This window comes from Serratia sp. Je.1.23.a (assembly GCF_051129805.1).
Lineage (GTDB): Bacteria > Pseudomonadota > Gammaproteobacteria > Enterobacterales > Enterobacteriaceae > Serratia > Serratia liquefaciens.
Window position 1 is genome coordinate 56209 of sequence record NZ_JBCPSR010000004.1, and the last position, 352408, is coordinate 408616.

Genomic DNA, 352408 nt, shown 5'->3' on the forward strand with positions numbered 1-352408 from the left:
CCAGGATTACGATCGCAATTAACGTCCATTTCACGAGTCTTCGCATGCTTACATTCTCTTTGATTTCATGCTCATACCAGGCTGCTGACCTGATAAGAGACAAACGAGATAATATTTTGGGCGGTTCCCGCTTATACGTTTACCGCCATGATAGACGGGGCAGTCCTTCACCAATAACTCAAAACGGAGAGTTTCCCCTCCGTAGTTATACTATTGGCCTGTGAAGTGAACGTGAAGTTCACCGTTAATGTTGATCATATACGGTGTGCCGTTAAACGACTCTTGCAGGAAACGGCCAACGGTGGTCAAGCCCTCTGCCACACTGTCACGATGCGTGCTCTTGTTGAAGTCATAGGTGTCAGGGAAACCACGAACAACGCCGGTGTACTCCCAGGAGCCTGAGGTGTTACGGGTAAACGTCCCTTCCGTGTTAAGCGTCACATTCCCCAAGATGAGCCCAGGTTGACCAAACAAGTCATTGCTCTGCGCAGTGTTGTAATTGAAACGCATCTGGAAATTGTGTTGGCCAGGTGCACCAAACATCGCAGCCTTCTCCGCAAATCCGGTCATATTCTTGGGATTCAGGCGATCGCCAAATTCGCCAATCTCGATATACATCTCGCGGCCGTTCCCCCACAAGAAATTATTCAACGCCGCGACAACCGAGAATTGGCTGGTCGACAATTTGTTACCGGCATTACTCAGCTGATAATTATTGCGCTTAGCCGTGTCGTAGTAAGCTTTGGTTAATTCAAGGTGGGAGATCCCGGGGTTGTTGGCAACACAGTTGTCGGTATAAACACAGGTTTTCATGAACCGTAACACCTCCTGCATAGTTTCTGCGTCCGATCGACGGTCAACGAGGGTTTTGTTAACCGATGCAAGCATTTCACTCAATACGGTACCGTTTTGCAGTTTGGCGCCATAGATGGATAACAGCGTATTGAAATTCGGGAATGGGCCAGGAAATCCCTCATGCGTCAGGCTTAATTCACCGCCGGAAGAACCAGCAACAGCGGGCGCTGTCACTATAATGTTATCTGACATGACTTAACTCCTTAAATAATATAAAAATAGTCGATAGGCTTACCGTTAGGCCTGTTTTGATAATAATAATTATTTGCATTGTCAGGCCAGAAATGCCCGTTGTGCAGCCGCTGAGCAAAATAAATGCGCGGCAGCCTATGCAGGTGGCAGCTGTTATTAAAGATTGCTTCAATGGGTAAGGGGGCATCGCTATTACCGAGCTGAGGTTGTATTGACTGACTTTCACAGCGATAGGTTATCCCTGCTGAATTTATTTGATGGATATCAGCCGCAGCATAATATCGACCAACTAATGGAGTTATTGGATAGCATAAATTACTCAGGAAAAGAGAAATTATGGTTTTCTAGTCAGGGAGTTTAGTGCGTTAATGCAGATTGGAAGATGTGTCGAGAGCATTTATCGCCATGCCGGACAACTAGGGGAACGGACGTGCTCAAAGTAAAGTGATAAATTGAAATGGACGCTCTGGCGTTATCGATAACCGAATGTTGTTTTTTAGGTTAGTGCTCGTTTATTTTTAAGGAGCCAATTGAATTGGCTCACCCTTTCAATGTAATGGAAAGGGTGGATGGTTATTTATTATTTATTATTTATTATTTATTATTGGGCACTCCACTTCGATTGGGTTTATACCTTTGATTCTTACAGTGGCTTTTCTTGGCTCCGTGTTGTCAGGGGTATTTGATAAATAAAATACGTCATCAACTTTAGTGACAATATTCAATTTAACATACTCGAAATTTGAGTGTTCCTTGTCTATGTAAGTGGAAGGGATGCCAATATTAATAATGTCTTTTTTTAAAAAACATTTATTTTTTGCGGTAATGCCTACAATGTCTGCTGTTCTTTTAACTATGCTATCAGAGAATGGTAAGGAAAGCATGATTATTGACTCAGCAATTATAATAAGCATAATTGTTTGGTAGATTAGTCCTCTTGATTTTCTTGATGCGGGTATTAAAGGTATTTTGCTAATAAAGTGAATTGCAAAAATTATAGCGAAAAACATATTGTCACTGGCTTCTTTAAACTCTTTTGTAAATACGCCGGACAAGATTGCCGTTGTGATTAATATAATAAGCACTTCGACTGATGGGAGTAAGCATAGCCAGACTTTAGGAAGTACGTTGGCATGTTTGTTATTTACTCCTGGGATTTTTCTATGGGTATGTGATTTGCTTACTACGTTGAATATGATAAACCATACAAAAGATACAACAGCAGGATATCCTATTGATATTAAGATGTTACTTGTTTTTATTAAGATTAATGGCCAGAGGCAAATCATCAGGTTTAATAGGGTTATGGATTTTTTAGGGTTTTTGTACACCCACCGCTGTGAGGTTAGGTATATGTAGTAGGTTCGTGTGGCACTTCCTGCTCCGTTATTGACATATAAGAGGAACGCTACCATTCCAGCAATAAAAGTGATTATTATTGCACTGATTGCACCAATGCTGATTAATAGCTTGGTGGATATCAAATCTATGAAGTCAATGTTATAGCTTGCCGAAAAAGATAGTAATAGTAACGCACCATATATTATTGATGAAAACGTTATTATGCTAACTAAATTACTTGATATGTCGGCTAAGTCTTTTAGTTCGTATTTGATATTTTTCTCATTTTTATTTGATGCCGGATTTATATCTTCCATGTTTCGATCTCTTCTATGAATTGGACGGGCTCAGGATCTACTATATCTTAGTATATTGTAAGGTAACGCAAGTGTGCTTGAAAAACATATATGTTAGGGCAGAAGGATTGACGGGATTCGTGAGGATCGCTTACTCTATCTGGGCTGTACCGTCGTCCTTGGACGACCATCCAATGTCTCAGCACTCTGTGAGAGGCGCCTTCGGGTGAGTGCCATCCAATGTTTCAAGTGACCTGTGAGAAACGCCTTCGGGTGGTCACAATATCCTCGTAGCCTGGAAGAGGATGCCCATGTGGCGGTACCTCCGTTTACCCTTTGAGAACGGAGATCACGACAGTGATGAAGGTTTACTAACGACTCAACTGCGCCAGCCCAGGTACGGTTCCTTTCACCAAAACGTATATATTACGTCTTTCAGCTATAAAGCTCGCCAAGGCGAGGTTTACGCTTCAACATTTTGATTCTTTTATCTTTTACGACGTGTTGCTAACGATGCAACCTTTGAACGAACGTATAAAGCCAATGGGTACATTTGGCTGCTTGCGTGAGTCTCATTGGGAGCAGAGGAGCGCGCGTCACTTGTGAAGTGGCGAAGACACTACCAAGTGACGCGCGTAGCGCATAACGTCTCAACCCACGCACGACGTGGCTTTCAACGTTTTACTACCATCTGACCAACATGTAGTCCGTGTCAGTGCGGTTTTAAACACTCATTCACTTCAACGTAATTACAACGGAAAACACCGTTTTGAACGTTTCACTATTTAAAAGGAGGAAATCGACTCGGTATCGATGGCGACACTACGAACAGTAGTGTGTGGAGGCAGACTGACTAACGTCAGGCCGGCGAAAGCCGCGAACAGGTCAGAGACCTGGGGAGCCTCGAAATAACTCAACATTTCGCCGCCCCGATGCACAGATACCAGTCGAGACGCAGGAAGCGCAAAAGTAACCGTGTCGTCGGGGTTGAAATTATCGGGATACAGATCCGTCTGCTTTGTGGAAAGCAGAGGGGTGTGTATCCCGTGGGAGGAACAGTTATGTCAAAACTCAGCAAGCAGCTGGTTACGATCGCTCGGCAGGGACGAGGGAGTTTTAAAACCGTCGCTGACCGTTCGAGAATAGCGGAACGTTTTTCTGAACGTCTTGCGAAATTAAATATCCAAATTCGGGATGTTAAACACATCAAAACGACGCATATCGAAAAATACATTCATAGTCGGCAGGCTGAGAATATATCGCTCCGCACATTGCAAAACGAGATGTCTGCTGTGCGTTCAATCATGTCAGTTGCTGGCCGGAATAAACTTGCAGATCCTAATCATGATAAATTGAGCAACCAGGCTTTAGGGATTTCAGGTGCTAACCGTGATGGGACAAAAGCACCTATTTCGGATGAGAAATTAATGGCCATCATAAATCACACCTTGAAAAAAGATATGGGGGTAGCCTTAGGCATTCAGTTATCACGTTATTTAGGTTTACGGACGGAGGAAACTGTTCAGTCAGCAAAGTCATTAAAAACATGGCGACAGGCTTTAATTAACGGAAATGATTGTGTTCGGGTTGTTTTTGGCACGAAAGGAGGTCGCTCTCGTGATACGACCATTTTTAATCGCGAGAAGGTATTGTCTGTTTTAGATGTGGCGATCAAATATTGTGATGACCACAACGGAAAGTTAATTGACAAGCCTTCATTACATACAGCAATAGAACGATATCGGAATGTTGCCCGTGAGGCCGGAATGACAGGAAAAGATGCACCTCATAGTTTGCGTTACGCTTATTCACGCGATGCTGTTAAACATCATGTGAATACTGGAATGAGTAGAGAAGAGGCTGAAGCTCTCGTATCGATGGATTTGGGGCATGGTGATGGACGGGGGCGTTATATCAAACAAGTGTATTTCAAAGGTGATATTGAATAATTAATACGGTCGCAGCACTCACAGGGCTGCGACCTCTAAAATCGTCATTTTTAGCTCTCTACGAACAGTAAGTAAAAGATTAATAAACCACCCACTGCCGGTGGGGGTTAGTAATGTGGGTGTGGGTAGAATTGGAATTACCCATGATTGATAAAACCCCATAAATTATTCCAATGACTCTTGATGTAAACGAAGAACTTTTTCTGAAAAAACATCATCCAATATATAAAAATAACACTCAGGTACATCAAGAACACGTGCCAGCGCGCACATTGTTGTAAAGGTCGGCGTATAGGTGCCACTTTCATACTGGGAGATCCGCGAACGGGCGGTGGCTTCATCAATACCCGCCAGTACGCCCAGTTTCTCCTGTGTCAGTCCGGCCCGTTGGCGGGCGCTTTTCAGTCGTTGGGGAACCATGGTCTGCCGTCGTAGAAAGGATTGACAACATGTTTAGCATCACTTAACATCATATTTGTTTAGAGTTACTAAACATCAGAGACACTACAATGCAGTACGCCAGAAAACACCAGGGGAAAAAAGGCCGGTCATTTGACCGGCCTGCCTGTTTTCACCTATCGACCATTCAGCCCCAGCCTTTAAGCATTGCCACCGTTTCCGGCATCGAGAGCTGCATCCGGTGCCGTGCCGCCACATTCAGCGCAAACACCTGCGTATACATTTCCGTGGAGCTGATCGACTAATGTCCCACCAGTGACTGCCGCATCTTGAGCGGAATGCTGGCATACAATATGTGCACCGCGTAGTTGTTCCGGAAGCTGTGCGGGGGGAAAGTAACTAGCAGCATTTTAAGTCTCCTGTGGTTGACATAGCTCTCTTTTGATTCGAAGATGAACAGGCTTACTTGTTGTCTTCGGACAACCAGCTAATGCTTCAGCACTCTGTGAGAAGCGCCTTCGGGTGAGTGCCAACCAAAGTTTCAGCGGTCTGTGAGAAACGCCTTCGGGTGACTGCCAATAGCCTCGTAGCCTGAAAGAGGAAGCCCATGTGGCGGTAACTCCGTTTAGCCTTTGAGAACGGAGATCACTTTACGGTGATGAAGGTTCCTTCAGCATTTCACTTCCGGGCACAGTTCCCAATCTCTACAATTATCCTGACGGAAAACCTATCCCGTTAGGGCTGGTGTTATTCGTCTTTCTATCAGGACTGACACCATGAACAGAACGAACCTCCTCTGTGTTGTTGTTTCATTTGTGAAACACCAGACTGAACAGCTTCTTCCCCATGTGAGTGTCGGAGTAAGCTTGGCCAGACTGGAAGAGGATGCATTGCTTTTGCAACGTATCCTTGTCGACCTCGAACAGGCGGCTCGGAATATCCAGAGTATACGGAGTTCTGAGGACAAACTGGCTATCGATCGAACTGTGTTCTGGGCAGCACATGCGTTGGGGCACCGTCAATTTTATGACCGTGTGAATCAGCGGCTCCTGCGAATGGGTTTGCGGCAAGCGATTAAGCTGGGCAACCAACTCGACCCGGAACTGTGGCAGTGTGGTTGGCAAAGTGGTTATGACGATGCTTACGGCAATGACATAGAAGCCAGGGTAGATCTGGAGCAAAGCAGTATTTGTTGAACTCACATCTTTAACCATCGTCTGATTGCGCTTTCAGCAATCAGTTCCCCAGGGAAATACCTTTCCCCTGGGATCGGTGTTTCCCTTTTTTACAGGAGAAACACCATGTCTGTACTTTCACTGTGGCCTTATCAGCCAGAACTCCAACTCATAGACCGTCTGCGCACGTTTTGGCACCGAATACAACGGAGCCAGCCAGGTGCGGAGGACCTCTTTGAGACCGAGTGGTTCACCAACGAAACAGGCAATGTCAGCTGTAAAGCCGTTATTTACCCAATGACTTCCGGCGGCTGGGGAGCGACTGTCGTTTCGCGTAACGGTTATCACAAAGGGGATTTTTCCTACGACTATAAATGCTTTACGACCCTCTTCCCCTCTCAGGTCGCAGCGCTGCGTGCAGCTGAACAGCTTGCAAAGCAGTTTGTCTGTCTGCGTCATCGTTACTATTACGGTGTAAAACACCTGGTATGCGCGCCGGCGGCGTAAGCGATAGGCAGTAACACACCCTGACGGGGATTTATTCCCGTTCGGGGATAGATCCCCCTTCATTATTTCCGGAGGATTTATCGTGAACATGAACGTAGCCTTTTTAACAACAGCGCCTCAGTCACTTACTCAGGATTTGTGCGATCTGGCGAACCTGGAAGGGCATTTTTTGGCCGTACGCGCGCTGATGCGTCTCGATACGGGTAATGAAAAGGGCGAGGGGGAAGCCTACTCGCTTAACCAATGTGGGATAGTTAATGCCGCCTACCGTTTTGGTTTTGCCTGGTATGGGGGACGTTTCGACAGTTCAGCCTGCGAGCCGCTTATCAACGCATTGCACACACTCGGGACCGATCTCGATCCGGCAGTATGGAAACGCTGCTTTGATGAAGGGTGTAATGACGCAGAGATTGAACAGGAGCAAGTGAACCTGCTCACACCCATGTAGTACGCACTGTCGGTCTTGTTGAGTACAACAGGACTTCAACGATTTAACTTATTTTCCCTGGAGGGGCCTTCCCCTTCCAGGGAAGTCCGTCTCCGGAACACAGGAGACTTACCATGTTGCATTTTGACCCTGCAGAACTGCGTGCTGTCGTCGCTGAAATCCGTGCCAATCAGTGTGCGCTGGTGTTGGCCAAAGACGACGGCGTTTATCTGATGCCGGCTGTGGGTGAGCGAGACGCCACAGGGCGTATTAAACACCTGGCGTATGCCGACGGATGCCATCCCCAAAAGGATGATGCCTGGTATGAGACGTCCCGGCAGCTTGTCGGCGGCGATGACTTTGGCGAGGAGCTGGCGCTGACCGATAGTTGTATCGAACGAATACTGTCGCAAGGGCATGAACTCTGGATACACCTGTTACCCGAGACGGTCTATATGCACGTCGCTGCGGTTAACTGGGTTGGTGTCGCCGACTTCCGTTGTATGACCGCCCGCATGCTGCAGCTGGCCGAGGTCCATTACTCGGTCTGTGTCAGCCAGGATGAGTTTAAAAGCTGGCGTGAGCGGGCCATCAACCTGCTGGCCACGACCTGCCAAACCGATTGCAAGCGGGCAAAGCCCGCCGATCGGGAAGACTATCTGGCCATGTTCGAACGGCTGAAACAGCGTGTTGACACCGTTAATCCGAAAGGGGCGCTGCGTTACCCCGCTTTCTAACCATTTTTCTGTCCCCTGGGGCGTATTCTTCGCCACCAGGGGAGGAATGCGCCTTTTTTACGAGGAGCACTCCATGAAAAAAACATCATCACGTCGGCCGGCAAAAGCCCGTCGAGAACGTCCCGACCTGTATCAGCAGGTGACGGACAAAATCATTGCCGCTATCGAGACGGGAACGTTGCCCTGGCGCAAGCCCTGGCGGACCGACAAGGCCCGCGGCGCGTCGACGGCCATCATGCCGCAGAACGGCACGACCGGTTACCACTACAGCGGTGTGAATGTGCTGCTGTTGTGGATAGCCGCAGAAGAAAGGGGCTTTCACTCCAATCGCTGGCTCACCTACAAGCAGGCGGAAGCCGTCGGTGGCCATGTGCGTGCTGGCGAAACCGCGACCCTGGCCGTGGTATTCAAACCCTGGGATAAGCAGGTGGAGGATGCTGATGGCCGGCAGCTGTTTGACGAAGAGGGGAACCCGCTGAAAACGCGAATACCCATGCTGAAACCGCTGTACTTGTTTAACGTTGCCCAATGCGACAGCCTCCCGGAAACCGTTGTCGGCATTACGCCGGCAGAGGAGCCGGAAGAGGTGGGGGCGTTGGTCGATGCGAAAACGCAGGCTCAGGTCAGTGCCCTCGTGGACGCCTGTGGTGTTCGGTTCGAGCAGGTTTACCAGGACAGGGCATTTTACTCCCCGATCCGTGACCAGATTGTCTTGCCGCAGGTTCAGCAATTTCGTACCGAGGCGGATTACTGGTCGACGTTATTGCATGAACTGGTGCACAGCACCGGTCATGCAACACGGCTCAACCGGGAGGGGATCACGTCTTCCTCCCGGGCGTTCGGTGACCCGGTATACGCGTTCGAAGAACTGGTGGCGGAGCTGGGCAGTGCCTTTATGTGCGCACAGCTTGGCGTCTTTGGCGACGTTCAGCACGACAGCTACCTCGAGCATTGGCTCAGGGTATTACGTGAGGATAAGCGCGCGCTGTTTCGGGCGGCCAAACAGGCTCGTGAGGCTTCAGAGTTTCTGCTGAAGCCCCTGGTGGTACCGGTGATAACAGATCCTGCCGTTGCGGCATGAGGAGTTAGGTGATAACGATTGAACAGTGCTATTGGCAGACCATTGCCGGCAGGCTACTGGCCAAATACTTTGGTCTGACGTTAAACGATACCGATCTGTGTGAAGCAGAGTGCGTGATGGCTTTGCAGGAAGTGGGTGTGCGGCCGTTTGAGGCTATCAACAACCTGGTGGATAAATACCACCTGGTACGCCTGGGCTCCCATCCATTTACCCCATCATCGCCCTATCTGCGCCAGGAGGAAGAACTGGGCGTGATCGGTGAGCATGAACTCTAACGGCAGGGCATTACCATTGTCCTGACCATCATGATTTAACACCTAACCCAACGGGGGAGACTTTCCCCCCAATGGGGAAAGCTTCCTCTTTTTTCTTGTAAGAAGAGGAGAACTATCATGTCGAACTGGTGCAAAAATTGTTTAGTTGTTACCGGACAATCCGTGTTTGTCGACGAGCTGCAGCAATGGGTGAATGGCCATGTTGTGCCTGACTACCGTCATGCTATTCAACAGAGCTGCAGACTGTTCCTGGCAGGGTGCGGCGGCATACTGAAGCCGGCCACGACAAAACCCGGTGTTTACGTGCCCTATCCGGGCTTATTAACGTATCCGGGTATCGCATCACCTCAGAACCTGGCCTTTGAACACTGGTTCGGGTTGCTGAAGGCGGATGTCCCGTTAACGGCTGAGAGCATTCGCTTGATTGAGCGTCTATATCGCCAGTCGTGTATTGATGCCGTAAAATGGGAGAACATCCCCAACGTCGCGAAGGAGCGTATGGCGGATGTGCTGTCTCGCCAGTATGCGGACTGGTTCGGCCTGGTGGGAGTGAGCCCTGACATCGATGCCGGCAGCTGTTGGGAGCGTTTGGGCATGATGCCTGAGTATACCGCACCGTGCGATATGCTAATGCTGATCCCGACGCGCCTGGCTACCGAGCTGAATGGTTCAGGCGCACTGTTACGTGATGTGCCGACCACGGCCGAGCTCTATGGTCGACAGTACGGCGTCGAATGGCCATCAGGCCAGAATGTCGGTTGTGTCCGGGATGGCATCAACACGTTGACTGTTCACTTTGATTCCCCGTGGTACCCGCCAGCCGGCGAGGTTATCGGGACAGTGTCGGATCTGTTCAGTTGCCAAGTGGAACATACCTGGACTATGCCCGATGCGAAACGCAGTGGTTACGATCGCTACGACCGCGGCGAGCATGTCGACGGCGGACGAATAGCGGCTGAGGTCGAGGTCGGTGAGGTGATCCACCTGACCTACGCTGACAAGGATTCTGTGCCGTTGTCACCTAATGCAGCCGCCAGCTAATCACCGACTTTTGTTAACGCATTAACCTATGGCCACAGATATTCGGTGGCCTTTTTTTCCAGTGGGGGAGTTCCCCCACTGCGGGTGGATAAATCGTGCTGGGAAATGCTTTAATGAGTGGACATCGTTTGGTGATATGTACCCCGATGAATTGGTTGGAAAACGTGTTATTAACATTGGCTTATTAAATCGATAGATAACAGAAAGGTCTCATTTCAGAGACCTTTGTTATAACATCGGCAGCTTCATTCAGTGGGTTTCTTCGGGTATTAACCTACAGAATAACCACCGTCAACCGTGATAATTTGGCCAATGATAGAACGGGCATTATCCGAAGCCAGGAAAAGTGCCGTTGCCGCGATCTCCGCGGTTGTAACAATACGACCGGTAGGCATTTTACTGAGAAAATTTTCCTTCGCTATCGGATCGTTCCCCACAAACCGGTCAAACATTGCTGTTGCTACTGGCCCTGGTGCAATGGCGTTAACCCGTACCCCGTCAGCGGCAACTTCAAGTGCGGCGGAGCGTGTTAACCCGTTAACTGCATGTTTACTTGCTGAATAGACGCTGCCGCCAGGAATACCGACTTGCCCGGCTTGCGATGAGAAATTAATCAAGCTGCCTGACCCCTGTTTACTCATCACTGGTAGAACATGTTTCATCACAAGCTGGGTTCCCAGCACATTGGTATCAAATACATGGCGGAAGTCTTCGACTGTGGTTTTGTCATGCGAAATAGGTTGCCCCTCTGTACCTGCAACATTAAGAAATACATCAATTGTCCCAAAAACTTGTTGCGTGTACTTAATTAATTCAGAAACCTGATTCTCAAATACGATATCGACTAAAAAGAAGTGAATCTCAGGATTGATTTGACGTAGTTCGGTTTCTAATTCCCGACCTCTTTGCTCATTACGTCCTGAAATTACTACATTATATCCCACTTGGCTGAACGTACGGGCACATTCTTCGCCAATGCCGCTAAGCGCACCAGTAATTATGACGGTTTGTTTCTTAGACATCCTGAATCTCCATGGACTGTAAAATACCTACCCCAGTATAGATTGGCATTCAGGAAACGGAAATAAAATATCCTATTTTTAGTTGCACTGTAGTTATAATGGAGCGCAGTTTTAATACGTAAAATAATAATGAAAGGTATTGTTACATTATATTCGTAAAACGAGAGGGTTTTTAGGTTGCAGAAATATGTTACTTATAGAGTGAAAGTGAAGGATTGTGCTTTCGTTTTACAGTGAAAGACCGAAAGTCCATGGGAGGACTTCCATGACCAAGATAGACAGTAGACAGTTTTCACCTTTGGATGAGAAGAATGCCCCAACCATTGAGTATTATCTGAACAATCCCGTAATACCTGCTTGTGCTGGTATTACTCTTGTTAAAGATCTCAATCACCGCTTTGTTGCATCTAACTTGTTGTTTAGTCGGTTCTCTGGCGTAGATCCATATAGGTTGCCGACGCTTGATGACTCAGACATGCCATGGGCTGAAAGAGGTGATATTTATAGGGATCATGAGAAAGCGATCCTTGCAGGTGAGGTTTACAATGTTCTTGAACCCCTTCCAGGAGTCGTTCATGCCTTTTTACATACTTCTAAACAAGTTATATATGACAAGAATGGATTTCCTGCTGGGACCACGGCAACAGCTATTATTATGAATGGTCATGTTGATTTTCATAATGTTACCGGTGTGTCAAAAGTGTTGAAAATATCATCATACAAAGATGTAAAACTAAGTGCCAATGAGGCTAAGTTACTGTTCTTCCTTTTAAAAGGATTGAAAAGAAAGCAAATATCAGAGCTTTTGAATATTAAACTTGCTAATTATGACTATTGCATGAGAAGCCTGAAAGTCAAGTTCAATGTGACTTCAAGTGTTCAGCTTATAGATGAGTGCATTAAGCTAGGGTATCAGGATACATTTCCTTTTCAGATTTTTTTCAAATAGTTATCGTGAGTTTATTGGTTTTATCCTATGACTTCTCATAGGATCTTAAATCCTTCGTTTTGACACGTTAACAAAATTAATATTATTCTACTCCAACGCGTTGTTAATTAAAAAACTATAAATAAGCATCATAATAGCTTCTGATATTATTACGGCCGGATTTATTTAAATGACGGCCAGCGCGTTGAAAATATGTAACGCCAGGGAACCTATCAACACTTAGTTTTAGAAGGATTGTAATGCATGAGGTAATGTATTCTCCAAGGAAAAAATGAATCGATGATAATAAATTGAGGGTTGATATCTGTACAGGTATATAGATGTCTACTTTTTTGATATCGGTGTTGCAAAGCCCATGCTTCCGACGTGTGTGCCGTATATTCGTTCGTATTTCCTAGGTTTGCATGTTTTCTGCTTAATAAGATAATGTGACGTAATGGTAAATTTACCATTCCTATAAAAATTAAAAAAATATAGCCCTGATATTTTTTAGCGAGCTACTGCTTCAACTTACCTTCCATAGGATCTTTTTACCAGACACAAGCAGCATGTTTGACAGCCTAGCGAAAACCTTTTCTGTTGCGAAAAGATTTTCCTGTGGTGCGTACCGTATTGATCTGGGCAGCATAGCGCCGGTCATGATTCAACGGAGTGCTGCTAATGCCTTATTCTGATACACCTGAACAGGCCTCCACCATCGATTGGTCTGGAAGCAAACTGGTAGTAAAGGCTTTTGCCGACACCGATAAAGCGCCCACACTGGAGCGGTTCGCGGGTGATGTTATCGCTGGAGGCCTGGCATGCTGAAGGCCATCAAAGAGCTGTTTGTCGGGACCCGGGATATACCGGCAAAGCCAACGGGAAGCACTTCAGGCTCACGGGGTCCTGCTGGTTACTATATGCCCGCGTCAGCAGCACAGCTGTTGAGCACTGTATCTCGTAAGCAGTGTTTACAGCAGTTATGGGAAAATTGTGCACTTCCCAAAGATCTCTATGAACAATTCTATCTGCAGCCATTGAAGCAACTCATGACGTTAATACAGGTGTTGCCAGCTACACCTCAGGGCGAGTATGCCAGGGAAGGGGGGTTGGTTGATGTCACCTTGAAGACGACGACCTATGCGGTGCGTCTGGCCAAAGGGCACATGCTACCTCCCGGAGCAGCACCGGAAGAACAATCGGCCCAGAATGTGCAGTGGAATGTCGTGGTGTTTTACGCTGCGCTTTGGCACTACCTACCGCAGTTGAGCCAGCTGCAGGGGGAGTTCCAGAGTGGCCGCGCCTGGTTACCTGGTTTGACAGTGCCGAGTGAACCCTACCGTTTTCGATTCAGGACGTCCCCATCAGCCACGACATTGGCGACAAGTCAAAGTTCGATGATTGCTGTACGGCTGCTGCCCGCAGAGGTCATCGACTGGCTATCAACACTGCCAGCGGCTACACACTCATTGATGACTATCGCTTCCCGACAGCCCAGCGGTTTACCTGTGATAGACGACATTATCCAGGAGGCGGCCAAGCTGGCGCGCGGCGATAGCCTGTCCATAGCATCCTCTCCGGCATCCATCTCCGACAAATTGACAGTAGTCTTACCGTCGGTGGCGCCAACTACCGAAAACATTACCTCTTCAGTACCCGTAATTGATTTGCAAAGTGCAGTCAGTAGCACCAACCCTCCGCTTGTTGAGGATCAACTGCCGGCAGAGATATTAAATCTGACTGAAGAGTCAGCAACGGCGGGATTACTGAGCTCGGCTCTAGATATGCCGGTAAACGATAAACCTTTGGCTGAGAGGGGCCTGGCGCCTGAAACGGTGGTCGGTATCGAGAAGGACATGCAGACCCTGTTGTCATTAATGGCGGTTGAGGTGTCTGCTCCGGTGAATCAGACAGAACAGGAGTTCGGGGACGCCCCTCACGAAGATGAAGGCCCTATGCCTGCCGATAACCCTGCGCTTACAGCTGAAGTGGCTCAGGTAGTTGAGGCTGTCGAAATAAACCGGGAGTCAGACGCCTTCGATGATATCGCTGCCGACGCGGCAGATTCAACACCTGAATTTTGTGCCCCTCAAACTACTGACTTCGCTCCCTCGCAATCGCAAAAGCCGGGCATTGAAGGCGATGGGCGCATAACTCCCGGAGAAGTCTTTTGGCGTTGGTTAGCTGAAGGACTCGATTCTAATGAGATCCTCATCAACTCCGTAGACGCTCGAGTTCATCTTGTTTCTGGTTTTGTCTTTATCACCGTACCTGGAATTTTTTATTTGTACCTGAAACAGGCTGGTCTGGATGGCTCTCGACGAGAAGTCCTTCAGGAGGATTTTGAACGTCTGGAGAAACATCGTCGGGTCAAGGGTAAACGATTCTATTTTGCACACCTGTATGAAACATCAGAGCGCACAGGGGCGTTTAAACGAACCAAAGGTTACCTCGTTAAAGCAAGTTTGCTCTATCGGGGGAAAAACCTGCCGGACGATAGTCCGGTACTGGTGATCCCTTGATAGGGATTAATCGTGTCTTGTGACCACATCATGTTCGCAAGACCTCTATTTAAACTAGGGAGATATCATGCATAAATCGCGTGTTATGGATTGGGACACCTTGCTCGAAGAGTATTTTTTTTCAAAGGCGTTACGTCCGGAAACTGAGAAGAGCTATCGCAGAGTGGTTGCTGTTTTCAGGAAATTTATTGGGTATGACACGTTACCGGATGAAGTCACGAACCGAGAGCTGATTTTGTGGCGTAGGGACATGTTGGGAAGGGGTTTAACAACAAGTACGTGGAATAACAAAGCTCGCCATTTACGTGCGATTTACAACCAGGGAATAAAGAAAAAATGGCTCAACGTAGTGGAAAATCCGCTAAATGAAACGCAAGTACCGCCGGGTAGCAAACGTAAAAAGATACTGAACCGTGACCAGCTGGTTAGAGTGAATCTGGTGTTAGAACAATTTGAAGAACGAGAAAAGTTACGGGTAGGTAAATGTCGTCCTTGTGCGCTCTTTCCTGTGTGGTATTGGCGGACAGTCATCGACGTGTTGCGTTCGACGGGGATGCGTCAAAACCAATTATTACATGTACGGCTAATGGATGTAGATCTGGAGGCAAACTCGATGTTGCTGTGTAAAGAAGGCAGTAAAACGCATCGAGAGTGGTTAGTTCCTATCGTGAGCTTTGTCCGGGAACGGATGCGAATACTTGTTGACCGCGCGATAGTACAGGGGGCCGAACCGGCAGATTATCTGTTCGATGTGGCGAGATTCTTGAATCCATTAGGTGAGGTTGACGCAGAGCCTGCAATTCAACCTGTTCGCTCATTCTTCACCAGGCTGACGAAAGAGTGTGGTTTTAAGGTGAGTCCACATCGATTCAGACATACCCTGGCGACTGAAATGATGAAGTCACCCGATCGTAATTTGGCAATGGTTAAAGGTTTGCTTGGGCATCGGAGCGTCAGCACAACAATGGAATATGTCGAACTGGATTTAAAGATTACCGGGCAGGCGTTAGAGAATGAGTTGTCACTGTATATGGATGTGATACCAGCGCGTGAAGGTGAGGGCAGACTCGTCTTGACATAACTTTAACAAGCTGTAAAAATCAACAGTGATCGAGAAAAGGACGCTTGTGCGCTAACACAAGCATCCTTTTTAAGAGGAACCTAGTTATTAATATCGAGTGTGCAAATTCGGAAAACACTGCGATATCAACCTGCCAGTTCCTTTGTTCCGCCCGTTAAAGGGTGTACCTCTAACCAGCGTGCTTTGATGCAGAATTAGTGGTGCCCGGACTCGGAATCGAACCAAGGACACGGGGATTTTCAATCCCCTGCTCTACCGACTGAGCTATCCGGGCAACGGGGCGCATTTAACCCTATTGGCCGGATATCGTCAATCGCTTTCTGTCACAAAGCCGATCGGTTGCTCTATTTTCATGCAGTGGCGGGTAAGGTTCGTGGGGCCTGGAGGAGGGCTGATGTGATAAATATGCAAAGAATCCGTGTATTTATACCGTTTTTGTTTTTCTGGTGTTTGTTTTTATATGTTTTATAACAATGGGTTATGCTTAAATTATTATGTAATTAATCGACATAATAGTTACTTGAACCTCATAAAAAAACATGCAATCATTGCGCAAATTTTAGCACTCTACGTCCCCTAACGGCGTTTCCGCTCATTTAAGTCAGAGGGTTGCAGGCATGACTGGTATGGCTACTCAAGCGCTACTGCGCACCAGACATCTGATGATGCCGCTACTCCGCCGCGATCTTTCCCGAACGTCGTCCTCCATAAACGCCCAGCCCAGCATGCGGTAAGGCAACTTCATGCTCGCTGTTAGGCATTATTAAAAATAGAGCTGTGGCTCTGATTTTACTGATGTCTATCGGACGCTGCCGATACCAGTTCCCGATAGTGGCCTGATAATCTTAAGAGAGTCAGCCGGTCACGCATGCGCTCTATGCTGCCACCCCGGACATCAAGTTGCCGGGATAACCTTTGTTATCTCATCACCGTGCCTTGTGGCACAGCCTCATCCTTAACCGTTTGAGAGTTAGCACTATGAAAGAATTGAAGATAGCCACCAGCGCCAGCCTGGTCGCCGCCATTGAAACGCTGCGCCAGATTGTCCGCGTCGAGCAGACGGATTATACCGACGTTGCGGCATTGGTCGTGTCGGTTGATGACGTCAACGCCGGCATCCTGGCACAGCTTAAAGCCACCGGGTTCGAGATCCCGACCTTTGTGGCGGTGGCCGGAGATGAGCATCTCTCGCCGGACTACCTGCCGTTTATCAGCGGTGTTTTCGCGCTGGACGGTGCCAGTAAGGCGTTTTATATGGCGCAGTTGGAAGCCGCGGCGGATGCTTACGAGCAGGCGCTGCTGCCGCCGTTTTTCAAAACCTTGAAAACCTATGTGGAAATGGAGAACTCGACCTTTGCCTGTCCGGGGCATCAGGGCGGGGAGTTTTTCCGCAAGCATCCGGCGGGCCGCAAGTTTTTCGAGTTTTACGGTGAAACGCTTTTTCGTTCCGACATGTGCAACGCCGACGTCAAATTGGGCGATTTGCTGATCCACGAAGGCTCGGCCAAGGACGCCCAAAAGCATGCGGCACGGGTGTTCAACGCTGATAAAACCTATTTTGTGCTCAACGGCACCTCGGCCGCCAACAAGGTGGTAACCAACGCGCTGCTGACCCGTGGCGATCTGGTGCTGTTCGACCGTAACAACCATAAGTCTAACCATCATGGTGCGTTGATCCAGGCCGGAGCGACGCCGGTGTATCTGGAAACCGCGCGCAACCCGTTTGGCTTTATCGGCGGTATCGATTCCCGCTGCTTTGACGAGCGTTATCTGCGCGAACAAATTCGTCAGGTAGCGCCGGAGAAAGCCGAGGCAGCGCGTCCTTTCCGCCTGGCAATCATTCAGCTCGGCACCTACGACGGCACTATTTATAATGCGCGTCAGGTGATCGACACCATCGGCCACCTGTGCGACTACATCCTGTTTGACTCAGCCTGGGTGGGTTACGAAGGGTTTATCCCGATGCTGAAAGAGTGTTCACCGCTGCTGTTGGAGCTGGACGAGCTTGACCCGGGCATCTTTGTTACCCAGTCGGTACACAAACAGCAGGCCGGCTTCTCGCAAACCTCGCAGATCCACAAGAAAGACGACCATATCAAGGGCCAGAAGCGTCACTGCAACCACAAGCACCTGAACAACGCTTTCATGCTGCACGCCTCTACCAGCCCGTTCTATCCGCTGTTTGCGGCGCTGGACGTCAACGCCAAGATGCATGCCGGGGCCGCCGGTCGCCGTATGTGGATGGACTGCGTGAAGCTTGGCATCGAGACGCGCAAGCAACTGCTGGAACGCTGTTCGCAGCTCAGGCCGTTTGTCCCCCTGCAGATCGCGGGCAAGAACTGGCAGGATTACGACACCGATTTGATCGCCAACGACGCCCGCTTCTTCAATTTTGTGCCGGATGAGAAATGGCACGGTTTTGAAGGCTATGCGCAGGACCAGTATTTGGTCGATCCGTGCAAACTGCTGCTGACCACGCCGGGTATTGATGCCGCCACCGGCCAATACACCGAGTTTGGCGTGCCGGCCACCATTCTGGCCAATTTCCTGCGCGAGAACGGTATCGTGCCGGAGAAGTGCGATCTTAACTCGATCCTGTTCCTGCTGACGCCGGCGGAAAACCCGGCCAAGATGCAACAACTGGTGGATATGCTGGTGCAGTTCGAACGTTACGTGGAAGAGGACGCGCCGCTGAGCCAGGTGCTGCCAACGGTATATCGCAAGAACGAGCAGCGTTATCGCGGCTATACCCTGCGCCAGCTGTGCCAGGAGATGCACGATTTATACGTCAGCTTCGACGTTAAGCAGCTGCAAAAAGAGATGTTCCGTCAGCGTCATTTCCCGCAGGTGATGATGAACCCACAGGACGCCAACGTGGAGTTTATCCGTGACAACGTTGAACTGGTGCCGATCGGGCAGGCCGAAGGGCGCATTGCGGCAGAGGGCGCGTTGCCTTACCCACCGGGCGTGCTATGCGTAGTGCCGGGCGAAGTCTGGGGCGGGGCGGTACAGCGTTATTTCATGGCGCTGGAAGAGGGCATCAACCGGCTGCCGGGCTTCTCCCCGGAGTTGCAGGGCGTTTATATCGAGAAAAAGGATCACGGCTGGAAACGCATTTTCGGCTATATGATCAAGCAATAGAAAATAAGGGCCGGTTTGCACCGGCCCTTATTATTGATAACGCCACCGCAAATTATCTTCTGCGGTAACTCTTCTGGGCGTTGTTCACCTTCACCAGGTAACGGCGAGATTCGCCGGCCGGATGCTTGGTGGTCAGCGTCTGATAGACGTCGCCCGGCTGCATGCCGTTGATGATGCTCACCGCACGGGTCCTGTCGCTAGAGAACACACGCAGCACGCTGCCGGCGCCGCCGTTATAGGCAGTGATAACCGCGTAGCGGCGTGAGGTCGGGTTTTGAATCCCTCCCAAATAGTTATTCTGCAAAATGGCCAGATAAGCCGTACCGGTATCGATGTTGTTTTCCGGGTCGAACAGGTAACTGCGGCTGGGTTTGCCCCATTTCCCACGCATCTGGAACACATCCTTACCGGCAGTGTGCTGCACCACCTGCATCAGGCCCAACGCATCTGAACCGCTCACCGCATAGGGGTTAAAGCTCGATTCGGTCTGCATGATCGCCAGGATCAGCGACTCTTCCACGCCGTATTTCTCCGACGCCTTGCGAACCATCGGCAGGTATTTGTGGGCACGTTTGTCCAGGTGGTTTGGCACCAGCTGAATAGTGACCGAGTAAATCACGTGCAGGCCGGAGGTTCGTTTTTGCAGCTTGGTCTGCAACAGATAGTCGGCGAAGTGCGCCGCACGCCATTCCCAACGGATCGGCGCACCTTTGTTATCCAGTACCTGGCCGTACAGGAACGGCTCTTTACTGATCTGGATATCGTTGACGTCGGAATAGAGATCGATAGAACCCGGGTCGTCCCCCATCAGCAAGGTGCTGATAATCGCCTGGCGCAGGTGAGCGGCAGGATCGGTGGTGGCGATGGTTTCAATAGTGATGGCACCAGAATCAAAGTTGATGTGGCTACGGGTTTGATACTGGTCGGTGTATTTAACGTAATCTTTCGGCCCGGCGATCAGAACTTCGTTCAGACCCCAGATATTCTCGATGTTGTGGGCGAACTGACCCATCAGGATTTCGAAGCCGTTGGTGTCTTTGACCCAGGCTTCGTTGACTTCAGTGCTTTTTTTGCCGGAACAGGATATCAGCAGGGGCGCTATCACTAGCAAAGCTAAAATTTTCTTCATCTTAAAGCCGTATACGAGAAGTATTGGAAGGGCCAGCGCCTGGCCCCAACAGCATTATTCGCTTGGTGGCGTATAGCCTTCGATATGGACGTCATGCCCTTCGAACAGGAATTTGATCATTTCCGCTTCCAGCAATTTGCGGTCGTCAACGTTCATCATGTTCAGTTTTTTCTCGTTGATCAGCATGGTTTGTTTTTTCATCCATTCTGCCCAGGCTTCTTTCGAGATCTCGTTATAGATGCGTTTGCCGACTTCCCCTGGATAAAGCTGGAAGTCCTGCCCTTCGGCGTCACGCTGCAGGAAGGTACAAAAAATGGTTCTGCTCATGCTAATTCCTCATCAATGGCGCTATTGCCAATAAACCCGTCATACTTTGAGCTGCAGGTGTGTTGGCTGCCTTTTCTCACCCGAATCACTTACCTCAGTAAGCTCATCGGGACTCGCTCAGTTGCCGCCTTCCTGCAACTCGAATTATTTAGGCTATAAACCCTGTCGGCGCGGGGACTGTTTTGCCAACTGTTGCAACAGGCGGTCAACCGGTGCGGCCAGCCCGACCGATGGCGGCTGCGCTAAGTTATACCAGAGACCGGCGCCCTCATCCATGCTGCTGCCTACGGCGTCCATTTCCAGCCATATTGGCACGATATCAAGATGGAAATGACTGAAAGTATGACGAAATGCGGTCAGTTGCTCCCGGCGATTGTTTTTCAGACCGCGCTGTTGCAACCAGAGTTCCATCTCTTCACGTTCGCTGAACTGCGGGAAGCAGAACAGACCGCCCCACAGACCGACGGCGGGGCGCTGCTCCAGCCAGGCGCGTTCGCCGTGCTGCAGCAATAAAAAGTAGGCGGTTTTTTCCGGCAGGGTCTGCTTGGGCTTTTTACCCGGGTATTTTGCCCAACTGTGGTGGGCATAGGCGATGCAGCCGAGGCTGAGTGGGCACAGTTCGCATTTCGGCTTGGTGCGGGTGCAGACCATCGCCCCCAGATCCATCATCGCCTGATTGAACTGGCCAACGCCCTTGGCCGGGGTAACGTTTTCGCTGATTTCCCACAGTCGGTTTTCTACTTCTTTCTTGCCCGGCCAGCCTTCGACGGCATAGCAGCGGGCCAGGACGCGTTTTACGTTGCCGTCGAGGATTGGGTAGTGTTGGCCGAGCGCCAGCGACAGCACTGCGCCTGCCGTTGAACGGCCAATACCGGGCAGGGCGTGGATTTCTTCAAAGGTTGTCGGGAACTCACCGCCGTGCTGTGCGACAATAGCCTGCGCCGCCTTATGCAGATTGCGCGCACGGGCGTAGTAGCCCAGGCCGGTCCACAGGTGCAGCACTTCGTCCAGCGGCGCTTCAGCCAGCGCACGCACGTTGGGAAAACGTGCCATAAAGCGCTGGAAGTAAGGGATCACGGTGGCAACCTGAGTTTGTTGCAACATGACCTCAGAGAGCCATACTTGATAGGCGGTCTTATCAAGCTGCCACGGCAGGGTCTTACGGCCGTAACGCTGGTACCAGTCAAGCACCACCTGTGCGAACTGCTGTGCTTGCATCATAAGCTGATTCGATATCCGGCAGAAAATGAAGCGCGATTGCAGCATAGAGTCATGATGCTGTAAACCGGAACTTTCCGACGTCGCACGGCAGGTACATTAGATGAACACTTGCTAAACCAATGTATCTTTGCATAATGCGCGTTTCCCTAATTGGCAGCCAAACAGACAGAAAGCACTATGATTAATGACGTCATCTCCCCGGAATTTGATGAGAACGGCCGCGCGATGCGCCGTATCCGCAGTTTTGTCCGCCGCCAGGGGCGGTTGACCAAAGGCCAACAGCACGCGTTGGACAACTATTGGCCGGTGATGGGCGTGGAGTATCAGGCTGAACCTGTCGATATCGCCGCACTGTTCGGGCGCGACGCGCCGACCGTGCTGGAGATCGGTTTTGGCATGGGCGCCTCGCTGGTGACCATGGCGGGCAATAACCCGCAGCAGAATTTCTTGGGGATAGAAGTCCATTCGCCGGGCGTGGGTGCCTGCCTGGCCGACGCTACCGAAGCGGAACTGAGCAACCTGCGCGTAATGTGTCACGACGCGGTTGAGGTGCTGGAGAATATGATCCCGGACGGCTCGCTGGACATGGTTCAGCTGTTTTTCCCCGATCCGTGGCACAAAGCGCGCCACAACAAACGCCGCATCGTACAGACGCCGTTTGTTGAATTGGTGCGTCGCAAACTGAAAGTCGGCGGCGTCTTCCACATGGCCACCGACTGGCAGCCTTATGCAGAACATATGTTAGAGGTTATGAACGGGATCTCAGGCTATCGCAATCTTTCCAGCGATAATGATTATGTGCCGCGTCCGGATTCACGCCCACTGACAAAATTTGAATTACGCGGCCAGCGTCTGGGACATGGCGTTTGGGACTTGATGTTTGAGAGGAAAGAATAATGGCTAAGAACCGCAGTCGTCGTTTACGTAAAAAGTTACACATTGAAGAGTTTCAGGAGCTGGGCTTCTCCGTTGCATGGCGCTTTGCCGAAGGCACCGCGGTTGAAGATATCGACAGCACGCTGGACGCTTTTATCGACGAAGTGATTGAGCCGAACGGCATGGCCTTTGACGGTAGCGGCTACCTGCAGTGGGAAGGCTTGATCTGTCTGCAGACCATCGGTCACTGCACTGACGAGCAACGCGAACTGGTCAAAAAATGGCTGGAAGCGCGTAAACTGACCGACGTTAAGGTCAGCGATCTGTTCGATATCTGGTGGGACTGATTTTCCTGCCTGATAAGCGCGGCCTGGCGTCGCGCTGAATCTATTGATTTAAGGTGCCTTTACGGCACCTTTATTTTGTCCGGAGTGTGACCGCGGTGGTAACAACATTGGATAACGCGTTGCTGGATGAGATCCTGCAACAGGTGCGCCCGCTGATTGGCCAGGGCAAGGTGGCGGACTATATACCGGCGCTGGCGGAAGTGGCGGCCGATCGTCTGGCGATCGCCGTTTGCACCGTCGACGGCGAAATGTTCCAGGCCGGTAACGCCGACGAGCGTTTCTCTATTCAGTCGATCTCCAAGGTGTTGAGCCTGACGCTGGCGCTGACGCGCTACCAGGAGGCGGAGATCTGGCGCCGGGTTGGCAAGGAGCCTTCCGGTCTGCCGTTCAACTCGCTGTTGCAGCTGGAGATGGAGCAGGGCAAACCGCGCAATCCGTTTATCAACCCCGGTGCGCTGGTGGTGTGCGACATGCTGCAAACCCGGCTCAGCGCGCCCAAGCAGCGAATGCTGGAAGTGGTGCGTCAACTGGCCGGTGAAGATGACCTGGCCTATGATTCGCGGGTGGCCCGTTCCGAGTTCGAACACTCCGATCGCAATGCGGCGATAGCCTACCTGATGAAGTCGTTCGGCAATTTCGAAAACGACGTGCTTACCGTGCTGCAAACCTATTTCCACTACTGCGCGCTGCGAATGAGCTGCGTGGAGCTGGCTCGCAGCTTTGTTTATCTGGCCAATCACGGTCGTGATCTTAGCGGACGCGAGGTGATAAGCCCCCTGCAGGCACGCCAGATTAATGCGCTGATGATGACCAGCGGCATGTACGACGGCGCGGGGGAATTTGCCTATCGCGTGGGCATGCCGGGCAAGTCCGGCGTGGGTGGCGGTATTGTCGCTATCGTCCCCGACGAGCTGTCGATCGCCGTCTGGTCGCCGGAACTGGATGCTTCCGGTAACTCATTGGCGGGAACTGCGGCGCTGGAACTGTTGTCTCAACGGATTAGCCGTTCGATTTTTTAGCCCCACCACGGAAGGGCGTCAGGAGAATATATGTTAAAGAAAACCGGGTTAGCCTTACTGCTGTTGACTGCTTCACAGGCCCATGCCGAGTATCAGTGCAGCGTTAAACCCCAGGATGACGTGATTATCAGCCCGCAGAACGTACAGGTGACCGGGGCCAGCGGCAATCTGCAGATTTCACCGGATGGCGATGTAACCCGCAATGGCCAGGCGTTGAGCCTGACAGACAGCCAGCGCCAGAAGGCCTTCAGTTACCAGAGCGCATTGCGCAAAGAGTTGCCGTGGATCGACAACGGCGCTCAGCAACATCTGGAAAAAGCGCGGGTGGCGTTGGACAAGGTGATCGTCAAAGAGTTGGGCAGCGACAGCAACGTGCGTAACCGCCTGACCACGTTGAACGGTCAGCTTAAGCAACAGATGAACCGTATCATTGAGCACCGCAGCGACGGCCTGACCTTCCATCACAAGGCGATTGATCAGGTTGAGCAGGATGGCCGCAATATCGTCCAGCAGAGCATGGGCGGCGTATTGCAGGACAGCCTGAATGAGATGGGCGTCAAGCAGGCAGCTAATAGCGGCGGCAACCCGCTGCAGGCGATCATGGGCAATCTGGGCGGCCTGCAGAAGGCGATTCAGAACGAATGGAATAACCAGGAGCAGGATTTCCAGAACTTCGGCCACGACGTGTGCAACCGCGTTACCGGTCTGGAAACCCAGCGCAAAGATTTGCTTAATGCATTGAAGTAATCTGGCTGGTGGTCGGTTTTGACCTTCTAACTAACATCTGACAGACTGGCTAAACTATAATCAATGGCTAAAAGGATTTTGCATTGATGCCAGTGATATTCCGTTATAAAGGTTATAAATTCTTTTTTTATTCGAATGAAGGAGAGCCGTTGGAACCGGCTCATATTCATGTCAGAGATGCCGTGGCAGAAGCCAAGTTTTGGCTGATACCAGAGGTGCGGGTAGCCCGCAATGATGGGTTTAATGCCAGAGTATTAAAAGAATTAACCGAAGTTGTTGGAGTCCATAAGGGGTTATTTTTGGAGGCCTGGGATGAGTATTTCAGCTAAAAACGTAAACTTCGATGAGACAACGATGTGGGTTGAGTTGAACGATGCCAGAATTATCGGCGTGCCACTCGCCTGGTTTCCTCGATTGCTGAATGCAACGGACCAAGAGCGCGCCCGCTATGAGCTGAGTGCCCGTGGGATCCATTGGGATGCGTTGGATGAAGATATTTCTGTTGAAGGCTTGCTAAAGGGTAGAGGGGATATTACTCATCGTCCCCACCATGCTGCCTGACGTTTAAAAAAAGCGCTGAAAACTCAGCGCTTTTTTTCATTCATCCGCCAGGAACAACTCCAGTAGCGAATTAAGGAACAGTTTGCCTTTCTCGGTGATCTGCCAATACTCCGGCGTTTCTACCAGATAACCTTTCGCCAGCGCTTCGTCCAGCGCTGCACGGATCGCGCTTTCATCCAGCCCGGTATAGTTGACGAATTCAGCACGCGGTGCGGCTTCCAGCAGGCGGAAGCGGTTCATAAAGAATTCGAACGGCCGGTCAGCCGCCGTCACCTCATGCTGCTTGTCCATATACTTGCCCTGCATAAAACCACGCGGATGCTTGGTTTTCGCGGTACGCAGAATGCGGCCGTCGCTGAAGGTTAACTTGCCGTGCGCGCCGCAGCCAATCCCCAGATAGTCGCCAAAGCGCCAGTAGTTGAGGTTATGTTGGCACTGATAGCCCGGTTTGGCGTAGGCCGAAGTTTCATACTGCTGATAGCCGGCGGCGCTCAGCAATTCATGGCCCCGCTCGAAAATGTCCCACAGCGCGTCGTCGTCCGGTAGCACCGGCGGGCGTGAACTGAAAAGCGTATTGGGCTCGATAGTCAGTTGATACCACGACAGATGCGGTGGATTGAGGGCAATGGCCTGGCGCAGATCGTCCAGCGCCTCTTCCAGCGACTGGTCCGGCAGGCCGTGCATCAGATCCAGGTTAAAACTGCGCAAACCCAGGCCGGTAGCCAGGTGTGCTGCGCGTTTGGCCTCTTCCGGACCGTGAATGCGACCCAGACGAGTCAATTTCTCGGCGCTGAAGCTCTGCACGCCGATAGAAATGCGGTTCACACCGGCGCGCTGATAGCCGCTGAAGCGATCGGCTTCTACGGTACCCGGGTTGGCCTCCATGGTGATCTCGGCGCCGTCAATCACCGGAATGCGTGCCCGCACGCCGTCCAGCAGCGATTGCATCGCTTCGGCACTCAACAGGCTGGGGGTGCCGCCGCCGATAAAAATGGTGCTGATTTCGCGACCACTGACCAGCGGCAGATCGGCATCCAGATCCGCCAGCAGGTGATCGACGTATTCCTGATGCGGCACTTCGCCCTTCAACGCATGCGAGTTGAAGTCGCAGTACGGGCATTTCTGCACGCACCACGGAATGTGAATGTACAAACTCAGCGGGGGCAACTTAAGCATTGCGCATCGCTTCCAGCATCAGCTTCAGGGCTTTACCTCGGTGTGATACGGCGCGCTTTTCGTCACGGCTCAGCTCGGCAGCGGTGCGGCCCAGCTCCGGAACGTAGAAGATAGGATCATAGCCAAAACCGCCTTCACCGGCGGCGGCATCGGTGATTTCACCGGCCCAGCTGCCGTGGAACACCAGCGGCGTCGGATCTTCCGCGTGGCGCATATACACCAGCACGCAGTGGAACTGTGCGCCACGGCTGCCCTTGGGCACGTCTTTCAGCGCAACCAGCAGCTTGTCGAGGTTTTGCTGGTCAGAGGCGTCTACACCCGCGTAACGTGCAGAATAGATGCCTGGCGCGCCGCCCAGTGCATCAACCGCCAGACCCGAGTCGTCGGCGATCGCCGGCAGACCGGTGATTTGCGCCGCATGGCGGGCTTTCAGAATGGCATTTTCGATAAACGTCAGGCCGGTTTCCTCGGCGGACTCCACGCCCAATTCGGTTTGTGCGACCACATTCAGCCCGAAATCGGCCAACAGGTCGGCGAGTTCGCGCACTTTACCCGGGTTACCGGTGGCAAGAACGACTTTTTGCATGATGACTACCTTGAAATTTATTCGATTAGCGCCGCGACCACGGCGGGGATCTGTTGCGGATTAACGATGCGTAACTGTTTATGCCGCCCCAGCTCGCCTTTCTCTATGGTGACGTTGCTTTTCGCCACTTTGAACTGCTTGGCAAGAAACTTGATCAGATGAGCGTTGGCCTGGCCGTCTACCGGCGGGGCGGTAATGGCGACTTTAAGTTCGTCGCCATGCAAACCGACAATCTGGTCGCGGCTGGCTTTCGGCTGAATATATAGCCTGATTGCCAGCCCGTCCAGCACGGGGGTGACTGCACTCACAGCAGGAACCAGATCTCACCGAACAGATCCATACCCAGGTAGTTGATCAGATACAGGATCAGGATCACTACCATCGCTGAAAAATCAATGCCGCCCATTGCCGGAAGAATACGGCGGATTGGCGCCATCAAAGGTTCGGTCAGTTGATACATCAACTGATCAATCGGGCTGCGGCCCTGACTTATCCAGCTCATCAGCGCGCGGATAATCATCACCCAGAAGATCAGATAACCGGCCGACTTCACCAGAGAGATCAAGCCAAACAGCAGGTTATACGGGCTGAGTGACATCGCGCCGCCCTGAATGAGCAGCAACAGCGGGTACTTGATGGTCATCAGCAGGAAAGCCAACAGCAGGGATGCGCTGTCAATAGGTCCCATTGACGGGATAATACGGCGCAGCGGGCCAATCACCGGCTGGGTGATCTTCACGATAAACTGCGCGAATGGGTTGTAAAAGTCAGCGCGTGTCCACTGCATCCAGATGCGCAGCAGCAGTACCATGACGTAAAGATCAATAACGGTTTTGACCAAAAAAGTCAGCGTTAGCATGAAGTCGTCCTTCTCCTTAACTCTCGATTATTTAAAATGATTTTTCCATTTCCTGCGCACGGGAAACTGCTGCCTGCATGGCTTTGGCCACGGTTGCCGGCAGTTGTTGCTCGTTGAATACCCGCAGCGCCTCGGCGGTGGTGCCGCCTTTGGACGTTACCTGCTCACGCAAGGTCGACAACGGCGTCTCCGGGTTGGCTTCCACCAGCGCAGCGGCGCCGGAAGCCGCTTGTTGCACCAGCGCACGGGCCGTCTGGCTGTCGAAGCCCATACGTTCGGCTTCCTGCTGCATGGCTTCCATAAACAGGAAGAAATAGGCCGGGGCACTGCCCGCAGCGGCGATCACGCTGTTGATGCCGTTTTCGTCATCCACCCAACATACCTTGCCAACTGACGCCATCAAATCACTGGTGTAGTCACGATCCTGTTGGCTGACCTGCTGCGGCGCATACAGGCCACTCATGCCTTTACCCACCAGCGATGGCGTGTTTGGCATAATGCGTACGATATTCAGATTGTCGGCCAGCAGCTGGTAAAAACGGCTGACCTGAATGCCTGCGGCGATCGACAGCACCAGTTTGCCGCTGAAATCGATCTGATCGCGCAACGGCTGGCAGACATCTGCCATCATCTGTGGCTTCACCGCCAGTACGATGACGTCGGCCTCGCGTGCGCAGGCAAGGTTATCGCCGCTGCTAACGATGCCGTAGTCGGCAGCCAGCGCATCGCGGTTTTTAGCCGAAGGCGCGCAGACGCTGATGGATTTGGCCGGGTAACCGCCCGCCACCAGGCCGGCGATGATTGCGCGGGCCATGTTGCCGGCGCCAATGAAGGTAATCTTACGGTGTTGCATTAAAATTCCTCGTCAGTGTGTCAGGACTGCGAATAATCTCGCGCGCCAAAAATGGCGGTACCGATACGAACCAGAGTGCTGCCTGCGGCAATGGCCGCCGTCATGTCATCGGTCATGCCCATCGACAGCGTGTCCACCTGTGGATAATGCTGTTGCAGCGCCAGGAAGGCGTCGTGCATCTGGCGGAATACCGCCAATTGGCTCTGGTAGTCTTCTTGCGGAGCCGGAATCGCCATCAGCCCGCGTAAACGAACGTTCGGCAAGGCGACAACCGCTTCTGCCAGCGCCGGCAGTTCAGCCAGTACAATGCCAGATTTACTCTGTTCATCGCTGATATTTATTTGGATCAGAACGTTAAGCGGCGGCATGTCTGCCGGGCGCTGGTCGCTTAACCGCTGGGCGATACGCAGCCGATCGACGGTATGGCACCAGGCAAAGTGCTCTGCCACCAGCCGGCTCTTATTGGATTGCAAAGGGCCGATAAAGTGCCAATCCAGCGTTGCTCCTTCCGGCAGCGCGGCAAAATGCTGAACCTTATCCACGCCTTCCTGTACATAGTTTTCCCCGAAGGTTCGCTGGCCTGCCGCGATAGCTTCTGCGATCGCCGCCACAGGTTTGGTTTTACTCACTGCAAGCAGCGTCACTTCTTCTGGAGCGCGAGCGCAGCCTTGAGCGGCCGCGGCAATGCGGTTTCTGACATCCTGCAGATTCTGTTGGATAGTGCTCATCATTGACCCAGGAGATTGATATGGATATCGGTGAATTCGTGGCCCTTAGTGTAAAGCATAATGCTTCCGATCTGCACCTTTGTACGGGGCATCAGCCGATGTTGCGCATCGATGGCGAATTACAGCCGCTGGCAGGTGCGGAAAAACTGACCGAGACCAAGATGCATCGCTTGTGCAACGCGCTGCTGCAACCCCAGCAACGGCAGCAATTGCAACAGCAGGGGCAGCTTGATCTGGCGCTGACGCTTGCGGGCGATATTCGGCTGCGCGCCAATTTCTTTCTGCAAAGCCTCGGGGTTTCGCTTGCCTTGAGGCTGATTGCCGGCGAGTGCCCGACGCTGGCGGCGTTGGCAGCACCAGACATCATTCCGGCCCTGGTGCGCAGGGAAGATGGCCTGATTTTGGTGACCGGCGCGACCGGCAGCGGTAAATCCACCACCTTGGCGGCAATGATTGACGACATCAATCAGCACCAGCGGCGGCATATCCTTACGCTGGAGGATCCGATCGAATTTATTCACCGCAGTCGACACTCTTTAATTCAGCAGCGCGAATTGGGCCGCGACAGCCACAGCTTTGACGACGCATTACGTGCTGCCCTGCGTGAAGATCCAGACGTCATCTTGCTGGGGGAGCTGCGTGACACCACAACCATCAGGCTGGCGCTTACCGCTGCGGAAACCGGCCATCTGGTACTGGCGACGCTGCATACCCGTAGCGCGACGCAGGCGGTCGATCGGCTGGTGGATGTTTTCCCGGCGGAAGAAAAGCCCTATGTGCGTGCACAGTTGGCCGGTAGCCTGCAGGCGGTGATTGCACAGAAACTGTTGAGTCGGCCCGGGGGCGGCAGGGTGGCGATTTTTGAGGTGCTGACGGCGACGGCGGCGGTCAGCAGCATGATCCGCGAGAGCAAAACCCATCAGCTTGCCAGCGTGCTGCAAACCGGTGGGCAGTCCGGCATGCAGACCTTTGAGCAAGGTCTGCAACAGCGGATCTGTGCGGGATTACTGGGCGGCGCGGAGGGGACTTTGCCAAGGGATTAACCCAATTGCCGTTCAAACCAGCTTTCCAGGATTACCACCGCCGAGGCGGAATCCACGCTGCCCTTGTCCAGGGCGCGGAAGCCGCCGCGATCAAACAGGTTGGCGCGGGCTTCGACGGTACTGAGACGCTCATCATGCAGCGCGATCTGCACGCCAAAGCGGCCGTGCAGGCGGTTGGCGAACTTGCGCGCTTGCTCGGTGACCGGCTGTTCGGTGCCGTCCATGTTCAGCGGCAAACCGACTACCACCAGATCCGGTTGCCACTCTTTCAGCAACTTCTCGATCTTCTGCCAGTCCGGTGAACCGTCCTGCGCTTTGAAAGCCGCCAGCGCACGGGCGCTGCCGGTTAGCTCCTGGCCAATGGCCGCGCCGATGCTTTTGGTGCCGAAGTCGAAGGCGATAATGGTGCGGTTGGTCATCAGGCGTGTCCTGCGTGGTTGGCAATGCTGCGGATATCAATGCCAAGGCGATTGGCGGCCTCGCGCCAGCGGCTGGCGATCGGCGTATGGAACAGAATGTCGGTGTCGGCTTCGATGGTCAGCCAGGCGTTTTCCAACACTTCCTGTTCGAGTTGGCCTTTTTCCCAGCCGGCATAGCCGAGCGCGACCAGTACGTCCTCCGGCTGTTCCGGCGTGCCCAAGGTTTCCAGTACGTCTTTCGAGGTGGTGATCATGGTATCCGGCGAGATCTGGATACTGGAGCCGAAGCCTTTGCACGGCGTATGCAGGATAAAACCGCGATCGTCAGCCAGCGGGCCGCCGGCAAACACCGGTTTATCCAGACTGATGGCCGGATCGCGCGCCTGTGGCATGATCTTCAGTTTGCTCAGCACTGTTTCCACCGTGAACTGTTCCACCGGTTTATTGATCACCAGGCCCATGGCGCCGTCTTCATTGTGCTCGCAGACATAAATCACCGAGCGTTTGAAGCGAGGATCCTGAAGTGATGGCATAGCGATAAGAAAATGGTGTTGTAAATTCATGGTGTTATTTAAGGTATTTGATTGGTGAGAAGTTAAACAGCCGCCAGTATGCGGCTATCCCCATCGCCTTTCAAGCCGCGACTCGGTTGACGCGGGCTGACAGCGTCATTCAGGGAGGTCGGGAAGGCGGGCGACGCAAGTCACCCGCATTTCGATTACTTCGCTGCCAGACGCTTCTCGATTGCATCCATAAGCATACCGGTGATGGAAACCGGGAAGGCCGCTTCTATTTCACGCGCGCAGGTCGGGCTGGTGACGTTGATTTCAGTCAGGCGATCGCCAATCACGTCCAGGCCCACAAAGATCAGCCCTTTTTCTTTCAGCGTCGGGGCTACCGCACGCGCAATTTTCCAGTCGCTTTCGCTCAGTGGACGCGCTTCACCACGGCCGCCGGCCGCCAGGTTGCCACGGGTCTCGCCCTGCGCCGGGATGCGCGCCAGGCAGTAAGGTACTGGCTCACCGTCAACCACCAGAATGCGCTTATCGCCCTCCTTGATTGCCGGCAAGAAGTTCTGCGCCATGCAGAAACGGCTACCGTGCTCGGTCAGGGTTTCGATAATCACCGACAGGTTAGGGTCGTCCTGCTTCACGCGGAAGATAGACGCGCCGCCCATGCCGTCCAGCGGTTTGAGAATAATGTCGCCGTGCTGCTGGTGGAATTTGCGGATGTGCGCCGCGCTGCGGCTGACCAGGGTGTCCGGCGTCAGTTCCGGGAACCAGGCGGTAAACAGCTTTTCGTTGCAGTCACGCAGGCTCTGCGGCTTGTTAACTACCAGCGTGCCTTTGACCTCTGCGCGTTCCAGAATATAGGTCGCGTAGATGTATTCAGTATCGAAAGGGGGATCTTTACGCATCAGGATCACGTCCAGATCATGCAGCGCCAGATCCTGCTCGCTGCCAAAGCTGAACCAGCTCTCTTTATCTTCCTTCACGCTCAGCAGGCGAGTGCGGGCGCGGCCGTCACCGGCGTGCAGATAGAGATCGTCCATCTCCATGTAGTGCAGTTCCCAGCCACGGCGCTGCGCTTCGAGCAGCATGGCGAAGCTGGTGTCTTTTTTGATGTTGATGGAGGCGATAGGGTCCATCACGATGCCGAGCTTAATCATCTTTTCTCCTTTAACCCAGATCGCCGAAACGTACCTGCAAAGCGGTAATTGCGGTGAGCGCTGTGGTTTCTGTACGCAGAACGCGTGGCCCAAGCAGGATATCAGTAAATCCGTGGCCTGTGGTCATCGCAATTTCGTCGGCGGATAAACCGCCTTCCGGCCCAATCAGCAGGCGGACATGTTCCACCGGCAGCGGCAGGGTATTGATACTGTGGTTGGCGCGTGGGTGCAGGTTGAGTTTCAGGCTGCCATCTTGCTCGGCGCACCAGTCTTCCAGTTTCATCGCCTCGCGAATTTCCGGAATACGGTTGCGGCCACATTGTTCGCAGGCGGCGATGGCGATCTTCTGCCATTGCTGGATTTTTTTCGCCAGACGCTCGCCGTCCAACTTCACACCGCAGCGCTCGGAAAACAGCGGAGTAATGACATTGACCCCGAGCTCGATGGATTTCTGAATGGTGAATTCCATCTTCTCACCGCGAGAAATCACCTGGCCCAGATGCAGATTGAGTGGCGATTCACGGTCTTCCGGTTGGCCGGCGGCTAGCCGCACCAGCACGTTTTTTTTGTCGACCTGGGTGATCTCGGCGTCAAATACCTGGTTGCTGCCGTCGAAGAGCTGCAGTGCCTGGCCGGCGCTCATTCGCAGTACACGCCCGATGTGGTTGGCGGCGTCTTCGCTCAGTGCGATTTCTGCATGGTCGATTAACGGCTGCGGGTGATAAATACGGGGTATACGCATTGAATATTCGATCCTGACTAATATGCAGTCATCAGTGCTGCAGCTTGAAAAAAAAGAGTATATACCCAAAGTAATTGAAGCTGCAGCAAGGCGGCAAGTGAGTGCATCCCGATGAGCTTACTTAAGTAAGTGATTCGGGGGCGCTCACGCAGTCAACACCGCTGCAGTTTTAAGTACGAAGGGGATTTAGCCCTTTCGTTGCTGGCAAGCCTGTTGAATATAGAGGTTATGGTTGCCCTGTACCTTAGCGATGCGTGCCTCCCGCAGGCATTCCCACTGGTTGACCGGATACTGACGGTTCCACACCTCGAAAAGCTGGGTCTGTTGGCGGGAAAGCCGCAGTTGATAGCGATCGCGCATATAAAAATAGGTGCGGGCGATCGCACCGCGAGCGCGTGCGGGCGGTTCGGCCTGCTTATTTTTAAAGTCCACTTTCATTGGGCACTGGCCATACTGACCTTCGCCGCCTTTCCATTGGCTGTACATGAAATTATTGCGATCGCCGTTCACTTCGCCAATCGCCGGCTGCAGGTTGTGCAGGTCAGTTTCGATTTGGCGATAGCTCGCGTCTTTGGTGCAGTTTTTGCGGCCACCCTGTTGCCAGCACTGCAATTGGTGGCCGAACTGCCAGGCCGGTACCACATGTTCCCATTCGATACGCTGTGCGCGTTGGGCGTTTTTGCGTGGTTGATAGCCACAACTGTTTAAATCTGGGATGCCTTTCTTGCCCTGCCAGGTGATCTCGCAGCCGCAGTAGAAAGAACCGGGCGCGTCCTGGTTGATTTTGGCCGCTGCTGCCTTGGCCTGATAAAAATTATTGATGCCGTGCGCCTGTGCGGCGCCGGTGGTGAAAATAACCGTAAACAAAATTTTGCTAAGCATATTCCAAAACTGCTCAAAATTGGAAAGGCAGGCAGGGTAGCGGAAGTCAACGGCAGTGGCAAACGACGGGCGTTAACCCCGTGGCTTTTCAAGCCAGCGCCGGAGTCTGGCTGTAACTTGGGACGTAGGGAGCAGAGGTTGGATTTTTCGCTTAAACAGGCTCACCGGCGATAAATTTCAATTTTTCGCCGCACTGACGGCAGCGGTATTCGCTTTCTCCGCGAAGCACCCGATTATGCCGACGTACGGTGAGCTGATGTTGTTGGCAACGACAGTGGTAGGGGAAGGTTTTGCTTTGCACCGAGGCAATTTCAAACTGGTGGGTGCGGCTGGCCGGTACCTGCAACACGCTTTCCATCATCCAGCGCCATTCGCGTCCATGTGGGGCCACGCGGCCAAACTGGCGGAAGACTAACAGGTGCGCCAGTTCGTGCGGCACCACTTCGTCGATAAACGGCTGTTGGTTTTCCATCAGCAAAACCGGATTCAGCCGAATTTCCCAGGCTTGCAGCCAGGCGGTGCCCGCACTGGTTCCGCGTTGCTGGTAAACGACTTTGGGTTCCGGAAACTCGACGGAAAAATGCTGACGCGCCAGCAGCAGTTTTTCACGCAGGCAGCGCATCACCGCCTGTTGCAGCGCTATGGGGATTCTTACTTTGTTCATTGCGGCTAGCTTAAGCAATGGCGCGACGGCTGGCAATAAGACGAAAAACTAATTCTCATCCCGCCTGCCGGGCCGGTTTTTCATTGCATTGATAACCCGATCGACGCTGATGGATTGTAATCAATGTGTTAACTGCGGGATAATAAACCGTACATGCTGAGTCTGTACCCGCAGCGCTCACAGAAAAGATTGAAAAGCATCCCGAGAAAATACCTTTCTAACGCAGGGGTTATTATGCGATTTAGCGCAATAACCGACTGATTAAAAATACGTAAGGTGTGGGAAGTTTTTTGACGCGGCCTGCCCCGAGCTGGCTGAGTAAGTGTGAATTTAACGCAGCTGATGTTGCAAGTGAGAGATCAATGTCGAATAAACCGTTCCATTATCAAGATCCGTTCCCGCTGAAGAAAGACGATACCGAATACTATCTGTTAAGCCGCGATCACGTTTCCGTGAGCGAATTTGAAGGCCAGGAAGTTCTGAAAGTAGCCCCTGAAGCGTTAACCCTCCTTGCCCAGCACGCGTTTCATGACGCCTCATTTATGCTGCGCCCGGCGCACCAGCAGCAGGTTGCCGATATTCTCAAGGATCCGGACGCCAGCGAAAACGACAAATACGTTGCGCTGCAATTTTTGCGTAACTCAGAAATCGCCGCTAAAGGTATTTTGCCGACCTGTCAGGACACCGGTACCGCCATTATCGTCGGTAAAAAGGGCCAGCGCGTCTGGACCGGTGGCGGCGACGAAGAAGCGTTGTCACGCGGGGTGTACAACACCTTTATCGAAGACAACCTGCGCTATTCGCAAAACGCCGCGCTGGATATGTATAAAGAGGTCAACACCGGCAGCAACCTGCCGGCGCAGATCGACCTCTACAGCGTCGACGGCGAAGAATACAAATTCCTGTGTATTGCTAAAGGCGGCGGTTCTGCCAACAAAACCTACCTTTATCAGGAAACCAAAGCGCTGCTGTCTCCGGGCAAGCTGAAGGATTATCTGGTCGAGAAAATGCGTACGCTGGGCACCGCGGCTTGCCCGCCGTACCACGTGGCGTTCGTTATCGGCGGCACCTCGGCGGAAGCAACCCTGAAAACCGTAAAACTGGCCTCGACCAAGTACTATGACGGTCTGCCGACCGAAGGCAATGAGCACGGTCAGGCATTCCGCGACGTGGCGCTGGAAGAAGAGTTGCTGAAAGAAGCGCAGAACCTGGGATTGGGCGCGCAGTTTGGCGGTAAATACTTTGCGCATGACGTTCGCGTGGTGCGTCTGCCGCGCCATGGCGCATCCTGCCCGGTCGGAATGGGGGTTTCCTGCTCCGCTGACCGTAACATTAAAGGCAAGATCAACCGTGACGGCATCTGGCTAGAGAAGCTGGAGCATAATCCTGGCAAATTCATCCCGCAGGAGCTGCGTCAGGCCGGTGAGGGCGAGGCAATCAAGATTGACCTTAACCGCCCGATGGCCGAGATCCTCAAGCAGCTGTCGCAATACCCGGTATCCACCCGCCTGTCCTTGAGCGGTACCATCATCGTGGGTCGCGACATTGCACATGCCAAGCTGAAAGAGCGCCTGGACAGAGGGGAAGGTCTGCCGCAATACGTTAAGGATCATCCGATTTATTACGCAGGCCCGGCCAAAACGCCGGACGGCTACGCTTCCGGTTCACTGGGGCCAACCACTGCCGGGCGCATGGATTCTTACGTCGACCTGCTGCAGTCTCATGGCGGCAGCATGATCATGCTGGCGAAAGGTAACCGCAGCCAGCAGGTGACCGACGCCTGCCACAAGCACGGCGGCTTCTACCTCGGCAGCATCGGTGGCCCGGCGGCGGTACTGGCGCAGCAGAGCATCAAGAGCCTGACCTGCGTCGAATACCCGGAACTGGGTATGGAAGCGATCTGGAAAATCGAAGTGGAAGATTTCCCGGCGTTTATTCTGGTGGATGATAAAGGCAATGACTTCTTCCAGAAGATCCAGTCTGGCCAGTGTTCTCGCTGCGTGAAGTAACCGCCGAAAGGATTTGCCGCCCGCAGTGGGGCGGCAAATTTCAGGTTTTATCAACCCCTGTGTAAATTACTGTAGCCCGCTGGACGCGATGTTTTAACCTGTATACCCTACGCGCAAAGCACTAATACGCGCATAAAGGCATATTTGGAACAGAAGGTTCGGCAAACTCATGGAAACGCAGGAAAGTCATATCAGGGAATTGCTGGTCTGGATTGAAGACAACCTAACCAATCCCTTGTCATTGGATATCGTTTCTGCCAAATCAGGCTACTCGAAATGGTATCTGCAGCGAATGTTCAAAAAGCAGACCAGTTTGTCGCTGGCTTCCTATATTCGCGCGCGCCGCTTGTACCTCGCCGCTTTCGCCTTGCGTTATACGCAAAAAAGCATTCTTGATATTTCTATTGAATATCAATTCGATAACCAACAAACCTTTTCTCGCTGCTTCAAAAAGCACTTTGCCGAATCTCCCAGTGTTTATCGCCATGCGCGTAAACAGGACTTCAGCCATCTGGTTCGCTCGCTGTCGGTGAATCAGCCGGGGGATATCAAGGTCGATCGCGTCAAGGTCGCCAAGGGGCAGTATGCTATCCGAGGGAAGAGTTACCCTTACCATCTGGACATTACCGATCTGGATAAGTCGCACCTTCCCATCCGCAGCAAAATCAAAGAGACGTTCTATGCTCTGCTGGGTGAGCGCCCGGCATTGACCTATTCGCTGGCCCAGTTTGTGCCGGATGGGGAACGAGTGCGGGTGGATTATACCCTGGGTGTTGCGGCAGACTGCCCGGTCAGTGACGGTGCCGGGCTTGAAGCGCTGCCGGATATCTCCGGTGATTTTTGTCGTTTTTGCTATGCCGGCAAGCCGGTGGCCCTGAACGATCATATTGTGCAGATGTACACTCAGGTCTTGCCGCAACTTGGCCTGGCTCGCCGGGAAGGGCCTGACCTGACGATGTTCAACTATTCGCTAAATGAGCGGGAGGAGCTGCATCTTGAGCTCCAACACCTGGTGCCGGTGACTCCCCTTGACTGAGCGGGGTGGCAGAGCGGTTCTTTTGCTGCACGATATCTGCCATCACCGCCAGCGCGATTTCAGCCGGGGTCTTGCTGCCGAGCGGTAAGCCAATCGGGGCATGAATTCGCTCCAGCTCTTGTGGGCTGAATTCGGCAATCTGCTGCAGGCGTTGGCGACGACGCGCGCTGTTGCGCAACGATCCCATGGCGCCGATATAAAACGCCGGGGTATGGATAGCTTCCATTAGCGTCAGATCGTCCATGCGGGGATCGTGCGTCAGCGCGACAATCGCGGTATTGGCGTGACAGCCGCCGTCTTCAATAAACTTGGCAGGAAACTGACGCAGTAGCGTCACGTTGGATCTCAGCTGCGGGGCGAAATTTTCCAGCGCCTCCGGACGGTTCTCGCACACCAACACTTCAAACCCCAGCGAACTGGCGAAATCGGCGCAGTACAATGCCACGCTGGAAAGACCGGCGATCAGCAAACGCGGGGCTGCGGCAATATGCAGGGTAATTTGCGGGCCGCGGCGTTCCACCTGGGTCGCACTGGCGAAATCGGTCAACGTCAGGCTGCCGCAGGCATCCGGCAAAGTGAGGCGTTTGACCAGCGCATGGTGTCCGTTTAACGCGCCGGCGAGGGTTGTCAGGTAATCGATGCTCTCGTCGCCCGCCGGTAAATACTCAATCAGCACCTCCAGCACGCCGCCGCAGGGCAGCGCCACGTTGGGCTCCAGACCGCCCTCACCGTAACGAATGACCTGGCTGGCAGCCTGATACTCCCCGGCCGCCAGGCGCCGCAGAAAGTCTTCTTCCACGCATCCTCCGGACAGCGAGCCGCAATAATGCCCGTCCTGCGTGGCGGCCAACAGCGCCCCCGGCGATCGCGGTGAGGAGCCGTAAGTGCTCAGCACGGTGCACAGCCACACCGGTTGTTGTTTCAGCCAGTTTATCGCCTGGCTGACCACGGTGATATCGAGATGTTGCATAGATGAGTTACTCGCTGACCGGTAGCTGCGACGGAAGATCTATATCCTGCACGACAGTGGGTTGATCAAGATTAAGCCAGTGTACCGCCTGCTCTTTAAGCAGATCGCGTGCACCATTATCGCCACGTAATTGGCTCAGTTGTTTGCGCAATAGAGCGGAAAACCCAACCGGGTGACCCGGCTGTTGTTCAAAACGGGGACGGACAATGGCGTGGTGCTGCAACGCGCTGGCTACCTGCTGGAAAACCGCCGGGGTAACGAACGGCATATCCGCCAAATGAACCAACCAGCCTTGCCAGTGCGGCGTGGCGTTAACGCCGGCGGCAATGGAATCGCCAAGGCCGACGCTGGCCAGCAGCGTGACCGGAACCTGATAGGCGGCGCAAATCTGTTGAACCTGGCGGTTGTCTGGCCGGGTGACCACCCATAGGGGCAGGCCGGAAGCCAACGCTTGACGCAGCGTCTGTTCAAACAGCGAGCGTTGGCGGCCTGTGGCATCCGCAAACTCGGCATTTAATTTATTGCCTGCGCCACCGGCTTGAGAGAAGCGTTCTCCACGTCCGGCAGCGGCGATCACTATGCCTGTTGTCATCTTATCCGCCCGAATTTGCGCAACTTCTAATTACCTTACTAAAAATATGTGTTGTTGAGATGTGTTTTTATTGAAAATCGCATGTTAATCATCACATAATTTTGGTTATAAGCATATGCTTATGACGTCTACGGCAAGGTCGTCAGCGTTTGCGCAACACCACCGCTGAACACAAAACTACAATAAAGATGCAAAGGACTTTTTATGAGCAATTTCAACCCGTCGCGGCGTCGCTTTATCAAAAGCGCCGTGATAGCGGGGGTCTCCGTGTACCTCGCGCCCCTGTACAGCCGTGCCTATGCCGCGCTGTTTGAGCAGAAGATCCTCCAGTCCCCGAACTGGGATGCCCACGAGAAACGTATACGTTTTCGTATCGATGGCCGTGCCAAGGTCATGGGGCAGAAGGTCTTTGCCCGTGATATTCGCGCGGTGGATATGCCGCACTGGCCGCAGCAGCAGGCGCACGCCTTTATTTTGCGCGTCACTCAAGCAGACAAGCTGTTCGAAGGTATCGATCTCTCATTGCTGGGCGACGACCTGCAGCCCGATCGGCTGGTAACCGCCGAGGATTTGGCGCGCGACGGTTTGGCCTTCCCGGCATTTTACGGCGACGACATGCTGCTGCCGATTGGCAAAACCCCGGCTTACCTGGGCCAAGCGGTGGCAATCCTGATTTATCACGATTTTGCCCGTTTCCGCTTTGCCAAAGACAAGCTGAAATTCCGCGAAGGCACGATTAAATACGGGGCGCAAACCGGTCCGCTGCAGCGCGACCCTTGGGGCACTTTCCGCTATGTGCGGGTGGGGGGAGACAAGCCGTTCGATGACGACCGTTTTTCCAGCCTGAAGGATACTCCGATTTTCCCGATTTCGATGAAGAAACACCTGCCGGTCTGGCCGGAAGGACGCGAAGGCGGCAAGCTGGATCAGGAAGGCATGTATTACGCCGGCATGATTGCCGATGAGTTGAAAACGCCGCCGGATGAGTGGCTGGTGATGTCACGCCGCTATACCACGCAGTCCGTCGACACCTCCGCGCTGGAGCCGGACAACGCCAACGGCTGGTTCGATGCCGAGACGCAAACGTTGCATCTGGTGGTGCCGACTCAATCGCCGCAGGAAGTGGCCGATGAAATGCCGCGCATGCTGGCAAAACGCAATCCGCCAGTTAAACAGCTGATTCTGCACCCATGCTACACCGTCGGTTACGGTTCGAAAGATCACTTTAACTTCCCGTATTACGGCGCGGTGGCGGCGATGTACGGTGACGGGCACCCGGTTCGGCTGGCCAACGACCGTTTCGAACAGTTCCAGACTGCGCTGAAACGCCATGCCTTCGACATGAATTACCGCATTGCGGTAAACCGCCAAACCGGCGTGCTGCAGTCATTCCATGGTGAGATGACGGCAGACGGCGGTGGCCGCAGCAACTTTACGCCTTCGGTGGTGATGGTGGCGGCGACCGCGGCGCAGTCGATTTATTACTTCCCGAAAAGCGATTTGTCTGCGGTGGGGCTGGCTTCGCGCGCTATCGACGCAGGGTCGGCTCGAGGTTACGGCACGCTGCAAAGCATGGCCGCCACCGAAATGATGGTCGATGAGCTGGCTGCCGAACTGAAGATTGACCCGATTGAATTCCGTTTGCGCAACGTACTGAAATCCGGCATGAAAAATACGCAGGGGGCCATTCCTGCCGGGGCTATTCGCGCCGATGAAGTGCTGGAGAAGGCGGCGAAGCATGAGATGTGGCTGCAACGCGCCAAGCGCAAGGCGGAGTTTGAAAGCCAGCATCCGGGCAAACGCTATGGCGTAGGCTTTGGCTGCGTGCAAAAAGACTTCGGTACCGGTGCCGAAACTTCATTCGCCCGCGTCGAACTGGGAGAAGACGGGCGCATTATGCTGTATCACAGCGGTGCCGAGATGGGCACCGGCATGTCGACCTCACAATCGGTGTTGTGCGCACAGTGGCTGGGCAAACCGGCAGATGAGGCTCACTTCTCGGTGACCGACTGGTCAGTGCTGCCGATGGTTACCAGTGGCGATCCTTACGTTATGTCGCAGGCCGATCAGGATCGGTTGCAAACCAATCCGGCCTGGACGCCAAGCTACTGCTCACCTTCCAGCGCCAGCAACTCGGCGTATTACTTCTCGCACAGTACGCGCGAAGCGGCGCGGCTGATATTCGATCATGGCCTGTGGCCGGCAGCGATGGCCATTTGGCAATCCGGCCCCGGTGGCGGCCAGGCGGCACCTTTAGTGGTGCGCCGAGAGGATGCGCGTTGGGTGGAGGGGGGATTGACCGCTGCCGGTATGGAGGTGTTGAGCCTGGAGCGGCTGGCAAAACAACTTTACCAGATGGGCGGGATCGCAGGCGCGGCGGTGCACGTATTCAACCGCTGGCAGTGGGCGGAAGCGGACTTTACCCTGAGCGGCAATAGCGAACGCCTGCCGATTGATGGCCTGGCTGTGCGCAACGCCGGTGGCGAGTTCAAAACGCTGCCACGTAATCAGGTCTATTATCCCCCGACTCAACGCAATAACGCGGCGGTGACCTATTACAGTGCCGTCGGAACCCTTGCGGAAGTGGCGGTGGATATCGCCACCGGCCAGGTAGAACTGCTGAATCACCATTCGATCATGGAGTGCGGCAACCTGATTGTGCCGGAACTGGTTTCCGGCCAGTTGCAGGGCGGGTTGGCGATGGGAATTGGTCATGCACTGCACGAATATTTACCGCTGTACGAAGACGGGCCCGGTAACGGTACCTGGAACTTTAACCGCTACCACCTGCCACGCGCCAGCGATGTGGCGGTCTGGAAACAGACCGATGACATCCTGCCCGCGCTGTCGGAAACCGATCCGCCCAAAGGCATGGCCGAAGTGGTGATGATCCCGGTGGTCGCTGCCCTGGTCAACGCCATCGCCGACGCCACTGGCCACCGTTTCCGTGATTTGCCCGTTCGTGCAGAAAATATTCGTGAGGTATTACAATGAGCATCAAAACCCAACCGATTTCCCTGACCATCAACGATAAGCAATACGGCCCGATCGACGTACCTGAAGGGCTGATGATGATCGATTTCCTGCACGAGTATCTCGACCTGACCGGCTCGCGTCTTGGCTGCGGGCAGGGTATCTGCCACGCCTGCGTAGCAATTGTCGATCACCCAAGCGGTACCAGCGAAGAGGTGCGTACCTGTATCACCGGCGCGCACTTCTTTAGCGGCAAAAAAGTCCGCACCGTAGAGGGGCATGCCAAGGTGGATGCGCAGGGCGAAGTGGTGGAGTTGTCACCTATCCAGCAGGCGTTTCTGGAGCATTACAGCTTCCAGTGCGGCTACTGCACGCCGGGCTTTGTCAACGCCGCCACCATTTTTGTGGAAAAACTCAAGCGTGAACCCATTGCCCGTGAGCAACTGGAAAGCGCCATTGAACAGGCGCTGGACAGCCATATCTGCCGCTGTACCGGCTATGTTCGTTACTATGAAGCGGTTCGTGACGTGGTGCTCAAAACCCCGGGCCTGCTGAAGGAGACGGCGCAATGAAAAAACGTCTCGCACTGTTGATCCTGCTGGTGGTCATCATCGTCATCGCCGTGCTGTGGTGGCGTGAAAACCGCCGTTACGATGGCCCGGTGCAGCAGGTAACCGCCAGCACGGAACAGGTTGCCCGCGGTCGCTATCTGGCGCAGGCCGCCGACTGCGCCGCCTGCCATACCGCCAGCGGCGGCGCGCCCTTGGCCGGGGGCTATCCGCTGGAGACGCCGTTCGGCACTATCTATGGCAGTAACCTGACGCCTTCGGCCGATCATGGCATTGGCCGCTGGACCAAAGACGATTTCTTCCTGGCGCTGACTCAGGGTGTGGCACCGGGCGGGCGTCATCTGTACCCGGCGATGCCTTATACTTCGTATAAAGGTATTTCACGCCAGGATGCCGATGATATCTACGCCTATCTGATGACCCGACCGGCGGTGGACGTTGCCATTCCTGAAAACGACATGCCGTTCCCGTTTAATCAACGCATGGCGCTGATCGGTTGGAACCTGCTGTTCCGCAGCCAGGCGCCGTTGCCAGCCAGTTCACAAGGCAATTCGGCGCAGTGGCAACGCGGCCGTTACCTGGCGGATACGCTGGGTCACTGCGGAGAATGCCATACGCCACGCGGCATGCTGGGGCAGATGAATCTTGGCAAGCCGATGCAGGGGGGCGATTTGGGGCGCTTTATGGCACCGGACATCACGCCGCACGGATTGGCCCAGCGCGGCTGGACGCCGGATGACCTCAACCGTTTCCTGGCAACCGGGATGGCAACTCAGGGATCTGCGTTCAGTGAGATGCACATGGTGGTGGATCTCAGCACCCGTCATCTGACGCCGGAAGACCATCAAGCACTGGCGACCTATCTGATGGGTGAACAGCCGCCGGCCGCAGTGCCGATTAAAATCGGCCAGGGCAGCGATACCGGGCGTATCAGCTATCTGGATCAGTGCTCCGGCTGCCATGCACGGGAAGGTGAGGGCAAACCGCACGTAGCGGTGGCGATGCGCGATAACGCCACGCTGCGCCAACCGGATGCCAAGAATCTGATTGTCTCGGTGCTGGACGGTTTACCGGCGCAGCAATTCCCCAACGGCGAAAGTATGCAGAGCATGCCGGCCTTTGGCGAACGTCTGGACGATGCGCAAGTGGCGGAGCTGGTGAACTATCTGCGCGTAACCTGGGGGGGCTTGCCGGCGGATATCACCGCCGAGCAGGTGAAGGTCCTGCGCAAGAAATAGCCTAAGTCAGGCTAAAAAAATGGCCCGCAGTTTTACACTGCGGGCCATTTTGTTTTTGGCGTGAACTAGCTGCGGCTGGTTGCGCTCATTGCACGCTGGCTACGTTGCTTGACGATATAGCCAATGGCCAAAATTGCCACCCAAACCGGGATCAGCAACACCGAGATTTGAATGCCCGGCGTCAGATACATGATCACCAGGATACCGGCCATAAACACCAGGCACAGGTAGTTGCTGAACGGATACCAGAAGGCCTTGAACTTCGGCTCTACGCCTTCGCGGTTCTTGGCTGCGCGGAACTTCAGGTGCGCCAGGCTGATCATCGCCCAGTTGATCACCAGCGCCGAGACCACCAGCGCCATCAGCAATTCGAATGCGCGACCGGGGATCAGGTAGTTAATCAGCACGCAGAACGCCGTGGCCGTTGCGGAGACGGCGATAGCGATAACCGGTACGCCGCGGCCGTCCACCTTCAGCAGGCTCTTCGGACCGTTGCCTTGCTTCGCCAGGCCGTACAGCATGCGGCTGTTGCAGTAAACGCAGCTGTTGTACACAGACAGGGCGGCGGTCAACACCACGATGTTCAGCACGGTTGCTACCAGGTTGCTGTTCAGCGCGTGGAAGATCAGCACGAACGGGCTGCCGCCTTCCACCACTTTGCCCCAAGGGTACAGCGACAGCAAAATGGTCAGTGAGCCGATATAGAACAGCAGGATGCGGTAGATCACCTGGTTGGTGGCTTTGGGAATGCTTTTCTGCGGGTTGTCGGCCTCCGCGGCGGTAATACCCACCAGCTCGAGTCCACCAAACGAGAACATGATCACCGCCATTGCCATTACCAGCCCCATGATGCCGTTCGGGAAGAACCCGCCCTGTGCCCACAAGTTGGTTACGGTGGCTTCCGGGCCGCCCAGGCCGCTGAACAGCAGGTAGGCACCGAACACGATCATGCCGATAATCGCCACGACTTTGATGATGGCAAACCAGAATTCCATCTCGCCGTAGACCTTAACATTCGCCAGGTTGATGGCGTTGATGGCCAGGAAGAAGACCGCCGCCGATACCCAGGTTGGGATCTCCGGCCACCAGTACTGCACATAGATACCGACCGCGGTCAGTTCCGCCATCGCCACCAATACATACAGCACCCAGTAGTTCCAGCCGGAAGCAAAGCCGGCAAAATTGCCCCAGTATTTATAGGCGAAGTGGCTAAACGAACCGGCAACCGGCTCTTCCACTACCATTTCACCCAGCTGGCGCATGATCAGAAATGCGATAAAGCCGCCAATGGCATAGCCGAGAATGACCGAAGGACCGGCCATTTTTATTGTTTGCGCTATCCCGAGAAATAGCCCGGTACCAATAGCGCCCCCTAGAGCAATAAGCTGAATATGGCGGTTTTTCAGGCCGCGCTTCAGCTGGTCGCCATGCTGTTGACCATCCATCAATGAAACCCTCTGTCGTTGCAGAATTACTCACATGCTGTAAAGCAGTGGTTACGATGTGTGTTTTATTTTATTTACGGCGTTATATCTATTAATTCCACGGAGCCGCTACCGTTTGGCAAAGAATAATGTTATGCGCGTCAGTTTGCACCTGCTTTATAGGGTGAGTGATTAAGATTTCAGCAGTTTAGGAAACAAAATGCGGGTTGTGTGACGGCAGGGGGGATTCAGTGCATGAAATAAGCAGCAAATCACATAATGCGCAAAAATAATTTAGCGCTGGTCGCTTTGGTTCGGCGAAATATTGACCGGTTGAGCGCACCTTATGCGCTGCAAATAGCTATTCGTTAAAGCTTAATAAACATGCAATAAAATCCTGCCTTTGATGCTTCAGTCTGCCTGACGGCAGGTTTCGCAAAAGTTAAATCAAAAACCTACCTCGTAAATGGTATTACCAAGCGTGCGTTAGCGGTTTGCAGCAGCTCTGGTATTGAGGTGTTAAAATGTGCGGGTAACCTGATTTCGATCAAGGCCCATATGGACAGGAGGTGAATACTTTGTTACTTTACCGTCACGTTTTTGAAATTGGTATTACCAATTGACTCCGCGCCATTCGCAGAGAAGAATTCACCCATGGCCTACAGCAAAATCCGCCAACCCAAGTTGTCAGATGTTATCGAGCAGCAGCTCGAACACCTGATCCTCGAGGGAACACTGCGTCCAGGCGAAAAACTGCCACCGGAGCGCGAGCTGGCGAAACAATTTGATGTTTCCCGTCCTTCTCTGAGAGAGGCCATCCAGCGCCTGGAAGCCAAAGGGCTGCTCCTGCGCCGTCAGGGCGGTGGTACCTTTGTGCAAACTAATCTGTGGCAGAGCTTCAGCGATCCTCTGGCTGAACTGTTGGCCGACCACCCTGAATCACAATTCGATCTGTTGGAAACCCGTCATGCCCTCGAAGGCATTGCTGCCTATTACGCGGCGTTGCGCGGCACCGACGAAGATCTGGCGCGCATCCGCGATTGCCACATTGTGATCCAGCAGGCCCAGGAAAGCGGCGATCTCGACGCCGAAGCCGACGCGGTCATGCAGTATCAAATCGCCGTGACCGAAGCTGCCCACAACGTTGTGTTACTTCACCTGCTACGCTGCATGGGGCCGATGCTGGAACAGAACGTACGTCAGAACTTTGAATTGCTCTACTCGCGCCGTGAGATGTTGGCAAAGGTGAGCAGCCACCGCGCCGGAATTTTTGAGGCGATTGTGGCACGCGAGCCGGAAAAGGCCCGTGAAGCCTCGCACCGCCATTTGGCGTTTATCGAGGAAATCTTGCTGGATCTCAGCCGGGAGCATACTCGGCGCGAGAGATCGCTACGGCGTCTCCAGCAACGCAAGGATTAAGAGCGTTCTCTTCAGGGCACACCAGCCTGCGGAGCTTTCGTTCGAAGTGCTTAGTTAAGCATTTAAGCGGCAACTAAACTGATGGGCCTGTCTTCGTGTGTTTTGCCTCAGAACACAGGAAGACAGGCTCCAAAACAAACCATTAGACAGATAAGGAATACCACCATGTCAGAACGTTTAAACAATGACGTGGATCCGATCGAAACCCGCGACTGGCTGCAGGCGATCGAATCGGTCATCCGTGAAGAGGGTGTTGAGCGAGCTCAGTTTCTGATTGATCAGGTATTGGGTGAAGCCCGTAAAGGCGGTGTTAGCGTTGCAGCCGGTGCTGCGGCTCACAACTACGTCAACACCATCGCGGTGGAAGACGAACCTGCTTACCCTGGTAACCTGGATCTTGAGCGTCGTATCCGCAGCGCTATCCGCTGGAACGCGGTAATGACCGTGCTGCGCGCTTCCAAGAAAGATCTGGACCTGGGCGGCCACATGGCTTCCTTCCAATCTTCCGCGACCTTCTATGAAGTCTGCTTCAACCACTTCTTCCGTGCACGCAACGAGCAAGACGGCGGCGATCTGGTTTACTTCCAGGGCCACATCTCTCCGGGCGTTTACGCACGTGCCTTCCTTGAAGGCCGCTTGACCGAAGACCAAATGAACAACTTCCGTCAGGAAGTTCACGGTAAAGGCCTGTCTTCTTACCCGCATCCTAAACTGATGCCTGAATTCTGGCAGTTCCCAACCGTTTCCATGGGCCTGGGCCCAATCAGCGCCATCTACCAGGCGAAGTTCCTGAAATATCTGGAACACCGTGGCCTGAAGAACACCTCTGCTCAAACCGTTTACGCCTTCCTGGGCGACGGTGAGATGGATGAGCCGGAATCCAAAGGTGCGATCACTATCGCCACCCGTGAGAAACTGGACAACCTGGTGTTCGTCATCAACTGTAACCTGCAACGTCTGGACGGCCCAGTCACCGGTAACGGCAAGATCATCAATGAACTGGAAGGTATCTTCTCCGGCGCAGGCTGGCAGGTACTGAAAGTGATTTGGGGCGGTCGTTGGGACGAACTGCTGCGTAAAGACACCAGCGGCAAGCTGATCCAGCTGATGAACGAAACCCTGGACGGCGACTACCAGACCTTCAAATCCAAAGACGGCGCTTACGTACGTGAGCACTTCTTCGGCCGCTTCCCGGAAACCGCCGCCCTGGTCAAAGACATGACCGACGACGAAATCTGGGCGCTGAACCGCGGTGGTCACGATCCGAAGAAAGTCTTCGCTGCACTGAAAAAAGCGCAGGACACCCAAGGCAAACCAACCGTTATCCTGGCCCATACCATTAAAGGTTACGGCATGGGTGAAACCGCGGAAGGTAAAAACATCGCTCACCAGGTGAAGAAAATGAACATGGAAGGGGTTCACCACTTCCGCGATCGTTTCAATGTGCCAGTTGCCGATGCCGACATCGAAAAACTGCCGTACATCACCTTCGAGAAAGACTCTGAAGAGTACAAATACCTGCACGAACGCCGTCAGGCGCTGAAAGGTTATGTACCGACCCGTCTGCCAGCCTTCACCCAGAAGCTGGAAATGCCGGCTCTGGAAGACTTCAGCTCACTGCTGGAAGAGCAGAACAAAGAAATCTCCACCACCATCGCCTTCGTGCGTGCCCTGAACGTGATGCTGAAGAACAAGTCGATCAAAGATCGTCTGGTTCCAATCATCGCTGACGAAGCGCGTACCTTCGGTATGGAAGGTCTGTTCCGTCAGATCGGTATCTACAGCCCGAACGGTCAGCAATATACCCCGCAGGACCGTGAGCAGGTTGCTTACTACAAAGAAGACGAAAAAGGTCAGATCCTGCAGGAAGGCATCAACGAACTGGGCGCAGCATCTTCATGGCTGGCCGCAGCGACTTCCTACAGCACCAACGATCTGCCGATGATTCCGTTCTACATCTACTACTCGATGTTCGGTTTCCAGCGTATCGGTGACCTGTGCTGGGCAGCAGGCGACCAACAGGCGCGCGGCTTCCTGATCGGCGGTACTTCAGGCCGTACCACCCTGAACGGTGAAGGTCTGCAGCACGAAGACGGCCACAGCCACATTCAGTCTCTGACTATCCCTAACTGTATCTCTTACGATCCAGCTTATGCATACGAAGTGGCAGTGATCATGCATGACGGTCTGGTCCGCATGTACGGCGACGCGCAAGAAAACGTCTACTACTACATCACCACGCTGAACGAAAACTACCACATGCCGGCCATGCCGCAGGGCGCAGAAGAAGGTATCCGCAAAGGTATCTACAAGCTGGACACTCTGGCAGGCAGCAAAGGCAAGGTTCAGTTGCTGGGTTCAGGTTCTATCCTGCGTCACGTACGTGAAGCGGCGAAGATCCTGGCAGACGATTACGGCGTGGGTTCTGACATCTACAGCGTGACTTCCTTCACTGAACTGGCGCGTGATGGCCAGGACTGCGAGCGTTGGAACATGCTGCACCCAACCGAAACTCCACGTGTACCGTACATTGCTCAGGTGATGAACGATGCGCCGGCGGTTGCGTCTACCGACTACATGAAGCTGTTTGCAGAACAGGTTCGTACTTACGTTCCAGCCAGCGACTATCGCGTACTGGGTACTGACGGCTTCGGTCGTTCAGACAGCCGCGAAAACCTGCGCCACCACTTTGAAGTTGACGCTTCTTACGTTGTGGTTGCTGCACTGGGTGAACTGGCTAAACGCGGTGAAATCGAAGCTTCTGTGGTAGCTGATGCGATTAAGAAATTCGACATCAACCCAGAAAAAGTTAACCCGCGTCTGGCATAAGAGGTACAGAAGAAATGTCTATCGAAATCAAAGTACCGGACATCGGTGCAGACGAAGTGGAAATCACCGAGATTCTGGTGAAAGTGGGCGATAAAGTTGAAGCTGAACAATCGCTGATCACCGTTGAAGGTGACAAAGCTTCCATGGAAGTCCCTTCCCCGCAGGCGGGTGTGGTTAAAGAGATCAAAGTTGCCGTCGGTGATAAAACCGAAACCGGCAAACTGCTGATGATCTTTGAAGCGGAAGGGGCGGCTCAGGCCGCACCTGCTGCCAAGGCTGAAGAAAAACCGGCTGCGGCACCTGCTGCTCCGGCTGCCGCGGCTGCCAAAGACGTTGCCGTACCGGACATCGGTGCCGACGAAGTGGAAGTGACCGAGATCCTGGTGAAAGTGGGCGACAAGGTGGAAGCCGAGCAGTCCCTGATCACCGTTGAAGGCGACAAGGCTTCCATGGAAGTCCCTGCACCGTTCGCAGGCACCGTGAAAGAGATCAAAATCGGCACTGGCGACAAAGTCACCACCGGTTCTCTGATCATGGTATTCGAAGTGGCTGGCGCAGCTTCTGCTGCCGCTCCGGCTGCGGCTGAAACGCCTGCTGCTCCAGCGGCACCGGCTGCCTCTGCGGCCAAAGACGTTGCCGTACCGGATATCGGTGGCGATGAAGTAGAAGTGACCGAAGTGATGGTGAAAGTGGGCGACAAAGTTGCCGCTGAGCAGTCACTGATCACCGTTGAAGGTGACAAGGCTTCTATGGAAGTGCCGGCACCGTTCGCAGGTACCGTGAAAGAAATCAAAATCAGCGCCGGCGATAAAGTGAAAACCGGCTCCCTGATCATGGTGTTCGAAGTTGAAGGCGCTGCACCAGCGGCTGCTCCTGCTCAAAAAGCAGAAGCAGCGCCGGCACCGGCTGCCAGCGCGGCACCAGCCAAACAGGCTGCTCCAGCTGCCAAAGGTGAGTTCGCCGAGAACGACGCTTATGTGCATGCCACCCCGGTCATCCGCCGCCTGGCGCGTGAGTTCGGTGTAAACCTGGCGAAAGTGAAAGGCACCGGTCGTAAAGGCCGCATCCTGCGCGAAGACGTTCAGACTTACGTGAAAGACGCGGTCAAACGTGCAGAAGCGGCGCCAGCTGCTGCTGTCGGTGGCGGTCTGCCAGGCATGCTGCCATGGCCGAAAGTGGACTTCAGCAAGTTCGGTGAGATCGAAGAAGTTGAACTGGGCCGCATCCAGAAAATCTCGGGTGCCAACCTGAGCCGTAACTGGGTGATGATCCCGCACGTGACTCACTTCGACAAAACCGACATCACCGATCTGGAAGCTTTCCGCAAGCAACAGAACGAAGAAGCGGCCAAGCGTAAGCTGGATGTGAAGTTCACCCCGGTGGTGTTCATCATGAAAGCCGTTGCTGCCGCTCTGGAGCAGATGCCGCGTTTCAATAGCTCTCTGTCCGAAGATGGTCAGAAGCTGACGCTGAAAAAGTACATCAACGTCGGTGTTGCGGTTGATACGCCAAACGGCCTGGTGGTTCCGGTATTCAAAGATGTGAACAAGAAGAGCATCACCGAACTGTCCCGTGAGCTGATGGCTATCTCCAAAAAAGCGCGTGACGGTAAACTGACCGCCGGCGAAATGCAGGGTGGCTGTTTCACCATCTCCAGCCTGGGCGGTATCGGGACAACTCACTTCGCGCCGATAGTGAACGCGCCGGAAGTGGCTATCCTGGGTGTCTCCAAGTCTGCTATGGAGCCAGTCTGGAACGGTAAAGAGTTCGTGCCGCGCCTGATGATGCCAATGTCGCTCTCCTTCGACCACCGTGTTATCGATGGTGCAGATGGTGCGCGCTTTATTACCATCATCAACAACATGCTGGCTGATATCCGCCGTATGGTGATGTAATGAAAAAAGGGCGCAGCATGCTGCGCCCTTATCGCTTCTGTAGCAGTTTTGTCGGTTTTTGCACGACTCGACAAAATTGTTGAGACACGGGTCACTCGAACACGCTTTGCAGATTATTAACAATTCTGTAAACTGCTCGCGGTGTAAGCGTCCCGGTGGATGAAGGGCGTTATGAGATCGATTAGCAATAAAAATGACGTCTGACCCGCCGGACAATCAATTAAGAGGTCATGATGAGTACTGAAATTAAAACTCAGGTCGTGGTACTTGGGGCGGGCCCGGCAGGTTACTCTGCTGCCTTTCGTTGCGCTGACTTAGGTCTTGAAACCGTTCTGGTTGAACGTTATTCCACGCTGGGCGGTGTTTGCCTGAACGTGGGATGTATCCCTTCCAAAGCACTGCTGCACGTAGCCAAAGTGATCGAAGAAGCCAAGGCGCTGGCCGAGCACGGCATCGTTTTCGGCGAGCCGAAAACTGACATCGACAAAGTGCGCGTCTGGAAAGAAAAAGTCATCAATCAGCTGACCGGCGGTCTGGCTGGCATGGCTAAAGGCCGTAAAGTGAAAGTGGTTAACGGCCTGGGCAAGTTCACCGGCGCTAACACCCTGGTTGTTGAAGGCGAAAATGGTCCAACCACCATCAACTTCGACAATGCCATCATCGCTGCAGGTTCTCGTCCGATCCAACTGCCATTCATTCCTCATGAAGATCCACGCGTGTGGGACTCTACCGATGCACTGGAACTGAAAACTGTCCCAGAGCGTCTGCTGGTTATGGGCGGCGGTATCATCGGCCTGGAAATGGGCACCGTATACCATGCGCTGGGTTCACAGATCGACGTTGTCGAAATGTTTGACCAAGTGATCCCGGCGGCTGACAAAGACGTGGTGAAAGTCTTCACCAAGCGTATCAGCAAGCAGTTCAACCTGATGCTGGAAACCAAAGTGACCGCGGTAGAAGCCAAAGAAGACGGTATCTATGTCACTATGGAAGGCAAAAAAGCGCCTGCAGAACCACAGCGTTATGACGCGGTGCTGGTGGCTATCGGCCGCGTGCCGAACGGTAAGCTGCTGGAAGCGGGTAAAGCCGGTGTGGAAGTTGACGAGCGTGGCTTCATCAACGTCGACAAACAGCTGCGTACCAACGTGCCGCACATCTTCGCTATCGGCGACATCGTCGGTCAACCGATGCTGGCGCACAAAGGCGTGCATGAAGGCCACGTTGCCGCTGAAGTTATTGCCGGCATGAAGCACTACTTCGACCCGAAAGTGATCCCATCGATCGCTTACACCGAGCCGGAAGTTGCCTGGGTGGGTCTGACCGAGAAAGAAGCGAAAGAAAAAGGCATCAGCTACGAAACTTCCACCTTCCCGTGGGCAGCTTCTGGCCGTGCTATCGCTTCCGACTGCGCAGACGGCATGACCAAACTGATTTTCGACAAAGAAACTCACCGTATCATCGGTGGCGCGATTGTCGGCACCAACGGTGGCGAGCTGTTGGGTGAAATCGGTCTGGCTATCGAGATGGGTTGCGACGCAGAAGACATCGCGCTGACTATCCATGCTCACCCAACCCTGCACGAATCCGTAGGCTTGGCGGCAGAGATCTTTGAAGGCAGCATCACCGATCTGCCTAACCCGAAAGCCAAGAAGAAGTAATTCTGCTGGTTTGAAAGGTGAATAAGCGGCTCCTGAAAAGGGGCCGTTTTTTTATGCGCGGCATCCAGGTAAAAGGCCGCTCGATGAGCGGCCAGTAGCTTACTTGTTCTGGAATATCACGTTCAACGTGAGGCTGTTGCCGTTAACCGACCAACCGCCTTTGCTCACGCCAAACGCCGATCCCAGTACAATGAGCAGGATAAACATGGAACTCCCTTTCATTGCGCGATCCTTGTGGAACCACGACCACCGCGACTTCACCGGAAAAATCCCGGCGGAACAAGCGCTTTGTGGCGCCTGTATCGCAGTTGTTGCAGCACTGTTCTCAAGCCCGATGACCGACTGCTAAACCGGCAGAACAGACCCGGCTAAATATTACGTTGAAATGAATTTTCAGACATTCTTTTTGTTGATTTTTTAATCATCGTTGCGCACAATGTCCCTGCTTTGTGGCGCTTGTATCGTTCTTAACGATGTAAGAAATCCGTGAGGTGCCTGCTAACACCGAACGGAACAACAGAACCGCCTTAATGGCGGTTTTTTTGTGCCTTCCGCTCTCAAATTTTACTATTCGCGACCAGTAGCCATTGTAAGTGAGTGGGTATTATGTTGTTCTCGTTAGGCTGATGTATGTTGGGAACGGAACCTCTCTGTAGCCCCGTCGGGCCTGTGTCGCAGCCGATTACACTGCGCTCAACGATTCAGCAAAGATTTAATGTTGCTTTTATGTGAACGAATTAACAACCAATTCAAATCCTGATATGCTGGCTGAGCGGAACCGGGCACTGTACTTACAGTCCAGGACATCGACAGCAGTGCCCCGTCAGGATCAATGGCATCAACACCGTGCGCTAAACCCGGTTTGAATAGAGAACGCCAGGCACAATAAATGACAATGAGAGCGAGGAGAATGTCGTGCTAGAAGAATACCGTAAGCACGTAGCCGAGCGTGCTGCAGAGGGCATCGTCCCTAAGCCGTTAGACGCCACCCAAATGGCAGCGCTGGTTGAATCATTAAAGAATCCGCCAAAAGGCGAAGAAGAATTCCTGTTAGACCTGCTGATTAACCGTGTGCCACCGGGCGTCGACGAAGCCGCCTATGTAAAAGCCGGTTTCTTGGCAGCCATCGCCAAAGGCGAAGCGACCTCCCCCCTGATTACCCCCGAGAAAGCCGTAGAGCTGTTAGGCACCATGCAAGGTGGCTATAACATTCATCCGCTGATCGACGCGCTGGATAACGAAAAATTGGCTGCGATTGCCGCCAAAGCGCTGTCCCATACGCTGCTGATGTTCGACAACTTCTACGACGTGGAAGAAAAAGCCAAAGCGGGTAACCCGCACGCCAAGCAGATTATGCAGTCCTGGGCCGATGCCGAGTGGTATCTGTCTCGTCCGCAACTGGCGGAAAAAATCACCGTTACCGTATTCAAAGTCACCGGTGAAACCAACACCGATGACCTGTCGCCGGCACCGGATGCCTGGTCACGCCCGGATATCCCACTGCACGCCCTGGCGATGCTGAAAAACGAACGTGAAGGCATAGTGCCGGATCAGCCGGGCAGCGTTGGGCCTATCAAGCAAATCGAACTGCTGAACAAGAAAGGTTTCCCGCTGGCTTACGTCGGTGACGTTGTCGGCACCGGTTCTTCTCGTAAATCCGCCACCAACTCGGTGCTGTGGTTTATGGGCGACGATATCCCTTACGTGCCTAACAAGCGCGGTGGTGGTGTAGTGCTGGGCGGTAAAATCGCGCCTATCTTCTTCAACACCATGGAAGATGCCGGTGCATTGCCGATTGAAGTGGACGTCAATGACCTGAACATGGGCGACGTGATCGACATTTACCCGTACAAGGGGGAAGTGCGCAACCACGAAACCGATGAGCTGATTGCCAACTTCGAACTGAAGACCGACGTACTGCTCGACGAAGTGCGTGCCGGTGGCCGTATTCCGCTGATCATCGGTCGTGGCCTGACTACCAAAGCGCGTGAAGCGCTGGGCCTGCCGCACAGCGACGTGTTCCGCATTGCCAAAGAAGTGGCTGTCAGCAGCAAAGGCTTCTCCCTGGCGCAGAAAATGGTTGGCCGCGCCTGTGGCGTTGCCGGCGTGCGCCCGGGCGAATACTGCGAGCCCAAGATGACCTCTGTCGGTTCACAGGACACTACCGGCCCGATGACCCGTGACGAGCTGAAAGATCTGGCTTGCCTGGGCTTCTCCGCCGATCTGGTGATGCAGTCGTTCTGTCACACCGCTGCGTACCCGAAACCGGTTGACGTGACGACCCACCACACGCTGCCGGACTTCATCATGAACCGTGGCGGCGTGTCGCTGCGTCCGGGTGATGGCGTTATTCACTCCTGGCTGAACCGTATGTTGCTGCCGGATACCGTAGGCACCGGCGGTGACTCCCACACCCGTTTCCCAATCGGTATCTCCTTCCCGGCGGGTTCCGGCCTGGTTGCCTTTGCCGCCGCTACCGGCGTGATGCCGCTGGATATGCCAGAGTCTGTCCTGGTGCGCTTCAAAGGCAAGATGCAGCCTGGCATTACTCTGCGTGACCTGGTACACGCTATCCCTTACTACGCCATCCAGCAGGGCCTGCTGACCGTAGAGAAGAAGGGCAAGAAGAACATCTTCTCCGGCCGCATTCTGGAGATCGAAGGCTTGCCGGATCTGAAAGTCGAGCAGGCATTCGAACTGACTGACGCTTCGGCCGAACGTTCCGCTGCCGGCTGTACCATCAAGCTGGATAAGGCACCGATTGAAGAGTATCTGAACTCTAACATCGTGCTGCTCAAGTGGATGATCTCCGAAGGCTACGGCGACCGTCGTACCCTGGAGCGTCGTATTCAGGGCATGCAAAAATGGTTGGCGGATCCGCAACTGCTGGAAGGCGATGCGGATGCAGAATACGCTGCGGTGATCGACATCGATCTGGCAGAGATCACTCAGCCAATCCTGTGTGCACCAAACGATCCGGATGACGCGCGTCTGCTGTCCGACGTGGCCAACAGCAAGATCGATGAAGTGTTTATCGGTTCCTGCATGACCAACATCGGCCACTTCCGCGCGGCCGGCAAGCTGCTGGATCAGCACAAAGGCCAGTTGCCGACCCGTCTATGGGTGGCTCCGCCAACCAAGATGGATGCGGCTCAGTTGACCGAAGAAGGCTACTACAGCGTATTCGGCAAGAGCGGTGCACGTATCGAGATCCCAGGTTGTTCACTGTGCATGGGTAACCAGGCGCGCGTGGCCGACGGTGCGACGGTGGTTTCCACCTCGACCCGTAACTTCCCGAATCGTCTGGGGACCGGTGCCAACGTGTATCTGGCTTCTGCAGAACTGGCGGCGGTGGCTTCGCTGCTGGGTCGTCTGCCAACGCCGGACGAGTACCAGACGTACATGGCACAGGTCGATAAGTCAGCGGCGGATACCTACCGTTATCTGAACTTTGACCAACTGGGTCAGTACACGGAAAAAGCCGACGGCGTGATCTTCCAAACCGCTGTTTAAGTCGCTATATTGCGCAACTGTTTAACGGGAGGCCTTGGCCTCCCGTTTTATTTTTCTCAGTTGCCAACTTTGCGAGCGCTCACTGAGTTAGTCATGAATTAATGTTTACACTAAGAGAAAGGGCTCAGGAGGGCGTGCTATGGATTACGAATTTCTGCGTGACGTTACCGGTCAGGTGGTGGTCAGATTTTCGATGGGGCATGAGGCGATTGGCCACTGGATCAACGAAGAACTCAAAGGCGACTTCAACCTGCTCGATCGCATCGAAGCCGGTGCGGCGCAAGTGAAGGGCAGCGAGCGTCAATGGCAGCTGGAAGGTCATGAATACACGTTGCTGATGGACGGGGAGGAAGTGATGATCCGCGCTAACCTGCTGGAGTTCGAGGGCGACGAGATGGAGGAGGGGATGAATTACTATGACGAAGAAAGCCTCTCATTCTGCGGCGTCGAAGACTTTTTGCAGGTATTGAAGGCCTACCGTTCTTTTATGCTGAAATACTGAACGTAAGGGCGCGGCGTGCCGCGCCCGATACAGATTACAGATGCGGAATATTGCGGCCGTAATAGATTTCCTGCATCTCTTTCCACAGCAGATCGGTAATCTCTTTACGCTCGGCTTCGCTCAGCGCGTCCGGTTTGGCGTTAAACAGGTAGTGCTTCAGATCGAAATCCTTCAGCAACATCTTGGTATGGAAGATGTTTTCCTGATAAACATTCACGTCCATCATGTGGTACAGCGCCTTCATATCATCAGACATAAAGTTCTGGATCGAGTTGATCTCATGATCGATGTAATGCTTCAAACCGTTTACGTCGCGGGTAAAACCGCGCACGCGGTAATCCATGGTGACGATGTCAGATTCCAACTGGTGGATCAGATAATTCAACGCTTTAAGCGGTGAAATCACGCCGCAGGTGGACACTTCGATATCGGCGCGGAAGGTGCAAAGACCGCCTTCCGGATGGCTCTCCGGATAGGTATGAACGCAGATGTGGCTCTTGTCCAGATGTGCGACTACCGTCTTTGACAGTGGGCCCGGGTGTTCTGAAGTATCGACATCGTCCGGGTCGACCGGCTCTTCGCTGACCAGAATGGTGACGCTGGCGCCCTGAGGCTCGTAGTCCTGACGTGCGATGTTGAGAATATTGGCGCCAATGATCGAGCAGGTCTCGCTGAGGATCTCGGTCAGGCGGTTGGCGTTGTATTGTTCGTCAATGTAGGCGATATAGCCAGCGCGGTCGTCCGCGGTTTTGGCGTAACAAATATCGTAAATACAAAAACTCAGGCTTTTGGTCAGGTTGTTGAAGCCGTGCAGTTTTAGCTTATGCAATTTGGTTCACCTCCTTTATCTTCTCGCTTAACGTGAAACGTTCAGTGCGTCGAGCAAATACTGCGGCAGTGCAAAGCTGCCCGCGTGAATTGCCGGGTTATAATAACGACAGTTTAAGCCGCTTTGATGAAAGCGATGTTGCAGCGTTGACAAGTCGAGCTGACGCAGTGCCGGGTTTTGGCTGGCCCAGGCGAAGGTCATAATGCCGCCGTAGTAAGTCGGGATCGCCGCCTGGTAGAAACTGACGTCCTTGAAGTATTGGCTCAGCTTGGTGTGGCTATTGACCGCTTCGTCTTGCTGCAGGAAGCACACGCCGTTCTGCGCAACAAAAATGCCGCCCTCGTTCAGGCAGCGTGCGCAGCCTTCGTAGAATGCCGAGGTGAACAGGCTTTCGCCGGGGCCGATAGGATCGGTGCAGTCGGAGATAATCACATCGAATTTTTCATCGGTCTGATTAACAAAGTTGACGCCGTCGTCGATCACCAGCTTAAAGCGTGGATCGTCGTAAGCACCGGCATTGTGATTAGGCAGGTATTGGCGGCAGAATTCCACCACGCCGGCGTCGATCTCGACCATGGTGATTTGTTCAACGCCCTGATGACGGCTGACTTCGCGCAGCATAGCACCGTCGCCACCGCCGATGATCAGGATTTTCTTCGCCTGGCCGTGAGCCAGCAGCGGTATGTGGGTCATCATCTCGTGATAGATGAACTCATCGCGCTCGGTGGTTTGCACCACGCCGTCGAGCGCCATAACGCGCCCCAGAACCGGGTTTTCAAAAATCACCAAATCCTGATGCTCGGTCTTCTCACGATACAGCACGTTCTCTACCGAGAAGTACTGGCCGAAGTTGGCATGCAGTGTTTCATACCAAATTTCTTTCTGGGTCATGTGCGGGAACTCCGTAATAACAGCCATGAAAAATTGGCGCAACATCATAGCTAACTCTGCCTGGTGATGCACGGCTGAATTTCAAACAGAGATAGCGGAAGGCGGGGGATTAGTTAGCGTAGGCCAGCAGGCTTAGCGAGTCGCGTGCCAGAGATTTGCATTTGTTCGGGGTAGGAATGGCGATACCACTGAGATCGCGATAGCTGTCTTCACCCAGAGCCTTCATATTAAAACTATTATAGTTGGTCAGATCCCAACGGTTTTGCTGCGCGAAATAAACGATGGCGCGTTTGATTTGCGCATTGGGCAAGTCGTTGTAGCCGCAATCGTTTTTCAAATAAATAAACACTGCCGTCAGATCGGCCAGATCTTCCGCTTCGGACTCATTCAGCGCCAGACTGGCGTTGGAGAACCCCAGCATGGTGAGCAACAGCACCAGTAAACTTGTTTTTTTCATCATGAAAATAGACCTGTTTGTTGTCTACAGACGTTATCACACTTGCCTGTAAAGGCACCAAATTTTATTACTCACAGGTAGCATAACCGGCAGCAAAGGCTTGACCTTCCGCTAAGGGGAGGGTTTAGGCTGACGTTTAGATGAGTTAGATCACTGAGAAAAGGGAGTCAGCGATGTTACGCCGTGATTTTATCAAACTGACCGCTGCGCTGGGCGCGGCAAGCGCTTTACCGTTGTGGAGCCGGGGCGCGTGGGCGGCTGAATTGCCGGCGTTACCGATCCCGCCACTGCTGATGCCGGACGCACAAGGGAACATTGCTCTGGCGCTGCAAACCGGTGAGGTGAACTGGCTGCCGGGCAAGGCGACCCAAACCTGGGGTTTTAATGGCGCGTTGCTGGGGCCGGCGGTGCGCCTCCAGCGTGGCAAATCGGTCACGGTGGATATCCGCAATGCGTTGCCGGAAGCCAGTACCGTTCACTGGCACGGTCTGGAAATCCCCGGTGACGTAGACGGTGGACCGCAGGCGCTGATTCAGCCAGGCGCAACGCGCAGGGTGCAGTTCACTATCGAGCAGCCTGCAGCTACCTGCTGGTTCCATCCGCACACCCACGGCAAGACCGGTCAGCAGGTGATGAAGGGCTTGGCCGGGCTGGTGCTGCTCGAAGATGACGAAAGCAGTAAGCTGCCGCTGCCGAAAACCTGGGGGCAGGATGATATTCCGGTGATCCTGCAGGACAAGCGGCTGGGCAAGGACGCGCAGATTGAATACCAACTGGACGTGATGAGTGCTGCCGTTGGTTGGTTCGGCGACCGTATGTTCACCAACGGTGCTCAGTATCCCCGCCACGTGGCCCCTCGCGGCTGGCTGCGTCTGCGTTTCCTCAATGGCTGTAATGCACGCTCGCTGAATCTGGCCGCCAGCGATAACCGTCCACTCTATGTGATTGCCAGCGACGGCGGTTTTTTGGCCGAGCCGGTCAAATTAACCGAATTGCCGATGCTGATGGGCGAACGTTTCGAAGTGCTGGTGGATGCCTCTGACGGCAAAGCTTTCGATATCGTCACGCTGCCGGTCAAACAGATGGGCATGACGCTGGCACCGTTCGACCAGCCGCTGCCGGTATTGCATATCCAGCCTTCGCTGGCGCAGGGCATCAAGACGATGCCGGACAGCCTGGTGAAACTGCCAGCGCTGCCTGCGGTGACCGGCATTCAGGAGCGTTGGCTGCAGCTGATGATGAACCCGCAGTTGGATAAGCTGGGTATGCAGGCGCTGATGGATCGCTATGGCCATCAGTCCATGGCCGGCATGAGTATGGATCACGGTGGCATGGGCAAAGGCGACAGCGGTGATATGTCCGGTATGCAAGGGATGGATCACGGCAGCATGAAGGGTATGGATCACGGCAGTATGAAGGGCATGGACCACGGCAATATGAAAGGCATGGATCACGGCGCGAAGCCGTTCGATTTCAGCCATGGCAATATGATCAACGGTAAGGCCTTCGACATGACCAAGCCGATGTTTGAAGTCAAACGCGGCAAGTACGAAAAGTGGACCCTTTCCGGCGAAGGCGACATGATGCTGCACCCGTTCCATATTCACGGCACCCAATTCCGCATCCTGTCGGAAAACGGTAAACCGCCGGCGGCCCATCGCAGCGGCTGGAAAGATACGGTGCGCGTAGAGGGTTGGCGTAGTGAAGTGTTGGTGCGCTTCGATCACCTGGCCAATAGCGATCACGCCTATATGGCTCACTGTCATCTGCTGGAACACGAAGATACCGGCATGATGATGGGCTTTACGGTAGCTGACTGATCTCCTTGTTGTCTTTCAAGTGGCGGCGCACTCGCGTCGCCACCGGCTTCAGGCTATGCTAAACTCTGCGCCCTTCTTCCGGCAACTGACCTGAAAACTATGAAACACACTGTAGACGTAATGATTTCCGAGCAGGAAGTTAAGACCCGTATTGCCGAACTTGGCCGCCAGATCACCGAACATTACCGCGACAGCGGCAGTGATATGGTGCTGGTCGGGCTGCTGCGCGGCTCCTTCATGTTCATGGCTGACCTGTGTCGCACCATCGAAGTGCCGCATGAGGTCGACTTTATGACCGCTTCCAGCTACGGCAGCGGCATGTCCACGACTCGCGACGTGAAAATCCTTAAGGATTTGGATGAAGATATCCGCGGCAAAGACGTGCTGATCGTGGAAGACATCATCGACTCCGGCAATACGCTGAACAAAGTGCGTGAAATTCTGGCGCTGCGTGGGCCGAAATCCTTGGCGATTTGCACCCTGTTGGACAAGCCTGAACGCCGTGAAGTGGAAGTGCCGGTTGAGTACGTCGGTTTCTCAATCCCGGACGAATTCGTGGTGGGTTACGGCATTGACTACGCTCAGCGCTACCGCCATTTGCCGTACGTCGGCAAAGTGGTATTGCTGGACGAGTAAACTGCTGTGGGCGCGGCATGCCGCGCCCTATGAGCTTTAGATGCCTTTATCCTGTTGCAGCGTGGCCATGGCTTTGCGATAGCCCATTTCCAGGCTTTCGCGGCTGGTCGCAGCCACTTCCAAATCGCGCAGGCGGCCGTCCTGGATCCCGTACACCCAACCGTGAATCATCACTTTCTGGCCGCGTTTCCATGCTGATTGCATGATGGTGGAATGGCCCAGGTTGTAGACCTGCTCAATAACGTTGATTTCACACAGCACGTCGAGACGTTGTTCCGGTTCCAGTTCACCCAGCAGTGAGCTGTGTTTGTACCACAGGTCGCGAATGTGCAGCAGCCAGTTATTGATCAGCCCCAGTTCCGGGTTCTCGACCGCCGCTTCCACGCCGCCGCAGCCCAGGTGACCGCAGATAATAATATGCTCGACTTCCAACACGTCGACGGCGTATTGCACCACCGACAGGCAGTTTAAATCGGTATGGATCACCAGGTTCGCCACGTTACGGTGAACAAACAGCTCACCCGGCTCCAATCCGGTCAGTCTTTCCGCCGGTACGCGGCTATCAGAACAACCTATCCATAAAAAACGGGGCTTTTGCGCCTGTGCTAAGCGTTCAAAAAAGTTTGGGTCTTCCTTGCTGATGTTAGCTGACCAGGTGTGGTTATTGGCGATAAGCTTTTCGATCTCTTTCATGGCGGTTATAGGCCTGTAACGAACAGATTGCGTTGGGGTAATATAGGACAAGCGTCACAATTTGGATATCGGAACAGTGGCGCCGGGCGATATTCGGCCACTTTTTATTCAATATGGCGGGATGGAACCTGAATATACCGCACGGATTTGCCTCAGTGAAAACGCTGCTGATGATAAGATCATCTTCATTACAAAAACGCAGCAGCATACTCATCGTCACAAGGTACTTTTTAACTTATGAATTATGCACTGGAATTAGCGCAGTTAACCAAGACTTACGCCGGTGGCGTCAAGGCGTTGCGCGGGATCGATCTCAATGTCGAAGCGGGGGATTTCTATGCCCTGCTGGGGCCGAACGGCGCCGGAAAATCCACGACCATCGGCATCATCAGTTCGTTGGTTAACAAAACCTCCGGCAGCGTACGGGTGTTCGGCTACGACATCGACAAAGACATCGTTAACGCCAAGCGTCAGCTCGGGCTGGTACCGCAGGAGTTCAACTTTAACCCGTTCGAAACCGTGATGCAGATTGTGGTCAATCAGGCGGGCTACTATGGCGTGACCCGCCGCGAGGCCTTGGCTCGTGCGGAAAAATACCTGACTCAGCTGGATTTGTGGGGCAAGCGCGAAGAACGCGCTCGCATGTTGTCCGGCGGCATGAAGCGCCGCTTGATGATCGCCCGGGCCTTGATGCATCAGCCAAAACTGCTGATCCTCGATGAACCGACTGCCGGGGTGGATATCGAGCTGCGTCGCTCGATGTGGGGCTTCCTGAAAGAGCTTAACGCCCAGGGCACCACCATTATTCTCACCACTCACTATCTGGAAGAAGCAGAAATGCTGTGCCGCAATATCGGCATTATCCAGAACGGTGATCTGGTGGAGAACACCTCGATGAAAGGCCTGCTGGCCAAGCTGAAGTCCGAAACCTTTATCCTCGATCTGGCGGCGAAAAGCCCGCTGCCGAAGCTGGATGGCTACCGTCATCGCCTGACGGACACCTCGACGCTGGAGGTGGAAGTGATGCGCGAGCAGGGCCTGAACGGCCTGTTTACCCAGCTCAGCGCACAGGGCGTCCAGGTCCTGAGCATGCGTAACAAGGCCAACCGGCTGGAAGAGCTGTTTGTCACCCTGGTTAACGGTAATGGAGAAAAAGCATGACGCGTTTGTATTGGGTGGCTTTGCAGAGCATTTGGGCTAAAGAGATCAACCGATTTGCCCGTATCTGGATCCAGACCCTGGTGCCGCCGGTGATCACCATGACGCTGTATTTCATCATCTTCGGCAACCTGATTGGTTCACGTATCGGCGAAATGCACGGTTTCGATTACATGCAGTTTATCGTTCCCGGCCTGATCATGATGGCGGTGATCACCAACTCGTACGCCAACGTGGCCTCGTCGTTCTTCAGCGCCAAATTCCAGCGCAATATCGAAGAACTGCTGGTGGCTCCTGTGCCGACGCACGTGGTGATTGCCGGTTACGTCGGCGGCGGTGTGGCGCGGGGTATCTGCGTCGGCGTGTTGGTGACCGTGATCTCGCTGTTCTTTGTGCCGCTGCAGGTGCATGCCTGGTGGGTGATTGTGGTCACGCTGCTACTGACGGCGATCTTGTTCTCGTTGGCGGGCCTGATCAACGCGGTGTTTGCCACCACCTTTGACGATATCAGCCTGATCCCCACCTTCGTGCTGACGCCGTTGACCTACCTGGGCGGGGTATTCTACTCGCTGACGCTGCTGCCGCCGTTCTGGCAAGCGGTGTCCAAGCTGAACCCGATCGTCTACATGATCAGCGGTTTCCGCTACGGTTTCCTGGGTATCAGCGATGTACCGTTGGCGTTCACCATGGCAGTGTTGGTGGCGTTTATCGCGGTGTTCTATCTGCTGGTCTGGTTCCTGATCGAGCGCGGCCGCGGTTTGCGCACCTAATAGTATGGCGTCCCCGGGCAGACGTACGGGGACGCGTTTATCAATCTGCGGCAAGCATCCCGTAAATCAATAAAATTGCTCGAATAACCCCTTTCTCCCCGCTGTTCAAATCGTGCTATGCTGACGCTCCACATTTTCTCCATTTTGTTATATACCCTATGAATTTCAAGTTGCAGCCAGGCGGCCAGCTCACTCATCCTCAGGTAAATCATGAGATGATCGAGTGCAGGTAACAACGCTGCGGTCTGAAATACGACGGGTATTACGTACTCGTAAGTAGAATATAACCATGCGGTCTACACACAAGATAGCGGCTGGAGTACTCGGCATCCTGTTGTCGTTTGCTTCCCCGGCCGGCCTGGCAAGTTTGTTGTCGGAAGACAGCGCCGTTAAATCCGAATATATGGAAGCGCAGCGCGACAGCGAGGTTTATTCGCTGATTGGCGAACACGTTATTCCGGTTGGCGAAGTGAAGCAGGGGCAACTGATTCAGGTGTTCCCGGCGGATGCGGAGTATTACGAGTTCAAATTCGGTCACGGCACCGGGTTTATCGATAAAGACGATGTGCGCGATCTTAAAAAATCGCGCAAGGTGAAGGACGATCTTGGCGAACTGAATAAGCCGCTGACCAACCAGAACCTGATCACTCAAAAGGCGATCAACGTCTATACCGATGCGGATAACACTAGTGATGTGTTTGGCGTGCTGGAAGAGAATCTGCGCTACCCGATTATCGGCAAGCTGAAGGATCGGCTCAACAATACCTGGTATGAGATCAACATTGGCGATCGTCTGGGTTATGTCAGTGAGCTGGACTGCGAGATCGACACCGGTATTCCGGTGCTGACCTACCATCACCTGCTGAAAAACGAAGAGAACAAGCGTTTCCGCCATACCTCGACCACCACTTCCGACGTGGCGTTCAGCAATCAGATGACCTACCTGAAGCAGGCGGGCTACGACACGATTTCCCTGTATCAGTTGGAAGCCTATCTGAACAACCAGATCAACCTGCCCGGCAAGGCCGTGGTGCTGACGTTTGATGACGGGCTGAAATCGGTCTACCGTTACGCTTACCCGGTATTGAAGAATTACGGCTTCCGCGCCACGGCGTTTATTATTTCCTCACGCATCAAGCGCCACCCGCAAAAGTGGAATCCTGATTCGCTGCAGTTTATGAGCATTTCCGAACTGAAGCAGATCCAGGACGTGTTCGACGTGCAGTCGCATACGCATTTCCTGCATCGTACCGACGGCAATCGTCAGCCGATCCTGCTGAGCCGTTCGCTGCACAACATAGAATTCGATTTTGAGCACTCGCGCCGCGCGCTGTCGCAGTTTAATCCGCATGTGCTGTATGTGTCATACCCGTTTGGCGGCTATAACCAACGGGCGATACAGGCGGCGAAGGATGCCGGTTTCCATATGGCGGTGACCACGGTGCAGGGCAAAGTGAAGCCGGGGGACAACCCCTATACGCTGAAGCGGTTGTACATTCTGCGCACCGACTCGATTCAGACCATGGCGGACAGAATCGCCAACAAGCCGGGAACGCTGGTGGTGCAGTAATCAGGAAGAAACGGGCGCCGACGGCGCCCGTTGTGACTTTTAGGCGACCTGAACCGGCACGGCTTTCGCCTTGCGCTGCAGGTTATTGTCGCCTTCGAAGTAGGCCACTTTCGGATGGTGTTGACGGGCATCGGCATCGCTCATCTGCACGTAAGAACAGATGATCAGCTTGTCGCCGACGCAGGCGCAACGCGCTGCCGCCCCGTTGACCGAAATAATGCGCGAGCCGCGTTCGGCGGCGATGGCATAGGTTGAGAAACGCTGACCGTTATCAACGTTATAAATATCGATAGCTTCATATTCCAGAATGCCTGCGGCCTCCAGGAAGTCCTGATCGATGGCGCAGGAGCCTTCATAGTGCAAGTCGGCCTGAGTCACTTTCACCCGATGCAGCTTGCCTTGCAGCATAGTACGTATCATAACTTTACCTAACTGAGTATCCGCCTTCACAGGCGATTGAGGTTGAACATCCATCCGGCGTTTATCGTCACCGATAAGTCCCTCCATGTCTACTTTCAGAGGGGCTGTTACAGTGACGACTGCACAAAAAGTAGCTTACAGCGTCAGATCAACCTGCTGGTTGTCAATCAAGCGCGCCTTGCCCAGCCAGGCGGCCATCAGCACCACTGCACGTTGGCTTTCCACGCCCAGCGGTTGCAGGCTGTCGGCGTCACGGATAAACAGTTCGTCCGGTGTGAAACCAGCGCTGCGCAACTGAGAGGCGGTGTGTTCCAGCAACTCATCGACATGCCGTTCGCCGTTGCTGAGCTGTTCTGCCAGCGCATTCATGATTTTGCTGAGTTGAGGGGCGATTTTACGCTCTTCGGCAGTCAGGTAGCCGTTGCGTGAACTGAGCGCCAGGCCATCCTTAGCGCGTACGGTAGGCACGCCGACGATGTCGATGTCGTAACCCATGTCCGCCACCATTTTGCGGATCAACGCCAGTTGCTGATAATCCTTCTCGCCAAAACAGGCCAGATCCGGCTGCACCAGGTTGAACAGCTTGCTGACAATGGTCGCGACGCCGCGGAAGTGGCCCGGACGGCTGGCCCCTTCCAATATGGAGGATAGGCCAGGTACGTCGACATAGGTTTGTTGCTCCAGCCCCTGAGGGTAGATATCGGCCGGCGCGGGTGCGAACACCAATTCTACGCCGCGACGGGTCAGCTTCTCGCTGTCCTCTTGCAGGGTGCGCGGGTAGCGCGCCAAATCGTCAGGGCGTTCGAACTGCATTGGGTTGACAAAAATACTGACCACCACGACATCGGCACGTGCACGTGCTTCATCGACCAGCGTCATATGGCCTTCGTGCAGGTTGCCCATGGTCGGCACCAGCGCGATGCGTTTACCCTCTTGACGCCAGCGGCGGATCTGCTGACGCAACAGAGGCAGGGTTTCGATAATTACCATTCCATAACTCCTTGATAGGCTATTTTGCTTGCCTGTTTGCGATTGGGCAGTGCTCGTTCTCCTCACGTACTAGGTGTACGCTCCGGGAACTGCGCGCTGGCCGCACTCAACCAGGCAGCGCCAATCACGCCTATTTAAACCATGCCGTTAATTAAATGAGTGCTCTTCAGCGGGGTAAATTCCTTGCTCCACGTCCTGAATATAGTGTTGCACCGCCGAGCGGATATCGCCGCTTTGCGCCAGGAAGTTTTTAGCGAATTTAGGCGTGTGGCCGCCGGTGATGCCGAACGCGTCGTGCATCACCAGGATTTGGCCATCGGTGGCGTTGCCGGCACCGATGCCAATCACCGGGATGGTCAGTTCTTCGGTGATCTTACGCGCCAATTCGGTTGGCACGCATTCCAGCACCAGTAGCTGCATGCCGGCCAGCTCCAGATTTTTGGCATCTTCCAGCAGTTGCTTGGCGGCAAGCTCATCACGGCCTTGCACTTTGTAGCCGCCAAACACGTTAACGGATTGCGGTGTCAGGCCAAGGTGGCCGCACACCGGCACGGCACGTTCGGTCAGCATTTTCACCGTTTCGCACAGCCAGCTGCCGCCTTCCAGCTTCACCATGTTAGCGCCGGCCTGCATCAGCTCGGCGGCATTGGCACAGGCCGATTGTGGCGTGGCGTAACTCATAAAAGGCATATCGGCCAGCAACAGACAGGCTGGGGCGCCGCGGCGGACGGCGCGAGTATGATAGGCAACGTCGGCGACGGTGACCGGCAGCGTGGAGTCGTGGCCCTGCAGCGTCATCCCCAGCGAGTCGCCTACCAGCAACACTTTAACGCCTTGCTCTTCAAACAGTTTGGCAAAGCTGGCATCGTAGGCGGTGAGGGAAGCAAACTTGCGTTGTTCCTGCTTCCACTGGCGCAAATGGGTCACGGTGGTGGGTTTCATCACTACGTCTCCTGAATAGGGCCGAGCGGTATGCGCAGGGCCCTGGCTGCAAAAAAGTGCTGTCATTCTACTGTAACCCTAACGGGGTGGGTAGCGCAGATCATCATGCTTAAGAGCTTCTTAAGAACCTTGTGGTGTAATGGGTGGCAATGGCTAAAAAAGGACGCACATGCGAATTTTGCTGATAGAAGATGACAAGTTAATTGGCGACGGCATCAAGGCCGGTTTGACCAAGCTTGGCTTTAATCTGGACTGGTTTACCGATGGTCTGGTGGGGAAAAACGCGCTGGAAAGCGCGCCTTACGACGCGGTTATTCTCGATCTCAGTCTGCCGGGTCTCGACGGTTTGGATCTGCTGCGACAGTGGCGGCAGGCTGGCCACGACGTGCCGGTGCTGATCCTCACCGCGCGTGATGCGTTGGAGCAGCGGGTCAGCGGCCTGCAGAGCGGCGCTGACGATTACCTGTGCAAACCTTTTGCCCTGGCGGAAGTTGCGGCTCGCCTGCAGGCGTTGATCCGTCGTCGCCACGGCCAACTGATGCCGCAGCTGGTGCATGGCAATGTGGTATTTGACGCCGCCACCCGCAGCGTGAGCTGCAACGGTGAACCGGTCACGCTGACACCGCGCGAGCTGGCGGTGCTGGAACTGTTTTTGCACAACAAGGGGCGGGTGCTGGCGCGGCCGCTGATCCAGGAAAAATTGTACAACTGGGACGATGAGGTCAGCAGCAACGCGGTAGAAGTGCATATTCACCACCTGCGACGCAAGTTGGGCAATAGTTTTATCCGCACCATTCACGGCGTGGGTTATACCCTGGGGGATGTGCCGTGAAACATCTTAGTCTGCGGTTGCGGCTGATCCTGATCTTCAGCCTGCTGGCATTATTGACCTGGTGCTCCGCCAGTTTGGTGGCGTGGATGATGACGCGCAACAACATCAACGAAGTGTTCGATACCCAACAGATGTTGTTCGCCAAACGCCTGGCGACCGCCAATCTGGGGGATCTTTTGGCCGACGAAAATGCACGCAGCCTGCCGAAAACCAAGAAGCTGGTGCATCACGGTAAACGCGGCGAGCAGGACGACGACGCGCTGGCGTTCGCCATTTTCGACCATAACGGCAAGATGTTGCTCAATGATGGCGAGAACGGGGCGGATTTCCTGTTTGATGGCGAGCGAGAAGGCTTTACCGATGGTGAACGCAAAGGCGATGACGACAGTTGGCGGCTGCTGTGGCTGACCAGCCCGGACGGGCGTTATCGCATCGTCGTGGGGCAGGAGTGGGACTATCGACGCGATATGGCGTTGGGCATGGTGACCGGGCAACTGGTGCCCTGGCTGGTGACGCTGCCGATCCTGATGCTGCTGATTGCCTTGATGGTCGGGCGAGAACTGAAGCCATTGCGCACGGTCGCCGCTGGACTGCGCAAGCGCGCTCCGGATGACGCCACACCGCTGGACGCGCGCCAGGTACCTACCGAAGTGCGCCCATTGGTGGATGCGCTTAACGCGCTGTTTGCCCGCATTAATGCGCTATTGGTGCGTGAGCGGCGCTTTACCTCCGATGCGGCCCATGAGCTGCGCAGCCCGCTGGCGGCGCTGCGGGTGCAGACGGAAGTGGTGCAACTGGCGGGTGATGACGAACAGATGCGCGAGCATGCGCTGGAAAACCTGACGGTGAGTATCGATCGCGCGACCCGGCTGGTGGATCAGCTGCTGACGCTTTCGCGGCTGGATTCACTGTCTGATCTGGCCGAACTGGAAGCGGTCGACTGGGGGCAACTGGTGCCGATGACCCTGGCCGAACAGGATCGTCATGCCCATGCTGCAGGTGTCACGCTGCGCTATGAACAGCAGGGCACACCCCCGCCGTTACAGGGACAAACGCTGCTGCTGTCGCTGCTGGTGCGCAATCTGGTGGATAACGCAGTGCGTTACACGCCGGTAGGCGGCACCGTTACGGTGAAGCTGACAGAGCGGGTGCTAAGGGTCGAAGACGATGGTCCGGGCGTGACGGAGGAACACCTGACAAGGCTGGGGGAACGTTTTTATCGCCCACCAGGGCAGGAACAAACCGGCAGCGGGCTGGGATTATCCATAGTGCAGCGTATCGCCAGTTTGCACGGTCTGCGCATCAGTTTTGCCAATCGGCCGGAAGGGGGATTTGTCGCGCAGGTGGTGCTGTAAGGGCGCCGTATATGAACTGCGCCCGACGCTGACGTTTACTTGGGTTTATGCCACAGTTCCATGCCGTTTTCCGGCACGCGCTTCAGGCAACTGGTCAGCGACTCGCCGTCCGGGAAAATCAGGTCAGGGGCGATTTCCGCCAGCGGGTAGAGCATGAACTCGCGTTCTTTCAGGCCGTAATGCGGCACCGTCAGGCGATCGGTATGAATAACCTGATCGCCGTACAGCATGATGTCTAAATCGAGGGTGCGTGGGCCCCAGCGCTCATCTTTGCGCACGCGGCCCTGATTGCGTTCTATCGCCTGGGTATGATCCAGCAGCTGTTCCGCGGGCAGCAAGGTATCCAGCGCCACCACCGCATTGAGAAAGTCCGGCTGGTTTTGCGGCCCCAGCGGCTTGGTGCGGTAAAACGAAGAACAAAGGATTAACCGGGTGCGCGGGAGATGCTCCAGCGCTTCCAGTGCGGCCTTGACCTGTTGCAACGGGTGCGCCAGGTTACTGCCCAGCGCGATATAAACGCGGATCATTATTCCCCTTCTTTACGCGGCGTCCGACGGCGAGGGCGGCGTTGACGCGTGCGGCGCGGCGCCGGATCGTCACCCAAGGTACTTAACATGTTCTTTTGGCGCGCCGGGGTAGCTTCCTGGAACTCGCCCCACCATTCGGTCAGACGCAACATCTCCTGGTTTTCTTCCACTTCGGCACGCAGCGCCAGCAGATCGTAAGCGGCGCGGAATTTCGGGTGTTCCATCAGCTTGTGCGCGCGCTTGCCCTGGCGGCGAGACAGACGGAGCTGCAACTGCCAGATATCGCGAACCAGCGTGGTAATGCGTTTCGGGATCGCCAATGAACGGCATTGCTCGTCCAGCACGTCATTCATGGCCAGTGCGAAGGCGTCGTAGTACGCCAGACCGCTTTCCTGCGCCAGTTTCTGCGCATGTTCCAGCAGCGGATACCAAAGCATAGCAGCAAACAGGAATGCCGGATTGACGCGCATGTCGTTTTGCAGACGGTAGTCGGTGTTCTTCAGCACCTGAACCAGAATACGCTCCATTGGCGTGTCATGGGTCGGGGTGAAGTGACGTGCGATCTGCGGGAACAACGGCTGGAACAGCTGGTATTCACACAGCTTCAGATAGGTTGGGTAACCGTAGCCTGCCTGCAGCAGTTTCAGCGACTCTTCAAACAGGCGCGCCGGTGGGATCTCATGCAGCAGCGAGGCCAGACGCGGGATCGGCTCGGCGGTTTCGTCACTGATGGTCATGTCCAGCTTGGCGGCAAAGCGCACCGCACGCAGCATGCGCACCGGGTCTTCGCGGTAGCGGGTTTCCGGATCGCCGATCAGACGAATCACGCCCTGCTTCAGGTCGCGCAGGCCGTCGACGTAATCACGCAGGGTGAAGTCCGCCACGCCGTAATACAGGCTGTTGATGGTGAAGTCGCGACGCTGAGCATCTTCTTCGATCGAACCGAAGATGTTGTCGCGCAGCAGCATGCCGTTTTGGGCCTGCTGGGAAGAGTTTTTGTCAGAATCCGGCGTTTGCTGTTCGTGGTGGCCACGGAAGGTGGCAACCTCGATGATTTCCGGCCCGAACATCACGTGCGCCAAACGGAAACGGCGGCCCACCAGGCGGCAGTTACGGAACAGCTTGCGCACTTGCTCCGGCGTGGCGTTGGTGGTGATGTCGAAATCTTTCGGTTTTTTGCCCAGCAGCAGGTCACGTACACCGCCGCCGACCAGATAAGCTTCGAAGCCGGATTTATTCAGGCGGTACAGCACCTTCAGCGCGTTCTCACTGATGTCTTTACGTGAGATGGAATGCTGATCGCGGGGGATAACGGTCATTGGGCCGGTTCCCTCTGCGGCAGGAAAAGGTGGGCGTTTACGCGGTGCCTGCCGGCGGGCAGGAGTATCTCTGCCGCGATCGGCGGAACGTTGCTGCGGCGCAGACGGCTTCGCAGCCACCGCGCTTTCTTCGCGGACTACGTTTGTATCGCTGACCGGCGCATCGTCACGCGGCAGCTTGTCATCGCGGGTTAGCACCTTACGGCAGAAATTGGCTACTCGGGTAAAAATGGTACACCTCGATAGTGTCTGAAAAAAATGGCGCTAACAAAAAATAGCGGCTAATCATAGCTCACCATGGCTCTTTTGAGAATGCTGATGTGTTTTCGTCCAGGGGAATAGCCTCCTGACGCGGCACATCATCCAGCTTCCAGTGTGCGATCGCCCAGCTCAATAATAACGGCAGGTCAAGATCTTGCCAGCTTTCCGGCAGCGGTTGGCGCAGAAACTTCAGTGCGGCAACCAGCACCGGGCGCGGATCGCCTGTGGGCAGCGCGGGCGCATGGTTTTGCTTCGACAATTTGATGCCGTTGGCACCCAGCGCCAACGGCAGATGAACATAGGCGGGCACCGGCGCCTGTAACTGACGGTACAACGCAATCTGACGCACGGTAGGTTCGATCAGATCGGCGCCGCGCACGATTTCGGTCACGCCCTGAAAATTGTCATCAACCACCACCGCCAGGTTATATGCGAACAGCCCATCGCGTCGACGGATAATAAAGTCTTCCCGCGCCAACGCCGGATCGGCCTGCAATTCACCCTGCAGGCGATCGTGAAAGGCATAAACCGGGCTGGATTGGCGCAAACGGATGGCGGCGCCCTGCGGGCCGAGATTCAAAGCACGGCAATGACCATCATAAAGACCGCCAATCTGCTGGATACGACTGCGGGTGCAGTTGCAGAAATAGCTCAGTCCCTGCTGATGCAGGTGTTCCAGAGTGGCGCGGTAAGCTTCGTGACGTTGGGATTGATAGATGACCTGGCCGTCCCAGTGGAGACCATAGTGTTCCAGAGCGGATAAGATACGATCGGCCGCACCGGCGACTTCGCGCGGGGGATCGATATCTTCAATGCGAACCAGCCATTGCCCGTGTTGGGCACGAGCCTGGAGGTAGCTTCCCAGAGCGGCAATCAGCGAACCGAAATGCAGATCCCCGGAAGGCGATGGGGCAAAGCGCCCCACATAATGTCTTTCTTGCATATCAGAGGGGAAACTTTCCCTTTTCTCTGTGCGGCGCACACTGACGCGCACGCCGCAGCGATAACAACTGTATTAGCCGGCCATCTGCTTTTCGCGGATTTCGGCCAGAGTCTTGCAGTCGATGCACAAATCGGCAGTCGGACGCGCTTCGAGGCGACGAATGCCAATCTCCACGCCGCAGGATTCGCAGTAGCCGAAATCTTCGTCTTCTACTTTTCGCAGCGTTTTCTCGATCTTTTTGATCAGTTTGCGTTCGCGATCGCGGTTACGCAGTTCAAGGCTGAATTCTTCTTCCTGAGTGGCACGGTCGGCCGGGTCAGGGAAGTTTGCTGCCTCATCCTGCATATGCGATACAGTACGGTCCACTTCATCCCTGAGCTGGTTGCGCCATGCTTCAAGAATGCGCTTGAAATGCGACAACTGGGCGTCGTTCATGTACTCTTCGCCCGGCTTCTCTTGGTACGGCTCCACCCCAGCGATGGCGAGAATGCTCAAGGACGAGGTTTTACGGGTTTGCCCTTCTTGCATGTTGCTTCTCCTACATACACACGCACTATCGAATCCCCAATGCGGGGGAAAAACAGGCCGCTATAAATACCAGATGGGGAGTAGGTTGGCAATTATTCCTGTCGCCTGCTTGACAATGGTGTGAAGGAAGGCGTATTTGGCGATGCGATAACCGGTAGTCGGATTATTTGTACCCGGTCAGCGCTAATCGATAAAAAACGGTAACTTATCGCAGAGAGATATACCGTCAGGTGATAATTTAGCCCCATAACAAACCACTTCTACGCCCAACTGCTGAACCTGTGCCAACAGTGCCGCATAACGCTCATCTATATGATGTGCCGGTGCGACCTGCTCAATACCGCTATGTAACACAGCAAAGAACAATACCGCCCGTTGCCCGCTTTCAACCACGCTTTGCAACTCACGCAAGTGTTTCTGTCCTCTGAGCGTTACCGCATCAGGAAAGTAACCACGTTGTTGTTGCAGTAATGTGACTGACTTAACTTCAATATAGCAGTTGGCTCGATTTTCTGCCTGTAATAACAAATCGATACGGCTATTTTCACTGCCATATTTTACTTCGCTGCTGATTTTACTGTAACCGGATAATTCATTGATTAGATTCTGTTCGATTGCCTCGCGTACCAGCCCATTGGCACGCAGGGTATTTACGCAGATCCAATCCCCCTGTTGGGTATGCGTCAGTTCCCAGCTGTGGGCGTATTTGCGTTTGGCATTATCCGAGGTGGAGTACCAAACAGTGTCGCCGGGAGTCGCACAGCCGGTCATAGCCCCGGTATTGGCGCAGTGCAGCGTGAAGGTTTCCCCTTCTGGCGTGACGACGTCCGCCAGAAAGCGTTTGTAACGTTTAATCAGCGTGGCATGGCGCAGGGGGGGCGTAAAAATCATGGGGTGTCCTGAGGGGCTAAGGGCCATTGTTCAAGCATCTGATAACGCGTGCGGCCGTTTTCAAAAACTGACTGGTATAAGGCGAATTCGTTGACGCTGAAGTGCCAGCCCGGCGTTGCGGGCGGTATGGCGACCGGCTGGGTCGCGGAGCGCAGCAGGGTGATATGCGGATGAAACGGCATTGGGCTTTGGTAGCAGCCGCTACGCGCCGCCTGCGAGCGCAGCAATTCCGCCAGTTGCAACAGCCCACGTGGTGCGCGCCGGGTGCCAAGCCAAACGACGCCGGGACGCGGCCAGTGACCGAGATCATCGAGCACCATGCTGAAACCGGGCTGACTGATGCGACCGGCCAGTTTTTTCAACGCCGTTTCTTTCTGCGCCGTGACGTCGCCGAGAAAGGCCAGCGTCAGGTGCAAATTGGCGGCCGCGACCGGCCGACCGGCTTCCGGCGTAAAGGCATCGGCACGCCAGCGGATCACCTGCTGCTGCAGCGCATCAGGCAAGGTCAGGGCGAAAAACAGGCGGCGCGAACTGGACATAGATACCCGGCAAGTAAATGAAACGCAGAGTCTAATGCTACAATGTGCGCCGTCTAATGTTAACCACTACGGAGAGTTCTGTGTCTTCACTGCCCGTCAGCGCGGTTCTTGATGAATTGCTCACTGCGCTGCAATCCGCTCCGCAGGTTCTGCTGCATGCGCCGACCGGTGCCGGTAAATCGACCTGGCTGCCATTGCAGATCCTGGCTAAAGCCGGATTGCCTGGCCGCATTATCATGCTCGAACCCCGGCGGTTGGCGGCGAAGAACGTGGCGTACCGGTTGGCGCAGCAGTTAGGGGAGGAACCCGGTCAGACCGTGGGCTACCGCATGCGCGCCGAAAGCAAAAGCGGGCCGGAGACCCAGCTGCTGGTGGTGACCGAAGGCATTCTCACCCGCATGCTGCAGCAGGATGCCGAGCTGCAGGGCGTTTCGCTGGTGATCCTCGACGAATTCCACGAGCGCAGCCTGCAGGCCGATTTGGCGTTGGCGCTATTGCTGGACGTACAACAAGGGCTGCGCGACGATCTGAAACTGCTGATCATGTCGGCGACGCTGGATAATGCCCGTTTGGCGCAGCTGTTGCCACAGGCACCGGCGGTGGTGTCTGCCGGGCGCAGCTTCCCGGTAGAGCGCCAGTATCAGCCCCTGGCCAGCCACCAACGGCTGGAGGACGGCGTGGCGACGGCGGTGAAGCGCCTGCTGTCTGAGCAAATGGGGTCGCTGCTGCTGTTCCTGCCCGGCGTGGCAGAAATCAACCGGGTGCTGGAGCGGTTGAACGGTGAAGTGGCGGCCGATACCGAGCTGTGCCCACTGTACGGCGCTTTACCGCTGGCGCAGCAGCAGAAGGCGATTCAACCGGCGCCGACCGGGCACCGCAAAGTGGTGCTGGCGACCAATATTGCCGAAACCAGTCTGACCATCGAAGGCATTCGGTTGGTGGTGGACAGTGGCTTGGAACGCGTTGCGCGTTATGACGTGCGCAATGGTCTGACGCGGCTGGTGACTCAACGTATCAGCCAGGCGTCGATGATCCAGCGCGCAGGCCGTGCCGGGCGTCTGGAACCGGGCATCTGCTGGCATCTGTTTGCCAAAGAACAGGCTGAACGGGCGGCAGAGCACGCCGAGCCGGAAATCCTGCAAAGCGATCTCGCTGGTTTTTGGCTGGAACTGCTGCAATGGGGTTGCCATGACGTCGGGCAACTGACCTGGCTCGACCGTCCGCCGGAAACGGCGCTGGCCGCCGCAAAAAGGCTATTGCAGCAGCTTGGCGCCACCGATGACGCCGATAAGCTCACGGCGCGTGGCCGACAAATGGCTGTTCTGGGCTGTGAGCCGCGTTTGGCGGCGATGCTGACCCACGGCGCAGAACTGGGGGCAGATGGGTTGGCGACGGCAGCTGCTTTGGCTGCGTTGCTGGAGGAACCCCCACGCGGCGGGCAGATGGATATCGGCTACTGGCTGAGTCGTCCGCAGCCAAATTGGCAGCGCCGCGCTACACAGCTAGCTCGCCGTCTGCAGGTGAAAGCGGGGCGGATTGATGTCGAACTGGCACCGCGGCTGCTGGCATTGGCGTTTACCGATCGCATTGCCCAACGACGGGGGCAGGATGGCCGCTATCTGCTGGCCAACGGCATGGGCGCGGCGATGAATCAGGATGAAGCATTGTCACGTGCCCCCTGGCTTATCGTGCCAAGCCTGCTACAGGGGCACAACAGCCCCGATGCGCGTATCCTGCTCGCGTTGCCGGTGGAAATTGATGCACTGGCGGCGCAGTTGCCGGCGATGGTTTCCCAGCAAACGGCGGTGGAATGGGATGAAGAAAAGGGCACTTTACGTGCCTGGAAACGCCAGCAAATTGGTCGTCTGACGCTGCGTGCTCAACCGTTGGCCAAGCCGGCGGACGAAGAGCTGCAGCAGGCATTGATTAACTGGGTTCGCGCTCAGGGCATAGCGGTACTCAACTGGGATACCGCCGCCGAACAGCTGCGGCTGCGCTTGCAGTGCGCGCAAAACTGGTTGCCGGAGGCCGCCTGGCCGCCGGTCGACGATGAGTCGCTGTTGGCCTCGCTGGAGCAGTGGTTATTGCCGTCGCTCGGTGGCGTGCGGGACATGCGCGGATTAAAACAGGTGAATATCGCCGAGGCTTTGGCGCGGTTGCTGAACTGGCAGCAAAAACAGCGGCTGGATAATGCGCTACCCACTCATTACACTGTGCCGACCGGCAGCCGCTTGCCCATCCGTTATGATGCCGGAAAACCTCCGGCGCTGGCGGTGCGTTTACAGGAAGTGTTCGGTGAACAGCGCAGCCCGATGTTGGCCGAAGGTCGCATCCCGGTGGTGCTTGAGTTACTCTCACCGGCGCACCGGCCGTTGCAAATTACCGGCGATCTGGCGGCGTTCTGGCAGGGGGCTTACCGGGAAGTGCAAAAAGAGATGAAAGGGCGCTACCCGAAACACGTGTGGCCGGACGATCCGGCGAATACCGCCCCGACGCGGCGCACGAAAAAATATCAGTAGCCTCGTCATATTTGACGCCGCATCTGTGTTGGCTGTGTTCACTTACCCGAATCACTTACTAGAGTAAGCTCATCGGGATAAGCTCTCTCATCGCGTTGCTCGGCAGAGCCTCGCCCCGTTGGGGCCAGCGCAAGCGCTGTTCAACAAAACCGTTGGTTTTATTGTGATGCAACGCCAATTATTTAGAAGAAGAATTCAGATGTTTCTTCTGTTCAGCGGTCTGGCGCCGCGACAGATTAAGCGACTCATAATGGCCGGCAGTGCCGCCAAGTCTGGAGAACAACAGCAATGGCTGGGGATGACCGCGAGCCCATCGGGCGCAAAGGGAAACAACCAACACGCACCGCGTCGCGCAAGCCGCCGCGCCGTCGTCGAGATGACGATTACGATGATTACGAGGAAGACGAGTACCAGGATGATGATTATGAAGACGAGGAAGAACGCATGCCGCGTAAGGTAAAAGCGACTCCGCCGCGTAAAAAACGCCGTTGGCTCGGCCTGCTGATCAAACTGATTCTGGTGGTTGCCGTGCTGTTGGCGATCTACGGCGTGTACCTGGATTCGCAGATCCGCAGCCGCATTGACGGCAAGGTCTGGCAGTTGCCGGCGGCGGTTTATGGCCGCATGGTCAACCTGGAACCGGGCATGCCGTACAGCAAAAAAGAAATGGTCAATTTACTCGAGGGCATGCAATACCGCCAGGTAAGCCGCATGACGCGCCCGGGTGAGTTTACCGTGCAGGCCAACAGCATCGAGTTGCTGCGTCGTCCGTTTGATTTCCCGGACGGCAAAGAAGGGCAGATCCACGCGCGTCTGAATTTCCAGAACAACCGTCTCGCGAATATCGAGAACATGGAAAACCAGCGCAGCTTCGGCTTCTTCCGTCTCGATCCGCGTCTGATCACCATGTTGCAGTCGCCGAACGGCGAACAGCGGCTGTTCGTGCCGCGCGCCGGTTTCCCTGACCTGCTGGTGGATACGCTGATTGCCACCGAAGACCGTCACTTCTATGAGCATGACGGCATCAGCCCTTACTCCATCGGTCGTGCGGTGCTGGCTAACCTGACCGCCGGACGTGCGGTGCAGGGCGGCAGTACCCTGACGCAGCAGTTGGTAAAAAACCTGTTCCTGACCAACGAGCGTTCGCTGTGGCGTAAGGCCAACGAAGCCTACATGGCGTTGTTGGTGGATTACCGTTACAGCAAGGATCGCATCCTTGAGCTGTATCTGAACGAGGTTTATCTCGGCCAGAGCGGCAACGATCAAATTCGCGGCTTCCCGTTGGCCAGCCTGTACTACTTCGGCCGTCCGGTGGACGAACTGAGCCTGGATCAGCAGGCGCTGCTGGTGGGCATGGTCAAGGGCGCGTCGCTGTATAACCCTTGGCGTAACCCGAAGCTGGCGCTGGAACGTCGTAACCTGGTGCTCAAACTGTTGCAGAACCAGGGCGTTATCGACGGTGAACTGTACGACATGCTTAGCGCTCGTCCACTGGGCGTGCAGCCGAAAGGTGGGGTGATCACACCGCAGCCGGCGTTTATGCAGATGGTGCGTCAGGAGCTGCAAGCCAAGCTGGGTGACAAGGTTAACGACTTGTCCGGGGTGAAAATCTTCACCACGCTGGATCCGGTGTCGCAAGATGCGGCGGAAAAAGCGGTTGAAGACGGCGTGCCGGCCTTGAAGGCGGCTCGTCATGTTCAGGATCTGGAAGCGGCGATGGTGATTGTCGATCGTTTCAGCGGCGAAGTTCGCGCCATGGTCGGCGGTGCCAACCCGCAGTTTGCCGGGTTTAACCGTGCCATGCAGGCGCGTCGCCTGGTCGGTTCACTGGCCAAGCCGCCGACGTACCTGACTGCGCTGTCTGAGCCGGACAAATATCGTCTGAACACCTGGCTGGCGGATCAGCCGCTGACGCTGAAATTGTCGAACGGCACCGTCTGGCAGCCAAACAACTATGACCGCAAGTTCCGCGGGCAGGTGATGCTGGTGGATGGCCTTGCCTTTTCACTCAACGTACCGACGGTAAACCTGGGTATGTCGGTTGGCCTGGATCAGGTCAGCGCAACGCTGCAGCGTTTGGGCATTCCGAAAGCTGAAATCAATCCGGTGCCTTCGATGCTGCTCGGCGCGATTGGCCTGACGCCGATGGAAGTGGCGCAGGAATACCAGACCATTGCCGGTGGCGGTAACCGTGCTCCGCTATCTGCGGTGCGTTCGGTGATTGCTGAAGACGGCTCAGTGCTGTACCAGAGCTTCCCGCAGGCGGAACGCGTGGTACCGGCACAGGCGGCTTACCTGACGCTGTATGCGATGCAGCAGGGCGTAGCGCGCGGGACTTCCCGCTCATTGTCGGTGAAATTCCCCAACTACAATCTGGCGGCGAAAACCGGTACCACCAACGACCTGCGCGACAGCTGGTTTGCCGGTATCGACGGTAAAGAAGTGGCTATCGCCTGGGTAGGGCGCGATAACAACGGCCCAGCCAAGCTGACCGGTGCCAACGGTGCGCTGACGCTGTATCGCCGCTATCTGGAAAACCAGACGCCGTTGCCGCTGATGCTGCAACCGCCGGAAGGTATCAACCAGATGACTATCGACGGCAGCGGTAACTTCGTCTGTGGCGGCGGTGGGCGTACCATTCCGGTATGGACCGATAATCCGCAGGGGTTGTGCCAGGCGAGTCAGGCCGCTCAGCAGCAGCAACAAGAGCAGCAGCAACAGCCTGCGGGCGAACAAAAAGATGCTGACGGCGTTGCCGGCTGGATCAAGGACATGTTCGGCAAGTAAGCGACCTTGCATGTCACCGCTCAGGTGAAAAGTTTTTCTTTATTATTAAGCCCGTAACTTCCCGTTGCGGGCTTTTTTATTTCTCTGCGCAGTTTATTTCCACCTGCTTGATGTGGCTAAGCGGTTAATCGCACACCAATTTACCCTCCGAATTCGACTTGCAGTTTAATTTAGCTTCTGCATAAAATGCCGCGATTATAATAATTATTATCGTTTACATTCGTTATCAAATAATTCATCAGAGAAACCACCTATGTCGACCAAGCGTCTTCCTTCCGCGGCCAAGCAGAGCCGTTCTCACGTCAGTGGGTTAGCGATGACTATCGCTGCCGCCCTTGGCACGCTGGCTATGCCGGCATTTTCCGCCGATACCAAGTCCGCCACCAAGGAAGAGACCCTTACCGTGGTGGGCAGCAGCCAATCGCAGCAGGAAAACGCCTGGGGACCGGTAGGGTCCTACGCGGCCAAACACAGTGCCACCGGAACCAAGACCGACACGCCGATTGAAAAGACTCCGCAGTCGGTTTCCGTCGTGACGCGTGAAGAGATGGATATGCGCCAGCCGGATACGGTAAAAGGCGCACTGGCTTATACGCCGGGCGTGATGGTGGGCAACCGCGGCGCCTCTACCGCTTATGATGCCGTAAATATTCGTGGTTTCAGTTCGGTAGGTACCAACATGTACCTGGATGGGCTGAAGCTGCAGGACGATAACTATTCCATTTACCAAATTGACCCTTACTTCCTGGAACGTGCGGAAGTGTTGCGCGGTCCTTCGTCGGTGCTTTATGGCAAGAGCAACCCGGGCGGGGTTGTCGCCTTGGTCAGTAAGCGGCCGACCACGGAAACCCTGCGTGAAGTTCAGTTTAAAATGGGTACCGACAATCTGTTCCAGACCGGCTTCGACTTTGGCGGGGCATTGGATGATGACGGCATTTATTCCTATCGCTTGACCGGTCTGGCGCGAGATGAAGATCAGCAGCAGATCGGTGAGAAGAGCAAACGCTATGCGATTGCACCTTCTTTCAGCTGGCGGCCGGATGATCGTACGTCACTGACATTCCTCAGCAGTTTCCAGGATGACCCAAGCGTGGGCTTCTATGGCTGGCTGCCGAAAGAGGGGACGGTACAAAATGGGATTAACGGCAAGTTGCCAACCAGTTTCAACGACGGTGAGCCGGGTTATAACAACATCTCGCGTAAGCAACAGATGGTGGGATACGCCTTTGAGCATGGCTTTGATGATGTGTGGACCCTGCGTCAAAACCTGCGTTATTCCAAGATGGACGTGGACTACCGTTCTATCTATGGCCAGGGCATCAGCGCGACCAATCCTGCAGAGTTGACGCGTGGGGTGATGAACTCGAAAGAGCATTTGTCGAGTTTTGCAGTGGACACTCAGGCGCAGGCAAAGTTTGCGACGGCAGCGGTTGATCACACCTTGCTGATGGGTGTGGACTACATGCGTATGCGTAACGACGTCGTTTATCAGTATGGCAGTGCTTCTAGCCTTAATGTGGTGGCGCCGCAGTACGGCAATCAAAGCTATACCATTACCGGCGGTGCCAGTCAGGTTAACCGCCAAGAGCAGACCGGGCTTTACGTACAGGATCAGGCCGAGTGGAATAACTGGGTGCTGACCATGGGCGGGCGTTATGACTGGAGCGACACCAACAGCACCAATCGTTTGAGCCAGAACGCGGTATCCAAGCAAAAGGACAACGAGTTCACCGGCCGCGCGGGTTTGAACTATGTATTTGAAAACGGCATTGCGCCCTATGTCAGCTACAGTGAATCCTTTGAACCCACTTCAGGGACTGACTTTAGTGGCAATACCTTCGCCGCTTCCAAAGGCAAGCAGTATGAAGCCGGGGTGAAGTTTGCACCTAAAGATCGCCCAATTACTGCCAGCATTGCGATTTATCAGCTGACCAAAACCAACAATAAGGTGGCGGATCCGGACCATGTATTCGCCAGCATACAAGGGGGCGAGATCCGTTCCCGCGGGGTAGAGCTGGAAGGCAAAGCCGCACTGACGGCCAACGTCAACCTGCTGGGGTCTTATACCTACACGGATGCCGAGTACACCAAGGACACCACGCAACAGGGCAATACCCCGGCGGCGATTCCAAAACATATGGCTTCAGTGTGGGCGGATTACACCTTCCATGAAACCGCACTCAGCGGGTTGACCCTGGGCTCCGGCGTTCGCTATGTCGGTTCCAGCTATGGTGATGAAGCCAACACCTTTAAAGTAAAGGACTATACGGTTGTAGATGCGGCGATAAAATACGATTTGGCGCGTTTCAATCTGCCAGGCTCCTCGATTGGCATCAACGTGAACAACCTGTTTGATAAAGAATACGTCTCCAGCTGCTTTGCCACCTATGGCTGCTACTGGGGCGCTGAACGCCAGGTGGTCGCCACCGCAACCTTCCGCTTCTAATCGGATTACCGGGGCGGCGCCATGTCGCCCCGGACAGAGTAGGACCTATGCAGGATAAACACCTCAATCACGACGCCACCTTTACCCTGGACAGCGCCAGCTTTGCCGTTCCCGGCCGCGTGCTGCTACAACCCTTGTCGTTGACCTTTCCCGTGGGGAAAGTCTGCGGACTGATCGGCCACAACGGCTCCGGCAAATCGACCTTGCTGAAAATTCTCGGTCGCCACCAAAATCCAACCGCCGGTACGGCGCGGCTTAACCAGCAGCTGCTGAGTCAATGGGACAGCAAGGCCTTCGCACGTCAGGTCGCTTATCTCCCTCAACAATTACCCGCCGCGGAAGGGATGACGGTGCGCGAACTGGTGGCGATTGGCCGCTACCCCTGGCACGGCGCCTTGGGCCGCTTTGGTGTTAACGATCGCCAACAGGTGGAAGAGGCGATTGCGCTGGTGGGGCTGAAGCCGTTTGCCAACCGCCTGGTCGACAGCCTGTCCGGCGGCGAGCGTCAACGCGCCTGGCTGGCGATGATGGTGGCGCAAGACAGCCGCTGCCTGTTGCTGGACGAGCCGACCTCGGCGCTGGATATTGCCCATCAGGTTGAGGTACTGGCTTTGATCCAACGTTTGAGCCATGAGCGTGGCCTGACAGTGATTGCGGTGCTGCATGACATCAATATGGCCGCACGCTACTGCGACCATCTGGTGGCGTTGCGCGGCGGCGAGATGATTGCCCAGGGCACCCCGCTGGAGTTGATGCAGGGTGACGTGCTGGAGCAAATCTACGGTATTCCTATGGGTACGCTGCCGCATCCAAGCGGCGGCGCGCCGGTGAGTTTTGTCTACTGATGCCTGATTCTTCTGATTTTCATCATGATGCCGTTCGCCGTCGCCTGCTGACGGCCATGGCGCTGTCGCCCCTGCTGTTTTCCTTGCCGAGCCAGGCGGCGGCAACGCCACCCGATCTTTCGCGCATTGTGGCGCTGGAGTGGTTGCCTGTCGAGCTGCTGCTGGCGCTGGGGATCACGCCGCTGGCCGTCGCGGATATCCATAACTACAACCTGTGGGTAGAAGAGCCGAAAATGCCGGCGTCGGTGATCGACGTCGGTCAACGCACCGAGCCGAATCTGGAATTGCTGCAGCAGCTGCGCCCCTCGCTGTTGCTGCTGTCGCAGGGATACGGGCCGACGCCGCAAAAGCTGGCCCCTATCGGCCCGACCATGAGCTTCGGCTTCAATGACGGCAGCGGCAAACCGCTGACGGTGGGCCGGAAGTCGTTAGTGCAACTGGCGCAGCGGCTGGGCCTTGAGGCACGGGCAGAGCAGCACCTGATCCAGTTCGACCGATTTATCCAGGATGCGCGTCAGCGGCTGCAGTCTTACACCCGACAGCCGCTGCTGCTGTTCTCCCTACTGGACACGCGCCATGCGCTGGTCATTGGCCAGAAAAGCCTGTTCCAGGAGGTGATGGATCAGCTTGGGATCCAAAATGCCTGGGAGGGGGAAACCAATTTCTGGGGTACGGCGGTGGTGGGCATTGAGCGCCTGACGGCGGTAAAAAATGCGCGCGCGATTTATCTCGATCACGGCAATCAGGCCATGATGGAAAAAGTCAGTTCTACCCCACTGTGGCAGGCATTGCCGTTTGTCAGGCAGAACCAATTGCGTCAGGTGCCGGCTGTGTGGTTTTACGGCGCGACGCTGTCAGCGATGCGTTTTTGCCATCTGCTGGAGCAGGTGCAGGAGAGTTATTCATGAGCGCACGCATTCGCGCATTACCGCTGACATTGCTGCTGTTACTGTTGGCGGCGGCGGGCGGACTGACGATCTACAATCTGCTGCAACAGCTGCCCTGGGCACTGTGGGGACAGGCGCTGAGCGCGCCGAACATCGACGATGTGCGCCAAATGCTGTTCCACTACAGCCTGTTGCCACGGCTGTCGGTGTCTCTGTTGGCCGGTGCCGGCTTGGGGCTGGTTGGCGTACTGTTCCAGCAGGTGCTGCGTAATCCACTGGCGGAACCGGCGACGCTCGGCGTGTCAGCTGGGGCGCAGCTTGGGCTGACTATTGCCACTTTGTGGATGTTGCCGGGTGGTGAGATGACCCGGCAACTGGCGGCAATGGCTGGCGCCATCCTGGTCGGTGGGCTGGTGTTCGGCGTGGCCTGGGGCAAACGTATGTCCCCGGTGACGCTGATCCTGGCCGGGCTGGTGCTGGGGCTGTATTGCGGGGCGGTCAACAGTCTGCTGGCACTGTTCAATTACGATCAACTGCAGGGTCTGTTCCTGTGGAGCACCGGTGCGTTAAACCAGCAGGACTGGAGCACCGCGCAGTTTATCCTGCCGCGCCTGCTGATTGCCGGGGTGTTGGCTGTGCTGCTGTTGCGCCCGCTGACCTTGCTGGGGCTGGACGATGGCGTTGCGCGCAATCTGGGTTTAGGGTTGTCGATGGCGCGTTTTTGCGCGCTGGCGGTGGCGATAATTTTCAGTGCGATGTTGGTGAATGCGGTAGGCGTCATTGGCTTTATTGGCCTGTTTGCACCGCTGATGGCAAAAATGCTGGGCGCGCGCCGCCTGGCGCATCGCATGATGCTGGCGCCGTTGCTGGGGGCGCTGCTGCTGTGGTTGACCGACCAGGTGATGATCTGGTTGACGCAGGTCTGGCGTGAGATCCCGACCGGGGCGGCAACGGCGCTGTTTGGTGCTCCGCTGTTGCTGTGGTTGTTGCCGCGGTTGCGCAGTGCCGCTACGCCGCCACCAATGAACCTGGGTGACAGGGTACCTGCCGAACGCGGTCATCTGTGGGGTTGGGCAGCACTGGCAGCGACGGTGTTGCTGGCCGGCATTGCCGTGGCATTAATGTTTGGTCAGAACGCCACAGGCTGGCACTGGAGCCAGGGCGCAGAGCTGGAGTCATTGATGCCGTGGCGCTGGCCGCGCGTGCTGTCAGCGCTGGCTGCGGGCATGATGCTGGCGGTGGCGGGGACCTTGATCCAAAAGCTGACCGGCAACCCGATGGCCAGCCCGGAAGTGCTGGGTATCAGCTCCGGCGCGGCCTTTGGCGTGGTGGTCATGCTGTTTATCGTGCCGGGGGATGCCTTTGTCTGGCTGCTGCCGGCCGGCAGCCTGGGGGCAGCGGCGACGCTATTGGTGATTATGATTGCCGCCGGGCGCGGTGGTTTTTCCACCGAACGCATGCTGCTGGCCGGTATTGCGCTTAGCACGGCCTTTACCACCACCATTTTCCTGCTGCTGGCGAGCGGCGATCCGCGTATGGGCGGGTTGCTGACCTGGATTTCAGGTTCCACCTACTCGGTGACGCCGGAACAGGCGGTACGTACGGCGGCCATTGCTGCGCTGCTGATCGCGTTGGCGCCATTGTGTCGCCGCTGGCTCAGTATTCTGCCTTTGGGCAGTGCCACGGCCCGTTCGGTGGGGATTGCGCTGACGCCGGTGCGAGTGGTCATTCTGCTGCTGGCTGCTACGCTGACGGCGATGGCGACGTTGACCGTGGGGCCGTTGAGCTTTATCGGCCTGATGGCGCCGCATATGGCACGTATGCTGGGCTTCCGCCGTGCGTTACCGCAGATGGTGATAGCCGCGCTGTTGGGGGGCTTGCTGATGGTGTTTGCCGACTGGTGTGGCCGCATGGTGATGTTCCCGTACCAGATCCCTGCCGGGCTGTTGGCCACCTTTATCGGGGCGCCGTATTTCGTTTATTTGCTGCGTAAGCAAACCTCGTAACCGACGTCGTTCCTGCCGTTTCTATCCTCCAAGGCTCAGCATCGCTGGGCCTTTATTTTTTCGTATTTTCATACCATTGCAAAGCTTTGCGTACGGCTGCGCAGAACGGGTATTCAGTGTGGAAAGGGGGCTGAGATCTGAGGGGCGGTGCATATACTGCGCGCGGGGCTCAGGATCCTATCTCGAGTGCCCATACTCACGTTAACTTGGTGTACATAGTACATTTCGTGGTGTACTTTGTACCTTAAATGGAGAGGGTGCCAGTGAGTCATGCGCTAGTATTTATTGAGACCCCGATGTTTACGCGGCAGATCAAGCTAATAGCCACGGACGACGAGCTAAAAGAACTCCAGAAAGAACTCATCGAATCACCGGGTAAAGGCGATTTGATACAGAAAACCGGCGGGTTGCGGAAAGTCAGGATGGCAACAGGCCCCCAGGGAAAAAGGGGAAGTGCCAGAGTGATTTACTTTCTGGCGACCAAAGAGGTGATCTATCTGGTGATGGCCTATCCGAAAAGCATTAAAGACAGTCTGACCGATATGGAAAAATCAGAGCTGAAGAAATTAACGAAATTGTTGAAAGATGAGGTGTGACATGAGCTTTTTTGACGATATGAAAACGTCTCTTGAAGAAGCTGTCGCCATTAAGAACGGGGGTAAGTCCCCTGCTAATGTTACGCGTTATGATATCGCAGATGTGAAGGCGATCAGGGCGCAGCTTAATGTTTCTCAGAGCGAAATGGCAAAGGTATTGGGTACCAGCGTTGATACCATTAAGAGCTGGGAAACCAAAAGACGTAACCCAACCGGGCTGGCTGCAAAAGTGTTGGCGGCGATCCAGGCTAACCCCGCTTTCTTCCGTGAGCTTGCCTCACACTAGACGATCTCCGGTGTTCTTATCCACGATGAAAGTGTCTGGGATGAGTAGATCATTACAGTCAAGTAAAGCCAGAAAATTGCTGGGTACACTTAAGCGCTAACAGCCAACTGTTGGCGCTTTTTATTTTTGTATTTTCATACCATTGCAAAGCTTTGCGTACGGCTGCGCAGAACGGGTATTCAGTGTGGAAAGGGGGCTGAGATCTGAGGGGCGGTGCATATACTGCGTGCGGGTGCTCTGGATCTTTCGTCCCGAGCATTCGTAAGGGATAGAAAGAGAAAAGCCCCGTGTCGATATACATCAACCCGAGGCCAACTCTAACGCCAGACAACGTTAGGTTAGCTTCTTACCCGCCGAGAGGCAAGGAGAAGGAGGCATGATGCCGAACAAAGGGAGTGTCCTAAAACTGGTCGTTATTTGTGCCACTGTAATATCACTGGCATGGATAACACGCAGCAAACTTTGTGAGCTGCGGATCCGATCGGGCAACACGGAAGTTGCGGCCATTCTGGCTTACGAATCCAAAAGGTAAGGCAACCCAACGGCGGGAGTATTGCTCCCGCCTGTTGGTTGTTTGAGCGTGGATCCACGAGCACCCATCCGCTAAAAACAAAAACGGCAAGCCAAGGCTTGCCGTTTTCACATTCGATACGCAGGCTTATTTCAGGCCGGCAGCATCGCGCAGCAATTCTGCTTTGTCGGTCGCTTCCCAAGGGAAGTGCTCGCGGCCGAAGTGACCGTAAGCTGCAGTTTCGCGGTAGATCGGCTGCAGCAGATCCATCATCTGGATCAGGCCGTATGGACGCAGATCGAAGAACTCGCGTACCAGCAGGGTCAACTGTTCGGTAGGGACTTTCTCGGTACCGAAGGTTTCCACCATGATGGAGGTTGGCTCCGCCACGCCGATAGCGTAGGAAACCTGGATCTCACAGCGGTCAGCCAGGCCGGCGGCAACGATGTTTTTCGCCACGTAGCGCGCTGCGTAAGCCGCTGAACGGTCAACCTTGGACGGATCCTTACCGGAGAACGCACCGCCACCGTGACGAGCCATGCCGCCGTAGGTATCAACGATGATTTTACGTCCGGTCAGGCCGCAGTCGCCCATTGGGCCACCGATAACGAAACGGCCGGTCGGGTTGATGTGGTATTTAGTGCTGGCGCTCAGCCATTCTGCAGGCAGAACCGGCTTGATGATCTCTTCCATCACCGCTTCTTGCAGATCTTTCAGAGAGATATCTTCGGAATGCTGGGTGGACAGTACCACCGCATCGATACCGACGATTTTGCCGTCGTCATATTGGAAGGTGACCTGGCTTTTCGCATCCGGACGCAGCCACGGCAGAGTGCCGTTTTTACGGACTTCGGACTGGCGCTGCACCAGACGGTGCGCGTAGGTCACCGGTGCAGGCATCAGCACTTCGGTTTCGTTGGTAGCATAGCCAAACATCAGGCCCTGGTCGCCAGCACCCTGTTCCAGAGGATCGGTACGGTCAACACCCTGATTGATATCCGGGGATTGCTTGCCGATGGCGCTCAGTACGGCACAAGAGTTGGCGTCGAAGCCCATATCCGAATGAACATAGCCGATTTCGCGCACGGTTTTACGGGTGATCTCTTCGATATCTACCCAGGCGCTGGTGGTGATTTCGCCGCCAACCAGAACCATGCCGGTTTTCACGTAGGTTTCGCAGGCTACGCGTGCTTTAGGATCTTGTTCCAGGATGGCGTCGAGAACGGCATCGGAGATCTGGTCAGCAATTTTATCAGGATGTCCTTCGGAGACGGATTCGGACGTGAATAGGTGTTTAGCCATGGTGTTCTTTACCTTGCATAAGACGGGTTAGAAATTACTGCACAGCGCTGGAGATCCGGCATCAAAGCGAAGGGTCTTCCGCTGATGGCGCGAGATGCTTCCTGCAACGCCCCTCAGGCAAAGCCGTTAAGCAGTTTATCAGTTAACCAGTATAGATGGATTAACATCTGGACGTCTATTTTAGGTCAGGCCTTAGCCGGATTGCCAGTATTTTTTTGCCCTTTCGCTCTTTTGCGCAAAGCTTCCGGCGCCATTTTCATCGCTTGAAACAGTTTCCGACAAATTTTCATTTTGCATTTTCCCCGTGTTATCGGTATAAACTGCGCGCGCGGCTCATTTGGTGCACAGTGCGGGGTACGAAGTTGTAAACTTCTGTGACGCCTCCACGGGTGGTCTGATTGTCAGCCGCAGACGCCAACCTTTGGCGTCGCCGCTTCATAGAACGGTCACGTTCTTACACTATTAATAGAGGCTCAGTCGTTCATAGAGGGCGACGTGCGTGGAGGTGGTTGGATTAATGATCCGTTGTCTACCGGTTGTTGGTTCTCAACAGCAGTGCCGTTCTGGCGCACATTCTTCTGCTATTTCCCGTCTTGTCTCTACACCACCTTCCAGGTGTGATAAACACTTGGGCGCTACTCAGGATTCTCGGGCCGGTTAACGGTCGTCTGAAGAACTGAACAAGGGTAGCCTGCAGCCTTCCTGTGGGATGTTTCTTGACCCGATTCACGAGGTTTGAACAGGGTGTCTTACAATTATATGAGTAATAAACCGATCGCTGACCGCGAACGGCAGTTTTATTCGCTGCCGCAAGGGCGGTTTGTTGGGTTGTTCTCGCGGGTTGTAGCTGCGATAGTGGCTGACTGTATCGTCAGTACGCGATGTGAGGCGAGTAATGTCTGATGATCTTTTGATTCACCGTCCGTCAGCAACGGGCGAATCTATATCTTTGCGCTCCATGCAGGAGGTTGCCATGAATGATCGTGATGCCAGCAAGATGCTGCGCACTTATAACGTCGCCTACTGGGGCAACAATTATTATGACGTCAATGAACTGGGCCACATCAGCGTGTGCCCGGATCCGGACGTCCCGCAGGCACGTGTCGATCTGGCCGAGCTGGTGAAGCAGCGTCAAAACGACGGTTTACGCCTACCGGCACTGTTCTGCTTCCCGCAGATCCTGCAGCACCGTCTGCGTTCGATCAATGCCGCGTTCAAACGTGCGCGTGAGTCGTTCGGCTATGAAGGTGGCTATTTCCTGGTTTACCCGATCAAGGTAAACCAACATCGCCGCGTGATTGAATCTCTGGTCAATTCCGGCGAACCGCTGGGGCTGGAAGCCGGCTCCAAGGCCGAACTGATGGCGGTGCTGGCGCATGCTGGCATGACCCGCTCGGTGATCGTGTGTAACGGCTATAAAGACCGTGAATATATCCGTCTGGCGCTGATCGGCGAAAAGCTGGGGCACAAAGTGTACCTGGTGATCGAGAAGATGTCCGAGATCAACATGGTGCTGGAAGAGGCCGAGCGGCTGAACGTGGTACCACGCCTGGGCGTGCGTGCGCGTCTGGCGTCGCAAGGCTCCGGTAAATGGCAGTCGAGCGGCGGCGAAAAGTCCAAGTTCGGTCTGGCAGCCATTCAGGTACTGAAGCTGGTGGAAACCCTGCGTGAAGCGGGCCGTCTCGACAGCCTGCAACTGCTGCACTTCCACCTGGGTTCGCAGCTGGCCAATATTCGCGATATCGCCACCGGCGTACGTGAGTCGGCGCGCTTCTACGTCGAACTGCATAAGCTGGGCGTGAACATCCAGTGCTTCGACGTGGGCGGCGGTCTGGGCGTAGATTATGAAGGTACCCGTTCGCAGTCCGACTGTTCGGTGAACTACGGCCTGAACGAATACGCCAACAACGTGATCTGGGGCATCGGCGACGCCTGTAATGAACACGGTTTGCCGCACCCGACGGTGATCACCGAATCCGGTCGTGCAGTGACCGCGCATCATACGGTGCTGGTATCCAACGTGATCGGCGTTGAACGCAACGAATTCAGCGAACCATTACCGCCTGCTGAAGACGCGCCACGCGCGCTGGAAAGCATGTGGGAAACCTGGCAGGAAATGAACGAGCCGGAAAATCGCCGCTCGCTGCGTGAATGGCTGCACGACAGCCAAATGGATCTGCACGACGTTCATACTCAATATGCACACGGCATGTTGGATCTGACCAAGCGTGCCTGGGCTGAGCAGCTGTATCTGAACATCTGCAACAAGATCCAGCAGCAGTTGGATCCGAGCAACCGTGCACACCGCCCAATCATCGACGAACTGCAAGAGCGTATGGCGGACAAGTTCTACGTCAACTTCTCGCTGTTCCAGTCGATGCCGGACGCCTGGGGTATCGATCAGCTGTTCCCAGTACTGCCGCTGGAAGGCCTGGATAAGCCGCCGGAAGGCCGCGCGGTGCTGCTGGACATCACCTGTGACTCGGATGGCACCATCGATCACTACATCGACGGTGACGGCGTGGCGACCACCATGCCAATGCCGCCGTACGATCCGGAAAACCCGCCGGCGCTGGGCTTCTTTATGGTTGGCGCCTATCAGGAGATCCTCGGCAACATGCACAACCTGTTCGGCGACACCGCCTCGGTTGACGTGTTCGTGTTCCCTGACGGTACGGTAGAAACCGAGTTGTCCGATGAAGGCGATACCGTTGCCGATATGCTGGAATACGTGCAGCTTGACCCTACCGCACTGTTGGCCAAGTTCCGCGATCAGGTGAAAGAAACCGATCTGGACAGCGAACTGCAGGCGCAGTTCCTGGAAGAGTTCGAAGCCGGTTTGTACGGTTATACTTATTTAGAAGATGAATAAGTAGAGCGCTTCTGAAAGGCCGGGCATCCAACGGATGTCCGGCCTTTTTTATACCCTGATGCCTGACCGGCTATTTTATTTACTCATCTTTCAATTTTAGGACGTGTTTTTTCCACCAGCGGCTGGTAACGAATAAATATCCTGATGCGATAAGGAAAGAGTAACCTAGCGTTTTAAGCATTATGCCGGTGCTAATGGTTTCCCCTTTAACCAGAAAGACAAGCGCATAGCAAAGAAAGAAAAGCGAAAATATTTTGAGAAATTTTATAATCACTACCGCCCCCTACAGATGCTGATAAGCGCGTTCATTACTACCACAGCGCTTGTTCACCCACAAGGCGCTGATAAAAATAGTCTACGGCGATCATGGATACGGGAACATAGATAAGCACTACCTCTATGGATATTTCATTCAGTGAGTCAAATTTAGAACAAAGATAACCCAACGGAATACTTGATAAGAAAGTGAGAGTTTCTAGCGTGATATAAAGTTTTTTGTTTTTAATTATTCGCCGTTGGCGCACAGGCATAATATTAAACATGGCTTTACTGATCTCGTGTTATCTAAAGGTGTAAAAATTAATTGTTAACATTTCTGTTGATCTATTTTTAATAAAGTAGGTTGCATAATTAACCTATATATTTTTCTTGCCAGCTAAAGGGATCAAAATCACAAAGTTCAAACCTCGGCGGACGGCAAGGGTCACACGACGGTAGGATTCAGGGTATATACTGGCTAACGACGAGCAGCCGATATGATGATGCGCGCTCTTGAAGCGCGAGTGAAATGCGGCGATAATCTGCTGCATAGGCAGTACTGAAACAGATTTCGAATGGATCCCTTTCTCGTCGGGCTAACGACGCGGGAGGGATTTTTTTTTGTCAGCGTCTGTGTGATTTTTCAACAGGCGAAACGTTGAAATATGAGGGTTTACTATGAGTACCTTAGGCCATCAGCCCGATAATTCCTTAGTGTCCAATGCCTTTGGTTTCCTGCGCTTTCCGCTGAACTTTATGCCTTACGACAGCGATGCAGAGTGGGTCATCACCGGCATTCCATTTGACATGGCAACCTCCGGCCGCGCCGGTGGCCGTCACGGTCCGGCGGCAATCCGTCAGGTTTCCACCAACCTGGCCTGGGAAGGCAATCGCTGGCCGTGGAACTTTGACCTGCGCGATCGTCTGAATGTCGTCGATTGCGGCGACGTGGTGTTCAACTTCGGCGATGCTCAGGACATGAGCGACAAGCTGCAGGCGCACGCGGAAAAACTGCTGAAAGCCGGCAAGCGCATGCTCTCCTTCGGCGGCGACCACTTCGTGACTCTGCCGTTGTTGCGTGCACACGCCAAACATTTCGGCAAACTGGCACTGGTGCACTTTGATGCCCATACCGACACCTATGCTAACGGCAGCCAATACGATCACGGCACCATGTTCTTCCATGCGCCGAACGAAGGCCTGATCGATCCAACTCGCTCAGTGCAGATCGGCATCCGTACCGAGTTCGACCATGACAACGGCTTCACCGTACTGGACGCGGCACAGGTTAACGATCGTAGCGTTGACGATCTGCTGGCTCAGATCAAACAGATCGTCGGTGATATGCCGGTTTATCTGACCTTCGACATCGACTGCCTGGATCCGGCATTCGCACCGGGTACCGGTACGCCGGTCATCGGCGGGTTGACGTCCGATCGTGCACTGAAACTGGTGCGCGGCATGCAGTCGCTGAACATCGTCGGTATGGACGTGGTAGAAGTCGCCCCGGCGTATGACCAGTCCGAAATCACCGCGCTGGCTGCGGCGACCCTGGGTCTGGAGATGCTGTATCTGCAAGCGGCTAAAAAGCAGGCCTAAACAGTATTGGCTTAAACTCTGGCCTTTCAGAGGCCAGAGTTCATGGAGAAAACATGCTGACCAAGCCTTCCACACGTCTTAACAAATATATTAGCGAGAGCGGCATCTGCTCTCGCCGCGACGCCGATCGTTATATCGAACAAGGCAACGTTTTTATCAATGGCAGGCGCGTTACGCTTGGCGATCAGGTATTCCCAGGGGACGTCGTCAAGGTCAACGGTCAGCTGATTGAGCCTCGTAACGAAGACAACCTGATCTTTATCGCGCTGAACAAGCCGGTCGGGATCGTCAGTACCACCGAAGAGGGCGAGAAAGACAATATCGTCGATTTCGTCAACCACAGCACCCGTATCTTCCCGATCGGACGCTTGGACAAAGACTCGCAGGGGCTGATCTTCCTCACCAATCACGGCGATCTGGTGAACAAGATCCTGCGTGCGGGCAACGATCATGAAAAAGAATACCGGGTGACGGTCAACAAACCGGTCACCGACGACTTTATCCGTGGTTTGGGTGCCGGCGTGCCAATGCTGGGTACGGTGACGAAAAAATGCAAAGTGAAGAAAGAAGCGCCCTTTGTGTTTCGCATCGTGCTGGTACAGGGGCTGAACCGTCAAATTCGCCGCATGTGCGAGCATTTCGGCTATGAGGTCACCAAGCTGGAACGCACTCGCATCATGAATGTGAGCATGGCAGGTTTGCCACCGGGTGAATGGCGTGATTTAACCGACGACGAACTGGTCGAACTGTTTAAGTCGATAGAGGGTTCCACTTCGGAGGCCAAACCGGCGAAGAAAGCCAAACCGGCAGTGAAAAAACCGGCCGGCGGCGGGGCGAAAAGCGCCGACAAACCCAGCAACAGCGCGCCTGCGCGCAAGCGCTTTGCTCAGCCGGGTCGTAAAAAGAAAGGACGCTGAGGCCCGGTAACATAAATACGGATCGGGGCGCATGTGCGCCCCGACTGCTTTACGCCCGCCTGGCTTCTCGCGTCATCCGCATCCGGCCACACAGCACACAGCCCGCCAACAGCGTTACTAGCTGCGACACCATCAGCACCGCAAATCCTGAAGACACCTTGCCCTGGCTAGCCATTACCATGCCCATAATCATCGGCACAAACGCCGAGAACATATTGCCGATGCCGTTAATCAGTCCGTAGGCGCTGCCGACCGCCTGCGGCTGCGCATAATGTTGCAACAGGGTTGGGATCGCCGCCCCCTGAGCCCCCCAGCAGGCATTGGCCGCCAGCAGGAAGAAAGCAATCCAGCCGAGCTGATGACTGTGCATCACGCCATAGATACACAACGCAGTTGCCGCACCGCCAAAGGCGAAAATCAACGGTGCCTGATAGGGGCGAATGCGGTCAAGCAGCACGCCGCCGAGATATTTGGAGGCGATGCTGACGATAAACGGCAGCGAAGCCATCCAGCCCATCTGTTTGATGGAGAATCCTTTCTCGTCGGTCAGGTAAGCCGGCAGCCAGGAACTGGAGCCCCACAGGTAGCTCAGGGTCGCGATCTCGATCAGCATGATCCAACCCAGCATCGGGGTATGCCAGGCCAGGGCGAAGGTGTGCCAGACACGGCTAAGAACCGGCTGAGGATCGACGGCGCTCGGCGGTAACGAGCGCGGATGGATAAACAACCGCACCAGCGCTAGCCCCAGCAGCAGGTTGATCAGCGCCAGCAGATAGAAAGAGACCGCCCAGCCGAAGTGCGCCATCAGGAAACTGACCAGTGGAAAGCCAATCACCAGGCCCAGAGAAACGCCCAATGTGCTGACGGCATTGGGTTTACCGCGCTCATCGGCGGCGAAGTGATCGCCGATGTACATGGTTTTCAATGAGAACAGCGGCCCTTCGCTGACGCCAAGCAGTGCGCGTACCGCAAACAGCAGCAATAACGACCCCGCCAGCGGTGAGGCGGCAGTCAGTAGCGCCCAGAGCACAATGCTGAGCGTCAGCGCGCGGCGATAGCCCATCAGGGTTTCCAGAAAGGGCGTCAGCAGCATGGCGGAAAGCCCGTAACCGAGCAAAAACACCGTCATCAGCATGCCCTGATGCGCACGGTTACCGTCGAGCTGAAATTGTTGCAAGAAGTCGGGGTTGACCAGCATCACGGCAATATTGACCCGATCGGCATAGGCGATGACGATCAGAAACAGCAGGGCCACTACCCCGAACCAGCGTTGACGTTGATGCACAATGCGCTCCATGTACGCTCCTTTGGTGGGCGAATAACGAATTTAGACAGCAGTAAACTAACCCGCTGATTTCACAGTGGTGAAAAGCAGGGTTGAGTCGTTTTTATGTAAATTTATTGTTATCAAAAAGGGTGTTTCAGACAGCGAGATAGCACTTTTACTCGCATTGCATCAGCCAGATCAACGTCTTTTTATCCATGAATTAGTGATAGAAAGCACAGATTTCATCAGTTTTTCATATCGGTGCATTTTTTCGTGATCCTTCCCGCATTTGTCATGTTTAAACAACTTTCCATTAACAATTGCCGCTTTGCTCTCTTGACGAAAGTTTCACCAGACTTATAGTGAGTGTATTAAATAAGAAACTGAGTTTCATATATGAAACAATCAGATAGAGGACAAAAGCAATGAGCTGGACGAAAGTGTGTGAAGTGTCTCAGGTGAAAGAAGATTTTCCTTTCTCCGCCAACGTGGAAGGGAAAGAGGTCGGGGTGTATCTGATCGACGGCAACTATTACGCGCTGGAAGACGTTTGCCCACATGCCTATGCCTTGCTCAGCCAGGGGTTTGTTGATGACGGCAAGGTCGAATGCCCGTTGCACGAAGCATTGTTCGACGTACGTACCGGCCAATGCCTGCGTGAGCCAGGCGGCCGCGATCTGCAAACCTATGCCACCCGGGTGATCGACAATCAAATCCAAATCACCTTTATTGCGGAGGAGTAATCATGCAGCACATCACCGATTTCAATCCCTGGCTGCCGGACACCCAACAGGTGATCCCGGCGCGCGAAGGCGGCAATGGCCAAATCCATCAGCCGGGCCAATTTCAGAACGTCATCTGGCAAACCCGCGCTCGCGTACCCGACGGTTTCGAGACCGCGTTGGTCACGGCACTGGAAGAGATCTTCGATCAGGGTGCAGAAGAGCTGGAGCAGATCGTTAGCGCCCTGAATCAGCGTCGCCTGTTCGATCGCAATGGCCAGCCGTGGAATGAGACGGCGTTCCGCGAATTCCTTCACGTTAACGGTTTCTGAGCAGCATCCGGGAGAAGACAATGACAGCAAACACAACATCCTCCGCACAAACCTTACAGGACTATCTCGACCAGGGGCTGCGCGGCATGTGGTATCCGGTGCTGGCCAGTTGGGAAATCGGCAATAACCCGGTGGGCATTACGCGGCTGGAGCAACAGATTGTGGTGTGGCGCGACGGCGACGGCGCGATCCATGCGCTGGAAGATCGCTGCCCGCATCGCGGTGCGCGCCTTTCCATGGGCTGGAACCTGGGCGATCGCATCGCCTGCTGGTATCACGGCGTGGAAGTGGGCGGCGACGGTACGGTCAAAGACGTGCCGGCGGTCGATCGTTGTCCGCTGGTGGGGCAGAAATGCCTGCGCTCTTACCCAGCCAAAGAGGCCTACGGTGCGGTGTTCCTCTATTTCGGCGTGACGGCGGATGAAGAGCCGGCTGAATTAACCTTCCCGCCGGAACTGGCTGACGAAGCTGCCTACAGCAACTTCCTGTGCACCGCCAGTTGGGACTGCAATTACCAGTACGCGCTGGAAAACGTGATGGATCCGATGCACGGCACCTACCTGCATTCGTCCTCGCACTCGATGGCGGAAGGGGATCGCAAGGCGGACATGGCGCTGGAGCCGACCGACAACGGTTTCATCTTTAAGAAGAATGGTCAGATCGGCGTTAACTTTGACTGGGTGGAGTTTGGCAGCAGCGGCGCCTACTGGATGCGTTTGTCGATCCCGTACAAAAAGCGCTTCGGGCCGGGTGGTCACTTCTGGATCATCGGCATGGTGGTGCCGGAAGATAAGGATCACTGCCGGGTGTTCTTCTGGCGTATCCGTAAGGTGAAAGACTGGCAGCGTGACATGTGGCGCTTTATGTATCGCAACCGCCTGGAATCGCTGCACTGGGACGTACTGGAGCAGGATCGTATCGTGCTAGAAAATATGGCCCCGAACGCGCGTGGCCGCGAGTATCTGTATCAGCATGATGTGGGGCTGTCTCGCTTGCGCCGCATGATGCAAAAAGAAGCGCAGAAGCAACTGGCGAAGCTCAGTGAGCTGGAGGCGGCGCAGTGAACGGCTTGCTGACGGGAAAACGTATTGTGGTGACCGGCGCGGCGCGCGGGCTGGGGCGGAGTTTCGCCGCAGCCATCAGCGAGGCCGGTGCCAGAGTGGTGATGTGCGATATTCTGGCGGATGAACTGGCAGACAGCGCCGCCAGCCTGCGCGAGCAGGGCGCACAGGTTGAAACGCAGGTGATCGATTTGGCCGAACCGGCGTCGATCAGCGCGGCATTCAACGCCATTGCCGAAGGCGGTGCGATCGACGGGTTGGTGAACAACGCCGCGCTGGCTACCGGCGTCGGTGGCAAAACCATGATGGAATACGATATCGATCTGTGGGATCGGGTGATGCAGGTCAACGTACGCGGTACCTGGCTGGTGAGTCAGGCAGCGGTACCCCTGTTGGCGCAAACCCCACATGCCAAGATCGTTAACGTGGCTTCGGATACCGCACTGTGGGGCGCACCGCGCCTGATGGCTTACGTGGCCAGCAAAGGAGCGATCATCTCCATGACCCGCTCAATGGCGCGTGAACTGGGTCCGCAGGGGATTTGCGTGAACGCAATCGCACCGGGACTGACGCGGGTAGAGGCCACCGAATACGTGCCCGCCGAGCGTCATCAACTGTACGAACAAGGGCGTGCATTGGCCGGGGCACAGCACCCTGACGACGTTAATGGCTCGGTGCTCTACCTGCTGTCGCCGTTGGCGAATTTCGTGACCGGCCAACTGTTGCCGGTTAACGGCGGCTTTGTTTTTAACTAATCAACCTTTAGCCAGGAGCAGCACATGGCGGACGATCAAGCGTGTAAATATCTGATCCCAGGACTGGATCGCGGGTTACAACTGTTGCTGGCGTTTGGCGAGCAGCATAAGGAAATGACTTTTGCCCAATTGCATCGCCTGGTCGACATGCCAAAGGCTACCGCCTATCGCGTGGTGCAAACTCTGGAGCATCTGGGTTTTCTGGAGCGCAACCCACGGACCAACACCTTTGCGCTGGGTATCAAAGTGCTGCGCCTCGGCTTTGAATATATCGCTTCTCTGGACGTTGCCCAGGCCGGTCAGCCGGTGATAGAGCAACTGCGCGATCGCAGCCAGTGCAGCAGTCATCTGGCGATCCGTGATGAGCGCGACGTGATCTACATCGCCCGCGTCAGCGCCGCCGGTTCGCAAATCAATCAGGTCAGCGTCGGCACCCGCCTGCCGGTGCACCAAACCTCACTGGGCCGCATGCTGCTGACCAGCGCTACCCGCGACGAATTCGACCAGCTTTATCCGCAGGAACAACTGCCGGGCAGCGGTCCGGGGACCCCGGCAGATCGTGAAGCGCTGTGGCAGATGGTGCAGCAGGATAAGGCGCGCGGCTATGTGATTGGCGAGTCGTTTTTCCGCCATGGTATCTCTTCGATCGTCTATCCAATCTTTAACCGCGAGCAGCGGGTCGAGGCAGTGGTCAGCATTATGGTGCCGTTCGATGAGATCCCAAAAGCAGATCGCGAACGGCTGCGTATGGAAGTGCGTGACGCCGCAGAGAAAATCTCCGGCTTTCTGGGCGCGCCGCCGCAGGCTAACGTCGGCTAACTGACAACCCCTTGTTTTCGTAGGGGGCTGCAAGCTGCGTTCGCATTAATCGGGGCGACTGTATTCGTCCCCTACCAATGAATCAGGCAGGGATAAGGCTCATGGCAAACAGGGGCCGGGGTTTGTCATGCCTGAAAACCGCATTCAGCGAGAACGTGAGGCACAACAATGAGCGTAATCGGAATCGAAAAACTGGAATTTGGCGTCGAAGATCTGTCAACCTGCGAAAAATTCATGCAGGACTTCGGCCTGCAGGCGGCACAACAGCACTGGGGCGAACGTCAACGTGAATTCACCACCCTGAGTGGGGCGCGCGTGGTGCTGCATCCGTTGCAGAGCGAGACCTTGCCGGCGGCTTTTGAGGGCGGTTCGACTCTGCGCCGCATGACCTGGGGCGTGGGCAGCCCGGCGGAATTGGCCGCTTTGCAGCCGCTGTTGGCGCAGATGCCGGGCTTCCGTCAGGTGGGGGAAGAGCTGGAGTGTATCGATCCGAACGGTATGACGCTGCGCTTTAGCGTCAGCCAACAGCGCGAAGTCGATTTACCGGTATCACCAATCAACCAATGGGGTGATGTGCGCCGCATCGATCAGCCCAGCCCGGTATATGCACAGGCACAGCCGATCAATATTGGCCACGTGGTGTTTTTCGTCGAAGATCTGGCCGCCACCGAACGTTTCTACCGTGAGGTACTGGGCTTCCAGGTCTCGGATCGCTATATCGATCGGGCAGTGTTCCTGCGCACTCAGGCGCGCGGCGGGCATCACAACCTGTTCCTGCTGAAATTGCCGAATCGTCCACGTGGCCTGAATCACGTAGCTTTTACCGTGCGCGACATCCACGAGGTGATCGGCGGCGGTATCGCCATGAACAAAGAGAAGTGGAGCACCTTTATCGGCCCCGGTCGCCATCCGATTTCCTCAGCCTATTTCTGGTACGTCAACAGCCCGACTGGCGGCGCGTTTGAGTACTACACCAACGATGACTATCTGACTGAAAACTGGCAGCCGCGCGAGCTGGAACACTCGCTGGTGTCGTTCACCGAGTGGGCGGTGGAAGGGGGGATCGACCACGATACGCGCCGCCAGCAGAAAAAACCGGAGGCGCTATGAGCCAGCCAGAAGCGGCGGGGATCGTCATTATCGGCGGTGGCCAGGCTGGCGGTTGGGCGGCGAAAACGCTGCGCGATCGTGGCTATGCGGGCCGACTGACGGTGATCAGCGACGAACCCTATGACTTTTATGAACGTCCGCCGCTTTCCAAGGCGGCGTTGCTGGACGGCGAAGCGCCGCTCAGCCGACTGTTCAGCGAACAGGTGGTCGCCGGGTTGAATCTCAACTGGTGCCGGCCGTTACGTGCCGAATCCATTGATGCAAAAAAACAAATCGTCAGCCTCAGCGACGGTCGGCAGCTGCAGTTTGATCAACTGCTGATTGCCACCGGTGGCCGACCGCGCCTGCCGGACGCCCGTTGGGCCAGTCACCCTCGGGTGATGACGCTGCGTTCCTGGGATGATGCGGCGAAGCTGCGTCAGGCGCTGCAAGGATGCCGTCGACTGGCGATCGTCGGTGGTGGCTGGATTGGGCTGGAGATTGCCGCTTCGGCGCGGCGCCTCGGTGCTGACGTGACGGTCTTTGAACGCCAGCCGGCGCTGTGCATGCGCAGTGTAGGCGCGGATGTCTCCCAAGCGCTGCTGGAATTGCATCAACAGCAGGGCGTGACCCTGCACTGCGGCTGCGGTGACATTCAGTTGGAAGATCGTGACGGTAGCGCCTGGATCGGCAGCGGCGTCAGCGATCCTCAGCCGTTTGATCTGGTGGTGGTGGGGATCGGCGTCGAGTTGAATCTGGAACTGGCGCGCAGTGCCGGGCTGAAGATTGACGTGGGGATCGTGGTTGACGGCCAGGGGCGCACCAGCCACCCGGCGATTTTCGCCGCCGGCGACGTGGCGCGTCACCCGACGCTGGGCCTGTGCCTGCAGTCCTGGGCCTATGCGCAGAATCAGGCGATCAGCACCGCTTGCGCGATGCTGGACGCCTTTGCCGCCCCTTACGATGACGTGGCCTGGCTGTGGTCGGATCAATACGATGCCAATATCCAGATCCTCGGCGTGCCGACCGGTGGCGTGCACCATGTGGTGCGGCGTACGCCGCAATCGCAGGTGTTCTTTACGTTAAATGCCGATCGTCAGTTGGTGCAAATGGTGGCGTTTAACGACGCTCGTACCATCAAGTTGGGCAAACGCTGGCTGGCCAGTGGGCGCGTGCTGGAACCGCTGCAGTTGGCGGATGCGGAGTTTTCTTTGATGGCGTTGAAATAACGCCCGTAACCTCGGGAGCGTTTCATGACTACGCAAGAGATTGACGCCCGCGCTGAACGGGTGGGGGATGCTGTTGCCGAAAATCCGCAGCAACGAGTGCGCTGGTCGGTGCCCATCGCGCTGTTTGCCTGCGTGCTGCTGGCGTTTTTCGACAAGATCAGCATCGCGGCACTGTTTTCCGATACTGAATTCCAGCAGGCGCTGGGCATCAGTTTTGACCCGGCGCGGCTGGGGTTGCTGATGAGCGCGTTTTTGTTCTCCTACGGCATCTCTTCGATGTTGCTGAGCGGAATTGGCGACCGCTTGAACCCGGTCAAGGTGCTGATTGGCATGATGGTGGTGTGGGGCGTACTGATGGTGCTGATGGGCATGACACGCTCTTATCACAGCATGATGACGCTGCGCATTTTGCTCGGCATTGCCGAAGGTCCGCTGCTGCCAATGGCCTACGCCATCATTCGCCAGGCCTTCCCGCAGCGCCTGCAGGCACGCGCCACCATGTTGTGGCTGCTGGGTACGCCATTGGGCGCCGCGCTCGGCTTCCCGGTTACGCTGTACATCCTTAACACCTTTGACTGGCAGACCACCTTCTTCTTTATGGCGTTCCTGACGCTGCCGGTGATGCTGCTGGTGCTGTTCGGCATGCGTCATCTCAACGTGTCACGCCCCGCGGCGGCTAGCGTTTCCAAACCGGCTATTGCCGAACGTAAACAGCATCGCCATGAACTGCTGCGCAATCCACATTTTTGGATGATCTGCCTGTTTAACATCGCCTTCCTGACCTACCTGTGGGGCATGAACGGCTGGCTGCCGAGCTACCTGATCAAGGGCAAAGGTATTCATCTGGAGCACGCCGGTTATCTGTCATCGCTGCCGTTTATCGCCATGCTGCTGGGCGAAGTGGTCGGCGCCTGGCTGTCGGACAAGCTGGATCGTCGCGCGCTGGCCTGTTTTGTCTCGCTGTGCGGCGCCGGGCTGGGGCTGGCCGTGGTGCTGCAACTGCAGGGCACTTACAGCGTGATCGCCGCCATGGCTTTCAGCACCTTTATGTGGGGGGCCGGTGCGCCAAACATCTTTGCCCTGCTGGCGAAAGCCACCAGCAGCAAGGTCAGCGCCACCGCCGGCGGTATTTTTAACGGATTGGGCAATTTTGCCGGTGCGCTGGCACCGGTGCTGATGGGGGCACTGATCGCCGCCACCGGCAACATGGATAACGGCTTGCTGTTCCTGGTGGTGATGGCCCTGATCGGCTGCATCATTCTGCTGCCGTTGCTGAAGAAGTATTGATTTAACCGTTTGATTCAACAGAGGAGTTACAACATGTCCCAGGTTGAGAAGCAAGCCGGCGTCAAGCCGCAGGATCAATCGATTGAGCATTGGGTGGAATCGCGTATCGCCCGCTTTGAAGGCCGTAAATATGACTGGAACGCGTTGAAGTTCCAGGCCGATTACGACCCGAAATACCGCCGTGCGCAGATGCGCTACATCGGTACCGGCGCCACCGGGGTAGCCAGCGATACCAATACCATTCCGGCAGGCAACTTCACCTTCTCCACCATGGTGCTGCCTTCGAAGTGCGAGGGCCCGTTGCACCTGCACGATGACGTGGAAGAGGTGTTCTTTATGCTGAAGGGCAGCATCACGCTGATGATCCAGGACGGTAGCGAATATTACGAAACCAAGCTGAAAGAGCGCGATCTGATCTCGGTGCCGGCCGGAGTCTACCGTGGGTTGTTCAACCACGGCGAAGAAGAGGCATTGATGTGCGTGATGCTCGGCACTGCCAAACCGGAAACCCCGACCTACCCGGCGGATCACCCGTTATCCAAAGTGAAACGCAACTGATGAACGGCCTGGCGCAACGTCAGCAGGCGCGCTGCGGGGAGTTTACCCTGAGCTGGCGCGAGGCGGGTCACGGTCGCCCGGTGGTGTTGCTGCACGGCATCAGTTCCGGTTCGGCCTCGTGGATCAAGCAGTTCAATGACTCGGGGCTGGCCGACGGTCATCGCTTGCTGGCCTGGGACGCCCCAGGCTACGGCGGCAGCCTGCCGCTGACGGTCAGCGAGCCGGATGCCGCCGCCTACGCCGCCGCGCTGGCGGCGCTGGTGGCGCACTTGCAGTTGGAGCAACCGCTGATCGTCGGCCACTCGCTCGGCGCCTTGATCGGTAGCGCCTATGCTGCCGGTTATCCCGACGGATTATGTGGGCTGGTGCTGGCGGATCCGGCGCAGGGCTACGCCAACGCACCGCTGGAGAAACGCCAACAGGTTTATAGCCAGAGAAAACAGATGATTGAGCAGCTTGGGCCGCAGGGCTACGGCGAGCAGCGGGCGGCGGCGTTACTGCGTGAAGGTGCGGATCCTCAAGATATTGCCTGGGTACGCAACGGCATGCAGCAGTTGGATCCCGAGGGTTTTCTCAATGCCGCCTGGATGCTGGCCAACGACGATATCGGCCGCTATCTGGCGCAGTACCGCGGCCCGTTGCAGGTGTGGTGCGGTGACTGCGATCGGATCACGCCACCGGAAGCGGCGGCGGTGCTGGCGCAACAGCAGGACGCGGCACTGCGCCTGATTGAGGGGGCCGGGCATGCCAGCTATCTCGATGCGTCGGGGCAATTTAACCGCTATCTGCAGGATTTTACGGGAGCAATTCAACCATGAATTTTCAGCTTGAGAAACGGGTCGCGGTGGTCACCGGCGGTTCGTCGGGCATCGGTTTCGAAACCCTGCGTCTGCTGCTGGCGGAAGGCGCGAAGGTGGCATTTTGCGGCCGCAATCCGGACAAACTGGCCGGTGCCGAAGCCAGCCTGCGCCATGAGTTTCCGCAGGCGGAGATCCTGGCACTGTGCTGCGACGTGCTGGATGAGTCGCAGGTAACGCAGTTTGCCGCCCAGGTGACTGCACGCTTCGGCGGCGTAGATTTGTTGATCAACAACGCCGGCCAGGGGTTCGTCGCGCATTTTGATCAAACGCCGCGTACCGCCTGGCTGCATGAGGCGGAGCTAAAGCTGTTCGGCGTGATTAACCCGGTGCAGGCATTTTTGCCAGCGTTGGAGCGTTCGGATATCGCTTCCATCACCTGTGTGAATTCGCTTTTGGCCTTGCAGCCGGAAGAACACATGATCGCCACCTCGGCGGCGCGTGCGGCACTGCTCAACATGACGCTGACGCTGTCGAAAGAGCTGGTGGACAAGGGCATTCGCGTCAACTCGATCCTGTTGGGCATGGTGGAGTCCGGCCAGTGGCGCCGCCGCTTCGACGAGCGCAGCGATAAAGATCAAAGCTGGGAGCAGTGGACGGCGGCGATTGCCGAACGACGCGGCATCCCGATGAAACGCCTGGGGAAACCGCAGGAGCCGGCACGGGCGCTGCTGTTCCTGGCTTCGCCTCTGGCGTCCTTTACCACCGGGGCCGCGCTGGACGTCTCCGGCGGCTTTAACCGCCATCTTTAACCGCAGAGGCTGAAAAGATGAAGAAGATCATGATGATTGGTTACGGCGCAATGGCCACAGAGGTGCTGTCCCGCCTGCCGGACGGGGTGAGCGTTGGCTGGATTGTCGCGCGTGCGGCTCATCATGCGGCGATTGCCAACGCCTTTGGTGGCCAGGTGCAGGCGTTGACCCACCCCGACCACTGTGCTGAAAAACCGGATCTGGTGCTGGAGTGCGCCAGCCAGCAGGCGGTGGCGGAGTTCGGTGAGGCGGTGGTCACGCGCGGTTGGCCTTTAGCGGTGATCTCTACCGGCGCGTTAGCGGATGCCGCGTTGCAGCAGCGTTTGCAGCAAGCCTGTCGGCAGCATCGGGGCCAGGTGATCGTGCTGTCCGGTGCGGTGGCGGGCATGGACGGCTTGGCGTCAGCACGTGAGGGCGGTCTGGACAGCGTCACTTATCAGGCGTGTAAAAGTCCGGCCAGCTGGCGCGGCAGTATGGCAGAGCAATTGATTGATCTCGATGCGGTAAGCGAGGCGCAGGTGTTTTTCGAAGGCTCGGCGCGGGAGGCGGCGCGGTTATTCCCGGCGAACGCCAATGTGGCGGCGACCATTGCGCTCAACGGCCTGGGAATGGACGCCACCCGGGTGCGGTTGCTGGTCGATCCCGCGACCCGACGCAATACCCACCGGCTGCAGGTGTGCGGCAACTTCGGTGAGTTTCACATTGAGCTGAGCGGCAACCCGCTGGCAAGCAATCCCAAGACATCAACCCTGGCGGCGCTGAGCGCGGTACAAGCCTGCCGCCGTCTGATCGACGGTGGTTTTATTGCCTGAACGGCAGGAGCGAGTATGGAAAGGTTAAAGATTTTTGTGGCTGGGCGTTGGTGCGAAGGGCGTGGCGATGAAATGGCCTCGCAGTTCCCGGCCGACGGCAGCGTGAATGCGCGGCTGCGTGCCGCCAGTATTGAAGACGTCAATGATGCGGTAGCCGCGGCGGAACGCGCCTGGCGGGCCCCCGAGTGGCGTGGGCTGGTGCCGCATCAGCGAGCCAACATTCTGTACCGCGTCAGCAACCTGATTATGGCGCAACTGGAAGAGCTGGCGCAGCTGCAGACCCGCGACAACGGCAAACCCCTGGCGGAAACCCGTGGGCTGGTGGCCAGCGCGGCGGCGACGGCTCGCTACTTTGCCGCTGCCTGCGAGGTGCTGGAGGGCGAACTGCCGACCCAGCGCAGCGCGGAGATCATGACGCTGAGCCAGTATCAGCCGCTGGGCGTGATCGCGGCCATTACGCCGTGGAACTCGCCGATCGCCAGTGAGATGCAAAAGGTGGCCCCCGCACTGGCGGCGGGCAATGCGGTGATCCTCAAACCGGCCGAAGCGACACCGCTGATGGCGCTAAAACTGGCGGAACTGTTTGAGCAAGCAGGCCTGCCCGCCGGACTGCTTAGCGTGTTGCCGGGCAAAGGCTCGGTGATTGGCGAGGCACTGGCGCGTCACCCGTTAGTGAAAAAGATTTCTTTTACCGGGGGGACCAATACCGGTCGCCATTTGGCGCATATCGCCGCCGAGAAGCTGATCCCTACCTCGCTGGAGCTGGGCGGCAAGTCACCGACCATCGTGCTGGAGGACGCCGATTTGGAACAGGCGGCTCGCGGGATCTGCTACGGCATTTTCAGCTCCGCCGGCCAGGCCTGCATTGCCGGTTCGCGGCTGTTTGTGCACCGCTCGCTATACCAGCCGCTGCTGGCGCGCCTGAGTGAACTGGCGGCCGGGCTGCGGGTCGGCAATCCGCTGACGCCGGGCGTGCATCTCGGCCCGCTGATTAACGACAAGCATCGCCAAAGCGTGGCGGATTATGTGGCTCTTGCGCAGCAAGAAGGCGGCCGGGTGGTGATAGGCGGCGAAGCGCCGGCCGATCCGCTGCTGGCCGGCGGCAGCTATTACCTGCCAACGATTATCGAAGGGTTGAGTAACCGTGCCCGCGCTTGCCAGGAAGAGATTTTTGGCCCGGTACTGGTGGCGCTGCCGTTCGATAACGAGCAACAGTTGATCGAGCAAGCCAACGATTCGGTGTACGGGTTGGCCGCCGGGATCTGGAGCCGGGATTTCCCGCGGGCGATGGCGCTGGCGGAACAATTGGAAACCGGCACCGTGTGGATCAACACCTACAAAACATTCTCTATTTCTACGCCTTTCGGCGGTTTCAAAGAGAGCGGTCTGGGCCGCGAAAAGGGTCTGCACGGCATCAAGGCCTATATGCAGCAGAAAAGCCTTTACCTGGCGCTGAGCCATCAGGCGAACCGCTGGAGCGATTAGCTTTGAGCGACGGTGCGTAACCCCTACAACGAACACAATAAGAAGGCAGATGATGAGCGATAAAATAACGGTTGGTGAGGCGATAGCCCGGACTCTGGAACAGTACGAGGTGTCGGCGATGTACGGCATCATTTCGATTCATAATCTGCCGATTGCCGATGCGGTAGGGCAACGTGGCAACATCCGTTTCGTACCGGCGCGTGGCGAAGCGGGCGCGGTCACCATGGCCGATGCCCACGGCCGTTTCTCCGGTCTGGGCGTAGCCTTGACCAGCACGGGCGCGGGGGCCGGCAATGCGGTCGGTGCCATGATCGAAGCGCTGAATGCCAACACGCCGTTGCTGCACATTACCGGCCAGGTGGAGAAGGCCTATCTGGATGCCGACGCCGGGTTCATTCATGAGACCCGCGATCAGTTGGGTTTCCTGCGCGCCTGCTCCAAACGCGCATATCGGGTCAACTCAGCGGAACAGGCGGTGGCCGTGATCCAACGGGCTATCCTCGATGCGCAGACGGTGCCTTGTGGCCCGGTGGCGGTCGAGATCCCGATCGATATTCAAAGTAGCCTGGTTTCCAGTTCGGTGCTGAGCCAGCCCGTGGCGCCTGCGCCGCTGCCTGCGGCTAGTGACGAGGCGGTTGAGCGCCTGTATCAGCGGGTGAAACAGGCCAAACGCCCATTGCTGTGGTTGGGTGGCGGTGCGCTGGCCTGCGCCGATGCGGTACGCAAACTGGCGGATGCAGGCGTGGTGGTGATCTCCAGCACCCATGGGCGCGGTATCCTGCCTGATAGTCATCCGCGCAGCCTGCGTGCGTTCCATAACTCACCGAGCATTGAGGCGATCCTGACGCAGTGTGATTTGACGCTGGTGGCCGGTTCACGCTTGCGCAGCAATGAGACGCGTACCTGGACGCTGCCGCTGCCGCGCCCGCTGGTTCAAATTGATATCGATCCGGCGGCGGCCAACCGCAACTATCTGGCCGACGAGCAAATCAACGGTGACTGCGGCGCCTTGCTTAACGCGCTGGCTGCTCGTTTGAGTCCGGGTGAAAAAGTGAATGCCGAGTGGGATGCCGAGATAGCCACGGCGATACAGCAGGCGGAAAGTGCGCTGCGCCAGCAGTCGGGAGAGTATGCAAAATTGAACGACGCCATCGCCGCTGCGTTGCCGCAGGACGGTCTGTTGGTGCGTGATATCACCGTTTCCGGCAGCGTGTGGGGCAGCCGTTTGTTCCGCGCCATTTCGCCGCTTTGCAACATTCACTCGCTGGCCGGAGCGATTGGAATGGGCCTGCCAATGGCGATTGGCACGGCGATCGCCAACCCGCAGCGCAAGGTGGTGGGGCTGGTCGGGGACGGGGGGCTGGCGTTAGGCTTGGGCGAACTGGCAACCATGGCGCAGGAGCAGGCCAATATAACCCTGCTGATCATGAACGACGGCGGCTACGGCGTGATGCGGGGCATTCAGGACAAGTATTTTGCCGGCCGTCAGTATTATAACGAACTGCACACTCCCGCATTTACCCAGGTTGCCGAGGCGATGGGGCTGAAGGCGTGGAAAGTGGACAGCGCGGCGCAGTTCAACGGCGTGCTGGCGGAAGCGATTAATTATCCGGGGCCGTCGGTGGTGGAAGTGGATATGAACAGCATCGGGCCGCTAACCTTCGCCGGGCCACCGCAAAAGACATTGTACTGATGAAATGAAAAACGCCCGGCATCTGCCGGGCGTTGTGTTTTACTTGCCTGCTGCGATGCGCTCGCGAATATGCTGTGCGCGCGCTTCGGAAGCGGGGTGATCGTCGAACATGCTGCTCTGACGGCCGGCCTCCATTTTAGCCAGTTTTTCAAAGCTGGTGACCAGGCCGTTCGGGTCGATGCCGCGTTGTTTCAGCAGATCGAACGAATAGTCATCGGCTTCGCTTTCCTGTTTTTGGGAGAACTGAGCGTTAACCAGCTTCTCGCCCATATCCGCCAACTGTGACTGCGACAGCGAACCTATGATGCCGCCGGTCGAGGCCGCTGCGGTACGCAATGCCACGGTGCCGTAAGCGACCTGCATTGCTTTGCGGGTATGGCCCAGCGCCACGTGGCCCATTTCGTGGCCCAGCACGCCTTCCACTTCATTGTCGGTCATCATGTCCATCAGCCCGCTGTAAACGCGGATACAGCCGTTGGCCATTGCCCAGGCATTCACGTCTTTTGTGACGTAGACCTTATAGTTGGCCGGCGTGCCGTTGATATTATCTCCCAGCGCCGCCGCGATTTTGTTCAGGCGTTTGGCATAGGTACTGTCGGCCGGCGCGATTTGTGCCTTGCTGTCCATCTCTGCGCAGGATTTATCACTCAGGATTTTTACGTCGTTATTGCTCAGCGTCGCGGCCTGGAACGCCTGCGCGCCAGACTGCATCAGGGTATCGGTGTTCAGGTTTTGACAGCCGCTTACCAAAGTGGCAATGCTTAATGCAATCAAAGAGGTACGGATCTTCATAAAGCCATTTTCCTGTGAGAGTAACAAGGGGGTCGTGTCATTTTAGTTTAGGGAAATCTTGCCGCTTGAGACTAGTGTACGCCGACAATCGGGAAAATAGTGTTATTCCGAAAAACCGACCAATTGTGCTAATAAGTTGTGAACTCGCTCTCATTTGGTATTAGGGATTGCCGTTTTAATGCGGAGTCTGAGAAAATAGAAAACTTGACTGATTTTTTAATCCGACCTGGAGTAAAACATGTCCTCTCGTAAAGAGCTTGCCAACGCCATCCGCGCACTCAGCATGGACGCCGTACAAAAAGCAAATTCCGGCCACCCGGGTGCACCTATGGGCATGGCGGACATCGCCGAAGTCCTGTGGCGTGACTACCTGAACCACAACCCGACCAACCCGCACTGGGCTGACCGTGACCGCTTCGTCCTCTCCAACGGCCATGGCTCCATGCTGATTTACAGCCTGTTGCACCTCACCGGCTACGACCTGCCGATGAGCGAGCTGGAAAACTTCCGCCAGCTGCACTCCAAAACCCCGGGTCACCCGGAATACGGCTACACCCCTGGTGTGGAAACCACCACCGGCCCACTGGGCCAGGGCATCGCCAACGCCGTCGGCTTCGCCATTGCCGAACGCACCCTGGCTGCGCAGTTCAACCGCCCGGGCCATGACGTGGTCGACCACCACACCTACGCCTTTATGGGCGACGGCTGCATGATGGAAGGCATCTCTCACGAAGTCTGTTCCCTGGCCGGTACCCTCAAGCTCGGCAAACTGACCGCGTTCTACGATGACAACGGCATCTCCATCGACGGTCACGTGGAAGGCTGGTTCACCGACAACACCGCCGAGCGCTTTGAAGCCTACGGCTGGCACGTAGTGCGTCACGTGGACGGCCACAACCCGGATGCCATCAAGGCCGCGATTGAAGAAGCCCGCAAGGTCACCGACAAGCCGTCCCTGCTGATGTGCAAAACCGTGATTGGTTTCGGCTCCCCGAACAAGGCCGGTACCCACGACGTGCACGGTGCTGCGCTGGGCGCCGCCGAAGTGGCCGCCACCCGCGAAGCCCTGGGCTGGAAATACGCCGCCTTCGAAATCCCGCAGGACATCTATGCCCAGTGGGACGCCAAAGAAGCCGGCAAGGCGAAAGAAGCGGCCTGGAACGACAAGTTCGCCGCCTACGCCAAGGCCTTCCCGGAACTGGCGGCCGAGTTCAAACGCCGCATGAACGGCGAACTGCCGGCCAACTGGAAAGCCGACGCCAAAGCCTTCGTCGAGCAGCTGCAGGCCAACCCGGCCAACATCGCCAGCCGCAAGGCCTCGCAGAACGCGCTGGAAGCCTTCGGCAAGGTGCTGCCTGAGTTCCTCGGCGGCTCTGCTGACCTGGCGCCAAGCAACCTGACCATGTGGTCCGGCTCGAAAGCGCTGAACGTTGATCCGGCGGGTAACTACATCCACTACGGCGTGCGCGAGTTCGGCATGACCGCCATCACCAACGGCATCGCGCTGCACGGCGGCTTCCTGCCGTACTCCGCGACCTTCCTGATGTTCGTGGAATACGCCCGTAACGCGGTGCGCATGGCGGCGCTGATGAAAATCCGCAACGTGTTCGTTTATACCCACGACTCCATCGGTCTGGGCGAAGACGGCCCGACGCACCAGCCGGTTGAGCAGATTGCCAGCCTGCGCGTGACCCCGAACATGAGCACCTGGCGTCCGTGTGACCAGGTGGAATCGGCGATTGCCTGGCAGTACGGCATCGAGCGCAATGACGGCCCGACCACGCTGATTTTCTCGCGTCAGAACCTGACCCAGCAGCCGCGTACCGCGGAGCAGCTGGCCAACGTTTACCGCGGCGGCTACGTGCTGAAGGACTGTGCCGGTACGCCGGACGTCATCCTGATTGCCACCGGTTCGGAAGTGGGCATCACCGTGGAAGCGGCAGACAAGCTGAGCGCGGCGGGCACCAAGGTGCGCGTGGTCTCGATGCCGTCTACCGACGCCTTCGACAAGCAGGACGCGGCTTACCGTGAGTCCGTGCTGCCGGCGGCGGTCACTGCCCGCGTGGCGGTGGAAGCGGGTATCGCGGACTACTGGTACAAGTACGTGGGCCTGAACGGCGCTATCGTGGGCATGACCACCTTTGGTGAGTCGGCACCGGCAGAGCAACTGTTCAAAGAGTTCGGCTTCACCGTGGATAACGTGGTGGCCAAGGCGCAGGCACTGCTGAAATAAGGCATCTCGCGTCGCATTACCCCAGGCCCGGCACCTTGCCGGGCTTAGTCTAATGACAAACAGCCGAAAAACGTGGTTTTCGGCTGTTTGGGGTAAATCTGAAGACATAATCCTTTGTTTTTATTCGTCCCCAGATCGGAATTTTTAACTGCAAAGGACTTTGTCATCAATCTGAGCCCGGGCATCTTGCCGGGCTTTTTCTTGCCCAAAAATCGCCCAACCTCACAAAATACGAAGATAAAAAATCAACGGCGTTGCTTAAGAACACTTATTAACTATATGTTAATTTTTAGTTTATTAAATGTAACCAGGAGTTGATTATGTTAACAAGAATCGGCGCGTCGGTGGTGGCGATGGCGGTACTGGGTGCAGTGCCTGCTTACGCTGAGTTCCCTGCAGGCTATCCAGCCGACTATCAGAAAATTGTGGATGGCGCGAAGAAAGAGGGCAAGGTAGTGGTGTATTCCACCACGGATACCAAAGCCGCAGGACCGTTGATTCAGGGGTTCGAAGCGCTGTATCCGGGCGTTAAGGTCGAATACAACGACATGAACAGCACCGAGCTGTATAACCGCTATATCAGCGAACAGGCGGCGGGTGGCACCAGCGGTGACGTGGTGTGGAGTTCGTCGATGGATACCGCGCTGAAGCTGGCAACCGACTATGCGCAAGAATACGCCTCGCCGGAACAGGGCCAACTGCCCAAGTGGGCGGTCTGGAAAGAGAGAGCCTACGGCACCACCTATGAGCCGGTGGTCTTCATTTATAACAAACGGCTGATCCCGCAGGGGGATGTGCCGGACTCGCACGCTGCGCTGGCAAAGCTGATCGCCAGTCAAACCGACAAGTTTAAAAAGAAAGTCACGACCTATGACATTGAAAAATCAGGGTTGGGCTTCATGCTGTCGGTGCAGGACTTCAAGGCCGACCCGAACTATTTTGCTACGCTGGCTGACGTTGCCAAAGGCGGTCTGGCCGTGCAGTCGTCCACCGGTACCATGATGGAAAGGGTATCGTCCGGTGAAAACCTGATTGGTTTCAACATTCTGGGTTCCTACGCCGAAGCCCGCGCCAAAACTGACCCTTCTCTGGGCATCGCTTACCCGAAAGATTACACCCTGGTGCTGTCGCGCGTGTCCTTTATCAGCAAAGAGGCTGCCAACAGCAACGCGGCAAAACTTTGGCTTAACTACGTATTGTCGGAAAAGGGCCAGAGCATTCTCGCCAACCAGGCGGATATTCCCTCTATCCGTAATGACATTGAAGGCAAAAACGACATCGACGGCATGACCAAAATGCTTGGCAACGCGCTGAAGCCTATTCCGGTGGACGAGAGCCTGTTGGAGTACCTGCAGCCGGCCAAACGGCTGGACTACATCAAGCAATGGCGTACCGCCGCGGCAAAATAAATTAGGACAGGCTCCGGACGCGCGTCTGCCAGGGAGGCGCGCGCCCTTTGGTGGTCGATGTTTACAACCATTGGGATAGATTATGAATACATGGCGCAGAAAGTGGCAGAGCCTGCCGCGTGGCTTGGTGGTGGTGATAACCGCGCTGGTTATCTATGTGCCGCTGTCATTTATCGTGATTCAAAGTTTTCTCTCCGCACCTTTTTTTTCGCCCTCCAAGGTTTTTAGCCTTGAGGCGTTCGAGTTTATTTTTACCGATCCCGACTTTTACAAGGCGCTGAAAAGTGGCTTTATCCTGGCCTTTGGCTTAGTGGTGATCGCCATTCCGCTGGGAGGTATTCTGGCCTTTTTGATGGTCAGAACCGATTTGCCCGGTCGTCGGTTTATTGAACCGCTGATCCTGGTGCCGATCTTTGTCTCACCGATGGTGCTGGGCTTTGGCTACGTGGTGGCCGCCGGGCCGGTCGGCTTCTTCTCGCTATGGGCGGAATCGCTGCTGGGCTTTGTGCCCTGGAATATCTACTCGATGGCCAGCATTGTGGTCATTGCCGGATTAACCCACGTACCGCACGCTTATCTTTATATTTCCTCGGCCTTGCGCAGCGTCGGCTCCGACGTGGAGGAGGCCGCTCGTACGGCAGGCGCTTCGCCCTTGCAGGTCATGACGGCCGTCAGCTTGCCGATGGTACGCCCTTCGATTCTGTATGCTGGCGTATTGCTGTTCTTTCTCGGGCTGGAGGTGTTCGGCCTGATGCTGGTGCTGGGCGATCCGGAAGGGAACCTGGTGCTGGCGACCTACCTGTATCAACTGACCAACAAGCTGGGCACGCCGTCTTACCACCTGATGGCGGCAGTGGCGGTGGTGCTGATTTGCATCACCATTCCGCTGGTAATGTTGCAGCGCCGTCTGATGCGTACCGCCAACCGTTTCGTCACCGTCAAGGGCAAGGCGTCGCAGGCGCGGGCGCTGCCGCTGGGCAAATGGCGCTGGGTCGCCGGTGCGGTGGTGGTGTTTTGGCTGACGGTGACCATAGGTGTGCCACTGGTTGGCGTGGTGCTGCGTGCCTTTATTTCCAACTGGGGCGTGGGTGTTTCTATCTGGGACGAGCTGTCGCTCAATACCTTCCGCACCATCTGGCAGCAACCCAATCTGTTGCGAGCGATCGTCAACTCGATGGCGATAGGGGTGATCGGCGGTGCTCTGGCGGTAGTCTGTTATCTGTTCATCGGCATTGCCATGCATCGCAAACCCGACGGTGCTACCCGTTTTCTCGATTACAGCGTGCTGGTACCGCGTGCGGTGCCGGGTTTGCTGGCGGGGCTGGCGTTCCTTTGGGTGTTCCTGTTCCTGCCGATGTGGCTGGACAAGTCGCTGAAAGAGGGCTGGTTATCGGCCCTGCCGGTCGCCGAATGGCTGCGGGAAAACCTGATTGTCTGGCTACGTTCTTTGCGCAGCACCATCTTCAGCGTTTGGCTGGCGTATACCGTGGTGTGGATGGCCTACGGCCTGAGGTTGATCTCCTCGACGCTGTTGCAGGTCGGCCCTGAACTGGAAGAGGCGGCGCGCAGTGCCGGTGCCTCCCGTGGGCAGATCACTCGTCACGTGACTATTCCGCTGTCGCGCTACGGCCTGATCGGCTCGTGGTTGCTGATGTTCCTGATTTTCGAACGAGAGTATTCCACCGGGGTTTACCTGTTGTCTCCAGGCACCGAAACCATAGGTTCGATGCTGGTTTCGCTGTGGGCGGCGGGTGCCATTGATATCGTGGCCGCGCTCTCCTTCATTAACATCCTGCTGGTGGTGCTGGGGCTGGGGATCGCCTTGCGCTTTGGAGTGAAATTACATGATTGAACTTTCGGTAGAGAACCTGCATTTGACCTACGGTGACAACCCGGTGCTGAAAGGCGTTTCGATGCAGCTCAAGCGCGGCGAGGTGGTTTCGCTGCTGGGGCCGTCGGGCAGCGGTAAAACGACGCTGTTGCGGGCGGTCGCCGGGCTGGAAAAGCCAACGCAGGGCAGCATTATCATTGGCAGCAATAAGGTGTACGACGGCACTGCGCGCAGCGAGATCCCGGCGGAGGAGCGCAACCTCGGGCTGGTATTCCAGTCCTATGCCCTGTGGCCGCATAAAACCGTGTTTGAGAACGTCGCCTATCCACTGAAATTACGCAAAGTTTCCACGGCGGAAATTACCCAGCGGGTGCAAGGGGTGCTGGATCAACTGGGACTGGGGCATCTGGGCAAACGCCATCCGCATCAGCTGTCCGGCGGCCAGCAGCAGCGCGTGGCGATTGGTCGGGCGTTGGTGTACAACCCGCCGGTGATCCTGCTGGATGAGCCGCTATCCAACCTGGATGCCAAGCTGCGCGAAGAGGCGCGGGTGTTCCTGCGTGAACTGATTATCAAGCTGGGTTTGTCGGCGCTGATGGTGACCCACGATCAGAACGAGGCGATGGCCATTTCCGATCGCATTTTGTTGCTCAACAACGGCAAGATCGAACAGCAGGGCACGCCGCAGGAAATGTACGGCTCCCCCTCGACCCTGTTTACCGCCGAGTTTATGGGCAGCAATAACCGCCTGTTCGGCAAAATCACCGAGATGAGCGAGGGCAAGGCGCGCATCGAAGGGAAAGATTGGGCGCTGTGGGGCATGGCAGGGGCAGGGGTAAAGGTTGGCGATGAAGCCACGGCGGTGATCCGGGTAGAACGCGTGCGCCTGGGTGAGGATCCCCAGGGCAACCAACTGGAGTTGCCACTGCTGACCAGCATGTACCTGGGCGATCGTTGGGAATACCTGTTCCGCACCGTTGCTGAAGATTTCGTGGTGCGGGCTTATGGCACCGAAGTGCGTGGACAGACGCTTTGCCGGCTGTCCTTACCGGCAGAGCACCTGTGGATTTTCCCCAAGGCCTAGCTTCAACAATAACCGCGCCTGTGGCGGGCGCGGTTGGTTGAACTACAAATCCAGTACCAGCCGTTGCCCCTTGGCCCTTGAGCAGCATATCAATAGGCTCTGCTGCGCTTCTCGTTCCTCCTCGCTCAGATACTGATCGCGGTGGTCAGCTTCCCCTTCAATAATTCGCGTTTCACAGGTGCCGCAAATACCTTCCCGGCATAGGCATTCCACTTTCGCTGCCTTGCTGTTTTCCAGCACCTGCAGAATGGTCATCTCTGGTGCCACTTCCAGCTCAATCCCTGAGCGAGCCAACACCAGCGTAAAGGCTTTCCCTTGGCTGTCAGTGACGGCAAAGGCCTCGCGGTGCAGACGTGCCTTCTCAATCCCGTGCGCGGAAGCCGCCTGCAATACCGCATCGTTCAACGCCGGTGGGCCACACACGTAAATATGGGTTGCAGGTTCGATGTCTGCCAGCAGGCGTGCCAAATCTAAACGGCTACCCTGGGTGGAAACATGGCAGTGGACATGTTCAGCAAAGGGGGAAGTCAGCAGCTGTGCCTGAAAAGCATTCTGTTCTTCGCTATGGAAACAATAGTGCAGCCGGTAACGTTGACCGCGCTGGTGCAGTTCATGCAGTTGTGCCATAAACGGCGTAATGCCGATGCCGCCGGCAATCAGCAGGTGTTGTTCCGCCGTCGGTGCCAATGCAAACAGATTGTTCGGCGTACTTATGGTCAGCGTATCGCCTACCTGCAGGTTGTTATGCATAAAGTTGGATCCGCCTTTCGAGGGCGACTCGCTCCGTACGGCGATCTGATAGTGCTGTAAGTCGAAAGGAGAGCTTAGCAGGGAGTAGGCATTACTGTAGCGCTGTTCCCCCTGTTGCATCTGCACGATGATATGGCTGCCGCCACTGAAGGCCGGCAACGGCCGCTGCATTGGGTCCGCCAGAGTAAAACGCTTTACCTGCGCGGTAATGGTTTCGATTTCGATCACGCGGACATCAAACATCCGATAACTGGACATGTTATTCACTCCAGAGCACGGGCTGCGCCCGCGCATAACAGGTTATACCGCCTGGCACAGATATTTCAGTTCCAGATAATCGTCTATGCCATAGGTGGAGCCTTCACGCCCCAGACCGGACTGTTTGACGCCACCGAACGGTGCCACCTCGTTGGATATCAGGCCCGTGTTGATGCCTACCATGCCGTATTCCAACTGCTCCGAAACCCGCCAGATGCGCGCAGCATCGCGCGTGTAGAAATAGGCCGCCAGCCCATAGATCGTGTCATTTGCGCGTTGCAGCACTTCGGCTTCATCGTCAAAGACCACCAGCGGTGCGACCGGGCCGAAAATCTCTTCTTCCAGCAAGAGTGAGCCGGCTTGAACGTCCCCCAGTACCGTCGGCGTGAAGAAATTGCCGCCCAGCGGGTGCGGATGACCGCCGGTGAGTAGGATGGCCCCTTTGTTTTGTGCATCGTTCAGCAGTTCCATGACCTTGTCTCGTGCTTTACGGTTGATTAACGGACCTATTTGCACATCGTGATCGAAGCCGTTACCCACTTTCAGCGCCGCTACCCGAGCGACAAATTTTTCTGTGAACTGCGGGTAAACGTCACGGTGGATATAGAAACGGTTAGCGCAAACACAGGTTTGCCCCGCGTTACGGTATTTGGCGACTAATGCACCCTCAACGGCAGCGTCGATATCCGCATCCTTGAACACGATAAAGGGCGCATTGCCACCCAGTTCCAGAGAGACCTTTTTGATGGTGTCGGCGCTTTGGCGCATCAACACGCGACCAACCGGGGTGGAACCGGTAAAGCTCAGCTTACGGACCAGCGGATTGCTGGTCAGCTCGGCACCGATGATCTGTGAATTGCCGGTGATCACGTTGAAAACCCCAGCGGGAATGCCCGCACGGTTAGCCAGCTCCGCCATTGCCAGCGCCGAATAAGGCGTTTCATTGGCGGGCTTAACGATCAGCGTGCAGCCGGCCGCCAGTGCCGGTGCCGCTTTTCGGGTGATCATTGCCGCTGGGAAGTTCCACGGCGTAATGGCGGCACAAACGCCGATGCCTTGTTTGATCACCATCAGGCGTTTGTCAGCACTGGGTGAAGGAATGATATCGCCGTTGGTGCGCTTTGCCTGTTCGGCGAACCACTCGACAAACGAAGCGGCATAGCGGATTTCGCCCAACGATTCTGCCAGCGGTTTACCTTGTTCCTGCGTCATTAGTGACGCCAGATCCTGCTGGTGCTCCAGCATCAATTCGAACCAGCGGCGCAGATGCAGTGCCCGTTGTTGGGCTGGCAGACTACGCCAGCCTGCCAGCGCTTGCTGTGCGCAGGCTATGGCGTGTTGTGCTTCGGGTTGTGCCATGTTCGGCACCTGGCCTATAAGTTGGCCGGTCGCCGGATCGCTGACCGGCAAGATTTCGTGATTGGATGCATCGCACCATTGGCCGTTAATAAACGCCTGCTGGCGGAACAGTGATTGATCGGAAATATTCACCGGATGACCTCATGGGTTAACGGGGCCGAGGGGCCCCTGTACATTTAAGGTTGGAAGACCTGCGCCAGCAGGTTGTGGAAGTGCGCGATACCATGTTCGCTAACGCCACTGCCCGCACCGTCAACCATGATGCGTCCTTGCCCGCGATAGCCACGTGACTTCAGCCCTTTCTGTACACTTTCCACCAGCCGCAGATCCTCTGGGCGAAACACGTCGCGATACCATTCGATCAACTTCTGTTGTTCGGCGGTCAGCTCCTCGTTGGTGAAATAAATGTCATAGTGTTGCAGGGTGGTTTCCGCATCGACCGGGAACTCATAAATCACCGTCATCATGCCTTCCAGCGGCGGGATGTTGAACATGGTGCATGGCCATAGCCAGATGCCGTGGAAGCTGGCGTCTTTGCCTTCTTCGAATTTGAATGACTGCTCGGAAGGGCGCGCGTAGCCAAACTGCATCGTCCAGTTACCGTGCAGGGTGTGCCAGTAGCGATCGACCTGCACCGAATCGGCGAAACCGGGGTGCGCCGGGGCACAGTGATAACACTCGAGATAGTTGTCGACGATGTTCTTCCAGTTGGCCGGGGTGAGGGTGGTGAAACGTGCTGCCAGCTTCAGGTCGTCTACCGCCGGGCAGGCCTCGCGCACCTTGGCTGCCAGGCCGGGCAGTTGATCTTCTACGCTGCCGGCCTGCGGGTTCATATTGATAAAAATAAATCCGCCGTATTCCTCTACCCGTACCGGCGTCAGATGGGCGATGTCTTTATTGAAGTTATGCACGTTCTCGCAGTTGCGCGCATGGGCCAGTTCGCCGTCGAGCTTGAACGCCCAGGCGTGGTACGGGCAGGTAATGACGTTTTTGGCCTTGCCGTCGCCGGACAACAATTGATGCCCACGGTGTGGGCAAACGTTGTAAAAGGCGCGCAACACCTTGTCGCGACCGCGTACCACCAGGATATTTTCGCCGATGATCTCGCGGGTGATGTATTCATTCGGCTGCGCCACTTCACTGCCGTGCGCCACGCAGATCCAGCTGTTGGCGAACACCCGTTCTTTTTCATGATCGAATGCGGCCGGGTGAGTATAAAACTGAGCCGGAATGGTATACGCCTCGCGGGCATCGGCGCAGAAGTCTTTGGGTAACGTCAATGCGGGGATTACTGTGCTCATAATAACCTTCCTCTTCTTTATTTTTATTCCACGGGAGTGTTTCAGACGACGGTTGTGTTGTTTAACGGGTTAACGGCCGGAGGTTCTGACGGTGTGCTCAACGTCGGCCGGCTGACGTCGATCAGGTGCGCCGGTATCGCGGCGTAGTCCTGTTTCAGCCAGCGGGCGAACCCGTAAGTTTTGACCAATAGCACCAACAGAAACGGTAAGGCGGTTAGGACAACGGTGGTTTTCATGGTGTCGAGCGAGGCACCGGTGAACAGAATCGACAGCGGGATCAGCGTGATCACCACACACCAGAACAGGCGCAGCATCGGGCTGGGATCCTGCCCCTCTTGCAGATTCCGGGTGCTGGTGGCCGCCATGGTGTAGGCGACGGCATCCATATGCGACGCCAGAAAAATAATCATGATAAACAGGTAGCCCGCCAGGAACAGTTTGCCGAGTGGTAGAGACATCAGCAGCATTTGCACCGCCGTTTCTCCGCCCCGAGCGTTGAGGATCTCCGGTACGTTCAACTGCCCGCTGATGAATTGATGCATGGCGAAGCTTTCCAGCGAACCGAAGAAGAACCAGCAACCGAGGGTGCTGCCGAGCAGCAGGGCCCAAATCACCTCTTTGATCTTGCGCCCGCGAGAAACCCGGGTCACAAACATGGCCACGCCAGGCGTATAGGAAATCCACCACAGCCAGTAGAACACTGTCCAACTGCGGCTAAAGCTGCCGTCTCCCATGGGGTCGGTAAACAGACTCATCTGCAGGAAATTCTGCGCCGTCAGACCGATAGCGTTAACGGTGTTATTAATGGTGAATTCGGTCGGTCCGACCAACAGTACCAGTGCGGCGAAGATAAACGCCCCCCAGCCGACCATTTTACTCAGTCGCTGCATGCCGCCGTCGATACCAATGTACGAGCTGAGGCAGAAAATTACTGCGGCCAATAGGATCACTGTGGCCTGTACTGCGAAGGTGTCTGGAATACCGGTTAATGCCGTCAGCCCGCGGGTGAAGGTGGAGGCGGTTAACACCAGTGAAATAGTCAATGCACCCACGGTAGCAACCAGGAAAATAAGATCTACCGCTCGCCCTATAGGGCCGTCGGCGCGTGCACCTGTGATGGCCGAGATAATGCCGGACAGGCTCAAGCCTTTATTTTTACGGACATGAAAGTGATAGGCCATGATCAGTGAGGCCAAGGCATAGGTTGCCCAAGCGCTCAGCCCCCAGTGGAAGAACGAGTAGCTGATGCTGTATTCCAATGCTTTTGGCGTGCGTGGTGCGATATTCAGCCCGGGCGTTTGATAGTAATAGGCCCATTCCATTACGCCCCAGTACAGGGTTGAGGAACCCAGCCCAGCGCAGATGAACATAAACACCCAGGCTAGAGTGGAGTACTGCGGCTTGCCTTCACCAAGGCGGATATTGCCATATTTGCTTAAGGCCAGATAAAGCACCACCAGCAGTGCCATCAGTACCAGCACCTGAATGGTCGAACCGAACAGGCGGGTGACCGCGTTAAAAATGGTGGTGGCTACCAGTGCGGATTGTGCTGGAAATAGCATCAGGCAGATAGCGATCAGCGTGATGCTGCACAGACTGATCGCGATGAGCATGACATCCTTTTTAGGCGTGCTCTGCATGGGAGTGAACTCCTGTTATTTGTGGTTGGCCGTTGCGTGCAATCAGCACGCTTATCGGCCTTATTGATTGGCGTTAAGCCGTTTGTTAGACCACGTAGGGCAGGTATCTCGACACGCTAGATGCCATGAGTTTTTACCCTTCATTAACATTTGAGAGTGTGCACAAATTACCCAACTGCCACAATTGAGGTATCTGTGAAGGGATAAAACACGGTATGTAAATAATTTGTTGTGATCTTGACCGGAGAATTAGTGTGGCTTTTCGGGGGCTTTTCAGCGAATTACGATGAGAATTTATGGAGGAATACAAAATTAGCACGTGACTATGCAGAGCGATATATATCGCTCTGCATAGTCATTTATGGTGTGAATGTTTAGGTTAAAGCAGGGCGGCGATCGCCTGACCGACCTGTTGGGTGGTGGCGTCACCGTGCATGTCCGGGGTGCGTGGCCCGCAGGCGATAACCTGTTCGATGGCGGCGAGAATACCGTCGTGCGCCTGGCGATAGCGTGGTTCATCCTTACCGAGGAAGTCCAGCATCATGGCGCCGGCCCAGATCATGGCGACAGGGTTGGCGATGTTTTTGCCGAAAATATCCGGTGCGGAACCGTGCACCGGCTCGAACAGTGAAGGGAAATTGCGCTCGGGGTTAAGGTTGGCCGAAGGCGCGATACCGATAGTGCCGGCGCAGGCCGGGCCAAGATCGGACAGGATGTCACCGAACAGGTTGGAGGCCACCACCACGTCGAAACGTTCGGGTTGCAGCACGAAGCGCGCGCACAGAATATCGATATGCTGTTTGTCCCAGCTAATGTCCGGATACTGCTGCGCCATGGCGGCTACGCGTTCATCCCAATACGGCATGCTGATCGCCATTCCGTTGGATTTTGTGGCGGCGGTGAGCGTCTTGCGCGGGCGTTGTTGCGCCAGTTCAAAGGCGTATTTCAATATGCGGTCGACGCCGTGGCGGGTGAACACCGACTCCTGGATCACCATTTCGCGTTCTGTGCCTTCAAACATTCGGCCGCCGAGCGACGAGTACTCCCCTTCGGTATTTTCACGCACCACGTAAAAATCGATATCCCCCGGGTTCTTATTTGCCAGCGGGCAGGGCACGCCGGGGAACAAGCGCACCGGACGCAGGTTGACGTACTGATCGAAATCGCGACGGAATTTTAGCAATGAGCCCCACAGCGAGATATGGTCCGGCACCTTGTCCGGCCAGCCGACGGCACCAAAATAGACGGCGTCGAAGCCTTGTAGTTGCTCGAACCAATCGTCCGGCATCATCTGGCCGTGCTGCAGGTAATAATCGCAGCTGGCCCATTCGAAGGTTTCAAACTCCAGGGACAAATCCCAACGCGCGGCAGCAGCTTGCAACACCCGAATGCCTTCCGGCATCACTTCCTGGCCAATACCGTCTCCCGGTATGGCGGCGATTTTATAGCTTTTGCTCATAGGATCTCACTTGTGAAGAGGGGCGATTGACATCCCTTCCATCCTATAATTGACTAACTGTTAATCAATGCTGGAAACGGTGAAACATAAAACACGAATCATGAATAATCTACCTATCCTGAGTGACCTGCGGGTGTTTGTGTTGGTGGCGCGCCGCGCCGGTTTTGCCGCCGCCGCCGACGAGCTGGGCGTTTCACCGGCATTCATCAGCAAACGTATTGCGCTGTTGGAAAAGGCGCTGGACGTGTCGTTGCTGCACCGCACTACGCGCCGGGTGGCGATCACCGAAGATGGCGAGCGCATTTACGAGTGGGCACAACGCATTCTGAACGACGTCGATCAAATGATGGATGAGCTTTCCGACGCCCGTCAGGCACCGCAAGGTACGTTGCGTATTGTCAGCAGTTTCGGCTTCGGTCGGCGTTTTGTCGGTCCTGCACTGTCGGCGCTGGCGCTGGAATACCCGGCGCTTGAACTGCGACTGGACGTTTCCGATCGGCTGGTGGATTTGGTCAGCGAAGGTTTTGACCTGGATATCCGCATCGGTGATGACATTGCCCCCAATCTGATTGCCCGCAAGCTGGCGCAGAACCAACGCATTTTGTGCGCGTCTCCGGAATACCTGCAGCGTTATGGCACACCGAAAACCTTGAGCGAGCTTTCCGGACGCGCATGTCTGGCAATTAAAGAGCGTGACCATCCTTTTGGCCTGTGGCGACTGCAGGGGCCACAAGGGGAGGAGGCGGTGAAGGTGACCGGCGGGCTGTCATCCAACAACGGTGAAATTGTGCATCAATGGTGCCTGGACGGACAGGGTGTGGCGCTGCGTTCCTTTTGGGACGTACGGGAGAGTATTGAAAATGGCTGGTTGGTGCATATCCTGCCGGACTACTACCAGCCGGCAGATATTTGGGCGGTGTACGTTTCACGCCTGGCGACCTCGGCCAAAGTGCGGGTGACCGTCGAATTTTTGCGCGATTATTTCCGCCAACACTATGGCGAAGCCTCGTTGTTGTCGGAATACCTGGCGCGTCGCTAGGGCAAGGAGGAGGCAAAAGTGTGCGCCAGATCATTTTATTCCCGCAAAGTGTCGATCAGTTGTCAGGCGAGCTGTCGCATCTGTTCCTTTTGGCAAAACTTTGGTTTATGCTCAGCTGAAGCGTTTCAGTTGCATCAGGATTCAACTGAAACGCCGGAGTGAAGGTGATGAACACGCGGCTGATGGAAGGAATAATGCGACGTGGCGATTCACAGCAGGCGGTGCGCTAAAGTACTCTATGCGAGTGAGCTTGATAACCTATCAGCGCTCTCTCAGATAGGGTGAGCATGCCCGGTGTGAGAAGGCCCTTTTTCAGGAGCAGCATGACAATCCGCATAGCGATAAACGGCTTTGGCCGCATAGGCCGCAGCGTTTTACGCGCACTGTATGAATCGGGACGAAGAGCGGAAATTTCCGTGGTGGCGATCAACGAATTGGCGAACGCCGAGGGGATGGCCCACCTGCTGAAATACGACTCCAGCCATGGCCGTTTTGCCTGGGATGTTCGCCAGGAATGCGACATGTTGACCGTCGGGGACGATACCATTCGTTTGCTGCATCAGCCGGCGGTGGAACAGCTTCCCTGGGGCGAGCTGGGCGTTGACGTGGTGCTGGACTGCAGCGGCGTGTACGGCAGTCGGGCGGATGGCGAGGCCCATCTGGCGGCGGGAGCGAAAAAAGTGTTGTTCGCTCACCCCGGCGGCAACGATCTGGACGCCACCATCGTGTTTGGCGTCAACCATCAGACGCTGCTGGCGGAACACCGCATCGTGTCCAATGCGTCATGCACCACCAACTGCATTATTCCGGTGATCAAACTGCTGGACGATGCCTACAGCATCGAGTCGGGCACGGTGACCACCATTCACTCCTCAATGAACGATCAGCCAGTGATAGACGCCTATCACCAGGATTTGCGGCGCACCCGCGCGGCGAGCCAGTCGATTATTCCGGTCGACACCAAGCTGGCCGCCGGTATTACCCGCGTTTTTCCGCAGTTTTGCGATCGTTTTGAAGCGATTTCCGTACGTGTGCCGACCATCAACGTGACGGCCATCGATCTCAGCGTCAGCGTCAGTTCGGCGGTGAAAGTGGCAGAGGTCAACCAGCTGTTGCAAATGGCCGCACGGGGATCTTTTCGTGGTATAGTTGACTATACGGAACTACCATTAGTCTCGATCGATTTTAACCATGACCCGCACAGCGCTATCGTCGACGGTACGCAGACTCGGGTCAGCGGACAACACCTGATCAAGACCTTGGTCTGGTGTGATAATGAATGGGGCTTTGCCAACCGGATGTTGGATACAACACGGGCAATGGCCGCAAGCGGTTTCTAGTACGGCGGCATCGGCACTGGCCGGTGCGCCGCTCAGGCAACTTTATAGAGAATCAACCAAGAGGGTTCACCATGTCTGTAATTAACATGTCCGATCTGGATCTGGCAGGTAAACGCGTTCTGATCCGCTCCGATCTGAACGTTCCAGTGAAAGACGGTAAAGTGACTTCCGATGCACGTATCCGTGCCTCCCTGCCGACTATTGAAGCTGCGCTGAAACAAGGCGCCCGCGTGATGGTAACTTCCCACCTGGGTCGTCCTACCGAAGGCGAGTACAACGAAGAATTCTCCCTGCTGCCTGTTGTCAACTATCTGAAAGAACACCTGAAAAACCCGGTACGTCTGGCTAAAGACTACCTGGATGGCGTTGATGTTGCAGAAGGCGAGCTGGTCGTGCTGGAAAACGTCCGTTTCAACAAGGGCGAGAAAAAAGACGACGAAACCCTGTCCAAGAAATATGCGGCACTGTGTGACGTATATGTGATGGACGCCTTCGGCACCGCACACCGTGCACAGGCTTCCACCCATGGCGTGGGCAAGTTCGCGCCTGTTGCCTGTGCCGGCCCGCTGCTGTCCGCAGAGCTGGAAGCGCTGGGTAAAGCGCTGGGCAACCCTGCCCGTCCGATGGTTGCCATCGTGGGTGGTTCTAAAGTTTCCACCAAACTGACCGTACTGGATTCCCTGTCCAAAATCGCCGATCAGCTGATCGTCGGTGGCGGCATCGCCAACACCTTCGTGGCGGCGCAGGGCAACAACGTGGGCCAGTCTCTGTACGAACCTGATCTGATCGACAACGCCAAGAAACTGCTGGAAACCTGCGACATTCCGGTTCCGACCGACGTGCGCGTGGCGACCGAGTTCTCTGAAACTGCGGTTGCGACCGTGAAGCAGGCGAACGAAATTCAGGACAACGAGCAAATTCTGGATATGGGCGACGTCTCAGCCGAGCGTCTGGCCGTTATCCTGAAGAACGCCAAAACCATTCTGTGGAATGGCCCGGTTGGCGTATTCGAGTTCCCTAACTTCCGTAAGGGCACCGAAATTGTCGCTCGCGCTATCGCAGACAGCGAAGCCTTCTCTATCGCAGGCGGCGGCGACACCCTGGCAGCAATCGACCTGTTCGGCATTGCTGACAAGATTTCCTACATCTCAACCGGCGGCGGCGCCTTCCTGGAATTCGTGGAAGGTAAAGCGTTACCGGCGGTCGTGATGCTGGAAGAGCGCGCTAAGCAGTAATTCAGACAACGGGAGGCGAAAGCCGCCCGTTTGTTTTATACCGCGCGGCATAATGCGGCGCGGCATGAAAAAATCGATTTACATCCATCTACGGCCGACGAAACAGGACAAAGTAACATGTCTAAAATTTTTGATTTCGTAAAACCGGGTGTCATCACTGGTGATGACGTTCAGAAAGTATTCGCAGTAGCTAAAGAGAACAACTTTGCTCTGCCAGCAGTGAACTGCGTAGGTACCGACTCCATCAACGCCGTGCTGGAAACAGCAGCGAAGGTGCGTGCTCCGGTTATCGTACAGTTCTCTAACGGCGGTGCCGCGTTCATCGCCGGTAAAGGCGTGAAGACTGACGTTCCTCAGGGTGCAGCAATTCTGGGCGCTATCTCTGGTGCACATCATGTTCACCAGATGGCTGAGCATTACGGCGTGCCGGTTATTCTGCACACCGACCACTGTGCGAAGAAACTGCTGCCATGGCTGGACGGCCTGCTGGACGCTGGCGAGAAACACTTCGCGGCTACCGGTAAGCCACTGTTCTCTTCTCACATGATCGACCTGTCTGAAGAGTCCCTGGAAGAAAACATCGAAATTTGCAGCAAATACCTGACTCGCATGGCGAAGATCGGTATGACCCTGGAAATCGAACTGGGCTGCACCGGCGGTGAAGAAGATGGCGTGGACAACAGCCATATGGACGCATCCGCTCTGTACACCCAACCGGAAGACGTGGCTTACGCGTACGAAAAACTGAACGCCATCAGCCCACGCTTCACCATCGCAGCGTCCTTCGGTAACGTGCACGGCGTATACAAGCCAGGCAACGTTAAACTGACTCCGACCATCCTGCGTGATTCTCAGGACTACGTGTCCAAGAAATTCAATCTGCCGCACAACAGCCTGAACTTCGTGTTCCACGGCGGTTCCGGTTCTACCGACGCAGAGATCAAAGAATCCGTAGGTTACGGCGTGATCAAAATGAACATCGATACCGACACCCAATGGGCAACCTGGGACGGTATCCTGCAGTACTACAAAGCGAACGAAGCTTACCTGCAGGGCCAGTTGGGCAACCCGAAAGGCGCCGACCAGCCGAACAAGAAATACTACGATCCACGCGTATGGCTGCGTTCAGCCCAGACTTCCATGATTACTCGTCTGGAACAGGCTTTCAAAGATCTGAACGCAGTAGACGTTCTGTAATCTCGGTCAGCTGTTAGCCATATTGAAAGGCTCCCTTCGGGGAGCCTTTTTTGTTGCTAGCCCAACAGACTGGCGCCGACGTTAATCGACAGCCCCAGGATCACCAGATTGAAAACAAAGGAAATCACCGATTGCAGTAGAGCGACTTTGCGCACCTCGGCCGCACCGACGGCCACGTCGGCAGTTTGCGAAGCCACCGCGATGGTGAACGAGAAATAGGCAAAGTCCCAATAGGTAGGCTCCTTAAGGTCGCCGGGAAACAACAGCGGCAGCGGATCCTGCTGTGCACCCTGACGATAAAACTGATGGGCATAGTGCATGGTAAATGCCGTGGGCAGCAGTAACCAGGACACCACCAGCGTCGCGCCGGTCAGCGCCAGATGCAGCGTCTTCAGCGAATCGCTGACCTGTTTGGCGGTGCTCAGCTCAAACAGAATGGATAAAATGCTCACCAGACAGCCGATGCTGACCAGTGCCAGCACCATACTGGCGCTCTCATCCTGTGCCCGTGCCAGTTGGCGGATGTGCTTTGGCGTGCTGATCAGCATCAGTCGCCAGAGAAACAGCAGATAGCACCAGGCCAAAACGTTCCAGCCGAGCATCAGTCGCTGCAGCTCAGAAAGCGTGGCGGGCAGCAGCAGGTAGCACAAAATGCCCGCACCGACGGACAGCAGCAGCCTTGGCCGAACCTGCCAGTAGTGTTTGATTGACGATGGAATGTGCATAACCGATGAAGTTCCTTATCGTTATAAAGGCGATAGCGCTGTGTTCAGCATAGAAGAAGCGTGGCGGCTGTTTCGGCTATTTTTGACGCTTACGGTTGGCATGCGGTGGAAATGTTGGTTAACCTAAGGCGGTGGTTTCCGACTGACGGCTGATGTCAGTTTTTTTGCGAGTTTATCCCCTTAGGGACAAGTTAGGACGACACGAATGAAAGATCTGAATGTAGTAGATGGCATTAATGGTGCCGGTAACTGGCTGGTGCAGAACCAGGACTTATTGATTCAGTACGCGGTGAACATCGTCGCGGCGATCGTTATTTTCATCATCGGTTCGATCATTGCACGCGTAGTCAGCAATGCATTAAGCCGGGTGATGAAGCTGCGTGGTATTGACGCCACGGTTGCCGACTTCCTGTCTGCCATGGCGCGTTACGGCATTCTGGCCTTCACCTTTATCGCCGTGCTGGGGCGCGTTGGCGTTCAGACCACCTCGGTGATCGCCGTGTTGGGTGCCGCAGGTTTGGCCGTCGGCCTGGCGCTGCAGGGCTCACTGTCCAACTTCGCTGCAGGCGTGCTGCTGGTGGCCTTCCGTCCACTGCGTGCCGGTGAATATGTCGATCTGGGCGGCGTAGCCGGTACCGTCGACCAGGTGCAGATTTTCTCCACCACGCTGCGTACCGCAGACAACAAAACCATCGTGGTGCCGAACGGCAAAATCATCGCCGGCAACATCATCAACTATTCCCGCGAGCCAAACCGCCGCGTAGACATCGTGGTTGGCGTGGCTTATAACGCCGATATCGACGTGGTGAAAAAAGTGTTGGGTGATGTGATCGCTGCCGACAAGCGCATCATGCACGCCAAAGGCGTAACCGTACGCTTGAACGAGATGGCGCCATCTTCCCTGAACTTTGTCACCCGTTCCTGGACCACCAATGCGGAATACTGGAACGTATACTTCGATCTGATGGAGAACTTCAAGCGCGCGCTGGATGCCAACAATATCGGCATTCCGTTCCCGCAGATGGATGTTCATCTGTACCGCACTGAAGAAGCGGCTACCGCGAAAGCGGAATAAAGCAGAACAAGAGAAAAGGGGCCACGGCCCCTTTTTTTATTGCCGGCCGAGGCTGCATCCTGCGGATGTCGCCTCGGCTTTTTCGTTTTATCAGTTTGATAACGCGGAGTCTGGCACAGGGGCGCGCCGGTTCATGCTGAGCCGGTAGAGCAGGAAAATAGCGGCAGAGCCCACCAGTACCGGCAGCGCCAGCCAGATGAAGAACATCTCCGACGTCCCTGCCGCGACAATCATCCAGGCGCCAAGCATTGAACCGACTATCGAGCCGAAGCGACCGCTCGCCATCGCCCAGCTGACTCCGGTGACGCGAGCGGCGGTAGGATAAAGGGTAGCGGAGACCAGATTCAGGCCGTTCTGCGCACCGGCCACGCCGAAACCGATGAGGAATACGGTGACCGCCAGCGTATAGGCGTCCCCCATCAGATAACCGGTAGCGCCAATCACCAGTGCGGCACCCAGGTACGACAGGGCCAATACCCGGTAGGGGCCGACGCGGTCCATCAGCAGCGCCATAAGGATGGCACCGAGGGTTCCGCCCAGCGGCACCATCGCCCCGATGCGCGAAGCGTGGACGATATCGTAACCGGTATCCTTGAGAATGCTCGGCAGCCAACTGGTGAGCAGATAAAACACAAACAACGAGCAGAAGAATGCCACCCACAGCAGCAAAGTGCGCACTGCGCGACCTTCGATAAACAGGTGGGAGATTGGCGATCTGGCCAGTGCGGGGCGTTCATCATCGATAATCGTCACGCCGGCCCAACTTTTGCCGGTGATACGCTCGACCACCTGGCGCAGGCTATCGGCATGTTTCGGGCTGGCAGTCATAAAGCGCGCTGACTCGGGCATCTGCCAGGCCAGCAACGGCAATAGCAACAATGGCGCGATGCCACCGAGCATCAGCAAACCACGCCAGCCGAAGGCCGGAATAACCTGCCCGGCAAGGATGCCGCCCAGCGCCAGACCGGCGGTGAAGCCGCTCCAACTGAGGGTGACCATGATCATCCGCCGACGTGCCGGCGAGTATTCCGAGCTCAGGGTGATGCAGGTGGGCATCGCCCCGCCCAAACCGATACCGGTGATTAAACGCAGCAGGGTCAACGACTCGATTGAGCTGGTATAGGCCGAGGCAAGAGTGCCTCCGCCAAAGATCAGTATGGAGGCGAGCAGCACGCGCTTGCGCCCTATGGCATCGGCAACCGGGCCGAAGATCAGGCTGCCGAGCAGCAGGCCGAACAATCCCGCGCCAAACGTCGGCGATAGCTGGGCAGGCAGCAGTTGCCACTCTTCGCGTAACGCCGGGGCGATATAGCCGATGATGGCAGTGTCAAAACCGTCCAGCAGGACGATCAGGAAACACAGGGTAAGGATCAGGATTTGATAGGGCGAGATTTTCGCGTTGTCGATGATCTCGCTGATACGAGCGGTGTTTTGGCTCATGGGGGTTCCACTTTAATTAGGCTTGTGTGGAGCTGGCTGGAGGGCTGTGCAGGCGTCAGGCTCTTGCTGAAACGGGCCTGAACCAAAGCCGCTGTGGCTGGCATGGTGCAGAAAGTCTGAGTATACACCAGAGCCAGCGGCTTGCAGCGATGCGCTGAGATGAGCCGTTCTGTTTCAGACAAAACGGCCTAAATACTCTGTTCTCAGAACGGGCAAGCATGGTGGGCTTTGATCTTCTCTGCGCTGACAGGATGAACGAAATGCAGTTCGCTGGCGTGCAGCATCAATCGCGGCGTCCCTTCGGTGCCTGGCAGCAGACGGCCGCCATACAGGTCACAGCCCAAAATAGGATGGCCCAACTGCTGGCAGTGGATACGCAGCTGATGGGTGCGCCCGGTCTCCGGGATTAACTGTACCCGCGTCAACGGCAGTAACGTCCCGTCTGTCAACTCGCGATAAGTGCGTTCAACGACCCGATAGCGTGAGCGAGCGGGCTTGCCGTGGATTGAGCAAATCGACATCAGCGGGAACAGCGCCGGATCTTTGGCAATTGCCGCATCTATCACCCCTTCGTCGTCGTTCAGGTGCCCGCAGAGCAATGCGCTGTACACCTTGGTGACGGTACGCTGACTGAACTGTTGGCAAAGGGCGGCATTGATCGCTTTATTACGCGCTATCACCATCAGCCCGGAAGTGCCGAAATCAAGGCGGTGGACCAGCGTACAGCCAGGAAATAGCTGCACCAGCCGATGATGTACCGAATCGAGGTTTTGCGGGTTTTTCCCCGAGAGGCTTAGCAGCCCGGCGGGTTTATTGATAAGCACCAGACTTTCGTCCTGATACAGCGTCTCTATCTGGTCATGGCACGGCGGGGCAATAAAGGTATCGATAATCTTAGACATCAGGCTGCCCGGCGGGAAAGTGGGAGCGGATAATAACGAATTTTTGGCCGCCAGTCAGTTGTCCCCGCCCGCCCCCTTGCCAAAGGAGGGGGAACGGCTAACCCGGCAGAGAGGTTTTCACCAGACGCCGAACGGCGCCTGGCTTCCAAAGGGGTTACTGAAAGGCGTTACCGGCTTATTGCCCGTAGTAGGCATTTTTGCCGTGTTTGCGCAGGTAATGTTTATCCAGCAGTGCCGGTTGCATGCTGTGAATGCCCGGCGTCAGCTGACGTGAGAAAATCCCCATGTAGGCAATTTCTTCCAGCACCACGGCGTTATGCACCGCGCTGTGCGCGTCCTTGCCCCAGGCGAACGGCCCGTGTGAATTGACCAATACTGCCGGAATGGCGTTCGGGTTGATGCCGCGACGGCGGAAGGTATCGATAATGACCTTGCCGGTTTCCAGCTCGTATTCATGCTCAATTTCGTCTTCGGTCATCAGGCGGGTACAGGGAATGGCACCGTAGAAGTAATCGGCGTGGGTGGTGCCCCAGGCGGGGATATCCAATCCTGCCTGCGCCCAGATGGTAGCGTGGCGCGAATGGGTATGAACGATACCGCCGATATCGGCGAATTCACGGTACAGCGCCAGATGGGTAGCGGTGTCAGAGGAGGGCTTTTTGGTGCCCTCGACGGTGTGCCCGTTGGCGAGATCGACCACCACCATGTCCTCCGCGGTCATGTGTTCATACTCCACGCCGGAAGGTTTGATCACCACCAGCCCGCGTTCGCGATCCACGGCGCTGACGTTACCCCAGGTGAAGGTCACCAGGTTATGGCGCGGCAGGTCTAGGTTGGCTTCCAGCACCTGTTGTTTAAGCTGCGGCAGCGTTAGCATGTCATACCCCCTTGTTGCATTTTCTGTTCGATCCACCGGCGGGCCTGCACAATCTCGGCCACCGGCTCTTCGGCTTTTTCGGTCCACATTTCAATCAGGAAAGAACCACGGTAGTTAAGCTGTTTCAGGGTGCGGAATACGGCGACAAAATCGACGCAGCCTTCGCCAAACGGCACGTCGCGGAACTGTCCCGGCGAGCTATCGGTAACCGGGTAAGTGTCTTTCAAATGGATGGCGGCGATGCGGTCAATGCCCAGCGCCAACTCCTGCGCCACGTCATTGCCCCAGGCGCTCAGATTGCCGACGTCCGGATAGACCGTGAACCAGGGGGAGGCCAGGCAGGCGTCCCAGGCTTTCCATTTGCTGATGGAGTTCATAAAGGCGGTGTCCATGATCTCTACCGCCAGCATCACCTGCGCTGCGGCGGCGCGCTCGACTGCCCACTGCATACCCTCGGTGAAGCGGGCAAGGGTGCTTTCGTCCTGCGGCTCGTAATAGACGTCATACCCGGCGAGCTGAATGGTGCGGATGCCGACGTCCTTCGCCAGTTGAATCGCCTGTTCCATCATCTCGAAGGCACGCTGACGCAGCGCATCGTCATGGCTGCCGAAGGGAAAGCGGCGATGACCGGACAGGCACATCGACGGGATGCTGATGCCGGTTTCCAGCATGGCGCTGACTAACGACAACCGCTGCTCCTTGCTCCAGCTCAGACGTGCCAGCCGCTCGTCGCTTTCATCCACCGACATTTCGACAAAATCAAAACCGCAGGCCTTGGCCAGCGCCAGCCGCTCGGGCCAGGTCAGGTGCTTCGGCAAGGCTTTTTCATAAATTCCCAAGGGGTGCTGACGCATATCAACTTCTCCAGATGTCATCAATGGCCGAGCGGAACTGACCGGCAGCGGCCAGCGGATCGGCAGCCTCCGCCAGCGCTCTGCCGACGATAAAAGCGGTCACGGCGATGTCTTTAAACAGCGGCAAATCGGTCGGCGTGATACCGCCGGTCACCGACAATTCAATGCCCAGATCAGACAAGGCCTTCATCAGATCCAAATCTTCATGGCTCCAGGTTTGCCCGCTGGCCTGCGCGTCGCGGCCACGGTGGTATATCGCCTGGCGGATACCGAGGTCGCGCCACTGTTGGGCATCCTCCAACGTCCAGCGGCCGAACAGCTCAATTTGAATCTCGCCCTGGTGTCGTTGCGCCACTTCCAGCGCACTGGCCATGGTGGCCAACGGGGCGGCGCAAATGACGGTCATCCAGTTGGCACCGTGGCCGAAGGCCTGCTGCGCCAGCGTGCCACCGGCATCGGCCACTTTCAGGTCGGCCACCAGCGTATGTTGCGGGCAGCGCTCGCGCAGTGCGCTCACCGCCTGAATACCGGCGCTGATGCATAAGATGGTGCCGGCCTCGATGATGTCGACGTGGGGCCGCAGGCGTTCTGCCGTCTGCAGAGCGGCATCTAACCGGGTGTGATCGAGCGCCAGCTGCAGGCGCGGTTTATTGCTCATAAAGCCTCCTTACTGTGCGGATTGCAGCGTTTGCAGCGCGGCAATCAGCGCCTGATAACGTTGGTGTTTTTTGCCGTAGGCCGCGCTTGCTGAAGCATCCGGCAACACCCGCTCAATACGTGGCGCCAGCTCGCGTTGGGCAGCGGTGAAGTCGCTGAATGCGCCGCTGCCGACCATCGCCGCCATCGCGGCGCCCAGGCAGCCGGTTTCTTCCACCTGCGGCAGTTCGACCGGCAGGCCGCTGACGTCGGCAAACATCTGCATCCAGGGCACTGACTTGGCTGGGCCACCGGTGACGCGCAGCGCGGTGGCCTCAGGGAAACGTTGCCGCATGCGGTTGAGATGGGTCATATGGCAGAACACCACGCCCTCGTAAATCGCCTGCACCAGGTGCTCGCGCTGGTGGAAAGCCTGCAGGCCGTGGAAGCTGGCGCTCAGGCCCAACCCGGCGTTGGAGCCATACAGGAAGGGTGCGAACAGCAGGCTGCTGTCGGCCTTGGGCAACGCCGCTACCCAGTCATTGAGTTGGGCGTAGTCTTGCAGGCCCCATTGTCGGCAGAACCACTCCAGGTTGGCAGCGGAGGTGGGGCTGGCTTCATGCACGATGTATTTGCCGGCTTCGGCATGACGGCCATAAACAAAGGGATGATCGAACCCTGCGGTAATGCGGTCGGTGATGCCGCTGGTGACCGACCAGGTACCCATCACCGCATTGAGTCGGGTTTCGTCCTGCAGCCCGGCGCACAGTGCGGTGGACACCACGTCAAACAGCCCGCCAACCACCGGCGTTCCCGGCAGCAGCCCGGTCGCGGCGGCAGCAGTAGCGTTGACGCGACCGGTGATTTCAGCGGAACCGACGATAGGTGACAGCGCGGGCATGATGTCGCCAATCCCCAGCAACTGCGCCAGCGCCGGGTCATAGCGGCCGTCGGCCATCTGATAAAGATTGGATTCGGAGATATTGGTCTCTTCGCAGGCCAGCTCGCCGGTCAGGCAGTGGCGCAGATAATCGTGCGCCATCAAAACGCTGCCAATTTGGCGATAGCGTTCCGGCTGGTGTTGCCTGACCCAGCGCAGCAATGACACCGGATGGCCGGTCCACAGCGTTTGTCGGGTCTGCGGGTAGAGCGCCTGCGGCACGCCCTGTTTTTGCCACTCCTGCACCAGTGTCAATGCGCGCTGATCGGAAGACAGCATGGCGTTGCCCAGCGGCAGGCCGCGTTTATCCAATAAAAACGCGCCCTTGCCCTGTGCCGAGATGCCGATTGCCTGAATATCGCCGGCGACAATCTCGTTGCGGGCCAAGACTTCCCGGATCACCTCGGCGGCGGTGCTCCACAGCGCGTGCATATCCCGTTCCGCCCAGCCGGGCTGTGGCGCGATAATCTCAAGATTGCGGCGGGCAATATCCAGCTCGCTACCTCGGCGGTCATACAGCCCGGCTTTGATAAAGGTGCCGCCGCAGTCCAACCCCAACCAATATTCCATTATTCGACCCCCGCTTTCTGGTCGCATTTATTCGGCAACATCAGTGCCAGTACCGAAGCGATGGCCAGCGATACCGCCAGGCTGTAAACGCCGACATCCTTGCTGAACAGGCTGATCAAAACGCCGACCATGTACGGGCCGCAGAAGCCGCCCAGGTTGCCCAGTGCGTTGATCACGCCGCGTGCCCCGCCGGCCACTTCGGCGTTAAACAGTTTGGGAGGAATGGTCCAAAACACCCCGGCGGCGGCCTGGATAAAGACGCCGCAGCCAACCAGCGCTGCGTAAGACCACCAGATGTGATCTTTTAACAGCACTGACAGCGCCATACAGATGGCGAAGCAGGCCAGCGGCAATGCGACGAACACTTTGCGTTTGCCGGTACGATCGGACAGGGTGGAGATGATCAGCATGCCGAAGATGGCGCCGATATAGGGCAGGATGGCCAGCATGCCGACCTGCTCCATGTTGCCGTTGGTCAGCCCCTTGAGGATGGTCGGCAGCCACAGGGTGTAGCCGTAGATCCCGGTTTGATAGAAGAAGTTCACCATGATCAACTGCCACATGATCTTGTCGCCCAGCACCCGGCGCAGCGAGGCGTTACGCACCGTTTTGCCTTTGATCAGCAGCTGTTCGTCATGCAACGTTTTGATCAGGTAGTCTTTTTCAGCCTGTGAAATCCACTTGGCCTCCTGCGGGCGGTTGCTGATGGTGAAATACCACAGCACCATCACCACCAGCGACAGCGCGCCTTCCACCAGGAACAGCATGCGCCAGTCCCAGGCGGTGATGATCCAACCGGACAGCGGTGCGGTGAGAATACCGGCAATGGGCACGAACATAATTACGATGGCGTTGGCGCGCCCGCGCTCCTTGTCCGGGAACCAGTTGCTGATCATGGTCAGCACCACCGGCAGCATGCCGCCCTCGGAGACGCCTAGCGCGAAACGCAGGAATAACAGCTGATATTGATTGCTGACCAGCCCGGTCAGTACCGAGATCACCGCCCAGGCCAGCAGTGACCAGCCGATGAATTTCTTGCCGTTGCCGTACACCGCCAGCTTGCCACCCGGCACCTGCAAAAACAGATAGCCGATAAAGAAGATGCCGCCGGCCAGGCCGGCCATGGAAGCGGTGATGCCGAGTTCATCGTCCATGCCGCCGGGCATGGCGAAGGCAATATTCACCCGGTCCATGTAGGAGATGATGCAGGTAATAAGAATAGGCGGCACTATTCTCAACCAGCGTAATTTGGGAATGACCTGGCTGCGGCTAACGGAAACAGAGGCTGTATTCATCTATACACCTTTCGCTATTTTGTAGGGTCGGGCTTTATTGTTTTGGTTTGCGTTGGGCACAAGGGTGCCCGCACCGGCCTGAGGACCGGTGTTTTTTGCAGGTTTTCGTTTGCTGCTAATTAAGCGCTAAATAATGCCAGCGGTATTTTCACCACCACTTTGCGAATATCGCCGGGTTGTTGGTTAATACAGGCCGGGCGATGCACATCCTGCGGGAAAAATACCGCAAAATTTCCGGGCTGCAGGGTTAACCAGGATTCATCGGCGACGTCCTGATAAAAAAGAATGTCGCGCTGCGCCAGCAAATCCTGGTGGATCGGGTTATTACCGCGATCTGCCGCCACACCGATCAATTCGGTGCCGCTGACCAGAAACTGCACGTCGACGTTTTCCCGGTGTACCTCCGGTTGCAGATCGCTCGGCTGGTGGGTCTGCAGATCCAGCACCTGTACCACGTAGCCGGTGGCAGGATCCTGATACCGACCGGCGGGCAGGGCGCTGAAATCGGTGCTTTGCAGATAGGCGATGGCTTTGGCCACCGGCGCCGGGTACTGTTCCGGCGAAGTATGGGCAATATGGCCGAATATCATGGTGACTCTCCTGTTAAAGCGCCTGAATGCGCGCCCAGACGCGCTCATCCACGGGAATGCCGTCACGCATGTTTTCCGCGTGAATACGTGGGAATTTATGGCCCGGCAGGCGAATGGCTATCTCCGGGTTGTCGCGTTCTGCGCTGGTGATGTAGTCCATGATGCGCTGCAGTTTGGCATCGCGGGTGGCGCCGTCGATCAAGCGTTCGATCTCAATGGCGATGAAGACCTGCGACACGCCATACTCTTCGCGGTTGTCTTCGGTCACTTCCGCCACTGAGGATCCGCCAGACAGCAGGGTGGCAATCATATCGAGCACGATCGACAGCGCGGATCCTTTCCAGTAGCCCATAGGCAAAATGCGGCGGTTCTCTTCAATGGTGGCAGGATCGCGCGTCAATTGTCCGTCGTTGTCGAAACCGCCGTCCACCGGCAGCGTTTTGCCCGCCAGCCGATTTAGCTCCAAAGCACCATAGGAGAACATCGACATCGACATATCCACCATGGTGATGGGGTTGCCCGGCACCGCGACGATCAGCGGGTTGGTGCCGATCCGGCACTCCTTGGCGCCCCAGGGTGGCATAACGGCAATCGAGTTGGTCCAGCAGATACCGATATAACCTTTCTCCGCCGCCTGCCAACCGAAACCACCGCCGCGCATCCAGTGGTTGGCATTGCGCAGGGCCACCAGACCTATGCCGTGGCTGTCGGCCAACTGCATGGCGCGATCCATCATCCGGCGCGCCGTGAGATTGCCGATACCCTGATGCGCGTCCCATTGTTCAATGGCTCCGAGTGACAACAGCTTGCTGGGTTCGGCGTCCGGCACGATATCGCCGGCGTCCAACTGCTGAATAAAGCGTGGGAAACGGTTAACGCCGTGGGAGTAAACGCCGTTGGCAGAGGTGTCGGCGAACATGCCCGCACAGTCATCAGCGGTGGCTTCCGCCACGCCCCGCGACAGCAGCACGCGTTTGAATTCCTGTTTCAGATCGGTGTAACTCACTCTCATGCTGGTTCTCCGCTACGGCATTTTTGTTTGTTTTGTGTTCTTTTAATTTCAATATACGAAATTGCATTTCAAATAAATGCTATACCTGCGGCCAGGTGAAGTCAAAGCGAGGGAAGAGAAAGTTATTTATATAAAACAAAAGGTTAAATTAACTTGGTGGTTTTGTGATCGCAGACACGTTTTTGGTCGTTGCGGTGTTTTAGGCGTGGCAAAGCAGAGCGGTAACTGCCCGCTCTGCTTTGGCCTTTATGACTAATTACCCTCGCGTATTCAGTATCTTGCGGTACAGCGAAGTGGTGGCGGTGATGTACAACTCATTGCCGTCTGGTCCGCCAAACGTGCAGTTGGAGACCCGCTCTGGCACTTCGATCTTACCGAGCTGTGTTCCCTGACTGTCGAAGATCAGTATGCCGTCGGCGCAGCTGCAAAAAATGTTTCCTAACGCATCGACACAAAAGCCGTCCGGGAAGCCGGGGGCCACGGTGGCAAAACGGCGTCCGGCGTTCAGTTCACGTCCGTTAACCTGATACACCCGCAGCTCTCTGCGGCCCAGGGTTGGGAAATCGACGATCGACATATCCGCCACGTACAACAGAGACTCATCCGGCGAGAACGCCAGGCCGTTAGGGCGCTGGAGATCGCTGGCCGCGATGTTCAGCGAACCGTCGCGGGGATCGAAGCAGTAAAGGTAACAGCCAACGATCTGGCTTTCCGACTTGTAACCTTCTTCGTCACCGATAATGCCGTAGGGCGGATCGGTAAACCAAAGGGTGCCGTCGGAACGCACCGCCAGATCGTTGGGTGAGTTGAAACGCTTGCCGTCAACGCGATCGACCAGCATTTGCACCTCACCGTTGTTTTCGGTTCGGCTGATGCCGCGTCGTCCGTGCTCGCAGCTGACCACGCGGCCTTCGGCATCCCGTGCGTTGCCGTTGGCATAATGCGACGGGGAGCGCCACAGGCTCAGTTCCCCCTGTCGCGACCAGCGGAACATGCGATTGCCTTTCACATCGCTGAACACCACCGCGTTTTGTGCGGGCAGCCACACCGGCCCCTCGGCCCAAATGGCCGGTGAGCACAGGCGTTCTAGCGGCGGGCCCGCCATCATTTCGTTCATGCTGACCTCCGCTTACTTCACGCCCCAAATGGCTTTGTAATGGCCCTGATAATCATTTTGCGGGTCATACAGGTTACTGGCGCCGCCGTCGGCGGTGATGTTGTCGCGGGTCACCAGGTGCGCCGGGGTCACGTAGCCGGAAGGTGGCTGTTTGGCGAAGGCACGGTTGAACTCATCCAGCAGTTGCCAGCCGTGCAGTTTAAGCGGCTCCGGTACCGTGGCTGACTGGCTGCCGCCGGAACGAATGCGCTGATAGGCCGAAATCGAGCCGTCGCCGGCGGAAATGCTGTATGGCGCATGGGTACCGCCCTTACCGGCGGTTTTCAGTGCCGGTGCCATAAAGTCAAAATACAAATCGTTGATCGCCAGTGCGTACTGGAATTGATCGCCGTATTTCTGCAGCAGGCTGAAGGTCATGGCGGGCATGCGGTTGGCGGTGTCCGCCAGCGGGGTATCGATAAACTCAACCACCTTGCAGCCGCTGCATTTGCCGATCTCCTCTTTCATCACGTTGGCTTTGTCCAGCGCGATTTGGTACAGCGAATCGGTGAAGATCAGCACGCTGGCTTTGCCGCCGGACTGCACCACGGCATATTGGGCGGCAATGCGCGCCACTTCGTTAGAGTCAGAGGTGACGTTATAGAACACGCTGTACTTGGCGATTGGCCCCGGCTCCGGCACCGCGTGCCAGGCCGTCAGCACTATGCCTTGTTGAATGGCCTTTTTCAGCGGGATCTTGGCGACGTTAGGGTTCCAGCCGCCGATCACTATGCCGTCCGGCTTTTGGGCAATGGCCTGATTGAGCGAGGCCAGCTGATCTTTCACCGAGCCACCGCCGTCGAGGGTTTCCAGCTTCCAGCCCGCGGCTTTCGCCGCTTCGCTCAGCCCTTCCTGCACCCCTTGCACACCGCCGTTTTTCATGTCCGAAGCGATAAAGATGATTTTCTTGTTGGCTTGCAGCTGTGGCCCGCTGGTGGGGCCGTCCCACTGAGTCACGCTGGCAGTCGCCTTGGCGACCGCTGCGGTGGCCTGATCCAGATAGGCGTCGGCCCAGGCGGATGAAGCAGCGCTGGCCAGCAGCAGGGTAGTCGGTAATATCCAAAGACGTTTCATTTGGTGCACTCCTGGTTAAGGATTGATCGCTTTTTGGTTATTTTTATCAGCCGTAGAGGCTGGGCTGCGTTGTACCGCTTTTTGATTGAGTAACCGGCGGCGTTGGGCATAGCCCGCCAGGGTGATCGACAGCAACAGCGTCGCACCGTTGAACAGTGGCTCGACCCAGAATTCACCGCCGAACTGTTGGATACCGGCGATGCCGATAGCCAGAATGGCAATGCCAACCACGGTGCCCCAGACGTTAACCCGGCCCGGGCGAATGGTGGTGCTGCCGAGGAAGGCGCCGACCAGCGCCGGCAGCAGGTAGTCCATGCCGACGCTGGCCTGACCAACGCCCTGTTCGGCGGCGATCAGTACGCCACTGAAGCCGGTCAGCACGCTGGAGGCGATAAAGGCGCCAATGGTGAAGCGATTGACCGAGATGCCGTTCAGCCGTGCCGCCGCCGGATTGCCGCCCACGGCGTACATGCAGCGGCCAAGCGGGGTATGTTCGGTGATCAACCACAGCACCACGGCGACGATCAGCACGTAGAATGCGACGATCGGGATCCCGCCGATCTCGGTATGGTGCAGGGCGATGAAAGCATCCGGTAGATCGCCGACGATCTGCCTCCCGCCGGAGTGCCACAGCGCAATGGCATACAGCACGGTGCCGGATCCGAGCGTGGCGACGAAGCTGTCGATGTCCGCCAGTGCCACCAGAATACCGTTCAGCAGGCCGTACAGAGCGGAAAGGGCCAGCACCGTCAGTACCGCCATCTGCCACGAAAAACCGTATTCCACCTGCAGGGTGATGGCCAGGATATGCCACAGCACGATGCCGAAACCGACGTTAAGGTCAATTTTGCCGACGATCATCGGGATGGTCGCCGCCAGTGCCAGCAGCGCAATCTTGGCTTTGCTGGAGAGGATTGCCTGCAGCGTCAGCATGGACGCGAAAGACGGTGCGATCAGCGAAAATAGCACCACCAGCGCAACGCACAGCAGCAGCAGGCCGTAGCGGGTGAGAACCTGCATCAGCCAGGGGCCGGCACCGTCCTGCGACAGGCTGACTCTTTGCTCCAGTGCCGTTGATTTAACAGATGTTTTAGACATGGCCTACCTCAGATTCTAACGTTGTCGCGAGGGGTTCCCCGGAGCTGGCGGAGGCCAGTTCCAATAAATTGGCGAATGACACCTGCTGATTTTTCAGCTCGCCGACCACTTTTCCCCGGTTAAACACCAGTGCGCGGTTGCAGATATGGGCGATCTCTTCAAAGTCATTGGAGATCACCAACACCGCCACGCCCTCCGCCAGGGATTTATTTAACAGATGATAGATTTCCGCCCGGGCCCCTACGTCTACACCGGCGGTGGGATCTTCCAGGATCAGCAATGGGGCACCGAGGTGCATCCAGCGCGCCATCACCACCTTTTGCTGGTTCCCGCCGGACAGGGCGCTGATATCGATATTGACGTCCTTGGGCCGCACGTCGAACAGCTGTACTTTCCACCAACTGGCGCCGATTTCTGCCCGGCGGCTGTAGCGGGAAAGCAGCTTGTGGCCACTGGCACAAGGGTTGATAAACAGGTTTTCACGCACGCTCATCGACATCACCAGGCTTTCGCCGGTACGGTCACCCGCCACCAGCGAAACGCCGCAGGCCATGGCCTGTTGTGGGCTACTGGCGCTATAGGGTTGGTCGCGAAAGCGGATTTCACCTTCATCGGCATGACGCAGGCCGAACAGCAGGCGGCCAATCTCTTCTTGGCCTGCGCCGCGCAGGCCGGCCAGCGCCAGCATTTCACCGGGCTGCAGGTTAAAGCTGACCGGGCCGATATCACCCACCACCACGTGATTGAGCTGCAACACCGGCGGCTGATTTTCCGGCAGGGGCTCGCGCTGATCTTCTGCCATTGCCTCACCGACGATCATATGCACCAGATCCCGCAGCGAATAGTCGGCGGTACTGCCGCCCGCCACATAGCGGCCGTCGCGCATGACGCATACCCGGTCGGCAATTTCGATCACTTCGTCCAGCCGATGGGTGACGTAAATCATGCCGACCTTTTTGTCGCGCAGCCGGTTAATAACGGCAAACAGATGACGCACATCGTTGGCGGGCAGCGAGGCGGTCGGCTCATCCAACACCAGCAGTTCGGCGTTAACGGCCACCGCCCGGGCGATCGCCAGCAGCGATTTCTCGGTGCGCGACAGTTCGAACACCCTGGCGTCGGGATCCAGCGCGATGCCGACATCCTGCAGCGCCTGAGCAGCGCGGCGGCGAATGGCTCGCCAGTCGATCAGGCCGAAGCGGCGTGGGAATCCCATCACCAGCGCCATGTTCTCCGCTACCGTCATCCATTCGATCAGCCCGAGATCCTGATGAATAAAGGCAATAGGCTGGCGACTGTCACTTTTTATCGCCGCGGCGGAGGCTATGCTGGTCCCCTGAAACTGAATGTCGCCGCCGTCGCGTGGATACACCCCGGCCAGCACTTTGATCAGCGTCGATTTGCCGGCGCCATTTTCGCCCAGCAGGGCCAGGACTTCGCCCGGCATCACCTGCAGACTGACGTCGTTTACCGCGACGTTGCCGCCAAAGCGCTTAACGATATGGCTGAGGGTTAGAATGGGTTGTTCCGCATTATCTGGTGTCATGTGATGCGCCCCTGATAGTGAAATACGCAATCGGATTTATGCTTTCTGGTGTTTATATGTCCGTTAAATTTCAATATGCGAAATTCAATTTCAAAAATAATATGCCGAACGCCAATCTAAAGCAAAGCCGGAGGTGTTTTAATTCTTGTTTTAAAACAACTGGTTATTTATGTCTTTGCGGAATTGTGACGTACAACTCACTTCAGGGGTTAGCAGAATGTTGCGCATTTTTAACCTGCTGCTGACAATGAAACGGCGTTCCGTCTTCACCTGATGCGGGCCTTGGGGTAACATTCCCGCCAAAGGGGCCGTTTGCCACGCCGTGGCGTTGGCCGGCGGTTCGACACTGGAGAAATTGCGCAATGAGCTTGAAAGCTGTCGAAGAGAAAGATGACAAGAAAGACAAACCCCTGGGCAGTCAAAGCCTGTTCCGCGGATTGCAACTGATTGAGATCCTGAGCAACTTCCCTAACGGCTGCCCACTGGCGCACCTGTCTGAGTTGGCCGGCATGAACAAAAGCACCGTCCATCGCCTGCTGCAAGGGTTGCATACCAGCGGATATGTGACACAGGCGCCGTCGCCCGGCAGCTATCGCCTGACCACCAAGTTCATTTCGGTCGGCCAGAAAGCGCTTTCTTCGTTGAATATTATCCACGTTGCCGCACCACATCTGGAGCAGCTCAATCTTGAGGTGGGGGAGACGGTAAACTTCTCCAGCCGTGAAGACGACCACGTTATTTTGATCTACAAGCTGGAGCCCACCACCGGCATGATGCGCACTCGTGCCTATATCGGTCAGCATATGCCGCTGTACTGCTCGGCGATGGGCAAGATATTTATGGCCTACGGCAACAGTGATTATCCGGAACACTACTGGCAGACACATCAGCATGAGATCCAGACGCTGACGCGCAATACCATTACCGAATTACCGAAGATGTATGAGGAATTGGCCGACATTCGCAAACAGGGCATGGCGATGGATCGCGAAGAAAATGAGCTGGGCGTGTCCTGCGTAGCGGCGCCGGTGTTTGATATTCAACAGCGGGTGCCCTACGCGGTATCGGTATCGTTGCCGACCGCCAAACTGCAGCAAATCGGCGTTAAAGCCCTGATTAAGCCAGTGCTGGCAACCGCACAGCGCATTTCTCAGGAGCTGGGTTTTGTCATTCCCGCCTGATTATTAGCATTGCTGATAGTTGATTAGAAATATCAATTTCACCTAATAATTTTTTCCTCCTATGATGCGCGTGTTGACCGACACGCGCCGCTGACCGGCGCACTCTTTCTGTGAGGAATACCATGCTAGCTGTCTTTCTGCAGGGCTTTGCCCTGAGCGCCGCGATGATCCTGCCGCTGGGCCCGCAAAATGTTTTTGTCATGAACCAGGGCATCCGCCGTCAGTATCATCTGATGGTCGCCTCACTGTGCGCATTGAGCGATGTTGTGTTGATTTGCGGGGGGATTTTCGGCGGGAGCGCGTTGTTGAGTCGTTCGCCGTTGCTGCTGGCGTTGGTCACCTGGGGCGGGGTTGCCTTTCTGTTGTGGTACGGCTGGGGAGCGTTTCGCACCGCGTTCAGCCGCCAATTGGCGCTGGCAACGGCCGAGGAACTGAAGCAGAGTCGCTGGCGGCTGGTGGTGACTATGCTGGCGGTAACCTGGCTTAATCCGCACGTTTATCTCGATACTTTTGTGGTGTTGGGCAGCCTGGGCGGTCAGTTGGCGCCGGACGTTCGTTCCTGGTTTGCGCTGGGGGCGGTGAGCGCGTCGATTCTTTGGTTCTTCGCGCTGGCGCTGTTGGCTTCCTGGCTGGCACCCTGGTTGAAGACCCAAATGGCACAGCGCGTCATCAATACGCTGGTCGGCGTAGTGATGTGGGGCATCGCATTGCAATTGGCCTGGCAGGGCGCAAGTTTATAAGAATTTGTCACTAATCCGAATTCAAAAGCCCGTGCGATATGCTACGTTTGATGCCAAGGAACCGGCCGTTTTCAGTCGAGAAAGGCCGGTAATCAGTTACAGCCTGTCATCAAGGAGACTCTGTGAAGCTTAAAGCATTGGCTATGGCCGCAATGATTGGATTAGGGACGTTACCGCTGGCGTTGCAAGCGGCTGAAGTGCCGGAAGGGCCGCACGTAGTGACCTCTGGCACTTCAAGCGTTGACGCCACTCCAGATATCGCCACCCTGGCGATCGAGGTCAGCGTTTCTTCTAAAGACGCGGCACAGGCGAAGAAGCAGGTCGATGAGCGCGTAGCGCAATATTTTGATTTCCTGCAGAAAAACAATATCGAGAAGAAAGACATCAGCGCCGCAAATCTGCGCACCCAGCCGGAATACGATTACCTGAAAACCGGTGAGTCGGTGCTGAAAGGCTACCGTGCAGTTCGTCAGGTGCAGGTTACTCTGCGTCAGTTGGATAAGTTGAACGAGCTGCTGGACGGCGCGTTGAAGTCTGGCCTGAACGAGATCCGCGCCGTTGAGTTGGGCGTAGCCAAACCGGATGTTTACCGCGAACAGGCGCGTCAGAAAGCCATCGAGAACGCTACGCAGCAGGCGGCTTCACTGGCGAAAGGCTTTAACGCGAAACTGGGGCCGGTTTATAGCATTCGTTATCATGTCGCCAACTACCAGCCGATGCCGGTAGCGCGCATGTACAAAGCGGCGGGAGCCGCTGCGGAAAGCGACGTGGCGCAAACCTACGAGCAGCAGAGCATTCACTTTGACGATCAGGTCGATGTAGTCTTCGAGCTGCAGCGCAACACGGCGCAGTAACATACCCGTCATACTTGAAGTTGCATCTGTGTTGGCTGCAGGCAGTCACCCCAGTCACTTACTTGAGTAAGCTCCTGGGGACTCCCGCCCTGGCCGCGTTACTCGGCAAAGCCTCGCCCCGTTGGGGCCAACTCAAGCGCATCACAACAAAACCCTTGGTTTTGTTGTGATGCAACTCCAATTATCTAGGGTATAAGTCGGTTTTTCAAACTGCTGATAAAACCTGTTATTAGCGAGAGCGTGCTGAAGTGGTCGTTACGACCTTGGCCGTTGGCCAATTTGCCGGGAGCAAATTGGAATGACTTCCAGTCGGCCCAGAGGGGAGAATACAGGGATGCATCCCGTAATAGCCCCTCGGTACGCGAGATCCGGGAATCTCGGACTTAAAACAGCTTTGTTAGTAATCTGAGGTTCGCTGCGGCGAACCTTTTTACCTTTTAATCCTGACGCAGAACCTGACGACCATGCTCCAGCAGGGCATCGGTCACTTTACGCATCATGCGGCTTTCCGGCGCGAAGCGGTGCCAGAACAGCATACGGCGCTGGAACAGGCCTGGTGTCAGGTCGATAAGCTCGCCCGACTCCAACTCTTTCTCAATCTGCAGATGCGGGATCATACAGCAGGTGGTGCCCTGACGAGCCAACTGCACGAAGGCTTCCGATGAATTCACGATATGACAGGGAACGCTGCCCGGCGACAGATCAAAGTTCTGCTGCAGGAAAGCCTGGTGCATGTCATCGAGATGGTCGAACGCCACCGCCGGCGCTTTTAGCAGCGCAGAACGCGTGACGCCGTTCGGGAAGTAGCGCTCGGCAAAACCCTTCGAGGCGACAAACAGATAGTCCAGCGCACCCAACCGGTCTACCAGGCAGCTCGGCAGCGGCTGCGGTTGGATACTCACCGCGCCGACCACTTCACCGCGCCGCAGGCGTTCCTGAGTACGGGTTTCGTCTTCCACCTGCAGGTTCAGGCGGATAGGAGAGTCCGTCAGCACCGGTTTTAACGCCGGCAGCAGCCAGGTGGCGAGGCTGTCGGCGTTGACCGCCAGCGACAGCAGCAACGGCGTGTCGATACCGGTGTCGTTGCCCAACCACTCCTCTTCCAGCAACTCGACCTGGTGCAGCAGCGCCAGCAATTTTTGGCCCTGCTCGGTCGGGCGCGGCGGTACGGTGCGGACCAGCAGCGGTTGGCCGAACAGGTTTTCCAACTGCTTAATGCGCTGGGATACTGCCGATTGGGTGATACAAAGCTTTTGCGCGGCGCGCTCAAAGCCGCGCTCACGGATCACCGCGTCCAGCGCTTGCAGCGTTCGATAGTCTGGGCGTTTCATCGGAAAGATATCCCTTACAGTAATAGATACAGGCACTATGCCACATCTGGGGTGTTTTACAGGTGGAAAATCACCGCGCGACTTTACCGCGACGCGCCTAAAAATGCGGCTTAGGGTGAAGAAGTGTGATCCTGCCTGAGTGAAAAATAGCGATTTACCCTATAATACGCACACGTTTTCGTACAGAGGCAATGGACATATTATGACGCAGGATGAACTGAAAAAAGCGGTTGGCTGGGCCGCGCTGGATTACGTAACCCCTGGCACCATCGTTGGGGTAGGTACCGGCTCCACCGCCGCCCACTTTATTGACGCGCTTGGCTCGATCAAGCATCAGATCGAAGGGGCGGTGTCCAGCTCCGACGCCTCCACCGCCAAGCTGAAAAGCCTCGGCATCCACGTGTTCGACAGCAACGAAGTGGATTCTCTGGATATTTACGTTGATGGTGCGGATGAAATCAACCGCCAGATGCAGATGATCAAAGGCGGCGGTGCCGCGCTGACTCGCGAAAAAATCATTGCCGCCATCGCGCGCAAATTTATCTGCATCGTCGATGCCAGCAAGCAGGTCGACGTGCTGGGCAAGTTCCCGCTGCCGGTCGAAGTGATCCCGATGGCGCGTTCCTATGTGGCGCGTGAACTGGTGAAGCTGGGTGGCTTGCCGGAATATCGTCAGAATGTGCTGACCGATAACGGCAACGTGATCCTCGATGTGCACAACCTGAGCATCGTCGACGCCATCGCGCTGGAAAACAAAATCAACGGTATCGCCGGCGTGGTGACCGTCGGTTTGTTCGCCAACCGCGGCGCCGATGTGGCGCTGGTCGGCACGCCTGAAGGTGTGAAAGTCGTCGAATAACCGCATGTGTTAGCAGGGGCGTCGCCATGGCGCCCCTCTGGAATACGATCTTGGATCCCAGCGGACCGCATAATTCACTGGCTAAAATATCTTTTCTTTAAAGCGCCAAATTTGGTGACATATGTCACATTGTCAGCGTTAGCTCCACAAAGCTTCTGTCTATTTCTTTCCCTATGGCATTTTCTGCCACAAACCGCCAACATCGCTGAGCCTTGTACTGACGGGCGGGCAATCGTTTGTATTGCCGCCCGCGTTATTTTTGTTATGTTGGATGCGTGCTGTTAACAACAGCCGCTTCTGAAGTCTGAACATAGGGTCGGGTAAATGGCAAAAGTATCATTGGAGAAAGACAGGATTAAATTCCTGTTGGTGGAAGGGGTTCATCAGAGCACGGTAGATAATCTGCTGGCAGCCGGATATACCAACATTGAATATCACAAAGGTGCGTTAGACACCGAAGCGCTTAAGGCATCCATCCGCGATGCTCACTTCGTCGGCATCCGATCGCGTACGCATCTGACCGAAGAAGTCTTCGCCGCTGCAGAAAAGCTGGTGGCGGTAGGGTGTTTCTGCATCGGCACTAACCAGGTTGATCTGAAGGCGGCGACCAAACGCGGCGTTCCGGTGTTTAACGCACCTTTCTCTAATACCCGATCCGTGGCCGAAATGGTGCTGGGCGAACTGCTGCTGATGCTGCGCGGCATTCCATCCGCCAACGCCAAAGCGCACCGCGGCGAATGGCAAAAATTGGCCGTGGGCTCGTTTGAAGCGCGCGGCAAGAAGTTGGGGATTATCGGCTACGGCCATATCGGTACCCAACTGGGCATCCTGGCCGAAGGCCTGGGCATGAAAGTGTTCTTCTACGATATCGAGAACAAGCTGCCGTTGGGCAATGCTCAGCAAGTGCGCCACCTGTCAGACTTGCTCAATATGAGCGATGTGGTGACGCTGCACGTGCCGGAAACCCCATCAACCAAAAACATGATGGGTGCAGAAGAGCTGGCACTGATGAAGCCGGGCTCGATTCTGATCAACGCTTCGCGCGGCACCGTGGTGGATATTCCGGAACTGTGCAAGGTATTGGCCAGCAAGCACTTGGCCGGCGCGGCGATCGACGTCTTCCCGGAAGAGCCTGCGACCAACAGCGAGCCGTTCAACTCACCGCTTTGTGAATTCGATAACGTGATCCTGACCCCGCACATTGGCGGTTCCACTCAGGAAGCGCAGGAGAATATCGGTGACGAAGTGGCCGGCAAGCTGGCGAAATATTCCGACAACGGCTCAACCCTGTCGGCGGTAAACTTCCCGGAAGTGTCCCTGCCGGCGCATGGGCCTAACGCCAGCCGCCTGCTGCACATCCATGAAAACCGTCCGGGTGTACTGACGCAGATTAACCAAATCTTCGCTGAAGAAGGGGTGAACATCGCCGCGCAGTACCTGCAAACCGGTCCGGAAATCGGCTATGTGGTGATCGACATTGAAGCGGAAACCGAGCGTGCCGATGCGGCATTGCAACGTATGAAGGCGATTGACGGCACTATCCGGGCTCGCTTGCTGTTCTGATTGAACGTGCTGTAACTAATAAAGGCCGGATTTATCCGGCCTTTTGCTATTTAACGATCTGCCAAACCCAATTTTGCGCGGGGGTAACAATTTCCGGCAGCGGAATATCCCAGTGTTCCACCGGCACCTGTTCGACCTGCTGGCAGTCATGGGCCAGGCCTATCGGATAAGGACCACGGTGTTGCCAGTTTTGCAGCGTACGATCGTAGAAGCCACCCCCCATCCCCAGGCGCTGGCCCGCGCTGTCAAAGGCCACCAACGGCGTCAGTACCACGTCGAGCGAGCCCAATGGCAGCACGTGGCGCACGTCGAGCTCGGGCTCGAGAATGTTGAAGCGGTTGTGCACCAGCGGCGTTTCAGGGGTGTAATGCAGGAATAACAGATTACCCTTGCTGAACGGGTGCAATACGGGCAGATAAACCTGCTTGCTCAACTGCCACAGCCGTTCAATCAACGGGCGGGTATTTAGCTCACCGTCGAACGACAAAAATACCGCGATATTCTGCGCTGCCAGGATGCGTGGATGTGCAGCGATGCGTTCAGCTATCTGCAGGGAGGATTGTTGTTGTTGTTCAGGCGTTAGAGCGCGTCTACGCTGACGGATTTGATTTCGGATATTTTGCCGCTGCTGGGCATACTGGGCTTGAAAAGACATAGTCAGCACACATACCGCTGAGGAAGGGGGAATCTCCGAGATGCCGTCGCAGGCTGTAACCCTTGAACCCATGGTTCAAGGTGAACGTGCTGTCGCAATCTTAAGGCTTCTCGGCGGGCCGAGCATGCACACCGATCGCGGATCATCACATTCTGTTGGTACTAAATATCGGCTCAGGGGACTGGCCCGCTGGCGAACATCTCAGAGAAATTTTTTACTCATTGCCAAAACCTGAGGTTTCAGCAACTTAAGTTATTCGAATTGTGCATCCTGACGTTCAGAGATGCGACCCTGTTCAAGCAAAGCCTGTTCAATGGTCTGTTGCAGCATGCGAATGCGTTGTTCCATATTGGACGCATAATCACGGGTTTTCAACCGTTCTTGAGCAAGTTCATGACAAACGTTCAATGCTGCGATGAAAACGAGCTGCTCAGTATTTGTGACTCTAGTGCGAACTTTAAGATCTTGCAACCGTTCGTTAAGATCGACCGCGGCCATGTTCAACGCATCTTGTTGTTCTGGCGGGCAATTGACTCTTAAAGAGCGACCAAAAATTTGAATATCTACCGGTTGTGCAGACATGCCACCTTCCTGCCTAAATTTCGCGCCAGCCCCAGCTTGCCCTGACCGGGCCTACCAAAGCGGGCGCCACTATATATACCTCGGTACCAAGATACAACCCCTTTTTCAGTACCTGGTTGTAATCTACTGCGTCAGACATTACCAGTCAAAAAAGGGTTTCAAAATGCGTATTTAGCGTCATTTCGTCCCCTGCCGGCAGCGTGTGAGTTCTGACACATCACGATTATAACTAGCCACTGAGGTGTCGCGCTTATCTGGTACAGCGACGGACCTTGGTGGTAGCATAACACGAACTTATCCTGCCAACGATGACGAATGCGCATGTCTATACAGAATACATTTCCAAGTTACCAATCTTTGACCGTTGCTCTCAACCAGCAAGCGGTGGCGTTAACCGCAGCAGAAATGCACGGCCTGATCAGCGGCCTGCTGTGCGGTGGCAGCCGCGACGCCGGCTGGCAATCGCTGGTCTACGATCTGACCAATGAAGGCGTGGCCTTCCCGCAGGCGCTGAGCCTGCCGTTACAGCAACTTCATGAAATCACGCGTGAAACGCTGGAAGATGACGACTTCATGTTCCAATTGATGATGCCGGAAGGCGAAACCGTCAGCGTGTTTGACCGCGCCGATGCGCTGGCCGGTTGGGTGAATCATTTCCTGCTGGGGCTGGGCATGATGCAGCCGAAGCTGGCACAGGTGAAAGACGAAGTGGGCGAGGCGATCGACGATCTGCGCAATATCGCTCAGCTCGGTTATGACGAAGACGAAGACCAGGAAGAGCTTGAGCACTCTCTGGAGGAAGTGGTGGAGTACGTGCGTGTGGCGGCCATTTTGTGCCACACCGAATTTACCCGCCATAAGCCGACGGCGCCGGAAAATGCCAAACCGACCTTGCACTAAACACCCGATTTCACGTCCTTAGCGGCCGTGAGCACAGGCAGATTGATTTCAGGAGAAGGTGATGACTCAGCAGGAATTCAACGGCCGCCGTCAGGCGCTGTTGGCTAAAATGGCTCCGGCCAGCGCGGCAATTATTTTCTCTGCGCCGGAAGTGACGCGCAGTGCAGATACCGAATATCCCTACCGTCAGAACAGCGATTTCTGGTATCTGACCGGCTTCAACGAACCGGGTTCGGTGTTGATTCTGGTCAAGAGCGACGAGACGCACAACCACAGCGTGCTGTTCAACCGGGTGCGCGACCTGACGGCGGAAATCTGGTTTGGCCGTCGCCTGGGGCAAGAAGCGGCTCCGGCGAAACTGGGCGTGGACCGCGCGCTGCCGTTCGATGAAATCAACGATCAATTACCCCTGCTGCTCAATGGCCTGGACGTGGTTTACCACGGGCAGGGCCAATACGACTACGCCGATAAAATCCTGTTCGACGCGCTGGACAAGCTGCGTAAGGGTTTCCGCCAGAATCTTCAGGCACCGGCGACCGTGACCGACTGGCGTCCGTGGGTGCATGAAATGCGCCTGTTCAAATCGTCTGAAGAGCTGGCGATCATGCGCCGCGCCGGTGAAATCAGCGCGCTGGCCCATACCCGCGCGATGCAGAAATGCCGTCCCGGCATGTTCGAATACCAGCTTGAAGCGGAAATTCATCACGAATTTACCCGCTTTGGCGCTCGTTATCCGTCTTACAACACCATTGTCGGCGGCGGTGACAACGCCTGCATTTTGCACTACACAGAAAATGAAAGTGAATTGCGCGATGGCGATCTGGTGCTGGTCGACGCCGGCTGTGAGTATAAAGGCTACGCGGGCGACATCACTCGTACCTTCCCGGTCAACGGCAAGTTCAGCCGGCCGCAGCGTGCGGTGTATGACATCGTGCTGGCATCGCTGACGCGTGCCCTGGAGCTGTTCAAACCGGGTACCAGTATCCGTGAGGTCAATGATGAGGTGGTACGCATCATGATCACCGGGCTGGTGGAGCTGGGGATCCTGAAGGGCGAAGTGGAGCAACTGATTGCCGAACAGGCCCATCGTCAGTTCTACATGCATGGACTTGGCCACTGGCTGGGGCTGGATGTGCACGACGTCGGGCATTACGGCACGCCAAACCGCGACCGCACGCTGGAGCCGGGCATGGTGTTTACCGTCGAGCCAGGGCTGTACATCGCGCCGGATGCCGACGTGCCGGAAGAGTACCGCGGCATGGGCATTCGCATTGAAGATGACATTGTGATCACTGCCAACGGTAATGAAAACCTGACCGCCAGCGTAGTGAAAGACGCTGACGCCATCGAAGCACTGATGGCGGCGGCAAGGTAACGGCATGAGCGTAATTATTGTTGGCGGCGGCATGGCGGGCGCGACCTTGGCGCTGGCCATTTCATCGCTCACTCAGGGAAGAATGGCGGTTGATCTGGTCGAAGCCACCCGACCGGACGATCGTAGCCATCCGGGGTTTGACGCCCGCGCCATTGCCTTGGCGCAGGGCACCTGCCAACAGTTGACGCGTATCGGCGTTTGGCCGGCACTACGCGATTGTGCGACGGCCATCACCGAGGTACACGTCAGCGATCGCGGTCACGCCGGGTTCGTTAATCTGTACGCGCAAGACTATCAGGTTGACGCGCTAGGGCAGGTGATTGAACTGCACGACGCCGGGCAACGGTTGTTTGCGTTGCTGGCCAAGGCACCCGGCGTCACGCTGCATTGTCCGGCCAGAGTGGTCGATGTGGTGCGCACGGCGGAGCAGGCCGAGGTATTGCTGGATAATGGTCGGCGTATCAGTGGAAAATTGCTGGTGGCAGCGGACGGCTCGCGCTCGGCGCTGGCACAGGCCTGTAATCTGCAATGGCAGCAAAGTGACTATCCGCAGTTTGCCACCATCGCCAACGTAACCACGGCAGTGCATCCGCAAGGGCGTGCCTTTGAGCGTTTCACCCGCTACGGGCCTTTGGCGCTGTTGCCAATGTCCCAGGGGCGTAGCTCATTGGTGTGGTGCCATGCACGCGAAGATCGTGAACAGGTTGATGCGTGGGACGATGCACGCTTTATCAGTGAATTGCAGCAGGCGTTCGGCTGGCGATTGGGGCGGATCCTGCGTGCCGGTAAGCGCCACAGCTATCCGCTCAGCCTATTGACCGCTAATCAGCACGTCAGCCATCGACTGGCTCTGGTGGGCAATGCCGCCCAGACGTTGCATCCGATCGCCGGTCAGGGGTTCAACCTTGGCCTGCGCGACGTGATGTCGCTGGCGGAAACGCTGGCCCAGGCACAGCAGGACGGAGAAGATCCCGGTAGCTATGCGTTGTTGAGTCGTTATCAACAACGCCGCCAGCAGGATCAGCAAGCGACGATTGGCGTCACCGACGGTTTGATCCGGCTGTTCGCCAACCGTTACGGTCCTTTGGTGGTCGGACGTAATCTCGGTCTGATGGCGATGGCCCAATTGCCGGCGGTGCGTGATGCCTTTGCCAAGCGGACTTTGGGCTGGGTAGATCGCTAGGCGATATTCAGTAGCGGCGCAGCGTGTTGCGCCCAAAAGCGCTGGGCAATCACTGCGCAGCGCGTCATTTAAGGAAATTAAGCAGCATGCAATCATTTGACGTGGTTATCGCCGGTGGCGGTATGGTGGGGCTGGCACTGGCTTGCGGATTGCAGGGCAGCGGCCTGCGCATTGCGGTGCTGGAGCATCAGCAACCGGATATGACACCGCCGTCGCCACTGCCGGCACTGCGCGTATCCGCCATCAACGCCGCCAGCGAGCGCCTGCTGCAGCATATTGGCGTCTGGGACGAGATCCTCAATCTGCGCGCCAGTGCCTATAACGCGATGGAAGTGTGGGATCGCGACAGCTTCGGCAAGATTGCCTTCCGCGGTGACGAATGCGGCTTCAGCCACCTCGGCCACATCATTGAAAACTCGGTGATCCAGCAGGCGTTGTGGAAACGGGCGGCAAGCCTGAGCGATGTCACGCTGATTACCCCGGCGGCGCTCAAACAGGTAGCCTGGGGCGAAAACGACGCGTTTATCACACTCGAGGACGGCCGCATGCTGACTGCCCGGCTGGTGATCGGCGCCGACGGCGCTCACTCCTGGCTGCGTCAGCATGCCGATATCCCGTTGACCTTCTGGGACTACCGCCATCATGCGTTGGTGGCCACCATTCGCACCGAAGAGCCGCATTTGGCGACGGCGCGTCAGGTATTCCACGGCGACGGCATTCTGGCATTTCTGCCGTTCAGCGATCCGCATTTAAGCTCCATCGTCTGGTCGGTTGCTCCCGAAGAGGCCGAACGCCTCAAGCAACTGGAGTCCGAGCAGTTTAACCGTGAGTTGGCGATGGCCTTCGATCTGCGCCTTGGCACCTGCCAGTTGGAAAGCGAACGCCAGACCTTCCCGTTGACCGGGCGCTATGCGCGTAGCTTTGCTGCACACCGTCTGGCATTAGTGGGCGATGCTGCCCATACCGTACATCCGTTGGCTGGCCAGGGGGTCAACCTGGGCTTTATGGACGCCGCCGAGCTGATCGCCGAATTGCGCCGCCTGCAACGTCAGGGCAAGGACATCGGTCAACACCTGTATCTGCGCCGCTATGAGCGTCGTCGCAAACACGGTGCAGCGGTCATGCTGGCCAGCATGCAAGGGTTCCGCGAACTGTTTGACGGCAATCACCCGGCGAAGAAGTTGCTGCGCGATGTCGGGCTGCGGCTGGCTGACAGCCTGCCGGGCGTGAAGCCGAAGCTGGTGCGCCAGGCTATGGGCCTGAACGATCTGCCGGATTGGCTGGCCTGATCACCGCCTGAGAGAGACCGGTTTGCCGGTCTTTCTGTCTTGTTTCCCCGTAGCGTTATCGCTCTCCAAAGGCGCAGATCTGCGCCTTATGCTCATAGCTTTTCCTTATATAACCCTTCATTTGAAATAATCTAATTTCAGGCTGTTTTTACCATTACTTTTTCTAATTCCATAACCGGTTATCAAAAGTCGAAATTCCGTCTCTGGCCGTGGGTTTGTTATATAACTTCGGATTTTTGGTGCTCTAATTGTTGGTTTTGTGCCTTAAAGCGCAGTTTTCCAGTTTAAAACTCTGCACACTAGCCCGGCTTTTTACTGGCGCAGAACGCCGCCCAGCCTATTTTAACTTATGGTTAATGTGGTCGTTCGGTGATAACGTCAGAGCAAAGGTATCGTTTGCGTCGCGGCGATTTGCCGCAGTTTTTGTCAATTTCGACGCAGCGTTTCTGTTGGGCAGTCAGTGCGCCACGCAATCCGGCCACGAGCCATAATCTGACGTATTGCGTAGCAGCACCCTATCTTCAGCTTCTGAGTGGAATGAGGGAAAAGATGGCAAAGCAAACCCCACTGTACGACCAGCACGTGGCGTGCGGTGCGCGCATGGTAGATTTTCATGGCTGGATGATGCCGCTGCATTATGGCTCCCAGATCGATGAGCACCACGCCGTGCGTCAGGATGCCGGTATGTTCGACGTCTCCCATATGACCATTGTTGATTTGCGCGGTGCCCGTACCCGTGAATTCCTGCGTTACCTGCTGGCGAACGATGTCGCCAAGCTCACCCAGCCTGGCAAAGCGCTGTACACCGGCATGCTGAACGCGTCCGGCGGCGTAATCGACGACCTGATCGTTTACTTCTTTACTGAAGACTATTTCCGCCTGGTGGTGAACTCCGCCACACGCGACAAAGACCTGGCCTGGATCGAAGAGCACGCAGCGCCGTATGGCGTAACGCTGACGGTGCGTGACGATCTGGCGCTGATTGCAGTACAGGGCCCACAGGCCAAAGAACGCGCGGCTACCTTATTCACCCCGGAACAAAAAAACGCGGTTGAAGGCATGAAGCCTTTCTTCGGCGTGCAGGCAGGGGATCTGTTTATCGCCACCACCGGTTATACCGGCGAAGCGGGTTATGAAATCGCCCTGCCGAAAGAGCAGGCGGCGGATTTCTGGCAGCAACTGCTGGCGGCGGGCGTTAAGCCAGCCGGGCTGGGCGCGCGTGACACGCTGCGTCTGGAAGCTGGCATGAACCTGTATGGCCAGGAGATGGATGAAAGTATTTCGCCGTTGGCCGCCAACATGGGCTGGACCATCGCCTGGCAGCCGGAAGATCGTCAGTTCATCGGTCGTGACGCGCTGGAAAAACAGCGTGAGCAGGGCACCGAACAACTGGTCGGCTTGATCATGATGGAAAAAGGCGTATTACGTAATGAGCTGCCGGTGCGTTTCACCGATGCGGCAGGCCAGACGCATGAAGGGGTGATCACCAGCGGTTCATTTTCACCGACCCTGGGCTTCAGCATCGCCCTGGCCCGCGTCCCTGCCGGTATCGGCGAACAGGCTATCGTACAGATCCGCAACCGTGAAATGCCGGTCAGGGTCACCAAACCTGGCTTTGTACGTGCAGGTAAGTCACTGATTAATTAATTTTTGTTTATTGATTCTTTATTTCTTCGAAGGAGTAGCTGGCGATGAGCAATGTGCCAACAGAATTGAAATACGCATCCTCCCACGAGTGGGTTCGTTCAGAAGGTAACGGCGTTTACACCGTAGGTATCACCGAACACGCGCAGGAACTGCTGGGCGATATGGTGTTTGTTGATTTGCCAGAAGTGGGCCGCGTCGTTGCCGCAGGCGAAGATTGCGCCGTGGCGGAATCCGTTAAGGCGGCATCGGACATTTACGCGCCAATCAGCGGCGAAATCGTAGCGGTAAACGCTGAACTGGAAGGTTCTCCGGAGCTGGTGAACAGCGAGCCTTACGGTGAAGGTTTCCTGTTCCAGATTAAAGCATCAGACGAGAGCGAGCTGGCGAACCTGCTGGACGCCGGTGCTTATCAGGCTTCTATCGACGAGTAATCCATGCAACGCCCCAGGTCTTTCTGCCGGGGCGTTTTAGTTCAGGCTATATCCCGTACCACGCCAGAATTCAGGAATTTGTAGCAATGACTCAGACACTCAGCCAACTTGAACACAGCGAAGCGTTCATCGAACGTCACATCGGCTCTTCTGCAGAACAACAGCAGCAGTTGCTGGAAGCGGTGGGCGCACGCTCGCTCAGCGCGCTGATCCAACAGATTGTGCCGGCAGACATTCAACTGCCTGCGCCGCCGCCGGTGGGCGATGCGGCAACTGAACATCAGGCGTTGGCCGAACTGAAGGCGATTGCCTCGCAGAATCAGCGCTACAAATCCTATATCGGTATGGGCTACAGCGCGGTGCTGACGCCGCCGGTGATCCTGCGCAACATGCTGGAAAACCCAGGTTGGTACACCGCTTATACCCCGTATCAGCCAGAAGTATCCCAGGGCCGTCTTGAGGCGCTGTTGAACTTCCAAACCCTGACCCTGGATTTGACCGGTTTGGATCTGGCGTCCGCCTCGCTGTTGGACGAAGCCACTGCGGCTGCCGAAGCGATGGCGCTGGCCAAACGCGCCAGCAAGCTGAAAGACGCCAACCGTTTCTTCGTGGCTGATGACGTACATCCTCAGACGCTGGACGTGGTGCGTACCCGCGCCGAAACCTTCGGTTTCGAAGTGATCGTGGATAAAGCCGAGAAAGTTCTGGAACTGCAAGGCGTGTTCGGCGTGCTGCTGCAACAGGTCGGCACCACCGGTGAACTGCACGACTACAGCGCACTGCTGGCCGAGCTGAAGAACCGTAAAATCGGCACCAGCGTGGCAGCCGACATTATGGCGTTGGTGCTGCTGACCGCTCCGGGCAAACAGGGAGCCGACGTGGTGTTCGGTTCTGCACAGCGTTTCGGCGTGCCGATGGGCTACGGCGGCCCACATGCCGCCTTCTTTGCCTGTCGCGACGAATTCAAACGCTCAATGCCGGGTCGTATCATTGGCGTTTCCCGCGATGCCGCCGGCAACACCGCGCTGCGCATGGCGATGCAAACCCGTGAGCAACATATCCGCCGCGAAAAAGCCAACTCGAATATCTGTACCTCGCAGGTGCTGCTGGCCAACATAGCCAGCCTGTATGCGGTGTACCATGGCCCGCAGGGCCTGCAACGCATCGCCGGGCGCATCCATCGTCTGACCGACATTCTGGCCGCCGGGCTGCAACAAGCCGGGCTGGCATTGCGCCATAAAACCTGGTTCGACACCTTGACGGTAGAAGTGAAAGACAAGGCCGCGGTGCTGGAACGTGCATTGAGCTTCGGCATCAACTTGCGTACCGACATTCACGGTGCCGTAGGCATTACGCTGGACGAAGCGACCTCACGTGAAGACGTGCAGACGCTGTTTGCCTTGCTGGCGGGTGACGATCACGGCCTGGACATCGACGCGCTGGACGCCGCGGTGAGTAAAAACAGCCAGTCGATCCCGGCAGCCATGCTGCGTCAGGATCCGATCCTGACTCACCCGGTGTTTAATCGTTATCACAGCGAAACCGAGATGATGCGCTATATGCACCGTCTGGAACGCAAGGACCTGGCGCTCAATCAGGCGATGATCCCGCTGGGCTCCTGCACCATGAAGCTCAATGCCGCGGCGGAAATGATCCCGATTACCTGGCCTGAATTCTCCGAACTGCATCCGTTCTGTCCACCGGAGCAGGCGGCAGGTTACCAACAAATGATTGGCCAACTGTCGCAGTGGCTGGTGCAACTGACTGGTTATGATGCGGTTTGCATGCAGCCGAACTCCGGCGCACAGGGTGAATACGCCGGTTTGCTGGCGATCCGCCGTTACCATGAAAGCCGCAATGAAGCGGGCCGTCATATTTGCCTGATCCCAAGCTCTGCGCACGGCACCAACCCTGCTTCCGCGCAAATGGCGGGCATGAGCGTGGTGGTGGTCGCCTGCGACAAGAACGGCAACATCGATCTGCATGACCTGCGCGTCAAGGCAGAACAGGCGGGCGAAGAACTGTCTTGCATCATGGTGACCTACCCGTCGACCCACGGCGTGTACGAAGAAACCATCCGTGAAGTGTGCCAGATCGTTCACCAGTTCGGCGGCCAGGTCTACCTCGACGGCGCCAATATGAATGCGCAGGTGGGCATCACCACCCCAGGTTACATCGGGGCGGACGTTTCGCACCTTAACCTGCATAAAACCTTCTGTATCCCTCATGGCGGCGGTGGTCCAGGCATGGGCCCTATCGGCGTGAAAGCCCACCTGGCCCCGTTCGTTCCAGGCCACAGTGTGGTGCAGATCGACGGCGTGACCACCCAGCAGGGCGCGGTCTCCGCTGCGCCGTTCGGCAGTGCTTCTATTCTGCCAATCAGCTGGATGTATATCCGCATGATGGGCGCGGAAGGGTTGAAGCAGGCCAGCCAGGTAGCCATTCTTAATGCCAACTACATTGCGACCCGTTTGAAGGACGCTTACCCAGTGCTGTATACCGGTCGCGATCATCGCGTGGCGCATGAATGTATTCTCGATATTCGTCCGCTGAAGGAAGAAACCGGCATCAGCGAAATGGATATCGCCAAACGTTTGATCGACTACGGCTTCCATGCGCCGACCATGTCGTTCCCGGTGGCGGGCACGCTGATGGTTGAGCCAACCGAGTCGGAGAGCAAGGTCGAACTGGATCGCTTTATTGATGCGATGCTGGCGATTCGCGCAGAAATTGACCGGGTAGCAAAAGGTGAATGGCCGCTGGAAGATAACCCGCTGGTAAATGCCCCACACGTGCAGGCGGAGCTGGTCAGCGATTGGCAGCACGCCTACAGCCGTGAGCTGGCGGTGTTCCCTATCGCCGGGGTACGTGAGAACAAATACTGGCCGAGCGTGAAGCGTCTGGATGACGTGTACGGCGATCGTAACCTGTTCTGTTCCTGCGTGCCGATGAGCGATTACGAATAAGTTTATTCGGCGAGGTTTGCCATCAGGAAGCAGCGCATTATGCGCTGCTTTTTTTATGGCTAAACCCTGAGAGTTTTCTTGCTTATATATTTGATTAATTACTGGTTATTTTATTTTTCTGCATTTTGTTACCCCGATCGTTTAAGACTCTCTCCAGTTTACTTTCCGTTTAAACCCCTGCGGCTAAATTGTCATCAGCAAACTATTTTGCAGGGAAGATTTACTGACAGGGAGTGCACTATGAAAAAGTTGGCTATCGCAATCGTTGCGGCTTTACCCTTGTGTTCCGCGCAGGCAATTGAGACTTACGACGTTCGGAATAACAGCGGCCAAACGGTGTTTAAACTGAACTTCTACGGTCCAACCGACGGCAGCTACTTCAATGAAGAAGGTGCCCCCCAGCATTCCTCCTGGGGGTTGGATGATGCGCAAAAGGCTCAGGTGATCAGCGCCGCGCAACGCTGGGCCGATATTATCAAACCCCTACCGGGCAAATTGCCGGGCGTAATCAACGTCGGCACCTTTGACGACGAGAACGCCGGAGCGATGAGCCCAGACGTCAGTGATGCCGCATTTAGCCTGACCCAGCTTCAGGCAGTGTTGCAGGGCCAGGATGCCGGCGAATTGAACAGCGGTGCCCATGCCGTCGTCCAGATCGGGAAAATGGATTTTACCCCTGGCCAGGCTTCGCCGGCACTGATCCCCACCGATCACCGTGCCGATCTGGAAGTCATCATTTTTCATGAAATAGCCCATGCATTAGGCATCAGCGCTGATGCCGGTGTGGCTGATGGTGTGACCCAGTTTGGCCCGACGTTCGGCAGCTGGAGTTCGCACCTGTTTGATGACAATGGCAATCCGGCGCAGCCGGGGCAGGCTATCTTGTGTACTAAGTGTGAGGGGCCGGACGACCCTTCGGCCTTTGACGTACGCAAAGATCGGGGTTATTTCGCCGGTAGCCACGTCAATGAGGTATTGGCAGGGGCCATGCCGGGTGTCCCGGTGCGTATTCTCGATGTACTGGGCGATCTGGATGATGATTACATGTCCCACATTGAACTGGATCGCAGCCTGATGAGCCACCAAAATTACCGTAATTACACCATAATGATGGAGGCCGAGCTGGCGCTGCTGCAGGACATGGGGTACGACATCGATCGCCGTAACTTCTTTGGCCGCTCGATTTACGGCAGCGGCCTGGAAGTGGTAAACCAACAGGGTTATTTTGCGCGCAATGCGGCAGGCACGGCGTATCTTGTCGGTAAGGCCAATACCGCAGCACGGGGTGTTGGGTTGCACATTTACGGCAGCAATAATCGTGTCGAGCAGCGCGGCGATATCTTGGCGGACGGCGTTGCCGCAGCGGGTATCAGAATTGATGGCGCAGGAAATACGCTCAGTATTGCACCTGGTGTGCGGGTGCAAGCCAACGGCGATTACGGCACCGGTTTATTGGTGGCATACGGAGATCGCCACAATATCGTTCAACGCGGCAGCCTGGAAGCCACCGGTAAAGAAGGCATCGCCGCCAGATTGGATTTCGGCAACAACCTGCTGGGCAACGAAACCGAATACCGTGGCTCGTATATCTGGCAGTGGGCTGGGGTTGACCTGTCCCAATACCGCGCTGCGCCGTTGGTGTCTAACTTCGATATCACCGGTTCGTTGAAAGGAGCCAAAGCGGCCATCTACCAGTCGGTGAATGCATTGGCCGGTGCGATTAACGTGATGCGCGGCGCCAATATTCAGGGCGACATAATTTCCGACTACGCACAATGGGACGAAAATAACCAGGCTCGCCTGACTCGCTTAACCTTCGGCCTGCAGCCAGATGCGCTGGGGCGGGTCACTGAGGTGGCGGATAACAGTTTTGATTTCACCTATAACGGCAATATCTGCGGCAAGGATAACCTTGCGCTGGTGGCCGAAGGCGGGAAAACCACGCTGAACGGCGACCACCAGGTCTATAGCGTTGATATCCAACCGGGCGCCCAATTGGCGGGTAATAGTCGCTATGCGCTGTCGGATGCCGGGCTGTTCACCAACAACGGCTTGCTCACCACCGGGTCTCCTTTTGGCAAACTTTCGATCGACGGCAATTATCTTCAAGGGCCACAAGGGCGCTTGCAACTGATGTTTGACGGTCTGGGGCAGGGGGATCAGCTCCAGGTTAGCGGTAAATCCAGTCTGGGCGGGGCTCTGGAGCTGCTGCCGGTCAAAGGTTGGTATGCCTCGGACTGGCAGATGAACAGTACTTCCCTGCTGCAATTAGGCCAGGTCAGCGGTGAATTCGAGCAGTTGAGCATTCAGGCACAGTCACCGACGCTGAGCTTCCGGGTGGCGCCACTGGAGGACGGGCAATATCAAATCAGCGCAACCCGTGACGCATCGGCCTACAGCCAGTACGCGCAGACTGCGAATGAACGAAATGTGGGTCTGGCGTTAGCCCATGCTGCGGCGACGGCGGGGGATGACCTGCGGCCGTTACTGACCGCGCTGGACTTCTCCAGCCCCGAAGGCCGGCAGGTGAATAGCGCGTTGGCTCAACTGGAGCCGTCGGCTTATAACAGCCTGATTCAGACCTCATTTGACCGCGAACGCCAGTTAACCCGTGCATTGACTGCGCCGGAACGCAATCTGACGTTGGCACCCACCGGCGACGAGCCAGATTGGATCAGCTTTGCTCTGCCTTACGGCGGTGGCAATTGGCAAAATAATACGGGCAATATCGCCGGTTACAACGCATCGCGTTATGGCGTGCTGTTCGGTGCCGAGAAACGTAACGGGCTGGTAGCGGGCCTGACCACCGGGTTCCACGCGGCGGTCGGCGGGCAAACGGTCAATGCCAAAAGCGCCGATCGGGCACGTACGAACAGCACCTCATTTGATGTTGGGATGCAGTTCAATTATGCGCAGGACGTGATGGCCGGGCCTTTCGCCTACGGTCTGGGCCGCATAGGGGCGGAGGATAATCAGATGAAGCGCCAGTTTGATGTTGCCGGCATCAGCGGTACCAGCAAAAGTCACTGGACGGCCTGGAATGGGTCATTGACCTTGGGCGGCGGCTATCATTTTGCGTTAAGCGATACCTTCAGCCTCGGCCCGGTCGCGGCGCTGGACTATACCGCGACTACTCATCGCACAATCAAAGAGTCCGGGTTCGGTACCGCGCCGTTGCAGATTAAGGGGCGTTACGCCGACTCGCTGCAAAGTACGCTCGGCGTGGAGGCATTGTATCAACAGCCGTTGCAGGGCTCGCAGGCATTGTCAGCCACTTTGCGCCTGGGTTGGCAGCATGAGTTGTTAAGCAACAAGGTGACCCAGCGCGCTCAATTTGTGGGGTATAACGCCTCAGCCTTTGATAGCGAAAGCACCTTGGCCGGGCGTGATACGCTGGCCGCACAGGCCGGTGTGCAGTATCAACTCAACCAGGCGGTCTCTTTGGGCGCCAGCGTTTCCAGCGAACTGTTACGCCAGGGCAGTCATTCATTAGAGGGTAACGTTGCCGTGACCTGGCGCTTCTGATGTTTAAACCAGCTTGCCGCTGAGCGAATTTCAATAACACTTTTCGGCTAGATGTATTATCAAGGGACACGGCATGATGCAGTGTCCCTTTTCAATTATCGCCGCAGGGCCATCTGAACGGCGTGAGGATCCATGATGAGAGCAGCAATCGTAAACGCATTAGGGCAGGCACCGGTGTTTGGCAATATCGACGAACCGGTAGCGCGTGAAGGGGAAACGGTGATCGCGGTGAGCGTGGCCGGCATCAAACAACTGGATCGCGCCATAGTGGCCGGAACGCATTACTCAAGCCCGAAGATCCTGCCGATCGTGCCCGGCACCGATGGCGTTGGCTACGCGCCGGACGGTCAACGGGTCTATTTTGCCTCCTTCCGGCAGCCGCACGGTGCGCTGGCAGAACGAACGCTCGCCTCCTGGACGGTGCCGGTGCCGAAAGGCGTGGATGATGCTACCGCCGCCGCGTTGATTAACCCGGCGTTTGCTGCCTGGTTGCCACTGCACTGGCGTGCCGAGTTACAGCCCGGTGAAACGGTGCTGATTGTTGGCGCGACCGGGACGTCAGGCAAGCTGGCAGTGGCGGCTGCACGTCAGGCGGGCGCGGGACGAATTGTCGCAGCCGGTCGCCGCCAGAGCGTGCTGGATGCGCTGGACGTTGATGCTACGGTCGATCTTGGACTGGAAGGGGCTGCACTGACACAGGCTTTCGCCGCCGCAGCGGGGCCGCATGGCTATCAGGTGATTGTCGATTATATCTGGGGGGCAGCGACCGAAGCCTTGCTTGCGACGCTTAACAACCATGATTTGTCTTCCTACGCAGGTGGACGCGGCATACGTTTGATCAACGTCGGATCGATGGCCGGGCCGGATATCCGACTGCCGGCGGCGGTGTTGCGCAGTAATCAACTACAAATCATGGGCAGCGGCACCGGCAACTTCCCGCCGGTGGCTGAAATGAAAAGATATGCCAGCGAAATTCTGGCATTGGCGGCGGCAGGGCAGATTTCGGTCGAAACCCAGGAGCACGACTTATCAGAGATCGCTGAAGTCTGGGATCTGAACAAGAAAAGCGACGTGCGTTCGGTGATCCGTATTGCCCAATAGGCGGTTAGCGGCAATAGCAAACCAGGTGGATATCTTCCGGTTCGCGGGCGAACAGCTCTGCATCCGGCTGATCAATCACCTGGCAGCCCTGCGACAGGTAGAAATCCACGGTGTTTTTATTGGGGATTGAGGAGACGTACAGCCCCTGAACCCCGCCTTTTCTGGCCTGCTGCAGACAACGGCGGAACAGAATTTTGCCCAGCCCTTTACCGCGTTGGGCGGCACCGACGTAGAAAAACAGCAGTTGGTGCAAGTCCTGTTGCGGGCCGCGTGGCAAAGTATCTACCGCCGCAGCAGCGACAATCTGACCTTTTTCGAACAGGGCGAAAAATGCCCCGCCGCGGGCAAAGCATTGTTCATGGATCGGCGTATAGGTTTCCCGATCGTGTGGATCCCAGCCGCGTACATCGTAATAGTCGCTGTAAGGCTGTAACTCCCCGCCTTGCAGGCGATAAAGAGTATCAATAATTTCACTGCGGTCGATCTGCCACAGCGCATCAAGCTGGTGCTGCTGCAGTAAAATGGGAGCGGTCATGGGGGATTAGTTCTCCGTTGGTATCAGGTAACTTTCCGGTAGGTCGATGACAAACCCGATACCGCGTTCATCAAGCCCTTCGGTGATCCGTAGCTGCGCCCCGATTTTATCGGCCAGGTTTTTGGCAATGGCCAACCCCAGGCCGCTACCGGTCTGCTGGACGCCAGGCACGCGATAAAAACGCTCAAACAGGCGTTTTTGGTATTCCCGGCTCACGCCGGGGCCATTGTCACGCAGGGTAATATAGCAGCCCAAGGGGGACAACGAACGGATGTTGGCTTCGATCCTGCCGCCGGGCGGTGCGTATTTGATGGCATTTTCCAGCAGGTTGGTAAAGATGGTAATCAGCGAATGGCGATCGGTATCGATCACCACGTTTTCACTGCCCTCGAGCGAAAGCTCAACGTTCTTCTCCATTGCGTAGGGCACGTGTTGAGCAATGCATTTGCTGATTTCTGCGTAGATATCCACTGCTTCAATCTTGAGCGGAAAGTCTTCCGACTCCAGCTTGGCCAGATCAATCAGCTGGCGTGACAGCGATGCGGCGCGATCCAGCCCCTGTTGCATGTCGCCAATAATTTCCTGCCGTTCGGTTTTATCCGCCACCTGGGTCAGCAGGTGCAGCTGTGCCAGCACGGCGGCAATCGGGGTGCGCAGTTCGTGGGCGGCATCCGCCATAAAGCGTTTTTCCCGCTGGTTGGCGGCGTCGATACGCGTCATCAGCTTATTGATTTCCAGCACCACAGGCCGAATTTCCTGATACTGCGCGCGTACATTGATCGGCGATAAATTGCCTGGTTTACGGTCAGAGATGGTACGGGCAATTTGCCGCAGCGGCCGCAGGCTGAAGTAGGCGGTGATCAGCAGCGTGACAATGATCGCCGCCAGGATCACCAGCAAAGGGATCGCGGTACTTTCCGCCGGATTGCCGAAAATGGTGGTCCGGTTGTCAAAGGATTCGCCGACAATCACCCGATATTTTTGTTTATCGCTCCAACTGCCGGCGATATGCCACTTCACGTTGGCGTAACTGATGGTGCCGGACAGCACTGAAGGGGGCAGGAATAATGCTTTGTCCTGTTGCGGCGAGGCGTAGATCATCCGATTACTGCTGTCGTAAACAACGAATAACGGGCGATAATCTATCTCGTCTTGCATGCCGTTTTTAATCGAGTCGATATACATGACTTCGATATCTTTAATGATATCGGTGTAATTGTTGTCGGTGATATCAGTCTTATCGAGAATATTGGCGATGCCTTGTGCGACAATGCGTTGCTGATTATCCAGGTACTTTTCAGCATCTGGATAATAAAGGTATTTTACCCAGCCAAGCAATATTCCCCAGAGCACCAGTATGGCCATTACCTGGAAAACAATGGTTCGCATGAAAAAGGATTTGAAGCTAATCATCCCTGAGACTCTTTTTTTAATAAATACCCTATGCCGCGTACGGTGATAATTCTCTCCTTGCCAATTTTTCGTCGCAGATTATGCATGTGCACCTCAAGAGAATTACTTTCTACATTATCGCCATTGCCGAACAGACGCTGTTCCAGGGCGGCCTTACGCACCACGGTACCGGCGCAACGCATCAGTTCGTGCAACAGGCGGTACTCTTTTTTCGACAGCAGCAGCAGTTCGTCGTCCAGCGTGACCTGGTGGTTCATCGGGTCCAGATACAGGTTGCCCAGGCTCCAGGTTTGGGAGGCAAACCCCGCCATGCGCCGGTTTACCGCCTTCACGCGGGATATCAGCTCAGGCAGGGCAAAAGGCTTTGCCAGAAAATCATCTGCGCCGGAATCCAGGCTGTTGACCAGGCTTTCAATGCGGTCACGGGCGGTGAGAATAATGATCGGAATATTTTGGCCGGCAGCGCGCCATTCGATCAGTTTTTTCAAGCCATCGCCGTCGGGCAGGGTGAGATCCAGCAGCATTAAATCAAAGTTGCCCTCAGACAATTTATGTTGTGCATCATGGACTAGCCGCACCCAGCACAAATCAAACCCGGCCAGCTCCAAAGCACGGCACAGGGCTTTGCCCAATTGCAGATCGTCTTCCACAAGCAATATGTTCACGGGGTATCCGGTTTATGTCACGGCGCTGGCGGCTATATAACTACAACCGCACAGGGAAGACAACGACGTCATCCCGTTTGTTCGCTCCTTCTTAAGCAAACCTTAATCTGGGATTAATTTGACGTTAAGGGAGCCCCGTCCTTTTTCAAGTACGCTCGACTCTGAATAAATCATTCAGGTGGAAAAAATGCGTATCGACAATCTTTCAATGAAGGCTGCCCGCTTAGGCGCAATTTTATTGTTGGTATTGACCATGCTGTCTTTCCACGCCGATGCGCAAGATGGGGATCATGGCGGCCCATTGTTATCCACCCTGCCTCTTATTCAGCATACGGAGTCATCGGATTTTTATAAAAGCTTAAAACCACGCATTAAAAAACAATTGCGGCGCCTGGTAGCGCTACAACCCTTTATTAAATAATAAGGCAGATACGGTGAAAAATACCCTGGGTTATTCCGCGGCGACGTTATTGGTGTTATTCCCTCTGCAGGGGCTGACGCAAGATGGCGCAGAGGCATCATTGAAATTCAGCGGCGGCATGGCCGTGGCGCCGGACTATCAAGGTGCTTCCGACTACAGTGCCGTGCCGCTGTACGATATTGAGGCCGGTTACGAGAAGTCTGCCTGGGGTGACTTCAGCCTCGGGCTGCAAAACGGTGCTCGCTGGCAGTTGCCGTTATCCGGGCCCTTCGGTATAGCCCTATTGGCGGGTTATGACGGTGGACGGGATGAAGAGGTGAAAACGCTGCGGGGTCACAACAAGCGGCTGAAAGGCATGGGCGATTTGGATGGCGCTTTTGAAGCCGGTATTGAGCTGAGCTATAAATTTGACCCTTTTCGCACTTACGTTAAGGGAATGCAGGCCACCAAAGCACGGCGTTATGGGGATGAGGACTTGGGGCATACTGCATACGTCGATCTGGGTATCGCGGCAGTTTATCCGCTGAGCGAGGCATTGACGTTTTCAACCGATTTGAGCACCACCTGGGCCAACAAGGGTTACCAGCGTGGTTATTTTGGCGTGACGCAGCAACAGGCGCAGCAAACGTCTTTCGCCGCGTATCGACCGGGCAGCGGCTTTAAGCAAGCCACGCTTACCGGCGTGCTGAACTACCAATTGACGCCAGAAATTGCCTTTCAGGGCGGTGTGAGTCTCTATACTCTGTTGGGCGACGCGGCCAAAAGCCCGATCGTCGAGAAAAAAACGGCCGGCATCGCCTTCCTGAGCGCCAGCTACAGTTTCTGACTTCCCAACCAGAGAAAGGAACGACATGACGAAAGTTGTATTGGTTACCGGCGCCAGCCGCGGCATTGGCCGCGCCACGGCGTTGTTATTGGCTCGACAGGGTTATGCGGTGGGCGTTAACTATCTGAAAGATGAGGCCGCGGCAGCGCAGGTGGTGGCGGAAATTGAAGCCATGGGCGGTCGTGCACTGGCACTACGGGCGGATGTCGCCGATGAAAATCAGGTGGTGGCGATGTTCAATGCGCTGGATGTCGGCCTTGGCCCGATCAGCGCGCTGGTTAACAACGCCGGTATCTTGTTTCAGCAGTCGGGGATTGAGCAACTGACCGCCGAGCGCATCAATAAGGTATTGAACACCAACGTTACCGGTTATTTTCTCTGTTGCCGTGAGACGGTGAAGCGCATGGCGCAGCGCCATGGCGGCCAGGGCGGGGCGATCGTCAACGTCTCTTCCGCTGCCGCACGCCTCGGCGCTCCGGGAGAATACATCGACTATGCCGCCTCCAAAGGGGCGGTAGACACGCTTACCACCGGGCTGGCGCTGGAGGTGGCGGCGCAGGGCATCCGCGTAAATGCCGTGCGGCCAGGGCTGATTTATACCGAAATGCATGCCAGCGGCGGCGAGCCGGGGCGCGTTGATCGGGTAAAAAGCAGCCTGCCGATGCAGCGTGGCGGTACTCCAGAAGAGGTGGCGGAAATCATCGTCTGGTTACTGTCCGATGCCGCTTCTTACGTCACCGGCAGCTTTATTGAAGCCGCCGGCGGCCGCTGACGGCGGCTTATCCTTCGTGCAGTAGCGCACTGCGGAACGACAGTATGTGTGCTTGCGCCGCGTTGGCGGCTGCGTCATCGTCCTGCGCGGCCAGTGCGGCGATAATCGCCCGATGCTCCTCTATCACCTCTCGCATGTGGCCTTCGCGTGATAGCGTGCTGGCCCAAAAGCGCTGTGCTCGGGCGTGCAGTACGCTCAGAATGTCCGCCAGCATATTATTACCGGCGATTTGCGCCAACTGCTGGTGGAATTGATGATCCAACGTCATCATTTTTACTCGATCGCGTTGCTGACTGGCGGCTTCGATTTGTTGATTGAGCTCCGTAAGCTCGGCGATCTGGTGGGCCGTAATTCTCTTGCTCGCCAACCGCATACACAGCATTTCATTGGCCAAGCGTACTTCAATCAATTCCAGTGCATCATCCATCGAAAGCGGCGCAACCATCACCCCTTTACGCGGGATCACCTGCAGCAATCCTTCATTGGCCAGCCGGTGGATCGCCTGATTGATCGGCGTTCTGCCCATGTCCAGCTCGCTCATCACCTGAGCGGTATTGAGATATTCACCAGGTTTATAACTTAACGTCACCAGCGCCTGCTTAAAGCGTCGGTAGGCGAGTTCATTCAGTGACAGCCCGGCTTCCTCTGCCGTCGGGAGTTCCGGGCTCTCTGCGTCAAGGGTCATCACGTTCTGCTCCTGCAAGACGAAAGTTTTTAGACATAGTACACAAAAACATGGCACGAAAATCGCTTATTTGGTAACTAAAGATATAGTGAAATTTCACAGTATTTTAACCAAAGAGGCACAAACGCCATGAGACTGACCTTTACTTTACCCGAATCCAGCGGCACTGGGGTGTTGGATGTCGAGATCGATCACCTGGTGATTGCCGGCTGGACCGGCCGGGATCGCGAGGCGATCCTGCACCATATCAGGGAGCTGGCCGAGCTCGGCGTGCCCCAACCCAGTGCAATTCCTCTGTTTTACCGGGTGGCGGTTAACCAGCTCAGCCAGAGCGAACGTATCGAAGTTATCGGCAATGCCAGCTCCGGCGAAGCGGAACCGCTGATCTTCACACATCGCGGTGAATTGTATGTCTCGCTGGCCTCGGATCATACCGATCGTCAGTTGGAGGCGCACAGCGTGGCCCTGTCCAAACAGCTCTGCGTCAAGCCGGTAGCTCGTGCCGCCTGGCCGTTGCGTGAGGTGATCGCGCACTGGGACTCGTTGATCCTGCGCTCGTGGATCAAGGAAAACGGCGAATTCCAGCTCTATCAGCAGGGCCGTCTGGCTAACCTGCGTACTCCGGGCGATCTGCTGGATCGCTACCTGAGCGGCCAACAGTTACCGGAAAGTGGGCTGACAGTACCGCAGCCGCAAGACGGTCTGGCGATGGCCTGCGGTACGGTGGCGGCGATTGGCGGCATCCGGCCGGCGACCGAATTCCGTATGGAACTGGTGGATGAAGTGCTGGGGCGGACCATCAGCCACCATTACAGCAGCATTGAGCTGCCGGTGGTGGCCTGATGAAAAAGCTGACGTTATCCCAGGCTGCTTCAGGCCTGGCCAACGGCGAATTTACCGCCGCGCGGTTAACCGCTGACGCATTGTTGAAAATTGCGGACGAGCAGGGAGAGGGGCGGCGCACCTTTACTCATGTGTATGCTCAATGGGCTCAGGAGCAGGCCCTGGCGGCCGATCGGCGGCGTGCCGCGGGTAACCCTTTGTCGTCGCTGGACGGCGTACCGGTGTCGGTCAAAGACCTGTTTGATGTCGCAGGGGAGGCTACTGCGGCCGGGTCGCGCGTACTGGCCAGTGCGCCAGCGGCTAATGCCCATGCCGCCGTGGTGGCGCGTTTGTTGCAGGCGGGCGCGGTGGTGATGGGCAAAACCAACATGACCGAATTTGCCTATTCCGGCCTGGGGATCAATCCCCACTACGGCACGCCCGCCAATCCCTGGGATCGCAGCGCTCGTCGCATTCCCGGCGGTTCGTCCTCGGGGGCTGCGGTGGCGGTGAGCGACGGCATGTGCTTCGGCTCGATAGGCAGCGACACCGGCGGTTCGGTGCGGATCCCGGCGGCCTTCTGCGGCCTGACCGGCTATAAGCCCACCGCCAGCCGCATTAGCAGCGGCGGCCTGCTGCCACTTTCCCCTTCACTGGATTCGATAGGCGTAATTGCTCATGACGTTGCCGGGTGCCTGGCGCTGGATACGGCAATAGCCGATCGGCCGCTGCAACCGCAGCAGAAAAATTTGAGTCAGGCACGCTTTGCCGTCCCGCAAACCCTGGTGCTGGATGGCCTGGATCGGGAGGTCACCACCGCGTTTCATCTCAGCCTGCAACGTTTGACGCAGGCTGGGGCGCAAATTGAATTTATTCCCTGTCAGGAGTTCGCCGAGCTGGCGGCGATCAATGCCGACGGCGGTTTTAGCGCGCTGGAGTCCTGGCACTGGCACCGGGCTTTGATTGCTGAACATGCCGATGCTTATGACCCACGGGTGCTGTCACGCATTCGTCGCGGCCAAACGCTGGATGAAAACAACCTGCAGCAATTACGGTCACAGCGCGCCGATTGGCAACGGCGGGTGAGTACCGCAGTGCAAGGATTCGATGCGTTGCTGATGCCGACGGTGCCCTCCGTTGCCCCGACCCTTGCCGAGTTGGAAGCAGATGAAGAAGCCTATTTCCGTATCAATGGCGCCGTGCTGCGTAATCCTTCGGTGATCAATTTCCTCGACGGCTGCGCATTGTCACTGCCGTGCCAGCAGGCCGATGCGGCACCGGTTGGCCTGATGGTGGCCGCACTGCATTTGCATGACGAAGCGCTGCTGGGGTGGGCGCTGGCAATCGAACGTTGCCTCGCCGGCGCGTGATTTTTACTTTGAGCTAACAGGAGAGTCCCCATGACCGGTTCCCCGAACGGAATGCTGTTTGTCGCAACAGATATCGCCACGCAGGATGAGGCGGATTTCAATCAGTGGTACGACCGCGAGCACGTGGAAGAGCGAGTACGGGTGCCTGGTTTTTTGTCGGGCACCCGTTATCAGGCGCTGCACGGCGGGCGTAAATATCTTGGCCTGTACAAAACCGAATCACTGGCCAGTTTTACCTCAGCGGCCTACCGCGCTGCGTTTACCCAGCAAACGCCTTGGTCGGTGGCGAGCCTCGATAAAATGCGTGACCCGATGCGCCGGGTGTGTGCGGTGGAGGCGGTAACCGGTCAGGGCTGCGGCAGTTACCTGGCTATCGTTAACCTCACACCGGCGCAGCCGGAGGTATTGAAAGCCAGCATCAGCCATTTGGGGGCTCTGCTGGCTGAGCAACCAGGCTTTGTGCGCAGTAGCCTGCTGTCGCCGGACGCGGAGCTCAGTTCGCCGTTACCGAAAGAGTCGCGTGAGAATCGCCATCTGTTGCCGATGCTGCTGATCGAAAGCAGCAGCGCCGAGGCTGGCCAGCGGCTGAGTGAACTGGCCTGCCGCCAACTGAAAATCCCCGCTGCCGAAGCCCTGCATTATGCCCTTGGCTGGCAACTGATCACTCAGGAGCTGTCATCATGAGCACTTCAACCACCGAAACGCCGACCTTGAACCTGTCCGCTGACGACTCTGCCGCTCACCCACCGAAAACCGGCAGGCTGGCGGCCGCCAGCTCTATCGGCACCGCGTTGGAATGGTACGATTTCACCGTTTACAACATCATGGCGGCGCTGATTTTCAATCACGTATTTTTCCCGTCTTTCGACCCGCTGGTGGGTACCATTCTGGCGTTTTCCACCTATGCGGTCGGTTACGTTTCCAGGCCGATTGGCGGCATCGTGTTCGGTCATCTCGGCGACGTGCTGGGGCGGCGCTTTGTGCTGGTGACGACGCTGGTGATCATGGGTGTGACTACTGCGCTGATGGGGCTGTTGCCCGGTTATGCCAGTTGGGGCATCTGGAGCCCGCTGCTGTTGGTGACACTGCGCTTTATTCAGGGGATTGCGTTGGGAGGCGAATGGGCCGGTGCGGTACTGCTGTCGATGGAGCACGGCAAACCGCACCAGCGGGGGCGCAATGCCTCCTTTGCTCAGGTCGGTCCTTCCTGCGGCACGCTGATTGGCACCGGCCTGATCACGCTGGTGACGGTGGCAATGTCGGCAGAAGATTTCCAACAGTGGGGCTGGCGTATCCCCTTCCTGCTGAGCCTGGTGCTGGTGGTGTTTGGCCTGTGGCTGCGCCGTGGGGTAGGGGAAACGCCGGCGTTTCTGAAGCTGGAAGCTTCGAAGGACGTTACGCATGCGCCAATCCGTGAGGTTTTCACCCAACATCGGCGTCCGCTGTTGATTGCCGGCGGTTCACGTATCGGCTCCGACGTGCTCTATGCGCTGGTGGTGGTCTTCACGCTGACCTACGTCACCACGGTGCTGAACCTGCCGCGCCCGCTGGCGCTGACTGCCACCATGCTGGGGGCGATCGGCAATGCGATTACCGTCCCCATGTTTGGCGCACTGTCGGACCGTTTTGGCCGCAGGCCGGTGTATATCGGCGGAGCGCTGGCGGCGATGGTATGGGCGTTTGTGTTCTTCGTGCTGCTCGACAGCAGCCAGCCGGTGCTGATCTGCCTGGCGGTGGTGGTCGGTTTGTTGATCCATGCGGCGATGTACGGCCCGCAGGCGGCATTTATCACCGAACAGTTTCCGACAAGGGTGCGCTACGCCGGTTCGTCATTGGCCTATACGCTGGCGGGAATTATCGGCGGTGGGTTTGCGCCGCTGATTATCGCTTCGCTGTTCAAGTCCTACGACAGCACGCTGGCGATCTCGGCCTACGTGGTGGTGGCGTTGCTGATCACGTTGTGGGCGGTGATTGCCGCAAAGGAAACGGCGCACAAGCCGCTGTGAAGGTGGTGCCGGGTGAAGGATGCACCCGGCCTGCATCGAGTTACTTCAACCAGCCCTTGCGCTGGGCGTCCTGCAGGTGGTGCAGCAGGTGTTTCCACAGCTCAGGGTAAACTTCTTCAATCATCGTATTGCGTGACAATACCTGTTCCAGGCTAATGCCGTTTTCGACCCAGCTTTGGCCTTCATTATGCAGGTTCATCAGCATCGGCATGGTGCGGTCCAGCACCAGCGCAAAGCGTGCGTCAGCGCTTTCGCCATCTTCATATTCCTGCCACAAAGCGGTGAAATACTCGCGTTGAGCGTCCGGCAGCATGCCAAACAGGCGCCGTGCCGCGGCAACCTCTTGATCGTGGATCGCTGCACGTGCCGCCAGATCGTATACCAGCACGTCGCCGGCATCGATCTCAACGATGTCATGCAGCAGTGCCATTTGGATCACCCGCTGAATATCTACGTCTTTACCGGCGTAAGGAGCCAGACTCATGGCGCCTACGGCAAAGTGCCAACTGTGTTCGGCGGAGTTTTCCTGGCGTTGGGTGCCCAGCACCTTGGTGCGGCGTTGCACGCTTTTCAACTTGTCGATTTCCATCAGGAACTGGATGACCTGGGTCATGGAGCCGAAATCTAACGCGGGTACAGCGGATGACATGGTGTAAACCTCAAGGTAGATGGGTTGAAGCGGATCGATTGTAGACCAGCGAGCGGGGGATTTCGATGGTTACACGCGTACACAGTTTTATTTTAGCGTACACGTGTACACTGAAATTATTCTCAGTTAAGCTGCTTTGCGGTAATTTCGAACAATGTTGAGCGTTTTGAGGGGTTGTGCTTTATGGGAAAAACGGGCGTAGTGAAAGCCGGGACTGAAAAAATCGCCACTGCGGCCTATCCGTGGGCGGAGGAGATAGCCAATAGCATCAGCCACGGTATCGGGTTGGTTTTTGGCATTGTCGGCCTGGTATTGCTACTGGTGCAGGCGGTCGACAGCGGTGCCGATGTCACGGCCATTACCAGCTACAGTCTTTATGGCGGCAGTATGATCCTGCTGTTCCTGGCCTCCACGCTGTACCATGCGATCCCTCATCAAAAGGCCAAGCATTGGCTGAAAAAGTTTGACCACTGCGCCATTTACCTTTTGATTGCCGGTACCTACACGCCGTTTCTGTTGGTGGGGTTGAACTCACCCTTGGCCAAGGGGCTGATGGCGGTTATCTGGGGCCTGGCGCTGCTGGGTGTGCTGTTCAAACTGGCGTTCGCCCACCGTTTTGAAGCGCTGTCGCTGGTGACCTATCTGACCATGGGCTGGCTGTCGCTGATCGTGATCTATCAGTTGGCGACGCGTCTGGCCTTAGGCGGCGTGACGCTGCTGGCAGTCGGCGGTGTGGTTTACACCCTGGGGGTGATTTTCTACGCCTCGAAGCGATTCCGCTTTGGACACGCCATCTGGCATGGCTTCGTGCTCGGCGGCAGCCTGTGCCACTTTATGGCGATTTATCTTTACGTTTGACGTGCACCCCTGCAGCGTTAGTATCATGTTGATTAAGCGTTTCTTTTAAGTTAAAAAGAGGCGCTTGTTTCTTTCGGGTATCCAGCAAGCCCATTTTTCTGTTTATTCCTGAGCCCGACTTTGCACCTTCGGTGTTTACGTTAATCTTTCAGGACTCATCAATATGATTATTCGCTTATCCAAAGCGCTGCTGGTGTGCGCGATTGCGCTATTTGCCACCCTGGTGGCTTTCGGCAATATTACGGATTACGGTTCCAACTTCGCCTTTGTGCGTCATGTCTTTATGATGGACACCATTTTCCCTGATGCCACCATCACCTACCGTTCCATACAGTCTCCCTGGCTGCATCATGCCGGTTACATCGGCATTATTTTCTTGGAAAGCCTAACGGCACTGCTCTGCTGGGTGGGCGGTGTGCGCCTGCTGTGTGGTCTGAAACTGCCCGCCGTGGCGTTCAACAGAAAGAAAAAACTGGCGGTGGTGGGTCTGACGCTCGGTTTTCTGACCTGGCAGGTGGGGTTTATGTCGGTGGGGGGCGAATGGTTCGGCATGTGGATGTCGAAACAATGGAACGGAGTGCCGGACGCCTTTCGGTTCTTTGTCACCATTATTCTGGTGCTGATTTACCTGGTGCAACGCGATGGGGAGTTAGACGAGTAACGGATATGTCAGCAGGGGCGCAACAGGTTGCGCCCCCAGATAAAGCCGGGAGGTACTCTAGGCTTCCAGTGAATACGGCAGCGGTTTGATCGCCAATTCGCTGGTGGCATCATCGCGCACGCGCAGCTTACTGTCGGCTTCCAGATCGTTATTCAACACCACCTGTACCCAGAGCGTGCCATCGGCAAGTTTGGCGGCGCTCAACACCGTGCCGGTACGGCGCCAGTTTTCACCCAGCTGCAGTTCCAGATCCTCGGCCGGCTGCGGCACCCGTCCGGCTTTGCCTTCCAGCCAGTACAGCGCCCGCTTGTTGGCGCCGCGGAATTTGGCGCGCGCCACCATTTCCTGACCGGTGTAGCAACCTTTGCTAAAGCTGATGCCTTCCAGTGCCTGTAGATTGGTGGCCTGCGGGATCAACTGCCCGCTATTGGCGGCGTCAATGACCGGATAACCGGCTTCGATATCCAGCGTCAGCCACTGTTGGCTGTCGTTGAGTTCCGCCTGTTCGTGCAGCCTGGCGACCAGTTGTTCGGCTACCGCGGCGGTGGTAACCAACAGAAAACGTTCCGCCGGTAAAGTGAAGTGCAGCAGGGTGGTTTCACCGTCCTGCACCACCGGATGTTCTGCGTCCGGCAGGCTGTTGAAAATGCCCGTCAGCGCCGCACGCGCCTGAAAACCGGCTACGCCCAGCAGCACCGCTTCGTTATCGGCGGCGATGGTGAGTTTGGAAAACACCGCATATTTTTTGATTTCAGCCAGTTGGCTGTCCAGCACGCTGCGGCGTTCCAGATAGACAAAGCCTTCGCCACGGTGGAACAGACGCAGGTTGCTCCACATTTTGCCTTTGGCGTCGCAGTGGCCGCACAGCACGTGCTGGTCCGCCGCCAGCGCTTCGATGTCAGCGGTCACCTGGCCCTGAAGGTATTTTACCGTGTCGGGCCCGTTCAGCGTCACCAGTGCCCAATCTTCCAGCGAGATTAAGGTCAGGGGCAGATGGGAAGAGGCGGAAGGCTGACGGGGTGGAAATGGAATTTTATACGCCATAGTAAGATCCTGCTTAACGTTAGCTTACCTGAAGGTGTGTTGGCCCCATGGTAAAAGAGGCGGCGGGCTTTGCAAACTGTTATTCACGCTTGTCGCTGCAGCAGCGCTTTTTTTGACATTTAGCGCTTAATTACGTTTTAGGCAGAGAACGTCCTTCCCGGCGAGTATGTCAAATTGTTACTCTATAGGCTTGCGGCCAAAGGTTACCCTTGCAGACAGATCTTTGGCTGATGGAATTATATCGCGCCGGTGTTGCCATACAGTGTGTCGGTTGAACCCTGCGATGGCGTTGCCACGCTGAAAAGAGGTTAGTCATAACAACATGGATATTAATAACAAAGCACGTATTCACTGGGCTTGTCGCCGTGGCATGCGTGAGCTGGACATCTCGATCATGCCGTTCTTCGAATATGAGTACGATCGGTTGAATGACACAGACAAAGCGCTGTTTATCCGCCTGCTTGAGAGTGACGATCCCGATTTGTTCAACTGGCTGATGAATCATGGCGCTCCGCAGGACAGTGAACTGCAGAGAATGGTGACACTGATCCAGACGCGAAATAAAGACCGTGGCCCAGTGGCGATGTGATGTTCGTATTTCCTGGCGCACCCAGTTACTTTCGCTGTTGACGCATGGCGTTCTGATCCTGCTGATCCTGATTTCACCCTGGCCTGAAGGCTACGGGCCAATCTGGCTGGTGTTGCTGACGCTGGTGGTGTTTGAATGCATACGTAGCCAAAAACGCATTGCGTCGCGTCAGGGGGAGTTACGCCTGCTGGAGAACCAGCGTGTGGGCTGGCAAGGCCAGGAATGGCAGTTGGCCAAGCAACCCTGGATGCTGCGCTTCGGTATTCTGCTGACGTTGCAACCGATGCAGGGGAAAAAGCGTCGTCGCTTATGGTTGGCCTCCGACAGCATGGCCAAGGCCGAATGGCGACATTTGCGCCAACAGCTGTTGTATCCACCGGCCAGTGATGATGAGGAACCCTGATGAAGCCGACGCTGTGGCTGGTGGAGGATGAACCCAGCATTGCCGATACGCTGATTTATACCCTCGAGAGCGAAGGCTTTCAGGTGCGCTGGTTCGAACGTGGCGAACCGGCCTTGCAAGCATTGGCGCAAGGGGCGCCCGCGTTGGCTATCCTCGATGTCGGCTTGCCGGATATCAACGGTTTTGAACTGTGTCGCCGTCTGCTGTCGCAGGCGGCGGATTTGCCCGTTCTTTTTCTTACGGCTCGCAGCGACGAGCTCGATCGCCTGATCGGGCTGGAAATCGGTGCCGACGACTACGTCGCCAAGCCTTTTTCCCCGCGAGAGGTCAGCGCCCGCGTTCGTACCATTTTACGTCGTTTGCAAAAACAACAGCGCTTGCAGCAGCCCACACTGTATAGCTTCGGCCCTTTTGGGCTGGATGAACCGGCGGCGACCATTTATTACCATCAGCAGCCGTTACCGCTGACCCGCTATGAATTCCTGCTGTTAAAAACCTTACTGCTGGCGCCCGGCCGGGTATTTTCCCGCCAACAGCTGATGGACAGCGTTTGGGCCCAGGCGGAAGAGAGCCTGGACCGCACTGTCGACACCCATATCAAAACCTTGCGCGCCAAGCTACGTCAGATAGATCCTGGCGAACCGCCCATTCATACGCATCGTGGCCTGGGCTATAGCGTGAGCCGCCAACCATGAGAATAGGCCTGCGCCTGCTGCTGGGGTATTTCCTGATTGTGGCGGTCGCGGGCTATTTCGTGCTGAGCATTTTCGTGCAGGAAGTGAAGCCTGGCGTGCGGCGCGCAACCGAAGGCACGCTGGTGGATACCGCCAACCTGCTGGCGCAAATCGCGCGTCTGGACATGCAGCGCATTGACGTCGCACACGGCCAGCTGGCGCAGGCATTCGCCCAACTCAATCAACGGCCCATTGGCGCCAATATTGCCGGTATTCGCAAAGATCGCAGTGAATATCACGTCTATCTTACCGATCGGCAGGGTAAGGTCATTTTTGACTCTAGCGGCAGGGCTCTGGGTCAGGATTATTCTCGCTGGAATGACGTGTATCTGACGCTGCGCGGCCAGTACGGTGCCCGCAGTACGCGAAGTGATCCACAGGATGAAAACAGCTCGGTGATGTATGTCGCCGCGCCGGTGCTGGAACAAGGCAAGATAATCGGCGTGCTTAGCGTCGGAAAACCCAACAGCACCATGGCGCCGGTGATCAAACGCAGCGAACGCCGCATTCTTTGGGCAGGGGCACTGCTGCTGGGCATTGCATTGCTGATTGGTCTGGGTTTTGTCTGGTGGATTAACCGGTCGATTGGTCGATTGGTGCGTTACGCCGACGGTGTCGCGCAAGGTGAAAGCGTGCCGCTGCCAAAAATGGGCGGCCATGAGCTGACGCAACTGGCGCAGGCGCTCGAAAGCATGCGGGTGAAGCTGGAGGGCAAAGCCTACATCGAACAGTATGTGCACACTCTGACCCACGAGTTAAAAAGCCCCTTGGCGGCGATCCGCGGCGCAGCGGAGCTGTTGCAGGAGTTCCCACCCCCGGCTACCGCTCAGCGCTTTCTGACCAATATCGAACAACAGAGTACGCGCATCCAGCAACTGGTGGACAAGCTGCTGGTTCAGGCGCGGCTGGAAAGCCGCCCCGGGCTGGAACCGGCGCCGATCGCGATGGCGGCGTTGGTGCGTCAGGCGGTAGCCGGCAAGGAAGCGCAGGCGGTACGGCGCGGTATTTTATTGCAGGTAGACGCTCTAGAAGAGATCACCCTGACCGGCGATGGGTTACTGATCGGCCAGGCATTAACCAATTTGCTCGACAATGCGCTGGATTTCACCCCCGCGGGCGGCACGATCAGCGTGCGTGGCGAACGCGATGAAGGCCATTACCGGATCACCGTCAGCGACGACGGCAGCGGTATCCCGGATTACGCGTTGGACAAAGTGTTCGAGCGTTTCTATTCGCTGGCACGGGCCGACAAGCCGAAAAGCAGCGGCCTGGGCCTGAGCTTTGTACAGGAAGTGGCGCGTTTGCACCGGGGATCTATCCGGTTGCACAATCGTCAACCGCACGGCGTGGCGGCTATTTTCACCTTATCTCTCTGACTTCACCTTCCCTTCACATAACCACATCCTGCTTTCACCGAAGGCCATTATCGTGGCGCCATTACCTACAAGGAGCGCGCAGCGATGATGAAATCGGTACTGTTTTGGAAAATAGCCACCCTGCTGGGATTGATGATTTTGATGATTATCCCGGTGACGCAGTTAATGAATGTGATTGAAGAGCGCAGCGGCTACCGCCAGAGCGTGGTGGGGCAGGTAAGTGAAAGCACCAGCCGCGCACAGCGTATTTTGGGGCCGTTGATTGTCATTCCTTACACCGAAAGGGAAGAAAAGACCGACGATAAGGGGCAGAAAGTGGTGCAAATGGTCAGACATCATCGCTATCTGCTGCCGGAAAACCTGCAGGTGAACGGCAAGCCGAACGTGGAAGTGCGCAAGCTGGGGATTTACCAAACGCAGGTGTATCAGGGGCCGCTGAAGTTTCAGGTGAAGTTCGGTCAGCCGGATCTGAGTGACCTGCAACGCAGCAATGTCGTGATTGGCCAACCTTTCCTGTTGGTCTCGTTGAGTGATTCACGTGGTATCAAAAGCATCTCGCCGCTTATCAGCGCACAATCGCAGACGACCTTCGAACCGGGCACTCAGGTAAACGTGTTGCCGCAGGGGATCCATGCTCCGCTAACATTGGCTTCGCTGCAGAAAACCGGATTGGATGCCGATTTCACCCTTACGCTGGCGGGAACCAGCAGCCTGTCATTGGTGCCGCTTGGGCGCAGCAGCGAATTGACGCTGCAGAGCAACTGGCCACATCCGAACTTCCTCGGCAACTTCTTGCCGGACGAGCGCAAAGTAACGGAGAAAGGCTTTAGCGCCCGTTGGCGCAGCACCTGGTTCGCTAATAATATCAACAGTGCTTTTCACTACGATGACGGGATCCTCGACGAAGACAAACTGCCGGCTTTTAGCACCAGCCTGATCGAGCCGGTAGATCACTATCAACTGACCGAACGCGCGGTGAAATACGCAGTGCTGTTTATCGGCCTGACGTTTATGGCGTTCTTCCTGTTCGAAACCCTGACCGGGCTGCGGGTGCATCCGATTCAATATCTGTTGGTCGGCGCGGCGCTGGTGCTGTTCTACCTGATCCTGCTGGCGTTCTCTGAACATTTCGGTTTCGCCACTGCCTATCTGCTGGCCAGTATCGCCTGCAGTGGACTGATCGCCTTTTATCTCAGTGCGGTTCTGCGCGGCCGGTTACGCGGTACGCTGTTCGCCGCCAGCCTGCTGATGCTGTATGGCGTGCTGTACCTGCTGCTGCAGTCGGAAGATAACGCATTGGTGCTGGGCGCGGGGCTGCTGTTTGCGATTTTAGCGGGGATTATGCTGTTGACGCGCAAGCTGGACTGGTATCAGGTGGCCGACCCGGCACGTTTAAGCGGCGAGACGCCAGCAGGAGAAGAGGAAAACCGCTTCCGGTTGTGGAAATAGGCAAGCAATTGGGCGCGGCAACCGCGCCCAAAGGCATTACAGCAGGGGTTCCATTTCCAATAGGATCTGTTCGCACCACTGTTGCATGCGGTCTTCACTCATGTCGTATTGGTTCACATCATCCAGCGCCAGGCCGACAAAGTGTTTGCCGTCGGCGCTCAGCGGTTTAGGGCTGGTGAACTCGAAGCCGTCGATGGGCCAGAAGCCGATAAACTGTACGCCGAGCGGGGCGATATGATCGTGCAGCATGCCGAGTGCATCGAGGAACCATTCGCCATAACCGAGTTGATCGCCCATGCCATACATGGCAACGATTTTCCCTTTCAAATCCAGCGTGGTCAACTGCGGCCAAATTGCTTCCCAGTCTTCCTGCAGCTCACCGAAGTCCCAGGTGGGGATGCCGAGGATCAGGATGGAGTACTCTTCCATCAGCTTGGGAGAGACGTCTTTCAGGTTGTGCAGGTCGACCAGGTCTTCACCCAGAATCTCACGGATTTTTTCTGCCGCCATCTCGGTGTAGCAGGTGCTGGAGCCGTAAAACAGACCAATCTTCATGTGTAAACCGTTTATATTGCCGTAGGTAGAATTGCGTCGAGTATACCCGATTTGTACCGGTTTAAGGCATAATGCCTGTGGCATAAACGTAACAAAGAGAGGACCGCGTGCAACAGCAAGATCATGCGTTGATTGAGCAATTCCTGGATGCGCTGTGGCTCGAACGCAATCTGGCAGAGAATACGCTGGCCTCTTACCGGCTGGATCTGCAGGCGCTGGTCGCCTGGCTGAACCAACAAAACATTTCGCTGGTAAAGGCGCAGGCGCTGGATCTGCAGGCGTTTCTCGCCGAACGGGTGGAGGGCGGCTACAAAGCTACCAGCTCCGCGCGTTTGCTGAGCGCGATGCGCCGCCTGTTCCAATATTTGTACCGTGAAAATATGCGCACCGACGATCCCACCGCGCTGCTTGCCTCACCTAAGCTGCCGCAGCGGCTGCCGAAAGATCTCAGCGAAGCGCAGGTCGATGCGTTGCTGCAGGCCCCCTGTGTCGATCAGCCCCTGGAACTGCGTGATAAGGCGATGCTAGAAGTGTTGTACGCCACCGGGTTGCGGGTCTCCGAACTGGTCGGGTTGACCATCAGCGACGTCAGTCTGCGCCAGGGCGTGGTGCGGGTGATAGGTAAAGGCAACAAGGAACGGCTGGTGCCGCTGGGTGAAGAGGCGGTGTACTGGATCGAAAATTATCTGGAACACGGCCGCCCGTGGATGGTCAACGGCCAGGCGCTGGACGTGTTGTTCCCCAGCAATCGTTGCCAGCAAATGACCCGACAGACGTTCTGGCATCGTATCAAACACTATGCGATCCTAGCGGGCATAGACAGCGAGAGGCTGTCGCCGCACGTGTTGCGTCACGCATTTGCCACCCATTTGCTGAACCATGGGGCGGATCTTCGTGTCGTACAGATGTTGCTGGGACATAGCGATCTCTCGACCACGCAAATTTATACGCATGTAGCGACCGAAAGACTTAAACAGCTACATCAACAGCACCACCCGCGTGCCTGACACGCCGGGTTCAAAAGGATTGGAAGAATGAAGAAAGGTTTAATGCTGCTCTCTCTGCTGGTGGCTTCTGTAACCGGCGCGGCCCATGCCGACGATGCGGCAATTCAAAAAGCGCTTGGCAGCCTGGGCATTCAGCAGGCGGACGTGCAGCCTTCACCGGTGAACGGCCTGAAAACTGTGCTGACCGATAACGGCGTTCTGTACGTGAGCGAAGACGGCAAACACATTCTGCAAGGCCCGCTGTACGACGTCAGTGGCAAAGAGCCGGTCAACGTCACCAATCAACTGCTGACCGGCAAATTGGAAGCGCTGAAAGATCAGATGATCGTTTATAAAGCGCCGAAGCAAAAGCACGTGATCACCGTGTTTACCGATATCACCTGCGGCTATTGCCACAAGCTTCACGAGCAGATGAAAGAGTATAACGATCTGGGCATTACCGTCCGCTATCTGGCGTTCCCGCGTCAGGGGTTGAATTCCCAGGCCGAAAAAGACATGCAGTCCATCTGGTGTACCGCTGATAAAGCCAAAGCTTTCGACCAGGCAATGAAAGGCGACGCAGTGTCCCCGGCAACCTGTAAAACCGACATCAGCAAACACTACGCGCTCGGCGTGCAGTTCGGCATTCAGGGTACCCCGGCGATCATTTTGGAAAACGGCATGATGATCCCAGGTTATCAGGGCCCGAAAGAGATGGCCGCCATGCTGGACGCACATCAGACCGCAACTAAAACCGGTGGTTAATCGCCGGTGAGCATCAAAACACAACTTCGCCGCCGTGAAATGGCGGACGGCAGCCATTTGCCTGCCAGCCTGCATCCGCTACTGCGCCGTTTATACGCGCTGCGCGGCGTGAAGGCGGAGCAGGAGCTGGAGCGCAGCGTCAAAGGCATGCTGCCCTGGCAGCAGTTGGACGGTATTGATACCGCCGTGGGGATCCTGCAACAGGCATTGGCCGATCATCGTCGCATCATGGTGGTGGGGGATTTCGACGCCGATGGCGCCACCAGTACCGCCCTGACGGTGCTGGCGCTGCGCAGTATGGGTGGCAGTGCCGTCGACTATCTGGTGCCCAATCGCTTTGAGGACGGCTACGGCCTGAGCCCCGAAGTGGTGGAGCAAGCGGCGACGCGCGGTGCCGAGCTGATCCTGACCGTGGATAACGGCATCTCTTCCCACGCGGGCGTCGATGTGGCGCACGCTAAAGGCATACAGGTGCTGGTGACCGACCACCACCTGCCGGGAGAAACCCTGCCGGCAGCGGAGGCGATCGTCAACCCGAACCTGCGCGGCTGCGAGTTTCCGTCCAAATCCCTGGCCGGCGTCGGGGTGGCTTTCTACCTGATGCTGGCGCTGCGTGCCCGGCTGCGGGACAGCGGCTGGTTTGAACAACGGGCGCTGGCGATGCCAAATCTTGCCGAACTGTTGGATCTGGTGGCGCTAGGTACGGTTGCCGACGTGGTACCGCTCGACGCCAACAACCGCATTTTGGTGTATCAGGGCCTGAACCGTATTCGCGCCGGCAAGTGCAGACCGGGCATTCGTGCGCTGCTGGAAGTGGCTAATCGCGACGCGCGTCAGCTGGCGGCCAACGATCTTGGTTTTGCATTGGGCCCACGCCTCAATGCTGCCGGGCGGCTGGACGATATGTCGATTGGCGTGGCGCTGCTGCTGAGCGACGATATTGCGCAGGCACGTATGCTGGCTAACGATCTGGATGCGCTCAACCTGACGCGGCGCGAGATTGAGCAAGGCATGCAGGTTGAAGCCTTGCAGCTGTGCGACCAACTGGAACGCAGCAGCACCACCTTGCCCTACGGGCTGGCGATGTACCATCCGGAATGGCATCAGGGCGTGGTGGGGATTTTGGCTTCACGCATCAAGGAACGCTTCCATCGCCCGGTGATCGCGTTCGCGCCGGCGGGCGAGGGCATTTTGAAAGGCTCCGGCCGTTCGATAGCCGGTCTGCACATGCGCGATGCGCTGGAACGGCTGGATACGCTCAATCCTGGGCTAATGATGAAGTTCGGTGGCCACGCCATGGCGGCCGGACTGTCGTTGGAAGAGGCCAAATTCGACGAGTTCCGCCAGCGCTTTGGCGATCTGGTCGGAGAATGGCTCGATCCGGCGATGCTGGAAGGGGTTATCTGGTCTGACGGTGAGCTGGCCTTGCAAGAGCTTTCGCTGGAAACCGCCGAGCTGTTGCGTGAAGGCGGCCCCTGGGGGCAGGCTTTCCCCGAGCCGACCTTTGACGGCAAGTTTCGCATTTTGCAACAGCGGCTGGTGGGTGAAAAACACCTGAAGCTGATGGTCGAGCCGCTCGGTGGCGGACCGCTGCTTGACGGTATCGCCTTCAACGTGGATACCACGCTGTGGCCAGACAGCAGCGTGCGTGAGGTCGAACTGGCTTACAAACTCGACGTCAATGAGTTTCGCGGCAACCGCAACGTGCAGCTGTTGATTCAGCATCTCTGGCCGCGTTGATTCGCACTTCCCTTTAGCCGGGGTTAGCCTGCCTCGCCCCGGCCACATTTCTTGCCCACAAAAACTGAGCAACTCGCTATAAACTGACGCCTGGATCCGATAGAATTACCGGTTCTAATGGCATTTCGCCATCGACGACATCTAACGAAAAAGAACGCTAAAAACCATGTTTGAAATTAATCCGGTAAAAAACCGTATTCAGGACCTGTCCGAGCGGACTGCCGTTCTTAGGGGGTATCTTTGACTATGATGCCAAGAAAGAACGCCTAGAAGAAGTCAACGCGGAGCTGGAACAGCCTGACGTCTGGAACGAACCCGAGCGCGCACAGGCGCTGGGTAAAGAGCGCGCGGCGCTCGAAGCCATCGTTGAAACCATCGACCAACTGGAGCAAGGTGGCGAAGATGTCACCGGCCTGCTGGAATTAGCGGTGGAAGCCGACGATGAAGAAACCTTTAACGAAGCCGTCATTGAGCTTGATCAACTGTCTGCCAAGCTGGAGCAACTAGAATTTCGTCGTATGTTCTCTGGTGAATACGACAGTGCTGATTGCTACCTGGACATCCAGGCAGGCTCCGGCGGTACCGAAGCGCAAGACTGGGCCAGCATGTTGCTGCGCATGTACCTGCGTTGGGCCGAAGCCAAAGGCTTTAAAACGGAAGTGATTGAAGAGTCCGACGGCGACGTCGCGGGGCTGAAATCCGCCACCATCAAGATTATCGGCGACTATGCGTTTGGCTGGTTGCGTACTGAAACCGGCGTACATCGCCTGGTGCGCAAGAGCCCGTTCGACTCCGGTGGCCGTCGTCATACCTCCTTCAGTTCGGTGTTTATCTACCCGGAAGTGGAAGACGACATTGATATTGAAATCAATCCGGCGGATCTGCGTATCGACGTATATCGCGCTTCCGGTGCGGGTGGTCAGCACGTAAACAAAACTGAGTCGGCGGTGCGTATTACCCACTTGCCGACCAACATCGTAGTGCAGTGCCAGAACGACCGTTCTCAGCATAAGAACAAGGATCAAGCGTTCAAACAGCTGCGTGCCAAGCTGTATGAGTTTGAGATGCAAAAGAAAAATGCTGATAAACAGATGATGGAAGACAACAAGTCGGACATCGGTTGGGGCAGCCAAATCCGTTCATACGTGCTGGATGATTCCCGCATCAAGGATTTGCGCACTAACGTTGAAACGCGCAACACGCAGGCCGTATTAGATGGCGACCTGGATAAATTCATTGAGGCAAGTTTGAAAGCCGGGTTATAAGGAACAGAAATGTCTGAGCAACAACCACAAGGCGCCGATCAGGCGTTGGATCTCAATAACGAGTTGCAGTCACGCCGTGAGAAACTGGCTGCGCTGCGCGAGAACGGCATTGCGTTCCCGAATGATTTTCGTCGTGACAACACGTCAGACAAGCTGCATGCAGCGTACGGCGAAAAAGACAACGAAGAGCTGGAAGCGCTGGGCGTAGAAGTCACAGTAGCCGGCCGCATGATGACGCGCCGTATCATGGGTAAAGCGTCATTTGTCACGCTGCAGGACGTTGGCGGTCGTATCCAGCTGTACGTTGCGCGCGACGATCTGGCGGAAGGCGTTTACAACGAACAATTCAAGAAGTGGGACCTGGGCGATATCGTTGGTGCGCGCGGCAAGCTGTTCAAGACCAAGACCGGCGAGCTGTCCATCCACTGCACCGAACTGCGTCTGCTGACCAAGGCCCTGCGCCCGCTGCCGGACAAGTTCCATGGTCTGGCGGATCAGGAAACCCGTTACCGTCAGCGTTACCTGGATCTGATCGCCAACGACGAATCGCGCAAGACCTTCCAGGTGCGCTCTCAGATCATGGCGGCAATGCGTAACTTCATGGTGGAACGCGGCTTCATGGAAGTCGAAACTCCTATGATGCAGGTGATCCCTGGCGGTGCTTCCGCACGTCCGTTTGTGACACACCACAATGCGCTGGACATCGATATGTACCTGCGTATCGCGCCAGAGCTGTACCTGAAGCGTCTGGTCGTCGGCGGTTTCGAGCGTGTGTTCGAGATCAACCGTAACTTCCGTAACGAAGGCGTTTCTCCGCGTCATAACCCAGAGTTCACCATGATGGAACTCTACATGGCTTACGCGGATTACAAAGATCTGATCGAACTGACCGAATCCCTGTTCCGTACCCTGACCCAGAAAGTGCTGGGTAACACTCAGGTACAGTACGGTGATGAAGTGTTCGACTTCGGTAAGCCGTTTGAAAAGCTGACCATGACCGAAGCGATCAAAAAATACCGTCCGGAAACCGATCTGGCCGATCTGGCTGACATGGGCAAAGCGGTTGCTATCGCCGAATCCATTGGCATCAAGGTTGAGAAGAGCTGGGGCCTGGGTCGCGTAGTGACCGAGATCTTCGAAGAAGTGGCGGAAAGCCATCTGATTCAACCGACCTTCATTACTGAATACCCGGCGGAAGTATCCCCGCTGGCACGTCGTAATGATAACAACCCGGAAATCACCGACCGCTTCGAGTTCTTTATCGGCGGCCGTGAAATCGGTAACGGCTTCTCCGAGCTGAATGACGCAGAAGACCAGGCGCAGCGCTTCGCTGACCAGGCTAATGCGAAAGACGCCGGCGATGATGAAGCCATGTTCTACGACGAAGACTACGTCACTGCGCTGGAGCACGGTTTACCGCCAACTGCAGGCCTGGGTATCGGTATCGACCGTATGGTAATGCTGTTCACCAACAGCCACACCATCCGTGACGTGATCCTGTTCCCGGCCATGCGCCCGCAGAAATAACGTTTCGTAGAGTAAATATCAACCGGTGCAGGTAACTGCGCCGGTTTTTTTTGTCCGTTGGGCAGGATAAGAAGCCCATGGCTGCTAACTGCTTAAAACATCAGCAGTTACATGCTATCTCCGCTTGCCCGGCAGGGATAACCGGTTATAATGACTGCCGCACACCGATGCGGGTGTAGTTCAATGGTAGAACGGCAGCTTCCCAAGCTGCATACGAGGGTTCGATTCCCTTCACCCGCTCCAAGCCTTTCTGTTAGCGTTTTCTCGCTATAAATAATCAAATCAAAAAGTGCTCGAATTTTCAGCTACCAACCAAGGTATCCCAAGGAATTGTCCATCGCTTTTGTGGCTTGGTGTGGTTCAGGTAATATATTAAACCCTTAACGATCGTTCTATTGTCTTATCGCGATAGTCCAACAAGAACAACATATCGTGCCATCGGTTCTAAACTCTCCCAAAACATAATAAATCACAGCATCTAACATCGATGCTCTTTTTTTCAAGGACATACAGCTCGTAGAATTGTCTGCCGGTAGGTTATGTGAAATGTGCTTACTTTTAGCACCAGAGGCAAAATAAAATGGCTCCTCAGTGGGCCTGATTCGCCAATGCCGACATACGCAATGATAACTTTAGCTCTTTCAGAGAGAAGATGTGTATATCGCCCGAGCTGCTCATCCTGCGCCAAGACGATACTCCGACCTTACCGTTCCTGGTGGGGACTAAGAAATGTTCACAAAATAAACTAGAGTATCGGATCCAATATCTTATAAACTTGAATTCGGTCGAGTTTCAAGGATGAATATGTGTTGGTGAATGTCTATAAAAAGTGTATTTTAAATTATTATAAGATTGTTTTAAAAGTAATTTTAGCATGAGTTAAAATATAAAAAATAGTGCGGCGCGAGTGTCGCTCATCTTTGATTTTTTTCGTGCGTTTTTATGCGGAGTTTTGACTACAACCAAGAGTTGTAGATTTCCTCCTTGAAAAGATGCTAAGTCACGCACATTGAAAATTAGTGGCACCACTCTCTTACAAACTGGCTTATAGTATCCATGCTACATAGCTGGGAAGCTTATATTAGCTTAGTGCAAGCGACGAGTCAGGTATTGTTTGCCGTTTCGATTTATTGTGAGAAAAACGATATGGACACTGAAAGAAAGGACATCTTAAATTGACCAATCCTAAACTGAATCCGCCCTGCACTGGTTGGCAAGAGGATCTTCCGCCCCCCAATTTAGCTCCGACAGTCCCGCCGACCATTTGGGGAAATGCGCCAAATCACATCGACTCCTATTATTTAGAGTTATCTCGTGTGGCATTCCGCGCACGAGGGTTACTGCTCTGCATGGGACTATTTTTGCTTACATGGCTAATAGTATCCAACATTGGACCGGTTTCCTTTTTCCATGCAGAAAAAGCGTCGATCTTTTTTGCCGGCCTAGTGAGCACCATAATATGTTTTTGGATTGCTTTGGCCGTAGTTAGATTGGACATATCTCCTCCACGCGACTTACCCATTCGTTTTAACAGGGCTCGGCAGCGCATCTATGCCTACAATTTCAAGTACCGCTGGTGGAACCCCTTCGAACGCTGGCAAGTGGTGCCAGTGGCTTACGACTGGTCACAGGTGCGTGCGGAGCGCTGGAAGAAGCGCGGTATGACAGCTCACGGCGCCATCATCATCAAATGGGGAGTGGTGTTGTCCATCGTAAAGCCGGGAACTAATGACGTCATCGACCGCTTCCCTCTGAGCACTATGGGTGCCGACGAATTTGCCTGGGCTTACATCTGCACCTATATGCAACAAGGGCCCGGTGCGTTGCCGCCATCTGAACTATCCCGCGACCACAATGATGTGCCCTGGTACAACCTTGCTCTGCGGCTTGCACCGAAGGTGAGGTGGCCTATCGAGATGGACCACGAGTCGAGAACCGCACCATGAGAGTTGGGCGTACGCAGGGCGCTGTTGAATAATTCCTGGACGCCGAGCTTATTTTTCGCAAGAACCGTATGCACTCCGGGGAGATTGAGTGCGGAGCCTTTGGTGACTGGCATTTTTGCATGACAGTGTCCCGACTACACTTTTCTAAAATACGTGTGAGGCAGTGGCCTGAGGGGGTACTGTTCCGTCAAAAAGATCCTAGGTCATACATTGAATATAAGTGCGCTATTACCCTACAAACTGGCTTATAGTATCCATGCTGCATACGCCAAGAGGATTATATTGGCTGCTTGATGCAAGCGACAATAAAATGTTGTTTGCCTTGTAGTGAGAAAAAACAATATGGATACTGAAAGAAAGGACATCTGAAATTGACTATACCCCTACTAGACCCGCCTTGCTCTGGCTGGCAAGAAGACCTTCCGCACCCTGAGGAGCATTCAATTGTGGTGCCCCGACTTGGACCTGGCTCCCTAAACTACCAAGACAATATCTATTTAGATATTTCACGCCAATTCTCGCTGGCAAGGGGAGCGATGTTTTTATTTTCACCATTGCTAGCTATTTGTACTGTAGTATCCATTTCGACGTTACTCCCTATTGCGGGGGAGCCGTACAGCTATGAATTTATGTTTATTGGCATTTTCGCATTCGTAGTTTGTTTCTACGCATTCCTTCACTCTCTCAAGCACAGCATATCTCCTCCACGCGACTTACCCATTCGTTTTAACAGGGCTCGGCAGCGCATCTATGCCTACAATTTCAAGTACCGCTGATGGAACCCCTTCGAACGCTGGCAAGTGGTGCCAGTGGCTTACGACTGGTCACAGGTGCGTGCGGAGCGCTGGAAGAAGCGCGGTATGACAGCTCAGGGCGCCATCATCATCAAATGGGGAGTGGTGTTGTCCATCGTAAAGCCGGGAACTAATGACGTCATCGACCGCTTCCCTCTGAGCACTATGGGTGCCGACGAATTTGCCTGGGCTTACATCTGCACCTATATGCAACAAGGGCCCGGTGCGTTGCCGCCATCTGAACTATCCCGCGACCACAATGATGTGCCCTGGTACAACCTCGCTCTGCGACTGGCACCGAAGGTGAAGTGGCCTATCGAGATGGACCACGAGTCGAGAACCACACCGTGAGAGTTGGGCGTACGCAGGGCGCTGTTGAATAATTCGTGACGCCGAGCTTATTTTTCGCAAGAACCAAATGCACTCCGGTGCGACTGAGTGCGGAGCCTTTGGTGACTGGTGACTGGTGTCTTAGCATGGCGGTTCCGCCGACTACTTTCGATTTTCTTTGTCGTTGAGGCCATTCGATTCACTTGGATTGAATAACAGATCGATGTCGTATTATATTCTTTTCAATTTGTTGGGTGTTAGTAATTTTTAAGATTGGTGTTTCGTTAAGGGTTGTAATAATGACAATTCTCCTCCTTGTTGTTTTTCCATAAATAAGTTGTCTGTCAAAGGAACTTTGTATAATTACATGGGAGGTATCGGATGTGGCAAGAAGTGACTTATTAAATCAAGTGTTTTTAATGCTGGTGCAATCACCTTCTTACGTTTAATAGACGCGCTGGATGTATTCGTAATTATATTTTTCAATGGAGAGCAAAATGGGCGGTGGTATCACCGCCCATTTTGCATGGCTGATATATGACATAAAAACTAAGGGGTTTATCCAAAGTGGTCAATCAATAGAGCCAGCCTTTAATCTAATATTGTTATTTTTTCTAGTGTGAAATATGGGGTTATTTAAAATAAAAATGTGAATGCAGCGCTATTTATTTCGTGGCTTAATATACCCCTTAGGGGTATAAATACCTGCTGAAATACACGTGAGTTTTATTCTGTTTTAACCTGATATTACAGAGTTCATTTCTAGTGAGACCTCTTGTTGATCTAATGGTTCTCGCTTGTCGATACCCATACCAAAGTTTTTCAAACTTAAGTCTAGGTTTTGTATTAATGTATCATCATCACGTAGGCACATGATATATGCATTCTCAAAAGGTAAAATGTTAACTAATCTTACGCCATGCGGTTTTAGATAATGGTTTATATGTTCTAACCAAGGAATGTAATATGGTATATCGTACGGATCAATAGTAGATTCTGACCAATCAATATTATCAATCAGAGTGAAAATAAAATCATTTGGTTCAACGGGTAGTGTAATGTTTTGTAGTGTTTCAAAATCTGGAATATAACCATTGTACTCTTTCCACTCCTCATAGACTATCAAGTTTTGTTTGCTCAGGTTCTCATATAACCAATGTAATATAGTATCAGGATCAAAGGTTTTTGGTGAGCTGGAGCTCAGAGACTCTGTATTGCATTCTGGGATGCATAGTCCTATGTTTTCTATCAGGTTTTGTATCTTTTTCATTATTACTTCCTTGTGTTGCTTGTCGGATTAATTACAAATTTATTTTATTATTGCATGTCAATAATGGTCATTTTTTTATAAGTTTCTACTTTTTTCTCCAAGGTTATGACTCTTATTGTTATTATTTAAGGCTAACGTAATTCTTTATAGATACTAAGTTTTTTTAACAGCACATGACTGTTTTGTAAGGTGTATCTAGATTGAAGTGTCGGCAATGGCTAAGTTTATAGTAATTTCCCTAAAGCCAGTTTATCGATGTGGTTTTTATTTTTATATGAAATATAGATATGGTTTTCCTGTGGGTGGCCTTTATCTAACTTGTTCATATCAATAATTTTCCTGCGCTGTTTCATGATGTTCTATATTATCAATACATGTGTTTTTATTCCTTGCTAGAACAAGATTAAAGTCCTTAAAATTGTTCATGAAATTATCATTGTTAGGACAAGGTTTACTTCCGGCTGAATGCTTTTTAAATTGAATTTTGCCAAGTTGCTTTTCTTCGTGTTTGTTCTGTCAATGATATCATGAGTCATTCTTAGTGTTACATGATTTTTTAATATTTATAATAAAACGAATTTTTTATCTTATTATATGTCAGGTACAGAGCGTACAGCTTAAAAATAATTTGATTGTAATACAATTTTTGGATTTTATACTTTGTAACGTTTAAATTCTTTTGTTTTTTAATGTCTTATCTATTAATGTCTCTGTTTGTGATTAGTAATGCTGGAAATTAATACTTGGCATTTATTTACTGAGGTCCGGTTAGCGATCTTGAAAGGTATCGTTGCTACTATTTTATGCTGCGCTCATCGGTAAACATCTATGCGTAACCGATTTGGATAAGAGCCGCAACGTCGAGGCTTAAGTTCGCCATAGGACATGCGGATAACAAATGGGAGAGGGCTATCTCTCAATATCTAATTTTTTCAAAGGCGTATAGCTAGCGTAAGTTCAGAACGACTTGACGAGTTTATGTCGCAAGCATAGTGTTTTTGGCCTCATAGGCTAAAAAAAAGAAAAAATCAGAACTAAATCCTGTGGGTTTGACTATTGAGTGTTTATTTTCTCCTGGAGAAATTAATTGTATTACAGATTTGATGTTTTTAATCGTATTTAGCTATGTGCATTGGTTTCATTTTTAACTTTGTAAATGTTTTGCCATACTCTGTTTCATATAGGAATGGCGAAAATATTCGCTGCTTCACTTAAGGAAAAGGAGCAATATCAGAATGAAAAAAATGCAAATAACTGCCTGTGCGTTGGCCGTGTTGACTATTACATCTTTGCCTTCCCAGGCAAAAGACATAGAGGTAAAGGTTGCTGGTACTATTAGCCCATCGGGCTGTACACCAACGCTGTCTGGTGATGGTGCTATTGATTATGGAGTTATCAAATCTGATTCTTTGGCGTTGGACGCTTACACTACGTTAGAACAAAAATTTTTGGAGTTAACCATTACTTGCGATGCACCGGTGAAGTTGGCGCTGGAGGCAAAAAATGGACGACCCAATACGCTGGCTGGCGTTGCTACTGAAGATGCGATATCTGGTGCCGCTCTCTCTCCAACAGGTTCAGCGCTAGAAGTGCTCAGTACTGCAACAGCAGTTGTTGGACTTGGGGTCAGTGGTTCAGCACGTATAGGAGGTTACGCGCTCATGGCCGCGGCTGTGACTTTTAAAACCGATGGTACTGACGCTCAACTCATCACCCGCGAGGGTAATTCCGGAGAATGGGAAGAATACTATGGTATAGCGGAAAGTAATAACTTCTATAGCATTGGTGTTAAACGTCAGCTTTCGTGGAAGAACGGGAGTATTAAAGAACCTGCCGCCTTCCAAAAACTCACCGGTAAAGTAAAGGTGCAAGCCTATATCAATAAAGCTTCTGAATTGGATCTGACTAAACCGGTCATCTTAGATGGTTTGACCACCCTTGAACTGGTTTATCTGTAAGTCATACTTTTCGATTTAGTATTGGTTTGCGGTGGGGGATATTTCATCAGGCTGATTATAAGCGATGTTTCGCTTGAGGTTTGAAGAGTTTAAGACTGGTTCGTTGGCGTTGAATGAAAAACCATTGGTAGGTGTGCCACTCCAGGGTAAGTGGCACTAAAGACCAGTAATAACCGTCGAATATTGTCGCGTATACTCGTGGCGTTCCATACTGCCCCATACCCGATATTCTGGCCAAAGCGCTTCAGATTACGTACAACCATCGCTAGCTTGAAGTGCTGATCGGCAGTATAAACCTCTTCCTCGATAAGAAACCCATTGCACTCCTTTCGTTGGAGCCACATGGCGTATTCGTATAGAGTCATAGGAAGCTCAGTTTTTTACCTCGGGAATTCGCCGACTGTCATAAAGTGTTCATAGGGTGACTTGCCAGATATCACTTTATCAAATAAATGCCCGTACTCGAAAAATACGGGCTGATTATCTCTGCTGTTTATTTTAATGTTTTTAGTGACTCTAAAACTCAAACCCGCCAACCTTCTACGTGACAATATTCTTTTCCGGACAAATTTTTTCACTTCCTGCTGGATGATTTGAAAATTGAATTTGGCCGAAGCGCTTTCAACCGATAAGTCGTAATAGCATTTATGTGAATCTGCCAGGTTCTTACTGACTATCTTATTCTCTCCCCGTCTGATTTTGAACTCAGCTTGCTCTGGCAGGGTATCGTTGTCGGTTAACAGCACTTGATGCTTTCCGCCTTTTGGCTCACCTATGTCTTCGCTCGGATGAGTATTAGGCGATGGGCGGTCATCTTGAGTAGAGTTCAACACCGTAGGAATAGCAGAAACGTTAATCATTTTCAAAAGTGAAGGCAGCAGCGCCAGTAATAATAGTAACATGCTGATTGAACCAAGCAGGGTTGTGCGGTTTAGCATCACTTTATGCTTTCCTTCAACTCGTTTTGACCTGCCTTCTGCTGGGTTGTTGTTGAGTTTTCCATTATCCGTCTTTTAATTGAACAATCAGAAAACCCAATAAGTGACGTTGTTAACCGAATAGAGAAAAATGCATTTATTTCCATACGGGGTCTGTTTTTAGAGAAAAGACGTTTGAAAATAATCATGAATTTTCCTGTTCTTGAGTTACATCAGGACATGCCGCCCCACATCCTTTAAACCACCACAAAGCAGCCAAAAATGCAGCTCGGCATTGCGTTTAAAATTCAGCTTTCGCATCGCGTTACGTTTATGCTGGCTGATGGTTTTTTCGCTCAGATTCAGTTTCCTTGAAATCAAAATGTTGGGTAGGCCTAAAGAGAGATAATGAATGACTTCATACTCTCTGGTAGAGAACCTGGCGAATCGGGAGGCATAACCAAAATCGCAGCGATTTCTTTTATTTTGAATGACATTGGCTAATATGACGCGGTCGAAGGTTTCTAATAAAGTCGCTACACTTTTGTTGCGAGAGATATGAGTGAATTTCTTCCGTCCACTTGAGTGGGAAGCTGGTGCTGCTATTCGTTCATCATCGATCAAGAAAACCAGCGGGCAGCAAGCTTTTGCCTGTGAATACAGATAATGAGGCAGAGTACTTTCGCTTGGGTTGGCTGCCAGGAAGATGATGTCGGCCATTCTGTACTCGAAGGCATTTTCAGTAAAACGCACATTCACATTTTTTGAGCGAAAATAGCTTTCTAACGCCAATTGGATGCCATGTGTGAAGTAGCGATTTTTATCTGATAAAAATACGGTAATAGATTCTCTGAACATAAGCTTCCCTAGCAGTAAGTGTCATTTCCCATATCAGCACACATTAGGGTTATCATTGGCTAGCAGGGTTGGTGATAGCTATCAATGATAAGTCTGAATTATGCTTTGCTTGACGATTATATCGCTAGTTATGTTTGGTGTGACTATGTATTTTAATACCAATAAAAAAACGGAGGTTTTATCCTTTTTAGGATTATGTGATGGACATTAAGTTCGTAAAGAATTTTCTTGTAATACAAAGTTGGAGTTTTGTTCGTTGGTTTGTATTTAATTTCTTGTTGCTATTTGTCGTTTTTTATCTCTTGGTTTCGGTGGTTATTATTGATGCATGAAGAATCACTCCCTTTCTTTACTGAGTTAGCATATGGATTATCTCTTGAAAGGCTTTCGTGACAGCCCTTGCCTGCTGAATTGGTGCAGGTCAATTTTCTGAGTAAGACGCCTTGCTCGCAGGATCAAAAACGCCATAAGTCATATGAATAACAAATGGGCGTAAGGCGAATCTTCAGTATCTGACACTTTTCACGTTCACGCCGCTGTGGTGAGCCCAGGACGGCTCTGCGATTTTATGTCGCAAGCACGATGATTCTGGTCTCATAGACTGAAAAGTATAAAAAATCAGAATTAAATCCCATAAAAATGGCTGTTTTATGTTTTTTTTCATTAGGAACAATTGATTGTATTACAAGATTGATGTTTTCAATCGTATTTGATTTTGTGTGTTGGTTTCGTTTTTAACTTTGTAAATATCTTGTCATACTCTGCCTCAAATGGGACTGGCGAAAATATCCGCTATTTGACTTAGGGAAAAGGAGCAATATCCGAATGAAAAAAATGCAAATAACCGCCTGTGCGTTGGCCGTGTTGACAATCACATCTTTGCCTTCGTTGGCAAAAGATATAGAAGTAAAGGTTACCGGTAGCGTTACGCCATCCGGCTGTACTCCTACGTTGACCAGTGATGGTACCGTTGATTATGGCATTATCAAATCTGATTCTTTGACGTTGGATGCTTACACTAAGTTAGAAAAAAAAGAGTTGGATTTAACCATTGCTTGCGATGCACCGGTGAAGTTGGCGCTAGAGACGAAGAATGGTCGTCCGAATACGCTGGCTGGCGTTGATACTGAAGATGCGGTATCTGGTGCGGGTCTTTCTCCTGTTAGTGGTTTAGTGAGTGGAGCAACGGCAGTTGTAGGTCTTGGGCTCAGTAACTCAGCACGTATCGGGGGATACGCGATCAGCGCCACGGGGCTTAAAGCAGACGGTAGCACTACTCCAATCATCACGCGAGGGGGGAGTGCAGGGAAGTGGACGGGGGAAGATAGTAGCCTCTATAGCGTTGGTGTTAAACGTCAGCTTTCGTGGATGCAGGGCATGGTCCAAGAGCCTGCGGCCTTCAAAAACTTAACCATAAACTTAACGGTGCAAGCCTATATCAATAAAGCTTCTGAATTGGATCTGACCAAACCGGTTATTTTGGATGGCTTGAGCACCATCGAGTTAGTGTACCTATAAGGTATATTTTCAACTCGATATTGGTTTCCTGAAAAGGATATTTCAGTGGGCTGATTATTAGTGATGCTTCCATATGGTTTTTTAATTTTAATTCCTTATTGAGTTAATTTTCTTGTATATATTGACTTTATAATGGTTGATGGTGGCAATTGTTAATTTATTGGCCTGCAATACATATTTTCGATATGAAGAAAGGAATCATTTTATGATGAATAAGACAAAAGTAAATCTCTGTGTGTTGGCCGTATTGGCAGCCACTTCTCTGCCAGTTCTCGCCGCAAGTATAGATGTAAAGGTCATAGGGACTATTACGCCTGCGGCCTGTACGCCAATGGTCTCCGGTGGGGGCACTATTGATTACGGCACAATTAAAGCAGGGTCGCTGTCGCTGGACGAATTTACTGCTTTGGATGAGAAGCAGTTGGATCTTTCCATCAGTTGTGCAGCCCCAGCGAAAGTGGCTCTGAAAGCCACTAATAACCGTCCAAATACCGTGGCGGGGGCGACTACCGATGGGGCCGGTGGCGCCAGTCTGGTTAATATCTTTGGCAAAAGTAATGTGCCTATTGTGGGGTTGGGGCTTGATGGCACCCATCGTATCGGGGGATATGTCATCAAAATCGAAGATAGCAGCGTGATTGCAGATAGCAAGAATGTTGACAGTATCTATAAGAACGTTGGCGAAGCCTCTTGGACAAAAGGCGGCGAGGGTGTTTTATATAATGACACTGCCGTTCGTCAGGTATCTTGGGCTACCAGTGGTGCCTCCGAACCTGTCGCCTTCCAAAAACTCACCGGTAAAGTAACGGTACGAGCCTATATCAATAAAGCTTCCGATTTGGACCTGACCAAACCTGTGCAGTTAAACGGGTCGTCCACTATCGAGCTTGTTTACCTTTAACTCCTTTTAGCCGGGCGTGTGCGCTCGGCCATTGCCCCGCCCTCCGACGGGGCCTTTTTGCCCCTTTGGCCGCTGTATCGGATGTACCCTCAGCAACGGCCCTTTTTAATACGAATGGTGAAAATAATGACCCTTTCTTCCCTGTTTAATATTGGGGCGGTTTCCTTGCTGCTATTTTCTGCCAGCAGCCATGCAACCGGTATGGTGCCTGAGACTTCAGTAGTGGTGGTCGAACAAGATGATGGCGAAGGTGCAATTAACATTAAAAATACCGATGGCTTTCCGGTATTGCTGTTGACCACGCTGGAAAATATCAAAGATGATCCTGAAACCCTGGTGAGTGTTACCCCGCCAGCGGCGCGCGTTGAGCCAGGTAAAACCCAGCGCGTACGTTTTATTCTGACCAACAAAACGCCGCTGACAACTGAACGTCTGACACGCGTCATTTTTGAAGGTGTGCCGCCGCAGCAAAAAGGTAAAAATGAAGTGCGCATGACAGTGCGTCAAAACCTGCCGGTTATTATCCGTCCTACAGGATTGGAAAGAGACCCAGCCCCCTGGAAGCGACTGGTCTGGAAGCAAAGCGGCAACAGCTTAATGGTTAATAATCCATCGCCTTACGTAGTGCGGCTGGGGCAGGGGGTGACAACGCTACCGGACAATACCCACTGGATGCTGCCTAACAGTTATGTTTTACCAGGCCAAACGTTCACGCTTACACCTGACGGTGGCAAGAAAGCTGGCGTCGGTCAGCAGGTTCGAATTTCTCCGGCCACCACTTGGGGCTATACCGTCAACAGCTATGATGCTGAATTAAGCCATTGACGGTGGGGCTGATGCGACACGACGATCACGTTAACGTATGGCCAACACTTTCAGTTCTGTCATTGGCTCTGTTGGCTGCATTGGCCACGACTTCGCCTGTGTTGGCTGCTGTGCCGGATGAACGAGCGGATGATGTTGAGTTTGATCACCAGGCAATGTTGGCGCGAGGCATTGATCCTAAGCTTGCCGAGTGGTTTCGTCAGTCGCCACGTTTTTTGCCTGGTGAATCCACTGTGGCCTTGACGATTAATGGCAACGCCCGGGGTAAGGTTAAAGTTCGTTTTGATCAGAGCGGAAAGTTGTGTGCCGATGAGGCCTTTCAGAAAGAGGCCGGCCTGATATCACCACCTGGTTACAGTAAGAAAATCGCCTGTTTTGATCTGAAAACTGCCTGGCCTCAAACCGAAGTGAACCTTGAACCGGGCGAGGCTAGGGTTGATGTGGTGTTACCTCCAGAAGCAGTGATCGCTCCCGATGTGGATAGAGGGAGTTGGAACCACGGCGGCTTTGCCGGCATGCTGAATTACGATGCACAGTATATGGATTCTGCCGGAGCCTCTGCGGGTACGAACTTTATGCAATTGGGGACGGAGGCCGGCTTTAATATCAGCGACTGGATTGTTCGTAGCCAACAGACTTTTTCCCGTTTCAATGGCAAAGATCAAATGCAGCATCAGGCAGCTTATGCGCAGCGCACTTTCTCGGGGATTAAAAAGGTATTTCAGGCCGGGCAGGTTAGTTTGTCCAACTCGATGTTTGGCACGGGGCAGGTGTTGGGGCTCCAGGTGTTCCCGGAGGCCGCACTGCAAAGTAGTCGCGGTGGAGCGGGACTGGTCGAAGGCATTGCTGATAGTCAATCGGTAGTGGAAGTCCGTCAATCTGGCGTGTTGGTTTATAGCACTACCGTGCCTGCCGGGCCATTTCGCCTGCAGGGGTTCTCGTTGCTAAATACCCGTTCCGATCTGTTAGTGACGGTAACTGGCGGCAACGGTGAGAAGCGCCAGTTTTCCGTACCCGCTTCCACCCTGTTGATGAATGGGCCTGCTGTTGCTCCAGGAATGTCATTTGGCATCGGTAAGCTTGATCAGCAAGGTAGCAGCGAAGCACCGTTGATCGGTACTCTGGCTAACGGTTGGGTGCTTAATCCCTACACGGCCCTCAACGCGGGGTTGCTCGGTTCTTCACCTTATCGCGCAGCCGCCGTAGGTGTGGATAGTCAGCTGTTTGATGCTACGTTTCTTTCTATGCAAACCACTGCCGCGCAGGACGATACCCACGGCAACAAGGGGCTATCGGCTACTGCAGTGTTAAGCCATAAGCTAACAGAGCGCATTGGGGTTAGCGTCAATGCCGTTCAACAAACGTCTGGCTATCGAGATTTAAGTGATGCACTGCAAACCGATAGTTTGGATACTGCCGGTCGCAACAGAAACCAGTATGGCGGTGGCATCAGTTGGTCGCTGGCAAGCCTCGGCAACCTGTCTTTGTCTTGGGCCCGCAGCAGCACCTTTGCTGGCGATGCCACAAATTACGTACGCGGCGGTTGGAGTAAACAGTTTAATCGCGTTTACCTTGGTGCCACCCTGGATCACGATACCGGCAGCCGCAACAGCGATGCGGAAACTCGCCTGTATATCACGGTCAATATCCCATTTGGCGACAGCCGCAGCATCAGCAGCTACCTTAATAACAGCTCACGTAACGGCAGCCGCGGCGGAATGCGTTATAGCGATCGCGGCCAACAGGACGGGGGATGGAGCCTCTCCAGCGAACGTGATTTCCGCAATCGGCGCACATCCGCTACCGGCAGCATCGATAAGGTTACTCCGGTCAGCCAGCTAAGCGGCAGCATAAGCCAGGATTCGGACAACTACACGTCTTGGTCGGCACGTGCCTCGGGAGCCATTGTGGCTCACCCCCACGGCATTACGCTTTCTCCTTACCGTGTCAATGATACTTTCGGCATCGCTAAAGTTGGAGAAGAAGCCGGTGTTCGTCTGGACTCTCCAGCAGGCCCAATTTGGACTGATGGGCGCGGTTATGCGGTTCTGCCATCCCTTAGCGGATATAAGCGTTCCGCCATTCAGGTGGATACCCGCAGCCTGGCGAAAAATGTCGATATCAGCAATGCCTGGCAGGAGACTGAGGCGGCACGTGGCTCAGTGAGTTATGTCGATTTTCATGTGATACGCACTCGGCGGGTGTTAGTCGATGTTAAAGATGTCGAGAATAAACCTTTGCCTTACGGCGCTAGCGTATTTGATGCGGCTGGCAATTTTGTCACCGTAGTTGGCAACAAGGGGAGCGTATTTATTTCCGATGCGGCTGAATCCAACAAACTGGACGTGCAGGTTTCCGGTAAAACGATATGTTCATTTCCCCTTTCATTACCGGCACAGGCTGGCACCAGCGGCTTGTATGAAACTGCCGATGCAGTATGCCGCTGACAGGAAAACATGATATGAGAAAAATTTTTACGGCTCTGGTGTTGGGGTTAACAATGAGCCAGCCGGTGTTTTCGGCCATTGATACCCGTATTACTGAGGCCCAATCATTCTTACCGGTGGACACGCGATGCAGTTTGTCCGCTGGCACGCCAGTAATCGACTATGGTACCCAATCGCGTTGGCAACTGCAGGACGTGGCGGGTAGCAATGCGGTGACGCCAGGCAAGCGCACGCTGATCCTCAATGTGGTGTGTCCTTATAGCCAGACGATGCGTTTGGCGCTACGCGGTGATCGTGCCGCCAATGGCGATCTACGCTACGGTGAGCAGGGCAGTGTTAATATCCGACTGCTGAACTTTCAACTGGATGGGCAGAATGTGCAGGTTGCATCATCGGCTCAGGCCGGACTGCTTGATGGCGCACCCGAATCCAGCTTGATGTTGCAACCCGGTAAGGTATTTGCTGTTGTGCAAAATGGTCAATTGGTCAAAGGGCAAAGTTTTACTGCACGCGTCGAGATTGAACCTATAATGCCGGAGAGTGCCGCCCGTATCGCTTCCCGTCAGGTAAGCGAAGCTCACCTGACGTTGGAGTTGATAGACTGATTTTCAGAAGGGTGATGCGAGCCCGTTACGGTTTTTCTGTCGCAGTAAGCAAAGGCTTGCCGGCAAAGTAGGCGCTAATATTTTCGTAAACCAGCTCCGACATTGCCCTGCGGGTGCTTTCCGTGGCGCTGCCCATATGCGGGGTGATCACCACGTTATCGCGTTGCAGCAGTGTAGCTGGCACGTGCGGTTCATCGCAGAACACGTCCAGCCCCGCGCCGGCAATCAACTTATGTTCAATGGCGTTCACCAAAGCAGCCTCATCTACGACCGAGCCGCGAGCGATATTGATTAAAATCCCCGTGGGGCCGAGAGCCTGTAACACCTCGGCATTGACCAGATCGCGGCTACCGTCTCCCCCAGGAGCGCACACCACCAGGAAATCACAGTGCGCCGCCAGTGCTTGCGGCGTTGCACAGTACTCACCTGCAAAGTCCGCGTACTGAGTACGGCTGTGATAGCTTACCGACATATCAAACGCCGAAGCACGCCGGGCGATAGCCCGACCAATACGACCCAGGCCGAGAATGCCGAGCCGGCTACCGCTGACTTTGTTTGTCCAACGGTAGCTCTGGCCAGCCCAATCACCGCGTTCGATAAAGCGCTGTGCACCGACAATCTGGCGGGAGCACGCCAGCATCAGCCCAAAGGCCAAATCGGCAACGTCGTCGGTGAGTACACCCGGCGTATTGCTAATCTGAATATTACGCTTGTAGGCGGCTTGAGCATCTACACGTTCATACCCCACACCAAAAACGGCGATCAACTGCAGATTGGGATAGCGCGCCATAGTGGTGTCGTCCAACGGTGTTTCACCGTTGATTAGTAAAACACGAACCCGAGGTATCAATTCAATCTGTTGTTCTGTAGTGAGCTGGGCAGCATTAAATAATGTGAAGTGCTGGTGCAAGCGCTGAGTCAATTGCATGGGCACCGGCGCTATCTGCAAAATAACGTTTTCCATACTTTCCCCTCAATGTTCTGGCGTATCTTGGTGTATCGGCAGTTTAGCTATGTGTTTCCAACGTCCGACTTGTAAACCGATAATTCCCCCCAGTACCAGGGCGATCGCCACCATAATCAAGGCGGCATCATAGCTACTGGTCATATCTTTGATTCGACCGATAACCGGCGGTAGCGCCAGCCCAACGATATTAGCCACGGCGTTGATCAGCGCAATGGAAGCCGCTGCCGCTACGCCGGACACCGTTTCCGTCGTGACTGCCCAGAAAATGGGTATGATCGCCCAGTTCAGCGCAATGGTGAAAACCAATAAAACGTAAGCTATTACCATGTTTGTGCTGTAAATTGCCGCCAACAACAACAGGCCTGAAAGGATGAGCGGTAACCCCAATGGCACAGCACGGGCGCGATGGGTGTCGGAATAGTGACCGTTAAAGTACATAAACATACAGGCGAACAAAAAGGGAACGGCGGAAAGTAGGGTAATGATGAAATTGCTTTGCTCGCTGACCACGCCTTTGATGATCAATGGCAGAAATAAACCGATGCCGATGGTGCCAAAGGCTTGCAACAACCACATCAGGCTCAGTAGCCACACTTTGCGGTTTTTGAACGCAGCTTGCCAATGATGCTCTTGCTGCGTAGGGGTTTGTTTGGCTTCTTGTGTCAGTACGCCTGCCAACCAGGCCCGCTGCTGTGGCCCCAGCCATTTGGCATCTTCCGGCTTGTTGTCCAGGTAGAAGTAAACCACGATACCCAATAATATCGCCGGCGCCCCCTCAAGCAAGAATAGCCAGCGCCAGCCAGCGATATTCAGCACATTATTCATCTGCAGAATGGCACCGGAGATTGGTAACCCAATGAGCGAAGCCAGTGCCGCACCGATATAAAACATCGACATGGCACGCGCGCGGTCGCTGCGCGGATACCAGCAGGAAAGGTAGTAAATGATCCCAGGCGTAAAGCCGGCTTCCGCCACGCCAAGCAGAAAACGCATGGTGTAGAGTTGCAGCGGTGTTTGTACCAAGCTCATTCCCATGGCAATCACCCCCCAGGTGACCATAATGCGGGCGATCCAGATTTTAGCCCCCACTCGGGTGAGAATAATATTGCTGGGGATCTCAAACAGGATATAAGAGACAAAAAATATGCCGGCCGCAATGCCATACATTTCTGCGGTTAATGCTAAATCAGCATTCATTTGTAATGCGGCGACTGAAATGTTAGCGCGATCTATATATGCGATTAAGTAAAGAAGCATGATGAATGGAATAAGTCTTAGGTTCATTTTCTTTACGGTTGAAAGATGAAGGTCATTATCCATTTTATTTTGCCTGTAGTAGGGTTAAATGGCAGAGATGTTGTTTTATTTCGTTTGTGTTTATCTTTGTGTTGTTTTTATGTGTCTAAGGTTGAGTTTTACAAACGTTTTATAATAACCGGCTTGGTCATGTTATCTTTATTTTTATTGAAATCACACCAAAATTTGTGGCGTTTTTGGTGGGTTATTTAAATGGCTATTGTATTGATGGTTGTCATTTTATTTCTAATGTGCTGAAAATAATAGTTATTTATTTTTGTTTTCCGGGATGTCGTGATTCGTCCCACTGTTCCTGAAAACCTCTCCAGTGTGGGCTGCCTGTTAGCGCATGCTCTCATGTAAAATCACCTGGGTTAATCGGCAATGTGTTATGTTAATGATCAATATAATCATGTCATGAATAAGCTAAAATTGTTTCTTGAAAAACTAATTAGAAGAAACAGCCGTCTATGAAAACCACAAACTGCAGCATATCTGAAACGTTGATCAGCGTATTATCTCGCCGAATCATGGATGGTGACTGGAGCGCCGGTGATTCTCTGCCTGGCGAAAATGATTTGGCGCTACAATACGCCGTTTCCCGTACCACGGTACGAAATGCGCTGCAAGTATTAGCGGCCAAAGGACTGATTAATATTCAGGCGAAGAAACGCAGTACGGTGAACCCGCAGGATCGGTGGAGCTTTCTGGATGTTGACGTCATGTCTTGGCTGGATGAAAAAGGGTTCGACCACTCATTGATGGAACAGCTGTTAGTTACGCGTTTGATATTTGAACCTAACATTGCCGCGTTAGCCGCCCTCCATGCCACGGAGGAGGACATCATCCGTTTGAATGACGCCTGTAACATCATGGGGCAGGGGCAAAAACTGGGTAAAAAATACCTGTTTGAGAAAGGCGACCTCGCTTTTCATTTGGCATTGCTGGATGCCAGCCACAATGCTTTTATGCGCTCATTAGGGAATGCTTTGGCCACTGCCATGTCATTTTCATTTAAACAAACGTTGGAAGCCGACGTGCGCTTAACCAAAGAAGCGGTGCATGAACATCGTGAACTCTTGGTGGCGGTACAGAACAAGGATCCGCAGGCTGCCCGCTGGCGCATGCGGTTGATCCTCGAACATGCAGCTCAAAAAAGCCCGTGGCAAAACTATCAGCAGATGTTTGAACACATCAGTTAAAAATAGAACCGTTGGCACCGGGCATTGCTTTTGTTTCGGCGCGACAGTAGCTACAGCATATGCAATTGCATGATCAACTGCTCAATGGCCCGTTTGAAATCCTGCAGATCATCGGTGAGGTTCACCTTGCCCTGATTTAGCCTGGCTTCCAATCTTGTCGCCCGCGTGGCCAGCATATGGCAATTCAGCGCACCCAGGTCCAATGACAAATGACGCACGATCAACCCTTGCTGTGCTGAGGCACTGCTTGTGGCCAGTTGATGTAGCCCATGCTCCAGATTGCCAAGCATCATGCCCACGACCACTCTGGTTTTTTCTTCTGAACCATATCGCTTATTCAAAGAGACCATGTCTATATTGAATGACGCCTCTGAGCAAGCTGAAGTGAATGCAGTTGCGGTTACCGCTCTTGGCGCAATATAACGGGTGAGAATATCCTTCAACCCTTTAATATCAATGGGTTTTGTCAGGTAAGCATCCATGCCGGCAGCAATACACTGATCTTCTTGCTCTTCCAGGACTCCCGCTGTCAGCGCGACAATCTTCAGCCTTGCGCTATTATTCGCAGCCTCTTTTTTGCGGATCAGACGACTTAATTCCAGACCGTCGATATAGGGCATGTGGCAATCGATAATCGCCAGGCCATATTTTGTGCTTTCTATTGCCAGCAAAGCCTGCTGGCCATCCTCAACAATATCAAAGCTATAACCCAATATTTGCAGCTGATGCTTGATCAGTTCTCGGCTAATAGGGTGGTCTTCGGCAACCAAAATCAAACTTCCGTTCGCCAGAGCATGTTCACGGCCTAGGGTGGTATCGATGGCGGTTGTTTCTGGCAGTGCAATGGAGCTTGTCGCCTGTTTTTTTTGCTCGATTAACAGGGTGACGCAAAGTTTGTGCACTCTTTCCCAGGATAATGGCGTGACATTGAGGGTATGCCGGTCCGCAGCATTGTCAGACCGCGGTTTAATACTCAGAGTGACCACCTTTTCCCGGGCTGCGGTAGGTATTGCAATCGTTGCCAGCATGTTTTCCTCTATAAACAGCAGATCGCAGCCGGACAGGATAAGCGCAGTCTGCTGCGAGCCGGACCGGCAGGTGACGGTAAGGCCTAACGCCAGCAACATTTCCCGCAGGTTTTGGGTGATAACCTTGTCATCACACCATAGGGTAACGCGGGTGCCTAACAGCGCCGGTAACGCCGGTGAAGGAGCATAAACATCGAAATGAACGTCGAAACTGAGGGTGGTACCTTCACCAGGCTGACTGAGCATGGTGAGCTCCCCGTTCATCTGCTGCGCCAGGCCTTTGGAGATTGCTAACCCCAGGCCGGTACCGCCAAAACGACGAGTGGTGGACGCTTCTGCCTGCTGAAAAGGTTGAAACAGCTGCTGCTGCATGTCTGCAGGAATGCCGATACCGGTATCGATGACGCTGAAACGCAACCATTGCCGACTTTGCTGATCGGCAAGGAGAACTAACTGCAACGTAATATGGCCTGAACGGGTAAACTTCAGCGAGTTACTGAGAAAATTCATTAAAATTTGACGCAATCGGACCGGATCGAACATCAGTTTCTGTGCGACCCGACTGTCGAGATAAAGATGCAAGGTCAGGTTTTTTTTCAACGCTTGCAGACTGAGGGTTTGCATCAGTTCTGACAGGAATACTCGAATATCGATCGCCAAATTTTCCAGTGACACCTGGCCCGCCTCCAGCTTGGAGAAATCAAGAATATCGTCAATCACTTGGGTTAAATGCTGCGCAGAATTTTGCACGGTATTCAGCATTCTATTTTGTTCATCATCCAACTGGGTTCTTTCCAGCAGTTCCAACCAGCCAAGAATGCCGTGTACCGGTGTGCGTATCTCATGGCTCATGGTAGCAAGGAAGGTGGCTTTGGCACGGGCGGCGGCTTCAGCCTTGGTTTTCGCTTCGAACAGCGCCTGTTCCTGCTGGCGGGAGTGGGTAATATCTTCAAAATAACCGCCCCACAGTACATCCCCGTTGCTTTCGCGTTTTCCTCTGCCTGAATTGACGCGTATCCAACACTGGTTATTTTTGACCTGCATACGGAACTCGTTCTGGAAGGGGGCCAGCGTGCCTTGCATGCGGATTAAATTTTCCTGCAGCATGGGCAGATCTTCGGCATTCACTCGCTGGTGGAAGCTTTTGTGGTCGGCCATCATGGTTTCGGCAGATAAGCCGAAGGTGGCTTCTGCGGCACCCGCTACGTAGGTGAAACGCATATCGCCATCCACCGATAGGCAGACTTGAAATACGGTAACCGGCAGTGATTCGGTCACGTCGGTTAACAGGGCTTCGGAGATCAGTGCTCGTTCTTCAGAGCGGCGTATATCAGTGACGTCAACCAACACGGTTACGCTGCCGCCGGGCCCCCCGTCAACACTGAAGAAGGGTTTTAGCCAGAACAATCCCTCCCGTAGCTCTCCTTTGGCATTGGCATAGCGCAGTGAGCGGTGGATACCTTCCTCGGCCGATAGTGCTGCTCGGTTTTCCGGCTCACGTTCCAGTGACACGATGGCGTCGATGTAACCGCATTCGTCAGGCGTCTTGCCCAACATATGTGCGGACGCATGGCCGGTCAGTTTTTCAAAGGCGCTATTCACTGCGATATAACGATCGTTGTGATCCTTGCCTAATACCGGAAAAGGGATGGTTTCCAGCAGTGCATGTTGAAAGCTGAGCTGGTCGGCCAGGGTTATCTGGGCCAGGATCCTGCGGCGGGTCTCTTTGCGTAAGCGGCAGTAGGCGATGATAAGCAGCGCCATAATAAAACCGACGGCCAATATGGCGGGCAGGATCCTCTTGATGATAATCAGAAGATCGACGTTTTCCTGAAAGGTGATCGGGAACCAGGCGCTGCGGATCTGCTCTTTGCGGTCGGTACTGATATTAGCCAAGGCCTGGTTGATCAATGGGATAACGTAGGCGTACTTTTTGGTGACCGCAACCGCCAGCTCGGCATAATAACCGGTCGGTGCCGCGACCTTTAATATATTGGGGTACTGCTCGGTAATAATGCGATCGGTGACCACCAGGTTGCCAATGTAGGCATCCACCTGGCGATCGGCCAACAGTTGCAGACCTTGCTCAGCTGTATCGGTGTGAATCAAAATCAACTTTGGGTTTTTGCGCAGCAGCGTCGGGATGGGTTCTGCGTCCTCGGATATCGCTACCCGCGCCTTACCGAGGCTCTCAATGCCCTCGATATTACTGGTTTCTTTTCGTGTTGCTATCATCAACGGAAAACGTGCATAGGGTTGGCTGAACGCTAAGAACTGCATACGCTCTGCGGTAGGCGGCAAACCGGGGACCATATCGATCTCGCCTTCTTTGATCATTCGCATCAATTCATTCAGTGAACGTACCCTGACACGCTCAGATTTAAGCTGCAACTGGCGGCGTATCAGATCGAAATAATCCTCGACCAGCCCGCTGGGTTCGCCATGTTGATTGCGAAAAGAAAACGGTGGGTAGGATTCCAGATTGCTGACTTGCAGATAGGGCAGTTGATTTAGCAAGGTAATTTGGTCGGGCGACAGGTTGATGCGTTCCGTTTTGGGTAATCTTGCGGGGAAGGGGGACACCCACTTTTCAAATAACGCCTGTTGCTCGCGCCAACCCATATCTGTAATGGCGACATCGAATGCGTTGGCCAGTAACTGATTTTCACGGGGAAAGGCGAATCTTAGTGTTTGCAACGGCAAATAAGCATTGCCAACGGTACGGAAGGCTTCGCTTTTGTTAAGGGCAATATAGTAGCGAATAGTGTAGCGATTGCCGATAAATGCGTCGGTTTCCCCTTGCTCGACGCTGAGCATGGCGGCAGCCTGGTTGGGGAATTCGTGTAGCCTGATCGCGGGATACACATCTGGAATCAACGCAGCTTCAGGCGAACCGGTTACGACGGCAACTGAGGCTTTGGCGAGATCTGAGTGATCAAGGATATGGCGATTGTCGCGGGCGCTGATAATGATCAGATCGTTATCGCCGTATGGCTGGCTGTAGCGCAGATATTTGGCGCCAGAGAACGTCGGGGACATGTTCATGACTACGTCGATTTCGTTCCGTTGCAGCGCCTGCATCATGTCGAGACGATTTTGATACTCTTTCACTTTTACTTTCAATTTCAATCTACTGGCGACTTCGTTAAGTACGTCGGGAGCAAAACCGGTTAATTGGTTTTTAACCATATCTTCCAGTGGGGGCAATCCTCCATCATAGGTGCCGACGTGCAGCTCTGGATGGGCTCTAAGCCACTCTTTTTCTTCTGAGGTCAATTCTGCAGCGTGAATGGTCGGCACCGCCAACGCCAGAAGAGTTAACACCAACAAAAAAACAAGTCCCACGGAGCTATTTTTGCGTGTCAGAACAAACCAATTAGCTAGTCTATTGTTTACTAACAAAAAAACACCTCTTGTTCTGCGGGGCGGCAGGAAGACATTCATTTAAATTTTTACAGATTCATTCGATGGTGATAAATATTCATCGATAACTATAAGACTATATGCAGACTATATATTGGATAAATGAGGCATCTGTTGTTAATCCATTGTGCGATAACGTAATAGATTGAGGTAAACAATAATTTTATGGACATGAGGAGGGTAAGGAGAGTTGAGATATTGTTGCAGTAGATTATAACTGAGTCATGAGTGAACCCATCAGAACACCCTTTCAATTGTGTAAGTGTTACCTTAATGTTTTGTAATCGTTGGCGTCGTTTTGTGTAATGTTTCCCTTACACCGGTTAAATTGTGAGTGACTCGCATTTTTCAGGGTACATAGGCGGCAGATTCGCAATAATGATATGCTCTTCACAAGAGCAGAATAATGGGCGTTGTATCTTAATATTTTAAATATACTCAATAAAAACATAGGGTAAGAGGGTTTTCTCTGTGGTGGCAGCCTCGGAGCTATAGTATGATTCATTGTTACGGTGAATGATTTTTGAGGTTTAATATAAGATAATGGATGTGATTTGCTTTCATTGTAAACAGTACTACCGTTGATCTGAAATTTAATATTTTTTTATGATTTTTTTTGGGTGGTCCAGGGCCGTAATGAATAGAATAAAATAAAGAGGTAGTTACCGATGAAAAGCGTTTTGGTTGTCGACGACCATCCTGTCACGCGTTTTGCCATTAAAGTGTTGTTGGAAAAAGAAGGCCTTAGGGTAATTAGTGAAACAGGTGATGGTTTGGAGGCGTTATCATTAATTGAGGAACATAAACCTGACCTGGTTATCGTTGATATTGACATTCACTCTATCAGCGGAATCGAACTGGTACAGCGTTTGCGCAAGCGTAAGTTCAGCGGAAGTATCCTGATGCTGTCAGGAAAGGACGAACCTTTTTATATTAAAAATTGTGTCAGTGCCGGGGCGGATGGTTTCATCAGTAAGGCAAACAACTTATTTGATCTGCACAGCGCTGTGGCGGCAATTAACGCGGGTTATGGTTATTTTCCCTTGAAACAGGCACGGCAACACGCACTGCAGCCGGCTGAAGATAAAGACAAGCATGCTATTGCCAATCTTTCCACGAAAGAGTTACAGGTGCTACGTTATTTGGCCAAGGGGATGAGACTGGTTGATATTGGTTTGCAGATGAATATAAGTGACAAAACGGTAGGCACTTATAAAAGAAGAGTCATGGCCAAGCTGGAACTGAATAGTATGATGGAAACTTATGAATTTTGTATAAGAAATAATTTGGATTGAATATTTTGAATGAAAAAATACATGAAGACGACGTAAATAAAAATAGTCCAGGTGACTCTCTATCGTCACTCGCTGCCCATGTGGATATTAACCGGTTGTTTCTACTTGCCGGTAACGATCTCTCTTTCATTAATAACCTGCTTTACTTAGCCAATGAAGAAAATATGAAGGAAATTGTCGTCGCTCAGATTCAGGCAAGAGAAGGCGATCGGGTTGCATTGGCCAGAACGATACATCGCTTAAAAGGCTCCGCGCAAACCGTCTGTGCGAAAGAAATCGCCGCAGCCTGTGTGATACTAGAGAGCCAACAATTGGCCAAAATGAGCGTCGAAGACATTCATAGCGGGTTGAAGAAAATAGAATTATTAATATCATCGCTCGACAGGTGTTTGCGCGACTTGCGCTAGCTCCGATGCGGTGAAGGTATGGCGGCAGATCATCTAACGCCGCTTTACGCTTCTGTCATCCTTTCCTTACACACAATATGGTTATTGCTTTCATAAAAACCGTCAATAGCGTCAAACAGCAGAGCGTAATTCTTATGTTTATCCGCCGCTGCCAGCGCAATAATGCCTTTATCAGGATGAGATAAATGTCACCAGGAGGTTTTATGACACGCGACAGTATTGTGCAGGCCAGAATTGACACCAACTTAAAAGAGCGCGCGGAAGCGGTCTTCAAAGAGATGGGGATGACAGTTTCTGAAGGTATTCGAATGTTCCTTAAACGTATAGTCAAAGAAGGGGCGATGCCGGAAGAACTGCTCAATGGCAGTAACGCCAGCCGCGGACAACCTTGCTATCAGGCTTACAATGATATTCTATCCCAATTGGAATACCCTGAAACCCAGCGGAATTATTCGCAGTATAAATCAGAGAAAATGGGTAAAATGCTTAACCATAGAAATCAACGTTAGTTTTTCATGTGCCACTGCGAGCTATAAATATTGCTTTACTCTACTCAGCGGGGTGGGCCGCTGAGGTATTCCCTCAGCCGCAGTCATTTTGATTCTTGGCCTACTATCATCATGAAATGGCAACCAAAATACCGATAATAGCAATCAGCAGGATCCAAAACCACGCAGAGGTTTTTTCCGGTTTCCATTGTTCCCCATACTCAACCTGATAGCCCGATTTACGCTGTTTCTCGCTCATCTTTTTCCCTGGCAGCCACATACCTAAAAAGATCCTCGCCTGCATTTTAAGATAAGTCCTAACAACATTACATTTAATGTGCTCTTTTGGGTAAAAATCCTAAATATGGGGCGGGTGAAGGTGAAAAATCAATCAGTGGGCGAAGTGAGAGTGGCCCAGTTGCCTAACAGGGGGGGGACATTGTCGAGGGGGATTGTCGTCTAATAGCAGGGTAAGTCAAACAGCTGGCTATGTCGCCATAAATGATAAAAGCCCTGACCGTTGCAGCCAGGGCTTTTAAGGTACTATTGACTTCTGATTTAACATTAATGAACTTACTATTATTTACTGCTAAAGTTCTACACTAAATGTACAGGTTAATCACAGATAATATTGGGTTAACTCAAACCTCCCCTATATTTACCAGTTCACATTACCGCCTACCAAAATAATCAAAGGTATGGCATCTCAACTCGTACATCTCCCCTCGCGATATATATTCTTTGATGCATAGCCTCACTTCTATTGCGATCCGCTTTCACTGTCTTACTCATTGATCGCAAACAAAAAACAGTTCTATCATGGCCTTACATCATCGCGTTTTGGTACACACCCTGCGATTGTCGGTACTTACAACGTGGCCTTAAAACTTCATCGAGCAAGACTGTAACTTTTCTCAGCATCGATGACCCATACTAAAAAACTTCGTGGCCTTTATCGCAAAATAACTTAATAACAACTTACTAAACACTTTTACTATTAACAGCTGCTATCATTACGCTGCTGTTGATTACCAATCTACGGATTTATAAAAGAGTGTCAATACTGTTTTTAATGACATGTCTTTATTAACAGTACTTATAAAATACCCGCGAAGCCTTATTTTTCAGTATTTAAAGCCTATTTTCATTGGCACCCATCCGCTCAGGGGAAATATTACAGCGCAATTCCTTTTTCTGAGCGGAAAAGGTGACGATATTATGGGCCATTTTTCGCCCTGTCAGGGCCTGGTAACGAATCGCGCCAGCCGTTGGTGCAACTGGCTGTTCTCTTTACGTAACTGCTCAATCTCTTCGAGCAACGTCAGGGTGACGGCAATACCTGGCCAGTCCAGCGCAAGTTCATGGTGCAATTGCTGAGCTCGATGAAAAGTGATCAAGGCGCGATCGTCAAAGATCCACTCTTCCGTTGCCGGGTTGCGCGGCTCTATCACGCCCAGCCCGACAATCTCCGTTAGCTCTTCTTCTGTCACGCCGGTATGCAGACAAAACTCGGTAATGGTGAAGGTTACTTTTAGGTTAGCCATTTTGCTTACTCCACTCTTTGCGCGGATCAAAGCTCGTCTGAGTTTCCGCCAGCTGTTGCCACAGTGCAGCACTCTTTTCGTCCGGCTTCGGCGGCATCACAACCTTGATCACGGCATACAAATCGCCGGTTTCTTTTTTACTGACCAAGCCTTTCCCTTTAACGCGCAGACGTTGTCCGGTTTGGCTACCGGCAGGGATGGTCAACAAAATACTGTCTTTGAGAGTAGGGACTGGCACCTTGGCACCGAGCGCAGCTTCCCAAGGGGCAATCGGCAACACAATTTCCAGGTCGTGGCCTACGACGTCGAACATGGGGTGTGGCGCAATGCGGATGATAAGGTAGAGATCGCCATTCGCACCGCCGTCTATCCCCGGGCCGCCCTGGCCCTTCAGGCGAATGCGTTCGCCGTCGCCTACGCCGGCAGGGATCTTCACATTAAGGGTTTTAGGGATTTCCTGTTCCACCATGCCAAAGGCGTTATAGACCGGCAGGCTATAGCGGATGGTGCGGGCTTGCTCGGCCAGCGTTTCTTCCAGGAAGACGGCCACTTCCATTTCAATATCTTGCCCGCGCATGGCTCGGCTTTGGCGCTGACGCTGGCCGCGCGCATGTTCGCCGAACATGGAGGAAAAGATGTCGGAAAAGTCTTCGGCATTATTTGCATTTGCGTGAGCGTGCTGGGTTTGGCGGCCGAAGTTAGGGTCATTACGATGTTGACGCAGTTGATCATATTCAGCACGGCGCTCGTCGTCTTTCAGCACCTCGTAGGCTTCGGCCACTTCTTTAAACTGTGCCTCGGCATTTTTTTCTGTGCTGACATCAGGATGATACTTTCGCGCCAACCGACGATAGGCGGTTTTTATCGCCTTGATGTCATCTGATGGTTTGACCCCTAAAATGGTATAATAGTCCTTGAATTCCATAGCGTTATCATCTCATTTCAATCTTTCGTCAGGGGGGAGTAGTTGAACCTGCTTTGCGTGAAACCTTACTAATATTAGGGCACTTGGCCGCCGATGTATCGGGGTAATTGTCGGCTGTGCAGTAGAAAAGCGGAGCCGAGTGGCCCCGCCTGAAATCACGAGCGCTTCAGTTGGCGAGCAACCTGGAACAGGCCAAAAGAGCTGAACAGCATTTCGATGCCGACAATGGTGGTGACCAGTACGACGGAAGTCATAGGATCGGCGCTGAACAGCATCCAGGCAATGATCAGATCCAAAATACCAATCACGTACTGCAGCCAACTGCCGCTGACATCACGTAATTTGTAGCCAGCAATCAGTCGTACGATGCCGCCCAGAGCGAAGAGTACGGCAAGATAGACCGCCATGGCGAAAATGCCTACCGCCGGGGTGGTGATAAACACGTAGCCGATAATAAGGTAAGCGACCCCTAGCAGAATACCGCCGATCATCGGCCAGGTATTTTGTACTCGGTTAGCTATCATGCCGAAAATCAGACCGAACCCACTCAGCAGCAAGAAAATGCCCATGACCATACTCAGCGCTGCGCCGGAGGCGAAGGGGCTGAAAAGGCAAAAAATACCGCCTAACAGCAGCAATATAGAGATGATTAACAGCGGGGTACGTTGTTTCTTTAAACTTTGTTCATCGATAATCAGCGAATGGCGTGGACCCATATTTAACATGACGTATCTCCTTAAACTGTTTGGATATCCTATCTCGTATTGTCTTTTTTATTATAATACCTGTCGCCAAGTGCGGGAGGATAATCGTGCGTAATCGTTGTTTTCAATCGAATAAGTCAGCCATCCTGTGCGAAATCTTCGACAACGAAGTCGATCAATGCCCTGACGGCGGGCAGCAGGCCCTGGCGCGAAGGATAAATAGCGACAATTTTGCGCGGCTCCAGTTGCCAATCATTGAGCACGGTTGTCAGGGTGCCATCGTGAATTTCCTGACGTGCCAGCTTTAGCGGCAAACAACCCGTAGCCCTGCCGCAAAGAATCGCTTCTTTGAGTAATCTGATGTCGTCACACACCAGGCAGGACTCATTGCTTATCTTGACTTCCCGGCCTTCTTTGTTGAATGTCCATGCGGATTGAAAATGGGAAGATAGCCAGCCAACGGTGGGGAGTTGATGCAGATCTGACGGTTTTTGCACCTGGTTGGGGTGGATCCTGCCGGCAGGGTTCAGCATAAAAGAAGAGGAGATGTCGGCAATTTTTCGCATAATCAGATTGCTGTTTTTGGATTCTTTGCCCATCAGTTGAAATGAGATGTCGTACCCCTCTGCAATAATATCCACGTCACGATTGAATATTTTTACCTGAAGTACCACCTCGGGGTAAGCCTGCATAAATTTCGCCAGGGTTTTTGACAGACCGAGATCCATAAGAATCGTGGGGCAGGTAATCCTGATTTTACCCGTGGGTTGGTCACTTTTGTTATTGATCAGGTTTTCCGCTTTTTCTGCCGCAGCGATCATTTGCACGCAATATTGGTAATATTCCTTACCGATTTCCGTGATCATTATATTTCGGGTTGAGCGTTGTATCAGTCTGACATTAAGGCGTTGTTCAAGTGCGGATATTTTTCTGGACAGCGTGGACTTGGGGATACCAAATTTCTTACTTGCAGCAAGAAAGCCTCCGCATTCAATAACCTTGGCAAACATAAACATTTCATTGAAATCTATCATAAAGACCATTTTCCCATTGATGAAACACTCATTTCCAATAATTGGCCTGTTTGCCGATTTGATTCATTGCTAGGTTAAATATGAGGCTTCCATTCATAAGTGCATGCTATATCGATGAAAAGCCTTGGACAATCGGAACTGTCATATTCCAGTCGCCTAAATTTAATGACTCGCTTTAGCCTGCTCAGTTCAGGAAAAGCAGCTCTTTGACCGCTAACGTTTCAGGATGAACAAGTGAGGATCTATGAGTGCCCCAGCAAACTTTAATAACCAGCGTCCGGTAATCAACCCGGCCGATGCCGTAATGCTGCTGATCGACCACCAAAGCGGCTTATTTCAAACCATCGGCGATATGCCGATGCCCGACCTGCGCCGCCATGCGACCGCTCTGGCGAAAATTGCCACGCTGGCCAACATGCCAGTGATTACCACGGCTTCGGTGCCACAGGGGCCAAATGGGCCACTGATCCCTGAAATCCATGCGAACGCACCGCATGCGCAATACGTGGCACGCACCGGCCAGATTAATGCCTGGGATAATGCCGACTTCGTGCAGGCGGTGAAGGCCACCGGGAAAAAACAGCTGATTATTGCCGGCACCATTACCAGTGTCTGTATGGCTTTCCCGGCCATTAGCGCAATTGCCGACGGTTATCAGGTGTTCGTCGTGGTCGATGCGTCCGGTACCTACTCAAAAATGGCTCAGGAAATTACCCTGGCGCGGGTGGTTCAGGCCGGCGCTGTCCCTATGGATACCGGGGCTGTGGCGTCAGAGATTCAACAAACCTGGAATCGTGAGGATGCGGCACAGTGGGCCGAAATCTACACCTTGATCTTCCCGTCATATCAATTGCTTATCGAGAGCTATAACAAGGCGCAAGACGTCATCACGCATCACGAAACCTTAGACTCGGAGAAATAAATCGCTGTGCGCCTCCATGGTCAGCCTAATGCCATGGGGGCCATTGCGTCGATACTTCGGGCTGGGCATTAGGCTCGCGCATGTATGCAGCAGGGAGGTAAACATCATGTCATTCCACACCACCGAGGTGTGCCATTCAGGTGATCAGGGTTCAAAAGAGCCGCATCGGAGAATTGCCGAAGGTTTTTCGTGGCATACGTGCCAGAATATAAAAAACCATGCCGCACTGCTGACCGAGACAATAGATACCTGATATGGACCGTTCCCGCTTATTGAAGTTTCTGCTGCCCTACCTGTGGCCCAAAGAGAACCCCCGGCTGCGTTATTACCTGGTGACTGCCTTTGTTTTTATGGTGGTCTCCAAGGTCAGTATCACGCTGGTGCCGCTGGCTTATAAAGCCATGGTCGATGCCTTGAGCGGTGAAACCGCCAAAATGCTGGCCATTCCCATCGGCTTGATCCTGGCTTATGGCGTGGCGCGTGTTGGGGGGGCGTTATTTGAAGAATTACGCAACGTGATGTTCGTGCACGTTAGCCAGAATGCGACCCGGCTACTGGGGTTACGCGTCTTCAGACAACTGCACGCGTTGAGCCTGCGTTTTCACCTGGAGCGACAGACCGGCGGGCTGTCGCTATCGATCGAACGCGGCACTCAGGCGGTGGCGACGGTACTTTCGCGGTTGCTGTTCTCCATTTTCCCCATTCTGTTCGAAATCACCTTGGTTTCGGTGATCATGTGGCATCTGTTAAACGGCTGGTTTGCGCTGGCGATTGTGGTGACGGTTGGCTGCTATATTCTGTTCACCGTGATGGCCGTCAGTTGGCGAACCCGCTTCAGACGTGAGCTCAACCGAGCCAACGCCGATACCAACAGCAAATCACTCGACAGCCTGCTGAATTACGAGACGGTCAAATATTTCGGTAACGAGGACTTCGAGGCCGATCGGTTCAACATGTCGCGTCGCCTGTATGAATACGCCGCCATCAAAAACCAGTTCAGTTTTACCGCCATCAACCTCGGACAAACCGCCATTATTTCCATCGGGTTGATCGTGATGATGGCGATGGCGGCGCAGGGCATTGTGCAGGGGCGGATGACGGTCGGCGACTTTGTATTGGTGAATGCCTATCTGCTGCAGCTCTATCAGCCGCTGAATTTCTTCGGGTTCATTTATGCTGAAGTCAGACAGGCGCTGATCGACATGGAGAACATGTTCGATCTGCTGCAGGAAGAGCAGGAAATTGTCGACAGGCCGGATGCGACGGCGCTGCAATTGCGCGCAGGGGAGGTGCGTTTTGACTCGGTCAGCTTTGGCTATGATGAGCGTCGGCCGATCCTGAAAAACGTCAGTTTCACCATCCCGGCCGGCAACACGGTGGCGATCGTCGGTGCTTCGGGGGCCGGCAAATCCACGCTATCCCGATTGTTGTTTCGTTTTTATGACGTCAGCGGCGGCGCTGTCTCGATTGACGGTCAGGATATCCGCAGCCTGAAGCAGGCTAGCCTGCGTGCGGCAATCGGCATCGTGCCGCAGGACACCGTGTTGTTCAACGATACGTTGGGCTACAACATTGGTTACGGTAAAACCGGTTCGAGTCAGGAAGAGATCGAGCGCGCGGCTAGGTTGGCGCATATTCACGAGTTTATCGTCAGCCTGCCTGACGGATATGAAACTCGGGTGGGCGAACGCGGGCTCAAGCTGTCGGGTGGGGAAAAGCAGCGGGTGGCGATTGCGCGCACCATCCTGAAAAATCCGGCGATCCTGGTGTTCGACGAGGCGACCAGTGCGCTGGATACCCAGACCGAACGCGAAATCCAGGCGCATCTGCGTGAAGTGAGCCGCGACCATACCACGTTGGTGATTGCGCACCGGCTGTCGACGGTGGTGGATGCCGACGAAATCATCGTGCTGGAGGCCGGTGAGATTGTTGAGCGTGGGCGGCATGACGCCTTGCTGGCTGCCAACGGCCGCTATGCTGCAATGTGGCAAAACCAATATAGCGAAGAGCAGCAGCCCTGAAAGTGAGTCCCCCAGTCGATGCTCAGTCTGGGGGACGGCGCGCTAAAGATCACCGGTCAGGTATTGTGCCACGCCGTTGCCGAAGCTCCAGTCTCCCTTGCTGTTGGTGGTGATGGACACCATCAAATCACTGCCTTCAATCCCACAACTTTCTTTCAGCTCACGGCTAAGCTCGGCATAAAACTTCTGTTTTTGTTCTTCGGGGCGCGGGCTGGTAATCACTCGAACCACCACCAGATTGCGGGTGCGCGTCAGGTTAAGGCCGGTATCTTCAATCACCATATGCTTAGCCTTATTTTCATGAACAATCTGGTAGCGGTCCCGCACGGGAACCTCAAAGGCGCTGAGGACGGCTCGGTGGGCGGCGTCGAGCAGCGTTTGCAGTTGGGCGTCGCTGCGACCTTCAATGACGTCAAAGATGAGTAATGGCATTTTAATAATCCTGTCAGTGGGTTAATAGTTATTGATGCGCGCAGGGCAGCGTATTGACATCGCCTTTGAGGATCCATCTTAGCCAAGCGCTGGCGCGGGAAGAAGCGCTATACTTGAACTCATTGTTTATATAAATGAACAGTCGACGATGAAAAATCCAAAAATAGAAACCCTGTGGACCCATTTACACTGGCTTACCGTATTGGCTGAGCAGGGGAGTTTTACCCGTGCGGCAGAGCGGCTGGACGTCAGCAAAGCGGCCATGAGCCAAAAAATCAAAGAGATTGAAATGCTGGCAGGGGTGCCGTTGGTGCAGCGCACCACTCGCAGCGTCAGGCTGACCGATGCCGGGCTGAGGCTGGTCGAGGAACTGCGCCAGCCTTTCGCACAAATCAAACAGAGCTTTTCCGGCATTTGCGATTCTGCCGGGCCGCTGCGCGGTTCAGTGCGGGTCACGGCGCCGGTGGCGTTTGCCCGCCAGCAACTGGTGCCGCGTATTACCGGTTTTCTACGCGAAAATCCTGAGGTGCGAGTGCAGCTTGAGGTTTCGGATCGGCTGGTGTCGTTGGCCACCGAAGGCTTTGATTTGGCGATCCGCCACAGCGACAGCTTGCCCGACACCCACGTCGCCTGGCGGTTATGCTCAACCGAAACGGTGGCCGTGGCGTCGGCCGACTACCTGAAACGGCACGGCATGCCGACGTCACCGACGGAGCTGCAACGGCACCAGTGCCTTTACTATCCCCGCGGTACCGAAGCGCCGGAGTGGAGCTTCGCCGCGAAACAGGGGCTGCCGGGCCAAGCTGAAAAGACCCGCGTGCCGGTCAGCGGTCCTTTTGCCACCAATAACAGTGAGTCGATACGTGATGCGGCGGCAGAAGGGCTGGGTATTGCCTTGCTGCCGGACTTCAGTGCGCAGCAGGCATTGGCGGACGGTCGGTTGATTGAGGTACTGCCGGCCTGGCGCCCTATAGGTGCTTTTGCCGACAGTCTTTATGTAGTGCGCCCCTATGCGCCGCAGGTATCGCGAGCAGTGACGGAGTTCAGCCGTTATTTGCGCAGCGTCTTTGCCGAAGGGTTTTACATCCGCTGAGTGCCTGGCGGCTTCAGGAGCCGCCAGGAGAGGGGGCTAGCCGCGTCCGTGGACCAGAGAGCCGGCGCCAATCTCAGCAATGGTTTTTGCTCCGGTGAGCGTCATGGCGACGCGCATCTCTTTATCCAACAGTTCCAGCAGGTTAGCGACACCGGCCTGCCCGGCGGCGGCCAGTGCGTATACGAAGGCGCGCCCCAGCAGTACGCTGTCGGCTCCCAGAGCGATCATTCGCACCACGTCCAACCCGCTACGGATACCGGAGTCGGCCAGCAGCGTAATGTCGCCTTTTACCGCATCGGCGATCGCCGGCATGGCGCGTGCGGTCGAAAGTACACCGTCCAACTGACGGCCGCCGTGGTTGGATACGATGATGCCGTCGGCGCCGAATCGCACCGCATCTTTGGCGTCTTCGGGATCCAGAATCCCTTTAATGATCATCGGCCCCTCCCAGAATTCACGGATCCACTCCAGATCTTTCCATGAGATGGAAGGATCGAAGTTGGCCCCCAGCCAGCCGATATAGTCTTCGAGACTGGTCGGTTTACCGCGATAGGCTGACACATTGCCCAGATCGTGAGGTTTGCCGAGCAGGCCAACGTCCCAGGCCCACTGCGGGTGAGTAACGGCCTGCAGCACGCGGCGCAGGGAAGCGTTAGGGCCGCTCATACCGGAATGGGCGTCGCGATAGCGCGCGCCGGGAACCGGCATATCAACGGTGAACACCAGCGTTTTCACCCCGGCCGCTTTGGCACGCTCGAGCGCATTGCGCATAAAGCCACGGTCCTTCAGCACGTACAGTTGGAACCACATGGGCCGATCGATGGCCGGCGCGACTTCCTCTATCGGGCATACCGAAACCGTAGACAACGTAAAGGGAATGCCTTTCTGCGCAGCAGCCCGGGCCGCTTGTACCTCGCCACGACGGGCATACATGCCGGTTAACCCGACCGGGCCCAGTATTACCGGCATCGCCAGCTTTTCGCCGAACAGGTGGGTTTCCAGACTGAGGTCCGACATATTGCGCAGCACACGCTGGCGTAGGGCGATATCAGCCAGATCTTCGGTATTGCGCTTGAGCGTATGCTCCGCGTAGGCCCCGCCGTCAATATAGTGGAACAGAAAGGGCGGAAGCTTGGCTTGCGCGGCGGCCCGATAGTCGGTTGAGGCGGAGATGATCATGTTTTTTACCTTCTTTCGATAACGTACTTTGGATCAGAGAGCCAGGATCTGGGCCATGACGGCGGCGATCCCTCCGTACGCCAGCATCGGCAGCACGGTCTTTCTGATGATTTTTCCTTCGGCGTTGCCGATCCCGAGGATCGAACAGACGGCGATAATATTGTTCAGGCACACCATATTGCCCATGGCGCCCCCGACGGATTGCAGCGCCAGCGTCAGATTGACGTTGAGTCCGCTGCTCAGGGCGATCGACTGTTGAATGCCGCCGAACGTCAGGTTGGAAACGGTATTAGAGCCAGAGAAGAACGACCCCAGCGCCCCCAGGAAAGAAGAGAATAGCAGCCAGCTTTCCCCCGTCAGTGCCGCAAGCGCTTTGCCAATGAGGATCACCGGCGCGTCGTTTTCCCCCTGCATCATCAGGTTGACCATCACCAGGGCCCCCAACAGGGCGATAAAGGGCTTGGCTATCCGTTGACCGGTTTCGCTGAACATCTGTTTGACCTGATGGCGGTTCAGCCGAAACAGAGGAATACACAGCACCACCACCAGCAGAAAGGGGATCAGCGCGGGCACGTACAGCGTTTTGTAGCTGGCAGCGGCCTGCGTGCCGAGCACCTGTTGCAGCTCGATAATCAGGGCGTCGCTGACGCGCAGCTCACCCAACCAGCCGAGGCTCCCTTGCCACAGCGGTGCCGAACTGTTGAGCAGCGCTTTGATGCCCAATTGGTGGATGCGGGTCACTATCAGGATAGCAATCAGCAGCAGGGTCGGCGTCATGGCTTTGAGCACCTGGATAAAGGGCACTGGCTGGCCGCGTTCTTGGTTTTTATCAACCCGTACCAGGCCGATGCCGGCGCGGGCCAGCAACACCGACACCGCCAGGCCAATGGCGCCGCCGACCAGCGCCGGAAACTCATAATTCACCTGCGCCAGCAGCAGATAGGGAAGGGTACAGCTCAGGACGCTAAGCAAAATAAAAGGCAGATTGCGGCGAATGTCCCGCCAGGAAACGATAAAACGCAACGCCAGCAGCGGGATCGCAAACCCGGCGACAAAGTGGATCAGCGCGGTCTGGCGGCCAATCTCCAGCAGACTGGCGTCCGACAGGCCCAGATTGGCAAAGCCAAACCAGGTAGGGGTGCCCACGGCGCCGAAGGAAACGGGTACCGAGTTCATCACCAGCGTCAGCAGGGCGACCCGCAGTGGGTTAAAGCCCAACCCCACCAGAATCGGGGCCGCGATAGCCGCCGGCGTGCCGAAGCCGCTGGCGCCTTCTATCATGAACGCGAATGCCCAACCGATGATCATCAACTGGGCCACGGGATTGGGGCTGATATTCTCCAACCAGCGGCGTACCACGTTTTCCGCCCCGCTGATTTGCATCAGTTTGTTCAGCAAAATCGCACCGGCGATGATGGTGATAGGGGTTAAAACCGCCACCAATGCAGTGACGATATTGGCATGCAACAGCAGGGGAGCACTGTCGAACCACAGTAGCTGCACGGTATACACGACGGCAGCCGTCAGCGGCAGAGCGAGGTAAGAGGGAACGCCATTCCTTTTGGTCATCATCCAAATCAGCAGGACGATGGGCGCAACGCTGAAAAAAAGGGACATAAGATCCTCTTCGGTTATTATTTTTATTTTCACGGAGATGTAGCTAAATAGTTAATTGCCGCAACATTTTTATTCTAATCACAACATTGGAGGCGGTGCTATACGGCAATTTTTTAACATTGAAATGCTTAGGCGTGATGATTACGAAATGAGACTATTGGTATATGAAAGGTGAGGTTGTATTTATCTAAAAATCAATGAGTTGAATTTTCACTTAAGAAGTGGGTGGGGCTGGATCACATTAATTAGGCGTTAATTGACCATAGATTATCCCCAAAAATGACGTAATCCCTCGTCGGCATCTTACTGCTGGTGGGAATAATATTGTGATCGGCCTCAAAAATAATGGCTGATATTTTGATAGCCCGCGATGATATGTTCGATCAACAACCGGGTCTTTAAGGGTAAATTGCGGGTATAAGGGTAGACCGCGTAAACGCCTAATATCTTGCCACAGTGCCCGGACAAGACTTCTACCAGTGTTCCTGCCTGCAAATCCTCAAACACCATGCAGCGTGGCACCATGGCAATGCCATAACCGCCGATCGCCGCCTTGCGGATGGCCCGCGCGTTATTGGCCGACAAATTGCCTTTAACCTGTAGCTCATAAATTTCGCCGCCGCCCGGTGGCTTCATCAGCCAGTTGTCGGTACCACTTTCCTGATAGGTGTAGGTCAGGCAATTATGCTTGAGCAGATCATCGGACGAATGGGGTTCGGCATGCTGTTGCAGATAACCGGGCGAGCAGACTATTACCCATCGGGAGTCAAGAATGTGGCGTGCGATAAGGCTTGAGTCCGGCAGGGTACCGGTGCGGATCGCCAAATCTATCCCTTCGTTGACCAGATCGGCAAAGCGATTTTCCAGCCGCATCTCTACCTTCAGGTTCGGGTGCCGCGCACAAAATTCGGCCACGCTCTCACTGAGCAGCAACTCGCCAGAAATCGTCGGTACCGACATGCGGATGACGCCAGTCAACTCGTCGCTGTTTTCACTGACGACATTCAAAGCATCTTGAATTTTGGCGCTGATCTCTTTGGCCTGGCGATACAGGCTGCGGCCATTTTCCGTCAGCGTCAGGCTGCGCGTGGTGCGGTAAAGCAGGCGCGCGCCGAGGGATTTCTCCAGACGTCCGATACGCTTGCTGACCACCGAGCTGGTGATGCCGGCCGTTTCTGCGGCTTTGCTGAAAGAACCGCAATCAACAATTAAGGCGAACAGGATCAGATCGTTGGCATATTCATGTGTAGGCAGCATCAGTCTTGGTTTTCCTTGTCCCAGATCTCCAGCCAGTGTAAATCCTCTCGGGCAGGAATCAATCGTCGACGACAATATGAGAATTGTTATTGATATCACTTTTTGGCCGCTTACAATGCCTGCCATCTCAATATTTCAGGGTAAGGGTTTTTCATGGAGTTGCTACGGGTGGTTTACCGCCAATATCGCTGGCCGTTTGTGGCGGTAATGGCGTTGACCATGGCCAGCGCGGCATTAGGTATCGGCATCATTGCCTTTATCAACCTGCGGCTGATGACGGCGGCGGGCGATCCGCTGGCGGTATTGCCGGAGTTTCTCGGGTTGCTGGCATTGCTGATGGCTGTGACGCTGGGTTCGCAGTTGGCGCTGACCGCCTTGGGCCACCACTTCGTGTTTCGGCTCCGCGGTCAATTGGTGAAGCGGATCATGGATACCCATATTGAGCGGATCGAGCAGCTTGGCAGTGCGGCATTGCTGGCGAGCCTGGCCAGCGATATTCGCAATATTACCCTGGCTTTTGTGCGTTTGCCCGAACTGGTTCAGGGGGTGATATTGACGTTGGGGTCGGCAGCTTATTTGGGCTGGCTGTCGCCGCAGATGCTGGCGGTGACGGCCATTTGGGTCGCGGTGACGGTGTTTGGCAGCGGGTGTCTGGTATCGCGGGTCTATCGTCACCTGACCAACGTGCGTGAATCTGAAGAGCGACTCTATCAGCACTATCAGTCAGCCATTGACGGCCGCAAAGAGCTGGCGTTGAACCGCGATCGTGCCAAAGCGCTTTACCGCCAGGCCTACCAGCCGGATGCCGAAGAGTATCGCTATCATATTATTCGTGCTGATACCTTCCACCTCAGCGCGGTGAACTGGTCGAATATCATGATGCTGGGCGCGATAGGCCTGGTGTTCTATATGGCCAACAGCCTGGGCTGGGCCGATACCGCCGTGGCGGCGACCTATTCACTGACGTTGCTGTTCCTGCGCACGCCGTTGCTGCAGGCGGTGGGAGCATTCCCTACGCTTATCAGCGCAGAAGTGGCTTTCAACAAGGTCAAATCCTTACGGCTCGCCGACTATCAAGAGGAATTTCCGGCGGGAACGACCAAGGCCTGGCAAACCTTGGAGCTGCGTGAGGTGATGTTCCATTATGGCGCGACGGAAGAAAAGGCCGGATTCGCCGTGGGCCCGCTGAATTTGACGCTGCACCGCGGCGAATTGGTGTTCCTGATTGGTGGCAATGGCAGCGGAAAATCGACGCTGGCCATGCTGCTGACCGGACTGTACCAACCGGTCAGCGGGCAGATACTGCTGGATGGCATTGCGCAGAATCCGGCGGACATGCATGACTATCGCCGGTTGTTTTCCGCCATTTTCACCGATTTTCATCCGTTCCAGCATTTGCAGGGGCCTGAGGGCGAGCAGCCGGATGCTGAACTGGTGGAAAGCTGGCTTCATCGCCTGAACATGAAAAACAAGCTGGAGTTTGACGGTCTTCGGGTGACTAATCCTCAGTTGTCCCAGGGGCAACGCAAGCGTCTGGCGCTGTTGCTGGCGGTGGCCGAAGAGCGAGATATTCTGCTATTGGACGAATGGGCGGCGGATCAGGATCCGCAATTCAGACGCATCTTTTATCGTGAGCTGCTGCCACAACTGCGCGCACTGGGTAAAACGGTGTTTGCCATTAGTCATGACGATCATTACTTCGAACACGCGGACCGCCTGTTGCAAATGCGCGATGGGCAGCTTAGCGAATTGACCGGCAGCGATCGTGAACACGCCAGCAGGGACTCCGTTTCCCATATTGATTAATGCCAAGCGGGCTGCTAACGCCGCCCGCATCGCTGATACAGCGCAAAAACGGCCAAATACCACAGAGTACCGCCTCTCAATACAGCCGTTTGGACTGGGCTGCCACTGGCTAATGCAAGCCAGTATTTATCAGGAATAACCTTGTTAATCATAATGCTTTGTCGACACCCCTCCCTTTCCATGTACGCCAGTAGCAGGTTTTTTTGAAATATCCATAGTAATAAACTACTTTATTGATCGTTTAAATAGATCAATAATTCATTTTTAATTAGTTTAATCTATTGGATGGGGCGACTGTGATAAGCAAGGATGACGCGGATATCAAACGTAAAGCTTGGCTGTGCGTATTTATCGGCTGCGGGATATTTTGGTTGGCCGTCGCCGTCGTGATTTATTGGCTGTTTATTTAGGAAATAGAGTGATGGAAAAAAAACGCGTAAAGCGCACAGGGGGCGACCGGGGTCAGAGTCCGGCCAAAATCCCCCCTTCCTGGCAGTTGACGAGAGAACAACGGGATTTCATTAACGACCTCTGGCAGGACGATGCCAGGGAGCCAGGGCCGGAACACTCGCTTCCTCCTGAGGTTAACGAATAACTTGATTGCGCCCGGCCAACATGCCAAACAGCATTTGCAACAGTGTCAGGCACAGCAGAACCATCAGCGGCAATCGCCAGCCCTGAGTCAGATCGTGTAACAAACCGAACAGCGTGGGTCCCAGCGCCGCCAACAGATAGCCGACCGATTGCGCCATGCCCGACAGCTGCGTGGCCTGATGATGATGGCTGCTGCGCAGGCCAAAGAAGGACAGTGCCAGCACCAAAGAACTCCCCGCCCCCAGCCCGGCAAAAATCAACCACACCAAAGAGTAACCCGGCAGCAGCAGCAGACCGGCGACGCCGATAAAAATCAGCAGAGAACTGCATAGCGCGATGGCGCGCTGATCGCGGGCGCGCGGCAGAATAAACACCATGACAAAGTTGGCGGCGATCGCTACCACCTGGTAAATAAACAGCTCAAAACCGGCCTGTTGCGGCGACGTGCCATGGCTGGCGGCGAAGGCGCTGAACCAGCCGATAATGGTGTAAAAGGTTATGGACTGTAAGCCCATAAACAATGCCACCTGCCACCCGAGTGCACTGCGCCACGGAGAGCGGGCCGATACCGGCTGAGTTTGCAATGCGTGACTGGCTGTCAAGGCGGGTGAGCGGCGCAGTTGCGGCAACCAGACAATCAGCGCCAATAGCGCTGGCAGGCTCCAGCACAGCAGGGAAAAACGCCAGCCGAGATTGTTCAACGCTGCCAGCGGCACGGCCAGCCCTGAGGCGGTTGCGGCTACCAGTGACATGACTGCCGCATAGGCGGCAATCATGGCGGCGGCTCGGCTCGGGAAGTCGCGTTTCACCAGCGTGGGAAGTACCACGTTGGCAAAGGCGATGGCCGCACCGATCAAAATACTGCCCAACCACAACATGCCGGTTTGCGGCATCGAGCGCAGCAGAATACCAATCACCAGCAACAGCAATGCCATGCCCAGCGTACGCTCAATGCCGATGCGCTTCGCCAGACCGGGCGTGACCGGCGACAGCACGGCAAACAGGATTAGCGGCAGTGAATTAAGCAGGCCAGCCGAGGTGGCGGAAAGCATCAATTGCTGCTGGATTTGTTCCAGCAGCGGGCCCACGCTGGTTAATGCGGCGCGCAAGTTGGCAGCGACCAGCATAATGCCGGCAACCAGTAACAAGGGGTGACGTAAACGGCTGCGCTTTGTTGCGGCAGACGTTGGGGTTACAGCGGATTGGGGCATTAGTTCCTCGCACCAGGGCATGCAGTCAATCAATTCTGCACGGCATGATGCGTTGATTGACGTTAACGCTTACGTACCGGCAGGGGCCGATATCTGCGCGCAAGTGTAGGGAAGAACCCCTGGCCTGACAAGGGGCCGATTCAGCAGTGCGCAAGCCTTTCCCCTGCCGCAAGCGGCACGCAGAATACGCATAATTACGATTATGTGATCCCGATCACCCGGTGAACTAAAAGTCGGCCAACCTGGTCGTTGCGTGGACGCTTTCGTTCTGCGCATTGCGGCAGGCTTCTCACCCCGGCTACCGCGCTCGCCCTGACATTTCATTTTGCCTTTCGCTGCGGCAATTAATTTTCACTTCATTTCGATTCGAAAGGTTTTTAGCCACTTTTTCTGCTAAAACAGCGCTGTAACCGCGATCACAATTTCATTGCTTTCGCTTTGCTGTAATGCCTGCGCAGTAGAGCGAAAGCCATCTTCTCCCCGGCCTTGCCGGAAACCTGAGGACCGCAGCTCATGCCAGTGAATACAGCAAAGCGCCGTGAACACATTATCGATCTGTTATGCGAACACGGCAGCGTTCGTGTGGAGCAGCTCAGCAAACAGTTTGCAGTATCCACGGTGACGATCCGCAACGATCTGCGCTTTCTGGAACGAAAAGGGTGTGCGCTACGGGCCTATGGCGGCGCAATGCTCAATCAGCAATTTGCCTTCGATCGTCCACTGCATGACAAAGGACGGTTGAACCGCGATGTGAAGTCGCAGATCGCAAGCGTAGCGGCAAGCTATGTGCGTGATGGCGACGCGCTGATCCTCGATTCCGGTTCCACCACCACCCAGATAGTGCCGTTCCTGAAAGGACGACGCGATCTGGTGGTGATGACCAATGCGCTGAACATTGCCTATGAGCTTTCCGGTAATGATGGGGTGGAGGTGATGGTGTTGGGCGGCAGCGTGCGCCGTAATTCTTACTCGCTCTACGGTCCGGCTGCCGAGCAGCAATTGCGCCAGTACCGTTTCGACAAACTGTTTTTGGGCGTCGACGGTTTCGATCTGGTTGCCGGTATCACCACGCCTCACCCTGGAGAGGCACACCTCAACCGCGTGATGTGCGAGGTGGCGCGCGAGATTATCGCCGTGGCGGATGCCAGCAAGTTTGGTCGCAAGAGCTTTTGCATGATTCGCGAAGCCGGACAAATTCATCGGCTGATTACCGACAGCCTTCTTCCGGACGATTACGAGCGGGCGTTAACCGAGTTGGGCGTGGAGGTAGTCATCGCCGATCGGTAGTACGGCGCCTGCGTGGGGGATTCATGCAGCAGTTGTTACAGCTTGTTGAGCAGCACAAGGCCGGTAAACCGGTCGGGATCTTTTCCGTTTGTTCCGCTCACCCCTGGGTGCTGAAAGCGGCCCTGCGGCAGGCCAAAACGCGCGGTACGCCGGTACTGGTCGAGGCCACCTCGAATCAGGTCAATCAGTTTGGCGGCTACACCGGCCAGACGGCGGAACAGTTCCGCGACGCCTTGTGGCAATTGGCGGACGAGGAAGGGTTGGCACGCGATCGTTTGTGGCTGGGAGGCGATCATCTCGGTCCCAACGCCTGGCAGGATCGGCCGGCAGAAGAAGCGATGCAGTTGGCGGAAACGCTGATCGACGATTATGTTCGCGCCGGTTTTCGCAAAATCCACCTCGATTGCTCCATGTCCTGCGCTGGCGATCCTTTCCCTTTAAATGATGAAACCGTCGCTGCCCGTGCGGCACGTTTGTGCGCCATTGCTGAACGCGCCTGGCAGCAAAGCGGCGGTGAGCCGCCGGTGTATGTGATCGGAACCGAAGTGCCGGTGCCGGGCGGCGCGCAAGAGGCGTTGGAAGGTATGCAGGTCACCACGCCACGGGCGGTGCAGCAAACGCTTGAAATCCATCGCCTGGCCTGGCAGCAAGCCGAACTGGTCGATGCCTGGACGCGAACTATTGCGCTGGTGGTGCAGCCGGGCGTTGAGTTTGATCATCACAGCGTGGAGCACTATCAACCGCAACGGGCCCATGAACTGAGCCGCTTTATCGAACGGCAGCCGGGCATGGTGTACGAGGCGCACTCGACGGATTACCAACCGCCGCAGGCCTATCGACAGCTGGTGGGCGATCATTTTGCCATCCTGAAAGTCGGCCCGGCACTGACTTTCGCACTGCGCGAAGCGCTGTTCGCACTGGATCACATTGAACGTGAATGGCTTGGCGAGCACCAATCGGCGCAGCTGTGCGCCACGCTGGAGCAGGTCATGCGCGAACAGCCACAGCAGTGGAGCCGTTACTACCATGGCAACCCTCATCAGCAGTATCTCGATCGCCACTACAGCCTGAGTGACCGGGTACGTTATTACTGGCCGCAACCACAGGTGCAGCAGGCGGTAGATAGCCTGATCGACAACTTGCGCCGCCATCCGGTGCCGCTAGCGCTGTTGAGCCAGTATCTGCCAGACCAGGCGCGCGCGCTGAATGCCGGGGAACTGAGCAACGACCCGCAGGATTGGGTAATGCATAAGGTGACGCAGGTGCTCGACGACTACCATGCCGCCTGTTATCCGGAGGTGCGTTGAAATGCCGAATATCTTGATGACTCGTATCGATAACCGACTGGTGCACGGCCAGGTCGGCGTCACCTGGACCAATACTCTGGGCGCCAATCTGGTGGTGGTGGCCAACGATGAAGCGGCAGCCGATCCTGTGCAGCAGAACCTGATGGATATGGTGGTGGCGGAAGGGGTACAGACGCGCTACTTCACGCTGCAGAAAACCATCGACGTGATCCACAAGGCGGCGGATCGACAGAAGATCTTTTTGGTATGCAAAACGCCGCAGGATGTTTTGCGGCTGGTGCAGGGCGGGGTGCCGATCCGCTTCGTGAACGTCGGCAACATGCATTTTGCCGAGGGTAAGCGTCAGGTGCATAAAACGGTCTCGCTGGATGAAAGCGACGTCGCCGCTTTTCGCGAGCTGGCGGCGCTTGGCGTTGAATGCGAGGTACGCCGGGTGCCGGATGAAGCGGGTGAGGCGGTCGGCAAGCTGCTGTTCTGAGTTCGGGGGAAATCATGTTAACTGATGCGTTATTGATTGCACTGTTGGCCGGGCTGGCGGGGGTCGATCTGTTTGACGGACTGACCCACTTTCATCGCCCGGTGGTGCTGGGGCCGCTGGTCGGCCTGATTTTGGGGGATGTGTACACAGGTCTGCTGGTGGGCGGTACGCTGGAATTGGTATGGATGGGCATGGTGCCGCTGGCGGGCGCCCAGCCGCCAAACGTGGTGATTGGCGGGGTGATCGGCACGGCGTTTGCCATCCTGACAAAGGCCGATCCCAAGGTGGCGATCGGCGTGGCCGTGCCGTTTTCTATCGCGGTGCAGGGCTGTATTACGCTGCTGTTTACCCTGTTTTCACCGATGATGCACCGCTGCGATCGGATGGTGAAAGAGCTGAACTGGCGCGGTATCGAACGGGTGAATTATCTCGGCATAAGCATCCTGTTCGCGTTCTATTTTGTCGTGGCTTTTTTGCCGATTTATTTCGGTGCCGATGCGGCCAGCGCCATGGTGCAAAAAGCACCGACCTGGCTGCTGGACGGCCTGGCAGTGGCGGGTGGCATGATGCCGGCGATCGGTTTCTCGCTGTTGATGAAAGTGATGATGAAAAAAACCTACGTGGCTTATTTCATCCTCGGCTTTATTTCCGTCACCTTCCTGAAACTGCCGATCCTGGCGGTGGCGCTGGGGGCACTGGCGATCGCACTGATCGATTTCTTTAACAGCCAACGATCCGGGGCGGACACGCCCAAACCGTCCGTACAACAGGAGGATGCTGAAGATGGCATTTAATGATTCCGACGATCTGCTGGCGCAAAAAGCGGAACAGCGTATGGCGCAGGCCCTGGCGACCAGTCAGGTAGACCAGGACGATTATGTCGACAGCGAGCCGGCAGAGGCGCTGACCCGTGGCGATATCAACCGCATGGCATGGCGTTCCTTACTGCTGCAGGCGTCGTTCAACTACGAACGTATGCAGGCCGGTGGCTGGCTTTATCAGTTAATTCCAGGATTACGCAAGATCCATCGCAATCCGCAGGATCTGGCCAATTCGATGAAGATGCACATGGAGTTTATCAACGTGCACCCGTTCGACGTCACCTTCCTGTCTGGGTTGGTGCTGGCGATGGAACAGAACAAGGAGAAGATTTCTACCATTCGTGCGGTAAAAGTGGCGCTGATGGGGCCGCTGGGCGGCATTGGCGACGCGCTGTTCTGGCTGACGCTACTGCCGATCTGCGCCGGGATCGGCGCCTCGTTGGCGCTGGAAGGCAGCCTGTTCGGGCCGATCGTCTTCCTGTTGCTGTTTAACGTTTTTCACTTCGGCTTGCGGTTCGGGCTGGCGCATTATGGCTATCAGGCCGGCACCAGCGCCTTGGCGCTGCTGAAAACCCATACCCGACGAATATCACACGCCGCCTCGATTGTCGGCATGACGGTGATCGGCGCACTGGTGGCTTCCTATGTCCATCTTTCCACCCCGTTGGTGATGCATGCCGGCAAGGCCAGTGTGGCGTTGCAGACCGACGTGCTGGACAAACTGATGCCTAATCTGTTGCCGCTGTGCTTTACGCTGCTGATTTTCTTCCTGATGAAGCGAGGGTTCTCGCCGGTGAAGCTGATTGGCGTGACGGTGGTGATTGGCGTCGTGGGCAAATTTATCGGTTTATTGTGAGGAAAGGGCGATGCCAGGCATTGTGATTACCGGCCACGGCAGCTTTGCCAGTGGCCTACTGCAGGCGGTAGAACAGGTGGTGGGGCCGCAGCAAAATTGCGTCGCGGTCAATTTCCCGGAGCAGATGAGCACCGCTCAGTTAAGGGGCGCCCTTAATGCGGCGCTAACCGAAGTGGCGCAGGCGGACGGCGTGGTGTTTCTCACCGATATGCTCGGCGGATCGCCGTTCCGCTGCGCCAGCGAACTGGCGGACCAGCGCGGTGATTGCGAAGTGCTGACCGGGGTAAACATGCAGCTGGCAGCGGAAATGATGCTGGAACGCGATGGGCTAAGCCTGGATGAGTTTCGCGAAGTGGCGTTGGCGTGCGGCAAACGTGGGCTGACCAGCCTGTGGCACGAAAGGCGTCGGGTGAAATGCGAGGACGTTCAGGCCGATGGCATCTGAGTAAAGCCGGGCGCAACCGTACAGGCTGCGCCCGGGTACTTAGCCGGCAACCGGCAATGGGCTGAGTGCCATGCGTGCCGGTTGGCTTTCTTCCGCGCGGCTAAAGCGCCAGCAGCTTTGATGATATTTCGCCACGCTGTTGCGGTGCGCCACGCTAACCAGCGTCACATCCGGCAATTCATCCACCAACAGGCAGTACATCAGTTGCTCGGTTTCGTCGTCCAGCGCGCTGGTGGCTTCGTCGAGGAACAAAATGTCCGGGCGGGTCAGAATCGCACGGGCGAAGGCTAATCTCTGCTGTTCACCTGGAGACAGGCGTTGGCTCCAGTTGGCGCTGGTATCCAGCCAGCGCTGAAGGTGTTTAAGGCGGCAGTTATCCAGGGCTTTCAGCAGCTGTTCATCGCTGTACTCGGCGGCAAGATGCGGATAGCTCAGCGCCTCTCGCAGCGTACCGATTGGAATATAACTGCGTTGCGGCAGGAATAACGTACTGCTGGCGGCGTCGAGCCCAATCGCACCGGAACCATACGGCCAGATACCGGCAATGGCGCGCAACAGGGTTGATTTACCGCAGCCGGAGGGGCCAACGATCAGCACCCGATCGCCACGTTTGAGCGTCATTGAGGTCGGCTCCATTAAGCGTTGACCGTCCGGCAATTGCAGGCTGAGGCGGTCAAGGACCATCGGCTGTTCATTCTCCGGCTGCAATTGAATGCCGCGCTGTTGATGGTGTACCTGATCCACGGCGGCGTTAAAACCGGCCAGACGGTTAACGCAGGCTTTCCAGGTGGCCAGATCGGTAAAGGCATCGATGAACCAGGACAGAGCGCCCTGTACTTGCCCAAAAGCGGAGGCAATCTGCATCATTCCACCCATTTGGATGGCACCGGAAAAATAGCGTGGAGCGGCCACCAGTAGCGGAAAGACAATGGCGAATTGGCTGTAGAAATTGGAAGCAATATTGAGCCGCCGGGTAATGCGCATGATCGACCACCAGTTGGCACGGATGGCTTCAAAGCGCCCGCCCAACTGCTGTGCTTCATGCGGCTCGCCGTGATACAGCGCGATGGCATCATTATTTTCGCGGATGCGGATCAGTCCAAAACGAAAGTTCGCTTCATAGCGCTCCTGATTAAAACCCAGTTGTACCAAGGGTTTGCCGACCCACCAAATCAGCAGTGATCCCAGTCCGGCGTACAGCAAAGCGAACCACACCATATAGCCGGGCAGGGTAATAGCGTGCTGGCTGATGACAAAGGTAATAGGGCCACTGACATGCCACAGGATGGCGATAAAAGAAAACAGCGTCACCAGGCTGGACAGTAACCCCAACGAAAGCGACAGCGTGTATTGGGTCAGCACGTTGAGATCCTCGGCGATACGCTGGTCCGGGTTATCGACGATTTGCTGCTGTTCGGTATGGTAATACGCCTGATGCGCCAGCCATTTACCCATGAATTTTTCGGTCATCCAGCGCCGCCAGTGCATCTGCAGGCCCTGTGTCAGGTAAATTTTAAACACCGCCAATACGATGAAAATCAGCGCCAGATAGGTAAAGCGCCACAGCTGCGCCTTGAATACCGGGTAATTTTTATTTTGCAGCGCGTCGTAAAACACTTGGTTCCACTGGTTGATCAGCACGCTGATGTACACCAACCCCAGTGACAAGGCGATGATGGCGATCAGCATCGCCCAGGCCCGCAGTTTCTCCTCCGAGACCCAGAAGGGTTTAATCAGTTGCCAGACGGCGTGTTTGGGTGTGGGGATAGCGTTCATGGACTCTCGCAGGTTTAATCTTTTTTTCAGCATGGGCCGGGGACAGGTAACAAACAAACGTTGACTGTAAGCAGTTTTAACGCCGCTAACCGTTTGAAATATCGCGGCTGAATCGTCAGGGGTGATGCGGTGGCGGTTGGCGGTTATACTGGCGCCGAAATTTGGCTCGTTTACTGCGGAAAGGATAAGTGATGAAGGCGTGGGTTCCCCTGCTGTTGGCCTATGGTGCGCTTGCCTGCGACCAGGCGATGGCGCAGATTGACGAGCCGGATATTGATGCCGATTGTCACAAGGTCGCAAGCTATGCCGAGTTGGGCAAAAATGCCTATCAGCGTGGCGATTACCCACGCGCCGCAGATATTTTCCGCGATCAGGCCGCCTGGAGTGAGTTCTGCGGTTTGGACAGCCAGGCAACGGCCACTGCTTATAACAACGTAGCGCTGGCGCTGATACACGCGGGCGAGCTGCTTAAGGCGCGTGCCTATTTAGAATTGGCACCACAAGACAGCAAGTCCCAACATAATCTCAAGCTGTTGCAGGAGCGGCTGGCGAAACGAACGCCACTTACCGGGCCGGGCGGAGTGTATTGGCAATATGCCGGGCGTGGCGTCTGGAGCGAGGTTGAGGTCAAGCCGCAAGATGGCCGCTGGCTGATCGTTTACTCTGGATATTACATGCCGCAGATGGGGTTGTATTACGGGCCGAATATGGGGGAGTTCACTCAGACGTTGCCGATAGAGCACGGCAAAGCAGTATACCGTCAGCGGGAACCTGAAGATGTGATGGCGTGCGATGTGGCGATGCAGTTCGGTAGCGATGGTCTGGACATGCACACCCAGGGCGATTGCGGGTTCGGTTTTAACGTGCGTGCGGAAGGGCACTTTGTACGGGTTGAATAATCAGCTCCGGGCATCCAATACTTTGAACACCCGGCAGCCGTAACAGGTATTAGGCCCAGGCAGCGGCGCCGCTCAATAACTCTTTCCAGGCCTCAACGTTGCCCAGATAGTTGCCCGCCGGGATCTGGCGCAGCTGGCCTTCGCTGTCTTGCAGAGCGAAAGTTGGGAACCCCTGGCCCTGAACCTTGGCAAGCAATGCCCGGCTTTGCGCGATGTGCTGCGCGGTTGGCGCACCGGCGTTAAACCGCATTTCGGCGATAAACGGAGCAGAGGGCAAGCCCAGCTCTTTTGCCAGGGCTTCCAGCACCGGCGTGTCGGCGATACGGCGACCTTCCTGGTAATGCGCTTCCTGAATGCGGTGCAGCATATCCAGCCCGCGTCCCGCCAGCGCTTGCGCTGCCAGTATGGCGGTAATCGGCGGCTCCGAGTCCATCACTGCCGTGGTATCACGCAACAATCCATTGAAATAAGCTTCGCCAAAGGGTTGGCCGGTTAACTCCGCAATGCGCTTGTCATGCGGGATCACATAATTGCGCCATTCATCCGTGATTTGGCGGCGGTTGTTGCCGGTCATCATGCCGCCGGCGTGCAGGGCGATGGTTAGCCCTGGAATGGTTTTGGCCGCCTTCACCAGCGGGGCTGCGCCATAGCACCAGCCACACAGCGGATCGAAAATGTAGTGCAGAGTCGTACCGGTCATGTCTTTTCCTCGTTATACCCGCCGCCTTTGCGGCGGCCGGGTAGCAGTAACGCTTCGGCCTGGGTGTTTCGGCGTGCTTATTGCGGCCACTTCATTTCGCCTTTCAGCACTTTGGCGCTCAGTTCCAGGCTGGATTCGTCTTTCAGATCCGGGTAATGCTTTTTCATTGCCGCCACCAGTGCCGCAGAATCTTTGGCTTTTGGCAGTTCAGCCTCCAGCGTGGTCAGGTAGTTCTGGGTAAAGGTGACAGACTTCAGCGTCTGGTCTGCGCCCGGCAGGAAATGGCCAGGGACCACGACTTCCGGTTTCAACGCTTTGATGCCTTCCAGCGTTTGCTGCCAGTGCGCGCGGGATTCAACGGTTTGGTTATCGGCAATCCACGGATGGATATTGTCGCCGGCTACCGGCACACCGCCCACGACCGCTTTCAGCGCTGGGATCCACACGTAGGTGCGTTCCGGCGTCGGGCCGGTCAGGCCTTTCACTTCCACTTTCTGGCCGTCTACGGTGAAGCTGTCACCCTGCAACGCCTGAGGCACCACCACCGCTTTCGGCGCGTTGTCCTTCAAGATTGGGCCCCAGTACGCCACTTTGCCGTCTTTGGTGGCATTGATTTCTTCAATGGTACCCGGTGACGCGATGATTTTAGCCTCAGGGAATGCGGCTTTAATGACGTCCAGACCAAAATAGAAATCAGGATCTGAATGGCTGATGTATACGGTGGTCAGCTTCTTGCCGGTCGCCTTGATCTTTTTCACCAGGGCTTCCGCGTCGTTACGCTGGAACTGGGCGTCGATCAGTGCGACTTCGTGTTTGCCGCTGATGATTTCGGAAGACACCGGGAACACGCTTTTCTCACCTGGGTTATACACTTCCATCGTCAGGGTGTTGGCGGCGGTAGCGAAGGTGCTTACTGTGGCGATGCCGGCAAAGGCCAGGGTCAACAATGATTTCTTAAACATGGGTAGAGGTCCTTGGGATGCGATTAATGTTGTATAGATGTTAGGTTGCATAAAGCGATAGAAAAACCGGATAATGAGCAACTATTCATTGCGTAAATCGGACGAATCATGGATCGCATTACCGCTGCTGAGGTTTTTATCACCATCGTCGACCGTGGCAGCATGATTGCCGCCGCGGAAACGTTGGAAATGTCGCGGGCGATGGTGACGCGTTATCTGGCACAAATGGAGCAATGGGCCGGCGCGCGTTTACTGCATCGCACTACTCGTAAGCTTAGTCTGACTGACGCCGGTGAGCGCACGCTGGAACGCTGTCGACAGATGCTGGCGCTGGCGGGCGAAATCGATTTGGTCGAAGGGGAGCAGAGTGACGAGCTGCGTGGCCTGTTACGCATTACCTGTTCACAATCGTTGGGCCAGACGGCGCTGGTGGGCGCGGTGGCGCAATACCTGAAACGCCATCCGCAGGTTGCAGTGGATCTGCAAATGAACAATCGCACGGTGAATCTGGTGGAGGAGCGTATCGATCTGGCGTTACGCATCACTAACGAATTGGATCCCAATCTCATCGCCCGGCCATTATCTTCCTGTGCTTCCGTGGTCTGCGCTTCCCCGGCCTATCTGGCGGCGCACGGCACGCCGCGTCATCCGCAGGATTTGGCGCTGCATAACTGCCTGACTTATTCCTACTTCGGTAAAAGCCTGTGGCATTTTGACCTTCAGGGCGTGAAGTCGGCGGTCGCGGTCAGCGGCAACCTGAGCGCCAACGAATCGGTGGTGTTGATGGCGGGCACGGTACAAGGCGCGGGTATTTCCATGCAGCCTTACTATTCTGCAGCCCCTTTACTGGGCAGTGGCGAACTGATTGAGCTGATGCCGGATTACCGGCCCCAGTCGATGGGGATTTACGGTATCTATACCTCACGCCGCCAGATGCCGGCGACATTGCGCACCATGTTGGACTTTTTGGTGGAGTGGTTTGCCCACGATCCGGATTGGCAGGCGACGCTGCGCTGATAGCGTTAACACACGGGTAACATTTTTACACATTTTTCATCATCAGCGCATTCAACCAGTTAGCGAGCCAGGCATGGCTTTTTGTGCGCAGCGGCCGTTTTGCCACTGGTTTTTACGCGGGATTGCGTGCTATTTCTGTAACGTGAAAAGCGCGAATAAGACTTAATAATTATAGGGTTAAGCAGTTAACCCCGCTCTTTGAACACCCTCTCTGACCCTTTTTCGCGGGCAGCCTGCCGGGCTGCCCGTCAATTTTATGTGTTTTTACCGGCCCCGAGTGCCTGACACCGGGGCTTTGTTGACTGGGAGCTTTCCGCATGCCTGTTTCTCTGCTCGCACTGGCATTAAGTGCATTCGCTATCGGCACCACCGAGTTTGTGATCATGGGGTTGCTGCCTGAAGTGGCGGGAGATCTGCAGGTCTCCATTCCTTCTGCCGGCTGGCTGATCAGCGGCTATGCCCTTGGCGTGGCTATCGGTGCACCCATCATGGCCTTGCTGACCGCGAAGCTGCCGCGCAAAAAAACGCTGTTGCTGCTGATGGTGATTTTCATCTTCGGCAATATTATGTGCGCCCTGGGGTACAGCTATGACTTCCTGATGCTGGCGCGCATTATCACCGCCTTGTGCCACGGCGCCTTCTTCGGTATTGGCGCGGTGGTTGCGGCCAATCTGGTGCCGCCAAACCGCCGGGCTTCTGCCGTGGCATTGATGTTCACTGGCCTGACGCTGGCAAACGTGCTCGGCGTGCCGCTGGGTACCGCTCTGGGTCAAGCGCTGGGTTGGCGTTCGACGTTCTGGGCGGTGGCGGTCATTGGCGTGCTCTCTCTGTTGGCGCTGTACAGCAAGCTGCCCAGCGTGAAGGACGAGGCCCCGACGGATCTGAAAAAAGAGCTGGCGGCGTTGCGCGGCGGCGGTATTTGGCTGTCATTGCTGATGACCGTGGCCTTTGCCGCATCGATGTTCGCGCTGTTTACTTATATTGCCCCGTTACTGACCGAGGTGACGGGTGTTTCTTCTCATGGCGTCAGTTGGACGCTATTGCTGATGGGGGTTGGTCTGACGCTGGGCAACATCCTGGGTGGGCGTTTGGCGGACTGGCGCTTGCCGTTGACGCTGACCTGTACGTTCCTGGTGATCGCCTGCTTTGCGGCATTGTTCAGTTGGACCAGCCATTCGATGGTACCGGCTGAAATTACCCTGTTCCTGTGGGCCGCTGCGGCGTTCGCCGCCGTACCGGCGCTGCAAATCAACGTGGTGACCTACGGTAAAAAGGCCCCAAATCTGGTGTCCACGCTGAACATTGCCGCGTTCAACGTCGGTAATGCGATTGGTGCCTGGGTCGGCGGTGTCGTGATAGCGCAGGGGTTGGGCTTGACCAGCGTACCGCTGGCCGCTGCGGGGATCGCGTTGCTGGGTCTGGTACTGTGTCTGGTGACGTTCAGCCGCGCCAAGCGCCCGGCTAGCGCGTAATCACGGCGGCCAGACGGGCGGGCAGCGTTTGTGCCTGTTGCTGCAAATGTTGAGTAAAGGCCGTGACCAGCGCCGACGACGGGCGGTGCAGCGGCCGGATCAGGCTAACGGTAAAGGGCACGTCAACGCTGAATGGCCGTATATGCACACCGTTGTTGGCGTAGTCCAACGCCGTTAGCGGATTGACTATCGATACCCCCACGCCGGCTTTGACCATGGCGCAGACCGACGCTGCGCTGTGGGTTTCCATCACCAGCCGGCGGTTAACCCCTTCCTCACTGAACAGCGAATCCAGCAGTTGGCGATAGCTGTCGGTGTTCGACAGGCTGATAAAGTTTTGTCCGGCAAAATCCTGCGGCGTCAGCCGCTTTTTCGCCAGCAGCGGATGCCCGGCCGGCAAGACACACACTTCGTTCAGCGTCATCAAGGTCATTCGCTCGGTGCCCGCCGGAGTCAGGGTATTTTCCGTCAGGCCCAAATCGTGGCGCTGCGCCGATAACCACTCTTCCAGCAACGGTGATTCCTGCGGTATCACGCTGAAGCTGACCTCCGGATAGCGATCGATAAAGGGTTTGCACACCGCCGGCAGCAGCGATTGTGAAAATACCGGCAGGCAGGCAATCGAAAGCTGCGCCTGCTGGAACTGGCGGATACCGGCGGCGGCATTGACGATGCGATCAAGGCCGTAATAGGAACGTTGAACCTCTTCCAACAGCCTCAGGCCCTGTACCGTGGGGGATAACCGCCCGCGTACCCGTTCGAACAACTGCAGTTGGATCAGTTTCTCGAAGCGCGCCAGCTCGCGGCTGACTGTGGGTTGCGAGGTCTGTAGCAGCGCGGCGGCTTCGGTCAGATTGCCGGTCGTCATCACCGCATAGAAGATTTCAATCTGGCGCAGGGTTATCGCGTGCATCGGCTGATTCCATCATGAGCAAAGCCATATCATAAATGAATAGACTCTGGCTAAATAGATATTTTCCACCCGAGAAAGAGTGCGGCAATATTGAGGGCATACCATTTTCGAACCGGGAACATCACTATGCCACGCGCTTTGCACGACACTTCTACCGCTCTTAACGCCGCTAACCTATTGGCGCTGCCTCAGCGCTTTGGTTGCCCTGTGTGGGCCTATGACGCAGCGATTATCAGCGAGCGCATCAGCCAATTGCGGCATTTTGACGTGATCCGTTATGCCCAGAAGGCCTGCTCGAATATTCATATTTTGCGCCTGATGCGTGAGCAGGGCGTCAAGGTGGACTCTGTGTCGTTAGGCGAGATTGAGCGTGCGTTGCAGGCCGGTTTTCAGCCGGGTGGCGAACCAAGCGAAATCGTGTTTACCGCCGATGTGCTCGATCACGCGACTCTGGCTCGCGTCAGCGAATTGAAAATCCCGGTCAACGTCGGTTCGATCGACATGCTGGAACAGCTGGGGCAGGTCTCTGCCGGGCATCCGGTGTGGCTGCGCATCAATCCAGGTTTCGGTCACGGCCATAGCCAGAAAACCAACACCGGCGGTGAGAACAGCAAGCACGGTATTTGGTATGCCGACTTACCGCAGGCGGTGGAAAAAATTCAGCAATACGGTCTGACGCTGATTGGTGTGCATATGCATATAGGGTCGGGGGTGGACTACCAGCATCTGGAGCGCGTGTGTGACGCCATGGTGCAACAGGTGATCGACCTCGGCCAGGACATCAGTGCGATTTCTGCCGGAGGCGGGCTGTCGATCCCCTATCAGTACGGCGAAGAGGCGATCGATACCGAACACTATTTTGGTTTGTGGAACAGCGCCCGCGAGCGTATTGCCGCACATTTGGGTCATCCGGTGAAGCTGGAGATCGAACCGGGCCGTTTCCTGATGGCGGAAGCCGGTGTGCTGGTCGCCGAGGTACGGGCAGTGAAAGACATGGGCAGCCGGCACTTTGTGCTGGTGGATGCCGGTTTTAATGATTTGATGCGTCCGGCAATGTACGGCAGCTATCACCACATATCCCTGCTGCCGGCCGACGGTCGCGATACCGCACATCAGCCACTGCGTGAAACCGTGATTGCCGGACCGCTGTGTGAATCCGGAGACGTCTTTACTCAGCAGGCCGGGGGCGGTATTGAAACCCGCGAGCTGCCGCCGGTGCAGGTTGGCGATTATCTGGTGTTCCATGACACCGGTGCTTATGGCGCGTCTATGTCTTCAAACTACAATAGCCGCCCGCTGCTGCCGGAAGTGCTGTTTGAGAACGGTGAACCGCGCCTGATCCGTCGTCGCCAGACCATCGAAGAGCTGATTGCGCTGGAAATGATCTGATGCTTTTGGGCGCAGTTTGCTGCGCCCATTTTACAGCGTCATCCGTCGATGCTGGCCGTTCGGGAGCTGAACTTCCAGCGATAGCGTTCCCCCCATGGCTTCGATATAGCGTTTGAGTGAAGAGAGTTTAATTTCGCTGCCGCGTTTTTCCAGGTTTGCGACCGAAGGTTGGCTGATACCAAGCCGCTTGGCCAGTTCCACCTGAGACACCGCCAGTTCTTCCCGAAGCATTGCCAGCCGCAGTTCAAAAATTTCTTTGTCCGCTTTCTGTTGCGCAGCTTCAACTACGGTGGGATCGAGTTTGTCGATCAGATCTGATAAGGGTTTGGCCATTTACGTTACCTCTGGGTTGCCAAGTAATGTGAAAACTCTCTGATGGCGATCGGCAACATTTGTTGATAGAAGCGTTTATTACCGGTTTTATCGCCACCGCAAAGCAGGACCGCTTGTCGTTGCGGATCGAAGGCGAAGAAAATCCGAAACGGCCGACCGCGATGCTGAATACGTAACTCTTTCAGATGCTGTATTTGGTTTTTGTGATTCAGCGTGTCGGCATGAGGACGCGCCAACAAGGGGCCGAATTCCTGCAGTTTGAATATTCCTACCAGCACGCTTTTTTGTTGATCGCTGTTTAATGATAAAAACCAGTTGTCGAATCGTTCGACGGTCACGATCTGCCACATGTCAAACTCCAAATATAGCCTTTGAGCTATATAGCGTAAAGGTTATTGTCTTGACAATATGCGGATTGGTGGCAGGGAAGGGAAATTGGCGTTGAAGAAATACGGCGCTGTACGCAATCTGCGACAGCGCCCGGAGGGATCAGTCGGCGTAAGGCCCGGGGAGCACCGATTCACGCAGCCGTAGTTCGCCGGTGAACGGGGTGAGTGGCTGTGTGTCTTCCCCATTGATCAGGCGAAAAGCTTGGCTGATGGCGGCTTCGATCATCACGTCGATCGGCAGATACACGGTAGATAGTGCAGGTTGCAAATAGGCGGCGCTGGGCTCGTCGTCAAAGCCGAACAGTGAGACATCCTGCGGCAGGCGTTTGCCCGCATCGTGCAGCGCCTTCATCGCGCCGACCGCCATGTCGTCGTTGCAGGCGAACAGCGCGCTGAAATCGATATGCTCGGCCAGCAAACGCCGGGTGCCCTGATATCCGCTTTGCACGCTGCTGTCACCATAGGCCACGCGGGCTTCGTTGAAGGCAATATGGTGCTGCTCTAACGCTTGTTGATAACCTGCCAGCCGCGCCTGTGCTGTTGGCGTGGCGATGGGGCCGGTAATGCAGGCGATCTCGCGATGCCCCTGCCGAATCAGATAATCCACCGCATGGAAGGCCGCCTTTTGCTGTTCGAAGAACACGCAGCGTGCGCGCGCCTGCGGCAGATCCCGATTGATCACCATGATCGGCACCGGCAGGCTGTCCAGCAGCTTCATCAGCGCAGTTTCTGACATGAAACGGGTATACAGGATGATGGCGTCACAGCGGCGATCCGCCAGCAGCTGTACCGCCTGCAGTTCATCTTCCGGCGTGTCGTGGCCGTCGGTCACAATCAGGTGTTTGCCACTGGCCTCGATCAGCTTGGCTGCGCGACGAAGCAGGCGCCCGAAGTAGGGGCCGTCGAAATTGGACACTACCAGCCCAATGCTGTTGGAGCTTTTGTTTGCCAGCGATTGGGCGAGGAAGTTCGGGCGGTAACCCAAATCGTCCATGGCCTTGAACACCGCATCGCGGGTGCTCTTTTTCACCTGGCCGGTGCCATTTAACACGCGTGAAACCGTGGCTTTGGATACCCCCGCGCGAATGGAAACATCCAACATGGTGATCATCAGTGGCTTACCCCTTTCAACATCCGCTGTGGTAAATATCGCTCAGTCTAGCATAGGCTTACCCCTTGGCTGCGTGGGATTTTTCCGCCGGGATTGTGTTGTGGCGCAACGTCCGTAGACTGATGCCAGACAATGGGAAAAGAGAGAAGAGATGACTGAGATTAAGCTTCTGGCGGATTATCCACAGCATCGCGGTCAGGTGATTGATTGGCTGTGGCAGGCGTTTGGCAGCGAAAACAGCCGGGCATTTTTCGCCAGCGTGGTGGACAGCGGGCTGTGCGGAGCCGATTTGCCCATTACTTTTATCGCCCTGCAGGACGATAAAGTGGTTGGCACCGTCGGCTTATGGCGCTGCGACTTGATCAGCCGGCAGGATCTGACGCCCTGGCTGGCGGCGCTGTATGTCGACGAAAGCCAGCGCGGCAGCGGTCTGGGGCTGCGGTTGCAGCAGCATGTGCAAGACTACGCCCGACGCACCGGCTTCAGTGAGCTTTATCTCTACAGTGACTTTAGCGGCTATTATGAGCGCCATGGCTGGCGCTACATCGGCGATGCGCTGGATTACCCCGATCGCCCGGTGCGGCTGTATCACCGGGAGTTGATCTAGTTCTGCTCGTAAACGTTATTGATGCTGGCCACCGAATGGCGGCGCACCAGCGTCGGGCTGAACATGTTGGTGATCTCCGGCAGCGGCTGATTGTTGGCCAGTGCCAGCGCCAGTTCGGCCGCCTGGGTTGCCATGGCCACCACCGGATAGCGAATAGTGGTCAGACGTGGCCGCAGGTAGCGTGAAATCAGCACGTCATCGAAACCAATCAGCGACATCTGCCCCGGCACATCCACGCTGTTGTCGCTCAGTACCGAAAGGGCACCGGCGGCCATTGAGTCGTTGTAGCAGGTGACCGCGGTGAAGTTTTTACCGCGCCCGAGCAGCTCGGTCATCGCCTGTTCGCCGCCAATCTCGTCTGGCTCGCCGTAGGCAATCAGTTTTTCATCTACCGCAATGCCGTGCTCCTGCAATGCATCGAGATAGCCCTGCAGACGGTCCGCCGCATCGGAAATTTGGTGGGTGGAGCAGATGATGGCAATACGCTGGTGCCCCTGTTGGATCAGGTGGCGGGTCGCCAGCCAGGCACCGTAGCGATCGTCGAGCGCCACGCAGCGCGATTCAAAGCCCGGCAGCGTGCGGTTAATCAGTACCATGCCCGGGATCTGCTGCATCCACCCGCTTAACTCACGGTCGGTCAACTTTTTGGCATGTACCACCAATGCGGCACAACGGTGGCGTACCAGCTGTTCAATCGCCTGACGCTCTTTTTCTGCCTCGTGGTAACCGTTGCCAATCAGCAGGAAATTGTGGGTGGCGTAGGCCACCTGTTCCACGGCCTTGACCATGGCACCAAAGAAAGGATCGGAGACGTCGGAAACGATCAGCCCGAGCGTTTCGGTCGATTGCTGCGCCAGCGCGCGGGCATTGGCGTTTGGGTGATACTGCAGTTGTTCCATCGCGGCCAATACGGCGGTGCGAGAGCCTTCGCTGGCCTTGGGAGAATTGTTTATTACGCGGGATACCGTGGCCACGGAAACACCCGCCAGCCTGGCAACATCCTTTATGGTAGCCATATCTGTCATACATCCTGGGTAATCGCTTACATCCCTCAGTCTTGCGGAAAAAGCCCGGGGCTGCAAGCGCTGGCGATCGTAACTTGTGGCGGCTGTTGCAGATATGGGCAATTTACCCCGAGCTTAGACCTGTGCCGCTCAGTGATAGAGCCATTTGTGCTTTGGCGCGGCGCATCGGCTAATGCTATTTTTGGGCATCCATTCTTGGCTGAGAACACCATGTCGATTAAACGCTATCCGCAACTCGCTCACTGGGGCGCCTATACCGCCGTGGTTGAAGACGGCAGGCTTATCCGTTGTGAGCCGTTTGCCGACGATCCGGATCCTTCCCCAATGCTCGACTCCATCGCGCCGATGGCTTATTCCGACAAGCGCATCCGCAAGCCGTCCGTGCGCCGTTCCTGGCTGCAAAAGCGTGAAGGCAGCGACCGTACGCTACGTGGCCGCGAGGATTTTGTCGAAGTGGATTGGGATCTGGCGCTCGATCTGGTGGCGGAAGAAAACCGGCGCGTGCGCGATCGCTACGGCCCCTCCGGCTTGTTTACCGGTTCCTATGGCTGGTCATCTGCCGGGCGCCTGCACCACGCTCGTTCGCTGGTGCGCCGTTTTTATTTTGCTGGCGGCGGCGGTGTCGATCAGTTGGGCAACTACAGCTGGGGAGCGGCCCAGTTTTTCCTGCCGTATGTGATCGGCACTTTCACCCCATTGACCGGCCGTGTCACCAGCTGGCCCAGCGTGGTTGAGCACTGCGAGCTGTTTGTGGCCTTCGGCGGCCTGGCGTTGAAAAATGCCCAGGTCTCTTCCGGCGGTGCGGCGGAGCACTCGCTCAAACCCTGGCTGCAAAAGCTGGTGAAAAAAGGCACTCCGGTGATCAACATCAGCCCGATGCGTGATGACTGCCCGGAATTTGTGAATGCCGAATGGATCCCAATTCGCCCGAATACCGACGTGGCGCTGATGCTGGCACTGGCGTATGAAATCCAGCGTCGTGGCGCTCAGGACGAAGCTTTCCTCTATAGCCACTGCACCGGCTATAGCCAGTTGGCGGATTATCTGCGCGGCACCGACGACGGCGTGGCAAAAACGCCCGAATGGGCCAGTGCCATCACCGGCATTCCGGCGGCGCGTATCGGTTTGCTGGCGCAGCAACTGATCGGCGTGCGCAGTTTTATCACCTGCTCCTATTCGGTTCAGCGCGCCCATCGCGGTGAACAACCCTACTGGATGATGATTGCCCTGTCGGCGATGCTCGGCCAGGTGGGGCTGCCGGGGGGCGGTTTCTCCTTTGGTCACGGCTCGATGAACGGGGTCGGCAACCCGCGGGTGGATACGCCGGGACCCATGATGCCGGTCGGCGCCAACCCTTGCGGGCTGGCCATCCCGGTGGCGCGTATCTGCGACATGCTGTTGCAACCCGGCGGCTCCTATCAGTTCCGTGGCGAGACGCACCAGTATCCGGATATTCATTTGGTGCACTGGGCCGGCGGCAACCCGTTCCATCATCACCAGCAGCTAAACCGGCTGGTGGAAGGCTGGCAGAAACCGGATACGGTGATAGTGCAGGATATCTGGTGGACGCCGGCGGCCAAGATGGCGGACATCGTGCTGCCGGTTACCACCTCGCTGGAACGTAACGATATCGGCGGTTCGTCGCGCGATCGCTACGTATTGGCGATGCATCAGGCCATTGCGCCACAGCATCAGGCACGTAACGACTTTGATATTTTTGCCGATCTGGCGGAGCGGCTCGGTTACCGTGAGCAGTTCACCGAAAACCGCGACGAGCGGGCCTGGATCGAATCTATCTATCAACAATGCGGCCAGGCGCAGGCGGGGACCGGCGTAGAATGGCCCGAGTTTGAGGATTTCTGGCGCAAAGGCTACGTCGAGCTGCCGGCACCGGCGAAAGAATTCGTGTTCTTCGACGATTTTCGTGCCGATCCGCAGGCCAATCCGCTGCAAACGCCGAGCGGCAAGATTGAGTTGTTCAGCGAGAAAATCGCCGGTTATCGCTATGCCGATTTTGCCCCGCATCCGCAGTGGCAGCCGCCAGTCGAGTGGCTGGGGGCACCGGAAGCCAAAGAGTGGCCATTGCACCTGATATCCATCCAACCGAGCGATCGCCTGCACAGCCAGATGGATCCGGCGCCGTTGGCGCAGGGCAATAAAACGGCCGGGCGCGAAACGCTGTATATGCACCCGGAAGATGCAGCCAGGCGCGGCATTGTCGAGGGGGCGGAGGTACAGGTCAGCAACGCGCGTGGCAATTGCCTGGCAGGCGTTGCGATCACCGACGGCGTCACCCAGGGCGTAGTGCTGATGGCAACCGGCGCCTGGTTTGACCCAGGTTTTGGTGCCGAGCGCCTGCAGGTGGAACAATCCGGCAACCCGAACGTGTTAACGCTGGATATCGGTACCTCGCCATTGACTCAAGGGCCGAACGCCATGAGCTGCCTGGTAGAAGTGAGCGTACGATAAACATCCAGCCCCACGGCAAGGCGAGCTCGCTATGGCTTGAAAGGCCGTGGGGATACACCGCTGGTTACACTTTGCGCCCTAATGTTTCGATTGGCCGCTGGCTGATTTTCGGCTCAACGGGGTAAATTAAACGTCCCAGAGGTATTGATTGGTGAGTTTCAGCAACTTGTTTGTTGAGCCCATATTAATTTGCACCAACCTACGCAGATGCGTAGGTTTTTTTTTGCCCGATCCCCCTCCGTCCCGCCTGCGTAAAATCTGATTTTGTATTTTTATTCCGCAGGACTATTTACATTTCATTGAGTTATTTCAGTACATCGCGGGAAATTTACAGCTGGTTGCATTTAGAGCAAAACTCTTGCGATTGATCGGTAGTTTCTTAATCGCCACCTCTCTAGAGTAGGTGATCCCAGAGGTATTGATTGGTGAGAAATCAGCATACTCTGTATGTTGAAGCCATTTTCAATTGCACCAACCTACGCGGATGCGTAGGTTTTTTTTTGCCTGCCATATAGTATTCTTTTCCCTACAACCATTTACGCTCATCTTGGGCAAAGGGAGAAGGGCATGATCTTTTCAATGCTGCGGGTGCTATTCCGCCTGCTGTACCGGGTACGCGTTGAGGGCGACGCCCGACATTTCGATCAGAAAAAGCTGCTGATTACGCCCAATCACATCTCCTTCCTCGACGGTATTCTGTTGGCGCTGTTTTTGCCGATCAAACCGGTGTTTGCCGTCTACGCCAGCATTGGCGATCGCTGGTTTATGCGCTGGTTGCGGCCTTATATCGATTTCGTTTCTCTCGATCCCACCAAGCCGATGGCCATCAAACAGTTGGTGCGCATGGTCGAGCAAGGGCGGCCCATCGTGGTGTTCCCCGAAGGGCGCATTACCGTGACCGGCTCACTGATGAAAATTTATGATGGTGCCGCGTTTATTGCCGCCAAATCGGGGGCGACCGTGGTGCCGATACGGCTTGATGGCGCCGAATTCAGCCCTTTTGGGCGTATGGCCGGGGTATTCAAGATCCGTTGGTTCCCGCAGATCAGCATCCGTATTTTACCGCCGACGTCATTGCCGATGCCGGTCGCGCCACGCGCCCGAGAACGTCGCATGCTGGCCGGCGATCGTTTGCACCAGATCATGATGAAGGCGCGTATGGACACGCGCGAGCCACAGACCCTGTTCCGCGCTTTGTTGGCAGCGCAGTATCGCTATGGTCGGAGCAAGCCGTGCATTGAAGATATCAACTTCAAGGAAGACAGCTACCAGACACTGATTAAAAAAGCGCTGGGCGTCAGCCGTATCCTGCAGCGCTTTACCGCCGAGGGCGAACATGTCGGCATGCTATTGCCGAATGCCACCATTACCGCCGCGGCGATTTTTGGCGCCTCGCTGCGCAACCGTATCCCGGCGATGCTCAACTACACCGCGGGTACCAACGGCCTGAAAAGCGCCATGCTCGCCGCCAGTCTTAAAACCATCGTTACCTCGCGCCAGTTCCTGGAAAAAGGCAAGCTGACACATTTGCCGCAGCAGGTGCCGGAGGCCAACTGGGTGTATCTGGAGGATCTGAAAGATACCGTGACCCTGGCGGACAAGCTGTGGATCCTGCGTCATCTGTTCCAACCCGCGCGCGCCATGCTGCCGCAGCAGCCTGACGATGCGGCACTGATCTTGTTCACCTCGGGTTCGGAGGGCAATCCGAAGGGCGTGGTGCACTCCCACGCCAGCCTGCTGGCCAACGTTGAGCAGATCCGTACCATTGCCGACTTCACTCCGCGCGACCGTTTTATGTCGTCGCTGCCGCTGTTTCACTCGTTTGGTTTGACGGTCGGGCTGCTGACCCCGTTGATGACCGGCAGCCGCATCTTCCTCTACCCCAGTCCGCTGCATTACCGCGTGGTGCCGGAGCTGGTGTATGACCGTAACTGCACCGTGCTGTTCGGCACGGCCACTTTCCTCAATAACTATGCGCGTTTTGCTCATCCGTATGACTTTGCCCGGTTGCGCTATGTGGTAGCCGGTGCGGAAAAGCTGGCGGACAGCACCAAACAGATTTATCAGGACAAATACGGTATTCGCATCCTGGAAGGCTATGGCGTGACCGAGTGTGCGCCGGTGGTGTCAATCAACGTGCCGCTGGCGGCCAAGGTGGGTACCGTCGGGCGCATCATGCCGAATATGGAAGCGCGTTTAATGAAGGTGCCGGGTATTGAGAACGGTGGACGCCTGCAACTGCGTGGGCCGAATATCATGAAAGGCTATCTGCGGGTGGAGCATCCGGGCGAGCTGGAGCCGCCAGCGGCAGAGGATGAACAGGGCAACCTGCAGCCGGGCTGGTACGATACCGGCGATATCGTCACGCTGGACGAACAGGGCTACTGTGTGATCCGCGGTCGGGTGAAGCGCTTTGCCAAACTGGCGGGCGAAATGGTCTCGCTGGAAAGCGTGGAGCTGCTGGCACAGCGCGTATCGCCGGAAGGGCTGCACGCCGCCACGGTGAAAAGTGACAGCAGTAAGGGCGAGGCACTGGTGCTGTTCACTACCGATGCAAGCGTAACCCGCGAAGCCTTGCTGCGGGCAGCGCGTGAATTGGGCAGCCCTGAACTGGCGGTACCGCGTGATATTCGCCTGTTGAAAACGCTGCCGGTGCTGGGCAGTGGCAAACCGGATTTTGTGACCCTGCGTAAAATGGCTGAACAGCCGGAGACTGTCTGATGAACCCGTCGTCGAACACTGATTCACCCTTGCTTTCGCGCAGCATGATTGCCGTCATTTGCGCACAGTTTCTCTCTGCGTTCGGTGACAATGCGTTGCTGTTCGCCACGCTGGCGCTGATCAAACAACAGCTTTATCCCGACTGGAGCCAGCCGATTCTGCAGATGGCGTTTGTCGCCACCTATATCATTCTCGCGCCTTTTGTCGGCCAGATTGCCGACAGCTTTGCGAAAGGGCGGGTGATGATGGTGGCCAACGGCCTGAAGCTGGCCGGCGCATTGGTGATCTGTTTCGGGTTGGATCCGTTCCTCGGTTATAGCCTGGTAGGCGTGGGTGCCGCAGCTTATTCACCGGCCAAATATGGGATTTTGGGTGAGATCACCAGCGGTGAGAAACTGGTCAAGGCCAACGGCCTGATGGAGGCCTCCACTATCGCGGCGATCCTGTTGGGCTCGGTGGCCGGCGGCATCCTGGCAGACTGGCACGTGGTCGCGGCACTGGCGGTATGTGCGCTGGTTTATGCAGCGGCGGTGATCGCCAACCTGTATATTCCGCGCTTGCCTGCGGCACATCCGGCGACGTCATGGACGCCACGCGCCATGACTCGCGCTTTCTTCAACGCCTGTGTGGTGCTGTGGCGCGATGGGCAAACCCGTTTCTCATTGATTGGTACCAGCCTGTTTTGGGGCGCAGGGGTCACGCTGCGCTTTCTGTTGGTGCTGTGGGTGCCGGTGGCGCTGGGTATCGCCGATAACGCCACGCCGACGTTGCTGAATGCTATGGTGGCGGTGGGGATTGTGGTTGGCGCCGGTGCCGCGGCTCGCTTCGTTACGCTCGAGACCGTGAAACGCTGTATGCCGGCCGGGATCTTGATTGGCGTAGCGGTGGCGATATTCGCGCTGCAAACTACCCTGCTTAGCGCCTATGCGGTACTGCTGATTATCGGCGTCTTGGGCGGCTTCTTTGTGGTGCCGTTGAATGCGTTGTTGCAAGAACGAGGCAAAAAATCGGTGGGGGCAGGCAACGCGATCGCGGTGCAAAACCTTGGCGAGAACACCGCCATGCTGTTGATGCTCGGGCTCTATTCGCTGGCGGTGAAAGTCAGCGTGCCGGTGGTCGGCGTGGGGATCGGTTTCGGTGTAGTTTTCGCGCTGGCGATCGGCGCACTGTGGTTGTCGCAACGACGGGCAAAATAATCAAAAGGGGCGCGGTTTAGGCGCCCCTGATTATTTAGGGGGCAGGAATGGTAAAGCGGGTGTGGATCTCTTCCAGCCCCTGAAGCACGTCTTCATTCAACACCAGGTCGAAACTGTCGATGTTGGTTTTCAGCTGTTCCAACGTGGTGGCGCCCAGCAGGGTACTGGCAACGAAGGGTTGCTGGCGAACAAAGGCCAGGGCCATCTGCGAAGGATCCAGTCCGTGTTTTTTGGCTAATGCGACGTATTCGGCAATCGCCAACTGCGTTTGCGGGGCCGAATAACGATTAAAGCGGCTAAACAGCGTATTTCGCGCACCGGCCGGTTTGGCGCCGTTCAAATACTTGCCGCTCAGGGTGCCGAACGCTAGGCTGGAATAGGCTAACAGTTCGACGCCTTCGTGCTGGCTGATCTCCGCCAGAGCAATCTCAAAACTGCGGTTCAACAGGCTGTAGGGGTTCTGAATTGAGACGATGCGCGGCAGCTCATGCTTTTCAGCCAACTGCAGGTAACGCATCACGCCCCAAGGCGTTTCGTTAGACACCCCGATATAACGAATTTTACCGGCACGCACCTGCTCGGTCAGCGCTTCCAGCGTTTCCAGTAGGGTGACGGTAGCCTTTTCGTCAGTGTACTGGTAGTTGAGCTTACCGAAGAAGTTGGTCGCGCGCTGCGGCCAGTGCAGCTGGTAGAGATCGAGATAATCGGTGTTGAGGCGTTTCAGGCTGGCGTCCAGCGCGGCACGGATGTTTTTGCGATCCAGCGCCTGCTGCGGTCGGATACTGCTGTCAGTCCCGCGCACCGGCCCGGCGATTTTGCTGGCCAGCACCAGTTTCTCACGGTTGCCGCGAGCCTTGATCCAACTGCCGATGTACTGTTCGGTCAGCCCTTGGGTTTCAGGGCGGGGCGGTACCGGGTACATCTCTGCGGTATCGATCAGGTTGATGCCAGCGGCTAATGCATAGTCGAGTTGCGCGTGGGCATCGGCTTCACTGTTCTGTTCGCCAAAGGTCATGGTGCCCAGTCCCAGCACGCTCACTTCTAAAGAACTGTGGGGAATACGGTGGTATTGCATTAACGGCCTTCCTTTCGTGTTAGCGCTTACGGGCTATACACCCGATAAAACAGGAGCCAAACAATCTGCAAGGCGGTGATCTCGCCTTTGCCGACTATAACCAAGCCGAGAAGATGGGGGAAGTGGATTCAGTGCGGGGAGGGCTATCGCGCAACGCGGGGGCGATAGCCGATCGGGAAACTAGCGTTCGATGACCTGTGAAACCTGATCGCCGTTGATCTGGCGATGGTTGCCTTTTTCGTCTTTATAGCTGATGAGGCCGGTATCTTGGTCAATCTCTGGCTTGCCCTGAGTCAGGATCATATTGCCGTCTTTGGTCGCCATCACGTAATCGCTGGAGCATCCCGCCAACCCGGCGGCCATCACCAACGCAGACACTGCCATTACCCACTTTTTCATCCTGCGGATCCTCAGTTATGTATGCAAAAAGAAGCTTCTTTCTAGATTAGCAAACTATAGATGCATCGTGTTTCGGATAAGTCCTTATCTCTGTAAGAGAAAGTGACATTGAAACTGTGCGGGGGATACAAAAATATTAACGGGAGCGGCTTACGCTCGCTCCCGTTGGGGGATTACTCAGAGGCGGGTTTTTTCTTGCTGCGCATCAGATTGAGCGCTTCTACCGACATCGAGAAGAACATCGCAAAGTAGATGTAGCCTTTAGGTACATGCACCTGGAAGCTTTCCAGCATCAGGGTGAAGCCCACCAGGATCAAGAATGCCAGCGCCAGCATTTTCACCGAAGGGTGACGGTTAACGAACTCGCCAATCGGCCGGGCGGCAAACATCATAACGCCCACGGCAATCACTACTGCTGCCATCATGATAAACAGATGATCGGACAGGCCTACCGCGGTGATCACTGAATCCAGGCTGAAAATGATATCCAGCAGCATGATCTGCACGATGGCACCGAAGAAGCCGTGCACTTTAGTGTGGTGCTCTTCGTCCGACCCTTCGATGGTTTCATGGATCTCTTTACTGGCTTTCCAAATCAGGAACAGCCCGCCCAGCAGCAGGATCAGATCGCGAGCCGAAACGCTGTGATCCATGATGGTAAACAGCGGATGGGTCAGACGGATCACCCAGGCGATAGAGGCCAACAGCCCCAGACGCATTAACATTGCGCCGGCCAGCCCGATGCGACGCGCCTTGTTCTGCTGGGCTTTCGGCAGTTTAGACACCACCAGGGAAAGGAAAATAATGTTATCAATACCCAGAATGATCTCAAGAATGGTCAGCGTACCTAACGCTAACCAGGCATTGGGATCCATAATCCATTCGAACATTGCCTAGCCACACCTTAATAAAAAGCAAAGGCTGAATTATACGCGTTTATTGATACGGCGACACTGTTAGCTAAACACAGCCTAAACAAAAGCGATCAGATTAAGAAATGTCTTGCCAGCAGCGCGGCGGTGAAACTTTTTTTCAAATAGAAACCGCGCGGTAATGTGAGGATCGGCTGACCTTGTTCGCCGATGGCTTCGGTCAGGGCTTTACTGTTGGCCGCCTTGGGGCGTAGTTGCAGCACTTCACCGTGTCGTGCGGTGATCCGTTCTACGTGGCCAAGCACGATCAAATCCATCAGCTCTTCCCAGTCGCGGCGCAGCATCTCTTCTTCTTCTTCGTTCGGGCTCCACAACAGTGGTGAACCTATGCGCCGCTGTGCCAGCGGAATCTGCCGCTCGCCTTCCACCGGGATCCACAGCACCCGCGCCAGCTTATGGCGTACGTGGCTGCTGGCCCAGGTGACGCCGCTGTTGCCGGTCAAGGGCGCTACGCAGACGAAAGTGGTTTCCAGCGGCTTGCCGGCGGCGTCTATCGGGATGGTTTTCAGCTCGATGCCCAACTCGGGAAAATCCTGTTCCGGCTTGCTGCCGGCCATGGCGCCAAGATACTGCTCCAGCAGCATGCCAACCCATCCTTTATCCCGCTTCAGATCTTTGGGAATAGGCAACTGCGCACGTGCCGCCAGTTCTCCCAACTGACAGCCGGCAAGCTGCTGCGCCCGTTCAAACAGTTGCTGTTCATTTTCTGGAGGAGGGGGCAGAGGAGATAAAAACGCCATAATGCGAACCTGCTAGATTTGGTTGAAAAACGTACTGTATTTGTACACAGCGAACCTTGGTGGGCAAGGTCTGGGGAAAAGAATAATAGTAGCATGATTTTCCATGACTTTTTTCCCGCTACATGACGGGGGAAAAATTCAGGGCGACGCTTGTGCACCTGAAGCCACCGACAATAAACAGGATCTTACACCTATTTATCCACAGATTTATGGGATAACCCAAATTTTTACCGATCACTGGTTCGATTTACAGCCTTGACTCAGGGGTTTTTTTACGAAATTGTCCGTTTTGTGCGTAACTCATACGGATAATCTGTGGATAAAAACGACGTTGGTGGATCTTTCGCCAGGGTAAGATCCTAAACGGATATAGATCACATTTTTACTCTGTATAGGGTTGTTGATAAATAAATAACTTTATGTTTTTAATGATGTATTTTTGTTTTTGTTTTTATGGTGATTTTGAGTTCACCAGAGTTTTACCGGCTTATCCCTTGAGTTCTTCACACACCTATCCACAGAAAAAGTGAATAAAACCGCGTGTAAACGGCTTCACATGTTTATAACTTTGCCATTATCTGTGAGTTATCCCAATGTTATCCGGTCTGCACCGCCGCAAAGCAGTGGTTTACCGCCTGTAGCTTGTGTGAAACAATCAGGGTATCTATGCGAATTTAAGCTTATCGAGGTAGTCCGGTGATCGATGATGATGGCTACCGCCCGAATGTTGGTATCGTAATCTGTAATCGTCAGGGGCAAGTCCTGTGGGCTCGCCGTTACGGTCAACACTCCTGGCAGTTTCCCCAAGGGGGGATCAACCCCGGTGAAACCGCAGAACAGGCAATGTACCGTGAGCTGTTCGAAGAAGTGGGGCTGAGCAAAAAGGATGTGCGTATCCTGGCCTCAACCCGCAACTGGTTGCGCTATAAATTGCCAAAACGTTTGGTGCGTTGGGACACAAAGCCGGTTTGTATCGGCCAAAAGCAGAAATGGTTTCTTTTGCAGTTAATGTGCAATGACGCTGATATCAATATGCAACGCAGCAGCACGCCGGAGTTTGACGGCTGGCGCTGGGTGAGCTTTTGGTATCCGGTGCGCCAGGTGGTGTCGTTCAAACGCGACGTTTACCGCCGGGTGATGAAAGAATTCGCCGTCACCGTGATGCCGATGCAGGAGCAGGCAGCGCAGCGGCAGACCCCCGCTTATCGCCGGAAGAGAGGTTAAGTTAAGCCGACTATGCTCACGCGCTTGCGAGAAATTGTTGAGAAGGTGGCCGCGGCGGCCAGCCTGACAGATGCGCTGGATCTTTTGGTCAATGAAACCTGTCTGGCAATGGATACGGAAGTCTGTTCCATCTATCTGGCAGACAATGACCGCCGCTGTTATTACCTGATGGCGACACGCGGGTTAAAAAAACCGCGTGGGCGCACTATCGCACTGGCCTTTGATGAAGGCATCGTCGGCCTGGTTGGGCGCCGTGCCGAGCCGATTAACCTGGCGGATGCGCAGAGCCACCCCAGCTTCAAATATATTCCCCAGGTGAAGGAGGATCGGTTCCGATCCTTCCTCGGCGTGCCGATCATTCATCGCCGCCAACTGCTGGGCGTATTGGTGGTTCAGCAGCGTGAGCTGCGCCAGTTCGACGAAAGCGAAGAGTCTTTTATGGTGACGCTGGCCACGCAAATGGCCGGTATCCTATCCCAATCGCAGCTTAACGCTCTTTTTGGCCAGTATCGCCAGACGCGCATTCGTGCGCTGGCGGCATCGCCAGGCGTGGCGGTGGCTGAAGGTTGGCAGGACAGCAGCCAGCCGTCACTCGATCAGGTTTACAAGGCCTCAACGCTCGATACCGCCAGCGAACGTGAACGCCTGACCCAGGCGCTGGAAGAAGCCGGGGCGGAATTCCGCCGTTTCAGCAAGCGCTTTGCCGCCAGCTCGCAAAAAGAGAGCGCGGCGATTTTCGATCTTTACTCTCACCTGCTGAACGACGCCCGCCTCAAGCGCGAACTCTTCGCCGAGATCGATGCCGGCTCCGTAGCGGAATGGGCGGTGAAACAGGTGATCGAAGTCTTTGCCGCCCAGTTCGCCAGCCTGCAAGACACCTACATGCGCGAGCGCGCCAGCGATCTGCGCGCGCTCGGTCAGCGCCTTTTATTCCACCTCGACGATACCACTCAGGGCGCAACCCAGTGGCCGGCGCGTTTTGTGCTGGTGGCCGATGAACTGACCGCTACCCTGTTGGCAGAAATGCCACAGGACAGGCTGGTCGGCGTGGTGGTCCGCGACGGTGCCGCCAACTCACACGCGGCTATTTTGGTGCGTGCGATGGGGGTGCCGACGGTGATGGGGGCGGATATCCAGCCTGCATTGCTCAGCCAGCGCCTGCTGATTGTCGATGGCTATCGCGGCGAGCTGCTGGTTGATCCGGAGCCGGTGCTGGTGCAGGAATACCAGCGTCTGATCAGCGAAGAGCTGGAATTAAGCCGATTGGCGGAAGACGATGTCGAACAGCCGGCTCAGCTCAAAAGCGGCGAGCGAGTGCAGGTGATGCTCAACGCCGGTCTTAGCCCGGAACACGAGCAATTGCTGGGAGGGCGCGTCGATGGCGTCGGCCTCTACCGTACCGAAATTCCATTTATGCTGCAGAGTGGCTTCCCTTCCGAAGAGGAACAGGTCGCCCAATATCAGGGTATGTTGCAGCTCTATCCGAACAAGCCGGTGACGCTGCGCACGCTGGATATCGGCGCCGATAAGCAGCTGCCTTATATGCCTATCAGCGAAGAAAACCCCTGTCTGGGTTGGCGCGGTATCCGCATCACCCTGGATCAGCCGGAAATCTTCCTGATCCAGGTGCGCGCCATGCTGCGTGCCAATGCCGGTACCGGCAATCTGGGCATTTTGCTGCCGATGATCACCAGTCTGGAAGAGATCGACGAGGCCCGACGCCTGATCGATCGCGCTGGGCGGGAAGTGGAAGAAGTGTTGGGGTATGAAATTCCCAAACCCAAACTTGGCGTAATGCTTGAAGTGCCGTCGATGATCTTCCTGATCCCGCATCTGGCCGGGCGGGTGGAGTTTATTTCGGTCGGTACCAACGACCTGACCCAATATCTGTTGGCGGTTGATCGCAACAATACCCGAGTGGCTTCGCTGTACGACAGCCTGCATCCTTCCATGCTGCAGGTGCTCAAGATGATTGTCGTTCAGGCCCAGGCCGTCGGGCTGCCGGTGGGGTTGTGCGGTGAACTGGCCGGCGATCCCATGGGGGCCTTGCTGCTGGTGGGCATGGGCTACCGCAACCTGAGCATGAACGGACGTAGCGTGGCGCGGATCAAATATCTGCTGCGGCATATTGAGCTCTCCGATGCCGAAGTGCTGGCGCAGCGGGTACTCAGTGCCCAAATGACCACCGAAGTGCGCCATCAGGTGGCGGCGTTTATGGAGCGGCGTGGCATGGGCGGGTTAATCCGCGGCGGCAAGTAACGCCGCAGGCTGACTGATTTTTTTACAGAACTTTTCCCAGCAGTCCAGTCCGGAGACGCTTAAGCTTATGCTATTATCCGCCTCCTCACTGTGTTGAAAGCAACGGAAAAAGTGCTCCTGCTGCGTTTCACCGCGTTTGGCACCTGCCGCCCCCGGATGGGGAAGAATAATAGACATGTTGTGGTGATAGATGACCAATAGCTATCTGGCGTTTCCTAAATTTGATCCGGTGATTTTCTCTATCGGCCCGGTCTCTCTGCATTGGTACGGTCTGATGTACCTGGTTGGCTTCGTTTTTGCCATGTGGTTGGCGGTGCGCCGTGCCAACAAACCGGGCAGCGGCTGGACCAAGGATGAAGTAGAGAACCTGCTGTATGCCGGTTTCCTCGGCGTGTTCGTCGGTGGCCGCGTTGGCTATGTGTTGTTCTACAACCTGCCGCTGTTCCTGGATAACCCGCTCTATCTGTTCAAAGTCTGGGATGGCGGTATGTCGTTCCACGGCGGCCTGATGGGGGTTATTCTGGTGATGTTCTGGTTCGCTCGTCGTACCAAACGCACCTTCTTCCAGGTTTCTGATTTTATTGCCCCGCTGATCCCCTTCGGCCTGGGTGCCGGTCGCTTGGGCAACTTTATCAATGGCGAACTCTGGGGCCGTGTTACCACCGATACCCCATGGGCGATGCTGTTCCCAAGTTCACGCGCGGAAGACGTAGCGCTTGCCGCCGCCGATCCGCAACTGCTGCCGATCCTGAATCAATACGGCGTGCTGCCGCGCCACCCGTCCCAGCTGTATGAACTGCTGCTGGAAGGCGTGGTGCTGTTTATCATTCTGAACCTGTTTATTCGCAAACCGCGGCCGATGGGCGCCGTTTCCGGCCTGTTCCTGATTGGTTATGGCGTATTCCGCATTATCGTCGAAGCTTTCCGTCAGCCGGATGCCCAGCTCGGCCTGTTCGACGGCGTAATCAGCATGGGGCAGATCCTGTCCGTTCCTATGGTGGTGGCCGGTATTATTATGATGATTTGGGCGTATCGTCGTCGCCCGCAGCAACAACTGTCGTGAGGAACAAATGAAACAGTATCTGGATTTGATGAACAAAGTGCTCGCCGAGGGCACCCCTAAAGCCGACCGTACCGGCACTGGCACGCTGTCGATTTTCGGCCACCAGATGCGTTTCAATTTGCAGGAAGGCTTCCCGTTGGTTACCACCAAAAAATGTCACCTGCGTTCGATCATCCATGAACTGTTGTGGTTCCTGAACGGCGACACCAACGTGGCTTACCTGAAGGAAAACAAAGTCAGCATCTGGGACGAGTGGGCCGACGAGAACGGCGACCTTGGCCCGGTGTACGGTAAACAGTGGCGTGCCTGGGGAGCCGCAGACGGCCGTCAGATCGACCAGTTGACCACGGTGCTGAACCAGCTGAAACAGGATCCGGATTCACGCCGCATCATAGTCTCGGCCTGGAACGTGGGTGAATTGGACCAGATGGCGCTGGCGCCATGCCATGCGTTCTTCCAGTTCTACGTGGCGGACGGAAAATTATCCTGTCAGCTGTACCAGCGCTCGTGCGATGTGTTCCTCGGCCTGCCGTTCAACATTGCCAGCTACGCGCTGTTGGTGCATATGATGGCGCAGCAATGCGATCTGGAAGTGGGTGATTTCGTCTGGACTGGCGGCGATACCCACCTGTACAGCAACCATATGGAACAAACCCAGCTGCAGCTGACCCGTGAACCGCGTGCCTTGCCAACGCTTTTGATCAAACGCAAACCGGCATCGCTGTTCGATTACCGTTTCGAAGATTTTGAAATCGAAGGGTACGATCCGCATCCCCCAATCAAAGCACCGGTTGCTATCTGATTTTCTCCGCATAAGTTACCCCCAAGGGCGCACAGGTTGCGCCCTTATTTTTTTCTGCCGCCCCTCTCTGCGCACTGCATCGCATTTTGTTGTGCTTGTTCACCAGTTGCATAGAAAGCCTGCGCGGTGCGCTTCAAGGCCAAAAAGCCCCCCTTTACCCTGTTGCGGGCCTGATTACACTGGCCGCCATGAACGACGAGATGAATTTTAACCCCGATGGCCAGCGCGGCATGACGCTGATAGAACTGCTGGTGGTGATTACCCTGGCGGGTCTGCTCACGGGCTGGGGTGTCAGCCACTGGCGTCATTATCAGCAGGCTTTGCGGTTGGAACACACTGCACAACAACTGCTGGCTTTTCTCAACCGGTTGCAGGCTGATGCCAACTGGCACAACCGCACGGCGCTGCTGGGGATTAAACCCGGAACGACCTGGTGTATCGGTGAAGGTCAAACGCCTGCGAATTGCGCTGCACTCGACGATGACATCTTCAAGCCGCATTACCCTGATGTGCGGCTGACAGACCATACCCAAAAAGAGATGGGGTTTTATGGCCTGCGCAATAATGCGCAGGCGGGGCATATTGTGCTTAGCAACGGTGCAGGCAGCCTGAGGTTGGTGCTTTCTGCCAAGGGGCGACTGCGACTGTGCAGCGAAGGGGTGAGCATCAGGGGGGTTGCACTATGTCAGCCTTAGAGCGGGGTTTTACGCTGCCGGAGGTGATGTTGGCGCTGACGTTCGGCAGCCTGATTGCGCTTGCTGCCGCCAAAACCTATCCGGTTTTACGTCAACACAGCGTCGATGTCGGCAGGCACTACCGGCTGGAGTCGGTACTGCGGCAATTGGCCTTCGGCATAGAGAAAGATCTGCGCCGTGCGGGGTTTTGCGCCGGTCAGTGCCGTGGGCAACCAATACTGCTTAGCCACCTTCCCGGAGAAGCGGCGGGCAGTTGCGTGATTATCGCCTATGACATCAGTCGTAACGGCCATTGGGAGGCTTTCGGCGCCGATGCCGACTATTTCGGTTATCGCCTGCGCCAGGGGATGTTGGAAGGGCAGCGGGGTATTAATCATTGTCGGGGCGGTGGCTGGGAACGCCTGATCGATAACGACGAAGTGCGTATCGAAGCCTTCAGCGTAAAGACCAACCTGGGTGAAAACGGAAAAACCTGGGCTACGCTGGCGCTGAGCGGCCGTGCGAAAGCGGACGACGGTATACGGCGCAGCCTGGTCTGGGCGGTCAATATGGCTTCTCTGCCATGAACATTAGTGTCGAACGAGGCGGCAGTACCTTGGCGGCCGTAATGATGCTGTTGGTGATGGGGCTGATGCTGTTGAATGCCCAGCACCGGCAATTGGATAGCGCTTTGATATTGGCGACCGACGAGAAGCGCTATTTACGGGCTTACAATCAGGCCGCTTCCGCGCTCAGTTGGGGTGTGGCCCAGACTTGGCCTCGCGGGCAATTGAGCGTCAGTGGCTGGTGGTGCCGGCAAGCCGACGCGCTACGCGCCTGCGCAAAATTATCCTCCCAGGTGGGTATTGTCCTGGTGCGTGGTGAAGCACCGATGAATGGCGCAGAGCCTTTGCGGTTATATCAACGGAGCAAACCTGAGGGCGCAACCGGAGAGATTGCGCTCAGAGCAGAAACCGGGGGGGGGCTGGATTTTTGCCCTGAAAAAAAGCAGGCGGACTGTGAGGATTAACCCAACTGATGCATCTGACGCAACCTTATGGCGCCAGCGGGGCTTCAGCTTGCCGGAGGTCTTGATTGCCGCGTTGCTGTTCGCGGTGTCGCTACTGGGGTTGTTACAGTATCATCAGGTGCTGTTGCAGTCGTTCCAGCGTCAGTGGCAGTATCGACAGGCGTGGTCGTTGGCGCACCAGCATCTGGAAGTGTTCGCCGCTACCGGTCGCATGGATGCCGGGCTGCCGCCACTGGCACCCGGCTGGCGGCGTGAGACCAGCTTGAGCAGCCCACAGCCTGCCTGTCAGCGGTTAGTGGTAAGAATACAAACGCCCCAACAGCAGTGGGCGGAACTCAGTCGTTGGTACTGCATGCGCCAGTGAGCTGGCACATATTTTGTTTTAAGGGAGCGCCCAATGTTTAAGGTTTATCACTCCAATCAGTTGGACGTGTTAAAAACGCTGACCAGCATTTTGATAGCCAGAGAGCCCTTGGCCGATCCTTTCCAACAGGAAGTGGTGTTGGTGCAGAGCCCCGGTATGGCGCAGTGGCTGCAGATGCAACTGGCGGAGGAGTTCGGCATCGCCGCCAACATTGCTTTCCCCCTGCCGGCCACCTTCATCTGGGACATGTTTACCCGGGTGTTACCGGGTATCCCGAAAGAGAGCGCCTTCAGCAAAGACGCCATGACCTGGAAGCTGATGTGGCTGCTGCCCGATTTACTCACCCAGCCTGAATTTGCTCCACTGCAGCATTACCTCACCGACGACGGCGACAAACGTAAAATTCATCAACTGGCCGGTCGGGTGGCTGACCTGTTTGACCAATACCTGGTGTATCGCCCGCAATGGCTGGAAAACTGGCAGAAGGGCGAACGCGTTGACGGACTGGCGGAAGCGCAGCAATGGCAGGCCCCGCTGTGGGCGCGCCTGGTAGAGTACACCGCGGAATTGGGGCAGCCGGAATGGCATCGCGCCAACCTGTATCGCCGTTTTATCAACGAGCTGGAAAAGGCACAGCAGCCCCCGGCGGGATTGCCGCCACGGGTCTTTATCTGCGGCATTTCGGCATTGCCGCCGGTCTATCTGGAGGCCCTCCAGGCGCTGGGCAGGCACATTGACGTTCACCTGATGTTCACTAACCCTTGCCGCTACTACTGGGGAGATATTCAGAGTCAATCATTTCTGGCGAAATTGCAGAGCCGCAAACGACGCCATTATCAGGATCAAACCGAATATGCGTTATTCAAAGATCCTGAAAATGCCGCCGCGCTGTTTAATGAAGCCGGTGAGCAAGACCTGCCGAACCCACTGCTGGCCTCATGGGGCAAGTTGGGACGCGACCACCACTTTTTGCTTTCGCAGATCGAATCTGCGCAGGAAGTTTTCGCATTTGTCGATATCCCTGCGGACAATCTGCTGCATGGCATTCAGTACGATATGCTGGAGCTGAAGAACAGTGCGGTTATCGGCACCACGCCGGAAACGCTGGAAAGCAGCGCCACCAAACGACGACTGGATCCTGCCGATCGCTCCATCAGCCTGCACGCTTGCCACAGCCCGCAGCGTGAAGTTGAGGTGCTGCACGATCAGTTATTGAGCATGTTGGCGGATGACCCTGAGCTGACGCCGCGCGACATTATTGTGATGGTGGCGGACATCGACAATTACACGCCTTATATCCAGGCGGTATTCGGCAATGCCTCCCCGGAACGCTACCTGCCGTTTGCCATTTCTGACCGCAAAGCCAGCCAGGCTCATCCGGCGCTGCAGGCTTTTATCTCGCTGTTGGATCTGCCGCAGAGCCGCTTTACCTCAGAGCAGGTGCTAGCACTACTGGAGGTTCCCGCACTGGCGGCGCGATTCTCCATCCGGGAAGAGGGCCTGCGTCTGTTGCGCCATTGGGTGGGTGAATCCGGCGTACGCTGGGGCCTGGATGACGACAACGTGCGCGAACTGGATTTGCCCGCCACCGGACAGCACACCTGGCAATTTGGCATTACGCGTATGCTGTTGGGTTACGCCATGGACAGCAATGCCGGTGACTGGCAGGGGGTCTTGCCCTACGACGAATCGAGCGGATTGGTCGCCGAGCTGGCTGGGCAGCTAGCTGAGCTGCTGGCGGCGTTGAGCCGCTGGCGGCAACGACTGGGGCAACTGCGTACGCTGCAGGAATGGCAGCCGCTGTGCCGCCAACTGCTGGAGACCTTCTTTGAGCAGGACGGTGAAACCGAAGTGGTGCTGGCGCTGATTGAGCAGCAGTGGAACAAGCTGTTCGAGTTCGGGTTGGCGGCCCGTTATCCCGATGAGGTGCCACTGTCCATCCTGCGTGATGAACTGGCGTCACGCCTCGATCAGGAGCGGATCAGCCAGCGTTTCCTGGCCGGGCAAATCAATTTCTGCACCCTGATGCCGATGCGTTCCATCCCGTTCAACGTGGTTTGCCTGCTGGGTATGAACGACGGCGTTTATCCGCGTACTTTGCCGCCGTTAGGCTTTGATCTGATGGCACAGCAGGTCAAGCGTGGCGATCGTAGCCGCCGTGATGATGACCGCTATCTGTTCCTGGAGGCGATACTGTCGGCGCAGCAACGGCTGTATATCAGCTTTATTGGCCGTTCCATTCAGGATAACAGCGAACGTTACCCTTCGGTGTTGGTGACCGAGCTGCTGGAATACCTTGAACAGAGCTACTGCCTGCCGGGTGATGAGGCGTTGGACGCCGATGGCAGCGCAAAACGCGTGGGTGATCACTTGCTTAACTGGCACTCGCGTATGCCGTTTGCCGCCGAGAATTTCCTGCCCGGTACAGAAGATCAGAGCTACGCCGCGGAATGGCTGCCGGCCGCCGACGGAAAAGGAGCTGCACATCCGGCGTTTAATCAACCTCTGCTGCCGGAAGCACAAACCCAGATTTTGCTGGATGACTTGCTGCGATTCTATCGCCACCCTATCCGCGCCTTCTTCCAACTCCGTCTGGGGGTCAGCTTCATTTTGGAAGAAACCGAACTGCCGGATGAAGAGCCCTTTACCCTGGATAATCTCAGCCGTTATCAGTTCAACAGCCAACTGTTGAATACCCTGATTGACGGTGAGGACGCCACTCGCCTATTTCAGCGAGTTCGTGCCGCCGGCGGATTACCCTTTGGCCCATTCGGTGAAATTTATTGGCAGAAGCAGCAGGAAGAGATGGCTGAACTGGCTGAGCAGGTGCGGGCAGAGCGCAGCGAAGGGCACAGTCTTGAACTGGATATCGACATTGCCGGCGTGCGCATTAGCGGCTGGTTGCATCAGGTTCAGGAAGACGGGCTGTTACGTTGGCGGCCATCCACCCTGTCGGCCGTCGATGGGATATTGCTGTGGCTGGAGCATCTGGTGTACTGCTGCGCCGGTGGCACAGGGGAAAGCCGTATTTACGGTCGCAAAGGGGCAGCCTGGCGTTTTGCCGCCCTGAGCGCAGAGGATGCCCATGAGCAACTGGCCGAATTGGTGGCCGGTTATCAGCGCGGTCTGTGTCAGCCGTTGCTGTTGCTGAACAAAAGCGGCTGGGCTTGGCTAAGCCAATGTTACCAGCCGGAAACGCAGCAGATTGACTGGGATGAAGAGGTGCAAATCAAGGCTAGAGCCAAGCTGCTGCAGACCTGGCAGGGCGATCAGCGCATTCCGGGGGAAGGCGAAGACCCTTATGTGCAGCGGGTATTCCGGCAGTTGGATAATCCTTCTTTAGCGCAAATTCTGGCCGAAACAGAACGTTACCTGCTGCCGGTTGCGCGACATAACCTTGGGTAACAATCCCCCGGTGGTACTGATTGCCGGGAGGTGGTAAAAATAATTAGGGTTATATTCAACTATCGGGGTCAGCTCCGGTCTTACATAACGTACAAGCATATAGATATTATTGTGTTGTTTTGATGTACGCCGTCAACGTCAGGGATTTGGCGCGACGGCGTCAGAATAGGGGTTTATTTTGGATATGCGCAGACAGTTGGCCCGCATCACCGGGTTAGTATTATTGGTTATGTTTTGGGCACCGTTGAGCTGGGCCGCACAGGGATGGCAACCGCTGGCGGAGAAGATCAACAAAAGCGATCACGATCCGCGTCAGTATCAGGCGATCAAACTGACGAACGGCATGACCGTGCTGCTGGTGTCCGATGCTCAGACACCAAAATCGCTGGCGGCGCTGGCGCTGCCGGTGGGCTCGCTGGAGGATCCGAACAGCCAGCTTGGGCTGGCGCACTACCTGGAGCACATGGTGCTGATGGGATCCAAGCGCTATCCGCAGCCGGAAAACCTGTCCGAGTTTCTAAAGAAACACGGTGGCAGCCATAACGCCAGCACCGCCTCTTACCGCACCGCATTCTATCTGGAAGTGGAAAACGATGCCCTGGCCCCGGCGGTAGACCGCATGGCGGATGCCATTGCCGAGCCGATATTGGATCCAGGCAATGCCGATCGCGAACGTAATGCAGTGAATGCCGAGCTGACGATGGCACGTTCGCGTGACGGTATGCGCATGGCGCAGGTCGGGGCGGAAACGCTAAACCCGGCTCACCCGAGTGCGCGTTTTTCCGGCGGTAACCTCGATACCCTGAAAGACAAGCCCGGCAGCAAGCTGCACGACGAGCTGACCGCATTCTATCAACGCTATTATTCCGCCAATCTGATGATGGGGGTGTTGTATAGCAATCAACCCTTACCGGCATTGGCTGAACTGGCGGCCAAAACCTTTGGCCGCGTACCAAACCATGATGCCAGCGTACCGCCGATAACCGTCCCGGCCGTCACGCCTGAGCAACAGGGGATCATTATTCACTATGTGCCGGCCCAGCCGCGCAAGCAGTTGAAGGTCGAGTTCCGCATCGACAACAACAGCGCTGAGTTCCGCAGTAAAACTGATACCTATATCGCTTACCTGATTGGCAACCGCAGCCAAAACACGCTGTCGGACTGGCTACAGAAGCAAGGGTTGGCGGATGCAATCAATGCCGGGGCCGATCCTATGGTCGATCGCAACGGCGGGGTGTTTTCTATCAGCGTTTCGCTGACCGATAAAGGCCTGGCCAAACGTGACGAGGTGGTTGCCGCAATTTTCAATTACCTGAAGATGTTACGCAGCGAAGGCATCAAGCAAAGCTATTTTGATGAGATCTCCCACGTACTGAACCTGGATTTCCGTTATCCCTCGATCACCCGTGATATGGATTATATCGAATGGCTGGTGGATACCATGCTGCGCGTGCCGGTCGAACATACGCTGGATGCGCCTTACCTGGCCGACCGCTATGACGCCAAAGCGATTGCCGAGCGTCTGGACGCCATGACGCCGCAAAACGCACGCATCTGGTTTGTCAGCCCGAATGAACCGCATAACAAAACGGCCTACTTCGTTAATGCGCCATATCAGGTCGATAAGATTACGCCGCAGCGCTTCGAGCAGTGGCAGCAATTGGGCAAGGGGATCAGTCTGTCGTTGCCGGCCTTGAACCCGTATATACCTGATGATTTCAGCCTAACCAAGCCTTCGCACGAGTTCAAAAAACCGGAGATGGTGGTCGACCAACCGGGCCTGCGGGTGTTGTATATGCCGAGCCGCTACTTCGCCGACGAGCCTAAAGCCGACGTTACAGTGGCGTTCCGCAATGCAAAAACCATGGACTCGGCGCGCAACCAGGTGCTGTTCTCGTTGACCGACTATCTGGCGGGAATTTCGCTGGATCAGCTGAGCTATCAGGCCTCGGTTGGCGGCTTGAGTTTCTCTACTTCACCGAACAACGGTCTGCAATTCAACGCCAACGGCTTCACTCAGCGTCTGCCGCAGTTGCTGACGTCGTTGATTGAGGGATACTCCAGCTTCACGCCGACGGAAGACCAACTGGCGCAGGCCAAATCCTGGTATTTGGAGCAACTGGATTCTGCCGAGAAGGGCAAAGCCTTCGAACTGGCGATTCAGCCGGTGCAGATGGTTTCCCGCGTGCCGTACTCCGAACGCAGCGAGCGCCGTGAGGTGTTGAAAACCCTGACGCTGAAAGACGTGCTGGCCTACCGCGACAGTCTGCTGGCCGATGCTACACCGGAGTTGCTGGTGGTGGGCAATATGAGCAAGCAACAGGTGGATACGCTGGCCTCCACGTTGAAACACCGTCTGGGATGCACCGGTATTGAATGGTGGCACGGCGAAGACGTTGAAGTGGCTAAAAAACAGCTGGCCAACCTGCAGCGTGCCGGCAGCAGCACCGACTCGGCGCTGGCAGCGGTCTATGTGCCGACCAGCTATGACGAAGTGACCGGCATGGCCTACAGCTCGCTGTTGGGCCAGATTATTCAGCCGTGGTTCTACAGTCAGCTGCGTACCCAGGAGCAATTGGGCTATGCGGTATTTGCTTTCCCGATGTCCGTGGGGCGGCAGTGGGGGATTGGTTTCCTGTTGCAAAGCAACAGCAAGCAGCCGGCATATCTGTACCAGCGCTATCAGGATTTCTACCCGAAAACCGAAAAACGCCTGCGTGAGATGAAACCGGCCGACTTTGAACAGTACAAGCAGGCGATGATCAACGAGTTGAAACAGCGCCCGCAAACCCTGAGTGAAGAGGCTGGCCGTTTTGCCAATGACTTCGATCGCGGCAATTTTGCGTTTGATACCCGCCATAAGCTGATTGAGCAGATCAAGCAACTGACGCCGGTCAAATTGGCGGACTATTTCCATCAGGCGGTGATCCAGCCGCAGGGTCTGGCGGTATTGTCGCAGGTGAGCGGCAGCGGCCAGGAGAAGGCGGATTATGCCGTGCAGCCGGAGTGGGTGACTTATCCTAATGCGTCCGCACTGCAGCAAACTATGCCACGTAAGGTCGCTACACCATGACAGAGAGTACCCCGCAGCGGCTTGATCCGCTAACGTTGCCGCTGTTTGGCGAACGGCTGATAGAAGCCTCGGCGGGGACCGGCAAGACCTTTACCATCGGGGCGCTGTATCTGCGCCTGCTGCTTGGCCTGGGCCAGGCGGCAGCGTTTCCCCGGCCGCTGACGGTAGAGGAGATCCTGGTGGTGACCTTTACCGAGGCCGCCACCGAGGAGTTGCGTGGGCGTATTCGCAGCAATATCCATGGGTTGCGTATTGCCTGTGTCCGTGGCCGTAGCAAGGATCCGTTATTTACCTCGTTGATGGCGGAGATTAAAGATCTGCCCGACGCCGCTGCGCAGCTGTTGGCGGCCGAGCGGCAGATGGACGAAGCGGCGATATACACCATCCACGGTTTCTGTCAGCGTATGCTGACCCACAACGCCTTCGAGTCCGGCATTCTGTTTGAGCAAACTCTGGTGCAGGATGAGTTGCCGCTGCGTCGCCAGGCCTGTGCGGATTTTTGGCGTCGCCATTGTTACCCGTTGCCGCTGGGCGTGGCCCGGGCGGTAAGTCAGGAATGGAGCGGCCCGGAAGCCCTGCTGGCCGATCTCTCCGGTTATTTGCATGGCGAAGCACCGCTGTTACGACGACCGCCGAAAGATGACGAAACGGTGCTGATGCGCCATGAGCAAATCGTGGCGCGTATTGACGCCATTAAAGCGCAGTGGGTGTCGGCAGCAGGCGATCTGGAAGCCTTAATCAGCCAGTCCGGCGTGGACAAGCGCAGCTACAGCAGCAAACATCTGCCCAACTGGCTGCATAAGGTGGGCGAATGGACGGTGCTGGAAACGCAGGACTATCAGCTACCGAAAGAGCTGGATAAGTTCCGCCAGTCGGTGCTGTTGGATAAAACCAAAAAAGGCGAGCCGCCACGTCATCCGCTGTTTGTGGCTATCGACGAACTTTTTGATGAACCGCTGACGCTGCGAGATTTGATCATGGCGCGGGCATTGAGCGAGATTCGTCTTTCTATTCAGCAAGAAAAGCGTCAACGAGCCGAGTTGGGCTTTGACGATTTGCTCAGCCGTTTGGATAGCGCACTGCACAGTGAAGGTGGCGATCGGTTAGCGCAGGCGATCCGTCAGCGTTATCCGGTGGCGATGATCGATGAATTCCAGGATACCGATCCGCAGCAATACCGCATCTTCCAAAAGCTTTACGTTGGCCGCCCCGAATGCGGCCTGCTGCTGATAGGCGACCCGAAACAGGCGATTTATGCCTTCCGCGGTGCCGACATCTTTACCTATATGCGAGCCCGCTCAGAGGTAAGCGCCCACTATACGCTTGAGACCAACTGGCGCTCGTCACCGGCAATGGTCGGCAGCGTTAACCATCTGTTTGCTCAGGTGGAAAAACCCTTCCTGTTCAGCCAAATTCCCTTTATTGACGTGGCCGCCGCCGCAAAAAACCGGGGCTTGGCTTTTGAACTGCAAAACCAACCGCAACCGGCAATGCAATTCTGGCTGCAGCAGGGAGAAGGTGTTGGCGTTAGTGAGTACCAACAATTGATGGCGCGCCTGTGTGCCACGCAAATCCGTGACTGGCTCAGCGCCGGGCAACAGCAGCAGGCTTGGCTGGTGGATGGCGATAAACGCCGGGCGGTGCAGGCTTCAGACATTACCGTGCTGGTGCGTAGCCGTAACGAGGCGGCGTTAGTTCGCGATGCACTCAGTGCGCTGGCCATTCCTTCGGTTTATTTGTCCAACCGCGACAGCGTGTTTGATACGCCAGAGGCCAAGGATTTGCTGTGGTTGCTACAGGCCGTGCTGGCACCGGAGCAGGAGCGTACCTTGCGCAGCGCTATGGCGACCGGGCTGATGGGATTGGACGCATTGGTGCTGGACAGTTTGAATCAGGATGAGCGCGCCTGGGATAGGCTGGTCGACGAGTTTGACGGCTATCGCTCCCTCTGGCTGCGCCGGGGGGTATTGCCGATGTTGCGCGAGGTGATGAAGCAGCGCCATCTGGCAGAAAACCTGTTGGCCACGCAGGGTGGCGAGCGTCGATTGACCGACGTGATGCATTTGGGGGAACTGTTGCAGGAAGCCTCAGCCCAGCTCGACAGCGAGCATGCGCTGGTACGTTGGCTGGCGCAGCAGATTGCCCAACCCAATCGACAGTCTGACAACCAACAGCTACGTCTGGAAAGCGATCGCCATCTGGTGCAGGTGATCACCATCCATAAATCCAAAGGGCTGGAGTTTGATCTGGTGTGGCTGCCGTTCGTCGGTAATTTCCGCCAACAGCAGCAGGTGCTGTATCACGATCGCCAGAGCTTCCAGGCTTTGCTCGACCTCAACGCCGATGAAGAAAGTATCGAATGGGCGGAGGAGGAGCGACTGGCGGAGGATTTACGCCTGTTGTACGTGGCGTTGACCCGTTCGGTGTATCACTGCAGCATCGGTATTGCGCCGCTGATCCAAGGCACCCGCAAGAAGCAGGGGGATACCGATTTACACCGCAGTGCGCTGGGCTATCTGGTGCAAGCCGGCCAGGCCGGCGATGCGGCCTATCTGCAGCAATGCCTGCAACAGCTTGTCAGGGAAGGCGTTGCGCTGTCGCTGGTCGACACGCTGGATGAACAGCCCTGGTTGCCACAAACGCCGGAATTGAGCGAACTGGCCGCTAAAGGTTTTTCACGTCAGGTCCAGGATTTTTGGCGAGTGACCAGCTATACCGGCTTGCAACAGCACGGCGTGGGCCTGATGCAGGATTTATTGCCGCGGCTGGATGTTGATGCCGCAGGCGAGCAAGCTCAGGACAGTGAACCAGCGCTCACACCGCACACTTTTCCGCGCGGTGCTACGCCAGGGACTTTCTTGCACAGCCTGTTTGAAACGCTCGATTTTACCCAACCGCTCGATGAACAGTGGCTGCTGGAGCAACTGCAACAACAAGGCTTTGCCGAACATTGGCAACCGATACTGCTGGCGTGGATGCAGGTGTTGCTCAACACTCCGCTCAATGAGACCGGTGTCGTGCTGTCGGCATTGGCGCCACAGCAAAAGCAGGCGGAACTGCAGTTTTATCTGCCGATCGACAGGCTGTTGCAGGCCCGTGAGCTGGATGCCCTGGTGAAAAACTACGATCCGCTTTCTGCTCGCTGCCCGGCACTGGATTTCCAACAGGTGCAGGGAATGTTGAAAGGGTTTATTGACCTGGTGTTCTGCTGGCAGGGGAAGTACTACCTGCTGGATTACAAGTCCAACTGGTTGGGCGAGGACAGCAGTGCCTATACCCGGCCGGCGATGGAGCAGGCGATGGCAGAACACCGTTACGATCTGCAGTATCAGTTATATACCCTGGCGCTGCACCGTTATCTGCGCCATCGGCTGGTGGACTACGACTATCAACGGCACTTCGGCGGGGTGATTTATTTGTTCCTGCGCGGGGTGGATGCGCAGCATCCAGGCAACGGCATCTTCGCCTGTCGGCCAGAGCAAGCGTTAGTCGAGGGTATGGACAGGTTGTTCAGCGGCGAGGCCATTACGGCAGAGGATGAGCCATGATAGCTTTACTGGAACAGGCGCAGGCACTCGGCGTGCTGCGCCCGCTGGATTTACAGTTTGCCCGCGTGGTGGCCACAGCGGACCAGCCGGATATTTTATTGGCTGCCGCTTGCCTCAGCGCCGAGGCGGGTGCCGGCCATGTTTGCCTGATGCTGGAACAGTTGTTGCCGGAGAATCTTTTTGACGGACGTCAGCCAGAGCTGGCGCAGGCTGTGTGGTTGGCGGCCGGGCAGCCCGATCTGACCGACTGGCAGCAGCGCCTGTCCGCCAGTGCGGCGGTTGGCGATGGCAGCACGGCGATGCCGATGGTGTTGCAACAGCAGCGTTTGTACCTGCAGCGCATGTGGCAGAACGAAGGTGAGGTTGCCGATTTTATCAGCGGTGACAGCCTCCATCAGGCGGTTGAAGAAGCCGAGCTACGCACCATTCTCGATCAATTATTTGGCGAAGCGACCGACGAACCGGACTGGCAGAAAATTGCCGCCGCGGTGGCCGCCACGCGGCGCATTGCCGTCATTTCCGGCGGACCGGGCACCGGTAAAACGACCACCGTGGCCAAGCTGTTGGCCGCGTTGGTGCAGCTTGCCGAAGGCCGACGTTTGCGCATTCAGTTAGCGGCACCCACCGGTAAAGCGGCGGCGCGCTTGACCGAATCCTTGGGCAGCGCCGGCAGGCAACTGGCGCTAACGCCGGAGCAACGTGCGCTGTTCCCAACCGAAGCCTCCACTCTTCACCGTCTGCTAGGCGCTCAGCCCAACAGCCAGCGTATGCGTTATCACCGTGGCAACCCGCTGCATCTGGATGTACTGGTGGTCGATGAAGCCTCGATGGTTGACCTGCCGATGATGGCGCGCCTGATTGCCGCTTTGCCTGCTCAGGCGCGGGTGATTTTCCTGGGCGATCGCGATCAGCTGGCTTCGGTTGAGGCTGGCGCGGTGCTGGGCGATATCTGCCGCTTTGCCGAGCAAGGTTATAGCGTGGCACGGGCAGAACAGCTCTCGCGGCTGACGGGTTGTCTGCTGCAGGGGCAAAGTGCCGAGGCGGAGGCAGCCGTGCGCGACAGCCTGTGCCTGCTGCGTAAGAGCTATCGCTTTGATGCCAACTCGGGCATTGGTCAACTGGCCTTTGCGGTAAATGCCGGGGATGGCAAGAAGGCAGCATGGGCGCTGGGCGGCAATTTCAGTGACGTTACGGGGCACCCGTTGGCGGAAACGCAAGACTATCAGGCACTTTTGGATGCGTGCGTGGCGGGCTATCGTGATTATCTGCAGCAGGTGGCGACAGGTGCTGACGCGGTGACGATACTGGCTGCGTTTGGCCAATTCCAGGTGCTATGCGCGCTACGAGAGGGGCCATTCGGTATTGCCGGATTGAATGAGCGGATTGAAACGGGACTGCAACGCGCCGGTTTGATCCAGCGTAAGCCAGGAACTGCGGGGCGCTGGTATCCGGGGCGTCCGGTGATGATTGGGCGTAATGACAGCGCGCTGGGGTTGTTCAACGGTGATATCGGTATTGCTTTGCGAGATGAGAGCGGCGAGCTGCGCGTTCATTTCCAGCTGCCGGACGGTAGCATTAAGTCGGTGCAGCCGAGCCGTTTACCGGCGCATGAAACCGCCTATGCGATGACGGTGCATAAATCGCAGGGCTCGGAGTTCGATCATACGGTACTGGTACTGCCCAATCATTTCTTGCCGGTGCTGACCCGCGAACTGGTGTATACCGCGATTACCCGGGCGAGGAAGCAGCTTTCGCTGTATGCCACCGAAGCCGTTTTACTACGGGCGATCCGCACCCCGACCCAACGCCGCAGTGGGTTGGCAGAGCGGTTACAGATAACGGGTTAAGAGAGAGCTTGGGGCGCAGCATGCTGCGCCCGCCACGGATTACAGATCGGCCAGCAGAATTTTGGAACGGCGTTGGTAGTTGTACAGCGCCTGTTTTTGCATTGGCAGCACGTCAACTTCCGCCGGGGTGAAACCGCGCTCCTGGAACCAGTGGATGCTGCGGGTGGTCAGCACGAACAGTTTACGCAGGCCCATCTGGCGCGCCTGACTCTCCACCCGCTGCAGCAACATTTCACCGCGTGATGAGCTGCGGTAATCCGGGTGCACCGCCACGCAGGCCATCTCGCCGATTTTCTCTTCCGGGAACGGATACAGCGCCGCGCAGGCGATGGTCAGGTTATCGCGTTCAATAATGGTGAACTTGTCGATCTCCATTTCCAACTGCTCACGTGAGCGGCGAACCAAAATGCCTTGCTGTTCAAGCGGACGGATCAGTTCGAGGATGCCGCCGATGTCGTTAATCGTGGCCCGGCGCACCTGTTCCGCGCTCTCCATGACGATCTGGGTGCCGATACCATCGCGTGAGAACAATTCCTGCACCAGAGCGCCATCTTCCTGATAGCTGATCAGGTGGCTGCGGCGTACGCCGCTGCGACAGGCCTTTACCGCGCCGCGCAGGAAGCGCACGGTGCCGGAATGGTAATCACCGCTCTCTTCCAGTTCTTCGATGCGTTTCTGCGCATCGTTGGGAAACAGTTCGGAAATGATATTGCCTTCCTGATCGGTGACCCCTTGAGACGAGCAGAAGCCGATCATCTTCTCGGCTTTCAGCTTGATGGCCAACTGGGTCGCCACTTCCTCTGACGTCAGGTTAAAGCTTTCGCCGGTAACCGAAACGGCAACCGGGCCGATTAGCACAATGGCGTTGCTGTCGAGCTGACGATGAATGGCTTCTTCATCAATACGACGGATACGGCCGCTGTGGCAGTAATCCACACCGTCATCGATACCCAGCGGTTGGGCAATGATAAAGTTACCGCTAACCACGTTGATATGCGCACCCTGCAGCGGTGTGTTGTTGAGGCTCATTGACAGCCTGGCGGTGATATCCAGTTGCAACAGGCCTGCTGCTTGTTTAACCAGCTCAAGGGTGTGGGCGTCGGTAACGCGCGTATGTTTGTGATAAATCGGTTCGTAATTATGCTGCGCCAAATTAACGTCGATTTGCGGCCGTGCGCCATAGACCACCACCAAACGAATGCCCAGGCTATGCAGCAGCCCGATATCGTTGACGATGTTGGAAAAGTTCTCATGTTCGATGGCTTCCCCACCAAGCATGACGACAAACGTCTTGCCACGGTGGGCGTTGATATAGGGAACTGAGTGACGGAATCCTTGGACCAGCTCTGTACTACGTTCCTTCACGGCCAAACCTCATTTGCATATTTATACGGTATTTTTGTATTTTTATTCTTTTATTGGTCTGATGGCAAGTGGGAAATTGTCTCTATTTCTTTGCTAAGGGCGCTGAATCGTTAATAAATTGAAAAACCATAAAAAGATTTTCTGATGACAGCGCCGGAATGATTGGTTAAAGTTTTCGGCATTCCCGTTTACTGGTGTTTTTTTCATCTGTTTTAATCTGTTACCACTGCCGGAGTCGCATGCCAAACTCAAATCACAATCTGGGCCGCCGTCGTTTATTGCAGGGGGTTGCCGCTAGCTGGTTGCTGAGTGTGAGTCGGGTGGGCGTCGCCGCTTCGTCGCACGTCATCGCCGTACGTGTCTGGCCTTCGTCTACCTATACCCGAGTGACGCTCGAATCTAACGTTGAACTGAAATATAAACAGTTTGCGTTGACCAATCCCGATCGCGTGGTGGTGGATATCGAGGGCGTGCAGCTCAACAGCGTGCTTAAGGGCATTGTCGGCCAGGTACGCGACGACGATCCTTACCTGAAACAGGCGCGTGTCGGCCAGTTCGATCAAAACACCGTCAGGCTGGTGCTGGAGCTTAAACGCAGCGTCACGCCCCACATGTTTACATTGGCGCCGGTGCCGGAATACCGCAATCGTCTGGTGATGGATCTGTACCCGAGCAAGGGCGGCAGCGGCGAAGACTATGATCCGCTGTTGGCGTTACTGGAAGATTACAACAAGGGCGATCTTGAGCGCACTTTACCGGCGGAAGCACCGCAGGCCGGTAAAGCAGGGCGCGATCGGCCTATTGTCATCATGCTGGATCCCGGCCACGGTGGTGAGGACCCCGGTGCGATTGGCAAATTCAAAACGCGTGAAAAAGATATCGTACTGCAGATTGCCCGTCGCCTGAGCACCTTAATCAAGCGTGAGCCGAACATGAAGGTGTTTATGACGCGCAATGAGGACGTCTTCATTCCGCTTAAGGTGAGGGTGGCTAAGGCACGTAAGCAGCGCGCCGATCTGTTTGTGTCGATCCATGCGGATGCCTTCACCAACCGTGCCGCGCGCGGTTCGTCGGTATTTGCGCTGTCGACCAAGGGGGCCACCAGCTCGGCGGCCAAGTTCCTGGCGCAGACCCAGAACGAATCGGACCAAATCGGCGGCGTCAGCAAAAGCGGCGATCGCTATTTGGATCACACCATGTTTGATTTGCTACAAACCGCAACCATCAACGACAGCCTGAAATTCGGCAAGGAAGTGCTTAACCGAATGGGTAAAATTAACCGTTTGCATAAGAATCGTGTCGATCAGGCCGGTTTTGCGGTGTTAAAGGCGCCGGATATCCCCTCTATCCTGGTTGAAACGGCGTTTATCAGCAACATAGAGGAAGAACGCAAACTGCGTACTACCCATTTCCAGCAGCAGGTGGCGGAGTCTATTCTCGCAGGTATCAAAGCGTATTTTGCTAACGGCGGTGCGGTTGCACGCAGCTAGAGGGCGGCGGCGGGGATCTACAGACCGCTGCGCTTTCGCAATAACTGTATTCCTGAACAAGCTGGAGTTTGCCCCAACGGCGAATGTTTTGCCGAGTCTGCTCATCTCTGATTTTCTCTGAAACTGGCGACGAAAAAGTCGCGAATCCTATCGGCAGCACCCATTTCGTTGCCCCTTCACCGGCAATCGTCAAGCCAGTGGTTGGCTGCAATAAGAGTGACTCCCCATTCCTCATCTGCTAAGGCTCCAGATCCTGGTTCGTCGACTCGCTCACATTCTGAGGCACCGGCGCGCAAAATCCGCGTTGCACATTGATAAGGAATAAAAAATATATTCTATTAAAAAATATATTTTATTCGCATAAAAAAGGATATCCCGTGTCAATGTCCGCAAACGAAGGAATGCAGAGCATTCAGGAAATGGTAGACAGCACGGGGACGCGTCGCGGCCAAGTGCTGTTGCTGACTATGTGCGCGCTTTGTCTTCTGTGTGATGGTTTCGATATCCAGGCCATGGGTTATGCCGCACCGGCCATTCGGGATGCCTGGTCGCTGGAAACCGCGGTGCTGGGCCCGGTGTTTAGCGCCGGATTGGCCGGCATTGCCATCGGTGCCTTTGCTCTGGGCTGGCTGGCCGATCGCATTGGGCGTAGGCCGTCCATCATTTCTGCCACGCTCATTTTTGGCGTATTCACCCTGTGTTCTGCCTTCGCCCAGAATGTTAACCAACTGATGGCGTTCCGTTTCCTTGCCGGTATAGCCTTAGGCGGCGTGATGCCAAACTGTATTGCATTGGTTGTCGAATACAGCCCCTTACGCCAGCGAGCGACCTATATCACCGCGATAACCTGTTTTTTTGCGATCGGCGGTGGGCTGGGTGGCGTTACCGCGGCTTTGCTGATCCCGCTCGTCGGCTGGCAGGCTATTTTTATTCTCGGGGGGCTTTTGCCGATTATCCTGGCGATTTCTATGTGGGCTTACCTGCCGGAGTCGGCACAATGGATGTTGAGATGCGGAAAGGGAGAAGCGGCAATTCGTTCAACCTTGCGAAAAGTGTTTCCGGAGCAGCAGGCCATGAGCGTCGATCTTTCCAACAGCCATGTTGGCATGCAGCGCGCCAAAGCCACGGTGGTTGATCTCTTTCGAGATAACCGTGCCACGTTCACCTTGCTGCTTTGGCTGGTGAATTTTATGAATCTTATCGATCTCTATTTTTTGGCAAATTGGCTGCCAACCCTGATCAAGGACGCGGGCCTGTCGCTGGAAATCGCCAATTTAGCCACGGGAGCATTACAGTTTGGCGGAGTTTTAGGCACTCTGGCGCTGGGTCGCCTGATTGATAAATTCGGGGCTTACAGCGTGCTTATCACGGGCTTTTCAATTGCGGCCCTTTCAATAGCCGCGATAGGTTTTGAGCCGAAAAATCTGCTGATACTGTTCAGCTCGGTCTTTGTTACGGGCGTTTTCGTCGTCGGCGGCATGCCGGGAGTAAATGCGCTGGCTGCCGGCGGTTACCCGACATTTTTGCGTTCAACCGGTTTAGGTTGGGGGCTGGGTATAGGGCGGGGCGCTTCGATGCTCGGGCCTCTATTGGGGGCTGCACTGATTGCCCGCCATTGGATGGCATCCGATCTGTTGCTGCTTGCGGCGGTGCCAGCGGTGGTATCGGCGTTAGCCATTGGGGGGATGTGGCTGCAAAAACGTGAAAGTCATTATGATTGATTGGGTGTGCTAACCTGATTTCATTAACGTTAGGGAGAGGGCGTTGTTCGCGGGAGTAAAATCGGGATTGGTGGATTTCAGATACAAAAAAACACCCGTTAAGGTGCTTGTCTGTGATCATTAAGATTGGTTGCGGAGGCCGGATTTGAACCGACGACCTTCGGGTTATGAGCCCGACGAGCTACCAGGCTGCTCCACCCCGCGTCCGTCTTAATGCTTGTATTATCGTAAACCAACTTTCATAAGATACCGCTGGTACAGTATCGGTTGGTTGCGGGGGCCGGATTTGAACCGACGACCTTCGGGTTATGAGCCCGACGAGCTACCAGGCTGCTCCACCCCGCGTCCGTATAATACTTTTTTCATCGAATCCAACACTTACTTGATACTGCTCTTGCAGTATCGGTTGGTTGCGGAGGCCGGATTTGAACCGACGACCTTCGGGTTATGAGCCCGACGAGCTACCAGGCTGCTCCACCCCGCGTCCGATGGAAGCGCACTATACTCTCCGTGCATTTTGTTGCAACCCTTTTTGCATTTTATTGAACTAAAACAGCCTTTCTGTCGAATAAGTCCGCAACTTGCGTTCTTTTTCATCATTATCCGGTCAAGGGCTTTTTTTATAGGGGGCGATTCCTTTATCTATGGGCGTTTGTTATCGTTCGCCGGGAGATCATATCAGTTGAGAGTGTGCGCGATGAAAGGACGTTGGGGCAAATACCTGCTGGGCGGGTTAATGGTAGCGATACTGGCAGGCTGTTCGTCAAAGCCGACCGATCGGGGACAGCAATATAAGGATGGACGCCTGGATCAGTCGCTGGAGTTGGTGAATCAACCCAACGCGAAAGGTGTACCGGTTAATGCCAAGGATTATTCAGATCAGCTGATGGAGATTAAATACGCTTCTCCTTCACTTTTTAATCGCAACAACACCACCTATCAGGCAGTACAGAACTGGATGGCCTCCGGCGCCGATACGCGCAACCTGAACCAGTACGGCCTCAGCGCTTACCAGATGGAAGGCGTAGACAACTACGGCAACGTTCAGTTTACCGGTTACTACACGCCGGTAGTGCAGGCGCGCTATACCCAGCAGGGTGAGTTCCGTTATCCGCTGTACCGCATGCCGCCAAAAGGAAAAGGCCGTCTGCCCGATCGCGCGGGTATTTACTCAGGCGCGTTGGATGACCGTTATATCGTGGCGTACACCAACTCCCTGATGGACAACTTTATGATGGAAGTCCAGGGCAGTGGCTATGTGGATTACGGCAACGGCCAACCGTTGGTGTTCTTCGGCTACGGCGGCAAGAACGGCCATGCTTATCGCAGCATTGGCAAGGTACTGATCGATCGCGGTGAAGTGGCGAAGGCAGATATGTCGATGCAGGCGATTCGTCAGTGGGCGGATACCCATAGCGCGGCAGAAGTGCGTGAGCTGCTGGAACAAAACCCTTCCTTTGTCTTCTTCCGTCCGGAGGCCTTTGCACCGGTACGGGGTGCCAGTGCGGTGCCGCTGATCGCCAAAGCCTCGGTGGCCTCCGACCGTTCACTGATCCCGGCGGGTACCACGCTGCTGGCGGAGGTACCACTGCTGGACAACAAGGGTAAATTCACGGGAAAATATGAGATGCGCCTGATGGTGGCGCTGGACGTGGGTGGGGCGATCAAAGGCCAGCACTTCGATATGTACCAGGGCATCGGGGCTGACGCCGGTCACTCGGCGGGTTATTACAACCACTATGGCCGCGTTTGGGTGCTCAAAGGCGCCAACGTAAACGCGCCGCTGTTTACCAGCCAGACCAGCTCCGCCTCCGGCGGTTCGCTGTTGGTCACCCGTTAACGGCATCAGGCTTTACCCGATAAATTTCAGGCTGGTCGTATGACTGTGGCTTGAAAGGCGACGGGTATACCGATATTGACCCGCAAGGGCCGGATCCTCCGGCCCTTATCATTTGCAAAGTTAAGGTAATAAAAGCGTTATGAGCACAGCCTATTCTGAAGCCTATCTGCAGCGTTTTGGCGGCACGGCACGTTTATACGGTCAGCAGGCGTTGGCGCTGTTTGCCCAGGCGCACATTTGCGTGATTGGCATCGGCGGCGTGGGCTCCTGGGCGGCAGAAGCGCTGGCGCGTACAGGCATCGGCGCTATTACGCTGATTGATATGGACGATGTCTGCGTCACCAACACCAACCGTCAAATTCATGCGCTGCGCCAACATGTCGGGCAGTCAAAAACGGAAGTGATGGCGGAGCGTATCCTGGCGATCAACCCAGAGTGTCGGGTGACCTGCATTGACGATTTCATTACGGCGGACAACGTTGCCGAGCTGCTCGATAACAATTTCAGCTACGTCATTGACGCGATTGACAGCGTGCGGCCGAAGGCGGCACTGCTGGCTTATTGTCGACGCTACAAGATACCTGTGGTCACCACCGGCGGTGCCGGTGGACAGATAGACCCGACCCAGATTGCGGTGGTCGATCTGGCGAAAACCATACAGGATCCGTTGGCGGCCAAGCTGCGTGAGCGGCTGAAAAATGATTTCAACGTGGTGAAGAACAGCAAGGGCAAGCTGGGCATCGACTGCGTGTTTTCCAGCGAACCCCTGGTTTATCCGCAGCCGGATGGCAGCGTTTGCGCGTCGCGCAGCACCGCAGAAGGGCCAAAACGAATGGATTGCAGCGCGGGATTCGGTGCGGCAACCATGGTTACCGCGACCTTTGGCTTTGTCGCCGTTTCCCACGCGCTGAAAAAGATGGTAGCGAAAGCCGCGCGTCAGGCGTAGCGGGCGCCGATCGCTTTCACAGCGGCAGCCAGCGCTTCCAGTCCACTGGCTCGGGTGGCGCTGAGCTGGGCGCGTAGCGCCAACCGATCAAACAACCCCAAGGGGTCCATCGCCGCGATTTGTTGCGGCGTTTTTCCTTCCACCGCCGTCAGCAGCACCGCCAACAGGCCTCGTACGATGCGACCTTCGCTGTCGCCATAAAAATGCAGCGTCCCGTCCGCCTGCAACTGATGCCCCAGCCAGACCCGGTTTTCACAGCCGCTCAATTCCATTTCCGCTGCACGTAATGCTTCCGGCAACGGGGGCAGCTGTTTTGCCAACATAATCAGTTGGCGATAGCGATCTTCCCACTGTTTCAGCGCGGTAAATTTTTCGATTAGCGCCCCGGCGGTGATTTCACGGCCAAAGGGATGGGGGGCAAGCATAGCGTCTCCGGTGTTCATTCAGTCTAGTCGGCCAGTAGATCGATGGCGTTGATCAGGGCTGCGATCAAAGCATCGACATCTTCCTGGGTGTTATAAGGTGCAAAGGAGGCGCGCAGCGTCCCACTGACCCCGAGCGCCGCCATCAGCGGTTGGGCGCAGTGCTGGCCGGCACGTACGGCGATGCCTTGTTCTGCCAGCAGGGTGACGATGTCGCTGTGGTGGATGCCGGCAATATCGAATGCCAGCAGGCTGGAGCCTGAGCAACGGAAGCTGCGAAAGCCAGGTAATCCCCCCAACCTTTGTTCGGCGTTATCGGCCAGGCCACGGCTGTAGCGTTCGGCAGCCAACATATCCTGGTTGGAAAGCCATTCCAGTGCGGCGGCTAACCCCAACACGCCGGCGATATTGGGCGTTCCAGCTTCAAAGCAGTGAGGAGGTTTTTGCGGCGTGAACCCCTCGAACGATGCCTGGGTCAGCATCTTGCCGCCGCCCTGCCACGGTGCCATTTGCGCCAATAACTCGCTCTTGCCGTACAGCGCCCCTATGCCGGTTGGGCCGTAGAGTTTGTGGCCGGAGAAAGCGTAGAAATCAATATCAAGCCGCTGAACATCGGCAGGGCAGTGCACTATGCCTTGCGCGCCGTCGATCATCACGCGTGCGCCGGCGCGGTGGGCCAAAGTGATGGCATACGCCAGATCCGGGCAGCCGCCGGTGACGTTGGACATTTGCCCCAGTGCCAGCAGACGGGTTTTGGCGTTGAGCAGGCCAGGCAACAATGTCAGGTCCGGCAGGCGATCTGCACCAAGGGGCAGTTTTACCACCCGAGCTCCGGTTTGCTCTGCCACCATCAACCAGGGGATCAGATTGGCGTGATGCTCGGCCTCGCTCACCAGAATTTCGTCACCCGGTTGCAGCAGTGGGCGAGCATAGCTCTGCGCTATCAGGTTGATGGCTTCGGTGGTGCCGCGGGTCCAGATAATATCATCGGCTGAAGGGGCGTTGATCAGAGTCGCGACCTGTTGGCGCGCCTGCTCGAAACGGGCGGTCAGGTCCTGTGCGGCCCTATGCTGGCTACGATGCACCGTTGCCGCATCGTCACGATAAAACTGCTGCGTAGCGGCGATGACCGCCAGAGGTTTTAATGCGGTGGCGGCGCTGTCGAGATAAATGCCCGCCTGCTGCAATGCAGGAAACTGATTACGGAAGTCGATGGGATTAAAAGGTGTCATACCCTGATTATCACTGGCTGGAGTCAATCACTGATCCTGTCTTATTTTACGGCTGGAGACAAGCTATCACGACCATTAGGACTTATTGCCTGGCAATCTTGGGAAAGTTTGTTATGCTAATAAGTACGCGCTAAATAATGGCGTTGAATAATAGAAAGGGTTTTTTACAGCATTTAAAACTACAAGGAGTCCACAATGAAGAAGACAGCCGCAGTTATCTCTGCTCTGATGCTTACATTCACCCTGGCAGCATGCTCCAGCAATTACGTGATGCACACCAATGATGGGCGCACTATTGTCGCTGACGGCAAGCCAAAAGTGGACAATGACACCGGGATGATCAGCTATAAAGATGCCAACGGTGTTGAGCAGCAGATCAACCGCTCCGACGTGAAAGAAATGGTTGAAAGCAACCAGTAAACGTCAGGCAAAAAAAAGCACCGCAAAGCTTGCGGTGCTGCATAAAATCACTATGGACAGACAGGGTAAATGTACAGGAAGTGAAAAAACAGTAGCTTAGCTACCACGTCTGGATTGCCAGACAATTTGCAAACACAACATCACAACCACAAGCCAAAAGTTCATCGGCGTCCTCGACACCCACTCCCTTTTCGTTCCGGCCCGGGAAGTGCCGCCACTATAGGTATTTGCTGGCGCATGCTCAACGGACAATTTATAATGGCTCGGATTAAAAAAACTAATGGTAGCGCTTTGTTGTTCTGTGCCTTTTGCACCGCACACCACGCCGCCTGATTTTTTATGCCGAATCACTCGGAATATTGTTACACAAAAGTAGCTAATAAATGTCTAAACGCTTACCACCTCTTAATGCACTGCGGGTATTTGACGCGGCTGCCCGTCATCTGAGTTTTACCAAAGCGGCTGAAGAACTGTTTGTCACCCAGGCCGCGGTGAGCCACCAGATCAAGTCGCTGGAGGACTTCCTCGGCCTGAAGCTGTTTCGGCGCCGCAACCGCTCGCTGTTGCTGACGGAAGAAGGGCAAAGTTATTATCTGGATATCAAGGAGATCTTCTCCTCGATCAACGAAGCGACTCGCAAGCTGCAAGCGCGCAGCGCGAAGGGGGCATTAACCGTCAGTTTGCCTCCGAGTTTTGCCATTCAATGGTTGGTGCCGCGTTTGTCTGGCTTTAACTCAGCTTATCCGGGAATTGATGTGCGTATCCAGGCTGTGGATCGTGAAGAAGATAAGCTTGCCGACGATGTCGACGTGGCGATTTTCTATGGCCGTGGCAATTGGACCGGGTTGCGTGCCGAGCGTTTATACGCGGAATATCTGCTGCCGGTGTGCTCCCCTAGCTTGCTTACCGGGGAACATGCGTTAAAAGTGACGAGCGATCTGGCTTATCACACGCTACTGCATGATACTTCACGCCGCGATTGGCTGGCCTACACGCGCCAATTGGGGTTGCAGCACATTAATGTGCAACAGGGGCCGATTTTCAGCCACAGTGCCATGGTGGTTCAGGCTGCGGTGCATGGGCAGGGGATTGCGCTGGTGAATAACGTGATGGCGCAGACCGAGATCGAAGCCGGGCGGTTGGTATGCCCGTTCAACGACGTTCTGGTCAGTAAAAATGCTTTTTATCTGGTATGTCATGACAGCCAGGCAGAACTGGGTAAAATAGCCGCCTTTCGTCAGTGGATCCTGGCGCGGGCAGCCAGCGAGCAAGAAAAGTTCCGCTTTCGCTACGAACAATAAGGCCGGTCGCCGTTTTTTCGCCGCCGGTTTTCTTCAATAAAGGTAAATAACGATGAGCAGTCGTTCAATGCTGATTTTTGCTGCTATCAGCGGTTTTGTATTTGTTGCTCTGGGCGCGTTTGGCGCACACGTATTAAGTGGCACGCTGGGCGCTAACGAGATGGCCTGGATCCGTACCGGGCTGGAATATCAGGGCTTTCATACCCTGACGATCCTGGCACTGGCAGTGGCGATGCAACGCCGTGTCAGCCTGTGGTTTTACTGGAGCGGGGCGTTATTGGCGCTCGGCACCGTACTGTTCAGCGGCAGCCTGTACTGTCTGGCGCTGTCGCACCTGAAGGTCTGGGTCTATATCACGCCGATTGGCGGCGTGTGTTTCCTGGCCGGTTGGGTATTGATGTTGATTGGCGCTTTGCGTCTGAGGAAAAAGGCCGAGCGCCATGAATAAGATTGCGTTGTATTGCCGCCAGGGTTTTGAAAAAGAGTGTGCGGCGGAAATTACTGCTAAGGCTGCCGAGCTGGAAGTGTTTGGCTTCGCCAGAGTGAAGGACAACAGCGGCTACGTGCTTTTTGAGTGCTATCAGCCGGACGATGCCGATCGCCTGGCGCGGGAAATTCCGTTCCGTGAATTGATTTTTGCCCGCCAGATGTTGGTGGTGGGCGAGCTGCTGCGTGATTTGCCGCCGGAAGATCGCGTATCACCGATTGTCGGCATGCTGATTGGCGTGGTGGATCGCGGTGGTGAGCTGCGAGTAGAAGTGCCGGACACCAACGAAAGCAAAGAGCTGATGAAGTTCTGCCGCAAACTGACGGTGCCGTTGCGCGCCGCGATGCGTGAGCAGAAAGTGTTGATGGCCCGTGAGAATGCAACCCGTCCGGTGGTGCACGTGTTCTTTATCGCGCCGGGTTGCTGTTATGTCGGTTACTCCTTCAGCAACAACAACTCACCGTTCTATATGGGCATTCCGCGCCTTAAATTCCCTTCCGATGCGCCAAGCCGTTCTACGCTGAAGCTGGAAGAGGCATTCCACGTGTTTATCCCCGCCGACGAGTGGGACGAGCGTTTGGCCAGCGGTATGCATGCGGTCGATCTGGGGGCCTGTCCGGGCGGTTGGACCTACCAACTGGTGCAACGCAGCATGATGGTGCACGCGGTGGACAATGGCCCGATGGCGCCAAGCCTGATGGATACCGGACAGGTAACCCATCACCGCGCCGACGGGTTCAGATATGAACCTTCCAGCAGCAAGATTTACTGGCTGGTGTGTGACATGGTGGAAAAACCTGCGAAGGTGACCAGCTTGATGATCCAATGGCTGGTGAAAGGCTGGTGTCGCGAGGCGATCTTCAACCTGAAGTTGCCGATGAAAAAACGCTACGAAGAGGTTTCGCAGAACCTCCAGTCGATCAGGGAAGCGCTGGATGCGGCGGGCATCAGCTCGCAAATCCATGCCAAGCAGCTGTACCACGATCGTGAAGAAGTTACCGTGCACGTCCGCCGTATGTGGTCTGCCGTGGCTGGTCGTCGCGACGAGCGTGATTAATTGAGCGGGCGCTTTCTGCAGCGCCCTGGTTTATGCCGGTAACCGCAGTTGCTGCAGGTTACCGGTTAACGTCAGGTCGGTGCGCAAGGTGGCGACCTTTTTACTGATATAAGCCATGTCGCGGTGTTGTTGAAGTTTACCGCGCCATTTCTCCGGCACCTGCTCCAGGGCCTGGTAGAGCCCGTCCAGCGAACCTGCCTGCTGCAACAGCAACACCGCCGTTTTCGGTCCGATACCGGCTACACCAGGGATCTTGCTGCTACTGATCCCCGCCAATCCCCAGTAATCCGCCAACTGCTGTGGCGATACCCCAAACTCCTGCTGCACAAACGGCATATCCAGCCAGCGCTTTTGAAAGTAATCGCGGATTTGCACGCTGGGTGCCAACAACTGACAGTAACCTTTGTCGGTGGACACAATAGTGACCTGATGGCCGCCGCCGGCGACTTTGGCCGTCAGCGTTGCCGCCAGATCGTCCGCTTCATTGCCTGGCGAGTGCCAACAGGCGACGCCGAGGGCCTCGAACGCCTGGCGAAGCTGCGGCATTTCCTGCTGCAGATTCTCCGGCATCGGCGAACGTCCGGCCTTATAGTCGGGCAGGATCTGATGACGCCAGCTTTCGCTGCGATCGTCCTCGTCGAATACCGCCACCGCGTGCGTTGGGCGGCTGTGCTGGATCAACTGTTGCACGGCGTGCTGGCAGGTGTTGACACAGGGAGACCCCTGCACGGCGTGAATGCGGCGGATGAGGTTGAGGGCGTCGACAATCAGTAGGTGTATAGGCATTAACTCGTCGTCTTTCAAGCTGCAACGTTGCTGACTTCACGTACTCCCCCCAAGTAAGCTCTGGGGATGAACACGCTTACCGCCTGGCTGCAACTTGAAATCCATATAGAGTAAAGGCGGAAAAGTCAGGTAAAAAGAAGGGCGGTTATTAGGCCGCCCCGGAGAGTTCATTAAGCGACTATTTCGTAGCAGGGTACATAGGCGCTGCCCGGCAGCTTCATGCGGTGTTGAGCAACGAAGCCCTGCAACAGGCTGTCCATCTGTTTCATCATCTGCGGTTCGCCGTGCAGCTTGTACGGGCCGAACTGCTCGATGGCATGAATGCCATTTTCCTTCACGTTGCCGGCGACGATGCCGGAAAACGCGCGGCGTAGCGCAGCGGCCAACTGTTCGGCCGGCTGGTCCGGATACAGGTTGAGATTCGCCATATTTTCATGGCTCGGCTCGAATGGTAATTGCAGATCCGGCGCGATGCGAATAGACCAGTTGAAGCTGTAGGCATCGCCGGTATTGCGGCGGTTTTCTTTCACCAGCGGCATGGCTTTTTTCATCTGCCGCGCCACTTCTGCCGGATCGTCGATGATGATGGTGTAATGGCGGCGCGCTTCGTCCCCCAGCGTGTTCATGATGAACTCGTCCAACACGCGGAAATAGTCGGCGCTCTCTTTTGGCCCGGTGAGGATCAGCGGCAAGACCTGTTCGCTGTTTTCCGGGTTCATCAGAATACCCAGCAGATACAGCAGTTCTTCCGCCGTGCCAACGCCGCCCGGGAAGATGATGATGCCGTGGGCAATACGGACGAAGGCCTCCAGGCGTTTTTCGATGTCCGGCATGATAACCAGCTCATTGACCAGCGGGTTTGGCGGTTCTGCGGCAATGATTGAAGGTTCGGTCATGCCGATAAAACGGCTGTTGCGGTAGCGCTGCTGGGCGTGGCCCACGGCGGCGCCTTTCATCGGCGCTTCCATGGCGCCAGGTCCGCAGCCGGTACAGATATTCAGCTCGCGCAGGCCCAGCTGGCTGCCGACCTTGCGGGCATAAAGGTATTCATTTTCATTGATCGAATGGCCGCCCCAGCACACCACCAGGTTAGGATCCTCATCGAGGTGCAACGCACGGGCGTTGCGCAGGATAGAGAACACCAGGTTGGTAATGTGGGCCGAGTTTTCCAGATTCAGATGCTGGAAACGACCGGCGCTGTCGATCTGCCCGTGAACGAACAGAATATCGCGCAGCACGGCGAACAGGTTGGCCTGCAGCGAGCGGATAATTCGACCGTCGACAAAGGCGTCTTCCGGTGGGTTAACCAGTTCCAGTTTCACACCGCGCTCACGGCGCAGCACGTTGATATCAAAGGTTTCGTAGCGTGACAGCAGCTGTTTACTGTTGTCGGTCTGGCTGCCGGAGTTCAAAACGGCCAGCGAACAGTTGCGGAACAAACGGTATAGATCACTGCTGGCGGTACGCTTCAGCATGTCTACTTCCAGCTGCGACAGCAAATCCATAGAGCCAAGCGGGCTGATGTGTGTAATCAAGGTAACTCCTTTGCACCCGGAACGGGGCAGTAGTAATCCATACGCAGCAGAACAGCATCTCGTTATTGTCAGGGCACGGCGGCAAAACCCGACCGGAATGCCCGGCGCACCTGATTTAACCTTACCGCCGTCCCCCGATTTTTACCAACACAAACCACTCGTTAGCTCAGTTGTTGAGCAATGTTTCGCACTATTGGCGTGTCGGACGACCTCGAGACGGGACAAAGTCCGTTTTGCTGCGCCAGGGATTGATGTCCTGCCCCCCGCGACGGGGGCAACGTGCGTAGATCGTCAGGCTTTGCCCAGCGTCAGTTCCGACAGGGAGGGGGCTTGGTCGGAGGACATCTGCTGTCACCTTGGTGAGAGATAGGTACAATGGTCGCCAGTTTACCGTATGCGAGAAAAAATATGGACCACGATGTACCGCACGCCCTGCGTGAATTTACCCAGCGTTATGTTGAGCTTTGGCAGCAGGAGCGCGGTCATGCGCCGGCAAGTCAGGAGCTGTACGGCGTGCCGTCGCCCTGCCTGGTCGAAAACCGCGATGACCAGGCGCTGTGGTTGCCGCAACCCTTCACACCGGCCGCAACGCTGGAAAAGGTAGAGACTGCGCTTGAGCTTCGTCTGCAGCCGGACATCAATCTGTTTTATACCCAGCAGTATGCTGGCGATATGGGTGCGCAGTTCGGCGAACATTATTTGACCTTGCTGCAGGTATGGAGCGAAGACGATTTTATCCGCCTGCAGGAAAACCTGATCGGTCATCTGGTAACGCAAAAACGTTTGAAACTGTCCCCGACGCTGTTTCTGGCAACCACCGAATCAGAAATGACCCTGGTCTCTTTGTGCAACGTCAGTGGGAATGTGGTGCTGGAGCAATTTGGCAGCGATAAGCGCACCTTGCTGGCCGCGTCGCTGGGCAATTTCCTCGATGCATTGCGCCCGCGGATAGAAGATTGATGCTAATTTAACCGCGTTGCGTGTGCGAGATCTCTCACAAGCGTTGTGAGAGATCGCTTTTAATTTTTGGCTCACTGCCGGTTAGAAGCATTTTATTGTTATCCAGATCAATTGGTTAGTTTTTCTTTAGGATAACTCTTAGCATTAATTTGTAGCACGCCTGCCAGTAAGCCCTTGTGAACCCGGGATAATTAAGCGATCTTATGTTCACCGGAAGGGATACGGTGGAGCTGGAAAGCATCAGGATGATGCAGCTTCAGGATGAAGAAGTGGATGCGCTCAGTGAAGAGCGAAGGACGGCGTCAGGAGATGCCAGGATGTTTCAGGACTGAAACCAGGGACACCTCCAGGATGGAGATTGAGAGCCAGCAAAGGATGGTTGGCGGGTCATGAAGACTAAGGAACCGCATCAGGACGATGCTATGGGACAACGCCAGGAAGGTTTGGTCAGGATGACCGCAGGAAAAGTTTTCAAGGATTGAGCAGGGAGCACACTGTGTAGCGGGATAGCTATAAAACGAACCGAGGGCACTGTTAGCGCAGTGCCCTCAACTTTTACGACTTCCTGTTTAAGCATCCATCAGTTTAACCCTGCTCAAACTTAATCCGCCTCAAATTCATCTCAGTTGTTAACCAATCGTCCCCAGCGTATCGCTATCAATCCTGTTTAAGAACTCAATCCCATTTCGATACTGATAGCCGGCAGTATAAAGCCGAGGATCAGCAGGTCAAAGCCAGCATGGCTTTGCCGGGCGTGGCGTGGTTTTTTGTCGTTGTGATCGCAGGCATGTGTCTAATCTGTTTGGTTTAGTCGGTGGGCCTATTGTGCCGTGGGGCGCTGGACGCCACCAGATAAAAACGGCCGTGCTAGTCAAGTCAGCCGAATTTGGACTATAAAAATGCTATGCTTTGCCGCTTTTCAGCCATACGGCTGAATCTTCATCATGAAAATAGATCGGGAATGCAGATGAGTATAAATAATCAGGTTCGCCACAGTTTGCAGGCGATTGAGCAGTCAATGCGCGATTTGGCTCTATGGCAGGCCGCGCCGCCTGAGCCTGAGGCTTTCTCCAGCTCCGAACCTTTCTGCGTAGACAGCATGTCGGCCGAAGCCTGGCTGCAATGGGTGTTTCTGCCGCGCATGTACGCGCTGCTGGATGCGGATGCGCCGTTGCCGACGCGTTTCGCCATCACGCCTTATTTTGAAGAGGCGCTGAAAGATAATGAACCCAACTGCATGCCGCTGCTGGTTGTGCTGCAGAAATTGGATAACATGCTGAATAAAGAGTCGTAATTATATTCCGACGTGGCCGCTGATTTTCGCCAGGCGGCAGATGGGTGTATTAGCGCAGACGCCAGGACAGGGTATTTGGCGGCGTCTTTCGAACCCGATAAACCTTGGCCGTTTATCCGGGGATCTGCAAAGGATTATAAGGTGCTGCAATAATGGATTTATTAAAGTTTATCCTTCGTCTGCCTTTTACGTTAATCAAGGGCGCATTTCGCCTGCTGGCACTGAGCCTGGCGTTACTGGGCCGGTTATTCAGGCCGCTGATCGGTAATCTTGCCTGGAGTGCGCCTGCCTGGTGGACTGCGCTGTCCGCCGGTGTGAAACGGGCGTTTTTGCGGCTGGAAAGCGGCGTAAACAAATACCCGAAAGCCATCAGTCTGGCGTTGCTGGTTTTGTTGTGTATCGCCGGTGGCGCTGTCTACGGCTGGCACTGGTGGCTGAACCGACCGCAACCGATCGAACCGGCACCCATGGTGTATCAGCAAACCGACGTGCAGGCCGCTGGCCCTGAAGCGATAAACTACGCGGTTCAGAAGCCGACACCGCAGAAGCTAAGCCTGACGTTCAGTCACTCGGCGGCGCCTTTGACCGACGTTGGTAAAGCGGTGACCAAAGGCGTGACGCTTAAGCCGCAGGCCGAGGGCCAGTGGATCTGGAACGACGCCTCAACCCTGGTCTTTACGCCGAAAAAACCGCTGCCGATGGGCACGCAATACCAGGTTAATCTCGATTCTGCCACGTTGCTGGCGCCGCAGATCAAGCTCGCCAATACTCGTTACACCTTTAACGTGCCCGCTTTTAATTACCAACTGGGGCAGGCCGAGTATTACCAGGACCCGCAGGATCCGAAGAAGCGCAGCGCTATCTTTAATCTGAAGTTCAATGCGCCGTTGGACGTCACCAGCTTTGAAAAACAGGTCTCGCTGGGATTGAAGGAAGGCAACGCCAAGTCGGAGAAAAAGCTTAACTTCTCGCTGGTCTACGACGAGAAAAAACTCAACGCCTGGATCCACTCAGAGCCGCTGCAGGCGCTGGATCAGGGCGGTGTGGTGCACCTGACCGTCGGCAAGGGCATCAAAGCGACGGTGCCCGCCAACGCCATCGACGAGGTGAAAAGCAACCGGGTCACGGTGCCGACGCTGTACAGCCTGGCGCTGAGCGATGCCAGCGCCCAGGTGGTCGACGCCGAGGGTGCCAAGGGGCAGCGGGCCCTGATCGTCGCTTTCAGCGACGCCGTCAAGGATAAAGAGCTGGTGCGCGCGACCAAGGCCTGGTTGCTGCCACAGCACGATCCCAGCGATGCTGAAGCCGCTAAAGACCCGAATGATTTTTATCAGTGGGATACTGACAGCGTCGCCAAGAATGTGCTGGCGCAGTCAACGCCGCTGAATCTGACGCTCAACGAAGCTGAAGAGAGCTACCAGCCGCAGTTCAGCTTCAAATTCGATGCCCCGGCACATCGCTTCATGCTGCTTGAGATCGACAATCAGCTGGTCTCCAACGGCGGTTACAAAATGCCGAAAAAGGCCTACCGGGTGATTGAGGTGCCGGAGTTCCCGAAATCCCTGCAGTTCATGTCGCAAGGGTCGCTCCTGTCGGTCAACGGCGATAAGCAGATCAGCGTTGCCGCGCGCAACGTGGAGGGCTTGCGCCTGGATATCAAACGGGTGATCCCAAGCCAACTGCAGCACATCGTTTCTTTCAAAAGCCGGGAATACTCTTCCGCCGAGTTTAACCGGCTGGATGACGAATATTTTACCGAGCATTTTAAATACCAGACCGCGCTCAATAATGACCAGCCGGGCGTGGTGAATTATCAGGGCATCGATCTTTCCCGCTACTTGTCCACCAATCCTGATTCTCACCGCGGTGTGTTTTTGCTGACGCTGTCCGAATGGCAACCAAACAGGAAACCGGCGGAGGAAGAGGCTGGAGCGGATGAGTCTGAGGAAGAAAGCGACGATCAAGCTGAGGTCGGCGATTCACGTTTTGTGGTAGTGACCGATCTGGGCATCGTCGCCAAAAGCTCCCAGGACAAAACGCGCGATGTATTTGTCCAATCGATTCACAGTGGCGCACCGGTCGGCAGCGCGAAAGTGTCGGTGATCGCGAAAAACGGCGTAACCTTGCTCAGTCAAATCACCGATACCAACGGCCACGTACGTTTCCCGGCGCTTGACGTTTACACCAATGAACGCCAGCCGGTGATGTTCCTGGTGGAAAAGGAGGGCGATGTTTCCTTCTTGCCGACCGGCAGCTATAACGATCGCGGGTTGGATTTCTCGCGCTTCGATATTGCCGGTGAACAGACCCCGACCGATCCGCGTGCGCTCAGTAGCTATCTGTTCTCCGATCGGGGCGTTTACCGGCCGGGAGATACCTTTAATGTTGGCCTGATCACCCGTGCTGCCGATTGGAGCGTGGGACTGGCCGGCGTGCCAGTACGTGCTGAAATCCGCGATCCGCGCGATAAGCTGATGACCACGGTGCCACTGACGTTGGGCGCCAGCGGGTTCAACGAGCTGAGCTACACCACCGATGAGAATTCACCCACCGGCGAGTGGAACGTCTATCTGTATCTGGTGGGGAAAAACCACGACACCTCAACGCTGCTTGGTCATACCTCCGTCAATGTTAAAGAGTTTGAGCCGGATCAGTTGAAGGTGAAGCTGGAGCTGACGCCAAACCGGCAACAGGGTTGGGTGAAACCTTCTGAATTGAAAGCCAATATTGACGTGCAGAACCTGTTTGGCACGCCGGCGCAAGACCGTCGCGTCACTTCCAGGTTGACGCTGCGCCCCATGTATCCGAGCTTTGACCGCTTCCCGGACTACGCCTTCTATGAGAATCGGCAGAACAGTGACGGCTTCGAAACTGAGTTGGAAGACCGCACCACCGATGAGCAGGGTACGGCTAACATCCCTCTGGATCTAAAAGGTTATGCCGACGCCACTTATCAGTTGCAACTGTTGTCGGAAGCCTTTGCCGCAGGTGGCGGGCGTTCGGTGGCGGCTACCGCCAGAACCCTGGTATCGCCTTATGATTATCTTGTCGGCGTGAAGGCGGATGGGGATCTTGGCTATATTAACCGCGATGCGGCGCGTCATCTAAATGTGATTGCCGTAGATCCGTCGCTCAAACAGATTGCCCTTGCGGATCTGAAGCTGGTGCTGATCGAGCAGAAATATATTTCCGTGCTGACCAAGCAGGACTCCGGTGTTTACAAATATCAATCCAAGTTGAAGGAAGTGTCGCTGTCGGAGCAGCCGTTGGCACTGAGTGAACAGGGGAATGACCTGCAGCTTGCGACCGACAAGCCGGGCGATTTTGTATTGGTGATTGAAGATGCGCAGGGCAAGGTGCTCAATCGCGTAGCCTACAGCGTGGCCGGGAATGCCAACCTTAGTCGTTCGCTGGATCGCAATGCGGAACTGAAATTGAAGCTGAACCAGGCGGAATATCAACCTGGCGAAGAAATAGAGGTGTCGATCAACGCGCCTTACACCGGCAGCGGTCTGATCACCATCGAGAAAGATCACGTTTACGCCTGGCAGTGGTTCCATAGCGATACCACTAGTTCGGTACAAAAAATCCGCCTGCCAGCCGGCATGGAGGGTAACGGCTATATCAACGTGCAGTTTGTGCGCGACGTCAACTCCAGCGAAATCTTTATGAGCCCGCTGAGTTACGGCGTTATGCCATTCAAAATCAGCACCCGCGCACGGCAGAATGGGCTGGAAGTGACAGCACCAACGGTGATTAAGCCCGGTGAAGATCTGACCATGACGGTGAAAACCGATGGCCCGCAGCAGGTGGCGTTGTTCGCTGTCGATGAAGGGATCCTGCAGGTGGCTCGCTACCGGCTAAAAGATCCGCTGGAGTTCTTCTTCAGCAAGCGTGAACTGAGCGTCACCAGCTCGCAAATTCTTGACCTGATCCTGCCGGAGTTCAGCAAGCTGATGGCGCTGACGGCGGCACCGGGCGGCGACGCGGGGGAAGGTTTGGATCTCAACCTGAACCCGTTCAAACGCAAGCGTGATAAGCCGGTCGCTTACTGGTCAGGTATCACCGAGGTGAACGGCGAGAAGGCGTTCGTCTATCCGGTGCCGGATTACTTCAACGGTAAAATCCGGGTCATGGCTATCTCGGTCACGCCGGACAAGATCGGCAAGGCGCAAACCGCCGCGACGGTGCGGGACAACTTCATCATGACGCCAAACGTACCGGCGATGGTGGCACCGGGCGATGAGTTTGACGTCAGCGTGGGCGTCAGTAACAACCTCGAAGGATTGAACGGTCAACCGGTGGCGGTAAGCGTGCACTTGACACCGCCTCCTCAGTTGGATGTGGTGGGCAACGCCGTGCAAGGCCTGTCACTGGCGGAAAAACGCGAGGGTGTGGTTAACTTCCGCCTGCGTGCCAAGTCTGCGCTGGGGGATGCGCCTTTGGTGTTTGACGCCAGCTATGGCGACAAGAGCAGCCGCCGCACGGTCAGCACCTCGGTGCGGCCGGCTATGCCGTATCGCACCCAAACGGTAATGGGGCGGATGAGCGGCGGCAGCCAAAACGTCGAAGGCCTGCGTCAGATGTTTGACGCCTATGCGCAGCGTCAGGCGGCGGTTTCCCATTCACCGCTGGTGCTGACCAACGGGCTGGCTCAATACCTGGCAGACTACCCTTACTACTGTTCCGAGCAGATCGTCAGCCGCTCCATTCCGCTGATCCTGCAGAGCCGTCATCCGGAAATGGCGGGGGGCCTGAGCCAGTCCGAGGTTAGCAAACAGCTGCGCAACCTGCTCGGCGTGTTGCGTTCTCGTCAGAATGACAGCGGGGCCATTGGCGCCTGGCGGTCATCGCCGGATGCCGATCCTTTCGTTACGCCGTATGTGGTCCAGTATCTGCTGGAAGCGAAACAAGCCGGGTATGCGCTGCCGGAGGGGATGCTTGAGGAGGCCAACGGCGCACTGCGTGAATTGGCGGCCAGCGGCTTTGATGACCTGTATCGGCTGCGTTTGCGCAGCTGGGCTATCTATCTGCTGACGCGGCAAGGCGAGGTGACCACCAATGCGCTGGCAATGGTGCAGGATACGCTGCAAAAACGCTATCCGGACAGTTGGAAAACCGATCTGAGCGCGCTGTATCTGGCATCGTCTTATCAATTGCTGAAGATGGATGACGAGGCTGCCGCACTATTGCAGCCAAGCTGGCAGCAGTTGAGCAAAGCCTATGACAACGCCTGGTGGACGCAGAATTACTTTGATCCGCTGGTGCAGGATGCGACGCGGCTGTATTTGATTACTCGCCATTTCCCGGAAAAGGTGGCATCGATTCCGCCGCAGGTGTTGGAGAACATGGTGAAGGCGCTGAAAGAAGAGCGCTACACCACCTACTCTTCCGCGATGAGCATACTGGCGCTGGAGAGTTATTCGGCCCAGGTGGCGCAGTCTGCCAACGCGGGTTCGCTGGACATTGCGCAGATTGGTAAAGGCGGCAATGCAGCACCACAGCGGATAGCCGAGCTGCAGGGGCTGTTTGCCAAAGGGCAGTTTACCGCTGATGCCGCCGCTGTCCGCTTTACCAACAGCGGTGATGCGCCGGCCTGGTACTCGGTGACGCAGGCAGGTTATGACCTTGCTGCGCCACAGAAAGCCCTGGCACGCGGGTTGGAAATCACCCGCGATTACACCGATGAGCAGGGTAAGCCGGTCACGCAGGTAACGCTGGGTCAGAAGGTCAATGTACATCTGAAAATCCGTGCTAACGCTAAAGAGGGGCTGAGCAATCTGGCGATCGTCGATCTATTGCCGGGCGGGTTCGAAGTGGTGCAGCAAACGCCGCCGGAACCTGCCGCTGACGAGGACAGCGAAGCGGAAGCGCCAAGCAGCAGTTGGCAGTCACCGCTGGCGGCTTCAGGATCCAGCTGGGCGCCGGATTACAGCGACATTCGTGAAGATCGGGTGATCATTTACGGCAGTGCCAGCACCGACGTACAGGAGTTCGTTTACCAGATCAAAGCGACCAATACCGGCAGCTTTATTATCCCACCGGCCTATGGCGAAGCCATGTATGACCGTGAAGTGCAGGCCATGTCGGTCAGCAACGGCAAATTGGTGGTGGTGCCGGCGGAAAATAAATAAGCCGTGACTGGCGTCGGGCGGATATTAGCCCGACGCCAGCGCGTTGAGATCCGATGAAAATCCTGAAAACACCCTGGCTGCAGAATAGCCTGATGGCGGTCTTTCTGCTCGCGCTGGTGCTTGGTGCCATTCGGTTATGGCCGCACCCGCCGTTGGCGCAAGAATTACCGCTGTCCTCCACCTACTATGATCGCCAAGGTACGCTGATGCGCATCACGCTGGCCAACGACGATCGTTACCGGCTATGGACTCCGCTGGAGGATATTTCACCTTTGGCGGTGCGTGGTCTGCTGCTGCATGAGGATCGGTGGTTTTACTACAACCCCGGTTTTAACCCCGTTAGCCTGGCGCGCGGCTTCTGGCGCAGCTATGTTTCCGGTGGCAGGATGCAGGGCGGTTCGACCATCAGCATGCAACTGGCGCGCATGCGCTGGCATCTCAACACCCGTACGCCGGGTGGCAAACTGCTGCAAGTGGCGCGTGCGATACAGCTAGAACTGAGCTACTCCAAGCACGATATTTTGGAAGCCTACCTGAACTACGCTCCTTACGGTCGCAATATCGAAAGCATCGGTGCCGCCAGCCTGATCTACTTCGCCAAGCCACCGCGAGACCTGACCCTGCCGGAAGCGTTAACCCTGGCCGTATTGCCGCAGTCACCCAGTTACCGTCTGGAACCTAAAACGGGCGTGCTGGGTGTTGCCCTGACGCAGGCGCGCGACCGCTTGTTCCAGCGCTGGCAGCAAGTCTACGCGACCGACAGCAGTCAACAGGCCCTGTTTCGGCTCCCGCTAGCGCTGCGTCAACCCGAGCAGATGCCCTATATTGCACCGCACTTTATCGAGCAACTGCGTCAGCAGACTCAGCAGTTGGTGCAGCGTAATAGCCGCGTCGACACCACGCTGGACGTGGGGCTGCAACGTTTGGTCGAACGACAGGTAAATGCCTTTATCGCCCGTAATCAGAGCCGTGGGATCCACAATGCTGCAGTGCTGCTGGTGGACAGCCGCGATATGGGGGTCAGGGCGCTGGTGGGGTCAGCAGACTATTACAACCGCCAGATCCAAGGGCAGGTGAACGGGACCCATGCCAAGCGTTCGCCCGGTTCGACCCTGAAGCCCTTTATCTATGCCCTGGGCATGGAGCAAGGCGTGCTGCATCCGATGACCATCCTGAAAGATGTACCTTCCTCATTTGGTGCCTACGCGCCGGAGAATTTTGACCGGCGTTTTCTTGGGCCGGTAACCGCCACCGATGCGCTGAATTTTAGCCGCAATATTCCCGCTGTGTACGTGGCGTCGCAACTGCGGCAGCCGACGTTCTATCAGTTCCTGCGCCTGACCGGCGTTGAGAATATGGCCAGCGAGAATCACTATGGCTTGTCGCTGGTATTGGGGGGCGGTGAGGTTACCGCTCAGGAACTGGCGAAGCTCTATGCTCTGTTGGCGAATCGCGGCGCATTGCGTCCGTTACGCATGCTGAGTAGCGATGCGGAGACGCCGGCGGTGCGCTTGCTTAGCGAAGAGGCCAGTTTTATTACGCTGGATATGCTGCGGCAACACCGACGGCCGGGAGATACCTTGGCGCAGCGTTCATCGTCGCTGCCGGTCTATTGGAAAACGGGGACCTCATGGGGATTTCGCGATGCCTGGAGCGTAGGGATTTTCGGGCCCTATGTGCTGGTGGTGTGGGAGGGGAACTTCGACAGTCGCGGCAATAATGCCCTGGTGGGCGCCGATGCAGCGGCTCCGTTATTCTTCAATATTATCGACAGTGTGCATGCCAGCTATCCCACGCTGCGGGAGCCCCGACAGCCATTTCCGAAGCGGCTGCGGCGGGTGGATATTTGTCTGGCCAGCGGCGATTTACCCACCCCCTGGTGCCAGCAAAAGGGCAAAACCTGGTTTATTCCCGGCAAGTCACCAATCAAGGTCGACAGCGTTTATCGGCCGGTGGTGCTGGATATTCACAGCGGTGAGGTGGCCTGTCCGCCCTATGACCAGGCACAAACCCGCACTGAAGTGTTTGAGTTCTGGCCTTCCGATCTGGCCAACGTGTTCGCTCAGGCCGGGTTGCCTAAGCGTTCGACGCCGATAAATCGCTGTAAGGACAACGGTATTGCCGTCGGGGGTAATGCGCCGCGCATCACCTCGCCGCTTAAAAACACCACCTATACCCTGCGGCAATCGCAGCAGGGTCGCGATAAAATTGCCTTCAACGCAGTGACCGATGCCGACAGCAAAACGGTGTACTGGTTTGTTGACGATATCTATCTCGGTAGCAGCGCCAGCAAAAAGGCCATCGACTGGCGGCCTATCAACAATGGGCAGTACCGCATTCGGGCGGTGGACGATCGCGGCCGGGCCGATAGTCGTCTGGTGACCATCGAATGGGTTAACTAGCCCTGACGCACTGCTGTATACTCGCGCCGGAATCTGGGCTTTTACGTAGGAAAAGAGATTGTGATTGAGGTTTTGTATCAGGATGAGCACCTGGTGGCGGTGAACAAGCCGTCCGGTTGGCTGGTGCACCGCAGCTGGCTGGATCGCCATGAAACCCGGTTTGTGATGCAGACCGTGCGCGATCAGATTGGCCAGCACGTGTTTACCGTGCATCGCCTTGATCGTCCTACTTCCGGGGTATTGCTGATGGCGTTGTCCAGCGAGGTGGCGCGGCTGTTGTCGCAGCAGCTTGAACAGCACCAAATGCAGAAAACCTACCATGCGGTGGTCCGCGGTTACGTGCTGGAAGGCGATACCCTCGATTACCCGTTGACGGAAGAGCTGGACAAAATTGCCGACAAGTTTGCCTCGGCGGACAAAGGTCCGCAGCCGGCAGTCACCCATTATCGGCCGCTGGCGCAGGCAGAGATGCCGGTGGCGATTGGCCGTTACGACAGCGCGCGCTACAGCCTGGTTGAACTGAAACCGGAGCATGGCCGCAAGCACCAGTTGCGGCGCCATATGGTGCATATCCGCCATCCCATCATCGGTGACAGCAAGCACGGCGATCTGCGTCAGAACCGCGGCATGGCGGAGCATTTCGGCTGTTCACGCCTGATGCTTCATGCCAGTCACCTGCAGCTGAATCACCCGGTGACCGGTGAGCCGCTGCAGATTTCCGCTCGCTGGGACGAGTCCTGGCAGGGCGTTATGTCACAGTTTGGCTGGGCGGAGAGTATCCCTGAGCTTGCCAGGGTTGAGTTTCCTTCAGCTAGCGGTCAGGATAACTGATCATTTCTAAAGGTATTTAAGGGAGTAGGAGCAATGGCTCAGGTTGGAATCTTCGTGGGAACGGTTTACGGCAACTCACTGCTGGTGGCGGAAGAAGCGGAAAATATCCTCAGCGAACAGGGGCATGAGGTCAAACTGTTCGAGGAGGGCACGCTTGAAGCCTGGCAGTTTTACCGTCAGCATTACGCGTTGGTAATTACCTCCACCACCGGTCAGGGCGATTTGCCGGACAGCATTGCACCGCTGTTTCATGCTATTCGCGATCGGGTCGGCTACCAGCCAGAGCTGCGTTACGGACTGATCGCGTTGGGTGACAGCAGCTACGATAACTTCTGCGGTGCAGGGCGCGCATTTGATGCATTGCTGCAGGAACAAGGAGCAACTCGCGTAGGTGAGGTGTTGGAAATCGATGCGATGGAACAGCCGGAGCCGGAAGTGGTTTCCTGCCCGTGGGTCGAGCAGTGGGCCACATTGCTGAAATAGAATTACCCGTTGCCTTTCAAGTTGCAGCGTTGTTAGCTGCAACTTGAAATTCATAGGGTAAAAATGAAGTCCAGTAGATCCAGTTCGCTGAACCCTTACTTACCGCGGGTCAGTTTTTCCAGATCGGATTCGATCTCGGCAATCTTGTGGGAAACCACGCCTTCCAGATGACGCAGGTCATCAAGAATTTTGCGTTTCAGATCCACTTCAACCTGGTCCCGCTGGCACAGCTGATCCAGCTCATCAATCACGTAACGCAGGTTCGGGTTAATTTCGTGGATTTCTTTGTAACCCTGGCCGGCATTGTCCGCAACTACGGTCTTGCGTTGGCGCGGGTATTTGAACTTCACGCTTTTGGCAAAGAACTCGCCTTTATCCTTGCGGAAATAAATCTTAAGAATGTCGTTATTGGCCTCCTGACGCAGGCTATAGCGATCGACATCTTCCGGTTGATTGATTCCTAAGCTTTTCAGGTTGTCATACATAATAGCGCCACCTTATAAATAGACTTTATTCCACGGTCTGGGATTATGGCGAATAACCACGCCAGAGACTGTGACTGCTCACGTAATGAAGACAAAAAAATAGCGGGTGATTCACCCGCTATCTTAATTTAGTCGATGGTGCGCAATAACTCATTAATGCCGACTTTACCGCGCGTCTTGGCATCGACTTTTTTGACGATCACCGCGCAGTACAGGCTGTAAGTGCCATCTTTGGACGGCAGGTTACCGGAAACCACCACCGAGCCGGCAGGCACGCGGCCGTAGTGCACTTCACCGGTTTCGCGGTCGTAAATGCGGGTGCTCTGGCCCAGGTATACGCCCATGGAAATTACGGAACCTTCTTCTACGATCACGCCTTCAACCACTTCTGAACGCGCACCGATAAAGCAGTTGTCTTCAATGATGGTCGGGTTGGCCTGCAGAGGCTCCAGTACGCCACCGATGCCGACGCCGCCGGACAGGTGAACGTTCTTGCCGATTTGCGCGCAAGAGCCGACGGTAGCCCAGGTATCCACCATGCTGCCTTCGTCAACGTAAGCGCCGATGTTCACATAGGATGGCATCAGAACCGTGTTGCGGGCGATGAATGCGCCCTGGCGAACGGTCGCTGGTGGTACTACGCGGAAGCCTTCTTTCTGGAAGCGCGCTTCGTCGTAGTCGGCGAATTTCATTGGCACTTTGTCGTAATAACGGGTTTCTGCACCGTCCATCACTTTGTTGTCATTGATGCGGAAAGAAAGCAGCACGGCCTTTTTCAGCCACTGATGCGTTACCCACTGACCGTCAATCTTCTCGGCAACGCGCAGGGCGCCGCTGTCCAGCAGGCCGATCACCTGGTTTACCGCTTCGCGCGTTACGGTGTCTACGTTCGCCGGGGTGATTTCCGCGCGGCGCTCGAAGGCGTTTTCAATAACGTTTTGTAATTGCTGCATGCTGTTCTCTGTCCTGATGTTGTCTACGAAAAGGTTACTTGTATCACAATTTATCGTTTGGATTGAGGGCCTCTGTCAACCGTTGTTCCAACTTTCTGCGCGTTTCCGGGTTAAGGGCGCGTCGATCGCTGTCGGCCAGAATAAATAAATCCTCAACCCGCTCGCCAATGGTGGAGATGCGCGCGCCATGCAGTGACAAACCGAGATCGGCGAACACTTCGCCTACCCGGGCCAGCAGGCCTGGCTGATCGAGCGCGGTCAGTTCCAGATAGCTGCGGCGGTCGGTATGGGTTGGCAGGAAGCTGACTTCGGTCGGCACGCTGAAATGACGCAGCTTGGAGGACGGCCTGCGCACGCGCGGCGGCTGATATTCCCGCTGGGTAATGGCCTGTACCAACGCGTGGCGGATCGCCGCATGGCGGTCCTGCGCCAGCGGGCTGCCATCCGGCTCCAGTACTATAAAGGTATCCATCGCCATGCCGTCGCGATTGGTGAAGATCTGTGCGTCGTGCACGCTCAGGTTGCGACGATCCATCTCGCCGGCCACGGCGGCAAACAGGTATGGGCGATCCGGACTCCAGATGAAAATCTCGGTGCCGCCGCGCGTCGCCTGACGGCTGACCAGCACCAGCGGCTGGGTGGAGTCATGGGCCAGCAGATGGCGTGCGTGCCAGGCCAATTGGTTCGGCGAATGGCGCAGGAAGTAATCGGCGCGACAGCGGCTCCAGATACGGTGCAGCGCTTCTTCGTCGATATTGTCCATGCGCAGCAGCGCCAGCGCTTGCAGGCGGTGGTGACGCACGCGTTCGCGCAAATCCGGGCTGTTCTGCATGCCGCGGCGCAGCTGTTTTTCGGTGGCGAAATAGAGCTCACGCAACAGGCTCTGTTTCCAGCTGTTCCACAGGGTCTCGTTGGTGGCGCAGATGTCCGCTACGGTCAGGCAAACCAGATAACGCAGGCGGGTTTCACTCTGCACTTCGGCGCTAAACTGCTGAATCACCGTCGGATCCTGAATGTCGCGCCGTTGGGCGGTGACCGACATCAGTAAATGGCAGCGAACCAGCCAGGCCACCAGTTGAGACTCACGGGAATTCAAACCGTGCAGCTCGGCGAACTCCAACGCGTCCTGCGCGCCGAGGATCGAGTGGTCGCCGCCGCGGCCTTTGGCGATATCGTGGAACAGCGCCGCCAGCAGCAGAAGTTCAGGGTTCGGCAGGCGCGGATACAGCTCAACGCACAGCGGGTGACGTGGCCGCGTTTCGGCATCGGCAAAGCTTTCCAGTTTTTGCAGGACGCGAACGGTGTGTTCGTCGACGGTGTAGGCATGAAACAGGTCGAACTGCATTTGCCCGACAATTTTGCCCCACTGCGGCATATAGGCCCACAGTACGCTGTGGCGGTGCATCGGCACCAGCGCCCGCGAAACGGCACCTGGGTGACGCAGGATGGCCATAAACAGATCGCGTGCTTCCGGAATGGTGCACAGCGGCTGTTTCAGATGGCGGCGCGCATGACGCAACTGGCGGACGGTGGTGGAGTAAATGCCTTTGATTTCGCGGTTGCGCACCATCAGGTAGAACATCCGCATGATCGATTCCGGCTGACGAATAAACAGCGTTTCGTCACGCAGGTCGATCAGGTCGCCACGCAGTTGAAAATCTTCGTTCAACGGCCGGGGTTTTTCCGTGGCGTCCAGGGCCAGAATCGCCTCATCGAACAGTTGCAGCAGCATGTGGTTCAGTTCGCCGACGCGGCGGGTCATGCGATAAAAATCTTTCATCATGCGCTCGACCGGCTCGTTGCCTTCCCCCTCATAACGCAGCAACTGCGCCACGTTAAGCTGGCGATCGAACAGCAGTCGGTTATCGTAGCGGGGCAACACCAGATGCAGCGCGAAGCGAATGCGCCACAGGAAGCTTTGGCATTCGTTAAGCTCGTTGCGTTCGGCCTGGGTCAGAAAACCAAAGCCGACCATTTCGTCCAGCGAAGTGGCGCCGAAGTGACGGCGCGCTACCCACAGCAGGGTGTGAATGTCCCGCAGGCCACCGGGGCTGCTCTTGATGTCCGGCTCCAGATTGTAGCTGGTGCCGTGGTAGCGTTGGTGGCGCTCTTGCTGTTCGACCAACTTGGCGTGGAAAAATTGGGGGGAGGGCCAGAAGCCGTCGCTGAAAATGTGCTTTTGCATTTGCAGGAACAAGGCTACATCACCGCAGATCATGCGTGATTCAATCAGGTTGGTGGCGACGGTCAGATCCGCCAGGCCCTCCAGCAGGCACTCCTCGAGCGTACGTACGCTGTGGCCCACTTCCAGCTTAAGATCCCACAGCAGGGTGATAAATTCCCCCACGCGCTGGGATTGCTGTTCATTCAGCCGGCGCTGGCTCAGCACCAGCACGTCAATGTCCGAAAGCGGGTGCAATTCGCCACGACCATAACCGCCGACCGCCACCAAAGCGGTTTCCGGAATATCTTCGAAACCGTAGAACACCCACAGGCGACGCAGCAGGCGATCGATAAAGTCGCTGCGGGCGGCGACCAGGCTTTCGGCGCTGGAGCCGGCATTGAACGCTTCTGCCAGCCACAGTTGGAACTGTTCGAGGCGCTGTTTCAGCGCGACGCAGTTGAGCTCCTCATCGCCATAGGCGTTGGGATATTCAGGCTGCTCCGGCACGGCCTGTCGTGGAATGACCGAGGTGTCTTGTTGGCGAAAGTTTTCAGACATAGTACGCAGCCCATAAAAAAGGCCGGCAAAAGCCGGCCTGTGACATCATGCATCGCGGCAATACGCCGCGGCGCTTACATCTCGTGCGTAATGATGTTGGGGATGGTGTCATCCTTGCGCAACGTCATTATCTCGCAGCCGTTATCTGTGACCACAATAGTATGCTCATACTGCGCCGACAAGCTGCGATCCTTAGTTTTTACCGTCCAGCCGTCTTTCATGGTGCGGATGCGGTAATCACCGGCATTGACCATTGGCTCGATGGTGAAGGCCATACCGGGTTGCAGTACCACACCGCCGTCGTCGGCATCATAGTGCAGCACCTGCGGTTCTTCGTGGAACACTTCGCCAATGCCGTGGCCACAGTATTCGCGCACCACGGAAAAGTTTTCGGCTTCGACGAATTTCTGGATCTCTTTGCCCAGCGTGCGCAGGCGGATGCCAGGCTTCACCATTTTCAGCGACAGATAAAGGCTTTCCTGCGTGATGCGGCACAGACGCTCGCCCAGAATGGTCGGTTTGCCGACGATGAACATCTTGGATGTGTCGCCGTGGAAACCCTCTTTGATCACGGTAACGTCGATATTCACGATGTCGCCGTCCTTCAGTACCTTGTCATCGCTCGGAATGCCGTGGCAGACCACTTCATTAACCGAGATGCACACGGATTTCGGGAAACCGTGGTAGCCCAGACAGGCGGAAATCGCCTGCTGCTTGTTGGTGATGTGGTCGTGACAGATACGATCGAGTTCGCCGGTAGTCACGCCAGGCTTGACGTGCGGCTCGATGATTTCCAGCACTTCGGCAGCCAGACGGCCGGCCACGCGCATTTTTTGGATGTCATCAGGTGTTTTAATTGAGATTGCCATGAAATTCGTCCGCAGGTGTCGTGCTCGCCGACAACAGAAAGAAATAATAAGAAGCAGTCTCTTATGGTATCAGTCCGGCCTGAGGCTGCCAAATTTGATTTCTCGACGATGACGACTGTGGCAACAAAAGTTGGTGTCCGGGGTGGGTTTATGGTATAAAGCGCGCCGGCAGATCCGCGTCTTGGTCCTTGCGATAAGGACGGGAAAGGCCGAAAATACTTTAACTGCACTCACATTGTGTAAATAACACACACGTATCGGCACATCCGCCGGGGTGCCCTGAGGTGATTTATCACCGCCAGGGTCGGCGTTATGGGATACGTGGAGGCATAACCCCAACTCACTCTATAGAGGTTTAATCATGGCAACTGTTTCCATGCGCGACATGCTCCAGGCTGGTGTACACTTTGGTCACCAGACCCGTTACTGGAACCCGAAAATGAAGCCTTTCATCTTCGGCGCACGTAACAAGGTTCACATCATCAACCTGGAAAAAACTGTACCAATGGCCAACGCAGCACTGGCTGAACTGACCAAGATCTCTTCCCGTAAAGGTAAGATCCTGTTCGTTGGTACTAAGCGCGCAGCAAGCGAAGCGGTAAAAGAATATGCTAACACCTGCGATCAGTTCTTCGTGAACCATCGCTGGTTGGGCGGCATGCTGACTAACTGGAAAACCGTTCGTCAGTCAATCAAACGTTTGAAAGATCTGGAAATCCAGTCTCAAGATGGCACCTTCGACAAGCTGACCAAGAAAGAGGCGCTGATGCGTACTCGCGAACTGGCCAAGCTGGAAAACTCCCTGGGTGGTATCAAAGACATGGGGGGGCTGCCTGACGCTCTGTTCGTTATCGATGCCGATCACGAACACATTGCGATCAAAGAAGCCAACAACCTGGGTATCCCGGTATTCTCTATCGTTGATACCAACTCCGATCCAGACGGCGTTGACTTCATCATCCCTGGTAACGACGATGCAATCCGTGCAATCAAATTGTACCTGACTGCCGTTGCTGCCGCCGTCCGTGAAGGTCGTTCTCAAGATCTGGCCGTTCAAGCGGAAGAAAGCTTCGTAGAAGCTGAATAATAAGGCAAGCTCGTCACTGAGCCCTTATTAACCAGGTATTGAATATGTTGGTTAGGGGGGCCTTTATTGGCCCCCTTTGCTTATCTGAATGAGAACTGTCTCTACGTGAGATAACCGAGGAAAAAGAAATGGCTGATATTACCGCTGCTCTGGTAAAAGAACTGCGCGAGCGTACTGGCGCTGGCATGATGGATTGCAAAAAAGCTCTGGTCGAATCTAACGGCGACATCGAGCTGGCAATCGAAAACATGCGTAAATCTGGCGCGATCAAAGCGGCGAAAAAAGCAGGCAACGTAGCTGCTGACGGCGTGATCAAAACCAAGATCGAAGGCAACTACGGCGTGATCCTGGAAGTAAACTGCCAGACTGACTTCGTTGCTAAAGATGCCGGTTTCCAGGCATTCGCTGACAAAGTGCTGGACGCTGCTGTTGCAGGCAAAATCACTGACGTTGAAGTGTTGAAAGCACAGTTCGAAGAAGAACGTGTAGCGCTGGTTGCCAAAATCGGTGAAAACATCAACATCCGTCGCGTGGCTTCCCTGGAAGGCGAAGTGCTGGGCAGCTACCTGCACGGCGCACGTATCGGCGTTCTGATCGCGGCTAAAGGCGCTGACGAAGAGCTGGTTAAGCAAATCGCCATGCACGTTGCGGCGAGCAAGCCAGAATTCGTTAAGCCTGAAGATGTGTCTGCTGAAGTGGTAGAAAAAGAGTACCAGGTTCAGCTGGACATCGCCATGCAGTCTGGCAAGCCGAAAGAAATCGCTGAGAAAATGGTTGAAGGCCGCATGAAGAAATTCACCGGCGAAGTTTCTCTGACCGGTCAGCCTTTCGTTATCGAACCAAGCAAAACCGTTGGCCAGGTGCTGAAAGAGCACAACGCTGACGTCGTTAACTTCATCCGCTTCGAAGTGGGCGAAGGCATCGAAAAAGCGGCAAATGACTTTGCTGCTGAAGTTGCTGCAATGAGCAAGCAGTCTTAATGACTGTATACCCGATAGATTTCGCGGTGCGGCAAGGCGGCAACTGAGCGAACTCCCAGGAGCCTGGTTCACCAGGTGACTGGGGTAAGTGAAGGCAGCCAACGCAGCGGCAACGTGAAAGATGAAGGGTATAATGGAGCCGCCGTCAGGCGGTTCCATTTTATCCAGCCAGAATTACACCGGTGACAGGCCCTGTGGCAATATACTCATCACAGGCGCACTTCATCGGCTGAAATCCCCAATACTAATACTGCTTCTTAGGACAGAACACCATGGCAACCAATGCAAAACCCGTATATCAGCGTATTCTGCTCAAACTGAGTGGCGAAGCCCTGCAAGGCGCAGAAGGTTTTGGTATCGACGCTAGCGTTTTGGATCGCATGGCTCAGGAAGTTAAAGAGCTGGTCGAACTGGGAATTCAGGTCGGTGTAGTTATTGGCGGCGGTAACCTGTTCCGCGGCGCGGGCCTGGCGCAGGCCGGCATGAACCGCGTAGTGGGCGACCACATGGGAATGCTGGCTACCGTGATGAACGGCCTGGCTATGCGTGATGCACTGCACCGTGCCTATGTGAACGCCCGCCTGATGTCAGCCATTCCGTTGAACGGCGTGTGCGACAACTACAGCTGGGCCGAGGCGATCAGCCTGCTGCGTAATAACCGCGTGGTGATCTTCTCCGCCGGTACCGGCAACCCGTTCTTCACCACCGATTCTGCTGCGTGTCTGCGCGGGATCGAGATCGAAGCGGACGTGGTATTGAAAGCGACTAAAGTGGATGGTGTATACTCCGCTGATCCGGTTAAAAATCCGGATGCAACGCTGTACGAACATATCACCTATCAAGATGTACTGGAGCGCGAGCTGAAAGTGATGGATCTGGCGGCGTTTACGCTGGCCCGCGATCACGGTCTGCCGATTCGCGTATTCAACATGAACAAGCCAGGTGCGTTGCGCCGGGTGGTGATGGGTGAGAACGAAGGCACGCTGATCAGCAAATAAGGCTGTTCTGCCCAATTTAGCGGGAGCGGGTAACGTGGTGCGTTATGCGCTCTCCTTGAGTAAAATTCACGGGCTATACTGTGGTATGGCCTGCCAAGTCTCCAGCTTCCAAGGGTTTGCAACGTGATTAATGAAATCAGAAAAGATGCTGATTCACGCATGGAAAAAAGCGTAGAAGCATTCAAAAACCAAATCAGCAAAATCCGTACCGGCCGTGCTTCTCCAAGCATCCTGGACGGCATCATGGTGGAATACTACGGTTCTGCAACGCCGCTGCGTCAGTTGGCTAACGTGACCGTAGAAGACTCCCGTACCCTGGCAATCAACCTGTTTGATCGCTCCCTGGGTTCAGCGGTAGAAAAGGCCATCATGGCGTCTGATCTGGGCCTGAACCCAAGCTCAGCAGGCAGCGTGATCCGTGTTCCGCTGCCTCCGTTGACCGAAGAGCGCCGTAAAGACCTGATCAAGGTCGTGCGCAATGAAGCCGAGCAGGGCCGTGTTGCCGTGCGTAACGTGCGCCGTGACGCCAACGACAAAGTGAAGGCGTTGCTGAAAGACAAAGAAATCAGCGAAGACGAAGATCGTCGTTCTCAGGACGACATTCAGAAAATGACCGACGCCTATATCAAGCTGCTCGATGCCGCGCTGGCGGACAAAGAAAAAGAGCTGATGGAATTCTAATCAGCATCGCGCAGAAAAAAAGCGTCGCCTGGGCGGCGCTTTGTTTTTTGTGGCGCAGATCCCGTTTCATCGTGCTGATTGATCATGGACAAGCGGTGGCGAAGGTTACACACTGGAGCACCTCCGATCTCATCAGACAGTTATTCAGAGTGAGCTCATGAAGCAACTGACTATTCTTGGCTCCACCGGCTCAGTGGGGACCAGTACCCTGGCCGTGGTCAGGGAAAATCCCGACCGTTTTGCGATTAAAGCGCTGGTTGCCGGCCACAACGTAGTCGTCATGGCACAGCAGTGTATGGAATTTCGCCCAACCTATGCCGCAATGGCAGACGAAGGCGCGGCACGTGAGTTACGTACCCTGCTGGCGGAAAATGGCATTGCCACCGAGGTGATGGCGGGCGAGCAGGCCGCTTGTGATTTGGCGGCGTTGGACGACGTTGATCAGGTCACCGCCGCCATCGTCGGTGCTGCCGGTTTACTTCCGACACTGGCGGCGATTCGTGCTGGCAAGCAGGTATTACTGGCGAACAAAGAGTCGCTGGTGACCTGTGGGCGCCTGTTTATGGACGCGGTGCAAAAGAGCCAAACTCAGTTGCTGCCGCTGGACAGCGAACATAACGCCATTTTTCAGAGTTTGCCTGAGAGCATTCAGCGTCAGTTGGGATACTCTTCATTAGACAGTCATGGTGTGTCGCGCATCGTGCTCACCGGTTCTGGCGGTCCGTTCCGCACCACGCCACTGGAACAGTTTGCCACGATGACGCCGGATCAGGCCTGTGCCCATCCCAATTGGTCGATGGGGCGCAAGATCTCGGTGGATTCCGCCACCATGATGAACAAAGGACTGGAATATATCGAGGCCCGCTGGCTGTTTAACGCCTCGGCCGAACAAATGGAAGTGATTCTGCATCCTCAGTCGGTGATCCATTCAATGGTGCGCTACACTGATGGCAGCGTGTTGGCCCAGTTGGGCACGCCGGATATGCGTACGCCGATCGCTCATGCAATGGCCTACCCGCAGCGGGTAAACTCCGGTGTGGAAGCGCTGGATTTTTGCCGTATCGGCTCGCTGACCTTTGCCGAACCTGAACGGGAACGCTATCCCTGCCTGTATCTGGCCATAGAGGCCTTTGACGCCGGGCAGGCGGCAACCACCGCACTGAACGCGGCCAATGAAGTTGCCGTGGCGGCTTTCCTGCAGGAGCAGATTCGCTTTACCGATATTGCGACGGTGAACCAAAAAGTAGTCGAACGGCTGTCACTGCAGGAACCGTCCTGCATTGATGCGGTCTTAGAAATAGATCGTCAGGCACGTGAGGTTGCGGTTGGGTTGGTTAAATCACTGCGTAACTGATAGCGGCATTTATCCTATTTTGTTCGTAAATTACGCGTGCCGCAGTGGGGTTGTTTGTTCAGGCCCGGCTGAGGTGATATAGTCTGCGCCACTTGTCAGCGGTTATACCGTTGAATTCTGGCCCGATTGATATCTCGAACGCCAATGGCGCAGCGGAAATTACCGGCTGTCGCAGGGCAGACTGAAAAGCCGTGTCGGGCACACGGCTTTTTTTGCGCGTAAGGGCCTGATGTTCCGGAAGGGCAGTTGTATTTCTATTGAGGAAATAAGTACGAGTTATGTCGTCCGCAAATCAACAAGAGGCTAATCCGTCCACTTTGGGGCCACGGCATGTTGCCATTATCATGGACGGTAACGGGCGCTGGGCTAAACGTCAGGGTAAGTTACGTGTCTTCGGTCATAAAGCAGGGGTGAAATCGGTTCGTCGCGCGGTCAGTTTTGCTGCCAACAACCATTTAGATGCGCTCACGCTTTATGCCTTCAGCAGCGAGAACTGGAACCGTCCGGTGCAGGAAGTCTCCGCCCTCATGGAGCTTTTCGTCCGAGCCTTGGACAGTGAAGTAAAAAGCCTGCATAAACATAACGTCAGACTGCGGGTGATCGGCGACATCAGCCGTTTCAGCGCGCGTTTGCAAGAGCGGATCCGCCGCTCCGAGCAACTGACAGAAAATAACGATGGCCTGACGCTCAACATTGCCGCCAACTACGGTGGCCGTTGGGATATCATTCAGGGAGTAAGGGAACTGGCTGAGCAGGTGAAGGATGGTTTGCTGCGTCCGGATCAAATTAGCGAAGAATTACTGGGTGAGCGAGTCTGCATGAGCGACTTGTCACCGGTGGATCTGGTGATCCGCACTGGCGGTGAACACCGCATCAGTAACTTCTTGCTGTGGCAAATTGCTTATGCCGAACTTTACTTTACTGATGTACTCTGGCCTGATTTTGATGAACTTGTCTTTGAAGGTGCGCTGAATGCATTTGCACAACGCGAGCGTCGCTTCGGGGGAACAACACCTATCGGCGCCAATGCGTCCTAGGGGGAACTTTTGCTGAAGTATCGCCTCATAACGGCTCTGATTTTAATCCCGATTGTTATCGCGGCGCTGTTCTTGCTGCCGCCGGTGGGCTTTGCCCTGGTAACGCTGGTTGTGTGCATGCTGGCAGCCTGGGAGTGGGGCCAACTGGCCGGTTTTACCTCCCGCTCGCAGCGCATCTGGCTGGCGATATTGTGTGGCTTCCTGCTGGCGCTGATGATGCTCAGCATTCCGGCCTACCATCAGTCGGTCCACCTGCCTCAGGTAGGTGGACCGCTTTGGCTGTCACTGGTCTGGTGGTTGGCGGCGTTGTTGCTGGTGCTGTTTTATCCGGGGTCTGCCGCGCTGTGGCGTAATTCGCGTCCAATACGTCTGATGTTCGGCTTGCTGACCATAGTGCCGTTCTTTTGGGGCATGCTGTCGCTGCGTCAGTTCGGCTATGAACAAAACCACTTCACCGGCTCCTGGTGGCTACTGTATGTGATGTTGCTGGTTTGGGGCGCGGATTCCGGCGCTTACATGTTCGGCAAGCTGTTTGGCAAGCATAAGCTGGCGCCTAAAGTTTCTCCAGGGAAAACCTGGGAGGGACTCATCGGCGGTCTGATTACCTCGGCCCTGATATCCTGGTTGTTTGGCCGTTACGCGCCGTTGAATATCGTGCCGACCACCTTACTGATTTGTTCGGTGATTGCCGCACTGGCTTCCGTGCTGGGCGATCTTACCGAGAGCATGTTCAAACGCGAAGCGGGTATCAAAGACAGTGGTCATTTGATACCGGGTCATGGCGGTATACTGGATCGTATCGATAGCCTGACCGCAGCAGTGCCTGTATTTGCCTGCCTGATGCTGTTAGTGTTTTAATCCGTCAACGACGGGGAGTGAAGGGATTATGGGTAGCGTGCTCTGGAACTTAGTCGCATTTCTTATTGCACTCGGTGTTTTGATCACCGTGCACGAGTTCGGGCACTTTTGGGTCGCCCGTCGCTGCGGTGTCCGTGTAGAACGCTTCTCCATTGGTTTTGGCCGTGCCCTATGGCGCCGTACTGATCGTCAGGGGACAGAATACGTTATTGCCCTGATCCCGCTGGGCGGTTACGTGAAGATGCTCGATGAACGAGTTGACTCGGTTGCTCCGGAATTCCGTCATCAGGCATTTAACAATAAAACCGTGTGGCAGCGCGCCGCTATCGTCAGCGCTGGACCTATCGCCAACTTCCTGTTTGCTATTCTTGCTTACTGGCTGGTATTTATTATCGGCGTTCCCAGCTTCCGTCCTGTGATTGGTGAAATATCGCCTCAGTCGATTGCCGCCCACGCTGAAATTTCACCTGGAATGGAACTTAAGTCCGTTGACGGTATCGAAACGCCTGATTGGGAATCAGTTCGTCTGGCGCTGGTGGCGAAGATCGGCGACGCACAAACCGAAGTCGGTATCGCGCCGTTTGGCTCTTCTCAGGTGGTGACTAAAACCCTGGATTTACGCCAGTGGAATTTCGAGCCGGACAAACAAGATCCCGTGGTGGCGTTGGGTATTATTCCGCGCGGCCCACAGATAGAATCTGTCCTTGCCGAAGTGCAATCGGGGTCGGCGGCACAAAAGGCGGGTTTACAAGCGGGGGACAGGATCGTTAAAGTCGACGGTCAGCTATTGGGTCGTTGGCAAACGTTGGTTAAACGGATCCACAACGGCCCTGGGCAACCGCTGGTTTTAGAGATTGAAAGAAACGGCGCCCCCTTGTCTTTGACGCTGATACCGGATACAAAGCCGGTGGGAAAAGACAAATCGGTGGGTTTCGCCGGCATCATTCCGAAAGTGCTGCCGCTGCCGGACGAGTATAAAACGATTCGCCAGTATGGACCTTTCCCAGCGCTGTATCAGGCTGGGGACAAGACCTGGCAGCTAATGAGCCTCACGGTCAAAATGCTGGGTAAATTAATAACCGGTGATGTAAAGCTGAACAACCTGAGTGGCCCGATTTCGATTGCACAGGGAGCAGGGGCGTCAGCCGGGGTCGGGTTAGTGTATTATCTGATGTTCCTGGCGTTGATCAGTGTCAACCTGGGTATCATCAACCTGTTCCCATTACCGGTGTTAGATGGTGGGCATCTCCTCTTCCTGGCGATAGAAAAGCTGAAGGGTGGGCCGGTTTCCGAGCGAGTACAGGACTACAGTTACCGCATAGGTTCGATCGTGTTGGTGCTTTTAATGGGTCTTGCACTTTTCAATGATTTTTCTCGCCTTTAGGGGCGGGGATAGGTTAGGAAGAACGCATAACAACGATGGCGATGAAAAAGTTGCTCATAGCGTCGCTGCTGTTTGGCAGCGCCACCGTATACGGTGCAGACGGGTTCGTAGTGAAAGATATTCATTTCGAAGGCCTGCAGCGAGTCGCCGTCGGTGCGGCGTTACTCAACATGCCGGTTCGCGTAGGCGATACCGTCTCTGACGATGATATCAGTAATACCATCCGTGCCTTGTTTGCCACTGGCAACTTCGAGGACGTTCGCGTGCTGCGCGATGGTAATACGCTGATTGTTCAGGTTAAGGAACGCCCTACCATTGCCAGCATCACTTTCTCCGGCAACAAGTCGGTGAAGGATGACATGCTCAAGCAAAACCTGGAGGCCTCTGGCGTTCGGGTTGGCGAAGCGCTTGACCGCACCACGATATCCAGCATTGAAAAAGGGCTGGAAGACTTCTATTACAGCGTCGGTAAATACAGCGCCTCGGTGAAAGCCGTTGTCACGCCGTTGCCGCGTAACCGTGTCGACCTGAAACTGGTGTTCACGGAAGGGGTTTCCGCCAAGATTCAACAAATCAACATTGTCGGCAACCATGCCTTCACTAACGATGAGCTGATTTCACGCTTCCAACTGCGTGATGAAGTGCCGTGGTGGAACCTGGTTGGCGATCGCAAATACCAGAAACAAAAGCTGGCGGGTGACCTTGAAACCCTGCGCAGTTTCTATCTGGACCGCGGCTACGCGCGCTTTAATATCGATTCGACTCAGGTCAGCCTGACGCCGGACAAAAAAGGCATCTACATCACCATCAATATCACTGAAGGCGAGCAGTACAAGCTCACCGGCGTGATGGTGAACGGCAATCTGGCCGGTCACTCGGCGGAAGTCGCGCAACTGACCAAGATTGAACCGGGTGAGCTGTATAACGGCAGCAAAGTGACCAAAATGGAAGACAACATCAAAACGATGTTGGGCCGTTACGGTTATGCCTACCCGCGTGTTTCTACACAGCCTGAAATTAACGATGCGGATAAAACCGTGAAGCTGCACGTAAACATTGATGCGGGTAACCGTTTCTATGTGCGTCGCATCAAGTTCGAAGGCAACGACACCAGTAAAGACTCCGTACTGCGCCGTGAAATGCGTCAGATGGAAGGTGCGTGGCTGGGCAACGCTCAGGTCGAGCAGGGTAAAGAACGTCTGAACCGTTTGGGTTATTTTGAAACGGTAGATGTGGAAACCCAGCGCGTGCCTGGCACTGCGGATCAGGTAGACGTCACTTACAAAGTGAAAGAGCGTAACACCGGTACCTTCAACTTCGGCGTCGGCTACGGCACCGAGAGCGGCGTGAGCTTCCAGGCGGGGGTCCAGCAGGACAACTGGCTGGGTACTGGCTATTCCGTCGGTATCAGCGGCACCAAAAACGACTACCAGACTTACACCGAACTGTCGGTAACCAACCCGTACTTCACCGTTGATGGTGTGAGTTTGGGTGGGCGTATCTTCTACAACGACTTTAAAGCGGATGACGCGGACCTGTCCGACTATACCAACAAGAGTTACGGCATAGACGGTACCTTGGGCTTCCCGATCAACGAAAACAACTCGTTGCGTACCGGTTTGGGTTACGTACATAACGGCCTGTCTAACATGCAGCCGCAGGTTGCCATGTGGCGTTATCTGGACTCCATGGGTCTGGATCCGAACAAGACTGACCGTGCCAGCTACTCTGCGGATGACTTCACGCTGAACCTGGGTTGGACCTACAACAACCTGGACCGTGGTTATTTCCCAACGTCGGGTAACCGTACCACCCTGAATGGTAAAGTGACCATTCCAGGGTCGGATAACGAATACTACAAACTGACGCTGGACAGCGTGCAATACGTCCCAATCAACGACGATCGCACCTGGGTGCTGTTGGGTCGTGGTCGTCTGGGTTATGCAGATGGTCTGGGCGGCAAGGAAATGCCGTTCTACGAGAACTTCTACGCCGGCGGCTCCAGCACCGTGCGTGGTTTCGGTTCAAACACCATCGGTCCAAAAGCGGCGTACTACAATTCCAACTCGTATAGCTGCAGCAACGGCACGCCGATTTGTAATTCGGACGATGCGGTTGGTGGTAACGCCATGGCTGTCGCCAGTATGGAACTGATTACGCCGACGCCATTCATCAGCGAGAAATACGCTAACTCAGTGCGTACTTCCTTGTTCATGGACGCGGGTACCGTATGGGATACCAACTGGAAGAACTCTTCCGAAACCAGCATGTACGATATTCCGGACTACAGTAAAGCGAGCAATATCCGCGTTTCTGCCGGTATCGCTTTGCAATGGATGTCACCTCTGGGGCCATTGGTGTTCTCTTATGCCAACCCGATCAAGAAATACGAAGGCGACAAATCCGAACAGTTCCAATTTAACATTGGCAAGACCTGGTAACAGGTCCCGCTTCTGGGCATAAGCAGTTATTAAGAATCGCAAATGCCAGGCGCCCGTCAAAACACAGAGATGATTCTCATTGTTTTGCGGGATAAGTCTGGCAGATTGTGTACTTCAAGTGTCATATGGCACAAATGGGTGATGGTAAGGAGTTTATAGTGAAAAAGTGGTTGTGTGCCGCAGGCCTCGGTTTAGCAATGGCTGCTTCAGCTGGCGTTCAGGCAGCAGATAAGATCGCTGTAGTTAACGTCTCCAGCATTTTCCAACAGTTGCCGGCTCGTGAAACCGTAGCTAAACAGCTGGAAAACGAGTTCAAAGGCCGTGCGGGTGAGCTTCAGAACATGGAGCGTAGCCTTCAGACCAAAATGCAACGTCTGCAGCGTGATGGCGCTACCATGAAAGCCAGCGATCGCAGCAAGCTTGAAAAAGACGTGATGGCACAGCGCGAGCAGTTCTCTCAGAAAGCCCAAGCTTTTGAGCAGGACAACCGTCGCCGCCAGATGGAAGAGCGTAACAAAATCCTGAGCCGTATTCAGGACGCTGTGAAATCTGTTGCCAGCAAAGAAGGCTATGACGTAGTGATCGATGCTAACGCCGTTGCCTACGCAGGTTCTTCTAAAGACATTACTGCTGACGTGCTGAAACAGGTTAAATAACAACATGCCTTCTATTCGACTGGCTGATTTAGCGCAGCAGTTGGATGCACAATTGCACGGTGATGGCGATCTCGTCATCACCGGCATTGCTTCTATGCATTCGGCACAGGCTGGCCAAATCACGTTTTTGTCAAACAGCCGCTATCAAGAGCAGCTGGCTTCCTGCCAGGCAAGCGCAGTCGTGCTTACCGAGGCGGATTTACCACACTGCCGTTCTGCGGCGCTGGTGGTTAAAAACCCTTACCTGACCTACGCGCGCATGGCGCAACTGATGGACACCACTCCCTCTCCGGCCCAGGATATCGCCCCTAGCGCGGTTATTTCCCCTGAAGCCACCTTGGGGCAGAACGTGGCTATCGGAGCAAATGCGGTGATCGAGTCGGGCGCAGTCCTTGGCGATAACGTGGTTATCGGTCCGGGCTGTTTTATCGGTAAACGTGCACGCATTGGCGCAGGAACGCGTCTGTGGGCTAACGTAACGATTTATCATGAAGTCGAGATCGGTCAGCACTGTCTGATCCAATCGGGCACCGTGATTGGTGCTGATGGTTTCGGCTATGCCAACGAACGCGGCAACTGGATTAAAATTCCTCAGTTGGGCACGGTGATTATCGGCGATCGCGTCGAAATCGGCGCTTGCACCACCATTGACCGCGGCGCGTTGGATAACACCCAGATCGGGAATGGTGTTATCATCGACAACCAATGCCAGATTGCACATAACGTTGTGATTGGCGACAATACTGCCGTTGCCGGCGGTGTTATCATGGCGGGCAGCCTGAAAATCGGCCGCTACTGCCAGATCGGTGGAGCCAGCGTGATCAATGGTCACATGGAGATCGCCGACAAGGTTGTTGTCACCGGAATGGGAATGGTTATGCGACCAATCACCGAACCTGGGGTATACTCTTCGGGCATTCCGTTACAACCCAACAAAGTTTGGCGTAAAACCGCTGCGTTGGTGATGAATATCGATGAGATTAGCAAGCGCTTAAAAGCTGTCGAACGAAAAGTCGGAAAAGACTAATCACTACCGCCCGCCTGACTGGGTACAAAACGAAACGCGTTGGTCATGAGACCAAAAGCGCAAAGAGTTGTTAATTTGCGGCCTGCATGATGATCTCCTTTTGGGGTCAGCGCAGGCCGTGTTGTTGATGCCATCAGTTTTTAGAGACAGGAAGAGTATTTTGACTACTGACACTCATACTCTGGATATTGCAGAAATTTTAGAGTTGCTTCCTCACCGTTACCCGTTCTTGCTGGTTGATCGCGTCCTCGAGTTTGAGGAGCACAAATTCCTGCGTGCGGTGAAGAACGTATCTGTAAATGAGCCGTTTTTCCAGGGACACTTCCCTGGTAAGCCGATTTTTCCAGGCGTATTGATTCTGGAAGCCATGGCGCAGGCCACAGGTATTCTGGCGTTTAAAAGCGTCGGCAAACTGGAACCGGGCGAGCTGTATTACTTCGCCGGTATCGATGAAGCCCGCTTCAAACGCCCGGTTGTGCCTGGTGATCAGATGATCATGGAAGTCACCTTTGAGAAAACACGTCGTGGTCTGACGCGCTTTAAAGGCGTGGCAACCGTCGACGGCAAAATTGTCTGCGAAGCAACCATGATGTGTGCGCGCAGCCGGGAGGCTTAATCCGTGATCGACAAAACCGCCTTTATCCATCCTAGCGCGATTATTGAAGAAGGTGCCGTTATCGGCGCTGGTGCGCACATCGGTCCCTTCTGTTACGTCGGCTCCCAGGTGGAAATCGGCGAAGGCACGGTACTGAAGTCCCACATTGTGGTGAATGGCCTGACCAAAATCGGTCGCGACAACCAGATCTATCAATTTGCCTCTATTGGTGAAGTGAATCAGGATCTGAAATACGCGGGCGAACCTACGCGTGTCGAGATTGGCGATCGCAATCGCATTCGCGAAAGCGTGACCATTCATCGCGGCACAGCGCAGGGCACAGGGTTGACCAAGGTAGGTAATGACAACCTGCTGATGGTTAACGTGCACGTTGCGCACGACTGTGTGGTGGGTAATTCCTGTATCTTGGCGAACAATGCTACGCTTGCCGGGCATGTGGAAATTGACGACCATGCCATTATTGGCGGCATGACGGCTATCCACCAGTTCTGCATCATCGGCACCCACGTGATGGTGGGCGGTTGTTCCGGTGTTGCCCAAGACGTGCCTCCTTTTGTCATCGCGCAGGGTAACCACGCCACGCCATTCGGCGTTAACGCCGTGGGCCTGAAGCGTCGTGGTTTCGATAAAGATCAAATGCAGGCAATCCGTAACGCCTACAAGATCCTTTATCGCAGCGAGAAAACGCTGGATGAAGCGAAAACAGAAATCGAAACCCTGGCAAAAGAGCAGCCGGTGGTGCAGCAGTTCCTGGATTTCTTCGGCCGCTCAACCCGCGGTATTATTCGCTGACCTATGCAAAATCGCCCATTGACTATCGGATTGGTCGCCGGAGAAACCTCCGGTGATATTCTTGGCGCCGGTTTGATCCGTGCGCTTAAGGCGCAAGTCCCCGACGCGCGTTTTGTTGGCGTCGCCGGCCCGCTGATGCAGGCTGAAGGCTGTGAAACCTGGTACGAAATGGAAGAGCTGGCGGTAATGGGCGTGGTGGAGGTGCTTGAGCGCCTGCCACGCCTGTTAAAGATCCGTAAAGATCTTACCCGCCGGTTCAGCGATCTGAAGCCGGACGTGTTTGTGGGTATCGACGCGCCGGACTTCAATATCACCCTGGAAGGTCGTCTGAAACAACGCGGCATTCGCACCATTCACTATGTCAGCCCGTCCGTCTGGGCCTGGCGTCAAAAGCGCGTTTTCAAAATTGGCAAAGCCACCGATCTGGTGCTGGCGTTTCTCCCTTTCGAAAAAGCGTTTTACGATCGTTTTAACGTTCCCTGCCGGTTTATCGGCCACACCATGGCTGATGCCATGCCGCTGCAGGCGGACAAATTGGCTGCGCGCGCTACGCTTGGCATCGCACCCGATGCGCGTTGTCTGGCCCTGTTGCCGGGCAGCCGAAGCGCAGAAGTTGAGATGCTGAGCGCCGATTTCCTGAAAACGGCGCAGTTGCTGCGTACCCGTTATCCCGACCTTGAGCTGGTGGTGCCGCTGGTTAACGCCAAACGACGCGAACAGTTCGAGCGGATCAAAGCTGAAGTGGCGCCAGAGCTACGGGTCCATCTGCTGAACGGCCAAGGGCGTGAGGCGATGGTTGCCAGCGACGCGGCATTACTGGCTTCAGGTACCGCCGCACTGGAGTGCATGCTGGCCAAATGTCCGATGGTGGTGGGTTACCGCATGAAACCGTTCACCTTCTGGCTGGCGCAGCGGCTAGTGAAGACGCCGTATGTTTCGCTGCCTAATCTGTTGGCAGGCCGTGAAATCGTCACCGAACTGCTGCAGCATGACTGCGTGCCGGACAAGCTGGCGGCGGCGGTAATGCCGCTGCTGGAAGACGGCCCGCAAACTGACGAACTGAAACAGACTTTCCTGACCTTGCACCAAAGCATCCGTTGCGGTGCCGATGAACAGGCCGCTCAGGCTGTGTTGGAGCTGGCAAAAGCATGATTGAACCCTTCATCTATCCTGTCGCCACGCTAATTGCAGGCGTGGACGAAGTGGGCCGTGGCCCTTTGGTTGGCGCAGTGGTTACCGCTGCGGTGATCCTCGATCCCGCTCGGCCGATCGTTGGCCTGGCGGATTCGAAGAAGCTCAGTGAGAAGCGCCGCCTGGCGCTGTATGACGAGATCGTCGAGAAAGCGCTGTCCTGGAGCCTGGGCCGCGCTGAGCCAGAAGAAATCGACCAACTGAACATTCTGCATGCCACTATGCTGGCGATGCAGCGTGCTGTGGCCGGTTTGCATATCGCGCCGGACATGGTATTGATCGACGGTAATCGCTGCCCGAAATTGCCGATGCGTTCGCAGGCGGTCGTGAAGGGAGACAGTCGCGTGGCGGAAATTAGCGCGGCATCCATTCTGGCTAAGGTAACGCGTGACCGCGAAATGGCCGAGTTGGATCTTGTGTTCCCCGATTACGGTTTTGCGCAGCATAAGGGCTACCCGACCGCCTTCCATCTGGAGCGGCTGGCCGCTCTGGGTGCGACCGAGCATCACCGCCGCAGTTTTGCCCCGGTAAGAAGGGCGCTGGGGCTGTAATCTGCAGGCCTGGTTATCCGGGCCAGACAAGCGATAGCGTTAACCCGGGTTCAGTCCGCTGAGCCCCTAGATTCAGGTATCTGGATATGGCCGAACCTCGTTTTATTCACCTGCGCGTTCATAGCGACTACTCCATGATAGATGGATTGGCCAAGATTGGGCCGTTGGTGAAGAGAGCCGCCGCGTTAGCCATGCCTGCTTTGGCAATTACCGACTTTACCAACCTGTGTGGTCTGGTGAAGTTTTATGGCAGCGCGCACGGCGCCGGGATCAAACCGATCATCGGCGCGGATTTTCATGTGCAAAGCGAAGTGCTGGGCGATGAGCTGGCGCAGCTCACCGTGCTGGCCGCCAATAATGAAGGTTACCAAAACCTGACGTTGCTGATTTCCCGCGCTTATCAGCGTGGTTACGGTGCCGCCGGCCCGACGATTGATCGGGACTGGTTGATTGAGCACCGTGAAGGGCTGATTTTGCTCTCTGGCGCGCGCCAGGGGGACGTCGGTAAGTTTCTGCTGCGCGGCAACCAGCCGCAGGTGGAGCAGTGCCTGGAGTTCTATCAGCAATACTTCCCTGACAGCTATTACCTCGAACTGATCCGTACCGGTCGGCCGGACGAAGAAAACTATCTGCACGCCGCAGTGGCGCTGGCCACTGAACGCGGGTTGCCGGTGGTGGCCACTAACGACGTGCGCTTTCTGGTCGAGGATGACTTTGACGCCCACGAAATCCGCGTCGCCATTCATGACGGCTTCACGCTGGACGATCCCAAGCGCCCACGTAACTATACGGCGCAGCAATACATGCGTAACGAAGACGAGATGTGCGAGCTGTTTGCCGACATCCCGGAAGCGTTGCTCAACAGCGTAGAGATCGCCAAGCGTTGTAACGTGACTATTCGCCTCGGCGAGTACTTCCTGCCGCAGTTCCCGACCGGTGATATGAGCACCGAGGACTTCCTGATCCTCAAGTCGAAGGAAGGGCTGGAAGATCGCCTGGAGTTCCTGTTCCCAGACCCAGAGGTGCGCGCTCAACGCCGCCCTGAATACGATGAACGTCTGGATATTGAACTGAACGTGATCAACCAGATGGGTTTCCCGGGTTACTTCCTGATCGTGATGGAGTTCATCCAGTGGTCGAAGGATAACAACGTGCCGGTTGGCCCGGGGCGTGGTTCCGGTGCCGGTTCTTTAGTAGCCTATGCACTGAAAATCACCGATCTTGACCCGTTGGAATTTGACCTGCTGTTTGAACGCTTCCTTAACCCGGAACGTGTTTCGATGCCCGACTTCGACGTCGATTTCTGCATGGAAAAACGCGATCTGGTGATTGAGCACGTGGCGGATATGTACGGCCGTGAGGCGGTATCGCAAATCATCACCTTCGGTACCATGGCGGCGAAAGCGGTTATCCGCGACGTGGGTCGCGTGCTGGGCCACCCCTATGGCTTCGTCGACCGCATCTCCAAACTGGTGCCGCCCGATCCGGGCATGACGCTGGAAAAAGCCTTTGCTGCCGAACCCCAACTGCCGGAAATTTACGAGGCCGATGAGGAAGTCAAAGCGCTGATCGACATGGCGCGCAAACTGGAAGGGGTCACACGTAACGCCGGTAAACACGCCGGGGGCGTGGTGATCGCGCCGACTAAAATCACCGACTTCGCGCCGTTGTATTGTGACGCCGAGGGGCAGCATCCTGTTACCCAGTTCGACAAGAACGACGTGGAATACGCCGGGCTGGTGAAGTTCGACTTCCTCGGCTTGCGTACCCTGACCATCATCGACTGGGCGTTGGAAATGATTAACGCCCGGCGCGCCAAAACCGGGCTGGAGCCGATTGATATCGCCGCCATCCCGCTCGAAGACAAAAAAAGCTTCGACATGCTGCAGCGTTCGGAGACCACCGCGGTCTTCCAGCTTGAATCGCGCGGCATGAAGGATTTGATCAAACGTCTGAAGCCCGACTGTTTCGAAGACATGATCGCATTGGTGGCGCTGTTCCGCCCTGGTCCTCTGCAGTCAGGCATGGTAGATAACTTTATCGACCGTAAGCACGGCCGCGAAGAAATTTCCTACCCGGATATCCAGTGGCAGCATGAGTCGCTCAAGCCGGTGCTGGAGCCGACCTACGGCATTATCCTGTATCAAGAACAGGTTATGCAGATTGCCCAGGTACTGGCCGGGTATTCGCTGGGCGGCGCGGACATGCTGCGCCGTGCGATGGGTAAAAAGAACCCGGTTGAAATGGCCAAGCAGCGTGGCGGTTTCGAGGATGGGGCAAAAGCACGCGGCATCGACGGCGAACTGTCGGTAAAAATCTTCGATCTGGTGGAGAAATTCGCCGGTTATGGCTTCAACAAGTCGCACTCCGCCGCCTATGCGTTGGTGTCCTACCAGACGCTGTGGCTGAAGGCACACTACCCGGCCGAGTTTATGGCGGCGGTAATGACCGCCGATATGGACAACACCGATAAGGTGGTGGGGCTGGTGGATGAGTGCTGGCGTATGGGGCTGAAAATCCTGCCGCCGGACATCAACAGCGGCCAGTACCATTTCCACGTTAACGATGAAGGCGAGATCGTTTACGGTATCGGCGCCATCAAAGGCGTCGGGGAAGGGCCGATTGAAGCCATTCTGGAGGCGCGTAACAGCGGTGAACAGGGCTACTTTAAAGACCTGTTCGATCTGTGCGCGCGCTCTGACATCAAAAAAATTAACCGCCGCATTCTGGAAAAGCTGATCATGTCCGGGGCGTTCGACCGCCTTGGGCCACACCGCGCCGCATTGATGAACTCTTTGCCCGATGCGTTAAAAGCGGCAGATCAGCATGCCAAAGCCGAAGCGATCGGCCAGGTGGACATGTTTGGCGTACTGGCGGAAGCGCCGGAGCAAGTGGAGCAATCCTACGCCAACGTGCCCCGCTGGCAGGAGCAGGTGGTGCTGGACGGTGAACGGGAAACGTTGGGGTTGTACCTCACCGGCCACCCAATCACCCAGTACCTGAAGGAGATCGAACGCTACGCCGGTGGCCAGCGTTTGAAAGATATGCACCCGACGGATCGGGGCAAAATGACCACCGCCGTTGGGCTGGTGATCGCCTCGCGGGTTATGGTCACCAAGCGCGGTAACCGCATCGGGATCTGTACTCTGGATGACCGCTCTGGCCGTCTGGAGGTGATGTTATTCACCGATGCGTTAGAAAAATACCAGCATTTATTGGAAAAAGACCGTATCCTGATCGCCAGTGGACAGGTCAGCTTTGATGACTTTAGCGGCGGGCTTAAAATGACCGCCCGCGAGCTAATGGATATCAGTGAAGCCCGTGAAAAATACGCTCGCGGACTTGCTATCTCGCTGACGGACAGGCAAATTGATGACCAGCTTTTGAACCGTCTCCGTCAGTCTTTGGAACCCCATCGCTCGGGGACGATTCCAGTGCATCTTTACTATCAACGGGAAGATGCGCGGGCCAAGCTGCGTTTTGGCGCAACCTGGCGCGTGACGCCCACCGACCGCTTATTGATAGATTTGCGGACTTTGGTAGGTAATGAGCAGGTGGAACTGGAATTTGACTAAAATAGGAATGCTATGAGTCTGAATTTTCTTGATTTTGAACAGCCGATTGCAGAGCTGGAAGCGAAAATTGACTCGCTGACTGCAGTCAGCCGTCAAGACGAAAAATTAGATATTAATCTGGACGAAGAGGTTCAGCGCCTTCGTGAAAAGAGCGTTGAGCTGACGCGCAAGATTTTTTCCGATCTTGGGGCCTGGCAAGTTGCCCAATTGGCACGCCACCCGCGCCGTCCTTATACCCTGGATTATATCAAACACATCTTTACCGACTTCGAAGAGCTGGCGGGTGATCGCACCTATGCCGATGACAAAGCGATTGTCGGTGGCATTGCGCGCCTGGATGGCCGTCCGGTGATGATCATCGGGCATCAGAAAGGCCGCGAGACCAAAGAGAAAATCCGCCGTAACTTCGGCATGCCGGCACCAGAAGGCTATCGCAAAGCGCTGCGCCTGATGGAAATGGCTTCTCGCTTCAAGATGCCGCTGATCACTTTCATCGACACCCCTGGGGCCTACCCGGGCGTGGGCGCGGAAGAGCGTGGCCAGTCAGAAGCGATTGCCCATAACCTGCGTGAAATGTCTCGCCTGAAAATTCCGGTGATCTGTACGGTGATCGGCGAAGGCGGTTCCGGTGGCGCATTGGCCATTGGCGTGGGCGACAAAGTGAACATGCTGCAGTACAGCACCTATTCGGTGATCTCACCGGAAGGTTGTGCTTCCATTCTGTGGAAAAGCGCCGACAAAGCGCCGATTGCCGCAGAAGCCATGGGCATTACCGCACCGCGCCTGAAAGAGCTGAAGCTGATCGACTCGGTGATCCCGGAACCGCTGGGCTCTGCTCACCGCGATGTGCCGGCGATGGCGGAAGCGCTGAAAGCGCAGCTGCTGGCCGATCTGAAAGATCTCGACGGCCTGAACACCGAAGAGCTGCTTAACCGCCGCTACCAGCGCCTGATGAACTACGGCTATTGCTGAGTGCTGTCACGCGTTGCAAGAAACCGCCTTCGGGCGGTTTTTTTTGTCTACACACCGCAGTATTTTCATGTTGTTATAGAGGTTTGGTGGTTAACTGACAGGAGCAGCCGATGAATATCATCGCGATCATGAGCCCAGCGGGCGTTTATTACAAAGACGAGCCGATCCGCGAGCTTCACACCGCACTGGCTGCGATGAACTTCCAACTGGTGTATCCCAAAAACAGCGGCGATTTGTTGAAGCTGATCGAAGCTAACGCACGCATTTGCGGCGTGATTTTCGACTGGGATGACTACAGCCTGGAATTGTGCAGCGAGATCAACGAGCTCAACGAGTATCTGCCGCTGTATGCGTTTATCAACACGCATTCCACCTTTGACGTTAGCCTGCATGAAATGCGTATGGTGCTGTATTTCTTCGAGTACGGCCTGAATGCGGCAGATGATATTGCGCAGCGCATCCAGCAATATACCGCTGAATACATCGATACTATTACACCGCCGCTGACCAAGGCACTGTTCAATTACGTGCATGAAGGGAAATACACCTTCTGTACTCCCGGCCATATGGCCGGTACCGCCTTTCAGAAGAGCCCGGTCGGTTGCCTGTTTTACGATTTTTTCGGTGCCAATACCCTGAAAGCCGACGTGTCGATTTCGGTCACCGAGCTGGGCTCGCTGCTGGATCACACTGGCCCTCACCTGGAGGCCGAAGAGTATATTGCGCGTACCTTTAACGCCGAGCAAAGTTATCTGGTGACCAACGGCACCTCTACCGCCAATAAAATTGTTGGCATGTATTCGGCACCGACCGGCAGCACGGTATTGATCGACCGCAACTGCCATAAGTCCCTGTGCCATCTGCTGATGATGAGCGATATCGTGCCGATTTATTTGCGCCCGCTGCGCAATGCCTACGGGATTCTTGGCGGGATCCCACAGCGTGAATTCACCCATGACAGCATTGCCGCTCGGGTGGCTGACACGGCCAACGCCAGTTGGCCAGTCTATGCGGTGATCACTAACTCGACCTACGATGGCCTGCTGTACAACACCGATTACATCAAGCAGACGCTGGACGTCCCATCAATTCATTTTGATTCCGCCTGGGTGCCCTATACCAATTTCCATCCGATTTATGATGGCAAGAGCGGCATGAGCGGTGAACGTATACCCGGTAAAGTGATCTACGAAACTCAGTCGACTCATAAACTGCTGGCGGCGTTTTCACAGGCCTCGATGATCCACATTAAGGGTGACTATGACGAAAGTACCTTTAACGAGGCCTATATGATGCACACCACCACTTCGCCGAATTACGGCATCGTGGCGTCGATGGAGACCGCGGCGGCGATGCTGCGTGGCAATCCGGGGCGCAGGTTGATTAACCGCTCGGTGGAGCGTGCGCTGCATTTCCGTCGTGAGGTGCAGCGTTTGCGGGAAGAAAGCGATAGCTGGTTCTTTGATATCTGGCAGCCGGAAGAGATTGACGAGGCGCAGTGCTGGCCGCTAAACCCGGATGACAACTGGCACGGCTTTGGTAATACCGACCGCGATCACATGTATCTCGATCCTATCAAGGTCACCATCCTGACGCCGGGGATGAATGAGCTTGGCGCACTGGAAGAGAGCGGCATACCGGCAGCGCTGGTAGCGAAATACCTGGATGAACGCGGTATCGTGGTGGAGAAAACCGGCCCTTATAATCTGCTGTTCCTGTTCAGTATCGGCATTGATAAAACCAAGGCGATGAGCCTGCTGCGTGGCCTGACCGACTTTAAACGCGCTTACGATCTTAACCTGAGAGTGAAGAACATGCTGCCGGACCTGTTTGCCGAGGATCCGGATTTCTACCGTAATATGCGTATTCAGGATCTGGCCGCCGGGATCCACAGCTTGATCTGTCGGCACGATCTGCCGGGTTTGATGCAGCGGGCTTTTGATGTGTTGCCAGAAATGAAGCTGACGCCACACCAAATGTTCCAGCAGCAGGTGCGTGGCAACGTGGAAACCTGCGAGTTGGATCAACTGGTCGGCAAAGTCGCGGCGAACATGATCCTGCCTTATCCGCCAGGGGTTCCGCTGGTGATGCCGGGGGAGATGATCACCGAAGAGAGCCGAGCAGTGCTCGATTTCTTGCTGATGTTGTGTTCTATCGGCGAGCGCTATCCGGGGTTTGAAACCGATATCCACGGCGCGAAGCTGACCGAAGACGGGCGTTATCTGGTGAAAGTACTCAAAGCACCGCAGCCTTAAGCAAACTCACGGCAGATCAGGTTCACGCTGCTGGTCGGCAGCGGTTCCTGCGTCAGGCCGCAAAATGGCTGCCCGTCATGCCGCTGGTGATAGCGGCATTGATGACATTCGCCGAACAGGGCCACATTATCATCCTGTTTTTGCAACTGACGCAGCAACTGCGTCAGTAATTCCAGCAACTGTCCGCCGTCCTGCTGCATGGCATCCTGCGCTTGCTGTAAATAGGCCGGCGGGAATAGGGCATCCATCAACAAGCGCGATTTGTCGGTCAGCTTTAACCTGACGCTGCGACGGTCCTTCTCGTCTGCCGTACGGGCGATCATCCCGTTACTTTCCAACTTTTTCAGCGATTGCGACACCGTACCCTTGGTCAGGCCGAGATATTCCGCCACCGCCATCGGCGTATTGGAGTAATGGTTGCAGCGTGCCAGGTAATACAAGGCGCTCAGCTGCACCGGCGGCAGGCTTTCCAGCTCTTCATGACTCCGCAGCCAGCTGCGTTGCAGGCTATTCAGTCGTTCCAGTAAATCAAACAGTGTCAACATGGGATCCTCGCTAGTGTGGCAAAATAGTATCGATTAAAAACTATATTGACAAGGCATGGTGGAGGATTTATTGTGCTGTTGGTTTCGAATCGAAACTAAATGGGTACACAGTTCACCCACAACAGTCAGAACCAAGGAGAATTATCATGACTAAGGCCGTTTTCTATCATGCCGGTTGCCCGGTTTGCGTGAGCGCAGAGCAGCAGTTGTTGGGCCTGCTGAGCCAGGATGTGCAGGTGGACGTGGTTCATCTGGGCGAAACGCCGGCGCGTATCGCCGATGCGGAAAAAGCCGGGGTGCAGAGCGTCCCTGCGTTGGTGGTGGATGGGCAGGTGCTGCACATCAACTACGGTGCGGCATTGGCGGATCTTAAAGCCTGATCGACCTATTGCATTGCCGATAGCTCAATAATAGCCCCGTCTTATCCAGCGGGGCTTTTTGCCGTTGACGATACCGCCGCTGCCGGATACCTTGCCTCATCAGACAGACAATGAGGCATCACAATGTTGGCATTACGTCAGGTACACCACATCGCAGTTATAGGCTCAGATTATGCAGCCAGTAAGCATTTTTACTGCGATATTCTGGGGTTCACCCTATTAGGCGAGTTTTACCGTGCGGACCGCGATTCATGGAAAGCGGATTTGGCGCTCAACGGTCAATACACCATCGAACTGTTTTCCTTCCCGTCACCGCCGGCCCGCGTCAGTCGTCCGGAAGCCTGCGGCTTGCGTCATTTAGCTTTCAGCATCGACGACATCGAGCAGGCCATCCAGCATTTGCAGAATGCCGGGGTGGTTTGCGAACCGGTGCGTATCGATCCTTACACCCAGTCACGTTTCACTTTTTTCAGCGATCCGGATGGGTTACCTCTAGAATTATATGAGCTATGAATGCTTAATCGGGACCAGGCGGCGCAGGCGGCACCCGCATATGCTATCATCCCGCGCTTGCCGCACGCCCCTTTTGAGTTATGTTCACTATGCAAGAGCCTGTTTTTCGCGTTGGAGAATGGTTAGTTACTCCCGCAGACAACAAAATAAGCCGTGACGGGCGCCAACAGACGTTGGAGCCTCGCCTGATCGATATGCTGCAATATTTCGCCCGGCATCCGGATGTGGTGCTGAGCCGAGATGAGCTGATCGATAATGTATGGAAACGCAACATCGTCACCAATCATGTGGTGACCCAGAGTATTTCCGAGCTGCGCAAATACCTGAAAGACGGCGACACCAATAGCCCGGAATACATTATCACCGTACCCAAACGCGGCTATAAGCTGGCTGCACCGATCATGTGGTGTGAAGGGGACGATGTGGCAACGCCTGCGGTGCCGCAGGTTGCGGTGATCATGCATGAGCCGGAAGATGGCAGCGACGGCAGCGAAGAAGACGAGGTAGCCTATGAGCCGCCCAAACCAACCAAGACAAAAACGCCGTCGGTCACCTCAACCACCCCTTTTTATCGCCAATCAACATTCTGGGTATGGCTGGCATTTCTTGCTGCGTTGAGCGCCTGTGTGGTGTTTGTTGCCATCGCGACCTTGTCGCAGCGCATACCGGAATCCACCATGCCGGTGCTGATGAATCCACGTGATATCGACATCCGTATTCAGGGCGGTAACAGTTGCAGCAACTGGACGCCGCAGCTCTCTTATGTTGTTGGCCTGAGTGAAGTGGTGACGGACTCGCTGAATACTTACTCGACCTTCCTGGTGCATGATCAGACCAATTACAACTACACCGGACCCAGCAGTTCGGGTAAGTCTCTGACCATTGAGTTCGTCAATCAGCGCCATTATCGCGCTCAGCAGTGTTTCCTGTCGGTGCGTCTGGTGAACAACGCGGACAGTTCCATCATGTTGGATAAGCGTTACTTTGTGACCGATGACAACCAGCTAAAAATTCAGGAAGATTTCCTCAGCAGTCTGTCTACTGCTCTTAAGCAGCCCTGGCCGCCGCAGTTGCAGCAGCGCCTGACCCAGCTTTTACCGAATTCCGGCCCGGCATTGCAACAGTATTATCAGGCGCACCAGCTCTTGATTCAGGGGGATAACGACTCACTGACCCATGCGAGTAATATGCTGGCGGATATGATAAAAATTACGCCGAATTTTATTTATCTCTCTGCAGAAAAAGCGCTGGCCGATTTATTGCGTAACTCTTATCAACCCTTTGACGGCGTACAATTGGCGCAATTGCAGGCTGAAATCGCTCGTTTGAATACGCTGCCGACGTTAAAAGACAGCCCGATTATTCAGCAAATTCATACGATACAAGCGCTGGGGCAGGGGAATACCGATGAGGCCCACCAGGCAATTGACAAGGGCATTGAGTTACAGATGTCCTGGATGAATTATGTATTGCTGGGTAAGGTTTATGAAATGCAGGGCTATAACCATCTGGCAGCTGATTCCTACATCACCGCCTTTAATCTTCGTCCTGGAGAAAATACGCTGCATTGGATCAGTAATGCCGTATTTCACACCTCAATTAACGCCGTCGTTCCCTATCTCAATAACTATACTCAAGGCGAATAACCTTCGATAACACCGCTGACTCAATATCTTGAGTGGCGGTGTTATTTATTGTGCCGATTTTGTTAAATTAAATAAATGTATCGGTTGGTGATTTATTCTCTGTTGTTCACGTTTGTAGGTGAAAAATAACACGATTACCCTGCTGTTTTTTAATGATATTTATCTTTTCTTGATGCCGTGTTTAGCTCTTTATTTGTTAATGGAAAACCTCAAGTTATCATTTGTATGATCATGACCGTAATATCACTTTATCTTTAGGACTTTACTGACGCCATTCTTTAGCATCCTGACCATCAAGTCCGGTCATTAGCAAAACTGCATAACGACCTGGACTTATAAGAAATCAAAATCAGGAGAAACTGACCATGGCTTCATCCAAGAAAATCGGGCTTATTGCCTGCACCGGTGTTGTTGCCGGTAATATGATGGGGAGCGGTATTGCCTTATTACCCGCGAACCTGGCAAGTCTCGGATCTATCGCTATTTGGGGATGGGTAATATCCATTATTGGTGCGATGTCGCTGGCCTATGTATATGCTCGCCTGGCCACCAAAAATCCTCAACAGGGCGGTCCTATTGCCTACGCGGGTGAAATTTCCCCGGCGTTTGGTTTCCAAACTGGTGTGCTTTATTACCATGCGAACTGGATCGGTAATTTGGCCATCGGCATTACCGCGGTTTCTTATCTTTCTACCTTCTTCCCTGCACTGAATAATCCGGTACCGGCGGGTATTGCCTGTATTGCTATTGTTTGGGTGTTTACCTTTATTAACCTGCTGGGCGGTTCATGGGTCAGTCGTTTGACGACTATGGGCCTGGTATTGGTGCTGATCCCGGTGATTGTGACTGCGACTGCAGGTTGGCATTGGTTCGACGCTGCAACCTATCAGGCTAACTGGAATACTTCCGGTACCACTGATTTCCATGCCGTAATCAAAAGTATCCTGCTGTGCCTGTGGGCGTTTATCGGCGTGGAATCTGCCGCAGTAAGCACCGGCATGGTGAAAAACCCGAAACGTACCGTACCGCTGGCAACCATGCTGGGGACTGCGCTGGCTGGGATCATCTACGTTGCAGCAACTCAGGTCATCAGCGGTATGTATCCTGCGTCTGAGATGGCTGCTTCCGGTGCACCGTTCGCTATCAGCGCCTCTACCATCATGGGTGGCTGGGCTGCGCCAATGGTTTCTGCCTTCACCGCCTTTGCCTGCCTCACTTCACTTGGTTCCTGGATGATGCTGGTTGGTCAAGCTGGGGTACGTGCCGCCAACGACGGTAACTTCCCGAAAGTTTATGGTGAAGTCGATAAAAACGGCGTGCCGAAAAAAGGCCTGCTGCTGGCAAGCTGCAAAATGACTGCGCTGATGGTGCTGATTACGGCCATGAGCTCCGGCGGCGGTAAAGCTTCCGACCTGTTCGGCATGTTGACCGGTATCGCGGTACTGCTGACCATGCTGCCTTACTTCTACTCCTGCGTAGATCTGATCCGCTTCGAAGGTGTCAATATCCGTAACCTGCTGAGCCTGATTGCCTCGGTGCTGGGTTGTGGCTTCTGCTTCATCGCACTGATGGGTGCCGACTCGTTCGAACTGTCCGGAACCTTCATCATCAGCCTGATCATCCTGATGTTCTACGCCCGCAAAATGAATACCCGTCAGACCGCCAAAGCCAAAGCCGTAGCCATCGACAGCAACACGACGGCCAAAGCGCACTAAGCACGTACTGACCCACTTCTTAATTTAGCCCCTTGCAGTAATTGTCACTCGTGATGGCAAGGGGCTCGCTTTACCTGGAGAAATGATTATGAACGTTATAGCTATCATGAACCACATGGGTGTCTACTTTAAAGAAGAGCCTATCCGCGAACTGCACAAAGCATTGGAAACCCTGGACTTCCGCGTTGTCTATCCTAACGATCGCGAAGACCTGTTAAAGCTGATCGAGAATAATGCACGCTTGTGCGGGGTGATTTTCGACTGGGATAAATACAACCTCGAGCTGTGTGAAGAAATCAGCCAGTTGAATGAATATATGCCGCTGTATGCATTTGCCAATACGCATTCAACCCTGGATGTCAGCCTGAACGATCTGCGCATGCAGGTGCGTTTCTTTGAATATGCGCTGGGTGCGGCTACCGATATCGCTGCCAAGATCAAACAAAACACCGATGAGTACATCGATACCATCCTGCCACCGCTGACCAAAGCGCTGTTCAAATATGTGCGTGAAGGCAAATACACCTTCTGTACTCCAGGCCACATGGGGGGCACCGCCTTCCAGAAAAGCCCGGTCGGTAGCCTGTTCTACGATTTCTTTGGCGCCAACGCCATGAAGTCTGACATTTCTATTTCGGTTTCCGAGCTGGGTTCACTGCTGGACCACACCGGTCCGCACAAAGAAGCTGAAGAGTATATTGCCCGCGTATTCAACGCTGAACGCAGCTATATGGTGACTAACGGCACTTCTACCGCCAACAAAATTGTCGGCATGTACTCCGCACCGGCCGGCAGCACCGTATTGATTGACCGTAACTGCCACAAATCGCTGACCCATCTGATGATGATGAGCGACATTACGCCAATCTACTTCCGCCCAACCCGTAATGCTTACGGCATTCTCGGTGGTATCCCGCAGAGTGAGTTTGCCCGTGACACCATCGCCAAACGTGTTAAAGAAACACCAAACGCGACCTGGCCAGTGCATGCGGTAATCACCAACTCTACCTATGACGGTCTGCTGTACAACACCGATCATATTAAGAACGCGCTGGATGTGAAATCTATTCACTTTGACTCCGCCTGGGTGCCTTACACCAATTTCCACCCGATCTACAAAGGCAAATGCGGCATGAGCGGCGGCCGTGTGGAAGGGAAGGTGATTTATGAAACCCAATCCACCCATAAACTGCTGGCGGCGTTCTCGCAGGCTTCGATGATCCACGTTAAAGGCGATATCAACGAAGAAACCTTCAACGAAGCCTATATGATGCAAACCACCACTTCACCGCACTACGGTATCGTGGCGTCTACCGAAACTGCCGCGGCGATGATGAAAGGCAATGCCGGTAAGCGTTTGATTAACGACTCTATTGAACGTGCTATCAAGTTCCGTAAAGAAATCAAACAGCTGAACGTTGAGTCCGAAGGTTGGTTCTTTGACGTCTGGCAGCCAGAACATATCGATCAGGCTGAATGCTGGCCGCTGAAGTCTGACAACGCCTGGCACGGCTTCAAAAATATCGACGATGAACATATGTATCTCGACCCGATCAAAGTCACTCTCCTGACCCCAGGGATGAGTAAAGAGGGTGAAATGCAGGAGTTTGGTATCCCGGCCAGCCTGGTTGCTAAATACCTGGACGAGCACGGTATCATCGTTGAGAAAACCGGCCCATATAACCTGCTGTTCCTGTTCAGCATCGGTATCGACAAAACCAAAGCCCTCAGCCTGCTGCGCGGCCTGACTGATTTCAAACGTTCGTTCGACCTGAACCTGCGGGTGAAAAACATGCTGCCGTCACTGTACAAAGAGGCGCCTGAGTTTTATGAAAACATGCGCATTCAGGATCTGGCGCAGAACATTCACAACCTGGTGGTTGAGCACAACCTGCCGGATCTGATGTACCGCGCATTTGAAGTGCTGCCAACCCTGGTCATGAACCCGTTCAATGCGTTCCAGAAAGAGCTGCACGGTGAAGTGGAAGAGGTTTATTTGGAAGACATGGTCGGCAAGGTGAATGCCAACATGATCCTGCCATATCCTCCAGGTGTTCCACTGGTGATGCCAGGTGAAATGCTCACCGAGGAAAGCCGTCCGGTACTGGAGTTCCTGCAAATGCTGTGCGAAATCGGCGCGCATTATCCGGGCTTCGAAACTGATATCCACGGCGCTTACCGTCAGGCGGATGGACGTTACACCGTGAAGGTGTTGAAAAACGATAAATAACTGAAATAACGGGGAGGCGTTTACGCCTCCCTTTTGTCGTTCACCGACTGATGGGAGAAAACCATGAAAACACCCTCACAGCCGCGCGCAATCTACTATGTCGTAGCCATACAAATTTGGGAATATTTCAGCTTTTACGGCATGCGTGCATTACTTATTCTCTATCTTACTCATCAACTTGGTTATTCCGATAGCCGCGCTATCAGCCTTTATAGCGCCTATGCCTCTCTGGTTTACGTCACGCCGATCCTGGGCGGCCTGCTTGCCGATCGCCTGCTGGGCAACCGCGTTGCGGTAATCGCCGGGGCGGTACTGATGACGCTGGGCCACATTGTCCTCGGTCTGAGCGCCGTCTCGACACATTCACTCTATCTGGCCCTGGCGATCATCATCTGCGGCTACGGCCTGTTCAAATCCAATATCAGCTGCCTGCTGGGCGAGTTATACCAACCGCAAGACTCGCGCCGTGAAGGGGGCTTTTCACTGCTGTATGCCGCCGGCAACGTGGGGTCGATTCTGGCACCCATCGCTTGTGGGCTGGCGGCAGAGCGCTATGGCTGGCACGTCGGTTTTGCGCTGGCGGGGATCGGCATGCTGGCAGGGCTGGCCATCTTCCTGTTTGGCAGCCGTCATTTCACCCACACACGCGGGGTGGATCGTGCGCAGATGTGCGCCAACACCCTGAAGGTACCGAACTGGGTGTGGCTAAGCGCCATGCTGTTGTTGGCCCCCTTGTTCTTTACCTCGCTGTTTATTTACGGTCTGGCGGGGCAATTACTGATGCTGGTGTGTGCTGCTGCGGTGGTAATGGTGGCGCGGATTATGATCCGGGCTACGAGAGAGCAACGCCGTGGACTGTGGCAGATCGTTATGCTGATGCTGCTGGGTACTTTGTTTTGGGCTTTCGCTCAGCAGGGCGGTAGCTCCATCAGCCTGTTTATCGATCACTATGTCGATCGCCAGTGGTTTTCCTGGACGGTGCCGACGGCTTTATTCCAGTCAGTTAATGCCTTTGCCGTGATGTTTGGCGGTGTGATGTTGGCCTGGCTTGTACGAGGCAACGGCAGCGGTAGCCGTACGCTGCGCATTTGGGGGAAATTCGCCTTTGGCTTGCTGCTGATAGGCGTTGGTTTCACCCTGATGGCGCTGAATGCCCGCTACGGTCAGGGATCGATGTTCCTGATGATCGCCGGGCTTTCCGTGATGGGGCTGGCCGAATTGTTCATCGACCCGGTCGCCATGGCGCAAATCACCCGGTTGAATATCCCAGGCGCTACCGGGGTACTGACGGGGATCTACATGCTGACCACCGGCTCGATAGCAAATTATCTGGCGGGCATTATCGCGGGGCAAACAGCGGAAGATCCGGCAACCGGAGCGACCGCACAGGCCTACGCGCACCTGTTCTCACAAATCGGCTGGTGGGCATTGGGTTGTACTGCCGCAGTGATTGCGGTGTTGGCCATGTGGTGGTTGCTGACCGGCCGCCACCTGCGTGCGGTTAATGCTTGATTGATGGTATTGCGGGGGGTAACGTGCAGCTATCTGGACGTTATTAAGCCTAATCAATGAATAGCAATCAATTATCTGGACAGCTTGCCCGTCAGCTGGGAGCGCGCCGGCACTTGCTGGTGGCATTCAGCGGCGGGCTGGATTCCAGCGTACTGCTGCACTTGCTGGTGCAGTTGCGTCAACAGCTGCCGGAGTTGCAGCTACGCGCGGTGCACGTGCACCACGGCCTGAGTTCTTTTGCCGATCGGTGGGTAGAACACTGTCGCCAACAATGTGCCGCCTGGCAACTGCCATTGGTGGTGCAATATGTGCAGGTCGACGGCCGTCAGAACGGCATTGAAGCCGCGGCCCGGGCGGCGCGCTATTCCGCTTTTGCTGCCACGCTGGCCGTGGATGAAACCTTGCTCACCGCGCAACACCTTGACGATCAATGTGAAACCTTTCTTTTGGCGTTAAAGCGCGGCAGCGGCCCGGCGGGCCTGTCGGCAATGGCTGCGCAAACCTCATTGGGAAATAACGGCTTGTTACGTCCATTGCTGGGCAGTTCCCGGCAGCAGTTGGAAGCCTATGCCCAGCAGCATCAGCTCAGTTGGATTGAAGATGACAGTAACCAGGACTCGCGCTTCGATCGCAACTTTCTGCGCCTGCAGGTATTGCCACTGTTGAATCAGCGCTGGCCGCATTTTGCTGCCGCGACGGCGCGTAGCGCCAGCCTGTGTGCCGAGCAAGAGCAACTGTTGGATGAGCTACTGGCAGAGCAGTTGCACTCGTTGCTCGATGAAGAAAATGCGCTGGCGATTGACGGTGTGTTGGGATGCTCGCCGGCCCGACGTTTTGCTTTGTTACGCCGTTGGATCGCAGCACGTGGCGCAAGCATGCCCTCACGCGAACAGTTGCAGCATCTGTGGGACGAAGTGGCGCTCAGCCGTGAAGATGCCGAACCTCAGCTACAGCTGGGGCAATATCAGATCCGCCGTTTCCGTCGGCGCTTATACCTGTTGCCATTGATGGCCGATCTGCGTCAAACCTGCCTGGAGTGGTCGTTGACAGAGCCGCTGATGTTGCCGGATGGCCTGGGTGAGCTGGTGAGTGGGGAGGGCGATATTGTCCTGCGCGCTCCGCAGCCACTGCAAAAAGTGAGCGTTCGCTTTAGCGCTCAGGGCAAGCTCCGCATCCTGGGGCGCACGCATTCCCGGCCGATCAAAAAACTGTGGCAAGAGTTGGGTATTCCACCGTGGCAGCGTGAGCGTACTCCTTTGATCTATTATGATGACCAACTTATCGCTGCGCTGGGCGTTTTTGTCAGCGAGGCCGGACAACCCGCCGAGGGGCAGCAACCCCTGCGGCTGCAGTGGCGTAAAAAATAATAAGAGCGTAAGGAGCAATGATGAAATTTGTGAGCGCAATAGCGGTGTTGGTTGGTTTGTGCAGTTTGCCGGCTATGGCGGCGGGGGATGCGGCGGCAGGCAAAGACAAATCTGCCAGTTGCATGGCATGCCACGGTGCTGAAGGGAAGGTCTCGGTGCCAATGTATCCTAATCTGGCTGGGCAAAACGCCATGTACCTGGAGCATGCGCTGCAGGCTTATAAGAAAGGCGAACGTAACGGTGGCCAGGCAGAGGTGATGAAAGCCTATGTTTCAGCGCTGTCCGATGACGATATTGCCGATCTGGCTGCTTACTATGCCAGTCTTAAACCCTAACCAGCCTGAAGCTCTAAATGACGAGGGCAGCCGTTGGGCTGCCCTGTTGGGATGGCGTTACCGAAAAATCAGTCAGACAGGCTGACGACCACGGTACCGATTTCCGGATGACTGAAACTGAGGATGTGATCCAGACGCAAGCTGAGAGCATTGCCGGCCTGATCGATAATCAGGTACTCAACGCCCTTGGTAAATTTCAGCTCGGTGGCTTTGCCTTCGAGTTTATCTCCGTCGCGTAACTCCAGCTTCAGTATGTAGTTATGCTGACAGGCGAGTTCCAGGCTTTCATAGTCATCGCAATTGATGGATTGGTACTCATCATTCATCAACATAGTCGCTCACCAATAAGTTAGCGGCAGCAAAAGCCGCCTGTTCCCTAACGGAGGACGGTAGCGCGTTATCCGCAGCAACTTCGTCCAATGCCTTTAATACACATGCTAACGCATCAGGCACGTAGCCGCGATCACCACTGCCGATCTCGGCGTAAAAACGGCGTACTAACTCACAGTATTGTTGCACAGTTTCCTCCCTTAAGAACCTCTGCGTCATCGAAACCCTTTAGCGATGAGGCGCAGGCTCTCGGAGCTTGACTCTATCCTAGACGACTATAGCACAGCTATTCTGGAGTTATTAGCACCTGCGCGCGGCTTTCGCACTGCGCTTTGCCTGGCAGCGGTTGGGCCAAATCAAGTACACTGTCGCCTGATAATTATGAGGTCACCCATGGCGCTGAAAGCTACCATTTATAAAGCCACGGTCAATATCGCTGATATGGATCGTCATTTCTACCACGACGCCACGCTTACCCTGGCCCAACACCCTTCCGAAACCGAACAGCGCATGATGCTGCGCCTGCTGGCCTGGATTTGCCACGCCGACGAGCGTCTGGTATTCACCAAAGGCCTGAGTGCTGAAGATGAACCGGAAATCTGGCAGCGTAATGACCATAACGGGCTGGAAATGTGGATCGAAATGGGTCTGCCTGATGAGAAGCGCATCAAGAAAGCCTGTAATCAGTCTCCGCGAGTGGTGCTTTACGCCTACGGGGAGCGTGCCGGCCACGTATGGTGGCAATCGATGCAGAGCAAAGTGGCAAACCACAAAAACCTAAGCATCCGTTTCCTGGATGATGAACAATTAAGCAAGCTGGCGGCCTTGGCCAGCCGTAATATGACGCTGCAGGCCACGCTGCAAGAGGGAACTATCTGGCTTTCTGACGCTCAGAATAATCTGGAAATCCAGTTTGCCGAATGGCAACAGGCGCAGGTGTGATCGGTGCTGGAACTGTCGAGAAGCGTTGCCATACCGGATAACGAGCTGGAATTGACGGCGATCCGTGCGCAGGGTGCGGGTGGCCAGCACGTGAACAAAGCCTCAACGGCCATCCATTTGCGCTTTGACATCCGGGCATCCAGCCTGCCAGAGTATTATAAGGAAAGGCTGCTGGCCCTGAATAATCATTTAATTACCGCCGAGGGGGTGGTGATTATTAAAGCGCAGGAATATCGCAGCCAGGAATTAAACCGTGAGGCGGCGTTGGCCAGATTGGTGGCGCTGATTCAGCAGGCGATGGTGGTGGAAAAAGCGCGCAGAGCGACCAAGCCCACGAAAGGGGCGAAATTACGTCGGCTGGAAGGCAAAGTACGTAAAGGTGCAACGAAAGCGCTGCGCGGCAAAATCCGCACTTAAGGATACATGGACACAGTAGGAGAATAGCTGTGAAGAAAATAACAATAGCCCTGTTTTTAGCGGCAGGGGCACTCTCATTATTGGGATGTAATAATCAGTATCAGCCAAAGGAACAGCCTCTTCAGGCAATGCAGCAAAGTTATCAGGGCGTGTTGCCTTGTGCAGACTGCGGCGGCCTGGATACTTCGCTGTTCCTGGATGAAGACGGCACTTTCGTGCTGCAGGAAACCTATCGTGATACCAAAGACGGCGACCAGACTTTCGCCGACTACGGTAAGTGGGCACGAACCGCCGATAAGCTGGTGCTAACGGACAGCCGTGGCGACAAACGCTATTTCCGGCCCGCAGGCAAGAGCCTGGAAATGCTGGATCAAAGCGGTGCGATTATCGAGTCCAAATTGAATTATCGTCTGGATCCGGTAGAGAAAGCCTTGCCTAAAACGCCGATGGCGCTGAAAGGCAGCTACACCTACATGGCGGATGCGGCGGTGTTTAAAGACTGCGCCACGGGCAAGACGTTCCCGGTAGACAATACCATCGCGTTGGAACAAGGATATGCCAAAGCCTACAAAACGCCGGGTGAACCGGTCTTCCTGACGTTGAATGGCCACTTCAGTGTTCAGCCGTCAATGGAAGAAGGGCAGACTGAAAAGGCGCTGGTGCCGGACGGTAAACTCGTTTTCGACCGCAGCAAAAATTGCGACAGCAAATAACGACCATAAAAAAACCCGCCTAGGCGGGTTTTTGCTTTCTGTCTCTGCGGATCAGCGTTTGATCTGCCCCAGCAGGAAATCAACGATTTCGCCGGTTTTGATCATTTGCTTCTCGCCGACACGGCGGTTTTTGTACTCAATCTCTTCGCTGTCGAGGTTACGGTCGCCGATAACGATAGAGTGCGGCACGCCAATCAGTTCCATATCCGCGAACATCACGCCTGGACGTTCTTTACGGTCATCGAGGATCACGTCGATGCCATGGGAACGCAGGGTGTTGTACAGCTCTTCCGCCAGCGCCTGCACGCGGAAGGACTTGTGCATATTCATTGGCAGAATGGCAACCTGGAACGGGGCGATAGCATCTGGCCAGATGATGCCGCGATCGTCATGATTCTGTTCGATAGCCGCCGCTACCACGCGAGTGACCCCAATACCGTAGCAGCCCATGGTCAGGACCTGATTACGGCCGTCTTCGCCCTGAACCGTCGCCTTCATTGCTTCAGAGTACTTGGTGCCGAGTTGGAAGATATGGCCGACTTCGATACCGCGTTTGATCAGCAATGTCCCTTTACCGTCCGGGCTGGTATCGCCATCGACCACGTTACGGATATCAGCAACCTGCTGTGGCAGCGGCAAATCACGCTCCCAGTTGATACCGAAGTAGTGTTTACCGTCAATGTTGGCACCGGCGCCAAAATCGCTCATCGCCGCGACGCTGCGGTCAGCTACGACCGGAACCTGCAGATTGACCGGGCCGAGTGAACCCGGGCCTGCACCAACGATGGCGCGGATCTCTTCTTCGGTGGCGAAGGTCAGAGGAACGGCAACCTGTGGCAGCTTCTCGGCTTTCACTTCATTCAGTTCGTGATCGCCACGCACCAGCAGAGCAACCAGCTTGTGGCCGCTTTCTTCTTTAGCGCGAACCAGCAGCGTTTTGACCGTTTTCTCGATAGGCAGTTGGAATTGCTCTACCAGCTCGGCGATGGTCTTGGCATTCGGCGTATCTACAATGCGCAGTTCTTCGCTGGCTGCGGCACATGGCTGAGCCGGGGCAATCGCTTCTGCCAGTTCGATATTGGCAGCAAAGTCGGAACCGGTGGAAAACACGATATCGTCTTCACCGCTGTCGGCCAGTACCTGGAACTCGTGTGAGGCGCTACCGCCGATAGAGCCGGTATCGGCATCCACTGCACGGAAGTCCAGGCCCATGCGGCTGAAGATTTTGCTGTAGGCTTCGTACATCGCATCGTAAGTCGCCTGCAGGGATTCCTGCGAGGTGTGGAACGAGTACGCGTCCTTCATCAGGAATTCACGCGAACGCATCACACCGAAACGAGGGCGGACTTCATCGCGGAACTTGGTCTGAATCTGGAAGAAGTTCAGCGGAAGTTGCTTGTAAGAGCTGATCTCGTTGCGGATCAGATCGGTGATCACTTCTTCGTGCGTTGGACCCAGTACGAATGGGCGATCGCCGCGATCGACAAAGCGCAGCAGTTCAGGACCGTACTGCTCCCAACGGCCGCTTTCCTGCCACAGATCGGCAGGCTGTACTACCGGCATGCAAACTTCGATCGCGTTAGCATTGTTCATTTCTTCGCGAACGATGTTTTCAACCTTTTTCAGAACGCGCAGGCCGGTAGGCAACCAGGTATAAAGACCGGAGGCAAGCTTGCGAATCATCCCGGCGCGCAGCATCAGCTGGTGGCTGATCACTTCGGCATCGGCAGGTGTCTCCTTCAGAGTGGAGAGCAGATATTGGCTAGTACGCATGGTGTTTTGGTTCCGTTAGAACTGCAAATTGCAACCGGCTGCCAGTAGTAGGGCAGCCAAAATTTTCGAAAGTGATTTAGTTTACCAGTGCGAGCAGGTTGTCAAAAGAGAGACGGTGGAATTTTAACGCAGGTCGAGTGACAACACCTCGGTTTGCTGATCCACCACCCGCCAGCGCACGTTGAAATCCAGCAGCCAGACGGCATAATCCCGTTCCGCCTGTTGCCCCTTGCGGTAAGCCGGACGCGGATCCTGAGCCAGCACCTGAGTGATAAACCGACGAAGCTGCGGATAACGCTGCTGATGTTGCAGCAACTGCTGTTCCGCCTCGGCCGTAAAGCTCACCGGCATATCGCCGGCTGGTGCGGCTTGGGCAAATCCGGCGCGTGCCTGCGGCTGGCTTTCGGCAAACGGCAGGTAAGGTTTGATATCTACCACCGGCGTGCCGTCAACCAGATCCAGGCTACCTAATTCCAGTACTACCTCAGCGCCTTGAATGCGCACGCCTTTTAATTCGATCAGCGACATGCCGAGCGGGTTGGGGCGAAAGGTCGAGCGGGTTGCGAAGACGCCCATCCGGGCATTACCGCCCAGACGAGGAGGGCGAACGGTTGGCCGCCAGCCACCTTCCAGGGTTTGATGGAAAATGAACATTACCCAAAGATGGCTGAAGTCGCTAAGGCCGCGTATTGCTTCCGGCTGGTTATAAGGAGGCAGCAGCACCAGTTCGCCGCCACCGTCTTCGACTAACCCCGGCTGGCGGGGTACGGCGAATTTTTCTTTATACGGTGAACGAATAGTGCCGATCTGATTGAAAACAAACTCGGTCATTTGGACGAAACGTTAAGCGCAGAGCCCTGGCAAATGGCCTGTTGGTAACAGCCGGCAACGCCGCTGACAATCTGGCAGTCATGCAACAGCACGGCATTGGCCTTCATGTAGGACGCGCGAATTTGCATACGCTTACGGGCGGTGGCCAGATTGGGTGGGGAATCCTGTACTGTCGTCTGGCAAGATTCGCCGGAGACTTCACCCAGATCGCGGAATGGCTTACCTACTAATTCTTCTGCACTTTTGTACAGTTTAACCGGTGCCGGACGTGCTGCTGGCGTGGTTTTTGCTGGTGTGGTCGAGACCGGTTTGCTGGTGCTGCTTGTTGAAGGTGGCGCGAAACGCTGCGACGAACACCCTGCAAGCGCGAGCGCTAACAAACAGAGAGGTAAAGCACGCATTGAGATTCCTCTGCCTTGATGGAATATGTGAGTGGCGCTATTGAAGCAATCTATGGTGGAAATAACAAGACGGGCCGGAGCCCGTCTAGATTTCTGACAAACACCCGAAAAACGTGGTTTTCGGGTGTTTGGGGTAATGCAGAGAATATAATCCTTTGTTTTTATTAGGACTAAATGGTTGCATTAGTCGCAAAGGATTTTATTAACAGTGTCTGACGGGCCGGAGCCCGTCTTGCAATTATAGGAATAAATTCGGTAATTAATGATTACCAGCCTTTAACTGCACCACCGTTAAAGATTTTGTTGGCTGCTTCGTTCACTTCGTCAGACTGATAGGCCTGAACGAATTTCTTCACGTTTTCCGCGTCTTTATTGTCTTCGCGGGCAACCAGCAGGTTCACGTAAGGTGAATCTTTATCTTCAACAAACAGGCCGTCTTTTGCCGGTGTCAGGCCAATCTGGCTGGCGTAAGTGGTGTTGATCACCGCCAGCGCGATTTGCTGATCGTCCAGCGAGCGTGGCAGTTGCGGCGCTTCCAGCTCGACCAGCTTCAGGTTTTTCGGGTTTTCAGTCACGTCCAGAACGGTTGGCAGCAGGCCAACACCGTCTTTCAGTTTGATCAGGTTAACCTTCTGCAGCAGCAGCAGGGAGCGGCCCAGATTGGTTGGATCGTTTGGCAGCGCAACCTGAGAACCGTCTTTCAGTTCGTCCAGAGATTTGATCTTCTTGGAGTAACCGGCAATCGGGTAAACGAAGGTGTTGCCAACCGGTACCAACTTGTAGCCGCGATCTTTGATCTGCTGATCCAGATACGGTTTGTGCTGGAAGGCGTTCAAATCGATGTCGCCTTTACTCAGTGCTTCGTTCGGCAGCACGTAGTCGTTGAAGGTCACCAGTTCGACGTCCAGACCGTATTTTTCTTTCGCCACTTTTTGCGCGATTTCAGCAACCTGCTGCTCAGCACCGACAATGACGCCGATTTTGATATGGTTCGGATCTTTTTCTTCCTGACCGCAGCCTGCCAGAGCCAGAGTACCGATCAGTGCGCCGATTGCCGCGATGGATTTAAATTTTAACGACATATCCCTTCCTCATTAGACTCGCATTTGAAATACGCTGTGTGAGCGCAGTTGCTGTAAAAACTATTTATGGGTGACGGCTTTGACGATCCGATCACCGCAGAACTGAATCAGATAGACCAGCACCACCAGTAATACTAATACGGTATTCATTACTGTGGCGTTATAACCTATATAACCGTACTGATAACCGATCTGCCCCAGCCCGCCGGCACCTACCGCACCGCCCATGGCGGAATAACCCACCAACGTGATCAAGGTAATGGTGGCAGCGTTGACCAGGCCCGGTAGGGCTTCCGGCAAAAGCACCTTTTTGATGATTTGCATCGGGGTCGCGCCCATTGCGCGGGCAGCTTCCACCAGGCCAGAAGGGATCTCCAGCAGGGCGTTTTCTACCATACGGGCGATAAAGGGCGCTGCACCGACCGTCAGCGGCACGATAGCCGCCTGCAGGCCGATAGAGGTACCGACGATCATCCGCGTAAAGGGAATCATCCACACCAGCAGGATAATGAACGGAATGGAACGGAACACGTTCACTAACCCGGACAGCGTCCTGTATAGCGTATTGTTGGCGGCGATTTGCCCCGGGCGAGTCACATACAACAGCACGCCAACCGGCAAGCCAAGTACGAAACCGAAGAAGCCGGAGACAAAGGTCATCATGACGGTTTCCCACACGCCGCGCGCCATTAACCAAATCATTGCCTCAGACATAACCCAGAACCTCTACTTTTACCTGATTTTCCTGCAGGAACTTAATCGTTGCCAGCGCGTCTTCGTCGCTGCCGTGCAGCTCTGCCAGCATCACGCCGAATTTAACGCCGCCGGCGTAATCCATCTGGGCGCTGATGATATTGTTATTAACGTTGAAACGGCGTGCGGCTTCTGACAGCAGCGGCGCATCTACGGACTGGCCAGTGAATTCCAAACGCAACAGCGGCTGACGGCCACCGCTGCGTTCCGGAGCCAGGCGCTTGGCATAATCATCGGGGATATCCAGATGCAGCGTGGACTGAATAAACTGCTGGGCCAGCGGCGTTTTCGGATGAGAGAACACTTCGCTGACGCTGTCTTTTTCAATCAACTGCCCCTGGCTGATGACCGCAACCTGATCGCAGATGCGTTTCACCACGTCCATTTCATGGGTGATCAACAGGATGGTCAGGCCGAGACGACGATTAATGTCTTTCAGCAGTTCCAGAATGGAACGGGTAGTGGCCGGGTCCAATGCGCTGGTGGCTTCGTCACACAGCAGGACTTTCGGTTGGCTTGCCAGCGCACGGGCAATCGCCACGCGTTGCTTCTGGCCGCCGGACAGATTGGCCGGGTAGGCGTCGTGTTTGTCCGACAACCCGACCAGTTCCAGCAATTCGGTCACGCGCTTTTTGATTTCAGCCCGTGGGGTGTTGTCCAGCTCCAGCGGCAGCGCAACGTTGCCAAATACCGTGCGGGAAGAAAGCAGGTTGAAGTGTTGGAAGATCATGCCGATTTGGCGGCGTGCGCGTGTCAGTTCGCTTTCAGACAGCGAGGTCAGATCCTGTCCGTCAACCAACACCTGGCCGGAAGTCGGGCGCTCAAGCATGTTGGCGCAGCGGATCAGCGTACTTTTACCGGCGCCTGATGCACCGATAACGCCATAAATTTGCCCGGCAGGGACGTGAAGAGTCACGTCAGAGAGCGCGCTAATGGTGCGCGAACCCTGCTGGAACACTTTGGTGATGTTAGAAAGTTTAATCATATTCTTCTTATTTTAGCGTGGTTGCCCGTGGCTAGATAAAAGTAAACCTTGGCGTGGACCAAGGTATAAATCAGATGTTAAGGCGTCTAGACGTCTAAGTCAACGATCAACGCTGTTCTCTGCCGTTCTCAGTACCGGGTAAAACATGCGATACTGTCCGGGTTTTCAGGCCCTCAGGAGCAAACCGGTGACACAAAGCGTTCCAGCAATTTTCCTCGATCGTGACGGCACGATTAATGTCGACCATGGCTACGTCCATGAAATCGATAATTTCCACTTTATAGAAGGCGTGATCGACGCCTGTCGCGAACTTAAAAAGATGGGCTTTGCTTTAGTATTGGTGACCAACCAGTCTGGCATTGCGCGTGGCAAGTTCAGCGAAGACCAATTTATGTACCTGACGGAGTGGATGGATTGGTCGCTGGCCGATCGCGATGTTGACCTGGACGGTATCTATTTCTGTCCGCATCATCCTGAAGCTGTAATAGAAGAGTACCGCCAGACATGCGACTGCCGTAAACCTGAGCCGGGCATGCTGTTGCAAGCGCAGCAAGAATTGAACATTGATATGGCCGCTTCTTATATGGTGGGTGACAAACCGGAAGATATGCAGGCGGCAATAGCGGCAGGTGTCGGTACTAAAGTGCTGGTGCGCACCGGTAAGCCGGTCACTGAACAAGGTGAGAAACTGGCGGATTGGGTGCTAAATAGCCTGGCAGACCTGCCAGAAGCCATCAAAAAGCGGGTTTAATAGACGTTATGCATGAATAGTGAGCTGTCAGATAAAAAGTGAATATTAATCCTTGTCATTCTGAACCGGCTCCCTATAATGCGCCTCCATCGACACGGAACATGTGAACAACTTCACAGAGTATCCGGGGTTCGAAGAGAAAAAATCCTGAAATTTAGGGGTTGACTCTGAAAGAGGAAAGCGTATTATACGCCAC

General features: G+C 55.2%; 307 protein-coding genes, 5 tRNA genes, 1 other RNA gene and 4 pseudogenes (1 of these 317 cut by a window edge). 196 read left to right on the forward strand and 121 right to left on the reverse strand.

Annotated features, from left to right (window positions below; translation table 11 throughout):
- Positions 1–46, reverse strand: partial view of a hypothetical protein gene (locus tag AAZT04_RS15820; protein ID WP_290016613.1) — the 5' end (the start) only. Its footprint begins 347 nt before the window's first position; 46 of the gene's 393 nt are visible here — the first part of the coding sequence; the start codon lies at positions 44–46; the stop codon falls past the left edge of the window.
- 164 nt (positions 47–210) lie between these two features.
- Positions 211–1047 carry a lipid II-degrading bacteriocin gene (locus AAZT04_RS15825; RefSeq protein WP_434680898.1) on the reverse strand — a complete coding sequence of 279 codons (837 nt, stop codon included), beginning with the start codon at positions 1045–1047 and terminating at the stop codon, positions 211–213.
- Between the two features lie 376 nt (positions 1048–1423).
- On the opposite strand from AAZT04_RS15825, the pseudogene AAZT04_RS15830 reads away from it, so the two are divergent.
- Positions 1424–1495 (forward strand): annotated as a pseudogene (locus AAZT04_RS15830) (DUF4113 domain-containing protein); the annotation flags it as partial.
- Positions 1496–1634: 139 nt separating this feature from the next.
- Here the strand turns inward: AAZT04_RS15830 and AAZT04_RS15835 are convergent.
- Entirely contained in the window at positions 1635–2705 is a 1071-nt protein-coding gene (locus AAZT04_RS15835; protein WP_434680900.1) for a hypothetical protein, read from the reverse strand.
- Positions 2706–3745: 1040 nt separating this feature from the next.
- Here AAZT04_RS15835 and AAZT04_RS15840 point away from each other — a divergent pair.
- A complete protein-coding gene (locus AAZT04_RS15840) occupies positions 3746–4633 on the forward strand; it encodes an integrase domain-containing protein (protein WP_290016610.1) in 888 nt (295 codons plus the stop codon).
- Between the two features lie 165 nt (positions 4634–4798).
- Here AAZT04_RS15840 and AAZT04_RS15845 read toward each other — a convergent pair whose 3' ends face one another.
- Together AAZT04_RS15845 and AAZT04_RS15850 are read right to left on the reverse strand one after the other, a co-directional pair.
- On the reverse strand, positions 4799–5053 hold the full coding sequence (locus AAZT04_RS15845) for a helix-turn-helix transcriptional regulator (protein WP_261137491.1): 255 nt from the start codon (positions 5051–5053) through the stop codon (positions 4799–4801).
- 166 nt (positions 5054–5219) lie between these two features.
- Positions 5220–5432: pseudogene (locus AAZT04_RS15850) on the reverse strand (tyrosine-type recombinase/integrase); the annotation flags it as partial.
- 376 nt (positions 5433–5808) lie between these two features.
- Here AAZT04_RS15850 and AAZT04_RS15855 point away from each other — a divergent pair.
- The 7 genes from AAZT04_RS15855 (at position 5809) to AAZT04_RS15885 (ending at position 10275) form a co-directional block, all read left to right on the forward strand.
- Positions 5809–6228, forward strand: coding sequence for a hypothetical protein (locus tag AAZT04_RS15855; RefSeq protein WP_434680902.1), 420 nt, complete (start codon positions 5809–5811; stop codon positions 6226–6228).
- A 105-nt stretch (positions 6229–6333) separates the two neighbouring features.
- The gene (locus AAZT04_RS15860) at positions 6334–6714 is read left to right on the forward strand and encodes a hypothetical protein (protein ID WP_434680904.1); all 381 of its coding nucleotides are present in this window, start codon (positions 6334–6336) and stop codon (positions 6712–6714) included.
- An 88-nt stretch (positions 6715–6802) separates the two neighbouring features.
- Positions 6803–7162, forward strand: a complete 360-nt coding sequence (locus AAZT04_RS15865; RefSeq protein WP_434681078.1) for a hypothetical protein — start codon at positions 6803–6805, stop codon at positions 7160–7162.
- 113 nt (positions 7163–7275) lie between these two features.
- Positions 7276–7878 (forward strand): DUF3085 domain-containing protein, encoded by a 603-nt coding sequence (locus AAZT04_RS15870; protein ID WP_434680906.1) that lies wholly within the window; start codon positions 7276–7278, stop codon positions 7876–7878.
- A gap of 73 nt (positions 7879–7951) precedes the next feature.
- Positions 7952–8959 (forward strand): ArdC family protein, encoded by a 1008-nt coding sequence (locus AAZT04_RS15875; RefSeq protein ID WP_434680908.1) that lies wholly within the window; start codon positions 7952–7954, stop codon positions 8957–8959.
- 11 nt (positions 8960–8970) lie between these two features.
- Entirely contained in the window at positions 8971–9234 is a 264-nt protein-coding gene (locus AAZT04_RS15880) for a TA system toxin CbtA family protein (RefSeq protein ID WP_142105850.1), read from the forward strand.
- Between the two features lie 117 nt (positions 9235–9351).
- Complete coding sequence (locus AAZT04_RS15885) at positions 9352–10275, forward strand: DUF1281 domain-containing protein (RefSeq protein WP_434680910.1); 924 nt, start codon at positions 9352–9354, stop codon at positions 10273–10275.
- Positions 10276–10544: 269 nt separating this feature from the next.
- Here AAZT04_RS15885 and AAZT04_RS15890 read toward each other — a convergent pair whose 3' ends face one another.
- Positions 10545–11297, reverse strand: a complete 753-nt coding sequence (locus AAZT04_RS15890) for an SDR family NAD(P)-dependent oxidoreductase (protein WP_434680912.1) — start codon at positions 11295–11297, stop codon at positions 10545–10547.
- A gap of 265 nt (positions 11298–11562) precedes the next feature.
- Between AAZT04_RS15890 and AAZT04_RS15895 the strand changes: the two genes are divergently transcribed.
- The 3 genes from AAZT04_RS15895 to AAZT04_RS15905 all read left to right on the forward strand — a co-directional run bounded on the left by AAZT04_RS15895 (position 11563) and on the right by AAZT04_RS15905 (position 15828).
- Positions 11563–12246, forward strand: a complete 684-nt coding sequence (locus AAZT04_RS15895) for a LuxR C-terminal-related transcriptional regulator (RefSeq protein WP_290016603.1) — start codon at positions 11563–11565, stop codon at positions 12244–12246.
- Positions 12247–13046: 800 nt separating this feature from the next.
- Positions 13047–14747 (forward strand): TraI domain-containing protein, encoded by a 1701-nt coding sequence (locus AAZT04_RS15900; RefSeq protein ID WP_434680915.1) that lies wholly within the window; start codon positions 13047–13049, stop codon positions 14745–14747.
- 67 nt (positions 14748–14814) lie between these two features.
- Positions 14815–15828 (forward strand): tyrosine-type recombinase/integrase, encoded by a 1014-nt coding sequence (locus AAZT04_RS15905; RefSeq protein WP_434680917.1) that lies wholly within the window; start codon positions 14815–14817, stop codon positions 15826–15828.
- A 198-nt stretch (positions 15829–16026) separates the two neighbouring features.
- On the opposite strand, the gene AAZT04_RS15910 is transcribed toward AAZT04_RS15905, so the two are convergent.
- Positions 16027–16102, reverse strand: a tRNA-Phe gene (locus tag AAZT04_RS15910).
- 704 nt (positions 16103–16806) lie between these two features.
- Between AAZT04_RS15910 and speF the strand changes: the two genes are divergently transcribed.
- Entirely contained in the window at positions 16807–18969 is a 2163-nt protein-coding gene (gene speF, locus AAZT04_RS15915; RefSeq protein WP_020828616.1) for an ornithine decarboxylase SpeF, read from the forward strand.
- Positions 18970–19021: 52 nt separating this feature from the next.
- Here the strand turns inward: speF and mltC are convergent, their stop codons facing one another.
- The 3 genes from mltC to mutY all read right to left on the reverse strand — a co-directional run bounded on the left by mltC (position 19022) and on the right by mutY (position 21646).
- Positions 19022–20098 (reverse strand): membrane-bound lytic murein transglycosylase MltC, encoded by a 1077-nt coding sequence (gene mltC / locus AAZT04_RS15920; RefSeq protein WP_020828615.1) that lies wholly within the window; start codon positions 20096–20098, stop codon positions 19022–19024.
- Positions 20099–20152: 54 nt separating this feature from the next.
- Positions 20153–20425, reverse strand: a complete 273-nt coding sequence (locus tag AAZT04_RS15925) for an oxidative damage protection protein (RefSeq protein ID WP_020828614.1) — start codon at positions 20423–20425, stop codon at positions 20153–20155.
- 153 nt (positions 20426–20578) lie between these two features.
- A complete protein-coding gene (gene mutY, locus AAZT04_RS15930) occupies positions 20579–21646 on the reverse strand; it encodes an A/G-specific adenine glycosylase (protein WP_434680921.1) in 1068 nt (355 codons plus the stop codon).
- A 177-nt stretch (positions 21647–21823) separates the two neighbouring features.
- Here mutY and trmB point away from each other — a divergent pair, with 177 nt between their 5' ends.
- The 6 genes from trmB (at position 21824) to AAZT04_RS15960 (ending at position 25196) form a co-directional block, all read left to right on the forward strand.
- Positions 21824–22543 (forward strand): tRNA (guanosine(46)-N7)-methyltransferase TrmB, encoded by a 720-nt coding sequence (trmB, locus tag AAZT04_RS15935; RefSeq protein ID WP_020828612.1) that lies wholly within the window; start codon positions 21824–21826, stop codon positions 22541–22543.
- Complete coding sequence (locus AAZT04_RS15940) at positions 22543–22869, forward strand: YggL family protein (protein WP_020828611.1); 327 nt, start codon at positions 22543–22545, stop codon at positions 22867–22869. Before trmB ends, AAZT04_RS15940 begins: the two co-directional genes overlap by 1 nt.
- Positions 22870–22964: 95 nt before the next feature.
- Positions 22965–23888 (forward strand): glutaminase B, encoded by a 924-nt coding sequence (gene glsB / locus AAZT04_RS15945; RefSeq protein WP_041415685.1) that lies wholly within the window; start codon positions 22965–22967, stop codon positions 23886–23888.
- Positions 23889–23918: 30 nt separating this feature from the next.
- Positions 23919–24635: a DUF2884 domain-containing protein gene (locus AAZT04_RS15950; RefSeq protein ID WP_020828609.1), complete on the forward strand. Its 717-nt coding sequence runs from the start codon at positions 23919–23921 to the stop codon at positions 24633–24635.
- An 86-nt stretch (positions 24636–24721) separates the two neighbouring features.
- Positions 24722–24964 carry a DUF4160 domain-containing protein gene (locus AAZT04_RS15955; protein WP_020828608.1) on the forward strand — a complete coding sequence of 81 codons (243 nt, stop codon included), beginning with the start codon at positions 24722–24724 and terminating at the stop codon, positions 24962–24964.
- Positions 24948–25196, forward strand: a complete 249-nt coding sequence (locus tag AAZT04_RS15960; protein WP_115058032.1) for a DUF2442 domain-containing protein — start codon at positions 24948–24950, stop codon at positions 25194–25196. The genes AAZT04_RS15955 and AAZT04_RS15960 overlap by 17 nt, the downstream gene beginning before the upstream one ends.
- Before the next feature lie 36 nt (positions 25197–25232).
- Here AAZT04_RS15960 and hemW read toward each other — a convergent pair whose 3' ends face one another.
- The 6 genes from hemW to AAZT04_RS15990 are packed head-to-tail and all read right to left on the reverse strand — an operon-like array spanning position 25233 to position 29398.
- Entirely contained in the window at positions 25233–26372 is a 1140-nt protein-coding gene (hemW, locus tag AAZT04_RS15965; protein ID WP_046372639.1) for a radical SAM family heme chaperone HemW, read from the reverse strand.
- Entirely contained in the window at positions 26365–26958 is a 594-nt protein-coding gene (locus AAZT04_RS15970; protein WP_046372640.1) for an XTP/dITP diphosphatase, read from the reverse strand. The genes hemW and AAZT04_RS15970 overlap by 8 nt, the downstream gene beginning before the upstream one ends.
- Before the next feature lie 17 nt (positions 26959–26975).
- Complete coding sequence (gene yggU / locus AAZT04_RS15975; protein WP_020828604.1) at positions 26976–27266, reverse strand: DUF167 family protein YggU; 291 nt, start codon at positions 27264–27266, stop codon at positions 26976–26978.
- Entirely contained in the window at positions 27263–27817 is a 555-nt protein-coding gene (locus tag AAZT04_RS15980) for a YggT family protein (protein WP_044553435.1), read from the reverse strand. The genes yggU and AAZT04_RS15980 overlap by 4 nt, the downstream gene beginning before the upstream one ends.
- A gap of 31 nt (positions 27818–27848) precedes the next feature.
- Positions 27849–28670: a pyrroline-5-carboxylate reductase gene (proC, locus tag AAZT04_RS15985; RefSeq protein WP_020828602.1), complete on the reverse strand. Its 822-nt coding sequence runs from the start codon at positions 28668–28670 to the stop codon at positions 27849–27851.
- A gap of 20 nt (positions 28671–28690) precedes the next feature.
- The gene (locus AAZT04_RS15990) at positions 28691–29398 is read right to left on the reverse strand and encodes a YggS family pyridoxal phosphate-dependent enzyme (RefSeq protein WP_020828601.1); all 708 of its coding nucleotides are present in this window, start codon (positions 29396–29398) and stop codon (positions 28691–28693) included.
- A 20-nt stretch (positions 29399–29418) separates the two neighbouring features.
- Here AAZT04_RS15990 and AAZT04_RS15995 point away from each other — a divergent pair, with 20 nt between their 5' ends.
- Positions 29419–30441 (forward strand): type IV pilus twitching motility protein PilT, encoded by a 1023-nt coding sequence (locus AAZT04_RS15995; RefSeq protein WP_401527282.1) that lies wholly within the window; start codon positions 29419–29421, stop codon positions 30439–30441.
- On the opposite strand, the gene ruvX is transcribed toward AAZT04_RS15995, so the two are convergent.
- The 6 genes from ruvX to AAZT04_RS16025 all read right to left on the reverse strand — a co-directional run bounded on the left by ruvX (position 30438) and on the right by AAZT04_RS16025 (position 34817).
- On the reverse strand, positions 30438–30860 hold the full coding sequence (gene ruvX, locus AAZT04_RS16000) for a Holliday junction resolvase RuvX (RefSeq protein ID WP_020828599.1): 423 nt from the start codon (positions 30858–30860) through the stop codon (positions 30438–30440). The two genes, AAZT04_RS15995 and ruvX, sit on opposite strands and share 4 nt — an antisense overlap.
- Positions 30860–31423, reverse strand: a complete 564-nt coding sequence (locus AAZT04_RS16005; protein ID WP_041414955.1) for a YqgE/AlgH family protein — start codon at positions 31421–31423, stop codon at positions 30860–30862. Before AAZT04_RS16005 ends, ruvX begins: the two co-directional genes overlap by 1 nt.
- 155 nt (positions 31424–31578) lie before the next feature.
- On the reverse strand, positions 31579–32529 hold the full coding sequence (gshB, locus tag AAZT04_RS16010) for a glutathione synthase (RefSeq protein WP_020828597.1): 951 nt from the start codon (positions 32527–32529) through the stop codon (positions 31579–31581).
- A gap of 10 nt (positions 32530–32539) precedes the next feature.
- Entirely contained in the window at positions 32540–33271 is a 732-nt protein-coding gene (rsmE, locus tag AAZT04_RS16015; protein ID WP_020828596.1) for a 16S rRNA (uracil(1498)-N(3))-methyltransferase, read from the reverse strand.
- A 186-nt stretch (positions 33272–33457) separates the two neighbouring features.
- Positions 33458–34153, reverse strand: a complete 696-nt coding sequence (gene endA, locus AAZT04_RS16020; protein WP_434680929.1) for a deoxyribonuclease I — start codon at positions 34151–34153, stop codon at positions 33458–33460.
- A gap of 151 nt (positions 34154–34304) precedes the next feature.
- Positions 34305–34817, reverse strand: a complete 513-nt coding sequence (locus AAZT04_RS16025; RefSeq protein WP_116691756.1) for a SprT family zinc-dependent metalloprotease — start codon at positions 34815–34817, stop codon at positions 34305–34307.
- 362 nt (positions 34818–35179) lie between these two features.
- On the opposite strand from AAZT04_RS16025, the gene fumA reads away from it, so the two are divergent.
- Both fumA and AAZT04_RS16035 read left to right on the forward strand, forming a co-directional pair.
- Positions 35180–36826, forward strand: coding sequence for a class I fumarate hydratase FumA (fumA, locus tag AAZT04_RS16030; protein ID WP_020828593.1), 1647 nt, complete (start codon positions 35180–35182; stop codon positions 36824–36826).
- 169 nt (positions 36827–36995) lie between these two features.
- Positions 36996–37862: a helix-turn-helix domain-containing protein gene (locus tag AAZT04_RS16035; protein ID WP_020828592.1), complete on the forward strand. Its 867-nt coding sequence runs from the start codon at positions 36996–36998 to the stop codon at positions 37860–37862.
- Here AAZT04_RS16035 and AAZT04_RS16040 read toward each other — a convergent pair.
- Both AAZT04_RS16040 and AAZT04_RS16045 read right to left on the reverse strand, forming a co-directional pair.
- Positions 37786–38832: an XdhC family protein gene (locus AAZT04_RS16040; RefSeq protein WP_020828591.1), complete on the reverse strand. Its 1047-nt coding sequence runs from the start codon at positions 38830–38832 to the stop codon at positions 37786–37788. The genes AAZT04_RS16035 and AAZT04_RS16040 overlap by 77 nt on opposite strands.
- 7 nt (positions 38833–38839) lie before the next feature.
- Positions 38840–39424, reverse strand: a complete 585-nt coding sequence (locus tag AAZT04_RS16045) for a nucleotidyltransferase family protein (protein WP_128865427.1) — start codon at positions 39422–39424, stop codon at positions 38840–38842.
- Positions 39425–39628: 204 nt separating this feature from the next.
- On the opposite strand from AAZT04_RS16045, the gene AAZT04_RS16050 reads away from it, so the two are divergent.
- Genes AAZT04_RS16050 through AAZT04_RS16060 form a run of 3 tightly spaced genes read left to right on the forward strand, consistent with a single transcriptional unit; the run spans position 39629 to position 44204 of the window.
- Positions 39629–42418 carry a xanthine dehydrogenase family protein molybdopterin-binding subunit gene (locus tag AAZT04_RS16050; protein WP_434680934.1) on the forward strand — a complete coding sequence of 930 codons (2790 nt, stop codon included), beginning with the start codon at positions 39629–39631 and terminating at the stop codon, positions 42416–42418.
- The gene (locus AAZT04_RS16055) at positions 42415–42969 is read left to right on the forward strand and encodes a (2Fe-2S)-binding protein (RefSeq protein ID WP_116691759.1); all 555 of its coding nucleotides are present in this window, start codon (positions 42415–42417) and stop codon (positions 42967–42969) included. Before AAZT04_RS16050 ends, AAZT04_RS16055 begins: the two co-directional genes overlap by 4 nt.
- Positions 42966–44204 (forward strand): c-type cytochrome, encoded by a 1239-nt coding sequence (locus AAZT04_RS16060; RefSeq protein WP_434680938.1) that lies wholly within the window; start codon positions 42966–42968, stop codon positions 44202–44204. Before AAZT04_RS16055 ends, AAZT04_RS16060 begins: the two co-directional genes overlap by 4 nt.
- 65 nt (positions 44205–44269) lie before the next feature.
- Here the strand turns inward: AAZT04_RS16060 and AAZT04_RS16065 are convergent, their stop codons facing one another.
- Positions 44270–45649: an amino acid permease gene (locus AAZT04_RS16065; RefSeq protein ID WP_046372651.1), complete on the reverse strand. Its 1380-nt coding sequence runs from the start codon at positions 45647–45649 to the stop codon at positions 44270–44272.
- Positions 45650–46282: 633 nt separating this feature from the next.
- Between AAZT04_RS16065 and pdhR the strand changes: the two genes are divergently transcribed.
- The 7 genes from pdhR to yacL all read left to right on the forward strand — a co-directional run bounded on the left by pdhR (position 46283) and on the right by yacL (position 57444).
- On the forward strand, positions 46283–47047 hold the full coding sequence (pdhR, locus tag AAZT04_RS16070; protein WP_020828585.1) for a pyruvate dehydrogenase complex transcriptional repressor PdhR: 765 nt from the start codon (positions 46283–46285) through the stop codon (positions 47045–47047).
- A gap of 165 nt (positions 47048–47212) precedes the next feature.
- Entirely contained in the window at positions 47213–49876 is a 2664-nt protein-coding gene (aceE, locus tag AAZT04_RS16075; protein ID WP_020828584.1) for a pyruvate dehydrogenase (acetyl-transferring), homodimeric type, read from the forward strand.
- 14 nt (positions 49877–49890) lie between these two features.
- Positions 49891–51771 carry a pyruvate dehydrogenase complex dihydrolipoyllysine-residue acetyltransferase gene (gene aceF, locus AAZT04_RS16080; protein ID WP_048760043.1) on the forward strand — a complete coding sequence of 627 codons (1881 nt, stop codon included), beginning with the start codon at positions 49891–49893 and terminating at the stop codon, positions 51769–51771.
- A gap of 233 nt (positions 51772–52004) precedes the next feature.
- On the forward strand, positions 52005–53429 hold the full coding sequence (gene lpdA, locus AAZT04_RS16085) for a dihydrolipoyl dehydrogenase (protein WP_020828582.1): 1425 nt from the start codon (positions 52005–52007) through the stop codon (positions 53427–53429).
- 205 nt (positions 53430–53634) lie between these two features.
- Positions 53635–53778, forward strand: a complete 144-nt coding sequence (locus AAZT04_RS16090; protein ID WP_153263149.1) for a hypothetical protein — start codon at positions 53635–53637, stop codon at positions 53776–53778.
- A 566-nt stretch (positions 53779–54344) separates the two neighbouring features.
- Positions 54345–56942 carry a bifunctional aconitate hydratase 2/2-methylisocitrate dehydratase gene (gene acnB, locus AAZT04_RS16095; RefSeq protein WP_020828580.1) on the forward strand — a complete coding sequence of 866 codons (2598 nt, stop codon included), beginning with the start codon at positions 54345–54347 and terminating at the stop codon, positions 56940–56942.
- 139 nt (positions 56943–57081) lie between these two features.
- Positions 57082–57444, forward strand: a complete 363-nt coding sequence (yacL, locus tag AAZT04_RS16100; protein WP_020828579.1) for a protein YacL — start codon at positions 57082–57084, stop codon at positions 57442–57444.
- A gap of 34 nt (positions 57445–57478) precedes the next feature.
- Here the strand turns inward: yacL and speD are convergent, their stop codons facing one another.
- From speD to AAZT04_RS16115, 3 genes are all read right to left on the reverse strand, one after another.
- Positions 57479–58273, reverse strand: coding sequence for an adenosylmethionine decarboxylase (gene speD, locus AAZT04_RS16105; RefSeq protein WP_020828578.1), 795 nt, complete (start codon positions 58271–58273; stop codon positions 57479–57481).
- A gap of 27 nt (positions 58274–58300) precedes the next feature.
- Positions 58301–59164 carry a polyamine aminopropyltransferase gene (gene speE / locus AAZT04_RS16110; RefSeq protein WP_048760065.1) on the reverse strand — a complete coding sequence of 288 codons (864 nt, stop codon included), beginning with the start codon at positions 59162–59164 and terminating at the stop codon, positions 58301–58303.
- 109 nt (positions 59165–59273) lie between these two features.
- Positions 59274–59621 (reverse strand): YacC family pilotin-like protein, encoded by a 348-nt coding sequence (locus tag AAZT04_RS16115; RefSeq protein ID WP_041415681.1) that lies wholly within the window; start codon positions 59619–59621, stop codon positions 59274–59276.
- Between the two features lie 173 nt (positions 59622–59794).
- Here AAZT04_RS16115 and cueO point away from each other — a divergent pair, with 173 nt between their 5' ends.
- On the forward strand, positions 59795–61441 hold the full coding sequence (cueO, locus tag AAZT04_RS16120; protein WP_434680943.1) for a multicopper oxidase CueO: 1647 nt from the start codon (positions 59795–59797) through the stop codon (positions 61439–61441).
- 99 nt (positions 61442–61540) lie between these two features.
- Positions 61541–62077, forward strand: a complete 537-nt coding sequence (hpt, locus tag AAZT04_RS16125) for a hypoxanthine phosphoribosyltransferase (protein ID WP_071827054.1) — start codon at positions 61541–61543, stop codon at positions 62075–62077.
- 36 nt (positions 62078–62113) lie between these two features.
- Here the strand turns inward: hpt and can are convergent, their stop codons facing one another.
- Entirely contained in the window at positions 62114–62770 is a 657-nt protein-coding gene (gene can, locus AAZT04_RS16130) for a carbonate dehydratase (protein WP_012146699.1), read from the reverse strand.
- Positions 62771–63007: 237 nt separating this feature from the next.
- Here can and AAZT04_RS16135 point away from each other — a divergent pair, with 237 nt between their 5' ends.
- From AAZT04_RS16135 to AAZT04_RS16145, 3 genes are all read left to right on the forward strand, one after another.
- On the forward strand, positions 63008–63931 hold the full coding sequence (locus tag AAZT04_RS16135) for an ABC transporter ATP-binding protein (RefSeq protein WP_020828573.1): 924 nt from the start codon (positions 63008–63010) through the stop codon (positions 63929–63931).
- Positions 63928–64698: an ABC transporter permease gene (locus tag AAZT04_RS16140; RefSeq protein ID WP_020828572.1), complete on the forward strand. Its 771-nt coding sequence runs from the start codon at positions 63928–63930 to the stop codon at positions 64696–64698. Before AAZT04_RS16135 ends, AAZT04_RS16140 begins: the two co-directional genes overlap by 4 nt.
- A gap of 289 nt (positions 64699–64987) precedes the next feature.
- Positions 64988–66268, forward strand: coding sequence for a polysaccharide deacetylase family protein (locus AAZT04_RS16145; RefSeq protein ID WP_046372656.1), 1281 nt, complete (start codon positions 64988–64990; stop codon positions 66266–66268).
- Between the two features lie 39 nt (positions 66269–66307).
- Here the strand turns inward: AAZT04_RS16145 and panD are convergent, their stop codons facing one another.
- The 3 genes from panD to panB form a co-directional block, all read right to left on the reverse strand.
- Positions 66308–66688, reverse strand: a complete 381-nt coding sequence (panD, locus tag AAZT04_RS16150; protein WP_037416822.1) for an aspartate 1-decarboxylase — start codon at positions 66686–66688, stop codon at positions 66308–66310.
- A gap of 135 nt (positions 66689–66823) precedes the next feature.
- The gene (panC, locus tag AAZT04_RS16155; protein WP_020828569.1) at positions 66824–67678 is read right to left on the reverse strand and encodes a pantoate--beta-alanine ligase; all 855 of its coding nucleotides are present in this window, start codon (positions 67676–67678) and stop codon (positions 66824–66826) included.
- A gap of 147 nt (positions 67679–67825) precedes the next feature.
- Positions 67826–68620, reverse strand: a complete 795-nt coding sequence (panB, locus tag AAZT04_RS16160) for a 3-methyl-2-oxobutanoate hydroxymethyltransferase (protein ID WP_020828568.1) — start codon at positions 68618–68620, stop codon at positions 67826–67828.
- A gap of 169 nt (positions 68621–68789) precedes the next feature.
- Between panB and qseB the strand changes: the two genes are divergently transcribed.
- A complete protein-coding gene (gene qseB, locus AAZT04_RS16165; RefSeq protein ID WP_020828567.1) occupies positions 68790–69452 on the forward strand; it encodes a quorum sensing response regulator transcription factor QseB in 663 nt (220 codons plus the stop codon).
- Complete coding sequence (gene qseC, locus AAZT04_RS16170) at positions 69449–70807, forward strand: quorum sensing histidine kinase QseC (protein ID WP_262259186.1); 1359 nt, start codon at positions 69449–69451, stop codon at positions 70805–70807. Before qseB ends, qseC begins: the two co-directional genes overlap by 4 nt.
- Positions 70808–70842: 35 nt before the next feature.
- Here qseC and folK read toward each other — a convergent pair whose 3' ends face one another.
- The 6 genes from folK to thpR all read right to left on the reverse strand — a co-directional run bounded on the left by folK (position 70843) and on the right by thpR (position 75815).
- Complete coding sequence (folK, locus tag AAZT04_RS16175) at positions 70843–71334, reverse strand: 2-amino-4-hydroxy-6-hydroxymethyldihydropteridine diphosphokinase (protein WP_046372659.1); 492 nt, start codon at positions 71332–71334, stop codon at positions 70843–70845.
- Positions 71334–72884, reverse strand: coding sequence for a polynucleotide adenylyltransferase PcnB (gene pcnB, locus AAZT04_RS16180; protein WP_071844533.1), 1551 nt, complete (start codon positions 72882–72884; stop codon positions 71334–71336). Before pcnB ends, folK begins: the two co-directional genes overlap by 1 nt.
- 61 nt (positions 72885–72945) lie before the next feature.
- Positions 72946–73857: a tRNA glutamyl-Q(34) synthetase GluQRS gene (gluQRS, locus tag AAZT04_RS16185; protein ID WP_129941503.1), complete on the reverse strand. Its 912-nt coding sequence runs from the start codon at positions 73855–73857 to the stop codon at positions 72946–72948.
- 72 nt (positions 73858–73929) lie between these two features.
- Positions 73930–74385, reverse strand: a complete 456-nt coding sequence (dksA, locus tag AAZT04_RS16190; RefSeq protein WP_020828563.1) for an RNA polymerase-binding protein DksA — start codon at positions 74383–74385, stop codon at positions 73930–73932.
- Between the two features lie 183 nt (positions 74386–74568).
- The gene (gene sfsA, locus AAZT04_RS16195) at positions 74569–75276 is read right to left on the reverse strand and encodes a DNA/RNA nuclease SfsA (protein ID WP_048760032.1); all 708 of its coding nucleotides are present in this window, start codon (positions 75274–75276) and stop codon (positions 74569–74571) included.
- Complete coding sequence (gene thpR / locus AAZT04_RS16200; protein WP_129941504.1) at positions 75273–75815, reverse strand: RNA 2',3'-cyclic phosphodiesterase; 543 nt, start codon at positions 75813–75815, stop codon at positions 75273–75275. Before thpR ends, sfsA begins: the two co-directional genes overlap by 4 nt.
- 56 nt (positions 75816–75871) lie before the next feature.
- Between thpR and hrpB the strand changes: the two genes are divergently transcribed.
- From hrpB to AAZT04_RS16245, 9 genes are all read left to right on the forward strand, one after another.
- A complete protein-coding gene (hrpB, locus tag AAZT04_RS16205) occupies positions 75872–78334 on the forward strand; it encodes an ATP-dependent helicase HrpB (RefSeq protein WP_434680953.1) in 2463 nt (820 codons plus the stop codon).
- 288 nt (positions 78335–78622) lie between these two features.
- The gene (gene mrcB, locus AAZT04_RS16210; protein WP_262033538.1) at positions 78623–81121 is read left to right on the forward strand and encodes a bifunctional glycosyl transferase/transpeptidase; all 2499 of its coding nucleotides are present in this window, start codon (positions 78623–78625) and stop codon (positions 81119–81121) included.
- A 253-nt stretch (positions 81122–81374) separates the two neighbouring features.
- Positions 81375–83567, forward strand: coding sequence for a ferrichrome porin FhuA (fhuA, locus tag AAZT04_RS16215; protein WP_434680955.1), 2193 nt, complete (start codon positions 81375–81377; stop codon positions 83565–83567).
- Positions 83568–83614: 47 nt separating this feature from the next.
- Entirely contained in the window at positions 83615–84412 is a 798-nt protein-coding gene (gene fhuC, locus AAZT04_RS16220) for a Fe3+-hydroxamate ABC transporter ATP-binding protein FhuC (RefSeq protein WP_046372664.1), read from the forward strand.
- Positions 84412–85320, forward strand: a complete 909-nt coding sequence (gene fhuD / locus AAZT04_RS16225; protein WP_434680958.1) for a Fe(3+)-hydroxamate ABC transporter substrate-binding protein FhuD — start codon at positions 84412–84414, stop codon at positions 85318–85320. Before fhuC ends, fhuD begins: the two co-directional genes overlap by 1 nt.
- Positions 85317–87305 (forward strand): Fe(3+)-hydroxamate ABC transporter permease FhuB, encoded by a 1989-nt coding sequence (gene fhuB, locus AAZT04_RS16230; protein WP_020828555.1) that lies wholly within the window; start codon positions 85317–85319, stop codon positions 87303–87305. Before fhuD ends, fhuB begins: the two co-directional genes overlap by 4 nt.
- Before the next feature lie 263 nt (positions 87306–87568).
- Positions 87569–87901 carry a type II toxin-antitoxin system RelE/ParE family toxin gene (locus AAZT04_RS16235; RefSeq protein ID WP_046372667.1) on the forward strand — a complete coding sequence of 111 codons (333 nt, stop codon included), beginning with the start codon at positions 87569–87571 and terminating at the stop codon, positions 87899–87901.
- Position 87902: 1 nt separating this feature from the next.
- Positions 87903–88187, forward strand: coding sequence for a NadS family protein (nadS, locus tag AAZT04_RS16240; protein WP_434680961.1), 285 nt, complete (start codon positions 87903–87905; stop codon positions 88185–88187).
- A 379-nt stretch (positions 88188–88566) separates the two neighbouring features.
- Positions 88567–88719 (forward strand): Hok/Gef family protein, encoded by a 153-nt coding sequence (locus AAZT04_RS16245; protein ID WP_041415673.1) that lies wholly within the window; start codon positions 88567–88569, stop codon positions 88717–88719.
- A gap of 126 nt (positions 88720–88845) precedes the next feature.
- On the opposite strand, the gene metK is transcribed toward AAZT04_RS16245, so the two are convergent.
- Entirely contained in the window at positions 88846–90000 is a 1155-nt protein-coding gene (gene metK / locus AAZT04_RS16250) for a methionine adenosyltransferase (RefSeq protein ID WP_020828554.1), read from the reverse strand.
- A 759-nt stretch (positions 90001–90759) separates the two neighbouring features.
- Here metK and AAZT04_RS16255 point away from each other — a divergent pair.
- The 4 genes from AAZT04_RS16255 to rluF all read left to right on the forward strand — a co-directional run bounded on the left by AAZT04_RS16255 (position 90760) and on the right by rluF (position 95646).
- On the forward strand, positions 90760–90903 hold the full coding sequence (locus AAZT04_RS16255) for a virulence promoting factor (RefSeq protein WP_115058053.1): 144 nt from the start codon (positions 90760–90762) through the stop codon (positions 90901–90903).
- Entirely contained in the window at positions 90896–92872 is a 1977-nt protein-coding gene (gene speA, locus AAZT04_RS16260) for a biosynthetic arginine decarboxylase (protein WP_041414938.1), read from the forward strand. Before AAZT04_RS16255 ends, speA begins: the two co-directional genes overlap by 8 nt.
- A gap of 936 nt (positions 92873–93808) precedes the next feature.
- Entirely contained in the window at positions 93809–94729 is a 921-nt protein-coding gene (gene speB, locus AAZT04_RS16265) for an agmatinase (RefSeq protein WP_048760022.1), read from the forward strand.
- Between the two features lie 53 nt (positions 94730–94782).
- On the forward strand, positions 94783–95646 hold the full coding sequence (gene rluF / locus AAZT04_RS16270) for a 23S rRNA pseudouridine(2604) synthase RluF (RefSeq protein ID WP_434680965.1): 864 nt from the start codon (positions 94783–94785) through the stop codon (positions 95644–95646).
- A gap of 49 nt (positions 95647–95695) precedes the next feature.
- On the opposite strand, the gene AAZT04_RS16275 is transcribed toward rluF, so the two are convergent.
- Positions 95696–96943 (reverse strand): MFS transporter, encoded by a 1248-nt coding sequence (locus AAZT04_RS16275; protein ID WP_434680968.1) that lies wholly within the window; start codon positions 96941–96943, stop codon positions 95696–95698.
- A 395-nt stretch (positions 96944–97338) separates the two neighbouring features.
- Between AAZT04_RS16275 and AAZT04_RS16280 the strand changes: the two genes are divergently transcribed.
- From AAZT04_RS16280 to AAZT04_RS16345, 14 genes are all read left to right on the forward strand, one after another.
- The gene (locus tag AAZT04_RS16280; protein WP_020828548.1) at positions 97339–97656 is read left to right on the forward strand and encodes a non-heme iron oxygenase ferredoxin subunit; all 318 of its coding nucleotides are present in this window, start codon (positions 97339–97341) and stop codon (positions 97654–97656) included.
- Between the two features lie 2 nt (positions 97657–97658).
- Positions 97659–97967: a recombinase-like helix-turn-helix domain-containing protein gene (locus AAZT04_RS16285; protein ID WP_044553351.1), complete on the forward strand. Its 309-nt coding sequence runs from the start codon at positions 97659–97661 to the stop codon at positions 97965–97967.
- A 20-nt stretch (positions 97968–97987) separates the two neighbouring features.
- Entirely contained in the window at positions 97988–99031 is a 1044-nt protein-coding gene (locus AAZT04_RS16290; protein WP_041414935.1) for an aromatic ring-hydroxylating oxygenase subunit alpha, read from the forward strand.
- Positions 99028–99783 (forward strand): SDR family oxidoreductase, encoded by a 756-nt coding sequence (locus AAZT04_RS16295; protein WP_048760018.1) that lies wholly within the window; start codon positions 99028–99030, stop codon positions 99781–99783. The genes AAZT04_RS16290 and AAZT04_RS16295 overlap by 4 nt, the downstream gene beginning before the upstream one ends.
- A 24-nt stretch (positions 99784–99807) precedes the next feature.
- On the forward strand, positions 99808–100602 hold the full coding sequence (locus AAZT04_RS16300; protein ID WP_020828544.1) for an IclR family transcriptional regulator: 795 nt from the start codon (positions 99808–99810) through the stop codon (positions 100600–100602).
- 168 nt (positions 100603–100770) lie between these two features.
- Positions 100771–101712 (forward strand): VOC family protein, encoded by a 942-nt coding sequence (locus tag AAZT04_RS16305; RefSeq protein ID WP_434680971.1) that lies wholly within the window; start codon positions 100771–100773, stop codon positions 101710–101712.
- Positions 101709–102920, forward strand: a complete 1212-nt coding sequence (locus AAZT04_RS16310) for an NAD(P)/FAD-dependent oxidoreductase (protein WP_434680973.1) — start codon at positions 101709–101711, stop codon at positions 102918–102920. Before AAZT04_RS16305 ends, AAZT04_RS16310 begins: the two co-directional genes overlap by 4 nt.
- A gap of 24 nt (positions 102921–102944) precedes the next feature.
- Positions 102945–104207, forward strand: coding sequence for an MFS transporter (locus AAZT04_RS16315; RefSeq protein WP_046372673.1), 1263 nt, complete (start codon positions 102945–102947; stop codon positions 104205–104207).
- A 33-nt stretch (positions 104208–104240) separates the two neighbouring features.
- Complete coding sequence (locus tag AAZT04_RS16320) at positions 104241–104765, forward strand: cupin domain-containing protein (protein ID WP_020828540.1); 525 nt, start codon at positions 104241–104243, stop codon at positions 104763–104765.
- Complete coding sequence (locus AAZT04_RS16325; protein ID WP_434680976.1) at positions 104765–105583, forward strand: alpha/beta fold hydrolase; 819 nt, start codon at positions 104765–104767, stop codon at positions 105581–105583. Before AAZT04_RS16320 ends, AAZT04_RS16325 begins: the two co-directional genes overlap by 1 nt.
- Entirely contained in the window at positions 105580–106374 is a 795-nt protein-coding gene (locus AAZT04_RS16330; protein WP_020828538.1) for an SDR family oxidoreductase, read from the forward strand. The genes AAZT04_RS16325 and AAZT04_RS16330 overlap by 4 nt, the downstream gene beginning before the upstream one ends.
- 17 nt (positions 106375–106391) lie before the next feature.
- The gene (locus AAZT04_RS16335) at positions 106392–107186 is read left to right on the forward strand and encodes an aspartate dehydrogenase (RefSeq protein ID WP_115058061.1); all 795 of its coding nucleotides are present in this window, start codon (positions 106392–106394) and stop codon (positions 107184–107186) included.
- 15 nt (positions 107187–107201) lie between these two features.
- Positions 107202–108671 (forward strand): aldehyde dehydrogenase, encoded by a 1470-nt coding sequence (locus tag AAZT04_RS16340; protein WP_020828536.1) that lies wholly within the window; start codon positions 107202–107204, stop codon positions 108669–108671.
- A gap of 52 nt (positions 108672–108723) precedes the next feature.
- Complete coding sequence (locus AAZT04_RS16345) at positions 108724–110364, forward strand: thiamine pyrophosphate-binding protein (RefSeq protein WP_217331556.1); 1641 nt, start codon at positions 108724–108726, stop codon at positions 110362–110364.
- 39 nt (positions 110365–110403) lie between these two features.
- On the opposite strand, the gene AAZT04_RS16350 is transcribed toward AAZT04_RS16345, so the two are convergent.
- Positions 110404–111156 (reverse strand): M48 family metallopeptidase, encoded by a 753-nt coding sequence (locus AAZT04_RS16350; protein WP_020828534.1) that lies wholly within the window; start codon positions 111154–111156, stop codon positions 110404–110406.
- Positions 111157–111394: 238 nt separating this feature from the next.
- On the opposite strand from AAZT04_RS16350, the gene tkt reads away from it, so the two are divergent.
- The 4 genes from tkt to AAZT04_RS16370 all read left to right on the forward strand — a co-directional run bounded on the left by tkt (position 111395) and on the right by AAZT04_RS16370 (position 117713).
- Entirely contained in the window at positions 111395–113389 is a 1995-nt protein-coding gene (tkt, locus tag AAZT04_RS16355) for a transketolase (protein ID WP_020828025.1), read from the forward strand.
- A gap of 353 nt (positions 113390–113742) precedes the next feature.
- On the forward strand, positions 113743–114798 hold the full coding sequence (locus AAZT04_RS16360) for an ABC transporter substrate-binding protein (protein ID WP_369982361.1): 1056 nt from the start codon (positions 113743–113745) through the stop codon (positions 114796–114798).
- Between the two features lie 82 nt (positions 114799–114880).
- Entirely contained in the window at positions 114881–116650 is a 1770-nt protein-coding gene (locus tag AAZT04_RS16365) for an ABC transporter permease (protein WP_020828532.1), read from the forward strand.
- Positions 116643–117713 carry an ABC transporter ATP-binding protein gene (locus tag AAZT04_RS16370; RefSeq protein ID WP_046372679.1) on the forward strand — a complete coding sequence of 357 codons (1071 nt, stop codon included), beginning with the start codon at positions 116643–116645 and terminating at the stop codon, positions 117711–117713. Before AAZT04_RS16365 ends, AAZT04_RS16370 begins: the two co-directional genes overlap by 8 nt.
- A gap of 42 nt (positions 117714–117755) precedes the next feature.
- Here the strand turns inward: AAZT04_RS16370 and AAZT04_RS16375 are convergent, their stop codons facing one another.
- From AAZT04_RS16375 to AAZT04_RS16395, 5 genes are all read right to left on the reverse strand, one after another.
- On the reverse strand, positions 117756–118721 hold the full coding sequence (locus AAZT04_RS16375; protein ID WP_261136540.1) for a PDR/VanB family oxidoreductase: 966 nt from the start codon (positions 118719–118721) through the stop codon (positions 117756–117758).
- 42 nt (positions 118722–118763) lie between these two features.
- Positions 118764–120212: an NAD-dependent succinate-semialdehyde dehydrogenase gene (locus tag AAZT04_RS16380; protein WP_234529586.1), complete on the reverse strand. Its 1449-nt coding sequence runs from the start codon at positions 120210–120212 to the stop codon at positions 118764–118766.
- Positions 120213–120256: 44 nt separating this feature from the next.
- Positions 120257–121381, reverse strand: a complete 1125-nt coding sequence (locus AAZT04_RS16385; protein WP_020828528.1) for an aromatic ring-hydroxylating oxygenase subunit alpha — start codon at positions 121379–121381, stop codon at positions 120257–120259.
- Between the two features lie 41 nt (positions 121382–121422).
- Positions 121423–123021, reverse strand: a complete 1599-nt coding sequence (locus AAZT04_RS16390; RefSeq protein WP_234529585.1) for a BCCT family transporter — start codon at positions 123019–123021, stop codon at positions 121423–121425.
- A gap of 379 nt (positions 123022–123400) precedes the next feature.
- Complete coding sequence (locus tag AAZT04_RS16395) at positions 123401–124480, reverse strand: tartrate dehydrogenase (RefSeq protein WP_234529584.1); 1080 nt, start codon at positions 124478–124480, stop codon at positions 123401–123403.
- 79 nt (positions 124481–124559) lie between these two features.
- Between AAZT04_RS16395 and AAZT04_RS16400 the strand changes: the two genes are divergently transcribed.
- From AAZT04_RS16400 to fbaA, 4 genes are all read left to right on the forward strand, one after another.
- Positions 124560–125519: a LysR substrate-binding domain-containing protein gene (locus AAZT04_RS16400; RefSeq protein WP_162488645.1), complete on the forward strand. Its 960-nt coding sequence runs from the start codon at positions 124560–124562 to the stop codon at positions 125517–125519.
- 323 nt (positions 125520–125842) lie between these two features.
- Positions 125843–126859: an erythrose-4-phosphate dehydrogenase gene (gene epd / locus AAZT04_RS16405; protein ID WP_020828524.1), complete on the forward strand. Its 1017-nt coding sequence runs from the start codon at positions 125843–125845 to the stop codon at positions 126857–126859.
- A 71-nt stretch (positions 126860–126930) separates the two neighbouring features.
- Positions 126931–128094: a phosphoglycerate kinase gene (gene pgk, locus AAZT04_RS16410; protein ID WP_020828523.1), complete on the forward strand. Its 1164-nt coding sequence runs from the start codon at positions 126931–126933 to the stop codon at positions 128092–128094.
- Between the two features lie 117 nt (positions 128095–128211).
- A complete protein-coding gene (fbaA, locus tag AAZT04_RS16415; protein ID WP_020828522.1) occupies positions 128212–129291 on the forward strand; it encodes a class II fructose-bisphosphate aldolase in 1080 nt (359 codons plus the stop codon).
- A 56-nt stretch (positions 129292–129347) separates the two neighbouring features.
- Here the strand turns inward: fbaA and AAZT04_RS16420 are convergent, their stop codons facing one another.
- Complete coding sequence (locus AAZT04_RS16420; protein ID WP_020828521.1) at positions 129348–130016, reverse strand: DUF1345 domain-containing protein; 669 nt, start codon at positions 130014–130016, stop codon at positions 129348–129350.
- Between the two features lie 205 nt (positions 130017–130221).
- On the opposite strand from AAZT04_RS16420, the gene mscS reads away from it, so the two are divergent.
- The gene (mscS, locus tag AAZT04_RS16425) at positions 130222–131091 is read left to right on the forward strand and encodes a small-conductance mechanosensitive channel MscS (RefSeq protein WP_020828520.1); all 870 of its coding nucleotides are present in this window, start codon (positions 130222–130224) and stop codon (positions 131089–131091) included.
- A gap of 90 nt (positions 131092–131181) precedes the next feature.
- Here the strand turns inward: mscS and AAZT04_RS16430 are convergent, their stop codons facing one another.
- The 13 genes from AAZT04_RS16430 to AAZT04_RS16490 all read right to left on the reverse strand — a co-directional run bounded on the left by AAZT04_RS16430 (position 131182) and on the right by AAZT04_RS16490 (position 145081).
- Positions 131182–132531: an MFS transporter gene (locus AAZT04_RS16430; protein ID WP_129941769.1), complete on the reverse strand. Its 1350-nt coding sequence runs from the start codon at positions 132529–132531 to the stop codon at positions 131182–131184.
- Positions 132532–132734: 203 nt separating this feature from the next.
- A complete protein-coding gene (locus tag AAZT04_RS16435; RefSeq protein WP_048760883.1) occupies positions 132735–133433 on the reverse strand; it encodes an RluA family pseudouridine synthase in 699 nt (232 codons plus the stop codon).
- 175 nt (positions 133434–133608) lie between these two features.
- A complete protein-coding gene (araD, locus tag AAZT04_RS16440) occupies positions 133609–134310 on the reverse strand; it encodes an L-ribulose-5-phosphate 4-epimerase (RefSeq protein ID WP_020828517.1) in 702 nt (233 codons plus the stop codon).
- On the reverse strand, positions 134304–135164 hold the full coding sequence (locus tag AAZT04_RS16445; protein ID WP_048760881.1) for an L-ribulose-5-phosphate 3-epimerase: 861 nt from the start codon (positions 135162–135164) through the stop codon (positions 134304–134306). Before AAZT04_RS16445 ends, araD begins: the two co-directional genes overlap by 7 nt.
- A gap of 1 nt (position 135165) precedes the next feature.
- Positions 135166–135822 carry a 3-keto-L-gulonate-6-phosphate decarboxylase UlaD gene (gene ulaD / locus AAZT04_RS16450; protein ID WP_129941768.1) on the reverse strand — a complete coding sequence of 219 codons (657 nt, stop codon included), beginning with the start codon at positions 135820–135822 and terminating at the stop codon, positions 135166–135168.
- A gap of 9 nt (positions 135823–135831) precedes the next feature.
- Positions 135832–137310, reverse strand: a complete 1479-nt coding sequence (locus AAZT04_RS16455; RefSeq protein WP_129941767.1) for an FGGY-family carbohydrate kinase — start codon at positions 137308–137310, stop codon at positions 135832–135834.
- Entirely contained in the window at positions 137310–138605 is a 1296-nt protein-coding gene (locus AAZT04_RS16460) for an MFS transporter (RefSeq protein ID WP_129941766.1), read from the reverse strand. Before AAZT04_RS16460 ends, AAZT04_RS16455 begins: the two co-directional genes overlap by 1 nt.
- Positions 138606–138724: 119 nt before the next feature.
- Positions 138725–139195 (reverse strand): YhcH/YjgK/YiaL family protein, encoded by a 471-nt coding sequence (locus AAZT04_RS16465; RefSeq protein WP_046372690.1) that lies wholly within the window; start codon positions 139193–139195, stop codon positions 138725–138727.
- Between the two features lie 13 nt (positions 139196–139208).
- Positions 139209–140207 carry a 3-dehydro-L-gulonate 2-dehydrogenase gene (yiaK, locus tag AAZT04_RS16470; protein ID WP_046372691.1) on the reverse strand — a complete coding sequence of 333 codons (999 nt, stop codon included), beginning with the start codon at positions 140205–140207 and terminating at the stop codon, positions 139209–139211.
- A gap of 256 nt (positions 140208–140463) precedes the next feature.
- A complete protein-coding gene (locus AAZT04_RS16475; protein ID WP_046372692.1) occupies positions 140464–141324 on the reverse strand; it encodes an SMP-30/gluconolactonase/LRE family protein in 861 nt (286 codons plus the stop codon).
- Positions 141325–141336: 12 nt separating this feature from the next.
- A complete protein-coding gene (locus AAZT04_RS16480) occupies positions 141337–142437 on the reverse strand; it encodes an ABC transporter substrate-binding protein (RefSeq protein ID WP_115058079.1) in 1101 nt (366 codons plus the stop codon).
- A gap of 15 nt (positions 142438–142452) precedes the next feature.
- Entirely contained in the window at positions 142453–143535 is a 1083-nt protein-coding gene (locus AAZT04_RS16485) for an ABC transporter permease (RefSeq protein WP_258090622.1), read from the reverse strand.
- A complete protein-coding gene (locus AAZT04_RS16490) occupies positions 143528–145081 on the reverse strand; it encodes a sugar ABC transporter ATP-binding protein (RefSeq protein ID WP_258090623.1) in 1554 nt (517 codons plus the stop codon). The genes AAZT04_RS16485 and AAZT04_RS16490 overlap by 8 nt, the downstream gene beginning before the upstream one ends.
- Positions 145082–145443: 362 nt before the next feature.
- Between AAZT04_RS16490 and AAZT04_RS16495 the strand changes: the two genes are divergently transcribed.
- The 3 genes from AAZT04_RS16495 (at position 145444) to AAZT04_RS16505 (ending at position 147856) form a co-directional block, all read left to right on the forward strand.
- Positions 145444–146262, forward strand: coding sequence for an IclR family transcriptional regulator (locus AAZT04_RS16495; RefSeq protein ID WP_020828506.1), 819 nt, complete (start codon positions 145444–145446; stop codon positions 146260–146262).
- 122 nt (positions 146263–146384) lie between these two features.
- Positions 146385–147002, forward strand: a complete 618-nt coding sequence (gene argO, locus AAZT04_RS16500; protein WP_020828505.1) for an arginine exporter ArgO — start codon at positions 146385–146387, stop codon at positions 147000–147002.
- A 122-nt stretch (positions 147003–147124) separates the two neighbouring features.
- The gene (locus tag AAZT04_RS16505; protein WP_071888896.1) at positions 147125–147856 is read left to right on the forward strand and encodes an oxidative stress defense protein; all 732 of its coding nucleotides are present in this window, start codon (positions 147125–147127) and stop codon (positions 147854–147856) included.
- 437 nt (positions 147857–148293) lie between these two features.
- On the opposite strand, the gene AAZT04_RS16510 is transcribed toward AAZT04_RS16505, so the two are convergent.
- Positions 148294–149187, reverse strand: a complete 894-nt coding sequence (locus AAZT04_RS16510) for a LysR family transcriptional regulator ArgP (RefSeq protein ID WP_020828503.1) — start codon at positions 149185–149187, stop codon at positions 148294–148296.
- A gap of 202 nt (positions 149188–149389) precedes the next feature.
- Here AAZT04_RS16510 and rpiA point away from each other — a divergent pair, with 202 nt between their 5' ends.
- Together rpiA and serA are read left to right on the forward strand one after the other, a co-directional pair.
- A complete protein-coding gene (rpiA, locus tag AAZT04_RS16515; protein WP_020828502.1) occupies positions 149390–150046 on the forward strand; it encodes a ribose-5-phosphate isomerase RpiA in 657 nt (218 codons plus the stop codon).
- Between the two features lie 324 nt (positions 150047–150370).
- Positions 150371–151609: a phosphoglycerate dehydrogenase gene (serA, locus tag AAZT04_RS16520; RefSeq protein WP_044553273.1), complete on the forward strand. Its 1239-nt coding sequence runs from the start codon at positions 150371–150373 to the stop codon at positions 151607–151609.
- A gap of 46 nt (positions 151610–151655) precedes the next feature.
- Here serA and AAZT04_RS16525 read toward each other — a convergent pair whose 3' ends face one another.
- From AAZT04_RS16525 to zapA, 3 genes are all read right to left on the reverse strand, one after another.
- Complete coding sequence (locus AAZT04_RS16525) at positions 151656–152264, reverse strand: 5-formyltetrahydrofolate cyclo-ligase (protein WP_020828500.1); 609 nt, start codon at positions 152262–152264, stop codon at positions 151656–151658.
- A gap of 28 nt (positions 152265–152292) precedes the next feature.
- Positions 152293–152475, reverse strand: a non-coding RNA gene (ssrS, locus tag AAZT04_RS16530) — 6S RNA.
- A gap of 41 nt (positions 152476–152516) precedes the next feature.
- Complete coding sequence (zapA, locus tag AAZT04_RS16535) at positions 152517–152846, reverse strand: cell division protein ZapA (RefSeq protein WP_012146623.1); 330 nt, start codon at positions 152844–152846, stop codon at positions 152517–152519.
- Positions 152847–153167: 321 nt separating this feature from the next.
- Here zapA and AAZT04_RS16540 point away from each other — a divergent pair, with 321 nt between their 5' ends.
- From AAZT04_RS16540 to AAZT04_RS16580, 9 genes are all read left to right on the forward strand, one after another.
- Positions 153168–153746, forward strand: a complete 579-nt coding sequence (locus AAZT04_RS16540; RefSeq protein ID WP_041414927.1) for a YecA family protein — start codon at positions 153168–153170, stop codon at positions 153744–153746.
- Positions 153747–153807: 61 nt separating this feature from the next.
- On the forward strand, positions 153808–155121 hold the full coding sequence (gene pepP, locus AAZT04_RS16545; protein WP_020828498.1) for a Xaa-Pro aminopeptidase: 1314 nt from the start codon (positions 153808–153810) through the stop codon (positions 155119–155121).
- Positions 155122–155125: 4 nt separating this feature from the next.
- Positions 155126–156304 carry a 2-octaprenyl-6-methoxyphenyl hydroxylase gene (gene ubiH / locus AAZT04_RS16550; protein WP_048760861.1) on the forward strand — a complete coding sequence of 393 codons (1179 nt, stop codon included), beginning with the start codon at positions 155126–155128 and terminating at the stop codon, positions 156302–156304.
- Positions 156305–156390: 86 nt separating this feature from the next.
- Complete coding sequence (gene ubiI / locus AAZT04_RS16555; RefSeq protein WP_115058085.1) at positions 156391–157593, forward strand: FAD-dependent 2-octaprenylphenol hydroxylase; 1203 nt, start codon at positions 156391–156393, stop codon at positions 157591–157593.
- A 549-nt stretch (positions 157594–158142) separates the two neighbouring features.
- Positions 158143–159240 (forward strand): glycine cleavage system aminomethyltransferase GcvT, encoded by a 1098-nt coding sequence (gene gcvT / locus AAZT04_RS16560; protein WP_129984113.1) that lies wholly within the window; start codon positions 158143–158145, stop codon positions 159238–159240.
- Between the two features lie 44 nt (positions 159241–159284).
- Positions 159285–159671, forward strand: coding sequence for a glycine cleavage system protein GcvH (gene gcvH, locus AAZT04_RS16565; RefSeq protein ID WP_020828494.1), 387 nt, complete (start codon positions 159285–159287; stop codon positions 159669–159671).
- Between the two features lie 86 nt (positions 159672–159757).
- Positions 159758–162637 carry an aminomethyl-transferring glycine dehydrogenase gene (gene gcvP / locus AAZT04_RS16570; RefSeq protein ID WP_020828493.1) on the forward strand — a complete coding sequence of 960 codons (2880 nt, stop codon included), beginning with the start codon at positions 159758–159760 and terminating at the stop codon, positions 162635–162637.
- Between the two features lie 240 nt (positions 162638–162877).
- Positions 162878–166162 (forward strand): autotransporter outer membrane beta-barrel domain-containing protein, encoded by a 3285-nt coding sequence (locus AAZT04_RS16575; protein ID WP_434680995.1) that lies wholly within the window; start codon positions 162878–162880, stop codon positions 166160–166162.
- Between the two features lie 135 nt (positions 166163–166297).
- Positions 166298–167263 carry a quinone oxidoreductase family protein gene (locus AAZT04_RS16580; RefSeq protein WP_129984132.1) on the forward strand — a complete coding sequence of 322 codons (966 nt, stop codon included), beginning with the start codon at positions 166298–166300 and terminating at the stop codon, positions 167261–167263.
- Positions 167264–167267: 4 nt separating this feature from the next.
- Here AAZT04_RS16580 and AAZT04_RS16585 read toward each other — a convergent pair whose 3' ends face one another.
- The 3 genes from AAZT04_RS16585 to AAZT04_RS16595 are packed head-to-tail and all read right to left on the reverse strand — an operon-like array spanning position 167268 to position 169876.
- Positions 167268–167798, reverse strand: coding sequence for a GNAT family N-acetyltransferase (locus tag AAZT04_RS16585; RefSeq protein ID WP_427692105.1), 531 nt, complete (start codon positions 167796–167798; stop codon positions 167268–167270).
- Positions 167799–167804: 6 nt separating this feature from the next.
- Positions 167805–169211 (reverse strand): ATP-binding protein, encoded by a 1407-nt coding sequence (locus AAZT04_RS16590; protein ID WP_129984116.1) that lies wholly within the window; start codon positions 169209–169211, stop codon positions 167805–167807.
- Positions 169208–169876 carry a response regulator gene (locus AAZT04_RS16595; protein WP_020828488.1) on the reverse strand — a complete coding sequence of 223 codons (669 nt, stop codon included), beginning with the start codon at positions 169874–169876 and terminating at the stop codon, positions 169208–169210. The genes AAZT04_RS16590 and AAZT04_RS16595 overlap by 4 nt, the downstream gene beginning before the upstream one ends.
- Positions 169877–170063: 187 nt before the next feature.
- Between AAZT04_RS16595 and AAZT04_RS16600 the strand changes: the two genes are divergently transcribed.
- The 3 genes from AAZT04_RS16600 to AAZT04_RS16610 are packed head-to-tail and all read left to right on the forward strand — an operon-like array spanning position 170064 to position 171895.
- Positions 170064–170297, forward strand: coding sequence for a hypothetical protein (locus AAZT04_RS16600; RefSeq protein WP_427692108.1), 234 nt, complete (start codon positions 170064–170066; stop codon positions 170295–170297).
- 13 nt (positions 170298–170310) lie between these two features.
- Positions 170311–171123, forward strand: a complete 813-nt coding sequence (locus AAZT04_RS16605) for a MipA/OmpV family protein (protein ID WP_048760846.1) — start codon at positions 170311–170313, stop codon at positions 171121–171123.
- A 25-nt stretch (positions 171124–171148) separates the two neighbouring features.
- Positions 171149–171895, forward strand: coding sequence for an SDR family oxidoreductase (locus AAZT04_RS16610; protein WP_404780350.1), 747 nt, complete (start codon positions 171149–171151; stop codon positions 171893–171895).
- A 7-nt stretch (positions 171896–171902) separates the two neighbouring features.
- Here AAZT04_RS16610 and AAZT04_RS16615 read toward each other — a convergent pair whose 3' ends face one another.
- Positions 171903–172580, reverse strand: coding sequence for a GntR family transcriptional regulator (locus AAZT04_RS16615; protein WP_115058096.1), 678 nt, complete (start codon positions 172578–172580; stop codon positions 171903–171905).
- Positions 172581–172709: 129 nt separating this feature from the next.
- On the opposite strand from AAZT04_RS16615, the gene AAZT04_RS16620 reads away from it, so the two are divergent.
- The 4 genes from AAZT04_RS16620 to AAZT04_RS16635 are packed head-to-tail and all read left to right on the forward strand — an operon-like array spanning position 172710 to position 176778.
- Positions 172710–173423 carry a DUF2848 domain-containing protein gene (locus tag AAZT04_RS16620; protein WP_046372710.1) on the forward strand — a complete coding sequence of 238 codons (714 nt, stop codon included), beginning with the start codon at positions 172710–172712 and terminating at the stop codon, positions 173421–173423.
- Entirely contained in the window at positions 173423–174772 is a 1350-nt protein-coding gene (locus AAZT04_RS16625; RefSeq protein ID WP_427692111.1) for an amidase, read from the forward strand. The genes AAZT04_RS16620 and AAZT04_RS16625 overlap by 1 nt, the downstream gene beginning before the upstream one ends.
- A gap of 30 nt (positions 174773–174802) precedes the next feature.
- Positions 174803–175456, forward strand: coding sequence for a hypothetical protein (locus AAZT04_RS16630; RefSeq protein WP_434680999.1), 654 nt, complete (start codon positions 174803–174805; stop codon positions 175454–175456).
- Positions 175453–176778, forward strand: coding sequence for an MFS transporter (locus tag AAZT04_RS16635; protein ID WP_046372712.1), 1326 nt, complete (start codon positions 175453–175455; stop codon positions 176776–176778). Before AAZT04_RS16630 ends, AAZT04_RS16635 begins: the two co-directional genes overlap by 4 nt.
- Positions 176779–176818: 40 nt before the next feature.
- Here AAZT04_RS16635 and AAZT04_RS16640 read toward each other — a convergent pair whose 3' ends face one another.
- Positions 176819–177427, reverse strand: a complete 609-nt coding sequence (locus tag AAZT04_RS16640; protein WP_048760837.1) for an HD domain-containing protein — start codon at positions 177425–177427, stop codon at positions 176819–176821.
- 183 nt (positions 177428–177610) lie between these two features.
- Here AAZT04_RS16640 and trhA point away from each other — a divergent pair, with 183 nt between their 5' ends.
- Together trhA and AAZT04_RS16650 are read left to right on the forward strand one after the other, a co-directional pair.
- Positions 177611–178285, forward strand: a complete 675-nt coding sequence (gene trhA, locus AAZT04_RS16645) for a PAQR family membrane homeostasis protein TrhA (RefSeq protein WP_434681003.1) — start codon at positions 177611–177613, stop codon at positions 178283–178285.
- Positions 178286–178448: 163 nt separating this feature from the next.
- Positions 178449–178946 carry a DUF2165 family protein gene (locus tag AAZT04_RS16650; RefSeq protein WP_020828478.1) on the forward strand — a complete coding sequence of 166 codons (498 nt, stop codon included), beginning with the start codon at positions 178449–178451 and terminating at the stop codon, positions 178944–178946.
- A gap of 57 nt (positions 178947–179003) precedes the next feature.
- On the opposite strand, the gene ygfZ is transcribed toward AAZT04_RS16650, so the two are convergent.
- Positions 179004–179990, reverse strand: a complete 987-nt coding sequence (gene ygfZ, locus AAZT04_RS16655; protein ID WP_048760833.1) for a tRNA-modifying protein YgfZ — start codon at positions 179988–179990, stop codon at positions 179004–179006.
- Between the two features lie 322 nt (positions 179991–180312).
- Here ygfZ and sdhE point away from each other — a divergent pair, with 322 nt between their 5' ends.
- The 5 genes from sdhE to creD all read left to right on the forward strand — a co-directional run bounded on the left by sdhE (position 180313) and on the right by creD (position 184541).
- Positions 180313–180579 (forward strand): FAD assembly factor SdhE, encoded by a 267-nt coding sequence (gene sdhE, locus AAZT04_RS16660; RefSeq protein WP_020828476.1) that lies wholly within the window; start codon positions 180313–180315, stop codon positions 180577–180579.
- Positions 180560–180982, forward strand: coding sequence for a protein YgfX (locus tag AAZT04_RS16665; protein WP_128865160.1), 423 nt, complete (start codon positions 180560–180562; stop codon positions 180980–180982). The genes sdhE and AAZT04_RS16665 overlap by 20 nt, the downstream gene beginning before the upstream one ends.
- Positions 180982–181677 (forward strand): two-component system response regulator CreB, encoded by a 696-nt coding sequence (creB, locus tag AAZT04_RS16670; RefSeq protein WP_115058100.1) that lies wholly within the window; start codon positions 180982–180984, stop codon positions 181675–181677. The genes AAZT04_RS16665 and creB overlap by 1 nt, the downstream gene beginning before the upstream one ends.
- Positions 181674–183092, forward strand: a complete 1419-nt coding sequence (creC, locus tag AAZT04_RS16675; RefSeq protein ID WP_349525882.1) for a two-component system sensor histidine kinase CreC — start codon at positions 181674–181676, stop codon at positions 183090–183092. Before creB ends, creC begins: the two co-directional genes overlap by 4 nt.
- Positions 183093–183176: 84 nt before the next feature.
- Entirely contained in the window at positions 183177–184541 is a 1365-nt protein-coding gene (gene creD / locus AAZT04_RS16680; protein ID WP_048760827.1) for a cell envelope integrity protein CreD, read from the forward strand.
- A 36-nt stretch (positions 184542–184577) separates the two neighbouring features.
- Here the strand turns inward: creD and fldB are convergent, their stop codons facing one another.
- Positions 184578–185096 (reverse strand): flavodoxin FldB, encoded by a 519-nt coding sequence (fldB, locus tag AAZT04_RS16685; RefSeq protein WP_020828471.1) that lies wholly within the window; start codon positions 185094–185096, stop codon positions 184578–184580.
- Positions 185097–185203: 107 nt separating this feature from the next.
- Here fldB and xerD point away from each other — a divergent pair, with 107 nt between their 5' ends.
- The 8 genes and pseudogenes from xerD (at position 185204) to AAZT04_RS16725 (ending at position 194470) form a co-directional block, all read left to right on the forward strand.
- Positions 185204–186103 (forward strand): site-specific tyrosine recombinase XerD, encoded by a 900-nt coding sequence (xerD, locus tag AAZT04_RS16690; protein ID WP_020828470.1) that lies wholly within the window; start codon positions 185204–185206, stop codon positions 186101–186103.
- 27 nt (positions 186104–186130) lie between these two features.
- The gene (gene dsbC / locus AAZT04_RS16695; protein WP_020828469.1) at positions 186131–186847 is read left to right on the forward strand and encodes a bifunctional protein-disulfide isomerase/oxidoreductase DsbC; all 717 of its coding nucleotides are present in this window, start codon (positions 186131–186133) and stop codon (positions 186845–186847) included.
- A gap of 6 nt (positions 186848–186853) precedes the next feature.
- Positions 186854–188587, forward strand: a complete 1734-nt coding sequence (recJ, locus tag AAZT04_RS16700; RefSeq protein WP_048760825.1) for a single-stranded-DNA-specific exonuclease RecJ — start codon at positions 186854–186856, stop codon at positions 188585–188587.
- A 166-nt stretch (positions 188588–188753) separates the two neighbouring features.
- Positions 188754–189852, forward strand: a protein-coding gene (prfB, locus tag AAZT04_RS16705) for a peptide chain release factor 2 (protein WP_104410945.1) whose coding sequence is annotated in 2 segments (ribosomal slippage) — positions 188754–188828 and positions 188830–189852 — 1098 coding nt in all. Because the reading frame shifts where the segments join, the coding sequence is not laid out codon by codon here.
- 9 nt (positions 189853–189861) lie between these two features.
- Positions 189862–191379: a lysine--tRNA ligase gene (lysS, locus tag AAZT04_RS16710; RefSeq protein WP_020828465.1), complete on the forward strand. Its 1518-nt coding sequence runs from the start codon at positions 189862–189864 to the stop codon at positions 191377–191379.
- Positions 191380–191548: 169 nt separating this feature from the next.
- Positions 191549–191622: transfer RNA gene (locus AAZT04_RS16715), tRNA-Gly, on the forward strand.
- Positions 191623–192554: 932 nt separating this feature from the next.
- Positions 192555–193325 (forward strand): DUF6708 domain-containing protein, encoded by a 771-nt coding sequence (locus AAZT04_RS16720; protein ID WP_206541306.1) that lies wholly within the window; start codon positions 192555–192557, stop codon positions 193323–193325.
- Positions 193326–193954: 629 nt separating this feature from the next.
- A pseudogene (locus AAZT04_RS16725) lies at positions 193955–194470 on the forward strand (DUF6708 domain-containing protein).
- A 715-nt stretch (positions 194471–195185) separates the two neighbouring features.
- Here the strand turns inward: AAZT04_RS16725 and AAZT04_RS16730 are convergent.
- On the reverse strand, positions 195186–195719 hold the full coding sequence (locus tag AAZT04_RS16730; protein ID WP_337047985.1) for a hypothetical protein: 534 nt from the start codon (positions 195717–195719) through the stop codon (positions 195186–195188).
- Between the two features lie 1235 nt (positions 195720–196954).
- On the opposite strand from AAZT04_RS16730, the gene AAZT04_RS16735 reads away from it, so the two are divergent.
- Positions 196955–197677, forward strand: coding sequence for a DUF1120 domain-containing protein (locus AAZT04_RS16735; protein WP_048760717.1), 723 nt, complete (start codon positions 196955–196957; stop codon positions 197675–197677).
- Between the two features lie 380 nt (positions 197678–198057).
- Here AAZT04_RS16735 and AAZT04_RS16740 read toward each other — a convergent pair whose 3' ends face one another.
- On the reverse strand, positions 198058–198615 hold the full coding sequence (locus tag AAZT04_RS16740; protein WP_434681010.1) for a hypothetical protein: 558 nt from the start codon (positions 198613–198615) through the stop codon (positions 198058–198060).
- Positions 198616–198822: 207 nt separating this feature from the next.
- On the reverse strand, positions 198823–199452 hold the full coding sequence (locus tag AAZT04_RS16745) for a helix-turn-helix transcriptional regulator (protein WP_048760725.1): 630 nt from the start codon (positions 199450–199452) through the stop codon (positions 198823–198825).
- Positions 199453–200277: 825 nt separating this feature from the next.
- Here AAZT04_RS16745 and AAZT04_RS16750 point away from each other — a divergent pair.
- The 5 genes from AAZT04_RS16750 to AAZT04_RS16770 all read left to right on the forward strand — a co-directional run bounded on the left by AAZT04_RS16750 (position 200278) and on the right by AAZT04_RS16770 (position 205748).
- Entirely contained in the window at positions 200278–200970 is a 693-nt protein-coding gene (locus tag AAZT04_RS16750) for a DUF1120 domain-containing protein (RefSeq protein ID WP_020828451.1), read from the forward strand.
- A gap of 205 nt (positions 200971–201175) precedes the next feature.
- A complete protein-coding gene (locus AAZT04_RS16755; protein WP_020828450.1) occupies positions 201176–201871 on the forward strand; it encodes a DUF1120 domain-containing protein in 696 nt (231 codons plus the stop codon).
- A 126-nt stretch (positions 201872–201997) separates the two neighbouring features.
- Entirely contained in the window at positions 201998–202696 is a 699-nt protein-coding gene (locus tag AAZT04_RS16760; protein ID WP_020828449.1) for a fimbria/pilus chaperone family protein, read from the forward strand.
- Between the two features lie 11 nt (positions 202697–202707).
- Complete coding sequence (locus AAZT04_RS16765; RefSeq protein WP_261138896.1) at positions 202708–205143, forward strand: fimbria/pilus outer membrane usher protein; 2436 nt, start codon at positions 202708–202710, stop codon at positions 205141–205143.
- A 14-nt stretch (positions 205144–205157) separates the two neighbouring features.
- A complete protein-coding gene (locus tag AAZT04_RS16770; RefSeq protein WP_048760733.1) occupies positions 205158–205748 on the forward strand; it encodes a hypothetical protein in 591 nt (196 codons plus the stop codon).
- A 25-nt stretch (positions 205749–205773) separates the two neighbouring features.
- Here AAZT04_RS16770 and AAZT04_RS16775 read toward each other — a convergent pair whose 3' ends face one another.
- Both AAZT04_RS16775 and AAZT04_RS16780 read right to left on the reverse strand, forming a co-directional pair.
- On the reverse strand, positions 205774–206712 hold the full coding sequence (locus AAZT04_RS16775; protein WP_129941040.1) for a 2-hydroxyacid dehydrogenase: 939 nt from the start codon (positions 206710–206712) through the stop codon (positions 205774–205776).
- Positions 206713–206721: 9 nt separating this feature from the next.
- Positions 206722–208035: an MFS transporter gene (locus tag AAZT04_RS16780; RefSeq protein WP_048760738.1), complete on the reverse strand. Its 1314-nt coding sequence runs from the start codon at positions 208033–208035 to the stop codon at positions 206722–206724.
- Positions 208036–208481: 446 nt separating this feature from the next.
- Here AAZT04_RS16780 and AAZT04_RS16785 point away from each other — a divergent pair, with 446 nt between their 5' ends.
- Positions 208482–209213 carry a FadR/GntR family transcriptional regulator gene (locus AAZT04_RS16785; RefSeq protein WP_020828444.1) on the forward strand — a complete coding sequence of 244 codons (732 nt, stop codon included), beginning with the start codon at positions 208482–208484 and terminating at the stop codon, positions 209211–209213.
- Positions 209214–209263: 50 nt separating this feature from the next.
- On the opposite strand, the gene AAZT04_RS16790 is transcribed toward AAZT04_RS16785, so the two are convergent.
- A complete protein-coding gene (locus AAZT04_RS16790; protein WP_434681083.1) occupies positions 209264–213565 on the reverse strand; it encodes a transporter substrate-binding domain-containing protein in 4302 nt (1433 codons plus the stop codon).
- A 767-nt stretch (positions 213566–214332) separates the two neighbouring features.
- Between AAZT04_RS16790 and AAZT04_RS16795 the strand changes: the two genes are divergently transcribed.
- From AAZT04_RS16795 to AAZT04_RS16805, 3 genes are all read left to right on the forward strand, one after another.
- Positions 214333–214959 carry a response regulator gene (locus tag AAZT04_RS16795; protein ID WP_020828443.1) on the forward strand — a complete coding sequence of 209 codons (627 nt, stop codon included), beginning with the start codon at positions 214333–214335 and terminating at the stop codon, positions 214957–214959.
- Positions 214956–215366: an Hpt domain-containing protein gene (locus tag AAZT04_RS16800; protein ID WP_048760744.1), complete on the forward strand. Its 411-nt coding sequence runs from the start codon at positions 214956–214958 to the stop codon at positions 215364–215366. Before AAZT04_RS16795 ends, AAZT04_RS16800 begins: the two co-directional genes overlap by 4 nt.
- A gap of 203 nt (positions 215367–215569) precedes the next feature.
- Positions 215570–215875, forward strand: a complete 306-nt coding sequence (locus AAZT04_RS16805) for a type II toxin-antitoxin system RelB/DinJ family antitoxin (RefSeq protein ID WP_434681016.1) — start codon at positions 215570–215572, stop codon at positions 215873–215875.
- Positions 215876–215984: 109 nt separating this feature from the next.
- On the opposite strand, the gene AAZT04_RS16810 is transcribed toward AAZT04_RS16805, so the two are convergent.
- The 5 genes from AAZT04_RS16810 to AAZT04_RS16830 form a co-directional block, all read right to left on the reverse strand.
- Positions 215985–216113: a hypothetical protein gene (locus AAZT04_RS16810; protein ID WP_020828440.1), complete on the reverse strand. Its 129-nt coding sequence runs from the start codon at positions 216111–216113 to the stop codon at positions 215985–215987.
- A 979-nt stretch (positions 216114–217092) separates the two neighbouring features.
- A complete protein-coding gene (gene cbpM, locus AAZT04_RS16815) occupies positions 217093–217398 on the reverse strand; it encodes a chaperone modulator CbpM (protein WP_020828439.1) in 306 nt (101 codons plus the stop codon).
- Positions 217391–218323, reverse strand: coding sequence for a curved DNA-binding protein (cbpA, locus tag AAZT04_RS16820; protein ID WP_020828438.1), 933 nt, complete (start codon positions 218321–218323; stop codon positions 217391–217393). The genes cbpM and cbpA overlap by 8 nt, the downstream gene beginning before the upstream one ends.
- A gap of 155 nt (positions 218324–218478) precedes the next feature.
- Positions 218479–219048 carry an HdeD family acid-resistance protein gene (locus tag AAZT04_RS16825; protein ID WP_020828437.1) on the reverse strand — a complete coding sequence of 190 codons (570 nt, stop codon included), beginning with the start codon at positions 219046–219048 and terminating at the stop codon, positions 218479–218481.
- Positions 219049–219164: 116 nt separating this feature from the next.
- The gene (locus AAZT04_RS16830) at positions 219165–220037 is read right to left on the reverse strand and encodes a LysR substrate-binding domain-containing protein (protein ID WP_174574713.1); all 873 of its coding nucleotides are present in this window, start codon (positions 220035–220037) and stop codon (positions 219165–219167) included.
- A 268-nt stretch (positions 220038–220305) separates the two neighbouring features.
- On the opposite strand from AAZT04_RS16830, the gene AAZT04_RS16835 reads away from it, so the two are divergent.
- On the forward strand, positions 220306–220983 hold the full coding sequence (locus AAZT04_RS16835) for a hydrolase (protein WP_020828435.1): 678 nt from the start codon (positions 220306–220308) through the stop codon (positions 220981–220983).
- 254 nt (positions 220984–221237) lie between these two features.
- Positions 221238–223004 carry an ABCB family ABC transporter ATP-binding protein/permease gene (locus AAZT04_RS16840; protein WP_020828434.1) on the forward strand — a complete coding sequence of 589 codons (1767 nt, stop codon included), beginning with the start codon at positions 221238–221240 and terminating at the stop codon, positions 223002–223004.
- A 42-nt stretch (positions 223005–223046) separates the two neighbouring features.
- Here AAZT04_RS16840 and AAZT04_RS16845 read toward each other — a convergent pair whose 3' ends face one another.
- The gene (locus tag AAZT04_RS16845; protein ID WP_020828433.1) at positions 223047–223436 is read right to left on the reverse strand and encodes a tautomerase family protein; all 390 of its coding nucleotides are present in this window, start codon (positions 223434–223436) and stop codon (positions 223047–223049) included.
- A gap of 148 nt (positions 223437–223584) precedes the next feature.
- Here AAZT04_RS16845 and AAZT04_RS16850 point away from each other — a divergent pair, with 148 nt between their 5' ends.
- Positions 223585–224529 (forward strand): LysR family transcriptional regulator, encoded by a 945-nt coding sequence (locus AAZT04_RS16850; RefSeq protein ID WP_048760755.1) that lies wholly within the window; start codon positions 223585–223587, stop codon positions 224527–224529.
- A gap of 36 nt (positions 224530–224565) precedes the next feature.
- Here AAZT04_RS16850 and lldD read toward each other — a convergent pair whose 3' ends face one another.
- From lldD to AAZT04_RS16865, 3 genes are all read right to left on the reverse strand, one after another.
- Complete coding sequence (lldD, locus tag AAZT04_RS16855) at positions 224566–225708, reverse strand: FMN-dependent L-lactate dehydrogenase LldD (protein WP_020828431.1); 1143 nt, start codon at positions 225706–225708, stop codon at positions 224566–224568.
- Positions 225709–225741: 33 nt separating this feature from the next.
- Entirely contained in the window at positions 225742–227325 is a 1584-nt protein-coding gene (locus tag AAZT04_RS16860) for an L-lactate permease (protein ID WP_174574711.1), read from the reverse strand.
- Between the two features lie 336 nt (positions 227326–227661).
- Entirely contained in the window at positions 227662–228582 is a 921-nt protein-coding gene (locus AAZT04_RS16865; RefSeq protein ID WP_020828429.1) for a LysR family transcriptional regulator, read from the reverse strand.
- Positions 228583–228735: 153 nt separating this feature from the next.
- Between AAZT04_RS16865 and AAZT04_RS16870 the strand changes: the two genes are divergently transcribed.
- Positions 228736–230388, forward strand: coding sequence for a multidrug ABC transporter permease/ATP-binding protein (locus AAZT04_RS16870; protein ID WP_115058119.1), 1653 nt, complete (start codon positions 228736–228738; stop codon positions 230386–230388).
- A 296-nt stretch (positions 230389–230684) separates the two neighbouring features.
- Positions 230685–230798, forward strand: a complete 114-nt coding sequence (locus AAZT04_RS16875) for a YmiA family putative membrane protein (RefSeq protein ID WP_020828427.1) — start codon at positions 230685–230687, stop codon at positions 230796–230798.
- Between the two features lie 174 nt (positions 230799–230972).
- Here AAZT04_RS16875 and AAZT04_RS16880 read toward each other — a convergent pair whose 3' ends face one another.
- Positions 230973–232193, reverse strand: coding sequence for a CynX/NimT family MFS transporter (locus AAZT04_RS16880; RefSeq protein WP_129941031.1), 1221 nt, complete (start codon positions 232191–232193; stop codon positions 230973–230975).
- A gap of 513 nt (positions 232194–232706) precedes the next feature.
- On the opposite strand from AAZT04_RS16880, the gene agaR reads away from it, so the two are divergent.
- From agaR to agaF, 6 genes are read left to right on the forward strand one after another with little or no spacing between them, the layout of a single operon-like run.
- Entirely contained in the window at positions 232707–233480 is a 774-nt protein-coding gene (agaR, locus tag AAZT04_RS16885) for a transcriptional repressor AgaR (protein ID WP_012146552.1), read from the forward strand.
- Positions 233481–233503: 23 nt separating this feature from the next.
- Complete coding sequence (locus AAZT04_RS16890; protein WP_046372742.1) at positions 233504–234787, forward strand: D-tagatose-bisphosphate aldolase, class II, non-catalytic subunit; 1284 nt, start codon at positions 233504–233506, stop codon at positions 234785–234787.
- 1 nt (position 234788) lies between these two features.
- Positions 234789–235265, forward strand: coding sequence for a PTS N-acetylgalactosamine transporter subunit IIB (gene agaV, locus AAZT04_RS16895; RefSeq protein WP_044553202.1), 477 nt, complete (start codon positions 234789–234791; stop codon positions 235263–235265).
- Positions 235266–235279: 14 nt separating this feature from the next.
- Entirely contained in the window at positions 235280–236059 is a 780-nt protein-coding gene (gene agaW, locus AAZT04_RS16900; protein WP_020828422.1) for a PTS N-acetylgalactosamine transporter subunit IIC, read from the forward strand.
- Positions 236049–236942, forward strand: a complete 894-nt coding sequence (locus tag AAZT04_RS16905; RefSeq protein ID WP_046372743.1) for a PTS system mannose/fructose/sorbose family transporter subunit IID — start codon at positions 236049–236051, stop codon at positions 236940–236942. The genes agaW and AAZT04_RS16905 overlap by 11 nt, the downstream gene beginning before the upstream one ends.
- Before the next feature lie 10 nt (positions 236943–236952).
- Positions 236953–237387 (forward strand): PTS galactosamine/N-acetylgalactosamine transporter subunit IIA, encoded by a 435-nt coding sequence (gene agaF, locus AAZT04_RS16910; protein WP_129941029.1) that lies wholly within the window; start codon positions 236953–236955, stop codon positions 237385–237387.
- Positions 237388–237426: 39 nt separating this feature from the next.
- On the opposite strand, the gene AAZT04_RS16915 is transcribed toward agaF, so the two are convergent.
- Positions 237427–239163, reverse strand: a complete 1737-nt coding sequence (locus AAZT04_RS16915) for an ABC transporter ATP-binding protein/permease (RefSeq protein ID WP_261287232.1) — start codon at positions 239161–239163, stop codon at positions 237427–237429.
- Positions 239164–239354: 191 nt separating this feature from the next.
- Between AAZT04_RS16915 and AAZT04_RS16920 the strand changes: the two genes are divergently transcribed.
- Positions 239355–240062, forward strand: coding sequence for a tetratricopeptide repeat protein (locus tag AAZT04_RS16920; protein ID WP_334647911.1), 708 nt, complete (start codon positions 239355–239357; stop codon positions 240060–240062).
- Positions 240063–240111: 49 nt separating this feature from the next.
- Here AAZT04_RS16920 and AAZT04_RS16925 read toward each other — a convergent pair whose 3' ends face one another.
- Together AAZT04_RS16925 and AAZT04_RS16930 are read right to left on the reverse strand one after the other, a co-directional pair.
- Positions 240112–240762, reverse strand: a complete 651-nt coding sequence (locus tag AAZT04_RS16925) for a DsbA family protein (RefSeq protein WP_434681027.1) — start codon at positions 240760–240762, stop codon at positions 240112–240114.
- Positions 240763–240839: 77 nt separating this feature from the next.
- Positions 240840–241724, reverse strand: a complete 885-nt coding sequence (locus AAZT04_RS16930; RefSeq protein WP_020828416.1) for an MBL fold metallo-hydrolase — start codon at positions 241722–241724, stop codon at positions 240840–240842.
- A gap of 108 nt (positions 241725–241832) precedes the next feature.
- On the opposite strand from AAZT04_RS16930, the gene AAZT04_RS16935 reads away from it, so the two are divergent.
- Both AAZT04_RS16935 and AAZT04_RS16940 read left to right on the forward strand, forming a co-directional pair.
- Complete coding sequence (locus tag AAZT04_RS16935) at positions 241833–242741, forward strand: LysR family transcriptional regulator (RefSeq protein ID WP_142814505.1); 909 nt, start codon at positions 241833–241835, stop codon at positions 242739–242741.
- A gap of 317 nt (positions 242742–243058) precedes the next feature.
- Complete coding sequence (locus AAZT04_RS16940) at positions 243059–244213, forward strand: MFS transporter (protein ID WP_046372746.1); 1155 nt, start codon at positions 243059–243061, stop codon at positions 244211–244213.
- Here the strand turns inward: AAZT04_RS16940 and AAZT04_RS16945 are convergent.
- Positions 244203–245126, reverse strand: a complete 924-nt coding sequence (locus AAZT04_RS16945) for a LysR family transcriptional regulator (protein ID WP_046372747.1) — start codon at positions 245124–245126, stop codon at positions 244203–244205. The two genes, AAZT04_RS16940 and AAZT04_RS16945, sit on opposite strands and share 11 nt — an antisense overlap.
- A gap of 126 nt (positions 245127–245252) precedes the next feature.
- Here AAZT04_RS16945 and lysA point away from each other — a divergent pair, with 126 nt between their 5' ends.
- Positions 245253–246515, forward strand: a complete 1263-nt coding sequence (lysA, locus tag AAZT04_RS16950; protein ID WP_434681030.1) for a diaminopimelate decarboxylase — start codon at positions 245253–245255, stop codon at positions 246513–246515.
- Between the two features lie 30 nt (positions 246516–246545).
- Here lysA and AAZT04_RS16955 read toward each other — a convergent pair whose 3' ends face one another.
- From AAZT04_RS16955 to AAZT04_RS16965, 3 genes are all read right to left on the reverse strand, one after another.
- A complete protein-coding gene (locus AAZT04_RS16955; RefSeq protein WP_149573996.1) occupies positions 246546–246848 on the reverse strand; it encodes a helix-turn-helix domain-containing protein in 303 nt (100 codons plus the stop codon).
- Positions 246849–246853: 5 nt separating this feature from the next.
- Positions 246854–247198, reverse strand: coding sequence for a type II toxin-antitoxin system RelE/ParE family toxin (locus AAZT04_RS16960; protein ID WP_174574707.1), 345 nt, complete (start codon positions 247196–247198; stop codon positions 246854–246856).
- A 139-nt stretch (positions 247199–247337) separates the two neighbouring features.
- Positions 247338–248348, reverse strand: a complete 1011-nt coding sequence (locus tag AAZT04_RS16965) for a LacI family DNA-binding transcriptional regulator (RefSeq protein WP_020828409.1) — start codon at positions 248346–248348, stop codon at positions 247338–247340.
- 151 nt (positions 248349–248499) lie between these two features.
- On the opposite strand from AAZT04_RS16965, the gene AAZT04_RS16970 reads away from it, so the two are divergent.
- Entirely contained in the window at positions 248500–248955 is a 456-nt protein-coding gene (locus AAZT04_RS16970) for a GNAT family N-acetyltransferase (protein WP_020828408.1), read from the forward strand.
- On the opposite strand, the gene galR is transcribed toward AAZT04_RS16970, so the two are convergent.
- Positions 248952–249971: an HTH-type transcriptional regulator GalR gene (gene galR, locus AAZT04_RS16975; protein ID WP_020828407.1), complete on the reverse strand. Its 1020-nt coding sequence runs from the start codon at positions 249969–249971 to the stop codon at positions 248952–248954. The two genes, AAZT04_RS16970 and galR, sit on opposite strands and share 4 nt — an antisense overlap.
- A gap of 219 nt (positions 249972–250190) precedes the next feature.
- Here galR and AAZT04_RS16980 point away from each other — a divergent pair, with 219 nt between their 5' ends.
- From AAZT04_RS16980 to lplT, 3 genes are all read left to right on the forward strand, one after another.
- Positions 250191–252449 carry a molybdopterin guanine dinucleotide-containing S/N-oxide reductase gene (locus AAZT04_RS16980; protein ID WP_197821552.1) on the forward strand — a complete coding sequence of 753 codons (2259 nt, stop codon included), beginning with the start codon at positions 250191–250193 and terminating at the stop codon, positions 252447–252449.
- A gap of 567 nt (positions 252450–253016) precedes the next feature.
- The gene (aas, locus tag AAZT04_RS16985) at positions 253017–255170 is read left to right on the forward strand and encodes a bifunctional acyl-ACP--phospholipid O-acyltransferase/long-chain-fatty-acid--ACP ligase (RefSeq protein WP_434681034.1); all 2154 of its coding nucleotides are present in this window, start codon (positions 253017–253019) and stop codon (positions 255168–255170) included.
- Positions 255170–256366: a lysophospholipid transporter LplT gene (lplT, locus tag AAZT04_RS16990; RefSeq protein WP_115058129.1), complete on the forward strand. Its 1197-nt coding sequence runs from the start codon at positions 255170–255172 to the stop codon at positions 256364–256366. Before aas ends, lplT begins: the two co-directional genes overlap by 1 nt.
- A gap of 34 nt (positions 256367–256400) precedes the next feature.
- On the opposite strand, the gene AAZT04_RS16995 is transcribed toward lplT, so the two are convergent.
- The 4 genes from AAZT04_RS16995 to mutH all read right to left on the reverse strand — a co-directional run bounded on the left by AAZT04_RS16995 (position 256401) and on the right by mutH (position 259512).
- The gene (locus AAZT04_RS16995) at positions 256401–257441 is read right to left on the reverse strand and encodes an NADP(H)-dependent aldo-keto reductase (protein ID WP_020828403.1); all 1041 of its coding nucleotides are present in this window, start codon (positions 257439–257441) and stop codon (positions 256401–256403) included.
- Positions 257442–257621: 180 nt separating this feature from the next.
- Positions 257622–257840 carry a YgdI/YgdR family lipoprotein gene (locus AAZT04_RS17000; RefSeq protein WP_020828402.1) on the reverse strand — a complete coding sequence of 73 codons (219 nt, stop codon included), beginning with the start codon at positions 257838–257840 and terminating at the stop codon, positions 257622–257624.
- Positions 257841–258013: 173 nt separating this feature from the next.
- Positions 258014–258730, reverse strand: a complete 717-nt coding sequence (locus tag AAZT04_RS17005; protein ID WP_020828401.1) for a TerC family protein — start codon at positions 258728–258730, stop codon at positions 258014–258016.
- 95 nt (positions 258731–258825) lie between these two features.
- The gene (gene mutH, locus AAZT04_RS17010) at positions 258826–259512 is read right to left on the reverse strand and encodes a DNA mismatch repair endonuclease MutH (RefSeq protein WP_122080098.1); all 687 of its coding nucleotides are present in this window, start codon (positions 259510–259512) and stop codon (positions 258826–258828) included.
- Between the two features lie 696 nt (positions 259513–260208).
- On the opposite strand from mutH, the gene rppH reads away from it, so the two are divergent.
- The 12 genes from rppH (at position 260209) to recD (ending at position 278801) form a co-directional block, all read left to right on the forward strand.
- Complete coding sequence (gene rppH / locus AAZT04_RS17015; RefSeq protein ID WP_012146527.1) at positions 260209–260736, forward strand: RNA pyrophosphohydrolase; 528 nt, start codon at positions 260209–260211, stop codon at positions 260734–260736.
- 12 nt (positions 260737–260748) lie between these two features.
- A complete protein-coding gene (gene ptsP / locus AAZT04_RS17020) occupies positions 260749–262995 on the forward strand; it encodes a phosphoenolpyruvate--protein phosphotransferase (protein WP_020828399.1) in 2247 nt (748 codons plus the stop codon).
- Positions 262996–263185: 190 nt separating this feature from the next.
- Entirely contained in the window at positions 263186–264058 is an 873-nt protein-coding gene (gene lgt / locus AAZT04_RS17025) for a prolipoprotein diacylglyceryl transferase (protein WP_020828398.1), read from the forward strand.
- 7 nt (positions 264059–264065) lie between these two features.
- Positions 264066–264860 (forward strand): thymidylate synthase, encoded by a 795-nt coding sequence (gene thyA / locus AAZT04_RS17030; protein ID WP_020828397.1) that lies wholly within the window; start codon positions 264066–264068, stop codon positions 264858–264860.
- 188 nt (positions 264861–265048) lie between these two features.
- Positions 265049–265555: a prepilin peptidase-dependent protein gene (locus AAZT04_RS17035; protein WP_048760820.1), complete on the forward strand. Its 507-nt coding sequence runs from the start codon at positions 265049–265051 to the stop codon at positions 265553–265555.
- Entirely contained in the window at positions 265543–266121 is a 579-nt protein-coding gene (locus tag AAZT04_RS17040; protein ID WP_048760803.1) for a prepilin peptidase-dependent protein, read from the forward strand. Before AAZT04_RS17035 ends, AAZT04_RS17040 begins: the two co-directional genes overlap by 13 nt.
- Positions 266118–266564 (forward strand): YgdB family protein, encoded by a 447-nt coding sequence (locus tag AAZT04_RS17045; RefSeq protein ID WP_434681040.1) that lies wholly within the window; start codon positions 266118–266120, stop codon positions 266562–266564. The genes AAZT04_RS17040 and AAZT04_RS17045 overlap by 4 nt, the downstream gene beginning before the upstream one ends.
- Positions 266554–266928: a prepilin-type N-terminal cleavage/methylation domain-containing protein gene (locus AAZT04_RS17050; protein ID WP_048760808.1), complete on the forward strand. Its 375-nt coding sequence runs from the start codon at positions 266554–266556 to the stop codon at positions 266926–266928. The genes AAZT04_RS17045 and AAZT04_RS17050 overlap by 11 nt, the downstream gene beginning before the upstream one ends.
- Positions 266929–266961: 33 nt before the next feature.
- A complete protein-coding gene (gene recC / locus AAZT04_RS17055) occupies positions 266962–270333 on the forward strand; it encodes an exodeoxyribonuclease V subunit gamma (protein ID WP_434681042.1) in 3372 nt (1123 codons plus the stop codon).
- 184 nt (positions 270334–270517) lie between these two features.
- On the forward strand, positions 270518–273406 hold the full coding sequence (gene ptrA, locus AAZT04_RS17060) for a pitrilysin (RefSeq protein WP_434681085.1): 2889 nt from the start codon (positions 270518–270520) through the stop codon (positions 273404–273406).
- A complete protein-coding gene (gene recB, locus AAZT04_RS17065) occupies positions 273403–276954 on the forward strand; it encodes an exodeoxyribonuclease V subunit beta (protein WP_434681044.1) in 3552 nt (1183 codons plus the stop codon). The genes ptrA and recB overlap by 4 nt, the downstream gene beginning before the upstream one ends.
- The gene (gene recD, locus AAZT04_RS17070) at positions 276951–278801 is read left to right on the forward strand and encodes an exodeoxyribonuclease V subunit alpha (protein ID WP_046372762.1); all 1851 of its coding nucleotides are present in this window, start codon (positions 276951–276953) and stop codon (positions 278799–278801) included. The genes recB and recD overlap by 4 nt, the downstream gene beginning before the upstream one ends.
- Before the next feature lie 39 nt (positions 278802–278840).
- On the opposite strand, the gene argA is transcribed toward recD, so the two are convergent.
- Positions 278841–280166 (reverse strand): amino-acid N-acetyltransferase, encoded by a 1326-nt coding sequence (argA, locus tag AAZT04_RS17075; RefSeq protein WP_041414902.1) that lies wholly within the window; start codon positions 280164–280166, stop codon positions 278841–278843.
- Positions 280167–280405: 239 nt separating this feature from the next.
- Here argA and amiC point away from each other — a divergent pair, with 239 nt between their 5' ends.
- Together amiC and AAZT04_RS17085 are read left to right on the forward strand one after the other, a co-directional pair.
- A complete protein-coding gene (gene amiC, locus AAZT04_RS17080; RefSeq protein ID WP_046372763.1) occupies positions 280406–281656 on the forward strand; it encodes an N-acetylmuramoyl-L-alanine amidase AmiC in 1251 nt (416 codons plus the stop codon).
- Positions 281657–281967: 311 nt separating this feature from the next.
- Positions 281968–283377, forward strand: a complete 1410-nt coding sequence (locus AAZT04_RS17085; protein ID WP_434681047.1) for an MFS transporter — start codon at positions 281968–281970, stop codon at positions 283375–283377.
- Between the two features lie 127 nt (positions 283378–283504).
- Here AAZT04_RS17085 and AAZT04_RS17090 read toward each other — a convergent pair.
- From AAZT04_RS17090 to AAZT04_RS17100, 3 genes are all read right to left on the reverse strand, one after another.
- Positions 283505–283581: transfer RNA gene (locus AAZT04_RS17090), tRNA-Met, on the reverse strand.
- 64 nt (positions 283582–283645) lie between these two features.
- Positions 283646–283722 (reverse strand) — tRNA-Met (locus tag AAZT04_RS17095).
- Positions 283723–283784: 62 nt separating this feature from the next.
- Positions 283785–283861: transfer RNA gene (locus AAZT04_RS17100), tRNA-Met, on the reverse strand.
- 213 nt (positions 283862–284074) lie between these two features.
- Here AAZT04_RS17100 and mltA point away from each other — a divergent pair.
- Together mltA and tcdA are read left to right on the forward strand one after the other, a co-directional pair.
- Positions 284075–285217, forward strand: coding sequence for a murein transglycosylase A (mltA, locus tag AAZT04_RS17105; protein ID WP_020828385.1), 1143 nt, complete (start codon positions 284075–284077; stop codon positions 285215–285217).
- Between the two features lie 139 nt (positions 285218–285356).
- Positions 285357–286163, forward strand: a complete 807-nt coding sequence (gene tcdA / locus AAZT04_RS17110; protein ID WP_020828384.1) for a tRNA cyclic N6-threonylcarbamoyladenosine(37) synthase TcdA — start codon at positions 285357–285359, stop codon at positions 286161–286163.
- Here the strand turns inward: tcdA and csdE are convergent.
- Positions 286154–286588, reverse strand: a complete 435-nt coding sequence (csdE, locus tag AAZT04_RS17115) for a cysteine desulfurase sulfur acceptor subunit CsdE (RefSeq protein ID WP_048759189.1) — start codon at positions 286586–286588, stop codon at positions 286154–286156. The genes tcdA and csdE overlap by 10 nt on opposite strands.
- Before the next feature lie 23 nt (positions 286589–286611).
- Positions 286612–287817 carry a cysteine desulfurase CsdA gene (csdA, locus tag AAZT04_RS17120; RefSeq protein ID WP_434681087.1) on the reverse strand — a complete coding sequence of 402 codons (1206 nt, stop codon included), beginning with the start codon at positions 287815–287817 and terminating at the stop codon, positions 286612–286614.
- A gap of 195 nt (positions 287818–288012) precedes the next feature.
- Between csdA and AAZT04_RS17125 the strand changes: the two genes are divergently transcribed.
- The 4 genes from AAZT04_RS17125 (at position 288013) to rlmM (ending at position 291082) form a co-directional block, all read left to right on the forward strand.
- Positions 288013–288237: a YgdI/YgdR family lipoprotein gene (locus AAZT04_RS17125; RefSeq protein ID WP_004952250.1), complete on the forward strand. Its 225-nt coding sequence runs from the start codon at positions 288013–288015 to the stop codon at positions 288235–288237.
- 383 nt (positions 288238–288620) lie between these two features.
- Positions 288621–289538 (forward strand): transcriptional regulator GcvA, encoded by a 918-nt coding sequence (locus tag AAZT04_RS17130; RefSeq protein WP_020828381.1) that lies wholly within the window; start codon positions 288621–288623, stop codon positions 289536–289538.
- A 52-nt stretch (positions 289539–289590) separates the two neighbouring features.
- Positions 289591–289986 carry a DUF423 domain-containing protein gene (locus tag AAZT04_RS17135; RefSeq protein ID WP_020828380.1) on the forward strand — a complete coding sequence of 132 codons (396 nt, stop codon included), beginning with the start codon at positions 289591–289593 and terminating at the stop codon, positions 289984–289986.
- Positions 289979–291082, forward strand: a complete 1104-nt coding sequence (gene rlmM, locus AAZT04_RS17140) for a 23S rRNA (cytidine(2498)-2'-O)-methyltransferase RlmM (protein WP_020828379.1) — start codon at positions 289979–289981, stop codon at positions 291080–291082. The genes AAZT04_RS17135 and rlmM overlap by 8 nt, the downstream gene beginning before the upstream one ends.
- Positions 291083–291112: 30 nt before the next feature.
- Here the strand turns inward: rlmM and xni are convergent, their stop codons facing one another.
- The 3 genes and pseudogenes from xni to queF all read right to left on the reverse strand — a co-directional run.
- Positions 291113–291868, reverse strand: coding sequence for a flap endonuclease Xni (gene xni / locus AAZT04_RS17145; RefSeq protein WP_262259587.1), 756 nt, complete (start codon positions 291866–291868; stop codon positions 291113–291115).
- A gap of 170 nt (positions 291869–292038) precedes the next feature.
- The gene (gene ppnN, locus AAZT04_RS17150; protein ID WP_004952240.1) at positions 292039–293403 is read right to left on the reverse strand and encodes a nucleotide 5'-monophosphate nucleosidase PpnN; all 1365 of its coding nucleotides are present in this window, start codon (positions 293401–293403) and stop codon (positions 292039–292041) included.
- Positions 293404–293593: 190 nt separating this feature from the next.
- Positions 293594–293704 (reverse strand): annotated as a pseudogene (gene queF, locus AAZT04_RS17155) (NADPH-dependent 7-cyano-7-deazaguanine reductase QueF); the annotation flags it as partial.
- A 107-nt stretch (positions 293705–293811) separates the two neighbouring features.
- On the opposite strand from queF, the gene syd reads away from it, so the two are divergent.
- The 6 genes from syd to AAZT04_RS17185 all read left to right on the forward strand — a co-directional run bounded on the left by syd (position 293812) and on the right by AAZT04_RS17185 (position 305507).
- Positions 293812–294363 carry a SecY-interacting protein gene (syd, locus tag AAZT04_RS17160; RefSeq protein WP_234530725.1) on the forward strand — a complete coding sequence of 184 codons (552 nt, stop codon included), beginning with the start codon at positions 293812–293814 and terminating at the stop codon, positions 294361–294363.
- Positions 294364–295330: 967 nt separating this feature from the next.
- Entirely contained in the window at positions 295331–295657 is a 327-nt protein-coding gene (locus AAZT04_RS17165) for a YqcC family protein (protein ID WP_041415648.1), read from the forward strand.
- A 152-nt stretch (positions 295658–295809) separates the two neighbouring features.
- A complete protein-coding gene (locus tag AAZT04_RS17170; RefSeq protein ID WP_434681054.1) occupies positions 295810–301791 on the forward strand; it encodes an alpha-2-macroglobulin in 5982 nt (1993 codons plus the stop codon).
- Positions 301792–301844: 53 nt separating this feature from the next.
- Positions 301845–304193: a penicillin-binding protein 1C gene (gene pbpC, locus AAZT04_RS17175; protein ID WP_434681056.1), complete on the forward strand. Its 2349-nt coding sequence runs from the start codon at positions 301845–301847 to the stop codon at positions 304191–304193.
- Between the two features lie 60 nt (positions 304194–304253).
- Entirely contained in the window at positions 304254–305024 is a 771-nt protein-coding gene (truC, locus tag AAZT04_RS17180; RefSeq protein ID WP_020828370.1) for a tRNA pseudouridine(65) synthase TruC, read from the forward strand.
- Positions 305025–305057: 33 nt separating this feature from the next.
- Positions 305058–305507, forward strand: coding sequence for a flavodoxin (locus tag AAZT04_RS17185; RefSeq protein ID WP_020828369.1), 450 nt, complete (start codon positions 305058–305060; stop codon positions 305505–305507).
- Between the two features lie 95 nt (positions 305508–305602).
- On the opposite strand, the gene AAZT04_RS17190 is transcribed toward AAZT04_RS17185, so the two are convergent.
- The 4 genes from AAZT04_RS17190 to map form a co-directional block, all read right to left on the reverse strand.
- Positions 305603–305992 carry a DUF3461 family protein gene (locus AAZT04_RS17190; RefSeq protein ID WP_006318690.1) on the reverse strand — a complete coding sequence of 130 codons (390 nt, stop codon included), beginning with the start codon at positions 305990–305992 and terminating at the stop codon, positions 305603–305605.
- 128 nt (positions 305993–306120) lie between these two features.
- The gene (gene dapD / locus AAZT04_RS17195; protein WP_401424198.1) at positions 306121–306945 is read right to left on the reverse strand and encodes a 2,3,4,5-tetrahydropyridine-2,6-dicarboxylate N-succinyltransferase; all 825 of its coding nucleotides are present in this window, start codon (positions 306943–306945) and stop codon (positions 306121–306123) included.
- Positions 306946–306988: 43 nt separating this feature from the next.
- Positions 306989–309667: a bifunctional uridylyltransferase/uridylyl-removing protein GlnD gene (gene glnD / locus AAZT04_RS17200; RefSeq protein ID WP_020828367.1), complete on the reverse strand. Its 2679-nt coding sequence runs from the start codon at positions 309665–309667 to the stop codon at positions 306989–306991.
- Positions 309668–309741: 74 nt separating this feature from the next.
- Positions 309742–310536 carry a type I methionyl aminopeptidase gene (gene map, locus AAZT04_RS17205; protein WP_020828366.1) on the reverse strand — a complete coding sequence of 265 codons (795 nt, stop codon included), beginning with the start codon at positions 310534–310536 and terminating at the stop codon, positions 309742–309744.
- A 361-nt stretch (positions 310537–310897) separates the two neighbouring features.
- Here map and rpsB point away from each other — a divergent pair, with 361 nt between their 5' ends.
- The 18 genes from rpsB (at position 310898) to AAZT04_RS17295 (ending at position 332991) form a co-directional block, all read left to right on the forward strand.
- Positions 310898–311623: a 30S ribosomal protein S2 gene (gene rpsB, locus AAZT04_RS17210; protein ID WP_020828365.1), complete on the forward strand. Its 726-nt coding sequence runs from the start codon at positions 310898–310900 to the stop codon at positions 311621–311623.
- Between the two features lie 128 nt (positions 311624–311751).
- Entirely contained in the window at positions 311752–312603 is an 852-nt protein-coding gene (gene tsf, locus AAZT04_RS17215) for a translation elongation factor Ts (protein WP_020828364.1), read from the forward strand.
- 272 nt (positions 312604–312875) lie between these two features.
- Positions 312876–313601, forward strand: coding sequence for a UMP kinase (gene pyrH, locus AAZT04_RS17220; protein WP_004952223.1), 726 nt, complete (start codon positions 312876–312878; stop codon positions 313599–313601).
- Between the two features lie 123 nt (positions 313602–313724).
- A complete protein-coding gene (gene frr, locus AAZT04_RS17225) occupies positions 313725–314282 on the forward strand; it encodes a ribosome recycling factor (RefSeq protein WP_046372773.1) in 558 nt (185 codons plus the stop codon).
- Positions 314283–314439: 157 nt separating this feature from the next.
- Positions 314440–315636 carry a 1-deoxy-D-xylulose-5-phosphate reductoisomerase gene (ispC, locus tag AAZT04_RS17230; RefSeq protein ID WP_434681062.1) on the forward strand — a complete coding sequence of 399 codons (1197 nt, stop codon included), beginning with the start codon at positions 314440–314442 and terminating at the stop codon, positions 315634–315636.
- A gap of 278 nt (positions 315637–315914) precedes the next feature.
- Complete coding sequence (ispU, locus tag AAZT04_RS17235) at positions 315915–316673, forward strand: (2E,6E)-farnesyl-diphosphate-specific ditrans,polycis-undecaprenyl-diphosphate synthase (RefSeq protein WP_048759170.1); 759 nt, start codon at positions 315915–315917, stop codon at positions 316671–316673.
- A gap of 9 nt (positions 316674–316682) precedes the next feature.
- On the forward strand, positions 316683–317531 hold the full coding sequence (gene cdsA / locus AAZT04_RS17240) for a phosphatidate cytidylyltransferase (RefSeq protein ID WP_349525864.1): 849 nt from the start codon (positions 316683–316685) through the stop codon (positions 317529–317531).
- Between the two features lie 28 nt (positions 317532–317559).
- Positions 317560–318915 (forward strand): sigma E protease regulator RseP, encoded by a 1356-nt coding sequence (gene rseP, locus AAZT04_RS17245; protein WP_020828359.1) that lies wholly within the window; start codon positions 317560–317562, stop codon positions 318913–318915.
- A gap of 35 nt (positions 318916–318950) precedes the next feature.
- Positions 318951–321356 carry an outer membrane protein assembly factor BamA gene (gene bamA / locus AAZT04_RS17250; RefSeq protein WP_020828358.1) on the forward strand — a complete coding sequence of 802 codons (2406 nt, stop codon included), beginning with the start codon at positions 318951–318953 and terminating at the stop codon, positions 321354–321356.
- A 158-nt stretch (positions 321357–321514) separates the two neighbouring features.
- Entirely contained in the window at positions 321515–322012 is a 498-nt protein-coding gene (skp, locus tag AAZT04_RS17255) for a molecular chaperone Skp (RefSeq protein WP_020828357.1), read from the forward strand.
- 4 nt (positions 322013–322016) lie between these two features.
- Entirely contained in the window at positions 322017–323039 is a 1023-nt protein-coding gene (gene lpxD / locus AAZT04_RS17260; RefSeq protein ID WP_044553121.1) for a UDP-3-O-(3-hydroxymyristoyl)glucosamine N-acyltransferase, read from the forward strand.
- Between the two features lie 160 nt (positions 323040–323199).
- Positions 323200–323655: a 3-hydroxyacyl-ACP dehydratase FabZ gene (fabZ, locus tag AAZT04_RS17265; RefSeq protein ID WP_017893789.1), complete on the forward strand. Its 456-nt coding sequence runs from the start codon at positions 323200–323202 to the stop codon at positions 323653–323655.
- Between the two features lie 3 nt (positions 323656–323658).
- Entirely contained in the window at positions 323659–324447 is a 789-nt protein-coding gene (gene lpxA, locus AAZT04_RS17270; protein WP_020828355.1) for an acyl-ACP--UDP-N-acetylglucosamine O-acyltransferase, read from the forward strand.
- A gap of 3 nt (positions 324448–324450) precedes the next feature.
- On the forward strand, positions 324451–325599 hold the full coding sequence (gene lpxB / locus AAZT04_RS17275; protein ID WP_044553119.1) for a lipid-A-disaccharide synthase: 1149 nt from the start codon (positions 324451–324453) through the stop codon (positions 325597–325599).
- Entirely contained in the window at positions 325596–326189 is a 594-nt protein-coding gene (gene rnhB / locus AAZT04_RS17280; RefSeq protein ID WP_020828353.1) for a ribonuclease HII, read from the forward strand. The genes lpxB and rnhB overlap by 4 nt, the downstream gene beginning before the upstream one ends.
- Before the next feature lie 86 nt (positions 326190–326275).
- A complete protein-coding gene (dnaE, locus tag AAZT04_RS17285; protein WP_020828352.1) occupies positions 326276–329764 on the forward strand; it encodes a DNA polymerase III subunit alpha in 3489 nt (1162 codons plus the stop codon).
- 12 nt (positions 329765–329776) lie between these two features.
- Positions 329777–330736, forward strand: coding sequence for an acetyl-CoA carboxylase carboxyl transferase subunit alpha (accA, locus tag AAZT04_RS17290; RefSeq protein ID WP_020828351.1), 960 nt, complete (start codon positions 329777–329779; stop codon positions 330734–330736).
- 110 nt (positions 330737–330846) lie between these two features.
- A complete protein-coding gene (locus AAZT04_RS17295) occupies positions 330847–332991 on the forward strand; it encodes a lysine decarboxylase LdcC (protein ID WP_129983699.1) in 2145 nt (714 codons plus the stop codon).
- On the opposite strand, the gene AAZT04_RS17300 is transcribed toward AAZT04_RS17295, so the two are convergent.
- Complete coding sequence (locus AAZT04_RS17300) at positions 332988–333533, reverse strand: MarR family winged helix-turn-helix transcriptional regulator (RefSeq protein WP_081667737.1); 546 nt, start codon at positions 333531–333533, stop codon at positions 332988–332990. The genes AAZT04_RS17295 and AAZT04_RS17300 overlap by 4 nt on opposite strands.
- Before the next feature lie 149 nt (positions 333534–333682).
- On the opposite strand from AAZT04_RS17300, the gene AAZT04_RS17305 reads away from it, so the two are divergent.
- The 8 genes from AAZT04_RS17305 (at position 333683) to AAZT04_RS17340 (ending at position 343234) form a co-directional block, all read left to right on the forward strand.
- Positions 333683–333916, forward strand: a complete 234-nt coding sequence (locus AAZT04_RS17305) for a glutaredoxin family protein (RefSeq protein WP_020828348.1) — start codon at positions 333683–333685, stop codon at positions 333914–333916.
- Positions 333917–334039: 123 nt separating this feature from the next.
- A complete protein-coding gene (locus AAZT04_RS17310; RefSeq protein ID WP_262034183.1) occupies positions 334040–334429 on the forward strand; it encodes a VOC family protein in 390 nt (129 codons plus the stop codon).
- A gap of 89 nt (positions 334430–334518) precedes the next feature.
- The gene (gene cadC / locus AAZT04_RS17315) at positions 334519–336075 is read left to right on the forward strand and encodes a lysine decarboxylation/transport transcriptional activator CadC (protein ID WP_129983705.1); all 1557 of its coding nucleotides are present in this window, start codon (positions 334519–334521) and stop codon (positions 336073–336075) included.
- Between the two features lie 365 nt (positions 336076–336440).
- Positions 336441–337790, forward strand: a complete 1350-nt coding sequence (gene cadB / locus AAZT04_RS17320; RefSeq protein ID WP_048759155.1) for a cadaverine/lysine antiporter — start codon at positions 336441–336443, stop codon at positions 337788–337790.
- 88 nt (positions 337791–337878) lie between these two features.
- The gene (locus AAZT04_RS17325) at positions 337879–340020 is read left to right on the forward strand and encodes a lysine decarboxylase CadA (RefSeq protein ID WP_261104156.1); all 2142 of its coding nucleotides are present in this window, start codon (positions 337879–337881) and stop codon (positions 340018–340020) included.
- A 63-nt stretch (positions 340021–340083) separates the two neighbouring features.
- Positions 340084–341532 carry a dipeptide permease DtpD gene (gene dtpD, locus AAZT04_RS17330; protein ID WP_048759154.1) on the forward strand — a complete coding sequence of 483 codons (1449 nt, stop codon included), beginning with the start codon at positions 340084–340086 and terminating at the stop codon, positions 341530–341532.
- A gap of 56 nt (positions 341533–341588) precedes the next feature.
- Positions 341589–342899, forward strand: a complete 1311-nt coding sequence (gene tilS / locus AAZT04_RS17335; protein ID WP_129983708.1) for a tRNA lysidine(34) synthetase TilS — start codon at positions 341589–341591, stop codon at positions 342897–342899.
- Positions 342900–342916: 17 nt separating this feature from the next.
- Positions 342917–343234 (forward strand): c-type cytochrome, encoded by a 318-nt coding sequence (locus AAZT04_RS17340; RefSeq protein WP_162838000.1) that lies wholly within the window; start codon positions 342917–342919, stop codon positions 343232–343234.
- A 68-nt stretch (positions 343235–343302) separates the two neighbouring features.
- Here the strand turns inward: AAZT04_RS17340 and rof are convergent, their stop codons facing one another.
- Together rof and AAZT04_RS17350 are read right to left on the reverse strand one after the other, a co-directional pair.
- Positions 343303–343560, reverse strand: coding sequence for a Rho-binding antiterminator (gene rof / locus AAZT04_RS17345; protein WP_230090436.1), 258 nt, complete (start codon positions 343558–343560; stop codon positions 343303–343305).
- On the reverse strand, positions 343553–343753 hold the full coding sequence (locus AAZT04_RS17350; RefSeq protein ID WP_041415645.1) for a YaeP family protein: 201 nt from the start codon (positions 343751–343753) through the stop codon (positions 343553–343555). The genes rof and AAZT04_RS17350 overlap by 8 nt, the downstream gene beginning before the upstream one ends.
- Before the next feature lie 204 nt (positions 343754–343957).
- On the opposite strand from AAZT04_RS17350, the gene AAZT04_RS17355 reads away from it, so the two are divergent.
- The 3 genes from AAZT04_RS17355 to nlpE are packed head-to-tail and all read left to right on the forward strand — an operon-like array spanning position 343958 to position 345636.
- Positions 343958–344506, forward strand: a complete 549-nt coding sequence (locus tag AAZT04_RS17355; RefSeq protein ID WP_048759150.1) for a YaeQ family protein — start codon at positions 343958–343960, stop codon at positions 344504–344506.
- 3 nt (positions 344507–344509) lie between these two features.
- Positions 344510–344923: an alternative ribosome rescue aminoacyl-tRNA hydrolase ArfB gene (arfB, locus tag AAZT04_RS17360; RefSeq protein WP_048759149.1), complete on the forward strand. Its 414-nt coding sequence runs from the start codon at positions 344510–344512 to the stop codon at positions 344921–344923.
- 29 nt (positions 344924–344952) lie between these two features.
- Positions 344953–345636, forward strand: a complete 684-nt coding sequence (gene nlpE, locus AAZT04_RS17365; protein ID WP_041414885.1) for an envelope stress response activation lipoprotein NlpE — start codon at positions 344953–344955, stop codon at positions 345634–345636.
- A 51-nt stretch (positions 345637–345687) separates the two neighbouring features.
- On the opposite strand, the gene proS is transcribed toward nlpE, so the two are convergent.
- The 6 genes from proS to metN form a co-directional block, all read right to left on the reverse strand.
- Positions 345688–347409, reverse strand: a complete 1722-nt coding sequence (gene proS / locus AAZT04_RS17370; protein ID WP_048759146.1) for a proline--tRNA ligase — start codon at positions 347407–347409, stop codon at positions 345688–345690.
- A gap of 123 nt (positions 347410–347532) precedes the next feature.
- The gene (gene tsaA / locus AAZT04_RS17375; protein ID WP_020828334.1) at positions 347533–348240 is read right to left on the reverse strand and encodes a tRNA (N6-threonylcarbamoyladenosine(37)-N6)-methyltransferase TrmO; all 708 of its coding nucleotides are present in this window, start codon (positions 348238–348240) and stop codon (positions 347533–347535) included.
- Positions 348237–348641, reverse strand: coding sequence for an Rcs stress response system protein RcsF (gene rcsF, locus AAZT04_RS17380; RefSeq protein ID WP_020828333.1), 405 nt, complete (start codon positions 348639–348641; stop codon positions 348237–348239). Before rcsF ends, tsaA begins: the two co-directional genes overlap by 4 nt.
- A 266-nt stretch (positions 348642–348907) precedes the next feature.
- Positions 348908–349723 (reverse strand): MetQ/NlpA family lipoprotein, encoded by an 816-nt coding sequence (locus AAZT04_RS17385; protein ID WP_020828332.1) that lies wholly within the window; start codon positions 349721–349723, stop codon positions 348908–348910.
- Positions 349724–349783: 60 nt separating this feature from the next.
- Positions 349784–350437 (reverse strand): methionine ABC transporter permease MetI, encoded by a 654-nt coding sequence (locus AAZT04_RS17390; RefSeq protein WP_020828331.1) that lies wholly within the window; start codon positions 350435–350437, stop codon positions 349784–349786.
- Positions 350430–351461 (reverse strand): methionine ABC transporter ATP-binding protein MetN, encoded by a 1032-nt coding sequence (metN, locus tag AAZT04_RS17395; protein ID WP_020828330.1) that lies wholly within the window; start codon positions 351459–351461, stop codon positions 350430–350432. The genes AAZT04_RS17390 and metN overlap by 8 nt, the downstream gene beginning before the upstream one ends.
- A 187-nt stretch (positions 351462–351648) precedes the next feature.
- Here metN and gmhB point away from each other — a divergent pair, with 187 nt between their 5' ends.
- On the forward strand, positions 351649–352212 hold the full coding sequence (gene gmhB / locus AAZT04_RS17400) for a D-glycero-beta-D-manno-heptose 1,7-bisphosphate 7-phosphatase (protein ID WP_020828329.1): 564 nt from the start codon (positions 351649–351651) through the stop codon (positions 352210–352212).
- Positions 352213–352408 lie beyond the last annotated feature (196 nt).

Bases quoted from the DNA above. Each gene is read 5' to 3' on its own strand.
- sfsA (WP_048760032.1), bottom strand. From the start codon at position 75,276: ATGATTTTTACGCCCCCCCTGCGCCATGCCACGCTGATTAAACGTTAC.
- AAZT04_RS17305 (WP_020828348.1), top strand. From the start codon at position 333,683: ATGACTAAGGCCGTTTTCTATCATGCCGGTTGCCCGGTTTGCGTGAGC.
- rcsF (WP_020828333.1), bottom strand. From the start codon at position 348,641: ATGCGTGCTTTACCTCTCTGTTTGTTAGCGCTCGCGCTTGCAGGGTGT.
- pdhR (WP_020828585.1), top strand. From the start codon at position 46,283: ATGGCCTACAGCAAAATCCGCCAACCCAAGTTGTCAGATGTTATCGAG.
- AAZT04_RS16435 (WP_048760883.1), bottom strand. From the start codon at position 133,433: ATGTCTAAGATTATCGATACCTTTATTGCCCCGCCGTGCCATGACCAG.
- AAZT04_RS16940 (WP_046372746.1), top strand. From the start codon at position 243,059: ATGCCTGTTTCTCTGCTCGCACTGGCATTAAGTGCATTCGCTATCGGC.
- ptrA (WP_434681085.1), top strand. From the start codon at position 270,518: ATGCGCAGACAGTTGGCCCGCATCACCGGGTTAGTATTATTGGTTATG.
- rnhB (WP_020828353.1), top strand. From the start codon at position 325,596: ATGATTGAACCCTTCATCTATCCTGTCGCCACGCTAATTGCAGGCGTG.
- AAZT04_RS16995 (WP_020828403.1), bottom strand. From the start codon at position 257,441: ATGCAATACCACCGTATTCCCCACAGTTCTTTAGAAGTGAGCGTGCTG.
- AAZT04_RS17185 (WP_020828369.1), top strand. From the start codon at position 305,058: ATGGCTCAGGTTGGAATCTTCGTGGGAACGGTTTACGGCAACTCACTG.
- AAZT04_RS16445 (WP_048760881.1), bottom strand. From the start codon at position 135,164: ATGCGTCAGCACCCCTTGGGAATTTATGAAAAAGCCTTGCCGAAGCAC.
- AAZT04_RS16280 (WP_020828548.1), top strand. From the start codon at position 97,339: ATGAGCTGGACGAAAGTGTGTGAAGTGTCTCAGGTGAAAGAAGATTTT.
- ispC (WP_434681062.1), top strand. From the start codon at position 314,440: ATGAAGCAACTGACTATTCTTGGCTCCACCGGCTCAGTGGGGACCAGT.
- AAZT04_RS16920 (WP_334647911.1), top strand. From the start codon at position 239,355: ATGAAGGCGTGGGTTCCCCTGCTGTTGGCCTATGGTGCGCTTGCCTGC.
- agaF (WP_129941029.1), top strand. From the start codon at position 236,953: ATGCCAGGCATTGTGATTACCGGCCACGGCAGCTTTGCCAGTGGCCTA.
- AAZT04_RS16850 (WP_048760755.1), top strand. From the start codon at position 223,585: ATGAAAAATCCAAAAATAGAAACCCTGTGGACCCATTTACACTGGCTT.
- yacL (WP_020828579.1), top strand. From the start codon at position 57,082: ATGGATTACGAATTTCTGCGTGACGTTACCGGTCAGGTGGTGGTCAGA.
- agaR (WP_012146552.1), top strand. From the start codon at position 232,707: ATGCCAGTGAATACAGCAAAGCGCCGTGAACACATTATCGATCTGTTA.
- AAZT04_RS15960 (WP_115058032.1), top strand. From the start codon at position 24,948: ATGAGTATTTCAGCTAAAAACGTAAACTTCGATGAGACAACGATGTGG.
- AAZT04_RS16420 (WP_020828521.1), bottom strand. From the start codon at position 130,016: ATGCACATTCCATCGTCAATCAAACACTACTGGCAGGTTCGGCCAAGG.
- AAZT04_RS15970 (WP_046372640.1), bottom strand. From the start codon at position 26,958: ATGCAAAAAGTCGTTCTTGCCACCGGTAACCCGGGTAAAGTGCGCGAA.
- AAZT04_RS16305 (WP_434680971.1), top strand. From the start codon at position 100,771: ATGAGCGTAATCGGAATCGAAAAACTGGAATTTGGCGTCGAAGATCTG.
- bamA (WP_020828358.1), top strand. From the start codon at position 318,951: ATGGCGATGAAAAAGTTGCTCATAGCGTCGCTGCTGTTTGGCAGCGCC.
- AAZT04_RS16835 (WP_020828435.1), top strand. From the start codon at position 220,306: ATGAGTGCCCCAGCAAACTTTAATAACCAGCGTCCGGTAATCAACCCG.
- AAZT04_RS16740 (WP_434681010.1), bottom strand. From the start codon at position 198,615: ATGCTAAACCGCACAACCCTGCTTGGTTCAATCAGCATGTTACTATTA.
- AAZT04_RS16615 (WP_115058096.1), bottom strand. From the start codon at position 172,580: ATGACCCTTGACGCAGAGAGCCCGGAACTCCCGACGGCAGAGGAAGCC.
- AAZT04_RS16375 (WP_261136540.1), bottom strand. From the start codon at position 118,721: ATGTCCAGTTATCGGATGTTTGATGTCCGCGTGATCGAAATCGAAACC.
- endA (WP_434680929.1), bottom strand. From the start codon at position 34,153: ATGCTTAGCAAAATTTTGTTTACGGTTATTTTCACCACCGGCGCCGCA.
- AAZT04_RS15825 (WP_434680898.1), bottom strand. From the start codon at position 1,047: ATGTCAGATAACATTATAGTGACAGCGCCCGCTGTTGCTGGTTCTTCC.
- syd (WP_234530725.1), top strand. From the start codon at position 293,812: ATGGACCACGATGTACCGCACGCCCTGCGTGAATTTACCCAGCGTTAT.
- ulaD (WP_129941768.1), bottom strand. From the start codon at position 135,822: ATGAGCAATAAACCGCGCCTGCAGCTGGCGCTCGATCACACCCGGTTA.
- AAZT04_RS15875 (WP_434680908.1), top strand. From the start codon at position 7,952: ATGAAAAAAACATCATCACGTCGGCCGGCAAAAGCCCGTCGAGAACGT.
- AAZT04_RS15890 (WP_434680912.1), bottom strand. From the start codon at position 11,297: ATGTCTAAGAAACAAACCGTCATAATTACTGGTGCGCTTAGCGGCATT.
- galR (WP_020828407.1), bottom strand. From the start codon at position 249,971: ATGGCTACCATAAAGGATGTTGCCAGGCTGGCGGGTGTTTCCGTGGCC.
- AAZT04_RS16145 (WP_046372656.1), top strand. From the start codon at position 64,988: ATGCGGTCTACACACAAGATAGCGGCTGGAGTACTCGGCATCCTGTTG.
- AAZT04_RS17385 (WP_020828332.1), bottom strand. From the start codon at position 349,723: ATGTCGTTAAAATTTAAATCCATCGCGGCAATCGGCGCACTGATCGGT.
- folK (WP_046372659.1), bottom strand. From the start codon at position 71,334: ATGATCCGCGTTTATATCGCGCTGGGCAGTAACCTGGCGCACCCGTTG.
- qseB (WP_020828567.1), top strand. From the start codon at position 68,790: ATGCGAATTTTGCTGATAGAAGATGACAAGTTAATTGGCGACGGCATC.
- xni (WP_262259587.1), bottom strand. From the start codon at position 291,868: ATGCCTATACACCTACTGATTGTCGACGCCCTCAACCTCATCCGCCGC.
- ruvX (WP_020828599.1), bottom strand. From the start codon at position 30,860: ATGACCAACCGCACCATTATCGCCTTCGACTTCGGCACCAAAAGCATC.
- AAZT04_RS16540 (WP_041414927.1), top strand. From the start codon at position 153,168: ATGTCTATACAGAATACATTTCCAAGTTACCAATCTTTGACCGTTGCT.
- AAZT04_RS17000 (WP_020828402.1), bottom strand. From the start codon at position 257,840: ATGAAAAAGTGGGTAATGGCAGTGTCTGCGTTGGTGATGGCCGCCGGG.
- gshB (WP_020828597.1), bottom strand. From the start codon at position 32,529: ATGATTAAGCTCGGCATCGTGATGGACCCTATCGCCTCCATCAACATC.
- AAZT04_RS16055 (WP_116691759.1), top strand. From the start codon at position 42,415: ATGAGCATCAAAACCCAACCGATTTCCCTGACCATCAACGATAAGCAA.
- AAZT04_RS16525 (WP_020828500.1), bottom strand. From the start codon at position 152,264: ATGTCTTTTCAAGCCCAGTATGCCCAGCAGCGGCAAAATATCCGAAAT.
- AAZT04_RS16320 (WP_020828540.1), top strand. From the start codon at position 104,241: ATGTCCCAGGTTGAGAAGCAAGCCGGCGTCAAGCCGCAGGATCAATCG.
- argO (WP_020828505.1), top strand. From the start codon at position 146,385: ATGCTAGCTGTCTTTCTGCAGGGCTTTGCCCTGAGCGCCGCGATGATC.
- cbpM (WP_020828439.1), bottom strand. From the start codon at position 217,398: ATGGCTAACCTAAAAGTAACCTTCACCATTACCGAGTTTTGTCTGCAT.
- AAZT04_RS16455 (WP_129941767.1), bottom strand. From the start codon at position 137,310: ATGGAATATTGGTTGGGGTTGGACTGCGGCGGCACCTTTATCAAAGCC.
- panB (WP_020828568.1), bottom strand. From the start codon at position 68,620: ATGAAACCCACCACCGTGACCCATTTGCGCCAGTGGAAGCAGGAACAA.
- AAZT04_RS16285 (WP_044553351.1), top strand. From the start codon at position 97,659: ATGCAGCACATCACCGATTTCAATCCCTGGCTGCCGGACACCCAACAG.
- map (WP_020828366.1), bottom strand. From the start codon at position 310,536: ATGGCAATCTCAATTAAAACACCTGATGACATCCAAAAAATGCGCGTG.
- AAZT04_RS17125 (WP_004952250.1), top strand. From the start codon at position 288,013: ATGAAGAAGACAGCCGCAGTTATCTCTGCTCTGATGCTTACATTCACC.
- AAZT04_RS16915 (WP_261287232.1), bottom strand. From the start codon at position 239,163: ATGAACGCTATCCCCACACCCAAACACGCCGTCTGGCAACTGATTAAA.
- AAZT04_RS16045 (WP_128865427.1), bottom strand. From the start codon at position 39,424: ATGACAACAGGCATAGTGATCGCCGCTGCCGGACGTGGAGAACGCTTC.
- AAZT04_RS16925 (WP_434681027.1), bottom strand. From the start codon at position 240,762: ATGACCGGTACGACTCTGCACTACATTTTCGATCCGCTGTGTGGCTGG.
- AAZT04_RS16805 (WP_434681016.1), top strand. From the start codon at position 215,570: ATGACACGCGACAGTATTGTGCAGGCCAGAATTGACACCAACTTAAAA.
- amiC (WP_046372763.1), top strand. From the start codon at position 280,406: ATGCCAAACTCAAATCACAATCTGGGCCGCCGTCGTTTATTGCAGGGG.
- AAZT04_RS16960 (WP_174574707.1), bottom strand. From the start codon at position 247,198: ATGTGGCAGATCGTGACCGTCGAACGATTCGACAACTGGTTTTTATCA.
- AAZT04_RS17035 (WP_048760820.1), top strand. From the start codon at position 265,049: ATGAACGACGAGATGAATTTTAACCCCGATGGCCAGCGCGGCATGACG.
- AAZT04_RS16865 (WP_020828429.1), bottom strand. From the start codon at position 228,582: ATGCTGCCTACACATGAATATGCCAACGATCTGATCCTGTTCGCCTTA.
- thpR (WP_129941504.1), bottom strand. From the start codon at position 75,815: ATGTCCAGTTCGCGCCGCCTGTTTTTCGCCCTGACCTTGCCTGATGCG.
- AAZT04_RS17340 (WP_162838000.1), top strand. From the start codon at position 342,917: ATGATGAAATTTGTGAGCGCAATAGCGGTGTTGGTTGGTTTGTGCAGT.
- AAZT04_RS17295 (WP_129983699.1), top strand. From the start codon at position 330,847: ATGAATATCATCGCGATCATGAGCCCAGCGGGCGTTTATTACAAAGAC.
- speF (WP_020828616.1), top strand. From the start codon at position 16,807: ATGAAAGAATTGAAGATAGCCACCAGCGCCAGCCTGGTCGCCGCCATT.
- lldD (WP_020828431.1), bottom strand. From the start codon at position 225,708: ATGATCATCTCCGCCTCAACCGACTATCGGGCCGCCGCGCAAGCCAAG.
- aceE (WP_020828584.1), top strand. From the start codon at position 47,213: ATGTCAGAACGTTTAAACAATGACGTGGATCCGATCGAAACCCGCGAC.
- AAZT04_RS16300 (WP_020828544.1), top strand. From the start codon at position 99,808: ATGGCGGACGATCAAGCGTGTAAATATCTGATCCCAGGACTGGATCGC.
- AAZT04_RS16350 (WP_020828534.1), bottom strand. From the start codon at position 111,156: ATGAAGATCCGTACCTCTTTGATTGCATTAAGCATTGCCACTTTGGTA.
- AAZT04_RS16510 (WP_020828503.1), bottom strand. From the start codon at position 149,187: ATGAAACGCCCAGACTATCGAACGCTGCAAGCGCTGGACGCGGTGATC.
- pbpC (WP_434681056.1), top strand. From the start codon at position 301,845: ATGAAAATCCTGAAAACACCCTGGCTGCAGAATAGCCTGATGGCGGTC.
- tilS (WP_129983708.1), top strand. From the start codon at position 341,589: ATGAATAGCAATCAATTATCTGGACAGCTTGCCCGTCAGCTGGGAGCG.
- recD (WP_046372762.1), top strand. From the start codon at position 276,951: ATGATAGCTTTACTGGAACAGGCGCAGGCACTCGGCGTGCTGCGCCCG.
- zapA (WP_012146623.1), bottom strand. From the start codon at position 152,846: ATGTCTGCACAACCGGTAGATATTCAAATTTTTGGTCGCTCTTTAAGA.
- AAZT04_RS16620 (WP_046372710.1), top strand. From the start codon at position 172,710: ATGAGACTGACCTTTACTTTACCCGAATCCAGCGGCACTGGGGTGTTG.
- cueO (WP_434680943.1), top strand. From the start codon at position 59,795: ATGTTACGCCGTGATTTTATCAAACTGACCGCTGCGCTGGGCGCGGCA.
- yiaK (WP_046372691.1), bottom strand. From the start codon at position 140,207: ATGAGAGTGAGTTACACCGATCTGAAACAGGAATTCAAACGCGTGCTG.
- dtpD (WP_048759154.1), top strand. From the start codon at position 340,084: ATGAAAACACCCTCACAGCCGCGCGCAATCTACTATGTCGTAGCCATA.
- aceF (WP_048760043.1), top strand. From the start codon at position 49,891: ATGTCTATCGAAATCAAAGTACCGGACATCGGTGCAGACGAAGTGGAA.
- AAZT04_RS16050 (WP_434680934.1), top strand. From the start codon at position 39,629: ATGAGCAATTTCAACCCGTCGCGGCGTCGCTTTATCAAAAGCGCCGTG.
- AAZT04_RS16465 (WP_046372690.1), bottom strand. From the start codon at position 139,195: ATGATATTCGGCCATATTGCCCATACTTCGCCGGAACAGTACCCGGCG.
- agaW (WP_020828422.1), top strand. From the start codon at position 235,280: ATGTTAACTGATGCGTTATTGATTGCACTGTTGGCCGGGCTGGCGGGG.
- panD (WP_037416822.1), bottom strand. From the start codon at position 66,688: ATGATACGTACTATGCTGCAAGGCAAGCTGCATCGGGTGAAAGTGACT.
- AAZT04_RS16365 (WP_020828532.1), top strand. From the start codon at position 114,881: ATGAATACATGGCGCAGAAAGTGGCAGAGCCTGCCGCGTGGCTTGGTG.
- AAZT04_RS16490 (WP_258090623.1), bottom strand. From the start codon at position 145,081: ATGACACCAGATAATGCGGAACAACCCATTCTAACCCTCAGCCATATC.
- dsbC (WP_020828469.1), top strand. From the start codon at position 186,131: ATGAAGAAAGGTTTAATGCTGCTCTCTCTGCTGGTGGCTTCTGTAACC.
- AAZT04_RS17325 (WP_261104156.1), top strand. From the start codon at position 337,879: ATGAACGTTATAGCTATCATGAACCACATGGGTGTCTACTTTAAAGAA.
- AAZT04_RS16970 (WP_020828408.1), top strand. From the start codon at position 248,500: ATGACTGAGATTAAGCTTCTGGCGGATTATCCACAGCATCGCGGTCAG.
- rpsB (WP_020828365.1), top strand. From the start codon at position 310,898: ATGGCAACTGTTTCCATGCGCGACATGCTCCAGGCTGGTGTACACTTT.
- AAZT04_RS16495 (WP_020828506.1), top strand. From the start codon at position 145,444: ATGAGCTTGAAAGCTGTCGAAGAGAAAGATGACAAGAAAGACAAACCC.
- AAZT04_RS15980 (WP_044553435.1), bottom strand. From the start codon at position 27,817: ATGCTAACGCTGACTTTTTTGGTCAAAACCGTTATTGATCTTTACGTC.
- AAZT04_RS16840 (WP_020828434.1), top strand. From the start codon at position 221,238: ATGGACCGTTCCCGCTTATTGAAGTTTCTGCTGCCCTACCTGTGGCCC.
- speE (WP_048760065.1), bottom strand. From the start codon at position 59,164: ATGACCCAGAAAGAAATTTGGTATGAAACACTGCATGCCAACTTCGGC.
- fhuB (WP_020828555.1), top strand. From the start codon at position 85,317: ATGAGCGCACGCATTCGCGCATTACCGCTGACATTGCTGCTGTTACTG.
- hpt (WP_071827054.1), top strand. From the start codon at position 61,541: ATGAAACACACTGTAGACGTAATGATTTCCGAGCAGGAAGTTAAGACC.
- gcvH (WP_020828494.1), top strand. From the start codon at position 159,285: ATGAGCAATGTGCCAACAGAATTGAAATACGCATCCTCCCACGAGTGG.
- csdA (WP_434681087.1), bottom strand. From the start codon at position 287,817: ATGACACCTTTTAATCCCATCGACTTCCGTAATCAGTTTCCTGCATTG.
- rseP (WP_020828359.1), top strand. From the start codon at position 317,560: ATGGGTAGCGTGCTCTGGAACTTAGTCGCATTTCTTATTGCACTCGGT.
- ubiH (WP_048760861.1), top strand. From the start codon at position 155,126: ATGAGCGTAATTATTGTTGGCGGCGGCATGGCGGGCGCGACCTTGGCG.
- mscS (WP_020828520.1), top strand. From the start codon at position 130,222: ATGAAAGATCTGAATGTAGTAGATGGCATTAATGGTGCCGGTAACTGG.
- mltC (WP_020828615.1), bottom strand. From the start codon at position 20,098: ATGAAGAAAATTTTAGCTTTGCTAGTGATAGCGCCCCTGCTGATATCC.
- AAZT04_RS16965 (WP_020828409.1), bottom strand. From the start codon at position 248,348: ATGATCACCATGTTGGATGTTTCCATTCGCGCGGGGGTATCCAAAGCC.
- rpiA (WP_020828502.1), top strand. From the start codon at position 149,390: ATGACGCAGGATGAACTGAAAAAAGCGGTTGGCTGGGCCGCGCTGGAT.
- cadB (WP_048759155.1), top strand. From the start codon at position 336,441: ATGGCTTCATCCAAGAAAATCGGGCTTATTGCCTGCACCGGTGTTGTT.
- AAZT04_RS15905 (WP_434680917.1), top strand. From the start codon at position 14,815: ATGCATAAATCGCGTGTTATGGATTGGGACACCTTGCTCGAAGAGTAT.
- AAZT04_RS16360 (WP_369982361.1), top strand. From the start codon at position 113,743: ATGGCGGTACTGGGTGCAGTGCCTGCTTACGCTGAGTTCCCTGCAGGC.
- hemW (WP_046372639.1), bottom strand. From the start codon at position 26,372: ATGCTTAAGTTGCCCCCGCTGAGTTTGTACATTCACATTCCGTGGTGC.
- AAZT04_RS16135 (WP_020828573.1), top strand. From the start codon at position 63,008: ATGAATTATGCACTGGAATTAGCGCAGTTAACCAAGACTTACGCCGGT.
- AAZT04_RS16290 (WP_041414935.1), top strand. From the start codon at position 97,988: ATGACAGCAAACACAACATCCTCCGCACAAACCTTACAGGACTATCTC.
- mutY (WP_434680921.1), bottom strand. From the start codon at position 21,646: ATGATGCAAGCACAGCAGTTCGCACAGGTGGTGCTTGACTGGTACCAG.
- AAZT04_RS16475 (WP_046372692.1), bottom strand. From the start codon at position 141,324: ATGAACGAAATGATGGCGGGCCCGCCGCTAGAACGCCTGTGCTCACCG.
- AAZT04_RS17170 (WP_434681054.1), top strand. From the start codon at position 295,810: ATGGATTTATTAAAGTTTATCCTTCGTCTGCCTTTTACGTTAATCAAG.
- AAZT04_RS16770 (WP_048760733.1), top strand. From the start codon at position 205,158: ATGAGAAAAATTTTTACGGCTCTGGTGTTGGGGTTAACAATGAGCCAG.
- AAZT04_RS16745 (WP_048760725.1), bottom strand. From the start codon at position 199,452: ATGTTCAGAGAATCTATTACCGTATTTTTATCAGATAAAAATCGCTAC.
- mutH (WP_122080098.1), bottom strand. From the start codon at position 259,512: ATGGCGTTTTTATCTCCTCTGCCCCCTCCTCCAGAAAATGAACAGCAA.
- AAZT04_RS16760 (WP_020828449.1), top strand. From the start codon at position 201,998: ATGACCCTTTCTTCCCTGTTTAATATTGGGGCGGTTTCCTTGCTGCTA.
- AAZT04_RS16785 (WP_020828444.1), top strand. From the start codon at position 208,482: ATGAAAACCACAAACTGCAGCATATCTGAAACGTTGATCAGCGTATTA.
- AAZT04_RS16860 (WP_174574711.1), bottom strand. From the start codon at position 227,325: ATGTCCCTTTTTTTCAGCGTTGCGCCCATCGTCCTGCTGATTTGGATG.
- AAZT04_RS17130 (WP_020828381.1), top strand. From the start codon at position 288,621: ATGTCTAAACGCTTACCACCTCTTAATGCACTGCGGGTATTTGACGCG.
- fumA (WP_020828593.1), top strand. From the start codon at position 35,180: ATGTCGAATAAACCGTTCCATTATCAAGATCCGTTCCCGCTGAAGAAA.
- ygfZ (WP_048760833.1), bottom strand. From the start codon at position 179,990: ATGGCGTATAAAATTCCATTTCCACCCCGTCAGCCTTCCGCCTCTTCC.
- lpxD (WP_044553121.1), top strand. From the start codon at position 322,017: ATGCCTTCTATTCGACTGGCTGATTTAGCGCAGCAGTTGGATGCACAA.
- nadS (WP_434680961.1), top strand. From the start codon at position 87,903: ATGAGCTTTTTTGACGATATGAAAACGTCTCTTGAAGAAGCTGTCGCC.
- speA (WP_041414938.1), top strand. From the start codon at position 90,896: ATGTCTGATGATCTTTTGATTCACCGTCCGTCAGCAACGGGCGAATCT.
- AAZT04_RS15995 (WP_401527282.1), top strand. From the start codon at position 29,419: ATGGATATCGGTGAATTCGTGGCCCTTAGTGTAAAGCATAATGCTTCC.
- AAZT04_RS15990 (WP_020828601.1), bottom strand. From the start codon at position 29,398: ATGAGCACTATCCAACAGAATCTGCAGGATGTCAGAAACCGCATTGCC.
- AAZT04_RS16765 (WP_261138896.1), top strand. From the start codon at position 202,708: ATGCGACACGACGATCACGTTAACGTATGGCCAACACTTTCAGTTCTG.
- sdhE (WP_020828476.1), top strand. From the start codon at position 180,313: ATGGATATTAATAACAAAGCACGTATTCACTGGGCTTGTCGCCGTGGC.
- epd (WP_020828524.1), top strand. From the start codon at position 125,843: ATGACAATCCGCATAGCGATAAACGGCTTTGGCCGCATAGGCCGCAGC.
- lpdA (WP_020828582.1), top strand. From the start codon at position 52,005: ATGAGTACTGAAATTAAAACTCAGGTCGTGGTACTTGGGGCGGGCCCG.
- AAZT04_RS17135 (WP_020828380.1), top strand. From the start codon at position 289,591: ATGAGCAGTCGTTCAATGCTGATTTTTGCTGCTATCAGCGGTTTTGTA.
- lysS (WP_020828465.1), top strand. From the start codon at position 189,862: ATGTCTGAGCAACAACCACAAGGCGCCGATCAGGCGTTGGATCTCAAT.
- lgt (WP_020828398.1), top strand. From the start codon at position 263,186: ATGACCAATAGCTATCTGGCGTTTCCTAAATTTGATCCGGTGATTTTC.
- trmB (WP_020828612.1), top strand. From the start codon at position 21,824: ATGATTAATGACGTCATCTCCCCGGAATTTGATGAGAACGGCCGCGCG.
- rof (WP_230090436.1), bottom strand. From the start codon at position 343,560: ATGAATGATGAGTACCAATCCATCAATTGCGATGACTATGAAAGCCTG.
- AAZT04_RS16315 (WP_046372673.1), top strand. From the start codon at position 102,945: ATGACTACGCAAGAGATTGACGCCCGCGCTGAACGGGTGGGGGATGCT.
- creD (WP_048760827.1), top strand. From the start codon at position 183,177: ATGATGAAATCGGTACTGTTTTGGAAAATAGCCACCCTGCTGGGATTG.
- AAZT04_RS16025 (WP_116691756.1), bottom strand. From the start codon at position 34,817: ATGAACAAAGTAAGAATCCCCATAGCGCTGCAACAGGCGGTGATGCGC.
- creB (WP_115058100.1), top strand. From the start codon at position 180,982: ATGAAGCCGACGCTGTGGCTGGTGGAGGATGAACCCAGCATTGCCGAT.
- AAZT04_RS16140 (WP_020828572.1), top strand. From the start codon at position 63,928: ATGACGCGTTTGTATTGGGTGGCTTTGCAGAGCATTTGGGCTAAAGAG.
- AAZT04_RS16930 (WP_020828416.1), bottom strand. From the start codon at position 241,724: ATGTTTAAGAAATCATTGTTGACCCTGGCCTTTGCCGGCATCGCCACA.
- fbaA (WP_020828522.1), top strand. From the start codon at position 128,212: ATGTCTAAAATTTTTGATTTCGTAAAACCGGGTGTCATCACTGGTGAT.
- AAZT04_RS15845 (WP_261137491.1), bottom strand. From the start codon at position 5,053: ATGGTTCCCCAACGACTGAAAAGCGCCCGCCAACGGGCCGGACTGACA.
- AAZT04_RS16060 (WP_434680938.1), top strand. From the start codon at position 42,966: ATGAAAAAACGTCTCGCACTGTTGATCCTGCTGGTGGTCATCATCGTC.
- AAZT04_RS16390 (WP_234529585.1), bottom strand. From the start codon at position 123,021: ATGCAGAGCACGCCTAAAAAGGATGTCATGCTCATCGCGATCAGTCTG.
- AAZT04_RS16580 (WP_129984132.1), top strand. From the start codon at position 166,298: ATGAGAGCAGCAATCGTAAACGCATTAGGGCAGGCACCGGTGTTTGGC.
- tkt (WP_020828025.1), top strand. From the start codon at position 111,395: ATGTCCTCTCGTAAAGAGCTTGCCAACGCCATCCGCGCACTCAGCATG.
- AAZT04_RS16485 (WP_258090622.1), bottom strand. From the start codon at position 143,535: ATGTCTAAAACATCTGTTAAATCAACGGCACTGGAGCAAAGAGTCAGC.
- AAZT04_RS16640 (WP_048760837.1), bottom strand. From the start codon at position 177,427: ATGTCATCCGCTGTACCCGCGTTAGATTTCGGCTCCATGACCCAGGTC.
- aas (WP_434681034.1), top strand. From the start codon at position 253,017: ATGATCTTTTCAATGCTGCGGGTGCTATTCCGCCTGCTGTACCGGGTA.
- AAZT04_RS16610 (WP_404780350.1), top strand. From the start codon at position 171,149: ATGACGAAAGTTGTATTGGTTACCGGCGCCAGCCGCGGCATTGGCCGC.
- AAZT04_RS16585 (WP_427692105.1), bottom strand. From the start codon at position 167,798: ATGACCGCTCCCATTTTACTGCAGCAGCACCAGCTTGATGCGCTGTGG.
- AAZT04_RS16335 (WP_115058061.1), top strand. From the start codon at position 106,392: ATGAAGAAGATCATGATGATTGGTTACGGCGCAATGGCCACAGAGGTG.
- ptsP (WP_020828399.1), top strand. From the start codon at position 260,749: ATGCTCACGCGCTTGCGAGAAATTGTTGAGAAGGTGGCCGCGGCGGCC.
- AAZT04_RS16845 (WP_020828433.1), bottom strand. From the start codon at position 223,436: ATGCCATTACTCATCTTTGACGTCATTGAAGGTCGCAGCGACGCCCAA.
- fhuC (WP_046372664.1), top strand. From the start codon at position 83,615: ATGCAGGATAAACACCTCAATCACGACGCCACCTTTACCCTGGACAGC.
- AAZT04_RS16340 (WP_020828536.1), top strand. From the start codon at position 107,202: ATGGAAAGGTTAAAGATTTTTGTGGCTGGGCGTTGGTGCGAAGGGCGT.
- AAZT04_RS15950 (WP_020828609.1), top strand. From the start codon at position 23,919: ATGTTAAAGAAAACCGGGTTAGCCTTACTGCTGTTGACTGCTTCACAG.
- gcvP (WP_020828493.1), top strand. From the start codon at position 159,758: ATGACTCAGACACTCAGCCAACTTGAACACAGCGAAGCGTTCATCGAA.
- dnaE (WP_020828352.1), top strand. From the start codon at position 326,276: ATGGCCGAACCTCGTTTTATTCACCTGCGCGTTCATAGCGACTACTCC.
- fhuA (WP_434680955.1), top strand. From the start codon at position 81,375: ATGTCGACCAAGCGTCTTCCTTCCGCGGCCAAGCAGAGCCGTTCTCAC.
- AAZT04_RS16635 (WP_046372712.1), top strand. From the start codon at position 175,453: ATGAGCACTTCAACCACCGAAACGCCGACCTTGAACCTGTCCGCTGAC.
- tcdA (WP_020828384.1), top strand. From the start codon at position 285,357: ATGAGCACAGCCTATTCTGAAGCCTATCTGCAGCGTTTTGGCGGCACG.
- cbpA (WP_020828438.1), bottom strand. From the start codon at position 218,323: ATGGAATTCAAGGACTATTATACCATTTTAGGGGTCAAACCATCAGAT.
- AAZT04_RS16115 (WP_041415681.1), bottom strand. From the start codon at position 59,621: ATGAAAAAAACAAGTTTACTGGTGCTGTTGCTCACCATGCTGGGGTTC.
- AAZT04_RS17390 (WP_020828331.1), bottom strand. From the start codon at position 350,437: ATGTCTGAGGCAATGATTTGGTTAATGGCGCGCGGCGTGTGGGAAACC.
- AAZT04_RS15895 (WP_290016603.1), top strand. From the start codon at position 11,563: ATGACCAAGATAGACAGTAGACAGTTTTCACCTTTGGATGAGAAGAAT.
- hrpB (WP_434680953.1), top strand. From the start codon at position 75,872: ATGTTAACCACTACGGAGAGTTCTGTGTCTTCACTGCCCGTCAGCGCG.
- AAZT04_RS16825 (WP_020828437.1), bottom strand. From the start codon at position 219,048: ATGTTAAATATGGGTCCACGCCATTCGCTGATTATCGATGAACAAAGT.
- rlmM (WP_020828379.1), top strand. From the start codon at position 289,979: ATGAATAAGATTGCGTTGTATTGCCGCCAGGGTTTTGAAAAAGAGTGT.
- AAZT04_RS16255 (WP_115058053.1), top strand. From the start codon at position 90,760: ATGAGTAATAAACCGATCGCTGACCGCGAACGGCAGTTTTATTCGCTG.
- AAZT04_RS17190 (WP_006318690.1), bottom strand. From the start codon at position 305,992: ATGTATGACAACCTGAAAAGCTTAGGAATCAATCAACCGGAAGATGTC.
- tsaA (WP_020828334.1), bottom strand. From the start codon at position 348,240: ATGACCGAGTTTGTTTTCAATCAGATCGGCACTATTCGTTCACCGTAT.
- AAZT04_RS16370 (WP_046372679.1), top strand. From the start codon at position 116,643: ATGATTGAACTTTCGGTAGAGAACCTGCATTTGACCTACGGTGACAAC.
- araD (WP_020828517.1), bottom strand. From the start codon at position 134,310: ATGCTAACGCTGCCGCAGCTTAAACAACAGGTGCTGGAAGCCAACCTA.
- csdE (WP_048759189.1), bottom strand. From the start codon at position 286,588: ATGCTTGCCCCCCATCCCTTTGGCCGTGAAATCACCGCCGGGGCGCTA.
- AAZT04_RS17355 (WP_048759150.1), top strand. From the start codon at position 343,958: ATGGCGCTGAAAGCTACCATTTATAAAGCCACGGTCAATATCGCTGAT.
- mltA (WP_020828385.1), top strand. From the start codon at position 284,075: ATGAAAGGACGTTGGGGCAAATACCTGCTGGGCGGGTTAATGGTAGCG.
- agaV (WP_044553202.1), top strand. From the start codon at position 234,789: ATGCCGAATATCTTGATGACTCGTATCGATAACCGACTGGTGCACGGC.
- panC (WP_020828569.1), bottom strand. From the start codon at position 67,678: ATGGTAATTATCGAAACCCTGCCTCTGTTGCGTCAGCAGATCCGCCGC.
- AAZT04_RS16755 (WP_020828450.1), top strand. From the start codon at position 201,176: ATGATGAATAAGACAAAAGTAAATCTCTGTGTGTTGGCCGTATTGGCA.
- fhuD (WP_434680958.1), top strand. From the start codon at position 84,412: ATGCCTGATTCTTCTGATTTTCATCATGATGCCGTTCGCCGTCGCCTG.
- rluF (WP_434680965.1), top strand. From the start codon at position 94,783: ATGCTGACCAAGCCTTCCACACGTCTTAACAAATATATTAGCGAGAGC.
- metN (WP_020828330.1), bottom strand. From the start codon at position 351,461: ATGATTAAACTTTCTAACATCACCAAAGTGTTCCAGCAGGGTTCGCGC.
- lysA (WP_434681030.1), top strand. From the start codon at position 245,253: ATGCCACGCGCTTTGCACGACACTTCTACCGCTCTTAACGCCGCTAAC.
- AAZT04_RS16310 (WP_434680973.1), top strand. From the start codon at position 101,709: ATGAGCCAGCCAGAAGCGGCGGGGATCGTCATTATCGGCGGTGGCCAG.
- ispU (WP_048759170.1), top strand. From the start codon at position 315,915: ATGTCGTCCGCAAATCAACAAGAGGCTAATCCGTCCACTTTGGGGCCA.
- AAZT04_RS16430 (WP_129941769.1), bottom strand. From the start codon at position 132,531: ATGAGCCAAAACACCGCTCGTATCAGCGAGATCATCGACAACGCGAAA.
- can (WP_012146699.1), bottom strand. From the start codon at position 62,770: ATGAAAGAGATCGAAAAGCTTATCGCCAATAACCACACCTGGTCAGCT.
- AAZT04_RS16065 (WP_046372651.1), bottom strand. From the start codon at position 45,649: ATGGATGGTCAACAGCATGGCGACCAGCTGAAGCGCGGCCTGAAAAAC.
- AAZT04_RS16870 (WP_115058119.1), top strand. From the start codon at position 228,736: ATGGAGTTGCTACGGGTGGTTTACCGCCAATATCGCTGGCCGTTTGTG.
- AAZT04_RS16630 (WP_434680999.1), top strand. From the start codon at position 174,803: ATGACCGGTTCCCCGAACGGAATGCTGTTTGTCGCAACAGATATCGCC.
- AAZT04_RS16730 (WP_337047985.1), bottom strand. From the start codon at position 195,719: ATGAAAAAGATACAAAACCTGATAGAAAACATAGGACTATGCATCCCA.
- AAZT04_RS16385 (WP_020828528.1), bottom strand. From the start codon at position 121,381: ATGAGCACAGTAATCCCCGCATTGACGTTACCCAAAGACTTCTGCGCC.
- AAZT04_RS16780 (WP_048760738.1), bottom strand. From the start codon at position 208,035: ATGGATAATGACCTTCATCTTTCAACCGTAAAGAAAATGAACCTAAGA.
- AAZT04_RS15925 (WP_020828614.1), bottom strand. From the start codon at position 20,425: ATGAGCAGAACCATTTTTTGTACCTTCCTGCAGCGTGACGCCGAAGGG.
- dksA (WP_020828563.1), bottom strand. From the start codon at position 74,385: ATGCAAGAAGGGCAAACCCGTAAAACCTCGTCCTTGAGCATTCTCGCC.
- AAZT04_RS15840 (WP_290016610.1), top strand. From the start codon at position 3,746: ATGTCAAAACTCAGCAAGCAGCTGGTTACGATCGCTCGGCAGGGACGA.
- AAZT04_RS15955 (WP_020828608.1), top strand. From the start codon at position 24,722: ATGCCAGTGATATTCCGTTATAAAGGTTATAAATTCTTTTTTTATTCG.
- AAZT04_RS16750 (WP_020828451.1), top strand. From the start codon at position 200,278: ATGAAAAAAATGCAAATAACCGCCTGTGCGTTGGCCGTGTTGACAATC.
- mrcB (WP_262033538.1), top strand. From the start codon at position 78,623: ATGGCTGGGGATGACCGCGAGCCCATCGGGCGCAAAGGGAAACAACCA.
- AAZT04_RS16005 (WP_041414955.1), bottom strand. From the start codon at position 31,423: ATGAATTTACAACACCATTTTCTTATCGCTATGCCATCACTTCAGGAT.
- AAZT04_RS16955 (WP_149573996.1), bottom strand. From the start codon at position 246,848: ATGGCCAAACCCTTATCAGATCTGATCGACAAACTCGATCCCACCGTA.
- AAZT04_RS16275 (WP_434680968.1), bottom strand. From the start codon at position 96,943: ATGGAGCGCATTGTGCATCAACGTCAACGCTGGTTCGGGGTAGTGGCC.
- proS (WP_048759146.1), bottom strand. From the start codon at position 347,409: ATGCGTACTAGCCAATATCTGCTCTCCACTCTGAAGGAGACACCTGCC.
- accA (WP_020828351.1), top strand. From the start codon at position 329,777: ATGAGTCTGAATTTTCTTGATTTTGAACAGCCGATTGCAGAGCTGGAA.
- tsf (WP_020828364.1), top strand. From the start codon at position 311,752: ATGGCTGATATTACCGCTGCTCTGGTAAAAGAACTGCGCGAGCGTACT.
- pepP (WP_020828498.1), top strand. From the start codon at position 153,808: ATGACTCAGCAGGAATTCAACGGCCGCCGTCAGGCGCTGTTGGCTAAA.
- pgk (WP_020828523.1), top strand. From the start codon at position 126,931: ATGTCTGTAATTAACATGTCCGATCTGGATCTGGCAGGTAAACGCGTT.
- AAZT04_RS16830 (WP_174574713.1), bottom strand. From the start codon at position 220,037: ATGTTTGCCAAGGTTATTGAATGCGGAGGCTTTCTTGCTGCAAGTAAG.
- AAZT04_RS16980 (WP_197821552.1), top strand. From the start codon at position 250,191: ATGTCGATTAAACGCTATCCGCAACTCGCTCACTGGGGCGCCTATACC.
- AAZT04_RS16040 (WP_020828591.1), bottom strand. From the start codon at position 38,832: ATGCAACATCTCGATATCACCGTGGTCAGCCAGGCGATAAACTGGCTG.
- AAZT04_RS16795 (WP_020828443.1), top strand. From the start codon at position 214,333: ATGAAAAGCGTTTTGGTTGTCGACGACCATCCTGTCACGCGTTTTGCC.
- AAZT04_RS15860 (WP_434680904.1), top strand. From the start codon at position 6,334: ATGTCTGTACTTTCACTGTGGCCTTATCAGCCAGAACTCCAACTCATA.
- AAZT04_RS17165 (WP_041415648.1), top strand. From the start codon at position 295,331: ATGAGTATAAATAATCAGGTTCGCCACAGTTTGCAGGCGATTGAGCAG.
- AAZT04_RS17005 (WP_020828401.1), bottom strand. From the start codon at position 258,730: ATGTTCGAATGGATTATGGATCCCAATGCCTGGTTAGCGTTAGGTACG.
- creC (WP_349525882.1), top strand. From the start codon at position 181,674: ATGAGAATAGGCCTGCGCCTGCTGCTGGGGTATTTCCTGATTGTGGCG.
- AAZT04_RS15835 (WP_434680900.1), bottom strand. From the start codon at position 2,705: ATGGAAGATATAAATCCGGCATCAAATAAAAATGAGAAAAATATCAAA.
- AAZT04_RS17040 (WP_048760803.1), top strand. From the start codon at position 265,543: ATGTCAGCCTTAGAGCGGGGTTTTACGCTGCCGGAGGTGATGTTGGCG.
- AAZT04_RS16775 (WP_129941040.1), bottom strand. From the start codon at position 206,712: ATGGAAAACGTTATTTTGCAGATAGCGCCGGTGCCCATGCAATTGACT.
- recB (WP_434681044.1), top strand. From the start codon at position 273,403: ATGACAGAGAGTACCCCGCAGCGGCTTGATCCGCTAACGTTGCCGCTG.
- lplT (WP_115058129.1), top strand. From the start codon at position 255,170: ATGAACCCGTCGTCGAACACTGATTCACCCTTGCTTTCGCGCAGCATG.
- AAZT04_RS15870 (WP_434680906.1), top strand. From the start codon at position 7,276: ATGTTGCATTTTGACCCTGCAGAACTGCGTGCTGTCGTCGCTGAAATC.
- lpxB (WP_044553119.1), top strand. From the start codon at position 324,451: ATGCAAAATCGCCCATTGACTATCGGATTGGTCGCCGGAGAAACCTCC.
- AAZT04_RS16890 (WP_046372742.1), top strand. From the start codon at position 233,504: ATGCAGCAGTTGTTACAGCTTGTTGAGCAGCACAAGGCCGGTAAACCG.
- serA (WP_044553273.1), top strand. From the start codon at position 150,371: ATGGCAAAAGTATCATTGGAGAAAGACAGGATTAAATTCCTGTTGGTG.
- AAZT04_RS15940 (WP_020828611.1), top strand. From the start codon at position 22,543: ATGGCTAAGAACCGCAGTCGTCGTTTACGTAAAAAGTTACACATTGAA.
- metK (WP_020828554.1), bottom strand. From the start codon at position 90,000: ATGGCTAAACACCTATTCACGTCCGAATCCGTCTCCGAAGGACATCCT.
- AAZT04_RS16810 (WP_020828440.1), bottom strand. From the start codon at position 216,113: ATGAGCGAGAAACAGCGTAAATCGGGCTATCAGGTTGAGTATGGGGAA.
- AAZT04_RS16880 (WP_129941031.1), bottom strand. From the start codon at position 232,193: ATGCCCCAATCCGCTGTAACCCCAACGTCTGCCGCAACAAAGCGCAGC.
- fldB (WP_020828471.1), bottom strand. From the start codon at position 185,096: ATGAAGATTGGTCTGTTTTACGGCTCCAGCACCTGCTACACCGAGATG.
- AAZT04_RS16460 (WP_129941766.1), bottom strand. From the start codon at position 138,605: ATGAATACAGCCTCTGTTTCCGTTAGCCGCAGCCAGGTCATTCCCAAA.
- AAZT04_RS15900 (WP_434680915.1), top strand. From the start codon at position 13,047: ATGCTGAAGGCCATCAAAGAGCTGTTTGTCGGGACCCGGGATATACCG.
- AAZT04_RS16395 (WP_234529584.1), bottom strand. From the start codon at position 124,480: ATGAGCAAAAGCTATAAAATCGCCGCCATACCGGGAGACGGTATTGGC.
- proC (WP_020828602.1), bottom strand. From the start codon at position 28,670: ATGCAACACCGTAAGATTACCTTCATTGGCGCCGGCAACATGGCCCGC.
- AAZT04_RS17045 (WP_434681040.1), top strand. From the start codon at position 266,118: ATGAACATTAGTGTCGAACGAGGCGGCAGTACCTTGGCGGCCGTAATG.
- thyA (WP_020828397.1), top strand. From the start codon at position 264,066: ATGAAACAGTATCTGGATTTGATGAACAAAGTGCTCGCCGAGGGCACC.
- AAZT04_RS16035 (WP_020828592.1), top strand. From the start codon at position 36,996: ATGGAAACGCAGGAAAGTCATATCAGGGAATTGCTGGTCTGGATTGAA.
- AAZT04_RS16600 (WP_427692108.1), top strand. From the start codon at position 170,064: ATGCGTATCGACAATCTTTCAATGAAGGCTGCCCGCTTAGGCGCAATT.
- AAZT04_RS17310 (WP_262034183.1), top strand. From the start codon at position 334,040: ATGTTGGCATTACGTCAGGTACACCACATCGCAGTTATAGGCTCAGAT.
- ubiI (WP_115058085.1), top strand. From the start codon at position 156,391: ATGCAATCATTTGACGTGGTTATCGCCGGTGGCGGTATGGTGGGGCTG.
- AAZT04_RS16905 (WP_046372743.1), top strand. From the start codon at position 236,049: ATGGCATTTAATGATTCCGACGATCTGCTGGCGCAAAAAGCGGAACAG.
- gcvT (WP_129984113.1), top strand. From the start codon at position 158,143: ATGGCAAAGCAAACCCCACTGTACGACCAGCACGTGGCGTGCGGTGCG.
- rsmE (WP_020828596.1), bottom strand. From the start codon at position 33,271: ATGCGTATACCCCGTATTTATCACCCGCAGCCGTTAATCGACCATGCA.
- AAZT04_RS16575 (WP_434680995.1), top strand. From the start codon at position 162,878: ATGAAAAAGTTGGCTATCGCAATCGTTGCGGCTTTACCCTTGTGTTCC.
- AAZT04_RS16735 (WP_048760717.1), top strand. From the start codon at position 196,955: ATGAAAAAAATGCAAATAACTGCCTGTGCGTTGGCCGTGTTGACTATT.
- AAZT04_RS15885 (WP_434680910.1), top strand. From the start codon at position 9,352: ATGTCGAACTGGTGCAAAAATTGTTTAGTTGTTACCGGACAATCCGTG.
- pyrH (WP_004952223.1), top strand. From the start codon at position 312,876: ATGGCAACCAATGCAAAACCCGTATATCAGCGTATTCTGCTCAAACTG.
- AAZT04_RS16650 (WP_020828478.1), top strand. From the start codon at position 178,449: ATGATTATTCGCTTATCCAAAGCGCTGCTGGTGTGCGCGATTGCGCTA.
- dapD (WP_401424198.1), bottom strand. From the start codon at position 306,945: ATGCAGCAATTACAAAACGTTATTGAAAACGCCTTCGAGCGCCGCGCG.
- trhA (WP_434681003.1), top strand. From the start codon at position 177,611: ATGGGAAAAACGGGCGTAGTGAAAGCCGGGACTGAAAAAATCGCCACT.
- AAZT04_RS16090 (WP_153263149.1), top strand. From the start codon at position 53,635: ATGGAACTCCCTTTCATTGCGCGATCCTTGTGGAACCACGACCACCGC.
- glnD (WP_020828367.1), bottom strand. From the start codon at position 309,667: ATGTCTGAAAACTTTCGCCAACAAGACACCTCGGTCATTCCACGACAG.
- gluQRS (WP_129941503.1), bottom strand. From the start codon at position 73,857: ATGCAAGAAAGACATTATGTGGGGCGCTTTGCCCCATCGCCTTCCGGG.
- AAZT04_RS16330 (WP_020828538.1), top strand. From the start codon at position 105,580: ATGAATTTTCAGCTTGAGAAACGGGTCGCGGTGGTCACCGGCGGTTCG.
- AAZT04_RS16345 (WP_217331556.1), top strand. From the start codon at position 108,724: ATGAGCGATAAAATAACGGTTGGTGAGGCGATAGCCCGGACTCTGGAA.
- AAZT04_RS16480 (WP_115058079.1), bottom strand. From the start codon at position 142,437: ATGAAACGTCTTTGGATATTACCGACTACCCTGCTGCTGGCCAGCGCT.
- AAZT04_RS16625 (WP_427692111.1), top strand. From the start codon at position 173,423: ATGAAAAAGCTGACGTTATCCCAGGCTGCTTCAGGCCTGGCCAACGGC.
- recC (WP_434681042.1), top strand. From the start codon at position 266,962: ATGTTTAAGGTTTATCACTCCAATCAGTTGGACGTGTTAAAAACGCTG.
- AAZT04_RS16245 (WP_041415673.1), top strand. From the start codon at position 88,567: ATGCCGAACAAAGGGAGTGTCCTAAAACTGGTCGTTATTTGTGCCACT.
- AAZT04_RS16935 (WP_142814505.1), top strand. From the start codon at position 241,833: ATGGATCGCATTACCGCTGCTGAGGTTTTTATCACCATCGTCGACCGT.
- cadC (WP_129983705.1), top strand. From the start codon at position 334,519: ATGCAAGAGCCTGTTTTTCGCGTTGGAGAATGGTTAGTTACTCCCGCA.
- AAZT04_RS16590 (WP_129984116.1), bottom strand. From the start codon at position 169,211: ATGATTAGCTTCAAATCCTTTTTCATGCGAACCATTGTTTTCCAGGTA.
- speB (WP_048760022.1), top strand. From the start codon at position 93,809: ATGAGTACCTTAGGCCATCAGCCCGATAATTCCTTAGTGTCCAATGCC.
- AAZT04_RS15865 (WP_434681078.1), top strand. From the start codon at position 6,803: ATGAACGTAGCCTTTTTAACAACAGCGCCTCAGTCACTTACTCAGGAT.
- AAZT04_RS15855 (WP_434680902.1), top strand. From the start codon at position 5,809: ATGAACAGAACGAACCTCCTCTGTGTTGTTGTTTCATTTGTGAAACAC.
- AAZT04_RS16325 (WP_434680976.1), top strand. From the start codon at position 104,765: ATGAACGGCCTGGCGCAACGTCAGCAGGCGCGCTGCGGGGAGTTTACC.
- AAZT04_RS16945 (WP_046372747.1), bottom strand. From the start codon at position 245,126: ATGCACGCGATAACCCTGCGCCAGATTGAAATCTTCTATGCGGTGATG.